Consider the following 448,134-nt stretch of genomic DNA (forward strand, 5'->3'; position numbering starts at 1 on the left):
GGTCCTGATCTGCTACGGCCCGCCTTACGGAGAAGGCGCCCGCGTCGAGTGCTGAGCGCCCGCCGCCCCCCAAACCAATGGTCCATCGGAGGAGAACGACCATGAAATCCACCATCAGCATCCTGTCGGTCTGCGCCGCGCTGGCATCCGCCGCGCCGCTCGCCGCGCAGGAGGTCACGCTCAAGATCGCCGACAGCCTGCCGGCCGATCACATCATCACCAGGAACACCACCGACGTGTTCACGGCGCGGCTCAAGGAAGAGTTCGGCGACCGGATCGAGATCGAGCATTACCCTGCGCAGCAGCTGGCCAAGGCCAAGGACATCCTGTCGATCACCCAGGCCGGCATTGCCGATATCGGCTATATCGTGCCCTCTTACGTCTCCGAGAAGATGCCGCTTGGCGGGGTGGTGGAGCTGCCCGGCGAGATCGCCTCCTCCTGCGAGGGAACGCTGGCCTTCGCCGAGCTGATCCAGCCCGGAGGCAAGCTCGACACGCTCGAATTTCAGCCCAACGGGGTGCGCGTGCTCTACAATGTGGCACTCTCGCCCTATCAGGCGATCTTCTCGAAACGGGCGGATGTGACCTCGCTCGAAGGGTTCAAGGGCATGAAGATGCGCTCGAATCCCGGCGCGATGGAGCTGTCGCTTCAGTCCGCGGGCGCGACCGCCGTGCGCATGACCCCGCCCGAGATCTTCGATGCGATGACCAAGGGAACGGTGGACGGGGCGCTGTTGCCCTTCACCTCGACCTTCTCCTATGGGCTCGACCAGATCGTAGGTTCGGCGACGCAGAACGCGAACTTCGGATCGGTCGGCATCACCTATGCGATCTCGCAGCGCAAATGGGACAGCCTGCCCGCCGACATCCAGGAGGCCATGACCCGGATCGGCCGGGAAGTGACCGAGAGCGCCTGCAAGGCCTTCGACACCGCCGAGGCAGAGCTCAAGGACAAGCTGTCCGAAGAGGGCGTGACGGTCTTCGCGCTCGACGAGGAGGAGGCGGCCAGGCTGCGCGCCGATTTCGCCAGCGTCGCCGATGACTGGGCCGCGGCCCTCGACAGGCGCGGCAAGAAGGGAAGCGAGATCCTCGCCGATTTCCGGGCCGAGGTCGACGCCCTCCGCAATAGCGGCAACTGAAGCCAGACACGGGGCGGCCGCCGCGAAGGCCGCCCCGCAACGAAAGGAGAGGCGGGTGCTTGATCTGTTGAAGGATGTACGGGTCGTCGAGCTGACGACGATCGTGCTCGGGCCGATGGCGGGCCAGATGCTGGGCGATTTCGGCGCGGATGTCGTCAAGGTCGAGGCGCCGAACGGAGATCTTGCGCGCTATGTCGATCCGCGCTCGCCGGCCGGCGTCAGCTCGATGTTCGCCAACAACAACCGCAACAAGAAGAGCATCGCCCTGGACCTGAAGACCGGGGAAGGCCGCGAGATCCTTCTGAAGCTGATCGACGGGGCGGATGTCTTCCTGCACAACATGCGGCTGCAGGCGGTCGAGCGTCTGGGCCTTGGGCCGGCAGAGCTGATGGCGCGCAATCCGCGGCTGATCTACTGCTCTGCCATCGGGTTCGGCAGCGAAGGCCCCTATGCGGCCCGGCCCGCCTATGACGACGTGATCCAGGCCGCCTCGGGCATTGCCAGCCTGCCGACCTATACCGGCAACGACCCGTCCTATGTGCCGGGCGTGATTGCCGACAAGATCGCGGCGCTCTATGCGGCCAGCGCGATTTCCGCCGCGCTGGTCGGGCGCGCCCGGACGGGCAGGGGCTGCGAGATCGAGGTGCCGATGTTCGAGGTCATGACCTCCTTCGTGATGGCCGAGCATATGGCCGCTGCAAGTTTCGACGAGGCCGCGCCCGCCGGGTATCAGCGGCTTCTGAACCGCCACCGCCGCCCCTTTCCCACCAGCGACGGCTGGATCGCCGTGCTGCCCTATACCGAACGGCATTGGCGCCGTACCTTCGAGGAGCTTGGCCGCCGCGATGTCGTGGTCCGGCCCTGGTTCGCCGATGCCACCGAGCGTTCGCAGCATGTCGGCGAGATGTACGAGATCCTGGGCCAGGAGATGCCGAAGCGCCCGACCGAGGCCTGGATCGCGACCTTCGAGCGTCTCGATGTGCCGCATTCGCGCGTCAGCGGGCTCGACGATCTGCTGAAGGATCCGCATTTGCAGGCGGTCGGTTTCTTCGCGCCGACCGACGATCTGGACAGTCGGGTGCGCTCGGTGCCGCAACCGGTGCGTTTCCGCGCGCAGCCCTCGGCGCCGGACCGCCGCGCCCCCGAGCTTGGCGAGGACGGGCCGGCGCTGCTGTCAGAGCTTGGCTTCGGGGCCGAGGCCATCCGGGCGCTCGAGGAACGCGGCGTGCTCGGACGACGGGCAGGATCGGACAGGGAGGAGGCGTGACATGGCCGGACGCTGGCTGGAAGAGTTTCGGGCGGGAGAGGTCATTCATCATGCCATCACGCGCACGGTGACCGAGGCCGACAATGTGGGGTTCTCGGTCCAGACGATGAACCCGCAGCCCTTGCATATCGACCGTCATTTCGCCGAGGCGTCGGAATGGGGGCAGCCGCTGGTGAATTCGCTCCTGACGCTCGGCATCATGATCGGGATCTCCGTCCACGAGACCACGCTTGGCACGACGCTGGGCAATCTCGGCATGACCGATGTGATCTTCCCGGCGCCGGTCTTTCATGGCGACACGCTTCGGGTCGAGACCGAGGTGATCTCGGCGCGCCCGTCGCGCTCGCGGCCCGGGCAGGGGGTGGTGGTCTTCGAGCATCGCGCCCGCAAGCAGGACGGAACGCTGGTCGCGCAATGCCGCCGCTCGGCGCTGATGATGTCCGGTCTCGACAGGGAGGCGGTGTGATGCGGTCCTGGCTTTTCGTTCCCGGAAACCGGCCCGACAGGATGGTCAAGGCGCGCGGCCTGTCGGCGGATGTGCTGATCCTCGATCTCGAAGATTCGGTCGCCGCCCCCGAGAAGGCCGCCGCGCGCGCCTGCGTGCTTGAGGCGCTTTGCGCGCCGCGCGGGCCGAACCGCCTCTGGGTGCGGGTGAACCCGCTGCATTCGTCCGATTTCGACGCGGATCTCGATACCGCGCTTAAGGGCGGTGCGGACGGGATCGTGCTGCCGAAGGCCGAAAGCGGCGAGTCGGTCCGGGCGCTGGGCGCGGCCTGCGCGGCGCGGGGGCGGACCTGCCCGCCGGTGCTGGCCATCGCGACCGAGACGGCACGAGCGATCTTCGGACTCGGCAGCTATGCCGGTCTCTCTCCGGACCTCGCCGGGCTGACCTGGGGCGCCGAGGATCTGTCGGCGGTGCTGGGAAGCGCCAGATCGCGCGGGGGGGACGGGGCGCTGACAGGCCCCTATGCCCTGGCGCGGAACCTGACCCTGTTCGGCGCGGTGGCCGCAGAGGTTCAGCCCATCGACACGGTCTGGACCGATATTCGCGATCTGGCGGGGCTTGAACAGGAGTGTCTGGCGGCCGTTCGTGACGGGTTTACCGGGAAGATGGCGATCCATCCGGCGCAGGTTCCCATCATCAACCGTTGTTTCCGGCCCTCCGATGAAGAGATCGCGGTGGCGCGCCGGATCGTTGAGGCCTTCGCGGCCGATCCGGCGGCCGGTGTGGTGGCCATTGACGGCGAGATGATCGACATGCCGCATCTCAAGAGATCGCGGCTGATCTTGCAACGCGCGGGAGAGCAGGCATGACCAAAGCGGCGATACGTCTCGGGCGGGGGTTCTACTGGCAGGACATGACGGTCGGCGACCGGTACCAGACCTATGGCAGGACGGTGACGCCGTCCGACATCTCGGCCTTCGTCAATCTGGCTGGCATGATAGAGGTGCTTTTCACCAATGCCGAATATCGCCGCAGCGAGGCCGCGATCAAGGGCAACCCGTCGCCGGGCGCGCTGGTCTTCGCGCTGGCCGAGGGGCTGGCGCTGAATGCGACGGCACAGGAAACCGGGCTGGCCTTTCTCGGCACGACCATGACCATCAAGGGCCCGGTTCTCGAAGGCGACACGATCGATGTCGAGATCGAGGTTCTCGAGGCCCGTCAGGAAAGCAAGGGCACCCGCGGGCTGGTGAAGACCAGGAATACCGTGCGGAACCAGCGCGGTGAGACCGTCATGATCTACGAACCCCTGCGGCTGATGCAGGGGCGCTAAGCCGCTCCGCGCCGGGTGCCGGGCGCCTCGGGCCTCCGGCGGAATGCCCCCCCGTAGGCCGGATGGGGCCATCGCCGCGCGCCTGTCCTGCTTTGCCCCCGAGGCCCGCGCCGCTCTGGTCTTTCTCTGTAGCAAGGACGCGTTTCATGGCTGGCAGAGTCCCGCTCTGTCAGGCGCAAGGCCGGCCCGGCCCTTGCCCAGTCGCCGCGTCATGTCTGGCGGGACGCTCTGCCTGAACGCGGATGCGACGGGCCTTGCGCGCCCCCGGCGTTCTGGGGCAAGGCCTCCGCCCGTCCGGTGCTCTCGACCAGGCGTTTGATGAATTCGCTGGCCGCCGGGGTCAGCAGCTTGTCGCGCAGGTTGATCACCCGGATCCCGCGTCGGAACGGGCGCAGCGCCATGGGAACCTCCTTCAGGCGGCCATCGGCCAGCTCCTGCGCCACCACGAAGCGCGACAGGACCGATATCCCGAGCCCGTGCAGCACGCCCTGCTTGATCGCCTCGGTCGAGGAGATATGCATGACCCGCCCCAGGCTGCTCTCGTCGCCCTGGAGCCGGTCGAGCAGGAAGCTGCGCGAGGCGGATGGCGGCGGCTTCATCAGGAACACGTCCTGCGCCAGGTCGGCGCTGGTGGCGGCCCTGACCGTCGCGAGCGGATGCGCGGGCGGGACGACCAGAACCATCTCGTCATTGCAGACATGGCGACATTGATAGCGCCGTTCGTCGAGCGCGATATGGTCCGAGAGGATCAGGAATTCGAGCTTGGCGGTATCGAGATCGGCCAGCAGCTGCGTCGAGCTTGCAATCTCGAGTTCGAATTCCAGCTCGGGCGCGCCCTGACGATAGCATCCGAGAAAGGCCGGCATCAGGTAGATCCCGGTGAAATTCGATGCCCCGAAGCGGATCGTGCCGACAAGCGGGTCGTCCATCTGGCGCAGGTGCTCGCTGGCATCCTGAAGTGCCGCCACGGCCTTGCGCGCATAGCCGAGAAACAGGATGCCGTTCGCGGTCAGATGCATGCGCTTGCCGATCCGGTCGAACAGGGTCGTATCGAGGCTTTGCTCGAGCCCGCGGATGCGGGCGCTGACGGCGGGCTGGGTGCAGTTCATCCGCGCGGCGGTCTCGGTCACGTTCAGGCAGTCCGAAAGCTCCAGAAAGGTCTCGAGCTGGGCGATGTTCATCGCGATCCTCCCGCATGGAATATAAAGATTTTCTATAAATATCCGAAAAACTATAAATTAGACAGATCTCTCATTCGCGAAGAAACTGCACGGACCGTTTCCGGCCCCGATTTGCCCTTTCCGGTATTCACCAAGGGGGGGCGGCGTCGGAAGCCCCGGACGAACGGGCCGCGCGCAGTCGTTTCCGAACTGCGCCGACCCGGCAAATGAGGAGGACCCCCCTTGCCCGAGACCCGAACCGAGACTGCCGCCGGCCCTTCCCAAAGGGGGCCGGGTAAGGACAGGAAGGACACGCTGCTGCGCCGCTACGGCATCTTTCTGGCCGCAACCGTCTTTCTGCTGCTGTATCTGATGCCGAACCCGGCGGGGCTTGCGCCCGAGGGACAAAAGGCGCTTGCGGTCTTCTGCGGAGCGCTGACGCTCTGGGTCGCGGGCACGATCCCGATCTACCTGACCTCGATGATCGCCATCATCGCCCTCGCGCTGACCGGCACCGTCGGAGAGAAGACCGCTTTCGGCACGCTCGGCTTCAACGTCATCTGGCTGATGGTCGCGGCCTTCGTCCTGACCTCGGCCATGGTCAAGTCGGACCTCGCCCGCCGCTTCGCGCTCTGGATGGTCACCCGCTTCGGCGGCACGCCGACGCGGACGCTGGCGATCCTCGTGCTGATCAACTTCGTGATCGTCTTCTTCATCCCCTCGACCACCGCGCGCGCCAGCCTGATGGTGCCGATCTGCATCATCCTGCTCGAGATCTACCGGGCGGTTCCCGGCAAGAGCAATTTCGGCAGGCTGATGATGCTGCTGGGGGTTCAGGCCGATGCGCTCGCGACCTCTGGCGTGATGACCGGTACCGCCGCCAACATGATCGCGGTGCAGTTCATCTACGATCAGGCCGGCGGCGAGATCGGCTACATGGACTGGCTGCTGGCCGGCATGCCGATGGCGATGATGTCGATGTTTCTCACCTTCCTCGTCGGGCTGCGCCTGTTTCGCTTCAGCGACGAGATCGATTTCGGCCATGGCATGTCGAAGCTCGAGGAACAGCATCGCAGCCTCGGCCCGATCTCGCTGGCCGAGAAGAAGGCCATGGCGATCTTCGCCCTCACCGTGACGCTCTGGGCGACGGCGGATTACCAGGAGCTCTGGTTCAACGGCTTTTCCATCTCGATCTACGTGACTGCGGTGATCGCGGCCGTGCTGTGCCTGATGCCGCGGATCGGCCTGCTGGAATGGAAGGAGGCCAATATCAAATGGGACCTGATGATCTTCGCCGCGGGCGCCTATGCGGCGGGGAACGCGCTGGAATCGACCGGCGGGGCGGAATGGATGATCGGCGGTCTGGTGCGCGGTCTCGGGATCGAGAACATGAGCACGGCCGCGGTCTATGTCGTGGTGATCTTCCTCAGCATGTTCAGCCACATGGTCTTCACCTCGAAGACGGTGCGCACGACCATCCTGATCCCCTCGATCATCGCGCTGGCCCAGACCCTCGGGCTGAACCCGGTGACGCTCGCGCTGGCGGCCTCGTTCACCCTGACCTACACGATCACCCTGCCGCCGCATTCCAAGGTCAACACGCTCTATTTCGCGACCGGGTATTTCAGCGTTCTCGACCAGCTGAAATACGGGATCGTCACCTGCCTGATCGGCGGCACGGTGATCTCTGTCTCGGTGTTCACCTGGTTCAAGCTGCTCGGCTACGGCCTGTGACGGCCTGCCGATGCGCGATCTGACCTGACAGCAAGAAAGACACCATCATGAGACTGATCCTCCTGCGCCACGGGGAAACCCTCTGGAACACCGAGAAGCGCCTGCAGGGGCACGACAATTCGCCCCTCTCGCCGCGCGGCATCGAGCAGGCCCGCGCCATCGTCCCGCGACTGCGCTCGCTGGCGCCGGCGCGGGTCGTGACCTCGGATCTCGGGCGGGTGCGGCAGACGGCCGAGATCGTCGGCCATGCCGATGCCCCCTCCGACGAACGGCTGCGCGAGCTAGACATGGGCGAGTGGACGGGGCTGCGCAAGGACGCGCTGATCGCGGAGAAGCCCGATCTCTACAGGGCCTGGCGCGCGGGCAGCTACACCCCCGCCGGGGGCGAGGCCTGGGACGATTTCGTCGCGCGGATCACCTCGACCCTGACCCACTGGCTCTATGCCGGTCAGGGCGATCTGCTGGCCATCGTCCATAGCGGTGTCGTGCGCGTCGCCTGTTTCGGGTTTCTCGGGCTCAAGCCGGCACATTTGCTGCCGGTGACGCCGGGGAATCTGGCGATCTTCGATTTCGAGGATGTCCGGGGGGCGGCGCCGCCGCGTCTCGAGGCCTACAACCTTGGCGAATTCGCACCCGATACCGACGTCGCCGATTAGGTCCCGGGCACGGTCGCCCCGCCGGATGATGCTTGCGACCTGCCCGGCGGGCGGACCCCGTCTCCGGGCCTGTTGCCCGGCCGTCAGCACCTGCCGTCGTCCGGTCTTTCCCGGTCGCGATGCAAATCACATGTCTGATCGAGCCTGACGCCGGTATCGGCTTGCGTAGGCCTGCCCGCCGCTTTCCCGTCAGAAGATCCGGTCGGGCAGGGGCGGGCGCGGAGCCCTCCCGCAGTGTCGGGCGCAGCCGCCGGCGCGAAGGGGCGCGGCTCCATCCCGTCGGCGCAATGGATCCGGACCCCGCGCGGGGGGACACGGGGCGGCCGGGCAGGGGGGCATGCGCCGGGCCAGTTGCGCGGGGGCTTGCCATCGGGGGGCCCGGACATGCTAGGCTCGGCGCCGGATATCCGAATGACAGAAGGCCGGCCCGTGAAAAGACGTACCTTTGCCGTGATCGGTCTTGGCACTTTCGGCAGTACCGTGGCAAGCGAGCTTGCGCGGTTCGGCAACCCGGTGATGGGCATTGATCTCGACGAGAAGATCGTCGGCCGCTATGCTGACGTGCTGTCCGAGGCCGTGATCGCCGACGGCCGCGACGAGCTTGCCCTGCGCGAGGCCGGGGTCGGCAATTACGATGTCGCGCTGGTGGCCATCGGCGAGGATCTCGAGGCCAATATCCTCTGCTCGATGAACGTCAAGATGCTGGGCGTGAAGACGATCTGGGTGAAGGCATTGTCCAAGACCCATCACCGGATCCTGTCGAAGATCGGCGCCGACCGGATCGTGCTGCCCGAACACGAGGTCGGCCAGCATATCGCGCAGATGCTGCACAACCCGCTGGTGCGCGATTATGTCAGCCTCGGCAACGGGTTCCACGTGGTCGATCTGACCGTGCCGGAGCCGCTGGAGGGGCGGGCGGTCGGCGATGTCAAGCTGCTCTCGGGCTACGATCTGCGGGCGCTGGGGGCGATGCGCGAGGGCGAGTTCCTGCCCTGCGAAGGCGGCGAGCTGCGGCTGAAGACCGGCGACAAGCTTCTGGTTCTGGGTCGCCGTGCTGATCTGCGCCGCTTCGGCGACGACCTGCTGGACGAGGCCTGAGCTGGTGGCGCCGCTCGCCGCGCTGCGCAGCGGCCGTTTCCTGCCGCCGCCCTTGGCATTGATGCTGACCTATGCCGCGCTGATCGCGGCGGGCACGGTCCTGCTGAAACTGCCACTGGCCCGGACCGTGGCGATGAGCTGGTCGGACCTGGCCTTCACCGCGACCTCGGCCGTGACCGTGACTGGGCTTGCGGTCCGCGATACCGGATCGGACTTCACCCTGTTCGGCCAGGCCGTGATCCTGGTGCTGATCCAGCTGGGCGGGCTCGGGCTCATGACCTTCGCGGTCCTGATCCTGACCATGCTGGGCCTGCCGGTCGGCATCACCCATCGGCAATATCTGCGCGAGGACCTGAACCAGACCTCGATGAGCGGTCTGATCCGGCTGACGAAGACGATCCTGCGTTTCGTTCTGGTCTGCGAGGCGGTCGGCGCGGCTTTGCTGGCCGTGGTCTTCGTGCCCGAATTCGGCTGGGGTGCAGGGCTCTGGGCGAGTGTCTTTCACGCGGTCTCGGCCTTCAACAATGCGGGTTTCGCGCTTTATCCCGACAGCCTGTCGGCCTGGGTCGGGCATCCGGTGGTCAACCTGACGGTGCCCGCGCTGCTGATCCTCGGCGGGCTCGGCTTCACCGTGATTGCCGATATGCAGCGCCGGACCGGCTGGCGCGGCTATACCGTCCATACCAAGCTGATGCTGGTCGGCACGCTCGCGCTTCTGGTCTGGTCGACCGCGACCTTCGCCGTGCTCGAATGGCACAATCCCGCGACGCTGGGCCAGTTCGACCGGGTTTCGACCCGGCTCTGGGCCAGCTGGTTCCAGGCCGCAACCACCCGGACCGCGGGCTTCAACACCGTCGATATCGGCGGTCTGACCCAGGCCACGACCCTGATCTTCATGACCCTGATGCTGGTCGGCGCCGGGTCGACCTCGACCGGCGGCGGCATCAAGGTCACGACCTTCATCGTGCTGCTGCTCGCGACCTACAGCTTCTTCCGCCGCCATACCGCGATCGACGTCTTCGGACGGCGTCTCGGGGCCGAGCAGATCATGAAGGTGCTGGCCTTGTCGATGGTCAGCATGCTGACCGTTCTGGTCGCGCTGTTCGTGCTGATGCTGTTTCACGAGGGCGACTTCCTCGACATCGCCTTCGAGACGGTCTCGGCTTTCGGGACGGTGGGGCTGAGCCGTGGCATCACCGGCGATCTCGACACGGGCGGCCGCGCGGTTCTGATGCTGGTGATGTTTCTTGGCCGGGTCGGTCCGCTGACGCTGGGTTTCCTGCTGGCGGTTCGTCGTCCGCGCCGCGTCTCCTACCCGGCCGGAACGGTCTATCTGGGCTAGCGACTAGCGCGAACAAACGCCAAAGGCCGTGGTGCCCGTCATGCCCGGCCTCTCGCCCTGACGTCATCGAGCCGATGGGACTGGTGCCGGTATTCCGGTCGCGACATGCCAGGAAGGTCGTCAGACGAAATCCCGTTCCCTGCGCTCCGCCGGGGCACCCCGACAAAGGGCATGGTCCGCCCTCCTGTTGTCGGCACGACCCGGCCGGAGACGACCGATGCGCCGGCGCGCCGCGGCGGGGGGCTCCGAGGCGCCTGCCGATTTGCCGGTCCTTCCTCTGCCGCGTCCGATCAGCCTATTCCGCCCGTGAAACCGCGCCTGCCTGCGGCAGGTCCTGGTCTCGGTTCGATACGGCCGCCGACGGGCGCCACTCCGCTATGATCGGTGCGCCAGGAAGGGGGGCGAGAGGGCCAGGCCCCGGGCCGGGGCGGAGGATGGAGGCCTTCACGAAGAACCGGGGCCGGGGTCGCGCAGGATGATGTCTGGCCACGTCCTCTGTTGTCATCGAGGGGCTGTGACGAGGTCTTGCCGTCGCTCTCCGGCCGCCTTTCGGTCGGGAGGCGCCGCTGCAGGTCTGGGCTGCGCGCAAGATCTACAGGTGAAGCAAGGGGCTTCGGCAGCTGAAAACGAAGATCCGGGCGAGCCGCCGTCGCTCGGCAAGTCTGACCGTTCCGCCCAAGCAAGCCCGGTCTGGCGAGGGGCGGCCGCAATGCCGCCTGATCCTGACTCGGGCCGCAGCAGCGCCCCCGGCCCCTTTCACGAGTCGCCCCGCTCGCGCCGTGGCGATGTCCCGACGCTCTCTGTCCAAAGCCGGGCCGGGAGGTCAGGCGATCTCCGGTCCGGGCATGTCCGAAAGGGGATAAGGCCCCGATACCGCAAATAGCGGTGGTGAACACGGGGCCTGTCGTGCCATGGGCGGACGCGGGATGCGCGCAGGCCCGGTCACGGCAATCCGCCCGATGATAAGGCCAGCTCCCGAGCGGCTCATCTCCGCGCCGTGCCCCCATTCACCGGGACAGGAGGCCTAGCAGGCCGCTGAAAAAGTCTCAGCCTGAGCAGCTCGGTAACTGAATGCCGCGCTTTCGGATTCTCACGTCGCGCTGAAGGATCTTCATTGTGTTGGGGGGCAACGAAGTCGACGAGGATCGCGGCTTCAAAATGTTTTTCGGCAGCCTGCTAAAAATCCTGCCATCCCGCGTCGTTGACGGCGCGTTTCGGCGGCTCGAACTCTGCGGCGGCGGGCGGTGCTGCCGCCGGTCTGGCGGTTGCCGTGCGGGGACGGACGGAGACGGCGGAAGCGGGCCCTTTCAGGCGGAACCGGGCGACCAGGGTCTGCAGATTGCCCGCCTCCTGCTTCATGGTCACCGCGGCGGCATTCGCCTCCTCGACCATGGCCGCGTTCTGCTGGGTCACCTTGTCGAGCTCGTTCACCCCGACATTGATCTCGCCCAACCCGACCGATTGCTCCTGCGCGCCGGTCGCGATGTCGGCGATCAGCGCGGCGATATTGCCCACCCGTTCGACGATGTCGGTCAGTGCCTCGCCGGTGCGGTTGACCAGCCCGACGCCGGTCTCGACCTGATCGGAACTGGTCGAGATCAGGGTCTTGATCTCCTTGGCGGCCTCGGAGGAGCGCTGGGCCAGTGCCCGCACCTCGGAGGCCACGACGGCAAAGCCGCGCCCGGCCTCGCCGGCGCGGGCCGCCTCGACGCCCGCATTCAACGCCAGCAGGTTGGTCTGGAACGCGATATCGTCGATCACGCCGATGATCTGGTTGATCCCGTCCGAGGATTTCTTGATCTCGGCCATCGCCCCGATGGCCTCCTTGACCACGAGGCCAGACTGCTCGGCATTGCCGCGCGCCTCGCGCACGACATCCTCGACCTTCGCCGCGCCATCGGCCGCCGCGCGGACGCTGGCCGTCATCTCGTCCATCGCGGCCGCGGTCTGCTCCAGCGTCGCGGCCTGGTTCTCGGTGCGGCGCGACAAGTCGTCCGAGGCGCCCGAGATTTCCTCGGCGCGGGTGGTGATCTCTGTCGCGTTCTCCACGATCTCGCCCATCAGCGCGTTCAGCGTCTCGACCGTTGCGTTGAAATCCTGGCGGAGCTGTTCGTAGTCCTCGGCAAACCTGGTATCGATGGTGCTGGTCAGATCGCCCTCCGACAGGGACCGCAGCCCCGAGGCCAGATCGGCGACCACCCGCTCCTGTTCGCGACGAAGCTGCTCCTGCCCCTTCTCCAGTTCGGTCTTCTCGAGCAGTCCCGCGCGCAGGGCCTCGACCGCGCCTGCCATGGCGCCGATCTCGTCGCGGCGTTCGCGACCGGGCACGGGTTTGGCATAATTTCCTGCGGCCAGCTCATCGACCGACACCAGCATCCGGGCCAGCGGGCGCCGGACCATCGCCATCGAGGCGAGATAGAGCGCGCCCAGCGCCATTGCCAGGATCAGGGCGCCGCCGGTCATCGTCCGGATGAATTCCGCCCGGACCGGCGCCGAGAAGACCTCGGCGGGGACATCGACGAGCACGGCCCAGGTGGTGTTCATCCCCGGTGCCTCGAACGGATAGACGAGGCGGGTGGCGCCGTCGGGAAGGTCGGAAATCACGCGCATCCGGCCATCCGAGAGCGTGGCCGAGATCAGCTCGGCCCCGGTTTCGTCATAGGGCTGGTTCAGGTCGGCCGGATCGGGACTGGCCAGCCAGTTGCCGCTGTGGCTCACCAGCATGGCCCTGCCGCCTTCGAAGGTGGTGATGCCGTTCAGCCTGGCGACCAGATCGCCGAGACCGATATCGACGCCCGCGATGCCGACGATCTGTCCCTTGACGCGGATCGGCTGGGCGACGCTGGTCATCAGGAAGCCGCCCTCGCTCATATAGGGTTCGGTGATGCTGGGCTTGCCGGTCGATATGGGCCGCGAATACCACTCGTCGCCGGTGCTGACGGTGAATGTGTCATAGCTCAGCCCGGCCGTGTCGGATTTGTGCCACCAGGGGGCGAAGATGCCCTCGGGGTTCAGGCCGCCTTCGCCCGAAAGCAGCGCGTTGGTGGGGCCGCCCGGAATGCCGGCCATCCAGGCCCCGAAGATGTTGTCATACTGGCCGGGCACGCCCCCGATCATTGCGATGATGTCGGATCGCGTTGCATGGCCGGTATCGATATAGCTTGCGAGCGTGCCGCTCAGGGCGCTGCCGGCCGAGGTTGCCTCTGTGATCTGGCCGGCGACCTTCTCGACGACCAGACTTGCCTTTTGGGAGGCCAGTTCCATCACGTCGCGGTTCACCCGCTGAGAGGATTGCCAGCCGCTATAGACCGAATGCCCTAGAATGATCGCCGAGACAGCCACGCCCGTGACAAACAGGAGCTTGCCCGAAACCGTCCCAAACAGATGTGCCACCTTGCCGCCTCCGTACTGCATCCCGTGGGTCTTTGCGCTGTTTGTCTGAACAAGCGGTGAAAGGCGGCGGCGCGACTGCCTAAAACTGGAAGAAACCCGGGGTGCGGGGCTAGACTGGCGGCCCGACTTGGGCGGTGGCCTGGTCCTCTTGTCCGGTGCGGGCGCGCTGGCCGAGGCCGTAGAGCAGCAGAAAGCCCGCGCTGCAGGCCAGCGCCGCGTCGAGAAGGACGACATGGTTCGCCGGGCCGGCAAGGGGCAGCGGATCGAGCAGGGCCGGGCGCCAGATCAGCAGGGCCGGCCCCAGCAGCAAGGCCTGGACGGTCCGGGGCAGACGGGCGACCAGCGCCAGGGCAAGGGCATAGACGGCGAAATCATAGCCCTTGTGGGCCGAAACGAAGGCGCCGGCGAGGCAGACTCCGGCCAGCAGCGGGATGCCCTGGTCGCATTGCGCCGGCAGCTGCCGCGCCAGCGCCGCTCCCGCCGCAGCTGAGAGGACAAGCGCTGCCGCCAGTAACGCAGCCCTGCGCGGATGATCCCGGCCCCAGTCGAGCAGCCCGGGCAGGCCATAAAGCAGTTCGGCCCTCGAAAGCTTGCTGGCCGCGCTTTGGGCATGCACCTCCAGCGCCTGCAGATAGTCCGAAAAGATCTGCGGATCGGCGAGGATCAGCGCGGCCGCGCCGAGCAGGGCGAGACCGGCCAGAAGCCCCTTGGCGGCGGCCAGCCGACCCGGTGGCATCAGAATCGCGACAGCAAACCAGATCAGCGAAAGATGCGGTTTCAGCGAGCAGAGCAGCGCCCCCGGCAGGAAGAGCGCGGCGCGGCTGTCGCGCAGGCCGAGATGGACAAGGCAGATCCCCAGCGCGACCAGCACGCTGGGCTGGCCCACATAAAGCGCCCCGGTGGTCCCGCCGATCGAGACGCCCAGCGTCACCCAGCCTGCGCGCAGAAGCCGGGCCGGGCCCTCCACCTCGGTGACCCGCGCGACCTGCCACAGGGCCAGCGCAAAAAGCGGAACGCTCGCGGCCCCCAGGATGCTCCAGTACAGCCTGGCCCCGGTCTCGGGCAGCAGTCCCATCGGAAAGGAAACCAGGAAGATGGTGGGTGGAAAGACGAAGGGCGCCATATAGGCCCGATCCAGGCTGTCGGCCCAGCAGGCGGTGAAATTGCCGATGTCATAGGGCGACATCCCCCAGAAAAGGCACTCGGTTCCCGCGATCAGCCAGGCCGTGTCCAGTTGCCGCGACGGCCCGTCCGCGACGGCGGCCTTCCAGATCGTGACGCCGCAGCCGAGCATCACCAGGAAAATGGGAAGATATGTGAAAAGAATCCGCCGGTAGCGGGACGGAAAGGCGTTTTCTGACGACATAATATGTCCGGAAAGAGCTAATCTGAAGAGAATGGTGAAAACGCTGCAAGGATGCACAATGCGGCATGCGCGATCAAGTTGCGAAAGCAACGGGGGCTGGCGCGTGGCGGTTTGTCACCAGGGCCGGCCGCCGTTCCGTTTCGGCGCCTGTGTTGCATGGAGCTGAAGGCAATATGTGTCAGGCGCGCCTCGGCGACGTGGCACTCGGGTCTCATCGGTTCCGCTTGGGGGGCACGAGGTCGTCCGGCGAAACGACGCCCCGGTATCCCATGCCGAGAAACCGACAGCTTGGAGCGTCCCGCGATGCCGGGCCCTGTTGTCTTGCGAAACAGGCCGGCGCCTTGCCCCTGCATGTCGATATGGCCGCGGGTTCGGGCGCTGAAAAGACAGGGGCAATGCCGGTTTCCCTCGGGCCGGAATGGCCTTCCGCTGGCGCCGACATCCGTCACGTCCGGTCAGGCGATCTCGGATCCGGTTTCCGGAAGGCGATGCGCGGGGGCGCGGCTGGCGATGCGGCGCGCGTTGAAAGAGGGCATAGATGCGGCCGGGCGCATTGCGTGTATGATGACCGCCGTTGCCGGCATAATGGGGCCGGGACGCGCGGGCATCTCGCGGGTTGAAAGGGTCTGATCGAGGGTGTCCGGTCGTTTGACGCAGGCTTTCGCATCCGGCGGCGAGCCGCCGGGCGGTGACACCGTGGGATACGATCTGTGAGGCGGTGGCCCGCAGGGGCAGCTTGCGGAGATCAGCTGTGGAAAGGCGACGGGTCGTAGCGGGCTGCGGCGAGGTACAGCCCGTCGGGCGGACAGACCGGGCCGCAGGCGGCGCGGTCTCGGGCCTCGAGGGCGGCCTTGACGTCCTCCGGCGCCCAGGCACCGGCGCCGACCCGTTCCAGCGTGCCGACGAAGCTGCGCACCTGATTGTGCAGGAAGCTGCGGGCGCGGACATGGAAGCGGAACTCGCGCCCGCCGGGATAATCGACCTCCTCGATCTCGAGCGCGTCGAGCGTCTTGACCGGCGAGGCAGCCTGACACAGCGAGGCGCGGAAGGTGGTGAAATCGTGCCGGCCCAGAAGATGCCGGGCGGCCTCCTGCATCGGGGCAAGCGCCAGCGGATGGTTCACCCGCCAGAGGCGGCCCCGGTCATGCACCAAGGGCGCCCGGCGCGAGACCAGCCGGAACAGATAGCGCCTTTCCTGCGCCGAGAACCGGGCATGGAACCCGTCGGGCACGGCGGCGCAGGCGACCACCGCGACCGGATGCGGTTTCAGATGGTGGTTCAGCGCCTCCGACAGGCGGAACGGGTCCCAGTCCTTCGCCAGGTCGCAATGAGCGACCTGACCCAGCGCATGCACGCCCGCATCGGTGCGCCCGGCCGCCGCGATCGAGGGCACATCCCGTTCCAGCCGCGCCAGCGCCGCCTCGACCGCGCCCTGCACCGAGGGGCGGTCGGCCTGGCGTTGCCAGCCGGAAAACGGCCTGCCGTCATATTCGAGTTTCAACGCATAGCGGGGCATGGCGCCCCGGTTACCGCGACAATCCTTCCTTGGCAATCGGGCCGCTTGGGGGCTGGCAGCGGCGGCGCGGCGTGATTAACTGTCACCCGGACTTCGACAGGAGCGTCCGGACCTCGAAAGGAGCGATCTTGCGCATCGGCGATCTGGCGGATGGAGTGACACGCGGCGTCGAAGGTATCGCCGCCTCGGTCTCCGAGACCTTCATGGAACCCGTGCTGCGGCTGGGCGTGACCGGCCTGTCGCGTGCGGGCAAGACCGTGTTCATCACCTCGCTAGTGGCGAACCTGCTCGACCGGGGGCGGATGCCGCAGCTGCGCGCCGCCGCTTCGGGGGCGATTGTCTCGGCCTATCTCAGGCCGCAGCCCGACAATACCGTGCCGCGTTTCGACTACGAGACGCATCTGGCGGCGATGACCGGCTCGGAGCCGCGCTGGCCCGATTCGACCCGCGCCGTCTCGGAATTGCGGCTGTCCTTGAAGGTGCGGCCCGGCGGGTTTGGCAGCATCTTCGGGGCGGTGACCGGCCCGCGCACGATCCATGTCGATATCGTCGATTATCCCGGCGAATGGCTGCTCGATCTGGCGTTGATGGACAAGGATTATGCCGAATGGGCGGCCGAGACGCTGGGTCGGCTCGACCAGCGACCGGGCTCGGAGGATTTTCTGGCGGCGCTGGCCGGGATCGATTCGGGCGCGCCCTTCGAGGAGGCGACGGCACAGATGCTGGCCGCGCGCTTCACCGAGGCGCTGAACATCGCGCGCGAGGCGGGCTTTTCCGACTGCACCCCGGGACGGTTCCTGTTGCCGGGCGAGATGGCGGGCTCGCCCGTCCTGACCTTCGCGCCCCTGCCGGTACCGGGCGGCAGCACGCCCCGCGGCAGTCTCTGGCGCGAGATGGAGCGCCGCTACGAGGCCTACAAGCGCGAGGTGGTCAAACCCTTCTTCCGCGATCATTTCTCGAGGATCGACCGGCAGGTGGTGCTGGTCGATGCGCTGGGCGCCATCCATGCCGGGCCGCGCGCGGTCGAGGATCTGCGCCGCGCGATGACCGAGATCCTCGGCGCGTTCCGGCCCGGCCGCAATGCCTGGCTCACCCGCTTCCTGACCGGCCGGCGGGTCGAGAAGATCCTGTTTGCCGCGACCAAGGCCGACCATCTGCACCATTCCCAGCATGCGCGGCTGACCTCGGTCATGCAGGCCCTGATGAAGGAGGCGCGGCGGCGGGCCGATTTCGCGGGCGCCGAGACCGCGGCGATGGCCATTGCCGCGCTTCGGGCGACGGTCGAGGAAACCCGCGAGCAGCGCGGCGAAAGCTATGACTGCGTGCGCGGCACGCTGATGTCGACGGGGCGGCAGGCCGCGCTTTACCCGGGCGAGCTGCCCGAGGATCCGGCGCTGTTGCTGGCACCGGCGCGCGAGGGGGCCGAAGACTGGCTCGACGGCGATTACCAGGTCATGCATTTCGCCCCGGCCCGGCTGACGATGAAACCGGGCGAGGGGCCGCCGCATATCCGGCTCGACAAGGCCGCCGAATTCCTGCTGGGAGATCGCCTGAGATGACCCGCCGTCCCGTCGTGTTCGACCTCGAGGACGAGGAAAGGGCCTTTGCGCGGCCTGCCCGCAAATCCGCACCCGATCCGTTTTCCGATCCGCAGGAGGAGGCGCCGCCGCGCGGCCCGGCCGATGCACCGCCGGTGCCCGATGACGAGGACGAGCTGCCGCCCGAGGGCCGGGCGATGAAGACCGTGGCGCTGCTGGCATCGCGGCGTCCGTCGCGGCTGGCCCGGTTCTTCTGGACCTCCTTCGTGACGCTTCTTGGCTTCGTGATCTCTGTCGCGGCCTGGAATTTCGTGATCGGGCTGTTCCAGCGCAACGAGATCCTCGGCACGGTGGCGCTGGCGCTGGTCGGGCTGGTGGTGCTGGCGGTGCTGTTGATTTCGCTGCGCGAGATGGCGGCCTTTGCCCGGCTTCGGCGGCTCGACACGCTGCATCGCGAGGCCGAGGCCGCGATCGGGGCCAATGACATCAGGGCGGCGCGGGCGCTGGTCGACAGGCTGAGCGCGTTCTACCGGTCGCGCGAGGATACCCGCTGGGGCCGGGCCCGTCTGGCCGAGAAGCGCGACGAGATCTTCGATGCCGACGGGCTGATGGGGCTGGCCGAGCGCGAGCTTCTGGCGCCGCTTGATGCCGTGGCGACCCGCGAGGTCGAGGCGGCGGCGCGGCAGGTGGCGGCGATCACCGCCATCGTGCCGCTGGCGCTGGCCGATCTGCTGACCGCGCTGACCGCGAATCTCCGGATGATCCGCCGCATCGCCGAGATCTATGGCGGGCGCGGCGGGCTTTTGGGTTCGATCCGGCTGGCGCGCGCGGTGATGACCCATCTCGTGGCCACGGGCGCGGTCGCGGTGGGCGATGACATGATCGGCTCGATCGCCGGCGGGGGCATGCTGGCCAAGGTCTCGCGCCGTTTCGGCGAGGGCGTGGTCAATGGCGCGCTGACCGCCCGGGTCGGCGTCGCCGCGATGGAGGTCTGCCGCCCGCTGCCCTTCCGCGAGGCCCGGCGGCCCTCGGTCGGTGCGCTGGTCAAGCGGGCGCTGACAGGCGTCTTCTCGCGCGCCGATGGCTGAGCGGCCGGGGCGGGCTAACCCCTGTTTGTCTGAGGGGGGCAACTTAAGGTAGAGTTATGGCGGACCCGGCGGCTGGCAGGGCGATCCGCGAGAGCCTGCCATGACCCATGCCGTTCCGGCCGCCCTGCTGGGGGCTGCCCTTTTTCTGGCCGCAGAGGGCGCGGCTGCCTCCACCGTCTACGGGATCGATTTCCCCGGCGGAGACATGTCCTTTGCCGACAGGGTGGTCCGCTTCACGCCGGGTTTCGGCTTCGGGGGCGGCGTGGCGCCCTGCACCGAGGCCTCGCTCGCCCTTGGCGTGGCGCAGGCAGCGCCCGACCGTTATCTCGGCGAATGCAACGGCTATGTCTCGCTGGGCGAGGGCGGCGAGCTGGTCCTGGGCTTTGCCGACAATGTCCTCATGCCCTCGGGCGATGCCGCACCCGATCCGCAGATCTTCGCGGGCGGCGGTCATGACGAGCATTTCATGGCCTGGATCGGGACCGGAACCGTGGAAAGCGGCGCGAGCTGGCTTCCGCTGACCGGGCCCGGGTGCGCCGTGCTGCTCGGCGGCTCGCTTGGTTTCGACATCGACAGCCTGGACGGGCTCGCGCCCGAGATGCGCTTCTCGCTGGTCGCGATCTACGACATGCCGCGCTATTGCAACCGCAGGACGGGGCTCATGGAATACAGCGTCGGCGAAGCCTGCCGGACGGATAGCCGGCATCTGCCCTATGACGGCCCCTGGGCCGGGGTCGACACCTACGGGCTGGGCGCGATCAGCACGGTTCCGGCGCCGGTGCCCTTGCCCGCGGCGGGCCTGATGCTGGCCGCGGCCCTGGGCGGGCTGGCTGCGCTCCGGCGCCGCAACAAAGGGTAACGGCGCTTTACCTCGGCCCGGGGCCTGTCTATAGAACCGGCATGCCTTGTCCTGTCTGGCCGATCCGTCGAATTACGGGCCCGGCGCTCTGATCCAGAGCGACCGGGCAAAGGCGCTTGACCCGTCGCGCCGAACTTTCCAGACATCATCAAGACCGTAATCCGGATCGCATTCCGAGGATTCCTGCCATGTGTGCCGATACACCCGACTATAAAGACACCCTTTTCCTGCCCGAAACCGACTTCCCGATGCGCGCGGGCCTGCCCGCCCGCGAGCCCGACTGGCTGGAGCGGTGGGCCCGGATCGGCATCTATGACCGGCTGCGCGAGAAGGAGGGCCGGGCGCCCTTCACGCTTCATGACGGTCCGCCCTATGCCAACGGGCATCTGCATATCGGCCACGCGCTGAACAAGATCCTCAAGGACTTCATCGTCCGCAGCCAGCAGATGATGGGCCGGGATGCCCGCTATGTGCCGGGCTGGGACTGCCACGGCCTGCCGATCGAGTGGAAGATCGAGGAACAGTACCGCGCCAAGGGGCTCGACAAGGACAAGGTCGATGTCGTCGATTTCCGCCAGGAATGCCGCCGCTTCGCCGAGGGCTGGGTCGAGGTCCAGCGCGAGGAGTTCAAGCGCCTCGGCGTCACCGGCAACTGGGCCGATCCCTATCTGACCATGGATTTCCATGCCGAGGCGGTGATCGCCGAGGAATTCATGAAATTCCTGATGAACGGCACGCTTTACCAGGGCTCGAAACCCGTCATGTGGTCGCCGGTCGAGAAGACCGCTCTGGCCGAGGCCGAGGTCGAATATCGCGACCATCAAAGCCACACGATCTGGGTGAAGTTTCCGGTCGTCAACTTCGGGCCTGGGGCCGACGAGTTCTCTATCGGCGAGAAACCTGCTTCGGTCGTGATCTGGACCACGACGCCCTGGACGATCCCACAGAATCGCGCGGTCTGCTTCAACCCGGACCTGAACTATGCACTTTATGAAGTGAAAGAGGCCGCAGAGGATAACTGGGCAAAGCCTGGAGACCGGTTCTTCGTGGCCGAAGCACTCGCTGAAAGTGTCTTCTCCTCCGCTCGCGTCGATAGATACGAACTGGTCACAGGCGTTGGAGCCGGTGCCTTGAATGCGCTGACGCTCGCGCATCCCTTCCGCGGCATCGAGGGCGGTGCGGGCGAATGGGATTACGACGTGCCCATGCTGCCCGGCGATCACGTCACCGAGGATGCGGGCACGGGCTTTGTCCATACCGCGCCCAGCCATGGCGATGACGACTACCAGATCGGCCTGAAATTCGGCCTGCCGATGACCTATAACGTGCTGGAGGACGGCTCCTACCGCGCCGATCTGCCGCTGTTCGGCGGCGCGGTCATCATCCGGCCCGACGGCAAGGAGGGCGACGCGAACCGCCGCGTCATCGACAAGCTGGTCGAGGCGGGCGCGCTGATCGCGCGCGGGCGGCTCAAGCACAGCTATCCGCATAGCTGGCGCTCGAAGGCGCCGCTGATCTACCGCAACACGCCGCAATGGTTCGCCTCCATCGATCACAAGCTCGACGACGGCATGGACACCTATGGCGACACGATCCGGGGCCGCGCGCTGGCCTCGATCGACCAGCTGGTGAAATGGACGCCGCAATCGGGCCGCAACCGCATCCATTCGATGATCGAGTCGCGCCCCGACTGGGTGCTGTCGCGCCAGCGCGCCTGGGGCGTGCCGCTGACCTGCTTCGTCAGGACCGGGGCGAAACCGGACGACCCCGATTTCCTCTTGAGGGACCCGGCCGTCAACGCGCGCATCACCGCCGCCTTCGAGGCCGACGGGGCCGATGCCTGGTACATGCCGGGCGCCAAGGAACGCTTCCTCGGCAAGGATCACGACCCCGAGGCCTATACACAGGTCTTCGACGTGCTCGACGTGTGGTTCGATTCTGGCTCGACCCATGCCTTCGTGCTGCGCGACCGCGCCGACGGCACCGAGGACGGCATTGCCGATCTCTATCTCGAAGGCACCGACCAGCACCGGGGCTGGTTCCATTCCTCGATGCTGCAGGCCTGCGGCACGCTGGGCCGCGCACCCTATCGCGGCGTGCTGACCCATGGCTTCACGCTGGACGAGAAGGGCAACAAGATGTCCAAGTCGCTCGGCAACACCATCCTGCCCGAGGAGGTCGTCAGGCAATATGGCGCCGATATCCTCAGGCTCTGGGTGGCGCAGACCGACTATACCAATGACCAGCGGATCGGCCCCGAGATCCTGAAGGGCGTGGCCGACAGCTACCGGCGGCTCCGGAACACCATGCGCTTCATGCTGGGCAACCTGGCGGGCTTCTCCGAGGCCGAGACGGTCGCGCCCGCCGAGATGCCGGAGCTGGAGCGCTGGGTGCTGCACCGGCTGGCCGAGCTCGATGAAAAGGTCCGCGCGGGCTATGACGCCTATGACTTCCAGGGCGTGTTCCAGGCGCTGTTCAACTTCTGCACCGTGGATCTGTCGGCCTTCTATTTCGACATCCGCAAGGACGCGCTTTACTGCGATGCGGCCGACTCGCCCACCCGGCGGGCGGCGCGGACGGTGCTCGACATCCTGTTCCACCGGCTGACGACCTGGCTTGCGCCGATCCTCGTCTTCACCATGGAGGATGTGTGGCTCTCGCGCTTCCCCGAGGATGAGGGCTCGGTCCATCTGCAGGACATTCCCGACACGCCCGCCGACTGGCGCGACGAGGCGCTGGCGGCGAAATGGGCCGATATCCGTCAGGTGCGCCGCGTGGTGACCGCCGCGCTCGAGCTGCAGCGCAAGGACAAGGTGATCGGCGCCAGCCTCGAGGCCGCGCCGGTGGTGCATGTGCGCGATGCCGAGGTGCTGAAAGCGCTGAAATCGGTCGATTTCGCCGATATCTGCATCACCTCGGCGGTGCAGCTCAGCGGCGATCCGCGCCCGCAAGAGGCGTTCCGGCTGCCAGATATCGATGGCGTCGGCGTGGTCTTCGAGAAGGCCGATGGCGAGAAATGCGGCCGCTGCTGGAAGATCCTGCCCGATGTGGGCCAGCACGCGCATCCGCAGACCTGCGGGCGCTGCAGCGCGGCCTTGGACTGAGACGATGGGGGCCGGGTCGATCCGGCCCCCTTCTTCCTTGTGCTGGATCAGGCAGCGGCCCCCGAGAACAGCGCCTGGGCGTTCTGGAAGGTGGCGATGCCGGTCTGGAGCGCGAGCTGGTCCTTGAAGACCGAAGGATCGAACGAGCTGTCGGTCCGGAATTCGCCCTGAAGCTGGCCGGTGGCGGAGCCCGTCGGCATCTGCCCGTTGGCCGGGTCGTCCGGCCGGAGCGTCGCCGGTCCGTCATGGCTGCCCGAAACCGCCCGGCTGTCCGGATCGGGATAATCGGCGATCTGGCTCATGGCGCGGTCTTGGGACAAGGAACCACCGGTCCCGCTCGGATCGCTCGGGGAGGCGGCCTGTTGCCAGGGCTCCGCGGCGTCGGCTGCGATCTCCATCATGCTTTTCACGAGGTTCTCGGTCGCGTTTGACGTCCCGGCGCCGTCTTCGCGCCCCCCGGGATCCGACAGGGTCAGGAAGCCCTCGTCCTGTCCCTCGGTCTTTGGTCTTGCATCCCGGTCGATCAGGTCGGTCAGGCCGGCCGTCGCGACATCGGCATAGGACAGGCCGGCAGGCTTGTCCTTCTCGGGCTGGCCCGGGATGTCCCGGGCGGAGTGTGCCGGACCGGATGGGGACGTCCCCGGCGGGCGCCCTTCGATATTCAGCGCCTTGCGGGCGGCGGCGAAGCCCCAGGCGGAAAAATCGCCTGCATTTGCTACGGTCATGGTCTCTCCTTCTGAGCAGACAGGTGGAGCCCCATGCTCGGAAAAAGTCCTTGGCCAAAGCTGAACGGGACCGTTGCGGCAACCTCGCTTGACGCGGGTATTTCCAGAGGATTTTTCAGGATTTGAAAGTATTGGGGCGAAGGTGCCCGGGCGTACAGGGCGCTTTCGGGCTAGGGCCCCGGCATCCCCGGGGGGCGGCGTGTCAGGGGCAAAACACCGGCGCCCTCCGACCCCCGGCCGTCAAGCCAGGGGGGAGGAAGGGGGTGTCAAGGGGTAGGGCGCAGCCCGGGTCAGGCGGCGCTTTCCGTCAGCATCCGTTGCATCGCAGTGTACAGCGCTTCGGCCTGGGTCGTGGCCTGATCCGCCGAAGAGCCGGTATCGCTCAGGCTCGAGATGACGCCCTGCATGATCGATTCGGTCTGGCTGGGCGGCGGCGGGGCCGGCGGCGCATCATTGGCAACCTCGTTCCGCAGGTTCAGCGCGGCCGATGCGCCGGTCTCGCGGGTGGTTTCCGAGGTGTCGTCGGAGCGTGCCAGCGACATCGTGGAGGTCGCGGCATCCTTGCTGTCTTGCGCCTCGAGGCGGTCGAGACGCTTTTCTTCGGCGCGCTGCGAGGTCGTGTCGGCGACCTCCGGGGGCGGAGACGCCGGCGGAGGGCTTTGCCGCGCAGCGCCAAGCCCGGTAAGTGCCGAGCTGGTCATCGAGATATTCATGGCGGTCCTTTCCAGCAGTCGCAATGGGCCGGCGCCGTGTCGGGGGATGTCGGGGGACACGATCCGGGCCCTGCCATTGAACAGCGGAAAGGTGGATCAAATTGGACATGATCGGGGCATCTATGTGCCGATGCGCCGATACGTGCCGGGCTCCGGTCCGCGGATGCCCGCCGCTCAGGCCTTGGGATGGGCGGCCTCGTATATCTCCATCAGCCGGGCCGTATCGACCGCGGTATAGGCCTGCGTCGTCGACAGCGAGGCATGGCCCAGAAGCTCCTGGATGGTGCGGAGATCGCCGCCCGCCGCCAGCAGATGCGTGGCAAAGCTGTGACGCAGCGCATGCGGCGTGGCCGAGGCGGGCAGACCCAGCCGGGTGCGCGCGCCTTCCATCGCCCGGGCCACCAGCCGCGGGTTCAGCGCCCCGCCGCGGGCGCCGCGGAACAGGGGCGCCTCGGGGGTCTTCTCGAACGGGCAGAGCCCGAGATAGGCCTCGACCGCCTGGCGCGCCACCGGCAGCACCGGCACCAGCCGCTCCTTGCCGCCCTTGCCGCGGATCCGCAGCACCTCGGGCAGCGGCGCATCGCGCCCCCTCAGCCCCAGCGCCTCGGAAATCCGGAGCCCCGAGCCATAAAGCAGCGTCGCGACCGCCGCGTCGCGCGCCGCGATCCAGGGTGCGGCCGGGGTCGTGCCGAGATCGGCGATCACCTCGCGGGCGGCCTCCTCGGCCAGCGGGCGGGGCAACTTGCGGGTGAATTTCGGCGCGCGGACCGACAGCACCGCGGTCGGCTCGAAGCCCTCGCGCCTGCCGAACCAGCGGAAGAACCCCTTCACCGCCGACAGCGCCCGCGCCAGCGAGCGCGGCCCGAGCCCGCGGCCGCGCTCATGCGCCATCCAGGCCCGCAGATCGCGCAGCCCGACCTGTTTCAGCCGGGCCGGACCGGCGGGCGCGCCGTCATATTCGGCGAGAAAGCCCAGAAATCCGCGCAGATCGGTGGCATAGGCCCGGATCGTGGCTTCGGAGGCGCCGTCCAGGGCGCGCTCTTCGGCCAGCCAGGCCTCGAGCGCGTCGCGCAGCGCCGGGCTGAGCGCGAGGCTCACGCCAGCCAGCGCCGCAGCACCCGCTCGACGGTGCCGGCGAAGAAATCCATCAGGTCGGTGCCCTGATTGGGGGTGAATTGCTGCGGATCGGCCGAGCCCAGCGCCAGCAACGCGGGCCGCCGCTCCGGCCCCAGATCGAGCGTCAGCAGCGCCTCGGAGCGCAACGCGCCCGCCTCGGAGCCGTAGACCTGTTCGCAATGCGTGCCAGTGCGGCGCAGCACCACCCGGCGGGGCGGCCGGCTGGTGCCGTTGCCGGCATAGCTGCGGGCAAAGCCCGGGCCCATCATCCGCAATGCCTCGCCGGGCACGGCCGGCGCCGCCCCGGCCTGGTCGCCGTCGGTCTCAAGGACCAGCCGCACGCAATCGACGCGCAGGGTCGCGGCCAGATCGTCGTCGAGAAGCCCCAGCAGGGTCTCGAAATCGGGCGCCTCCAGAAGCCGCAGCACGGCGCGGTGGATCTGGTTGGTGCCCGCGAGATTCTCGTAGGCCGCGGCGATGACCGAGCGGTGGGTCTCTTCGAGCTGGTCGAGCCGCGCCTCGAGCCGGTCCATCGCGATGCCGCGCAGATCGACGATGTTGGCGCCCATCATCTTGTCATTGGCCGCGACCAGGGCGCGCATCACGTCCGGGTCGTCGAGGATCACCGTGGGTTCGTTGATGATCCTCGCGCGAAGATCGTCCGCTATCGCGGCATTGCTGCTCATGTTTCCTGCCTCATGGGGTCGTGTTTTGAGGCAGGATACACCAGGCTCAGAGGATTTTCTGCCCCGTTTTTTGCCAGTCGGCCATGAAGGCGGCGAGACCCTTGTCGGTCAGCGGATGCGCGGCCATCTGCTTGAGCACCGAGGGCGGCGCGGTCACGACATCGGCGCCGATCTTGGCGGCCTCGCTGATATGGTTGACCGAGCGGATCGAGGCGGCGAGGATCTCGGTCCTGAAATCGTAGTTGTTGTAGATCGTGCGGATATCGGCGATCAGGTCCAGACCGTCGAGGTTGATGTCGTCGAGACGCCCGATGAAGGGCGAGATGAAGGTGGCACCGGCCTTGGCGGCAAGGATCGCCTGCGCGGCGGAGAAACACAGCGTGACATTGACCATGTGCCCTTCGCCGGAAAGCGTCTTGCAGGCCTTCAGCCCGTCCCATGTCAGCGGCACCTTGACCGCGATGTTGGGCGCGATCTTCGCGAGCTTGCGGCCTTCCTCGATCATCGCGGCGGCCTCGGTCGCCACCACCTCGGCCGAGACCGGGCCCGCGACCAGATCGCAGATCTCCTTCGTGACCTCTAGGATGTCGCGGCCCGATTTCAGGATCAGCGACGGGTTGGTGGTCACGCCATCCACGATCCCGAGATCGTGGAGTTCGCGGATCGCCTCGATATCGGCGGTATCGACGAAGAATTTCATGGAAGAAGCCTCCCCGGGCCTTGCTGCAATCTGTCGCGCCGGTGATAGCCGATGCCGGGCCGGGCCGAAACCCCGCCCGGCACACGGGCTGAACCTCCGATCGGGCGGGGCGGCGCGATGAGGGAGGACTTTCCCGAGGGCGCGCGGGTGGGCGTGCTGACCGCGCAGCCGCTGGGCCGGGTGCTCGACTATCTGGCGCCCGAGGGCGGCTGCGGGCCTGGCGATTATGTCGAGGTGCCGCTGGGCCCGCGCCGGGTGATGGGCGTCGTGTGGGGGCCGGGCGAGGGCAGCTTCGATGCCGCCAAGCTGCGCCGGGTCGGCCGGGTTCTCGATGCCGTCCCGATGCGGGACGAGATGCGGGCCTTCCTGACCCGGGCGGCGGATTACACGCTGACGCCCTTGCCGCTGATGCTGCGGCTTGCGACCCGGACGCCGGGGCTGGGCGAGGCGCCGGGGGCGCTGCGCGTCTATCGCCGGGGCGAGGGCCAGCCCGAGCGGATGACCGTCCCGCGCGAGCGGGTGCTGGAGGTGCTCGAGGCCTCCGGCGGGCTCTCTTTCACCCTGTCCGAGCTGGCGACCGAGGCCGGGGTCTCGCCCGGCGTGATCAAGGGGCTCCTGCCCTCGGGCGCGGTGCTGGAAGAGGATCTGCCGCGCGACCGGCCCTATCCCGGGCTCGACCCGACGCGGCCCGGCAAGGCGCTGGCGGGCGATCAGGCCCTGGCCGCGCAGGCGCTTCGTGACGGCGTCGCCTCGGGGGGTTATGGCACGACGCTGCTGAAGGGGGTGACCGGCTCGGGCAAGACCGAGGTCTATCTCGAGGCCGTCGCCGCCTGCCTGCGGCAGGGCCGTCAGGCGCTGGTGCTTCTGCCCGAGATCGCGCTGACCGCCGAGTTCCTGACCCGGGTCGAGGCCCGTTTCGGCGCGCGCCCCGCCGAATGGCATTCGGGCGTGACCTCGGTCGAGCGGCGCAGGCTCTGGCGGATGGCGGGCGAGGGCGGGGTGCAGCTTGTGGTGGGCGCGCGCTCGGCGCTTTTCCTGCCGTTTCAGGATCTTGGCCTGATCGTCGTCGATGAGGAGCATGACAGTTCCTACAAGCAGGAGGAGGGCGTTCTGTACAATGCCCGCGACATGGCGGTGCTGCGGGCCTCGCTTTGTTCGGCGCAGGTGGTGCTGGCCTCGGCCACGCCGTCGCTGGAAAGCTGGGCCAATGCCGATGCCGGGAAATATGCCCGGCTCGACCTGTCCTCGCGCTTCGGCACCGCGACCCTGCCCGAGATGAAGACCATCGACATGCGCGCCGAGGATACGGGCCCCGGGCGCTGGATCTCGCCCGCGCTCGAGGCCGAGGTGCGGGCGCGGCTGGGGGCCTCGCGGCAGTCGCTTCTGTTCCTGAACCGGCGGGGCTATGCGCCGCTGACGGTCTGCCGCGCCTGCGGCCACATGATCGGCTGCGAGCATTGCGATGCGCGGATGGTCGAGCACCGCTTTCAGCGGCTGCTGGTCTGCCATCAATGCGGCGAGAGCCGTCCGATCCCCGAAGCCTGCCCGTCCTGCGGGGTCGAGGGCAAGCTGGCGCCGGTCGGACCGGGGGTCGAGCGGCTGGCCGAAGAGGCGGTGGCGCTTTTCCCCGAGGCGCGGGTCGCGGTGCTGTCCTCGGACCTGTTCGGCTCGGCCCGAGCGCTCAAGGCCCAGATCGAGGCCATCGCGGGGGGCGAGGCCGATATCGTCATCGGCACCCAGCTGGTGGCCAAGGGCCACAACTTTCCGCTGCTGACGCTGGTCGGCGTGATCGATGCCGATCTGGGCCTGCAGGGGTCTGACCTGCGCGCGGCCGAGCGCACCTTCCAGCTGATGCGCCAGGTCGCGGGGCGGGCCGGGCGGGGGGCCGAGCGGGGGCTGGCGCTTTTGCAGACCTATCAGCCCGATCATCCGGTGATCCGGGCGATCCTGACCGGCGACGAGGAGGGCTTCTGGCGTGCCGAGGCCGAGGCGCGCCGCGCGGCGGGCGTGCCGCCCTATGGACGGATGGCGGGGATCATCCTCTCGGCGCCCGAGGCGAAACCCGCCTTCGATCTGGGCATCTGGCTTGCCCGCAATGACGGCGCGCTTCGCCGGGTGGGGGCGCAGGTCTTCGGCCCGGCGCCCGCGCCGGTCGCGCGCATCCGCGGGCGCCACCGGGTCCGGCTTCTGGTCAAGGCGCCGAAGGGCGCGCCGCTGCAGGCCGCCATCTCCGACTGGATCGCGCCGGTCAAGCTGCCGCCGAACCTGCGGCTCGCGGTCGATATCGACCCGCAAAGCTTCATGTAAGGCCCAGACATGTAAGGTTCAGACGGGTCGGGCTCAGACTGGCCGCGCGGCGCCGGTCGGCCGGTCGAGCAGGTAATCGGTCGCCATCGCGCCGATCCACATGCTGAACAGCGCCAGCCAGGCGGTGCCCGCGAAGATCGAGCTGCCGGTCACGCCCGCCCCGATCGAGCAGCCGCCTGCCAGCATGCCGCCGAACCCCATCAGCGCCGCCCCGATCATCGCCTTGCGCATGTTGACCTCGGATTCGAAGCCCTGCAGCCGCAGATCGCCCCCGATCCAGGCGGCGGCGAAGGCGCCGAGGAAGACGCCCGGCACCAGCCCGATGTCGAATTGCAGAAGCGCCGGGCGTTCGAGAAAGAACATCAGCATGTTGGCCGAGGGGCCGGTGAAGGTCAGGCTTTGCACCTGGACCGGGTCGAAGGCCACCTGCGACAGCCCGAAGGTCAGCACCCAGCCGACCGCGACGGCAAAGCCCACCCCCGCCCCGAAGACCAGCCTGCCACGCGAGATCCGGTTGCGCCGTGCCAGATACAGCGCCAGCACCGCGATCATGAGGCCAAGTCCCAGCCCGCTTTCGCGCGGCAGCCCCAGCTCGCGCAGCAGATCGCTGTTGCGCCCGCCCGCGGTCACCCAGAGCGCCGCGATCCGGTCGCGCAAGGGCGCCAGCCAGCCATGCAGGCTCATCTGTCCGACGACGGCAAAGATCAGCCCCGAGACGACCGAGCGCAGGTTGCCGGTCGCGGCCAGCACCAGCAGCCGCCCGGCACAGCCCCGCGCCAGCACCATGCCGATGCCGAAGAGCAGCCCCCCCGCGATGGCCCCCGACCACGAGCCCGGCACCGCCATGATCCGCGCATCCTCCGAGCGCATCAGCCCCGACAGCTCGGCCGCCTGCACCCAGACCAGCGCGGTCGAGAAGCACAGGAGCCAGACCGACAGCCGCGCGCCCAATTGGCCGCGCGCGACCTCGACCGTCGCCGCGCGCAGGCAGAAGGCCGAGCGTTGCGCGGCGACCCCGAAGATCGCGCCGGCGATCAGGCCGAACAGCGCGGCCGTCGGCCCCTCGCCGAACCGCTCCACCAGCTGGACCATATCCATGCGCTTCTCCTCTCTCCCTCCGGCGCTTGTCTGCGTGGGTCCGGCCTGTCCCGCCTTGATCTGGGTCAGGGCAGGCGACGGCGGGAATCGTCTCGCCAAGCCGGGATTTCGCGGATAATGGAACGTCATGGCCCTGCATTTTCGTCCTGTCCGCCTTGCTGACGCCGGAACCCTGCCGTTCTGGCGCCGCCCGGTTTCGCTTCTGTTCGTGATGGCCTTTGCCATGCCGGTGGGCTTCGCCACCTGGTCGGCGCTTCTGAACAATTTCGTCATCGAGGCCGCGGGCTTCACCGGGGTCGAGATCGGCTGGCTGCATACCGTGCGCGAGGTGCCGGGCTTTCTGGCGATCGGGGTGATCGCGCTGATCATGTTCATGCGCGAGCAGGTGCTGGGGTTGGTCGCGCTTCTGCTTCTGGGGGCGGCGACGGCCGTGACCGCCTGGTTTCCCTCGCTCGGCGGCATCCTCACCATCACCATGCTCAGCTCGATCGGGTTCCACTATTACGAGACGGTGAACCAGTCGCTGCAGCTGCAATGGATCGAGAAGGACCGGGCGCCGCAAACGCTGGGCTGGCTGATGGCGGCGGGCTCGGCCGCCTCGCTTCTGGCCTATGGGCTGCTGGTCGTCACCTGGAAGACCTTCGATCTGTCCTACAATTTCGTCTATCTCGCCTCGGGCGGGTTCACCGCCGCGGCCGCGCTGTTCTGCCTGCTGGCCTATCCGCAATTCGAGGCGCCGAACCCGCAGCTCAAGCGGCTGGTGCTGCGCCGCCGCTACTGGCTTTACTACCTTCTGCAATTCATGTCGGGCGCGCGGCGGCAGATCTTCACCGTCTTCGCGGCCTTCATGATGGTCGAGCGGTTCGGCTTCGAGGTGCATGAGGTCACGGCGCTTTTCCTCATCAACTTCCTGGCCAACATGCTCTTCGCGCCGCTGCTGGGGAAGGCGGTCGCACGCTGGGGCGAGCGGCGGGCGCTGGCCTTCGAATATGTCGGGCTGATCTGCGTCTTCCTCGCCTATGGCGGGATCTACTACCTGGGCTGGGGCGTGGTGCTGGCCGCCACGCTTTACGTGATCGACCACATGTTCTTCGCGCTGGCCTTCGCGCTCAAGACCTATTTCCAGAAGATCGCCGATCCGGGCGACATCGCCCCCACCGCCGCCGTGGCCTTCACCATCAATCACATCGCGGCGGTCTTCCTGCCCGCGGCGCTGGGCTATCTCTGGGTCACCTCGCCGGGCGGAGTGTTCCTGCTGGCGGCGGGCATGGCGGCGACCTCGCTGGCGCTGGCGCTGATGATCCCGCGCCATCCCGCGCCCGGCAACGAGACCGTGTTCTCGCGGCTGATGCCCGCCCCGGCCGAATAGGCCCCGCGGCCCAGAAGGGCTCCGGGGCAGTGCGATCTCTCTGGAGGGGCAGGGCCGTCGGGGCCCGGGCACGGGGGCAGAAGAACCGGGCTTCAGGCCATGGCGCGGCGCTGGCGCCGGACGTCAGAGCCGGAGAGAGGCGTCTCTCCGGCCCGATCCGCCCGCCGCTGTCCTAGGCGGCGGGCTTTTGCATGCACAGCGTCGTCCAGTCGCCGATCTGCTCGGAGCCCTGCAGGCCCAGGCCGCAGGCGGCATAGGCCGCGGCCACATCTTCGGCCTGTTCGTTCAATAGCCCCGACAGGATCGCGATGCCGCCGGGCGCCAGTCGCGCGGCGATTTCGGGGGCCAGCTCGATCAGCGGCGCCTTCAGGATATTGGCGAAGATCAGACCGAACGGCGCCTCGGCCGCCAGCGCGGGATGATCGAACCCGGTCGCCTCGAGGCAGCGAATGCGTTCGGACAGCCCGTTGGCCGCGACATTGGCCTCGGCCACCTCGACGGCCACCGGATCGATGTCTGAGGCAAGGACCGGCACCTGCCACAGATGCGCCGCCGCCATCGCCAGAACCGCCGTGCCGCAGCCGATATCGGCCACCGCGCGCGGCGCGAAGCCCGCCTCGGCCAGCCGGTCGACGGCGCAGAGGCAGCCCAGCGTGGTGCCGTGATGCCCGGTGCCGAAGGCCATCGAGGCCTCGATCAGAAGCGGCACCGGCCCCTCGGGGACGCGGTCGGCATCGTGGCTGCCATACAGGAAGAACCGCCCGGCCTCTACGGGGGCGAGATCGCGCCGGACCTTGGCCACCCAGTCGGTCTCGGGCACCTCGGACACCATGAAGGGGCGTGCGCCGTGAAGCGCCGCCAGGAGCGCCAGCCCGGCCTCGTCGGGCGGCTCGGTGAAGAAGGCGCCAAGTTCCCACAGCCCCGAGCCATCCTCGATCTCGAAGACGCCCACGCCCATGGGCTCGGGATCGAGCCGCTCCTCGATGGCCTCGGCCAGCGCCTCGGCGGCCTCCTGGGCGGTCAGCGTGGTCAGCGCGGAATAGGTGGGCATCGGGGCGGCCTTTCGGGTGGTCGGAAAACAGGACCCAGCGCCTAGGCCGCGCCGACGGTCTGGTCAAGCGCCGCGATCGCCGCCTCGACCAGCGCCTCGGGCGGTTCGGAGGCGTCGAGCCGGATCACCGGACAGGGCAGCTCTCCGAGCCAGAGCTCGTGCTTGCGCCGGGTGCGCCCGGTGAAGTCGGGGAAATCGTAGCCAATCGCATAATCCATGAAGGCCTGATGAGCCTCTGCCCTGGGCCCGCCCGGCAGGATCGCATCGCCATAGCGCAGATGCTCGCGCCGCCTGAGCCGCGCCAGCCGCCGCGCGGGCGGCAGGGCCAGGAAAACGACATGGGTGAAACGGGGGGCAAGCCGGTCGCCCCAACCCAGCATGGACCCCGCCAGGATCCAGTCGGGACGCGGCAGGAACACGTCCTGCATCAGGGCCAGCCGCTCCTCGGGCGGGCGTTTGCGGGTGAAAGGCGGATCGGAGGGATGCCAGTAGAAATCGTCCGTGTCGAAACATTGCGAGGCCAGCCGGATGGCCAGCCCCCGCGCCAGCGTCGAACAGCCCGCGCCGCTGGCGCCGGTGATGTGAATGCGTAGCCCCATGGTCTTTGCCGATGGCCCCTCGGATCAGGCGTCCTTCCCCCCGGGACAAGTTACCCCGGTGCCGCCGAGCCCGCAATAACCGCCCGGATTCTTGGCAAGGTATTGCTGGTGATAGGCTTCGGCATAAAAGAAGGGCGGTGCGGCCCGGATCTCGGTGGTGATCGCGCGGTAGCCCGCCGCCCGCAGCCGCTCCTGATAGGTGGCGAGACTGGCCTCGGCGGCGGCCCTTTGCGCCTCGGTCAGGGTGAAGATCGCCGAGCGGTACTGGGTGCCCCGGTCATTGCCCTGGCGCATGCCCTGGGTCGGGTCATGGCCCTCCCAGAAGGCGGCCAGAAGCCGCCCGAGCGAAATCTCTGCCGGGTCATGGACGACGCGCACCACCTCGGCATGACCGGTGCGCCCGGTGCAGATCTCCTCATAGGTCGGGTTCGGGGTGAAGCCCCCGGCATAGCCCGCTGCGGTCATCCAGACCCCCGGCAGCTTCCAGAACAGCCGCTCGACGCCCCAGAAACAGCCCATGCCGAAGACGATCTCCTGCATTCCCTCGGGAACCGGGGCCTTGAGCGGGCGCCCGAAGACGTAATGGGTCTCGGCGGTCGCGATCGGCTCGGCTCGGCCTTTCAGCGCCTCGTCTTCGCGGACCATCTCTGTCTTGCGTCCCGTCAGGGAAAACATGCGCCACCTCCATCGCTTGAGTTGACGATGCATATAGGTGCCCCGCGCGGCCCGCCCATGCCCGGCATCTGGAATTGATCGAATTCCGGCCCGGACTGTCCCGGGCCGCGGGGGCGCTGTGCCCGAACGGGCCGCGGGGGAGCGTCCGGTGCACAGGCCGGGACGACGGCATTGGACGACGGCCTCGGCCGAGAAACGGGTGGGCCGGTCCGGCCTTGCCAAAGGTCAGGGCTGCTCGCCCGGCTTGGCGCGTGGCCGCGCCGGCACATCGGGACGGTCAGGCTCGGCGCGCTCAGATCCCGGTTGCGCGCAGGCCGCGGCCAGCTTGGAAGGGCGGACGATCCGCCCGTGCCGAAGGCGCGGCCGAAAATCCGTCTGTCCGGACCCGGTCCCGCGCTGTGCCGCGGCCGGGCCTGGCTGCGACCATCGGTCCCGAGGCAGGGCGCCGCCGGATAGCGCCCGGGACTGGCGCCCGGTCGCGATCGGGCGCCGAAGCGGTGCCGCGATCCGGCCCGGGCTGACGGTTCAATCTGGCGCAGGTCGGCACGCGGCGGGGAATGGGCCTCCCCGGGCGCTGATGCCGGGAGGGAAAAGGCGCAGGATCTCGCCCGAGCCCCGCACGGTTGCGGCCTCTCCTCCCGAGCCATGTCGTCCCGGAGCGGTCGCCCCATGACCGATGCGCAAGAACCCATCCGCGATACCGGGCTGCGGTGGGCGCATGGGCGTGCAGAGGTGCCGTTCAACCGGTCGGGGCCCTGACAGCCGTCGCGACGGGGGCGGGAACATGCGGCACAGGATCGGCGAGCCGCGCCCGCGCCGCAACGCTCCATGCCGGGCTTGTGACGACAGGAGATGTCGTCGGAAGCGCCCGCTCAGGGTGCAGGGTGCAGGGTGCAGAGTGCAAGGGGAGGCGGCATGCCCGGCCCCGGGGCGCTGCCCGCGCCCCGCTTTGCGCGGCCGGGAAATGTCGGCTGCTTCTCGATGTGTCGCTGGATGTATTGCACCAGGCCTGCGGTCGGAGGGGCTTTCCCTGCCCGCACCGGAGACCGCGACCCCTTCTGCGAGAAACTCGTGATGAAGACGCTGAAGATCACCGGGATCAAGGCCGGGCCATCTCTTTTAGCTCCTGCCCGGAGAGATCGGTTGGGTGGGACGTGCAGGGTAACGCTGCGTCATCTTGTGGCGCGTGGCTTTTTCCTTTTGAACAGTTCCGGTTTTCAGAGAACATTTTTCCGGCCCTTTCGATTGCGGACGAAGGACGGCGCCTGCATCGGCAGAATTGAAGCCGGGGCCGGTTGCCGTTTCCCGTTCTTTTTCGGGGGTTCGGTAATTTTTGCCAAATTGAAGCTGACATTTTTAAATCGAAGGTTGAAACCAGATGCGCATTGCAATTGCCGATCTGAATAATTTTTCCCGTTATCCAACGCTTTCGGTCGGCCAGATCGCCGCCATCCTGCGCCGGGCAGGGCATGAGGTCGAGGTGATCTCTCCCTTTGCGGTGGGGGTCGGCAGCTACCGGCGTGTGACGCGGCCGCATGCGCTGGGCTATTACGAATCGGTCCTGCGCCATGCCACGGCGGTCAGCGGAGCCCGGGCGGTGCGCGAGCTGCGCCGGAAGGTCGCCGCTGCCCGCAGTCCCGCCCGCGCCCGCAGCCAGGCCGCGACCCTGGCCGAGGTGCAGGGCGCGCTCGGGCGCGCCACCGATCTTCTGCTGATCTCGGCCTACAGCATGTATCGCGAGGTGTGCGGGGCGATTGCCGCCGAGGCGGCGCGCCGAGGCGTGCCGGTGGTCGTCGGCGGGCCGATGTTCGGCATGCCCGAGATTGCGGCGCACTGGCTCGAGCTGCCGGGGATCTCCGGCGTCTTCGCCGGCGAGGCCGAGGGCCATCTGCTGGATCTCGTCGACAGCGTCATGGGAGGCGGTCACCCGGTGCCCGGGCTGGCCACGCCCGGGCGGCCCGAGCTTGTCCCGGCGGCGCCCTTCGCCGATTTTGACGCGCTGCCCTTTCCCGACTATGCCGACTTTCCCTGGGACCGCTATCCCAACCGGATCGTGCCGATGATGACCGGCCGGGGCTGCGGCTGGGGGGGGTGCACCTTCTGCAGCGATGTGCGGACGAGCGCGGGCCGCACCTTCCGCAGCCGCTCATTTCCGAATGTGCGCGACGAGATGGCCTGGCAAAGCCGCCGCCACCGGACCGGGATCTTCACCTTTCTCGACCTCAAGCTGAATTCGGACCTCGCGGTCTGGCACGGGCTGATCGACGAGGCCCAGAGCGTGGCGCCGGGCTGCGAATGGACGGCCTCGGTCCATGTTCAGGCCAATGGCGGGAACGGGCTGGAGCCGGACGTGCTGAAGGCGGCGCGCCGTGCCGGGCTGTCGCGCATCACCACCGGGCTCGAATCCGCGGCGCAGGGGGTGCTGAACGCGATGGGGCGGGGCACCAATGCCGAGGCGCTGTCGCGCTTCGTGCGCCAGGCTTCCGAGGCCGGGATCAGCGTGCGGATGACCTCGATCCTGGGCTATCCGGGGGAGACCGCCGAGGATGTGCGGCTGACGGCCCGGTTCCTGGCCGAGCACCGGCCCTATATCGACCGCGTCGTGGTCAACCGGCTGGCCATTGTCGGCGACACGCCGCTGGGTCAGGCGATCCGGCGCAATCCGGCGCGCTATCCGCAGATCGGCGCGCTGGCGCAGAATCTCGAGACCGGGCTGATGGACCACGAAAACGCGACCTTCCGCAGCCCCGGGCATCTCTCTGCCGCGATGCGGATGCTGCGCGAGGTGCACAGGATCAACCGCAAGCCGCTGAAGGGCGCGTCTCTGACCTTCGAAGGGGTGATGTAGCCCGTCTGGCCCTGCGCCGCGCGGCCATCGGAGGGGCGAGAGCCGGTCTGTCGCCCCTCAATCGGCGGGTCAGTCGGCGGGCAGCGGCGCGCTGGGGGCCTCGGGGCGCGCGGCCGCGTCCTCGGGGCCGGTCGTCAGCATCCCGTTGGTCCAGGTGCCCGAGCGGATCTCGCCATCCGAGTATTTCATCACGCCCTTGCCCTCGTAGCGGCCCTCCGCGAACATGCCTTCATAGACGTCGCCATTGGCATAGGTGGCGCGGCCCTTGCCGTCGAACTTGCCCGCCTTCCAGCCGCCGGTATAGCTGAACCCGTCGGGCATGGTGATGGTGCCCTGACCTTCGCGCTGGCCCTTGACGAAGCCGCCCGAATAGACCGAACCGTCGGCATAGGTCGCGGTGCCCTCGCCATGGCGAAGCCCGCCCTTCCAGTCGCCGGTATAGCTGTAACCGCCGGCATGGGTCATCGTGCCCTTGCCGTTATAGGCGGCGTCCTTGAACTGGCCTTCATAGACCAGCCCGTCGGGGAAGGTCGCGCGGCCCGCTCCGCCGATCACGCCGCCGGTCCATTCGCCCTCATAAGTCGAGCCGTCGGCATAGGTGACCTTGCCCGAGCCATCGGGCATGTCGGCGCGGAACTGGCCCTCGTAGACCGCGCCGTCGGGATAGGTGAGCCGGCCCTCGCCCTCGATCCGGCCCGCGACCCAGTCGCCCTCGTAGCGGTAGCCGTCGGCGCCGATCAGCGTGCCCTTGCCGTGGCGCTTGTCGTTGCGGTACTCGCCCTCGTAGACATCGCCATTGGCGAAGGTGACCTTGCCGCTGCCATGCCGCTCGCCATTGACGAACTGGCCCTCGTAGATGTCGCCATTGGGCTGGGTCAGGGTGCCGAGACCGTTCATCTCGCCATCCTTCCACATGCCGGCATAGCTCAGCCCCTCGGGCGTGGTCAGCGTACCCTTGCCCGAGCGCTGGTTCTGGGACATCTCGCCCTGATAGACGCGCCCGCCCGGATAGGTGATCCTGCCCTTGCCGTCCTTGACGCCGTTGACCCAGCTGCCCTCGTAGACATAGCCGTTTGGGCTGGTCATCTTGCCGATGCCGTGATGGACCGCATTGCGGAATTCGCCCTCGTAGCGCACCCCGTTGGCATAGACCGCGACCCCGGTGCCGGTGATCTTGCCATCCTGCCAGTCGCCCTCGTAGGTGCCGCCATCGGCGAAGGTGATCTTGCCGGTGCCGTCGGGCTTGCCATCGGTGAACCCGCCCTCGTAGACCGAGCCGTTGACCAGCCGCGCGACGCCCTTGCCCTCGATCCGGCCATCGACCCACTGGCCCGAATATTCATAGCCGTTGGGCAGCCGGTAGGTGCCGGTGCCGTCCTGCTTGCCGTTCTTGAAGGTGCCTTCGTAGATCCCGCCATTGTCATATTGCCGGGTCACGACATTGCCGTCGTCCTGGGCGAGTGCAGCCCCGCCCGCCGCCAGCGCCGCAACCAGAGCCAGACGCGCCGTCATCCTGCCTGTTTTCTGCACCAAAGCCCCCATCGCCCTGACTTGCCGCGGTTCTTTTTGAAAGCGCGGAAACCCTAGTGGAGCCTCGGCGGGCTTACAACGGTTTTCGCCACCGGACGGCTTTCACTTGCCTGTCAGTCTGCTAAGAGGCGGGGCAGGATGCGACGAGGAATGCCATGGCCGACGACCGGTTCCGCCTCACCCTTGCCCAGCTCGACCCGACGGTCGGGGCGCTGGAGGACAATGCCGCCAAGGCGCGTGCCGCCTGGGCGGCGGGGCGCGATGCGGGGGCCGACATGGTGGCGCTGCCCGAGATGTTCCTGAGCGGCTACCAGCTGCAGGACCTGGCGCTGCGGCCCGCCTTCCTGGTCGATGTCGCGGCCCGGCTCGAGGCGCTGGCCCGGGACTGCGCCGATGGCCCGGCGCTCGGGATCGGGGCGCCGGTTGTCGAGGACGGATGCCATCACAACGCCTATTTCGTGCTGCACCGGGGCCGGGTGCTGGCACGGGTCTGCAAGCATCACCTGCCCAATGACGAGGTGTTCGACGAGAAGCGGGTCTTCGACGGTGGCCCGATCGACGGGCCGGTGCGGGTCGGCCCGCTCCGGATCGGGATGCCGGTCTGCGAGGATGCCTGGTACGAGGACGTGGCCGAGGCGCTGGCCGAGACCGGGGCCGAGATCCTCCTGGTGCCGAACGGCTCGCCCTATCACCGCGGCAAGCACGATACCCGCATGACCATCATGGTCTCGCGCGTGGTCGAGACCGGGCTGCCGCTGGTCTATCTCAATCTGGTCGGCGGGCAGGACGATCAGGTCTTCGACGGCGGGTCGTTCGTGCTCAATCCGGGCGGCGCGCTCGCGCTGCAGATGCCGGTGCTGGAAGAGGGCCTTGCCCATGTCGATTTCCGCCGCACGCCCGAAGGCTGGCGTGCCGATCCGGGCGCGCGCGCGGTCCTGCCCGATGCTTGGGAGCAGGACTACCGGGTGATGGTGACGGCGCTGCAGGCCTATGTCGCGAAATCGGGCTTCTCGAAGGTGGTGCTGGGGCTGTCGGGCGGCGTCGACTCGGCCTTGGTGGCGGCGATCGCGGCAGACGCGCTGGGGCCGGAGAACGTGCATTGCGTGATGCTGCCTTCGGACTTCACCTCGGCCGGGTCGCTCGAGGATGCGGCGGCGGTGGCCAGGGCGCTTGGCTGCCGGCTCGACGAGGTGCCGATTTCGGGGCCGCAGGCGGCCGCGACCGAGGCCCTGGCGCCGCTTTTCGCGGGGACCGAGACGGGCGTCACCGAGGAGAACCTGCAGTCGCGGTTGCGCGGGCTTCTCCTGATGGCGATCTCGAACAAGTTCGGCGAGATGCTCCTGACCACCGGCAACAAGTCGGAAGTGGCCGTGGGCTATGCCACGATCTATGGCGACATGGCGGGCGGCTACAATCCGATCAAGGATCTCTACAAGACCCGAGTCTTCGAGATCTGCCGCTGGCGCAATGCCCATCACCGGCCCTGGATGAAAGGCCCCGCAGGCGAGGTGATCCCGTCCCGGGTGATCGAGAAACCGCCCTCGGCGGAACTTCGCGCGGACCAGAAGGACGAGGACAGCCTGCCGCCCTATCCGGTGCTCGACCGGATCCTCGAGGGGCTGGTCGATGACGCGCGTCCGGTCGCGGATCTGGTGGCCGAGGGGTTTGATCGGGACATGGTGAAACGCGTCGAACATCTGATCTATATCAGCGAATACAAGCGCTTCCAGTCGGCGCCCGGGGCCCGGCTGACACAGCGGGCGTTCTGGCTCGACCGCCGCTATCCGATCGTCAACCGCTGGCGCGACCCGTCCTGAGCGGGGCGGCGATTTTTCGGCGAAAAATCGGGTCCGGCCGCACCGTGCCGCGCCGCTGACCGGTCCGGGCGACTGGACCGCGCCGGTCCGGGCCATATCTCAGGCAGAGCCGAAACCCGAACGAGGTATCTGCCATGACCAAACCCAAACTCGCCGTCATTTTCTATTCGACCTACGGAACCAATCACCAGATCGCCGAAGCCGCAGCCGGGGCCGCCACCGAGGCCGGCGCCGAGGTCCGCCTTCGGCGCGTGGCCGAGACTGCGCCCGAGGATGTCGTGAAGGGCCAGCCAGACTGGGCCGCGCAGCTCGAGAAGATGGCCGACATCCCGGTCGCCACGCCCGAGGACATGGCCTGGGCCGATGGCTATTTCTTCTCGGCGCCGACCCGGTTCGGGGTCGTGGCCAGCCAGATGCGGGCGTTCATCGACACGCTGGGCGCGGTCTGGCAGGACGGCAAGCTTGCCGGCAAACCCGTGACCGCCACCACCAGCGCGATGAATGTGCATGGCGGACAGGAAGCCACGCTGCTCACGCTTTATCCGACCTTCATGCATTGGGGCTCGATCCTGGTGCCGCCGGGCTATACCGATCAGACGATCTTCGAGGCCGGCGGCAATCCCTATGGCTATTCCGCCAAGGCCGGGGAGTTCGACGACAAGGGCAGGGCGGCCGTCGCCCATCAGGCCCGGCTCCTGGTCGAGATCGCCGCAAAGCTGATCGCCTGACGACAGCCGGGCGGGGGGGCAGGAGGGGCCCCCCCTCCTGCCTCAGAGTTCCGTCACCGCGCAGCGTTCGAGAAGCGCCTCGGTATCCTCGCGGGTGCAGAGCGCGGTGGCATCCGTCATCACCGCCGCGCTGGCCGCCGCCGCGCCCCATTGCAGCGCCCGGGCGAGGCCCTCATCCCGCGCCAGCGCCAGCACGAAGGCGCCGACGAAACTGTCGCCCGCCCCCACCAGCGAACGCACCGGCACCCTGGCCGCCGCCACATGCAGCCTGAGCCCCTCGGCGGCCAGCACATTGCCCTCGGCGCCCCGCGCGATCACCACCACCTGGGCCACGCCCCGCGCCACCAGCTCGGAGGCGAAATCGACGCTGTCCTTGCGGTCGGGCAAGGCGCGCCCGGCCAGTTCCTCGGCCTCGAGCCCGTCCATCCTGAGCACATAGGGCACCGCGTCGCGAGCCTCGGCCAGCCGGGTCAGCGCGGGCCCCGAGGTATCGGCGATGACGCGCGCGCCGCGCGTCCCGATCTTGGCACAGACCCGTTCGGTGAGATCCTCGGGCAGTCCGCGCGGCAGGCTGCCCGAGACCACCACATAGCCCGCCTCGGGCACCGCCGTCGTCACCGCGGCCAGCGTGGCCTTCAGCCCGGCCTCGTTCCAGATCGGTCCCGGCAGCACGAAGCGGAACTGCTCTCCGGTGGCGCTGTCGGTGACTGCAAGGCTCATCCGGGTCTCGCCCGGCGCCACCAGCGGAATGAGCCGGATACCCTCATGTTCCAGCAGCGCGCGCAGTTTGTCGCCGTTATGGCCGCCCAGCGCCACCAGCGCGAGGCTTTCGCCGCCCAGCAGCCGGATCGCGCGCGAGACATTGATGCCGCCCCCGCCCGGATCGGTCACCGGCGGGGCGCAGCGCAGCTTGTCGCCGGGCACGACATGGGCAACCGACGTGGACAGGTCCACGGTCGGATTGAGCGTGACGGTCAGGATATCGTGCATGAGTGGGGGGTCCTTGGCATTCGCGGGGCGACACTGCCACTCCGGCCGCCCGAGGCCAAGCCCGTTTCCGCCCGACAGCGATGATCGGGCGGAATGCGCCGGGACGGCTGGCATCCTTGCCCCGGCGTCGCTGATTATTCGAGCATCATCTGATAGCTGGCAGGCAGATAGCGATAGCCGGTCTCCTGTTTCTCGACATAGCCCAGGGCCGGGAACGGCATGTGATAGCCGATGAAGGGCATCCGCTCGGCCGCCAGCATGTCGAGCAGCCGCCGCCGCGTGGCTGCCGCCGCTTCCTTGTCGCGGTCATAGAGCACCTCCCAGTCGGGATGGGCCAGCGACCAGATATAGTGATTGGCGAAATCGGCGCCGAGCAGCAGTGCCTTGCCATCGCTCTCCAGTTGGTAGGCCATGTGCCCGGGCGTATGGCCGAAGGCCGCTACCGCAGTCACGCCCGGTGCGGCCTCGTCGCCATCGTCGAGAAAGCGCGTCTTTTCGGCCAGCGGGCGCATCTTCGTCTCGAAGCTCTCGTCGCCCGACATGTCCCAGGCATCGAACTCGACCGCGCCGGTGACATAGCGGGCGTTGGAAAAGGTCTCGGTCCCGTTCTCCATCAGCCCGCCGATATGGTCGCCATGCATATGGGTGATGATGACGGTGTCGATCTGGTCGGGGGTATAGCCCGCGGCCTCGAGTGCGGCGACGGTGCCCCGGGGCGCAAGACCGGTATCGAACAGGATCAGCTCGGCCCCGGTATTGACCACGGTCGGGGTGAAGAAGAACTGTGCCTTGTCGGCCGGGATCATCGCCGCCTCGGAGACGGCGGCGAATCGTTCGGGCGCGACATTCAGCCCGAAGATCGTCTGCGGGTCGGGTACGGTGCGACTGCCCGCAAGGATCGTCGTCACCTCGAAGCTGCCCAGGGTGAAGCGGTTGAAGGGCGGCCGGGCCGGGCCCATCATCGGCGCGGCGGCCCGGGCCGGACGGACGGCGGCGGCCAGCGGCAAGGCGGCCCCGGCCAGAAGCGCGTGGCGGCGGGTCATCTTGGTCATGGCGGGTCTCCCTCTGCTGCCCCGGCCAGGGGCCGGATCTTCCCCGCGCGGAAGGATAGCGGCGATCCGCGGGCCTGCCATTTCACGAGGGCGCGAGGCGGGACCTTTCCCCGGACCGTCCCATGGGCCGGTCCGTCAGGCGGGCCGGGGAGGGGGGAAGTGGCACCTCATTCCCACCAGCGGTCGATCGAGGCGATGTCCTCGTCGGACCAGCCGAAATGATGCGCGATCTCGTGGATCAGCACATGGGTCACCAGGTCGGCCAGGGTGACCTCCTCGCGCTCGACCCATTCATCCAGCAGCGCCCGGCGGAACAGCCAGACCGTATCGGGCCGCTCGGGCTGGTCCATCACCGATTTCTCGGTCAGCGGGATGCCGTCGTAAAGCCCGGTCAGCTCGAACGGGTTCTCCATCCCGAGATCGTCCAGCATCTCGTCAGGGGCCAGATCCTCGACCCGGATCGCGACCTCGGAGGCCGGGCCGCGGAACGGCTCGGGCAGGGCGGCGCGGGCGGCTGCCGCGAGATCGGCGATGTCGTCGAGCGAGGGCGGAAGGCCATGGCGGTTCGGGTCGGTCATGGGCCCGATATGGACAAAACCGCGCCGTTGTGGAAGAGCGGGCGCGCAAGGAGAATACCCATGACGACCGTCACCCGTTTCGCTCCGTCGCCCACCGGATACCTGCATGTGGGCAATCTGCGCACCGCGCTGTTCAACTACCTGATCGCCCGCAAGGCCGGCGGGACCTTCATCCTGCGCCTCGACGACACCGATCCGGAACGCTCCAAGCAGGAATATGCCGACGGGATCCGGGAAGACCTGGAATGGCTGGGTCTGACCTGGGATCGCGAAGAGCGGCAATCGGCCCGGCTCGACCGCTATGCCGAGGTTGCCGCCGAGCTGCGCGCCTCGGGCAGGCTCTACGAATGTTTCGAGACCCCGACCGAGCTGGACCTGAAGCGCAAGAAGCAGCTCAACATGGGCAAGCCGCCGGTCTATGACCGCGCCGCGCTCGAGCTGTCCGGGGACGAGAAGGCCGCGCTTCGGGCCGGGCGCCCCGGGCATTGGCGCTTCCTGCTCGACCGTGAGCGGATCGAGTGGACCGACGGCATTCTCGGCGACATCTCGATCGACGCGGCCAGCGTGTCGGACCCGGTGCTGATCCGGGGCGACGGGCAGGTGCTGTATACCTTCGCCTCGGTGGTCGACGATGTCGACATGGGCGTGAGCTATATCGTGCGCGGCTCGGATCACGTCACCAATACCGCGACCCAGATCCAGATCATCGGGGCGGTCGGCGGCACGGTGCCGCGCTTTGCCCACCATTCGCTGCTGACCGGGCCCCAGGGCGAGGCGCTGTCCAAGCGGCTGGGGCATCTGTCGCTGCGCGATCTGCGCAAGCAGGGGGTCGAACCGATGGCGCTCCTGTCGCTGATGGCGCGGCTCGGCTCGTCGCAGCCGGTCGAGCTCATCGAGAGCCTCGACGAGCTGATCGAGAGCTTCGATATCGGCACGTTCGGCGCGGCGCCGACCAAGTTCGACGAACAAGACCTATTCCCGTTGACCGCCCGGCATCTGCACGGGCTGCCCTTCGGCGCGGTCAGGGACGAGATCGCGGCGCTGGGCGTGCCGGACGATCAGGCCGAGAGGTTCTGGCTGGCGGTGCACGAGAACATCGTCACCCGCCACGATCTGGCGGGCTGGTGGGCGCTTTGCCGAGATGGCGCGGACCCGCTGGTGGAGGACGAGGACCGCGATTTCGTCGCCGAGGCGCTGACGATGCTGCCCGAGCCGCCCTATGACGAGAACAGCTGGTCGACCTGGACCCAGGCGGTGAAGGAAAAGACCGGCCGCAAGGGCCGCAAGCTGTTCATGCCGCTGCGCAAGGCCGTCACCGGCCGCGAGCGCGGCCCGGAACTGGGCGACCTGCTGCCCTTGTTCCAGAAGAAGCCGGGCTGAGCCCCGGACCTCTGCGCCATCCTGCCGGGCGGCGGCCCTCCGCCTTGCCGCCCGGCTCTCCCCCTCAGCCGCTCTTCCTGCCCTTTCCGGGCCTTCCGGGAGGCGCAGGCCCGGCTGAGGGGCATGTGCATGCGATGGGCCGGCACGGGGCGCGCGGTGACGTCATCCGGTGACGTCATCCGGCGGGCGCAGGTCCCTTCGGCCCTCCGGAAGAAACCACCTGCTCCGGCCGGCCGGTCCCGCCCGTCGCGGTCCCTTCACAGACAGGTTCAAGGGGCAGGGGCCCGCGCGGGACTGTGCAAGCCCTTGCCCGTTCTTCGCCCATGATCTAGATCAAGTGCCAACCGTCCACGGGAGAATCCGGCCGCAAGGCCGGTGCCGAAGGAGCAACCGCCCCGGTAAACTCTCAGGCCGCAGGACCGCGGACGGGCACAGACTCTGGAGAGAGGCGCGCAAGGCGTCCGCCGAAGGGATAGCGATCTCAGGCAAAAGGGACAGAGGGGGCATCGGAAGGGACGTCCATCGGGGGCGTCCGCGATGCCGCGATGCATGCACGCATCCGGCCAGGGGAACGGGTTGCCATGTCGGGCTTGCAGCGCACTGCGCTTTACGATCTGCATCTGGAACTGGGCGCGAAGATGGTGCCTTTCGCGGGCTACGAGATGCCCGTGCAATACGGCCTCGGCGTGATGAAGGAACACCTGCATTGCCGGGCGCGTGCGGGGCTGTTCGATGTCAGCCATATGGGCCAGGTCAGCCTGCGCCCGAAATCGGGCGTCGTCGAGCATGCGGCCATCGCGCTGGAACATCTGGTGCCGGTGGATCTGGTCGGGCTGAAGCTCGGCCGTCAGCGCTATGCGATGTTCACCAACGAGGCCGGCGGCATTCTGGACGACCTGATGGTGGCGCGGCGCTGCGACGATCTGTTCGTCGTGCTCAACGCCGCCTGCAAGACGGCGGACATCGCCCATCTGCACGCCTCCATCGGCTGCGATTGCGACATCGTCGAACTGACCGACCGCGCGCTTCTGGCGCTGCAGGGGCCCGAGGCCGAGGCGGTGCTGGAAACCCTGGCGCCCGGCGTTTCCGACATGCGCTTCATGGATGTGGCGATCATCGACACGGCTGACGGCCCGCTCTGGGTGTCGCGCTCGGGCTATACCGGCGAGGACGGGTTCGAGATCTCGGTGCCGGTCGAGCGCGCCGAGGCGCTGGCCCGGCAGCTTCTGGCCCATGAGGCGGTCGAGCCGATCGGGCTTGGCGCCCGCGACAGCCTGCGGCTCGAGGCCGGGCTCTGCCTCTACGGCCATGACATCGACACCGAAACCACGCCGGTCGAGGCCGATTTGGCCTGGGCGATCCAGAAGGCCCGCCGTACCGGCGGCGCGCGCGAGGGCGGTTTTCCGGGGGCTGAGCGCATCCTTGGCGAGCTCGCCACCGGCGCGGCGCGCCAGCGGGTGGGGCTCTGCCCCGAAGGCCGCGCGCCGATGCGCGAGGGCACGCCGCTTTTCGCGACCGAGACCGGTGGCGATCCTGTCGGCACGGTGACCTCGGGCGGGTTCGGCCCGTCGGTCGGGGCGCCGGTCTCCATGGGCTACGTGCCCGTCGATCTTGCCCTGGAAGGGGCCAAACTCTGGGGCGAGGTGCGCGGCAAACGCCTGCCGGCCGAAATCGTGCGCCTGCCGTTCCGCCCGTCGACCTACAAGCGCTGAGGGACAATAGCGATGAAATTCACCGAACAGCACGAATGGCTCCGCGTCGAGGACGATCTCGTCGTCGTGGGCATCACCGATCATGCCGCCGAACAGCTTGGCGACGTGGTCTTCGTCGATCTGCCCGAAGAGGGCACGACGGTCTCGAAGGATGACGAGGTCGTGGTGATCGAAAGCGTCAAGGCCGCTTCCGACATCCTTGCGCCCCTGGATGGCGAGATCGTCGAGGTCAACCAGGCGCTGACCGACGCGCCCGCCAAGGTCAACGAGGACCCGACCGGCGATGGCTGGTTCTTCAAGATGAAGATCGCGGATCTCTCGGAGCTCGACGCGTTCATGGACGAAGCCGCCTACCGCGCCTTCATCGACTGATTTCGGGACAGCCATGACCTATACCCCCAGCACCTACCTGCCCTACGATTTCGCGAACCGCCGCCATATCGGCCCCTCTCCGGAGGAGATGACCGACATGCTGGAGGTGCTGGGGCTTGACAGCCTCGAGGCCCTGATCGCCGAAACCGTGCCCGACAGCATCCTGCAAGCCGAGCCGCTCGATTTCGGCAAGCCCAAATCCGAACGCGAGATGCTGTGGTCGATGCGCCAGATCGCCCAGAAGAACAGCGCCTTCACCACGTTGATCGGGCAGGGCTATTACGGCACCGTCACCCCGCCCGCGATCCAGCGCAACATCCTGGAAAACCCGGCCTGGTACACCGCCTACACGCCCTATCAGCCGGAAATCAGCCAGGGTCGGCTCGAGGCGCTGCTGAACTACCAGACGATGGTGTCGGACCTCACCGGCCTTGAAATCGCCAATGCCTCGCTTCTGGACGAGGCCACCGCCTGCGCCGAGGCCATGACCATGGCCCAGCGGGTGGCGAAATCGAAGGCGGGCGCGATCTTCGTCGACCGCGACTGCCATCCGCAGAACATCGCGGTGATCCGGACCCGGGCCGAGCCGCTGGGCATCGAGGTGATCGTCGGCGATCCCTTCACCGATCTCGAGCCCGAAAAGGTCTTTGCCGGCATCTTCCAGTATCCCGGCACCTATGGCCATATCCATGACTTCACCGGCCCGATCGCCGATCTGCACGCGGCCCAGGCGCTGGGCATCGTCGTGGCCGATCCGATGGCGCTTGTCGTGCTGAAGGAGCCGGGCGCGATGGGGGCCGACATTGCCGTGGGCTCGACCCAGCGCTTCGGCGTGCCGATGGGCTTTGGCGGCCCCCATGCCGCCTACATGGCCTGCCGCGGCGCCTACAAGCGCGCCATGCCCGGCCGGATCGTCGGCGTCTCGGTCGATGCGCGCGGCAACAAGGCCTACCGCCTGGCGCTCCAGACCCGCGAGCAGCATATCCGCCGCGAGAAGGCGACATCGAATGTCTGCACCGCCCAGGCTCTGCTTGCGGTGATGGCGGGCTTCTATGCCGTCTTCCACGGGCCCAAGGGGCTCAAGGCCATCGCCCAGCGCATCCACCGCAAGGCCGTGCGCACCGCTCGCGGGCTGCAGGAGGCGGGGTTCACCGTCGAACCGGCCGAATTCTTCGACACCTTCACCGTCGAAGTCGGCCCGATGCAGGGCGTGATCTACAACGCGGCGCTGGCCGAGAAGATCAACCTGCGCCGGATCGGCACCACCAGGCTTGGCATCGCGCTGGACGAGACCACCCGGCCCGCATCCATCGAGGCGCTCTGGCGCGCCTTCGGGATCACGCGCAAGGACAAGGGCGGCGACGGCGAGTACCGCTTCCCCGCGGGCCTGATCCGCGAGAGCGAGTTCCTGACCCATCCGGTCTTCCAGATGAACCGGGCCGAGACCGAGATGATGCGCTACATGCGCCGTCTGGCCGACCGCGATCTGGCGCTCGACCGGGCGATGATCCCTCTGGGGTCCTGCACCATGAAGCTGAATGCCGCGGTCGAGATGATGCCGATCACCTGGCCGGAATTTGCCAATGTCCACCCGCTGGTGCCGGCCGATCAGGTCCGGGGCTATACCGAGATGCTGGAGGATCTGTCCGACAAGCTGTGCCGGATCACCGGCTATGACGCGATGTCGTTCCAGCCCAATTCGGGGGCCTCGGGCGAATATGCCGGGCTCTTGACCATCGCCGCCTATCACCGCGCACAGGGTGAGGGGCACCGGCATATCTGCCTGATCCCGACCTCGGCCCATGGCACCAACCCGGCTTCGGCGCAGATGGCGGGGATGAAGGTCGTCGCGGTCAAATCGGCAGAGAACGGCGATATCGACCTCGAGGATTTCCGCGCCAAGGCCGAGGCCGCGGGCGGCGATCTGGCGGCCTGCATGATCACCTATCCCTCGACCCATGGCGTCTTCGAGGAGACCGTACGCGAGGTCTGCGAGATCACCCATGCCCATGGCGGCCAGGTCTATCTGGACGGGGCCAACCTGAACGCGCTGGTCGGGCTCGTCCGGCCGGGCGAGATCGGCTCGGATGTCAGCCACCTCAATCTGCACAAGACCTTCTGCATCCCGCATGGCGGCGGCGGCCCGGGCATGGGCCCGATCGGGGTCAAGGCGCATCTGGCGCCCTTCCTGCCCTCGGATCCGGTGACGGGCGAGGCGGGCGCGGTCAGCGCGGCGATGAACGGCTCTGCCTCGATCCTGCCGATCAGCTATGCCTATGTGCTGCTGATGGGCGGCGCGGGGCTGACCCAGGCAACCAAGGCCGCGATCCTGAACGCCAATTACATCGCCAAGCGGCTCGAGGGCGCCTATGACGTGCTGTTCAAGGGCCGCAACGGCCGGGTCGCGCATGAGTGCATCATCGATACCCGCGATTTCGTGGACACGGCCGGGGTCACGGTCGACGACATCGCCAAGCGGCTGATCGATTGCGGCTTCCATGCGCCGACCATGAGCTGGCCGGTGGCGGGCACGCTGATGATCGAGCCGACCGAGTCGGAAACCAAGGCCGAGCTCGACCGCTTCATCACCGCGATGCTGGCGATCCGCGACGAGATCCGCGAGATCGCCGAGGGCCGGATCGAGAAGGGCAACAACCCGCTCAAGAAGGCGCCGCATACGGTCGAGGATCTGGTCGCCGACTGGGACCGCCCCTATTCGCGCGAGCAGGGTTGCTTCCCGCCCGGCGCGTTCCGGGTCGACAAGTACTGGCCGCCGGTCGGGCGCGTCGACAATGCCTATGGCGACCGCAACCTGATCTGCACCTGCCCGCCGGTCGAAGAGGTGGCCGACGCCGCCGAATAGGCCCGCTCGGGTCATGAAAACGGCCCCGGCTTCTGTCCGGGGCCGTTTTCATGAGCAGCACCTGATGGTTCGGCCCGTTTGGTCAGAAGCCTGGCCTTCTGGCGGGCGCTCTGTGCCGAACCGGCCTTCCGGCGCGACGCGGGCGTCAGACATGCGGACCGAAGTGGACCCTGGCACTCACTTGGCCAACGTCCGCTTCTTGCGCCTCAGAGTTTGTTGATCGAGTTTCCGCCATCCGCGATCATTGCGCTCCCGGTCACGAAAGACGCATGATCGGACAGAAGGAAGAGAGCCGCCCGCGCGATCTCAGACGGTTCAGCCATGCGCTTAAGCGCATGGAAGCCTCGCACGACCTCGTGAAAACCAGTATCTTCTCCTGCCATCGGTGTCATAGTTCCCCCTGGCAAAAGCGCGTTGACACGAATGTTCTCAGCCCCGTGTTCCGCTGCGAGAACCTGGGTCAAACCAATCAGTCCCGCTTTTGCCGCGGCGTAGGCTCCCATGCCGGGCAGACCGATCGTGTGCCCTACGAAGGAGGACGTGAAGACAATCGAGCCACCGCCGCGTTTGCGCATGGCCGGTATCTGGTATTTGGCAGCGTGGAATCCGCTGTTGAGATTCACCGCCATCACCTTGTGCCAGTTGCTTTCATCCATGTCGGGGATCGGACCCATTTCTCCGGTCACGCCAGCATTGTTGAACGAACCATCAAGACCACCGAATCTCGTTTCTGCGCGTCGAACCAGCTCTTTCGCGTATCCGCTCTCCTCGACGTCCCCCGCCACATAGTCGGCTTCGCCACCATCGGCCAAAATCTCGTTGGTAATTTCGTCGAGCCGTTCGGCACGACGCGCCCCGAGGACCAGTCTGGCGCCCTCCGCCGCGAAAATCTTCGCCGCTGCTGCCCCGATGCCACTGCTTGCGCCAGTAATGATGATAGTCTTTCCCGCCAGAAGCATTCCCGTCTCCGTTTGCTGAAGTGTCGGAAGGTTCCTAATCAAATGGCGCCGTTCGACCGACCCGTTTCTTGCGCAAACACACCCTGTCGAGGGGCCTAAGCGATCATGCGTTTAGGTCGCAGCATCGGTGACACTGGGCTCGGCGTTGTCGTTCTCCGCTTTCCGGCTGAACGGCTGCGCCGGGCGCGCCCGTGAGGGGCAGACATTTCTGAGGGCAAAGCCAGTTCCGGCCCCGCGCCGAGATTTCACCGCCCTGCTTCCAGACGATATTTTTCCTCCGGGAGGCCGGTCTTCGAACCCCGCGCCAGCTCGCTTGCGCCTAGATCTCGGCCAGACGACGGAGCGCGGCCTTGTCCTCCTCGATGACCAGCGCGGCCTCGGCATGGGCCAGCGCCCGCCGGGTCATCGCCTCGGCGGCCCGGGCGAGGCCCGGATCGTCGCCCTGGCGCAGCGTGTTCAGCGCATGGATCAGCCGGCGGGCCACCTCGCGCATCGGCGCGCCGTCGCGGGCGATGGCGGCGAAGGCATCCTCGACCAGGTCTTCGGCCCGCAGCGCCGGGGCATGGAGCTTCGGGTAGCGGATCTCGTCGCCCGGGGGGGGGCATTCGGCCAGCAGCCGTTCCAGCCGCCCGAGGACGTCTATGGCGGTGCCGGGGTCGTTCAGCCCCGGCGAAAGCGCCCGCGAGGCGATTTCCGACAGCACGATCAGCGCGAAACGGACATCCTGCTCGAAGCTGCGGATCGGTTTGATCTCGAAGGCGGCCGACACCCGCGCGGTGTCGAGCGCGCCCGGCGGATGGATATGGGCCAGCGCCCGCCCGGCGACGAGAAAGCAGCCGGGCACGGCCGTGATCCAGATCTGGGCCCCGGCCTTCTCGGCCTGCTCGGACAGCGCCGCCATGTCGACAAGCTGCACATAGCCGCCCTGGGGCGCGGGCACGGGCTCGGCGCCGTCGGGTGGGGGCGCGCCATCGGGCAGGGGGGTGGCCAGCAGGCTCGGGGCGGCACGGGCAACGGCAAGGGTTTCGCGGGCGCGGGTGGCGGCCTGGGCAATGGTCTCGTCCATGCTGCCCAGCCGCGACAGATGGTCGATCCAGCGCAGGATCGCCACCACGACCAGCACCACCACCAGCACGGTGAAGGCAAACAGCACGAAGGCGGAGGCGCCGGTATAGGCACCGGCCCGGAACAGGATGATCGAGACCAGCGCGAAGATGAAGGCGCCGATGAAGGTCGCCAGCACGGTCTGGGTCGTGGTGTCCTCCAGAAGCAGCCGGTGCGAGCGCGGCGTCACCTGCGACGAGGCCTGGCGATGCGTCGTGACCATGATCGACAGCGAGAAGGTCGTGACCGCCAGCATCGACGAGGCCAGCACGTCGAGTACCGGCATCACGGCGTCCTTGCCCAGCCGGTCGGCCAGCTCTTGCGGAATGACCGGCCCCAGCAGCGCCGCCGCCCCCGCCGCGACGATCCCGAGCACCGCGATCAGGCTGGTGCGCACCCAGAGCCGACGCGACAGGCGCAGAACCTGCCAGAGCCGAAGCGATCTCATCCCTGGGTCTCCCGCTGCCGCTGCATCCGTTCGATCCTAGCCCGTGGCGCGGAGGGGTAAAGCCGGTTGCGGCCCAGAGGCGCGGGAGGCCTCTCGCCCGGACGGGCGGATTCGTTCCGGTGCCTGCGCAATACGGAACGCCGTGGCTGGCCCCCGGGGTCGATGCGCCGCAACCGACAGGCCCTCTCTTTCTGCCCGCGGGCTGATTGGGGCTGGCCTCGGAATAGGGGCCGGGGCGTTGGGGCGTACGCATGGGCTCGGGGCGGGCAGAAAGGACGATCGGCCACGTCCGGTCGGTATCCGGGAAGGCTGCTGGCAGGCCTGCCGGATGAGGCCGTGGCAGGTCCCAGGGATCTCGGATCGTACCTTCTGCAGCCCCCGGAGCGACAGGAGGGCGGACCGCGTCGCCGCCTGTCTGCGAGGGGGCGAGTTTCCGCTTGGTCGGTCCCGGCGCGGCCGCTGCTGAAGATTGCGAAATTTCTGCATCATCATATGGGGCAGACCGCTTGACATCCCCCGCGCCATACTGCAAATGACCGCTCACCGGGGCCGTAGCTCAGTTGGGAGAGCGCGTCGTTCGCAATGACGAGGTCAGGGGTTCGATCCCCCTCGGCTCCACCAAGTACCCTTGTGAAAATGAAGAATAGCTGTGCGCTTTGAACGCATAAGCGTGCCGAATGCTTTTCAGCATGTTTGATGACACAAAGCGGCCGGTCTGGTGGGTTTTCCCGTGAACCTGTCGTCTTCGGGTGCCGAGCTGCGATCCATGGATTTTTGCCCGTCATCAGGTGTGATCCGCACGACACGGAGGTCCCGTCGCATCGAAGGATAGGGCAGGTCCGCCCTTGGGGTATTTTGTCCCGTATCACGCAGGACGACGACGATGGCCGGCAAACCAGAGAAGCCCTAAATCACCCTCATGAATCTGTGGCAGTTCCACGTGCTGCGAGCTCGGGGAGTGAAGATTGCCGACGTGGTTCGGCAGATCGGCGTGGGCGCCCCGCTCGAAGAAGGGGCGATAGGGTGCGCCGTGTTTGACCACGGCGTGTACGGTGCGCGCCATCTTTGCCGCGATTGCGGTGTAGGCTTCACGGCGAAGACGGCCTCGGGAAAGTAGAGCGGCAGGTAATGCGTCGGAATGCGGTGCCAGAGCTCGGTCTTCGAACGCGAGACGATCTCATGCGTCTTCGACAGCTCCTGAATGTCGGCGATCCCGACGACCAGGGGATCATGAAAGAACTGCACGGCGCCGTTCTCCAGCATGTGCAGGATGACCTGGGCGTCCTTCGGGTCGTTCTTGTCCCAGCTGTCGTGCAGGGCCTCGCGCGTTCGAGCCAGGCCGACAGAAGAGACGAGCTTCAACTCGAATCCGGCCTGGCCGGGATGATGTGCCAGAGGCCGGTGATCGGTGCCGGTGGCCTCAGACCCGAGCAGCAGTACTCAACGCGTCTACTCAACCTTCTTTCCATGCCATTCTGGAGAAGCAGGTCTCCGCCAGTGATAGGGCACCGGTCCCGATCCACCAGATGAGGGGAGTGAACGCCCAGGCAGGAGGGTGGGGACAGTGTGGAATGAGATATGAGCGACCAAGGAATCTCGATTTTGGCCTTGTTTCTCCTGTCCCGGATCTCTAAACGAGGCGGCGGAGACGTGGCCGAGTGGTCGAAGGCGCTCCCCTGCTAAGGGAGTAGGCGGGAAACCGTCTCGTGGGTTCGAATCCCATCGTCTCCGCCATAAAACTCAATCAAAGCAAAAAGATACAGCGGGGCCGGCGCCGTTGATCTAGGCTCTTGTTTCTCCCTAGATTCCCAGAACATCGCAGGAACTCACACGGTATTCTGGCAAAGAAATGGCAAGGTGGAATCAACCAAGTTAGAGGGAAGGAAAGGGCTCGCGATCAGGCTTGCCGCACCTGTCCGCCGAAGGACGGCACTGGCTACCGCCTCACGCGCTCGCACTTCGGCCCAGATCCAGGTGGGGTCTATGCGATCCGCGTGAACTGAGCCGACCCGCAGCCCCGGCAGCCCCGCAGAAGCAGAATATCACCATCTGCATCTGGTGCCCGGGCAGACGTCCAAGATCGGGTCGCAGGCGTAGATTTCCACACCGTGATTAAACACATCTGTTGACTTAAACAGATGTGTTGACTATGTTATATCCATGAACAGCAAAGAACTCGAAAAGCTCCTGCGCTCCAAAGGCTGCACCTTCGAAACCCACAAAGGGGGCAGCGGCCACAAGACTGTTCGATTGGGCGACAGGAAAAGCCAGATCCCGATGCACGGGGCCCGCAAGGAACTCGGTACGGGGTTGGTGAACAAGATACTCAAGGATCTCGGCCTCAAGTGAGGCCGGGATCTCCCGAAGGAGGCGATCCCCTGATGCTGGCCTATCCCGTAGACCTGACCCCTGACGACAACGGTACCTTTTTGGTGACCTGCCCGGATCTGCCGGAGGTGACCAGCTTCGGCGAAACCGAAGTCGAAGCCCTGAGCATGGCCAAAGGAGCGATCTCCGAAGCGCTGGCATCACGCCTATCGGGTTTCGAGGACATCCCGCGGCCGAGCGACGGCCCGCGCCTCGTGGCGGTTCCGCTGCAGCTCCAGATCAAGGTCCTGCTGTTCTGGGCCCTGTCAGATGCGGACAAGACCCGCGCCGATCTGGTCCGGGATCTCGGCTGGCATCGGCCCCAGGTAGATCGGCTGTTCGATCCGAACCATGCTACCCGGCTGGAGCAATACGATGCGGCGTTCGCTGCGTTGGGACAGGCTCCCGGGTTCGCGTTGGAAGCTGCGGCTTGAGGCGCAGAATGTGATAGCGCAACAACGCCGGGTCCGGTCCACTGCGCCGCTAGGGCATCATCTCCTGCCTCAGCGCGCACACCGCGCAGATGGCCGCCGTCTGGTTGGCATCTGCCGATAGCCGACGTTGAGCGCCTCAAGCCCGAGCAGCCAAAAAAATACGGAAGCGGTCATTCGTGGAAAGCCACGTGAGCACAGGTGAACCAATTTCCGATATCGGCTCTGTAGGTTCTGGAAGCTGTCCCTGATCGCTTTCCTGACAGTGTCCACTCCAGCACCTTCCATTGCTTTGCAGCATTCTGCAAATCGGCATGATACTGCCAATAGCCAAGCGTCCCTGAAGGTAAGGGGATGCCTGGGGTTGCCATGACGCGCGGGGACTTACTACCTTCGCGGCAATTCAAGAGGGTGTTTCATGAGAGGCTTTTTCAATCAGGAGCTCCGGATTGGCCGGATTTCCTCCGCCCTAGGCGAGGGCGCCTTGGCGCTCTGCCACTTCGAGAGCGCTGACCAACTGAACGTATTTTCCGCGTCACGCTCCGGCGACCGGATGCGCCACGCAGCCGCCGGGACGGCCTTGTATGCTGGCCTACGCAGTCGCAGCGGGCCTTCTGGCATGGACCTTTTAAAATGACGGCCGATTTCTGGATGGACCTTTCCGGAGGTAAACCGGGTGGACAGATGTCCTCGGACGGCCTGTCGGCCCTTCACATCGAGACTCTCACGAATTTCAGGCCGCTCGACAGCCAGTTCGGAAAATGGCCGACAAGGACGGTTCCCGAGGACCTGATGCCGCATCTGTTCCCGGCTGGGGATGACGGCGATAGCGTCCTTGCGTTGATAGATGCGGCCCGGATGCCGATGCTTCCCGAGGTTCTGGAAGCGTCGGGTCTGGACCATAGATGCCTTTTCAAGGGGGACGCACGCGACGAATGGGGAGACGCCGCGCCATGGCTCGTCCGTCTGGAACAGGAGTCCGACCTGACCCGGAAGCTGTTCACCGGGGGAAAGTCTGCCGGCCAATATTGGAACAATGCCGCAGCGATCTTCATCAGGAGCAGTCGGTCGCTGGACATGATCTGGTCCCATCTCCGGAAGTTCACAAAATTTCAGGACGCGGGAGGAAGGTGGATCTTTTTCCGCTTCTGGGCGCCGCCTTATCTGGCGCGCTATCTGAAGGGCCATGACGAAGCCGCGACACCGTTCCTGGAAAACTTCCTTCTGGACATGACCTTCATACTGCCCGAACCGGTAAGGGGGATGGTGTCGATCGCCCACGTGTCGCATCCGGACCTGCGCCGGGACATTCGGACGGGAAACTCTCCGGGCAGATGGCCCGGTTTCCGGCGCGACATTGCACGCATCCGCCTTGACCTGTTCGTCGAGAAACTCGACCGGAAACTGACAAAGGTCATACCTTCCACGACCAGCGTGTCCGAAGACAGGAGGCTGACCAGTCTTCACCGCATGGCAAGATCGGCAATCTCTCTGGGATTGCGCGAGGAGCGCGCGGTCGAAAGATATTGCCTGAGTAGGCTCATGCTCGGCTTTCCGCCGGAACAGGACCGGCGATTCGACGGCATCCTTCAAGGCTCTGCACATGATCTCGACAGGTCCAGGGATATGCTTGCCCTCGCGATCTCGATCGGGAAGGAGGCGTAAGTGACGACGGTAAACTGCGACGACCCGCTGGCGCGATGCGAGATGGGGAACCTGTTTCGGGTAAACTCGCCGTCCGGTGGCCTGCTGATGGAAGGCGTCGTCAATGGCGAAGCTACCGGCATTCTGCCAAGCGGCGAGCGCATGATCCTGCCCAATACGCTTACGGGCACGACAAACAGACTCGACGTCATCCTGAATGGCACCACGTATCCTGTCTGCTCGAGGCTTCAGGAGTTCACCTATTCACGCCCGCAGGATCTGGGGGTTCTGCTCAGCGAGATCGACGAGAACGCCAAAGCGGGAGGGCAAAGGCCTGAACAGGAAATTCTGGTGCTTCAGGCCCCGCCTTCGCTGTCTTTGGACGAGGGCGAAATAGATGTCGATACCGCGCCGGATGACGTCTTGCTGGCGATTGCAAGGGCAATTCTCGTCACCCTGGAGATTATTGACGAAATCTCGGGCGCGCAGGACCTTTACGAAAGCTCCGGACATGACATCGACCTGAGAATGACCGGAACGGACGGTGCGCCCGCAATTGCCGAAGTGGTCGCTGCCGTACGGAGCATGAACGGACGGAGGGCGATCAGGGCGCTTGTCGACGGAGGCAAGGGCGCGCTGCGCGTCGCGCGCGACAGTTCGGGGGCCCTCGTGATCGTCGCCCGGATGAAGCCGGGTATCGGCCGACAGCTGATGACGGGGGTCGTTGCGGCGATGACGCGCTCGCGGTTGGCACAGGTCGTCACCGCCACCCGCGGAAATCTGAGAACTGCGGCCGTACCCTCTGCAGAAGGTGCGGCAAGCAAACTTCCCGTCGTCGGCTGGTTCATCGTCGGCACGATCGATTTCGTCGAGTGGTACGGCAATCCGCAATCCCGAGGAGACTGGAGCCTGTTGCTGAGCACCCTGACCGTCGACGGTATCGCGTTGGGGATCTCGGCCATCGCAGCGGAAGCGGTCATTTCGGCGGTCGCAATCGCTTTCGGTGGCGCTGCCGCGCTGACCCTCGGGACGGCCGCGATTGTCGTCGCGGCCGGCATCGGTACCGGACTGGCCGTCGGAATGGTGCTGACCTGGATCGCCAACCGATGGGATCTGGGGACCAAATGCGACCAGCTCTACACCGCCATCGGGAACGGGCTGGAGGCGATCGCACAGGGTGCCGTCGAGGTGACGGGAGATTTCGCCGACTATCTGATGCTCAAGTATGACTCCGCCCGGCAATGGGCCGGCGACACGGCGGCTGAAGCAGGCCGACAGATGGAGCGCGCGGCGGACTGGACTGCGAAAAAGGCCGGAGAAGCCGCCGACTGGGCATCCGAAGCCGCGCAGGATACTGCCGACTGGGCCTCCGAGAGCGCGCATGATGTGGCCGACTGGGCGGTGGAAACTGCCGAAGGGGTAGAGGATTGGGCGAATGAAACGGCGGACGATATACGGGAAGGCTGGAATGTCCTGCAAAACAGGGCAGCGAAAGCGGTTCCCGAAGGATGGTTCTGATGTCGGTGCTGCGTAATCTCTGGTCGGTGCGCCTGGTACTGGGATCTGCACCGGAATGCTGGGACGGAAAACTGCGCAGCGCGGCTCTTCTGGGCGCGGTCCTGTTCGGGGTTTTCTACTTTGCCGCGCTGCTTCAACTCAACGACCCGCTCGCCCTGTTCCGGCCCGAGGCCGTTTCCTGGCGCGCCTGGGTCAGTTGGGCCGCGATCTGTCTGCCCGCTACGATTTTCCTTTCCAGCTGGCTGCTTGTCGTCTTGCGTCGCGCTGTCGGCTACATCGTCTTTTCCGTCTCGATGATCTATCTCGGCCCCATGGTAACCGCAGTCGCGATTTCGCTGGTGGCCTTCGAGACGATGCGGATGGCACTGGGAACGGCGGCCTTGATCTGCATCTCGCTGGCCTCCCTTTCGCTTGCGGTCTGGAATGCCAGACATGATCGCATGGTGGTCCTGGCGCAGGAACGAATAGGAACCGCGGAAGGTGTGCCGTATTTGCGGCCGGTCTCTTTGGCCGCCGAACCGGTCGACCTGCTGCCGCCGCCCAATCTTGCCGTCACCTTTCTGGAATACGGCATGGTCGTCCTGATTCTGGTCTTCGGCCCCGGCTTCTGGATCGCCGCGATCACCGACGACCTGTCCGAGCAAGGGCTGGCCTCGTCGCTGATCTGGTTCGTGATGGTCGCGCTCTTCCTTGCCTCGCGGCGATCAGTTGCGCGAACCCTGCTGTTGGCCAGGGCAATGGCGCTTAACACGCCTGCGGTCGGCTGAGCTACTCCCCATCGGTTGGACAGTATCTGGCGTAATTTAAGCTACTCTTTGCACCTGCTGATCGGGTTTGTTGATATCATTTCTCTGCCAATAAACCAGCGCCGGTGGCTTGCCGCCGAGGGCTGAGTGAGGACGCTGGTGGTTGTAGAAGGTCATCCATTTCCGGATAGCCCCTTTCGTCTCTGATCCGGTCTCCCAGGCATGCAGGTAGACGCATTCGTATTTCAGGGTTCGCCACAGCCGCTCGATGAAGATGTTGTCGAGGAATCGGCCTTTCCCATCCATCGAGATGCGCACACCGGATCGGCGGAGCCGGTCGGTCCAGGCGAAGGACGTGAACTGGCTGCCCTGATCCGTGTTCATGATCTCGGGCGGGCCGAACTTGTGGATGGCCTCGCTCAGTGCTTCGACGCAGAAGTCGGCCTCCAGGGTGTTCGAGATCCGCCAGGATAGAACCTTGCGCGTGTGCCAGTCCATGATCGCTATGAGGTATAGGAACCCGCGGCGCATGGGCAGGTAGGTGATGTCCGAGCACCAGACCTGGTTCGGACGATCCACGTGCAGCCCTTTCAGAAGGTAAGGATAGGTCTTGTGTCCTTTCGCCGGCCTGCTCGTGTTGGGCTTCTGGTAAATCGGCATCAGCCCCATGAGGCGCATTAGCCGGCGTATTCGCTTCTCGTTCACGAGATGCCCGTCATTGCGCAGGTGCCAGGTCATCTGGCGGACACCGAAGAACGGCGTCTCCAGGAACTGCTCGTCGATCTGCCGCATCAGGCCGAGGTTCTGTGCGGTCTCTCCCTTCGGCTCGTAGTAATAGGACGAGCGCGCAATCGACAGCAGCCTGCACTGCTGACCGATGGACAGCTGAGGATGGTCAGGCTCGATCATACCGCGCCTCACTTCCCGCCCCAGGGCTTCAGCTTTCGTTCCAAAAAAGAGTTGGCCACCGCCAGCTCCCCGATCTTGGCGTGGAGCTCCTTCACCTGCTCCTCGTCGATCTCGGGTCTCTTGCGGCCACCGCGCTCGAACACGCCGGACGCGCCTTCGAGCAGGGCGCGCTTCCATTGATGGATCATCGTCGGATGCACTCCGAACCGGCTCGCCAGCTCGGCCGCCGTCTCTTCACCCTTCAGGGCTTCCAGCGCGACCTTCGCCTTGAACTCAGGCGCGTGCTGCTTGCGTTTCGACATCTCTGATCTCCTTCTCGTCGAAGATCAGCAGACTGCAAATCGTAGCTTACGTCACTGTCCGAATTTCGGGGGGTAGCTCAGACATCATCGTTTCCGGCTTGGATGTCCAGATGGGGTCAAGGACCGCTTCTATGTCGTCTTGGTGTATCTCGGAAACGGCCAGGTTGCCCAGCGTTGGGAAGGAGTATGTTTCGAGCGTCCGAATCCGCTGCGCGATATGCTTGCCGTTGTTGGCGTTGTCCTTGAACTTCCTTTCGTGAACTTGCCGGGCAAGCTCCTCGAATGTCGTTGCCTTATCTCAACCCTCATTCTGTCCCACATTTTCTGCGGGAGGATTGGGGCCAGATGTTGATGAGAACCTGTCAAAAACCAGTAAATGTGGGCTGTTTTGGTGCCCACCCCGGAAGAAACCGGGAAATCTGGCGGAGGGGACGGGACCGGGATCCAACGTTCTCCAGGTCTGTCGGGCTGGCTGCGATTCAGATTTTATCCAGAAATTCCATTTTTGGACAAAGGCTTAACCGAAATCCTCCTTGAAGCGGTCCATCTGATGCATCCGCTCGTGAAGGATTGTGACGATGCCGATGTCGCCATTTGACAGCCGTCGCCAGTACACGAAATGCCGCTCGTAGCGGAAGAAGTACCCTTTCACGCCGAACTCGGCCGGTACGGGTCTCGACATGACACCGCGTGTGTCGATCTGCTCGAAGGCGGCGAACAGACCGGTGATGTAGGTTTCGGCCTGTGCCTCGCCCCACCGGTCGCGGGTGTATCGGTAGATCTCGTCGAGGCGGATCGAAGCCGCCTCCTGGATCCGGATTGCCATGCGGTCAGGTCCGGTTCCGAGCGATCACATCGGCGGCGGTCAGCGGCTTGTAGGTGTCCTCGGGCGCAGCGAAGGCTCGGTTCAGTTCGGCCCTCAATCGGTCGAAAGCCTCGTGCTCCGCGCGCTCCTTGTCGCGACGGATCAGGTCCCGGATGTATTCGCTGACGTTCTCGTAGGCGCCGTCTTCGCCGACATTGGTTGCGACGAACTCGCTCAGGGCGCCGCTGACGCGGACGGTCATGGTGGTGGTGCGAGGCATGACGCTCTCCCTTCTCGGTACGTATTCAAGATAACCAAAAACGAACACGAGACAAGGGAGCGCTTTCCACGCCCCGCCTTCACCTGTCAGCGCTCCCGGTTCTCGGCATCATCCAGGATCAACCGGTCCGACAGCGCAAGCAGCGCGGTCAGAACGGCATCCGAATGACGCGCGAGCGACACGAGGTGCTCGCCGCTCGGTCCCCGCTCGCCTGCGAACCAGTATTTCACGGTCCGCTCGCTGGCGCCGGTCCACCGCATGGCGGACTTGATCGCCCGGTGGGTCGATCCGAGCTCCGCTTGCAATGCCATGGCCATGGCGGCGCGATAGTTAGCCGGAACGTCCTCGGGGTGCACAACTGTGCCCATCTTCGGCACAACTGTGCCCATCTTCACGCGCATCTTCATGTTTCTCTCCGTTAAATCTTTGGAGAGCCATGAAAACGGCAGAATCCATTTGTTCCCGCGGTGGTCTTGTTCGGCCGCCTGTGGGAACCGACCATTCACTTGAAGGTGGCCGATATGAACTGCGAAACGGGACCGCAGATTATCAAGCGCGTGGACGGCCGCGCGCCGCAGGCGATCCGCCAATGCGCCGGGCATGGAAAGGGATTGCCCTTTTTCGGAAACGACTTTCAGGCGCTCGCATGCTCGAATGATCGCGGCAGCATGCGCAACGGTCCGGACCGTCCCGACCGGATTGCTGCGACGTGAACCGGCGCCGGGCAGATGCAAGGGCGTGAGGCAAGCAGGGAGACTGGCGCCAGCCCATCAGAGCCCGACGTGCCCGCTGTCGCCTACGTCCGGATGTCGACAGACCACCAGAAGTATTCCACCGAGAACCAGCTGGACGTCATTCGGAACTACGCCGCTGCGCGGGGCTTGCAGATCCTGCGCGTGTTCGAGGATTCCGGGCGATCCGGGCTGCGGCTCGACGGCCGCGAGGCGTTGCAGAACCTCATGGCCGAGGTTCAATCCGGCAACGCCGACTTCAAGGCCATCCTCGTCTACGACGTCAGCCGTTGGGGCCGGTTTCAGGATGCCGACGAAGGCGCCTATCATGAGCACGTCTGCTCACGCGCCGGCATCCGGGTCCACTACTGCGGCGAGCAGTTCGAGAACGACGGCAGCATCGGCTCGAACCTCCTGAAGACCGTGAAACGCGTGATGGCCGGCGAGTACAGCCGCGAGTTGTCGGTGAAGGTCTTCGCCGGGCAATGCCGCCTCGTGGAGCTGGGCTATCGCCAGGGCGGCGCGGCAGGATACGGGTTGCGGCGGGTGCTGATCGACGAGCATGGCAATCCGAAGGGCGAGCTGTCGCGCGGCGAGCAGAAGAGCCTCCAGACCGACCGCGTGATCCTGGTCCCCGGACCGGAGGAGGAACAGCGGGTCGTCCAGCGCATGTACAAGATGTTCGTTAACGAGGGGCGCACGGAGCGCGAGATTGCGGATGTCTTGAACGCCGAAGGACACTGGACCGATCTCGACCGGCCGTGGACCCGGGCAACGGTGCATCAGGTGCTGACCAACGAAAAATACATCGGGAACAATGTCTTCGCGAAGGTGTCGTTCAAGCTGAAGCAGCGCCGCGTGGTGAACCCGCGCGAAATGTGGATCCGCGCGGAGGGCGCCTATCCCGCCATCGTCGATCAGGCGCTCTTCATGCGTGCGCGAGAGATCGTGGATGCCCGCAGCCGCCATTTCTCGGACGAGGAACTGCTCGACGCGCTGCGCGCGATCCTCCAGCGACAGGGCATGCTGTCGGGCCTGATTATCGACGAGGAGGACGACCTGCCATCCTCCAGCGCCTATCGCAGCCGCTTCGGCAGTCTCCTGCGCGCCTACCGGCTGATCGGCTACGAGCCGGATCGCGACTACAGTTACATCGAGGTGAACCGGGCGCTGCGGCAGGCGCATCTGCAGGTCGTGGCCGAAATCATCGCCGGCATCACCCGGCACGGCGGGTCGGCCGTACAGGACCCAGACACCGACCTGGTGCGCGTCAACGACGAGTTCACTGTGTCCATCGTTCTGGCCCGCTGCACCGCGACGGGGGCAGGGTCGCTGCGCTGGCGCATCCGCCTCGACACTGGCCTGGTGCCGGACATCACCATCGCCGTGCGCATGGACGAGGTGAACGAGGCGCCGCGCGACTATTACGTGCTTCCCAGCATCGACATGACCTTCAGTAAACTGAAACTCGCCGAGCAGAACGGGCTCGCGCTCGATGCTTACCGGTTCGATACGCTCGATTTCTTCTACGCGCTCGCTTCGCGGGCCAGGAACCCGGAGGTGGCGTGATGCCCGAAGACATGGAGCCGACCAGCCAGAAGCAGGTGATGCTGATCCCGACCGACAGGATCCGGGTCCTCAATCCCCGCGTCCGCAACCGTCGCACTTTCGAGGCGATGGTCGACAACATCGCCCGCATCGGCCTGAAGCGGCCGATCACCGTGGCGCCGCGTGCGGGGACCGACCCGCAGGACTACGACCTCGTCTGCGGACAGGGCCGCCTCGAGGCCTTCATCGAGCTCAAGCAGGGCCTCATCCCCGCCATCGTGATCGAGGCCAAGGAAAGCGATTGCCTCGTGATGAGCCTCGTGGAGAACTGCGCGCGCCGGCAGCACAACCCCATCGACCTGATGCGCGAGATCGGTGCGCTCCGCCAGCGCGGCTATAACGACCGCCAGATCGGGGAGAAAATCGGGGTCTCGACCGAATATGTGAACATGATCGCCGGCCTGTTGGAGAAGGGCGAAGAACGCCTGGTCTCGGCCGTGGAGACCGGGGTTCTTCCGCTGAACCTGGCTATCCAGATATCCAAGACGGACGCGAAGGGCGCGCAGAAGGCGCTGATGGACGCCTACACGCAGAACAAGCTGCGGGGACGGAAGCTGGCTCTCGTTCGCCGCCTGATCCAGCAGCGCGAACTGCGCGGTCCGCAACTCCACAGCAATCCGCTCGGGCGCAAGCCTCCAAAACGTGCCCTAACAAGCGAGGGGCTTGTCCGGGCGTATCAGCAGGAAGCCACGCGCCAGAAGCTTCTGATCAAGAAGGCCGAGCTCACCCAGAGCCGGCTGATGTTCGTGCGCGAGGCCTTCCGAAAGCTCTGCGCGGATGCGCATTTCATGACCCTGCTCAGGGCGGAGGGCCTCGAGACGATGCCCGCCGATCTCGCGCGGTCCGTGGCTGACGGAGCACCGGCATGAAGCGCGACGCACGTGACACCCCGAAGAGCGTCACGCTCGGGTTCGAGGACGACTGCGTGACCCTTCCCCTTAGACGCGATCCTGCCGCTCCGCGCCCTCGGCAAGTCCGCGAAATCGAGCCGTAAGTACCGGCAGATCGTGGCCTCTATCGCCCAGATCGGGATCGTCGAGCCGCCCGTTGTCGTCCGAAACCCCGACAAGTCCGCGACCTGGTTGCTGCTGGACGGCCACCTGCGGATCGAGGCGTTGAAGGACGCGGGCGAGAGCGAAGTGGAATGTCTCGTTTCCACGGACGACGAGGCTTTCACCTACAATCGGCAGGTCAGCCGCCTCGCGCCGATCCAGGAACACAAGATGATCCGCAAGGCGATCGAGCGCGGCGTGCCTGAAGAGAAGATCGCGCTCGCCCTCGACCTCAACATGAGCAGCATCCGGCGCAAGGCGCGCCTTCTGGACGGCATCTGCGAAGAAGCCGTCGCGATCCTGAAAGACAAGCCGTGCACGAACGCCGTGTTCGATGCGCTGCGCAAGATGAAGACCATGCGCCAGATCGAGGCGGCCGAGCTTCTGCTCAACGTGAACAACTATTCCGTCGCCTACGTGAATGCGATCCTGGCAGGAACGCCGCAGGCCCAACTGGTCGAGTGTCCTCCAAGCCGAAGAAGGTCAAGGGCATCACGCCCGAGGCGATGGCGCGCATGGAACAGGAACTGGCCCGGCTGCAGGAGGGGATCGCCTCGATCCAGGACACCTACGGCCAGGATCACCTGCACCTGACCGTGATCAAGGGCTATGTCGGTAAGTTGCTCGGGAACGCCCGGGTCGTGCGCTACCTGGCGCAGAACCATCCCGAGTTCCTCGGCGAGTTCCAGACCATCACCGAGATCGCGCCGGCCGAGGCCGCCGACGCCGGGTAGCCGTTCGCGGCGAATGAAGGGGACCCGGACCCGATAAGCGCGGGGACCGCAGGAGACGCCGGACTGTGGGCCGGATCGAGCGCGGCGGTGGGGATGGCGGCGAACCCGCTCGGAGCCCACCAGGCTGGCTTGAGTTTTCGCCGGCCGCGCGGTCGCGCAGGCGGCCGCGTTCCATTCGGGGCGTGTCGGAGACGGGGCCACTTCGGCACGCCCACTTGGCCCATTGCAAAACATGGTGAATCCGCGTCGACTTACCACGAAACTTCGTCAGGGATTGATCTCCTCAAACCGACGGCACTCGGTCAGGAGACTGACCGCCGTTTCAAGCCGATCAGGTGTGGGCTGGGGCGGATTTCCCATAGTTGTCGTGCCGGGGGTCAATGTCCAACCGCCTTCATCCATAATGATGCGCAGACGCATGATCTGCTTCCCACGGGTTCTTGCATCGGCAAGGCCCCTCCCGACCGACCAATAGGCATGTTGAGCCATGATCCAGTTCTCGATCACCCGAATAAGAAATTCCCCTGGAGCCAGATGTTTCCAGGAATCGGCGTCTTTTCGAGCGCGCGCCAACGGGAGCCTGTCTGAGCTTTCAAACTGATGCGCCTCTCTCGGTGCCTCGGCTAAGCTGAATACCAAGCCGTGAATAAGAGCCGCAACAAGTTGCGTAGGATCACGTGGTCGTCTTTGCAGTTCAGTCTGGATGTCTCGCAGGAGTGTTACCGGGTTTCCGGCAAGCCCGGTCCCGGGCACCCAACTTACTGCTGATTTTGGGAGGTCAGAACCTGCGCTGAGCTCATCGAGGAACGAACGCGCAATCTGTCGCGTTGTCATCGGCCCTTTCACCAACGTGCCGACCGTCCAGAAAAACAAACCTTCGAGAGTGAGGCGAAACAGCTGTCTGACCTGGAGTTCTCGCCATTGCGTCGATATCTCCGGACGAAGCGCCGCCTCGCGCCAAGACGCCGGCAGGTCCGCCATCCGAGTGCGCAATGCGTCAGCAGTCGGCGCGGCCTCCGCCAGGTCCTTATGTGCGGCTATAATCAGGGCAATTCCCTTGCGGCGGACGCTCGACGCGCGAGCGCCACCCAAACGAGCAAACGCGACCTCTCGTGTCCACTTAACCTTCTTTCCATGCTATTTTGGGAACGGAGGACCCCGCCATGGATGGAACACCGAAAGCGACGAAACCCAAGGCTCGTGACGCGAAGACCAAGATCGCGCAAACCCGCATGAGCGTTCTGGAACTGGCGAAAGAACTCGGCAACGTGGCCGAGGCCTGTCGCAAGCGCGGCATGGACCGCACCAGCTTCTACGAGTGGAAACGTCGGTTTCAGACCCACGGCTTCGAGGGGCTGAAGGACCTGCCGCCGATCCACAAGACCCACCCGCAAACGACCCCGCCGGAGACGGTCGAGCGGATCAAGGCGCTGGCGCTCGAACATCCGGCCTATGGCTGCAACCGCTTCGAGGCGATGCTGGCGCTCGAGGGCGTGCGGGTCTCCTCGATCACCATCCAGAAGATCCTGAACGGTCGCCAGCGTGGCGCCACCGGTTCGAGCCCGCTGGCGACGGCCTGGGCACGCGCTACGACCGCTGGCTGGCGCTCGAGGAAGCCCATGCGGGCCAGACCATCGAGATCACTGCCGAACAAGCCGCCTTCCTCGAGAAGCAGAACCCGTGCTTCCGGGAAAGACACGTGGAATCAGGCACTCCCGGCGAGCTGCTCTCGGCCGACACCTTCTTCGTCGGCTCGTTGAAGGGGATCGGCAAGGTCTATCTGCACGCGGTCGTCGATACCTTCGGCAGCTACGCCCTCGGCTTCCTGCACGTTTCCAAGCAGCCCGAGGCGGCGGTCGCGGTCCTGCACAACGACGTCCTGCCCTTCTACCGCGCCCTGGACCTGCCGGTGAAAGCGGTGCTGACCGAGCGAGCCATTGAAGGCGCCATTGGTTCGAGCCCAATGGCGAGCGGCCGCGAATTCTGCGGCACCGAGCGTCACCCCTACGAGCTCTATCTCGACCTCAACGCAATAGAGCATCGCCGCACCAAGGTCCGCACGCCGAAGACCAACGGCTTCGTCGAGCGGTTCAATGGCACGGTGCTGGAGGAGTTCTTCCGCGTGAAGATGCGCGAGACCTTCCACGAGACTGTCGAGGCCCTCCAGGCCGATCTCAACGCCTGGCTCGTCCACTACAACACCGAGCGCCCGCATCTGGGTTACCGAAACATGGGGCGACGTCCCATCGAAACCGTAATGTCATTCGTTAGCCACGAAGGTTAAGTGGACAGTCCTGGTCCTGAGGGATCCGGTCGGGCAAGTCCGGCAGGACGGGACTGTCGCCTTCCCGGCCGGGTGTGAACTGGACGGCGCGGATGTCTGACACGGCCCCACCGGGGTCACGGTCCCTCTTCACCCAGGGAACTTGATCCCGGTGCTGTCCACCAGCAGGTTCAGCGGCCCGTCGGCGCGGCGATATGGGATTTGCAGCTGCAGGGTCTTCTACCTCCGGGATGGCGTCGAGCAGTCCGGAACCGGTCGATCAAGCCCGGCCAGGCGCAGGAGGCTCGCGACCATCCCGGCGGTCTGCCTGAGCGGCAGCTTGAACAGCACCTTGATCGACAGGCAGAACTGGATTGTGCCGCATCCGGGAAGACCGGCGGGCGTCCTGCACGGCCCTCATGCGGCGCGTGCCACGCCATCTCCTTGTCCAGCCAGACCATCAGAGACCCGCGCTTGCGGAGCGCAGCCCTCGCCATCGGGCTCGAACCGGATTCCCCGGAATCTTATTCGGCCTCCATTCCGAGAATTCCGATCGACACCGCTGCCCGAGCGGTTCACGAGCGTCGAACCGAGTTTCCGCCAGCGATGATCGTGTTGATCAATTCGGCGACGGCCCGGTGGTTTTCCATTTCGAGTTCGGTGCCAACGGCATTCTCGTGGGCCGCCGCGGCATCGCGAAGAACCTCCACGATCTCGTGCTCCGGCAGCAACCCGCGATCGTTCATGGCAAGCAGGAGCGCCTCGCAGATTGACAGGGCGGCCTGGCCTGCATGTTCGCTCGCGGTCGACATCTGGCGTCCCTTCCTTGGCATCGTGATCCCCGTGGAACACGAGTTTCAGATACATCCGTACTTCTCGCAGGAAATTGCCTATGCTGGGCTGATCCAGAGCAGTGTCCGGGCCGATTTCCGCTATTCGGTCACGACACGACGCGAGGCCCCGTGACATCAGTTGAACACAGCCCCCTGACCCGCAAGCTTTCGGCCTTTGTCGCCTTGTCTGATGTCGAGCTGGCCATACTTGAAAGTCTGCATCAGCGTCGCCGCTTCTTTGTTCCGGGACGCGACATGGTGCATCAGGGGCAAGTCGATCAAGCCGCGTATATCCTCTCAGACGGTTGGGTCTGTTCCTACAAGCTTCAACCTGACGGAACGCGCCAGATCGTCGATTTCCAGGTGCCGGGGGATTTTCTGGGATTGCGCAGCGTCCTGCTGCGCACGTCGGACCACAGCTTCGAACCCATCGTCAACATCGAGGCCGCCGAAGTGCTGGCGAGCGACCTTCTCGATGCCTTCGCGCGGACGCCGCGCCTTGCGACCGCCATCCTCTGGGCGGCGTCAAGGGACGAGGCGATGGTGGTGGAACATCTCGTCGGGATCGGCCGGCGCGATGCGGAGGCCCGCATGGCGCATTTCCTGCTGGAGCTGGGATCGAGGCTTGCGCTGGTCGGCATCGGCAGCAGGGAAGGTTTCGACTGCCCGCTGACGCAGTTCCACCTCGCCGATACGCTGGGGCTGAGCGCGGTTCATGTGAACCGCGTCCTGCGGCAGCTCCGCGAGAGCGGACTGGTCACCTTTCGGGACGGCCGCGTGACGTTTCACGACCATGGCGGGCTGGTGGAACTTGCCGAGTTCGATCCGGCATATCTGGACCAGACCGGGCCGCTCCTGAAGTGAGAGGGGCCGCCCTCCTTTGCTCGGCAGGCGGCCCCGTGTTCACGTCAGACGCCGGAGGTTACGCGAGGGCGTTGGTCGCCGCATCGAGTTCCTTGTCGGTCTCGGCTTCGTTCTTTGCCGTATGTGCCTTCTCGGCTGCATGGTAAGGCCTCATCGCCGTATCCTTCTTGGATCCGGCAGGGGCGTTCACGCAGGCGGCCTTCACGGATTTCATCTTGTCGGCGGTCTTGATCTGTTCGGGTGCCATTGGAATTATCCTTTCTGGACTATCCGAGAATAAGAAGCGTGCCGACATGCCGATCTTTTGGGGAACGATACGCCCACACGCTTCTCGGGTACTCGGAAAAATGCACCACCAAGTATTCGGCGGGCAGGTCTAACCTAAAGGCGTCTGCGCGACACCGCACTTACGCAGATTAGTCCCGGCGCCTGCGGCAGGTCGTATGCCTCTGCGCTTCTCAAGTCACAACAGTTTGCTGGTGGGAAATCCTCAGCCATCTTTCGTCATCGTTGAGGTAGGTAGAGGCACAGAGGGCCTTGTAGATCGGCACATCGGCCTTCTCCGACGAGACGCGATAGGTGAGAATGGCGATGTCATGACACCGCATTACGCGCCGTTCGGCCATGACGACGGAGCGCCAGCCAGTCCTTTCACGAAGGTGGGTCCAGATCTGGTCACCCTGGAGGATGCCGGGCGGATAGGGGAAGACCATGACGGCGTTGGTCGCAGTCGTTGCCCGCGCGTTGTCGGCGCCACTGGTCCAGAAGTGCTCCTCCATGTCCCACAGAACGCTCTGTTCGCGCGGCGATAGCGTGCCGGACTTGTGTGCGGCATGGGGCGGTGTCCTTGCGGTCGCGGTTGAGACGGTCATTCGCCTGCCCCCGACCCGCCAATCATGAACATCTGAAACAGAGCAAAGACGATCGCCAGCACCACCCAGATCGCTCCGCTTGTTCCCGGGCGGCCGCCGGCCACTGTGGAGGCAGCGTGCTGCAGGGCACCTGACGTCGGTCCTTCGGGGAGCAGCTGGCTCAGGTCTCGTGCGATCCTGCCGTGATCGCTGGCGAGCGCAGGAACGTCCCGAAAACGAGCAAGCAGTGTCCCCAATCGCGCCCGCGCGGCGTCGCGCCCCAGCGTGACCAGTTCAGCTGTTTCCTTCCATGGATCGAGGCCAAGTCGCGCAAGCGCGGAGAGCACGGTCACGGCAAAGCCGTTCCGGTCCTCGCCGACGGATGCATGGAGAAACCGATCGAACTCGGGCGGGTGCGGGTCGAGAACATTGGGGGCGGCCATCGCCAATCCTTTCAAGAGTTGCAGGAACGCAGATCATCCCTGTTTCCCAAAGGATACGCGCAGGTCGGTCACGCCGCCCTTGCACAGGTCAGTGCTGGCGACTGCCCCCCCCCCAAGGGAAGGCCGCAACGGGTTTTGCGCCCAAGGCTAACATGCGTCAGCGCCGGTCGGACGATCCCGAGGTACAAGGCACGCTATCGTTCGAATGGTCCGTCCCGCACTCCAAGGGGCCGTCACCCGTGGTGAGCGACGGATCTGCCAACATCGCGGAGACCAGAGATGAACATGCGGTCGACCAGATCGACGGTGACATTTTCGAACCCGTTCACGTTGCCGGGACACCCGGGAGATTTGCCCGCGGGCGACTACGAGGTTCTTGTCGAAGAGGAGCTTCTCCAGGGGCTCAGCTTGGAGGCGTATCGCCGGACGGCGACCTACCTGAAGGTGCGCGGAAGGGGCGGTCATGCGGGACGTACAGAGTTACGGGCGATTTCCGACAGCGACCTGAAAGAGGCGCTGAGCCGGGATCAGACCGCGACCGAGGCCAAGAAGGGCTACAGCGATGCGGCGCTTTCCCCGCAGGAGGACAGAACATGAATACTCCCGAATGGCTCAAACCCGGCATTTATGGCGCGCTGATCGGCGCGGTCTGCGTCGGTGTCGTCGGATTCACGTGGGGCGGCTGGGTGACCGGCGGAACCGCAAACGAGAGGGCGATGGCGATGTCCGAAGACGATGTCGTCGCTTCCATGGTGCCGGTTTGCCTCGACATGGCGCGGTCGGATCCGGCGCGGGCGGAAAAGATGGCAACGATCAAGGTGGCCTCGACCTATCAGCGGCGCGACGCGCTCATGACGGCCGGCTGGGCGACAATGCCGGGAACCGATGCCCCCAACCGAGACATTGCGGAAGCCTGCCTGAAGGAACTGGATCTGTGAGGGCAGGGCGCAGGACGTTCCCCGCGCATGTCGATTTGGGCCGATAGCTTCGTGACCAAGGGCCGCAATCATGAATAGAGCGCATCAAGCGGGAGCGGCAGCGGTCGACAGGGCGGTGCCCCTGAAGGAAGACGACGGGGCAGGGCGTGGCGAAAGGCTGTTTGCCCTGGGTCTGTTCCACTTCATCGAGCGTCTGTTGCTGGTTGTGATCGTGGCCATGACCCTCCTCGCCGTCGCCGTCGCCGTCGCCGTCGCCGTCGCCGTCGCCGTCGCCTTCGAAATCGTGGCCATCTATCGCCTTGGCACAATCCTGCTGGCCGATATTCTGCTGATGTTTCTCTATCTTGAAGTGATCGGAATGGTTGCGGTGTATTACGCCAAACGCAATTCCGTTTTCGTGTATCCAATTTTTATTGCGATCACTGCGGTCGGACGGCTGGTCGTCCTGCAGGGCAAGGAAATGGCCCCGGAAAACATACTGATCGAGGCGGCCGCCATTCTCCTCCTGTCATTGTCCGCGCTCGTAATCATCTGGGCGATCGGCAAGCAGGCAGCATGATTACGCCCAGGCAAGGTCCTGCGCAGTTCCTTTGGGTAGGCTCTGGTTTTGGTAATGAACACCTATTCTCCAATGAAGGCTGACGGCCATAGTCATGGCCGAGGCACCTTAATGACACTTGGACTGCCAAGGCCGGCTTCTTTCCGCTTCCGAGCAAGACACGCCCACTTTATTTCCGTTCCCTTAACCTGCGTCAGCACCCGATGTCCGCCTGACTGGTAGGTGGATGGCAAGACCTGGATCGCGATGAGGCGAGAGCTGGCCCGCCGACGCCCGAGTACTCGACATCCAGCGTCGCATCACGCAGCGTGAAGGACGATACGCCATGACATCAGTGGAATATCTTACCAAGACGGCAGCAGAGACGACCGATCTCGAACGGCGCGTGCTGGCCCATGAACGGATTCTGCAGGCTCTGATCGCCTACATGGCCCGTACCGAGCCGCGTTTCGCCGACCACCTGCGAGAACGGTTCGTAGAGCCGATGAAATTGACGCAGCGCGAACACGACCACCGTGGGACCGACGAGTACGCGGAAGAATTCATTCGCGCCGTGATGCTTCTCGGAGAGGCGCGCACGCTTGACGCGAAGGAGCCGGAAATGACCAACGTGAAAACCGTGCCGCCGAAAAGCAGAGGAGCAAAGGATTCTTCCATGAACCGGCCGGCGCAGAGCGGTGGGGTTCAGGTACGCGAAAGAAACGGCATCTGGGAGGTGCAAGTCGATGGCAAGTTTCGCGGCGACTACCATCAGAAGGAAAATGCCCTTGCGGCTGCGGCCTTGCTCAAGCTGTCCCTCCGATGACCGGCAGCACCCGCCCGACAGTCCCGACGGACTTCTCGATCCATGTGACCGAGAACGAAGGCATGCCAACGAGATCGAATTCCAGGGTCTCCCCGCTACCGGCCGCGCCCACTCGACGGCTGACAGGAACGCTCACGCTTGGCCTATCGAGGGCTCATGAGGCAACCGGCGGACTCTGGTCCGCCAGGGAGCAAGTTGCGATGAGAAATCCCTTGGCGAGGCTGATCGCGAGGACGGCCGTCATGGCCGGTGTGATCGCCTCCTTCGCCTTCCCCGTGCTTGCGCAGGATGGCACCGGCCCAATGCCGGAGAACGCCCATCCGCGCAGCTATGGCGGCGGATGGGTGTGCGACCTCGGTTACCGGGTAGAGGCCGCTGAATGCCTGGCTCTCAACATCCCCGAGCATGCCTATCCAACCGGGCGCTCCTACGGGACGGGGTGGGAGTGCGACCGTGGGTATGAAGAGGTAAACGGGATATCCTGCAATCGCATCCCGGTGCCCGCCAATGCCTTCCTCCGGTCTTCCGGTTACGATTGGCAATGCGAACGCGGGTTCCGGCAGGAGGACGAGACATGCGTGCCCATCGTTCTTCCCGAGCATGCCTACCTGACGGACGATCACTCGGGGGCCGGATGGACCTGTGATCGTGGCTATGAGGCTGTTGCAGGGACATGTTCGCCGATTGCCGTGCCAGAGAACGCTTATCTGACCAACGCAGACTACGGCGCCGCCTGGGCTTGTGAGAGAGGCTTCGTCAAGATCGACAACCGATGCGACGCCGTTGTCGTGCCATCGAATGCCTATCTGGACGAGGCATCCTATGGACTGGGATGGAGCTGCGAGCGCGGATACGAGCTGCTGAATGGCGCCTGCGTCGCCATCGATCTGCCAGAGAACGCCTATCTCGACCGATCCGGCAACCGGTGGAGCTGCAATCGAGGCTTCCGGCTCTCTGACGGGATGTGCATCCTTGGACGGTAATGCGGATGTTTCTCGTCGTGGCGCGTCTGGCATGCGCGTCAGTATCGGGTGCCGGCTGCGATACAGCTTCCCGCAACCGACGCCGCTGATTGCGATGCTGAACGTTCACTACTCGCGCTTCGGCGATCTGGAGCGTGCCGACTATCTCGTGACCTCGCCGAGCGTGCCGCTTGAAAGTTACCGTGACGGTTTCGGCAACTGGTGCACGCGTCTCGTGGCTCCGGCGGGCGACTTCTGCCTGTCGACGGATGGCATCTTTCGCGACACGGGCCAGCCTGATCCCTCCATTGCCGGTGCGCGGCAGCACGCGGTTCAGGATCTTCCTTTCGAGGCGCTCGTGTTTCTTCAGGGCAGCCGGTATTGCGACACCGACCTTCTGTCGGAGGAGGCGTGGCGCCTTTTCGAGGCCGCGGATCCCGGATGGTCACGCGTCCAGGCGATCTGCGATTTCGTGCATGGACATGTCCGCTTCGACTATATGCAGGCGAAGGCGACGCGTACCGCATCGCAGACCCTCGCCGAGCGACAGGGCGTATGCCGCGACTTTGCCCATCTCGCCATCGCGCTGTGTCGTTGCATGAACATTCCGGCCCGCTACTGTACCGGATATCTGAGCGACATCGGTGAACCTCTGCCTCATCCGCCAGGGGATTTTGCCGCGTGGATGGAGGTATTCCTTGACGGAGAATGGCACATGTTCGACCCGCGGAACAACAAGCCGAGGTTTGCGAGAATCCTGATCGCGCGCGGTCGCGATGCCGCGGATGTCCCTTTGACCCAGACATTCGGCCAGAACACTTTGGTGGAATTCAACGTCTGGACGGATGAATTGACCTGACTGACCTTGGCTTTCTTTTAGATGCGCCATCGTAAATCGGGTCGGCAATCCCCATATGGTTAGTACTGGTGCCAGGCATCCCGGTCCGACATGGACGAGGAGTTGGCGTCGGCCAATCAAAGGATCGATGACATGTCCTTCAAGGATCTGACCGCAAGGGCTGCGGCCGCGTTAAAGCCGAAGCCGGCGAAGACAGCGACGCCCCCCGCCAAGGAGACCGAGCCCAAGGCCGCTGGCAAGGAAGCAGCCGCGAAGTCCAAGACATCTTGAGACCGACACAGGTTACGCGCCTCATTCCAGTGAGGGGCGCGGACCATCCACAGCAACAAGGGAAGGGAACGCGCCGATGGAAGATCTGACGTGCAAGACCATTGCGGTTTTTTCCCGGCCCTTCACCGTTCCGGGCTTTGACGAGACGCTCCCGGCGGGAGAGTATGAGATCGAAACCGAGATGGCTTCGCCCCCTGATCAACGGGATCCCGCAACCTGGAAGGCCTCCGTCCTGGTGAAACTTCATCCCCGGATATCTCATCCGGGACTTGCGCGGACTCTGACCGTTTCCCTTGCCGACCTCGATCAAGCACGCGCCAGGGACAAGCTGACGAGAAGGGAGTTGGCCGACTTCTTCCTTGAAGAAATGCTGGCTGATCCGATGGTACAGCTATTGATGAAGGCCGACGGGGTTTCCGAGGCACATCTGCGACATCGCTATTCCGGGTCTGGGACGTCTGATCCGAACCTGGGCGCGCCGTCTTCGAAGACGACCGCCAGAAGAGCGCGGGACGAAGAGTCGATCCGGGCCGCCGAAAACGAAGGCATGCCTGCGCGACCGGACACGCCGCCGCCCTTGCGCACCGGTCTGGCCGCGGAGCAAACGTGATGGCGGACAAGGCCATTGCCGAAGCTGCTGTTCCGGACATCAAGACCGCGAAGGCTTTGGGCGATGTCGCGCAAGAACGCCGATGCCTGCGATGCGAAACGTCGTTCTGGAGCGAAGGCTTCGGAGAACGGATTTGCCGGCGCTGCAAGGGGTTGAATGCCTGGCGGAACGCCGTGGCCGCTGGCCCGGGCGCATCTCGCCGCCGTTGATCCCCACAGACGCGCGCCGTCTTCCTCGAACCGTACTGGAACACAATTGTGGCCTGTCTGGACATCGTTCACACCACAACCTACCGATACCGTAACGCGGTCTCTCTCGGACCGCACAGGTTGATGGTGCGTCCTCGAGAAACGCGGGAACTGCGACTACTTGCGCATGTCCTCTCCATTTCTCCGACGGCAACGGTAACCTGGGCGCATGATGTGGCCGGCAACGCCGTCGCCACCGCCGTCTTTGACGGCCTGACAGATCATCTGGTGATCGAGAGCCGCGCCACCGTGGAACTCACCGCGCCAGCGTGGCCGGTCTTTGCCATTGCTGCCTCGGCCGCCCAGTATCCCTTTGTCTACGCCGCAGATGAGTGGACGGATCTGGGGGCATTGACAGTACCACAATACTGCGACCCAGACGGGCGGCTTTCCCGATGGGTCGAGGACTTTGTCATGGCGCGTCCGACCGACACCCTGTCTCTGCTGAAGGACATCAGCAACGGTGTGTTCACCCAGATTTCCTACCAGAGCCGTGACACTGAAGGCACCCAGTCACCGATCGAGACGCTCGACCGGCGGTGGGGCTCGTGCCGTGATCTTGCGGTCCTGCTCGCCGAAGCCGCGCGCACGCTCGGACTCGGTTCCCGCATCGTATCCGGCTATCTGTCCGATGCGGAAGAATGCCTCCTTGGGTCTGCGGGTTCCGGGTCCACCCATGCCTGGGTCGAGATATTCGTCCCGGGTGCCGGATGGATTGCCTTCGATCCCACGAACCGGAGCTTCGGGTCCCGGAACCTGATACCACTTGCCGTGGCTCGAAACATCGCACAGGTCACCCCGGTGGCAGGCAACTTTATCGGAACGAACGTCGATTTGCTCTCGATGGAGGTACTCGTAAGAGTGGAGAGTGCTCCCGCTCAAGACAACTCGCTCCTGGCCCCGAGAGGCGGGGCGGACATCGCGCTTGTCTGATGGCGCTTCGGTGGGGCAGGCTTGCGGCTTCTGGTTTAAGCATTTTAATAACAATGCCTTAATGGCTGGATAAGGTTCGGCATCGGGCCCATTTCCTTCGCCACTTTCCCCACCGAAGGCGCTCTCCCGATCCGGCCGAGGCCGGATTTTTCCGTTGTTTTCGAGGGTTGTAGGGGAGGAGGCGGAGCGCCGCCCCCAGGGCCAGGTGACGCGATGATCCTCCCCAAGGTTAAGGGGATGCGCAGGTAGAATTTTCTCGGCAAGATGAACGAGGAGCTTCTGATGAAGAAGAGCCGTTTCTCCGCGATGTGTCCGGCTTTTCCCTTGCCTTCTCCTGCTCGAGAGCGTTGACGAGTTCGATGGCCGAGAAGAAGCGCACCTTCCGGCGACGATGCTCGATGGCATGGATGCCGGGCGCGGTTGCAACGTGGGTCTTCCCGGTAGCGATTGCGCTCGAAGCTTATCAGTCAGGTCGGTGACATGCGCTTGCTCTGCTCGACAAAGCCGTCGAAGGCGGGTGACAACTGCATGAGCGCCGCTTGCTCCGAGCCCCAGGCATCCGCGAGGGTGGCATGGGGGATTTCGCGCCAGAACTCCATGCAGCGCCGTTCCAGTCATGCGTTCAGCGCACCAAGGTCGGCGACGTTCGGCATCGATTGCCACAAGCGCGGTTGGTCGTCCTGGACGTTCTTTTCGACCTGACCCTTTTCCCAGCCTGCCGCTGGAGTGCAGAACTCCGGCTCGAACACGTAGTGGTTTATACCATAGCCGGGAAGCGCATGTTCACCTGGCGTTCTTTTCCGCGGCCAACCCGGTCAGACCAGCTTCACAGATCATGTCGAAACGCATCTGCCGAAAACTGGCGGATCTATGGTGTCCGCAAGGTCCGGAGGCAGAACATGCAGTCTTGAGCGTCCCAGGAAGCTTGATGCGGTCCGGTCCGGACACGTCCTTGCGACGACTGGATATTGGCGGCTTCCTGAAAACAATGGGCCCTGAAACGCACTCGCCGCGCCGTCTGGGGCGATGCCATTGAAGGCCTCTCTTCGCCGGATCGTGCCAGGTCGCCAGACTCTCCGGCCGGGTCGTTCTCCGATGTCGCGCGATGCAGTCCCGGCCGGATATGTCGGTCCTCCCAGGCGCCCAACAGCATCTTCGGGGGCTATCGCGCGCGGGCCGGTCGACGTCGCCATGCCATCTCTCGGCCAGGACCGCCCGGCAGCACGGCCGGTGCGGGGATGCAGCGCAAGGGTGCCGTGCGGACCGGCTGGCTCGGTACAGTGCGGGGCGGGGCGCGCCGGGGCGGTTGCCGCGTTCGTCACGGATCTGCGGCATCGTCACGGCTTGCGCTTCGGCCGTTGGATGCCGATGGGAGGGGCGCTTTGCGCCTTGTTCCGCTCATCCGGCGCGCGGGTCGGCTGGAGGCTTTGTCGCGAGGCGATTCCTGTGCTTATCTGCCAGAGGTTCGTCCGGCGCTGGCCTCCCCTCGCCCGCAGGACAGGCCGGGGCGTAACCTGGGTGCGCCTCGTTTGTTGGACGAGTGGCCGTGACGTTTCTTCCCCTAGCTGCCCCGGATCGCAAGCCATGACACACCGTTCCCCGAACGGCGGCGCCGTGGTGCCCCCATGCCATGAAGCGGTGCTCGAAGCGGTTGCCGCGATCCGCGCCGCCGGGGTGCTGGGGCGCAGTCCTCGCCGTGCCAGACTGCTGGAATACCTCGTCGACCGCGAGCTTTCCGGTCATGGCGACGAAATCAAGCCGCATGCCATCGCGGTCGAGGTCTTCGATCGCGACCCGGGGGCCGAGCCCGGCCGCGCAGGTCTCGTGCGGAGCGAGATCGGCCGGCTGCGCGAGGCGCTGGCCCGGTTCTACGCCCTGGCCGATCCCGAACTGCCGGTGATCGAAATTCCCAAAGGCAGCTGCCGTCCGACCCTGCGCCCCGGACCCGGCGAGGCGGGGCCGCCGCCATCGCCCGGGCTGTGGCGGGGGGTGCTTCTTGCGGGGCTCGTGCTGCTGCTGATCCTGCCGGTTCTCTGGCGGGCGCATCTCCGGCACGACCGGGACGAGATCATCGCGGCCGCCGCGCGGCCCATCGAAGAGGCGCCCTATCGCGTGTTGCGGGTGGCGGTGCTGCCGATGCGGGCCGAGGGACAACTGAGCGGGCTGGAGGATCTTGCCTTCGGCCTCGGGGCCGAGATCGCAACCGATCTCGCCGCTCGTTCCTGGATCGCGGTCAGTGCCCCGTCCGATGCGGAGCGGGCGGCGGAAACCGCCGATTATCTGCTCAGGGGGCGCCTGATGTGGCGCAGCGACGCCCTGCTGGCCCAGTTCGAGCTGATTTCCTTTCCCCAGCGGCGCACGGTCTGGACCACGTTCCAGCGTGTCGGCGACAGCGCCGAGGCGGTGCAGGCGGCCCGGCGTGACGCTGTCGGCCAGATCCTCCGGCGGCTCGGCGCGGCGCATCACAGGGCGCCCGAACAGGCCTCGCCGCCCGCGTCCGGCTATGGCGGTGTCGGTTTGCCGGAACTCTCCTGCCTGATGGGGATTCACCGCTATCTGGTCAGGCCCGGGGGCCCGGCCCATGCCGAACTGGGAGCATGCCTCGGCCGGCTCGTCGACCGCCATCCGGGGCTTGGCGAGGCCTGGGCGGCGCTGGCGCTCGTGCATCTCGACGAGGCGCGGTTCGGGCGCAATCTGAGGCCTGGTCCCGACGCGGTTGCCGCGGCCTGGTCCGATGCGGCGGGGGCCAGCGCGCAGGCGATGCGGCTTGCGCCGCGCGGTCTGATGACGCTGCAGGCGGCGGCGATGCTCGCGATCGAGGGGCCGGCGCACGATCCGGAAAGCTTCCGCAGCCATGCGGCGCGGCTGCTCGAGCTGTATCCGCACCACCCGCCGAGCCTTGCGCTGATCGGCTCGCGCATCGCCGCCTTCGAGGGGCGCTGGACAGAGGGGCTGGCGCTGGTGGCGCAGGCGCTGCGGCTCGAGCCGGATCCGCCGGGCTGGTTTCATGTCGCGCCGGCCTTCCATGCGCTGATGGGGGCGGATGCGGTCGCGGCCCGGGAGGCGGTGCGTCCGCTCGATCCGTCGGGCTCGCCGGTCGAGCGGCTGCTGGTCGGTCTTGCGGCGGCCCGCGACCCGGTCGCGCCGCCCGAGCCGGTGACGGGGCTTGTCGCATGGACCGAGCCGGGGCGGCTCGCAGGGGTGGCCGAGCTTGGTGCCGGGGCGGCGGCCTTCGTCCGGAGCCGCGGCTACGCGCCCGCCCTCGAGGCCGAGATCCTGCGCCAGATCGCGGTTGCGGGGCCGATCGCGCCCTGAGCCCTGAGCCGTAAAGCCCCGGGCTTTACGCCCTGAGTCCTGTGGGCCAGAGCGCGACCGATGCGCCGACACATGTCGGCGTCGTCCGTGAGCCCCGTCCCTGGTGAGGCAAGGAGGCTGCATGCCGCGTTCCAGCGGCGCTGCGGCGCATTGAACTCGGCAATTGTTTGCCTATTAATCTCCCGCTATGGCAGAGTCCTGCGTATCCGGTGTATGGCAAGCACCGGAAACCTGCCTGTGGTTCGGTCGGAGGAATTGCCGCCATTGGCAGATGCTCCAGTTTCTGCGCAAGCATCGGGTTCTTCCGGCATGTTTCTGCCATGCTGCACGTGCAGGGTGCATCGGGTCGGGACAAATGGAGGGCCAGGTGGCAATCAAGAATGACGAGCCTTGGTTAAGGGGTCCATCAATGTTTCCAGACAGTTCGAGTTCTTCGGTGGGTATCGGAGAGACCGGTCCCTCCCGTCGTCGCCTGCTGGCGGCTCTGGCCGGCTCTGCAGCGGTGGCGGCGCTGGGCCTGCCTCGCCATGCTGCGGCGCAGGATACGGCGGCCGAAGCCGAGCCGTCTGCACCGGCACCCGAGGTCGTGGCTGAACCGGCGCCCGAACCGGTTCCGTTCTCCTTCGACGTGCTGAGCGACCGGATGCAGGCGCTCTCGAAAGATGCTTACAAGCCCGTGGCCCTGCCGGGCGGGCCGCTGTCCGGGCTCGATTACGATGCCTATCGCGCGATCCGCTTCCGGCCCGATCATTCGCGCTGGGCCGATGAGGGCGGGTTCTTCCGTCTGCAGGCCTTCCATCCGGGCTGGCTCTACAAGGAGCCGGTCGAGATCTACGAGCTGGTCGAGGGCATCGCCGAGCCGATGCATTTCTCGGCCGCCGATTTCGAGTATGACGGCAAGGCCGCCGAGCTGATCCCGCCCGATTTCGAGATGCCGGGTGTCGCGGGCTTCCGCCTGCATGCGCCCTTCAACCGCGCCGATACCTTCGACGAGGTCGTCGTCTTCCAAGGCGCAAGCTATTTCCGGGCGCTCGGGCAGGGCAATGTCTACGGGCTCAGCGCCCGTGGTCTTGCGGTCAACACCGCCTCGGGCAAGACCGAGGAATTCCCGCGCTTCAGTGCCTTCTGGCTGGAACGTCCGGCGCCCGGCGCGACGTCGATGACGATCTATGCCGCGCTGGACAGCAAGTCGCTGACCGGCGCCTACCGCTTCATCGTCACGCCGGGAGCGACCACGGTGATGGACGTGACCGCGCGACTGTTCCTGCGCGAGGATGTCGATCAGCTGGGCATCGCGCCGCTGACCTCGATGTTCCTGCTGGGCGATAACGACCGCGGTGATTTCGACGATTTCCGCCATCGGGTGCATGACAGCGAGATGCTGATCATGAATACCCGCGAAGGCGAGACCTTCGTGCGACCCTTGAAAAACCCGCCGCGGCTTGCCAGCTCCTATCTCGGGGCGCAGGACCCGGTCAGCTTCGGTCTGATCCAGCGCAACCGGAGCTTCGACGACTATCTCGATGCGGGGGCGCATTACGAACGCCGTCCCTCGCTGATCGTCGAGCCGGTCGGCAATTGGGGACGCGGCACGGTGCGGCTGGTGGAGATCCCGTCCGATCTGGAGGCCAACGACAATATCGTCGCCTTCTGGGTGCCCGAGCAACGGGCGCGCAAGGGCGACGCGATGGAATACGATTACCGTCTGCACTGGGGCACCAATCCCCCCGGTGCAGTCGGGACGCGCGCCCATGTGGTGCGCACGCTGGTCGGGCGGGGCGGTGTAGCCGGCGCCGCCGGTAGCCCTGGACTGCGAAAATTCGTGGTCGATTTCGAAGGCGGCACTCTCGGGGAACTTCCGGCCGACGCGGACGTTACTGCCGAGGTGTACGCAAGCACGGGCCGAATGGAGAAACCCGTGTTCAGCCGTATCCCGGATACGAAGACATGGCGCCTTGTCGTCGACATAACCGCCGATACCGGCGCTCTGGTCGAACTCAAGGCCGAAATAACGGGGTACGGGCAAAACCTGACCGAAACCTGGCTCTACCAATGGATCAACGAATGAGTGCAGATACCACCTTCGATGCGCAGAACGCGATTGCGGTAGAAGGCCCTCACTGGGCTCCTCCGGTCGCTCCGATGGACATGCCCCAGCAGGTGCTGGAGGCGCGGCTTGAGCTGCGTCTGCCGATCTGGCTGGCCCGCCTGCTGCGACCCCTGCAACTGGGCTGACGGCAAGCCAGATGTCCCGCATCCTTGCGTCCGGTTTCCGGACCCGCCTGCTGCGCGGGCTGGCGATCGGCTTTTCCCTCGCCGCGGCCTCCGTGGCCGCGTCCCTTCTGGCCGAGGCCTCTGCACAGGATGGCGTCGATCCCTGGGACTTGGCCCGGACCACACTGATCTTCATCACCACGGCCTGGCTGGCCTGGGGCGCGGCCGGGGCCTTTATCGGTCTTCTCGGCCATCTGCGCCGGACCCCCGAGCCGCAGCTGAAGCTGCCGCATCAGCCGACCGTGGTGCTGGTGCCGATCTGCAACGAGGATCCGCTGACAACCTTTGCCCGGATCGCGGCCATGGACGGCTCGATCCAGGCGGCCGGCCTGCGCTGCGACATCGCGGTGCTGTCCGATACCCGCGACCCGGAAAATGCGGTGCGCGAGCGCGACGCCTTCGCGCGGCTTCTGGCCGAGACAGGCGGGGCAGGGCGCATCTTCTACCGTCGCCGCACCGACAATCGCGGCCGCAAGGCGGGCAATATCGAGGATTTCATCCAGAGCTCGGGCGGCGCCTACGAATTCGCCCTGATCCTCGATGCCGACAGCCTGATGGAGGGCGTGACCATCCGCCGGATGATCGCGCGGATGCAGGCCGACCCGAGGCTCGGGCTGTTGCAGACCCTGCCCAAGATCATCGGCGCGGGCTCGCTGTTCGGCCGCGCGATGCAGTTCTCGGCAAGCTTCCATTCGCCGGTCTTCGCGCGGGGCCTGGCGCGGCTGCAGGGCAATACCGGCCCGTTCTGGGGCCATAACGCCATGGTGCGGGTGCGCGCTTTCGCCGAAAGCTGCGGCCTGCCCGCGCTGCAGGGCAAGCCGCCCTTCGGCGGTCATATCCTCAGCCATGACTATGTCGAGGCGGCGCTTCTGGCGCGGGCCGGCTGGCGCGTGAAACTCGACGAGACCATTGAGGGCTCGTTCGAGGAGGGCCCCGACAACATCCTCGCCTATGCCAAGCGCGATCGCCGCTGGTGCCAGGGCAACCTTCAGCACATGCGCCTTTTGCTGGCGCCGGGGCTTGCCGGCTGGAGCCGCTTCGTCTTCCTGCAGGGCATCTTCGCCTATCTGGTGTCGCTGCTCTGGGGGGCCTTCCTGATCGCCTCGCTGCTGGCCACCGTCTTCGCGCCCGCGCCCGATTATTTCCCCGAACCCTATCAGCTTTTCCCGGTCTTCCCGTCGGACCGCACGAAAGAGATCATCACTCTTCTGATCGGCATCTGCGGGCTGCTTCTGCTGCCCAAGCTGTCGATCCTCATCGGTGCGGTGCTGTCGCGGCGGGCGAAGGGCTTCGGCGGCGGCAAGCGGGCCGCAGCTTCGGTCCTGACCGAGATCCTGCTGACCTCGCTGCTTGCGCCGCTGATGCTGATGTATCAGTCGCGCGCGGTGCTGCAGGTGCTGTCGGGGCGCGATGGCGGCTGGCCCGCGAACCAGCGCGGCGAGGGCAAGCTGAGCTTGTTGCAGGGGCTGCGCGCCGGGCTCTGGATCACCCTGACCGGGGCGGCGGCGCTGGCGATTGTCACCCGGATCGCACCCGACCTGACGATCTGGCTGCTGCCCGTCTGCCTGCCGATGCTGATCGCACCGCTGCTGATCGCCTGGACCTCGCGGCCGCTGACCCACAGCCTGTTCGCCGTTCCGCAGGAAGCCGATGCCGCCCCCGTCATCCGGGCCTATCGCGATCTGGTCCGGCGCTGGATGGCGGAAGATGCCAGCAAGGAGGCGGTCGATGTCGCGGCCTGAGCCCGTATCCGTTCCCGTCAAGCGTCCGCGCGATCCCCGGATCGACGCGTTCCGCGGCCTCGCACTGGTGATGATCTTCATCGACCATGTGCCCGGCAATCCCTATGAACACTGGACGATCCGCAATTTCGGCTTTTCCGATGCGGCCGAGGCCTTCTTCGTGATGTCGGGTATCGCCGCCGGGCTGGCCTATTCCGGTCGCTTCGCCGCGCCGCAGATCCGGCTGAACGGGCTCTGGGCCGCGATCCGTCCGATCTGGGGGCGGTCCTGGACGCTTTACATCGTCCATGTGCTGCTGAGCGCCTGGGCCATCGCGATCTTCGCCTGGGGGGCGATGGCGCTGGGCGTGCCCGAGCTGCTGACCAAGATCAACCTCCGGCAGGTGTTCGAGAATACCGCCGAGGCGCTGATCGGCATTCCGCTCCTGACCCACCAGTTCGGCTATGTGAACATCCTGCCTGCCTATTCGGTGCTGCTGCTCTTCGCCCCGCTGGCGATCTTCATCGGGATGCGGGCGCCGCGGCTGATGGTCTCGGTCGCGATCGCGATCTGGTTCGTCGCCGGGATGTGGCGGCTCGATCTGCCGAACTATCCCAATCCGGGCGGCTGGTTCTTCAACCCGCTCTCTTGGCAGATCATCTTCGTGCTGGGGCTTCTGACCGGCATCCATATGCGCCGGGGCGAGCGCTTCGTTGCGCGGCGGCGCTGGCTGTTCTGGTTGGCCGTGGCCTTTCTCGGGGGCGTCTTCCTCTGGGCGCAGATCCCCGCGCTGGGCCAGCAGATGAACGCACTGATGCGGCAGGCAGGCCAGGCGGGGCTGCCGTTCCACCTGGTAGGCTTCGACAAGACCTATGTCTCGCTGCCGCGGATGCTGCATGTGCTGGCGCTGTTTTATGTTCTGTCCTGCCTGCCTGCGGTCGTCCGGCTCGCGGGCAGCCGGGTGGCGGCGCCGCTGCGGCTGATGGGCCGGCACGGGCTTCTGGTCTTCTCCTTCGGCACTGCGGTCTCGCTGCTGTTCCAGGTGCTGATGGCGGGCTATCCCGATCTGGCGCTGCTGCCCTGGCTGCTGCCGCCGCTGGGCGTGGCCGCGATGCTGGTCGCGGCGATGCTGGCCCAGGCCGCCCGGCGCGAGCCTCGCCGCGTGCCGCTGCCCGTGGCCCAGCCCGTGACCGATCCGGTGCCCGAGCCGCTGACCGACCCGGTGACGGCGCCTGCCGGTCCGCTACCCGAGGCGGCGGCGGTCGCGGCGGCCGTTCCCTGTCCGGACTGCTCTGCCGATCCGCTTCCGGCGACGGTGCTGCCCTCCGGGGGGCGGGCGCCGGGGTTGCAACCGGCCGAATAGAAGACCGCCCCCGGGCCGCCCTGCGAGGGCAGAGCGTTTGGCCCCGCCCGGGGGGCTGTTCTTCCCGGTCCGGCGATTTGCCCGTGACCCCGGCGCTCCGGTTCCGGGCGTGGCCCTGGACCCGAGGCTGGTATGCGTATTGCCGGCGGCGTCGGCCCGGGGTCCGGCAGAGGCCGGAGTGAACCGCTCAGCCGCCCAGAGCGCCTGGCAGCCAAAGCACCAGCGCCGGAAAGGCCAGCAAGAGGCCCACGCGGAAAAGCTCTGCCAGGAAGAAGGGCAGCACGCCCCGGAAGGTCTCGGCCATCGGCACGTCGCGGGCGAGCGACGAGATCACGAAGACATTCATGCCGACGGGCGGGGTGATCAGACCCAGCTCGACCACGATCAGCGCGAGGATGCCGAACCAGATCTTCAGATCCTCGGTGCCCATGCCGAAGCCCGCGCCCTCGGCCATCTGGTAAAGCCCGCCATTGACCTCGACCAGCACCGGCCAGAAGAACGGGATCACCAGCAGGATCATCGACAGGCTGTCCATCAGGCAACCCAGCACGATCAGCGTGGCCAGCAGCAGCACCAGCACCGCGAGCGGGGCAAGCCCCGCGCCAGCGATCCATTCCGCGCCTGCTTGCGGCAGGCCCGCGCGGGACAAGAAGATCTTCATCAGTTCGGCGCCCAGCAGGATCAGGTAGATCATGCCCGAGGTCGCGGCGGTCTCGAGCACCGAGGCGCGGAGCGCGCCAAGGCCGAGCCGTCCGCGGAGCGTGCCATAGGCCCAGACCAGCGCGACACCCACGGCCGCCCCCGGCGTGGGGTTGTAAAGCCCCAGATAGATGCCGCCCAGCACCAGCGCGAAGATGCCCAGCACCGGCAGCACGCCAAGGGTCGCGGCGCGGAACTCGGCCCGCCCGGCCGGGGCATGGGCGGGACCGGCGCCGGGGCGGAGCGCGACATAGCCCGCGATGGTCAGAAGGAACAGCAGGACCGCCAGCGCGCCCGGCACGAGGGCTGCCATGAACATGGTGACGACATTGGCCTCGACCAGGACCGCATAGAGGATCAGTACCACCGAGGGCGGGATCAGGATGCCGAGCGTGCCTCCGGCGGCCAGCGTGCCGGTGGCCAGCGCGCCCGAATAGTTCTGGCGGCGCAGCTCGGGCAGGGCGACCTTGCCCATGGTCGAGGCGGTGGCGAGCGACGAGCCGCAGACCGCGCCGAAACCCGCGCAGGCGGCGATGGCGGCCATCGCGGTGCCGCCCCGCATCCAGCCAAGCCAGGCCGCCCCGGCCCGGAACAGCGCGGCCGACAGTCCGGCCCGCCCGGCAAGCGTCCCCATCAGCACGAAGAGCGGCACGACCGTCAGGTCGTAGATCGAGAACTTGCCCCAGGCCAGCGTCTTCAGCTGGTTCAGCAAAAGCGCCGGGCCGTTCAGCGCGGCGATGCCCGCGCCGCCCACGAGGATCATCGCATAGGCGATGGGCATCCGCCCCGCGATCAAGAGGACCAGCGCGCCAAGCCCGGTCAGGCCCAGCATCATCGGGTCAGGCATGCCCCCTCCCGCGCGCGGCGGCGGCATCTTCGGTCAGCGTCGCCACCGCCGCCAGCGCCAGCAGCGCGAGCGAGGCCAGCACCGGCAGGAAACAGGGCCAGAGCGGGATCTGCAGGATCGCGGTGGTGTAGCCATAGGCCTGCTGATCGCCGAGCCCGAGGCTCATGCGCCAGAGCAGGACCCCGGCCACGGCCAGGGCGGCCAGCGATCCGGCAAGGCTCATCCGCGCGGCCCAGATCCGCGAGGCGCCCATGGTGAAGACATCGGCGGTGACATTGGCGCGGGTCAGCTGGCACCAGGGCAGGAAGGCGAAGACGGCGATGGCGGTGCCGATCTCGGTCAGCTCGAAATCGCCCGGGACCGGATGGCCGAGCAGCCCGCCGAGGATCGAGATCACGTTGAGCGCGACCACGCTCGCCAGCACCAGCCCGCCGAGGATCGCCCAGAACGCGACCGCAGCGGCCAGCGCGCGCCGCAGACTCATCGGCTGGCATGGGCCGCGATCGCGGCGCGGGCGCGGGCGACCAGACCCGCGCCGTCGATGCCACGACGGTCGGCATCCTCGATCCAGCGCGCGACCACGGGCTCGAGCGCGGTCCGGAAGGTTTCGGTTTCCTCGGGGCTCAGAACCTGATGGGCCTTGCCCGCGGCGGTGGTGATCGCGACCCCGGTCTCTTCGGTGCCGCGCCAGATCCGGCCGAGCTCGGCCAGCCATTCGGGGCCCGAGGCCTCGCGGAACGCGGTCCGGATCTCGGGCGGCAGGCTGTCCCAGCGCGCCTTGTTCATCGAAAGCTGGAAGGTGGTGGTGCCGAAGCGGGTATTGCGGTCGCCCTCGATCAGCCGGTCGGTCTGGTCCTGCAGCTTCAGCGCGGGCACGATCTCGAAGGGCACCAGCGCACCGTCGACCACGCCCTTCTGCAGCGCCTGCGGCAGCTCGGGCACCGGCATCGCCACCGGCACCGCGCCCAGCGCCTCGAGCACCCAGGCCCCCGTGCGCGACGGGATCCGCATCTTGCGGCCGGCCAGATCCGCCGGGGCGTGCATCTCGGGGCCGCGCAGCGCGATGCCGTTGCCGGCATGGACATGCAGGAACATCACCTCGAGGCCCTTGTAATCGGGTTTGAGGTCGGTCTCGAACAGATCGGCCAGCGCCAGATTGGCCGCCCCCGGATCGTTCACATAGACATTCGGCAGCTCCATCACCTCGGTCCGGGGAAACAGGCCCGGCGTGTAGCCGTTCACGACCCAGATAAGGTCGACCACCCCGTCGCGGGCCTGGGTCACCAGTTCGGGCGGGCGTCCGCCCAGCGTCATCGAGGGGTAGATCTCGATCCTGACCCTGCCGCCCGAGCGTGCCTCGACCGCGCGGGCCCAGGGCTCGAGCGTCTCGGTCTGGGTGGGCGAGGTCGCAGGCAGGAAATGGTGCAGCTTGAAGGTATAGTCCTGCGCCAGTGCCGCGCCCGCGGTCCAGATCGCGGCCGTTGCCGCGGTAACTGCGCCGAGCAGCCTTGCGATCGGTGTTCCGGCCAGCCGTCCTGCTCTGCGTTCCGCTGCCATTCCGTTCTCCCCCCGTCTGCGGCCGCGCGCCGCCGATTGTCCCGGGCCTACACCGGGAAGGGGAAACCGGTCAACGTTGTGGGCAGGGAGAGGAGGGGGAAGCCCTTGCCGGCTCCGGCCCGCCGCGCGGATACGGAGCGTTGACAGCTCTTTGACGCAAGGCTGCGAAGATCGAACGGTCGGGGCGACATGACGGCATCGTGAGGCCATGTGATCCCGCCTTTGAAACAGGACCGCTCGGCGATGCGTTGTCCCCATGCCGAGCAGAAAGGCAGAAAAGGAGATCCGGATGAGCCGCAAGAGCGACAACGAGCAGAGCGCGCGCCGCGCGCCGAAGCCCGCGAATGACCGGGGCATGCCAAGCGCGCCGACCACCTGGCGCTTTACCGACTGGGCCATGATCTGAACCGAAAAAACCCCGCGGCAGGTGCCGCGAGGTCGGGTATTTCAAAGCTGTGACGCGGTCGGGCTGGGCGCTATCGGAGCGCCGCCAGCCCGTCTGGCCTCAGATCTCGGCCAGTTTGGTCGCCGATTCACGGCCGTCACGGCCGGCTTCGATTTCGAACGACACTTTTTGACCGTCTTGCAGGCCGGCCAGGCCCGAACGTTCGACGGCAGAGATGTGCACGAACACGTCTTTCTTGCCGCCGTCGGGGGCGATGAAGCCGAAGCCTTTGGTGCTGTTGAACCATTTCACGGTGCCGGTAGCCATCCCGTGTGTCTCCTCAAGTAGTGCCGCTCGCGGAAGTGCAGCGGCTTGGCTCGTCAGATATCGATCGATGAACTGACAGCCGCGTAAGGGAAGACAGTGGTCGATAGAGATAACGTCGCGAACCGCTCTATGCGGCTTTTCCCGAGTCGCTGCAAGAAAAATTCGCGGCTTGGCGGGGGGCGGGACGGCCTGTCGCAGTGGCGGCCCGCAGCAAGGGCCGGGCCTGCGGTTGCCCGACATTGCCCGCGAACCGGACGGGACCGGCAGGCGCCGGGACGGAACGCGGAGAAAACCGCGCCGGTGCCGCCTGTTATTCTGGCCATCGCTTCCTAATTAAAGGACATTGCGGCCGGATGATCCGGCAAGACGCGCGAACGGGAAGGTGCATGGCACGGCAAATAGGTCTCTCCGTCCTGCTTCTGGCTGGCACGCTTGCGCTTTGGGTTTTCTTCGTTCCGGGGGCACGACCCTGGCTCGACCGGATCGGTGTCGGTGCCCTGCTGGGGCTGGCGCCTTCCGCACCCGAGGCGGGGACGGGCCCCTCGGGGCCGCGTGCCGGGCCTGTGGCCGTCACCGTCGAGGAGGTCGCGGAAGGTCGTATCCGGGACCGGGTGGCCGCCATCGGCGACGGCCGCGCGCTGCGCTCGGTCATGCTGCGTTCGAAGGTCACGGGCGAGGTGGTCGCGATCGGTATCCGCGACGGCGATCGGGTGGCGGCGGGCGATCTGATCGTGCAGCTCGACGACGAGGCCGAGCGTATCGCGGTCGACCGCGCGCAACTGGTTCTGGAGGATGCCCGCGACGAGGCCCAGAGGGTGAGGCGCCTGGAAACCACCGGGGCCGTCACCGAGGTCCGGCGCCGCGAGGCCGATCTGGCGCTTAGAACGGCCGAGCTGGAGCTGCGCCAGGCCGAATTCGATCTGTCCGAACGCACCGTTCGCGCGCCCTTTGCGGGCTGGGCGGGGGTGCTCGACATCGCTGTCGGCGACCGGGTCTCGAGTCAGGACGCGCTGGCCAGCATCGTCGACCGCAGCCGCATCCTGATCGACTTTCACGTCCCCGAGCGGGTGGTCGGAGAGGTCAGGGAGGGGCTGGCCCTGAGCGCGCGGCCGCTGGGCATGCCGGGCCGGGTGCTGGAGGGGCGCGTCCATGCCGTCGACAATGCCGTCGACCCGGCCAGCCGCACGCTGCGGGTGCAGGGCGAGCTGGACAATGCCGACGATCTTCTGCGCGGCGGCATGTCCTTCGAGGTGGTGCTGAATTTCGAGGGCGAACCGCTGCCCATGGTCGATCCGCTGGCGGTGCAATGGTCGAGTTCGGGCGCCTATGTCTGGGCGCTGCGCGATGGCCGCGCGGCGCGGGTGCCGGTGGCGATCCGTCAGCGCAATGCCGACAGCGTGCTGGTCGAGGCCGATCTGGCGGTCGGCGAGCCGGTGGTGGTCGAGGGGCTGCAGACGCTGCGCGAGGGCGCCGAACTGCGCGTCGCCGGGCCGCAGGCGGGGCGGGCCCTGCCGCGTCCGGCGCGCGACGCGGGCTAGGGAGGGGGCCATGCTGCAGGAAGCGCTCCGCGAGGCCGAATCCGGCGGTACGTCGCTTTTCGTAAGGCGTCCGGTCCTGGCCCTCGTGCTCAGCGCGCTGATCGTGCTGGCCGGGCTGGCGGCCCTGTTCGGGGTCGAGATCCGCGAGCTTCCCAATGTCGACCGCCCGGTCGTCACCGTCACCACCGAGTTCACCGGGGCCGCGCCCGAGACCATCGATCAGGAGATCACCAGCCGGATCGAGGGCGCGGTCGGCCGGGTCTCGGGCATCCGCTCGATCGAGTCGAATTCGCGCTTCGGCCGCAGCCGGGTGACGCTGGAATTCGCCGAGGATGTCGATATCGACGTCGCCGCGACCGATACCCGCGATGCGGTTGCCCGGATCCAGCGCGAGCTGCCCGACGAGGCCGAGGATCCGCGCGTGGTCAAGGCCGATGCCGATGCCCAGCCGGTGATGCGGGTCGCGGTGACCTCGTCCCGGCGCTCGGCCGAGGCGCTGACCGAGATCGTCGAGGACCGGATCGAGGATCGGCTGGTCTCGTTGCCGGGCGTGGCCGATGTGCAGGTCTATGGCGACCGGGCGCCGATCTTCCGGGTCGATGTCGATCAGGCGCGGCTGGCCAGCCGCGGGCTGACGCTGGCCGACTTGGCAGAGGCGCTGTCCGATGCGGGCTTCAACGCTGCGGCGGGTGATCTCGAGGGCGGGCGGCAGAGCCTCAGCGTGCGCACCACCGCCATGGTCGTCTCGGCCGAGGCCTTCGAGGATCTGCGCATCGCCCCCAATGTCTTCCTGCGCGACGTGGCGCGGGTCGATCTGGGCCCCGAGCCCAACACTTCGGTCCTGCGCGCCAATGGCCGGACCGGGATAGGCATGGGCGTGATCCGGCAGGCGGGCAGCAACACGCTGGACATCTCGCGCGAGGTGCGCCGGACCGTGGCCGAGCTCGACCAGAGCCTGCCCGACGACATCTCGATCTTCGTCACCTCGGATGACGCGGTCTTCATCAAGGGCGCCATCGCCGAGGTGCTGAAGACGCTGGGGCTTGCCGTTGCCATCGTGGTTCTGGTGATCTTCTTGTTCCTGCGCGATCTGCGCGCGACGCTGATCCCGGCGCTGACCATGCCGGTCTCGCTGATCGGCACACTGGCCGCGATCTATCTGGCGGGCTTCTCGGTCAATATCCTGACGCTTTTGGCGCTGGTGCTGGCCACCGGCATGGTGGTCGACGATGCCATCGTGGTGCTGGAGAACATCGTCCGCCGCCGGGCCGAGGGCATGGGGCCGCGCGCGGCCGCCGTGCTTGGAGCCAAGCAGGTCTTCTTTGCGGTCGTCACCACCACCGCGACGTTGGCCGCGGTCTTCGTGCCGCTCTCGTTCCTGCCGGGGCAGGCGGGGGGCTTGTTCCGCGAATTCGGCTTTACCCTCGCGATTGCGGTCGGGATCTCTTCGGTCGTGGCGCTGACGCTTTGCCCGGTGCTGGCCAGCCGCATGCTGGCGCGCGCGCCCGGCACCGGGACCGGCGCCATGGCCCGGCTCGGCGCGGCGCTGGCCGGGTTCTACCGCCGGAGTCTTGCCGGCGCGCTGGCGCTGCCCGTTGTGGTGGTGACGGCGGCGCTCCTGTTCGCCGCGACCGCCCTGCTTGTGGCGGGGGGCGTGCGGCAGGAACTGACGCCGCAGGAGGACCGCTCGGTCGCGCTTCTGAGCATCCGGGCGCCGCAGGGCGTGTCGCTCGACTATACCCAGTCCAAGATGGCCGAGATCGAGGACGCCATCGCGCCGCTGCGCGAGGCGGGCGAGATCGTCAACCTCTTCTCGATCGCGGGCTCGGGCGGTTCGGACAGTCGCGGCTTCATGGTCTTCACCCTCGCCCCCTGGGAGGCGCGCGACCGCAGCCAGAACGAGATCGTGACCGATATCAACACCCGGTTGCAAGACGTGATCGGGGTGCGCGCCTTCGCGATCCAGCCCAATTCGCTGGGCATTCGCGGCGCGGGCAGCGGCATCAGCGTGGCCCTGACCGGCGAAAGCTATGACCGGCTGGCCGAGACCGCCCAGGCGCTGGTCGAACGGATCCGGGATGACGGCGCCTTCGGCGAGGTGCGGCTCGATTTCGAGCGTACCCAGCCCGAGCTGTTCGTCGAGGTCGACCGCACCCGCGCCGCCGATCTGGGGATCGACATCTCGGGTCTGGGCGATGCATTGAGGGCCTTCCTGAACGGGCGCAGCGTCGTGTCGGTCTTCGTCGGCGACCAGAATTACGACGTGCAGCTTGTCTCGTCGGCCGAGCCGGTCGATGACCCGGGCGATCTCGAGAACATCTTCGTGAAAAGCGCGGGCGGGCGGATGGTGCCGATCTCGACCTTCGTGCGGCTCGAGGAACGCCCCGTCGCGCCCGATCTCGACCGGCTGGATCAAAGCCGCGCGGTCTCGATCTCGGCCGATCTGGGGCCGGGGCAGTCGCTGGGCGGCGCCTATGAGCGGATCGTCCAGCTGTCGGACGGGCTTCTGTCCGAGGATAACCGCATCCTGCCCAAGGGCGCCGCGGCCACCATGGGCGAGACCAATTCCGGGCTGTTGCTGATCTTCGGCTTCGCCATCGCGGTGGTGTTTCTGGTGCTGGCTGCGCAGTTCGAAAGTTTCATCTCGGCCATCGTGGTGATGGCGACGGTGCCGCTGGGGCTGGCCTGCGCGATCTTCGCGCTGCTCGTGACCGGGCAAAGCCTCAATGTCTACAGCCAGATCGGGCTGGTGATGCTGGTCGGCATCATGGCCAAGAACGGCATCCTGATCGTCGAATTCGCCAATCAGTTGCGCGACGGGGGCGCGACGGTGCGCGACGCCATCTTCGACGCGGCGACGATCCGTTTGCGCCCGGTGATGATGACCATGGTCTCGACCGTGCTGGGCGGCGTGCCGCTGATCCTGTCCTCGGGGGCGGGGGCAGAGGCCCGCGAGGCGCTGGGCTGGGTCATCGTCGGCGGGCTGGGACTGGCCACGCTCTCGACGCTTTACCTGACGCCGGTCGCCTATCTGCTGCTGGCGCGGTTCTCGCCGCCCCGGGCCGAAGAAAAGCAGCGTCTCGTGCGCGAACTGGAGGAGGCACTGGCAGGATGAGAGTGCGGGCAGGGTCCTGGTCCCGAAAACATGAGGCCCGGGCGGGGGTAGACGCCCGGGCCGTGTCAGCGGCGGGAGGCGCCGGTGAGGGAGCCGGCCAGAGGGGGGGCTTCGAACCTCGCCGATCCGCTGTCATCCATGGTGGAACGCGTCAGAACGCCGCGGGTTCCGGTGGCTGTGCGACATTGTCTCCGGGTCCGGCCCGGATCCGGCGGAGCTGCGGGGCCCGTTGGGGCCGGGCATCGGGCGCATCGGGCCGACGCTTCCCGTCGTCCCCTGGCCATGGTCTTTCCGGCGGTGCCCGTGCTGGCCGCCGGAGCTGCCGATGATGGGCGGTTGGGGCGAATTCGCGGCCGCCTATGCGGCGTTCCTGCTGTCGCATGCGCTGCCGGTCCGGCCCGGGGTGCAGGCCCGGCTGAGGCGCTGGCTGGGGCGGCGGGGCTATCTGGCGGCCTATGTTGCGGTGTCGCTGGCGGCCTTGGGCTGGCTGATCGTGGCCTCGGGCCGGGCGCCCTTCATTCCGCTCTGGGCGCCTCTGCCCTGGCAGCTCGGGCTGCCGGTTCTGGTCATGCCCTTCGTCTGCCTGCTGATCGCGGCGACGCTTGGCGCCCCCAATCCGCTGAGCTTCGGCGGCGCGGGGAATGCGCGCTTCGACCCCGAGCGGCCGGGCATCGTCGGGCTGACGCGGCATCCGCTGCCGGTGGCGCTGACGCTCTGGGCGCTGGCCCATGCCCTGGCCAATCCCGATCTGGCGCATCTGCTGATGTTCGGCGGCTTTGCGGTCTTCGCGATGACGGGCAGCCGGGCCATCGACCGGCGCAACCGCCGCCTGATGGGGGCGGAGTGGGACCGGCTTGCCGCCCGCACCGCTACCCTGCCTTTCGCGGCACTTCTGAGCGGGCGCTGGCGCCCCTCGGGGCCGCCGCCGCTTTGGCGGATTGCCCTGGGCCTTGCGCTCTGGGCAGGGCTTCTTGCCGCCCATCGACCGGTGATCGGGGTCGCGCCATTTCCGTTCTGACCCGCGTCGTCCGGTCTCTGCCGGACGACGCATCGATCACGGCCTAGGGCGCGGGAGCCGATGGCGTCATCACTGTGCTGATAGGAAATCCCCTGGAGCGGGCGATGAGATTCGAACTCACGACCCTTACCTTGGCAAGGTAATGCTCTACCCCTGAGCTACGCCCGCATCCATTGGGTAGGCGGGATGTATAAACTCTGGCCGGGGGCTGCAAGTGGAAAAATAGCCTCTCGCCTGCGGCGAGATTGCCGACAGGACGGATCGCGCGCCAGGACGCGCCTCCGGCCAGAGGCCGGTTCCAGTCATCGGTGCTGTTCGAGAAAAATTGGAGCGGGCGATGAGATTCGAACTCACGACCCTTACCTTGGCAAGGTAATGCTCTACCCCTGAGCTACGCCCGCATCCATTGGGTAGGCGGGATGTATAAATTCCGGCCGGGGGCTGCAAGTGGAAAAAGCGGCCCGGGACGGAAAAATTGCTTTCGGGGATTTGGAAGGCCTGTGGGCAGATCCCGGGTACGGATAAGGTCGTGCGGGATCTGCGCAGGCAGGGGCTGTCCGCGCGCCCCCAGGTGGCCGGTCGCGCGGGGCTAGAGCCGGAAGGTCTCCGACCTGAGGCGGCGCAGGCGATCCATGATCTTGAGCTTGCCCATCGCGTTCGGCTGTTCCGGCTTCTTCCAGGACTTGCGTTTGGGTTTTACATGCACCTTGCGGATCACTCCGGTCGGGTCGATCGTGCTTTCTAGGCTAGGCGCCTGCAGGAAGAGGCCGGGTTCGGAGAACAGGAGATGCTCCTGGCTTCGGTTCCTGAAATCATCGGCAACTGTCCTGATCGGGGTCTCGGCCGCAACGGTGCGCCGCGCGGCTTCGCGCGAGATGACATAGGCATGAGCAAGCCAGATATTGTGATCCTTCCCGGCATCGCGCACGATCCAGCGGTGCCGGAAGCCGACGCCGCATCCGGCCAGAACGCGGTTGACGTTCCTGGGGCGCCGTCGCCGCTTGACGCCGAGATGCAGGATGAAGGATGCGCCCTGTCGGCCATGTTCGGCAACGGGCTTGAGGAGGTCCGGCAGCACGTCAAATGCCCGCGGGTCGGCGGGGCGGGCATCATCCTCGAAGATCAGGGCGAGAGGATGGTCCGAATTCGCGAGCCATTCCAGGACGCGCCTGTGGGACAGCGCGCACCCGATTTCGCTGGGAAGGGGCCTGCGCCCGATCGACTTGGCAAAGTAGTCCATATCCGCGATACCGGCCAGCTCGGCCTCATCGGCCTTGCGCAGATCCGATGCCGGCCAATAGCCCCCGACCAGGTCCGGGGGAAAGCCCGCCTGCCTGAGATCGGCGCGGCGCGCGGTCGCGTCGTCGAGCGAGATCAGCGCGACAGGGATGATATCGGTCTGGGGGCTGTCGCGCGCGGCTTCCGCGTCCCGCCAGCTGGCGAGACGCGGCCGGTTCTTGGTCTTTGTCATTCGAACTCTATCAAGAGGTCCTTGGCATCGATCTGCTGGCCCGGCGCGACATGGACGGCCTTGATCCTGCCGTCGCGTTCCGCGTGCAGGCCGGTTTCCATCTTCATCGCCTCGATGGTCAGCAGCAGATCGCCCTCCTTGACCTCCTGCCCGGCGGCCACGGCGACGGTCGCCACCGCCCCCGGCATCGGCGCGCCGACATGGGCCGGGTTGCCGAGCTCGGCCTTGGGACGGCGGGCGACGCTGGCCTTGGCCCTGCGGTTCGGCACCCGGATCACCCTGGGCTGGCCGTTCAGCTCGAAGAAGACCCGCGCCTCGCCATCCTCGGCGGTCTCGCCCACCGCCTGCAGCCGGATCACAAGGGTCTTGCCGGGGTCGATCTCGGCCTCGATCTCCTCGCCCGGCTCCATCCCGTAGAAGAAGGTGCGGGTCGGCAGGGTGCGGACGGGCCCGTATTGCAGGTGCCGCGTGGCATAATCGGTGAAGACCTTGGGATACATCAGATAGCCGTTCAGGTCCTCGTTGTCGAAGGTCAGATCCTCGAACTGGGCCTCGATCTCGGCGCGGATCATGCCGATATCGGCCGCGGGCACATGCTTGCCGGGCCGGTCGGTGAAGGGTTCCTCGCCCTTGAGCACCTTCCGGCGGATCGCGTCGGGGAAGCCGCCCGGGGGCTGGCCGAGATTGCCGCGCATCATGTCGATCACGGAATCGGGGAAGGCCACGTCATGCGACGGGTCCTCGACCTCGGCACGGGTCAGGCCCTGGCTGACCATCATCAGCGCCATGTCGCCCACCACCTTCGAGGAGGGCGTCACCTTCACGATGTCGCCGAACATCTGGTTCACCTCGGCATAGGTCTCGGCGACCTCGTGCCAGCGCTCCTCAAGCCCGAGGCTGCGGGCCTGGGCCTTGAGATTGGTGAACTGCCCGCCGGGCATCTCGTGCAGGTAGACCTCGGAGGCGGGCGCGGACAGGCCCGATTCGAAGGCCGCATATTGCTGGCGCACGGCCTCCCAATAGGCCGAGATCTCGCGCACCGCGCCCATGTCGATGCCGGTCTCGCGGGGGGTGTTGCGCAGCGCCTCGACGATCGAGCCGAGGCAGGGCTGCGAGGTGCCGCCCGAGAAGGCGTCCATGGCGGCATCGACCGCATCGACGCCGGCCTCGGCCGCGGCAAGGATCGTGGCGGCCGAGATGCCCGAGGTGTCATGGGTGTGGAAATGGATCGGCAGCCCGACCTCGTCCTTCAGCGCCTTGATCAGCACCGTCGCCGAGGCGGGTTTCAGGAGCCCGGCCATGTCCTTGAGCCCCAGGATATGGGCGCCCGCGGCCTTCAGCTCACGGCCCATGGCGACGTAATATTGCAGGTCGTATTTGGCCCGGGCCGGGTCGAGGATGTCGCCGGTATAGCAGATCGTGCCTTCGCAGAGCTTGCCGGTCTCGAGCACCGCATCCATCGCGACGCGCATGTTCTCGACCCAGTTCAGGCTGTCGAAGACGCGGAAGACGTCGACCCCGGTCTCGGCGGCCTGCTTGACGAAGCCCTGCACGACATTGTCGGGATAGATTGTGTAGCCGACGCCATTGGCGCCCCTCAGCAGCATCTGCGTCATCACGTTCGGCATCGCCGCGCGCAGGTCGCGCAGCCGCTGCCATGGGCATTCCTGCAAAAACCGGTAGGCCACGTCGAAGGTCGCGCCGCCCCAGCATTCGACGCTGAAGAGCTGCGGCAGGTTATGGGCATAGGCGGGCGCCACGCGGATCATGTCGATCGAGCGCATCCGGGTGGCCAGCAGCGACTGGTGGCCGTCGCGCATCGTGGTGTCGGTCAGCAGCAGCTGTTTCTGCGCCGCCATCCATTCGGCCAGCCCCTCGGGGCCCGACTGTTCCAGGATCTGGCGCGTGCCGGGCGCGTAGCTTTCGCGCCGGGCAAGCGGCGGGCGCGGGTCGCGCGCCTCGGCCGGGGGCTTGGCCCGGCCCGTCGTCTCGGGATGCCCGTTGACGGTGATGTCGGCGATATAGGTCAGGATGCGGGTCGCCCGGTCGCGCCGTTTCTCGAAGCTGAACAGCTCGGGCGTCTCGTCGATGAAGCGGGTCGAATATTCGTTGTTCAGGAAGGTCGGGTGCTTCAGCAGGTTCTCGACGAAGGCGATGTTGGTCGAGACACCCCGGATGCGGAATTCGCGCAGCGCCCGGTCCATCCGGGCGATGGCGGCCTCGGGCGTCGGTGCCCAGGCGGTGACCTTCTCCAGCAGCGAGTCGTAATAGCGGGTGATGACCGCGCCCGAATAGGCGGTGCCGCCATCCAGCCGGATGCCCATGCCGGTCGCGCCGCGATAGGCGGTGATGCGGCCATAGTCGGGGATGAAGTTGTTCAGCGGGTCTTCGGTCGTGATCCGGCATTGCAGGGCATGGCCGCTCAGATCGACATCATACTGGCTGGCCACGCCGGTCGCCTCGACCAGGCTTTTCCCTTCGGCGATCAGGATCTGGGCGCGGACGATGTCGATGCCGGTCACCTCTTCGGTGACGGTATGCTCGACCTGGACGCGGGGATTGACCTCGATGAAGTAGAAATTGCCCGTCTCCATGTCCATCAGGAACTCGACGGTACCGGCGCATTCGTAATTCACCGCCTCGGCGATCTTCTTGCCGAGATTGCACAGATGCTCGCGCTGGGCGGCCGACAGATAGGGGGCGGGGGCGCGCTCGACGACCTTCTGGTTGCGGCGCTGGACCGAGCAGTCGCGCTCCCACAGATGGTAGATCGTGCCATGCTTGTCGCCGAGGATCTGCACCTCGACATGGCGGGCGCGGGTGATCATCTTTTCAAGATAGCCCTCGCCATTGCCGAAGGCGGCCTCGGCCTCGCGCCGGCCCTCACGGACCTTCTCGGCCAGTTCCTCGGGGCCGTGGATCGGTCGCATGCCGCGCCCGCCGCCGCCCCAGGAGGCCTTGAGCATCAGCGGATAGCCGATCTCCTCGGCCTGGCTGGCGATGGCCTCCATGTCGTCGCCCAGCACCTCGGTCGCGGGAATGACCGGTACGCCGGCCGCGATCGCGACCTTGCGGGCGCTGGCCTTGTCGCCGAGCGCGCGCATGGTCTCGGCCTTCGGACCGATGAAGGCGATGCCCTCGGCGGCGCAGGCCTCGACGAAGGCGGGGTTTTCCGACAGAAGCCCGTAGCCCGGATGGATCGCGTCGGCGCCCGACATCTTGGCGACGCGGATGATTTCCTCGATCGAGAGATAGGCCTGGACCGGGCCCAGCCCCTCGCCGATCTTGTAGGCCTCGTCGGCCTTGAACCGGTGCAATCCCAGCTTGTCTTCTTCGGCATAGACCGCGACGGTGCGCTTGCCCAGCTCGTTGGCGGCGCGCATCACGCGGATGGCGATCTCGCCTCGGTTGGCGACGAGAACCTTGTTGAAGTCGGTCAAGTTGGGGCCTCCCTGGGGTCGTTTCGGGCCGTGACATCGGATCGCGGCTGATTTCTGTCGGTATAAAGCTGCGTTGCGGCGAAGCAAGTGTGAACGGGGCTGTAGACCATGATGGGACCGGTCGCTTGACCTCCGGGGCGGGCAGGGTATCGGTTCCGCATGCCCAGCGAAGTCGAACTTACCGCGATCCTCTGTGCGCTCGTCCTCGGGGGCGAGACCGAGACCCGCCACGGCTATGTCGTCGCGGGCGAGGCGCGCCATGTCCGGGTCGATTGCGAGACCCCGACCCATGTGATCGAGGTCGGGCTCGACGGGCGCCGCTCCGCCTACGATTCGCGGCATCAGTCGCTGTTCGCGGCGCATCTGACCGGCAAGCTGCCGATGATCGTGATGATCGACACCGATGGCCGCGAGGAACCGGCCGAATTCCAGGTTCGCACGGTGGCAGGGATGGCGGGGGTCAGCTACCTGGCGCTCGATGCCGGTTTCCTGCTGCGCTGGCAGCGAGAGCGGCCTGGGCGCAAGGGCTCGGACCTGCCGGTCCTTCGCGACGGCGCCACTTCAGGACATTGACAGCGGGGTGACGGTGAGGACGCGGCCGTCGCGGGTGGTCTGACAGCGCCAGGTGCCGTCGCGTCCGGCCATCTCCATGTCGATCCAGAACCCGGCGGCGGTGCGGCCGCTGCCGATCCGGAAGATGCCCGCTTCGGGCTGATGGAAGCGGGCGGCCATCTCGGCGGTGCAGGCGGGGGCCGAAGCCTCGGGCGGCTGTGGCAGCATTTCGGGGGTGATGACCTTCGGAACGCCGTTTTCCGGCCGTTCCGGCGTGCCGCAGGCTGCCAGAGCGGCCAGTGCCAAGCCTGACAGAAGGATGCGGTATCGACTCATTCGCTTTTTTACCCCTGTTTGTTCCGACTATTCGCCTTATGCGCGAAATTGCAACGACGGCGGCAAAAAATGCCCGAAAACGGGAACGGAATGGGAACACTTCTTTAACTCATCGCCGGGCCGCGCTAGATTGGTCGCCATGTGCCCGATCGACGACTCCGACGCTTTCGAAACCGCCGCTGAGGCGCCCCTTTCCGTTCGTGCCTCCGTTCGCGGCATGGCCGCGCGCGCGGCGCCCTATCTCGACGGGCTGAACCCGGCGCAGCGCCAGGCGGTCGAGACTCTGGACGGCCCGGTCCTGATGCTGGCGGGCGCGGGCACCGGCAAGACCCGGGCGCTGACCGCGCGGATCGCGCATCTGCTCTGCACCGGCGCGGCCCGGCCGAACGAGATCCTGGCGGTGACCTTCACCAACAAGGCCGCGCGCGAGATGAAGGAGCGGGTCGGGCGGCTGATGGGCGAGACCGTCGAGGGCATGCCCTGGCTCGGCACCTTCCACGCGATCTGCGTCCGGCTGCTGCGCCGCCATGCCGAGCTGGTGGGGCTCAAGTCGAATTTCACCATCCTCGATACCGACGACCAGATCCGGCTGCTGAAACAGGTGATCGCGGCCGCGAATATCGACGAGAAACGCTGGCCCGCGCGGCAGCTGGCCGGGCTGATCGACCACTGGAAGAACCGCGCCTGGACGCCCGAGACCGTGCCGGCCTCGGAAAGCTCGGGCTTCGATGGCCGGGGCGTCAGGCTCTATGCCGCCTATCAGGACCGTCTGAAGACCCTGAACGCGGCCGATTTCGGCGATCTGCTGCTGCATGTGGTGACCATATTCCAGGCCCATCCCGACCTTCTGGAGCAGTACCGGCGCTGGTTCCGCTATATCATGGTCGACGAATACCAGGACACCAACGTGGCGCAGTATCTGTGGCTGCGGCTTCTGGCGGGCGGGCACAGGAACATCTGCTGCGTCGGCGACGACGATCAGTCGATCTATGGCTGGCGCGGCGCCGAGGTCGGCAACATCCTGCGCTTCGAGAAGGATTTTCCCGGCGCCGCGGTGATCCGGCTGGAACAGAATTACCGCTCGACCCCGCATATCCTCGCCGCCGCCTCGGGGCTGATCGCGGCCAACAAGGGGCGGCTTGGCAAGACGCTCTGGACCGAGGCCGAGGCGGGCGAGAAGGTCCGGCTGATCGGCCACTGGGACGGCGAGGAAGAGGCCCGCTGGATCGGCGAGGAGGCCGAGACGCTGCAGGGCGGCAGCCGCGGGATGCGGCCCTTCTCGCTGGATGACATGGCGATTCTCGTGCGCGCCAGCCACCAGATGCGCGCCTTCGAGGATCGTTTCCTGACCATCGGTCTGCCGTACCGGGTGATCGGCGGGCCGCGTTTCTACGAGCGGATGGAGATCCGCGATGCGATGGCCTATTTCCGCCTCGCCGTCAGCCCTGCCGACGATCTGGCCTTCGAGCGGATCGTGAATACCCCCAAGCGGGGGCTTGGCGACAAGGCGCAGCAGAAGATCCAGGCCGCGGCGCGGGCCGAGGGTGTGCCGCTGGTCGAGGGCGCGCGGATGCTGCTGGAGAGCGGCGGGCTGGGCGGCAAGGGCGGGACCGAGCTGTGCAGGCTGATCGCGCGACTGGAAGATTGGCACTTTCTGGTCGCCAATAAAGGCTCTGAAGATGCTTTGAAGCCAGTGCGGGACGAGATCTCGGATCTTGCCAGTCTCGACTTCAGTGATCTTCCGGACGAAGAGAGGGAAGTCTTCGAACGGCGGCGGAAGTCGCAGATTGCGCTCTTGGAACGGAGGGCGGAGATCTTGCAAGGAAATCAAGTTTTTCTGGCCGAAGATATTCTTGACGAGTCGGGCTACACGGCGATGTGGCAGGCCGACAAGACGCCCGAGGCGCCGGGGCGGCTGGAGAACCTCAAGGAACTGGTCAAGGCGCTGGAGGAATTCGACAATCTTCAGGGCTTTCTCGAACATGTCGCGCTGATCATGGACAATGACAGCGAGGCGGCCGGGGCCAAGATCTCGGTGATGACGCTGCATGCCGCCAAGGGGCTGGAATTTCCGGTCGTGTTCCTGCCGGGCTGGGAGGACGGGCTTTTCCCAAGCCAGCGCGCAATGGACGAGACCGGGCTGAAGGGGCTCGAGGAGGAACGGCGGCTCGGCTATGTCGGGCTGACCCGGGCCGAAGAGCTTTGCACCGTGTCCTTCGCCGCCAATCGCCGGGTCTACGGGAAATGGCAGTCGCAACTGCCCTCGCGCTTCATCGACGAGCTTCCCGCCGCCCATGTCGAGGTGCTGACGCCTCCCGGACTGTATGGCGGGGGCTATGGCGCGGCGGCGCCGCAGGTGGCGGTCTCGGATATCGAGGCGCGGGCCTCGCGCGCCGATGTCTATAATTCGCCGGGCTGGCAGCGGCTGCAAAGCCGCACCGCCGGCCGGTCGGGCTCCACGCCGTCGTACGGCGCCCGTGGCATCATGATCGATGCCGAGGCGTTGCCGGCCTTCGAGCTCGGTGCGCGTGTGTTCCACCAGAAATTCGGCTATGGCACGGTGACCGGGATCGAGGGCGACAAGCTCGACATCGCCTTCGACAAGGCCGGGGCCAAGAAGGTCGTGGCCCGGTTCGTGGTGGCGGCCGCCAGTGCCGGCGATGTTCCCTTCTAGAGGCCGGGCCGTTCAGGCGCGGCCTTTCCCCGATAAAGCCCCTTCCGGAATCTGACGACAGGCGCTTTGCGTCGGTCGTGGCATTGCGCCATGCGGCTGCAAGGCGCCGCCCGGCTGGCGTCTGCCTGCGGATCTGTCTTCGGGGCTGTTCGGGAAAAGAGAAACGGCGACGCCAGGGAGGAGGGGGCGCCGCCGTTCTGCACAACGGCAGTGTCAGGGAGGAGGAGACATACTGCCGTATCCGGTGGGGCCGAAGCCCCGTATGAAAAGTGCGGCGGCACCTGGGAGGAGGTAGGTGCCGCCGCGAGATGAGGAAACCCAGGGAGGAGGAGGGGTTTCCTTTCTCTGGGCGGTGGGTTGCCGGTCGATGCCGTTGCGTCCCGTCCGCGCCGTTGGTCCTATAAATACCCTTTTGCTGCAGTTGCACAATGGCTCGCGGCCGAATTGCTGCCATGCGGAAACTGCATAAGTCATTCTGACATAGTTTTGGGCGGGTTCTGCCCGGATGGCGCGGGAATGGGCGGGGAAGAAACGACTCTTGCCCTTTTGGGGCATACGGCCAAGTAAGAGGACAGGTCTCGCGCGAAACGGAGTCTCTGATGCCTCTTTCCAATGATGTGATTTTAGCCGAACTGTCCCGAATCGCAGTGCCGGGCGGCGGCGATCTGGTCTCGCGCGATCTGGTCCGCGCGCTCTCTGTTGAGGGTGATACGGTGCGCTTCGTGATCGAGGCCGAGACCGCCGAGGCGGCCCGGGCGATGGAGCCGGCGCGGGCGGCTGCCCAGGCCGCGGTCGAGGCGATTGCGGGCGTTGCGCGGGCCTCGATCGTGCTGACGGCGCATGGCGGGGCGGGGGCGGCGCAGAAATCGGCGCCGCAACCGGGGCCGCAGGCGGGGGCGCAGCCGGGCCCCCGGATCGGCCGCCACCCCACCCCCGATGACGGGCCACGCAATCCGTCGGGGGTCGACCGCATCCTGGCTGTGGCCTCGGGCAAGGGCGGCGTCGGCAAGTCGACGGTGGCCAGCAATCTCGCGGTGGCGCTGGCCCGTCAGGGGCGCCGGGTCGGGCTGCTCGATGCCGATATCTACGGTCCGTCTCTGCCCAGGATGATGGGCGCCACCCGTCGCCCCGCCTCGCCCGACGGCAAGATCATCGAGCCGGTCTCGGCGCATGGCGTGACGATGATGTCGATCGGCCTGCTGCTGAAGGAAGACGAGGCGGTGGTCTGGCGCGGTCCGATGCTGATGGGCGCGCTTCAGCAATTGTTGGGCCAGGTCAACTGGGGGCGGCTCGACGTGCTGGTGGTCGATCTGCCGCCGGGCACGGGCGACATCCAGTTGACGCTGTGCCAGCGGACGAAACTGACCGGGGCCCTGGTGGTCTCGACACCTCAGGATGTGGCGCTGCTGGATGCGCGCAAGGCGCTCGACATGTTCGCCAAGCTCCAGACCCCGGTGCTCGGGCTGATCGAGAACATGTCCACCTATATCTGCCCCAATTGCGGGCATGAGGCGCATATCTTCGGCCATGGCGGGGTCGAGGCCGAGGCGCAGAAGCTGGGGGTGCCCTTCCTCGGCGCGCTGCCACTGGCGCTCGAGGTACGCGAGGCGGGCGATGCCGGGCGTCCGGTGGCGCTGGGCGAGGGGGCCATCGCCGAGGCCTATGCGCAGATCGCTGTCCGGCTGATCGGCGGCGGCATGGCCTGAGCCGCGGAACGGGCAGGGGTGGTCCTGGCCCCGCGCTCACGGGAATTCATGGTCAAATTTGGGTCGGAGGCTCCGGATCGGTGATTCGGGGCCTTTTTCTTGCCGGTTCCGGCGGCACCTGTTCACGCGCATTCGGCGAGATCATCCTTTCCGAGAAATTTTTTATCAGATGCACTCAAAGAGTGCATTATGTCTGATATCTACGATATGTGGGGTTTTTATAAAATTTGAGCACAAATTGAGGTGCCTGCATCCCAATCCGGTATCGATTTCCGGGTGGATTCCCGCCTCGACGGCGTGATCTCTTCAACACATTCCCGCCAAATTCAGTTGATCTCCATGAATTCCCATGTCATAAGGATCCTACAAGGGCGATGGCGGACGATACGGATCAAGGGGCGCATAAAGAGACCCCGGAAAAACCAAAACGGTTTCATACAGGCACCCGCCACAGCCCCCATACGAGATCCGGCGCGCGAGCGAGCAAACATCCCCCAGGTGGTGCGCGCAGCCGGGCAACCCGGAACGGGACGAGGGCGGCGGATTGGGCAGTGGCAGCAGCTCAGTCCGCCGTTTTCGTCGGAGCGGTCTCAGAACCGGTCATTGGCGAAGACGGTGAGGGTAAAGGAGCGTCGGGCAGGTGGCGCGCAGGTTCAGAGGCGAAAGCCAGCACAAGGTGGATGCCAAGGGCAGGGTCTCGATCCCGGCCCTGTTTCGCCGTGTGCTCGAGGCTTGCGACCCGGACTGGACCGAGGGGCTCCGCCCGCAACTGGTCATCGTCTATGGCGATCACCGCCGCAAATATCTGGAATGCTATACCATCGAGGCCATCGACGAGGTCGATGAGAAGATCGCGGCGCTGCCGCGCGGCTCGATGCAGCGGCGGATGCTGGAACGGATGTTCCACGGCCAGTCGCATCCGACCGAGGTCGACAATGACGGCCGGCTGACCCTGCCGCAGAAGCTGCGCGACAAGATCGGGCTCGAGGGCGAGGCCTTTTTCATCGCCTCGGGCGATACCTTCCAGATCTGGAAACCCGAGACCTACGAGACCGAGGAGCTGGCCAAGACCGAGGCCTGGCTCGACGAACTTCCCGACGATGTCGATCCGCTGAGCTTCCTCGACGGGGCCGTGGCGGGCGTCGGTCACGCCGGGGACGGCTAGGCCATGGCTGCTGCGGACCGTTCCGCCCCTGCCGACCCGCCGCATATCCCGGTCCTGCTGCGCCCCCTGCTTGGGGCGGTGGCGCCGGTCTCGGGGCTGTGGCTCGACGGCACCTTCGGCGCGGGCGGCTACAGTCGCGGGCTGCTGGAAGCCGGGGCCGACCGGGTGATCGGGGTCGACCGCGACCCCAGCGTCGCCGATCTGGCCGCCTCCTGGGCTGCGGACTGGGGTGAGCGGCTGCGGCTGGTCGAGGGGGTCTTTTCCGAGCTCGACCTCCATGCCGATGCCCCGCTCGACGGGGTGGTGCTGGATCTCGGCGTTTCCTCGATGCAGCTCGATCAGGCCGAGCGCGGGTTTTCCTTTGCCAAGGACGGTCCGCTCGACATGCGTATGGGCGCCGGGGGCCTGTCGGCCGCCGATCTGGTCGCCACCGCCTCCGAGACCGCCCTGGCCGACATCCTGTTTCACTATGGCGAGGAACGCGCCTCGCGCCGGATCGCCCGGGCCATCGTCAAGGCCCGGGCGGTTGCGCCTATCGTGACCACGGCGCAACTGGCCGAGGTGGTGGCGCGCTGCCTGCCGCCCCACCGGCCGGGCCAGACACATCCGGCGACCCGGAGCTTCCAGGCGATCCGGATCGCGGTGAACGATGAGCTTGGCGAGCTGGTCCGTGGGCTGGAAGCCGCCGAGCGGGCGCTGAAACCCGGCGGAAAGCTGGCCGTCGTCACCTTCCATTCCCTTGAAGACCGCATCGTCAAGCGGTATCTGCAGGCGCGCTCGGGGCAGGGCGCGGGCGGCAGCCGCTATGCGCCCGAGACCAGGCCCGAGCCCGCGCGTTTCGATCTTGTCACCCGCCGCGCGGTGGCGCCCGATCCGGTCGAGCTCGAGGCCAATCCGCGCGCGCGCTCGGCCAAGCTGAGGGTGGCGATCCGTACCGACAGGCCGGCGGGGGCGGCCGATCGCAGCCAGCTCGGTCTGCCGAAGATCATGGAGGAGTAGATGCGCAGCCTCGTCTATGTTCTGACGGCGATGGCGGTGATGGCGCTGGCCTTCTGGGCCTATCGCGAGAATTACCGGACCCAGGCGGCGCTCGACAATGTCGAGCGTCTGAACCGTGCCATCGGGTCGCTGCGCGAGCAACTGGCCATGCAGAATGCCGAATGGGCCTATCTGAACCGGCCCGAGCGGCTGCGCGAGCTGGCGGCGCTGAATTACGACCGGCTCGGGCTCGGGCCGCTCGCGCCCGAGCAGTTCGGCCAGATCGATCAGGTCTCCTATCCTGAGATGGTTTTGCCCGATATCGTGCTGCCCGACGAGCTGTTCCAGGAGATCATGGCCGAGGCCGACCGCCCGGCCCAGACTGCCGCACCAACCCTGCCCGTCGAGGAGGCCGCCGCGGCCTCGGCCGTGCCCGAGGCGCTCAATGCCGGGGATGCGGAGGAGGGGCGATGATCCGGACACCGCTGCGCCCGCTGGCGCGCATTCTGGAAGCCCGCGCCAGGGGCGAGAATCCCGATGCCATCGAGCGCGAGAACAAGCGCCTGCGCCACGAGAAGATGCGCGACCAGGCCCGAGTCCGGGCCGAGGGGCGCCTGCTGGTGCTGGGGGTGGTGTTCTGCGCGGCCTTCGCGGTGGTCGGCGTGCGGATGGGGATTCTGGCGGGATCGGTTCCCTCCGAGCCGCGCGCCACCGCCCCGGGCGCCTCGATCGTGGCCCAGCGCGCCGATATCGTCGATCGCAACGGCAATATCCTTGCCACCAATCTCGCCACCCATTCGCTTTATGCCCAGCCGCCGCTGATGATCGATCCGAAGGCGGTGGCGCGCGAACTGGCCGCGATCTTCCCCGATCTCGACGAGGCGCGGATGGTGAAGGATTTCACCGGCAACCGCAAATTCGTCTGGATCAAGAAGAAGCTCAGCCCCGAGCAGATGCAGCTCGTGCATGACATCGGCGATCCGGGCCTGTCCTTCGGTCCGCGCGAGATGCGGCTCTATCCCAACGGGGCGCTGGCTGCGCATATCCTCGGAGGCGCCGGCTTCGGCCGCGAGGGCGTGCAGTCGGCCGAGGTGATCGGCGTGGCCGGGGTCGAGCGCTATTTCGACGAATATCTGCGCGATCCGGCCAATGGCGGCCAGCCGCTCCGGCTGTCGATCGACCTGACGGTGCAGGCTGCGGTCGAGCGGGTTCTGGCGGGCGGCATGAAGCTTATGAGCGCCAAGGGTGCGGCCGCGATCCTGATGGATGTGCATAGCGGCGAGATCCTGTCGATGGTCTCGCTGCCCGATTTCGATCCGAACGAGCGTCCGCGCCAGCTGGTCAAGGGCGATCCCTCCGACAGCCCGCTTTTCAACCGCGCGGTGCAGGGGGTCTACGAGCTTGGCTCGACCTTCAAGCCCCTGACCGTGTCGCAGGCGCTGGACGAGGGCATCGTCAACCCGAATACCATGATCGACACCAAGGGGCCGCTGGTCTGGGGGCGGTTCCGGATCAACGACTTCCACAATTACGGTTCGAGCCTGTCGGTGACCACGGTGCTGGTGAAAAGCTCGAATATCGGCACCGCCCGGATCGCACAGCGGATCGGCGGCGAGCGTCAGCGGGCGTTCCTCACCCGTCTCGGGCTGCTGGACCCCTCGCCGGTCGAACTGGTCGAGGCGGCCGGGACCAGGCCGCTCTTGCCCGCGAACTGGAGCGAGCTGTCGACGATGACGATTTCCTACGGGCACGGGGTGTCGACCAGCCCGCTCAATCTGGCGGCGGCCTATTCGACCATCGCAAATGGCGGTCTTCTGGTCCGGCCGACGCTTCTGGCGGGCGGCGACAAGCCGGGCGAGCGGGTGATTTCCGAGGAAACCTCGCGCCAGATCCGCAAGATGCTGCGCGAGGTGGTGGTGCATGGCACGGCCTCCTTCGGCGAGGTGCCGGGCTATCGGGTGGGGGGCAAGACCGGTACTGCCGACAAGCCCAAGCCCACCGGCGGCTATTACGACAAGAAGGTGATCGCGACCTTTGCCAGCATGTTCCCGGCCGAGGCGCCGCAATATGTGCTGATCGTCACCCTCGACGAGCCGCAGGACACCACCGGTCCCAAACCGCGCCGCACCGCGGGCTGGACCGCGGTGCCGGTCGCCGCCGAAATCATCCGGCGCGCCGCGCCGCTTCTGGGGCTCCGGCCCGAGATTGAACAGGCGCCGGGCTTCGGCGTAACACTGACCGCGAACTGAGGGGCGCGGAGATCATGACAATCCGGACCGAAACGACGCTCGGCGATCTGGGGCTCACCGCCCAGGGCGGGCGAAACGTGCATATCACGGGGCTGTCGGTCGACAGCCGCGACACGAAACCGGGCCATCTCTTTGCGGCGATGCCGGGCACGCGGGCGCATGGAGCCGAATTCGTGCCCTTCGCGCTGCGGATGGGGGCGGCCGCCGTGCTGACCGACCGCGCCGGTGCGCGGATCGCCGCCGAGGCGCTGGCGGGCAGCGATGCCGCGCTGGTGGTGGCCGAGGATCCGCGTCAGGCGCTGGCCTGCGCGGCGGCGCTGTTCTACGGCGCCCAGCCCGCGACCATGGTCGCGGTCACCGGCACCGCGGGCAAGACCTCGGTTGCAAGCTTCACCCGGCAGATCTGGGCCGGGCTCGGACGTGCCTCCTGCAATCTCGGCACGATGGGAGTGCAGGGGGCCTATCAGGCGCCGCTCTCGCATACCACGCCCGAGCCGATCATGCTGCACCGGCTGCTGGCCGAGATGGCAGGCGTGGGCGTCACCCATGCCGCGATGGAAGCCTCCAGCCACGGGCTTGAACAGCGTCGGCTGGACGGGGTCGCGTTGAAGGCTGCGGCCTTCACCAATTTCAGCCAGGACCATCTCGATTACCACGCAGGCTTCGATGAGTATTTCGCGGCCAAGGCGGGGCTCTTCGACCGGGTGCTGCCCGAGGACGGGACCGCAGTGATCAATATCGACGATGCGCGCGGCGCGCAGATGCTGGGGCATGCCCGGGCGCGCGGCCAGACCATCCTGACAGTCGGCCGCGCCGAAGAGGCGGATCTGCGCATTCTGGCGCAGCGCTATGACGCCACCGGCCAGGATCTGCGCTTTGCCTGGGAGGGCGTGGCGCAGCAGGTCCGGCTCGATCTGATCGGGGGCTTCCAGGCCGAGAACGTGCTGGCCGCCGCCGGGCTGGCCATCGCCGCGGGCGAGGCGCCGCGGCAGGTCTTCGCGGCCCTGCCCGAGCTTGCCACCGTGCGCGGCCGGATGGAGCTGGCTGCGACCCGCGCCAATGGCGCTACCGTCTTCGTCGATTATTCGCACAAGCCGGGCGCGCTGGCGGCGGCCATTGCCTCGCTCAGGCCTCATGTGATGGGCCGGATCGTGGTCGTCTTCGGCGCGGGCGGGGATCGCGACCGGGGCAAGCGGCCGCTGATGGGGCAGGTGGCCTGCAAACAGGCCGATGTCGTGATCGTGACGGATGACAACCCCAGATCCGAAGAGCCGGCGACGATCCGGGCGGAGATCCTGCAAGGCTGCGCCGAGGCGATCGAGGTCGGCGACCGTGCCGAGGCGATCCTGCGCGGGGTCGATACGCTCGAGCCGGGCGACGCGCTCCTGATCGCAGGGAAGGGCCACGAGACCGGCCAGATCGTCGGCGACGCGGTTTATCCCTTCGACGATGCCGAACAGGCCAGCGTCGCGGTCGCGGCGCTTGACGGGCGGCTGGCATGAGCGCGCTCTGGACGGCGGCCGAGGCGGCCCGGGCGACCGGCGGGCGCGTCACCCGGGACTGGTCGGTCACCGGCGTCAGCATCGACACCCGCAGCCTCAAGCCGGGCGATCTGTTCGTGGCGCTGAAGGACCAGCGCGACGGGCATGATTTCGTCGCCGATGCGCTGGCGCGGGGGGCGGGGGCTGCGCTGGTCTCGCGGCTGCCCGAGGGGGTCGACGAAGGCGCACCGCTGCTGATCGTGGACGACGTGCTGGCGGCGCTGGGCGCGCTGGGGCAGGCCGGGCGGGCGCGCAGCAGGGCCCGGGTGGTCGCGGTCACGGGATCTGTCGGCAAGACCTCGACCAAGGAGATGCTGCGCGCGGTTCTGGCCGGACAGGGGCGGGTCCATGCCGCCGAGGCCAGTTTCAACAACCATTGGGGCGTGCCGCTGACGCTGGCGCGGATGCCGCGCGATGCCCAGTTCGCCGTGCTCGAGATCGGCATGAACCATCCCGGCGAAATCGCGCCGCTGGCGCGGCTGGCGCGGCCGCATGTGGCGCTGATCACCACCATCGCGCCCGCGCATCTGGAGGCCTTCGACGGGCTTGCGGGCATCGCCGCCGAGAAGGCCGCGATCTTCGAGGGGTTGGAGCCGGGCGGCATCGCGGTTTATCCGGGCGATCTGGACACCAGCCCTGTGCTGGCGGCGGGCGCCGCCGCCCATGCCGCGGCCGAGACCCGTTTCGGCGCCGCCGAGGGCTGCGAGTTCCGCCTGATGCGGGCCGACCTGCATGCCGAGTCGACCGTGGTGCAGGCCGAGGCGCGCGGGCATGAGCTTCTGTTCAAGATCCACGCCGCCGGGCGCCATTTCGCGACCAATGCGCTGGGCGTGCTGGCGGTGACCGAGGCGCTGGGGATCGATCTTGTGGTCGCGGCCTGCGATCTGGGCCAGTGGCGCCCGCCCGGCGGGCGCGGCGCGCGGCTGAGGATCCCGCTCGATCCGGTCGAGGAGAGCCTGTCGGTCGAGGTCATCGACGACGCCTTCAACGCCAACCCCGCCTCGATGGCCGCCGCTCTCGAGGTTCTGGCCGCGGCCCGGCCGACCGACGGGCTCGGGCGGGTGGCGCGCGGGCGGCGGATCGCGATCCTGGGCGACATGCTGGAGCTTGGCCCCGAGGAACAGGCGATGCATGCGGGCCTGGCCGATCTGGCGGCTATGGCGCGCGTCGATCTGGTGCATTGCGTCGGGCCGCGGATGCGCGCCCTTTATTTTGCGCTGCCGCTCTCGCAGAGAGGGCAGTGGTTCGACGAAGCCGATCCCCTGGCCGCCAAGGTCCATTCGCTGGTCGATGCCGGCGATGTGGTGCTGGTCAAGGGATCGAAAGGCAGCCGCGTGTCGGTCGTGGTCGACGCGCTGAAAAGGCTGGGGCAAGGCGGCTCCGGCTCCGACGAGGATCTTTCGTAATGCTCTACTGGCTTGCCGACCTGTCCGATGGCGGTGGCGTCTTCAACCTGTTCCGCTACATCACCTTCCGGGCAGGATGCGCGTTCTTCACCGCGCTCGTCTTCGGCTTCCTGTTCGGACGGCCGCTGATCAACCTCTTGCGCAAGCGGCAGAGGAACGGCCAGCCGATCCGCGCGGACGGCCCCGAGGGCCATATCGTCTCGAAGGCGGGCACCCCCACCATGGGCGGGGTGCTGATCCTGGGCGGGCTGATCGTCTCGACCCTGCTCTGGGGCCGGCTCGACAACCCCTATATCTGGATGCTGCTGTTCGTGACCCTGTCCTTCGGCGCCATCGGCTTTGCCGACGACTATGCCAAGGTCTCGAAGAACAACACCAAGGGCGTGCCCGGTTTCGTCCGCTTCGGGCTGGGCCTGCTGATCGCGGCGATTGCCGGATACTGGGCGTCCTGGGCGCATCCCGATGATCTGAGCCACAATCTGGCGCTGCCGGTCTTCAAGGACACGCTGCTCCATCTGGGGATGTTCTTCATCCCCTTCGCGATGCTGGTGATCGTGGGCTCGGCCAATGCCGTCAACCTGACCGACGGGCTCGACGGGCTGGCGATCATGCCGGTGATGATCGCGGCGGGCACGCTGGGCGTCATCGCCTATGCGGTCGGCCGAGTCGACTTCACCGATTATCTAGAGGTCCATTACGTCCCCGGAACCGCCGAGATCCTGATTTTCTGCGCAGGCTTGATCGGCGCGGGGCTTGGCTTCCTGTGGTATAACGCCCCACCCGCCGCCGTCTTCATGGGCGATACCGGGTCTCTGGCGCTGGGCGGCGCGCTGGGCGCGATCGCCGTCGCGACCAAGCACGAGATCGTTTTGGCCATAGTAGGCGGGCTTTTCGTGGTCGAGGCGCTGTCGGTGATCATCCAGGTCGCCTATTTCAAGGCCACTCGCAAGCGGGTCTTCCTGATGGCCCCGATCCATCACCACTTCGAGAAGAAGGGCTGGGCCGAGCCCCAGATCGTGATACGATTCTGGATCATCAGCCTGATCCTTGCGCTGATCGGTCTGGCAACCCTCAAGGTCCGCTGAGTGGTCGGGCCGGGGTGGCCGAGGAGATAGAGAGATGCAGATGAACCCGGTCGAAGACACCTACAGCTATCTTTCGCCAGCCGCCCGGCTCGGCACCCCGTCCCTGCACGCGGTCACGCCCGACGTGAAGCTCAAATCCTGGAACGGCGTACCGCCCTATGCGGTCTGGGCGGGCCTTGGCTACCTGCTGGTTCTGGCGGTGATCTTCTCCGATCAGATCGTGCCCTATTGCGAGGCGAATTTCGCCCAGCCGCAGAACTGCGCGCCGATCTTCGGCAAGATCATCCCGATCTTCGTGGCGGGCATCATCCTGGCCCCGGCGCTTGCGGGCGCGGTGCAGCGCATGGGCGGCAACAAGGCCACCAGTCTGGTCTTCTCCTTTGCCGTGGCGGTGGTCCCGCCGGTGATGCTGGGCTGGTCCTACCTGCTGGGCTGAGCCGCAGAGACCCTGCGCGCGCCCTGAAATGCGTCCGCCTGTCCCCGACGATGGCAAGGGGGCGGGCCGCCCGTCCTTGCAGCGACCGGTCCGGCCCGTCTGCCGTGTCTTGCACCCGGCCCGTGCCGGGGGCATCGTCGCGCCGCTGAAAGCGAAAGGACAGGGCATGATTCCGGTGCGTGGTGTAGAGGGTCAGAAGCTGGCCGTTCTGGGGCTGGGCCGGTCGGGGCTGTCGGCGGCGCGGGCACTGCGCGCGGGCGGGGCCGAGGTTCTGGTCTGGGACGACAACGAGGCGGCGCGCGCTGCGGCCGGGGCCGAGGGCTTTGCCGTGGCCGATCCGACCCGCACGGGCGGTTTCGAGGGCGTGAGCGCGCTGATTGTGAGCCCCGGCATCCCGCATCTCTACCCCGGCCCGAACCGCGTGATCGCCGCCGCCTGGGCTGCGGGCGTGCCGGTCGACAACGATATCGGGCTGTTCTTCCGCTCGCTCGCGACCCCGGACTGGGACAGTTTCGACGCCCCCCCCAAGGTGATCGCGGTGACCGGCTCGAACGGCAAGTCGACGACCTCGGCGCTGATCCATCACCTGCTGGAAAGCTGCGGCCGCCCCAGCCAGCTGGCCGGCAATATCGGCCGCGGCGTACTGGATATCGATCCGCCGGGCGAGGGGGCGGTGGTGGTGCTGGAGCTGTCCTCTTACCAGACCGATCTGGCGCGGGCGCTGACCCCCGATATCGCGGTCTTCACCAATCTCTCGCCCGACCATCTTGACCGGCATGGCGGCCTTGGCGGCTATTTCGCGGCCAAGCGCCGGCTTTTCGCCGAGGGCGGGCCGGATCGCGCGATTATCGGCGTCGACGAGTCCGAGGGGATGTTCCTCGCCAACCAGCTGGCCGAGGGCGCGGCCGACGACCGGGTGATCCGGATCTCGTCGGGCCAGAAACTGACCGGGCCGGGCTGGATGGTCTTCGCCCGCAAGGGGTTCCTGACCGAATGGCGCAAGGGACGGCAGGTGGCCAGCATCGATCTGCGTGCCATCGCCGGACTGCCGGGGGCGCATAACCACCAGAATGCCTGTGCCTCCTATGCCGCGGCGCGTTGTCTGGGGATCGGACCGAAACAGATCGAGGAGGCCCTGGGCTCCTTCGCGGGGCTGCCCCATCGCAGCCAGCTGGTGGCCGAGGCGGGCGGCGTGCGCTTCGTCAATGACAGCAAGGCCACAAATGCGGCCAGTGCGGCGATGGCGCTGGCGGCCTTCCCGAAGATCCGCTGGATCTGCGGCGGGCTCGAGAAGGAGGGCGGTCTGGCGCCGCTTCTGCCCCATCTCGGCCATGTCGAGAAGGCCTATGTGATCGGGCGCGAGGCGGCGGGTTTCGCGCTGCATCTCAAGGACATCCCGCATGAGGTCTGCACCACGATGGAGGCCGCGGTCGCCCGCGCCGCCGACGAGGCGCAGCCGGGCGAGGTGGTGCTTCTGGCGCCCGCCGCGGCCAGCTTCGATCAGTATGACAGCTTCGAGCGCCGCGGCGAGGATTTCATGGCCCGGGTGCAGGCGCGGCTCGGCGCCTGAGCCAATCTATAGTCCCAGCGCGTCCGAGGTCTCGCGCAGCATCCGCGCACTGGCCGTCAGCGCCGCGACCTCTTCGGTATCGAGCGTCGGCATCAGGGTCGAACGGATGCCCTGCGCGCCGACCACGCGCGGCAGCGACAGCGCCACATTGCGCACCCCCGTCACCTCTGGGGTGACCAGCGACAGCGACATCACCGCGCCCTCGTCGCGGCCGATGGCCTCGACGATCCGGGCAAGCCCCGCGCCGATGCCGTAATTCGTGGCGCCCTTGCCCTCGATGATCCGGTAGGCCGCGCGCCTGACGCCGTCATCGATCCGGGCGCGGACATCGGCGGTGATCGCCGAGCCAAGCTGGGCCGCGACCGAGTTCAGCGGTTCCGAGCCGACCCGCGCGCCCGACCAGCCCAGCACCTCGCTGTCGCCATGCTCGCCCAGCACATAGCCATGGATCGATTGCGGCGCGATGCCCAGGTGATGCGCGACGAGGCTGCGGAACCGGGCGGTGTCGAGGATCGTGCCCGAGCCGAAGACCCGCCCCGGGGCGAGCCCGGCGAGCTTCGCCGTCACATGCGTCATCACATCGACCGGATTGGTCGCGACCAGGAGGATCGGGTCGGGGACTGCGCGCAGCACCGCCCTGATCACGTCCTCGAAGACCGCCGCATTGCGTTCGAGCAGCGCAAGACGGCTTTCGCCGGGCTTCTGGCCCACACCCGCCGCCAGGATCACCACATCGGCCCCCGCAAGCGCCTCGTAGCCGCCCGCCTCGACCGCAACCGCCGCGGTGAAGGGCGCCGCATGGGCGATGTCCTGGGCCTGGGCAAGTGCCAGGGCCTCGCTGCGGTCGACCAGTACGATCCGGCTGGCGGCCCCGGTCAGTGCCAGCGCATAGCCCGCTGCCGAGCCCACCATGCCCGCGCCCACGATTCCTACCTTCATCCGTCGCTCCTGTCTGACAGAGATACAACTTGGACGCGTTCTGGACGGCCGGGGCGCCCGGTGCAACGCTTTCTTAACAACCCTTTGTTCTTCGTGATGAAAATACCCGATTCCGTGGGGCCGTGCCGACCCTTTGGTTCACGGTTTCGTGTGGCGTGTAGAAAAAAACGACTCGCTCCGGATTTTCTATTGAACCGACTCAGCACCGGCCCTATGTGGCCGCCTTACAGACGCCAACGCACGCGCCTCTGGCCCTCATGGTCACGTAGCGACGGTAACGTCTCCCTTGGAACTGAGCGGTCATATATGGCCGGGTCTATTGGAGATGACCATGTACGCTACGCAAGCCGATTTCGTCGGCGGCACCGATATGCTGTCGCCTTCCCGCGTCGAAACCTTCATCCGCGCCAACAGCTTCGAGCGTCCGACGCTGGTGCTTGACACCGACCGTGTCGCCGACCGCTTCCACGCTCTGCGCGCGGGCCTCGGTCAGGCGGCCATCCATTACGCGGTCAAGGCCAACCCCGCCCGCGAGATCGTCGAACGTCTGGTCGGCCTCGGCTGCCATTTCGACGCCGCCTCGCGTGGCGAGATCGAGCTGTGCCTCGGGCTCGGTGCCGCGCCGCATCAGATCTCCTTCGGCAACACCGTCAAGCGCGTCGCCGATATCGACTTCGCGCATCGCGCGGGCATCACGCTTTTCGCCGCCGATGCCGAGGAAGAGCTGGACAAGATCGCCGAGCACGCCCCGGGCGCCGAGGTCTATATCCGCGTCCTTGTCACTGCCACCGAGGCCGACTGGCCGCTCAGCCGCAAGTTCGGCTGCGCCCCCTCGAAGGTCGCGCCGCTGATGGCGCGGGCGGTCGCGCTGGGCCTGCGTCCGGCCGGACTGTCCTTCCATGTCGGCAGCCAGACCCGTCGCGCCGAGATGTGGGTGCCGGTGCTGAACGAGGTGGCCGAGATCTGGCATGCCGCGCGTGCCGAGGGCTACGATCTGGACCTTCTGAACATCGGCGGTGGCTTCCCGGCCTACTACGGCGAAGAGGTGCAGCCGCCCGCGCTTTACGCGGCCGAGGTGATGCGGCTGGTGAGCGAGCGTTTCGGCGCGGTGCAGCGCGTGATGGCCGAGCCGGGCCGCGGCATGGTGGCCGAGGCGGGCGCCATCGCGGCCGAGGTGATGCTGGTCTCGCAGAAATCCGACGACGATACCTATCGCTGGGTCTATCTGGATATCGGCAAGTTCTCGGGGCTCGCCGAAACTATGGACGAGGCGATCCGCTACCAGTTCGCGACCGATCGCGATCACGAGCCCACCGCGCCCTGCATCCTGGCCGGTCCGTCCTGCGACAGCGCCGACGTGCTTTACGAAAAGCGTCCGGTGCAACTGCCGGTGGGGCTGCGCTCGGGCGACAAGGTCATCATCCGCAATTGCGGGGCCTATACCTCGACCTATTCCTCTGTCGGCTTCAACGGCTTCCCGCCTCTGGACGTCGTCGTCATCTGATCCGACAGCGCGATCACCGGGCCGCCTGCCGCCTCGGCATCGGCCCGGTCATGGGTGACCAGCAGGACCGGCAGGCCACGCTCCCGCGCACGGGCAAAGACCAGCGCACGGATCTGGTCCCGGAGTGCCGCGTCGAGCCGTGAGAAGGGCTCGTCCAGCAACAGGGCCTGCGGCTCGGCGAGTAGCATCCGCATCAACGCGACCCGTGCCTTCTGCCCGCCCGAGAGCGTGGCCGGATCGCGGCTGGCAAATCCGGCCATGCCGATCTCGTCCAGGGCGGCCTCGATCCGCGCGCCGCGGGCCTTGCGGCCGCGAAGCGCCCGGGGCAGGGCGAAGGCGAGATTGCCGCCGACGCTGAGATGGGGAAACAGCAGCTCGTCCTGATAGAGGATGCCGATCCGCCGGTCTTCGGGCGGCAGCCTCGTCACCTCGCGCCCGTTCAGCACCACGCGGCCGGTCATGGTGAAGGCCGGGGGCAACGTGCCGATCACCGCCGCCAGCAGCGTCGACTTGCCCGAGCCCGAGGGGCCCATCACGCTGAGAACCTCGCCGGGGGCGACATCGGCCTCGACCGCGATCAGCGGCACGGGCCCCCGGGCGATGGTGATATTCTCAAGCCGCAGCCCCGTCATCCGGCCCCTCGCATCCCGCGGCGGTGGCGGTAGATCAGCCGGGGGGCTGCCAGCGCAAGCGCGAAGGGGGCTGCGACAAGGACGGTCTGGACCAGCACGGTCACGCCGATGATCCGCCGGTCGCCGCCTGCGGCCAGTGCCACCGCCTCGGTCGTGAGGGTCCTGATCCGCCCGCCGCCGGGCAGCAGCGTCGGCAGATATTGCCCGACCGAGACCGCGAAACCCACCGCTGCGGCGGTCAGGACCGGCGCCAGCAGCATCGGCAGCCGCACCATCCGGAAGATGCGTCCGGGCCCTGCGCCAAGGGCCGCGGCCACGGTGGCATGGCGCGGGTCCCAGGCCCGCCAGGGCGCAGAGAGCGCGAGAAAGACATAGGGCAGCACGAAGACCAGATGGGCCAGCACCACCGTGCCGCGCCCGGTTCCCGCGCCGAGGCTCAGCGCAAGGGTCTGAAGCCCCGGCAGGAAAGCCACCTGCGGCACCAGCAGCGGCAGGTACAGAAGCCAGAGGCTGCGACTGCCGGGGGCAAGCCCGAAGCGATGCTCTGCCTCGAGGCAGGCCAGCGTCAGGGCCAGCGCCAGGGCGGTGGCCAGACCGGCCAGCAGCAGCGTCTCGCGCGCGGGCGCGATCAGGGCCGGGCCGTGGCGCGCCCAGCTTCGCAGCCCGATGCCGTCGGGCAGGGCGTCGGGAAAGCCCCAGAAGCCCGCGACCGACCAGAGCGCGAGTCCGGCGAGCCCGAGGATCACCGCCGCCGCCGCCAGCGCCGCAAGTCCCAGACCGGCGGCGCGCAGCACCGGCTCTGCCAGCCGGCGCGCGCCGCCCTCGGCCCAGCGGCGTCCGAGCCGGGCCGCCGCCAGCTCGCCCAGTCGCCAGAGCCCCAGCGCCGCGAGGACCAGCCCCAGTTGCAGCACCGCGCCCGCGGCGGCCTGGAATCTGAGGCTCAGGTCGGGATCGGACATCCAGCGCACCACCTGCACCGACAGCGGCGGCGGCGTCGAGGGGCCAAGCACGATCGCCACATCGACCGCCGACATCGAATAGGCCAGCACCGCATAGACCGGCAGCCGGATCTGGGCATAGACCGCCGGGAAGACCGCCTTGAGCCAGCCGGTCGTCCGCCCGTATCCCAGCGCCCGGGCGATGGTCAGCCGCCGGGCGGGTGAGGCCTGCGGCAGGGCGGCCAGCGTCATCAGAAGCAGGAACGGGATCTCCTTTGCTGCGAGCCCGGCGATCATCGCAATCCCCAGCGGGTCCTGCAGGATCAGGAGATCGGGCGGGCGCTGCCAGCCGGTGGCCCAGGGCGACAGTGCGCGCAGGATCCAGCCCGAGGGCGCGATCAGGAAGGCCAGCCCCAGCGCGGCGGCCACATGCGGCACCGCCAGAAGCGGCGAGAGCAGCCGCTCGAGCAGGGCCATCGCCCGCGTGCCAGACCATCCGGCGGCAAACAGTGTGACCGTGCCAAGCGCGATCAGCGTCGCGGCCAGGCCGGTGCCGACCGACAGCCCGATTGCGCGCGGCAGGCCCGGCCAGGCGGCCAGGGCGCGGGCAGGTTCGAGGCTGAGCGCGTGTCCTCCCAGCGCCGGCAAGACCCCCAGCGCCGGGGCCAGCGTCCCGGCGAGCCCGGCCAGGACCGGCCCCAGCATCAGGACAAGCGTCAGCGCGGGCGCGGCGCGCAGCGGGCGCATGGGGCTCAGGGTGCCACGCCGTAGCGCGCGATCCAGTCGGCCTCGAGCCGGGTCGCCCAGGAGGGATGCGGCTCGGGCAAAGCGGGGCCAAGCTCGGCGGGCGAGAGTGTGGCGATGCCAAGATCGAGCGCCTCGAACCGGGCGCGGTCCCCGGGGGCAAGCTTGTCCATCGCCAGCACCGTGCCATAGCCCAGAATGTCGGGGTCCTGGGCCTGGGCCTGCGCCTCGGGCGACAGAAGGAAATTCGCCAGCACCATCGCGCCCGCCCTGGCCGAAGCGTTGTAGGGGATGGCGACGAAGCTGGCATTGCCGATGGTGCCGCCCTCCAGAACGAAGGTCCGGACCGTGTCGGGCAGTTGCCCATTGGAAATGGCGGTCGAGGCCTCGCCCGGGCTGAACGAGATCGCAAGGTCGATCTCGCCATCGGCCATCAGTTGCAGCTGTTGCGGGCCGGATTGCGGATAGGCCCGGCCCTGCCGCCACAGATGCGGGGTCAGTTCGTCGAGAAAGGCCCAGAGCGGCGCGGTGACGGCGGCGTAATCGGCCTCGTCGGTGGGCTTTTGCAGAACCGACGGGGCGGGGGCCAGTTCGTACAGCGCCTGCTTGAGGAAGGTCGTGCCGAGAAAATCGGGCGGCTGCGGATAGGTGAAGCGGCCCGGATGGGCGCGGGCCCAGTCCAGAAGCGCGGGCATGGTCTTCGGCGGTTCGGCCAGCCGGGCGGTGTCGTGATAGAACACCACCTGCGCCATCGCCCAGGGCGCCTCGAAGCCCTCGGTCGGGACGGTGAAATCGGCGGTCACGGCGGGCTTGCCCTCGGTATCGACATAGCGCCAGTTGGGCAGATCCCAGGCCCAGGGGCCGTAAAGGAGCCCGGCCTCCTTCATCGCCGCGAAATTGGGGCCGTTGATCCAGATCAGGTCGATGGCGCCGCCGGTGTCCTTGCCGGCGGTCTTTTCGGCCAGCACCCGGCTGACCGCGTCGGCGGTATCGGCCAGCTTCACATGTTCGACCGTCACGCCGTAGCGGTCCCCGACCTCGTTTGCGGCCCAGCGGATGAAGTCGTTCGTCGCTGCGGCCCCGCCCCAGGCGTTCCAGTAGACGGTCTGCCCCTCGGCCTCGGCCAGCAGGGCGGGCCAGTCGGCCGGATCGGAGGCGAGGTCGGAGGAGGGGGCAGGGGAAGCCAGCAGGCCCAGCGTGACGGCAAGGGGGGCGAAGCGGCGCATGCGGGGTCTCCTGAAGAAGGGCCGGGGCGTTGCGGATGTCCCGGCCGGTTATGGCTGACGGGGCGGACGCCGCCAAGACGCGCATTTCCGGGGCGCCCGTATCGACCGGTCCTCCGGATGATGTGGGCGACCGTCATCTGTCAGGGTAAGCGGACAGCGATGCATGACAAGGGCAGAGAGCGAGAGAGGCGGGCGGAGCGGTGCGCGGCCGCGCACGTTTTACCGGAGGGCCAATCAGGGGGTTTTCCCCAACTTGCGCCAAAGGCCGAATTGCGCGAGAATAATTCAAGAAAAGGAACTGTCGGCCGGGGTGCAGTCGTTCTTTCTGGGTTATTCGGTCGAGTTTCGTGCGTTGTTTTGCACAGCTTCGACCGACGGTTCCTTTTCTATATGCCCCCTTTTTACGATGCGCCCGGAGGTCCCTTTTCGCAGGGGGCCGTTTCGTGGTGGCATCAATCTTTTCGGCGGGGGCGCCCGGCCCGTGCTTTGAACGCAAGCGGTGCCATGTCTGATCCCTGCCGATTGTGCGACGCGCAGGGGGCGCGCCCGGCCCCTCGTTTCCCGGGACCGCAGGGCGGGCCACAGGCGGAGGCGCGGCGCTTTGGGTTTACATCTCAAATGCATAACGCGTTTTTCGGGCAAGGCGGTTGCCAGCCGAAGTACATGGGGGCCGCCGGAGCGGGGGCCTCAAACGGGCCCGGGAGGCGTAATCGCAAAGGAACAGGCGCCGGCGTCCGAGGCCGAAAATGAAATAACTTCAGGACAGGCGTGAGATCGCAAAAGCGGGGCGGCAGATGCCGCAACCGCATCGGGTTCCGCTTTTGCAGGCTGATGAAATCAAAGCGGGTCGCGGCCCGATATGACCGCGACCCGAAGCTCTTTTCGCGGCGCTGACGCTTGCCGCAACCTTTCCCTGCTGGCCAAAAGGCCCGACCGGCGGACGAAGGCGGCCGTCACGGGCCCCGCCGGGTCAGGCGGCAATTGCCTCCTGCTGGCAATCTTCTTCGACCAGGGCTGCATGCAATGCCCGGATCGCGGGCTCCATGTCCTCGCGCGGGACCACGAACTGGGCATCGACATCGCGCGTGGTCTGCTGCACGGCAACCGGCTCGATCCCGGCCGCATCGAGCGCCGCGAGACCGCGGGCCAGCACCTTCAGCCCCTTCAGGTCGCGCCCGATCGCCGCCACCACCGCGAGATTGCGCGCGGTCAGCGTGGCGCCCGGGAACTTGGCCTCGAGATCGCGCTCGACCCGGCGCACCAGCTTCAGCGGCGCGTCGAGATAATGGGTGATGGTGTTGGCATTGGAGGTCTTGGCGACGATCCGCACCTTGTGCCGGGTCAGCACGTCGAGGATGGCGCTGTCGTACCCCTTCACGCCGACCATGTCCTGTTCGAACAGTTCGAGCGCATAGACCCCGAGCCCGGTCACCATCTCGACCCGCGGCGCCTCGCCCTCGGCATCGTCGATCAGCGTGCCCGGATCCTCTGGCTCGAAGGCGTTGGTCACACGCAACGGAATGCCCGCCTGCCGGAGCATCTTGGCGGCCTTCGGATGAACTGCCTCCATGCCCATGTTCGACAGCTGGTCGGCCACGTCGTAATTGGTATGGCCCATCTTCACCACCGCCTCGGCGCCGACCAGTTTCGGATCGGCCGAGGAGAGGTGGAACTCCTTGTGGATGATCGCCTCGCCGGCGCCGGTGAGGGCAGCGATCCGGGCGAAGGTCACCTCGGAATAGCCGCGGTCGAATTCGGCCATCAGCCCCTCGGAGCATTGCGCATAGCCGGTCACGATCGGCATCTCGTGGAAGATGTCGACATCGCGCAGGCCCTCGATGATGCGTTCCTCGAGGGTGCATTCGGTCTCGTCGCGCCAGCCCGACAGATCGACGAAGCGCGCATCGATCCCCCGGCGGCGCAAAAGCGCTGCGGTCACGAAAGCCGACTGCGCCTCGCCCAGCCCCGACAGCAGCTCGCGGATCAGCCCCATGTGATGGGCCAGCCGGAAATGGCCGTAGGAACAGAGCCGCTGCAGGTCGATCAGGCAGGACCGCGCGCCCTCGATCCGCTCGCGCACGAAATCGTCGGCGGCGGCGATGTCGGCGGGATGGTCGAGGACCCGGCCATGGGCCTCGCGCATCGCGCCCGCGACGCGGTTCAGCGCGTCCGACCAGGCATGATCATTGTCGGCATTGGAAAACAGCCCGTAGACCCCGGGCTCTCCGGTCTTCTTCTGTTCGAGCAGCAGGTCGGTGATGCCGCCGAAGGCCGAGACCACGAAGATGCGGCCGTATTCCGGGGCCTCGCGGCCGCGGGTGAAAAGCGTGTCCACAAGCTCGTGGACGCGCGCCATGGAGGTGCCGCCGATCTTCTCGACGGTATGCTGTCGCTTGGTCACTGTCGTTGCGCCCGCCGGGTTGCCCCGGGGCGTCCTGTCATTGGGGCAGGTCTCGGGCCGACCCGCGGGCTGGCCCGGGGCCAGCCAGGGGCCGGTCCTGCGGGTTCAGTCGGCAAGCTCTTCCACGGGGGCATAGGAGCCATCCTCGCGGTGAACCTCGGTGCCGGTGACCGGCGGGTTGAAGCAGCAGGCCATCACCAGCTCCTCTTCGGCACGGAGCGTGTGGTGGTCGTGCTGGTCGAGCGCGTACATCACGCCCGGGCGGATCTGATAGGTCTCGCCCGAGGCCAGATCGGTGATCGAGCCCTTGCCCGAGATGCAGTAGACGCTTTCGAAATGGTGCTTATAGTGGAACGTGTGTTCCGAACCGGCCTGCAGCACCGTGATGTGGAAGGAAAAGCCCATCCCATCATCGGCCAGCAGCATCCTGACCGAGGTCCAGCGCGCATCCGAGACCGCGCGGTCGGTATCCTTGAGTTTGTGAAAATCGCGAATAATCATTGTCTTACTCCGCTGCCATGGCGAAAGGGACGCAGGCCTCCACGGCCGCGTCGAGAATATCGAGCCCCTTGCGAAACTGCTCCATCGGGATGGTCAGCGGCGCCAGCACCTTGACCACCTCGTCATGCGCGCCCGAGGTCTCGATGATCAGGCCGCGCCGGAAGCATTCGGCGCAGATCCGTCCGGCGAGGGCGCCGTCGCCCAGGTCGATGCCGCGCATCATGCCGCGGCCCTTGAGCGTCGCGCCCCCGACCCGGTTGCCGATCTGGCTCAGCCGCTCTTCGAGCACCTGCGATTTCAGCGCGACTTCGTTGCGCAGGTCGTCATCGGCCCAGAATTTCTCCAGCGCGATGCGGGCGGTCACGAAGGCATGGGTATTGCCGCGGAAGGTGCCGTTATGCTCGGCCGGCTTCCAGATGTCGTGTTCGGGCCGGATCAGCGTGCAGGCGAAGGGCAGCCCGAAGCCAGACAGCGACTTGGCCAGCGTCACCATGTCGGGGTCGATGCCCATATGGTCGAAGCTGAAGAAGCTGCCGGTGCGGCCGATCCCGGCCTGGATGTCGTCGACGATGAAGAGCGCGCCGTGTTTCTTCGCCAGCCGCTCCAGCCCCTGGGCCCATTCGCAGGAGGCGGCATTCAGCCCGCCTTCGCCCTGCACCAGCTCGACGATGAAGGCGGCGGGGGCGTCGATGCCCGAGGAGGGGTTCGACAACATCGCGTCGAGATGCTCGAGCGTGTCGAGATCGCCCATCGAATTCTCGAACGGCATATGGGTCACGTCGGGCAGCGGAACGCCCGCGCCGCCGCGCTTGCCGGAATTCCCGGTCAGCGCCAGCGCGCCCAGCGTCATGCCGTGAAAGCCGTTGGTGAAGGCGATCACATTGCGCCGTCCGGTGACCTTGCGCGCGAGTTTCAGCGCCGCCTCGACCGCATTGGTCCCGGTCGGGCCGGTCATCATCACCCGATGCTCCATGCCGCGGGGATGCAGGATGTGGTGCTCGAAGGCGGTCAGGAAGGCGGCCTTCTCCTCGGTGTGAAGATCGAGCGCATGGGCGAGGCCGTTCTGCTCGAGATGCGCGATCAGCGCGGCCTTCATGTCGGGATCGTTATGGCCGTAATTCAGCGACGAACAGCCCGCCAGGAAGTCGATATAGGTATTGCCATCGGCATCGGTCAGCGTCGCGCCCTCTGCGCGGGCAAAGCTGACGGGGAAGTTGCGGCAATAGGACCGGACCTCCGATTCGCGTCGGTCGTAAATGGTGGGTTCGGCAATGGTGGTTTCGGCTGTCTCGACAGTCGACATGGGAACGTCCTCGGATTTCTGAAAAAGGAAAAGGTGAAAGACGGAACGCGTTAGCTTACGCGGCCCGGGACAGCGCCTCGGCCAGACGGATCGTCACCATGTGCTCGGTGGCGTGGCGACCGTCGAAATGCTCGCTCCTGGTGAAATGGGGCGTATCCTCGATCCGGGCGCCGAGCCTGCGGGCAAAGCCGCGGAACAGCCCCCAGGACGCGTCGTTGTCGCGGGTGATGGTGGTCTGCAGCCGCATCACGCCGTCGCAGGCCTCGCGTTCCAGCAGCTCGAACAGCATCCGCCGCCCGAGGCCGCGACCGCGCGCCTTGTCCGACACGGCGACCTGCCAGACGAACAGGGTCTCGGGGGCGTCCGGAAGCCTGTAGGCCGAGATCCAGCCCACCGCTTCGCCGTCCATTTCCGCCAGGATGCAGGTGTCGGCGAAGTGGTCGCACTGGATCAGATTGCAGTACATCGAATTCTCGTCGAGCGGCTTGCAGGCGCGGACCAGAGCCCAGACCGCGGCCCCATCCTCGCCGGTTGGCGGTCGGAATGTGATGGGCGCCTCGGCGCGCCGGGGGCTGGACTGGATCGTGAGTGCCATGGTTCTGCTGTCCTCCTTGTGGCTCGGGTCTTTCAATATAGTTAGTCTTGCGAAATTTCAATATGCCGATGCAAAAGGCACAAAATTTGGTATAAAGCCGCCTAAATGAGCTAAGAAGTGCGGATCATCTAGGCGGAAAACAACCCCGAATTGTGCGATCTGCTTCGGGGCAGTTTGTCTTGCGAAGCTCATTGCCCTTGCGCCCGTCCGCGATTGATGAAAATCGTTCTCCGTCAGTGTGCTGCCGGAAGATGGAGGTGGTATGAAACGGTCCGAACTGAGCCTTGTCGCGTTGCGGCGGATCCTGAGGGCAACCGAGCTTTACGGCCGGGAATTGGCGCGTGCCGCGGGGCTGACCGCGGTACAGATTCGCGTGTTGCAGATCGTGGCCGAGACCGGGCAGAGCACGCCGAAGACCATCGCCACCCGGATGGGGGTGTCGCAGGCGACGATGACCACGCTGATCGACCGGCTGGTCGCCAAGGGGCTTGTCGACCGGCGGCGCTCGGAAACCGACCGGCGGCAGATGATCATCGCCATCACCGGGCTTGGCCGCGAGTCGATCGACCGCGCCCCCGATCCGCTGCATGATCGCTACGTGATCGCCTTCGAGAGGCTGCCGGACTGGGAACAGGCGATGCTGGTGGCCGCGCTCGAGCGGGTCGCGTCGCTGCTCGATGCGGGCAATCTCGATGCGGCGCCGGTTCTCGATCTGGGCGATATCCGGAAGACACTGCCCGAATAACAGGCACAGCGAACACGGCGCGCGGGCCGGCTTGGTCCTGCGTCGCGATGTTGCGGTGCCGCCCGATCTTCCGCCGAACCCCGTCCTTGCCGCGTTGGTGCCGCGTGCCCTGCGCTTTGCATCGCGGTCGGGGCGGGCGTCGCGGCCCGGGGGGGCGGAGAAAGGAAAAGCGGCTATGGCCCTTGCAGGGAGTCTGGTGCGAAACTAAGACTCTTCCGACACGCGGGCTGACAGGCCGGACCCGTCAGCATCCAACGGCCGAATGTACCCAGAGGCAGGCGACTATGACCGACATGATCGAGCATTACATGAACAACCTGGTGCCCATGGTGGTCGAGCAGACCTCGCGCGGCGAACGGGCCTATGACATCTTCTCGCGCCTGCTGAAGGAGCGGATCATCTTCATCACCGGCCCGATCCATGACGGCATGTCGAGCCTGATCGTGGCCCAGCTCCTGCATCTCGAGGCCGAGAACCCGTCCAAAGAGATCTCCATGTATATCAACAGCCCGGGAGGCGTTGTGACCTCGGGGCTCTCGATCTACGACACCATGCAGTACATCAAGCCCAAGGTCTCGACCCTGGTGGTGGGGCAGGCGGCCTCGATGGGCTCGCTGCTCCTGACCGCGGGCGCGCCGGGAATGCGCTTCTCGCTGCCCAACAGCCGGATCATGGTGCACCAGCCCTCGGGCGGCTTCCAGGGCCAGGCGACGGACATCATGATCCATGCCCAGGAGACCCAGAAGCTGAAGGACCGGCTGAACCAGATCTACGTGAAGCATACCGGTCAGGATCTTCAGAGCGTGATCGACGCGCTCGAGCGCGACAACTTCATGGATGCCGAGACGGCGAAGGACTGGGGCCTGATCGACGAGATCGTCGAAAGCCGCAGCGCCCTCGAAGAGAAGAAGTAACCGCCGCCACCCCGGGGCGGGGCCGGACCGGCCCTGCGCCAGGGTGAGGAATTTGACATTGTGCCCCGCTCCGCCTTGCCCTACCCTGATCGGAAGGCCGAGGTGACCGGGGAAGGCGAGGCGTTCCTGCCCGGTGCAGGACCGCACAGACCACGACCGCAGAGGACCGACATGGCGACGAATTCCGGCAGCGACTCGAAGAACACGCTTTACTGCTCGTTCTGCGGCAAGAGCCAGCATGAAGTGCGCAAGCTTATCGCCGGGCCGACCGTTTTCATCTGCGACGAATGCGTCGAGCTGTGCATGGACATCATCCGCGAGGAGACCAAGTCCTCGGGGCTGAAGTCGACCGATGGCGTGCCCACCCCCCGCGACATCTGCGAGGTGCTGGACGATTACGTGATCGGCCAGATGCATGCCAAGCGGGTGCTGTCCGTCGCTGTGCACAACCATTACAAGCGGCTCAATCATGGCGCCAAATCCGCCGATATCGAGCTGGCGAAATCGAACATCCTGCTGATCGGCCCGACCGGCTGCGGCAAGACCCTTCTGGCGCAGACACTTGCGCGCATTCTCGACGTGCCCTTCACCATGGCGGATGCGACCACGCTGACCGAGGCGGGCTATGTCGGCGAGGATGTCGAGAACATCATTCTCAAGCTGCTTCAGGCGTCCGAATACAATGTCGAGCGCGCGCAGCGCGGCATCGTCTATATCGACGAGGTCGACAAGATCACCCGCAAGTCCGACAATCCCTCGATCACCCGCGACGTGTCGGGCGAGGGCGTGCAGCAGGCGCTTCTGAAGATCATGGAGGGCACTGTCGCCTCGGTGCCGCCGCAGGGCGGGCGCAAGCATCCGCAACAGGAATTCCTGCAGGTCGACACCACCAATATCCTCTTCATCTGCGGCGGTGCCTTCGCTGGCCTCGAGAAGATCATCTCGCAGCGCGGCAAGGGCTCGGCCATCGGTTTCGGCGCCGATGTGAAGGATAACGATTCGCGCGGAATCGGCGAAGTGTTCACCGAACTCGAACCCGAGGATCTGCTGAAATTCGGCCTGATCCCCGAATTCGTCGGCCGTCTGCCGGTGATCGCCACCCTGACCGATCTGGACGAGTCCGCGCTGGTGCAGATCCTGACCGCGCCGAAGAACGCGCTGGTCAAGCAGTATCAGCGGCTGTTCGAGCTGGAAGATACCCAGCTGACCTTCACCGAGGATGCGCTGTCCGCCATCGCCAAGCGCGCCATCGCGCGCAAGACCGGTGCGCGCGGTCTGCGGTCGATCATGGAGGATATCCTGCTCGACACCATGTTCGATCTGCCGGGCATGGATGCGGTGCAGGAGGTCGTGGTCAACGAGGAAGCGGTCAATGCCGATGCCGCGCCCCTGATGATCTATGCTGACAGCAAGAAGGAAGGAAAGACCGCGGGCTGAGGTATGGCGCGCCGTCTGATCTCGACCGGATCGCCCTTCGAGGCGAAGATCGGCTATTCCCGCGCCGTCATCGCCGATGGCTGGGTCTTCGTGGCCGGCACGACCGGCTATGACTATGCCACCATGACCATGCCCGACGCGGTCGAGACCCAATGCGCCAATGCGCTGGCCACGATCGCGTCTGCGCTGGCCGCGGCAGGGGCCTCGCTCGACGATGTCGTCCGGGTCCGCTACATCCTGCCCGACCGGGCCGACTGGCCCGCCTGCTGGCCTGTCGTCTCCGAGGCCTTTGCCCGGGCCCGGCCCGCGGCCACGATGATCACGGCCGGGCTGATGGAGCCCGAGATGAAGATCGAGATCGAGGTCACCGCCCGACTTCCCGCCTGAGCCCTGACGGTTTCCCATTCCCCGCCTTTCACGGCTTCGTGATGCGTCGTGCCCCGGGCGACGGCATCCGGATCAGCGGTCGCTGCGTATTTCCCTTGCGTTAACCATGACAAGGGAGGGAAATCATGGACCGTCTGAGCCTGCTCCTGACCCCGATGAGCGGGGCCGTGATCACCGGGGCGATTGTGATCGTCATGTTCTCGCTGGGCTTCTACAGCTGGACCGCCATCGCCATCGGCGTCGGGATCGGCTGCATTCTGGCCTGGCCCGCAGCCTATGTCGTCTCGCGCCGGATCAAGGAGGCCGATCCGCGCTGGTCGGTTCGCTCAAGGAAGGAACGCCTGCGGGGCGGCCTGCCGGAGGTCTGAGCCTGTTTCCGCCCCCCGGCGGTGCTTGCAAGAGGCATCTCGGGGGCGGCCTTCGGGTCGCGGTGCCCGGGCTAGGACGTGCCTTGCGCGGCTTCGGGATGGCTTGCCAGGAAAGAGTGTAGCACCGCGTAAAGCTCGGCTGCGCGGCTAGTATCGTCGCGATGGAGGGCGGCGCGGATATCCTCGCAGATCATAGCCTGGACCCGTTGCGGGCCGTGATGCAGATGCATCAGGTAATCGCCCAGAAGCGATGCATCGGCCTCGGGCAGGTTCTCATGTTCGGCAATGGCCGAGATCTCGTCGCGCGAAAGATCGGTCATGTCTTCGATATCGTCGAGTGAGATCATCTGCTTCGCGCTCCCCCGCCCGGCAATCACCGCCGCTGCCGCGTCGCCGATGGGCCAGCCTAGCATGGGCCCCGGCAGGCCGGTTTGATCCGCATCAAGGCACGCTTCCCCAACGTCAGGCACGGAGGCGCGCGTGCCATGCCCGGTTCTGTGCCTTTGTCACCGCCGGGGCACGCGCCCATGCCCTATCACCTGTCCGAAGATCACCAAAGACAGGGAGATAGGCCATGACCCTCGCAAAGGCTTTCCTCAGAGTCCCGAGAATGGCGGCGCTCGGGCTGACGCTGACGCTGGCACTGGCGGCCGCTCCGGCGGCGGCGAAGGATGTGCGCCGGCTTGTCACGGTGCTGACCGATGCCGCGCCGCAAACCCAGCTGATGGCGATGGTACTGACGCTGCAGGCGCTTGAGCGCGGGGTCGAGACCGAGATCCTGCTCTGCGGTCCGGCGGGCGATATCGCGCTTACGGCGCCACCCGAGACGGCGCTGGCGCCCCAGCCTCCGGCCGGTCTGAACCCGCAGGCCGCGCTGCGGACCGCGATCGGCAAGGGTGCGCGGGTCGGGGTCTGCGCGATCTACCTGCCCGGGCGCGGCGCCGGGCCCGAGGCGCTGATCGAGGGGGTGGGCGTCGCCCGTCCCGGTGCCATGGCCCGCGATCTTCTCGACCGCCGCGCCCGGGTCTGGTCGTTCTGAGCTGCGGTGCCGGGACCCCGGGATGCTTCGCCAGGCCGCACTCCCGGGCGCATGGAAATCCTCTAGCCTGACGGGCATGAGCCTTGCCGCGGTGACGCAGACGGGCGCCGGCATGCCGATGCCCGTCGCTGTCGCCCCGGCCAGAGGCCGTCTACCGGCCGCCGGTCCCCGGGCGGTCGCTTCGGGAAACGGATCATCGGAGGTCGTCGATGTCGGTTACGGGTTATTCACGGATGCAGATCCGTCTGCATTGGGCGGTGTTCGGTCTTGTCGTGCTGCAATTCCTGTTCGCAGAGGGCATCGGGCAGGCCTTCGGGCGCTACATGGAGACGGGCGAGAAGGGCGTCACCATTCTGGTTGCGCTGCATATTCTGATCGGGCTGGCGATTCTGGTGCTGGCCTTCTGGCGGCTGGGACTGCGCTTTCTGCATGGCGTGCCCGCGCCCGATCCAGGCCATACGCCCGCCCAGGTGATGCTGGCCCGGGTGATCCATGGCGCGCTTTACGTGCTGATGGTGGCGCTGCCAGCGACCGGCATGCTGGCCTGGTGGCTGGGCTCGGAGCTGGCGGCGGGGCTGCATGCCGGGTTCCGGGTGATCCTGGTGCTGCTTCTGTTGCTGCATGTGGCGGCCGCGCTGATGGGGCAATACATCAAGAAGGACGGCACGCTGACGCGGATCCTCAGGCCCGAGGGCTAGGCGGCATCTCGAGGAAGGCCCGCACCGCCGCTTCGAATTCCCGCGGCTTGTCGGCATGCAGCCAGTGGCCGGCACCGGGGATCCTGGCGAAGCGGGCCGCGGGGAACAGCGCCTTGATCCGGTCCCGGTCCCCGGGGCCGACATAATCGGACAAGGCCCCCGTCAGCATCAGCGTCGGGCCGTCGAACCGGCCTTCGACAGTGTCGGGCCAGCCGGTGATATGGGGCATCTCGGCTTCGAGCGTGTCGAGATTGAGCCGCCAGCGCGGCGGCTCGGCGCGCAGATCCAGCGATTGCAGCAGGAAGGCCCGGGTCGACGGGTCCCCGATAGCGGCCGCCAGCGCCCGGTCGGCCTCGCTGCGCCGCGAGATGGCCGAGAGGTCGAGCCCGCGCATGGCCTGGATCAGCCCGGTCTGGCTGTGGCCATAGGCGACCGGCGCGATATCGGCCACGATCAGCCGTCCGACCGTCTCGGGCCGGGTCAGCGCCAGCATCATCGCGGCCTTGCCGCCCATCGAATGGCCGATGACATCGGCCCGCCCGCCTTCGGCCGCGATCACCTCGGCCAGGTCGGCGGCAAGTTCGGGATAGCGATGGGTGGCGGTCCAGGGGCTGTCGGCATGGTTGCGCATGTCGACCGCGACGATCCGGCGGCTGTTGGACAGGCGGCGTGCGATGGCCCCCCAGTTGCGGGCCGAGCCGAACAGGCCATGAACGATCAGGATGGGCGGGACGGCGCTGCGGTCGCCGTGGATCTGTGTCGCGAGCATGGGGCAGAGATACTCCCGGGCGGCGGCCGGGGCCAGAGTGCGCGGGCCTTTTCCAGAAAGGAAAAGGGGCAGCCGGGGCTGCCCCTTCCGGTCCGGGTCCTGTTATGCGCTCAGAGCGCGGGATAGATCGGGAAGCGGGCGCAGAGCGCCTCGACCTCGGCCTTGACCCGGGTCTCGACCTCCGAGTTGCCCTCTTCGCCATTGGCGGCCAGACCGTCCACGACCTCGGTGATCCAGCGGCCGATCTGGGCGAATTCCTCTTCGCCGAAGCCGCGGGTCGTCCCGGCGGGGCTGCCCAGACGGATGCCGCTGGTGATCGTGGGCTTCTCGCTGTCGAAGGGGATGCCGTTCTTGTTGCAGGTGATATGGGCCCGTCCCAGCGCCTTTTCGGTGGCGTTGCCCTTCACGTCTTTGGGTCGCAGATCGACCAGCAGCACATGGCTGTCGGTGCCGCCGGTGACGAGGTTCAGCCCGCCCTCGACCAGTGCCGCGCCCAGCGCCTTGGCATTCTTGATGACCTGTTCCTGATAGGTCCTGAAGTCGGGGCGCAGCGCCTCGCCGAAGGCCACGGCCTTGCCTGCGATCACATGCATCAGCGGACCGCCCTGGATGCCCGGGAAGATGGCCGAGTTGAACTTCTTGGCCAGCGCCTCGTCATTGGTCAGGATCATGCCGCCGCGCGGACCGCGCAGGGTCTTGTGGGTGGTCGTCGTTGCGACATGCGCATGCGGGAAGGGCGAGGAGTAGAGCCCGGCCGCCACCAGTCCCGCGAAATGGGCCATGTCGACCATCAGCCAGGCGCCGACCATGTCGGCGATCTCGCGGAAGCGCTTGAAGTCGAGGATGCGCGGAATGGCCGAACCGCCCGCGACGATCAGCTTGGGCTGATGCTCTTTCGCCAGCGCCTCGATCTGGTCGTAATCGACCTCGAGATCGCTTTCGCGCACGCCGTACTGGACCGCGTTGAACCATTTGCCCGACTGGTTCGGGGCGGCGCCATGGGTCAGGTGGCCGCCCGCGTCGAGGCTCATGCCGAGGATGGTGTCGCCGGGTTTCAAAAGCGCGGTGAAGACGCCCTGGTTGGCCTGGCTGCCCGAATTGGGCTGCACATTGGCAAAGGCCACGTCGAACAGCTTGCAGGCCCGCTCGATCGCCAGGTTCTCGGCGATGTCGACGAACTGGCAGCCGCCGTAATAGCGCCGGCCCGGATAGCCTTCGGCATATTTGTTGGTCATCACCGAGCCCTGTGCCTCCATCACGGCGCGGCTGACGATGTTCTCGGAGGCAATCAGCTCGATCTCGTCGCGCTGGCGGCCAAGCTCCAGACCGATGGCACGGGCGATCTCGGGATCACGGGTGGCAAGGTCATCGGCGAAAAAGCCGCTGTCTTGGTGATGGGCGTTCATGTTGGGTCTCCTCGGGACAGCCAGAGCCGGATGCCGTGGGTTCTATCGGAAGGCCGGGCATTGAAAAAGCCCGATCTGGCCCGGTTCGGCCGCTCCCGCGGGTCGGATGCGGGCCTTGTGTTTCCGATCGGCGCGCGCGAAGACTTGGCCGGAAACGCGAGGGAACAGGACATGGCCGGACCGACGAGGATTGCCTTTCTGGCAAGCGAGACCGCAAGCGCCGAAGGGGCGCTCGGCCGGCTGACGGCGCGCTACGGACAATGCAGGCCGGAACAGGCCGAGGTGATCGTGGCGCTGGGCGGCGACGGGTTCATGCTGCAGACGCTGCATGCCACCCAGGGGTTCGGTCTGCCGGTCTATGGCATGAATTGCGGCACCATCGGTTTCCTGATGAACGAATATCACGAGGACCGGCTGGACGACCGGCTGGCGGCGGCGGAGGAAGAGATCATCAACCCGCTGCGGCTGAAGGCGACGCGGCCGGACGGGACCGTGGTCGAGGCGCTGGCGATCAACGAGGTCAGCCTTCTGCGCGCCGGACCGCAGGCGGCCAAGCTCCGGATCTCGGTCGATGGCAAGGTCCGGCTCGAAGAGCTTGTCTGCGACGGGGCGCTGGTGGCGACGCCGGCGGGCTCGACCGCCTATAATTATTCCGCCCATGGTCCGATCCTGCCGATCGGGTCGGATGTTCTGGCGCTGACCGCGGTCGCGCCCTTCCGGCCGCGGCGCTGGCGGGGGGCGCTGCTGCCCAAGCGGGCGACGGTGACGATCGAGGCGCTCGAGCCGCGCAAGCGGCCGGTGATGACAGAGGGCGACAGTCGCGGGGCAGGGGTGGTCAGCAAGGTCGAGATCCGCTCGGAAGCGACGATACGGCACCGCATCCTGTTCGATCCGGGCCACGGGCTCGAGGAACGGCTGTTGCGCGAGCAGTTCCTCTGAAGCCTTTCGCCTGAAACCCGCTAGCTGGTGGATGCCCGTGAAGGGCCCGATAGGCTTCACCCTTTTCAGCAGGATGGATCCTGTCGGCACCATTGCCATCGCCGCGTCCGACAGGGGCCCGGAAGCGCATTGTGGAAGGTCCGAGCGGGCGGGCCTCGGCCGCCTGGCCGGGATGTCGCCCGGGACCGGAGCAAGCCGGGCGCGTCGGATCGGACTGACAGGCCATGCCCGAGCGGCAGTCCGGCAGTCCAGGGGCGAGCGCCCGGACCCGGCAGGCAGGCTGCTCGTCCGGCCGTCATCGCGAAACCGGTCGCTCAGGCCCCTGACATCCCGCGTTTCGAACCGGGCGATGCGTTTGCTGAAGCGGAAGGGGGAAGGTTCAGTCCGCATCCATCGCCAGGTTGCCGAGCGGTCCCGGCTTCACCGGCAAGACACGTCGCTGCGCGTCACCGAACGCTTCCGCGCCCGCATGCGGCATCAGCCTGCGGACCGGATAACGTGGCGCCTCTCCGCCATGGTCGCCCGGCCCGAAGGCGTCGTGTCCCTGGATGGCAAGGACAACAAGGAAACGATCCGGGGATCGTTTTCCGGTCACGCTCACCGCCGAGCTTCCGGCTTAGCGCTGCGCTCGGGCTTGCAATCGGCTCATGTTGCCACTCTGACACGGCGCGCGGTCATGGCACCGCCATGACGAAGCTCGGCCATGGGGTTCCATTTCGACGAATGGACCGCATCCTCAAACCATGGGATCAAACACCCGGGTGCGGTCTGCGGCTGTTCGTTCCGCTCCCTGCCTCGGGGCCGACCTGAGACGGGCCCGCGCCGGGTCCCCCGGTGGCGGTGCAGGCGGAGCGTCAATGCGTGGTGTGAAGATCCGCTTTGGTGCCATCGGTATGGGTGTCCTGCTGCTTGCGCGCCCAGGCTTCGCGCTTGCGATAGAGGGTCGAGGGGGACACGTCGAGCACGCGTGCCGCGCGCGGCAACGAGCCGCCTTCGCGGGCGATGGTGCCCTCGATCACCACTTGCTCGATTTCGGCCAGCGTCCGTCCGATCAGATCCTCGATCTGGATCGGTTCGGCATCGCCGTCCATGGCCCGGGACATGCCCCGTCCCGAGGCGGTGATCCGGTCATGTTCCTGCTGCAGCGCGATCGGCAGCATCTCCAGCGTGATTTCCGGCCCCTGGTTCAGCACCACCGCATGGCGCAGCACGTTCAGCAACTGGCGCACATTTCCGGGCCAGGGCAGGCGTCGGAACAGCTGCGCGACCTCGGGCGCCAGCCGGTCGAAGCTGCGCTCTTCCTCGGCCGAGAGCTTCTCGAGCGCCGATTGCGCGATCTCGACCACATCCTCGCCGCGCTCGCGCAGCGGCGGCAGATGGATCGGCACCACATGCAGCCGGTAATACAGATCCTCGCGGAACCGGCCCAGCCGGACCTCTTCCAGCGGATCGCGATTGGTGGCGCAGACGATCCGGACATTGACCTTGCGCGGATGCGAGGCACCGATGGGCTGAACCGTCGAGGTCTGCAGGAAGCGCAGGAGCTTGGTCTGAAGCCCCATGTCCATTTCGCAGATCTCGTCGAGGAAGAGCGTGCCGCCATCGGCCACCGCCGCGGCCCCCGGCTTGTCGGCCAGCGCCCCTGTGAAGGCGCCCTTGAGATGACCGAAGACCTCGGATTCCAGAAGATCGCGCGGGATCGCGGCGCAGTTCAGCGGCACGAAGGGCCCGTCGGCACGGGCCGATGCGGCATGCACCGCCTGCGCGCAGATCTCCTTGCCGGTGCCGCTTTCGCCGGTGATGAAGACGGTGGCTTTCGAGCGGCCGACCGAGGCGATCCGGTCATAGACCGCGACCATCTGGGGCGAGCTGCCGACGAAGCCCGAGGGCGGCTCGAACGTGGTCCGGGTCGGCGCCGGGGCAGGCGGCGGGTCGGCCGCCCTCCGCTCGGCCAGCGCGGTCTCGACCGCATGCAGGAAGCGCTGTTCGTTGAAGGGCTTGAGCAGGAATTCATAGGCCCCCGCGCGCATCGCCTCGACCGCGCGGTTGATCGAGCCATTGGCGGTGACCACGATCACCCGGGTCTCGGGGACGAGCGCCAGGAATTCCTGCAACAGTTCCTGCCCGGGACGGTCGGGCAGCATCAGGTCGAGCAGAACGACCTGCGGTCGCAGCTCGCGGAAGGCGGCCAGTCCCTCTGCGGCGGTCGAGGCCGACACCACCTTGTAGCCGGCATTGCGCAGCACCGTCTCGTAGATCATCTGAAGCGAGGGCGTGTCCTCGATCAAAAGAAGCGGGGGGACGGTCATGCGCCTGCCTTGCTGTAACGGGTGGCGAATTCGGCCTCGAGCGCGGTGCAGAGCTCTTCGATATGCGCGACGATCTGCGGACCGAGCTGTCCGACCTCGGTGTTGTCCTGCCTGCGGGCGGCGGAGTTCAGATGTTCCGCAAGCGCCTGCAACGTGCCATTGCCCACCGCGCCGGCCAGCGAGATCAGCACATGGGCCTGCGACAGCAGCATCGTCCGGTTGCCACGTTCGAGTGCCTCGACCAGGCCGGCGCGCACGGCCTCGAGATCGTCATGCATCCGGGTCAGAAGCTCGCGCCCGTCTTCCGGTCCGGCCAGCGCCAGCAGCCGGTCGAGATGCAGCGCGTCGAAGGGTACGGGGCGCTCGGAGACGTGGGCGCAGTTGCAGGGCCGCCGGTTCAGCACCCCCATGATCGCCTCGCCGAAGGCGTCGAGGCTCATGATCGGCTTGGCCAGAATGCCGTCGGCGCCGGCGGCATAGATCTGGTCCCGGTTGGCGGCAAGCACGAAGGCCGTCACCGCCAGCACGGCCGTTCCCGGACTGTCGCCCTCGGACGTCCGCAGCCGCCGGATCACGTCGATGCCCGACAGGCGCGGCATCTCGATGTCGATCAGGGCCAGGTCGAAACGACGCGCCGCCAGGATCTCGGCTGCGGCCTGACCGTCCTTGACCATGGTGCAGCGTGCCCCCAGCGTTTCCAGCATCTGCCGCATCAGCAACTGGTTGGTCGGGTTGTCCTCGGCCAGAAGCACGTCGCAGCAGGACAGGTCGGGCAGGTCGCGCAGATCGCCCCGCGTCTGCACGCCCGGCGCCCAGGCCGAGCGCGGCAGGATCACCGAGACCTCGGCGCCGCCCTCGGCAAGATTGACCAGCTGGAGCTGGCCGCGCACCCGCCGGGCCAGGTCGCGCACGATATGCAGGCCCAGACCGCTGCCCGGCTGGCTGCTTTCGGCCGGGCGCCCGGCGAATTCGAACAGCCGGGCCATGGCCTCCTCGGAAAAGCCCGGTCCGGTGTCGCGCACCCTGAAGCAGAGCGATTCCCGCGGGCCCATATGGGTCTTCAGCCGCACCGTACCGGCGGCGGAGTATTTCATCGCATTGCTGATGAGATTCGAGAGAATCCGTTCGAGCGCTGCCGGATCGGTGCCGATGATGCCGGGCAGGTCGGTATGGATATCGAGCGCGAAAGCCAGGCCGTGTTCCTCGGCATGGGCCTGCCAGCGCCCGGCGATGCGCTCGAGGAAGGGCAGCAGCGCGGTATGGATCGGCGCCTCGAGCTGGTCGATCTCGTCGCCGGTGATCAACGCCAGGGTCTCGTCGGTCAGGCGCGCCAGCTGTTCGGCGGCGCTTTGGACCCGTTTGAGCTGAAGCCTGGAATCAGGGTCGAGGGGCCCCAGCTCGGCCAGTGACAACCCGCCGAGAATATCTGCGATCGCCGAGCGCATGTCATGACCCAGCATCGCCGCGCGCTTTTGCGCGCCACGCCCGGTCTCGGACAGATCCGCGCGAAAGCCGCGGTCCGCCAAGCCTAGACCCCTGTCGCCAGGGGGGGTGCGTTCCGGCATCGGCAACATTGCTGCACTCGCATGAGTTGCATTTCTATCTTATTATCCCGCATGAGACCGCATACCAACCTGTCTATTGGTTGGTTTACGCGGTATCGCGGAAAAAACCTGCAGTAATGGTAAAAAATACGAGAGCCGACGCAAGGTTGTCCATGCGCCGGCCCCGGTTTTCGGTTTTTTTTCCGCTCAGGGGCCCGATGCGGGGCCCCTGAGGCAGGGGGATGCGGGGGCTCAGGCCGCCTGCGGATAGCCCAGCCGCTTTACCGCATCGGCGATCTCGTCGAGGATCGCGGGGTCGTCGATGGTCGCGGGCATCTTGAAATCCATCCCGTCGGCGATCTTGGACATGGTGCCGCGCAGGATCTTGCCCGACCGGGTCTTGGGCAGGCGGTCGACGATGCAGGCCAGCTTGAAGGCAGCGACCGGGCCGATCTGGTTGCGCACCAGCGTGACGCATTCGCGGAGGATCTCGCCGTGATCGCGGCTGCAGCCCGCATTGAGGCAGAGAAAGCCCATCGGCAACTGCCCCTTCAGCTCGTCGGCCACGCCGATCACCGCGCATTCGGCGACGTCGGGATGGCTGGCCAGCACCTCTTCCATCGCGCCGGTCGAGAGCCGGTGCCCGGCGACGTTGATGACGTCATCGGTCCGCGCCATGATGTAGAGATAGCCGTCCTCGTCCTTGTAGCCCGCATCGCCCGTCTCGTAATAGCCGGGGAAATGGGTCAGGTAGGATTTCTCGAACCGCTCATGCGCGTTCCACAGCGTGGGCAGCGTGCCCGGAGGCAGCGGCAGCTTGACCGCGATGGCGCCCAAGGTGCCCGGGCCGACCTCATGACCGCCCTCGTCGAGGATGTGGATGTCATAGCCCGGCATCGGCACCGAGGGCGAGCCGACCTTCACCGGCAGCTTCTCGATCCCCAGCGGGTTGCCCGCGATGGCCCAGCCGGTTTCGGTCTGCCACCAATGGTCGATCACCGGCACGCCCAGCATCCGCTGCGCCCATTTGATGGTGTCCGGATCGGCGCGCTCGCCCGCGAGATACAGCGCCTTCAGCCCGGTCAGGTCGTATTTGTTGAGGAATTCGCCGTTCGGATCCTCGCGCTTGATGGCGCGGAAGGCGGTTGGCGCGGTGAAGAAGCTTTTCACCTTGTGTTCCGAGATCACCCGCCAGAACACGCCGGCATCGGGGGTGCCCACGGGCTTGCCCTCGAAGACGATGGTGGTGTTGCCGTGGATCAGCGGGGCATAGCAGATATAGCTGTGGCCCACGACCCAGCCCACATCCGAGGCGGCCCAGAACACGTCGCCGGGATCGAGGTTGTAGATGTTCTTCATCGTCCAGTTCAGCGCCACCAGATGGCCGCCGGTCGGACGGACCACGCCCTTGGGCTGGCCGGTGGTGCCCGAGGTATACAGGATATAGGCGGGGTGGTTGCCCTCGACCGGCACGCATTCGGCTGGCCGCACGCCGTACTGGAAACCGTGCCAGTTCACGTCGCGGCCCTCGGTCAGCTGCGCCACTTCCTGTTCGCGCTGGTAGATCACGCAGAATTCGGGCTTGTGCTTGGCCTGCTCGATGGCGCCGTCCAGCAGGGGCTTGTAGTGGACCAGGCGGCCCGGCTCGATCCCGCAGGAGGCGGCCATGATGCATTTCGGCTTGGCATCGTCGATCCGCACCGCCAGCTCATGCGCGGCAAAGCCGCCGAACACCACCGAATGCACCGCACCCAGCCGCGCGCAGGCCAGCATCGCCTCCAGCGCCTCGACGATCATCGGCATGTAGATGATGACCCGGTCGCCCTTGGTCACGCCCTTGTCGCGCAGAGCCCCCGCCAGCGTCGCCACGCGGTTGCGCAGTTCCACATAGGTGATCTCGCGCTTGGTATGGGTGATCGGGCTGTCATAGATGATCGCGACCTGCTCGCCGCGGCCCTGCTCGACATGGCGGTCGACCGCGTTCCAGCAGGTGTTCACCATGCCGTCGCTGAACCATTCGTAATTCGGGGCATTCTCGTCGAACAGCGCCTTGGAGGGCTTTTCCACCCAGTCGATCGCCTCCGCGGCTTCCATCCAGAAGCCGTCGGGGTCCGTTTTCCAGTGCTCGTAGACCTCGGCATATGACATGACTTTCCTTCCCTCCGCGTAGCTGGCGCAATTCTGTTACGCACCGACTTTGAGTTGCGCAAGATAGAAACTCTTCCATCTGCGAATGTTAGCGCAATCGCCTGCCAGGCGCGCTGAATCGTCGCGATTCCGGGCGGGCTTGCATCGGTCGCGGCGGCACCGCAGATTGTCCTCGAAACGGAGGATCCGATGCCGCTACTGACCGCTGCCCGCGCGGTGCGCGAAAACGCCTATGCCCCCTATTCGCGCTTCAGGGTCGGGGCGGCACTGCTGGGGGCGGACGGGCGGATCCATGTCGGCTGCAATGTCGAGAATGTGGCCTATCCCCAGGGCACCTGCGCCGAGGCCGGCGCGATTGCCGCCATGGTGGCCGCGGGCTGTCGCGAGATCCGCGAGGTCGTGGTCATCGCCGACAGTCCCGATCCGGTGCCGCCCTGCGGCGGCTGCCGCCAGAAACTGGCCGAATTCGCCGCGCCCGGGGTTCCGGTGACGCTGGCCACCACCGGCGGCGCCACCAGGCATGTCACCATGGCCGAGCTCTTGCCCGGCGCCTTCACGCCCGCGCATATGGGCCGCTGAGATGGATGCCCGCAGCATCATCGCGCGGGTCCGCGATGACGAAACCCTGACCGAAGAGCAGCTGCGCTGGTTCGCCGACGGCCTCGCTTCCGGCGCGGTCACCGATGCCCAGGCCGGGGCCTTCGCCATGGCGGTGCTCCTGAACGGGCTGACCGACCCCGAGCGGGTCGGGCTGACGCGGGCGATGCGCGACAGCGGCAAGGTGCTCGACTGGGACCTGCCGGGCCCGGTGCTCGACAAGCATTCCACCGGCGGTATCGGCGATTGCGTCTCGCTGGTGCTGGCGCCCGCGCTGGCGGCCTGCGGGGCGTTCGTGCCGATGATCTCGGGGCGGGGGCTCGGTCATACCGGCGGCACGCTCGACAAGCTCGAATCGATTCCCGGCTATCGCGGCGAGGTCCCGGTCGCCGCGCTGAAATCGGTGACCGCCCAGGTCGGTTGCGCCATCGTCGGCGCCTCGGAGGATATCGCCCCCGCCGACCGCAGGCTTTACGCGGTCCGCGATGTCTCGGGCACGGTCGAGAGCATCGACCTGATCACCGCCTCGATCCTGTCGAAGAAGCTGGCCGCCGGGCTCGAGGCGCTGGTGCTCGACGTCAAGGTCGGCTCGGGGGCCTTCATGAAGGACATGGAAGAGGCCGAGGATCTTGCCCGCGCGCTGGTCGCGACCGCCCAGGGGGCGGGCTGCATGACGGCCGCGCTGATCACCGACATGTCCCAGCCGCTGGTGGGCGCGGCGGGCAATGCGCTCGAGGTGATCGAGGTGATGGAGACCCTGACCGGGACCGGCGTCACGCCCGCGCTCTGGGATCTGACCTGCGCGCTTGGCGGCGAGGTGCTGGCGCTGGGTGGGTTGGCCGCGGATGCCGCCGATGGCGCGCAGCGTATCGGCCGGGCGATCGAGACGGGCGATGCGGTGCTCAAATTCGGCGAGATGGTCGCCGAGCTCGGCGGCCCGGCCGATTTCATCGAGCGCTGGCCCGACCGGCTGCCGGCCGCGCCCGTCCTCTACGAGGTCACGGCCGCCGATGCCGGCATCGTTCAGGAAATCGACGGCGCGGCGCTGGGGCGTGCGGTGGTGGCGCTTGGCGGCGGGCGGCGGCGCGAGGGCGACCGGATCAATCCGGCGGTGGGGCTGGCCGAGATGGCGGCGCTGGGCGACCGGATCGCGCCGGGCGAGCCGCTGGCCATCGTCCATGCCGCCAGCGAGGCCGATGCCGAGGCGGTTCAGGCCGGGGTGCGCGCGGCGTTCCGGATGGGCGACGAGATGCCCGATATCCCGCCTCTGGTGCATCAGAGGGTCCTGCGATGACGCGGGCCTTCCTGGTGGTGATGGATTCGGTCGGCTGCGGCGGCGCGCCCGATGCGGCGGAGTTCTTCAATGACGGTCTGCCCGATACCGGCGCCAATACGCTTGTCCATATCGCACGGGCCTGTGCCGAAGGCCGCGCCGAGACCGGCCGGTCCGGCCCGCTGAAATTGCACAATCTCGACACGTTGGGCCTTGGCGCCGCGATCCGTCTGGCCTCTGGCGAGGCTGCGCCGGGGCTTGGCGCCCGGCCGCAGGGGCTCTGGGGCGCGGCGACCGAGCTGTCGCGCGGCAAGGACACGCCCTCGGGCCACTGGGAACTGGCCGGGGTGCCGCTGCCCTGGGACTGGAGCTATTTCCCGCGCGAGATCCCTGCCTTTCCCGAGGATCTTCTGGCCGAGATCCGCCGGCTTGCGGGCACCGGGGGTACGCTCGGCAATTGCCACGCCTCGGGCACCGAGATCCTCGAGCGGCTCGGCGCCGAGCATATGCGGACGGGCTGGCCGATTCTCTATACCTCCTCCGACAGCGTCTTGCAGATCGCGGCCCATGAGGAACGCTTCGGGCGCGACCGGCTGCTGGCGCTCTGCGCGGCGATCGCCCCCCGGCTCCATGCGATGCGGATCGGCCGGGTCATCGCGCGCCCCTTCATCGGCAGCGCCGCGGCGGGCTTCACCCGGACTGCCCACCGCCACGATTATGCAATGGCCCCGCCGGCCCCCACGTTGTGCGACTGGGTGCAGGCCGAAGGGCGGCGGGTGCAGGCCATCGGCAAGATCGGAGACATCTTCTCGATGCGGGGCATCGACGAGGTCCGGACCGGTCCCGATGCCGAGTTGATGGAGCATTGGGCCGATCTGATGGACACGGCCCCCGAGGGCAGCCTGACCTTCGCCAATTTCGTCGAATTCGACAGCCTCTACGGCCACCGCCGCGATGTTGCGGGCTATGCCCGGGCGCTGGAGTGGTTCGATGCCGCCCTGCCGCGCATCCTCGGGCGGATGCGGCCCGGCGATCTCGTGCTGGTCACCGCCGATCACGGCAATGACCCGACCTGGCGCGGCACCGACCATACCCGCGAGCGGGTGCCGGTGATCGGCGCGGGTCGCGGCACGCGCGCGCTGGGCCTGCGCGCCTTCGCCGATACCGCCGCCAGCATCGCCGCCCATCTGGGCGTTTCCCCCCAAGGCCCCGGACGGAGTTTCCTGTGACCGAGTTGCCCAAGATCGAATTGCACCACCACCTGGAGGGCGCGGCGCCGCCGGCCCTGATCCGCGATATGGCCCGGGCGCGAAACCTGGACATTTCCCGCATTTTCGATGCCGGGGGCGGCTATGTCACCGGCGATTTCCTTCAGTTTCTCGACATCTACGAGGCCGCGTCCTCGGCGCTGAGGACGCCCGAGGATTATGCCCGGCTGACGGCGGCCGTGCTCGAGGAGACGGCGGCCGAGGGGGTGATCTATCTCGAGACCTTCCTCGCGCCCGATTTCTGCGGCGGCTGCGATCTCTCGGCCTGGGTCGAACATCTCGAGGCGATCCGCGAGGCGGCCGGACGGGCCGAGGGCCAGGGTATCCTGCTGCGCGCCAATGTGACCTGCATCCGCCATTTCGGCCCCGAGCGGGCGCGCGAGGCCGCGCTTTGCGCTGCCGAGACCGCGGGCGATTTCGTCGTCGGCTTCGGCATGGCGGGCGACGAGCGCCGCGGGCGGGCGCGCGATTTTGCCTATGCCTTCGACATGGCCCGCGAGGCCGGGCTGGGGCTGACCGTGCATGCCGGCGAATGGTGCGGTCCGGCCTCGGTGCGCGAGGCGCTGGCCGGTCTCAGGGTCGACCGCATCGGCCATGGCGTGCGCGCCATCGAGGATCCGGGTCTCGTCGATCATCTGGTCGAGGCGGGCACGGTGCTGGAAATCTGTCCCGGGTCCAACGTGGCGCTGGGGCTTTACCCCTCGCTGGCCGCGCATCCGGTCGAGCGGCTCAGGCGCGCGGGCGTCAAGCTGACCGTCTCGACCGACGATCCGCCCTTCTTCCACACCTCGATGCGGCGCGAATATGCCCGGCTGGCCGAGGTCTTCGGCTGGGAAGACAGCGATTTTGCCGCGATGAACCGGGTGGCGCTCGACGCCGCCTTCTGCGATGCGGAGACCCGCGCAAAGCTAAAGACACGCCTGGAGGCCGCCGATGTATGACCATCTGACCGTCGTTACCCACCCGCTGGTGCAACACAAGCTGACGCTGATGCGGGACAAGGCCACATCGACCGCCGGGTTCCGGCAGCTTCTGCGCGAGATCAGCCAGCTTCTGGCCTATGAAATCACCCGCGAGCTGGAAATGACCACGCGGCGGATCGAGACCCCGCTTCGCGAGATGGACGCGCCGGTTCTGGCGGGCAAGAAGATGGCGCTGATCTCGATCCTGCGGGCGGGCAACGGGTTGCTGGACGGGGTGCTGGAACTGGTGCCCTCGGCGCGGGTGGGCTTCGTGGGTCTCTACCGCGACGAAGAGACCCTGCAGCCGGTGCAGTATTACTTCAAGGTGCCGCAGGATCTGAAGGACCGGCTGGTGATCGTGGTCGACCCGATGCTGGCCACCGGCAATTCCTCGGCCGCGGCGGTCGATCTGCTGAAGCAGGCCGGGGCCAATGACATCCGCTTCATGTGCCTTCTGGCCGCCCCCGAAGGGGTTGCCCGGATGAAGGAGGCCCATCCCGATGTGCCGATCGTGACCGCCTCGCTCGACGAGCGGCTGGACGAGCAGGGCTATATCATGCCCGGGCTCGGCGATGCCGGCGACAGGATGTTCGGAACGCGGTAGCGGAGTTCCGGCTTTACTCCTTCCGGAGGCGGTGGCACCATTCCCTGCAAACGGGTGAGATCGACATGGGCTTTCCGAGATATTGTCAGGCCGCGACCGTCGCGCTTGCGCTTTGCGCGGGCGGCAACGGTGCGCTTCGTGCCGAACCGGTCACTGCCGGGGTGGCGCCGTTGCAGGTGCCCCCTGGCTATCGCGAGGTCTGGGAAGACGATCGCCTCAATCCGCTGCGCGGGCCGCGCACCGAATGGGGCGATGCCCAGATGCGGAGCGTCTGGACAGAGCAGGTTCCGCAGCGCCTTGTCGATCCGGGCCGGAGGAAGGCGGTATCGGCCGTGACGCCGTTGGCTGGCGCTTCCGCTTCGGGCCGTCGCTATATCCAGGTCGGGGCCTTTACCGAATCCGATGCGGCCGCCGAGGCCGTCGCCGATCTGCGCCGCCTGGGCCTGCCCGCGCGGCAGGGGCGGGTGATGGCCGATGGCGCGCTGGTGACCATCATCTTCGCCGGGCCCTTCGGCGATCGCGACAGCATGGGCCGGGCCCGCGGTGCGCTGATCGGGGCGGGCTACGCGCCGGTCGCGACCGGCCGCTGAGGCCCTCTCCGCCCGAGGGGCGCCGACCGGGCTGCCCGCGGTCGAGATCCGGCCCCCGGGCCACCGTGGCCTGCGGCGCGATGCGCTGTCAGAGCGGGCGGAAGCGGCGAGGCATTATCCGTACGGGATGGGTGCCGGGCGCGCGGCGTACGTGAGAGCTTTCCCTTGAGCCATTCGTTGCGGAACCGGGCGTCGCGGCTTTCGCTGCATCCGGTCTTCCCGGATCGCCCGGCCCGAAACAGGCGGGGTTCCTGCTTCTGGCCGTCCTCCGCGCGCGGATTTTGGTGCGAAGGGGGCGTGCCATTCCCGGGCTTTGTGACCGCGGGTGGCCGCCGCCGCTGCAAGCGATCCGGCCGGGCATCGAGCGGATCGCCTGACGGTGCGTCCGGACCTTTCGCGCCTCCCCGCCGGGCGATAGCGCGAAAGGCCTGCGGTCAGGTCTCTGCTCCATAATGCCGCTGCACGGCCTCCGGACGCGAGGGGCAGGCCGCCTCTCGGCGCGGACTGTCTTCTCTCGCCTGCGCTATCGCGGGATCATGCGGCCTGCGTTGGTCCTCGAAGGCCCTGCCGCGCGATGCCAGACCGTAATGCCGGATCCGGCGCAGCCTTCGGACGATGTCTTCCGCCGTCTGGCCATCGGCCGATCTGCCCGCTGGCGGGAACAGTCCATCCCGGCGGGCATTCCGGATCATTCCGGCCCATTCCGGCGCGGCCCGGGCGGGGCTCACCCGCCGCAGATCGCCTGCAGCCGCAGCCAGTCGCCATCCGAAATCGGCGGATCGGTCTCGCGTCCGCGCAGCGGGTCGCCCTCGATCAGGCCGCGCTGGCTTTCGCCGGTGACATCGAGGGCCAGCGCATAGGGGGTCGAGGGCAGGCCCGCCTCGCGGAACCGGGCCAGCAACTCTGCCTCGGGCAGGGGGGCCTCGGGGGCGATCAGCACCTCGCGGGCATAGGCCGACAGCGCCGCCTCGGGCAGGGTGCCGGTCGTCAGCAGCCGGAAGGTCGCCAGCGGCCCGGCCGCGCGCAGGAGGTCTCCCAGCGGGTCGGAGCGGGTGGCGCGCAGATCCTCGGCCAGGATGAAGCCCGCCACGGCGGCGACGTCCTCGTGATCCTCGACCAGCGCCCGGTTCAGGAGGATCAGCCCGCCGGGCAGATGCAGCGCCCTGGGCAACCCGCCCGGCAGGACCCGCACCCGCTTGCCGCTGCCGGGCAGGAGCCGCTCGCTCAGCCGGTCGAGCGCGCGCTGCCCGCCCGCCCGCTCGCAGGGCGTTCCGGCGGCGCGGGCCATGTGGCCCAGCACCGCGCGGCCGATCTCGGCGCGGATCTCGGGCGGTGCGACCGCCACGGTCTGGCGCACCAGCGCACCCGGCAGCCAGAACAGCGCCAGCGCGGCGATGCCCGCGACCGTGGCCGCGACGATCCAGATCCGCAGCCGCCCCGGGCGCGGCCGGGTGCGGCCGATGGCCTTGCGCACGGTCTCGAGCGCATCGACCATCAGCTCATCCTCGATCTCGAGCGTTTCGTCGCTGTCGGCGCCGGGGGAATACAGCGCGGGGCTCTGGCCCGGGTTCAGCCGTTCGAGCGCGGCCAGCGACCAGTGGGTCAGCACCCGTTCGGCACTGTCCGAGACCACCAGCGAGGCGTTGCCGAAGGACAGGATCACATCGCGCCGCTGGGCTTCGGGGCTTTCGCGCCAGAGGCCCGGGCTTTCGAGGCGTTGGAATTTCTTGAGCGCCGTCATGGGCGACCGGTCTGGCCTTCTGCTTGCGCGGGGTTTGCGGCCGGACGATAGCCCACCCGGCCGCGGCCCACAATGTCACAACGGCAAGCTGCGGCGCAGAGGCGCCTGCGGGCCTAAAGCGCCCTGGCGACCTTTCTCAGCTCGAATTTCTGGATCTTGCCGGTCGAGGTCTTGGGCAGGTCCTGGAACACCACGCGCTTGGGCGTCTTGAAGCCCGCGAGCCGCTCGCGGGCGAAGGCGATCAGCGTGTCGGCATCGACCTTGTGGCCGTCCTTGAGTTCGACGAAGGCGCAGGGCACTTCGCCCCATTTCTCGTCGGGCTTGGCCACCACCGCGCATAGCAGCACGTCGGGATGGTGCATCAACACGCCCTCGATCTCGACCGAGCTGACATTCTCTCCGCCCGAGATGATGATATCCTTGGCCCGGTCGGCGATCTCGAAATAGCCGTCCTCGTGCTGATGGGCCAGATCGCCCGAATGGAACCAGCCGCCCTTGAAGCTCTCGCGTGTGGCGCGGGGGTTCTTGAGATAGCCCTTCATCACGCCATTGCCGCGGAACATGATCTCGCCCTGATGCTGTCCGTCCATCGGCACCTGTTCGAGGCTCTTGGGATCGAGCACGGTCACCTCTTCCATGAAGGGCATGGCCACGCCCTGACGGGCCTTCAGCCGGGCCCGTTCCTCGGTCGGGAGCGCGTCCCACTCCTCGGCCCGCCAGGTGCATTCGGTCGCCGGGCCATAGGTTTCGGTCAGCCCGTAGACATGGGTGATGTTGAAGCCCAGGGGCTCGATCGCGGCGAGCGTCGCGGCGGCGGGCGGGGCGCCCGCGGTGAAGACCTCGACCGAATGGTCGAACGCGCGCCGCTCCTCGTCCTTCGCGTTGACGATCATGTTCATCACGATCGGGGCGCCGCCGAAATGGGTCACGCCCTCGTCGGCGATGGCATCGTAGATGGCGCGGGCGGTGATGTCGCGGCAACAGACGACAGTGCCGCCAAGCGCCGCGATCATCCAGGTGTGGCACCAGCCGTTGCAGTGAAACAGCGGCACGATGGTCAGGTAGGTCGGGTGCATCACCAGACGCCAGCTCACGATCTGGCCCATCGCGTTCAGATAGGCGCCGCGATGGTGATAGACCACGCCCTTGGGCCGCCCGGTGGTGCCCGAGGTGTAGTTCAGCGCAAGGCTTTCCCATTCGTCCTCGGGCATGATCCAGTCGAAATCCGGATCGGCCCCGGCCAGGACGTCCTCGTATTCCGGGAAATCGCCGAAATCATGCACGCCCTCGGGATCGTCGCCGACCTCGATGATCACCGGCCGCTCGCCCTCGAGATCCTCCAGCGCATCGGCCGCGAGCGGCAGGAATTGCGGGTCGACCAGCAGCACCTTCGCCCCGCCATGGTCGAGGATGTAGCTGACGGTATTGGCGTCGAGCCGGATGTTGATGGTGTTGAGCACCGCCCCGCAGGCGGGCACGGCCCAGGTCGCCTCGGCCTGGGCGGGCACGTTGGGCAACAGCGTCGCCACCACGTCGCCGGGCTTCACCCCCATCGCCGCCAGTGCCGAGGCCAGACGCGTGATCCGGTCATGATATTGCCGGTAGCTGTAGCGCCGCTTGCCATAGACCAGCGCGGTCCGGTCGGGAAAGATCCGCACCGCCCGCTTGAGAAAAGACAATGGGGTCAGCGGCACATAATTCGCTGCACATTTCTCCAGACCGGTTTCATCAGACAGCCATCCCATGGCCCACCTCCCTCGCTCGATACGCGCTCCCGGTCCGATCTTGGCCAGAGCATCCGCCGGAGGGAAGGGGGCTCGTCCCCTCGGTGGACCTCGACCGCGCTTTTTTGCCGGCTGTCGCGCAGCGGGAGGGACGCACCCTTGCCGCAATGCCGACCTTGTCGCGTCCAAATGGGGTCTGGTTTCTGGCCTAGAACAGGTCGCGCCGCGTCTTCGGCCTGACGCGGCCTTGAACGCGCCGCGCCGCCGGGCAGGGTCCTGATCCGGCGACCGCCCGGAACTGGGAGGCAATCGCGATGGTCTTCAGTATCAGCCTTCTCGGTGCACGCCCCGTCGGTGAGATGGCGGAGGCTGCCGGGAACGGCGTCGGAACGCCGCTGCCGGTCGGTCTCGTCCGCGGCTTCACTCTGGGAACGCGGGTCGCGACCGGGGCGGGGTGCCGTGCGGTCGAGCTTCTGGAACCGGGCGATTGCGTGTTGACCGTCGAGCGGGGGGCGCAACCGGTCCGCCGGATCGAGCGGGGCTATCTCTGGCAGGGGCCGTCGGCCTGTCCGCCGCCGCTCTGGCCGCTCGAGGTGCCCGCCGGCACGCTTGGCAACAGGCGCAGGCTGACATTGCTGCCCGAACAGAGGGTGTTGATCGGATCCGCCCTCGCTGCGAAGATCCATGGCACCCCCTTCGCGCTGCTGCCCGCGCGCCTGCTCGATGGCGTGATGGGCATCCGGCGGGTGGCGCCTCCTGCGGGGGAGGCGGTCGGGGTCGTCTCGATTGCCTTCGATGCGCCCGGGACCGTTCGCGTCAATGGGGCGGCACTGGTGCAGTGTCCCTCGTGGCAGGCGGAGGGCGCCGGGGCGGCAGACCGCCCCGAGGATCCTCGTCCGGGGGCGCCCCGTTGCGGCATCACGCCCGGGCTGGAGGAGGCCCGGCGGATCGTGGCAGCGCTGGAAGGCGCGCATGCCGGGGCGGCGATCCCGCCCCGGCTGCCCATGGTTCGGACCGTTCCGCTGCTCGACGCGCTGCTCCGTCACGCGGCCTGAGCGTCGGGGGCGAAGCGGGCGTAGAAGGTCTCGCCCTTGTCGGCCATCTCTTCCAGAAGGGCGGGCGGCGCGAAGCGCTTGCCATGCCGCGCGGCCAGATCCTCGCACAGCGAGGCGGCCCGGCCCAGCCCGATCATGTCGAGCCAGGACAGAGGCCCGCCCGACCAGGGCGCAAAGCCCCAGCCGAGGATCGCGCCGACATCGCCTTCGCGGATGTCCATCAACACGCCCTCCTCCAGCGCCCGCACCGCTTCCAGCACCTGTGCGAAGAGCAACCGGTGCTGCACCTCGTGCAGGTCCGGCTGATCCGCCGCGGGCGGGAACTTGGCGGCAAGCCCGTCCCAGAGCCCGGTCCGCTTGCCCGCATCGTCATAGGCATAGAAACCTGCCCTGGCCTTCCGACCCACGCGTCCCTCATCGGCCAGCCAGAAGATCACCTCGTCCACGGCGCCATCGGGATAATCCTCGCCCATCGCGGCCTTCGTGGCCTTGGCGATCTTCACGCCCAGATCGATCGAGGTCTCGTCCACGAGTTGCAGCGGCCCCAGCGGCATGCCCACCAGTTTCGCCGCATTCTCGATCAGCGCGGGCGCGACGCCCTCGGCCACCATCCGGATGCCCTCGTTGATATAGGGAATGATGCAGCGATTGGCGTAGAAGAAGCGTGCATCATTGACCACGATGGGGGTCTTGCGGATCTGGCGCACGAAATCGAGCGCCTTGGCCACGGCCCGGTCGCCCGTGGCCTTGCCCTTGATGATCTCGACCAGCAGCATCTTCTCGACCGGGCTGAAGAAGTGGATGCCGATGAAGTCATCGGGCCGGTCCGCGGCCCTGGCCAGATCGGTGATCGGCAGCGTCGAGGTGTTGGTCGCAATAATGCAATTCTCGTCCACCACGGCTTGCACCTTCTTTGTCACCTCGGCCTTGATGCCCGGGTCCTCGAACACCGCCTCGACGATCAGATCGGCGCCTTTCAGCGCGTCATAATCGGTGGTTGCGGTGATGCGGTTCAGGATCTCGGCCTTCTTCCCGGGGCTGGCCTTGCCGCGCTTGATGCCCTTGTCCATGTAGGATTCGGTATAGGCGCGGCCACGGTCGGCGGCCTCCTGGCTCTGGTCGACCAGCACCACCTCGATCCCGGCCTGGGCCGAGACCAGCGCGATGCCCGCGCCCATCATGCCCGCGCCGAGGATGCCGAGCTTTTTCACCGACTGGTCGGGTACGCCCCCGGGCCGCACCGCGCCCTTTTCCAGCGCCTCCTTGTTGATGAAGAGCGAGCGGATCATTGCCGAGGAAGACGGGTTCATCAGCACATGGGTGAACCAGCGCGCCTCGATCTTCAGCGCGGTGTCGAAGGGCACCAGCGCGCCCTCGTAGACGGCCGACAGCAGCGCCCTGGCGGCCGGGTAGACCCCCTTGGTCTTGCCATGCACCATGGCCGAGGCGCCGAGGAAGGTCATGAACCCCGCCGGGTGATAGGGCGCACCGCCCGGCATCTTGTAGCCCCTCTCGTCCCAGGGCTTGACGATGTTCGGTTCGGACAAGACCCAGGCGCGGGCGGCCGCCACCGGGTCCTCGGCCACCTCGTCGATCAGCCCCGCGGCTTTCGCCTTCTTCGGGTCGGACAGCTTGCCTTCCAGCAGGAAGGACGAGGCCCCCATGGCGCCCAGCTTGCGCACCAGCCGCGTGGTGCCGCCGCCGCCCGGGAAGATGCCGACCATGATCTCGGGCAGGCCGATCTTGGCCTTGGGATTGTCGGCGGCGAAGATCCGGTGACAGGCCAGCGGCAGTTCCAGCCCGATCCCGAGTGCTGTGCCGGGCAGGGCGGCGGCAATCGGCTTGCCGCCCTTGTTCCTGTCATCCATCCCCGCGCGCTCGATCTTCCGCAAGAGACCGTGCAGCCGCATGGTGCCGTCGAAAAGCCCGCGCGCCGGATCGTCGCCCGCCTCCTGTTTCATCCGGGCGATGATATTCAGGTCCATCCCGCCCGCGAAATCCTTCTTGCCCGAGGTGATGACCACGCCCGTCACGGCATCGTCCGCAAGCGCGCTGTCGATATGGGCGTTCAGCTCCTCGATGCCGGTCAGGCTGAGCACGTTCATGCTTTTGCCGGGCACGTCCCAGGTGATGGTCGCGATGCCGTCCGTGTCGGTCTTGTAATGAAATTCGGCCATTCTCGCCTCCCTCAGACCCGTTCGATGATGGTTGCGGCGCCCATGCCGGAGGCCACGCAAAGCGTGGCAAGCCCGGTGCCCTTGCCGCTGCGCTCGAGCTCGTCCAGCAGCGTGCCGAGGATGATCGACCCCGTCGCGCCCAGCGGATGCCCCAGCGCGATGGCCCCGCCGCAGGGATTGACCACGGCCGGGTCGACATCGAAGGCCTGCATGAAGCGCAGCACCACGGCCGCGAAGGCCTCGTTCACCTCGAAGAGATCGATGTCGGAAATCTGCATGCCGGCATCCTTCAGGATCTTCTCGGTCGCGGGCACGGGGCCGGTCAGCATGATGGTCGGATCGGTGCCGATCTTGCAGGTCGCCCTGATGCGGGCCCGGGGCTTCAGCCCATGCGCCTTGCCGAATTCGGCATCGCCGATCAGGATGCCGGCCGCGCCGTCGACGATGCCCGACGAGTTGCCCGCATGGTGGACATGTTCGATCCGTTCAAGATGCGGGTATTTCATCAGCGCCAGCTGATCGAAGCCCGGCATCATCTCGCCCATCTCCCTGAACGAGGGTTTCAGCGCGCCCAGCGTCTGCATGTCGGTGCCCGGGCGCATGTATTCGTCGCGCCCGAGGATGGTCAGCCCGTTCACGTCCTTCACCGGCACGATCGAGCGGGCAAAGCGGTCCTCCTCCCAGGAGGTCGCCGCGCGCTTCTGGCTCTCGACCGCCAGCCCGTCGACATCGTCGCGCGAAAAGCCGTATTCGGTCGCGATGATGTCGGCCGAGATGCCTTGCGGCACGAAATAGGTCTTCATGGCAAGGCTGGGATCGACCGCGATTGCGGCGCCGTCGCTGCCCATGGCGACCCGGCCCATCATCTCGACCCCGCCCGCGATATAAGCCCGGCCCGCGCCGGCCTTCACCTGGTTGGCGGCGAGGTTCACGGCCTCGAGCCCGCTGGCGCAGAAGCGGTTGATCGAAAGCCCCGGGATCGATTCATCGAGCCCCGAGGCCAGCACCGCGCTGCGCGCAAGGCAGCCGCCCTGTTCGCCGACCTGGGTCGCATTGCCCCAGATCACGTCCTCGAGGGCGTGGCCCTCCAGCCCGTTGCGGTCCTTCAGTGCGTCGAGAACCACGGCCGACAGCCGGAGCGAGGTCACCTCGTGCAGGCTGCCATCCTTGCGGCCCTTGCCGCGCGGGGTCCGGACGGCGTCGTAGATGAAAGCGTCTGTCATATGTCCTCCTCGTCAAACTTTCAGGCCCGGTCGGCGGGCGAGCCGGGCATCATGTCATAGGGGTGCTTCCAGCCGGGCAGGGCCTCGATCCGGCCAAGCCAGGCGTCGATGGCGGGAAAGACCTTGCGATCGAAGCCGAAGGGTTCGGGGTAGAACAGATAGCCGCAGCAGGCGAAATCGGCGATGGTGGGGCCGTCGCCCACCAGCCAGCCGCGGTCCTCCAAGACCCGCTCGAGCGTCTGCAACGCGGCCTTCACCCGGCCCGACAGCCAGCGGATCGCCTCTTGCGGTCGTTTTTCTTCTGGCAGGAAGTTCATCATGAAGCGCAGGCTGCCGGCCTGGCCCGACATTTTGTGATTGTCCCAGAACATCCAGCGCAGCACCTCGCGCTTCTCGGCGGCATCGCGCCCGCCGAACCGGCCGCTTTGTTCGGCGGCCCAAAGCTGCATGGTGCCTGATTGCGAGAAGGTCTCGCCACCGGCGACCATGACCGGCACCTCGCCCATCGGGTTCAGGGCCAGAAAATCGGGGCGCCGCGCGGCGCCATTGAAGAAATCGACATAGACCGGCTCCCAGTCGAGCCCGCTGAGGGTCAGGGTCAGCGCCGCCTTGTAGGCATTGCCGCTTTCGCCGAAGCAATAGAGCTTGATCGTCATTCCAGGCCTTTCCTGTTTCTGCCGGTTTCGCGTCGTTTCGCCATGTCGACCGGTCGCTCCGTGCTGCCATGGGTATTTGTGCCAGGAAGAAGGCCCGGACTTCGGTCCCGGAAACCCCGCATTAACGTTACCGCGCGCAGGATCGGAGCGCGGTACAGGCTGGGGAGCCGATGACCGCCCAGGGAGAAGGCCCTCCGTTCCGCGCCTCCACCCCGGGATCGCCCGGGGGCGCCGTCGGGATGGAGGGCTGTCCCCACCTGTCTTCTTCCTGGCAAAAATACCCATGGCGCGACATTCGCCGTCCGGGAGGGTCGTCCGGGGCGGCGCAGGGCGCACCGACAGGGGCGCAAGCAGGGGCGCAGGCGTTTCGGCATGTCTTTCCGGTCCGATGAGGCGGAGGCGGGCGGCCCTGAGGCCGCACCGATCAGAAATTCGCCGCGTCGAGGGCCATGACCGGCTCTGCGCCGCTCCGGATACGCGCGAGGTGTAGGGACGTGGCGGGTAATTGCCGGGCCATGTAATAGCGCCCGGTCACGAGTTTCGCCTCGTGGAAGGCGGCATTGCCTTCCTTTGCCGCCAGCGCAGCCCGCGAGGCCACCGCCATTTTCGACCACATCAGCCCGAGGCAGACATGGCCGAAGAGATGCATGAAGTCGTAGCTTCCGGCGAGCGCGTTTGCCGGGGCCTTCATGCCTTCCGCCATGAAATAGGTCGCGGCCGCCTGCAGATCCTTCGAGGCGGATTTCAGCGGGTCGAGGAAGCCTTCCTTCAGCGCGGCATCGGCATCATGTTCCGCGATGAAGGCCTTGACCATATCGAAGAAGGCCATCACCGCCTTGCCGCCATTCAGCCCGAGCTTGCGGCCGACCAGATCGAGCGACTGCACCCCGTTGGTGCCTTCGTAGATCATGGCGATGCGGGCATCGCGCACGAATTGCTCGGCGCCCGCGGCGCGGGTGAAGCCGGTGCCGCCATAGGTCTGTTGCGCCAGTACCGTGGTCTCGAAGCCCTTGTCGGTCAGGAAGCCCTTGATGACCGGGGTCAGGAGCGAGATCATCGCCTCGGCCTCCGGATCCTGCATCCGGTGGGCGCGGTCGATCATCTGCGCGCCCCAGAAGGTCAGTGCCCGGGCGCCCTCGACGAAGCTTTTCTGATCCATCAGGTTGCGGCGCACATCCGGGTGGACGAGGATCGGGTCGGCCGGGCCGTCCGGATTGGCGGCATCGCCCAGCGCCCGGCCCTGAAGCCGTTCCTGCGCGAAGGCCAGCGCGTTCTGATAGGCGACCGCCCCTTGCGCATAGCCCTGAAGGCCCACGCCCAGCCGGGCCTCGTTCATCATCGTGAACATGGCGCGCATGCCCTTGTGTTCCTCGCCGACGAGGAAGCCGGTCGCCCCGTCGTAATTCATCACGCAGGTGGCATTGGCATGGATGCCCATCTTCTGTTCCAGCCCGCCGCAGGCCACGCCGTTGCGCCGGCCCGGCGCGCCGTTCTCGTCGGGCAGGAATTTCGGCACGATGAAGAGCGAGATGCCCTTGATGCCCTCGGGACCGCCGGGGATCCGCGCCAGCACCAGATGGACGATGTTCTCGGTCAGATCGTGCTCGCCCGCCGAGATCCAGATCTTGGTGCCGGTGATGGCGTAGCTGCCGTCCTCCTGCGGCTCGGCGCGGGTCCGGATCAGGCCGAGATCGGTGCCGCATTGCGGCTCGGTCAGGTTCATCGTGCCCGACCAGGTGCCCGCGACCATCCTGGGCACATAGGTGGCCTTCTGCTCGTCCGAGCCATGGGCGAGGATCGCCGACATCGCGCCGTGGCTCAGCCCCTGATACATGTTCAGCGCCATATTGGCCGAGACGAACATCTCGCCCACCGCCGAATTGATCAGATAGGGCATGTTCTGCCCGCCGACCTCTTCGGGCATGTCGAGCCCGATCCAGCCGCCCGCGCAGATCTGGTCATAGGCGGCCTTGAAGCCCTCGGGCGTGCGCACCACGCCGTTCTCCAGCTGGCAGCCCTCGGCGTCTCCACTCGCATTCAGCGGCGCCAGGACCTCGGCGGCAAGCTTCCCGGCCTCGCCCAGGATCGCCCCGGTGAAGTCGCGGTCGAGCTCGGCATAACCGGGAATGTCGGACGCGCCGATCTTCAGCACGTCATGCAGCAGATACTGCATATCCTCGGTCGGTGGGGTGTAGATCGGCATGCGCTCCTCCCTTGAACGTCATCCCAACCGCATCTGTCACTCGGCGGCGGGTTTCCTTTTTCCCAAATGCTCCAGCCTGGCCTCTCCCCAGGCAAGCTGGCGTCTCAGTTCCGAAATGGCATCGTCCAGTTCGATACGTTGCCGCTCCATCGCCGCCAGCCTTTCGCGGGCCAGCTCGCAGGTGCGGCGGAACTGGGTCTCCTGTCCGTCGTCAAGATCGTAAAGATCCAGCATCTGCCGGATTTCCTCGAGGCTGAAGCCGAAGCGCTTGCCGCGCAGAATCAGTTTTAGCCTCGCGCGGTCGCGCCGGCCGTAAAGCCGCCGCTGGCCCTCACGCAGGGGAGAGATCAACTCTTTGGACTCGTAGAACCGCAGGGTACGCGCGGTTACCTCGAAAGCATCGCACATCTGGCGAATGGTCATCAACTCGTCGGTCATTGGTCGTCCGGATACGTCACACAGACCTTTGTCCTGCGCGTTTTTGCGACAGGTTTCAAGGCTTGTTTACGTTTACGTAAACGTAACGCCGCGTCGCGAGTTGTCTAGGGGATGAACGGTCTCATCCTGCCGCTTATGCCCGGCCGGTGGCGGCGGCGTCTCTCAGGGTCTGCAGCTCTTCGATCGAGGCTTCGAGCTGGACAAGCTGATCGCGCAGCACCTTGAGCTGGCGGTCGGCCATCTCGACCAGCGCCACCATCTGCGCCTCGCTGCCCTGTTCGTCATAGATCAGCAGCCATTGCCGGATTTCCTCGAGGCTGAAGCCGAAACGGCGGGCCCGGAGGATCAGCGTCATGCGCGCCACTTCGCGCGGGCCGTAAAAACGCGACCGTCCGTTTTTTGTCGGGCTCAGAAGCTCGATATATTCGTAATAACGCAATGTGCGGGGCGTCACATCGAACCTGGCACACATCTCTTTGAAATTCAGACGATCATCCGACATTGCCTCAAATCTACCAGCTATTTCCGTGCTAATAGCTAAGGCATTTCTGGGGCGCGGATCAATTCGGTTATATGCCTCATCCGGCTTGTTTTTTTGCCTTTTGCTCCGGTGGATATCCTGCCGTAGCGTCAACATGTGCGCAGGGTTCCGAAAACCGGAACACCCGTTCCGCTCGGTCCGAGCCAGATCCCACCCGACCGGTTCTGGCCAGCCCCTGCCTATGCCGGCACAGAGCGCGGGCGCTCCGCATCCGGACAGGAGAGCGCCCGGTTCGCCACCGGGGCGGGCATCGCTGCGGGGCCATTGATTTTCGGCTTGCAGGGACCGGGGGCAGCCCCAATAACCGGAGCAGAGGGAGACCAGCATGAGCGATCTGAAAACCGATGTCGCGCGCCGCTTCATCGAGGCCATTCCGCATTCCCATGCGCTGTCGATGCAGGTCGACGCGCTGGGCGACGGCCGGGCCGAATTGTCGATGCCCTACGATTCGCGCCTGGTCGGAGATCCGCATGGCGGCGTGATTTCCGGCGGCGCGGTTTCGGCTCTGCTCGACACCTGCGGCGGCACCGCCGTGATCAGCCATCCCGAGGGGCCGGGCCAGACCGCGACGATCTCGCTCCGGATCGACTACATGCGCGCCGCGACCCCGGGCCAGCGACTGGTGGCGCGGGCCGAATGCTATCACGTGACCCGCTCGGTCGCCTTCGTGCGCGCAACCGCGACCGATGACGACCGCGACCATCCGGTGGCGACCGCGACCGGGACCTTCACCGCCGACGGGGGCGCCGCATGAGCCGCCGTCCCCCCGAACCCGTCCAGATCGTCAAGCAACGGCGCGATGCGGCGCTGGCGGCGCTGGTCGAGGGCCTGCCCTATGCGCGCTTCCTCGGGATCTCCTTCGACCGCCGCGGCGACGAGCTGACCGGGGTGATGGCGTTTCACGAGGCGCTGATCGGCAATCCGGCGCTGCCTGCGCTTCATGGCGGCGCGACGGCGGCCTTTCTCGAGCTGACGGCCATTGTCGGTCTGTCCTGGGCGATGATCTGGGACGATCTGGAAAGCGGCAGGCTGGAGGCCGCGACGCTGACCCCCGAGACCCTGCCGCGCCTGCCCAAGACCATCGATTTCACGGTCGATTACCTGCGTCCGGGCCTGCCGCGCGATGCCTATGCCCGGGCCCGTGTCAACCGCTCGGGACGGCGCTATGCCAGCGTCCATGTCGAGGCCTGGCAGGACAACCGCGCCCGGCTTTTCGCCCAGGCGACAGGCCATTTCCTGATGCCCACCTGACATGACCGAGGCCGTTGTCCGCCCTGACATGACGCCGCCGCCGCGGCTCGGTCATCGCCGGGTCCTGGCCATCGCGCTGCCGATCGTGCTGTCGAATGTCACCGTGCCGATCCTGGGCGCGGTCGATACCGGCGTCGTCGGCCAGATCGGCGAGGCCGCCCCCATCGGCGCGGTCGGGATCGGCGCGGTGGTGCTGGCCGCGCTGTACTGGATGTTCGGCTTTCTGCGGATGGGCACGACCGGGCTGACCGCACAGGCGCTGGGCGCGGGCGACCGGGCCGAGGTGGCGGCGATGCTGACCCGGGTCCTGATGATCGCGGCCGCGGCCGGGCTGGGCCTGATCGTGCTGCAGGGGCCGCTTTTCGCCGCGGCGCTGGGCCTTGCGCCCGCCAGTGCCGAGGTCGAGGGCCTGGCCAGCCAGTACATGGCGGTCCGGATCTGGTCGGCGCCTGCGACCATCGCGCTTTACGGGCTGACCGGCTGGCTGATCGGGCAGGAGCGGACCGGCTCGGTGCTGGCGATCCAGCTCTGGATGAACGGGCTCAATGTCGCGCTCGATCTGGGCTTCGTTCTGGTGCTGGGCTGGGGCGTGCCGGGGGTGGCCGCAGCCACGGTGATTGCGGAATGGTCGGGGCTGGCGCTTGGGGTCTGGCTGTGCCGTGCGGCGTTTCGCGATGCCGCCTGGCGCACCTGGGCGCGGGTCCTCGACCCGGTGCGGCTTCGGCATATCGCCGGGGTCAATACCGACATCCTGATCCGGTCGCTGCTGTTGCAGGGGATCATGCTGTCCTTCCTGTTTCTCGGCGCGGGGTTCGGCGACGTGCCGCTGGCGGCCAATCAGGTGCTGCTGCAATTCCTCGAGATCACCGCCTATGCGCTTGACGGTTTCGCCTTTGCCGCCGAGGCGCTGGTCGGTCAGGCGATGGGCGCGCGCTCGGTCGCGGCGCTCCGGCGCGGGGCGCTGCTGACCAGCGGCTGGGGGCTTCTGGCCGTCATCGGGCTGGCTGGGGCCTTTGCCCTTGGTGGCGGGGCCATCGTCGACCGGATGACGACCGCGCCCGAGGTGCGGGCCGAGGCGCGGGTGTTCCTGCCCTATATGGTGGCCGCCCCGGTCGCGGGGATTGCGGCCTGGATGCTCGACGGTATCTTCATCGGCGCCACCCGCACGGCCGACATGCGCAACATGATGGCCCTCTCGGCCGCGATCTACGCCCTCGCCGTGGCGCTCCTGGTGCCGGTCTTCGGCAATCACGGGCTCTGGCTTGCGCTTTTGGTGGCCTTCGTGGCGCGCGGCGTGACGCTCGGGCTGCGCTATCCCGCGCTCGAGGCGGCGGCGCGAGGCGGGCAGGTCGGCTAGGGATTTCGCCTTTTCCCCTTGCCATGTCCGGCGGTCTTGAAAGGGGGCAGGTCCGGCCTGCAGTCACCTGAGCCCGTCTAGGGCGGAGACGGGATGAAGGCAGCCCATGCCCCCTGCGCGGGCTTTCTCGCAACGCATATTTCCTGCCGGACCTGTGCGGCCCTCTGGAAGAAATTCCCGAGCCCGTGCCGCTTTGCATGAAGGCGGGGATCGCACCTTGGCGTGGCTGCGCGTGGGGGATTGGCCGGTCTCCGGGCCTTGGTGCCGGGATCGCGCGCGATCAGCTTGCGCAGATGTCCGGTGTCATGGGCGGCACCCGCGATCGCGTGGCCGCCCCTTGCAAGCCCATGATCAGCGCCGCGGTCTGCGGATGATCCCACGCAGTCTCCGGTCGCTGAAGCAAGGCGCCCCGGCCTTGCGACGGCATCGGCATTGGCCTGAGTTTTCGTCGTCGACCGCCGCGCGGGCGACCGATGCCTAAAGGCTGAGCTGCCCTTCTGGCCGGGTCCATCGCCCTGGACCTTGCAGATCGTGCTGTCGATCAGATCATGTCCGGCGTCGGGATCCTCGGATAAACGGCTGGAAAGACCGTCGCTGACCCCGGAGATCGCCTGTCTTCGGAACCGTGCCTGGTCCGCTCTCCCCTTGCCGAACTCCGCCGGACGATCCCGTCTGAGAGCTGCCCTGCGCGCCAGCCAAGATACGGCATCCTCGAACGACCGGTCGTCGATGCGGAGCGGCCGGGAAGGCCTTCCCGTGCCGGAAGCTGGCCCTGGATCTGCGCCCATTGCACCTCCGCCAAGGCGCGTCTGCCCGGGATCGTCTTGGGTTTCGGTTCTGGAACAGAGCTCGGCCGGCTCCGGGGTGACTCTGACGGCGTGCGTGGTCGTGGCGCTGCCATGACGAACTTGTCCCATACGGCTTCCTTCCAAGCTTGAGAAAGGATCACACCATCAAACCGTGGGATCAAACACCTAGAGGATCTCGTCCTCGTCGAAAAGCTGCCCGGCCGCGACCTCGCTGGCCCAGGCGTCGATCCGGTCCTCGGCGCGGTCGGCGGGGGCGATCGCGGCCAGATGAAAGACCGCATTGCCCTCGTTCACCACCGGCAGGATGGCGCGGCCGACGATGATGCCCGGCTCGGTAGCGCGGATCTCGGCCTCGATCTCGCCGAACGGGTCCGAGACCACCGCAAGCAGATCGCCCGCCGCGACCACGTCGCCTTCCGAGCGGTAGGTACGCAAAAGCCCGCCCTGTGGCGCGCGCAGCCAGTGCGACACCCGGCAGTCGAGCGGCGCGCGCCGCGCCTTCGGTACGCCCTTGGCGGGGATCATGCCGCGGTCGAACATCACCCGCAGCACGCCCGAAAGCCCGGCCCGGACCGCGACCTCGTCGAAGCGCAGCCCTTCGCCGCCCTCGTATAGCAGCATCTGGACGCCCATCCGCGCCGCGGTCTCGCGCAGCGAGCCCGGCCGTGCCCCGGAGCTCAGCACCACCGGGGCCGCGAAGACCCGGGCCAGCCGGGCCAGCTCGGGCGCGTCCGGAACCACGCGGATCTGGGGCAGGTTGGTGCGATGCACTGCCGCTGAATGCAGGTCGATGCCGATCTGGCAGCGCCCGACCACCTCCTCGACCAGAAGATGCGCCAGCCGCGCGGCCATCGAGCCGCCCGACGAGCCGGGAAAGCAGCGGTTCAGGTCGCGCCGGTCGGGCAGGTAGCGCGACAGGTTGAGAAAGCCGAAGGCATTGACGATGGGAATGGCGATCAGCGTGCCGCGCAGCGCGCCGAGCGCGGGCAGGCTCAGAAGCCGGCGCACGATCTCGACCCCGATCACCTCGTCGCCATGCACGCCCGCGGTCACGAACATCGCGGGGCCCGGGCGGCGACCATGAACGACATGGGCCGAGAGCGTGACCGGGGTGTGGTCGGACAGCACCGAGACCGGCAGATCCACGGTGCGGCGACTGCCGGGCGGAACGGTTTCCGAGCCGAGCGTGAAGCCCGCCCGCGCCGTCATCTGGTTTCTGTCGGAAAGAAGGTCATGGGCGCAAGGTAGCGCCTTGCCGGGGCCGCTCGCAAGAGCCCCGCGGATTGACAGCGGCCGGCCGGGACCCCATTGATGGGGGGCGTTCTGGTGCTCCCGCGAGGGAGTGAAAAGGGAAGCCGGTGCAAATCCGGCGCTGCCCCCGCAACTGTCAGCGGCGAGCCACCGCCCCGAACCGCCACCGGAACCGGCATCGCCCGGGCCGGGAAGGCGGGCGGACCGGCCGAGACCCGCAAGCCAGGAGACCTGCCAGCGCGCCGAACCGCCCCACGGGTGGCGTGTCCGGTCGTCCGGGCTGGGCGCCATTGCCGGGGCAAGCGGCCGCGATCTGCCTTCGCTTCGCGGGCGGGTGCGGCCTTCATCCCGCCGCTGACCGGCCCGGGGCGGGTCCGTCCGCGGCCGCCGACCGGAAGGAGTTGCGCCATGCAACCCAAGGACCTGACCGATAACGAGGCCTTCAAGGGCTTCACCAACAGCGCCTGTCCGTTCCTGCCCTGCCACAAGGGCGTGGCACGCGAGTTCAACTGCCTGTTCTGCTACTGTCCGCTGATCGCCTATGAATGCCCCGGACCCTATCAGACCTATACCGATGCCAACGGGCTGACCCGGAAGGACTGCTCGGCCTGCACGCTGCCGCATGACGGCTATCTGCAATCCTGGAACTTCATCCAGCGCTGGCTGGAATATCCGCAGCCCTGGTCGGGCCGGCCGCAGACCGACCCGCCGGTCCGCCGCCCGCGCCCGCCGCAGCCGACCGGCGCGGACGAGATCCACCGGCTTCGCCGCGAGGATGGCGCGGCAAAGGACGATTCGGCAAAAGACGACGGGGTAAAAGACGGCGGGGACTAAAGGCGCCGACCGCAGGCTGCGACACCGAAGGTGGGGCGCGTCAGGCCGGGGCGGGAGGGACCGCCAGCACATCGGCCGTGGCGCTGCGCAGCACCTGACGGGCGACGCTGCCCAGAACCATGGTTTCGAACGCGCCGCGGCTCTGGGTGCCGACAACGATCAGATCGGCCTCGGCCTCGGTCGCGGCGGCGAGGATCTCGGAGGCCGCGCTGCCGCTCCGGTGGCGCACCAGTTCGATCATCGGACCCTGCGGCAGCTCGCGCAGGAACTCGGTCAGGGCGCGGGCCGCCTCGGCCCCGGCCTCGCGCAGATGCGCCTCCCGGTCGTCCTCGCGGGTGGCGTGGATCCGCATCATCGCCGCTTCGGTCGCGTCGAAGACATGCAGCACCGAACTGCGCAGCCGATGGCCGAAGCCCAGCCCGTCCAGGCGCCGGAACGCGCCCTGCGAGCCTTCCGACAGGTCGGTCGCCAGCAGCGCATGGCGATAGGGGCCGACCGGCGGCGCATTGGCCATCAGCACCGGGCAGGCGGCGGCGCGGATCGTGCGCTCGGCCGTGGTGCCGATGAAGACATCGCGCAGGATCTGGCGCCGGTGCGGCCCGATCACCAGCAGGTCGGCCCCAAGCTGGCGCACGGCCTCGATCAGCCCGGCAAAGGGATCGGCCAGCACCACATGCGCCGCGCAGTCGAGCCCGTCATGCTCGCGCAGCGTCGCCGCCTGCTGTTGCAGAAGCCCGGCCGCGGCCTCGCGCTCGGCCTCGACGATCCTGACAGGCTGATCGTCATCGACCACATGCACCAGCCGCAGCGCGGCGCCGGTCTGGCGGGCCAGCAGCGTGGCGCGGCGCAGCGCGCGGTCGGACCGTTCCGAGAAATCGGTGCCCACCAGTATGGTTTTCATGCCTGCCTCCCTCCCTTCGGGCAGCCCCCCGCCGCCTGCTGCCGATAGCGCTGCGTCAAATCTGATCGGGGGCGTTCATCTTTCCGCAGAAGTACTTATGTGAGCCCAGATCATTTTGAAAGGCACGCCCCCGACGATGACCCTCTTGCCGCACCGGACCCCGCATCCCGACATGACCATTCCTGTCGCCTTCATCGCCACGGGCCCGGATCGGACCCTTCCGGAACGGAGGGTATCGTGATGGAGACGTTGCTGCATTCGCAGTTCGGCGAGATCGCGACGCTTCTGGTGCTGGCGGCGGCCATCGGGTTCGCGGGGCTGCTGCTGCGCCAGCCGCTGATCGTGAGCTTCATCGCCGTCGGGCTGGTCGCGGGGCCCTCGGCGCTCGACATCGTGCGTTCGTCGGACCAGATCGACCTTCTGTCGCAGCTCGGGATCGCGGTGCTGCTGTTCCTCGTGGGCATCAAGCTCGACGTCAAGCTGATCCGCTCGCTCGGGGCGGTGTCGCTTCTGACCGGGCTGGGGCAGGTGGCCTTCACCTCGGTCTTCGGCTACCTGATCGGGCTGGGGCTGGGGCTTGGCCATGTCACCAGCCTTTACGTCGCCGTGGCGCTGACCTTCTCCTCGACCATCATCATCGTCAAGCTGCTCTCGGACAAGCGCGAGATCGACGCGCTGCATGGCCAGATCGCGCTTGGCTTCCTGATCGTGCAGGATCTGGTGGTGGTGCTGGCGATGATCGTGCTGTCGGCCATCGGGATCGGGTCGGCCGAGGGCGGCGGGCATGGCGGCGGCAACGTGCTGTCGGTTCTGGGCTTCGGTCTGGCGATGGTGGGCGCCGTGGTCCTTTTCGTGCGCTATGTCGCCGATCCGCTCTCCGAGCGGCTGGCCCGCGCGCCCGAGCTGCTGGTGATCTTCGCCATCGCCCTGGCCGCGATCTTCGCCGCGGTCGCCGATTTCGTCGGGCTCGGCAAGGAGGTCGGCGGGCTGCTGGCGGGGGTGTCGCTGGCCTCGACCCCCTATCGCGAGACCATCGCCGCCCGGCTGGCGCCGCTGCGCGACTTCCTGCTGCTGTTCTTCTTCATCGCGCTGGGGGCCGCGCTCGATCTGTCGCTTCTGGGGGCGCATGTGCCCGGGGCGATCCTGTTCTCGCTGTTCGTGCTGATCGGCAACCCGCTGATCGTGCTCGCGATCATGGGGGCGATGGGCTATCGCAAGCGCACCGGCTTCCTGGCCGGGCTGACCGTGGCCCAGATCAGCGAGTTCTCCCTGATCTTCGTCGCCATGGGGGTCTCGCTCGGCCATGTCGCGCCCGACGCGCTGGGGCTTGTCACCATGGTCGGGCTCGTGACCATCGCGGCCTCGACCTACATGATCACCTATTCGCACCGGCTTTACGATCTCTGCGAACCGGTTCTGGGCCTCTTCGAGCGCCGCGGCACCCCGCGCGAACCGGAGACCGAGGCCACAAGCTGCAGGCGGCGGGCCGGGGTCCTGATCTTCGGGCTTGGCCGGTTCGGCACCGCCATCGGGCTGAGACTTCAGAAGCGCGGCATCGACGTCCTGGGCATCGACTTCAACCCGCAGGCGGTTCGCCGGGCCCGCGAACTTGGCATCGAGGCCTGCTATGGCGATGCCAGCGACCCGGAATTCGTGGCCGAACTGCCGCTGGCCGAGGCCGCCTGGGTGGTGTCGAGCGTGCCGATCCTGCCCAAGGGGCTGACCGAGGAAGACACCCGCCGCACCCTGATCCAGCTTGCGCGCGGCGCGGGCTTCCGGGGCCGCATCGCGGTGGCCTCGCATAGCGCGGCCGATACCCGCGATCTGATGGGGGCGGGCGCCGATCTGGTGCTCGAGCCGTTCCAGGACGCGGCCGACCGCGCCGTCGAGCTGCTGTCGGGTGCGCCCGAGACAGAGCGCACCGCGATCCCGGGGATCGACAGCGAGGCGCCGCAGCCCGCCTGACCCGCGGCCGCCCTTCCGGGGGCGGCCGACCGTATCGCGGCCGCAGAAGGCGGCTGCCAGACCGGCTCGACAAGGGAGACCCCCATGCCAGACCGTTCCGACCGTCCCTTCCACGCGCTGAGCGCCGACGAGACCCTGGCCGGGCTGTCGGCCGTGCCGGGCGGACTTGCGCCCGACGAGGCCGCCCGGAGGCTGGCCACCCATGGCCCCAACCGTCTGCCCGACCCGCCCGGGCGCAATGCGCTTCTGCGCTTCCTCGCGCAGTTCCACAACGTGCTGATCTATGTGCTGATCGCCGCCGCCGGGGTGACGGCCGCGCTGCAGCACTGGGTCGATACCGGGGTGATCCTGGCGGTGGTGCTGGTCAATGCGGTGATCGGTTTCGTGCAGGAGGGCCGGGCCGAGCAGGCGATGGCCGCGATCCGCGACATGCTGGCGCCGCGCTCGGCGGTGCTCAGGGGCGGGCGCCGGGTGACGGTCGATGCGGCCGATCTGGTGCCGGGCGATGTGGTGCTGATCGAGGCCGGCGACCGGGTGCCGGCCGATCTGCGGCTGATCGAGGCGCGCGGGCTGCGCGTCGAGGAGGCGATCCTGACCGGCGAATCCGTTCCGGTCGAGAAGGCGGTGGCCGCCGTCGCGCCCGAGGCGGCGCTGGCCGACCGGCTGCCGATGCTGTTCAGCGGCACCCTGGCTGCGGCGGGCACCGGGCGCGGCGTCGTGGTGGCGACCGGTCCCGCCACCCAGATCGGGCGGATCAGCGGCATGCTGGCCTCGGTCGAGACGCTGACGACGCCGCTGGTCCGGCAGATGGATCTGTTCGCGCGCTGGCTCACGGTCTTCATCCTGCTGGTCGCGGGCAGCCTGCTGGCCTACGGCTTCCATGTCGGCCACATGTCCTTCGGCGAGCTGTTCATGGCGGTGGTCGGGCTGTCGGTCGCGGCCATCCCCGAGGGGCTTCCGGCGGTGCTGACGATCACGCTGGCGGTTGGGGTTCAGGCGATGGCGCGGCGTAATGCCATCGTCCGCCGGCTGCCCGCGATCGAGACGCTGGGCTCGGTCTCGGTGATCTGCTCGGACAAGACCGGCACGCTGACGCGCAACGAGATGATGGCTGCGCGGCTGGCGCTGGGCGAGGCCGATCTGGCCGTCGCGGGCGAGGGCTATGCGCCCGTGGGAGAGTTGCGTCCTGTCTATGTTGCGGCCGATGTCTCGTCCGGGGCTGAGCCAGGGGCCGAGGCTGGGGCCGGGGGCAGGGAAGGGGGCAGGACAGCCGCCGATCCCGGCCTGCTGGCGGCGCTGGCAAGATGTGCCGCGCTTTGCAATGACGCGGTTCTGCATGAGGGCGGCCATAATAACGGTGGCCTGCAGGAGGCGGGCGGCCTCTGGCGGGTCGAGGGCGACCCGATGGAGGGCGCGCTGCTGGCGCTGGCGGGCAAGATCGGGACGCCCGTCGGCGACCGGACCCGCCGCGACGCCATTCCCTTCGATGCCGCGCATCGCTACATGGCGGTGCTGGTCGACGATCCCGCGGGCGGGGCGGAACTTCTGGTCAAGGGCGCGCCCGAGGCGGTGCTGGCGCTTTGCACCGACCGGATGGCGCCGGGTGGCGGCACCGCTCCTTTCGCGCCCGGGGAGTGGCACCGCAAGGTCGAGGAGCTGGCCGAAGACGGGCTGCGGGTGCTGGCGCTGGCGCGCCGCGCGATGCCCGCCGGGCAGGAGGGGCTGTCGCAGGACGATCTCGACGGGCGGCTCAGCCTGATCGGGCTGGTGGGGCTGATCGACCCGCCCCGGCCCGAGGCCATCGCGGCCGTGGCCGACTGCCATTCGGCGGGGATCCGGGTCAAGATGATCACCGGCGATCACGGCGCGACCGCGCGCGCCATCGCCGCCGAGATCGGGCTGAAGAATACCGACCGGGTGCTGACCGGGGCCGATGTCGAGGCGATGGACGATGCCGAGCTGGCCGCGGCCGCGACCGGCACCGACATCTTCGCCCGCACCTCTCCGGCGCATAAGCTGCGGCTGGTGAGCGCGCTGCAGGCGCGGGGGCTGACGGTGGCGATGACCGGCGACGGGGTGAATGACGCGCCCGCGCTCAAGCGCGCCGATGCCGGCATCGCCATGGGCCGGAAGGGCAGCGCCGCTGCCCGCGAGGCGGCCGAACTGGTGCTGGCCGACGACAATTTCGCCTCGATCGCGGCGGCGGTGCGCGAGGGCCGCACGGTCTATGACAACATCAAGAAGGTGATCAGCTGGACCCTGCCCACCAATGCGGGCGAGGCCCTGACCATCATCGTGGCGCTGTTCGCGGGCATGGCGCTGCCGATCACGGCGGTGCAGATCCTCTGGGTCAATCTCATCACCGCGGTCACGCTGGGCCTTGCGCTGGCCTTCGAGCCCTCCGAGCCCGGCACCATGCGCCGTCCGCCCCGCGCCCGGACCGAGCCGCTTCTTACCGGTGGGCTGATCTGGCATATCCTGCTGGTCTCGGGGCTCTTCGTGCTCGCGGTCTTCGGCATCTTCGCCTATGCGCTCGAGCGTGGCCACGATCCGGTGCTGGCCCAGACCATGGCGATGAACACGCTGGTCGTGCTCGAGATCTTCCACCTGTTCTTCATCCGCAACATCCATGGCACCTCGCTGACCTGGGCCGGTGTGCGGGGCACCCGCGTCGTCTGGGCCTGCGTGCTGACGGTGACGGGGGCGCAGCTTGCGGTGACCTATCTGCCGGTCCTGCAGCCGGTCTTCGGCACAAGGCCGGTGCCGCTCGGGGACGGGCTGCTGATCCTCTGCGTCGGCGCGGTCTTCTTCGCGCTGATCGAGACCGAGAAGCAGATGCGGCTGGCCTTCCGCCGGGCTCTGCCCGAGCGCTGAGAGGCGCGGAGGCGCTGCCGGTCCGGATCCATCTGTCGGGCCTGCGGCGTCCGGGCTTTCGGGGGCGGGTCGTTCGGCCACCGCCGCCACGCCTCGGGAAAGCCGGTGGCCTGTCCCGGATCGGCTCCCGACCGGGGTGGCCTTCCGGGGCTCCGCTCGCCGAGGCCCCTTCGGGCATAACGAGAACGCAGGCAGGGCCTTGAAGGCCGGAACCGGCGGGGTGGGGCAGAGCCGTCCTCGGGTGCGGCCGGTCAATCCGGTCAACCGCTCAGCCCATCAGCCCGGGGAACGTCCCGATTCCCGCGTCGCGAGCCTCTGTCTGGCGATGCCGCGCGACGGCGGATGTCTGTGCCTGCTTTGATGAGGGCGGCACCGGTCCTCCGGTCCCTCTGCGGAAACCCGCCTTGACTGGGGCGCAGATTCCGTCCCCTGTCTGCGTCTGCGTCTGCGTCTGCGTCTGCGTCTGCGTCTGCGTCCGTATCCGGGGACAGGCCCCGCCGCCGCCTTTCCAGCGCCATCGCCGGGCTGTCGCGGAGGGCCAGAGCCCCCGTGCATTCCCTCGACCGGGCAGCTAGCTTGAGGCCTGTCCGACGTGCCGGGATCAAGACGCGCCGGGATCAAAAGGAGACATGTCATGCGCCTGTTCGCGCTTCTTTCGCTTTTCTGCCCGGCCGTCGCGCTGGCCGGGCCGGTGCAGATCGAGGGCCCTGCGGGTCCGCTCGAGGCCGAGGCCCTGGCGGTGGCGGGCGCGCGGGCGGCGGTGGTGATCGTGCCGGGCTCGGGGCCGGTCGATCGCGATGGCAACGCCCCGGCGCTGGGACTGCGCTCGGACAGCTACCGGCTTCTGGCCGAGGCGCTGCAGGCAGCGGGCGTCGCCTCGCTCCGGATCGACAAGCGCGGCTTCGGTGGCAGCGCGGGCGCCATCGCCGACCCGAATGACGTGACCATTGCCGCCTATGCCGGGGATCTGCGCCGCTGGGTGGCGCGCGCGGCCGGGCTTGCGCCCTGCGTCTGGATCGCGGGCCATTCCGAGGGCGGGCTGGTCGCTCTGGTGGCGGCCGGGGAGCCGCCCGAGGCGCTGTGCGGGCTGATCCTGATGGCGACGCCCGGCCGCCCGGTCGGGCAGTTGATGGTCGAGCAGATGCGGGCGCTTCCGGGCAATGCGCCGCTGATGCCCGAGATCGAGGCCATGGTCGCGACGCTGGAGGCGGGTGGCCGCCGCGATCCCGAGACCTTGCCGCCGCCGCTGCGGCAGCTGTTCGCGGCCGGGCTGCAGGACTACATGGCCGATCTCTTCGTCTATGATCCGGCGGCGCTGGCAGAGGGCTGGCGCGGCCCTGCGCTGATCCTTCAGGGCGGGGCCGACATGCAGGTGCGGCCGGAGGATGCAGACCGGCTGGCGGCGGCGATGCCGCAGGCGCGGCGGGTCGACCTGCCGGGCGTCACCCATATGCTGAAGGCCGATCTGCCGGGTCGGCCCTACGTCACCTATACCGAGCCCACGCTACCGCTGGCCCCGGGCGTCGTTGCGGCGATCCTGGAGGCGGTCGAAGGGACCGCCGAAGGGCGGTAACGGCGCGGTCAGAAGTCGAGCGAGTTGCGTTCGCGATAGCCCTGCAGGAAGCTTGCCAGCCGCTGATCGGTCGGGTGCTGGAATATCTCGCGCGGGGCGCCGGCGGCAACCAGTTCGCCGCGCTCCATGAACACCACGCGGTCGGCCACATGGGCGGCAAAGCCCATCTCATGGGTGACGACGACCATGGTCATGCCCTCGGCGGCAAGCTGCTTCATCACCGCCAGAACCTCGCCCACAAGCTCGGGGTCGAGCGCGCTGGTCGGCTCGTCGAACAGCATGATCCGGGGCTCCATGGCGATGGCGCGGGCGATGGCCACGCGCTGCTGCTGGCCGCCCGACAGCCGGCTGGGATGGTTGCCCTCCTTGTCGGCGAGCCCGACCTTGGCCAGCGCCTCCCGCGCGCGTTCGGTCGCCTCGGCATGTTTCAGCCCGCGCACCCGCTCGAGCCCCTCGGCCACGTTCTGCAGCGCGGTCATGTGCGGCCAGAGGTTGAACTGCTGGAACACCATGCCGATGTCGCGCCGCATCTCGCGCAGCCGCCGCCCGGACATCCGCTTGCCGCCGGGGGTCTCGTAGCCGATCAGCCGGTCGTCGATGCGCACCTCGCCGCTGTCATATTCCTCGAGGAAGTTGATGCAGCGCAGCAGCGTCGACTTGCCCGATCCGGACGGCCCGATCAGGCAGGTCACCTTGCCGGGCGGAATGTCGAGCGTGATGTCCTTCAGCGCATGGAAATCGCCATAGAACTTGTTGACCGCGCGCAGATGCGCCGAAGCAGGGGTGGTGGCGGTGGGCTCGGGGGACATCGATCAGCTTTCTTCGAGAAGATAGTGGGTGAAGCGGCGTTCGAGGCGGCGGCCAAAGCGCGAGATGACCTCGACGAAGCCCCAGAAGAACAGGGCGAGGATCAGGATCGGCAGGACGAATTCGAAGGTCTCGCTCATCATGGTCTGGGTCTGGAACATGATCTCGGGCACGGTGATCATCGACAGGATGACGGTCTCCTTGGTCAGGATGATCGCGAAATTCACCAGTGCCGGCAGGGCCGAGACCATCATCACCGGCAGCATGATGCGCCAGACGATGGTGCGTCCGGGCAGGCCGATGGCGCGGGCGGCCTCGATCTGGCCCCTGGGCACGGCATCGAAGCCCGCGCGCAGGATCTCGGTGAAATAGGCCGCGCCGTAAAGCGACAGCCCAAGCACGCCCGCCGGCAGCGCGTCGAGCCTCAGCCCGATCAGCGGCCCGCCATAGTAAAGCACGAAAAGCTGGACGAGGAAGGGCGTGCCGCGGATGAATTCGACATAGGCCCGGATCGGCCAGCCGACCCAGATCCGGGGCCCGAAGCGGCGGGCCATTTCCAGCAGGAAGCCCAGCACGAGCCCGCCCGCGGTGCCCAGCACCCAGGTCAGAAGCGTCAGCCCGAAGCCGGTCAGAAGGTCGGGGCCATAGCGGTGCAGCATCTCCAGCATCAGACCGTCAGCCTCCGTTCCAGCAGCCGCCCGGCGGCGGCGATCACCAGGTTGATCGCGAGATAGAGCAAGGCGGCGGCCAGGTAGATCTCGAGATAGCGATAGGTCGAGGAGGCGATCGACTGGCTCATCCGGGTGATCTCGACGATGCCGACGACGGTCACCAGCGAGCTGGCCTTCACCAGCAGGATCAGCTCGTTGACGATGGCGGGCAGGCCGATCTTGAGCGCCTGCGGCAGCAAGACCCGGACCCAGAGATTGCCCGGGCTCATGCCGATGGCGAGCGCGGCCTCGGCCTGGCCCTTCGGAATGGCGTTGATCGAGCCGCGCAGCACCTCGGCCAGATAGGCCGCGGCGCAGAGCCCGACGGTCAGGACGGCGGCGGCCAGCGGCGGCACGTTGATGCCGATGACCGGCAGCAGGTAATAGGCGACCAGCAGCTGGATCAGCAGCGGCACGCCCCGGAAGAAGCTGACGTAAAGCCCGGCCACACGGCGCAGCGCCCTGCGTTTGGACAATGCCGCCGTGCAGAGGATCGCGCCGAGGATCAGCCCCTGCAGGCAGCCAAGGACCGAGATCAGCAGCGTGTAGCGCGCGGCGCCCAGAAGCACCGGCAGGTTCTCGATGATGGTCTGAAAGGAAAACACGGGCGGACCGCTCCCTGGCTGGTGGGCGGGCCGGCACCTGTCCGGCCCGCATGATGCCTGTGGAAAAGGCGCGAGCGCTCAGAGCTCGGGCATTTCCTGCGGAAGCTCGGTCGCGGTGCCGAACCATTTCTCCTGCAGCGCGGCCATCCGTCCGTCATCCTGGATCTTGATCAGCGCCTCGTTGATCGCGGCGACCAGCGTGTCGCCCTCGCCCTTGCGCGCGACCCAGGCGAAATAGGTGGGCTTGCCGAAGGGCGGCTTGACGACCGCGAATTGCTCGGGCCGGCTCTTGGCGAGATAGTCGAGAAGCGGCGCCGAGCCCGCCACCGCGTCGAGACGGCGGGTCATCAGATCGGCATAGGCCTCGTCGGGCGTGCCGTATTCCTTGATCTTGATGCCGCCGATCTTCTCGGCATAGGCCTCGAGCTGGGCCTGCTGGGCGGTGCCCTTCTGCACGCCCACAGTCTTGCCCTTGGCGTCTTCGGGCGTTTCCATGTTGCCGCCGGTGCGCTGCACGAAGGCCACGGTCGAATCCGAGATCGGCAGGGTGAAGGCATAGCGTTCGGCGCGCTCGGCGGTCATCGTCACCGGGGCCAGAACGAAATCGAACTTGTTGACCTCGAGACCGGGCAGGATCGAGGTCCAGGGCAGGTCCTGATATTCGGGGGTGACGCCCAGCTCCTTGGCGATCTCGTCGAAGAGGTCGCGGTCGAAGCCGACATATTCGCCCTTCTCCAGCATGTCGAACGGCGCGTAATGCATCTCGGTGGCGGCCACGATCTTGCCGGCGGCCCGGATGTCGGACAGCTGGTCGGCCAGCGCGCCGGAGGCGCTCAGCGCCAGGGCGCTGAGCCCGAAAAGCGCGGATTTCATCGAAAGACGAAGCGTCATGGTTCTCTCCTGTTGGCGGGGCCGGTCGTGTTGGCCGGCGCCCCGCCCCGGAAGGCGCCGGAAGTCTCGGGCCGGGCGCCGTGTATCCGGCGTCCCGGCAGGGTCATGGCCGGGTCATGGCACAAGTCGCAGGCAGACCGCCAGCACCGGCGCATCCCCGACCGTTCCACCCAGGTCCCGCCCCGGATCGGACATGAGCGCCTCGCCGGGTGCAAGGGCAAAACCGCCGACGGCGACCGGGTTTTGCCGCGCGAGCAGCACCCGCGTGTCGCGCGGGGCCGGTTCGCCTGCCGAAAGGGCATGGACCGCATGAACGGCCCGGCCGCGTCGTGTCATGACGTTGAAGTCGAGGATCGCGCCCGCGTCCAGCCGGGCCGTCACCGGGGCTTCGCCGGGGAAGGAGAGGGGGGCCGAGTCTTCGCCCAGCTTGACCTCTCCCGCGCCGAAATCGAGGCGCATGCCCCGGCCCTCCAGCACCGTCAGGGTGCGGTCGATGCCGGGAAAGGCCGAGAACGGTCCGTCAGAGGCGACCTCGGCCAGGCTCATCCGCCACAGCATGTCCTGAAAGCCCGCGCCTTCGGGGAAGGCCGCCAGTTCCCAGGTCAGCCCGCCCCCGTTCTTCCAGGGCGTCGGCGTCAGATCGCTGCGGCGGATCTGCCTCATTTCAGGATGCCCGGAAGGGTCAGCCCGTGCTCGCGCGCGCAGTCGAGCGCGATCTCGTAGCCCGCATCGGCATGGCGCATGACGCCGGTCGCCGGGTCGTTCCAGAGCACGCGTTCAAGCCTGCGGTCGGCCTCTTCCGTGCCATCGCAGCAGATCACCATGCCCGCATGCTGGCTGAACCCCATGCCGACGCCGCCGCCATGATGCAGCGACACCCAGGTCGCGCCCGAGGCGGTATTGAGCAGCGCGTTCAGGAGCGGCCAGTCGCTGACCGCGTCCGAGCCGTCCTTCATCGCCTCGGTCTCGCGGTTGGGCGAGGCGACCGAGCCGCTGTCCAGATGGTCGCGGCCGATCACGACCGGCGCCTTCAGCTCGCCGTTGCGCACCATCTCGTTGATCGCGAGCCCCGCCCGGTGGCGTTCGCCAAGCCCGATCCACATGATCCGCGCGGGCAGGCCCTGGAAGGCGATCCGCTCGCGCGCCATGTCGAGCCAGCGATGCAGCCCGGTATTTTCCGGGAACAGCTCCTTCATCTTGGCGTCGGTCTTGTAGATGTCCTCGGGATCGCCCGACAGCGCCGCCCAGCGGAACGGCCCCACGCCGCGGCAGAAGAGCGGGCGGATATAGGCCGGCACGAAGCCCGGGAAGGCGAAGGCATCCTCGAGCCCCTCTTCCAGCGCCATCTGGCGGATGTTGTTGCCGTAATCGAGGGTCGGGATGCCCGCGTTCCAGAATCCCACCATCGCGGCGACATGCTCCTTCATGCTGGCCCGCGCGGCCTTGGCGACGCCCTTCGGGTCGCTCTCCTGCCTGGCGCGCCACTCGGCCACGGTCCAGCCCTTGGGCAGATAGCCGTGGAACGGGTCATGGGCCGAGGTCTGGTCGGTGACGATGTCGGGTCGGCCGTTCGGCAGCGGCTCGCCCGCCTGCATCCGGCGCAGGATCTCGGGGAAGACATCGGCGGCATTGCCGATCAGCGCGACCGACTTGGCCTCGCCCGCTTCGGTCCAGCGCCCGATCATCGCCAGCGCCTCGTCAAGGCTGTGGGTCTTCTCGTCGCAATAGCGGGTGCGGATGCGGAAATCGGCATGATCTTCGTCGCATTCGACCGCCAGACAACAGGCCCCCGCCATCACCGCGGCCAGAGGCTGCGCGCCGCCCATGCCGCCAAGACCGCCGGTCAGGATCCATTTGCCCTTGAGATCGCCGTCATAATGCTGGCGCCCGGCCTCGGCGAAGGTCTCGTAGGTGCCCTGCACGATGCCCTGCGCGCCGATATAGATCCAGGACCCGGCCGTCATCTGGCCGTACATCGCCAGCCCCTTGCGGTCGAGCTCGTTGAAATGCTCCCAGGTGGCCCAGTGCGGCACGAGGTTCGAGTTGGCGATCAGCACGCGCGGGGCGTCGCGATGGGTGCGGAAGACGCCCACGGGCTTGCCCGACTGCACCAGCATGGTCTGATCGTCCTCGAGCGATTTCAGGGTCTCGACCATCAGGTCGAAATCCTGCCAGGTGCGCGCGGCGCGGCCGATGCCGCCATAGACCACCAGCTCATGCGGGTTCTCGGCCACGTCGGGATGCAGGTTGTTCATCAGCATCCGCATCGGGGCCTCGGTCTGCCAGCTCTTCGCGGTGATCTCGGGCCCCGTCGGCGGGAAGATGTCGCGGGTGTTGTGGCGCGGATTGGTCATGGATCGGGTCCTTTCGGAAGCTCAGGCCAGAAGACGGCCGGCAATGATGTTGCGCTGAATTTCGGACGAGCCCTCGTAGATGCGCATGATGCGCAGGTCGCGGGCATGACGTTCGAGCGGGAAATCGTGGGTGAAGCCATAGCCGCCATGGATCTGGAGCGCGGTATCGGCGATCCGGCCGGCGGCCTCGGAGGCGTAGAGCTTGGCCTTCGAGGCGGCGGTGGTGAAGCGCAGCCCCGCCTGCCGCTGCCGGGCGGCCTCGTGGCCCAGAAGCTCGGCCGCCGACAGCTCGGTCGCCATGTCGGCCAGCATCCACTGGATGCCCTGCCGGCTGGCGAGCGGCTCGCCGCCGATGATGCGGGTCTTCGCCCAGTCGCGGGCCTCGGCGAGGGCCGCGCGGGCGATGCCGACGGCCATGGCCGCGACCTCGGTCCGGCCGTTGTCGAGCACCTTCATCGCGGTCTTGAAGCCCGAGCCCTCGGGGCCGACGCGGTTGGCATCGGGCACGGTCACGTCGAGATCGAGTTCCCAGACATGGCCGCCCTTCAGCCCCATGGTCTGCTCGACCCGGCCGGGCACCAGTCCGGGCGTGCCCTTCTCGACCACGAAGGCCGAGATGCCGCGATGGCCCGCCTCGGGGTCGGTCACGCAGAAGACGACGACGAAATCGGCAACGCCGCCATTCGAGATGAAGCATTTCCGGCCCTTGATATGCCAGCTCTCGCCGTCCCGCGTGGCGCGGGTGCGCATGTCGGCCGGGTCCGAGCCGGCATTGGGTTCGGTCAGCCCGAAGGCGCCCAGCATCCGGCCCTCGGCCGCCGCCGGAAGGAAGCGCGCGCGGATCGCGTCATCGCCGCCCAGCAGCAGGCTGTCGGTCGCGAGGTAATGCGCGGTCAGCGCCGAGACCGTCGAGCCGCAGCCGCCCGCGACCGCCGCGACCGCCTCGAACAGGGCATGGGCCGAGATGTCGGCACCGCCCCAGCGCTCGGGCAGGTTCGCGCCCATCATTCCGGTCTCGGCCAGCGCCGCCAACTGGGCATGGACGAAGGTGCCCGTGCGGTCGGTCTCGCCCGCCTGCGGGGTCAGCACCTCGGCGGCAAACCTCTCCAGCATGTCGAGGAACTGGCATTCCTCGGCGCTCAGCAGATGGTCGAACTCACGCATCCTCATACTCCCTGACAATTCCGGCGGCCACGAGCCCCGCGATCTGGTCCCGATCGAGCCCGAGCCCTTCCAGCACCGCGCGGGTGCCGCTGCCCAGTGCGGGCGCGCCGGTCCCGGCCAGCGGCGCCTGCCCGTCGAAGCGGACCGGCTGGCCCACCACCGGGGCCTTGCCCAGCCGGGGATGGGGCAGCTCGCTCACCAGCCCGCGCGCCGCGGCATGATCCGAGCCGAGCTGATCGGCCAGCGTCAGGATCGGCGCGGCAGGCACCTTGGCGGCCGACAGCGCCGCGACCGCTTCGGCGGCGGGGCGGGGGCCGGTCCAGGCCTCGATCATGGCGCGGATCTCGGGCTCATGCGCGGTGCGCAGTTCGTCGGTGGCAAAGCGCGGATCCTCGGCCGCTTCGGGCCGGCCGATCGCGGCACAGAGCCCCGCGAACTGGCGCGGGCTCAGCACGGCGATGACGACATGGCCGTCCGCGGTACGGAAGGCGCCGAAGGGGGTCGAGAACGGATGGCGGTTGCCGACGCGGGGCACCGGGGCATTGGCGTAAAGATGCAGCGCGTGGCTCGTCGGCAGCATCGCCACCAGACAATCGAGCATCGCGACATCGAGCGTCGCGCCCTTGCCGCTGCGGCCCCGGCCGACCAGCGCCGCGAGGATCGCGATGACGGCGTAAAGCCCGGCCGCGACATCGCCCAGCGCCTCGCCCACCTTCAGGGGCGCGCCGCCTTCCTCGCCGGTCGCGGCCATCCATCCCGACATCGCCTGCACGACGATGTCATAGGCGGGCAGGTCCGCCGCGGGCCCCGATTGCCCGAAACCCGAAATCGCGCAATGGACGAGGCCGGGATTGTCGCGGCGCAGATCCTCGGCGCCGAGGCCCAGCCTTGCGGCGACGCCGGGGCGGAAATTCTCGACCACCACGTCGCAACCGGCGGCAAGCCGGCGCGCCAGGGCCTGCCCCTCGGGCGCCTTGAGGTCCAGAACGACCGAGTGCTTGCCGCGATTGCTCAGCGAGAACAGCGCGGATTCGCCGTCGCGGAACGGGCCGATATGGCGGTATTCGTCTCCCCGGGGCGGCTCGATCTTGATCACCTCGGCGCCCAGATCGGCAAGGATCGCGGTCGCGAAGGGGCCCGCAAGGACCCGGGTCAGATCGAGGATGCGGAGGCCTTCCAGCGGCTTCACAGGGCCAGCTCCGGCGCCAGCGCCTCGATCCGGGCAAGGAGCTTGGCCAGGTGCGGGCGCAGCCGCGCCGCCTTGTCGGGGTCGAGCGCGAAGGGCGCGGCCTCGGCGGTCAGATGGGTCGATTGCGCCAGTTCCATCTGGATCGCGTGCACCCCGGTCTCGGGCCGCCCGTAATGGCGCGTGGTCCAGCCGCCCTTGAAACGGCCGTTCTGCACATGGGTATAGCCCTCGGCCGCAGCGCAGACGCCTGCGGCGGCCTCGGAGATCTCGGGCGCGCAGGTCGTGCCATTGGCGGTGCCGATGTTGAAATCGGGCAGGGTACCCTCGAACAGATAGGGAATGACCGAGCGGATCGAGTGGCAGTCATAGAGGATCGCGACGCCATGGCGGGCGCGGACGCGGTCGATCTCGGCCGCAAGGGCGGCGTGGTAGGGGGCGTGGAACTCGGCCAGCCGCCGGACGGTCTCGGCCGCGTCGGGGGCGGTTTCCCAGATCGGTTCGCCGTCGAAATCGGTCAGCGGCACCAGACCGGTGGTGTTCTGCCCGGGATAGAGGCTTTCATCCTCGGGCGGGCGGTTGGCGTCGATCACGTAGCGGTGGAAGGTGGCGCGCACCGTGGTCGCCCCGGGCAGGAGCCCGTCGTAAAGCTCATGCACATGCCAGTCGGTATCGGTCAGCTCGCGCCCCCGGTCATTCAGCCGGGCAAGGATATCCGAAGGCACATGGGTGCCGGTATGGGGCAGTCCGAGGATGACGGGGCTGTCGCCCCGGGTCACGTCGACGGGGCTCATGCGGGCATCTCCAGTCCTGCGGCGGCGACGAGGCTGCCGGTTTCGATCAGCGCCTGCGCCCGGGCAAGGTCGGGGGCGAGGTAGCGGTCCGCCCCCATCGTCGCGACCTCGGCGCGGATCGCAGCCAGCGCGCGTTTCAGCGGCTCGGAGGTCGTCAGTGGCGCGCGGAACTCGATGCCCTGGCCCGCGCAAAGCGCCTCGACGCCAAGGATCACGGCAAGGTTGCGGGTCATGCCGCCCAGACGGCGCGCGGCATGGGCGGCCATGCTGACATGGTCTTCCTGATTGGCGCTGGTGGGCGTGCTGTCGACCGAGCAGGGCGCGGCCAGATGCTTGTTCTCGCTCATCAGCGCGGCGGTGGTGACCTCGGCGATCATCAGCCCGCTGTTCAGCCCGGGTTCGGGCGTCAGGAAGGGCGGCAGGCCGAAGCTGAGCGCGGGGTCGACCATCAGCGCGACGCGGCGCTGGGCAATGGCGCCGATCTCGGCCACGGCAAGCGCGATCTGGTCGGCGGCGAAGGCCACGGGTTCGGCGTGAAAATTGCCGCCCGAGACGATCGAGCCGTCCGACAGCACCAGCGGGTTGTCGGTCACCGCATTGGCCTCGGTCTCAAGCGTCTGCCCGGCAAAACGCAGCAGATCGAGCGCCGCGCCCGTCACCTGCGGCTGGCAGCGGATGCAGTAGGGGTCCTGCACCCGGGCATCGTCCTCGCGGTGGCTTTCGCGGATCTCGCTGCCCTTCAGGAGCCCCCGCATCGCGGCGGCGACGTCGATCTGGCCGCGATGGCCGCGCAGGGTGTGGATCTCGGCGCGGGTCGGCGCGGTCGAGCCCATGATGGCATCGGTCGACATCGCGCCGGTGACGATGGCGGCGCGCAGGCACGCCATGGCGCGGAACCAGCCGGTCAGGGCCAGCGCGGTCGAGACCTGGGTGCCATTGATGAGCGCGAGCCCCTCCTTGGCGCCGAGCGTGACGGGGCTCAGCCCCGCGCGGGCCAGGGCCTCGGCCCCGGGCAGGGTCTCGCCCTGATAGATGGCCTCGCCCGCGCCGATCATGACGGCGGCCATATGCGCCAGCGGCGCCAGGTCGCCCGAGGCGCCGACCGAGCCCTGTTCCGGGATCGCGGGGGTCACGCCCGCCTCGAGCATCGCCTCGATCAGCGCGACGATCTCGGGCCGGACGCCCGAGGCGCCGCGCCCGAGGCTCAGGAGTTTCAGCGCCATCACCAGCCGCGCGGTCGCGATGTCGAGAGGCGCGCCGACGCCGCAGCAATGCGACAGGATCAGGTTGCGCTGCAGCGTGGCGGTATCCTCTGGGGGAATGCGGACCGAGGCGAGCTTGCCGAAGCCGGTATTGACCCCGTAGACCGCCTGCCCGCCACCCGCTGCGGCGGCGATGCGCGCGGCCGAGGCGGCGATGGCGGGGCGGGTGTCCTCGGCAAGCCGGGCGGGGCGTGCGTCGCGCCAGAGCGTTTCCAGTTGGGCGAGCGTGGTCTCGCCCGGTATCAGCGTCAGCATTTGCATCCCTCGAAATAACGGGCGTGAAGCGGGTTGAAGCCGATCCGGTAGGTCAGTTCGGCCGGTTCGGCGATGTCCCAGACGGCAAGATCGGCGCGCAGGCCCGGCGCCAGCCGGCCGCAATCGGTCAGCCCCAGCGCCCGGGCGCCGTTCGCCGTGACGCCGCGCAGGCATTCGTCCGGGGTCAGCCGGAACAGCGTCGCGGCCATGTTCATGCTCAGCAGAAGCGAGGTCAGCGGCGAGGTGCCCGGGTTGCAATCGGTCGCCAGCGCCATCGCGGTGCCTGCCTCGCGGAAGGCGGCGACGGGCGGCATCTGCGTCTCGCGGAGCGTATAGAAGGCGCCGGGCAGCAGCACCGCGACCGCGCCCGCCCGGGCCAGCGCCGCGGCATCGGCGGCATCGGCATGTTCGACATGATCTGCCGAGAGCCCGCCGCGTTCGGCCACCAGCAGGCTGCCGCCCAGATGCGAGAGCTGCTCGGCATGAAGCTTGACCGGCAGGCCCAGCTCGGCCGCGACGTCGAAGATCCTGGCCATCTGGGCAGGAGAGAAGGCGATGCCCTCGCAGAAGCCGTCGACCGCATCGACCAGCCCCTCGTCATGGGCGACCCGCAGCCCCCCGATCACGATCTCGTCGATATAGGCCTCGGCACGGTCCTTGTATTCGGGCGGCAGGGCATGGGCGGCGAGCCAGCTGGTCACGATCCGGACCGGGCGTTCGCGGCCCAGCCGCCGCGCCGCGCGCAGCATCTTCAGCTCGTCCTCGACGGTCAGCCCGTAGCCCGACTTGACCTCGACCGTGCCCGCGCCCTCGGCCAGCAGGCAATCCAGCCGGGGCAGGGCGGAGGCCACAAGTTCATCCTCGGAGGCCGCGCGGGTCGCGGTGACGGTGGAAAGGATGCCTCCGCCTGCCCGCGCAATCTCTTCATAGCCGGCGCCTTCCAGCCGCATCTCGAATTCGCGGGCGCGGCTGCCGCCATAGACGAGATGTGTATGGCAATCGACCAGCGCGGGCGTGAGCAGACGGCCGCCCAGATCCTCGATCGGGCCGCCCTCGGGGGCCGGGCCCTCGCCAAGCGCCGCGATGCGGCCGCCCTCGATCCTGAGCCAGCCCCGCTCGATCCGCCTCGGCGCGTTCTGGCCGAGTGGCAGGATGGTCGCATTGGCAAGGGTGAGATCTGTCATGTTATCGGCTCCTCCTTGATTCGAGATTATATGTCTGCACATAATAATCAAGTCAAACTCGGAGGGTCAGGCGATGCAGAGGGTCTGGGCGCGGCATGCGCTTGTGATGAATTCCTGGGTGGAGAACGTGGAAATCGCCGTGGAAAGCGGCGGCAAGATCGCGGAATTGCGGGAAAACGTGCCTTGTCCGCCCGGAGCGACGGTCGTCGGGACGCTTTTGCCGGCGCCTGCGAACCTGCACAGCCATGCCTTTCAGCGGGCGATGGCGGGGCTCACCGAATCCCGCGGTCCCGATCCGCGCGACAGTTTCTGGACCTGGCGGCGGCTCATGTACCGCTTTCTCGACCGGCTCGGTCCCGAGGATGTCGAGGCCATCGCCGCCTTCGTGCAGATGGAGATGCTGGAGGCGGGCTATGCCACCAATGTCGAGTTCCACTACCTGCATCATGGCCCGGGCGGCGCGCCCTATGCCGATCCGGCCGAGATGTCGGGCCGGATCGCGGCGGCGGCGACGGTCTCGGGCATCGGCCTGACGCTGCTGCCGGTGCTTTACACCTATGGCGGGCTCGACCGCCGACCGCTGGTCGCGGGGCAGGACCGCTTCGGCAACGATCCCGACCGGTTCGCGCGGCTTTTCGAGGGCGCGGCGGCCCATGTCGCGGGCCTGGCCCCCGATTGCCGGATGGGCGTCGCGCCGCATTCCCTGCGCGCGGTCGATGCCGCGGGGCTGGCGGCGGCCCTGGCCCTGGCGCCCGACGGGCCGATCCATATCCATATCGCCGAGCAGCAGGCCGAGGTCGACGAGGTGCTGGCCGCGACCGGCCGGCGTCCGGTCGAATGGCTGCTGGAGAATGCGCCTGTCGATGCCCGCTGGTGCCCGATCCACGCGACCCAGATGGAGCCTGCCGAGACTCTGGCGCTGGCCGCGACCGGTGCGGTCGCGGGGCTTTGCCCGATCACCGAATCGAGCCTCGGCGATGGCATCTTCGACGGCGTGCGCTGGGTCGCGGCGGGCGGGCGCTTCGGCGTGGGCTCGGACAGCAATATCCGGATCTCGCTGAGCGAGGAGCTGCGCACGCTCGACTATTCGCAGCGGCTGCGCGACCGCACCCGCGCGGCGCTGGCCTCCGAAGACCGCTCGACCGGGCGGGTGCTGTTCCAGGGCGCGGCCGAGGGCGGGGCGCAGGCGGCCGGGCGCGCCAGCGGCGGGCTTGCGGTGGGCAACTGGGCCGATCTGGTGGCGCTGGGCGACATGGGGGCCGACGGCATCGGGCGGCAGGGCGATCTGCTGCTCGACACCTGGATCTTCGCGGGCGACGACCGCGCCGTCAGCGATGTCTGGGCCGCCGGGCGCCATGTGGTGCAGGGCGGGCGGCATGTCCGGCGCGACGAGATCGTGGCGAGCTACGGCGCCGCGATGCGACGTCTTCGCGACGGTCTGTAGCCATGGCCGGGGACCGGGCGATGACATGGCAGTCGATCCGCGACACGATCATGTTGCGGATCCGCGACCGGACCTATCCGCCGGGGGGCTTCATCCCGAACGAGGCCGATATCGCGGCCGAATTCGGCTGTGCCCGGGCGACGGTGAACCGGGCGCTGCGCGATCTGGCCGAGGCGGGGTTCCTCGACCGGCGCCGCAAGGCCGGGACCCGGGTGCTCGAGGCGCCGCAGCGCAAGGCGACGCTGGATATTCCGCAGATCCGGCGCGAGGTCGAGGCGCGCGGGCATGTCTATGGCTACCGCCTGCTGACACGTGCAACCGGGCCCGCGCCCGAGACGGTGCGCGCCCGGCTGAAGCTGCCTGAGGCGGAAGAGACGCTTTACATAGAAAGCCTGCATCTCGCGGATGGCGCCCCCCATATGTTCGAACGCCGCTGGGTCGTGCTGCGGACCGTTCCCGGTATCGCCGGTGCCGATCTGGCGGCGGTCAGCGCCAATGAATGGCTGGTGCGCGAGGCGCCCTATACCCATGGCGGGATGGCGTGCCATGCCGAACCGGCCGGGCAGGCCGCGGCCGCCGCGCTGGGCTGTGAGCCCGCCGACCCGGTGCTGGTGATGGAGCGGCAGACCTGGCTTTATGAGGCGCCGATCACCTATACGCGCGAGCATTTCGCGCAAAGCTACCGGCTCTGTCTCGGGCTCTAGGGCGGGCCCGGGCAAGGGGGCTCAGACCACCAGGACCGGGCAATCGGCCAGCCCCGTCACCTTGTGCGAGACGCTGCCCAGCAGGTAGTTCTCGACCGAGCCGAGCCCGCGGCTGCCGATCACGATCAGGTCGTTCTCGTGCTCGCGGGCGAAGCGGATGATGGTGCGGGCGGGCGGCCCGGCCTTGATGAAGGCACGCGCGCTCTCGGCGCCGGCCTCGCGTGCCAGCCTCTTGGCATATTCCGCCACCTCGCGGGCATAGCCGCGCATCGCGTCGTCAAGTGGCCCCGGCTCGTCCTTGCGGACCATCGAGAGCGAGGCCTCGAGCATCGAATGGTGCCGGAACACGGTCAGCACCGAAAGCTGGGCGTCGCAGAGCCTTGCCAGCTCGACCGCCTGGCGCAGCGCGCGCTCGGCGCCGGCCGAGCCATCATAGGGAACGAGGATCGACTTGAACAAACAGGTCTCCTTTCCGCCGTCACCCGGCCTCGCCGGCGAAGGCGAGGTCGCGGAGGAAAAGCGCAATCTGAGGGAAGAAGATCAGCGCCACCGAGACGCCGAGCAGGATGAGGATGAAGGGCGGCGTGCCCCGGATCACCTCCATGTAGGGACGTTTGAAGACGGCGATGGCGGTGAAGATATCGCAGCCGAAGGGCGGCGTGGCCGAGCCGATGGCGACCTGCAGCGTGATCAGCGTGCCGACCAGCACCGGGTCGAGCCCGACATCCGACACGACCGGCGCGAAGATCGGCACCAGGATCAGGATCACCACGATCGGGTCGACGAACATGCACCCGATGAAGAAGGCCACCGAGATCGCGAACAGCACCCCGATCTGGCCCATCTGGTCGATACCGACCGCCGAGAGGATGGCCTGCGGGATCTGGGCGAAGGAAATCACCCAGGAGAAGGCCGCGCCCGCCGCCACCAGGATGAAGACGACCCCGGTGATGAGCCCGGTCGACTTGGCGGTGCGGTAGATGTCGCGAAGGCCCATCTCGCGGAAGACGAGGGTCTCGAGGATCAGCGCGTAGAGCACGCAGGCCGCGGCCGCCTCGGTCGGGCTGAAGATGCCGCCATAGATGCCGCCGATGATGATCACCGGAAACCCGAGCGGCCAGAGCGCGGCGCGGACCGCGCGCAGACGCTCGCCCCAGCTGACGCGGGGCTCGGTCGGAACCCCGTTCCTGACAGCATAGGCCCAGGAATAGATCGCGAACAGCACGAGGATCAGCAGCCCCGGCCCGATGCCCGCGATGAAGAGCTCGGCAATCGAGGTGTTCGAGACCACGCCATAGATGATCATCCCGATCGAGGGCGGGATCAGGAAGGCGATGTCCGAGGCATTGACGATGAGGGCCAGGATGAAGCTGTCGCCATAGCCCGCCTTCTGCATCCGGGGGCGCAGCGGGCCGCCGATGGCCACCACGGTGGCCTGGGTCGAGCCCGAGACCGCGCCGAACATGGTGCAGGCGGCGGCGGTCGAGATCGCGAGCCCGCCCTTGAGGTGGCCGACAAAGGCCATCACCATGTCGATCAGCCGTCCCGCGCTTTGGCCCCGCGTCATGATATCGGCGGCGAAGATGAACATCGGCACCGCGATCAGCGAGGCGGGACGGATGCCCGCCATCATCTGCTGGATCATGGTCTCAAGCTGGCCGAGACCGCCGAATAGCGTCACGAAGCCCACCAGCGCCCCCGCGATCAGCGGGATCATCATCGGAAAGCCCAGCAGAAGCAGCACGATCATGATCGAGAAGATTGCAGCTGCCATGGTTCAGACCTCCGTCTCGTCGTCGTCATAGCCTTCCAGAACCGCCGTCGACAGGTAGACGTCGCGCGAGATGGCGTTCTTCACCGCCGTCAGAAGGTATTGCATGCCGGTCATGAAGAGGCCGATGGGAACGATCACCAGCGTCGTCCAGACCGGGATCTGCAGGGCGGGCAGGACCCGGCCGCGCCCGGCCTGGGTCAGAAGATAGGCGACCGCGAACCAGCACAGTCCGAACATCAGGACGGCCGTGGTCAGCGCGATCACGATCATCAGGATTTTGCGCGCGCGGACCGGAAGGGCGTCGTAGATGGCCGACATCCGGATATGGCGGCCCTGGCGCGCGGCATAGCTGATGCCCGCGAAGGTGATCACCACGATCAGGACGCGGTTGAGTTCCTCGGTAAAGAAAAGGCTCGACTGGAACAGATAACGCCCGACCACATTGGCGACCGTGTTCAGTGCCATCAGCAGCACGCCGGTGGCCAGCAGCACGGACTCGACCATGGCGATGGCGGTGTCGATCGTCCCGAGTGCCCCGGGAAGCGTCGAGACATAGGCGACCTCGTCGGGATCGTCGGCGGCGGTCGTGTCGGTCTGGGACTGGGTCTGTGACTGGTCGTCTGACCGGGACTGGGGCCGGGATTGGGAACCGGCCCGGGACGGGTCGTGCGGGCGGGGTCGGAGAGATTGGTCCGAGTTCAAAGGCAGTTTCCTTACGTTCCTCCCGCCGGGCGGGGGTCGGTGCGGGTCGGGAAAGGGGCGGGTCGCGAAATGGACGGGTCGGGAAAGACGTGGTGCGGGAAGCAGGCGGGGACGACGAGAGGCGGGCCGGACCGGGCCGCATGCAGCTTCGTGCAGCGCCCCCCGGTCCGGCCCTGTCGGATCAGCTCGGGCTGGCGTCCTGGGCTGCCTTGAGATCCTCTTTCATCTGATCGAGGATCCGCTTGCCGCTCTCGCCCGTCATCTCGAGGAACCTCGCCTCGACCTCGCCGGCCGCGTCCTTGAAGGGCTGGCGTTCCTCTTCGGAGAGGGTGGTGAAGGTCATCGAGGGCTTGGCTTCCTTGATCTTCTCGACCGAGGCCTCGGTCAGACCCTTCTGATAGTCGATGATATGGGCGAAGGCCGCCTGGGCCGCCGCGCGGATCGCCGTCTTGTCCTCGTCGGGCAGCCCGTCGAAGAAGTCCTTGTTGGCCATCACCGCGGTGGTGAAGTTGTTATGCCCGATTCGGGTCACGTAATCGGTGACCTCGTACATCTTCGTCGACTCGACGTAGAACATCGGGTTTTCCTGGCCCTGGATGATATTGGTCTGCAGCGCGCCATAGACCTCGCCCCAGGGCAGCGGCGTCGGCGTCGCGCCGAAGGCCTTGTAGCTTTCCACCAGAAGCGGGTTGGTCATGGTGCGGATCTTGACCTCGTCCAGATCGGCAGGCGTCCTGAACGGCTCCTTGGTGGTGATCGCCACCTCGCCCTCGGGGAACATGGTCAGAAGCTCCAGCCCCTGATCGGCGTAAAGCGCGGGGAACATCTCGTTGATGGCCTTCGAATTCTCGAAGAAGCTGGCCAGCGTCCCGGTCTCCTGCGGCAGCAGGTAGGGCACGAAGAAGACCTGCGCCTCGGGAATCAGCGAGCCGGTGAAGCCCGGCGACTGGTCGACGAATTGCAGGATGCCGTCCTGAGCCTGTTCCATGATGTCGGCGGATTCGCCGAGCGTGCCATAGGGAAAGAGCTGGATCTCGTGGTCGGTATTGGCCTCGATCTCTTCCTTGAATTTCTGTGCGTAGATCCCCTGGACCTCGTCCATCGCCTCCTCGAAGGCATAGCGCCATGTGTCGGCATGGGCCATGCCCGCGCCAAGCGCGAAGGCGGCGGCCGACAAGGCCAGGATGCGGGTGCTGAATGTCATAAACTGTCTCCTCTGGTTGCTTGCGCACGAGCCGGACGGCCCGAACCTTCGGGGCGGTCGGTGAACCGGAAGAGCAGTGCCGCGCGAGACGCGACCGGAACCGGCGCTGTGGCCGTCACCCCCCCCGAAACGCGCCTGGCCCGGGACCGGAGGCAATCCCCCCGCTCCGGGCCTCCGGAAAAATGCGTTTCCCTGCGAGGCGCCCCCGAATGTGGGGCTGTCCGCAGGGCGTTTTCCGCAATTCGGCGCGCCACCTGTCCAGCCTCAACGCGGGGTGCGGAGGAGCGGTTCCGAAAAAATCGAGAAAATGTGAGACGCTGCCTGCGGGCAGATCAGGGCGGCGCGCCGGTCCGGGTCTCCGGCAGGGGGCCGCGCCGCGGGGCGGGCAGGGTGGCGGCCAGTATCGCCTCGGCGCCTGCGCGGGCATCGGCGACGGGGTCCTCGGCATGGCCCAGATGCGCAGCGAGGGCGGCACCGTCCTTCAGCATCAGGAGCGCCCGGCTCAGCCGGCCCGGATCGGGCGCGCCGGCCTCGGCCGCCACGCCTTCGACTTGCCGGGCGAGGCGGCGCTTGTGCCCGGAGGCCATGCGATGGATCGGATGCGCCGGATCGGGATATTCGGCCGCCGCACGCAGAAAGAGGCAGGACCGGAACCCCGGCTCGGCCACCCACTCGCCGAGGGCGTCGTAAAGCGCCATCAGCCGGGCCCAGGGCGGCCCGGCGGCCTCCATCCGGCTGTGCAGCCAGGCCCGGACGCGCTCGTCGCGCCGCTGCATCGTGGCCAGGATCAGGTCGTCCTTGCTGCGGAAATGCCGGAACATCGTGGTTTTCGAGATCCCGGTCTCGTCCGAGAGACGGTCCAGCCCGGTGGCGTGGAAGCCGTCGCGATAGAAGATGTCGAGTGCCTTTCGCACCAGTTCGTCGCGCTTGTCAGAACGCATGTCGGCTCCTTTCGGCGGCCGCTTGTGGCGGCGGTCCCCGAACCGAACGGGCAGAGCGCACCGTCGATCCCGCGTGACGTGGCATCGCACGCAGATGTGAAAATGACGCCGGGTTCTGCGGATCGTCCCGGCCCGGGATGGCGGCCGCGCGCCCGGCCTGCCCGGCGGGCATGCAGGGCATATAGAGGCCGTCGTCCCGCGGCAGCAGCGTATGGCGTCGGAACGCGATGATGGCCGCCTCCTCCGCCTCCGTCAGGGGCGTCGAACGTGGCTCCTTCGGCCCCGTCTCAAGATCCTTGACCGTCGCTCGCTTGCGCCACTTCGCAACCGTTTTGGGGTTCGTCGGGAAAACGATTCACTGGATCGTTTTTCGATCCTCCTCACTCCCGAGATCCCGGCTCAGCTGCGCGAGCGAAGCTTGCGATCGCTGTATTGCGGCTCTGATAGCGTGCGTGGTCGTGGCGCTCCCGCGACGAACCTGGCCCATAATGCTTCCTTCCATTCCTGAGAAAGGATCACACCATCAAACCGTGGGATCAAACACCTAGTGCGGGCCTCTCGCGCCCGCAGGAAGTGCTGAAATCGGCACAGCCGAAGGCGGCCGAGAACCGCTTCGACGACATCGGGGACAAGACGGGCCGGGGTCCGCTGCGGCATCCGGCGGGGCATCCGGGGCCCGGCATCCGTCAAAAGACCCGGACCGGTGCGTGGCTTGGAACGCCGCGGCGAAGGGCGTCTTGTCCGCGCTCAGTTTCCGCGCACATCTGCAGCGGGCAGCCTCCGTGCCGCAGCGCGCGGACAGGTGCGGCGACGGGCGCGGGTGACGCCCACCATGCGGCGGTCGATCCCGATCTCGGTGACCGGCCCATCTCGGTGAGCGGCCCGAAGGAGCTCGGGCTCGCCGAAAGCCGGGGGACACCCAGGCCTTTCCGGGACAAGCTCAACAGGGTCTCCGTCATCGAGGTGGAGACGGCGACCGATCCCATCCCTGGCCGCCGCTTGCCCCCGGCGACAACCGCCTGGCCTCCGCCAGGCCGCCGTCAGGCCGGACCGGCGGTGCGCGCAGCGCCGGGCGCGGCCCGCTCCAGAACGCCCTCGGCCCAGCGATGGGCGGAGGCGCCGAAACAGTCATGGATCGAGTCGACCGCGATCACGCTGCCGAGCGCGGCCCGGCCAAGCAGGCACAGCCCGGCCTGTACCTGCCCGCTTGCGTCGATGACCTGTGCGTCGGGCCGGGTTCTGACGCCCAGGCCCTCGCCCATGGCCGCGACCCGTCCGGCATCGCGCAGCCCGGCCAGGACGGGCTCTTCCAGCCGCTCTAGCGCGGGCGAGGGCAGCACCGCGTCAACCATGACCGGGACCCGGGCGCTGTCATCCTCCTCGAGCAGTTGCCAGCCCTCGGGCGTCAGCAGGATGTCGGGGTCGTCGACCGTTCTCAGATCGACGATCCCGGCCTCGATCAGGATCAGGAGCTCCTCGGCCGTTTCGGCGGGCGGGCCGTAGGAATAGCGCTTGAGCCCCTCGTCGAAACCGATCAGCGCCGCGACCGTCCCGGGGCTGGTGGCGCCGGGATTGACGCCCCGCCGCAGCGCGTTCTGCCAGTGCCGCCAGATCTGCCCGATGGCATAGCCCGCCGATGGCGGCAGGCTGCCCCGCGCCATAGCAAGCCCGTCGCGCAGCAGCCCGGTCGCGTTGCGGGTCTCTTGCGAGGCGGCGGAGGCGCGTTCTGCCGCAAGCCATGCCGCGACCCCGCCCGTGGCGCCGCCCGTTGCAGCCAGCACCCGGCGGGCAGCGGGTTCGAGTGCGGCCGAGATGGCCTCGAGCGCGGCCTCGGGCGCGGCGCCCAGCGCGCGGTCCAGTGCGGCTTCGAAGGCGCGGCTCTCCGGGGGCAGGGGCGCGAAACGGGCGTCGATCCCGGCGCTGGCAGGCTTGGGCCAGGGCGGCAGGCCGTTCAGCGAGAAGGGCAGAAGCCGCGCGGGCTCGCGGCCCGAGGGCCGATAGCGTCCGTCCTCGAACCGGCCGCCGAGACCCAGCGTCAGCAGCCGCACCGCATCGAGGGTCGAGAGCCCCAGCCCCCGGATCGCGACCGAGGCGCCGGCCCAGTCTTCGGCGGCCTTCAGCAGCCGGTCGGCCGGATAGGCGGGCAACAGCGTCGCCGCCGTCCGCCGGGCATGGTCCTGCCAGCGTGCAAGCTGCGGGTCGGGCGCGCTGCGGGGTTGGCCGGGGGCCAGCAGCACCTCGTCATAGGGGCCGAAGCGCCCGGCCTCGCTTTCGAGATACCAGCCGGATCCGCTCCGCTCCAGCCCGAGGATCGCGGTCTCGTGCCGGCTGAGCGCGACCTGCCTGGGCAGGGTCGCTGCCAGCGTCCGGAACCTTGCCGCCAGATAGGCGCCAAGTTCGGCCCGCGCGGGAAAGCGTTCGTTGTCGGGCGGCGATGACAGCCAGCTCTCGAAAGAGGAAACCCGCGCCGGTGCCGGGCCGGGCGGGGCGATCCGGACTGCCCGGATCGGGATGTTCAGAAGCATCAGCGGGCTTTGGCACGGGTCGAAATTGGGCCCGGCGCCGGGCCAGGGGCCGGGCTCGAAGATGTCGAGCGTGACGGCATGGCGCTCCTGCGGCAGCCGGGCCGCCAGTGCCGCGATCAGGGCCTCGAGCGCGCCAAGACCGCGCGGACCCATTCCCGCGATGGCAAGCCTGAGCGGGCGTGGCTGGGCCGAACTGGGGGAAGCGATGGCGGGGCGGTTTCCGGCGCGGTCGGTTGGCTGGGGCATGGGGGCTCAATGCCTGAAGAGGGGTGTTCGGTTCCCTCATGGCCGGAAGGGCGGGTTCGGCCATCACGTTCCCGTGATCCGCGCAACATCCGAGCGCTCGGCGCGTTTGATCCCCGCAAAGCCTGCGCTTTGCATGGCCCGACAAAAGACAGGACAGGAGGCCCGGCAGGAACGCGCGGTGGCCATCCAGACGCCTGCGGGCAGACTAAGAGGACGAGCGCAGAGGACAAGTTCAGACCGGGCCAGTCCGCCAAACGATACAGAACCGATACCGATCCAGAACCGACGATCCAGAACTGACAGGGACATACGTGAACCGATTTTTCTCCCGCCTGCTTCCGCTTCTTCTTGCCGCCTTGTTCCTGTCACCGCTGCCAGCCCTGGCACAGGGCGCGCCCGCCACGCCGGAGGCGCCCGGCGCAGAGGCCCGGGCGCTGATCGACATCCTGCGGGATGACAGCGCCCGCGAAGCGCTGATTGCCGAACTGGAACAGGCCGCCGGGCGCGGGTCGGCGGATCAGGAGGAAGCTGCGGCACCGCCATCCGGGGCGGCCGCGCCGGGCATCGGGCGCCAGGTCGCCGAGGCCACATCGGCCGCCGTCGAGGATATCGCGGCGCGGCTCGCGGCCGGATGGGCCGCGCTCGGCCGGGCCGGGCAGGCCTTCGACGGGCTGGATGGCGGGACCTTCGAGGCCTTCGTGGCCGCGATGCGCAACCTGCTGGCGATTGTCGTGGCGACGGTTCTGGTGCAATTCGCATTGCGCCTTGCCGTCAGGCCGCTGCACCGGAGGCTGGGGCGGAAGGCGGACGGACAGGGGCCGCTGCGCAGGCTGGTCTCGGCGGGCCTCGCGGCGCTGCTCGATCTCGGCGCGCTGCTTCTGGCCTGGGCGTCGGGCTATGCGCTTACGGCGGCCGCTATCGGCAGCGCGGGCACGGTCGGGTTGACCCAGTCGCTCTATCTCAATGCCTTCCTCGTCGTCGGGGTGGTGCGTCTGGCCTTCGCCATCCTGTTCGCGCCGGGGGCGCCGCCCTTGCGGCTCCTGCCGGTCTCGGATGCGGGCGCGAAACGGACCGTGGCGCTGGGCATGACGATCGCGGGACTTCTGGCCTATGGCCATCTGCTGGCGGTGCCGGTGGTGGCGCGCGATGTCTCGGCACTGGCCGCGGCAAGCCTGGGCGTGCTGATCACCGTGCTGGCGCTGCTGTCGCTCGGGGCCTTCGCGATCCTCTATCGCAGGCCGGTCGCGCATTGGATGTTGACCCGGCTGGCCCCGCCGCTTCCCTCTGCCGCCGAAACGGAAGAGAGCCCGGAGGTCTGGTCCGCGCCGCCGCCCGAAGCCCAGACCGAAGCCCAGACCGATACCCAGGCAATCGCCCAGACCAACGCCCGGACCAACGCCCAGTCCGAGCCCGGTACGGCCCCGGGCGCCGGGGCTGGCAGTGTGCCGCGCCGTCATGGGCGGCTGGCGCTCGCCCTTGCGCAGAACTGGCACTGGGCGGCGCTGGCCTATCTGGCGGTTCTGGCTGCGATCGTGCTGACCGGCCCCGCCGGCGTGGTGCTGGCGGCGCTGGCGGGCTCGGCCAGGCTTCTGGCGGCGCTGCTCCTGGCGGGGGTCGTCTCGGCCGCGCTGGCCCGGGCCGCGGCGCATGGCGTGCAGCTTCCGGAGCGGCTCAGCGACCGGCTGCCGCTGCTCGAGCCGCGTCTGAACCGCGTGATCCCGGTGGCCATGGTGGCGCTGCGTTACCTGATCGTGCTGGCGGTGGCCCTTTTTGCGCTGGATACGCTCGGGGTTCTGGCGGTCCGGTCTTGGATGGAAAGCCAGTTCGGGCTGCGGATGACGGCGGCGCTGAGCGCGGTCCTGCTCATCCTCGCGGTGGCCTACGGGCTCTGGCTCGCGATGACCTCCTGGGTCGATTACCGGCTGGCCCCGGCGTCCGGCCGGAGCGCGACGCCGCGCGAGGCGACGCTGCTGTCGCTGTTGCGCAATGCGCTGACGATCGTGATCGCGGTGCTGGCGGCGATGTTCTGCCTGTCCGAGATCGGGCTCGATATCGGCCCGCTTCTGGCTTCGGCCGGGGTGCTGGGGCTGGCCATCGGCTTCGGCGCGCAGAAGCTCGTGCAGGATGTCATCACCGGCGTCTTCATCCAGCTCGAGAACGCCATGAATGTCGGCGATGTGGTCAGCCTCGGCGGCACCACCGGCACGGTCGAGAAGCTCACGATCCGCTCGGTCAGCCTGCGCGACGTGAGCGGAACCTATCACATCATCCCGTTCTCCTCGGTCGACATGGTCTCGAACCTGACCCGCGATTTCTCGTATTACGTCTGCGACATGGGCGTGGCCTATCGCGAGGATGTCGACGAGGTGAAGACCGCGATGGAGGATGCCTTCGCCGAGCTCGGACGCGATCCCGAGGCGCGGGCCGCGATCCGGGGCGATCTGGAATGGTTCGGGCTGAACAGCTTCGGCGACAGTGCCGTGGTCGTCCGGGCGCGCATCCGGACCCTGCCGGGCAAGCAATGGGGCATCGGGCGGGCCTATAACGGCATTCTCAAGCGGCTCTTCGACGAGCGCAATATCGAGATCCCCTTCCCGCATCAGACCATCACCTTCGCCGAGGCCAAGGATGGCCGCACCCAGCCGGTGCGGGTCATCAACGGCGCGGCGCAGGAGGCAGAGTAGGCCCGGGGGCTCCTCCAGCGGGCATCGGCGACAGGAGAGACGATGCGGCGGTATCATTGCCCGTCCTGCGGGGCGGAGATCTGGTTTCACAACACCGCCTGTCTGAGCTGCGGGACCGGGCTGGCATTTCTGACCGGGCGGGGCTTCGGTCCGCTCGGCACCGGCGGGACATCCGCCTGCGCCAATCGTGCGGTCATCGGCTGCAACTGGGCGGCGACAGGGCCCGGCGGATTGTGCCTGTCCTGCGCGCAGAGCACGGTGATCCCGGATCTGTCGGTGCCGGGCAATGGCCGGCGCTGGGCCCGGATCGAGCGCGACAAGCGGGCGCTGATCCGCATGCTCGATGCGCTGGGGCTGCCGCTTCACGACGCGGCCGGGGCACCCGCCCCGGTCTTCGAGCTGCGCGGCGATCCGATCGGCCCGGCGCCGGGGCCGAAGGTGATCACCGGCCATGCCCATGGCACGATCACGCTCAACATCGCCGAGGCCGACGATGCCGAGCGCGAGCGCATCCGCGCCGAGATGGGCGAGCCCTATCGCACGCTCGCGGGCCATCTTCGCCACGAGGTGGCGCATCACTACTGGGACGTCCTGGTGGCCTCCGATCCGGGCGCGCTCGACCGGCTCCGCCCGATCTTCGGCGACGAGCGGGCCGATTACGGGGCGGCGCTGGAGCGGCATTACCGCGAGGGCCCGCCGCCGGGCTGGGAGGCGACCCATGTCACCGCCTATGCCACCTCTCATCCCTGGGAGGATTTCGCCGATACCTGGGCGCATCTTTTCAACATCCTCGACAGCATGGAGACGGCGCTGGCCTATGAGCTTCTGCATGATGACGGTCTGCAGGGGCTGGAGATCGCGGCCCTGGCCGCGCTGCCGGTCGGGCGGCTGGCCGAGCGCTGGATCGCGCTTTCGGTCGCGCTGAACGCGGTCAACGAGGCGATGGGGCATGGCAGTTTCAACCCCTTTGTCCTGAGACCGGCGGTCCTGGAAAAGCTCGAGGCGGTCCGGCGGCTTCTGCCGGTCGCGAACTGAGCCCGAGACCCGAGCCGGAGACCCGAAGCCGGAAACCGAGGCGCGGAACTGAGGCGGGTTTCGGGCGTTTCCGAGGAGACCAGTCCCCGGCTCGGGTCATCCGCCATTGCGGGCGACAGGGTCGCAGCGAGGAGAGAGTTCCGTGCGCAGCCCCTTCACGACAGGCCCTGTCTCGACCGGCCCCCGCCTTCTGATCGGTTTCGGCGCGGTATTGCTGGTGCTGGGGATGGGCGCGGCGGCGGTGATGTATTTCGGGCTGGTCCCGGTCTCGGCCCGTCCGCCGCATACCGCCGTGACGGCGGCGGTGCTGCATGACACGTTTCGCGCCTCGGTTGCGCGCCGCGCGCGCGAGCTCGGCACCGCGCCGGGCACGGTCCCGGACCTGGAAGATCCGGGGCTGATCGCGCTCGGGGCCCGGCATTACGGGCAGGTCTGTTCGTCCTGTCATGGCGGTCCCGGCCTCGGGCAGAGCCCGGTGGCTCTGTCGATGCGGCCGCGTCCGCAAAGCCTGCCCGCCGTCGTCGACAGCTTCTCGGCCCCGGAACTCTATGTGATCCTGCGCGACGGGGTCCGGTTCACGGCGATGCCGAGCTGGCCCTCGGACGGCAATTTCAACGAGATCTGGGCGGTCGTCGCCTTCCTGCGGCAGTTGCCGGAGATGACGCCCGAGGCGTATCGCGCGGCGACGGTGACGGATGTCGCGGGAACGGATGCGCCGGCCATGGCCTGGACCCGTCGGGGGCCGCAGAGGCCGCTGAAGCTGCATGACGCGGCGGATTCGGCAGATGCGGCGGGACCGATCGAGGAATATCTCTATTCCGTGCCCTCCACCGGCTGGCGCCCGATCGGGCTTCAAGACGTGCCGGTGGCCTATTGCGCGGCCTGTCACGGCACCGACGGCACCGGTGCGCCGACCGGGGGGCAGGCGCCCAACCTCTCTCTGCTCGATGCCGACACCATTGCCGCGCGGTTGCGGGCCTATGCCGACGGCACGCGGGAAAGCGGGATGATGGCGACGGTGGCCAGCAGCCTTTCCGGGCCGCAGATCGAGGCGGTGGCCGCCTATTACGCCGATCTGCCCGACCGCACAGCCGGCGCGCCGGCGGATCGGGGCGATCCCGAGCTGGGCGCGGTTCTGGTGCAGCAGGGCGATTTCGCCCGGGCTCTGCCGGCCTGCGGCGCCTGCCATGGCGCCGATGCGGGGGCGTCGGGGCTCGATGTGCCACGGCTGGCCGGGCAGGGGGCGGGGTTCCTGAAACGCCGTCTCGACGGTTTCGCCGCCGGAGACGGCCCCGATGCGCAGGGATGGAACCCGATGCCCGCCATCGCCCGGGCGCTCAGCCAGCAGGAACGCGCGGCCGTTGCGGCCTATCTGGCCGGCCTTCCGGTCGACGATCCGCTGATCCCGGCCCGGCCGCCGGCTTCGCCTGCCGAGGGCCCGGACAAGGAGATCGTGGACCTGCTGCTAAATTGCTCGGCCTGCCACGATCCGGGGCCCGCGCTTGGCGCCGACCGCGATCTCTCGCCCAACCTGACGCTGCAATCCGCGGCCTATCTCGACCATCAGATGGCACTGTTCGATGCCGGGCGGCGGCCGGTCGGAACGATGCAGCAGGCGGCCCACGAGATGACCTCGGATCAGATCGGGCGGCTGTCGGCAGTGCTTGGCGCCGCGCCGGTGGCGCAATCGGGGCTGGATCCCGAGCGCGCGCAGCGCCCCGATTTCGAACTGGCCGAGGCCGGGACGCTGGCCGAGGAGGGCGATCCGGCGCGGGGGCTGCCATCCTGTCTCTCCTGTCACGGCGCCCGGCCCACCGCCGCGGTCGGGCTGATCCCGCGCCTCGACGGCCAGCGCGCGCGCTATATCGAGGGACGTCTGGACTATTTCGCCGAGACGGCCGCGCCCGAGGTTCTGGCTCCGATGACCGAGATCGCCGCGCGGCTGACCGGGGATGAGCGCGCGGCCCTGGCCGACTGGTTCGCGGCCCGCCCGCCCTTGACCAAATGAGACCGGTCCAGCCCTGATCACTTGCCCTTGATGGACCGCCCTTGATGGAGCGCGCCTGACCCCCGGCGCGGGCCGGAATGAGGCGGGCGGGGGCCGAAACGGCCGGGAGATGCCTTGAGGGGGGCTGAAAAACGCCGTCTGCCCTTGCCGGGATAGCGGCTGCGCCCTACCCATCAGGAACCCCCCGGTTCCGAACGCCCCGCCCGTGAAAGCCCCGCCCGTGACAGCCCCATCCGTGCCCGACCGCCCCTCCGCTCTCGCCCCGTTCCGCAAGGCCACCTACCGCAACCTCTGGCTCGCCTCGAACATCTCGAATTTCGGCGGGCTGGTGCAGACCGTGGGCGCGGGCTGGATGATGACCGAGCTGACCCATTCGCCGGTCATGGTGGCGCTGGTCCAGGCCTCGAACACGCTGCCGATCATGCTGTTTTCGCTGATCGCGGGGGCGCTGGCCGACAGTTTCGACCGGCGCCGCATCATGCTGACGGCACAGATCTTCATGCTGGCGGTCTCGGCGGTGCTGGCGGCGGCGGCCTTCCAGGGTGCGCTGACGCCCTGGCTGCTGCTGGCCTTCACCTTCCTGATCGGCCTCGGCAGGGCGCTTTACAACCCGTCCTGGCAGGCTTCCGTCGGCGATATCGTGCCGCGCTCGGACCTGCCGGCCGCGGTCGCGCTGAACAGCATGGGCTTCAACCTGATGCGCAGCGTCGGTCCGGCGGTGGGCGGGCTGATCGTGGCGGCGGGAGGGGCGGCGGCGGCCTTCGCGGTCAATGCGCTGAGCTACCTGCCGCTCTGGCTGTCGCTGTTCCTGTGGCGCCCGGCGCTGCCCGAGCGCCGCTTGCCGCGCGAGGCGCTGGGCCCGGCGATCTCGGCCGGGCTGCGCTATGTCTCGATGTCGCCGGTGCTGCTGCGGGTGCTGTTCCGCGGCTTCCTGTTCGGGCTTGCCGCGGTCGCCTTGCTGGCATTGCTGCCCATCGTCGCGCATGAGCTGCTGGGGGAGGGGGCCTTCGGCTACGGCGTCCTTCTGGGCTGTTTCGGGACCGGCGCCATCGGCGGCGCGATTGCCAGCGCGCGCCTGCGCGAGCGCTTCGCGAACGAGGCCATCGTGCGCGGCGGCTTCCTGGGCTTTGCGGCGGCGCTGACCGGGCTGTCCTTCTCGCACGAGCTCTGGATCTCGGGGCTGCTGCTTCTGCCCGCGGGGGCGTCCTGGGTGCTGTCCCTGTTCAATGTCTCGGTGCAGCTCTCGACCCCGCGCTGGGTGGTGGGCCGGGCGCTGGCGCTTTACCAGACCTGCACCTTCGGCGGCATGGCGGCGGGCAGCTTTCTCTGGGGGCAGGTCGCGGCGGGGGCGGGACTGGCCGAGGCGCTCTGGGCGGCCGCTGCGGTGCTGGTCTTCGGGGCGGTGGTCGGGCTGAGGCTGCCGCTGCCGAATTTCGGCAATGACGATCTGGCGCCGCTGAACCGCTTCGTCGAGCCCCGGCTCGGTGTCGATCTCCGGGCGCGGTCGGGGCCGATCGCGGTCACGGTCGAATATGACATCGCGCCGGGCGACGTCGACGCCTTCCTTGCCGCGATGACCGAACGGCGCCGGATCCGGATCCGCGACGGCGCGCGGCAATGGGTGCTCCTGCGCGATCTCGAGCGTCCGACGGTCTGGGCCGAGAGCTACCATGTCGCGACCTGGGCCGAATATCTGCGCCATCAGGAACGCCGCACCATGGCGGATGCCGAGGTCAGCGACAGGCTGCTGGCCCTGCATCGCGGGGCGGGCAGGCCAAGGGTGCGCCGCATGATCGAGCGCCAGACGGTGCCGCGCCGCGACGAACTGCCGCTGAAGCCGGTCGATATCTCCTGAGATCCGCATCGCGGCCGGGCTGTGCTGGGCTGTGGCGGGCGGTGCTGGCGCGCCCGGGGCCGGCCGATCCCCTAAGGTGACGTGGCGCCGAGCTTGCCCCTGTCTGTCCCGCATGCGACACAACCCCGATGAGCGAAAGACGGCCGCTGCCGCTCGTGCTCCCCGTGTGCTGGTCAATGCCGACGGGGCAGACGGGCCGAGGCCGCGCGAAGGTGATCCCGATGAGCGACAGACAGATCTTTCCCGACCTTTCCGACAGCCTTTCCCCGCGCGGGCCGCGCCGCGCCCTGTTCGGGTCCGCGCTTCTTGCGCTGAGCCTGGCCGTCGTCGCGGCCCCGGTCCCGGCCCATGCCGATGGCGGGTTCGCGGGGCTGTGGCACAGGCTTGTCGGCCCGGCCGAGCCCCGCGGCATTGCAAGTTCGAACGGGCGGCTGGAGGCCCAGAGCGTCGATGTCGCCACCAAATATGCCGGCCGCGTCGCGGCGGTCGAGGTCGCGGAGGGCGCGACGGTCGAGGCGGGGGCGGTGATCGCCCGGATCGACGATCGCGATACCCGGGCGCAGCTTCTGGGCGCGCGGGCGGCGGTCCTGCGCGCCAAGGCCGCCCGCGAGCTGGCCGAGGCCAGCGTGATGCAGGCGCAAAGCGCGCTGGACGTGGCGCGGACCAATCGTGCACGGGTCGAGCGGCTGCATGCCGATGGCCATGCCAGCGACAGCGCCTATGACGATGCCAGAAATGCCTTCACCTCGGCCGAGGCCTCGCTGGCGATGGCCCGGGCCCAGGTCAGCGATGCCGAGGCGCTGATGGCCTCGAGCTCGGCCGAGGTCGACCGGCTGGAAATCGCGCTTGACGATCTGACGATCCGGGCGCCGATCCGCGGACGGGTGCTGTACCGGCTGCACGAGCCCGGCGAGGTGCTGGCGGCGGGCACGCCGGTCGTCACCCTGCTCGACCTGACCGATGTCTACATGAACATCTATCTGCCCGCGACGACGGTGGGGCTGATCTCGGCCAATGACGAGGCGCGGCTGATCCTCGATCCGATCCCGCAATATGTGGTGCCGGCGCGGGTGACCTTCATCTCGCCCGAAAGCCAGTTCACCCCGAAGAGCGTCGAGACCATGGCCGAGCGCGAGGATCTGGTCTTCCGCGTCAAGCTGACGATCCCGCGCAACCTGCTCGAGCGCTTCGAGGATCAGGTCAAGACCGGCGTCCGTGGCCGTGGCTTCGTGCGCACCGCGCCCGCGACGCCCTGGCCGGCCGATCTTCAGGTCCAGCTTCCGGACTAGGTCATGGCACCGGTTCCGGAGCATTCTCCCGAGGCGGGTGGCATCGCCGCCGAGATCGTCGGGCTGACCCACCGCTATGGCGGCAAGGCGGCGCTTTCGGACATCGGTCTTGCCGTGCCGGCCGGCTGCATGACCGGGCTGATCGGCCCTGACGGTGTCGGCAAGTCGACGCTGCTGGGGCTGGTCGCGGGCGTCCGGCGGCTGCAGGAGGGCCAGCTGCGCGTGCTTGGCCGCGACATGTCGGACCCGGCCGCCCGGCGCGCGCTTGCGCCCCGCATCGCCTATATGCCGCAAGGGCTGGGGCGAAACCTCTATCCGACGCTTTCGGTACGCGAGAACCTCGAATTCTTCGGGCGGCTCTTCGGGCAGGGCGCGGCCGAACGCGGGCGCAGGATCGGGATGCTGCTGGAGGCGACCGGGCTTGCGCCCTTTCCGGACCGGCCCGCGGGCAAGCTGTCGGGGGGGATGAAGCAGAAGCTCGGCCTGTGTTCGGCGCTGATCCACGACCCCGACCTGCTGCTTCTCGACGAGCCGACGACCGGGGTCGACCCGCTTTCGCGGCGCCAGTTCTGGGAGCTGATCGATCATATCCGGGCCGAGATGCCGGGCATGAGCGTGCTGGTCGCCACCGCCTATATGGAAGAGGCGGACCGTTTCGACTGGCTTGCGGCGATGAATGCGGGCCGGGTGCTGGCCTCGGGAAGCCCGGCCGAGCTGAAGGCGCGGGCGGGGGCTGCCACGCTGGAAGAGGCCTTCGTGCAACTGCTGCCGGACCGGTCCGGGGCGCCGCCGCTGGTGGCGCGCCCGCTTGGGCAGGGCAGCGGACGTGTCGCCATCGCGGCCCGCCACCTGACCCGGCGCTTCGGCGATTTCACGGCCGTCGACGATGTCAGTTTCACCATCCCCGAGGGCGAGATCTTCGGCTTTCTCGGCTCGAATGGCTGCGGCAAGTCGACCACGATGAAGATGCTGACCGGGCTGCTCGATCCGAGCGAGGGCGAGGCCGAGCTGTTCGGCCGGAAACTGCGCGCCTCCGATATCGAAAGCCGGATGCGGATCGGCTACATGTCGCAGGGGTTCTCGCTGTATTCCGAGCTGACGGTGCGCCAGAACCTCGAGCTGCATGCCGATCTCTACCATCTGCCGAAAGAACGGCGCGGTCCCCGTGTCGACGAGGTTCTGGCCGAGTTCGAGCTCGGCGCGCTGGCCGACCGCCTGCCCTGGGATCTGCCGCTGGGCCAGCGCCAGCGCCTGCAGCTGGCGGTGGCCACGCTGCATGCGCCGCAGGTGCTGATCCTCGACGAGCCGACCTCGGGCGTCGATCCGGTGGCGCGCGACGCCTTCTGGCGCACGCTTCTGTCCTTGTCGCGCGACAAGGGCGTCACGATCTTCATCTCGACCCATTTCATGAACGAGGCCGAGCGCTGCGACCGGATCTCGCTGATGCATGCGGGCCGGGTGCTCGATGTCGGCACCCCCGCCGAGATCGTCGCCCGGCGCGGCGCAGCCTCGCTGGAAGAGGCCTTCATTTCCTGCCTCGAGGCCGAACTGGCGCCCGGTCAGGCCGCCCCGGCCGCCCCGGCGGTCCCGGTTGCGGCGCCGCAGGCGCAAACCGTGCCGCGCTTCGGCGGCATGACCCGGCTCTGGGCCTATTGCTGGCGCGAGACGCTCGAGCTGATGCGCGACCCGATCCGGGTCTTCTTCGCCCTGGCGGGTCCCGCGATCCTGCTGTTGACGATGGGCTACGGCATTTCCTTCGATGTCGACCGGCTGAGCTTTGCCGTCCGCGATCAGGATCACAGCCCGGAAAGCCGCGAGCTGGTCGAGCAGTTCACCTCGATCCGGCAATTCGCCGAAACCGCGCCGCTGGGCGGTACGTCCGATCTGGGCGACCGGATGGTGCGTGGCGACCTGACGGTCGCGCTGGAAATCCCAGACGGCTATGGCCGCGATCTCAGGCGCGGCGATGTGCCGGAGGTCTCGCTCTGGATCGACGGGGCGATGCCGTTCCGGGCCGAGACCGCGCGCAGCTATGCGCTGGGGCTGATGTCGGATTATGCCACCCGCCGCGCGGAGGGCCAGGCAGCCAAGGTCGGCATCGAGAGCCGCTTCCTGTTCAACCAGTCCTTCAAGAGCGCGCATGCCATGGTGCCCTCGATGATGATGGTGATCCTGATGCTGATCCCGGCGATCATGTCGGCGATCAGCGTGGTGCGCGAGAAGGAGACCGGCACCATCGCCAATTTCCGCTCCACCCCGGTCACCCGGTTCGAATTCCTGCTGGGCAAGCAGCTTCCCTATCTGGCGATCGCCTGGGCGAGCTTCTGGATGCTCTATGCGATCGGACGCACGGTTTTCGGCGTGCCCTTCACCGGCAGCCTGGCGGCGCTGGCCGGGCTGTCCTTCCTCTATGTCTTCGCGACAACGGGGTTCGGCCAGCTGGTCTCGTCCTTCACCCGCAGCCAGGTCGCGGCGGTCTTCGCGACGGCGGTGCTGTCGATCATCCCGGCGGTGAACTTCTCGGGGCTGATCCTGCCGGTCGCCTCGCTCGATATGCCCGGGCGGCTTGTCGGGCAGGGCTTTCCCAGCGCCTGGTATCAGGCGGTGACCAGCGGCACCTTCCTCAAGGGTCTCGGCTGGGCCGATGTGGCGCCGAATGCCGCCGTGCTGGCGGGGTTCTGCCTGATCTATCTGACCCTCGCGATCCTCGGGCTGCGGAAACAGGAGGCCTGAGCCGATGCGAAGCCTGCTCAACACGCTGCGCCTGACGCTGAAGGAGCTGAGCGCGATCCGCCGCGACCGGGTAATGGTGGTGCTGATCCTCTATGTCTTCACCGTCGCGACCTGGATGGTCGCCAATGCGGCCTCGACCGAGATCCGCGATCTGGCGGTCGCGGTGGTCGACGAAGACCGCAGCCCGCTGTCGCATCGGCTGACCGACGCGATCCGGCCGCCGCTGTTCAGCGAGGCGCCGGTGCTGTCGCCCGAGGCGGCGGCCCGGGCCCAGCTGAAGGGGCGCTATGTCCTGGTGCTCTCGATCCCGCCCGATTTCGAGCGCGACCTGCTGTCGGGCCATGCCCCGAAACTGATGCTGCTGGTCGATGCCACCGCCATGGCCCAGGCCGGCAACGGCGCGGCCTTCCTGCAGCAATTGCTGGCGGCCGAGCTGCAGGACTATGCCGATCCGGGCGGGGACGGGACGGCCCCGGTCGATGTGGTGTTCCGCAACCGCTTCAATCCGAACCTGACCGCGACCTGGTTCACCTCGGTGATGCAGCTGATGAACAACGTCACCATCCTGACCCTGATCCTGTCGGGGGCGGCGATGATCCGCGAGCGCGAGCAGGGCACCATCGAACATGTGCTGGTGATGCCGGTCCGCCCGCACGAGATCGTGCTGTCGAAGATCCTGGCCTCGGGGCTCGTCATCCTGCTGGCCTCGGTCGCGAGCCTGGTGACGGTGATCCACTGGGGGCTTGGCGTGCCGCTGACCAATTCGCTCGGGCTCTATGCGCTGGGGGCGGCGGTCTATGTGGTCGCCGTCGGCAGCATCGGGCTGTTGCTGGCCACCTTCACCCGCAACATGGGCCAGTTCGGGCTGCTGGTGATCCCGGTCATCGTGGTGATGCTGCTGCTGTCGGGCGGGGTGACGCCGCTTGAATCCATGCCGGTCTGGATGCAGGCGGTGGTCCGGGCGGTCAGCCCCGCGCCGCATTTCGTCGCCTTCGCGCAATCGGTCCTCTATCGCGATGCGGGGGTCGCGCAGGTGGCGGGCGAGCTCTTGTGGATGGCGGCGATGGCGGCGCTGGCGCTGAGCGTGGTCTTGGTGCGGTTCCGCAAGGTGCTGTCGGGCTGAGCCGGAACCGCGCCGCCTTGCCCGGCGCCTCGTGCCCATGCCGCGATGAGGTTGGCCTGTCGGCGGAATGGGCATGGGCGCTTCCCTGCCGGATCAGCCTTCCTGGGGGCAACCGGGCTCGCGACGGCGCCGCCTTCGAGAGCGCCGCGCCGGGGATGGGCCCGCCCCGCCGCGATGCCGGGCTGCGGGTGGGATCTCCCGCGCCCCGCGCCGCCGGCGATGGTCCGCGCTCCGAACCGGATGCCTGTCCGCGCGCCCCGGAACGGGCGCGGCCGTCGCTTCACCGGGACGCTCGCCCGAGGGCCTGACAGAGGGCTTTCCGGGGCCGTCCGGGTCGTCTCGCAAGGCGTATCCGGACAGGGAATGGCCGACAAGGGCGCGGGCCTTGCCAGCCAATCCCGAAGGCCGGGTGCCGGGGCCGGGGCAGCGGCGGCTATTCGACGGTGACCGATTTCGCGAGATTGCGCGGCTGGTCGACATCGGTGCCCTTGGCGACGGCGGTGTGATAGGCCAGAAGCTGCACCGGCAGCGCATAGAGCATCGGCGCGAAGAGATCGGGCGCCTCGGGCAGGACCAGCGTTTCCCAGACGCCGCTCCCGGCTTCGGCCGCGCCGCGGGCATCGGTGATCAGCAGAACCGGGCCGCCACGCGCCATCACCTCCTGCATGTTCGAGACGGTCTTGTCGAACAGCCGGTCATAGGGCGCCATCACGATCACCGGCACGGTCTTCTCGACAAGCGCGATCGGGCCGTGCTTGAGTTCGCCACTGGCATAGCCTTCGGCATGGATATAGCTGATTTCCTTAAGCTTCAGCGCGCCTTCCAGCGCCAACGGGTACATCGCGCCACGGCCGAGGAACAGCACGTCGGTGGCTTCGGCCAGGCGCGCGGCCAGACGCCGGATCGGCTCGTGCAGCGCAAGTGCCGCGTTGAACCGCCCCGGCATCGCCCTCAGCGCGGCGAGATGCAGGGCCAGATCCGCCGGGGCGAGCCGCCCGCGCTGCCGCGCGGCCTCGAGCGCCAGCAGCGCCAGCACGGCCAGCTGGCAGGTGAAGGCCTTGGTCGAGGCGACGCCGATTTCGGCGCCCGCAAGGATCGGCAGCGCCAGGTCGCTTTCGCGCGCGATCGAGCTTTCGGCGACATTCACCACCGAAACGATCCGGTCGGCCCGGTTCTTGCAGTAGCGCAGCGCGGCCAGCGTGTCGGCGGTTTCGCCCGACTGGCTGACGAAGATCGCCAGCGTGCCCTCGGGAATGGGCGGTTCGCGGTAGCGGAATTCCGAGGCCACATCTACATCGACCGGCAGCCCGGCCAGCCGCTCGACCCAGTACTTGGCGGTGAGGCAGGCCAGATAGGCGGTGCCGCAGGCGACCATGGTGATCCGGGTGACGCCCGAGAAGTCGATGCCGCCGCCGGGCAGGGCGATCTCGGTGCCCTCCTCGCCCAGATAATGGCGCAGCGCATCGCCCAGCACCGCGGGCTGTTCGGCGATCTCCTTGGCCATGAAATGCTTGTAGCCGCCCTTCTCGACCCGGGTGGCGTCGATCTCGATGGTGCGGATCTCGCGCGGGACCAGATCGCCCGTGGCGTCGAAGATCTCGACGCCCGCGCGGGTGACGACGGCGCGGTCGCCCTCTTCGAGATAGGTGATCCGGTTGGTCAGCGGGGCCAGCGCGATGGCATCCGAGCCCACGAACATCTCACCTTCGCCATGACCCACCGCCAGCGGCGAGCCCTTGCGGGCGGCGATCATCAGATCGTCCTCGCCCTCGAACAGGAACAAGAGCGCGAAGGCGCCTTCCAGCCGGTCGATGGCGCGGGCCGCGGCCTCGCGCGGCGTGAGCCCCTCGTCGAGATAGGTCTGGGCCAGATGCGCCACCGTCTCGGTATCGGTATCGCTTTCGAAGCCGATGCCGCGGGCGCCGAGCTCGTCGCGGAGCGCGCGGAAATTCTCTATGATGCCGTTATGGACCACCGCGACCCGGCCCGCGCGCTGGGGATGGGCATTGGCGAGGGTGGGCGCGCCATGGGTGGCCCAGCGGGTATGGCCGATCCCGGCCTTGCCGGGCAGGGGCTCGTGGACCAGAAGGTCCGAGAGGTTGACAAGCTTGCCCACCGCCCGGCGGCGGTCGAGCCGCCCGGCATTGACGGTGGCGATCCCGGCGCTGTCATAGCCCCGGTATTCGAGCCGCCCCAGTGCCGCCACCAGCAGCGGCGCGGCCTCGTGATCTCCCAGAACGCCGACGATTCCGCACATGCGATTTGCTCCGTATGAGGCGGGATATCCCGCCTTCTGTCCCTATCGTTTTGCTTTTTCGGCCCGAAGGCGGTCCATCAGCCGCCGCGCGAGCCCCGGCTTGACTTGCTGGCGCGCGCGGCCGAGTGCCAGCGCGTCCTCGGGCACGTCCGAGGTGATGACAGAGCCCGAGGCGGTCATGGCATGGGCGCCGATCCGCACCGGCGCCACCAGCATCGTGTCCGAGCCGATGAAGGCATGGGCGCCGATCTCGGTGCGGTGCTTGAAGACGCCGTCGTAATTGCAGGTGACGGTGCCCGCGCCGATATTGGCCTGCTCGCCGATGGTGGCGTCGCCGATATAGGTCAGGTGGTTGACCTTGGCGCCCTCGGCCACCTGCGCATTCTTGATCTCGACGAAATTGCCGACCCGCACATCCTCGGCAAGTTCCGCGCCGGGGCGCAGGCGGGCGAAGGGCCCGACCACGGCGCCGCGGCTGACATGACAGCCCTCGAGATGCGAAAAGGCCCGGATCCGGGCACCGGATTCGACGGTGACATCAGGGCCGAAGATCACGTTGGGCTCGATCACCGCATCGCGGCCGATCACGGTGTCGAAGGCGAAGAAGACGGTTTCGGGCGCTGTCAGCGTCACGCCGTTCTCCAGCGCCTCGGTGCGGGCGCGGGCCTGGAAGGCGGCTTCGGCCGCAGCCAGATCGGCGCGCGAATTGACGCCCAGCGTCTCGGCCTCGTCGCAGATCACGACACCGGCCGACAGCCCGCGCGTGCGGGCCAGCCCGACCACGTCGGTCAGGTAGTATTCGCCCGCCGCATTGTCGTTCGACAGCGCGCCGATCAGCTCGAACAGGGTCGCGCAATCGCCCGCGATCACGCCCGAATTGCACAGGGTCAGGGCGCGTTCGGCCTCGGTCGCGTCCTTGTATTCGACGATCCGGTCGAGCGTCTCGCCGGCCATCACCAGCCGCCCGTAGCGCTTGGGGTCGGCGGCATGAAAGCCCAGTACCACCACCGCATGATCGGCGCGCGCCGCCATCATCGCCTCGAGCGTCTCTGGCCGGATGAAGGGGGTGTCGCCGTAAAGCACGATCGCGTCGCCCGAAAACCCGTCCAGCGCGGGGCGCGCCTGGGCCACGGCATGGCCGGTGCCAAGCTGCTCGGTCTGCTCGACGACGGCGACCTCGGGGTCGATGTCGAGTGCCGCGACGCGCACCGCCTCGGCCTGATGTCCGGTCACGACGACGGTCAGGGCCGGGTCGAGCGCGCGGCCGGCCGCCATCGCATGGGCCAGAAGCGGCGCTCCGGCGACCTCGTGCAGCACCTTGGCACGGTCGGACATCATCCGGCTGCCCTGGCCGGCGGCCAGGAGGATCAGGGCGGTGGGCATGGGGGTATCTGCTCTTTCCTTTTTCTCGTCCCCCTTTTATCGCGGTTCCTGCGGTTCGCAACCGGCGGCCGGTTCACTTGGCATTTCGCTCTGTTACAGAGGCACGGACGGGAAAGAGAGGCACGCATGAGGACGGTAATCTTCGATCTGGACGGAACGCTGGCCGATACCAGCCGCGATCTGATCGACGCGGCCAATGCCTGCTTCGAGGCGCTGGGGCAGGGCGCTTTGCTCGATGCCGAGGCCGATGCGACGACCGCCTTCCTGGGCGGCCGGGCGATGCTTCAGCTCGGCTTCGAACGGCTGGGGCTGATCGGCGAAGACGCGCCGGTGGCCGAACAGTATCCGTTGTTCTTCGATCATTACGCGGCCGGGCTCGACCGCCATACCCGGCTTTATCCCGGCGCCGTCGAGGCGGTCGAGCGACTGCGCGAGGCGGGCATCGGGGTCGGGATCTGCACCAACAAGCCCACGGCGCTGGCCGAAGAGCTGATGACCCGGCTCGGCGTGCGCGGGCTGTTTGCCTCGCTGGTCGGTGCCGATACGCTGCCGGTGCGCAAGCCCGACCCGGCGCCTTATGCGCTGGCGGTCGAGCAGGCGGGCGGGCAGGTCGGCTGCTCGCTTCTGGTCGGCGATACCTTCACCGACCGCGCAACCGCGCGCGCCGCGGGCGTGCCCTGCGTGCTGGTCAGCTTCGGTCCGGCGGCGGACGAGATGCCCGGGCTGGAACCCGATGCCCTGATGGCCGATTATGCCGAGCTCGACGGCCTCGTCGCGAAGCTTCTGCCCGCGGCCTGAGCCATGGGGCGGCGCTTTTCCCGCAGCTTCACCCAGCAGGAGCCGCTCTCCGAGGCGGCGATCGAGGCGGCGGTCGCGGTGCTCCGGCACGGGCGGCTGCATCGCTACAATCTTGCCGGGGACGAGGCGGGCGAGGTGGCGCTGCTCGAAGAGGAGTTCGCGGCCTTCACCGGGGCGCGTTTCGCGCTGGCGGTGGCCTCGGGCGGCTATGCTCTGGCCACCGCGCTTCGCGCCCTGCAGGTCGGCCCCGGCGAGCCGGTCCTGACCAATGCCTTTACGCTGGCACCGGTGCCGGGCGCGATTGCCAGCCTCGGCGCGCGGCCGGTGCTGGTCGAGGTCACGCCCGATCTGGTGATCGATCTCGGCCATCTCGAGGCCCGGATCGCCGGAACCGGGGCGCGGGTGCTGCTGCTGTCGCATATGCGCGGCCATATCTGCGACATGGACCGGCTGATGGCGATCTGCGACGGCGCGGGGGTCGCGGTGATCGAGGATTGCGCCCATACGATGGGGGCCGCCTGGAACGGGGTGCCGTCGGGGCGGCATGGCGCGATGGCCTGCTATTCGACCCAGACCTACAAGCATCTCAATTCGGGCGAGGGGGGCTTGCTGATCTCGGACGATCCCGGATTGATGGCCCGGGCGGTGCTGCTCTCGGGGTCCTACATGATGTATCCGCGCCACCGCGCAGCCCCGGCGCCCGAGCATTTCGAGGGGCTCCTGGCCGAGGTGCCGAATGTCTCGGGGCGGATGGATGCGCTGCGTGCCGCGATCCTGCGGCCGCAACTGGCCGGGCTGCCGGACCGTGTCGCGCGCTGGGAGGCGCTTTACCGCGCGCTCGAGGCGGGGCTTCGCGCCACGCCGGGGATCGCGCTGATCGCGCGGCCCGCCTGCGAGCGTTTCGTCGGCTCGTCCTTCCAGTTCCGGCTGCCCGGCTGGCAACCCGGGCGCATCGCGGCCTTCCTGACCCGCGCCGCCGCGCGCGGGGTTGAACTGAAATGGTTCGGCGCCGAGCAGCCGCAGGGCTTCACCTCGCGCTATGTCCATTGGGGCTATGCCGCGCCCGAGCCTTTGCCCCAGACCGACCGGGTGCTGGCCGGGCTGATCGATCTGCGGCTGCCGCTGACCTTTTCGCCCGCCGATTGCCGCGAGATCGCGGCGATCCTCGTTGAGGAACTCGCCGCGGATCGGGCCTAGGCGTCCCTGCTGCCGGCCCCGGTGACAGGCGGTCGGGCCCCGGCCCGTCCGGCCCGGGCGCGCCTGCGTTGTCCGCCTCTCGGGCAGGGGCTTCGCATCCTTCTTCCAAAAGCCCGGGCGCGCAGCGCAGGCCCGGGGCTTCGCTGCAAGGATGATGTCGGAAAGGGCATCATCCGGTCTGCGCAATTGCATTGACGGGCTCTTTTTGCAGGAATATCATTTCCATATGGAAACCAATAATATCGATCCTCTCGAAAGCGCGCTGTCCTTGTTGCAGTGCGAGCTGGTTGCCCGACGCAATCGGTTCACACCCGAGACGGTGACCTGGGCCCAGTATGACGTTCTGGATGTCCTGCGCATCGAGGGGGCCCTGCGCCCGTCGGTCCTCAGCGACCGGCTTGGTGTCGCGCGTCCGCAGCTTTCGAAGGCATTGCGGGTGCTCAAGGATCTGGGGCTCGTGGATCAGGTCCCCGATGATGAGGACCGGCGTGTCCAGGCGACCATGCTCAGCGCAGAGGGCAGGGCCTTCATGGACCGCGCGGCCCTGCAGCGGCATGACGCCGCGCAGCGGGTGGCCTCGGTGATGACGCCGGGGGAACAGGCGATCTTCGCCGAGCTTTGCCGCAAGGCGGTCAGCGGGTTGCAGGCAGAGGTCTGCGCGGATGACTGACAGGCCGATGCGCATCCTGCGCGCACGCACGAACAATCTCCGGAATGTCTCGCTCGACATCCCCAAGGGCCGGATCGTGGTCTTTACCGGCGTTTCCGGTTCGGGGAAATCCTCGCTTCTGTTCGACACCATCGCCGCTGAATCCCAGCGCCAGCTGGCCGAGACCTATCCGAGCTTCGTGCGCAACCGGCTTCCGCATCATGGCCAGCCGGATGCGGACCGGCTAGAGAACCTGCCCGCCTCGATCATTGTCGATCAGCATCGTCTGGGCGGGAATCGTCGATCCACGGTCGGGACCGCAACCGAGATATATGCCCTGCTGCGGCTGCTCTTTTCCCGCATCGGCACGCCGCATGTGGGGGAATCCAGTCTGTTTTCCTTCAATAACCCCGACGGGATGTGCTCGCGATGTCAGGGGCTGGGAACGGTGCGCAGGATCGATCAGGCCGCCTTGTTCGACCGCGTCCGCTCGCTGGACGAGGGCGCGATCCTGTTCCCGGGGTTCGAACCGGGGGCGTGGCGCTGGAAACGCTATGCCCTGTCCGGCTTCTTCGATACCTCGAAGCCGCTTTCCGCCTATGGCGAGGCGGAATGGAGGCGCCTGACCGTCGAGGAGGGCACGCCGGTCACCGATCCGAAGCCGGGCTGGCCGAAAAGCACGGTTTACGAGGGCGTTCTGCCGCGCCTCCGGCGTTCGTTCCTCGACCGCGACGAGGCGGATCTGTCAGAGGCCGAGCGCGACGCCCTGAGCCGCATCACCCTCAGCGGGCCCTGCGAAGCCTGCGGCGGCGGCCGTCTCAATCCGGACGTGCTGTCCTGCCGGATCGCGGGGCGCAATATCGCGGATTGCGCGGCGATGGAGGCCAGCGAACTGCTGGAGTTCATTCGCGGGATCGATGTGCCGGAAATGCGTCCGGTTTTGTCCGCGCTGACCGAGAAGCTCGAGAGCATGATCGAGATCGGTCTCGACTATCTCAGTCTGGATCGCGGCACGTCCGGGCTCTCGGGCGGCGAGTCGCAGCGGATCAGGATGATCCGCCATCTCGGCAGCAGCCTTTCGGATATCGCCTATATCCTTGACGAGCCGAGCGTCGGGCTTCACGCCCGGGACGTGCATCATCTCGGCCAGTTGCTGCTTCGCCTTCGGGAAAAGGGCAACAGCGTCCTGCTGGTCGAGCATGACCCCGATCTGATCGCCATCGCCGATCACGTGGTCGATATGGGCCCCGGCGCCGGGACATCCGGCGGAACCATTGTCTATCAGGGGACGGTGGCCGGCCTGCGGCAGGCGGAGACCCCGACCGGCTGCGGCTTTCGAAAGTCTCATGACCTCAACCCGACGCCCCGCAGGCCAACCGGCTGGATCGGCCTGCGCAACCGGTCGATGTTCAACCTGCAGGATCTTTCCGTCGATATTCCCCTGGGCGTGATGACGGTGATCGCGGGGGTTGCGGGGTCCGGGAAATCCACGCTTGCCAGTCGCATATTGCCGGGGTGCCGTGCCGATGTCGTCGTCATCGACCAGGCCGAGCTTCGCGGCTCGTCCCGCTCCACGCCTGCCAGCTATCTCGGCATCATGGACGATATCCGTCGGGAATTCGCCCGGTCGAGCGGAAAGCCCGTCGGGCTGTTCAGCACCAACGCGGCCGGTGGCTGTCCCGTCTGCAAGGGGCGCGGGACGGTCAGGACCGATCTGGCCTTTCTCGATGCGGTCGAGGCGCCATGCGAGGCCTGCGCCGGCTCGGGCTATGGCGTCGAAGCCCGGTCCATTCGGGTCGCGGGACATTCCATCGACCGGGTCATGGGGCTGCGCGCCCCGCAAGCCCGGGCCCTGTTTCGCAGTCACCGGGCGATCACGGAGGCGCTCGCGCGGCTGGAGCAGGTGGGGCTGGCCTATATGCAGATCGGGCAGCGCCTGTCGACCTTGTCGGGCGGCGAGCGGCAGAGGCTGAAACTGGCCGCCGAACTCGGGCGCGCTGGCCGTATCTACGTCATCGACGAGCCGACCTCCGGTCTTCACATGGCCGATGTCGAGCGTCTGATAAAGCTGTTCAGGACCCTCACCGAGCGGGGAATGACGCTGATCGTCGTCGAGCATAATCTCGACATGATCGCGGCTGCGGACCATGTCATCGAGATGGGCCCCGGTGCGGGTCGGCGCGGAGGTCGCATCATCTATCAGGGCGCCCCCGCCGGGCTGATCTCGGACAGCCTGTCGGTGACCGGGCCCTATCTGGCCAGGGCCTTCGGATGCCGTCCAGCGGCGGCCGCTCCCTCGGGGAGATAGCAGCCGATCGCGGCGACGCGCCCGTCGGCCTATGACATGGCGGATCGCCCCTGTGACCTGATCCTCTCCGAAGGAGGCTTTCGAACCCGATGGCGGGCGAAGGCATTGAGCAAGAGAGGCGGTCGGTTTCGTAAGCCGTGGGGCCTGATCGACGCTGGATCTATCCGGCTTGACGGCCCGGACTTTAAAGAACGCGTCGCGTGGCCCCGGGGGCATGGCGTGGGCGTCAAGGCCAGAGGATCGGCCATGTCCCATTGGTCCCGGCAGAATGGGCGAGGAGGCTCTGGCGCCGGACTGCGAAGCTGCAGGCCGTGTGCTGCCCCACGGACGGCATCCGCGATCTGAAGCAAGCCTTGCCTTCCGGCGGGAAGGCCGGTGGCGCGGGCGGGCAGGGCCAGCAACAGGCGTCGGCCGCGTGGGCATGTCAGCGGTCGAGGTGGTCGAGCGGGCGTCGGTCGCGGCCTCTTCGGCGCAGCACCGGAGCAGGGGGCATCTGCCCTTGTTGCCCCTATCGCGGCCGGCGGGGGCCGTCGTCCCGGGGGTCGGCGACATCCCCCCGGGCGGTCGGGGGCCGGGAGCGTCCTTCGGGCAGGATGGGCTCTGCCCGTAGCCGCCTCGGCGGCCCGCTCGATCCGGGCAGGATGGGCCGTCCGCGACGACCCTTTCGGTCATCATTGGAACGCCGGATCTCCCGGCACTCCGACACCCCGTGGATGCCGGGGGTCGGCGCCGCATCCGGGTTCCCGCGCATCTGCAGGACCGCCGTTCGGGCGAGCGCCTCCGGGGTCCGTTGCGGTTTCACTGTCAGCGCCGATCAGCCGGGGAAATCTGTTTCGTTGCACCGCGCCTTTACCCCCCGCGTCCTGTGCGCGAGGGCAATGAAAACTTCAGGGACAGGGCATTTGAAAGGAGACGGCATTCCGGTCTCGACCCTCCGCAGAACCGACCGGCATCCGAATGACGGCGTCGATCCGGGTGTCTGCTTGCCTGATGCGGTATCTTCCAGCTGGACGGCGCCACGAACGCGCGCGTCCCGCCCGGAGGATCGGGGCGGCTGGACGCGCCAGGCTGCAGCAAATCCCGGGTTTCAGAATGCCTGCGGAGGGCAAGGCTCAGGGCCTGCCGTCCTCCGCCTCCCCGGTGGGCGTCGGGTCGTTGTAGTCATCGGGGTTGAACTCTTCCGGATCGAAAGCCTCGTCTTCCTGGCCGATTCCGGTCACGTAGGATGTCCCCGTCTCTTCATCGAACACCAGGCCATAGGTGGCACGGCCGTCCGATTTGAACCGGAGGTATTCGTGGAAGCCGGCATAGAGGAAAGCCAGCACGAACGGGGTCAGGATCAGGGCGGTGAGCATATGAGCGTCGATGGATGGCTCCTTTCAGGGCTGATCCGCAGGATGGGCTTTGTGACGGCGATATAGCACCAATCCGGGGAAGATTCGAATCGTCCTCGCTGAAGACGATCCGGGGCTCCCGTCGGTTCGGGCGCAGCAGGCGTTGCACCGGCCCGCCGAGCCCTCTTCCGAAGGTCCGGCATGGCGCAAGGTTGCCCGTGGGATCGGGGGATATCGGCTGGCCTTCGGCCCGGGGGCTTCGCAACATCCCTCGAATGGCGATCTGCCCCTCCCGCTCCGATTTCGGCCCTGCATCAATCGGCCCCGGTCGCCTCGGCCCTCTGTAGAAAAGATATGTCCGACTGTCCCGCAAGCATGCGGCCCTCTGTGCGACCCGTGGGACGGCCCTCGGTGCCGGACCGGGCCGCGATCCGGGCCCGCGCGCGAGGGGGCGATTGCGCGCCTTCCGCCCGGAGGGCATCTGTCCTGCAGCACTGCCGTGAGATCCGAATTCTCCGGCGAGAGTCCGGTGCCGTCGCGGGCATGGATCGGCGCCCTGCGGCCTTGTCCTGCCCGCTCTTTCAAACCGGATGCGCTCGGATCGGAAGCCTGGCCCCCTGACGCGAGCGCGGCTGCGATGCCCCCCACCGCGCGATCCTTGCGCCTCGCAGCCCTGTCGACCAGCGAAGGGGGGCTTTCCGGCGGGAGGGCAGCGCCGCCGAGACGGTGCGCTGCGAGAGCCTGCGCGCCACCCGGCTCTCCGGCGCCTGCTTGCCCGGGGATCATCTGTCCGCCACGGAAGGCCGCCGGATGGCAAGCGCGGCAAGCATGGCGCAGGCGAGGAGGAGAAGATCCAGCCTCTGCCCCCAGCCGGCGATTGCGAGGCCCAGCCCGAGGAGCGTGTAGTAGAGCAGGCTCAGGATCGCGCCCGCGGTGCCGAGCCTGTCGGCGTAGTTCCGCAAGGCCTCTGCAAGGATGTTCGGGATTGCAATGGCATAGGCCAGGGCGACGATGGCCGTCCCGATCAGGAAGGCCGGGCCGGATGCCAGCAGGGTCACCAGCAGCGCACCGAGTGTCAGCAGAAGGACGCCATATCCGACGATCTGTCCGGGGCTTTTGCCGCGCCGCAGCAGACGTGAATTCGCATATGCGCCCAGCAGCGAGGCCGCCGCCAGCACAAGGCCGCTTTGCCCGAATTCCAGCCAGCGGTTTTCCAGGCGCTCGAACAGGAAGGGGCCGAGCTGATAATATCCGAAGATGGCGAGGTTGAAGGCCGCGATCAACACCGCATTGCGCCAGATTTGGCCGTCCCGCGACATGTCCCGCACTGTCGGCAGAAACCGCTGCGGCGGAATTTCGGCAGGCCGCGTTTCGGGCCAGAAGGCAAGGCTCAGGGCGAACAGGGCAATCGCAAGCAGGCCAAGCCCGGCGAACAGGCCCCGGTGACCGGCATGGGAGGAGATCGCCTGCCCGAGGAGCATGCCGATGGCCGGGCTGACCGCGAGGGCAAGGCCCAGCAGGGCGAAGACGCGGGAGAGCTCGGTGCCGCGATAGCTGTCGCGCAGCGAGGTCTGCGTGACGATCGAGCCGACCGCCGCGCCGAAGGCCGAGAGGAGCCGTGCGATCAGGAGGTGCGGAAACGCCGTCGCGATCAGGGCCCAACCCGCGCCGAGGGCATAAAGCGCAAGGCCTGCAAGCAATGCGGGACGGCGGCCGATGATGTCGCAGAGCCGTCCCCAGCCGACCACGCCGAGGGCGAAGGCGACAAACCACAAGGACAGGGTCTGCGCGGCCTCTTCGGGCGTGGCGCGATAGGCCGAAGCGATCAGCGGCAGGGCGGGGCTGTAGATGGTCTCGACGATCTGAGGGAAGCTCAAAAGGAGCATTACAAGCGCGAGGGGCGGATGGCGGAACATGGCGGAACCCGGATTCTGTTACGTTCCGCGTGCTCTATCGCGGTGCCATTTCGCCGGTTACAAACATAATGTCAAAATACATCTGAAATCCGACATAGGGGGAAGCGCCGTGGCATGGCTGGCACCGTCGGACCCGTTCGATGTCGACCGACTGGCCCGGCCGGTCGTCGGCATCGCCTCGCGCATGGTTCAGCACGATTCCGGTTGGCACAGCCATGCGCGTGGCCAGCTGCTTTTCGCCCATGCAGGATCGATCCGGATCAGGCTGCCTGACGCGACCTCGATCCTGCCACCGATCCGGATGGCATGGATCCCGCCCGGAACGCCGCATCGCGTCACCATCCGCAGCGAGGTTGAATACCGTTCCATCTATCTCGACGGGACCCGTGTCGCCGTGCCCTTTGCCGGGACGGCGATCGTCGCGATGACCCCGCTGTTGCGCGAGGTGTTCGAGCGCATGAGCCTGCAGCCCTTCGACACGGACTGGTCTGCGGGAGCGGCGCGGAATTTGCTGGCGGTCTGTCTGGATGAGCTTGCCACGGCGCGGCATGAACCCATGCTGCTGCCGGTGCCATCCGATCCGCGTCTGGCCCGGCTCGATCTCGACGAGCTTCCGCCGGGGCTGGAGGTCCTGTCGGGCCGCATCGCCGTCACCGCGCGGACGATCTCGCGCATCTTCCGCCGCGAGACGGGCATGAGCTATCAGGCATGGCGGCAAAGCTGGCGGCTCCTGCGGGCGGTGGACCTGCTTGCCTCGGGGCTTGGCGTGACGCGGGTGGCATCGGAACTGGGCTTCTCGAGCGACAGCGCCTTCATCGCATTCTTCCGGCAGATGACGGGCGAGACGCCCAGGCGCTATATCGACAAGGAGGGATGATGGGGATTGCACGAGGGGCGACGACCGAGGGGAAGGTGCGAAATCGCGGCCGCGCGACAAAACGGGACAGGCGTCGTGGCGAAGGGCCTGTCTGGTGTCGCGGTTGGCGCCGGTCTCCCGTTGGTGGCGCTTTCCCCTGACCGGCGGAAGACCCGGCCCGCGCCGAGGGTCTCACCGGATCGCGGGTTTGATGCGGGGTGGCGTTTCGTCCCGGTTAAATCAATGTCCTATGGATCTTGGCGGATGAGGTGGGATTCGAACCCACGGAACCTTTCGGTTCGCTGGTTTTCAAGACCAGTGCCTTCGACCGCTCGGCCACTCATCCTTATGTCGCTGTCGCATTTTGGGCCTGACCCAAGGGGAGGTGGCCGCCGGTCCGGACAGTGCAGGTCAGACTTACCCGCTCGGCCCCGGGGCGACAACTGCCTTCTCTATCCACAAGGGGCGTTGGGGGAATCGCGGCGCGGGGACGGGAATGGGGACGGGAAAAGCGATGGGGAGGCGGCTTTTCTTGCAGGCGCTCCGGGGCTATGCTTTCAGACATCGTCCCGAGGCGCGGGCCGGTCGGCCCGGCACCCCGGGCGCGAAGACGACGCAGCATGGTGAACCTGCGCGAAAGAGGGGCAAGGCATGCAAGCATATCGGATGGCGCCTGTGGCGGTCCTTCCGGGCGCTGCGGGCGGTTTGGCCGCCTGCCAGATGGGCGCCGGTACCGGGTTTTTCAGGACAGGCGGCCCCCGTGCCGCGCCTGCCCATCCTGCGTCGGCCCGTGCTGCGCCTGTCCGGGTCGAGCCTGCCATTGCCGCGGCAGCGGAAGACGAGAAGGTCGAGGCGCCGGAGATCTTCCATGTCGAGAAGGCCGGGCTCCGCGGTGCGCCTCCCGATGCGGCCGTTCCCGGAGGCGTTCCGATCCGCAATTCCGGAACCGGCCGGTCGGCTGCGGGGACGCTGCTCCGACGCGAAGGCGACCCCCGGGGGCGGCGGCTGCGGGTGTCCTTGAAAGCCGCGGCGCAGATCGGGCTGCCGGAAGGGACGCCGTCCGGGATCGCCGTCTCCGCGCTCCGGCGCGCGCCTGCGCGGCAGGCTGCGGACCGGAGGGCAGAGGCCCCGGGCGCGGAAGCGGTCAAGGGCGGTTTCGTGCATCTGGCCACCCCCGAGAGCGCCGATGGGGCGGCGGCGAGGGGCGTGCGGTTCGGCAAGGCCGGGCTCTCGGCCGAAATCCGCGCGCCGGATCCGGGAGGGCGGCGGCTCTGGCGCGTCGTCGCCGGTCCCGCTAAGACCGGAGCCGACCGGACGGCGCTGATCGGGGCGGTGCGCGGGCCGGGCCGTGACGATGCCTGTGCCGTCAACCGCTGAGCCGTCCCTGCGACGCCGGACCCAATGCGAGAGGTGACCATGCGACCGACCTTCCTGTCCGCCCTTGCCGGGGCCCTTTCCCTGCTGGCGCTTGCCGCTCCGGCCCAGGCCAGTTTCGAGACCCGGGCGGGCGCTGCCTATGTCGTCGACCAGTCGACCGGCACCGTGCTGCTGTCGAAGAATGCCGATCAGCCGGTGCCGCCGGCCTCGATGTCCAAGCTGATGACGCTGAACATGCTGTTCGAGGCGCTGCGCGACGGCCGGGTGACGCTCGAGACCCAGTTCTCGGTCTCGTCCAGGGCGATGGCGATGGGCGGCTCGACGATGTTTCTCAACGAGCGCGACCGGCCGACCGTCGAGGACCTGATCCAGGGCATCATCGTGCAGTCGGGCAACGATGCCTGCGTGGTGGTGGCCGAGGGGCTGGCGGGCACCGAAGAGGCCTTCGCCCGGCTGATGACCGAGCGCGCCCATGTGCTGGGCATGACCAATTCGACCTTCGCCAATGCCAGCGGCTGGCCGCATCCCAACCAGCGCATGAGCATGCATGATCTGGGCGTTCTGGCGATGCGGCTGATTGACGAGTTTCCCGAATATTACGGTTTCTTCGGCGAGCAGGAATACGACTATGACGGCCGCGCGCCGCAGAACCGCTTCAACCGCAACCCGCTTCTGAAGCTCGGGATCGGCGCCGACGGGCTGAAGACCGGCCATACCGAGGAGGCGGGCTATGGGCTCGTCGGTTCGGCGCTGCAGAACGGGCGGCGGGTCACCTTCGTGGTCTCGGGGCTGGACAGTTCCGAGCAGCGCGCCGAGGAAGGCGAGCGGATCATCAACTGGGCGTTCCGCCAGTTCGTCCAGCGCGACGTTCTGCGCCGGGGCGAACGGCTGGCCGAGACCGATGTCTGGATGGGCGAGATCGAGAAGGTCGGCCTTGTCGCCCGCGACGATCTGGAAGTGCTGCTGCCCGCCGTCGTGCGCGACACGGTCGAGGCCGAGGTGCATTACCACGATCCGGTGCTGGCGCCGATCGTGGCTGGCCAGGAGCTGGGCGAACTGGTGATCCAGCGTCCCGACATGGAGCCCCTGAGGGTGCCGCTGGTGGCCGAGCGCGACGTGGCGCGGGGAGGCTTCGTGCCGCGGCTGCGGACCGCGACCGAGGTGATCCTGCGCTGGGCCGAAGAGAAGGCCGCCGATCTCTGAAATGGGCAGGGGCGCGCAGTTCATCAGTTTCGAGGGTATCGACGGCTCGGGCAAATCGACCCAGGCGCGCCGGCTTGCCGAGCGGTTGCGCGGCCAGGGCCGCGAGGTCGTGCTGACGCGCGAGCCCGGCGGCAGTCCGGGGGCCGAGCAGATCCGGCGGCTGGTGCTCGAGGGCGACCCCGACCGCTGGTCGCCCGAGACCGAGCTTCTTCTGTTCACGGCGGCCCGGCGCGACCATCTGGAAAGGACGGTCCGTCCAGCGCTCGATCGCGGCGCGGTGGTGATCTGCGACCGCTTCGCCGATTCCACCCGGATCTATCAGGGCATCACCCGGGGAGACCTGCGGGCCATGGTGGACCGGCTGCACGATCTGATGATCGGCTGCGAGCCCGACCTGACCTTCCTTCTCGACATGCCCCCCGAGACCGGGCTTGCGCGCGCCAGGGGGCGCAACGGGCATGAGGAGCGGTTCGAGGATTTCGGCGAGGCGTTGCAGGCCCGCAGCCGCCAGGGCTTTCTGGACCTTGCCGCCGAGTTTCCCGGCCGCTGCCGCGTGATCGCGGCCGACCGCGCGCCCGAAGAGGTCGCCCGCGACATCGCCCGGCTGACGGACGAGGCGCTGGCATGAGCGATGCCGAGCTTCCCGAACCCGACCGGATCGAGGGCGCGCCGCATCCGCGCGACACGCTCCGCCTGATCGGACAGGAGGCCGCCGAGGCCGCGTTCCTCGAGGCCTTCGCGGGCGGGCGGATGCATCACGGCTGGCTGATCACCGGGCCGCGCGGGGTGGGCAAGGCGACGCTGGCCTGGTCGGTCGCGCGCTTTCTGCTGACCCGGCCCGCAGCGGCAGAGGGGGCGGGGCTTTTCGGGGCCGCGCCCGCGCCCGACAGTCTTGCGGTTCCGGCCGATCACCCGGTCGCGCGGCGGATGGCGGCGCAATCCGAGCCCGGGCTTTTCGTGCTCAGGCGGGGGCCCAACGACAAGGGCAACGCGCTGTCGGCCGAGATCCGGGTCGACGATGTGCGGCGGCTGAAATCCTTCTTCGCGCTGTCCTCGGCCGAGGGCGGACGGCGGGTGGTGATCGTCGATTCCGCCGACGAGATGAATGTGAGCGCGGCCAATGCGCTGCTGAAACTCCTGGAGGAGCCGCCCGCGAATGCGACGCTGCTGCTGGTCAGCCATTCGCCCGCGCGGCTTCTGCCGACGATCCGCTCGCGCTGCCGCGAGCTCCGGCTGGGGCCGCTCGGGCCTGCCGAGATGGCAGAGGCGCTGGCGCAGGCGGGGCAGGATGACAGCCATGGCGCCGCGCTGGCCGAACTGTCGGGCGGCTCGGTCGGCGAGGCGATCCGGCTGGCCCGGCAGGACGGTCTTGCGCTTTATGCCGATCTGGTGGCGCTTCTGGCCGGGCATCCCCGGCTCGACCGGATGCGGCTTCTGAAATTTGCCGAAAGCACGGCGGGGAGGGGCGCGGAAGGGCGTTTCGATCTGGTGCTGAGGCTGATCGAACTGGTGCTGACCCGGCTGGCCCGGACCGGTGCAACCGGCACCCCGCCGCCCGAGGCCGCGGCAGGCGAGGCCGCGCTTCTGACCCGGCTGGCCCCCGATGCCCATGCGGCGCGGGTCTGGGCCGAAGCCGCGCAGGAACTGACTGCGCGCGCCCGCCAGGGCCGGGCGGTGAACCTTGACCCGGCTTCCCTCATCCTCGATACGGTTCTCAGACTGGACGAGACCGCCGGCCGACTGGCCGCCTGAGGCGAGATGAGCGACACCGAGACCCCCCAGATTACCGACAGCCACTGTCACCTCGACTTCCCCGACTTCGCGAATGAACTGGACCAGGTGGTGGCCCGGGCCGAGGCCGCTGGCGTCACCCGCATGGTGACGATCTGCACCCGCCTGCGGCAGGAGCCGCAGGTGCGCGAGATCGCCGAGCGCTATGCGCCCGTCTTCTACGCCGCCGGCACCCATCCGATGAGCGCGGCCGAAGAGCCGATGGCCACGCTCGACGAGCTGCTGGCGCTGACGACGCATCCGAAATTCGTGGGCATCGGCGAGACCGGGCTTGACTATCACTACAGCGCCGACTCGGCCGAGGTGCAGAAGCAGAGCCTGCGTATCCATATCGCCGCCGCGCGCGACAGCGGGCTGCCCCTGATCATCCATTCCCGCGCAGCCGATGACGACATGGCGGAGATTCTGGCCGGGGAATATAGCAACGGCGCCTATGGCTGCGTGATGCATTGTTTCAGCTCGTCGCCCGAACTGGCCCGTGCCGCGCTCGATCTCGGATTCTACCTGTCGATGTCGGGTATCGCCACCTTCCCGAAATCGAAGGAGATCCGCGAGATCTTCGCCGCAGCCCCCCTTGATCGGATCCTGGTCGAGACCGACGCTCCCTATCTGGCGCCGCCGCCCCATCGGGGCAAGCGCAACGAGCCCGCCTTCGCCGCCCATACCGCGCGGGTCGGGGCCGAGGTCTTCGGTCTCGAGCCTGCCGAATTCGCGGCCCGGACCCAGGCCAATTTCGACCGGCTCTTCGCGAAGGCCGCCGGCTGGCGGGCCGCGGCGTGAGCGCCGAGCTGCGCTTCACCATCCTGGGCTGCGGCTCGTCGGGCGGTGTGCCGCGGCTGGGCGGGCATTGGGGCGCCTGCGACCCCGACAATCCGAAGAACCGCCGCCAGCGCTGCTCGATGCTGATCGAGCGCGAGACCGCGGCGGGCGTGACCCGGGTGCTGATCGACACCTCGCCCGATCTGCGCGCGCAGCTGCTGCAGGCGGGCGTGGGCGAGATCGACGCGGTGGTCTATACCCATGCCCATGCCGATCATGTCCATGGCATCGACGATCTGCGCCAGATTGTCTTCAACATGCGCCGGCGGCTGCCGGTCTGGGCCGACGGGCCGACCCAGGAGGCGCTGATCTCGCGCTTCGGCTATGCCTTCATCCAGCCCGAGGGCTCGCCCTATCCGCCGATCCTCGATCTGCACCCGATCGACGGGCCGGTGACCGTGATGGGGGCAGGGGGGCCGGTCACGCTGATGCCGTTCCGCGCCCGTCACGGTGCCATCGACGCGCTGGGCTTCCGGATCGGGGGGCTGGCCTATCTGCCCGACGTGGCCGAGCTTTACGAGGAAAGCTGGCCGCTGCTCGAGGGGCTCGAGATCCTGGTGCTGGATGCGCTGCGCTATGCGCCACATCCGACCCATCTGAACCTCGAGGCCGCGCTTGGCTATATCGAGCGCGCCGCGCCGCGCCGCGCGGTGCTGACCAACATGCATATCGATCTCGACTATGACCGGCTCGAGGCAGAGACCCCCGACAGCGTGACCCCGGCCTATGACGGCATGGTTCTGCGCCTGGCCGATTGATGGAAGCGCTGATCGAGGTCATCCTTCCGGTCTTCCTGGTGCTCGGTTTCGGTTATGTCGCGGTCTGGCGCGGGCTGTTTTCCGATTCCGGCGTCGACGGACTGATGAAGTTCACCCAGCATTTCGCCATTCCCTGCCTGTTGTTCCGCGCGGTCTCGACGCTGGATCTGGGGCAGAATTTCGACTGGCGGTTGCTTCTGAGCTTTTATACCGGGGCGCTGTCGGGCTTTGCCGCGGGGCTTCTGGGCGCGCGGTTCATGTTCCGGCGGACCTGGGAGGACAGCGTCGCGATCGGCTTCATCGGGCTGTTCTCGAATTCGGTCCTGCTGGGCATCCCGATCACCGAGCGCGCCTTCGGTGTCGAGGCGCTGACCCCCAACTATGCCATCATCGCGGTGCATTCGCCGATTTGCTACGGCGTCGGGCTGACCGCGATGGAGATCGTGCGCAATCGCGGCGCGGGGCTGGTGCGGACCTCGGGCGCGATCTTCCGGGCGATGTTCCGCAACGCGCTGGTGATCGGCATCGCGCTGGGGCTGGCGGTCAACCTGGGCGGCATCCCGGTGCCGCTGGTGGTTCAGAATGCGGTCGATCTGATGGTGAAGGCGGCGCTGCCCGCCGCGCTGTTCGGGCTGGGTGGGGTGTTGGCGCGCTACCGCCCCGAGGGCGATCTGCGCACGGTTCTGTTCGCCTGCGCCGTGTCTCTGGTGCTGCATCCGGCGGTGGTCTGGGGCATGGGCACGATGCTGGGCCTGTCCACCGGACAGTTCCGCTCGGCGGTGCTGACGGCGGCGATGGCGCCGGGGGTCAATGCCTATATCTTTGCCAACATGTATGGCGCGGCGCGGCGGGTCGCGGCCTCGGCGGTGCTGTTCGCGACGCTGGGCTCGATCCTGACGGTCTGGGTCTGGCTGGCCCTGATGCCCTGAGCGGACGGGCGCGCGCCCGGAACGCTGCTGCGGCCCGCGGTCACGACGGGTGCGGCCAGGCCCGGATGGTGCGTATCGCGCGCTCGACTTCGCCCCGGTAAAGGCCGCCCGGCCCGCCGCAGGCGAGGGGCTGACCGAGCCGGCCTTCGAGATAGGGCAGGACACCCTCGCCCCGGGCATCGAGCGCATGGGGCCGGGCGCCGTACCGGAGCAGGCAGTCGACCATGGCATGATCGGCCGCCGCGATCTGCAACGGCAGACGGCCGGGCGTGAACCAGGGCTCGGAGCGGTGGTCGAAGGGGCGGTCGGGATCGGCCCCGAGCGCCAGCAATGCCTCCAGCACCGGCGGCGTGCCTTCCAGCACGGCGCGATGCAGCGGGGTCCAGCGATAGGCCTCGGTCTCGGCCTCGAGCGCGGCCCCGGCCTCGACCAGCAGCCGGGCGAGCCTGGCCGTGATCTCGGGCGGTTCCCAGGGGCGGGGATAGACGCCAAGCGCATGGAGCGGGGCGTTTCCGCCCGCAGCGCCCGCATTCGGGTCGGCCCCGGCGGCGATCAGCTGCCGCAGGACCGCGGGCGAGCGGCGCTCGACCGACAGCGCCCGGCCAAGCGCGGTCTCGCCGCGACTGCCGTAGCGGGCATTGGGATCGGCATCGCGCAAGGCCGCGCCGAGCCCTGCGAGATCGCCTGTGGCGATGGCGTCGAACAGCGCCCGGGCGGGGCCGGGCAGGAGTTCATGCCGTGCCTCGGGGGTGCGCAGCGCGGCCAGCAGGACCGCGTTCTGACGCCGCAGCGCCGCCGAGAGGGTCTGCAGGCGCCCGCTGTCGCCGCAGCGTTCGGCTGCCGCATGGGCGTCCCGGAGCCGGGCATTCAGATCCCGGAAGGCCGGAGTTGCGGTGAGCCGGCATCTTTCCGCGGCAATCTCGCGAAGGAGCCCGGGCCGCAGCCCGTCCTCGGCCACGGCCCTGTTCCGCAAGGCGTCGGAAATCGCCTCGAAGCTGTCGATATCCGCCTTCGTTGCCGCCTCGGCGAGCCTGTCGAGGGAAGGTCGAGTGCCCGAAACCATTTCCACACACCGGATACAAAGGGGCACTCAGCCCGAACGCGCCCGCGATGATCGTGGAATGGGGCGCTTCCCTGAACGGACAACACGAGGTCCGGGCGCTTCCTGCCCGCTCATGTCAGGCCATGTCAGCCCAGGTCAGACCGTGTCACACCCGTGTCACACTTGGGCAAGCAGACCTTTCTGGCTGGCGAGATCCTTCATCCGCTTCTGCAGCTTCTCGAAGGCGCGAACCTCGATCTGCCGGATCCGCTCGCGGCTGACATTGTAGACCGCGGACAGATCTTCCAGCGTCACCGGCTGTTCCTTCAGCCGGCGCTGCATCAGGATGTCCTTCTCGCGGTCGTTCAGCACATCCATCGCCTCGGTCAGAAGCGCACGGCGGCTGTCAAGCTCGTCCTTCTCGGCATAGGCATCGGCCTGGTTGGCATCCTCGTCCTCGAGCCAGTCCTGCCATTCGGTCGTGGTGTCGCCATCGCTGCCGACCATCGCATTCAGCGAGGCGTCGCCCCCCGAAAGGCGCCGGTTCATGGAGATGACCTCGTCCTCGGTGACGTTCAGGTCATGGGCGATGCGCTGCACGTTCTCGGGCCTCAGGTCGCCGTCTTCCAGCGCGCCGATCCGGGCCTTGGCCTTGCGCAGGTTGAAGAACAGCTTCTTCTGGGCCGAGGTGGTGCCAAGCTTCACAAGGCTCCAGGACCGCAGGATGTATTCCTGGATCGCGGCGCGGATCCACCACATCGCATAGGTCGCGAGCCGGAAGCCCTTTTCCGGATCGAACCGCTTGACCGCCTGCATCAGCCCGACATTGGCCTCCGAGATCACCTCGGCCTGGGGCAGGCCGTAGCCGCGATAGCCCATCGCGATCTTGGCCGCGAGCCGCAGATGCGAGGTCACCAGCCGGTGCGCGGCCTCGGTGTCGTGATGGTCGACCCAGCTCTTGGCCAGCATGTATTCTTCTTCCGGCTCCAGCAGGGGGAATTTGCGGATCTCCTGCAGGTACCGGTTCAGCCCCTGTTCCGGGGACGGGGCGGGAAGGTTGGCATAGTTGCTCATTCTGGTCCCTGTTGCTCCTGCATCTTTCCTAGGCAGGTAATGATCGAACCCACCGGTTCAACTCCCGCCTCTCTGCATAATGACACGGACAATGTGCGGAATTCCGTCGAAAAAGGGTCAATGCTACATCCGCTCACGCATCTGTGCAGAAAACGGATCGTCGCCGTCTCAACGTTCGAGGCTCCGGACCAGTTCCTGCATGTCGGCGGGCAGCGGGGCGGCAAAGCGCAGGGTCTCGCCGGTCTCTGGATGCACGAAGCCCAGCGTCGCGGCATGGAGCGCCTGCCGCGGGAAAGCGGCGGCAGCGGCCGCCGCCTCGCGTCCCAGGGCCTTTTCCGAAAGCCGCCGCCGCCCGCCATAGACCGGATCGCCGATCAGCCCGTGCCCGGCATGGGCCATATGGACCCGGATCTGGTGGGTGCGTCCGGTTTCCAGCCAGCAGGAGACCAGCGCCGCCGCCGGGGGCGTGCCGAAGGGGGTGATCACCCGGACCCGGGTCACCGCATGACGCCCGCCCGCAGCCAGCACCGCCTGGCGCTGCCGGTCGGTGCGGTGACGCCCGATCCGGGTGGCGATCCGCAGCACCCCGCCGGGCTCGAAGCTGGTCCCGGCGATGCCCCTCAGGCGCGGGTCCGAGGCGTCGGGCAGGCCATGGACGAGGGCGCTGTATTGCCGCTCGACGGTATGGGCCGCGAATTGCGCGGCGAGGGCGGCATGGGCCTTGTCGGTCTTGGCCGCGACCAGAAGGCCGCTGGTCTCCTTGTCGATCCGGTGCACGATGCCCGGCCGCCGCTCGCCGCCGATGCCCGCGAGGCTTGCGCCGCAATGGGCCAGTAGCGCGTTGACCAGCGTGCCCGAGGGGCTGCCCGGCGCCGGATGGACCACAAGCCCCGCAGGCTTGTCGATCACGATCAGCGCGTCGTCCTCGTAGACCACGCTCAGCGGGATGTCCTCGGCAAGGGTCTCGGTCTCGACGGGCTCGGCCAGCTCGATCTCGAGCTGCTCGCCCTCGGCCACCTTCGCCCGGGCATCGGTCAGCGCCATGCCGTTTCGCCGGACCGCGCCCGCGGCGATCAGCTTGGCCAGGCGCGAGCGGGTCAGCCCGGCCTGCTCTGGCACATCGCGGGCAAGCGCCTTATCAAGGCGGCCGGGCGGGGCCGGGCCGATGATGACGGCGAGGCGACGAGACGAGGAGAGCGGCGTGGACATGGATGACAAACCCGAACCGGAGGCGCTGCCCCCCGATCTCAAATTGCTGCGGATGCTCGTCACCCTGTTGATGGTGACGATGATTGGCGGCTTTCTAGTGATCGTCGCGCTCTTTGTCATCCGGATGCCGGGGCAGGAGGAGACATTGCCGCTGCCTTCGGCGCTGACGCTGCCCGAGGGGGTCGAGGCCGAGGCGGTGACGCGCGGTCGCGACTGGGTGGCGATCGTCACCCGCGATGACCGCATCCTGATCTACGATGCCACGAGCGGTGCGCTGCGCCAGACCGTCGAGATCCGTCGCTGAGCCGGTCCGGGCGCGGCGGCAGTGGCTATTTCACCCGCTTCCAGCGTCCACCATCGCGGCAGATGCCGATGACGCAGCCCGAGACCGAAAGGACATCGCCCTCGAGCGCCATCTTGCCATTGTAGGTCTTGTCGCGGTCGGGGGCCCAGACCTTGCCCTTGCCGTAGCGCCCCCCGCCCTGGGGTTTCATGTCCCAGAGGATCTGCCGACCGATCTTGCCGCTTTCGACCTGGCGGCCCTCGCGGTCATAGGCGCGGACCAGCGTGCCGCAAATGGCGTCTCCGCAGGGGGCGATCCGGATATGGCCGAAATGGCCGCTATCGTCGAGCGGCGTCTGCCAGACCCCTTCGACCGGGTCGGCATGGGCGGCGGTGGCGGCCAGTGTCAGGGCCGCGAGCGGAATTGCGATACGCATCGTGCTCCTCCCAAAGCATATGAGGGGAATCTGGCAGGTCGGCAGCGATCCGGCAAGGGGCATGGCCTGCGCGTCCCGCGTCGCGTCCCGTTGCAATCTGCGGGCGTTCCTGCCACAGAGCCTTGGCTCTGAACCGGAAAAGGACGCTGCCTATGATCCTCTATCCCGCCATCGATCTGAAGGACGGTCGCTGTGTGCGGCTGCTCAGGGGCGACATGGACAAGGCCACGGTCTTCGGCGAGGATCCGGCCGCGCAGGCGCTGGCCTTCCAGAAGGCGGGCTGCGACTGGCTGCATCTGGTCGATCTGAACGGCGCCTTCGCTGGCGCGCCCGTCAATGCCGATGCGGTCGAGGCGATCCTTGCTGCGATCGAGGTTCCGGCCCAGCTCGGCGGCGGTATCCGCGACATGGCGACGATCGAGATGTGGCTGGGCAAGGGGCTTGCCCGGGTGATCCTCGGGACGGTGGCAGTCGAGAACCCGGACCTGGTGCGTAAGGCCGCGCGGACGTTTCCGGGCCGGATCGCGGTCGGCATCGACGCCCGCAAGGGCCGGGTGGCGACCAAGGGCTGGGCCGAGGAAACCGACGTGACGGCGACGGATCTGGCGAAATCCTTCGAGGATGCCGGGGTCTCGGCCATCATCTATACCGATATAGACCGCGACGGCGCCATGGCGGGCCCGAACCTGGCCGCGACCGAGGCGCTGGCGCGCGCGGTCTCGATCCCGGTGATCGCCTCGGGCGGCGTCTCGTCACTGGCCGATCTCAGGGCGCTTCAGGCGACGGGGGTCATCTCGGGGGCGATTTCGGGACGCGCGCTTTACGACGGCGCCATCGACCTTGCCGAAGCGCTGGCCGCGCTGAAGGGCTGAGGCAAGGGGGGCGCTGCCCCCCGTCCTTCGGACTCCCCCCGGGGTATTTCGGCCAGGAAGAAGACGGCGCTGTTTCTTCTTGGCGAAAATACCCCCGGGGTGCGGGGCAGAGCCCCGCCGGGGACGCTTTCCACCGGAGCGGCGGCGGGGTATGAGGGCGCGAAAGGAGCCGCCATGCTGAAGATCCGTATCATCCCCTGTCTCGACGTGGCCGAGGGGCGCGTGGTCAAGGGGGTCAATTTCGTCAATCTCGTCGATGCGGGCGATCCCGTCGAGGCTGCCAAGGCCTATGACGCGGCCGGGGCGGACGAGCTCTGCTTTCTCGACATTCACGCCACCCACGAGAATCGCGGCACCATGTTCGATGTCGTGCGCCGGACGGCCGAGCAGTGCTTCATGCCGCTGACCGTGGGCGGCGGGGTGCGGACGGCCGAGGATGTACGCGCGCTGCTGCTGGCGGGCGCCGACAAGGTCAGCTTCAACTCGGCGGCGGTTGCCGACCCGGATGTGGTGCATCAGGCGGCCGACCAGTTCGGCAGCCAGTGCATCGTGGTCGCCATCGACGCCAAGACCGTGGGCCCCGGCAAGTGGGAGATCTTCACCCATGGCGGGCGCAAGCCCACCGGCATCGACGCGGTCGATTTCGCAAGGACGGTGGTCGCCAAGGGCGCGGGCGAGATCCTTCTGACCAGCATGGACCGGGACGGCACGCGCGCCGGCTTCAACCTGCCGCTGACCCGCGCGATTTCCGATGCGGTCGATGTGCCGGTGATCGCCTCGGGCGGGGTCGGCACGCTCGATCACCTGGTCGAGGGCGTCACCGAAGGTGGGGCCAGTGCGGTTCTGGCCGCCTCGATCTTCCATTTCGGCGAATTCACCATCGGCGAGGCCAAGGCCCATATGGCCGCCGCCGGCATCCCCGTGAGGCTGACATGAGCGCATCCGATCTCGAGGCGCTGGCGCGTCTTGCCGCCACTGTCGAGGCGCGCAAGGGCGCCGATCCGGATACCTCCTGGACCGCGAAGCTGTTCTCGAAAGGCCCCGAGAAATGTGCCGAGAAATTCGGCGAGGAGGCGGTCGAGGCGATCATCGAGGCGGTCAGGGGCGATCGCGTCCGGCTGACCGCCGAGGCGGCCGATGTGGTCTATCACCTGCTGGTGATGCTCGCTGCCCGCGACGTGAGCCTGGCCGATGTCGCGGCCGAGCTTGCCCGGCGCGAGGGGGTCAGCGGGATCGCCGAGAAGGCGGCACGCTGAGGGGGCGCGAAGGGCTGGCCGCGACCGCACGCCGCTCTTGTCTGTGGCAGCCGACGGTGCCACTTTCCGGCGCATGGACAAGGACAGCAAACAGCCTTCGACAGGGCGGATCGCCTGGGGCGTGGGCATCGCGGTGACGCTGGTCACCCTTCTCATGACCGACTGGGGCTATCTGACCGCAGGGCCGGTCCATACCGTGACCTCGATCGCGGCGGCGGTCTTCTTCGGGTTTCTGGCCGCGCAGACCGCGATCTTCGCGGTCGAGTTCCGCGAGAAGCGGCGCCGCCAGAAGGACTGAGCCAAGCAGCCTGAGGACGGGACCGGGCTGCGCGGGGCTCAGACCCCGCTCTTCTTCCGCTCGGCCTTCGAATAATTGCTGAAATGTCCTTCCTTCCGGGCGAGGCTTCGCGCGCCTTTCAGCAGTTTCGCGCTGCCGCCCGGGGTCGCCACGCGCGACAGCAGGCGCCTGAGATCGGGACTGCCGCAGTCGGGGCAGGCCGGGGCGCTGTCGTCGCTGAGGCTGCGCAGAAGCTCGAACTCGGCCTCGCAGGCGGTGCAGCGGTAATTGTAGATCGGCATCGTCAGGTCCTTTTGCGCGGGCATCGGGTCCATCTTGGCGGCTTCGTGGCCCGGGTCAATCCGCCCCGATGCCGCGCGCCCCGCCTCCCCGGATCTTCCCTCGGCCCCGTTTTCAACCCTGCGCGGCGCAGAGATCGGAGGCCTGCGCCTCGGCGGCCGCCAGCGCGTCGGCAGGGGGCAGCGCCACCATCAGCCCGCGGCGGCCGCCATTCAGCACGATCTCGGGCACGTTCAGCGCGCTGACCTCGAAGGCCACCGGCGCGCGGCGTTTCTGGCCGAAGGGGCTGATGCCGCCGGTATGAAAGCCGGTCAGGCGTTCGGCCTTGTCGGGTGGCATCATCTGCGCCGATTTGGCGCCGAAGGCCGCCGCCACCTTCTTCATCGACAGCGTGCGGTCCGAAGGGATCACCGCACAGGCGGGCTTGCCGTCGATCTCGACCATGAGGGTCTTGAGCACCCGGCCGGGATCGGTTCCGATGGCTTCGGCCGCGTGCAGCCCGATCCGGTCCTGACCGGCGACATAGTCGTATTCGAGCGTGCGAAAGCCGACGCCCGCGCGTTTCAGCGCCTGGGTCGCGGGGGTGGCGGTGCTCACGCTTGCGCCCCGATACCGGCAAAGACCTCGCCCAGTGCGGCCTCCAGCTTCGTGAACATCTCGTCCATCTGGGCCTTGGTCAGGATGAAGGGCGGACAGAGCACGATGGACTGGCCCAGCGGGCGGCAGATCAGCCCGTGATCGGTGCAGGTATTGGCGATCCGCTCGCTGACCGAAAGGGTCGAGGGGAAGGGCGTCCGGGTCGGCTTGTCGGCGACGGCTTCGAGCGCGCCCATCAGGCCCTTGCCGCGGAACTCGCCGATATTGGGGTTCTCGGCCAGGCGTTTCATGCCGTCTTCGAACAGCGGCGTCAGGCGGCGGACATTCTCCAGCAGGCCCTCGTTCAGGATCACGTCGATGGCCTTCAGCGCGATGGCGCAGCCGACCGGATGGCCCGAGGCGGTGAAGCCATGGGGGAATTCCTCGACGGCCTCGGATGCCCTGTGCAGCCGGTCGGCCAGATCGGGGCCGAGGATCACCGCGCCCATCGGGAAATAGCCCGCCGTCAGCGCCTTCGACGAGATGATGGCATCGGGGACGAAGTCGTAGGTCTCGCAGCCCCAGACATGGCCGGTGCGCCCGAAGCCGCAGATCACCTCATCCGAGATAAGCGGGATGCCGTGTCTCTTCAGGACCGGCTGGATCGCCTGGAAATAGCCCGCGGAGGGCGGGATCACGCCACCCGCGCCCATGACCGGTTCGGCGAAGAACCCTGCGATGGTCTCGGCGCCCTCGCGCGCGATGACCTCTTCCAGCTCTGCGGCCATGCGGGCGGTGAACTGGGCCTCGGTCTCGCCGGGCTGGCCCTCGCGCCAGTAATGCGGGCAGGTCAGGTGGATGAAATCGGGCAGCGGCAGGCCGAAGAGCTCGTTATAGGGCTTGCCGGTCATCGAGGCCGAGACCGCTGTGACCCCGTGATAGGCGTTCTTGCGGGTCAGGATCTTGCGGCGCCGGGGCTGGTCTTCGGCCCGGGCGAGGAACCACAGCATCTTGACCAGCGTGTCATTCGCCTCGGAGCCCGAATTGGTGTAGAAGACCCGGCCGCGATCATAGGGCGAGACCTCGATCAGCTTCTCGCTCAGCATCACGGTCTGGTCGGACATCCGTCCGAAAAAGGCGTGATAGCCCGGGAAGCGGTCATATTGCGCCTTGGCGGCCTCGGCGAGCCCGGGATGATCGAAGCCCGCGACCATGTTCCAGAGCCCCGAATTGCCATCCAGATAGCGGCGGCCATGGGTGTCGATGACATAGGGCCCTTCGCCATGGGTGATGACCACCGTGCCGCGTGCCTTGATCGAGGGCAGGTCGGTAAAGCCGTAGAAGCTGGACGATTCGGCGCGGGATTCCCAGCTGGCAGGGGCGGTATCGGGCATGTCGGGCTCCTTCGGAGATATGGCCGGGGCAGGCTAGCGCCGCCCTGAGGCGGGTGCAATCGGGCAGGTGGCACAGGTCCCGGGCTCGGACCCCGGGGGCAGGCACTGGGCATGGGCCCTGGGCATGGGCCACGGGCATCAGCGCGGCATGCGCACCGGGCGCAGGACCCGGCACGGGCCGAGGCAATGGTGCGCGGGCGACGGGGTCAGCGCAGGCCGGTGCGGGCGATCCGGGTGGCCAGCTCGCCGAGGGCGACGCCCCGGGCGGCGGCGATCTCGGCGGGACCGGCAGGGGCCGCGATCGGGGTCGAGATCGCGAAGGGTGCCGCGCGGTTCCGCCCGCCGGCATCGGGCGCCACGAAGAATTGCCCGGTCAGGCGGTAGGTGCCATCGGGTTCTGCCAGCATGTCTGCCACCCGGACCTCGAGCGTCGCCTGGGCGCGGTCGAAGAAGGGCCAGGGCTCGGCCGCGACCTGGGCGCCGGTCATCTGCGCCAGCAGGCGGGCCAGATCCTGGGTGATGGCGCGTGTGGGATCGTCAGCCCAGAGCACATCCGAGGACGAACTCAGCGCGCCGCTGGCGCTGCGGCTGTAGATCTCCTCCGAGGCGGCATAGGTCGGCAGCGACACGTCGCGGATTGCGATGCTGCGCCAGGCGATGGGCAGGCGCGGCCCGGCGACGGCCGTCTCGGGCACGGTATAGCGCTCGGGGCTGCCATTGCAGGCCGACAGCGCGAGGGCAAGCGGGACGAGGGCGGCAGGAAGCAGGAGTTGTTTCATGTCAGCGTCCGAACAGGATCGAGTTGGGGTTACGTTCCAGGGCCCGCGACAGCGCGGCCACGGCCTGGGCGGCGCGCTGGATCTCGCGCAGCGCGCTGTCGATCTCGCGGCCCATCCCGCGCGAGGCGTCATAGCCCTCGATGGTGCTCGAGGCCTGGCCCAGCACGCGCTGGGCCCGCTCCAGCAACTCGGGCAGGTCGCGCGCGGCGGCCGAGATGTCATCGGCGGCCGAGCGCGCCGAGGCGAGGGTGGCATTGGCATTGCCGACGATCCCGCCCTCGCGCAGCTCGGCCAGCATCGCGGCCAGTTCGCGCAGCGCGGCCGAGAGGTCGGTGGGCAGGTTGCGGGCCTGATCGGTGTCGATCAGCCGGTCGGTGCTGTCGAGCAGCGCCGAGATCCGTTGCGCCAGCTCGTCCAGCGGCAATGTCGCGGCCTGATCGGCCACCGCATTCAGCCGCGCGACCAGGTCAGGCAGCCCGGCCGCGGCGGTATCGATGGTCTCCGCGGCGCTGGCAGCGGCGTCGAGCGCGGTGGTGAGGCGGTTGGCGGCATCGGCCTCGGCCAGCTGGCGCGCCAGCGTCTCGATGGCCGCGACCGTGCCGTCGATCCGGCCGGGCAGGGCCTGCATCTCCTCCGAGCCGACAATGCCGCGGGCCTCGCCGAGAAGGGCGCGGACCTCGCCCGGCACGGCGCGGATCTCGTCGCTGCCGGCCAGCGTGCTGACGCTGTTCAGCGCGTCGATGGCGCTTTGCATCAGGTCCTCGATGGGCAGGTCGTTGATACGGTTGTAAAGTCCTTCAGCGGTCGCCGAGACGTTGGAAATGTCGCTTGCCGTGGTCGGGATCACCGGGTTCGGATCTGCGTCGCGCTCTATCTCGGCCGGTGCTCTCGCGGCGGTTTCGATCAGTTCGACCTTGAGCCTGGCGGTCAGGATCGAGGCGCTCGCGAGCCGCGCCCGCAGCCCCTCGCGCACCCGTCCGGCGAGATAGTCGAGCGCGTCCTCGGCGCTTGCAGGCGCCTTGAGCCCGAGCCGGGCGGGCTGGATGGCCAGCGTCGCCGCCAGCCGCACCCGGTCGTCGCCGAAGCGCTTCGCATCGACAATGCCGTTCAGGGCGGTGACGCGGCCGATCCGCAGACCGCCCAGCGTGACCGGCGCATCCACCGCCAGCCCTTCGACATTCTCCGCGAAATAGGCGGTCAGAGTCAGCGCGGCGCCCTCGTCGAGGGCGAAGACGCTGGCGCGCGCGGTCGATTCGTCGGGATAGACCTCGAAGCGGGTGTCGGGCTCGACCCGCTGGCCGCCCGAGACCACGCTCTGGAAGGTGACCCCGCCCGAGACCAGCGCCGCCACCGACGAGAAATCGACCCGCGCGCCGCCGGGGCCGAGCGAGAAGGAAAAGCCCGAACTGTCCCAGAACCGGGTCGAGCTCGAGATCAGCCGGTCATGCGGGGCGAAGACGATGGCATCGGCCTCGACGGTCGAGCCGTCCTGGCTGACCTCGGCCTTGCCGATCCGGCCGACCTCGATGCCGCGATAGAGGATCGGGGCCTCCTCGGTCAGCCCGGCATCGCTGGCGGCCCGCAGCCGGAGCTGCAGGCCGGGGCGGCCCTCGCGGTTGAGCGGGGCCGCGTTCTTGCCGCGATGGCGTTCCACGAAGCCGTCGGGCGTGTCATCCCAGATGCCCTGGATGAACACCCCCGACAGAACGGTCGACAGCCCGGTCACGCCGCGGGCGCTGACCTCGGGCTGGACCACCCAGAAGGCGGCGCCGTCATCGACATAGGGCGCGACTGCCTTGTCGAGCCGCACCGAGACCAGTACCTCGTCGAGATTGTCGGTGAAGCCCACCTTCTCGACGAGGCCCACGGTCACGTCGCGGTAATGCAGCGCGGTCTCGCCCGCCTTGATGCCCGAGGCATTCTCGAAGGTCAGTTCCAGCAGCGGCCCGCGGTCGACATAGCTGTGCCAGGCCACGCCCAGCGCGATGGCCAGCGCCGCGGCCGGGATCACCCAGACGATGGAGATGCGCTCGAGCAGGCCGCGGCCTGCCGGTTGCACCGGGGTTTCGGGGGGCAGATCGGTCATGCCATATGGCTCCGCGGGGCAGGAGGAGGATCGGTCTTGTCCCAGAGCAGGCGGCTGTCGAAGCTTTGTGCCGACAGCATGGTCGCGATGACCGAGACGGCGAAGAAGAGGCTTGCGGGGCCGGGGCTTATCGAGACCACGGCGCCGAGCTGGACCAGCGAGGACAGGATGGCGACGACGAAGACGTCGATCATCGACCAGCGGCCGATATACTCGACCACCTCGTAAAGCTGCTGGCGCCGGACCCGGCTGAGCCGGCTGCCGCGGGTGATGCCGAGCGCGAGCCCGGCCACCGCGAGGAACTTGCCGATCGGGATCAGGACCGAGGCGGTGAGGATCACGGCCGCGATGCCCCAGCTGCCGTGACGGGCAATCTCGACCGCGCCGCCGATGATGGTGTTGTCCTGGGTGTCGCCCAGGGTCCGGGTCTCGAGCATCGGGTAGATGTTGGCGGGCACATAGGCGATCAGCCCGAAGCACCACCAGGCCCAGACCCGCTGCAGCGAAAGCGGTGCGCGCGGGCTCAGCTTCTGGCCGCAGCGCGCGCAATGCGGGGTCTCCGCCGGCCAGATCCGGGTGCAGCGGGTGCAGGCCACCAGGCCCATGTCGCGCGCGGTTCTCACCTGTCCAGAGACCTCCATACCGAATATCTGCACATGAAGGTGTCCTGTACCACGATCAGGATGACAAGGGCCGAGAACATCCAGAAGGCGGGGCCGAAGGCGACCTGGGCGAGATCCAAGATCTTGACCAGCGCGACCGCGCAGCCGATGGCGAATACCTCGGCCATCGACCAGGGGCGCAGGCTCTCGGACAGCCGGAAGGCCACGCGGGCATGCCGGGCGGGCGGGCGGTCGAGCACGATGGGCGTGAGCACGTAGAGGATCAGAAGCGCCCGCAGCACCGGCACGAAGACGATAAGTGCGGCCACGGCCAGCGTCAGCACCAGCAGCATCGGGCGCCCGGCGAAGGCCAGCGCCGCGTCGAGGACCGAGGTCGCGTTGCTCATGCCGCCCGCCTCGACCTTTAGAAAGGGCGTCAGGGTCGCGGCGCAGATCAGCACCACCACCGTCAGGGCAACCGCGATCAGCCGCTGCCCGGCCTGGCGCTGCGGCGCGATCAGCACGGTATGGCAGCGCGCGCAGACCGCGCGGGCCCGGGGCGCGGGCTGAACCGCACGGTAGACCGCGTCGCATTTCGGGCAGGCGATCAGCCCGGAAAGGTCAGTCTCGGTGGGGAAGGGCTCGGTGGGTGAGGGGACGGTCATATGGATCTATCGGGCCTTGGCAGCGCAGCCCTCAGCATAGACCTCTGTCGGCCCTATTCCAGAGCCAACCGGCCCGCGGCGGGCCACCGCGATCCCGACCTCTGCATTGCGGTGGCCGAATTGTGGCGGGCCCACCGGCAAGCCGCGCGGCCTTCCGGCCCTGGCGACGGTCACTTATGGCGCATTTCGAAGACGGTTCCTGCCTGTCTGCCATCACCGTTTCGCAATGCAGAACGTAATGTCCTTCGAATTCCTGAATGAAGCACCCCTTTCGCCGCATTTTCTGCACGCGCCGGGGCTAGCCTTGCCGGCAAAGCGAGGGGGCGCTTCCGTCGAAGGGATGCGAGAGGACCGGCAATGCCCGGAAAATCCTTGTTTTTCCTTGCCGCCTCGCTTTTGTCCCTGACAGGTCCGGCACTGGCCCGGAAAGCCGGCATCGGGGCCTGGGAGAACAGCCGGTACACCACGATCCGCTGGATCGAGGAGCAGCCCGCCCTGGAGTGGTATTACACATGGCGGACCGATCAGCTCTGGACCGCGATGCCGGTCCCCCGCAGCGTCGAATTCGTGCCGATGATCCATTCCGAACGCGACCTCGCGGCGGAGATCCGCCCGGATCTGCCGGTGCGCGCGCTCCTGACCTTCAACGAACCCGACGGCCATGGCGCCCATCAAGGCGGGTTGAGCGTCGCGCGCGCGCTCGCGCTGTGGCCGCAGGTCGAGGCCAGGGGGCGGGGGCTCCGGATCGGCAGTCCTGCCACCACCCGGGCCGGAACGCTCGGCCCCGGCTCTTGGCCGCGCCGGTTCATGACCGAGGCCGGGCGGCGCGGCTTCCGGATCGACTTCATGGCGGTGCATTACTATTCGACCGACGGCGATGTGGCGGCCTTCCGGCGCTGGCTGCAGGCGGTCCATCGCGCCTATCGCCGCCCGATCTGGGTGACCGAATTCGCGCTGGGGGACTGGGATCGCCCGGGCGAGGGCAGCTATGCCGCCAGCGCAGCCTTTCTCGAAGGCGCGGCCCGGATGATGGAAGGGCTGCCTTTCGTCGAGCGGCATGCCTGGTTCGCGACCAATCCCTATCCGTGGCAGGGTGTGGTGCCGAAGATCACTCTTGTCGACGATCGCCTGCGCCCCACGTCGGCGGGGCAGACCTTCCGCCGCCTGCTCTCCGAGCTGGGCGGGCGCGAGATCGGCTGCACCGACTGATCCGCCTTGCCCCGATCCGGGGTCCGGCCCGGGGGGCATTGTTTCCGATGCGGCTCTGCGCGGGCCTCTGTCCGGCCATGTTCCGATTTCCGGGGCCTGACCGCAGGCTTCCGGCAAGAGCGCGGGGCAGGCGGCGGAGTTTTGCCGGGGCGCCGAGTAAAAATGCGGCATCGGCTGAAACCTTTTGCGACCGGGCTCCGTTATGCTGCAGGTGCATTCAGTATTTCAGGAGTTTCACATGATCCCTTCGCCCGTGCGGACCGCCATCTTTCCCGTCGCAGGGCTCGGAACCCGCTTTCTGCCCGCGACCAAGGCGACGCCGAAGGAACTGCTTCCTGTCATCGATACCCCGCTGATCCAGTTCGCCATCGACGAGGCACGCGCGGCCGGGGTCGAACGCATGGTCTTCGTCAGCCATCCGTCGAAAACCGCCATCGAACGTCATGTGCGCGCCGATGCCGATCTGATCGAGACGCTGCGCGCCCGCGGCAAGGCGCGGATTGCCGCCGAGCTCGAGGCGGCGGCGCTGGACGAGGACGAGCACGAAGTCGAATTCGTCATGCAGCACGAGCAGCGCGGGCTGGGTCATGCCGTGCTTTGCGCCAGGGCGCATGTGCTGCCGGGGCCGGTAGCGGTGCTGCTGCCCGACGACCTGATCCTGTCCGAGCCGGGATGCCTTGCGCAAATGGTCGAGGCCTATGGCCGCGCCGGGGCCGGGCATATGGTCGCCGCGATGGATGTGACGTCCGAGACGGTTTCGCGCTATGGCGTGCTCGATCCGACCGCGCAGGAGGGCCGGATCACCCGGGCGCGCGGCATGGTCGAGAAGCCCGCCGCCGCCGAGGCGCCGTCGCTGAAGGCGGTGGTCGGGCGCTACATTCTCGATGCGGCGATCTTCGATGCCCTCGCCAGCCAGGGACCGGGCGCCAATGACGAGATCCAGCTGACCGATGCGATTGCCCGGGATGCGGCGCGGCTGGGGCTTGCGGGCTTTGGTTTCGACGGGGTGCGCTATGATTGCGGGTCCAAGGCGGGGATGCTGGACGCAACCCTGGCGCTGGCAAGCCGCGATCCCGATTGCGCCGAGGTGCTGGCGCGCTGGAGCGATGACAGCCCGGCCGCGATCGCGGCGGAATAAGCCTAAGCCGCCCATAAACCGCCTGCGACCGACGAAAAAAGGTCCCCCCGGCAGGGAGGGGTGGCCTGATGATGCGATGACCGCTCACCCCGGTACAGATGCCATTGGGGCGGGTGCAGCAGCAGGGCCGCAGACGGATCTGGAGTGAACCGGGCAGGAAGACGCTTCGATGGGGCCTTTCCCGGCGAATGCGCCCGGCCTTTTCGCTTGTCTTCGCGGTGCTGGTCCGGGGAGTGTGCAGGTTCGGTGGATCTGGCCGAAGCGCCCGCGCGCCCCCGGGCATTGTTGTCGACCGGCCAATTCGCCGGCCGAAGCACCCGGGTTCGCGGCTGCTCATGCCATCCGTCCGAGCGCAGGACTGCGTGATGTGGCTCCGACGGATGAGCTCGGCAACAACGCCGTTGCGATGGGTCGGCCATTCGGGGCCTCGGCCGGAGCTTGGCGGCTGCGGCCGAAACCCGATCCGGGGGAAAGATTTTCAGGGCTTTTGCAGCCGGGCCCGGGGGCGCGGCGTCGGAGGATTGCGCCGCGCCTCATGCACGGCCCGTTCTGGTCAGGCGCTGACGCCCAGCGCGGCCAGCATCTCGGTCGAGGCATGGGCGACGGTCAGCTCGCCTTCGGCCACCTTCGCGCCGAGATCGGCCATCCGCGCCCGCATCGCCGGGTCGCGGTCGAGCCGGGCGAGCAGACCGCGGCGGACTTCTTCCGCGAACCAGTAGCGGGCCTGGGCGGCGCGGCGGGCCGTGAAATGGCCGTTCTCGCGGCGCCAGTCGGCAAGGGTCTGCATGTCCTCCCAGGCCTCGCGAAGCCCGCGTTCCTCGACCGCCGAGACGGCGACCGCCTTGGGGAACCCCTCGGGGTCCTGGGGGCGGCGGCGCAACAGGTGCAGCGCGCCCGCGTAATCGGCCCGGGTGCGTTCGGCGGCGGGCTTCAGATCGCCATCGGCCTTGTTGACGAGGATCAGGTCGGCCATCTCCATGATGCCGCGCTTGACCCCCTGCAGCTCGTCGCCGCCCGCAGGCGCCATCAGCAGCACGAACAGATCGGTCATCTCGGCCACCATGGTCTCGGACTGGCCGACTCCCACGGTCTCGATCAGCACGATGCCGAAGCCCGCCGCCTCGCAAAGCGCCACCGCCTCGCGAGTGCGGCGCGCGACGCCGCCCAGAGCCGACTGGCTGGGCGAGGGGCGGATGAAGGCGTTCGGGTCGCGCGACAGCCGCTCCATCCGGGTCTTGTCGCCGAGGATCGAGCCGCCCGAGCGGGCCGACGACGGGTCGACCGCCAGCACCGCGACCTTGTGGCCCTCGGCTGTCAGCATCCTGCCGAAGCTTTCGATCAGGGTCGACTTGCCCACGCCCGGCGTGCCCGACAACCCGATCCGGAGCGCCTGTCCGGGGGCGTCGGTCAAAAGGCCCAGCAGCTCCTGGGCCTGGGCGCGGTGATCCTCGCGACCGCTTTCGATCAGGGTGATCGCCCGGGCGAGGGCACGGCGTTCGCCGGATTTGAGGCGGTGGGCAAGCTCGGCTGGGGTCATCGGCGGCTCCGGATCTTCGGGGGCGGCTCCTGTCTTGCCCTGCCGGGGCCGGGCTGTCCAGCCCTCCGTCCGGGGCATCGTTCGGGCCGTGGTCCGGGCCGTCGTCCCGCCAGGCGGCGCGCTCTGGCCGTGCGGGCCTGGATGACGCATAAGACGGCCATGACCAAGCTGCCCATCGACGCCGTCCTGCCCGAGCTGACCGCCGCCCTTTCCCGCGCGGGCCGGGCCGTGCTGCAGGCGCCGCCCGGGGCGGGCAAGACCACGCGGGTGCCGCTGGCGATGCTGGAGGCCGGGCTGACGGCGGAGCGGATCGTGATGCTCGAGCCGCGGCGCCTTGCCGCGCGGGCCGCGGCCGAGCGGATGGCCGAGGCCCTGGGCGAGCCGGTCGGCCAGACCGTCGGCTACCGCATCCGGGGCGAGGCGAAGGTGGGCCGCGCCACCCGCATCGAGGTCGTGACCGAGGGCATCCTGACGCGGATGATCCAGTCCGACCCGGGGCTCGAGGGCATCGGCGCGGTGATCTTCGATGAATTCCACGAACGCTCGCTGAATGCCGATCTGGGGCTGGCGCTGGCCTGGGAGGTCCGGGGGGCGCTGCGCGAGGACCTGATCCTCCTGGTGATGTCGGCGACGCTGGATGCCGCGCCGGTGGCGGCGCTGATGGCGGATGCGCCCGTCGTGAGCTCCGGGGGGCGCAGCTTTCCGGTCGAGACGCGCTGGTTGCCGCGCCCGCTGCCAAAGGGCAGGCGCCTGCCCGAGGCCACCGCCGATCTGGTGCTAGAGGCCGTGGCCGGAACCGAAGGGGGCGTGCTGGTCTTCCTGCCGGGCGAGGGCGAGATCCGGCGCTGTGCCGCGGCACTCGAGGGGCGGCTGCCCGAGGGCTGTCACATCCGGCCGCTTTACGGCGCGCTGCCCTTCGCCGAGCAGCGTGCCGCGATCCTGCCCGCGCGCGAGGGCCGCAAGGTGGTGCTGGCCACCTCGATTGCCGAGACCTCGCTGACCATCGAGGATGTGCGGGTGGTGGTCGATGCGGGCCGCGCCCGCCGGTCGCGCTTCGATCCGAATTCCGGCATGGCGCGGCTGGTGACCGAGCGCGTCACCCGCGCCGAGGCCGAGCAGCGCCGCGGCCGGGCCGGGCGGGTGGCCGAGGGCGTCTGCTACCGGCTCTGGACCAGGGGCGAGGAGGGCGCCCTTGCTGCCTATCCCCCGCCCGAGATCGAGGCGGGCGACCTTGCGGGGCTGGCTTTGGACCTCGCGGCCTGGGGGGCGTCGGGACCTGGCGATCTGGCCTTCCTGACCCCGCCCAATCCGGGGGGCTTCGCCGAGGCGCGGGCGCTTCTGGCCGGGCTCGGGGCGCTTGACGCCCTGGGCCGGATCACCGGCCATGGCCGCGCGCTGGCGGCGCTGCCCCTGCATCCGCGGCTCGGGCATATGCTGCTTTCGGCAGGGCGGCAGGCCGCGCCTCTGGCCGCGCTTCTGTCCGAACGCGACCCCTTGCGCGGGGCGGGCGCCGATCTGGCGCTGCGGCTGCGCTGCCTGAGCGGGCCGAACGCCCCGAGCCCGGTGCCGCCCGACCGGGGCGCGCTTGCCCGGATCCGGGCCGAGGCGAAGCGGCTGGCCGCGCGCGCTCCCGAGGCCCCGCGTCCGATGAGCCCGGGCGAGATGGCGGCGCTCGCCTATCCCGACCGGATCGGCCTGCGCCGCAAGGGGGACGAGCCGCGCTATGTGCTGTCCGGCGGCAAGGGCGCGGTTCTCGGGGCCTCGGATCCGCTGGCCGGACAACGGCTGATCGTGGCGCTCGATCTCGATGGCGATGCCCGCGAGGCGAAGGTGCGGCTTGCCGCGCCGCTCTCCGAAGCGGACCTGCGCGCGGTCCATGGCGCGGCCATCGGCTGGCAGGATGTCTGCGAATGGTCGCGGCGCGAGGCCCGCGTGGCGATGCGGCGGCAGGAACGCTTCGGCGCGCTGGTGCTCGATGACCGCAACTGGCCCGATCCCCCGCCCGAGACGGTGGCGCGTGCCATGCTCGATGGCGTCCGCGCGCTGGGCCTGCCCTGGAGCGATGCGGCACGCCGCTTCCGGGCGCGGGTCGAGCTTCTGCGCGCCGAGGGCGCGGAGCTGCCCGATTTCTCCGATGCGGGACTGATGGCCGGGCTCGAGGACTGGCTGTTGCCGCATTTGGGCGGGGTCCGGACAGCAGAGGATCTCAAGCGCTTCGACCTGCTGCCGGCGCTGAGCGCCCGGCTCGACTGGGAGACCCGGCAGAGCGTCGACCGCCTCGCGCCGTCCAGCTTCGAGACCCCTCTCGGGCGGAAGATCCCCATCGACTATGACGGCGAGGCGCCGGCGATCGCGCTGCGCCTGCAGGAGCTCTTCGGCGTGACCGAACACCCGAGGGTGGGGCCGAACCGGCTGCCGCTCCGGATCACGCTGCTCTCACCGGCCGGACGTCCGGTCCAGGTGACCATGGACCTGCCGGGCTTCTGGGCGACGAGCTATGCCGATGTGCGCAAGGATATGCGGGGACGCTACCCGCGCCATCCCTGGCCCGAGGATCCGACCGCCGCCGACCCGACGCTCCGCGCCAAGCGTCGGAGCTGACCGCGTGCGGCCCTGCCGGCCGCTGCGACAAAGGCCCGGCTCCGGCCCGACGGCTATCGTCCCGGTCATCGCTCCGGATTCCGCGCCTGCCCTTCTTCCTGGTGCCAATACCCCCGCCGGAGGCGCCGCGCGCATCTTGCGCGCGGCCCGGCCCAACCCCGGCCAAGCCGGGCAAAGCCCGGTGCGGGTCCGGGGGCGGGAGCGCCCCCAGTGCCTTCGCTGCGGCCCCGGAGGCCTGAGATCCGGATGGCTGAGACCCGGATGCCGAACCCTCAGACGCCGAGGCAATGGCGCATGATCGCCTTTTGCGCATGGAGCCGGTTCTCGGCCTCGTCGAAGACCACCGAATTCGGCCCGTCCATCACCGCGTTGGTCGCCTCCTCGTCGCGATGCGCGGGCAGGCAATGCATGAACAGCGCGTCGGGCTTCGCCGCCGCCATCAGCCGCTCGTTCACCTGATAGGGGCGCAGCTGGTTGTGGCGCCGCTCGCGCGCCGATTGCGGATCGTGCATCGACACCCAGGTATCGGTAACCACCAGATCGGCCCCCTCGACGGCCTTGAGCGGATCGCGCTCGATGACGATCTTCGCGCCCTTCGCCCGCGCCGCCTCGACGAAGACCGGTTCGGGGTCCAGCGTCTGCGGGCCGGTGAAGGTCAGATCGAAGCCGAACTGCCCGGCGGCCTGGATGAAGGAGGCGCAGACATTGTTTCCATCGCCCGACCAGACCACCTTGCGCCCGGCAATCGGGCCGCGATGCTCCTCGAAGGTCAGCAGATCGGCCATGATCTGGCAGGGATGGGTGCGGTTGGTCAGACCGTTGATCACCGGCACCGTGGCATGATCCGCCATCTCCTGCAGCGTCGCCTCCTCGAAGGTCCGGATCATGATCAGATCGACATAGCGCGACAGCACCCGGGCGGTGTCGGCGATGGTCTCGCCATGGCCCAGCTGCATGTCCTTGCCCGACAGCACCATGCTCTGCCCGCCCATCTGCCGCACGCCGACATCGAAGCTGATCCGGGTCCGGGTCGAGGGCTTCTCGAAGATCAGCGCCACCATCCGCCCGTCAAGCGGGCGCCCGTCATCGGGCGTGGCCTTCGTGCGCCCCTGCCGGGCCTGCTTCATCTCATGCGCGCAATCGAGGATCGCCCGCAGATCGGACGGGGCGGTGCTGTCGATGTCGAGAAAATGGGTCATGCCCGGGCCTCCTTTGCGGCAACGGCCGTCGCGGCCGCATCGAGCCGGGCCACGGCCTCGGCAATCTCTTCGTCGGAAATCGTCAGCGGCGGCAGGATGCGGACCACATTATCCCCCGCCGGAACCGTCAGCAGATGCTGGTCATAGCCCGCCTGCACCACGTCGGTATTGGCCGCGCGGCATTTCAGCCCCAGCATCAGCCCGGAGCCGCGCACCGCCTCGAACACCTCGGGATGGCTCGCCACCAGCCCTTCCAGCCGTTGCCGCAGGAGCCCGGCCTTGCGGTTCACCTCGTCGAGGAAGCCGGGATCGGAAATGATGTCGAGCACGGTCTTGCCGACGGCGCAGGCCAGCGGGTTGCCGCCATAGGTCGAGCCATGGCTGCCCGCGGTCATGCCCGAGGCCGCGGCCTCGGTCGCCAGCACCGCGCCCAGCGGGAAGCCGCCGCCGATGCCCTTGGCGATCATCATGATGTCGGGCGCGGCGCCCGCCCATTCATGGGCGAAGAGCTTGCCGGTCCGGCCCATGCCGCATTGCACCTCGTCATAGATCAGAAGCGCGCCGGTCTCGTCGCAGAGATCGCGCAGCCCCTTCAGGCAGGGATCGGGCAGCGGCCTGAGGCCGCCCTCGCCCTGCACGGGTTCGACCATGACCGCGGCCACGGTGTCGTCGATGGCGTTCTGCAGAACCGAGCCATGGGCGCCGAAGGGCAGGTGGATGAAGCCCGGCAGAAGCGGTCCGAATCCCTTGGTCATCTTCTCGGTGCCCACCGCCGCGATCGCGGCCGAGGAGCGGCCGTGGAACGCGCCCGAGAAGGTGACGATATTCACCCGGTCGGGCTGGCCCTTCTCGTACCAGTATTTCCGGGCCATCTTGACCGCGAGTTCGCAGGCCTCGGTGCCGGAATTGGTGAAGAAGACGGTATCGGCGAAGGTCTTCTCGACCAGCGCGTCGGCCAGCGCCTCCTGTTCGGGGATGTGATAGAGGTTCGACAGGTGCCAGATCCGGTTCGCCTGGGCGGTCAGTGCCGCCACCAGCGCCGGATGGGCATGGCCGAGCGCGTTGACCGCGATCCCGGCGCCGAGATCCAGGTATCGGGTGCCGTCGGTCGCGACAAGCCAGGAGCCTTCGCCGGTCTCGAAGCTGAGCGGCGCGCGGTTATAGATCGGCAGGACGGACGGAACCATCTGGGAAATCCTTCGGAAAAGAGGCCTTATGGGTGCCTCGGGCGACAGAACGTGTCAATTGTCTTCGGAAAGGTGCCAGGGCACGGAGGGGAAGGGTCGGGATGTCGCGTGGGCGCAAGCGGAGGCGGCCGGCTCAGAGACGGCGGCGGCGTCGGCGCAGGGAGATATGAACGCAACGGGTCATGACCTGGGCCTTTAGCGGGAAACGCCGGGCCTGTCCAGACGCTCTGTCGCCGCATCTGTCCGGGCGCCCCGGCCGGGCTTTACGGTCTCTGTATCGGGATCGGCAAGAGGCCTCCGGAGGCGGGCATCCGGGCGGCCGGGCCGTCCTGCCTGCGGCGGGCGCGGCGCCATGCCGGATTGCGGGGGCGGGCGCCGCCTGCCGGGGGCCGCACGCGCCTGTCCTGTCCGCTCGCAAAGGATCGACATGCGCACAGACCGATGGTCAGGGGCGCAGCCCAGGCGCTATGGCCACCGGCCTCGGGAAGGCGCCGGTCTGACAGATTTCGCTGACGGGATGTGCCGGCAGGAGGGGAGGACTGCCAGTTTGCCGCATGATGCGGGCGCGCAGGGGACGGGCAAGGGGGCCAGAGCGCAGCGATCCTCAGGATCGCAGAGAATGACCCGGCGGAGGGGCGTGCGAGCGCCATGCCCGTCGCTTCGGTGCGGCCCTCGCGAAGGAAAGCCGGGGCATGAGAGCGCAGCCGAAGGCATGGAGCCAGGTGCCGGACAAGGGCATGGAACGGTCCCCCGGCGGACTGCGGCGCGCCTTTACTGGGCCGGATTTCACGCTCCCGACTTCTCGCCCCCAACTTCTCGCCACCGTGGCAGCTTTCCGGCCGGGTGCTGTTCATAGCGCGCGGCGGCGGCATGTCACCTGCCGGATATGGTCTCGGGCGGGCTGGTCGGGCCTGCCCGGCGCTTTGCGGCGTTTGGGGCAAGGGCAGATGCGCACCGGTCTCGACCGTCGGACCGGTCCTTCTGTGCTGCAGGCGGCAGGCCGGGGCAGATGGGCGATGGACAAATGCGGCCGGCGCCTGCCTTAATCGAACCGGACCATGACCGGACCATGACCGGACCAGAACGGAAAAGGAGCCCGCAATGCCCCCGGATCTGCCTCCGGATCTGCCCCTCGGCGCGCCGCTTCCCGGCTGGAGGCCACCGCCCCGCCCCGGCCGCGACAGCCTTGCCGGGCGCTATTGCCGGGTCGAGCCTCTGAGACGCGACCATGCGGCCGAGCTCCATGCCGCCCATCTGCTCGATGCCTCGATCTGGACCTATCTGCCCTATGGCCCGTTCCCGGACGAAGCGGCGCTGGCCGACTGGATCGCGTGGGACGCCTCGGGCCCGGATCCGCTGTTCTTCGCGGTGCGCGAAGCGGTCTCGGGCCGGGCGCTGGGCGTGCTCAGCTATCTCAGGATCGCGCCCGGGGCCGGCTCGATCGAGATCGGCCATGTGAATTTCTCGGCGCCGCTGCAACGGTGCCCGGCCGCGACCGAGGCGGTGACGCTCCTGATCGGGCAGGCCTTCGCGCTGGGCTACCGGCGGCTCGAATGGAAATGCGACGCGCTGAACCGGGCCTCGCGCCGGGCGGCCGAACGCTACGGGCTGAGCCATGAGGGCGTCTTCCGTCAGGCCGCGGTGGTGAAGGGGCGCAACCGCGATACCGCCGGGTTCGCCGCCATCGATGCCGAGTGGCCGGCGCTGAAGGCGGCCTACGAGACCTGGCTCGACCCGGCCAATTTCGATGCCGGGGGGCGGCAGATCGTCCCGCTGTCAGAGCTGACCCGCCCGATTCTCGCGGCCCGCGACCCCGCGCTTGCCTCCGGTCCCGAGGCGGGTCTTGCGTCGCGGGACGGCAGACCGGATAACCCGGGCGAACATCATCAGGAGGATCAGGGATGATCGGCCGTCTCAACCATGTCGCCATCGCCGTGCCGGATCTGCAAGCCGCCGCGGCGCAATATGCCGAAACGCTGGGGGCCAGGGTCGGTGCGCCGCAGGACGAACCCGATCACGGCGTGACCGTGGTCTTCATCGAGCTGCCCAATACCAAGATCGAGCTGCTTTCCCCGCTGGGCGAGGCGAGCCCGATCAAGGGGTTTCTCGACAAGAACCCCTCGGGTGGCATTCACCATATCTGCTACGAGGTCGAGGATATCCTCGCCGCCCGCGACCGGCTGAAGGCGCAGGGCGCGCGGGTGCTTGGCTCGGGCGAGCCGAAGATCGGAGCCCATGGCAAGCCGGTGCTGTTCCTGCATCCCAAGGATTTCAACGGCACGCTTATCGAGCTGGAACAGGTCTGAGCCTAGGGGAAGAGGCCCGGCGCTTAGGCCGGGGCCTCAGCCGGTCTTGCGGCCGATCTTCGGCTCGGTTCCGGTCAGAAGGCGGCGGATGTTGGCGTGGTGGCGGATGAAGATCAGCACCGCCAGCACCGCCCCCAGCAGCACGGTTTCGCTCCGGCCCAGAAAGATCGCCCAGACCGGCGCCAGCGCGGCCGCAGCCAGTGCCGAGAGCGAGGAATAGCGGAAGGCGGCCGCAAAGGCCGCCCAGGTGGCACAGGCGGCAAGCCCGACCGGCCAGGCCAGCGCCAGGAGGGTGCCGAGGAAGGTCGCGACCCCCTTGCCGCCCCGAAAGCCCAGATAGACCGGGAAGAGATGGCCCAGAAAGGCCGCGCCGCCCGCGATCTGGGCTGCATCTTCGCCCGCCAGCGCCCGCGCGATCAGCACCGCGATGCCGCCCTTGCCCGCATCGAGCACCAGCGTCAGGAAGGCCGCCAGCCTGTTGCCGGTGCGCAGCACATTGGTCGCGCCGATATTGCCCGAGCCGATCTTTCTCAGGTCGCCCAGCCCGAAGAGCCGCGCCATGACGATGCCGAAGGGCACCGCCCCCAGCAGGTAGCCGCAGAGCCCGAAAAGCGCCAGCAGCAGGAGGGGGGTGTCGATCATCGGCATCGGGTCAGTCTCCGCCGTGGACGCAGGTTCCGGCGACCCAGGTGCCGAGCACGCGGCCTTCCATCCGGGCGCCGTCGAACGGCGTGTTCTTCGATTTCGATTTCAGCGCGAAGCGGTCCAGCACAAAGGGTGCATCGGGATCGAACAGCACCAGATCGGCCGGGGCTCCCGCCGTCAGCCGCCCGGTCGGCAGGCCGAGCCGCGCCGAGGGGTTCAGCGCCAGCGCGCGCCAGAGCTGGGGCAGGGTGATCGCCCCGGCATGATAAAGCCGCATCGCCGCGGGCAGGATGGTTTCCAGCCCGACCGCGCCCGAGGCGGCCTCTTCATAGGGAAGACGCTTGGATTCCTCGTCCTGCGGCGTGTGCATGGACGAGATCACGTCGATCAGCCCCGAGGCCACGGCCTCGACCAGCGCGACCCGGTCGGTCTCGGCCCTAAGCGGCGGCTTGACCTTGAAGAAGGTGCGGTAATCGCCGACGTCGAATTCGTTCAGCGTCAGGTGATGGATCGAGACGCCCGCCGTCACGTCGCGGCCATTGGCCTTGGCGCGGTCCAGCGCGGGCAGGGCGCGGGCGGTGGTGATCTGGTCGGCATGGTAGCGCACGCCGGTCAGCTCGACGAGGCCCATGTCGCGGTCGAAGCCCATGCGCTCGGCCAGGGCGGGCACCGAGGGCAGCCCGCGCAGCGAGGCGAACTTGCCCGAGGTCGCGGCGGCGCCCGCCGACAGGCCCGGATCCTGCGGATGCGCCATCACCAGTGCGCCCAGCGAGCGGGCATAGCTCATCGCCCGGCTCAGCACCTTGCTGTCGGTGACGACATGGTCGCCATCGGTGAAGGCCACGGCGCCGGCATCGAGCAGGAAGCCGATCTCGACCATCTCGCGGCCCTCGCGGCCCTTGGTCAGCGCGGCCATCGGCTTGATCCGGACCGGCGAGACCTCGCGCGCACGTCGGCTGACGAATTCCAGCACCTCGGGGGTGTCGATGGCGGGCAGGGTATCGGGGCGGATGACCATGGTGGTCACGCCGCCCGCCGCCGCCGCCAGCCCGGCCGAGCGGAAGCTTTCCTTGTGGCGTTCGCCCGGCTCGCAGACCTTGACGCCGATATCGACGATGCCCGGGGCGAGACAGGCGCCCTTGCAGTCGATGACCCGGTCGCAATCGGGGGCCGCGTCATGGCCCTTGTCGAGGATCGTGCCGCCGCCCGAAAGCAGCCAGCCCACGCGGTCTGTCCCCGCCTCGGGGTCGATCAGGCGGGCATTGGAAAAGACGGTTCTCATGCCTCCGGCCCTCCCGTGGCCAGCCTCGCCGTGTCGATCCGGGCCTTCACGCCCGCCGGATCTGCGAGAAACTTGATCAGATGCTTGTCGCCGCCCAGCGTGACGACCTGCGTCGCCGCGCCGATGATGCGGACCCTGTCGATGCTCGAGAGCCGCACCCGCCGCCCGCCGGGCCCCAGCAGGGCGCGGTCGGTCAGCACCCAGCGCGCGCCGAGCTCTTCGCTCATCAGGAAGGCGCCCCGGATCGCGATCGCCAGCACCGCCGCGACGATCCCGGCCCAGGGGTAGGGGTTGCCGGTCGCGGCCAGCAGGACGGTCGCGCCGATCCCGGCCAGCACGGCGATGATCGCATGGGCCTTGATATAGGCTCCCCGGTCGGCCCGGAACGTCACCCTGACGGCTTCGCCCTCTTCCAGCGGAGCCTCGGTCCTGGGATCAAACATGGGTGGGCTCCCCGGCCGCCCGGGCCGCGCGCTGGTTCCGTGCCAGCAGGTCCATGCAGGCCATCCGGACCGCGACCCCCATCTCGACCTGATCCTGGATCACCGAGCGGTTGATGTCGTCGGCCAGCGTGCCGTCGATCTCGACGCCGCGGTTCATCGGCCCCGGATGCATGACGATGGCATCTTCCTTCGCATAGGCCAGCTTCTCGGCATCGAGCCCGAAGCGGTGGTAATACTCGCGTTCCGAGGGGATGAAGCCGCCATCCATGCGCTCTTTCTGCAGCCTGAGCATCATCACCACATCGGCGCCCTCGAGGCCCTCTTTCATGTCGTCATAGATCTCGACACCCATATCGGCCGCGCCCGAGGGAATGAGCGTCGGCGGCCCGATCAGCCGCACCCGGTTCTCCATCTTGCCCAGGAGCAGCATGTTCGACCGCGCGACCCGGCTATGGGCGATGTCGCCGCAGATCGCGACCGTCAGGCGCTGGATCCGGCCCTTGGCGCGGCGGATCGTCAGCGCGTCGAGCAGCGCCTGGGTCGGATGCTCGTGCCGGCCGTCGCCGGCATTGATCACCGCGCAATTGACCTTCTGGGCCAGCAGATCGACCGCGCCCGAATGCGGATGGCGCACCACCAGCAGATCGGGATGCATCGCGTTCAGGGTCAGCGCCGTGTCGATCAGCGTCTCGCCCTTTTTGATCGAACTGGCCTGCATCGCCATGTTCATCACATCGGCGCCGAGGCGCTTTCCGGCGATCTCGAAGCTCGACTGGGTCCGGGTCGAGGCCTCGAAGAACATGTTGATCTGGGTGAGCCCCGCCAGCACATCGGCATGTTTGGTGGCGCCGCGGCTGAGATCGACATAGCTTTCCGCCAGGTCGAGGATGATGCGGATGTCCCAGGGGCTGAGATGCTCGATGCCAAGCAGGTGACGCGCGCGAAATTCCATGGAGCCTCCGACCTGATTGGCCCGCTTATAGAAACGGGGGGCGGCAGGGGCAAGGGAGGCATTGCCGAGGCCTCTGCGGCAGCATAGCCTAGGCGCCATGGACCCCGCACTGACCCCGCATGAGGCGCTGGCGCTTCTGGCCTGGCAGGTCGATCTCGGCGCGACCGAGGCGATCTGCGACGCCCCGGTGAACCGTTACGAGGCGCCGCGCCCTGCTCCGGCGGCGGCTCCGGCAGCGGCGCGTCCTGTCGCGTCCGCGCCCCGGCCGCCCGCCCGGCCCGCGCCGGTCGATCCGGTGGCGGTGGCGCGCGCGGCGGCTGACGCGGCCACCGATCGCGAGGGGCTGGCGGCGGCGATGGCGGCCTATGAGCTCTGCGAGCTGAAGAAGGGCGCGCGGAACCTCGTCTTTTCCGATGGCAACCCGAAGGCGCGAGTGATGGTGATCGGCGAGGCGCCGGGCCGCGAGGAAGACCTGCAGGGCAAGCCCTTCGTCGGCCGCGCCGGGCATCTGCTCGATCAGATGTTCGGGCATATCGGGCTGGGGCGGAACGATCCGGCGGCCGAGCGCGCGCTCTACATCACCAATGTCCTGCCCTGGCGGCCGCCGCAGAACCGCGACCCCGAAGCCGGCGAGGTCGCGATGATGCTGCCCTTCCTCGAGCGCCATGTGGCGCTTGTCGATCCCGACATCCTGGTCCTGATGGGCAACCATTCCTGCGGTGCGCTTCTGGGCCGGAAGGGCATCACCCGGCTGCGCGGCCACTGGGTCCAGGCGCTGGGCCGGCCTGCGTTGCCGATGTTCCACCCGGCCTATCTGCTGCGCACCCAGCTGGCCAAGCGCGATGCCTGGCACGATCTTCTGATGCTGCAGACGCGGTTGAGGGGGGGCTGATGGGGCCGGTCGATCTTCTGACGCTCGCGGCCTTCGTGCCGGCGGCACTGGCGCTCAACCTGACGCCCGGGGCCGACATGATGTTCTGTCTGGGGCAGGGGCTGCGGGGCGGTCCGCGCGCGGCGCTGGCGGCCGATCTCGGCATCGCGCTGGGCGGTTTCGTCCATGTCACGCTGGCCGGGCTCGGTCTTGGCGCGGTGGTTGCGGCGGTGCCGGGCGCTTTCGAGGCGATCCGCTGGGCGGGCGTCGCCTATCTGCTCTGGCTGGCCTGGCGGTCGGTCCGGCATGGCGCGCTGGCCCCGGATCTGCCCGCCGTCTCTCCGCGTCGGGCCTTCCGCGAGGGGCTGACGGTCAATCTGACCAATCCCAAGGTGATCCTCTTCGTGCTGGCCTTCCTGCCGCAATTCGTGGTGGTCGAGCGCGGCGCGGTGCTGGCGCAATTCCTGATCCTCGGGGCCGTGCTGTCGCTTGGCGGGCTGCTGGTCAATGGCGCGGTCGGGCTTTTCGCCGGGCAGGCGCGGCGGCTTCTGGGGGGCTCGCGCGCGGTACAGCGCGGTCTCGGCCTCGTTTCGGCGACAATCTTCACGGCGCTGGCGGTGCGGCTGGCGCTTCTGCAAAAGGGATGACCATGGCAGGCATCGACGAGAGCAAGGCCTTTGTGCCGGTCCGGATCGCGGTTCTCACCGTCTCGGATACCCGCAGCCTTGACGAGGACCGCTCGGGCCGGACGCTGGCCGACCGGATCGCGGCGGCAGGCCATATCCTCGCCGACCGCAGGATCCTGAAGGACGAGCGTGCCGAGATCGCGGCCCAGCTTCGCGCCTGGTGCGCCGATCCCGAAATCGACGTGGTGATCTCGACCGGGGGCACCGGGCTGACCGGGCGCGATGTCACCGTCGAGGCCCATCGCGATGTCTACGAGAAGGAGATCGAGGCCTTCGGGACGCTGTTCACGCTGGTCTCCTTCGGCAAGATCGGCACCTCGGCGGTCCAGAGCCGCGCCACGGGCGGCGTCGCCCAGGGCACCTATCTGTTCGCGCTGCCCGGCAGTACCGGCGCCTGCAAGGACGCCTGGGACGAGATCCTGGTGCATCAGCTCGACTATCGCCACCCGCCCTGCAATTTCGTCGAGATCTTTCCGCGACTCGACGAACACCGGCGACGGAAATAGGTGTACCCGACGTAGGGAATGCGCACCCCGTCGCGAATGTCCCGGCGGAACTGACGCCGGGCGCCGCGACCTCGGGTGCCGCGACCTGTGGCCTTGCGATCCGATGCGACGGGAAAGGACGGTTCGATGCGTTTCCTCCGCCGCAGCCTCACGGGGCTGTTCCTGCTGGCCGTGACGCTTGGGCTTCTGGCCTATGCGGCGGGGACGCTGCGTTCGGCCATCGAGACGCGTCTGGCCGACCGGCCCAAGGCGCCGCCCACGGCCGAGCGGGTCTTCTCGGTCAATGTCGTCCCGCTGCGCCCCCGGACCGTGACGCCCGAGCTGACCGCCTTCGGCGAGATCCGCTCGCGCCGCAGCCTCGAGCTGCGGGCCGAGGCCAGCGGCCGGGTGGTCTATCTGCATCCCGCTTTCGAGGAGGGCGGGCGGGTCGCGGCGGGCGATCTGCTGCTTCGGGTCGATCCGGCCGATGCGACCTCGGCCCGGGATCTGGCGCGGGCCGATCTGAGCCAGGCCGAGGCCGATCTGGGCGACGCCAGGCGGCGTCTCGATCTGGCCCATGACGAGCTGGCCGCGACCGAGCTGCAGGCCGAATTTCGGCAAAAGGCGCTGGGGCGCCAGAAGGACCTGCGCGGGCGCGGGGTCGGCACCGATGCCGCGGTCGAAGAGGCCGAGCTGACCGCCGCCGCCGCCGATCAGGCGGTGGTGTCCCGGCGCCAGGCCCTGGCTCAGGCCGAGATCGGGCTCGAGACCGCCACGACCGGGCTGGCCCGTGCCCGGATCGCGCTGGCCGATGCCGAGCGCGCGCTGGTCGATACCGAGCTTTCCGCGGCCTTTTCCGGCACGCTGATCGATGTGAGCCTGGTCGAGGGCGGGCTGGTCGGAGCCAATGAACGGGTGGCCGATCTGATCGATGTCTCGGCGCTCGAGGCCGGCGTGCGGGTCTCGACCGCCGAGTTCAGCCGCCTGCTCGACGACAGGGGCGCGTTGCGGCCGCTGCCGGTGACGGTGACGGTGACGCTCGATGTCTACGGGGCCAACCTGACCGCGCGGGGGGTGCTGTCGCGCGAAAGCGGGGCGGTGCCAGATGGCCAGGTCGGGCGGCTGGTCTATGCCCGGCTGGACGACGCCCCGGGCTTTCGGCCGGGCGATTTCGTGACCCTCCGGGTCGAGGAGCCCGCGCTCGGGGATGTCATGGTCCTGCCTGCGGGCGCGCTTGACGCGGCGGGCGAGATCCTGGTGCTGGATGCCGGGGACCGGCTGGAGGCGGTGCCGGTGACGCTGTTGCGCCGCGAGGGCGACCGGGTGATCATCCGCGCGCCGGAGCTTGAGGGGCGCGAGGCTGTGGCCGAGCGCTCGCCGCTTCTGGGTGCGGGGATCAGGGTGCGCCCGCTGCGCCCCGGCGCCGCCGCCGAACCTGAGGACAGGACAGAGGCGACGGTCGCGCTCAGCCCCGAACGCCGCGCCGCGCTGATCGCCTTCGTCGAGACCAGCCCGGCCCTGCCGCAAGAGGCCCGCGCCCGGATCCGCGCCCAGCTCGACCAGCCGCTTGTGCCCGCGCAACTGGTCGAACGGCTCGAAACCCGGATGGGGGGCTAGGCCGGTGCCGGGGCGGGTCGCGAGCGCCGCGGGCGGGCTTCTGTCCTATTTCACCCGCCACCGGACGGCGGCGAACCTGCTGTTGCTGCTGCTGATCGTGGCCGGCCTCTTTGCCGCGCCGCGGATGCGGGCTCAGTTCTTTCCCGACGTGATCGTCGAGACGGTCTCGGTCTCGGTGGTCTGGGAGGGCGCGGGGCCCGAAGAGGTCGATGCCGGGATCGTGCAGCTCCTGGAACCGGAACTCCGCGCGGTCGAAGGGGTGGAGGAGACCACCTCGCAATCGCTCGAGGGGCGCGCGACCATCACCCTCGATTTCGAACCCGGCTGGGACATGGCCCGCGCCACCAATGACGTGCAGGCCGCGGTCGATGCCGAGACCGACCTGCCTGCCGAGACCGAGGAACCCGAGGTGACGCGCGGCGCCTGGCGCGACCGGGTGACCGATGTGGTGATCACCGGCCCGGTCGCGGTGGACCAGCTCGGGCGGCTCGCTGACGAGCTGGTCGACCGGCTGTTCGCGGCGGGCATCACCCGCAGCACGATCCGCGGCCTCGCCGCGCCCGAGACGCTGGTCGAGGTGCCCTCGATCGAGCTCATGCGCCATGACATCACCATGGCCGAGATCGCGGCCGTTTTGGCCGCCGAGGCCGAGACCGCGCCCGCGGGCGATGTCTCGGGCGGCAATACGAGGGTCCGGACCGGGATCGAGAAGCGCAGTGCGGCCAGCATCGCCGGCATCGTCCTGCGCTCCTATCCGGACGGCTCCAAGCTGACCGTGGGCGATCTGGCCGAGATCCGGGTCGAGGGCGCCGACCGCGAACGGGCCTATTTCGTCGGCCCCCACCCGGCGATCGCGCTTCGGATCGACCGCTCGGACCGGGGCGATGCCATCGAGATGGAGGCCGGGGTGCGGGCCGTCGTGGCCGGGATGACGCCGTCGCTGCCCGCGGGCGTGCATATCGATCTGATCCAGACCCAGGCCGATTACATCGCCGGGCGGCTCGACATCCTGCTTGGCAACGGGCTGATGGGGCTCGGGCTGGTGCTGGGGCTTCTGTTCCTCTTTCTCAATGCGCGCACCGCCTTCTGGGTGGCGGCGGGCATTCCGGTCGCGATGCTGGCCACCGCCGCGCTGATGTTCGCGGCCGGGATCACCATCAACATGATCTCGCTCTTCGCGCTGATCATCACCCTCGGGATCGTGGTCGACGATGCCATCGTGGTGGGCGAGCATGCCGATTTCCGCGCCCGCCATCTGGGCGAGCCGCCGGTCCTGGCCGCCGAGAATGCCGCCCGCCGGATGGCCGCGCCGGTCTTCTCGGCGACACTGACCACCATCATCGCCTTCTATGCGCTGGTGGTGATCGGCGGGCGCATGGGGCATCTGATCGCCGATATTCCCTTCACCGTGATCGCGGTGCTGACCGCTTCGCTGCTGGAATGTTTCCTGATCCTGCCCAATCACATGGTCCATGCGCTGACGCATTCGGCGAAGGAGCATTGGTACGACTGGCCGTCGCGCCAGTTCAACCGGGGTTTCCTGTGGTTCCGCGAGGGCCCGTTCCGGCGGCTGATGCGGCTGGTGATCCGGGGCCGCTATCCGGTGATGGCGGGCTGCCTGCTGCTGCTGGCGCTGCAGGTGGCGGCGGTGATCCGGGGCGACGTGCCCTGGCGCTTCTTCAACGCCCCCGAAGAGCGCTCGGTCAGCGGCAATTTCATGATGCTCTCGGGCGCCGGGCGCGCCGATACCGCCGCGATGATGGCCGAGCTGCAGCGCGCGGCCGGGGCGGTCGGCGCGCGCTATGCGGCCCGATACGGCACCGATCCGGTGACCTATGCGCTGGCCGAGATCGGCGGCAATGCCGGGCGCGGGCTGGCCGGGGCCGAGATCAAGGACCCGGATCTCTTGGGCGCGATCTCGCTCGAGCTGATCGATGCCGATGCCCGGCCCTATTCCTCCTTCGACTTCGTGCGCGCGCTTCAGGACGAGGTGCGGCCCCATCCCAAGGTGGAAAGCCTCAGCTTTCGCAGCTGGCGGGCCGGGCCGGGGGGCGATGCGCTCGATGTCCAGTTCTTCGGCGCCGAGGCGCGGGTACTGAAGGCCGCGGCCGAGCGGCTGAAGATCGAACTCGCACGTTTTGGCGAGGTCTCGGCGCTGGAGGACAGCCTGGCCTATGACAAGGAAGAGGCGGTGCTGGAGCTGACCGCCCAGGGCGCGGCGCTGGGGGTCACCATCGAGGATCTGGGCCGGGTGCTGCGGCACCGCATCAACGGGATCGAGGCCGCGACCTATCCCGAGGGCCCGCGCTCGGCCACGATCCGGGTCGAGCTGCCCGAGGCCGAACTGACCGCCGATTTCCTCGACCGGATGCAGGTGCGCAGCCCCGATGGCATCTACCTGCCGCTGGCCGATCTGGTGACGGTCGAGCGCCGCACCGGCTTTTCCTCGGTCCGGCGCGAAAACGGGCTGCGGGTGGTCACGGTCACCGGCGATCTGTCCGAGGACGACCCGGCGCGTGCCGCCGCGATCTCGGCCGAGCTGAAAGAGGCGATCCTGCCCGGGATCGAGCGCGATCTGGGCGTGTCCTGGCGGCTGGGCGGGCTGTCGGAACAGGAACGCGACGTTCTTGCCGATGCGCGGCTGGGCTTCGGGCTGTGCCTCGTCGGGATCTATCTGGTGCTGGCCTGGGTCTTCTCGAGCTGGAGCCGGCCGCTGGCGGTGATGGCGATCGTTCCCTTCGGGCTGGTCGGGGCGATCTGGGGGCATGCGCATTGGGATGTGCCGCTGTCGATGTTCTCGGTGGTCGGGCTGATCGGGATGACCGGCATCATCATCAACGATTCCATCGTGCTGGTCGGGACGGTCGATGAATATGCCAAGAGGCGGGCGCTGGTGCCGGCCATCGTCGATGCCGCGGCCGACCGGCTGCGGCCGGTGCTGCTGACGACGCTGACCACGGTGCTAGGGCTCGCGCCGCTGCTGTTCGAGACCTCGCAGCAGGCGCAGTTCCTCAAGCCGACGGTGATCACGCTGGTCTACGGGCTCGGTTTCGGGGTCGGGCTGGTGCTTCTGGTGGTGCCGTCGCTGCTGGCGATCGGGCAGGATGTCGGGCTGTCGCTGCGGGCGCTGCGCCGCGCGCTGGGGCCTCGCGGGCGTCGGGCGCTGCCGGTGCTTGCCGCCATGGCGCTGGCGCTGGCCCTGGTCTTCGCCGCGACGCTTCTGCCGGTTCTGGCGACCGGAAGGCTGCCCGGGGGACTGCTGGCCATATTGCCGCCGCTCGGGAGGGTGTCGCCCGCGGCGGCTGCCCTGATCCTGTTTCTTGCCGGGAGCGGGCTGGCAGCACTGGCGGTCGCGGTGCTGGCCCGGTCCTTGCGGCGGCCCGGCGCGACGGATCTCTAGCTGTCTGATCCCGGGGGGTGATGCCGCGATCCAGTCGGGGGAGGGAGGCCCCCATGGGACAAGCTCGTCGCGGCTTCGCGCCGCGTCGTACCTGCCCCCTGATCGCTCTCTGAACCTGCCCGGATCTCGTCAGCCGGCCTGCACCCGAACGGCTGATGAGATGCGGGCATGGCGGAACATGACATATGGCCCATGAACGACGGCCACGAGATGACCCATGATCGACGGGCGTCTCTGCCAGACAGGTCGGGCGAGAGGGGGAGGGATGAGGAAACTGTCCGGGGGAGGCTTCGCCTGACAAGGGAACAGGGCGCTTTCGGCTCTGACCGGGGCGGCGGGGCGCCCGATGACGCTCTGCATGTCGGGCGGACGGGCGCGCGGTGGCGGGGGCGTCTGCGCCTCCGAGCCATCTGCCAGGCGCTGATCGGGGTCTGGCAGGCCGGGATCATCCCGCGGGCTGGCTGAGGGAAAGCTCGAAGGACGGGAAGAGACGGGCCTGCATTCCCTGCAGGAGGGGCACGGGGCGGCGGTGCGGCAGGACAAGCGGCGGTAGAGATGGCGCGACCGCATCGCGCCTCATGTCTGGCCGGTTGAAGGGGTGGCGCTGCGTTGGCGCCCGGTCTGAGCGCTGCCCGGAGCCCTTTCTCGGCCATTCGGCGCCTGGGAGGGGCCGACCGCACCCGCCAACGGGGGAAACGGCCGGGCAGGGGGAGCTTCCGGGCGGCGCGCGGCGATCAGCGCGCGGCGTCGCAGCCCCGGATGTCGATGGCGCGGTCCCGGCCCAGCAGCGTGATCCGGATGGCCGAGCGGTCCAGCGCGAAGGGGGTGCCATCGGCCGGAACCATGTCCGAACGCGCGACCAGCGTTCCGCCCTCGCGCGCGATCTCGCTCTGGGCCACCCAGATCGTCGGGTCGGGCAGCTCGAATACGGCCGCTTCGCTGCCGCCGAGCGGGGGGACCTCGATCCGTGCGGTCAGCCGCAGCCCGTCGGAAATCGGTGCGATCTCGCAGGTGACCTGCCCGACCCGGGCGGTGCGGGCGTCGAGCGGCCGGCTGGCCAGAGCGGCGCGGATCGGCTCGGCCCGGCTTGCATCAGGCAGCCGCCGGTCGAGCCGAAGCTCCATCGGCATGCAGATATCCTGGCAGACCCCCAGGTCGATCCGGGCGCGCAGCTCCATCGGCCGTCCCGGATCGGCGGGGGTCAGCTCGATCGGCAGCACCACGTCCTCGACATAACCGATGCTGCGTATCCCGTTCGACGAGAAGATCCGCGGCCGGGGCCAGTGCAGTTTCACCGCCGCCAGATTGGACGAGCCGCGCCAGTCGAAGCTGGGCGGGATGCCGGCATCGCCGGGCGCGCGCCAATAGGTCTTCCAGCCCGGGGCCAGGCGCAGATGCAGCCCGGCCATGTAGGTGCCGCGCTCGGTCTGCCAGCCCGGCAGGATCTCTGCCTGCAGAACGCCGTCCTGCCGCGAGGCGGTTTCGGCGGCGACCGGGGCCGGGGCGGCGGTCGCGCAAAGGGCCGCGAGCATCAGCGCGACGGCCCGGGAAGCGAAAAGGTATCTTGCCATGGCGCAGAAGATAGGCGCTTCGCGCCCGGCGCGGAATCACAAAGCGGCGAGAGCCCGCCGGAATTCGTTTCCGTTGCCCTTGCGTCCGCGCGGATGGGGGCACATGCTGGGCAAGACAGGCGAATGGAAAGGACCCGATGCAGCTTGGAGGAAAGCTCCTGATCGCGATGCCCGGCATGGGCGACCCGCGCTTCGAGCGAAGCGTGGTCTATCTCTGCGCCCATTCCGACGAGGGCGCGATGGGGCTCATCGTCAACAAGCCGCTCAGCGAAATATCGTTTTCCGACCTGCTCGATCAGCTCGAGATCGACCGCAGCCCCGGGGCGCAGGATATCCGCGTGCATTTCGGCGGACCGGTCGAGCATGCACGGGGGTTCGTGCTGCATTCGGGCGATTACCGGACGAAGCGCGATACCACGCTGCGGGTCGATTCCGATTTCGGCATGACCGCCACGCTCGATATTCTCGAGGCCATCGCCCAGGGCGACGGGCCCTCCGAATCCCTGCTGGCGCTGGGCTATGCCGGCTGGGGGCCGGGGCAGCTCGAGGGCGAGATCCTCCAGAATGGCTGGCTGACCTGCGATGCCAGGCCCGGGCTGGTCTTCGGCGGCGCAGATGCCCAGAAATGGGAACGCGCGCTGCGGGCCATGGGCGTCGACCCGCTGGTGCTGTCTTCCGCCGCCGGGCGGGCCTGAACCGCCGGGCGCGCGGGCTTTCACTTTCGGCTTTCACGCGCGCTGCGGGTCAGGCCGCGCCCGGTCGCGGTGCGGCGGCGCGGCGCAGCCGGTCATTGATCGCACGGCCAAGCCCGCGCTCGGGGATGGGCGCGACGGCGATGACCCCGGACGGGGCGACCCGGGCGTCGAGCAGGCGCAGCGCGTGGAACAGCGCGGCCGCGGCCTCGACCAGATCGCCCGAGGGCGACAGGTTCAGCGCCGCGCCCGCGCAATCGGGGCCGAAGCCCAGCCAGAGGCCCTGTTCGGGCGCGGTCGTGGCGTTCAGAACGACGCGTGCGCCCGGCGCGTAATGCGAGCCGAGCTGGCCCGGCGCGCTGATCCCGGCGCTCTCCTCCCGGGGTGCAGGCGGCCGGCCGAGGCAGGCCTCTATCGCCTCGATGGGCAGACCGCCCGGTCTGAGCAGAACAGGGACCGCATCGTCATCGGCAGACAGGCCCAGGATCGTCGATTCCACGCCGACCGGACAGGCGCCGCCCTCGACCACTGCCGCGATCCGCTGTCCGAGACCCTCGATCACGTGATCGGACCGGGTCGGGCTGACTGCCCCCGAGACATTGGCCGAGGGCGCGGCGACCGGTCCGCCGAAAGCTGACAGAACGCCCTGCGCGACCGGATGGTCGGGCACCCGGAGCGCCACCGTGGGCAGCCCCGCGCTGACCAGGGGCGACAGCCCCGCTTCGGGCCGGAGCGGCAGCACCAGCGTCAGCGCACCGGGCCAGAACGCCTCGGCCAGCCGCAGCGCGCTGTCGGAAAAGACCGCAAGCCGGCGGGCTGCCGCGAGGTCGGGCAGATGCACGATCAGCGGATTGAAGCGGGGCCGTCCCTTGGCCTCGAAGATCTGCGCCACCGCGCGGTCGTTGCGGGCATCGGCGCCGAGCCCGTAGACGGTTTCCGTGGGCAGCGCGACCAGTTGCCCGTCGGCCAGCAGGGTCGCGGCCCGGGCCAGCCCCTGCGAATCGGGTCTCAGCAATTCGGCGCTCATCTGCGGTTCCCTTACGTTGCGTTTGCGCTTGATGGGACGAGGCGTTCGGTTACCTTCTGCCCAGGAAACAGGCGGTCAGATACAGCCGCGAAGCGATCCCGGCAAGCGGCGACAAAGGAGACAGCCATGGCATACCGAGCCCCGGTGGAGGAAATCCGGTTCATTCTCGAGCATGTGGCGGGCCTTCCCGATGTCGTGGCGACCGAGCGTTTCGCCGAAGCCACGGACGATGTCACCGCCGCGATCCTCGACGGCGCGGGGCGGCTCTGCGACGAGGTGCTGGCGCCGCTGCAACGGCCCGGGGACCTGCACCCGGCGCGGCTGGAAAACGGCGTGGTCCGGACCTCGCCCGGTTATGCCGAGGGGTATCGCGCCATCGCCGAGGGCGGCTGGGTGGCGCTGTCGGCACCGGCCGAGCATGGCGGGATGGGGCTGCCGACGGCCCTGTCGACGGCGGTCAACGACATGATGAGCGGCGCCTGCCTGTCCTTGCAGCTGAACCCGCTGCTGACCCAGGGCCAGATCGAGGCGCTGTGCCACCATGCCAGCGACGAGATCCAGGCGCTGTATTTGCCGAAGCTGATCGCGGGGGAGTGGTCGGGCACGATGAACCTGACCGAGGCGCAGGCCGGCTCGGATGTCGGCGCGCTGAAGACCCGGGCGGTGCCCAATGACGACGGCACCTATGCGGTCACCGGCCAGAAGGTCTACATCACCTGGGGCGATGCGGATTTCATGGAGAACGTGATCCATCTGGTGCTGGCGCGGCTGCCCGACGCGCCCGAGGGCACGCGGGGGATCAGCCTGTTTCTGGTGCCGCGCAATCTGCCCGATGCCGAGGGACGTCCCGGACCCGCCAATGGCGTGAAGGTCATCAGCCTCGAGCACAAGCTGGGCCTGCATGGCAGCCCGACCGCGCTGATGGATTTCGACGGCGCCACCGGCTGGATGGTGGGCGCGCCCAACAAGGGCATGGCGGGGATGTTCACGATGATGAACAATGCCCGGCTCGGGGTCGGCGCCCAGGGCGTGGGTGTGGCCGAGGCCGCGTTCCAGCAGGCGCTGGCATATGCGGGCGAGCGCCGGCAGGGGCCGACGCCCTTGGGGGACGGGCCGATCATCGGTCATGCCGATGTGCGCCGGATGCTGGCCGGGATGAAGGCCGAGATCTTCGCGGCCCGGGCCATCGCGCTGTCCTGCGCGGTGGCGGCCGACATGGCTGCGGCCACCGGCGAGCCCGACTGGGCCGCGCGCGCGGCCTTCCTGACCCCGATCGCCAAGACCTGGGGCACCGAGGTCGGCATGGAGGTCGCCCAGCAGGGTGTGCAGGTCCATGGCGGCATGGGCTTCATCGAGGAAACCGGCGCCGCGCAATATCTGCGCGATGTGCGGGTGACGGCGATCTACGAGGGCACCAACGGCATCCAGGCGATGGATCTGGTCGGGCGCAAGCTCGGCGATGGCGGCGAGGCCGCCTGGCGCCTGCTGGAAGAGGTCGAGCAGACCGCCGAAGCCGCGCGCGAGGCCTTCCCCGATCTCGCGCGCGAGCTCTGGACCGCGGCCGAGGCGCTGCGCGATGCGACCGAATGGATGCTGAGCCAGGAGATGACCGACCGCTTTGCCGGGGCGGTGCCCTTCCTGCGCGGCTGGGCCCGGGTTCTGGGCGCGCATCTGCACCTGTCGGCGGCGCTGGCCGAGGGCGGCGAGGGGCCGCGCAGCGTGCTGGCGCGGGTCTTCATCCGCCGGATGCTGCCCGAACATGGCTCGGCGCTGGCGGCGGCCCGCGCGGGTGCAGGCGATCTTTACGCCTTGTCCGACGCGGCGCTCTCGGCGTGAGGGACGGCCGCTTCGCGCCGGTCCGGACCCCGTTCGAGACCCCGCCCGGCGAGGGCGAGGCGGTCGAGATCGCCGAGGGCGTGCTCTGGATGCGGCTGCCGCTGCCCTCGCCGCTGAAGCATGTCAATGTCTTCGCGCTGGATGACGGAGAGGGCTGGACGCTGGTCGATACCGGGCTGTCGACTGGCCGCAGCCGCGCGATCTGGGCCGCGCTCCTGGCCGGGCCGCTTGGCGGGCGCCCGGTCGGGCGGGTGATCCTGACCCATCACCACCCCGACCATGTCGGGCTTGCGGGCTGGTTCCAGTCCGAGGCCGGGGCCGAGCTCTGGACCAGCCGCACCGCCTGGCTGTTCGCGCGGATGCTGACGCTTGACGAACAGGCACGGCCGCGGCCCGAGACGCTTGAATTCTACCGTGGCGCCGGGATGGATCCCGCACTACTGGCCGAGCGCGCGGCCGAACGGCCGTTCAACTTCGCCGATGTGGTGGCGCCGATGCCGCTTGGCTTCCGGGCGCTGGCCGAGGGCGACCGGATCAGCGCGGGCGGGCGCGACTGGGATGTGCGGCTGGGCGAGGGGCATGCGCCCGACCATGTCACGCTCTGGAGCCGCGACGACAGCCTGGTGATCGGCGGCGATCAGCTTCTGCCCTCGATCTCGCCCAATCTCGGGGTCTATGCCACCGAACCCCTGAACGATCCGGTCGCGGGCTGGCTGGAAAGCTGTACCCGGCTTGCCGCCCATGCCCGCGAGGATCATCTGGTCCTGCCGGGCCACAAGCTGCCCTTCACCGGCCTGCCGACCCGGCTGGTGCAACTGATCGAGAACCATCACGGCGCGCTGGCGCGGCTGCTCGAGGCGCTGGCCGGGGAGCGCACCGCCTGCGACTGTTTCGGCGTGCTCTACCGGCGCGAGATCGGCGCGGCCGAATACGGGCTCGCGCTGGCCGAGGCGGTCGGGCATCTCAATCACCTCTACCTGACCGGCCGCGCGACCCGGCGGCGACGGTCGGACGGGGCCTGGCTTTACCGCCGGAGCGGGGCGGCCTGAGCCCCTCTGGTGCAGGCGGGCGTGGGCGGAATGCCACGCCGGGATGCCGGAATGCCCTGTTGCCCCGGCTTCGAGGTGACAGCCGCGCGCCGCTCGACTAGGGTGCCGGGCAGCGGACAGGCAGGGGACTTCGCGGGCATGGCAGCTTCTTCTACCGGTGCATTGCACCTGTCGGGAAGACGAGCCGCGCGCCATTCCCGTCCTGTCCTTCCCTCATCTGCCGCGCGCCCGGGCCCGCTCCGGGACGAGCCGCTCATCCCCGGTTTTTGCCAATGTTCCGTTTTCTGATTGCCTGCCTGCTTCCGCTGTTCCTGCTTGGCTGCGGCGCCCAGTCCGTCTGGGCCCCCGACGCGGATGTCGCCCGCGCCGCCTATCGCGACAAGGCCCCGCCCTCGATCACGCTTTACACCATGGTCAACAACCGCTCGGGCGCGGGGGCGCATTCCGCGCTGATGATCAATGCCAGCCAGCGGGTCATGTTCGATCCGGCCGGAAGCTGGTGGCACCGCATGGCGCCCGAGCGCAATGACGTGATCTATGGCATGACGCCGACGATGCTGGACTTCTACATCGATTACCATGCCCGCGAGACCTATCATGTCGTCGAGCAGACCGTGCAGGTCACGCCCGAACTGGCCGAGCAGGCGCTGCGTATCGTCGAGGGCTATGGCGCGGTGCCCAAGGCGATGTGCGCCCGCTCGACGAGCAACGTGCTGAACCAGCTGCCGGGCTTCGAGAGCATCCCGCATACGCTGCGGCCGAATGCGGTGATGACGGCCTTCGGCAAGCTGCCCGGGGTCACCACCCGCAAGATCTACGATGACGATCCGGACGAACATGAAGAACTTTTGCGCGAACAGCAGCGCGCCCGGTTCGACAAGCTGGTAGAGGGGATCGTCGAGGGCCGCTGAGGCCCGGAGCCCGGGACTGGCGCGGGGCTGTTTGCCCGCGCCGCCCGGTCCGGCCCGGAAATCTCAGCCCAGCAGGAACAGCAGCCCGTAAAGCGTGGCGGCGCCCGCGCCGATTGCGGCGATCACCGATTTCCGCCACCAGCCGACCGCGACGGTGACGATGGCCGCCGTCAGCCGGGCCGGATCCGGGTCGCCGCCGGTCGCCTGTGGCCAGGCCACGGCAGGGGCGACCAGCGCGGGCAGCACTGCCACCGGCGTGTAGCGCAGATGCCGCAGCAGCCAGTCCGGCAACTGCCGCCCGCCCATCGCGCCGAGGAAGGAGAACCGCAACAGGAAGGTGCCGACCCCGAGTATGACGATGATCGCCCAGGTCTCTGCCATGCTCCAGTCCATCTAGCGCGCTCCCATCCGGCGTTCGGTCTCGGCCCCGACCGCCATGCCCGCGCCTGCCGCGATCATGAGCCCCAGATTGTAGGGCAGCCCGGCGAAGACCAGCGACAGCAGGACCGAGCTGCCTGCGGCCGCGACATGGGCGGGCGTGCGCAGCGCCGGGGCGACCATCGCGAGGAAGGTGATCGGCAGCGCGAAATCCAGCGCGAATTCCGGCGGGATGCTGCGCCCGACCAGGGCTCCGACCAGGGTCATGCCGTACCAGGTGGGCAGCAGCGGGGTGACCGCACCGGCATAGAAGGCCATCCGCTCGGCCACGCCCATTTCGGGGCGGGCCTCGAAGCGGGCATGCGCGACGGCATAGGTCTGATCGAACAGCGCATAGGCCACAAGGGCGCGCTGCCAGAGCGGCGCGGGCCCGAGATAGGGCGTCAGCGAGGCCGAATACATCGCCATCCGCATGTTCACCGCCAGCGCGGTCAGGATGACGACGGCTGCAGGGGCGTTCTCGGCCATGAGCTGGACCGCCGAGAACTGTGCCGCGCCCGCGACCACCACCACCGAAAAGCCCATCACCTCGGGCAGGGCAAATCCGGCCTCGGTCGCCACCACGCCGAACAGCAGTGCGAAGGGCACGATCACCAGAAGGAAGGGCGCGCTTTGGGTCAGGCCGGTCAGATAGGCGGATTTCCGGGTGGAGACGGGCATGGCGGGGGACTAGTCTTGGGGCTGGTCCGTCAGGCGTAAGGGGCTGATGGAAAGGATGCAATCGCAAAACCGGAGGTGGAATGCGGATCTTCGGAACGATATTGGCGGGCGGGCAGGGGCGTCGGTTGGGCGGCGTCGACAAGGCGCTTCTCCGGCTTGGCGACGAGACCCTGCTGGCCCGCGCGGTCACCCGGCTCGGGCCGCAGGTCGAGATGCTGGCGCTGAGCGCGAACGGTCCCGAGGCGGCCTATCGCGCCGCCGGGCTGGGGCGGGAGGATGCCGTTCTGCCCGACCCGCCGCCCGGCGATCAGGGGCCGCTGGCGGGCGTTCTGGCCGGGCTTGACTGGGCCCGGGCGGGCGGGGCCGACTGGCTGGTGACGGCGGCCGTCGACACGCCCTTTGTGCCCTGCGATCTGGTGCCCCGGCTGCTTCTGGCGGCCGAAACCGCCGGAACCGGGATGGCGATTGCGGCCAGCGGCGGGCGGCGGCATCCGACGGCGGCGCTCTGGCCGGTGGGGCTTCGGGAGGCGCTGGCCGCCGAGCTCGCGGGCGGGCTTCGCAGGCTTGGCGCCTTCGGTGCGGCGCGTGGCGCAGCCCTGGCCGAGTTTCCGGTCGGTCCCGGCCCCGATCCGTTCTTCAACATCAACACGGCCGGGGATCTTGCCGCGGCCGGGGCGGCGCTGGGATGAGCGCGCCCGACACCGTCATCATGGCAGACTGGTCGGCCCGCTCGGGCCATTCTCCGGCCCGGCCCACGGCCGATGCGATCTGGATCGCGGTCGCGCGCCGGGACGCGACGACCTTGACGGCCTATTTCCGCAGCCGTGCCGGCGCCGAGGCGGCGCTGGCCGATCTTCTGGACGAGGAATGCCGCGCCGGCCGGCGGGTCTTGCTGGGGGGCGATTTCGCCTTCGGCTACCCGGCGGGCCTTGCCGGGGCGCTGACCGGCACGGCTTCGGCGCGGGCTGTCTGGGCCTGGCTTGAAGACGGCCCGGACAATCGCAACAGCCGTTCGAACTGGCCGATGCGATCAACGCGGCCCTGCCCGGAGGCGGGCCGTTCTGGGGCTGCCCGGCGGCCCGGGCGGCAAGGCTTGGCTCTCTGAGCGCCACGCGCCCGGAAGGGACCGTCTTCGCGCCGCATCGGCGGGTCGAGCGGATGCTGCGTGCGCGCGGCGGCCCCGGACAGGCGGTCAAGAGCGTCTGGCAGCTTTATGGCGCGGGGGCTGTCGGCTCGCAGGTTCTGGTCGGGCTGCCGATGCTGCACCGGCTGGCCGGGCGGTTCGGGGCCGCTCTGTCGGTCTGGCCCTTCGAGCCGGTGGAGGCGCCGGTCACCCTGGCCGAGATCTATCCGGCGATGATCGGCCCGGAGGTGGCCGGGGCGCTGGCGGCGCGGCCCGGACAGATCCTTGACGAGGTCCAGATGCGGCTGATGGCCGAAGCGGTGCTGGCGGCTGAGGAAGAGGGCGAGCTTGATGCGCTGCTGGCCGCGCCCTGCGTGCCGGAGCTGGCCGAGGAGGCCTGGATCCTCGGGGCGGTCGCGCCCGGGCGGCTGCGCACCCTGGCCGGGCTCAGCCGAACATGCCGGTGACGCGGCCGAGCAGCATGAAGGCGCGGGCGGTGCGGGTTTCGGCCAGATCGGTCAGGTTCTGATCGCTGGCGACGGCCTCGAACTCGACCAGCACCCGGTCGAACTGGCGCAGGAAGTGATGCGCCACGTCGCGGAAGATCGGGTCCTGCTTCATCCGCGCGGCGGTCAGCGCAAGACATGAGCGGTCGCGCACGCCACCCAGCGCCGAGACCGGCAACCCGCGTTCGCCCTGGGCGAAGCGACGCCAGATCTCGGGACGGGCACGGTCGGGCTGCAGGTCGTCCATGTAGATCCCCTCCTCGCTGAGAAGGGTCAGGATGTCCTGGGCCGAACGCACCAGCTTGGCTGCGATTCGGTCGTCGAGTGCGCGGCGCAGCGCCCGGAACCCGGCCCGGTCCGAGGCGTTCTCGGGGAAGTTCAGCGCTCGCACGAATTCCTCGGTGGTCAGCGGCGGAACCTCTTCGGGAATGCCGTCGAGCGCGAGTTTCGGTTGCGGGTCGGAGGCGACCCTGGCCGGACGGGGAGGGGCAGGGGGAGGAGCGGGCGGCTGGCCCCCGGCCCGGACCGGGACCGGCGCCTCGGCGGTTTCGGCGGCGCGGTCGCGCCGGGTGGCGAATGTGGCGATCGCGTCCTGGGTTTCGCGCTGGGCGCGGGCCAGATCCTCGATTCGCTTCTCCATCGAGGGGCGGTTGTCCAGGCCCGGGCCCTGCTGTTGCTGCAGATAGGCCAGCCGCAGCGCATCAGCCGCGGCCTGCAGCCGGACGGCTTCCTCGCGCAGCATCCGCGCGGTGCGCGCGCCCTGGGCCAGGACCCAGATCAGCCCGACCGGCAGCGTCACCGCCAGGACCGCGACGACGGTGCCGAACGCGCCGCCCTCCGCGGCGCTGTCGGACCCGGCCAGAATCGCGAGCGACAGGCCGAGCCAGGTCAGGCTCAGCAGCCCGGCGACGAGCTCGATCCGGGACAGCCCGCCGCGGCGGCCTGCCGCGAGGAGCCCGGTATCGAACGGCTTCTTGGTATCGCTTTCCGCCATGCCAGCGGTCCCGTCGGAGTTGATGTCAGATATAGCGGATGCTGAGCACCTCGTAGCTGCGCTCGCCTCCGGGCGTGCGCACCTCGACGCTGTCGCCTTCTTCCTTGCCGATCAGCGCGCGGGCCAGCGGCGACTTGATGTTGAGCAGGCCCTTCTCGATATCGGCCTCGGCCTCACCGACGATCTGATAGGTCTTCTCTTCGTCGGTATCCTCGTCGACAAGCGTCACCGTGGCGCCGAACTTGATCGGACCCGAGAGCTTGGCCGGGTCGATCACCTCGGCGCGCGACAGAAGCGCCTCGATTTCCTTGATGCGGCCCTCGATGAAGCTCTGCTTTTCGCGGGCGGCATGGTATTCGGCGTTTTCCGACAGGTCGCCATGTTCGCGTGCTTCGGCGATCGCCCGGATCACGGCGGGACGCTCGACGCTTTTCAGCGTCTTGAGTTCTTCGTCGAGCGCGGTGCAGCCCGCGCGGGTCATGGGTATCTTTTCCATAGGACTCTTCGGACAGTTTACATGATTACATGACAGACGGCGGGCCGCAGGGGGCCCGCCGTCTTGTGGGGGTCGCTTTACCCTGACCGGAGAGGGGAGGCAATTGCAAGAGGCGAAAGCTTTGTCCCCGCGCCGGGCCCGGGTCAGGCCCGCGCCGTCGCCGAGCTGTCCCTGCGCCGTTCCCGGGACGGGATCCGGGCGAAACGGGACCCGACCCGCGACAGGGGGTTCGCACAGACTATTCGTTTTCATATGCCGCGCTGCCGCGAAATGATCTTGCCGAACAATTGATTTGACCGTGCTGCTGAGTTAACGGTTTGCCGACAGACTCCAGCCAGGGCGGCCGGGCGCCGGCCGAGAAGGGTATTCGCATGGCCGAGATCGAACGGGAATCGATGGAATACGATGTGGTGATCGTGGGAGCGGGGCCCTCGGGGCTTTCGGCGGCGATCCGCCTGAAGGAACTCGATCCCGATCTGTCGGTCGTCGTGCTCGAGAAGGGCTCGGAGGTCGGCGCGCATATCCTTTCGGGGGCCGTGCTCGACCCGATCGGGCTGAAGGCGCTGTTTCCCGACTGGGAAGACCGCGGCGCGCCGGTTTCGGTGCCGGTCAAGGAGGACAATTTCGTCTTTCTCGGCAAGAGCGGCAATCTGCGTTTCCCCAACTGGCTGATGCCGCCTCTGATGTCGAACCACGGCAAGTACATCGTCTCGATGGGCAATGTCTGCCGCTGGCTGGCCGAGCAGGCCGAGGCGCTGGGGGTCGAGATCTTCCCCGGCATGGCCTGCTCGGAACTGGTCTGGGGCGAGGACGGTGCCGTCAAGGGTGTGGTCGCGGGCGAATTCGGGCGTCAGGCCGATGGCACGCCGGGTCCCAATTACGAGCCGGGGATGGAGCTGCACGGCAAGTATGTCTTCATTGCCGAGGGCGTGCGCGGCTCGCTCGCCAAGCAGATCATCGCGAAATACGACCTGTCCAGGGACCGCGACCCGCAGAAATACGGGCTCGGCATGAAGGAGGTCTGGGAGATCGATCCCAAGAAGCACCGGCTCGGGACGGTCACCCATACCATGGGCTGGCCGCTCAACGGCAATGGCGGCGGCGGGTCGTTCATCTATCATGCCGAGAACAACCAGATCTATATCGGCTTCGTGGTGCACCTGAACTACAGGAACCCGCACCTGTCTCCCTATATGGAGTTCCAGCGCTTCAAGCATCACCCGATGGTGGCCGGGCTTCTGGAAGGCGGCAAGCGGGTGGCCTATGGCGCGCGGGCGATCTCGGAGGGCGGCTATCAGTCGATCCCGCGGGCGGCCTTCCCGGGCGGCGTGCTTCTGGGCTGTTCGGCCGGGCTCGTGAACGTGCCGCGGATCAAGGGCAACCACAATGCGATGATGTCGGGGATCGAGGCTGCCAAGGCCGCGGTCGCGGCGATCAAGGCGGGGCGCGCGGGCGACGTGCTTGGCGATTATGACGAGGCGCTCCATGCGGGCGACATCGCCAGGGACCTGAAGAAGGTGCGCAACGTCAAGCCGCTCTGGTCGAGATATGGCGGCTTCCTTGCCACCATTCTGGGCGGTTTCGACATGTGGGTCGCGCATCTGACCGGCTGGAACCCTCTCGGGACCATACATCACGAGAAGACCGATGCCGCCGCCACCGGCAAGGCGGCCGACTTCCCGAAGATCCACTATCCCAAGCCCGATGGCAGGATCAGCTTCGACCGGCTGACCAATGTGGCCTTCTCCTTCACCAATCACGAGGAAAGCCAGCCCTGTCATTTGCGGCTGACCGATCCCGAGATCCCGGTCCGGGTCAACCTGCCCGAATTCGCAGAGCCCGCGCAGCGCTATTGCCCGGCCGGGGTCTATGAGGTGGTCGACGAGGGCGGGGATCCGCGTTTCGTCATCAATTTCCAGAACTGCGTGCATTGCAAGACCTGCGATATCAAGGACCCGAGCCAGAACATCACCTGGGTCACGCCGCAGGGGGGCGACGGGCCGAACTATCCCAATATGTGAGCCCGTCATGTGAAGGCCGTCGCGGCCCCGGCAAGCGGGGAGGGGCCTGCGACGGGGCGGTTTCAGGCGGCATGGACAAGGCCGCATTGTCACATCCGCGCGACGGCAGGTCCTATTGCGTGCCGCGCGTCCGCCGGTCCATTGCCTTGGACCCTTCGCGGCTCTACCCTGCCCGGAAAACGAACAGGAGAGCATTCTTGGCCAATTCGCTGCCGCGCCTCGCCGCCCTGGCTGCATTGGGGCTTGCCGCTTTGATACCGGCTGCACCCGTCCGTGCCGAACAGGGCGTCTCGGGGGCCTATCTGGCTGCGCGCCAGGCAAGCTTTCTCAGCGACTACCGCGCTGCGGCAGTCTATTTCACCGAGGCTCTCGCCGCCGATCCCGCCAATCCGCGGCTTCTGGAAAACGCGATGACCGCCTTTGTCGGGGTCGGCGAGGTCGGGAAGGCGGTGCCGATCGCCCGCCGGATCGCGACGCAGGGCAATCCCGATCAGCTTGCCAGTCTGGTCCTGATGGCCGAGCAGATACGGCAGGGGCAATATGACCAGGTGCTGGCCGATTACGAGGCCGGGCGCCGCACCGCGCCGCTTGTCGACGGGCTGATCCGGGCCTGGGCGCTGTTCGGTGCGGGAAAGATGAGCGATGCGCTCGAGGCCTTCGATGCCGCCTCGGCGCAGACCGGGCTCAGGCCCTTCGGGCTGTATCACAAGGCGCTGGCTCTGGCGGCTGTCGGCGATTTCGAGGGCGCCGACCGGATCTTCTCGGGAGATGCCGAGGGGCCGCTGCGCGCCACGCGGCGCGGTGTGCTGGCCCATGTCGAGGTGCTGAGCCAGCTCGAACGCAACGATGACGCCATCGAACTGATCGACGCGGTCTTCGGCAGCGAGGTCGATCCGGGCGTGGCCGGGATCCGCGCCCGGCTGGCCGCGGGCGAGGCTCTGCCCTTCGATGCCATCGACGGGGCGGCGGGCGGCGCGGCCGAGGTGTTCTTCACCGTCGCCAGAGCGCTGAACGGCGATGCGCTGGACGCCTATACCCTGCTTTACGCCCGTCTGGCCCAGTTCCTGGCGCCGCGAAATGCCGATGCGATCCTGCTGGCTGCGGGGCTGCTCGAGGCCCAGGACCGCTACGAGCTGGCGACCGAGGCCTACGCGGCCGTACCGGCCGACGATCCGGCCTTCTATGCCGCCGAGCTTGGCCGGGCCGAGGCGATGCGCCATGCCGGCGATCCCGAGGGCGCCATCGAGACCCTGCGCGGCCTGGCCGGGACCTATCCCGATATCGCCATCGTCCAGGTGACGCTGGGCGATGCGCTGCGCGGTCAGGAGCGCTTTGCCGAGGCGCTCAAGGCCTATGACGCGGCCATCGCGCTGTTCGACGAGACGTCGCGCGGCCAGTGGATCGTCTATTACGCCCGCGGCATCTCCTATGAGCGGCTCGGCCGCTGGCCCGAGGCCGAGGCCGATTTGCGCAAGACGCTGGAACTCGAGCCCGACCAGCCGCAGGTGCTGAATTATCTGGGCTATTCCTATCTCGAGATGAACACCAATCTCGACGAGGCGATGTCGATGATCGAGCGCGCCGTCGCGGCCCGGCCCGATGACGGCTATATCACCGACAGTCTGGGCTGGGGGCTCTACCGGCTCGGCCGCTATGACGAGGCGGTGCCGCATATGGAGCGCGCGGCCGCGCTGATGCCGGTCGATCCCGTCATCAACGACCATCTGGGCGATGTCTACTGGGCGGTGGGCCGCAAGGTCGAGGCGCGGTTCCAGTGGCACCGGGCGCTGTCCTTCGGACCCGAAGAGGCCGATGCCGAGCGTATCCGCAAGAAGCTGGAGGTCGGGCTCGACAAGGTGCTGCAGGAAGAAGGAGCGCCGCCGCTCCGGGCTGCCAATGACGGTTGAGGCCTTCGCGCCGGCCAAGATCAACCTGACCCTGCATGTCACCGGACAGCGGGAGGACGGCTATCATCTGCTCGACAGTCTGGTGGTCTTCGCGGATATCGGCGACCGGCTGGTGCTGGAGACGGCCGAGGATCTCAGCCTGTCGGTCACCGGCCCGCGCGCCGGGGGCGTGCCGGTCGACGGGCGCAATCTGGTGCTGAAGGCCGCGGCGCTGTTCGGGCCGGGGCAGGGGGCCAGGATCCGGCTCGACAAGCGGCTGCCGGCCGCGGCGGGCATCGGCGGCGGCTCCTCGGACGCGGCGGCGGCCCTTCGCGGGCTGGCGGCGCTTTGGGGGCGCGATCTTCCCGGACCCGGGGCGGTGCTGTCGCTGGGCGCCGATGTGCCGGTCTGCCTCGCGCCGGGGCCTGTGCGGATGCGCGGTGTCGGCGAAGAGATCCTGCCCGCGCCCGCCTTGCCCGAATTGGGTATCCTGCTGGTCAATCCCGGCATCGAGGTGCCGACGCCCATCGTCTTCAAGGGGCTCGTCCGCAAGGACAATGCGCCGATGCCCGCGCTTCCGGGCTGGGCCTCGGCCGCCGATCTGGCGGACTGGCTCGCGGGCCAGCGCAACGATCTCGAACCGCCCGCGCGGGCTGCGGCGCCGGTGATCGGCGAGGTTCTCTCTGCCATTGCCGCGAGCCCCGGCTGCCTTCTGGCGCGGATGTCGGGGTCAGGGGCGACCTGTTTCGGGATCTATGCCGACCGCGCCGCCGCCGGGTGCGCCGCCGCCCTGCTGCACGAGACCCGGCCCGACTGGTGGGCCGAGGCCGGGGCGTCCTATACGCTTTAGCGGCGGCTCTTCCACGCGCCTTTCGGCGCGGGCGGGCGCTGTGCTCCGCCACGGAACGGAGCGGGGCCGGATAGGAGCCGCGGTCGCTGCATGGCCAGTCGGCCGGCCATGCGGGCCCCGGCCGCCATGTGCTGCGGTCGGCCGATGGACGAGAGCGCAGGCGTGAACATTCGCGACTTCAGACCCGACGACTGTGCCCGGCTTGCGTCGGTCTTTCACGAGGCGGTTCATGCCGTGGGCAGCCGGGACTATGGCCCGGACCAGGGGAAGGCCTGGAGCCCCGCGCCGGTCCCTGCGGAACGTTCCTGGCCCGCATCTCTGACGGGCGGTCGGTTTTCGTTGCCGTGACAGCCAATGACGACCCGGTCGCCTTCATGGAGCTGGAGGCAGATGGCCATATCGATTGCTTCTATTGCCGTCCCGACCATGTCGGCCGTGGTGTCGGGAAGGCGCTTTATAAGAGACTTGAAACGGCTGCGCGGGCGATGGGCCTGTCCCGTCTCCATGTCGAGGCCAGCGAAGCCGCCCGCCGTTTTTTCCTGGGACAGGGCTTCGCTCTCGTGACGCGGCGCGAGTTCGAGCGCCACAATGTCATGATCCACAATTATCTCATGGAAAATAGCTTGGGCTCAGGGCGCGTGGCAGCCCCATTGGGCCGACAGGTCTGACAGGCACGGACAGGTTTTGCCGGGCGCATCCCGTTCCGCCAAAAGGCTGCATGAGGGGGTCGCAGGGGGTGCCGCATGCGCCCCGCCGGCCGAAGGCTATGCGGAGATCACAGCCGCGCGTCACGCCGTCCATTTCCGGCCTCTTCAGGCTGTGCACTCCTGGCACCTCTATTCCTCGGGCGTTACGTCCGCCCAACGGTTCGCCCAGGTCTCCAGGTTGATGAACTGCTGGGCGAGCTCATGCCCCTTGGGCGTGAGACCATACCCGTCGGCCTCTCGCGTCACAAATCCGAGTCCGCGAAGCTCGCCGATCCGTTTATTGACCATCGTCGGAGAGATATCGTCGCATCGTCTCTGCAATTCGCGAAATGTGGCGGGCCCCTGCGTCAATTCCCAGAGTATCCGAAGCGTCCAGCGTTTTCCCAACAAATCGAGCAGCACCATGATCGGGCGACCAGTGGTTGACCCGCGGCTCGGTTTTCCTGGTGTCTTCATGCCGATCTTACCCTTGGCGCTACAGGTTTGGTAGCATACGCCATTCGCTACATAATTTATAGCTAAGGCGAGATGGACGTCCAACCTTGCAAGGCATCTGCGCTGCGGAAAGGCCCGATTTGGGACGCTTCAACATCGAGAAGGTCACGGCTGCACGGCCCTCCGTTTTCCTGGAAGACGCGAATTGGGCCGATGCATATGAATTTTGTTACCTTACGGAAAAACTGAATGCTTTGGACGTGGCCAGGGCGATGTTCGGACAGAGCCCGCCGTCATAGGTCCGCTTTCTGATCGCAACCAGAAACAGGATCGTTGGCTTGTTCGGGATCAAGCCGGAGCAAATCGCGATCGGCGAGACACAGGAAGGCGGGTTCCCGGTCATCTTCCATTCGGAGGACGTTGTCGTCTGCGGGTTTGACGACTGGCATCTGAACTTCCGGATAGTGATCCGAGTCCATGAAAGGGATGCGGGTCGCGCTGTGCGGCTGACCACGCTTGTACGTCGCAACAACGGCTTCGGATATTGCTACATTTTTCTGATCTCTCCCGTACATAAGCTGATCGTGCGACGGCTGTTGCGGAACTTGTCGTCCAGACCGGCGCAACAGAGGTAGGCCTTGTCTCGTGGAGGAGACCTTTCTGTTGGCCTCCCTGATGCAGGACCTGGATCGACCATCCGCTCAGGGCTGGCACCGTCCGAATGTACTCGCAGCGAAGCTGTCGCCCGGCGAGGGGAAATCAGGGCTTGAAGCGCAGTTCCATGCGCCGGCAGGTTTGCGATGCGCGGACAAGCTCTGCCGGTCGCAGCCGGTCAGCCGGGCTTTCAGCCAGGGAATGGAGCCGATGAGGAGGGGCGCGCCCCGAACGCGGAAGGGCTCGATGCGCCAGGCGTGGCGGAAAGCTCCAAATGAAAATGGCGCAGGCAGGGGGTACGGGGGCCGCGCGCCGGTCCGATCATGCGTGGCAGAGGCCGCTCAGTTGATCCGGGCCACCACGTAATCGGCCAGATCCGACAGCATGTCGCGGATCTCGTGCTCGGGCAGAAGGCTCAGAGCCTCCTTGGCGCGCGCGGCCCAGGCCAGCGCCTCCTGCCGGGTCGCCTCGATGGCGCCGTGCTTTGCCATCAGCCCCAGCGCATGCTCCAGATCGCCGTCGCGCTGATCGCCCTTCTCGATGGTGCGCACCCAGAAGGCGCGTTCTTCGGCATCGGCCGCGGCGATGGTCTTGATGATCGGCAGGGTCAGCTTCCGCTCGCGGAAATCGTCGCCGATATTCTTGCCGGTCGAGGCCGCGTCGCCCGCCACGTCCAGAAGATCGTCGACGATCTGGAAGCCCACCCCCAGTGCATCGCCATAGGTATGCAGCGCCTTGACCTGTTCCTCGGGCATGCCCGCGATCACGCCGCCGACCTCGGTCGCGGCGGCGAAAAGCGCGGCGGTCTTGCCGCGCACCACCTTCAGGTAGATCTCTTCGGTGGTGCCGAGATCCTGCGCCGCGGTAAGCTGCAGCACCTCGCCCTCGGCGATCACCGCGGCCGCGTTCGACAGGATGTCGAGCACCCGCATGTTGCCGGGCGCCACCATCAGCTGGAAGGAACGGGCAAAGAGGTAGTCGCCGACCAGAACCGAGGACTTGTTGTCCCAGAGCAGGTTCGCCGTCGGCCGGCCGCGGCGCTGGCCGCTTTCATCGACCACGTCGTCATGCAGAAGCGTCGCGGTATGGATGAACTCGACCGTGCCCGCCAGATAGATGTGATAGGGGCCGTCATAGCCGCACATCCGCGCCGAGGCGATGGTCAGCATCGGCCGCAGCCGCTTGCCGCCCGCGCCGACCAGATGCGCCGCGACCTCGTCGATCCGGGGCGCATATTCCGAGGTCATCCGCTCGCGGATCAGCCGGTCGACGGCCGCCATCTCTTCGGTCAGAAGCGCAGCCAGGCGTTCATGCGGTTTGGTTGCGGCGGTGTCCAGGCCCATGGCTGCCTCGTCTCTTGCTCGACAACGGGGCGCCACTGCCCTTAATTCGTTGCCATGAAAGAACTCGTTCGCACCAACGACCCGACAGTGATTGCCTATGCCTCGGCGCTTCTTCAGGGCGAGGAGATAGACTGCTTTCATATGGATGTCCACATGAGCGTGCTGGAGGGCTCGCTAGGCGTTTTGCCGCGTCGGATCATGGTCGCCGACCGCGATCTGTTTCGCGCCCGCGCCGTGTTGCGCGACAATGGCATCCCCTGCGGCGATGAGGGCTGAGCCGATGACGGCGTTGCGCCGGGACGGGTTCCTGGGCGGGCGGCTGGCGCTCTGGCAGCCGGTCGAGGGCTATCGCGCCGGGATCGACGCGGTCCTGCTGGCTGCGGCCACCCGTGCCCGGGCGGGGCAGAGCGTCCTTGAACTGGGCTGCGGCGCCGGCGTAGCGAGCCTGTGCCTGGCCGCGCGGGTGCCGGGGCTGGCGCTGACCGGGGTGGAACTGCAACCGGCCTATGCGGCGCTTGCCGGGCGCAACGCCGCCGAGACGGGGCTGCCGCTGGAGGTCGTCACCGCCGATCTGAGCGCCTTGCCGCCCGGGGTGAAGGCCAGAAGCTACGATCACCTGATCATGAACCCACCCTATTTCCGGCGTGATTGCGGCAGTGCGGCGCCCGATCCGGGCCGCGAGACCGCGATGGGCGAGGCGACGCCGCTGGCCGATTGGGTCGCGGTTGCGGCGCGGCGGCTCCGGCCCGGCGGCCGCCTGACCGCGATCCAGCGTACAGAGCGTCTTCCCGAGCTGCTTTGCGCGGCCGCGAGCGCCCTGGGCGCGATCGAGATCTTGCCGCTGGCGCCAAGGCCCGGCCGCGCGGCCAAGCTGGTTCTGCTTGCGGGCCGGAAAGGGCGGCAGGGACCGTTCCGGCTGCATCCTCCGCTCGTCTTGCATGCGGGGATTGCGCATCTCGAGGATGGCGACAGCTATACGGCGGAAGTGACGGACATTCTGCGCAACGGCAAGGCATTGTCCTGGCCTGGATGACGTCGCCGGTTATGCACGAACTGTTTTTTTTCAAGGAGGTGACACGACTCGGGATTCGTGCTGGACTGAAAATGTTTCATGACAGCTAGAGAGGAGCATCGGCCATGACTCTGAGTTCGCATCTGCAGGAACTCCGCAGGAAACACAAAGCTCTCTCGGATGAGGTCGAACGGGCCCAGCAGACCCCGGCCGCCGACACCATTCAGGTCGCCGAACTCAAGAAGCAGAAACTCAAGCTGAAGGAACAGATCGAACGCCTGTCTCAGGCCTGATCGGCCGCCCGACGGCTGGCGCGCGCGGCCAGGGCCGCGCCGCCGGTGATCAGCAGGGCCGCCGAGAAAAGCGTGGGTGTCGGGGACGCGACGCCGGCGCCGACAAGGACCAGCGTGGACAAGAGCGGAGCGGCATAGCTGGCCACGCCCAGAAGCTGGATATCTCCGCGCTTGACCCCGATATCCCAGACATAGAAGGCAAGCCCGACCGGCCCGAGACCAAGCGCCGCGATGCTGAGCCAGTTTTGGGCCCTGTCGGGCCAGACGGTTTCCTCGAATGCCAGGTGCAGCGGCCATGACAGTGCCGCCGTCGCCAGGCAGAAGATGGCGACGCTGGCGGTCGGGACGGTGCCAAGTCGGCGCGACAGCACCGAATAGCTCGACCAGGTCAGCGCGCACAGCAATGCAAGCCCATAGCCGGGCAGCGCTGCGGCCTCGAATCCGGTCACGGCACCCCGCGCCACGATCAGCGCGGCCCCCGCAAAGGCGGCAAGCGCGCCCAGAACATGGCTCGGACGCAGCCGCTCGCCGGGCAGAAGCCCCGACATCAGCACGATAAGCAAGGGCCAGAGATAGGCGATGAGCCCGGCCTCGGCCGCAGGTGCCAGCCGCAGCGCCGAGAAGTAAAGCGCGTGATAGCCGAAAAGCCCTGCCGTGCCGAAGGCATAGACCTTCCAGGAAATCCGCCGCAAGAGCGCCGCTTCGCCCCGGGCGAGCACCCAGATCAGTCCGAGTGTACCGCCGATGGCAAAGCAGAGCGCGTTGAGCTGCAGCGGCGGCACCGGGGCAGACCCGACGGTGAAAAGCGCAAGCAGCGCCCAGAGCAGGACGGCGACGAATCCGGTGGCGGTGGCGCGGCGGCGGGTCATGCAACGAGGCTTATCCGGGCCGGGGTGCGCTGACCAGTCTGCGGAAACCCTTTCGGACGTTGCGTCATGGGTATTTCCGCCAAGAAGAAGGCAGGCCGGGTTTTCTTCTTGGGACAAATACCCGGCGCGCAGCGCGCCCGCGACAGCGGGCCCTGCAACGGCAAGGGGCGGCCCGTCAGGAGCCGCCCCGGATCGTGAAACCAAGTATCGGGCTCAGGCGAAGAATTGCGCGCCGTTGGCCGAGATGGTCGAGCCGTTGATGAAGGTCGCGTCATCGGAGGCGAGGAAGGCCACGCAGCGTGCGATTTCCTCGGGCTCGCCCAGCCGGCCCGTGGGGATCTGCGAGATGATCGCCTCGCGCACCTTTTCGGGCACCGCCATCACCATCTCGGTTGCGATATAGCCCGGGCAGATCGCGTTGGCGGTGATGCCGAACCGCGCGCCTTCCTGGGCCAGCGACTTGACGATGCCGAGATCGCCCGCCTTGGTTGCAGCATAGTTCACCTGACCGAACTGCCCCTTCTGGCCGTTGATCGAGCTGATCACGATGACGCGGCCGAACTTACGCTCGCGCATGCCGGGCCAGATCGGGTGAACGGTGTTGAAGACGCCGGTCAGGTTGGTGTCGATCACCTCCTGCCATTGCGTGGGCGTCATCTTGTGGAAGGGGGCGTCGCGGGTGATGCCGGCATTGGCGACGACCACGTCGATCGGCCCCAGATCCGCTTCGACCTTCGCCAGGCCCGCTTTCGAGGCCTCGTAATCGGCGACCGACCATTTATAGGTCGAAATGCCGGTCTCGTCGGTGAATTTCTTCGCCGCCTCGTCATTGCCGCCATAGGTGGCTGCCACGGTATAACCCGCTGCTTTCAGGGCCTTGCTGATGGCTTCGCCGATGCCGCGCGTGCCGCCGGTGACCAGTGCAACTCGTGCCATGTTTCCTCCAGATAGAAATGCGTTTCTGACAATCTCGTTACGCAATTGGGATAAGGCGCGCAAGAATATTGCGCGCCCATTGTCGTTTCGCCGCGATCAGGCGCGTTCCAGGCACATGGCAACGCCCATGCCGCCGCCGATGCAAAGGGTGGCAAGGCCCTTCTTGGCGTCCCGGCGCTTCATCTCGAAGAGCAGGGTGTTGAGGATGCGCGCGCCCGAGGCGCCGATCGGGTGGCCGATGGCGATCGCGCCGCCGTTCACGTTGACGATGGCCGGATCCCAACCCATGTCCTTGTTGACGGCGCAGGCCTGGGCGGCGAAGGCCTCGTTGGCTTCGACGAGGTCGAGATCCCCGACCTTCCAGCCGGCCTTTTCCAGCGCCTTGCGCGAGGCCGGGATCGGGCCCGTACCCATGATCGACGGATCGAGCCCGGCGGTGGCGTAGGAGGCGATCCGCGCCAGCGGCTCGAGCCCGCGCCTCTCGGCCTCGTCAGCCGACATCAAGAGCACACCCGCGGCGCCGTCATTGATGCCGCTCGCATTGCCCGCGGTGACCGAGCCGTCCTTGGCGAAGGCCGGACGCAGCTTCTGCATCGATTCGAGCGTGGCGCCGTGGCGGATATATTCGTCGGCTTCGACGATGGTGTCGCCCTTGCGGCCCTTGACCGTCACCGGCACGATCTCGTCGGCGAACTTGCCGTCTTTCTGCGCCGCTTCGGCCTTGTTCTGGCTCGCCAGGGCGAATTCGTCCTGCATCTCGCGGCTGATCTGCCATTGTTCCGCCACGTTCTCGGCGGTCTGGCCCATGTGATAGCCGTTGAAGGCATCCCAGAGCCCGTCCCGGATCATCGAGTCGATGAACTTGACGTCGCCCATCTTGTGACCCGCGCGCAGATGCGCGACATGGGGGCTGAGCGTCATGTTCTCCTGCCCGCCGGCGGCGATGATGGCAGCGTCGCCCAGCTGGATATGCTGCGCGGCCAGCGCGACCGAGCGCAGGCCCGAACCACAGACCTGGTTGATCGACCAGGCGGCGGATTCGACCGGGAAGCCGGCATTGATATGGGCCTGACGGGCCGGGTTCTGACCCTGACCCGCTGTCAGCACCTGGCCGAGAATGGTCTCCGAGATGTCGGCTTTGTCGATGCCCGCGCGCGCGACGAGCGCTTCGAGCATCGTCCGGCCGAGTTCATGAGCCGGAACGGTCGCGAATGCGCCGTTGAAGCTGCCGACCGCGGTCCGGGCGGCGGAAACGATGACGACATTGGTCATGGATAGGTCCTTCTCCCCTGAATGCCTGACGGGGCGACTATAGGGGATGGAGATACGGACTTGCACCCCCGCCGACGCGCGGAATGCCGCGGACAGGCGGGTTTCGGCGTGGCGCCGCGCCGCAGCATCAGCGGCGGGCCGACAGCGTAGATCCGCGCCTCAGGCGGTACGCCGTTCGGCCTGCGCGCGCCATGGCGGGATCAGGGTCGGCGCGCCGAAGGCATAGCCCTGCATGCAGTCGATGCCGGCGGCGGCGAGCCAGGCGGCATCGCGCGCGGTTTCGACATTCTCGGCCACGGTGAACATGTCGAAATGCCGGGCGATGGCGATGAGCGCCGAGGTCAGCACCTGGTTGTCGGGATCGTCGGCGATACCGCAGATGAACTGGCCGTCGATCTTGAGGATGTCGAAATAGAAGTCGCGCAGGTAGCGGATCGCGGTATAGCCGGTCCCGAAATCGTCCAGCGCGAAGGCGATGCCCTTGGCCTGCAGCTCGCGCATGAAAAGGATGACGAGATCGGGTGTCGCCATGGCCGAGCTTTCGGTGATTTCCAGGATCAGCCGTTCGGCCAGGGTGGGGTCGGCCTCGATGCCGCGGCTGAGGGTCCGGGTCCAGGGCGGATAACCGATCGAGCGGGCCGACATGTTGATCGCCAGTCTGAGATCGGGGCAGTCGCGCAGCGCGGCCAGCCCCATCTCGAGCGCGAGACAGTCGATTCGCCGGCCGAGTTCGGTGGCTTCGACCGTCTCGATGAATTCCGCCGCCGGGATGGTCCGGCCGCTGCGGTCGAGGATGCGGATCAGCCCCTCATAGAACGCAATCTTGCCATTTTCCATGTTCTGGACGACCGGCTGGAAGGCCAGCACCACATCGCGCCTCTCAAGCGCATCCCGGACCATCTCAAGGACGTTCCGGTCGCGGTCGGACTGTGCTGCGGCAGGCGGATCGCCTGCTTCGTCGGTGGTGGCGACGTCTTTGTCGTGACTGTCGTCGGGCATTCCAGTCCTCCGCTTCGCTCCTGGATGTGATGGCGCAAGAGCGGTTAAGGACAGGTGAAGGTTCGCTTTTGGTTCCAATTTGAGCTAAGCTGGAACTCAAGAGCCAAGGTGCGACAAAAAAAGGGAAACTTTATGGCCGAGCGGTGTAGTTGGTGCGGCAGCGAGCCGATTTACGTGACGTATCATGACACGGAATGGGGCGTTCCCGAATACGACTCGCGCGCGCTGTTCGAGAAGCTGATTCTCGACGGTTTCCAGGCCGGGCTGTCCTGGCTGACCATCCTGCGCAAGCGCGAGGGGTTCCGCGCCGCTTTCGCGGGCTTCGATCCGGAGGCGATCGCGGGCTGGGGCGAGGCCGATGTGGCGCGGCTGCTGGCCGATCCGGGGATCGTGCGGCATCGCGGCAAGATCGAGGCGACCATCGGCAATGCCCGGGCCTGGTGCGAGATCGAGGCGCGCGAGGGGTTTACGGACTATCTGTGGCGCTTCGTCGATGGCGCGCCCTTGCAGAACAGCTTTGCCAGCATGGCCGAGGTGCCGGTGCAGACGCCGCGCTCGCAGGCGATGTCGAAGGCGCTGAAGGCGGACGGGTTCAAGTTCTGCGGCCCGACCATCGCCTATGCCTTCATGCAGGCGGTGGGCATGGTCAACGACCATATGGTTAGCTGCCCGCGCCATGCCGAGGTGGCCGCACTGGGATGAGCGTTCACGACCCCTCGATCAGGCGTCCCAGCAGCGCCTTCGTCCCGGGGCTGTTCCAGTCGGCCTCGCCCATCAGGCGGCCGATCTCGCGGCCCTCGGGGTCGAGGATCACAGTCACCGGCAGGCCGATGATTCCCATCTGCCGCGCAAGCCCGGACGAGCGGTCGCGCCATTTCGGCAGATGGGCGATCTGCTTGTCTTCGAAAAACCGGTCGATGGCCTGCGGCGGGTTGCGTCCGGTGGCCACGGTGACGACGGCGAACCGTTCGCCGCCCATGCTCGCGGCGAGGCTGTCGAGCGTCGGCATCTCGGCCAGGCAGGGCGGGCACCAGGTGCCCCAGAAATTCAGCACCACCCAGCGGCCGCGATATTCGCCGAGGCTGCGCTCGGCATCGGTCTCGTCCAGCAGCACGGCCTCGGGCAGGGCCTGCGGTTCGCTGTGGAGCACCAGTTTCTTCATGCTGCCCTCGCGCATCGCCTCGAGCGTGGCGAGGTCGGCGGCAGGAGCCGCGTTTGCACAGAGCCCGAGGGCGATGTAGAGGACGAGCGACCTTAAGATCATGTTTCCCTCCGAAGGGGGCCAGCCGATGACAAAAGACCAGACCCAGAACCGTTCCAACGCCATGTGGGGCGGGCGTTTCGCTGCCGGGCCGGACGCGATCATGGAGGCGATAAATGCCTCGATCTCGTTCGACAAGCGCCTTGCGCCTCAGGATATCGCGGGCTCGCGCGCTCATGCCGCCATGCTGGCGGAAACCGGTATCCTCACCGTTACGGATGCCGAGACGATCCGGGAAGGCCTGCTCACGGTCTTGTCAGAGATCGAGGGCGGCAGCTTCGCCTTTTCGACGGCGCTTGAAGACATCCACATGAATGTCGAGGCGCGGCTGAAGGAGATCGTCGGCGAACCTGCCGGGCGGCTGCATACCGCGCGCTCGCGCAACGACCAGGTCGCGACCGATTTCCGGCTTTGGGTGCGCGACCAGGCCGACGCGGCGATCGACGGGATCGGGCGGCTGATCCGGGCGCTTCTGGCCCAGGCCGAGGCGGGGGCGGACTGGGTGATGCCGGGCTTCACCCATCTGCAGACCGCCCAGCCGGTGACCTGGGGCCATCACATGATGGCCTATGTCGAGATGTTCTCCCGCGATATGTCGCGCTTCACCGATGCGCGCGAGCGGATGAATGAAAGCCCGCTGGGGGCCGCGGCGCTGGCCGGCACCTCCTTCCCCATCGACCGGCACATGACCGCAAAGGCGCTGGGCTTTGCCCGGCCGATGGCCAATTCGCTCGATGCGGTCTCGGACCGTGACTTCGCGCTGGAATTCCTCGGCCACGCCTCGATCTGCGCGATGCATCTGTCGCGCTTCGCCGAAGAGCTGGTGATCTGGTCCTCGGCGCAGTTCCGTTTCGTTGCATTGTCGGACCGGTTCTCGACCGGTTCCTCGATCATGCCGCAGAAGAAGAACCCCGATGCGGCCGAGCTGATCCGGGCCAAGATCGGCCGGATCTTCGGCGCCAATGTCGCGCTGATGACGGTGATGAAGGGGCTGCCCTTGGCCTATTCCAAGGACATGCAGGAGGACAAGGAACAGGTCTTCGATGCGGCCGACAACCTGATGCTGGCGCTCGCTGCGATGGAGGGCATGGTGCGCGACATGACCGCGAACCGGCCCGCGCTGGAGGCGGCTGCCGCCAGCGGCTTCTCGACCGCGACCGATCTTGCGGACTGGCTGGTGCGGGAGCTGGGCCTGCCCTTCCGCGAGGCCCATCACGTCACCGGCACGCTGGTCGCCATGGCCGAGAAGAAGGGCTGCGATCTGCCCGATCTCTCGCTCGCCGACATGCAGTCGGTGCATGAGGGCATCCGCGAGGACGTGTTCGGTGTGCTGGGCGTGCATAATTCGGTGGCGAGCCGGATGAGCTATGGCGGCACCGCGCCCGATCAGGTCCGGGCCCAGATCGCCCGCTGGAAGGAGCGGCTGGGATGAGACGCGGCGCGACATTCGCCGCGGGCCTTGCGCTTCTGGCGCTGTCGGCCTGCGCCCGGCCGCATGGCGGGGTCGCGGTGTCGAACCAGGGCGATGTCAGCGGCGCGGTCTCGGCCGGCCCTGTCGCGGTCGGGGCCGGGCCGAATGGGGCCCGGGCCTCGGCCCGGGTCGTGGACACCGGCACCACGGCTGTTAGGGTGGGCACCGATGGCGCCTCGGTCGGGCTTCGCCCGCGCGGCGCCCCGGTGCGGGTGATCCTTGGTAGGGGAGGACTGGGACTTGGCTTCTGATCGGATCTTGCGGCGGGGCGGCCTTGCGGCCTGTGCCCTGACGCTTTTGGTTGCGCTGGGCGGTTGCGGTATCGAGGGCAAGCCCGAACGGCCCCAGCCAGCGCCTTCGGAACCGGGCCTGTCGGTCAGCGGAACCGCCGAAATGGGCGTCGTCAGGGGCAACCGGCCATGAAATACCTGCGCTATCTCTTCCTTGCCCTTGCGATCTGGGGGGCGATCCACCCGATGTTCTATTTCATGCGCTGGATCATCGCCAATGACTGGGACTGGGGCGGGATGATCGACGCCTGGTATGTCAATGACAGCGCGACCGGCCTGACCTGGGATCTGACCATCAGCGCCATCGCGCTGACGCTCTGGATCCTGATCGACAGCGCCCGGCGCCGCGACGCGCTGGGGCTGGTCTGCATCCCCCTGACCTTCGGCATCGGCCTGTCCTGCGCCCTGCCGCTTTACATCTTCCTGCGCTCGCGGCCCTCGCAGGCCGTCTGAGCCCCTCCGGAGACCCGAATGGACCATTTCCTGTACCGGGACGGTGCGCTTCATGCCGAGGACGTGCCGCTGAGCGAGATCGCGGCCGCTGTCGGCACGCCCTTCTACTGCTATTCCGTGGCCACGCTGACCCGGCATTTCCGTCTCTTCGACGAGGCTCTGGCGGGCACCGACCATCTGGTCTGCTACGCGATGAAGGCCAATTCGAACCTCGCGGTGCTCAAGCTGATGGGCGATCTCGGTGCGGGCATCGACGTCGTGTCGGGGGGCGAGTACCGCAAGGCGCGCGCGGCGGGCGTGCCGGGCGAGAGAATCGTCTTTTCCGGCGTCGGCAAGACCCGCGAGGAGATGCGCCTTGCGCTCGAGGGCGGCATCCGCCAGTTCAACGTCGAATCCGAGCCCGAGATGGCGGCGCTCGACGAGGTCGCGCGCGCGATGGGGCTGGTCGCGCCCATCGCCGTCCGGGTGAACCCCGATGTCGACGCGAAGACCCATGAGAAGATCGCGACCGGCAAGTCCGAGAACAAGTTCGGCATTCCCATCGCCCGCGCCCGCGAGGTCTATGCCCGTGCCGCCGCGATGCCGGGGCTCGATGTGCTGGGCATCGACGTCCATATCGGCAGCCAGCTGACCGAGCTTGACCCCTTCGAGCTGGCCTATGGCAAGGTCGCAGAGCTGACGAAGCTGCTGCGCGCCGACGGCCACGACATCCGCCGGCTCGATCTGGGCGGGGGGCTCGGCATTCCCTATGAGCGCTCGAATGCCGCGCCGCCGCTGCCGGTCGAATACGGCGCCATGGTCAGGCGCGTGCTGGGCGATCTCGATGTCGAGATCGAGATCGAGCCCGGGCGGCTCATCGCCGGGAATGCGGGCGTTCTGGTCAGCCGGGTGATCTATGTGAAAGAGGGCGAGGGGCGGACCTTCCTGATCCTCGATGCGGCGATGAACGATCTGGTCCGGCCCTCGATGTATGGCGCCTGGCACGACATCGTGCCGCTGAACGAACCCGCCGCCGGGATCGGTTATGCCCCCCATGATGTCGTCGGCCCGGTCTGCGAGACCGGCGACACCTTCGCCAAGGCGCGCGATCTGCCGCCGATGGCCGAGGGCGATCTGGTCGCCTTCCGCTCGGCCGGGGCCTACGGCGCGGTGATGGCGTCGGAATACAACACCCGGCCCCTGGTGCCCGAGGTGCTGGTCAGCGGAGATCACTTCGCCGTCATTCGCCAGCGGCCCTCCTTTGACGAGATCATAAACCGCGATACCATCCCGGAATGGTTGTGACCCGGCACCCCGCCCGGGTCCGCCGCCGGATGGGAGCATGACCGACAGCACGCCGCGCCCCGACGACACGCTCGCCGAGCTTCGCTGGCCGCTGCGCCTGACCTGGGCGGGCCTTCTGGCCGAGCGTCTGTGCCGGGCCTTCTGGCCGCTGGCGAGCCTCGTGCTGATGGTGGTGGCGGCGCTGGCCTTCGGCGCCCATGACCTGCTGTCCCAGGCCGCGGCTGTCGCGATTGGCGGGGCGCTGCTGGCGGCTCTACTGGGCGCTCTGGCCTACGGGCTGCGCGGCTTCCGCCGCCCCGGACGGGCCGAGGCGCTCGACCGGCTCGACCGAAGCCTGCCCGGTCGGCCGATCTCGGCACTTTCCGACATCCAGGCCATCGGCGCGGGCGATCCGGCCTCCGAGGCGGTCTGGCGCGCCCATGTCACCCGCATGTCGGCGCGGGCGCGGGCCGCGCGCGCGGTGGCCCCCGATCTGCGCCTGTCCTCGCGCGATCCCTATGGGCTGCGCCATGTCGCGCTGATCGCTTTCGCCGTCGCGCTGATCTTCGGGTCCTTCCTGCGCGTGGCGAGCGTGGCCGATCTGGGCAGGGGCGGCCCGGCGCTGGCCTCGGGCCCGAGCTGGGAGGGCTGGATCGAGCCTCCGGCCTATACCGCAAGGCCCGCGATCTATCTCAACGACATTGCCGAGACCCGGCTGGCTGTGCCGCAGGGCAGCCGCGTCACGTTGCGGCTCTACGGGAAGGTCGGGGCGCTGGACGTGACAGAGACGGTCTCGGGCCGGGAACCCGGCGCCGAGGGCGAGGCCGCGGTGCCCGCCGGGACCGATGCCATGGCCCAGAGCTTCGAGGTGATCCGCGATGGGCAGGTCGGGATCGACGGCAATGGCGGGCGGTCCTGGCAGATCGTTCTCAGCCCCGATATCCGGCCCGAGGTGCGGCTGACCGGCGAGATGGAGGTGACGGCCGATGGTGAGATGCGGCAGCCCTTCTCGGCCAGCGACGATTACGGCGTGACGGCGGGCGAGGCCAGGATCACGCTCGATCCGGACCGGGTCTCCCGTCGCTATGGCCTTGCCGCCGAGCCCGATCCGCGCGCGCCGCTGGTGCTTGACCTGCCGATGCCGATTTCGGGCGACCGGCGGCAATTCACGGAAACCCTTGTCGAGAACCTGTCGCAACATCCCTGGGCCGGGTTGCCGGTGCGGGTGGAGCTGGCCGTCGAGGATGCGCTGGGCCAGCGCGGGGTCTCGGCGCCTGCCGAGATGGTTCTGCCGGGCCGGCGCTTTTTCGACCCGCTCGCCCGTGCCATCGTCGAACAGCGCCAGGCGCTGCTCTGGGCGCGCTCGAACGCGCCCGAGGTGGCGCAGATCCTGCGCGCCATCAGTTACCGGCCCGAGCAGATCTTCCGCAGCGAACGCGCCTATCTGCAATTGCGGGTCGCGATCCGCAGGCTCGAGAGAGCGGCCGCCGCGCTGCCGCCCGAAGCCCAGACCGAGCTGGCCGGGGCGCTGTGGGATATCGCGGTCCTGATCGAGGATGGCGATCTTTCGGATGCTGCCGAGCGGCTGCGCCGGGCGCAGGAGCGGCTGGCCGAGGCGATGCGGAACGGGGCCAGCGATGCCGAGATCGCCCAGCTCATGGACGAACTGCGCGAGGCGACGCGGGATTACATGCGCCAGCTTGCCGAACAGCAGCAGGAGAACGGTCAGCAGCAGGCGCAGAATGGCGAGACGCAGGAGATCACCGGCGATCAGCTTCAACAGATGCTCGACCGGTTGCAGCAGCTGATGGAAGAGGGCCGTATGGCGGAGGCCCAGCAGCTTCTGCAGATGCTCCAGCAGATGATGGAGAACATGCAGGTCACCCAGGGCCCGGGCGGGGACAATCCGGGCCAGCAGGCGATGGAAGGGCTGGCCGAGACGCTTCGCGACCAGCAGGGTCTGTCCGACGATGCCTTCCGCGACCTGCAGGAACAGTTCAACCCCGGCCAGCAAGGGCAGGGCGAGGGCGGACAGGGCCAGCGCGGAGAGGGCCAGCGCGAACAGGACGGGGCCGGTGACGGGGCCGGTCCGGGCCAGGGCGATCGGGGCGGGCAGCAGGGCCTGGCCGAGCGTCAGGAGGCGCTGCGCCGCGAGCTGGAGCGTCAGCGGCAGAACCTGCCCGGGCTTGGCGCCTCGCCCCAGAGCGAGGGCACGCGCGAGGCGCTGGATCGGGCAGGCCGCGCGATGGACAAGGCCGAGCGGTCGCTGCGCGACGATGACCTGGCCGGGGCGCTCAACGATCAGGCCGAGGCGATGGAGGCGCTGCGCGAGGGCATGCGCAATCTGGGCGAGGCGCTGGCGCAGAACCGCCAGCGCGACGGAACGGACGGACAGGGCATGGGCCGGGCCGATGCGGGCGGCGAGCGCCGCGATCCGCTGGGACGGGCGCCGGGCTCGACCGGGCAGCTCGGAACAGAGGACAGCCTGCTGCAGGGCGAGGATGTCTACCGTCGGGCCCGCGATCTGCTGGACGAGATCCGCCGCCGCTCGGGCGAGCAGAACCGCCCCGATCTCGAGCTCGATTATCTAAGGCGCCTGCTCGAGCGGTTCTGATCGCATCACCCGCGCGTCGCGCAGCTGTGCTAGACTTCCCCCGGGTCATCGGCCGCAGGGGGAGGCGGGCATGAAGATCGTCGACTGGAATCTCGAATGGATGAACAGGTGGTTTTCCGGCAATGCCCGGCCGCGCTGGGGCTCGGGCGAGCTTTCGCCCGACGAGGCGCGGACTTGCGCCCGGAAGGCTGCCGCCGTGATCGACGCGCTGGCACCCGACCTGCTCTGTCTGCAGGAAGGCCCCAGCGCCGAGGCCGAGATGGCGCTGTTTCTCGAAGAGTTTCTGTCCGACGCTGACGGGCCGCGCTATGAGGCGCTGATCGGGTCGGACGGGGGCGCGCAGAAGCTTTACGTGCTGCGCCGCCGCGACGGGCTGGTGCGCGCCATCGAGCGCGCGACCGATGTGGCGACGCGGGCGCTGAGCGAGCCCTGGGCGGCCGATGTCAATGGCGACATGCTGCTGGAGGGCTACGAGTTCACCCGGCTGCCGCTGGTGGTCGATATCGACCCGGTGGGCGGCGCGCCGGTCCGGGTCGTGGTGCTGCATACCAAGTCGAAATATGTCCATGGCGGCGCGGCGCTCTGGCGCGATCCGGCGCGGCGGCAGGAATTCGTGGTGGCGGCATTGCTGGCCCGGCGGCGCATTTCGGCCGAGGGCTTCCGACTGCGCGCCTATCTCGATGCCCTGGTCGCCGAGGATCCGGAGGTGCGGATCCTCGTCACCGGCGACTGGAATGACGGGCCCGGGACGGATTTCTTCGAGCGCAGCTATCTCACGCATAACGTGGCCGATATCGTGCTGGGCTCGACCTTCATGCCGGGGCTGATCTTTCACCACCCGCTGCTGGCCCATGTGCCGCCCGCGGCACTCTTCACCGCGCGGTTCGACGACTTCGTCGACGAGGTGCCCGACCGGCCCTTGCTGCTGGATCATTTCGCGATCTCGCCCGGGCTTGTGCCCCGGGTGCGCGCGGCCGGGATCGCGCATGACGCCTATGAGGCAGAACTGGACGGGACGGGCACCGCCCGGACCCAGCGGCCGAGCGATCACCGGCCGATCTGGGTCGAGCTGGGCAAGCCGCTCTCGGGCTAGGGCCCGCCTGTCAGGGATCCCGGCAAGGCCCCCGGCAAGGAAAAGGCCCGGGCGGAGGGCCCGGGCCGGCATGATGGATCGTCCGGGCGTCGCCTCAGATCGCGGTCTTCATCGCCTCTTCGAGATAGATCTCGCGCAGCCGGCGCGAGACCGGGCCCGGCAGGCCGTCGCCGAGGCTGACCCCGTCGATCGACACCACAGGCATCACGAAGGCCGAAGCCGAGGTGAAGAAGGCTTCGTCGGCCTGCTTGGCTTCCTCGATGGTGAAGGCGCGTTCCTCGATTACCATCTGTGCCTCGGCTGCGAATTTCAGCACCGCGGCGCGGGTGATGCCGGGCAGGATCTCGGTGCCGAGCTGGCGGGTGATGATCTTGCCGTTCTTCACGATATAGGCGTTGTTCGAGCTGCCCTCGGTGACGAAGCCGTCCTCGACCATCCAGGCATCGTCGGCCCCGGCCTTCTCGGCGGCCATCTTCGCCATCGACGCGTACAGAAGCTGCACCGTCTTGATGTCGCGCCGCGCCCAGCGCAGGTCGTCGATCGAGATCACCTTGATGCCGGTCTCGGCGGTCTTGCTTTCGACGATCTGTTTCGACTGGGTGAACATCACGAGGCTCGGCGCGACCTTTTCCGGATCGGGGAAGTGGAAGTCGCGGTCGTCGGGCGCGCCCCGGGTGATCTGCATGTAGACCATGCCCTGATCGACGCCGTTCCGCACGATCAGCTCGCGGTGGATCTCCAGCAGCTCGTCCATGTCGACGGGCGACCGCAGCTCTAGCTCGGCCAGCGAGCGCTGCAGCCGCGCGGCATGGGCATGGAAGTCGAGAAGCTTGCCGTCGACCACGCTCGCGACCTCATAGACGCCATCGGCGAACAGAAAGCCGCGGTCGAAGATCGAGACGCGGGCTTCGGTCTCGGGCAGGTAGTCGCCGTTCACATAGACGGTTCGGGTCATCGCGGGGTCCTTTTTCCAGGGAGGCGGGTGCGGCGCAGGGCGCCGCGACCCGGCAATCGGGGCCTATCCCCAGAGCGCGGCGGCGGGGGCATGCACGCCCGCCTCGTCGAAGCAGAGGGGCTCGGGGCGGTCTTCGGCCAGAAGCAGCGGCCCGTCAAGATCCGTCACCGCCGCGCCCTGCGCCAGCAGCACCGCGGGCGCCATGGCGAGGCTCGAGCCGACCATGCAGCCGACCATGAGGCCATAGCCCTCGGCCAGGGCCTGCTGCTTCAGCGCCAGCGCCTCGGTCAGCCCGCCGGTCTTGTCGAGCTTGATGTTCACCAGATCGTACTTGCCCTTCAGGGCGGGCAGGCTGGCGCGATCATGGCAGCTTTCATCGGCGCAGACCGGCAGCGGCCGCGCGATCTCGGCCAGCATGTCGTCCTGACCGGCGGGCAGGGGCTGTTCGACCAGCGCCACGCCCAGCCGCACCAGATGCGGTGCGAGATCGGCATAGACCTCGGCGGTCCAGCCCTCGTTCGCATCGACGATGATCCTGGCCTTCGGCGCGCCCGCGCGCACCGCTTCCAGCCGGGGCATGTCGGCATCGGTGCCGAGCTTGATCTTCAGAAGCGGCCGGTGGGCATTCCTGGCCGCCGCCGCGCGCATGTTCCCGGGGGTGTCGAGCGACAGCGTGAAGGCGGTGATCTCGGGGCCCGGCGCGGGCAGGCCCGCCAGATCCCAGACCCGGGCGCGGGCCTGCTTGGCCTCGAGATCCCAGAGTGCGCAATCGACGGCATTGCGCGCGGCCCCGGGCGGCAGCAGCTCCTGCAGCCTGCCGCGGGTCAGCGAGGGCGGCAGGGCCTCGATCTGGGCGGTGACGCTGTCGAGCGTCTCGCCATAGCGGGCATAGGGCACGCATTCGCCCCAGCCGGTGGCGCCGCCCGAGGTGACGCGCACGGTCAGCACGCGCGCCTCGGTGCGCGAGCCGCGCGAGATGGTGAAGGCCTCCTTCAGGCGGAAGCTCTCGGGGGTGAGGGAAATCTGCATGCCTCCGCCTCAGATCGCGTCGAGCGCATCGACGAGACGGCCCGCACCCTGCCGGAACGGGTCGACCGTCGGCAGCCCCATGCGTTTCTCGATGCCTTCGAGGCAGCTCAGCGCCTCGTCCTCGCCCATGGCGGCAGTGTTCACAGAGACGCCGACCACCTCGGCCCCGGGATTGGCGACGCGGGCAAGACCCAGCGCGGTGTCGCGCAGTGCTTCGAGGCTCGGCAGCTGGTAATCCGGCAGGCCGCGCATATGGGTCCGGGTCGGTTCGTGGCTGAGGATCAGCGCATCGGGCTGGCCGCCATGGATCAGCGCCATGGTCACGCCGGAATAGGAGACGTGGAACAGGCTGCCCTGACCCTCGATCATGTCCCAGTGATCGTCATCATTGTCGGGCGTCAGCCATTCGATGGCCCCGGCCATGAAATCGGCTATCACGGCGTCGAGCGGCACGCCCTCGCCGGTGATCAGGATGCCGGTCTGGCCGGTGGCGCGGAAGGAGGATTTCAGCCCGCGCGCCTTCATCTCGCGGTCCATCGCCAGCGCGGTGTACATCTTGCCGACCGAGCAGTCGGTGCCGACCGCGAGGCAGCGCTTGCCCGAGCGTTTCTTGCCGTTGGCGATCGGGTAGGCGACGGTCGGGATGCGCACATCATGCAGGGTGCGGCCGGTGGCCTCGGCGACGCCGGCAAGGTCGGGCTCGTTGCGGAGCAGGTTATGCAGCCCCGACGCGAGATCGAAGCCCTCTTCGAGAGCCGCGACCAGGACCTTCTTCCAGGCGGGCGAGATCACGCCGCCACGGTTGGCGACGCCGACGACCAGCGTCTTGGCCCCCCTGGCCTTCGCTTCGGCGAGGTCGAGATCGGGGAGTTTCAGGTCGGCCTTGCAGCCTTCCATCCGGTACTGGCCGACGGCATTTTCCGGGCGCCAGTCACGGATGCCCTGGGCCACCTTGGCCGCCAGAGAGTCGGGGGCGTCGCCGAGAAAGAGAAGATAGGGGGTTTCGATCATCGTGGCGTTTCCTTGATTGCTTGCGCGAAAATATCACCGGGACGTAGCAAAAATTGCCGATATATCGCGCGTTATGGGCAATCTTGCGAAGATTATCCGGTGAATTGCCGAAGGTGTCGACGAATGTTGCGCTGCGGTGCCATCGGGGACGCCGGGCGTGCTGCGGCGCAGCGAAATGGCTTGCGCAATATAACGCAACATTCTATCAGTTTTTAAGAATGATACGACATATCCTTGCCGAAGGGGTACGACCATGAGCTTTCGCATCCAGCCCACGCCCGTCTCGCGTCCGAATCGCTGCCAGTTGTTCGGCCCGGGCTCGCGCCCTGCGATCTTCGAGAAGATGGCGGCCAGTGCGGCGGACGTGATCAATCTCGATCTCGAGGATTCGGTCGCGCCCGACGACAAGTCTAGCGCGCGGTCCAATGTGATCCAGGCCATCGGCGATATCGACTGGGGCAACAAGACGCTGAGCGTGCGGATCAACGGGCTCGACACGCCCTACTGGTATCGCGACGTGGTGGAGCTGCTGGAACAGGCCTCCGACCGGCTCGACCTGATCATGATCCCGAAAGTGGGTTGCGGTGCCGATCTCTATGCGGTCGATGCGCTGGTGACGGCGGTCGAGCGCGCGACGGGGCGGAGCAAGCCGCTGGGCTTCGAGGTGATCATCGAATCGGCTGCCGGCATTGCCCATGTCGAGGAGATCGCGGCGGCCAGCCCGCGGCTGCAGGCGATGAGCCTCGGCGCGGCCGATTTCGCGGCCTCGATGGGGATGCAGACCACCGGGATCGGCGGCACCCAGGAGAATTACTACATGATCCGCGAGGGCGCGAAATACTGGTCGGATCCGTGGCACTGGGCCCAGACCGCGATCGTCGCGGCCTGCCGGACCCATGGCGTGCTGCCGGTCGACGGCCCGTTCGGCGATTTCTCGGACGAGGAAGGGTTCCGTGCCCAGGCGCTGCGTTCGGCGACGCTGGGCATGGTCGGCAAATGGGCGATCCATCCCAGGCAGGTGGCGCTGGCCAACGAGGTCTTCACGCCCTCCGAGGCGGCGGTGGGCGAGGCGCGCGAGATCCTCGCGGCCATGGAGAAGGCCAAGGCCGAAGGGGCGGGCGCGACCGTCTACAAGGGCCGGCTGGTCGATATCGCCTCGATCAAGCAGGCCGAGGTGATCGTGCGCCAGGCCGAGATGATCGCAGCGGGCTGAGGCCGCGGGCAGGGGAGGCCGGTTTCGGACCGCCGGAGGATGCGCGGCGGATGTCTCCTGAAGGCCCGGCCGCGCCCGTCGCGGGACCTGCCGCGCGCCGATCCGGTTTCGCGGCGCTGAGGCGCCACGAGCCGCCGGGGGCTCTACCCCCCCGGCCCCCCCCAGCCCCCGGGACGCCCGGCCGTCGGACTCCCGTCGGCTCCCCGTCTGCCGGAGCCCGCGACCCGCGGTGCTGGCAATCCGGGCAGAGCGTGCGATAGTGCGGGTCATGGACAATCTCGATCTTCTGCTGGCGCTTGGAGCCTTCGCGCTTGTGGCCTCGATCACACCGGGGCCGAACAACCTGATGCTGATGGCTTCGGGCGCCAATTTCGGGCTGCGCCGGACCCTTCCGCATATCCTGGGCGTGGCGCTGGGCTTCGTCGCCATGGTCGTGCTGGTCGGGTTGGGCGCGATGCGCGCCTTCGAGGCCTGGCCGATGCTGCGCGTGCTGCTGACCTGGCTGGGCGCCGCCTATCTGGTCTGGCTGGCCTGGAAGATCGCCCGGGCCGCGCCGCCAGAACCCGGCGCGGCGCCGGGGCGGCCGATGACCTTCCTGCAGGCGGCGGCCTTCCAATGGGTCAATCCCAAGGGCTGGACCATGGCGCTGGCGGCGCTGACGCTTTACGCGCCGGGGCAAAAGCCGTCGGCGGTGCTGCTGGTCGCGGGGGCCTTCGCAGCGGCAAGCGTGCCCGCGACGGGGCTCTGGACCATTCTCGGCACCCGCATCCGGCGGCTGCTGAGCCGACCCGCCCGGCTGCGCCTGTTCAACCGGGCGATGGCGCTCCTGCTGCTGGCCTCGCTGGTGCCGGTTTTCCTGCCTTGACGCTGCAAGACAGAGGGCGGTGGGAGCGTGTTCCGGATTTGCCGCCGGATTTGGAATAACGTCCGGATCTGGCCGGGGCCTTGAGTGCTCTGTTCCGCCCGGCCGAGATGTGCTCGGTCTTCCTCCCTAACCGCCTCGTCCGGCCCCGGCCCCCCGTGCCCTTTCCGGCGGGCGTGCTATGGTTCGCCCCGAGATCAGAGCGGCCGCCCGCGCGGCGGCCCGGTACCGAAGAAAGGGGTATGGTCATGGCAGATGACGGCATTCGCAAAACCAGCGGACGGGGGCGGCGTTTCGACAGCGTGCTCGACACCATCGGCGACACGCCCGCGATCCGCATCAACAATCTCGGCCCGAACCATGTCACGCTTTACGTCAAGGCCGAGTTCTTCAACCCCGGCGCCTCGGTCAAGGACCGGCTGGCGCTGAACATCATCGAGGCGGCCGAGCGCTCGGGCGCGCTGAAACCCGGGCAGACCGTGGTCGAGGCGACCTCGGGCAATACCGGCATCGGGCTGGCGCTGGTCTGCGCGCAGAAGGGCTATCCGCTGGTCATCACCATGGCCGAGAGCTTCTCGGTCGAGCGCCGCCGCCTGATGCGGATGCTGGGCGCCAAGGTGGTGCTGACGCCGAAGGCCGACAAGGCGATGGGGATGTATCGCAAGGCTCAGGAGCTGGCCGAGAAGAACGGCTGGTTCCTCGCCCATCAGTTCGAGACCGGGGCCAATGCCGATATTCACGAGGCCACCACCGCCCGCGAGATCCTTGCCGATTTCGAGGGCGAGCGGCTTGACTATGTCGTGTCGGGCTACGGCACCGGCGGGACGGTGACCGGCATCGCCCGGGCGCTGCGCCGAGAACGCCCCGAGACCAGGATCATCCTCAGCGAACCGGCCGATGCCGCGCTGATCGCCTCGGGCCGGGCGCAGAAGCGCAATGCCGAAGGCGAGGCGGATGAAAGCCACCCGGCCTTCCATCCGCATCCGATCCAGGGCTGGACACCGGATTTCATTCCGCTGGTCCTGCAGGAGGCGATCGACAAGGGCTTCTATGACGAGCTCATTCCGGTCGAGGGACCCGAGGCGCTGAAACAGGCGCGGGCGCTGGCCGCGAAGGAGGGCATCCTGACCGGGGTTTCGGGCGGGGCGACCGTCGCGGTGGCGCTTCAGGTGGCCGAGACCGCCGAGCCGGGCTCGGTCATCCTCGCGATGCTGCCCGATACCGGCGAGCGCTATCTCTCGACCCCGCTTTTCGAGGCGGTGGAGGCCGAGATGAATGACGAGGAAAAGGCGATCGCGGCCTCGACGCCGGGCTTCCAGATCGGCTGATTGGTGGAGCCAGCCCCGCCCTGTTCCCGGGGCGGGACCGGCCGAGGCGGGGGCGTCGCCGTGAAGACCGTGCGTCTTCGCGCCTGCGCGCCCCGGGAACCGGTCCTCGCATCGGGAATCGCGCGGGAGAGCCCTGCCCGGGCCTCCCGGACCGGCGCGAAACGGGACCCGTTCCCCCTTGCCGGGGCCGGCGATCGTCAGGGCGGCCCGAGGCGAAGTGCAGGGGCAAAGGCGCGGCCACTTTGTCATGGCGATGCGGTTCCGCGCCCGGGCGGCCTGCGTTCCGGGCGCGGTTTTCCGGTCTGGTGGCGGAGGTCCGACACTGCCCGTCGCTGATGCCACCGCGAACGGTTGCATATCGCGATCCGGCCCGTGTGCCGGCCCGTGCCCCGGCCTGCGCTCAGGACCGCCTGCCGGGATGCCGCCGGGGCAGCCGCGTCATCGTCGTCGCGCGGCGGCGTTGCAAATCGGCGCGGCGGGCGTCATATACCCCGCCAGCATCAAGGAGCCGCGTCGATGAACTATCTCGAATTCGAAAAGCCCCTGGCAGAGATCGAAGGCAAGGCCGAGGAGCTTCGGGCGATGGCCCGCGCCAATTCCGAGATGGACGTGGCGCAGGAGGCCTCGGCGCTCGATCGCAAGGCCGCCGACATGCTGAAAGAGCTTTACAAGAACCTGACCCCCTGGCGGAAATGCCAAGTCGCGCGCCATCCCGACCGGCCGCATTGCAAGGACTACATCGAGGCGCTGTTCCGCGAATACACGCCGCTGGCGGGCGACCGCAACTTCGCCGAGGACAATGCGGTGATGGGCGGGCTTGCGCGGTTCAACGACCAGCCGGTGGTGGTGATCGGCCATGAGAAGGGGTTCGATACCAAGACCCGGCTCGAGCGCAATTTCGGCATGGCCCGGCCCGAGGGCTATCGCAAGGCGGTGCGGCTGATGGACATGGCCGACCGGTTCGGGCTGCCGGTCATCACCCTTGTCGACACCCCCGGCGCCTATCCGGGCAAGGGCGCCGAGCAGCGCGGCCAGTCCGAGGCCATTGCGCGTTCGACCGAGAAATGCCTGCAGATCGGCGTGCCGCTGATCTCGATCGTGATCGGCGAGGGCGGCTCTGGCGGGGCGGTGGCCTTCGCAACGGCCAACAAGGTCGCGATGCTGGAGCATTCGGTCTATTCGGTGATCTCGCCCGAGGGCTGCGCCTCGATCCTGTGGAAGGATGCCGAGAAGATGCGCGAGGCGGCCGAGGCGCTGCGTCTGACGGCGCAGGATCTGCTCAAGCTCGGGGTGATCGACCGGATCATCCCCGAACCCATCGGCGGGGCCCAGCGCGCCCGCGAGGAGACCATCGACCGGGTCGGGCGCAACCTTGCCACCATGCTGGGCGAGCTGCTCGGCAAGGAGCCCGCTGCGCTTGTCGCCGAGCGGCGCCGGAAATTCCTCGAGATCGGCTCGAAGGGGCTGGCTGCCTGAGCAGCTTGCCTCTTCGCGCCTGACCGGGGGGCTGGCCCGGGAGGGATCCCCGGCGACGGTATCGCCGGCGTTGTCCTTTGCGGGTCTCAGCCCCTGGTCGTGAAGCCCGCCTCGGCCATCAGCCTATCCGAGGCGGTCTCGACCCTCTCTTCAAGCTCTGCCATGAAGACGTCGATCGGCTGTGCGGGCGCGATCGGCGGCAGGTATTCCAGCACCGCGAGCCCGGGTTTGCGATAGATCCCGGTGCGGGGCCAGAACACGCCCACATTGGTGGCGGCGGGGATGCAGCGCTGGCCGATCTGCTGGTAAAGCACGCCCGCGCCGATCTTGTAGGGGCGCGACACGCCCGGCGCGACGCGGGTGCCCTGCGGGTAGATGATCAGCTGCCCCGGCGCCTGCCGGCCCTCGGCCACCTGTTTTCTCATCGCAGCGATGGCCTGGCCGCGCTTGCCGCGGTCGACCGGCACGCAGCCGATCCGCAGCGCGTACCAGCCCAGGACCGGCGCCCAGGTCAGGGATTTCTTCATGATGAAGCGGGGCCGGGGCAGCGAGCCCACCAGAAGGATGATGTCGAAGAAGGACTGGTGCTTGGCGGCGATCAGCACCTCGCCCTCGGGCGGGGTGCCGCGCACCTCGGATTTCAGGCCGACCATCCAGCGCGCGGTCCAGCGCACCCAGTGGCAATAATGCCGAGCCGCCAATGTGGCGCCGCGCGGCGAGGCCAGCGCCAGCGGCAGGTAGAGCAGCCCGATGACCGGCATCGCCAGATACATCTGGCCGACGAAGACCAGCGAGCGCAGATATTGCAGGGGAGAGCGCATCGGTCAGGTGATCCTTCTGAGCATTCGCATCGCGGTCCAGCGGGTGGCGGCAAAGCCGATGGCTCCGGCCGGCACCGGCAAGAGCAGCGGCACGATCCATTGGGGGCCGGAAAACCCAAGCCCGGTCAGAAATCCGTCGGGTCCGTCGCCGGGCAGAAGGGCGACGGCGCCCATCCCGGCAAGGGTTCCGAGCGCGGCGCCTTCCAGCGTCCGCCGGGTAAAGCGGCGCACGAAGGCCCGGGCGATGAAGATGTCGCGGGCGCCGACCAGGCGCAGCACGCCGATCAGCTGGGCATTGGCGGCCAGCGCCGCATTGGCGGCCAGCGCGATCATCGCCGCCATGCTGGCCCCGATCAAAAGGGCCGCGGTCCAGCCCAGCAGCCGGAGCCGTCCGGCCGCGCGCACCAGCGGCTGGCGCCAGCGGGTGTGATCGTCGAGGGCCGCCCCCGGCGCCTCGGCCGCAAGCCTGAGCCGCAGCGCCTCGGCATCTATGCCCGCGCGGGTCTCGGTCACCTCGATCAGCCGGGGCAGGGGCAGCGTCTCGACCGGCAGGTCGGGGCCGAACCAGGGCTCCAGCAAGTGCCGCTGTTCGATGTCGCTCATGGCCCGGGCCGAGGCGATGCCGGGGGTCGTGCGCAGGATCTCGAGCACCGCGTCGGTCTGGGTGCCCATCTGCCCGGGCGGGGCCGAGATCCGCACCGTCGCGGTCCGCGCCAGCGCGTCTGCCCAGCGGTCGGCCAGCCGCCCCGAGGCCATGCTCAGCGCCAGCGCGAAGACCGCGAGAAAGGTCATGGTGGCGGCAGTGAACAGCGTGAGACGGGCGGTGAAGCCGGTTGGCGGCACGACCCGGCTGGCTTCGGGCTCCGAGCTCAGAGCCGAGGCCAGCAGCACGACGCGCCGCCTCAGGGCCGCCAGCAGCGGCCTCACAGATCCGCCCCCGCGAGCTGCAGCCGCCGGTCCTTGATGCGCAGCACGCGCGCCGCGACCTGGGTCTTGGCGGCCCGGATCAGGTTCAGGTCATGGGTCGCGATCAGGATCGTCTTGCCCATCCGGTTCAGCTCGATCAACAGTTGCAGGATACGCAGCGACATCTCCCAGTCGACATTGCCGGTGGGTTCGTCGGCCAGGATCACGTCGGGCGACAGGATCACCGCCCGGGCCAGCGCCGCGCGCTGGCGCTCGCCGCCCGAAAGCTGCGGCGGCAGCGCCCCGGCCTGCGCCTTCAGCCCGACCCAGTTCATGAGTTCCGCGAGGTTGCGCTCTTCGGCCGCGATATCGCGCCCCGAGGCCAGCAGCGGCAGGGTGATATTCTCGGCGAGCGGCAGGTGGTCGAGGAAGCGGCAATCCTGATGCACCACGCCGATCCGTCGCCGCATCCGCGCGACCCCGTCGCGGTCGAGCCCCGCGAGATCGGCGCCGAACAGGCGCATCGTGCCATGGCTGGGATGCAGTTCGGCATAGCAGATCTTGAGGAACGTGGTCTTGCCCGCCCCCGAGGGGCCGGTCAGGAAATGAAACGAGGCCGGCGCCAGCCTCAGCGACATGTCGCACAGAAGCTCGCTGCCGCCATAGCTGTGCGAGACGTTTTCGAGCTCGATCAAGGTCCGCTCCGTCGGCCGGGGTCCGGGTCCGTTCGCCCATGGTATTGCCCACGTCCGCGCGGGTTGCAATCGCACCGACCGCAAAGGCTTTGAATTTCCGCAGCCGGTGATACAACATGGCGCGGATATGGCAGGCAGGTCCGGCGGGCCGATACGCCCCGGGGGGTAGAGCGGAATGCGATTGACGTGCCCGAAATGCGGCGCCCAATACGAGGTGGACGAGGCGGTGATCCCGGACGAGGGGCGTGACGTCCAGTGTTCGAACTGTAACCACATATGGTTCCAGGACCCGGCCGGTGCCGCGCCGCAGGACCCGCTGGCGGGCTTCGCGGTGCCGCGCGCGCCGGTGCCGCCGGAGACCGCGTCGGATGGCGCCGGTGCGGTGCCCCCGACCGGGCAGGGCACAGATGCGCCGCCGCGCCGCGGGCTCGACGAGGACGTGCTGAACATCCTGCGCGAGGAGGCCGAGCGCGAGCAGCGCGCCCGCGAGGAAGAGGCGACCGCAGAGACCTTTTCGGAACAGGCCGATCTGGGGCTTGTCAGCCCGCCGCGTTCGGGTCGGGGCAGTGCCCCCGAGGCAGCGCCGTCGCCGCAGTCCGAACCGGAGGCCGACCCGGAGGCCGCCCCGGCCGAGCCGTTGCCGGCCCGGCGGCGCGACCTGCTGCCCGATATCGAGAAGATCACCTCGACGCTTTCGGCCAGCACCGATCGCGGCGCCGAAAGCATCCCGCCCGCGGCCGCATCCCGCAGTGGTTGGGGCGGTGCCTTCGTGGCGGGCTTCCTTGTCGCGGTTCTGGTCGCGGCGGCAGCACTTTCTGCCTATCTCAAGGCGCCGGCCATTGCCGGGCTGAGCCCCGCGCTCGAGGGCCAGGTCGAGGCCTATGTCGAGACGGTCGATGCGGCCCGGGCCTGGCTGGCCGGGCTGGTCCCGGACGATCTGCTCGACCGGGGGCCGGGCCGCTAGCCCGCTTGTCCTTCAGCCGCGGTGATTGGCCCGGCCCTGGCGGGGCTGACATGCCTGCGCGCGACCGCAGCGATGATGAGCTCATGCGGTTTCCCCGCGTCCTGGGGCCGCTTCGCGAAGACGTTCATTCCGGGGGGGCGAGTCCGGGCCAAGAGCGCGGCCTGGAACGGGACCGGCTTCGGATGACGCCTGCCTTCAGCAATGGTGGGCTTTCCGCGCCGCGCTTCGCGGTCCCGGGCGATGGGGCAGGGCTGGTCAAAGGTGCCTCAGACGGCTTCGGGGCGGGGCTGTTCCGCGAGCGGCTAGTAGTACCGGCCCGACGTCGGGGTGAGCCGCTCAGGTGAATGCCTTGGCAGGCCTGCGCGTGGCAGGGGCGTGATGAGGGCGTCGGGTGTCGTCGCCAGTGATCCGCTCACCGATAAGGCGCATCGCAGGCCGGATGCTTCAGGCGCGGTGTCGATGCAGGCTCTGCGCCGCCAGCGTCCGGGTGAAGCGCCGAGACCGTAGGCTGCACTTTCTTTGGTCCGTTCCGCGGTCCTGATGGCCGCTTTCCGGCGTGCGGGAGGGGGAAGAGAGATGGTCCGGGTGCGCTGGCAGGGATGGGCGGGCCCGAAGTCCCAGAGGGCATGCCCGGTCCCGTCACCGCGCCCGGGCAGGGCTGGTGACGGGACAGGGGGCAGGGCCGAGATGCTTGAGGATCAGGCCGCATCGGCCATGGCCCGGGCCCCGGCGACATCCGGTGTGATATGGGTGGCGTCTGGCAGCCCGGCGGCCCTGAGCATCTGCAGATGCCGGGGGCGTGCCCCTGCCAGAGAGACCGCCATGCCCTGCTCGAGCGCCTTTCGGGCGAAGCCGGTCAGGCTGTGTGCGCCGGTCATGTCCAGAAGCGGGACATCCGCCATGTCGAGGATCAGATGGCGCGGCCGGGCTGCGATCCGGTCGAGCACATTCTCGATCACCGGGGCCGAGCCGAAGAAATAGGCGCCCGTCAGCCTCAGCACCACGGTCTGCCGGTTGGGGCCGCGATCCTCGGGCCGGCTTTCGGTATCGCTCTCGTCCAGCATCGCGTCGACCCCGCTCATCTGGGCCAGCCGGTGCAGGAAGACCAGCGCACCCAGCGCGAGCCCGGTCACGATGGCCTCGGTCAGATCGCGCAGCACCGTCATCGCGAGCGTTGCCAGCAGTACCACGACCTCGGCCCGGGCGGTGCGTGCGAGCGTCCGGATCGCGCGGATGTCGATCATGTGGAGCGAGACCGAGACCAGCACGCCGGCCAGTGCTGCCAGCGGAATTGCCGAGGCGAGCGGTGCCAGCAGCAGCACCATGCCGAGAAGCGCCAGCGAATGGATCATGCCCGCGACCGGGCCATGGGCGCCAGCCCGCACATTGGTGGCGGTCCGGGCGATGGTGCCGGTGACGCAGAAGCCGCCGAAACAGGCCGAGGCCATGTTGGCCGCCCCCTGTCCGATCAGCTCGGCATTCGAGCGGTGGCGCCGCCCGGTCATCGAATCCGCCACCACCGCCGAAAGCAGCGACTCGATGGCGCCCAGAAGGGTGAAGGCCAGCGCGTCGGGAAGGACGGCGCGGATCTTCTCGAGCCCCAGCGGCGGCAGATGCGGCGCGGGCAGGCTGGAGGCGATGCCGCCATAGGCGCTGCCGATGGTGGGCACCGGCAGCCTGAACAGCCAGACCGTCAGCCCGGCCAGCGCGATTGCCATCAGCATGCCCGGAAAGCGCGGCGCATGGCGGCGCTGCACCAGGATGAAGCCGAAGGTGCCGATGCCCATCGCCAGATCGATCGGGCCGAGCGTCGGCAGCGCGGCCCAGAGCGCAGGGATCTTCTCGAGGAAGGGGCCGGGTTCGGGGCCGTCGAGGGTCAGCCCCAGAAACGGCCGCATCTGGCTGGCGAGGATGATGACGCCGATCCCGGCGGTGAAGCCCACCGTGACGGGGTAGGGGATGAACTTGACGAAGCTGCCCAGGCGAAGCGCCCCGGCCGCGGCCAGGAAGAGGCCCGAGAGGAAGGTCGCGAGCGCCAGTCCGTCCAGTCCGTGGCGCTGGACGGTGGCCATGACCAGCACGATGAAGGCGCCGGCCGGGCCGCCGATCTGGTACCGGCTGCCGCCGAGCGCCGAGACCAGAAAGCCGCCGATGATGGCGGTGATCAGCCCGCGATCCGGCGGCACGCCCGAGGCGATGGCAATGGCCAGCGACAATGGCAGCGCCACCACCGCCACGGTCAGCCCGGCCACCAGATCGGCGCGGAAGGCGCGCAGCCCGTAACCCTCGGCCATGACAGTCAGAAGTTTGGGAGTGAATTGCAGTATCGGTCCGCTGGCCGGGATCATCGGGGGCTCCGTTCGTCCGGGGCGCGCGGCGACAGACATGCTCCCGCGCCCGGAGGCGCGCGGGCGGTGCCGCGCTGTCATGAGTCGCGGCGCAGTCTACTCCAGAACCCGGGGGCGGATGCGACCGCTTTCTTGCGGCCCGTCCGCAGACCTTCCCGGTACCACTGCTCAGGTCAGCTCAGGCACGGCCGGCGCCGAAAGGGCTCAGTCCTTGCGCGGGCCGACATTGGCGGCGAAGGCGCTGTCGAAGGCCGCCTTCTGTTCGGGGCTCGCCCCGGTCTGATGCAGGGCCTTCCAGTCCGCATAGGGCATGCCGTAGAAGGTCTCGCGCGCCTCGGCCTCGGTCATCGCGACCCCGCGTTCGGCGGCGGCCTCGGCCATCCAGCGCGACAGACAGTTGCGGCAGAACCCGGCCAGGGTCATCAGGTCGATGTTCTGGACCTCGGGCCGGTCCTCCATCAGGTGGCGCCTGAGCCGCCGGAAGGCGGCGGCCTCGATCTCGGTGCGGGTGGTGTCGTCCATGTCGGGTCTCCTTCCGGGAGGGGAGGGGCGGGCCGCGCTCAGGCGCCGGTCTCGGCCAGCGCGGCCTCGAGGATCGGGGCAAGCCGCGCGCCCCAGGCGACCTGGTCGGCGGGCGCGGCGATCACGTCATTGCGGAGTTCGATCAGCACGTTCGGCCGGCCGAAGGCCTCGGCATGGCGGTCGACGGAATCGCCCGGCAGATGCCCGCCATAGGGCTCGTTCTCGCCGACGCAGAGACCGCCCAGATCGTCCTCGGCGCGCAGCCGCGCGATCAGCGGCCGCGCCAGCCGGTCGTCGGCGCCATGCAGGATGCCGATCTGCCAGGGCCGGGGCGGGCGGCCCTTCAACTGCGGCGTGAAGCTGTGAATCGCGAGCAGGACGGTGTCGGAGCGCCGCGCTGCCAGCCGCGCGACCTCGCCGTGATAGGGGCGCCAGAAGGTCCGGATGCGGCGGTCGAGCTCGGCCTCGCCGATGGCGCGGTTGGCGGGGATTACGGTGCCGTCATAGAGCCGCATCACCAGCGTCGGATCGTCCTCGCCCCGGTTCGGGTCGATCACCAGCCGCGAGAAGCGGCTGAGCACCAGGGTCGCGTCGAGCCGCTCGGCCAGCGCGCGGGCCACGCCCGCGGCCCCCGGATCCCAGGCGATGTGGCGGGCCATGTCGGCCGGAGACAGGCCGAGGCTGCCGCCATTCACGCAGGACGGCACGATGTTGGTGGCGTGATCGCAGGTCACCAGCCAGCGCCCGCCGCGCGTCTCGCCGACCGTCTCGAAGGGCTGCTCGGTCATCATCCTGTCACCTTTTCAAGCCACATCCCTGTCTGCGGCCGTTCCCGCAGGCGCCGGTTGTCTTGACGCTGAGTTCGGCCTAGAAGGTGGGATTGTACACCGGCGCATACTGCGCATGGATCACCTGAAGACAGATAGGTCAGTATGAGACGTCTACGCAACCTCAAGATCGTGGCCACGCTGGGCCCGTCCTCGACCGACTACGCGACCATCCGGGCGCTTTTCGAGGCCGGAGCGGATGTGTTCCGGCTGAACATGAGCCATGGCTCCCATGAGGAGATCGCGCAGCGTCACGCGACCATTCGCCAGATCGAGGCCGATACCGGCCGCCCGATCGCGATCCTGGCCGACCTGCAGGGGCCCAAGCTGCGCTGCGGCCAGTTCGCCAATGGCGCGGCCGAGCTCGAGGACGGGCAGACCTTCCGCTTCGATCTCGACCCGACCCCGGGCGAGGCGCATCGGGTGCAGCTGCCGCACAAGGAGATCTTCGACGCGCTCGAACCCGGCGCCACGCTGCTTGTCAATGACGGCAAGCTGCGGCTGCGGGTGAAGGAGCACGGTCCCGATTTCGCCGAATGCGAGGTGATCGTGGGCGGCACCATCTCGAACCGCAAGGGCGTGAACGTGCCCGATGTGGTGCTGCCGCTGGCGGCGCTGTCCGAGAAGGACCGCGAGGATCTGAATTTCGCGCTCGATCTCGGTGTCGACTGGGTCGCGCTGAGCTTCGTGCAGCGCCCCGAGGACGTGATCGAGGCGCGCGAGATCGTGGGCACGCGGGCCGCGATCCTGTCGAAGATCGAGAAGCCCGCCGCGGTGAAGGCCTTCGACGAGATCCTCGAGGTCTCGGACGGGATCATGGTCGCGCGCGGCGATCTGGGGGTCGAATTGCCGGTCCAGAGCGTGCCGCCGATCCAGAAGCGGCTGGTGCGGTCCTGCCGGGCCGCCGCCAAGCCGGTGATCGTGGCGACGCAGATGCTCGAATCGATGATCGAAAGCCCGATGCCGACCCGGGCCGAGGTCTCGGACGTGGCCTCGGCGATCTACGAGGGGGCCGATGCGGTGATGCTGTCGGCCGAATCCGCTGCCGGGCGCTATCCGGTCGAGGCGGTGAAGATGATGGACAATGTCGCGGTCGAGGTCGAAAGCGACCCGACCTACCGCTCGGTGATCGAGGCCAGCCGCCAGGCCGAGCGCTCGAGCGTCGCGGACGGCATCGTCTCGGCCGCACGCGAGATCGCCGAGACCACCGACATCAAGGCGATCTGCTGTTTCACCGAATCGGGCACGACCGCGCTCAAGACCTCGCGCGAGCGGCCGCGGGTGCCGATCCTGGCGCTGACGCCGTTTCCGGCGACGGGTCGGCGGCTGTGCCTGAGCTGGGGAATCAACTGCTATTACAACGAGAAGGTCGAGCGCTTCAAAATGGCCGTGGTCAGCGCTGCCCGTGCGGCGCGGGAGGGCGGCTATGGCGGGGGCGATGACAAGATCATCGTGGTCGCGGGGCTGCCCTTCAATCTGCCCGGCTCGACCAATATCCTGCGCGTCGCGCCCTGCGAAGAGCGGCTGATCTTCAATCTCGAGCCCGAATAAGGCTCTGCCCGGGCCCGCCTGACGCGTCGGAGAACGATTTCTCCTTGCATGCGGGGCCCGGGCTTTCTATATGCTCGCCACTCACCTGGGGCGACCGGCCGTTGTGGCATGCCGAGTCGCACCTTCACCGCCCGAAAGGAGACGGAAATGCCCAAGATGAAAACCAAGTCGAGCGCCAAGAAGCGCTTCAAGGTCACGGCCACCGGCCGGGTCAAGGCGGGTCAGGCCGGCAAGCGCCACGGCATGATCAAGCGGACCACCAAGTTCATCCGCGACGCGCGCGGGACGACGATGCTCTCGGCTCCGGACGAGAAGCTCGCCAAGTCCTACATGCCCTATTCGCGCTAACGGAGGCCTGATCCATGTCCCGAGTCAAAGGCGGCACCACCACCCATGCCCGTCACAAGAAGGTCATCAAGGCTGCGAAAGGCTATTACGGCCGCCGCGGCAATGCCTTCCGCACCGCGACCCAAGCCGTCGACAAGGCCAACCAGTACGCGACCCGCGACCGCAAGCAGCGCAAGCGGAATTTCCGCGCGCTCTGGATCCAGCGGATCAACGCGGCCGTGCGTGCCCATGACGAAACGCTGACCTATTCGCGCTTCATCAACGCTCTGGCCGTTGCCGGGATCGAGGTCGACCGCAAGGTCCTGGCCGATCTCGCCGTGAACGAGCCCGAAGCTTTCGGTGCGATCGTCGAGAAGGCCAAGGCCGCGCTGGCCTGAGCCTGACGCGACCTGTCGGTTCCGCCCCCGTCCGGCTTAGCCGGGCGGGGGTTTTCATGTCAGCCGGGCCGACCGCGCCGGGATGGATCGCGGGGCGCGGCTGCGATAGGACATCGGCATGAGCATCACCCTGCGGCAGCTTTCCTATTTTATCGCCCTCGCCGAGCATCGCCATTTCGGCCGTGCCGCCGAGACGGTGCATGTCAGCCAGCCCGCGCTCTCGGTGCAGATCCGCGAGCTCGAGGCCGGGCTTGGCGTGCAACTGGTCGAGCGCCAGCCGCGCGGGGTGGTGCTGACGCCTGCCGGACACAATCTTCTGCGCCATGCCCGCCGGGTGATGCAGGAGGTGAGCGCGCTGAAGGATGCCGCGCGCTGGCAGCGCGGGCTGGCCGGACGGCTGAGCCTCGGGCTCATTCCGACGGTGGCGCCCTATCTGCTGCCGGTCGCGCTGCCGCTGATCCGGGCCGACAACCTGTCATTGGAGATAGGGGTGCGCGAGGCGCGGACCGACCTGTTGCTGGCAGATCTCGACGAGGGGCGTCTCGATGCGGTGCTGCTGGCGCTGCCGACCGGGCGGGATGACCTGGTCGAGGCGCCGCTGTTCGAGGACCGCTTCCTGCTGGCGGGTTCGGCGCGGCAGATCGCGGCGCTGGGGGCGGATCTCGGCGGGCTGCGGCCCGATGCGCTTGACCCGGACCGGCTGCTCTTGCTGGATGAGGGGCATTGCCTGGCCGATCAGGCGCTCGAGGTCTGCGGCATGAAGCGCGAGGAGACCCGGGTCGATCTGGGGGCCTCGTCGCTGGCGACGCTGTGCGGACTGGCGGCCGAGGGGTTCGGGCTGACCTTCCTGCCCGAGATCGCGCTGCGCACTGAACGGGCGGCAAGTCCTTCGCTCGCGGTCCACCGCTTCGCCTCGCCCGAACCGGCGCGGCAGCTGGGGCTGGTCCGGCGCCGGATCTCGCGCGAGGATGGCTGGTTCGCGGCCCTGGCCGCGATCCTGGCCGAGGCCGGGGAACGTCTGACCCGGACCGCCCAAGACGGCTGAGCGGCGCCTCGGCGGCCGCGGTTGCCTTCGGACCGGCAAGCGCATAAGAGAGGGCGATCCGTCCCGCCAGGGAGACCTCCGTTGCGCGACCTCAAGAACCCCGCCGAACGCCACCCCGAAAAGGCCCGCCGTCCCGATACGGCACAGCCCAAGAAACCGACCTGGATCCGCGTGCGCGCGCCCGGCGGCGAGGGCTATCGCGACACCCACCGCGTGATCCGCGAGCATGGGCTGGCGACGGTCTGCGAAGAGGCCGGATGCCCCAATGTGGGCGAGTGCTGGTCGCAGGGCCATGCGACAATGATGATCATGGGCGAGATCTGCACCCGCGGCTGCAGCTTCTGCAACGTGGCAACCGGACGCCCCGATGCGCTTGACATCTTCGAGCCGGGCCGGGTCGCCGATGCGGTCCAGAAACTCGGGCTGAAGCATGTCGTCATCACCTCGGTCGATCGCGACGATCTGGAGGATGGCGGGGCCGAGCATTTCGCCCAGACCATCCGCGCGGTGCGCCATCGTGCGCCCGAAACCACCATCGAGGTGCTGACGCCCGATTTCCTGAAATGCGGGCCCGGCGCGCTCGAGACCGTGGTCGCGGCGCGGCCGGACGTGTTCAACCACAATCTCGAGACGGTGCCGGGGCTTTACCCGGAAGTCCGTCCGGGCGCGCGCTATTTCCATTCGCTCCGGCTGCTGCAGCGGGTGAAGGAGATCGACCCGTCGATGTTCACCAAGTCTGGGATCATGGTCGGGCTTGGCGAGGAGCGTCAGGCCGTGCTTCAGGTGATGGACGATCTGCGCGCAGCCGATGTCGATTTCCTGACCATCGGGCAGTATCTGCAGCCGACGCCCAAGCATCACGCGGTGGCGCGTTTCGTGACGCCCGAGGAATTCGCAGCCTATGAGAAGGCGGCCTATGGCAAGGGCTTCCTGATGGTGTCGGCCACGCCGCTGACGCGTTCCAGTTATCACGCAGGCGAGGATTTCGCCCGCCTGCGCGTCGCCCGCGAGGCACGGCTCGCGCAGGCCTAGGTGTTTGATCCCACGGTTTGATGGTGTGATCCTTTCTCAGGAATGGAAGGAAGCATTATGGGTCAGGTTCGTCACGGGAGCGCCACGACCACGCACGCTATCAGAGCCGCAATACAGCGATCGCAAGCTTCGCTCGCGCAGCTGAGCCGGGATCTCGGGAGTGAGGAGGATCGAAAAACGATCCAGTGAATCGTTTTCCCGACGAACCCCAAAACGGTTGCGAAGTGGCGCAAACGCCAGACGGTCGATGATCTCAGGACAGGTCCAAAGGAGCCACGTTCGACGGTCCTCACGGAGGCGGAGGAGGCGGCCATCGTCGCGTTCCGACGCCATACGCTGCTGCCGCTGGACGACTGCCTCCATGCCCTGCAGCCGTCCATCCCGCATCTGACACGCTCGGCGCTGCATCGGTGCCTTCAGCGATGAGCCATTGTGCGCCACCGGTTCAAGCACGATGGCGAATGCATCTCTCGACTACCCGCCGTGTCGGGCGACAAGCCGAAGCGGTCGAAGTTCAAGCGCGATCCTATCGGCCCTCGCCAGCGGGTCTCGAACCGATGGCGATCACGCAGGCTCGATCCACATCGACATCGCCGAGGAGCAGACCGCTGAAGGAAAGCTCTTCCTGTTCGTCGGCATCGACCGCACGAGCAAGTTTGCCGTGACCCAGCTCGTCGAGAAGGCGGACAGGAAGACGGCCCGGGAGTTCCTGAAACACATGCTCGAAGCGGTGCCCTATCAGGTCCACTCCGTCCTCACCGATCGAGCCATCGGAACGCCATCGGTCCGAGTGACAATGGCGAGGGGCATTCGGTTCGCAGAGCAGCCTCGGAACCGGAAGACCGCGTATTCACGGCCGATGCGCTTTGACATGATCTGCGAGGCAAACGGGATCGAGCACCGGCTGACCAAACCCAACCATCCCTGGAGTTTGTCGGGAAAACAGTCCGGGGGACTGTTTTCCCGACAAACGGACAGGTCGAGCGGATGAACCGCACGATCAAGGAGGGTGAAGCGGATCAGGAGAGGCGCCAGTGGCGCGTCTCCCCGCTGAACGTCAAGCGTTTCCAATACGATAGCCATGATCAGCTGCGAACGCACCTCTTGGACTTCATAGCAGCATATAACTTCTCGCGCCGGCTCAAGACGCTCAGCGCGTCTCACACCTTACGAATACGCCTGCAAGGTCTGGACTTCAGAGCCGGACAGATTCATCCTGAACCCGATTCACCAAATGCCGGTACTGAACACATAGGGCGCGAAAATTCGGCGAATTTTCGTATGACTCGCGCCGCCCGTCGTCTGCGTTCTGCATCCGAGCGGAGCCGGGCCACGCGGCCGAACGGTCGCAAGACAGAGGCGATGTCGATCCGTCGGTGGGCCGCTGTCGGCTCAATCTGGCATGAGTGCGAAGATCATGGGTGTCGTCGCCTGCCGGGCGATTGCGGTCCGGGCGACGACCCTTCAGGCCTGAGACAGAGAGAAGGGGCCCGGCTCCGGATCCTGGGATCGACCGGCCAGGTCCGGTTCATCCGCGGGCGCGTCCTTCCCTCTGCATCCGGGACCCGTTCAGAACGGAATTTCGTCGTCGAAATCGCCCGCGGACGGTTGCTGCCCGCCGTAATCGCCGCCCCGGCCGCCGCCCTGGTCGTAACCGCCGCCACCGCTGCCGCCGCCATAATCGCCGCCCCGGCCACCGCCGCCGCCGCCGTCACGGCCATCGAGCATGGTCAGCTCGCTCCGGTAAGGGCGCAGGGCGACCTCGGTGCTGTAGCGGTCCTGGCCCGACTGGTCCTGCCATTTGCGGGTTTCGAGCTGGCCCTCGACATAGATCTTCGAGCCCTTGCGCAGATATTGCTCGGCGACCCGCACCAGCGGCTCGGAATAGATCGCGACCGTGTGCCATTCGGTCCGTTCCCGCCGCTCGCCGGTGTTGCGGTCCTTCCAGGTCTCGGATGTGGCGATCCGCAGATTGCAGACCTTGCCGCCCGAGGGAAAGCTGCGCACCTCGGGGTCCCGTCCGAGATTGCCGATCAGAATGACCTTGTTCACCGAACCTGCCATGCGTGCCCTCTTTCGAATCTTCCAGTTCCATAGAGCCCCCGTTTATACCACGCCGTCCGGGGGGGCGACGGCGAATTCCGCCCCTTGTGGACGTGGTTTTCCGGGGCAGGCCCGGTCCGGTTCCTTGAGGAAGCGACGGGCTGGCCAGACTGCGCCGCCTTGCCTATACTCCCGCGGCGAAAAGACCACCCGGCACGGGGGAGGGACAAGACGGTGAAGCGACAGCTTGCAGCGATCGCGCTGGCCGCGCTGGCGGTGTCGGGTGCGCATCCGGAACCGGTGCTGGCGGATGCATCGGTATCCTCGAAATCCCGCCTCGCGCTGTTCAGGTCGCAGACCCGGGTGCTCGACGGCCGCGCAGCCCAGCAATATTCAAATTCGGTGCGGCTGCAGCCCGACAGGGTGCACACGCCTGCGCAGGGCATGCTGCTCTATTCCGGGCGTTACCGGGGCGAATTCGTCGATGTGGCCCGCGAGGCCGCGCGCAAGCACGGTGTGCCGGAGGATCTGTTCCTGCGGCTGGTGCAGCAGGAGTCGGGCTGGAATACGCGCGCGGTGTCTCACAAGGGGGCGATCGGCCTGGCGCAGCTGATGCCGGAGACCGCACGCAGGCTTGGTGTCGACCCGACCGACCCGCGGCAGAATCTCGAGGGCGGTGCGCGCTATCTGCGGCGGCAATTCGACCGTTTCCGGTCCTGGCGGCTTGCGCTTGCCGCCTATAATGCCGGGCCCGAAGCGGTGCAACGCCATGGCGGCGTCCCGCCTTATGACGAGACCCGGACCTATGTCCGGCGGATCTGGGGCAGCTGAGCGGACCGGATGGCGGGCCGCTAGTCGTGGTCGAAGGCGATCCGGTAGACCCCTTCGGGCAAATCGAGTGCCGCGCCGATTTCATGCAGCTGTGCCAGTGACAGCGTGATCTTCTGCACCCTCTCTGTCCGCGGGTCGAGCTGTTCGACCGTGACGCAATCCTCGAAGGCCGTGATCGTCACATCCTCCTGAAGAGGCCCCGGCCCCTCATCGACCAGGGTGATGACAGTGGCGTCGAATTCGTGCTCGATACTGAACATCCTGGCAGGCTAGCCGCCCCGGGCGGGCTTGTGAAGCGCTGTCGGTCGGTCGGGCGGACGGATTTGACACGCATCAAGGCGCGGGAGCCGGTGCCGCAGTCTAGTGCGCTCAATTCGAACACGACAGGAGACATCCGATGTCGGGCCAAACCAAATACGACGAACACGCGCATCTGCTCGAGAAGATGGCAGAGGTGCTGGGCGTGGATCTCGACGAAGAGACCATGGCTGGCCGCTGGACCCCCGAAGACATGCAGGACAGCGTGTCCCGCTGCCTGGGCTGTACCGATCCCGGGCAATGCAGGGGCTGGCTAGGGACCCATGACGCCGGGGCCGACGCGACGCCGGACTATTGCCGCAACAAGGATCTGCTGGAGGCGATGCGGGCGCGGCTCGTGTCCGCCTGAGCGCGATGGAAGATCAGGGCAGGCTCTCGAAGCATTTCTGGCTGACCCAGGGCATGGCACGCACCCTCGGGGTCAACCTCAATGACGCCCTCCGCTCCGGGCAGCTGGGTCGGGGAGAATATTCCGAACTCGTCGCCGCCTGCTGTCATTGCGGGCGGGCCGAGGCCTGCATGGGCTGGATGGGCCATCAGGCCGCCGGGGCCAGATGCCCGCCCGAATGGTGTGCGGTCGGCGGGCCGCTGAAGGCGCTGCAGGAACCGGCCTGAGGACGTATCGGGTCTCAGCCTGTCTCGGTATCGAGCCAGGCCGTGGCACCGGGCGTGGTGGCGAGCTCTTCCCAGTGGATCACCGGCAGATCGTAGGGATGCAGCTCCTCGATCAGCGCGACGAGTGCCGGCCCCTGGGCCGCACGGGTCTTGAAGCTCAGCTGCACTTCGGCCTCTTCCTCGATCCGGCCCTGCCAGTGGAACAGGCTGATCACGCCCGGCAGGATATTGGCACAGGCCGCAAGGCGCCGCCCGAGCGCCGCGCGCGCGATGGCCCGGGCGGTGTCGGTATCGGGGCATGTGGTGGTGACATGGATCATGCGGGCCTCCTCTGGCTGTTTGTGGCTTTGGGCGCAGGAGCCTTCAGGGCCGCAGGGCGCGGCGCGATCCTAGCTCGGTTTTTCCATGATGAAGAGATAGCCGCTGGAAATCGTCCAGAGCCCCAGTGTCGCTACCAAAAGCACAAGCCGCAATACGAGAATCACCAGGTTGGGGTTGTCGGGAATGACTTCGGCGACATTCCAGCCCATCGCGTTCTGCTCTTGCAGGATCTTATCGACCTTACCGCGTGTGCTGCCGAAAAGAAGCCCGAGCAAACCGCCGGCAAAGCTGACCCTGACAACTGAATTTACTTTCTGCATGGTGTCCCCCCCTCGAAGAACTCTGAGGCGCCACCATAGGTCCGCCCGCGAATTCCGCAGCGGGCAAGACGCCGCATGACGCGTCGTCCCGACCCCGCCGCCACCATCGGCTCAGCCTTCGAGCCGCCCCCAGAGATCGTACTCGCCCGCCTCGTCGACCTCGACGGTCACGATATCGCCCGGGGCGAGGCCTTCGGCACCCGCGTCGATGAAAAGACAGCCGTCGATCTCGGGCGCGTCGGCCTTGGTGCGGCAGCTGGCGATGCCCTCGGCGTCGGTTTCGTCGACGATGACCTCGATTCGCTGACCGACCTTCGCGGCCAGCTTGGCCTCGGAAATCGACTGGGCCTTTGCCATGAAGCGGTTCCAGCGGTCCTGCTTGACCTCGGCGGGCACATGATCGGGCAGGTCGTTCGCGGTCGCGCCCGCCACATTCTCGTATTGGAAGCAGCCGACACGGTCGAGCTGCGCCTCGTCGAGCCAGTCGAGCAGGGTCTGGAACTCGGCCTCGGTCTCGCCGGGATAGCCGACGATGAAGGTCGAGCGCAGCGCCAGATCGGGACAGACCGCCCGCCAGGCGGCGATCTCGTCCAGCGTCTTCGCGGCCGCCGCGGGTCGGGCCATGCGTTTCAGCGTGTCGGGATGGGCGTGCTGGAACGGGATGTCGAGATAGGGCAGGATCAGCCCCTCGGCCATCAGCGGGATCAGTTCGCGCACATGCGGGTAGGGATAGACGTAGTGCAGCCGGACCCAGATCCCGAGCGTTCCCAGATCGCGGGCGAGGTCGGTGATATGGGCCCGGTGGCCCTTCTGGGTCGCGTGCCTGAGATCCACCCCGTAGGCCGAGGTGTCCTGGCTGATGACCAGAAGCTCCTTCACCCCGGCCTCGGCCAGCTTCTCGGCCTCGCGCAGGACCGCATGGGCCGGGCGCGAGGCAAGCCTGCCGCGCATGTCGGGAATGATGCAGAAGCGGCAATGGTGATTGCAGCCTTCGGAAATCTTCAGATAGCTGTAATGGCGCGGCGTCAGGCTGACGCCCGAGGCGGGCAGAAGGTCGATGAACGGGTCGGGCGCGGGCGGCACCGCGCCATGGACGGCGTCCAGCACCTGTTCGTATTGATGCGGGCCCGTGACCGCCAGCACCGTCGGATGGGCACCGGTGATATAGCCAGGTTCGGCGCCGAGGCAGCCGGTGACGATCACCCGGCCGTTTTCCTTCAGGGCCTCGCCGATGGCCTCGAGGCTTTCGGCCTTGGCGCTGTCGAGAAAGCCGCAGGTATTCACGATCACCGCGTCGGCGCCTGCGTAATCGGGCGAGATCGCGTAGCCCTCGGCCCGGAGCCGTGTGAGAATCCGTTCGCTGTCGACCAGTGCCTTGGGGCAGCCCAGGCTGACCATGCCGATGGTCGGCTGGCCCGGGCGGGCAGGGTCGGCGATCCGGGCGCGGGGGGCCAGGTCGGGGCGGAGGTCGGGGGGGTTCGGCGATCTGGGATCGGACATGATTGCGTGCCTATACGCCAGCGCGCGCGGTCTGGAAAGATCTTGCCGATGTCCCCGCGCCTCGTGTCTGCGCCTTTTCACGGCGCCTTGTTGCGGGCGGGCGGGGGGCCTAGGTTTGCCGAAACGAAATCATGTTCGAGCGAGGGTCCGATGCGCTGGATGATCCGGGGACTTCTGGGAGTGGTGGTTCTGGTCGGGCTTGGGGGCGCCCTGGTGCTGCTGATGCCGACCGACAGGGTGGCGCGGCTGGCGGCCGACCAGGTCGAGAAGGCGACCGGCCGCGTGCTGACCATCTCGGGCGGGGTGCGGCCGTCGCTCTGGCCCGAGATCGGCGTCGAGACCGGGGCGGTGAGCCTCGCCAATGCCGACTGGTCCGAGCAGGGTCCGATGCTGACGGCCGAGGGGCTGGCGGTGGGCATCGACCTTGCCCGGCTGCTCCGCGGCCAGATTGCGGTGCGCGAGGTTGCGGTGATCGCGCCGCATATCCTGCTGGAACGCCGGGCCGACGGGCGCGGCAACTGGGAGTTCGACCGGCCCGAAAGCGCGGCCGCGCCCGGGGCGGCAGCGGAGCCGCGCTCAGAGACACAGGGGCAGGGGGCACTTGCGGGGATCACGCTCGACCGTGGAGAGATCGCCGATGGTGCGCTTGTCTATCTCGACCATGCCAGCGGTGCCCGGACCGAGCTTTCGGATGTCGCGGCGGAACTGACGGCGCCCGACCGCGACGGCCCGGCCGATCTCAAGTTCAAGGCCCTGCTGAACGGGCGGGAGGTCAGCCTGTCGGCCCGGATCGCCCGGGCTGCGGCGCTGATCGACGGAGAGCAGGCGCGGGTGACACTCGATGCGGCGCTGGGGCGGGCAAGCCTTGCCTTTGACGGGCCGGTGGGGCTGGCGCCGCTCTCGGCCGATGGCAAGCTCTTTGCCGATGTCTCGGATCTGCGCGCGATCTTCGCGGCCGCCGGGGCCACGCCGCCCCAGCTGCCCTCGGGCGTCGGTCAGCGACTGGTGCTGGAGGGGCATGCCGCGCTGACGCCCGACGGTGCGATCCGGCTCGAGCGGGCGAGCTTCCGGCAGGATGGCAACACGATCTCGGGCGATGCCGAATTCGTCCCCGGGGCACGGCCCCATCTCGAGGCCAGGCTCTCGGCCGGAACGCTTGATCTGTCGCCCTTCGTTGCGAGCGGCAGCGGTGGCGGTGCGGATAAGAAGGGGGGCGCCGGCTCGGCCTCGAATGCGCCTCCGGCGGGCTGGTCGACAGCCCCGATCGATACCGACTGGATGGGGGCGCTCGATGCCGAGATCGGCCTCGATGCCGAGGGGCTGGACCTCGGCAAGGTGCGACTGGGGCGCCTGCGCCTCGATGCGCGGCTGGAAGATGCGCGGCTTTCAGGCGATCTGCACGAATTGCAGGCCTATGCGGGCAATGTGACCGGCAGTTTTGACGTGGATGGCCGCAAGGGGCTGTCGCTGGGCGCCGATCTCGACATCGCGGGCGTGGCGGCCGAGGCGCTGCTGCGCGACATGGCCGGTTTCGACCGTCTCCAGACCTCGGCCGATCTGCAGCTTTCCCTGCAGGCCTCGGGCCGGTCGGTCGCGGCCCTGATGGGCTCGCTGTCGGGCGGCGGCACGTTCGGCTTCGGCCGCGGCGAGTTCCGCGGGCTCGATCTCGCGGGCATGCTGATCAATCTCGACCCGTCCTATATAGGGGCTGGGGCCAAGACGATCTTCGACTCGATTTCGGCAAGCTTCACGCTCGACCGGGGCGTGCTTTCGAATTCGGACCTCCGGCTCGTGGCGCCCCTTCTCTCTGCCGGGGGGCGTGGCCGCGTCGATCTTGCGGCGCGCGATCTCGACTACACGCTGGTTCCGACCGCTTTGCCGGGCTCGGGCAATGGCGGGATCAGCGTGCCGCTTCGGATCACCGGCCCCTGGGCGGCGCCGCGCGTGAGGCTAGATGCCGGGGCCATGGCCGAGGAGCGGCTGAAGCAGGAGCGCGAGATGATGGAGCAGAAAGCGCGCGATCGGGCGGCCGAAGAACTTGGGGTGAAGGCCGATGAGGGCGAAAGCCTCGAGGGCGCGGCCAAGCGGCGGCTTGAGGAAGAGGCCGCGAAAGGGCTGAGAAAGCTGTTCGGAGATTGACAGGGGCCCCGGGCCGCGGCGCCCCCGGGGGACCGGGGGCGTCGAGGGGGGCGGGCGCTCAGCGCTTGCGGTCGCGCCGGGCGCTCATCGGCTGGAAGGCGACGCCGACATGGGCCTCGCAATAGGGTTTGCCCTGTTGAACCGGCAGGCCGCAGAACCAGAAATCGTCGGTTGCGGGGTCGCCGATCGGCCATTTGCAGGTGCGCTCGGTCAGTTCCATAAGCGTCAACCGCTTGGCGGTCTTCTCGACCTCGCGCACCGAGGCCAGGGCTTCGGGGCTGATCTCGTTGGCGGAGGGCTGCGGCGGCAGCGGCTGGCCTGCGGGCACGATGGCCTTGCGGGTCGCGGCCGGCGGCGGGGCCGCGTCCTGCGGTTCCTGCGCGGCGGCCGGCCGGCTTTCGGGCGTGGCCGGGCTCGGGGTGGCCGGGGCCGCCGGCGCCGCGGCCGGGGCGGCCTCTGGTTTCGGCGCGGGCTTTTCCTTGGCGACCGGTGCGGCGGCGGGTGCCGGGCGTGCCGGAGCGGCGCCCGCGCGGTTCGACAGCCCCAGCCGATGCACCTTGCCGATGACCGCGTTGCGGGTCACACCACCCAGTTCCTTGGCGATCTGGCTCGCCGACTGGCCCTCGGCCCACATGCGTTTCAGCGTTTCGACACGTTCATCCGTCCAGGACATGACATTCCCTTGGCTCGCGGCGGCTTTCCGGCCCGGGGTCGCGCCCCGGGACCTGCCGCCTTGGAGAAATCCGACAAGGCCCTATTCTAATCCGGGCCGGTTCGGGGATACAAGCGGAACGCGGATGAAGGAGACAGGACGTATGAACGCAACCGGGATGGGGGTGCGCCGCTTCGGACACATCAACTGGCTGGGGCTTTACACGCTGAGCGCGCGGGAAATTCAGCGGTTCCTGGCGGTCTGGAGCCAGACTCTGGCCGCGCCGCTGGCGACGGCGGCACTGTTCCTGGGGGTCTTCTCGCTGGCGATCGGGCCGTCGCGGGGCGATGTGATGGGGGTGCCCTTCGTGCATTTCCTGGCGCCGGGCATCCTGATGATGACGGTGATCCAGAACGCCTTCGCCAACACCTCCTCCTCGATCCTGATTTCCAAGGTGCAGGGCAATATCGTCGACACGCTGATGCCGCCGCTGTCGCCGGTCGAGCTGCTGGCGGGCTATACTGCGGGGGGCGTGGCGCGCGGGCTGCTGGTCGCCGTCGCGGTCGGGTTCCTTATGCTGACGGTGCTTGGGATGGGGGTCGCGCATCCGGTCTGGGCGCTGGTCTTCGTGCTGCTGGGCTCGGCCTTCCTCTCGGCGCTGGGGATCATGGCGGCGATCCTCGCCAACAAGTTCGACCAGATGGCGGCGATCACGAATTTCATCATCACCCCGCTGAGCTTCCTGTCGGGGACCTTCTACTCGATCGAGCGGCTGCCGCTGGGAATGCAGATCGCGACCCATGTGAACCCCGTCTTCTACCTGATCGACGGGGTGCGCTACGGCATCATCGGCCGGTCCGACAGCTCGCCCTGGCTCGGGCTCGGGGTCTGCACATTGGCCACGGCGCTGGTCATGGCGCTGTGCTGGCGCTGGTTCAGAACCGGGTACCGGCTGAAGGCCTGAGCCGCCCGAAGGCGACCAGGGCCTTCGGCTGGGCGGGCCCGGCTCAGGCGCTGTGCGCGCCCTCGGCAAGGGTTTTCACATAGGCCAGGATCTCGGTCACCGGTTTCTTTTCCTCGACCAGCTTGACGATGGCCGACCCGACAACGGCACCATCCGCGACCGCCGCCATCGCGCGGGCGCTTTCGGGGCTGCGGATGCCGAAGCCCACGATCACCGGAAGATCGGTCTGCGCCTTGATCCGGGCGATCTCGGGGCCGACATCCGTGGCCTCGGCCGCCGCCGCCCCGGTGATGCCGGTGATCGAGACGTAATAGACGAAGCCGCCGGTATTCTTGAGCACCTTGGGCAGGCGCCTGTCATCGGTCGTGGGCGTGGCGAGCCGGATGAAGTTAAGCCCCGCGGCCCGGGCGGGCAGGCAGAGTTCGCTATCCTCCTCGGGCGGCAGGTCGACCACGATCAGCCCGTCGATGCCTGCCTCCTTCGCCTCGGCGAGAAAGCGCTCGACCCCGCGCGAATGGATCGGGTTGAAATAGCCCATCATCACGATCGGCGTGCTGTCATCCCCGGCGCGGAAGGCACGGGCAAGCTCTAGGGTCTTCTGCAGCGTCTGGCCCCCGTCGAGCGCGCGCTGGCCGGCCAGCTGGATCGTCGGGCCGTCGGCCATCGGGTCGGTGAAGGGCAGGCCCAGCTCGATGATGTCGACGCCCGCAGAGGGCAGGCCCTTCACGATTTCCAGCGATGTGGCGTAATCGGGGTCGCCCGCCATCACGTAGGCCACGAAGGCCTTGCGGTTCTCCGCCTTAAGCGCGGCGAATTTGGCGTCGATGCGGGTCATGGGCGTCCTCCGGCTGGTTCCGAAGCGGTTTGGGCCAGGACAGGACGAAAATCAATGGGCGGTTTGGTCGTTGCCGGGACCCGGGCGCTGCCAGCAGGGGCCGACCGCAGGGCCGGCGGCAATTCTTCGTCGAAGAATTGTGCCCCCCGCAGATTCCCGCGCGGCGTCCATGCCGCTTGACGCGCGGGGGCCCGGCCCCCTACATGCGGCCGGACCAAAGCCAGGAGAGACGCGATCATGGGCTTCAAGACCGGCATCGTCGGCCTGCCGAATGTGGGCAAATCGACGCTTTTCAATGCGCTGACCCGCACGGCTGCAGCGCAGGCGGCGAATTTCCCGTTCTGCACCATCGAGCCGAATGTGGGCGAGGTCGCCGTCCCCGACCCGCGCCTCGACCGGCTTGCCGCAATTGCGGGCTCGAAGCAGATCATTCCGACCCGCATGACCTTCGTCGATATCGCGGGGCTGGTGAAGGGCGCCTCGAAGGGCGAGGGGCTGGGCAACCAGTTCCTGGCAAATATCCGCGAATGCGATGCCATCGCCCATGTGCTGCGTTGCTTCGAGGATGGCGATGTCACCCATGTCGAGGGCCGGGTCGATCCGGTCGCCGATGCCGAGGTGATCGAGACCGAGCTGATGATCGCCGACATGGAATCGATCGAGAAGCGCCTGCAGGGCCTGGTGCGCAAGGTGCGCGGTGGCGACAAGGAGGCGGTCCAGCAGGAGCGTCTGCTGAAGCTCGCGCTCGAGGCGCTGAATGCGGGGCGTCCCGCCCGCAGTCTCGAAATCGCCGAGGATGATGCGAAGGCCTGGGGCATGCTGCAGCTTCTGACCTCGAAACCCGTGCTTTACGTCTGCAACGTCTCCGAGGAGGAGGCCGCGACCGGCAACGCGCTCTCGAAGGCCGTGGCCGAGATGGCCGAGGCCCAGGGCGCGGCCAGCGTCGTGATCTCGGCCAAGATCGAGGAGGAGATCAGCCAGCTCGACCCCGAGGAGGCCGAGGTCTTCCTCGGGGAGCTGGGGCTCGAGGAGGCCGGGCTCGACCGTCTGATCAAGGCGGGCTACGGGCTTCTGGGGCTCGAGACCTATTTCACCGTGGGGCCGAAGGAGGCGCGGGCCTGGACCATTCCGGTGGGCACCTCGGCACCGAAGGCCGCAGGCGTCATCCATGGCGATTTCGAGCGTGGCTTCATCCGCGCCGAGACCATTGCCTTTGACGATTACATCACCTGCGGCGGCGAGCAGGGGGCCAGGGATGCGGGCAGGATGCGCGCCGAGGGCAAGGGCTATGTCGTGCAGGACGGCGACGTGATGCATTTCCTGTTCAACGCCTGAGACCTCTGACGCCCGAACTTCGTGTCGACCGGGCTTCCCGCCCGGCCCGGGACCGTCTAGACAGGCGGGGTCGAGGCCCCGGAGCATGCCATGAAGACGATCTACATCCTGAACGGCCCCAACCTGAACCTGCTCGGCCAGCGCGAGCCCGAGATCTACGGCCATGAGACGCTGGCCGATGTCGAGGCGTCCTGCGCCCGGATCGCCGCCGGGGCCGGGCATGCGATCCGCTTCCTGCAGTCGAACCATGAGGGTGCTCTGGTCGACTGGATCCACGAGGCCCGCCAGTCGGCCGCGGCCATCGTCATCAATCCGGCCGCCTTCACCCATACATCGGTTGCGCTGCTCGATGCGCTCAATGCCTTCGACGGACCGGTGATCGAGGTCCATATCTCGAATGTCCACCGCCGCGAGCCGTTCCGGCACCGCTCGTATGTCTCGCTCCGCGCCGATGGCGTGATCGCGGGCTGCGGCGTCGAGGGCTACGAGCTTGCGCTGCGCCGGGTCGCCTCGCTGCTGGGCTGATCCGGACGCAGGATCACCGCGCCGCCGGCGCTGCCGACCCTTGCCTTCCGCCCGGACGCGGCCTGACGACGCGTGCGGTCGGAGAGTGGTTTTCTCCGCCCCAGTTCCCGCTATGTGAGGACCATGGACATCGTACTTCTCACCACGATCGTGGCCTGCCTTTTTCTTGTCATCGGCGCGGCCGAACCACTGGCTGCGCGCCTGCGCATGCCCTATGCGGTGATCCTCGCGACGCTCGGCATCCTGGTCGGCGGCGGCGCCATCTTCCTGCTGCGGACCGACCTCACGGATGCGCTCAATCCGGTCGCCAACGCGATCACGAGCCTGCCGATCCGCTCGAACGTCTTTCTCTATGTCTTCCTGCCGACGCTGCTGTTTCAGGCCACGCTTGGCATGAATCTCCGGCGGATACTCGACGACTGGGTGCCGATCCTCGTTCTGGCCGTGGTCGCGGTGGTGGTTGCCACGCTGTCGGTCGGCTATGCGCTTGCCTTCGCCTCGGCCCTGCCGATCGCGGTCTGTCTTCTCATCGGCTCCATTGTCTCGACCACCGACCCCTCGGCCGTGGTCAGCATTTTCCGCTCGATCTCGGCGCCGCGCCGACTGGCGCGGATCATCGAGGGCGAGAGCCTTCTGAACGACGCCGCCGCCATCGCGCTGTTCGGGCTGTTCATGGGTTTCGTGATGCTCGGTGTGCCCGACCCGACGCTGTCGGATGCGCTGACGCAGATTCCGGTGCTTGTCGCGGGCGGCGTGCTCGTGGGCTGGGTCGCGACGCGGGTCGGGCTCTGGATCATGGTGCTGTTCGCCCGGTTCGAACTGGCGCAGATTTCGGTGTCGGTGGCGCTGCCCTACCTGGCCTATATCTGTGCCGAGCGCATCGTCGGGGCCTCGGGCGTGATCGCGGTGGTGACGCTGGGACTGACGCTGAACCTGACCGGACCGGGCCGGCTGACGCCGGTTGCGATGACCAAGCTCCGCGAGGTCTGGGACTTGCTTGCGCATTGGGCCGGGGCGCTCATCTTCGTTTTGGCGGCGCTGCTGATCCCGCGGCTTCTCGAAGAGCTGCGGCTGGAAGATCTCAAGCTTGTGGCGGTCGTGGTCGGCGCGGCGATCGCGGCACGGGTGGTGATCCTGTTCGGGCTGATGCCGCTGCTGTCGGCGCTGAAGCTTTCGCCCATGGTCGAGCGGCCCTATCGCGTGGCGATCCTCTGGGGCGGGCTGCGCGGGGCGGTGACGCTGGCGCTGGCGCTGGCCGTGACCGAAAGCCTGCGCGTGCCGGGCGAGGCCAAGCGGGTGGTCGGCATCCTTGCCACCGGCTTCACCCTCTTCACCCTGATCGTGCAGGGCACCACGCTGCGCTGGGTCATCGGGCGGCTGGGGCTCGACCGGCTCTCGCCGCTCGATCAGGCGCTTTCGAACCAGGTGGTGGCGGTCTCGCTGCAGACCGTGCGCGAGGATGTGGCGCGCACCACCGAGAACTACAATCTGAGCCATGACATCGTCCGCTCGGAGGCCAAGCGCTTCGGCGAAAGGCTCGACGAGGCGGTGAAGGCGGCCGAGGCCGAGGCGCCGATCCTCGACCGCGACCGGGTCACGCTGGGGCTGATCGCGCTGGCGGGCGCCGAGCGCGACGCCATCCTCGACCGCATCCGCGACCGGACCATATCGACCGGGCTGACCGAACGGCTCCTGTCGAATGCCGACCGGTTGATCGAGGGCGCGCGTTCGGACGGGCGCACCGGCTATGTGCGTGCCTCGAAGGTCGGTACCGGCTATGGCCGCACCTTCCGGCTGGCGGTGGTGTTGAACAACCGGCTGGGGCTTGTTGCGCCGCTGGCCAGGATGACGGCGGACCGGTTCGAGATGCTGCTGTCGCAGCGGCTTATCCTGCGCGATCTCGACGGTTTCATCGATGGCCGCATCCGGCGGATTCACGGCCGCCGGGTGGCCGACCTGCTGCACGAGCTTCTGGCCCGTCGCAGCGAGGCAGTCGAGACCGCGCTGGACGGGCTGAGGTTGCAATATCCGGGCTATGCCGAAGAGCTTGAACGCCGCTTCATCCGCCGCACCGCGCTGCGGCTTGAAGAACGCGAATATCTCGCGATGCGCGAGGACGGGCTGATCGGGGCCGAACTGCATACCGTGCTGACCCAGGATATCGGCCGTCGCCGGGCCGAGGCCGAAGAGCGGCCGCCGCTCGACCTTGCGGTTGGCAAGGCAGATCTGGTGCGCCGCTTTCCGCTTTTTGCCGATCTCGACGAGACCGCGCTTCGACGGTTGGCACGCTCGCTGGTGACCCGGCATGTGAACCCGGGCGAGGTGATCTTCCGCAAGGACATGCCCGCCAAGAGCGTGTTCTTCATCGCCACCGGCGCGGTCGAGATGGAAACGGCGGGCCAGACCGTGCGGCTGGGGCGGGGCGAAATGTTCGGGCAGATGTCGATGCTGCTGCAAAAGCCCCGGCGCGCCGAGGCACGTGCGATCGCGCCCTCGACGCTTCTGCTGCTGGACGAATTGCGATTCCGCAAGCTCTTGTCGCGCAGTCCGACGATCCGCGCGGCCGTGCGTGACAGCGCCGAACGGCGGGGCATCTCGCCCGACACGATCCTGCCGGGCGAGGCCCGTGCGGGCTGAGGGGCGCTTGTTGGCCGGAGGACCCGAAGCGGCGACGGCGGGTGCGAGCTGGGAGCCGGGCGATGGCCGCGCGCTGTGTCTTCCGCGCGCCGGGGCGGATATGCAAGGATATGCCCCGAGATGCGGCACAGCGGCTTGACCGCAGGGTGACGCAACGCCTGCTGGCGCCACCAACGCGCCATCGTGCCGTGGCGAGCGGGGCGACGACACCGCGTTCTCAAGGACGGTCTCGCCCGTTGCCGGCGGCATGGCCAGGGCCGGGGAAGTCGTCTGCTGTTTACTCCGGGCATCCGGTCTTCGGCTTGTTGGATCCGCTCGCCCCTGTTGCGCCGCGTCTGGAGGGCGATGCGGCTTTCAGGTCTTGCGGCTGGCAAAAGAGCTGTGGCGCGCGATGGCTTTGCCGGTGGGGCAGAGGCCCTGCGGGTACAGCAACGGAAGCCGTCCTGCTGGCCCGATGTTCTCAAGCAAGGAGGCGGACGCTGTCCGGGGTCTCTGCTTTCCGAAGAGAGGCCCCTGCGGAAGGCAGAAGCAGGGAAGCGGCACGGGCCGCATTCTGTTGGCTATAACGCGGTGGGGAAGACGCGCGATCCTTCGGGGGCGGTGTCAGTTCAGGGTTTTGCAGCAGCGGAAGCCGAGGTGATAGTTTTCATGGCTGGCGGGGCTCATGACGCGGGTGCCGTGCCAGAACGGCGCCCGCCAGCGGCACCAGTCGGGATGCGCGCGATATCTGTCCCAGATGAACCAGGATCCCTTCATTTCCGTCACCCCGAGCCCGGTGCTGCCGGCACTGGCCATCTGGTCCGGAGCGAGCGGCAGATTCATGTGCTCGGCCGCATTTCCGTTGATGTCATAGACCTGAAGCGGACTTTTGCAGTTGGCGAAGCTGCCCGTCGGATATGTGTTCGACCCGCAATTGCCGAATCCGCCGCCCGGACAGGACGGGCTTTTCACGCTGTTCTGGGCACAGATCCCGCTGCGAAAGGCGGGGCCGTAGCTCCAGCTGGCGCTGCCCTGATATTTCGCGTTATGGGCCGCGCGCATCCGGCCGACGGCGCCCGAGGCGAACTGGCCGCGGGCAAGGTCGAAGCGGTAATCGGGCGGCTCCAGAGCCCCTGCGCAGGCGCCTTCCCATTCATGCGCATCGCAAAGCCGCTTGCCCTCGGCAGCGCAGATCTCGGCAGCTTCCTTCGCCTTCACCCAGACCACCGGATAGCTGCAGGGGATATCGGGATATTCGAACTGGTCGATACAGGCTTTCGCCTCCTCGGGCCGTTCGCTGCGCGGATCGTATAGCGGGGCCATGTAGCGGGCACCGCAGATCTTCTCGAACCGCTTGTCGGCGTAATGGGCCAGCGCATTGCCGCCGACACGGGCATTGCAGTCCTCCCGGCTCAGAGCGTGACGCGTGATCGCGGGATTGCCCTGTCCGATAACGGCCGAGCGGGCGAAGATCGCTTCGATCCGGGCAATCGCGGCGGTGCTGACGCCACGGGCGGATTGCATCTCGCGAAACATCTGGGCATTGGCCTGGGGCAGGGTCTGCGTCATCGCCGGGGTGGCGATCAAGGCGGCGCAGAGCGCCAGAAGGCCCAGCGAGCGTGTCATCTCAGAGGCTCCTTGCGCATCAGGTAGAAGAAGTCGCGGTTGTCGGGAAAGCCGATGAAACGCGGGATCGGACGGCCATCGCGGCTTTGCTCGTCGATCCGGCTCATGCCGGCGACCAGATGGCGCGTATCGAGACCGCCTGCCTTGTCGGGGGTGTAAAGCGCCATGTAGGTATGCTCGATCGCATTCATGTCGAGCAGCATCGCATAGTCGCATCCATAGGCCTGGAAGGTGCGCGCCATGGCCGATGGCGTGGCGGTCGAGAACCAGCCATAGATCAGGAAGTTGCGTCCCGCGGCTGTCTTCATGCAGGCACCGGCGCGCAGCGTCCTGAGATCGGCATTGGCCGAGCCCGACCAGTTGCCCGCCCCCCATTGCCGGACCAGCGGGCCGACGATGCCCCGGCCGGTCGCGGCATCGCGCTCGATGATCGGCACGCCGTTTTGACGGGCAAAGCGGATCTGCGGCAGCAGCGCGTCGTCGTCCTCGGTCCAGGTCTTCATCCCGATTGTGCCGTCATCGAGCACATAAAGGGTCGACAGGTCGGGTTGCAGGCTGCTGAGGACCGTCCCGTGCACGACGAAGCCGTAATGGTGGCCGTTATTGAACCTGGCCATCGGACCGAAGCGAAAGGCGCCGTGGTCGCGCTTGAACCCGCCGGTGAAAGTGGCGGCGACACGGCGGGCCTCTTCGGGATTGATCATTCCGACCGTCGCCAGAGGCCGCGCGGTGTCGAAGCCGTCCGGGCCGGGCAGCGATCGGTTCCGGCCGGGACCGGAAGGGCGCGACGACCAGTCGAGCCGGGGATGTTCGGTGCCGGTCTCGTAGCCGATATCGAAATCGGTCATGTCGAAGGCGACGAGATAGACATCGGCGCGGCCCTCGATGCCGTCGAGCCAGTTGGCCTCGCCCCGGCGGGCAAGGATATCGGGCGCGATCATGCGCGGCTGAAGCGCGGAGGCATAGATGCCGGGGGCGCCCCGGACGGCATACCATGCCCCCATCTCCATGCGTTCGGGCGTGGCGCCGACGAGTTCGAAGGTCATCGTCGTATACATGACCGGGAAATCGCGCAGCGCGGCCCGGCCCAGCAGGCGGTCGACCGCGCCGGGATCGGCGCCCTGGAGCACCCGGCCGCTGGCCAGATAGCGGTCCTTGTAGAGCGTATCCTTGACGAGACCGACGAGGCTTTCGCCGAACCAGAGATTGTCGCGCAGGAACTCGGCCGTGCGTTCGAGGTTCGTGCGCGATCCCGAGACCGGGTTGCGCAGATAGAGATGCGTGTTGCAAAGCGGTGCGAAGGGCAGACCCGAGGCGCGGGCATCGGAAAGCTCCGGCGTTGCAACGGCCCAGGGGCGGCATTTGATCTGTGCCTGTCCTTCCGTCAGCAGGAGGGCCGGTGCCGGATCGTCGCTGAGCGAAAGATCTTGCGTGAGCGGTGCCGGGTTTTCCAGGTGATAGGCCTCGCGCCGTTGGCCGGGGCGGTCGATTTCCAGCAGGAACCAGGCATTGGCATTGGGATTGAGCGAGGTAAGCGTGAGCCGGGTGCCGTCGCGCGACAATGCGCTTTGCGAGGTCCGGAGCCCCTGCAATTCGATCACCGATTTCGGACGCAGGGCGCGGGCATCGGCATTCTGGAGCGCGAGCCGGACCGCGCCCGGATGCGGGATGGTCTGGCCGGGCAGGGAGGCGGGCGGCACAACCAGACAGGCCGCGCAGGCGAGGGCGCGGAAGCTCTGAGAGGTGATCTGAATAAACGCGGTCATGATATCGTCTTAGGCAACCGCCATAAAGAAATAGTATTCGCAGATCCGGAATGTCGCGGAACCGGAGATCTTTCCCTTCGCAACGTAACCATGGGGTCGCAAGCCCGACAAGGGGCTTTGGCAGCTCTGCCGTCGTTTCGATTTGCTTTTCCGGGGATTGCGATCTTCAGGTCGCGTAATGACTGCGGAACCAGGAGACGAATCCGGCCACGCCCTCGCGCATCGGGGTTTGCGGACGATAGCCGGTCAGGCGCTGCAGCAGCGATGCATCCGCCCAGGTCGCGGGCACGTCGCCGGGTTGCATATCCATATAGTTGCGGATTGCCTTGACCCCGAGTTCGGCTTCAAGGGCATCGATGAAGTCGAGCAGGCGAACCTTTTCGGAATTACCGATATTCACGACCCGAAATGGTGCGACCGGGCTCAGGCTGTCGCCTTCCGGAACCTTGCCGTCGGCAGGGCGCTCGGGGATCGCATCCATCAGCAGGCGAATGCCGTGCACCAGGTCGGTGACATAGGTGAAGTCGCGATACATGTCGCCGTGATTGTAGATGTCGATCGGTTCGCCCTTCACGATCCGGCTGGCGAACTTGATCGGCGCCATGTCGGGGCGTCCCCAGGGGCCGTAGACGGTGAAGAAGCGGAACATCGTGGTCGGCAGATCGTGCAGATGGGCATAGGCATGGCCCATCGCCTCTGTGGCTTTCTTCGTTGCCGCATAGATCGTCAGCGGCAGGTCGGCCTTCTCGGTTTCGATGAAGGGCATGTCCGTATTGGCGCCATAGACCGAGGAGGTGGAGGCCATCATCAGGTGGCGGATTTGGTGCCGCCGCGCCGCCTCCATCAGATTGAACGTGCCGACGATGTTCGAGTCGATATAGGCGCGGGGGTTTTCGAGGCTGTAGCGGACACCGGCCTGGGCCGCGAGATGCACGATGATGTCGGGTTTGAAGGCATCGACCGCTGCCGCGAGGGCGGGCTCGTCCTCGAGCATGGCTTCGGTCATCGTGAAGCCCGCGCGGCCCTCCAGCAGGGCCAGGCGCTGCCGCTTGAGCGAGATGTCGTAATAGTCGGTCATGCCGTCGAAGCCATGCACGGTCATGCCTTCGGAGAGCAGAACATCGGCGAGGTGGAAACCGATGAAGCCGGCAGTGCCGGTGATAAAGACGCGGGTCATGCGATGCCTTCCCGGAACGAGCGCGATGCCGCTTGTCTAAAGCGCGCCGCCCGGAAGGGAAAGACCGGGCAATCAGTTGCGAAAAGGCAATTCGTTGAAAGACAGGGGGGGCTTGGGTCGTGAGGCCCCGGGATGCGCGCCCGTCAGAGATGCGCGCCCCCGGGGATAGGGATCATGCGATTGCAAAATCCTCGAGGCTGGCGCCTTTCGACAGAGCTTCTTCGAGCCAGCGCGGACGACGCCCGCGGCCGCTCCAGGTTTCGGTGGGATTCTCGGGGTTGCGGTATTTCGCGACCGGCTTCACACGGCGCGACTTCTTGCCGAGGATATCATCGAGCGAGAAGCCCATTTCTTTCGCGGTCGCCTCGAGAACGGCCCGTGCCTTTGCCTTCTCGCGTTCTTGGAATGACGCGATTGCGGCATCGACATCCTTGCGGAGGTCTTTCAGCTCCTTCAGGGTCAGCGTTTCCAGGTCTTTTGCCATTTTGATTGTCCTTGGGTCGAGTGGAGGTCTTCTGATAGTCATCTACAATGGCGCGACTTTGTACCGTTAGAATGCTTTTGCCAAGGGCGAAAGCGGGCATTTTTACATCTTTTAATCCGGACAGGTCATTCGTCTCGTTTAAAAGGCGTGTTTTCCGGTTCCGGGTTTATTGTTCCGGGGCGAAGGGCGATCTTCGATGGATTAACGGCAGCAAAAGTTCCGTTATATGGAACGATTTTCACATCGGCGCGCCATCTGGTTGGAGCGCTAAATCCCTTTGCGGTCTTGCCTGATGGCAGCACTTCTCGCCAAAGTTGCGATGAATATTGGCCGGATTTCGCCAATATTAATTGGTGTGCAGTGCATTGTCTGGAATCTTGGGGTGTTTGGTCAGCCGAACGGCGCTTGCGCCCGCCGGGTGCAGGTGTTTCCGGAGAACGGAACAATCCGGGCGGAGAGAGAGTCAGATGACGCCGCGGCTGCGCGCCATGGAGGTCGCCTGGGATGTGGTCGCGGCGCCGAGCTTGCGCTTGGCATTGGCCAGCCGGGCCTTGACCGCGCTCATAGAGATGTCGAGTTCCGCAGAGATTTCCTTGAGCCGCATCCCGTCGGCCTGAAGCCGAAGCGCTTCGGCTTCGGCATGGGTGAGGCCCGTCCGGTCGGAGCCTGCACGATGCAGACGAGTGACAATCTGAAGCAGTTCGGCCATTTCCGATTCGGCATAGGGGCGATCGGACCGGGCAAAGGTGCCGTAGCTGCGCCGACCGGATTCGCCCGGCCGCATCACCGAAACCACCGCGCCATGGATCAATCCGAAACTTGCGGCCTGTCCGAAGACATCTGCATGGTCGTCGAAGGCGAGGGCCGCCCAGGAGATGACGCCCGTACGCGCGTAGACCCAGCGGAAGACGGGATCCTGCACGATCAACCCGTTACGGGCATAATGGTCGGTCCAGTCGCCCGGCAGCCGGTTGATTTCCTGGGCAGGATAGGTGAAGCCCAGCCGAAGTCCGACATAAAACCCCGCGGGTGCGAGGGCAGCAAGGCGATCGGTCAGTTTCTTTCGAAGATCCATCGGGCGATAACGTCTTGTGATGAAGGTCTTGAACGGGGTGGCGCTTTGGTATCAGCAACAGGCGCAGAATACCATGTATGTTTCCGGGTTGCGGCGGGTGGTTCATGAACAGGGTAAACAAGGTCGCCGAGCTTCTGGATCTGTTGCAGCGAACCTGCGATACGGGATTCGTGGTGGCGCTTCATGTCCGGTTCACCCGTCCGCTTGTGCTTTACCGGACCTATCCGCAATCCTGGTGCAATCACTACGATCTGAACGGACTGGTGATGCTCGACCCCGCGGTGCGCTGGAGCTTTTGCAATACGGGCGCCATCCAGTGGGACGATCCGTCCCTGGAAGATCCGGGCGGGGTGGTCGAGGCCGCGCGCGCACATGGGGTGGCCAATTGCGTATCCGTCTCTGTCGGTTCGGAGACCTTGCGCAGCCTGGCCGGGTTCTCGCGCTCGTCCGGACGCTTTGATGCGGCCGAGATGGCCCGGCTGACGGATCTGGTCGAAACGCTGCACCTGGTGCTCGAGGGCGTCTCCGAAGACGAGCAGGCGCCAGAGCTGCGCGCGCTGCGCGCGCTGTCCACATCGGTGCTGTAAGGGGCGCCATTCGGCCGTCCGGTCAAGCGGATGCCACGGCTTTGTCATCGCTGCCGGCTATGCTGCAGGTGCAAAGGGATTCGAGCTGCGTTATGCTGCGGGTGCAAAGTCATGAGCCGCTGTGGTTTGGGGAGTACGCATGTTTTCACTTGAGGGCCAGACGGCGCTTATCGTCGGGATCGCGAATGACAAGTCCATCGCCTGGGGGGCGGCACGCGCGCTCAGGGCGCAGGGGGCCAGACTTGCGATCACCTATCTGAATGAAAAGGCGGAAGCTTTCGTGCGGCCTCTGGCCGAGGAGGTCGGCGCCGAGATCTTCATGCCGCTCGATGTGCGCGACGAGGCCCAGATGGATGCGCTCTTCGCCGAGATCGGGGCGCGTTGGGGGCGGCTCGATACGGTCCTGCATTCGATTGCCTTCTGCCCGCGCGACGATCTGCATGGCCGTGTCGTCGACTGCTCGGCCGAGGGGTTCGGGCTGGCGATGGATGTCTCGGTCCATTCCTTCCTGAGAATGATCCGCAGAGCGGAGCCGCTGATGCCCGATGGCGGGACCTGCATGACCGTGTCCTTCGCGGGCGCGACGCGGGTGGTCGAACATTACAATGTGATGGGACCAGTCAAGGCCGCGCTGGAATCGACGGTGCGTTATGCGGCGGCGGAGCTGGGGCCGAAAGGGATCTCGGTGCATGCGCTCTCGCCCGGGCCGCTGGCGACGCGCGCGGCCTCGGGGATCGCGGAATTCGACGAATTGCTCGATGCCGCGGCCGAACGCGCGCCGATCCATCATCTGGCCACGATCGAGGATGTCGGGGCCTATTGCGCATTTCTCGCCAGCCGTGAAGCCAGGAACGTGACGGGAGGCATTCACGCCATAGATGGCGGTTACTCGATCATCGGCTGAAGGGGACGACCATGGACATGCATCCGGACCGCAGGTCTGCCGATGATCCGACCGAGGTGATGCGGGCCCTGATCGGGGGCTCGGGGGGGCTGGCACAGGACCGGCTTTCGCTGATGACGGCCCTGGCGGGCGCAGCGCTTGAGAACGCAGACCTGCTGCGCGAGGTCGCGGGGCGTCACGGCAACAGGATGCTCGACACCCATTCGACGCGGATAGGCGAGCTGCTGGCCCAGATGCGTCGGCTGATGGGGGCGGCGCGGAGTTCCGGCAAGGAGATGACGCCGGGACGGCTTGCTGCGGAGTATCGCGACTATCTGCGCGATGCGGGCGAGCGCTGGCTGCTGACGATGGATGCGTTGCGCGAAAGGGGGGACATCTTTCGCGAGCATGAAGCCGAAGGCTGTCCGCCGGTGCTGGCCTATCGCTACGAGGTGGTGATCGACGGGACGGGTCTGCCGCATCCCTGCAACTACCAGCTTCTGCGCATCGTGCCGCCCGAGGGGGTCGAGCTTCGCGCGGAGAAGCGGCCCTATGTGATCATCGACCCGCGGGCCGGGCATGGTGGCGGGATCGGCGGCTTCAAGCCAGACAGCGAGGTGGGGGTGGCCTTCAAGGGAGGCCATCCGGTCTATTTCGTGGCCTTCGGGCGCGATCCGGTGCCGGGGCAGACGCTGGCCGATGTCTGCCGTGCCGAGGCGGAATTCGTGCGCGAGGTGACACGGCGGCATCCGGCGGCGGCCAAGCCGGTGGTGATGGGCAATTGTCAGGGCGGATGGGCGACGCTGCTGCTGGCCGCGACCAATCCCGACCTGACCGGGCCCATCGTCCTGAACGGTGCGCCGGTCGCGACCTGGTCGGGACAGGTCGGCCGGCATCCGATGCGCTACAATGCCGGGATCCTCGGCGGCGCGGTGCAGCCGATGCTGTGGTCGGATCTGGGCGGCGGCCGCTTCGACGGCGCCAATCTGGTGATGAATTTCGAGCTCCTGAACCCGAGCCGAAACTACTTCCGCAAATATTACGACATGTTCCGCGATATCGACCAGCCCGGCGCACGCCAGCGCTTTCTCGATTTCGAGCGCTGGTGGGGGGGCTTCTTCACGCTGAACGAGGCCGAGATCCGCTGGGTCGTCGAGCAGCTTTTCGTCGGCAACCGGCTGACCAGGAACACCGCCATGCTGGAGCCGGGCTGGCCGGTCGACATCAAGGCGATCCGGGCGCCGATCATCGTCTTCGCCAGCCAGGGCGACAACATCACGCCGCCGCAACAGGCGCTGAACTGGATTCTCGACGCCTATGCCGGGGTCGAGGACATCCGTATCCGCGGCCAGCGGATCGTCTATATTGTGCATGAGGAAGTGGGCCATCTGGGGATCTTCGTCTCGTCGAAAATCGCCCGGAAGGAGCATACCGAGGTGTCGTCGACGCTGAGGACCATCGAGGCGCTGGCGCCGGGGCTCTACGAGATGCGGATCGATGCCGCCGAAGGCCGCGGGCAGGACCGCAGCTTCCTTGTCAGCTTTGCCGAACGCAGCTTTGCCGATCTCGAGCGGATCGCAGGCGGACGCGAGGAAGAGGCGGCCTTTGCGGCGGTCTCGCGGATGAGCAACATGCAATCCGAATTCTACGATACCGCTGTCCGGCCCCTGGTCCGGGCCTCGGTCAGCCCGGAGGCCGCCGAGACGACGCGGCGGCTGCATCCCTTGCGGGTGCAACGGACGGCGATGTCCTCGGTCAATCCCTGGCTCGCGCCGGTCACCGCCGCCGCCGGGCGGCTGCGCGAGGAGCGGCATCCGGCGGCGATCGACAATCCGTTCCTCTGGGCCGAGCGCTTTGCCGCTGACATGACGGAACAGTGGATCGACTTCGGGCGCGACATGCGGGATGCTTGGGTCGAGATGAGCTTCTTCGCGATGTGGAATTCGCCCTGGGCCCGGGCCTTCGGCGCCCCCGAGACAGTGCGGCGGTCCCGGAAATCGACCGCCGAATTGCGCGCGATGCCGATCGTGCAGACGGTATTGTCGCATGTCGAGCAGGGCGGCTTCGTCGAGGCGGTGATCCGGATGCTGATCCTGCTGGCCGAAAGCCGCGGTTCGGTCCGGCGCGACCGGCTGGAACGCTCGGCGCGGGTGCTCAACAAGGACGAGCCTTTCGCCTCGCTGACGGCGGAGTGCCGCGCCCGGATCCTGCATGAGCAAACCCTGATCGCGACCTATGACCCCGAGGGCGCGATCGAGACACTGCCCTGTCTTCTGCGCGATCGGCAGGAACGCGAGCTTGCCGCGCGCGTCGTGCAATATGTGCCGGGGCCGATCGCGGAGATGGCCCCGCATACGCTGGAGTTGTTGCAGCGGTTCCGCGCGGTTCTGGAACTGCCGCCGCTTGCCGAGGATGTCGTCGAGGACCCGCTGGCCGCGCATGGGGCCTTTTCCAACGGGGCCGGAGCCATCGAGCTCGCCGGCGCCCGAGGCCGGCCCGGGGAGCCGCCGAAGACCGTTTCAGAAGGAAAGACTGCCGAATGAAGATCACCGAAAACCGCACCTTCGACGAAATCGCGGTGGGCGACAGTGCCGAAATCGTCCGGGTCTGCTCCGAAGACGATTTCTATATCTTCGCCAGCGCCTCGGGCAATTACAACCCGATGCATCTGGCGCAGTTCGATGGCGACGGCGACGGCGTGGACGAAGCGCTCGCGCCCGCGATATGGGAGGCGTCCCTGATCTCGGCGGTTCTTGGCAACCTGCTGCCCGGTCCCGGAACGCTCTATCGCAGCCAGAGCCTTGTCTTTCACGAGCGTGCCCAGGCCGGAGACGAGCTTCTGACCCGGGTGACAGTCGTCGAGAAGCGTCCGCCGAACCGGATCGTGCTCGAGACCCGGGTCGAGCGCTGTTCGGATGGGGCGCTGGTGCTGGACGGCGAGGCCGAGGTCAAGGCCCCGCCGAAGAAGCTCGTGTTCAACGATCTGGAAATCCCGGGACTGGTGATCCAGCGCCACCGGCATTTCGACGCGCTGATCGAACGGGCCGAACCGCTGGCGCCGCTGCCGACGGCGGTGGTCTGCCCCGAGGAGCCGCGTGCGTTGGGCGGGGCGCTTCTGGGCGCGCGTCACACGATCATCGCGCCGATCCTCGTCGGCGATCCGGCGAAAATCTCGGCGGCGGCGGCCGAAATCGGCGCCTCGCTTGACGGGATCGAGATCGTCGAGGCGGCCGATCCCGTGACGGCTGCCCATCTTGCGGTCGATCTGGTGGCGGGCGGCCGGGCGGCGGCGCTGATGAAGGGGCATCTGCACACCGATGTGCTGCTGAGGGCGGCGCTTCGCAAGGAGAACGGGCTGCGCGCCGGACGGCGCTTCACCCATGTCTTCGTGATGGATGTGCCGGGGGTGCCGCATCCGCTGATGGTGACCGATGCCGCGATCAACATCGCCCCCGATCTGCGCACCAAGGTCGATATCGTGCAGAATGCGATCGACCTTGCGATTTCGATCGGGATCGAGGTGCCGAAAGTGGGCGTGCTGTCGGCTGTCGAGACGGTGAATCCCGATATTCCCTCCTCGCTCGATGCCGCGCTCTTGTCGAAGATGGCCGAGCGCGGCCAGATCCGGGGCGGCATGGTCGACGGGCCGCTGGCGATGGACAACGCGATCGATCTGACGGCGGCGCGCACCAAGGGCATCACCTCGCAGGTGGCGGGCCGGGCGGAGGTTCTGGTTGTGCCGAACCTCGATGCGGGCAACATGCTCGCCAAGCAACTGGCCTATATCAGCCATGCCGAAGGGGCGGGCGTCGTGATGGGGGCGAAGGTGCCTATCATACTCAATTCACGGTCGGATGACGACAAGGCGCGGCTGGCCTCCTGTGCGGTGGCGACGCTGCACAATGCCCGGCTGAACGGTCTGTTCCCGGCCCGGCGGGCGGCGGAGTAGGATCATGTCGCATGTTCTGACCCTCAATGCGGGCTCTTCCTCGCTGAAATTCGGCTTTTTCCGTCTGAACGGCGCGGCCGACGATCCGGACCCGCGCATCGTCGGCTCGATCGAGCGGATCGGTCCCGGCGAGCGTGCCCGCCTCAAGGCCAAGCGCCAGGACGGGGTGGTACTGGTTGACCGCGAATTCGGCCGCAACCATGTGCCCGATCACGAGACGGCCCTGGCCCGGGCCGTCGAATTCCTGAAGGAACAGCGTCCGCAGGCCGAGCTTGATGCCGTCGGGCACCGGGTGGTGCATGGCGGACCCGATTACGACATGCCGGTCGAGCTGACGGGCGAGGTGATGACGCGGCTTGCGCAGTTCGAGCCGCTGGCTCCGCTGCATCAGCCGCATAATCTGGCGGGTGTGCGCGCGGCGCTGAAGCTGTTCCCCGAGGCGATGCAGCTGGCCTGTTTCGACACCGCCTTTCATCGCAACCACCCCTGGGTCAACGACACCTTCGCCATTCCGCGCAAGTATTACGAACAGGGCGTGCGGCGCTACGGGTTCCATGGGCTGAGCTATCAGTACATCTCCGAGACCCTGCGCGAGACCGCGCCGCATCTTCATATGGGCCGTACCGTGGTCGCCCATCTGGGCAACGGCGCCTCGATGTGCGGGCTGATGGGCGGGCAGTCCCGGGCCTCGACCATGGGGTTCTCGGCGCTGGACGGGTTGCCGATGGGCTCGCGCTGCGGCCAGCTCGACCCGGGCGTGCTGCTGTACATGCTGAGAAACGAGGGCATGACGCCGGCCGAGATCGAGGACGAGCTTTATCGCAAGTCGGGGCTTCTGGGCCTGTCGGGGCTGTCGAATGACATGCGCACGCTCGAGGCTGCCGGGACCGAGGAGGCGCGCCAGGCGATCGACTATTTCGTGTTCCGGATCCGCCGCGAGCTTGGCGGGCTGGTCGCGGCCCTGGGCGGGATCAGCACCATGGTGTTCTGCGGTGGTATCGGCGAGAATTCGTCCCTGATCCGCGACAAGGTCTGCGCCGGCATGGGATGGATCGGAATGGAGCTGGACGAGGGGCGGAACATGCGCAACGAACGGATCATCTCGACCGATTTCAGCCGGGTGCGCATTCTGGTCATTCCGACCGACGAGGAGATCGTGATCGCGCGGGCCGCGCGTGACATGCTGGCGCGGCGTGCGGAAGCCGCTGCATGAAACGGGCCCTGAAACCGGCCGAGGCCGCAGAGATGATCCCGGAGGGGGCGGTCCTGCTGATCGGCGGCTTCATGGGGGTCGGCGCGCCGCATCGGCTGATCGATGCGCTGGTCGCGCGTGGCGTGGGCGGGTTCACCGTCATTGCCAACGATACCGCGCGGCCGGGTCAGGATATCGGCAAGCTGATCGACGCCCGGCTGGTGGCGAAATGCATCGTCAGCCATATCGGCCTCAATCCCGAGACCCAGCGCCAGATGATCGCCGGCGATCTCGAGGTCGAGCTGGTGCCGCAGGGCACGCTGGTCGAGCGCATCCGCGCGGGCGGTGTCGGGCTTGGCGGCGTGCTGACGGAGACCGGGCTTGGAACCGTCGTCGCCGAGGGCAAGCAGACGGTCGAGGTCGATGGCAGGACCTATCTGCTGGAAAAGCCGATCCGGGGCGATTTCGCGCTGATCGGGGCGCGGCAATGCGATTATGTCGGTAATCTCGAATACACGCTGACTGCGCATAACTTCAATCCGGTGATGGCGATGGCCGCCGACACGGTGATTGCCGAGCCGCATCACGTCATGCCCGTGGGGATGATCCCGCCCGACGCGGTCAAGACGCCGGGGGTGCTGGTCGACCACATTCTGGAAAGGCTGGTCTGATGGACGCCAAGGAAGTGATCGCCCGCCGCGTGGCGCAGGAGGTGCGCGAGGGGATGCTGGTCAATCTGGGGATCGGTCTGCCCTCGACGGTGGCGAATTACGTGCCCGACGGCATGCATGTGTTCTTTCAGGCCGAGAACGGGGTGATCGGGCTGGGCCAGCGGCCGCCGGACGGGATGGAGGATCGCGACCTGACCGATGCGGGCGGCGGCTTCGTGACGGCGGTGCCGGGGGCTGCCTCGATCGACAGCGCGATGAGTTTCGGTCTGATCCGCGGCGGGCATCTGGACATGACCGTGCTGGGCGGCTTGCAGGTGGACGAAAAGGGCCATCTGGCCAACTGGATGGTGCCGGGCAAGATGGTGCCGGGGATGGGCGGCGCGATGGATCTGGTCACGGGGGCGCGCCGGGTGATCGTGGCGATGGTCCATAGCGCGAAGGGCGTGCCGAAGATCGTGCCGGAATGCACGCTGCCTCTGACTGCGACGCGCCGGGTCAGCCTGGTCGTGACCGAGATGGCGGTGATCGAGCCCGGCGATGCGGGTCTTGTTCTGCGCGAGCGGGGGCCGGGCGTGACGGTCGATGACATCCTTGCGGCGACCTCTGCCGCGTTGATCGTGCCGGAGGATGTCGCGGAAATGGCGCTGGACTGAGCGGTGTTTCCGCGGCGGGGCGCCTGACCGGGACTGTTGAATTAACTCATTGTTAATAATAAACATCTTGACTTTGCGCGCGGTCTGGAATATACCTTCAGGAAAGCTGGAAGACGTGGGATTGGCGGCACGGGGACACCCCCGGGGGCCGCTTTTTCTTTGTCTTCTCACTGCAATAGGCAGGTCAATCAGGCAGACGCGATGACAGACGATCTCTCACCTGCAGCGGGCGACGCGGCAGCGTGGGCGGTGCTAGAGGAAGCCGAAGAACATTACAGGCGCATGATCCGTGCCCTGAATGACCTGATCGAAGAAATCCAGGCCGGCAATTCCGAGCGCGCCCGCATGCTGCGGGGGGCGCTGAACGATCTCGGAAAAGCGGCCCAGACTGCGTTTGATGAACGACAGCGGGTGGAAAGGCGGCTTAATGCGGAATCCGGTTCCGACGGAGGAATCCAGGCACTCGACCTTGATCAGGCGCGCCTTGAAGTCAGGCGCCGACTGGATCGCCTGCGCTCCGCCCGAGACGCAGACAGCGTTTCTGGAGGGGATGGATGAAGCGGTGCTGCTGGCGCTGCCCTACCTTTTCGAATTCTGGGCCTTGCCGCATCAGCTTGCTCCCGAGGGCGACTGGCGGTCCTGGGTGATCATGGGTGGGCGCGGCTCGGGCAAGACCCGGGCCGGTTCGGAATGGATTCGCGCGCAGGTCGAGGGGGCGCGGCCGCTGGATGAGGGCCGGGCGCGCCGGGTGGCGCTGGTCGGCGAGACGATCGACGAGGCGCGCGAGGTCATGGTGTTTGGCGAAAGCGGCATTCTGGCCTGTTCGCCGCCCGACCGGCGGCCGAACTGGGAGGCGACGCGGCGCCGACTGGTCTGGCCGAATGGCGCGGTGGCGCAGGTCTTCTCGGCGCATGATCCGGACTCGCTTCGTGGGCCGCAATTCGATGCCGCCTGGTCGGACGAGCTGGCAAAATGGAAACGGGCCGAGGAAACCTGGGACATGCTTCAGTTCGGGCTGAGGCTGGGCGAGGCACCGCAGCAATGCGTGACGACGACGCCGCGCAATGTACCGGTGCTTAAATCCATCCTGTCGAACCCGAAGACGGTCGTCACCCATGCGCCGACCGAGGCCAACCGCGCCAATCTTGCGGCCTCGTTTCTGGAGGCGGTGCGGACGCGCTATTCCGGCACCCGGCTCGGGCGGCAGGAGCTGGACGGCATTCTGCTGGAAGAGGCCGAAAGCGCGCTCTGGACGCTTGCCCGGCTGGAGGCGCTGCGGGTCGATGAGGCCCCGGAGCTCGACCGGATCGTGGTGGCGGTCGATCCGCCGGTGTCGAGCCATGCCGGCTCGGATGAATGCGGCATCGTCGTGGCCGGGGTCCGGATGCAGGGGCCGCCCCAGAGCTGGAGCGCTTACGTGCTGGAGGATGCGAGCGTGGCGGGCGCCGCGCCCACAGTCTGGGCAAAGATCGCGCTTGAGGCCATGGAACGCCATTCGGCTGATCGCCTGGTCGCCGAGGTCAATCAGGGCGGGGATCTGGTCGAGACCATGATCCGGCAGCTCGACGCGATGGTGCCGTTCCGCGCGGTTCGGGCGACGCGAAGCAAGATCGTCCGGGCCGAGCCCGTGGCGGCGCTCTACGAACAGGGGCGTGTCAGGCATCTCAGGGGGTTGCAGCTGCTCGAGGAGCAGATGTGTCACATGACGTCGCATGGCTATGAGGGCCGTGGCAGCCCGGACCGGGTCGATGCCCTGGTCTGGGCGATCAACGATCTGATGATCGCGCCTGCCGCGCAGTGGCGCCGGCCGCGCGTGCGGGGCCTTTAGACCGACAGAACAGCCCGCAGGGCGACACGGAACGGCCGGGATCGGCCCGTCCCCGGGGGATGACCCGGGCGGCGGGCCTTTTCTTTCCGTCCAGCCGCCGGCGGAGCCGACCGAAAACGGAGGATGACTGGCGATGAAATTCAACCTGTTCCGCCGAGCGACGGAAACACTGCCCGAGACCAAGGCCTCGGCCACGGGGCCTGTGATCGCCTGGGCAGGAGCGGGCCGCGCGGCCTGGACGCCGCGCGATACGGGCTCGCTCATCCGGGCGGGGTTCAATGCCAATCCCGTCGGCTTTCGCGCGGTCAAGCTGATCGCGGAATCCGCGGCGGCCTTGCCGTTGATCTGCCAGGACGAGGACAGGCGGTACGAAACGCATCCGGTGATGGAGCTGCTCAGGCGGCCCAATCCGGCGCAAGGCCGCGCCGAGCTGATGGAGGCGCTTTACGGCCAGCTCCTGCTTTCGGGGAACGGCTATCTCGAGGCGGTGGGCGGCGAGACTGGGCTGCCTTTCGAACTGCATGTGCTGCGCTCGGACCGGATGCGGCTGGTGCCGGGGACAGACGGATGGCCCGTTGCCTATGACTACATGGTCGGCGCGCGCAAGCATCGTTTCGACATGACCGGGCCGGTGCCGCCGATCTGCCATATCAAGAATTTCCATCCGCAGGACGACCATTACGGCCTGTCGCCGATGCAGGCCGCCGCGACCGCGGTCGATGTGCACAATGCCGCCTCGCGCTGGTCGAAGGCGCTGCTGGACAATGCAGCCCGGCCCTCGGGCGCAATCATCTATAATGGCTCGGACGGCCAGTCGATGCTGAGCGAAGAGCAATATGCGCGGCTGCAGGACGAGATGCTGTCCTATCACCAGGGGGCGGCGAATGCCGGACGGCCGATGCTGCTGGAAGGCGGCCTCGACTGGAAGCCGATGGGCTTCTCGCCCTCGGACATGGAGTTTCAGAAGACCAAGGAGGCTGCGGCTCGCGAGATCGCCACGGCCTTCGGTGTGCCGCCCATGCTTCTGGGAATTCCGGGCGAGGCGACCTATGCCAATTACCAGGAGGCCAACCGCGCTTTCTATCGGCTGACGGTGGTGCCCCTGGTGGCGAAGGTCACCGGAGCCCTGGCCGAGTTTCTTGCCCATTTCGGCTCTTCGGCGGTGTCTCTCAAACCCGATCTCGACCAGGTGCCGGCGCTGGCCGCCGAGCGGGATACGCAATGGAAGAGAATCTCAGAAGCCGAGTTCCTGACAGAAGACGAGAAGCGCGCGCTGCTCGGGTTGCCGAGGCGCCCGGAAGGGGGGCGAGGGTGACCCAGCCAAGATCGGGGTCGCGGTTTCTCTACGCCCCCTTCGATGCGACGCATATCCGGATCGAGGCCAGCGAGCGGGTGATGGAAGAGCGCTGGAGCGCACTCGAATACCGGCTGAAACGCATTGAGGAGATGCTGGACCAGATCGAAAAGCGCGTATGGCTGACAGTTTACGGGATCGTCGCGGTGATCCTTGCCGAAGGCATCGCCTCGATCCTGGCCGCCATCTCCGTCCCATAGCAGCGAAGAGGACAGACCAGATGAAGGAGTACGACGTTGGCAGCGCGCTCGAGCACAAGTTCTGCAAGAACGATGCCCTGCCGCTGGCGCTGAAGGAGGGCGCGGTGATCGAGGGCTATGCCTCGGTCTTCGGGGCCACCGATTTCGGAGGCGACATCGTTCAGAGCGGTGCCTATGGGGCCTCGTTGCAGCAGATGGCGGCCGAGGGACGGCGGGTGAAAATGCTCTGGCAGCATGATCCGTCGGAGCCGATCGGGGTCTGGGACGAGGTTCGCGAGGATGCGCGCGGGCTTTACGTCAAGGGCCGGATCCTGACCGATGTGACCCGCGGCCGCGAGGCGGCGGCGCTGGTCGCGGCCGGGGCGATCGACGGGCTGTCGATCGGCTACCGCACCAGGCGTGCGAGCAAGGATGCAAGCGGGCACAGGTTGCTTGCCGAGCTGGAGCTTTGGGAAGTGTCGCTGGTGACCTTCCCGATGCTTGCCGATGCGCGGGTCGGCACCAAGACGGAAGAAAGTGCCGAGGCGCTCTTGCGCGATCTGGCGGATGCCTTTGCGGGCGCCCGTCATGTGCTGGCCGAGGGGTAACGCCCCGGTGCCGGCAAGACCGTTCCCAGACAGGACAAGCGATATGACCGAGACCGAAGTCAAGACCGGGCGGGGGCGTGGCCCAGCTATGGAAATACGTGAGGCACTGGAAGATTTCATAAAAGATTTCAGCAGCTTCCAGTCCGAAATCAAATCAAGACTCAAACAACAGGAAGAGCGACTGACCATGTTCGACCGGAAATCGCAAGTTACCGCGGGGCGCCCCGTTCTGTCCCGTTCCGCCGAGATCGAAGTGCCTCACAAGAAAGCCTTCGGCGCCTATCTGAGAACCGGCGACGATGACGCTCTGCGCGGGATCGAAGTCGAGGCCAAGGCGATGTCGACTGCGGTGGCCGGCGATGGCGGCTATCTGATCGATCCCGAAACCGCCAGCAGCATCCAATCGGTCCTGACCTCCACGGCGTCGATCCGCTCGATCTCGCAGATGGTCACGGTGGAGGCCAGTTCCTATGACGTGCTGGTCGATCATTCGGATACCGGGTCGGGCTGGTCGAGCGAGACCGGCAGCCAGGTCGAGACCTCGACGCCGCAGATCGAGCGGGTGACGATCCCGCTGCACGAATTGTCGGCGATGCCCAAGATCAGCCAGCGGCTGCTGGATGACAGCGCCTTCGACATCGAGGGCTGGCTGGCGGGACGGATTGCCGACAAGTTCGCCCGGGCCGAGGCAGCCGCCTTCATCTCGGGCGATGGTATCGACAAGCCGCGGGGCTTTCTCGACCATCCCAAGGTTGCCGAGGCCTCCTGGTCCTGGGGCAGTCTCGGCTATGTCGCGACCGGTGCCGATGGCGATTTCGACGTGGCCGCGCCCTCGGATGCGATCCTCGATCTGGTCTACTCGCTGGGCGCGGTCTATCGCGCCAACGCGACATTCGTGATGAATTCGAAGACCGCCGGGGCCGTTCGCAAGATGAAGGATGCCGACGGGCGGTTCCTGTGGTCGGACGGGCTGGCCGCGGCCGAGCCCGCGCGGTTGCTGGGTTATCCGGTGCTGATCGCCGAGGACATGCCCGACATCGCGGCGGATGCGACGGCCATCGCCTTCGGCGATTTCCAGGCCGGTTATGCCGTGGCCGAGCGGCCCGATCTGCGGGTGCTGCGCGATCCGTTCTCGGCCAAGCCGCATGTGCTGTTCTACGCCACCAAGCGCGTCGGCGGTGATGTCAGCGACTTTGCCGCCATCAAGGTGCTGAAATTCTCGGTGTCGTGATCGCAGGCGATCCGGCACCGCATCCACACCGGTCCCCGGTCTCGGGGCGGTGAGGCGCGCGCAGCCCCGCAAGGCCCTGTCCGGTCGGTCCCTCCGGCAGGGCGGGACGGGGCAGCGCGCGTCGTCCTTGCAGCAAGGCAAAGCGGAGAAACCACAAGATGATGCTGATCGAGCAGACGACGGTGCCCGGAGCGGCGCTTCCGCTTGCGCAGTTCAAGGCGCAGCTGCGTCTGGGGACGGGATTTGCCGGAGAGGAAAACCATGACGCCTATCTCGAGACGCTGCTCCGGGCCGCCATCGCGGCGGTCGAGGCGCGGACCGGAAAGGCCCTGATCGCCCGCAGTTTCAGCTATGAGCTGCATTGCTGGCGCCAGAGCGACCGGCAGGGCTTGCCGGTTGCCCCGGTGCGGGCCGTGACCGAAATCCGGGTCGTTGACCGAAATGGCAGCGCAGTTGCGGTTCCGCCCGCCCGCTACCGGCTGGTGACCGACACCCATGCGCCGCAGCTGCGGGGGACGGGGGGCACGATGCCCGGCATTCCCTTCGAGGGCCGCGTGCGGATCGACTTCGAGGCGGGGTTCGGCCCGGACTGGGAGGCGGTGCCCGAGGATCTGGGCCATGCGGTGCTGTTGCTGGCCGCGCATTACTACGAAAACCGGGTCGAGCAGCCGACTGGCAAAGGCGCGATGCCGTTCGGTGTCGTGGCGCTTACCGATCGCTGGCGGCCGTTGCGTCTGACGGCGGGAGGTCCGCGATGAGCCGGATACCGATGCTGAACCGGCAGCTGGTTCTCGAGGTGCCGGTCCATGTCGCCGATGGCGCGGGCGGCTTTTCCGAAACCTGGGTGCCGCGCGGCACGCTTTGGGCCGAGATGAGCCCGCGCATGGCGGGCGAGCGGGGCGGCGAGGAACTGGCCTTGTCGCGGGTGCTTTACCGAGTCGTGGTCCGGGGCGCTCCGCCCGGTGCGCCTTCCCGGCCCGCGGCCGGGCAGAGGTTCCGCGAAGGCGCGCGCGTCTTTCACATCCATGCGGTGACCGAGCATGACGCGCGCGGCCTCTATCTGGCCTGCTACGCGGAAGAGGAGATCGCAGCATGAGCTATGGCATGGCGGCGGCGCTGCAGGCCGCGATCTTCGGGCGGATTTCGGGGCATGCCGCCATTACCGCCATCGTCGGGGATGCGATCTTCGACGCGATGCCTGCGGGGCGTCTTCCGCCGATCTATGTGAGCCTCGGGCCGGAAGAGGTCCGCGACGCGTCCGACAAGGGCGCGGACGGGGCTCTGCACCGCGTGACGATCTCGGTTGTCAGCGAGGAGAGCGGGTTCGCCCGGGCCAAGGCTGCCGCCGGAGCCATCTCGGACGCCCTGACCGCGGCGCCGCTCGCGCTCGCCCGGGGGCGGGTGGTCGGGCTCTGGTTCGACCGCGCCCGTGCCCGGCGCGTCGGCGCGAAGGATCAGCGTCGCATCGACCTGCGGTTCTCCGTCCGGGTCGAGGACGATTGAATTACACATGTGGAGTACGCGAAATGACGGCGCAGAACGGCAAGGATCTTCTCATCAAGGTCGACCTCTCCGGTTCGGGAGACTTCTCGACCTTCGCGGGGCTGCGGGCCTCGCGCATCAGCTTCAATGCCGAGCCGGTCGACGTGACCAGCCTGGAAAGCCAGGGGGGCTGGCGTGAATTGCTGGCCGGTGCGGGGGTCAAGACCGCCACGATCAGCGGTTCGGGCGTCTTCAAGGATGCCGAGACCGACGCCCATGCCCGGCAGGTCTTCTTCGACGGCCTCATGCCTCTTTTCCAGCTGGTGATCCCGGATTTCGGGGTCGTCGAAGGGCGGTTTCAGGTCAGCAGCCTGGAATATGCCGGCAGCCATAATGGCGAGGCCACCTATGAAATGACGCTCGCCTCGGCCGGTGTCCTCAGCTTTACGGCGATGTGACCATGCCAAATCCCCATGCAGGAGAAGTAGCGCTGATGGTCGATGGAGAGCGTCAGGTTCTCAAGCTTACGCTCGGCGCATTGGCCGAACTGGAGGCGGCGCTGGGCGCCGATACGCTGCTTGCGCTGATCGAGCGCTACGAGGAGGGGCATTTCGCGACCCGCGACGTGATCGCACTTTTGCTTGCCGGGTTGCGCGGCGGCGGCTGGAAGGGAACGACCTCCGATCTGGCCGAGGCAGATATCGGGGGCGGCCCGATCGCCGCCGCTCAGGCTGCCGCGCAGCTTCTGGCGCGGGCCTTCACCCTGCCCGAGGCGAAACAGGATGGGCTTTGACTGGGGCGCGCTGATGCGCGCGGGCATCCGGGGGCTCGGATTGAGGCCGTCCGAGTTCTGGGGGCTTACGCCTGCCGAGCTGATGCTGATGCTGGGGGCCGATGGCGGGCCTGCCCCCATGAGCCGGGTGCGGCTGGAGGAACTGGCCCGCGCCTTTCCGGACAAAACGAGGGACGAAGGATAGGCCATGGCGGAGGCTGAGGACATCGAGACATTCGAGGCGCAACTGGAGGCGTTGGAGACGACCCTGGGGGAGGCGAGCGGGACCGCGGCGGCCTTCGAGCTGGGACTTCTGCGGATGCGGGACACGCTGACGCTGACCAATCGCGAGGTGGGGTCGCTGTCGAATGCCATCGGGCGCGGCCTGAGGGGGGCTTTCGACGGGGTGGTCTTTGATGGGATGAAACTCTCGGACGCGCTGAAATCGGTCGCCAATTCGGTGGCCAACGCGACCTATGCCGCAGCCGTGAAGCCGGTGCAGGGGCAGCTGAGCGGGTTGATTGCGAGCGGGATCGAGGGGCTGATGGGCGCCGCCTTGCCCTTTGCCAGGGGGGCGAGCTTCTCGCAGGGGCGAGTCGTTCCCTTTGCCTCCGGGGGCGTCGTGGCGCAGGCAACGTATTTTCCGATGCGGGGCGCGACCGGGCTGATGGGCGAGGCCGGGCCCGAGGCGATCCTGCCGCTGTCGCGCGGCGCCGATGGCCGCCTTGGCGTGCGGTCGGACAGCGGCGGCCCGGCGCGGCCGATCCAGATCGTCATGAACATCAACACGCCGGACGTGCAGGGGTTTGCGCGCAGTCAGAGCCAGATCGCGGCCGATATGAGTCGCCTGCTCTCGCGCGCCCAGCGCAACAGGTGAGGGAGGAAACCGCCTATGGCATTTCACGAAGTCCGTTTCCCGGCCAATCTCAGCTTCGGCTCGGTGGGGGGGCCCGAGCGCCGGACCGAGATCGTCACCCTCGCCAACGGCTTCGAGGAGCGCAACACCCCCTGGGAGCATGCCCGGCGACGCTATGATGCCGGGGTCGCAATGAGTTCGCTCGACGATGTCGAGCAGCTGATCGCCTTCTTCGAGGCGCGGCGCGGCCAGCTTTACGGGTTCCGCTGGAAGGACTGGTCGGATTACAAGTCCTGCCGCCCCTCGGCCGATGTCGCACCGGGCGATCAGGTGGTCGGTTCGGGCGATGGCGCCACGGTCCGGTTCCAGCTTCGGAAGACCTATGCCTCGGGCGGGCAGTCCTATGTGCGACCGATCGCAAAGCCGGTCGCGGGCACGGTTCGGCTGGCCCTGGACGGGATCGAGCTGTTCGCGCCGGCCGATTACATGATCGACCTCGCCTCCGGTCTGGTGACGCTGGCCGAGGCGCCGCCTGTGGGAGCGGTCGTTACCGCAGGGTTCGAATTCGATGTGCCGGTGCGCTTCGATACCGATCGGATCCAAAGCTCGGTCGAGAGCTTCCGGGCGGGAGAGGTGCCCTCGGTTCCTGTCGTGGAGCTGCGGATCTGATGGCGCTGTCGGGGACATTTCTGGCGCATCTGGAAAGCGGTGCGACAACGCTTGCTCGGGCCTGGGCGCTGGTCCGGCGGGACGGCGTCGTGCTGGGATTCACCGATCACGACCGCGATCTTGTCTTTGGCGGGATCACCTTCCGCGCCGATACCGGCATGACGGCGCGGGCGCTGAGCCAGACCACCGGGCTTTCCGTCGACAATTCGGCTGCGGTCTCGGCGCTGAGTTCGGAGGCGATCACCGAGGAGGATATCTCGGCCGGACGCTATGACGGCGCGGGGTTGCGGATCTGGTTGGTGAACTGGCGCGAGCCCGAACAGCACGCGCTGATCTTCACCGGGACGCTGGGCGAGATGACCCGGACGGCCGGGGCCTTCGAGGCCGAGCTGCGCGGTCTGGCCGAGGGGCTGAACCAGCCGCAGGGGCAGATCTATCAGGCGCCCTGCGGTGCGGTTCTGGGCGATGGAGCCTGCCGTTTCGACACCGGACAGGAGGGCTTTTCGACCGTCCTGGCCGCGGTGTCGGTGACCGGACGCCGGGCGTTCCGTTTCGAGGGGCTGTCCGGCTTTGCGGCGCATTGGTTCGAGCAGGGCCGGCTTGAGGTGGTGTCGGGCCCCGCGGCCGGGCTTGCGGGTGCGATCAAGGGCGATCGCGAGGAGAATGGGCTTCGGGTGATCGAGCTCTGGTCCGAGATCCGGGGCCCGATCGGCGCGGGGGACACTCTGCGGTTGATCGCGGGCTGCGACCGGCGGGCCGAGACCTGCCGCAGCAAGTTCGACAATTTCCTGAATTTCAGAGGGTTTCCGGATATCCCGGGCGAGGATTGGCTGATGAGCTATCCGACCCGTGCCGGTGTGAACGACGGGGGAAGTCTGAAGTCATGATCAGTATGGGAGAGCGGGCCGCCGCCGAGGCGCGGCGCTGGATCGGAACGCCGTATCGGCATCAGGGCACGGTGCGGGGCGCCGGGGCCGATTGTCTGGGGCTGTTGCGCGGCGTCTGGCGCGCGCTTTACGGCGGCGAGCCGGAAGAGGTGCCGCCCTATACGCCGGACTGGTCCGAGCCTCAGGGCGAGGAGGTCCTGTGGCGGGCGGCCAGGCGGCATCTTCTCGTCCGACCTCTGGAGGAGGCCGCCGAGGGCGATGTCATCCTGTTCCGGATGCGCGACGACACGGTGGCCAAGCATCTAGGCCTGCAGGGGCGGGTGTTCGAGATGCCCAGCTTCATTCACGCCTATTCCGGCCGCGGCGTCGTCGAAAGCTCGCTTTCCGCGCCCTGGGCGCGGCGGATCGTGGCCCGGTTCGCCTTCCCGGAAAGGATCTGATCCATGGCGACAATCGTATTGTCGGCGGCCGGCGCAGCGGCCGGTTCGGCGCTGGGCGGCTCGGTGCTGGGGCTGTCGAGCGCGGTCCTTGGCCGGGCGGTCGGTGCGACGCTGGGGCGGGTGATCGATCAGCAGTTGCTGGGCAGCGGATCGCAGGCGGTCGAGACCGGCAAGGTCGAGCGGTTTCGCCTGACCGGGGCAAGCGAGGGGGCGGCGCTGGGGCGGCTCTGGGGGCGGGCGCGGGTCGCGGGGCAGGTGATCTGGGCCTCGCGCTTTCGCGAGACGGTCAGCACGCGTGGTGGCGGCAAGGGGGCGCCCAGCAAGCCCAAGGTCAAGGAATACAGCTATTCGGTGAGCCTGGGCATCGCGCTTTGCGAAGGTCGGATCGCCCGGGTCGGCCGGATCTGGGCGGACGGGACCGAGATCGAGCCGCAATCGCTGACGATGCGGGTTTATGACGGGGCGGAGGACCAGCTGCCCGATGCCTTGATCGAGGCGGTCGAAGGAGAGGGGCGTGCTCCGGCCTATCGCGGGACGGCCTATGTCGTGATCGAGGACATGGAGCTGGCCCGGTTCGGCAACCGGGTGCCGCAGCTGACCTTCGAGGTGGTGCGCCGCGCCGCCGGTGCGGTTGACGATCTGCCCGGGCTGGTGCGGGGCATGGCTCTGATCCCGGGCACGGGCGAATACGCATTGGCGACGACGCCGGTTCATTTCTCCTACGGGCCCGGGCAGGCCGCTTCGGTCAATGTCAACACCCCCAGCGGCAAGACCGACATTGCGACATCTCTCGACATGCTGCAGGGCGAATTGCCGAATGTCGACTCGGTTTCTCTGGTGGTGAGCTGGTTTGCCTCGGATCTGCGGGCGCCGGTGGCGCGGCCCAGGCCCAAGGTCGAGCAGACTGAATTCGACGGCCGGCCGATGCCCTGGCGGGTCGCGGGGCTGAGCCGGAGCATGGCCGAAGTCGTGCCTCATGTCGACGGCAAGCCGGTCTATGGCGGTACGCCGGCCGATGCCAGTGTCGTCGAAGCGATCCGGGCGTTGCGTCAGCGCGGGCAGGAGGCGGTCTTCTACCCGTTCATTCTGATGGACCAGCTTGCGGGCAACTCCCTGATCGATCCCTATACCGGGGCGGCGGGGCAGCCGCCCTTGCCCTGGCGCGGTCGCATCACGCTGAATTTCGCGCCGAGCCACGCCTTCACGACCGATGGCAGCCGGTTTGCCGAGGATGAGGTGGCGCTGTTCTTCGGGACCGCGCGGCGGGAGGATTTCGCGGTTTCCGGACAGGACATCCTGTATTCGGGACCGGAGGAGTGGAGCTATCGCCGCTTCATCCTGCATTACGCCCATCTGTGTGCTCTGGCGGGCGGGGTCTCTGCCTTTTGCATCGGCTCGGAGCTGCGCGGGCTGACGACGATCCGGGGCGCGGAGGGGCGGTTTCCGGCGGTGGACGCGCTGCGCGCGCTGGCGGCGGATGTGCGCGAGATCGTCGGCCCGTCCTGCAAGATCGGCTATGCGGCCGACTGGAGCGAATATTTCGGTTTTCATCCCGAAGACGGGACAGGCGATGTGCTGTTCCATCTCGATCCGCTCTGGGCCGATCCTGCGATCGATTTCGTCGGGATCGACAATTACATGCCGCTGTCGGACTGGCGCGATGGCGATGAGCATGCCGATGCCGGTTGGGGAACGATCTACGATCAGGACTATCTGCGCTCGAATATCGAGGGCGGAGAAGGATTCGACTGGTATTACGCCTCGCAGGCGGCGCGCGATGCGCAGATCCGCAGCCCGATCTCCGATGGGGCTTATGGCGAGCCCTGGGTCTGGCGCTACAAGGATCTCCGGAGCTGGTGGCAGAATGCCCATCACGACCGGATCGACGGGGTGCGCAGCGCGGAGCCGACCGCCTGGGTGCCGCAATCGAAGCCGATCTGGTTCACCGAGCTCGGCTGCCCGGCCGTCGACAAGGGCACCAATGCGCCCAACCTCTTCAGCGATCCGAAATCTTCGGAGAACGCGTTGCCGCCCTATTCGACCGGCGCACGCGACGACCTGATCCAGCATCAGTATCTGCGGGCGATGCTGGGCTATTGGGCCGATCCCGCGATCAATCCGGTCTCGGCGCTTTACGGAGCGCCGATGGTCGACATGTCCCGCGCCCATGTCTGGGCATGGGATGCCCGGCCCTATCCGCAGTTTCCGGGCAATCATGCGCTCTGGTCGGATGGCGCCAATTACGGCCGGGGCCACTGGCTGAATGGGCGCGCCTCGGCTCAGTCGCTGGATGCGGTGATCCGCGAGATCTGCACCGGGGCGGGCGTTGCCGATCCGGATGTCTCTGGTGTCTATGGTCTGGTGCGGGGCTATGTCATCGGCGATCTCGCCGGGGCGCGGGCGGCGCTGCAGCCCTTGATGCTGGCCTATGGCATCGAGGCGGCCGAACGCGACGGGCGGATCACCTTCTTCAACCGCGACGGCCGGGAGGGTGTGGTCATCGATGCCGCCGATCTGGCCCGGACCGGCGAGCTGGCGGGCGATATCGAACACAGCCGGACGCCCGATGCGGAAACTGCCGGGCGGGTGCGGTTGTCCTTCATCGAGGCCGAGGGCGCCTATGAGACCCGTGCCGCGGAGGCGATCTTTCCAGACGAGCCCAGCCGGACGGTCTCGGCCAGCGAGTTGCCGCTGGTGCTGACCGGTGCCGAGGGGCAGGCCATCGTCGAACGCTGGCTTGCCGAATCGCGTGTCGCACGCGACCGGGTGCAGCTGGCGTTGCCGTTGTCATCGCTGTCGGTGGGGGCGGGCGATGTCATGCATCTGTCCTCCGGCGATTACCGGATCGACCGGGTCGATCTCGGGGAGGCGCGCCGGATCGAGGCGGTGCGGGTCGAGCGCGGGCTGTATCTGCCGCCCCGCATAGAGGATCGGGGCGTGGTCCAGGCCGCTTTCGCAGCACCGGTGCCGGTCCATGCCCTGTTCATGGATCTGCCGCTTCTGACCGGAGACGAGGTGCCGCATGCGCCCTATCTGGCGGCAGCTGCGGTGCCCTGGCCCGGAAGCGTCGATCTTTACGCGGCGGTCGAGGATGCGGGGTATAGCCTGAACACCACGCTGGAGCGCCCGGCCGTGATCGGGGTTGCCGAGACCCCGCTTCATGCGGCGGCGCCGGGACGTTGGGACCGGGGACCCGCCTTGCGGGTGAAAATTGCCTCGGGAACCCTGTCCTCGGTCGGGGAGGCCGAGCTGCTGGCGGGCGCAAATCTGGCGGCCATAGGAACGGGCGATGCCGCGGGTTGGGAGCTGTTCCAGTTTGCCGAAGCAGAGCTCGTCGCGCCCGGGACCTACGAGTTGCGGCGGCGGCTCAGGGGGCAGGCGGGAACCGAGGCCGACATGCCGGAGCTCTGGCCGATCGGCAGCACGGTCGTCCTGATCGATGCGCGCCTGTCGCAGATCGCGCTGCCTGCCTCGGCCCGGGGGCTTGCGCGGCATTACCGTTTCGGGCCGGGGACGCAGGCCTATGACGACCCGAGCTACAGCCATGCAAAGCTGGCTTTCGACGGGATCGGGCTTCGACCCTATGCGCCTTGCCATCTCGGGGCACGGAGACAGTCGGGGGGCGATCTGACGCTGAGCTGGATGCGCCGCACGCGGCTCGACGGCGACAGCTGGGCATCGGTCGAGGTGCCGCTTGGCGAGGCGCGCGAGCTTTATGTGCTGCGGGTCATTACCCTTGCCGGGGACGAATTGCGGGCCGAGTCCGTGACCGTGCCCGGCTGGACCTACACGGCGGCCATGCAGGCGGCGGACGGGGCCGTCGTCCCCTTCGCCGTCGAGGTTGCACAACTGTCCGATCAGTTCGGACCCGGACCTTATCGGAGGATCGAGATCGATGGCTAACACCGCGAATCTGTCCCTGCCGCTGCTGCAGGCAGCACAGGCGCAGAAGCATGTCACCGTGAACGAGGCGTTGATCCGCCTCGATGCGGTGGTCCAGCTTCGGTTGCAGAGCCTGACAGTGGTTGCGCCGCCGCCGGGGGCGGCCGACGGGCTGGCCTGGGGCGTCCCGGCCGGAGCGGCGGGCGAGTGGGAAGGGCAGGACGGTCGGATCGCGCTCCGGGACAATGGCGGCTGGGTCTTCCTGGCGCCCCTGACCGGCTGGCGCGCCTTCGTGGTGGATGCGGGCGCCGATATGCGCTGGACCGGCGGGGGCTGGGACGCGGTCGGCGGCGCCCTCGCGCCTTCGGGGGCAGGCATCGCCTTTCGGGTGCTTGAATTCGACCATCCGGTGGTGGCGGGCGGGGCGCAGAATACAGCGGTTGTCATTCCGTCGCATGCAACCGTGTTCGGTGTGACCGGACGGGTGATCGAGGAGATCACCGGCACGCTGAGCAGCTGGCGGCTCGGGGCGGACGGATCTGACAACCGCTTCGGCTCGGGGCTGGGGCTTGGCCTCAATTCCTATGTGCTGGGCGTGCTTGGCAGGCCCCTCACCGGTTATGCGCCGATGCCGCTGAGGCTGAGCCCGGATGGGGGCAGCTTTGCCGGTGGTCTGGTGCGTCTTGCGGTCCATTACACCGAGCTTTCCCTTCCGGCCAGTGTCTGAGGTCGCGGATGCGCCCTGTTCTTCATGGCGATGCGGTGGCGGCGGCACGGGCGCTTTACCGCCTGCCCGCAGCCGAACGCGGACGGATGATCGGGGCGCTGCTGATGCAGGCCGAGGCGGCAGATGCCTATCGCAAGCGGTTCGGACGGGGGCATCCCGATTGGGGAAACGGATCGCTGATGGCGTTGGCCGAGAATTGGGAGCTGCCGCCGGAGCCATCCCTGGACGACGCTGAATACTGCCGCTGTCTGGCGCAGGTTTTCTGTGCGCTGGCGGCCTGGCGTGACGGCAAGCGGGGGGCGGTTTCGTCGCGATGCTGATCCGTCGCTGGCGCGCGAGCGGAAGGATGGGGAGGGCTGCGCCATGCCGCCGCGGCACGAGGACACTCACGTCTTTGCGCGCGACGGGCTTGATCTTGGAAGGCGGGGCGGTTCTGCTGTAAGCTGGGGCGGAAACGAAGAGGAACGTTCATGCCCGAGATCAAGCCGCGCCTCGCCGAACTCGACCCGGTCTGGAAGCGGATCTGCGCCGAGGCCGAGGAGGCTGTGAGCGCCGAACCGTTACTGGGCGGGCTCATGCATTCCAGCCTTTTGCATCATGCGGGCTTCGAGGATGCGCTGGCCTACCGATTCGCGATGAAGCTGTCTTCGGGCGAGATGTCCGAGCAGCTTCTGCGGGAGATCGCCGATCAGGCCTATGCCGACGAGCCGGCGCTGGGCCGGGCCGCGCGGATCGATCTGACCGCGGTTCATGACCGCGATCCGGCCTGTCATCGCTACATTCAGCCCATCCTGTTCTTCAAGGGCTATCAGGCGCTGCAGGCCTACCGGGTCGGACACTGGCTCTGGCGGCAGGGCCGTCACGATATGGCCTATCTGGTGCAGATGCGGGTTTCGGAGGCCTTCGGCGTCGATATTCACCCGGCCGCCCGGATGGGGCAGGGGATCATGATCGACCATGCCCATTCCATCGTGATCGGGGAAACCGCCATTGTCGGCGACAATGTCTCGATGCTGCATTCGGTCACGCTGGGCGGGACCGGCAAGGACGATGGCGACCGCCATCCGAAGATCGGCGATGGCGTCCTCATCGGGGCGGGGGCCAAGGTCCTTGGCAATATCCATGTCGGTCATTGCTCCCGGATCGCGGCGGGGTCGGTCGTGCTGTCGGATGTGCCGCCCTGTTCGACCGTGGCGGGGGTGCCCGCGAAGATCGTCGGCGAGGCGGGCTGCGATCAGCCCTCGGTCATGATGGATCACCGGCTGGGCGGTTGCGACGGGGATTGAACCCGACCTTCGGACAGGAAAAAGGCCCGGCGGTTCTGCCGGGCCTTTTCTTTCCGGTATCGGCGGGGGCCGCTCAGGCCAGCATGGCCAGCGGGTTTTCGAGATTGTCCCGGATCGCCTGCAGCAGCTCTGCACCGAGCGCGCCGTCGATCACCCGGTGATCGACGCTGAGCGTGACCGACATCACGGTCGCGACCTCGATCTCTCCGGCATCGTTGACGACGGGCTTCTTCACACCCGCGCCGATGGCAAGGATGGCACCATGCGGCGGGTTGATCACCGCATCGAAATTATCGATGCCGTACATTCCGAGATTGGAGATCGCGAAGCTTCCGCCCTGATATTCCTGCGGCGCGAGCTTGCGGTCGCGGGCGCGGGTGGCCAGATCCTTCATTTCCTTCGACAGCTGGCTGAGGGATTTCGTTTCGGCATCCTTCAGAACCGGCGTGAAAAGCCCGCCCTCGATCGCCACTGCGACGGCCACATCCGACGGCCTGAGCTGCAGGATGCGGTCGCCGGCCCAAACCGCATTGGCCTTGGGCACCTGCTGGAGCGCAAGCGCGCAGGCCTTGATGATGAAGTCGTTGACGGAGAGCTTGACGCCCCGGGCGCCGAGCTGGTCGTTCAGCGTCTTGCGGAAGTCGAGCAGGGCGTCGAGCCGGATGTCTCGGCGCAGGTAGAAATGCGGAATTGTCTGCTTGGCCTCGGTCAGGCGCGCGGCGATGGTCTTGCGCATCCCGTCGAGCGTGACGACCTCGTGCTCGCGGGTCTCGTAGATCTTCGCGACGGCATCGGCCGAGGCGCCTGCGGGCATCGTGGCAGCCGCGCTGGCCTCCGGGGCGGCCGCGGCCTGAGATGCCCTGGGTTGGGCGCCGGCCTTCTCGACATCGGCGCGGACGATCCGGCCGCGCGGGCCCGAGCCTTCGATGGCAGTCAGGTCGAGCCCTTTCTCGGCCGCGATCCGGCGCGCAAGCGGTGAGGCGAAGACGCGTTCGCCATGGTCGTTGCTGGGGGCAGGCGGGGCGGCGGCCGGCGCGGAGCCCCCTTCGGGGGCCGCCTTGCCGCCCGCGTCGGCCCGTGGGGCCTCCGGGGAGGGTGCCGACGCGGGCGCCTTCGCGGCGCTGTCGATGTCGTCGGCGCTTTCGCCTTCCTCGAGCAGGACGGCAATGGGAGTGTTGACCTTGACCCCTTCGGTGCCGGCCTCGATCAGGATCTTTCCGACCGTGCCTTCATCGACGGCTTCGAATTCCATCGTCGCCTTGTCGGTCTCGATCTCGGCCAGAAGGTCGCCCGCCGAGACGGTATCGCCCTCCTTGACCAGCCATTTTGCCAGCGTGCCTTCCTCCATCGTCGGAGAGAGGGCGGGCATCAGGATTTCCGTTGCCATGTCTGTCTCTCCTCAGCGATAGGTTACGGCGCGGGCGGCTTCGACGACCTCTTTCGTGGTCACCAGCGCCAGCTTTTCCAGGTTTGCCGCATAGGGCATGGGCACGTCCTTGCCGGTGCAGTTGATGACAGGCGCGTCGAGCCAGTCGAAGGCCTCCTGCATCAGCACGGCCGAGATGTGGTTGCCGATCGAGCAGACCGGGAAGCCTTCCTCGACGGTGACGCAGCGATTGGTCTTCTTCACGCTTTCGATCACGGTCGCGGTGTCGAGCGGGCGCAATGTGCGCAGGTCGATCACCTCGGCCTCGATCCCCTCCTTGGCCAGTACATCTGCGGCCTCGAGCGTATGGGTCATGCCGATGCCGAAGCTCACCAGCGTCACGTCCTTGCCCTCGCGCCAGATCCGGGCCTTGCCGAAGGGGATCGTGAAATCATCCAGGACCGGGACATCGAAGCTGCGCCCATAGAGGATCTCGTTCTCGAGGAAGATCACCGGGTTCGGATCGCGGATCGCGGTCTTGAGCAGACCCTTGGCATCGGCGGCCGAATAGGGCTGGACCACCTTGAGGCCGGGGATATGCGCGTACCAGGCGGCATAGTCCTGGCTGTGCTGGGCGGCAACGCGGGCGGCGGCACCGTTGGGGCCGCGGAAGACGATGGGACAGCCCATCTGGCCGCCCGACATGTAAAGCGTCTTGGCGGCCGAGTTGATGATCTGGTCCATCGCCTGCATCGCGAAGTTGAAGGTCATGAACTCGACGATGGGGCGCAGCCCGCCGAAGCCGGCGCCGACGCCGAGACCGGCAAAGCCGTGTTCGGTGATCGGGGTGTCGATCACCCGCTTCGAGCCGAACTCGTCCAACAGGCCCTGGCTGATCTTGTAGGCGCCCTGATATTCGGCGACTTCCTCGCCCATCAGGAAGACATCCCCGTCCCGGCGCATCTCTTCGGCCATGGCGTCGCGCAGCGCCTCGCGCACGGTGGTCGATTTCATCTTCGTGCCCGAAGGGATCTCGGGCTCTGCCGCCGGGGCTTTCGGCGCGGCCGGGGCGGAGGGAGCGGCGGGCGCGGAGCCTCCGTCGGAGGCCGCCTTGCCCGCCGCGTCGGCCGCAGGCGCGGCCTCCTGCGCGGCCTTCGCGGCCGCGTCGGCATCTTCGCCCTCCTCGATCAGCACGGCGATGGGGGTATTGACCTTCACCCCCTCGGTGCCCGCCGCGATCAGGATCTTGCCCATGATCCCTTCATCGACGGCCTCGAATTCCATCGTCGCCTTGTCGGTCTCGATCTCGGCGAGGATGTCCCCCGCCGAGACGGTATCGCCTTCCTTGACCAGCCATTTCGCCAGCGTGCCTTCCTCCATCGTCGGAGAGAGGGCGGGCATCAGGATTTCCGTTGCCATGTCTGTCTCTCCTCCTCAGGCGTTCTGCGGCGCCGTTTCGGCATAGATGTCGGTATAAAGCTCGTCGAGCGGGGGCTCCGGGCTTTCCTTGGCGAATTCGGCGGCCTCGTTGACCACAGCCTTGATTTCCTTGTCGATTTCCTTGAGCTCGTCCTCGGTCGCGTGCTTGCCCTGCAGGATCAGCTCGCGCACATTCTCGATCGCGTCGCGCTCTTCGCGGACCTTCTGGACCTCCTCGCGCGAGCGGTACTTGGCCGGGTCCGACATCGAATGGCCGCGGTAGCGATAGGTCATGACCTCGAGGATATAGGGGCCCTTGCCGGCGCGGCAGTGGGCCACCGCCTTCTCGCCCGCAGCTTTGACAGCGAGCACATCCATGCCGTCGACGGATTCGCCCGCAATGCCGTAGGCTGCGCCGCGTTCCCAGAAATCCGGGCTTTTGGTCGAGCGCTTGACCGAAGTGCCCATCGCATATTGGTTGTTCTCGATCACGAAGATCACCGGCAGGTCCCAGAGCTGCGCCATGTTGTAGGTCTCGGCGACCTGGCCCTGGTTCGCGGCGCCGTCGCCGAAATAGGTGAAGGTCACCCGGCCATTGCCCTTGTACTTGTCCGAGAAGGCCAGGCCTGCGCCGATCGGCACCTGGGCGCCGACGATCCCGTGGCCGCCATAGAAATGGCGCTCCTTCGAGAACATGTGCATCGACCCGCCCTTGCCCTTTGAATAGCCGTCCTGGCGACCGGTCAGCTCGGCCATCACGCCTTTCGGGTCCATCCCGCAGGCCAGCATATGGCCATGGTCGCGGTACGAGGTCACGCGCTTGTCGCCCTCTTCGGCCGCGGCCTCGAGCCCGACGACGACGGCCTCCTGACCGATATAGAGGTGGCAGAACCCTCCGATCAGTCCCATGCCGTAAAGCTGCCCCGCCTTTTCCTCGAAACGCCGGATCAACAGCATTTCGCGGTAATAGGTCAGAAGCTCTTCCTTGGAGATGTTCGGTTTTGCGGGCGGTTTTCGCGGTGCCATCTGGCGGCGCCTCCCATGTATGGAAGATGGTTTAACGTTAAACCAAAATATATCAGAGCGGTTCTAGAAATGCGAGGGCTTTTTCCCGGCCGGCTGCGGACTGGCGGACACAGAGAGGATCAGGGGGGGGGCTCAGCGGACGACGATTTCGTCGGCACGGATCAGGCCCAGCACGCTGCGGGCGCGCTCGTCGAGCAGGTCGAGGTCGAGATAGCCATCGGACAGCCGGCGCGTCTTGTTCGACACGGCCTCGAGCTCGGCTTCGAGCTCGGCCTTGCGCGCCTCGAGCCTGGCGGCGTCCGCTTCGATCTGAATGCGGCGGAACAACCCGTAATCCCCCTGCACGGCGGCGAAGGTGAAATACATCGCCAGCGAGAAGCTCACACCGATATAGACAAGCGCCCCCCAGGCGGGGCGCAGACGCGTCGTGGCCATGACCCTGCCCCTGCTGGCCGCGCCCCATGCGCGGCTCGCGGCAGTCTAGGGCAACCGATTCGTGTTGGAAATCGAAATCTCGAAACGCACTGGTCACAAAAACAGGGCCCGCGGCAACGGGGCTGCGCATGGCGCACGGCAGAGACACGATAATGCGCGCGCGCCACGGACCGATCCGGTGCGCGCATGCAGGTTCAGGCGTTCAGCTCAGTCTTCCAGTGCCGCGACGCCGGGCAGGGTCTTGCCTTCCATCCATTCGAGGAAGGCGCCGCCCGCGGTCGAGATGTAGCTGAACTTTTCCGCCGCGCCCGCGCCGTTCAGCGCCGCGACGGTATCGCCCCCGCCCGCGACAGAGACCAGTTGTCCGGCCTCGGTCAGCTCGGCGGCCTTCCTCGCGGCGGCATTGGTGGCGGCATCGAACGGGTCGATCTCGAAGGCGCCGAGCGGGCCGTTCCAGATCAGCGTCTTGCACTTGGCGAAGACCTCCTCGATCAGCTCGACCGATTGCGGCCCGGCATCGAGGATCATCGCATCCGAAGGGCAGGCATCGGCCGGAACGGTCTCGTTCACCGCGCCGGCGCGGAATTCGCGCGCCACCACGACATCGACCGGCAGCACGATCTGACAGCCCGCCGTGTCGGCCTTGTCCTTGATGTCGCGCGCGGTGCCGGTCATGTCATGCTCGCAGAGCGATTTGCCGACATTGATGTCCTGGGCGGCAAGGAAGGTATTGGCCATGCCGCCGCCGATCACCAGGTAATCGACCTTGCTGACGAGATTGCCCAGCAGATCGAGCTTGGTCGAGACCTTGGCGCCCCCGACCACCGCGACCAGCGGGCGGGCCGGATTGCCGAGCGCGCCTTCGAGCGCGGTCAGTTCGGCCTCCATCAGACGGCCCGCACAGGAGGGCAGCAGCTTGGCGATGCCCTCGGTCGAGGCATGGGCCCGGTGCGCGGCCGAGAAGGCGTCGTTCACGTAGATGTCACCGAGCGCGGCCATGGCGGCGGCCAGCGCCGGGTCGTTCTTCTCTTCGCCCTCGTGGAAACGGGTGTTTTCCAGCAGCAGGATATCGCCTTCGCTGAGCGCGGCGACGGCCTGTTTCGCGGGCAGGCCGATGCAGTCATCGGCAAAGATCACGCCGCGGCCGAACGCCTCTTCCAGCGCGGGCAGGGTGATCTTGAGGCTCATCTCGGGCACGACCTTGCCCTTGGGGCGACCGAAATGCGCCAGCAGCACCGGTTTGCCGCCCGCCTCGAGGATATCCTCCACCGTCGGCTTGATCCGTTCGATCCGGGTCGCGTCGGTCACCCGGCCATCCTCGACCGGTACGTTAATGTCCACACGCACCAGGACCACCTTGCCGGCAAGGTCCATGTCGTCGAGGGTTTTCCAAGCCATGCATTGTACTCCCGAAGGGCTCACGTTGGCGTTAATTCGCCCGAAGTGTCGGAAAGGTCAATGGTCGGTCCCATTCGCGCCCCTTTTCATCGCCTTTCCGCCGCACTAGTGTCTCGGCCCGACAGAGATCCTAGGAGGAACCGGCCATGGCCGAGATCAAGGACCCCGAGAACACCATCATCATGGAGCTGAAGGGGGGCCACGTCACCATCGCGCTTCTGCCCGAGGTCGCCCCCAAGCATGTCGAGCGCATGAAGACGCTCGCCCGGGCCGGAGCCTATGACAATGTGGTGTTTCATCGCGTGATCGAGGGCTTCATGGCCCAGACCGGCGATGTGGAACACGGCAATGCCGAGAAGGACTACAACCCCCGCCGTGCCGGGACCGGCGGCTCCGATCTGCCCGACCTGCCGGCCGAATTCTCCAAGCTGCCGCATGATCGCGGCACCCTCGGCGCGGCGCGCTCCGCGAATCCGAACTCGGCCAATTCGCAGTTCTTCATCAACTTCGCCGACAACCATTTCCTCAACGGCCAGTACACCGTCTATGGCCGCGTGATCGAGGGCATGGAACATGTCGACGCCATTGTCCGGGGCGAGCCGCCGGCCGATCCCGACCGCATGATCCGCGTCAAGGTGGCGGCCGATGCCTAAGCTGCTTGTCGCGTTGCTCTGCACGCTGGCGGGGCCGGCGCTGGCGACCGGGCTCGATATCGAGATCGCGGGCGAGGGCGCGAATGGCACCGTTCATGTCGAGCTGATGGAGGATGTGGCCCCCGGTCATGTCCAGCGCATCACCGAGTTGGCCCGCGAGGGCGCCTATGACGATGTCGTCTTTCACCGGGTGATCGACGGCTTCATGGCCCAGACCGGCGATGTCGAATTCGGCAAGTTCGGCATGGACATGCGCCGCGCCGGCACCGGTGGCTCGGACCGTCCCGATCTCAAGGCCGAATTCTCGGACAAGAGCTTCGATCGCGGCGTGGTCGGCATGGCGCGTTCGGCCAGTCCCGACTCGGCCAATTCGCAGTTCTTCATCATGTTCGCCCCGGCGCCGCATCTGAACGGCCAGTACACGGTCGTCGGTCGCGTGACCGAGGGCATGGACGTGGTCGATGCGATCAAGCGCGGCTCGGGCCGGAACGGCGAGGTGATGGGCCAGCCCGACCGCATGGTCAAGGTCAGCGTCACCGACTGAGGCGCAGTGCCAGGAGATGAAATCGGGCGGGGCCATCTGGCCTCGCCCGATTTCATGCCCCGAGGGGCGTTCAGGGGGCTGAAGACGAAGGCGCCGCGCGGGTTTCCCGGCGCGGCGCGTCCTTTCGCTTTGCCGCTGGGCTCAGCCGTCCAGCCGCACCAGGGCGTGGCGCTTCTTGCCCGCCGACAGCTTAATCGGCTCGGCCAGCATCGCGGCATCGACCATCAGCCCGGCATCGGTCAACGGCGCATCGTTCAGCCGCGCACCGCCTTCGGAAATCAGCCGCTTGGCCTCCTTGCCCGATTTGGCAAGCCCGGCCCGGGTGATGAGCTGCACCACCGAGATGCCGTCGGCCAATTCGCCGGCGCTCAGGGCGACGGTCGGCAGATCTTCGCCCGTCCCGCCTTTCTCGAACACCTCGCGTGCGGTGGCTTCGGCGGCCTCGGCCGCGGCGCGGCCATGGGCCAGCGCCGTGACCTCGTTGGCGAGCACGATCTTGGCATCGTTGATTTCCGATCCCGCCAACGCGCCCAGACGGTCGCATTCCTCGACGGGCAGCTCGGTATAGAGCTTGAGGAACCGGCCGACATCGGCATCGGTGGTGTTGCGCCAGAACTGCCAGAATTCGTAGGGGCTCAGCATGTCGCCGTTCAGCCAGATCGCGCCCGATTGGCTCTTGCCCATCTTGCGGCCATCCGAGGTGGTCAGAAGCGGCGAGGTCAGCCCGTAGACATCGTTCTCGAGAATGCGGCGGGTCAGGTCGATGCCGTTGACGATATTGCCCCACTGATCCGAGCCGCCCATCTGCAGCCGGCAGCCATAGCGCCGGTTCAGTTCGAGGAAGTCATAGGCCTGCAGGATCATGTAGTTGAATTCGAGAAAGCTCAGCGACTGTTCGCGGTCGAGCCGCGACTTCACGGATTCGAAGCTCAGCATCCGGTTGACCGAGAAATGCCGCCCGATATCGCGCAGGAAGTCCAGATAGTTGAGCCCGTCCAGCCATTCGGCATTGTTCAGCATCAGGGCGCCGGTCGGGCCATCGCCATAGTCGAGATATTTGGCGAAGACGTCTTTCAGCCCGGCGATATTGGCGTCGATCTTCTCGGGCGTCAGCAGCGGGCGTTCATCCGAGCGGAACGAGGGATCGCCCACCTTGGTGGTGCCGCCGCCCATCAGCGTGATCGGCCGGTGGCCGGTCTTCTGCAGCCAGCGCAGCATCATGATGTTGAGCAGATGCCCGACATGCAGCGACGCCGCAGTGGCGTCATAGCCGATATAGGTCGTGACCACCCCCGTCGACAGAGCCTCGTCCAGGCCCTGATAATCGGTGCAGTCGGCCAGAAAGCCGCGCTCGATCATCACGCGCAGGAAGTCCGATTTCGGGTGGTAGGTCATTGCCTCTTGTCCCTTGGGTTCACGTTCCGCCGTGATATATCGGCGGCAGGCAGTGAGGGAAAGACCATGATGCAGATCGGTCCGGTGCGGGCGCTGGGAACCATGTCGGGCACCTCGCTCGACGGGGTCGACGCGGCGGTCGTGACGACTGATGGCGATGCGATCCTCGGTTTCGGCGACACCGCCTACCGGCCCTACGCCGAGGCCGAGCGCAGGGTGATCGCGGCGGCGCTGGGGCGCTGGCCCGGCGATTCCGGCGTGGCCGAGGCTGCGGGCGTGGTCGAGGCCGCCCATGTCGAAGCTTTGGCGGGCTTCGGTGGTGTCGATCTGGCGGGCTTTCACGGCCAGACGCTCGCCCACGATCCCGACGGGGTGCAGGGGCAGGGCGCGCGCACCCATCAGGCGGGCGATGGCGCAGCGCTGGCGCAGCGGCTGGGGTTGCCGGTGGTCTGGGATTTCCGCAGCAGGGATGTGGCCGAAGGCGGGCAGGGCGCGCCGCTGGCCCCGGTCTTTCACTTCGCCTGCGCGCGCTGGGCCGGGCTGACAGAGCCGGTCGCCTTCCTGAACCTCGGCGGTGTGGGCAATCTGACCTGGCTCGACCCGCGCAAGCCGGACCCGGGCGCGCCCGGCGCGCTCCTGGCCTTCGACACCGGCCCGGCCAATGCGCCGCTGAACGATCTGCTTGGCGCCCGGCTGGGTCTGCCCTTCGACAGGGACGGCGCGCTGGCCGGCGCGGGGCAGCCCGACGAGGCTGTGCTGCAGGCCTTCCTGGCCCATCCCTATTTCGACCGCCTGCCGCCCAAGTCGCTCGACCGCGACGATTTCGCGGGGCTTCAGGCGCGGGTGGCGGATCTGCCCGATGCGGATGCCGCCGCGACCCTGACGGCGGCGGCGGCCGTTTCCGTGGCGATGGCGCTGGATCACTGCCCGTCGCGGCCCGCGCGCCTTCTGGTGACGGGGGGCGGGCGGCGGAACCCGGTGCTGATGGCGATGCTGGCCGGGCGCACGGGCATCTCGGCAGTGCCGGTCGAAGAGCTGGGGCTTGATGGCGACATGCTGGAGGCGCAGGCCTTCGCCTATCTGGCGGTCCGGGTGGCGCGCGGGCTTCCGACCTCGTTTCCCTCGACGACCGGCGTTTCCGCGCCGGTCTGGGGCGGGCGGATCTCGCAGCCCTGAGGAGGTTCAGGCCCGAGGGATGTCGAACCCCTGCGGCGCCATCTCGAATCCCTCGAAGCGAAAGCCCGGGCTGACCGTGCAGCTTACCAGCGTCCAGGCGCCGAGCGGCCGCGCGGCCTGCCAATGTCCTGCGGGCACCACTGCCTGCGGCCGCGCGCCTGCCGCGAGATCGGGCCCGAGCACAAGATCCCGGGCAGGGCCTGCGGCGGTCTCGGCAAGGTTCAGCTCAAGCGGATCGCCGGCGTGATACAGCCATATCTCGTCGGCATCGACCCGGTGCCAGTGGCTGCGCTGGCCCTCGGTCAGCAGGTAATAGATGGCGGTGCCTGAGGGCCGGTCGCCAGGCCCGGCCGGGGCAATCCAGGTTTCGCGGTACCAGCCGCCCTCGGGATGGGGCGTCAGGCCGAGGGTTGCGATGATCTCTTCGGCAGTCATGGGCCGAGCCTACCCCCGCGCCCGGCTTGCGGAAAGCGGTTTTGCGGCCCGGAGCGGTGGCGGCGCCCCGAGATGGGCCCTCTGGGGAAAGGGCCCTGCAGAAAGCGCCCCGAGAAGGCGCAACGCGATGCATCCAGGGGGTTCGGCCATCCCTTGCCGGAGCGGCGGGGTAAGGACGCGAGAGCCGATGAAACCCGGCGCGAAAGGTGATATGGAACGTCCCGTCACGACACGGGAAAACGCGCGGAACCGTCTCCGCAAGCTGCATTTTCGGGAACGGCGATCCAGGACCGGATCGGCGGCGTTTTCCTGTTGTCGCCATGCAAGGGGATTCAGAGGACAAGCATGATCAAGGAAGATGACGCGCCCACTCAGCGCGAGACATTGTCGAGCGACGATATTGTGTCGCGAATACTGGGGTTTACCCTGTTCTGCATGGGGTTTTCCCGTGCACCTGCCGACCAGGTCGCGCGCGGTCGCGGTTGGCTTGACGATGAAGGGCAACCCACTGCCGACGGCAAGGCCTTGATCGACGCCCTGATGAGCCGCGATTCGGCATATGGCGTCTATAAGATGGTATACTGATGTAGACAGTGCCCTGCAAGCCCGTTCTGCGACCGCAGGTCGCGGGGCGGCAGGAAAAAGGCGCGTGCCCCGAAGGGCCGCGCCTTTGCCGTTTCTATTGCCGTTTTCGGGGGCCGCGAGGCTCAGCCGCGCAGGATCGAGCTCCCGGCATATTCCGCGGTCTCGCCCAGCATCTCCTCGATGCGGATCAACTGGTTGTATTTCGCCAGCCGGTCCGAGCGCGACAGCGAGCCGGTCTTGATCTGGCCGCAATTGGTGGCGACCGCCAGATCGGCAATGGTCGCGTCCTCGGTCTCGCCCGAGCGGTGCGACATCACGTTGGTGTAGCGGGCGCGATGGGCCATATCGACGGCGTTGAGCGTCTCGGTCAGCGAGCCGATCTGGTTGACCTTGACCAGCATCGAGTTGGCGACCCCGGCCTTGATGCCATCCGCGAGCCGTTTCGGGTTGGTCACGAAGAGATCGTCGCCCACCAGCTGCACCTTGCCGCCCAGCGCGTCGGTCAGCAGCTTCCAGCCGTCCCAGTCATCCTCGGCGCAGCCATCCTCGATCGAGATGATCGGGTAGTCGGCACAAAGCTTGGCCAGGTAGTCCACATTCTCGGCGGCGCTCAGGCTGAGGCCCTCGCCCTTCATCTCGTATTTGCCATTCTCGAAATATTCGGTCGAGGCGCAGTCGAGCGCGAGATGGATGTCGTCGCCCGGCTTGTAGCCTGCCTTCTCGATGCTCTTCAGGATGAAGTCGAGCGCGTCGCGGGTCGAGCTGAGCGCGGGCGCGAAGCCGCCCTCGTCGCCGATGGCGGTGTTGTGCCCGGCGGCGGCCAGTTCCTTCTTGAGGGTGTGGAAGACTTCCGAGCCCATGCGCACGGCGTCGCGGATCGTCTCCGCGCTGACCGGCATGATCATGAATTCCTGGATGTCGATCGGGTTGTCGGCATGCTCGCCGCCATTGATGATGTTCATCATCGGCACCGGCAGCACGCGTGCCGAGGTGCCGCCGACATAGCGGTAAAGCGGCTGGGCGGTGAAATCGGCGGCGGCCTTGGCGACGGCCAGCGACACGCCGAGAATGGCATTGGCGCCGAGGCGGCCCTTGTTCTCGGTGCCGTCGAGCTCGATCATGGTGCCGTCGATGGCGACCTGCTCGGTCGCGTCGAAACCCACCAGCGCCTCGGCGATCTCGCCGTTCACGGCGGCGACGGCGTCCAGCACCCCCTTGCCCATGTAGCGCGCCTTGTCGCCATCGCGGCGTTCGACGGCCTCATGGGCGCCGGTCGAGGCGCCCGAGGGCACGGCGGCGCGGCCCATGGTGCCGTCCTCGAGGATCACGTCGACCTCGACGGTGGGGTTGCCGCGGCTGTCGAGGATCTCGCGGCCGATGATGTCGATGATGGTGCTCATGGGGGGGCAGTCCCTTTCTAATGCACGATGAAAACTCGGGCCGAGTTCTAGCGTCCGGCGCGGCGGAGGGAAAGGGCGCGTTCGCGCCAGAGGGTATAGAGCCCCGAGGCGATGATCACGGCCGCCCCGATCAGGGTCATGGTGTCGGGGCGCTCGCCGAAGGCCGCCATGGCGATGACGAGGGCGAAGATCAGCCGGGTATAGCGGAACGGCGTCACCACCGCGACATCGCCGACCCGCATGCCCTCGACGATGGCGTAATAGCCCGCGACCCCCATCACCAGGGCGCCGAACAGCGAGATGGCATCGCCGCGGTCGATCGCCACCGGCCCCTGCCCGAGCGCCATCATCACCAGCCCCACGGGCACCAGCATGAAAAAGCCATAGGCCGAAAGCTGGAGCGAGCCCACATTGCGCGGCGTGGCCCGGGTCGCGAGATCGCGCAGCGCCAGCCCGAAGACCGCGATCACGGCGAAGATCGAGGCCGGCTCGAAACCGTCAAGCCCCGGGCGCACGACGATGAGAACGCCGAGAAAACCGACCGAGATCGCGGTCCAGCGCCGCCAGCCGACCTGTGCCCCCATGAACAGCGCGGCCCCCAGCGTGACCGCCAGCGGGGTGGCCTGCAGGATCGCCGAGGCCGAGGCCAGCGGCGTCAGCGCGATGGCGGTGACATAGCAGAGCGTGCCGACGATCTCGCCGGAGTTGCGCAACAGGACCGGGCGGCTCAGGAGCGCCCGCGACCAGAGCCGCTGGCCGCGCCGGAGCGCCATCAGGGTGAAGATGGTTCCGCCGCCCAGGCCCAGAAGCGTGAGGATCTGCCCGATCGGCAGCGTCACGGCCACCTTCTTGACGAACATGTCCTCAAGGGCAAACGCGGCCATCGCCGCGACCATCAGCATGATGCCGCGCATGTTGTCCATTTTCAGGCGTCCTCAGGAAAGGGTGTCGGCTCCGATTATCGGGCCGGGGCGTGAGAGGGAAGTGAAATCGCCGTGTGTGCGCGCCGCCGGGCGCGGGCCGGGCTCACAGCCAGCGCAGCAGGCGGAACAGAGCCAGCAGCCCCAGCGCCAGGACGACATTGGCCGCCGAGAGCAGCGCGAAGGCCCAGGGGTTGGCGGTGCCCGGCATGCCCGCGACATTCACCCCGAACAGCCCGGTCAGGAAGCCGAGCGGCAGGAAGATCGCCGCCACCACCGACAGCACATAGCCGTTGCGCGCCATCAGCATGCCGCGCCGGCCTTCCAGATGGTCATGCAGCGCGATCAGCCGCGCCGTCACCGCATCGAGTTCCTCGACCGTGCGGGCGGCCCGGTTCGCGCTTTCGCCCAGAAGGATGCGCGCCTCGGCATCGATCAGCCCGTTCGGGTTGTCCGACAGGCGACCCAGCGCCTCGCGCTGTGGTCCGGCATGGCGGCGCAGCCGGATCGCCCTGCGTCGGAGCGGCGCCAGGCCGATGGCCTCGTCCTCCTCCTCGCGCTCGAGGATCGCCTCTTCCAGCGCGTCGGTCAGGTCCTCGAGCTCGACCGAGACCGCCTCCAGCCGGTCGGTCAGCCCCTCGGCGATCTCGGCGAGAAAGGCGCCGGGGCTTGGCGGCGCGGAGCCGGTCTCGGCCGCGCGGCGCAGATCGTCGAGCGCGAAGACCTTGCTGCGGCGCACGCTGACCACCAGCCCGGCGCCGATCCAGAGCCGAAGCGAGACCATGTCCTCGGGTTCGGCGCCGGGATTGAGGTTGACGCCCCGCAGGTTGACGATGAGCCCGCCTTCGAGCGGGGTGCAGCGCGGCCGGGTCTCGGTCTGGACCATCGCGGCGGCCGCCACCGCGGGCAGATGCGCCTCGGTCCAGTCGGCCAGCGCCGGGTCGCTCAGCGCGAAATGCAGCCAGCGCCAGGCCGCGCCCGGGCCGGGCGTGGCGGCGGGCCAGGGCTCGTCGACGGGGCGGGCGGTGCCGTCGGGGCCGATGTCGAAGGCGGCCAGCGGATGTGCGGCGGGGGCGCTCATTGCTGGATCAGTTCGGGTTCGCGGCTGAAGCGGCGGGCCAGCCTGCCCACGGTCAGCCCCTGCACGAGGATCGAGAACACCACGATGACATAGGTCGCGGTCAGGATCAGCGGGGTCCAGTCGCTTTCGGGCAGGCTCAGCGCCAGCGCGACCGAGATGCCGCCCTTGAGTCCGCCCCAGGTCATGATCGGGATGGTGCCCCGGGCAAGGCCCTGACGGCGTCCGATCAGCAGGACCGGCACCGCGACCGAGATCAGCCGGGCCAGCAATGCCAGGGCGATGGCGGCGGCCAGCGTCGCGATGCCGTCAAGCGCGAAGGCGACGGCGAAGACCTCGATGCCGATCAGCAGGAACAGCACCGCGTTGAGGATCTCGTCGATCATCTTCCAGAACGCATCGACATATTTGCGGGTCTCCTCGGACATGCCGTATTTCATGCCGACATGGCCGATCATGAGGCCCGCCACCACCGCCATGATCGGGGCCGAGACCCCGGCCGCGACCGCAAGCTCGTAGCCGCCGAAGGCCAGCGCCAGCGTGATCAGCACCTCGAGCGCGTAATCGTCGATCCGGCGCATGACGCGGAAGGTCAGCCAGCCCAGAACCCCGCCCAGAACCGCGCCGCCCACCGCCTCGCGCAGAAACAGCATCGCGGCGGCGGCGGCCGCGCTGTCACCCGGCGCCGCGCCATGGCCGCCATGGGCCGAGGGGAAGGCCAGCCCCAGAAGGATCAGGAAGACCACATAGGCCACGCCGTCATTGAACAGGCTCTCGCCCGCGATGGTGGTCTCCAGAGAGCGGCTCAGTCGTGCCTGGCGCAGCACGCCCAGCACCGCGACCGGGTCGGTCGGCGAGACGATGGCGCCGAACAGCATGGCCAGCAAAAGCGGCATTCCGGTCAGCCACGAGAAACCGATCCCCACCACCGCAACCGAAAGCCCCACCCCGATGGTGGCCATGATGAAGACCCCCAGCGCCTGGGCGCGCAGATCCTCGATCTTCACATGCAGCGCCCCTGCAAAGAGCAGAAGCCCCAGCATGCCTTCCAGCAGCGTGTCCGAGAAGTCGATTTCCTGCACCAGGGCAGAGAGCCGCGTGCCGAGCCCCAGCCCGGGCAGCAGCGCATCGAGCGCCATTGCCGAGAGCGAGACGATCAGCGCCACCAGCAGGATGCCGATGGCCTGGGGTAGACGAAGGAGCGTGTAGTTTATGGTGCCGAAAAGCGCGGCCAAAACGATCAGAAGCGAGGCGATCTGCAAGAGCGACATGTCTTTGTCCGGAAATCGGGAAGGGGAGTCGAAAATATCGGATTGTCGACATGGCTAGCCCGAACTCCGGACCGGGCAAAGTGGAATATCCGGCGGCCCGCTGCGGCGGGCGCGCGGATCAGGGCCCGGATCAGGGCCCAGAACAGGGATCGGATCAGGTGCCGCAGAAGGTCTGCAGGACTTCTTGGTGAGGGGCGGGCGGGGCGCGCAGATCCTCTGCCCCGGGCCGGGTCTCGAAGGGGCGTTCCAGGACCTCTTGCAGGCGCCGGAACGGGGCGAGATCGCCCTCGGCCGCGGCCGAGATCGCAGCCTCGATCCGGTGGTTGCGCGGAATGAAGGCCGGGTTCGCGGCGCGCATCCTGGCCTCGGCCTCTGGCTGCGTCGCCGCCTCGCGGCCGAGCCGGGCCGTCCAGTCCCGGGCCCAGTCCCCGAAGCCTGCGCGGTCGCGGAAGCCCGCTCCGGCACGGCCCTCGGCCAGATCGCGGAAGGTGTTGGTGAAATCGGCCCGCTCGGCGGCCATCAGGTCCAGGAGCCCGTGGATCAGTTCGGCATCCCCGGGCTCGGCACCGGCCAGCCCGATTTTCGGGCGGAAGACCTCGAGCCAGGCCGCCTTGAAGAGGTCGGGAAAGCCGTGCATCGCGGCGGTCGCCTGCTCGATCGCGCGGTCGCGGTCCGGGTCGATCAGCGGCAGCAGCGCGCTGGCCAGCTGCGCCAGGTTCCAGGCGGCGATATCGGCCTGGCGGTCATAGGCATAGCGGCCATAGGCGTCGATCGAGCTGAAGACCTGGTCGGGGCGGTAGGCATCCATGAAAGCGCAGGGGCCGTAATCGATGGTCTCGCCCGCGACCGAGGTATTGTCGGTGTTCATCACGCCATGGATGAAGCCCGTGCCCATCCATTGCGCGACCAGCCGTGCCTGCGCGGCCAGCACTGCCTGCAGCATGTCGAGCACGGTTTCCGTTCCGGGGTAGTGGCGGGCCATCACATGGCGGGTCAGCGCCTCCAGTGCGTCGTTGTCCTGGCGCGCGGCGAAATACTGGAAGGTGCCGACGCGGATATGGCTTGCCGCGACCCGGGTCAGCACCGCGCCGGGGCGCACGGTCTCGCGGATCACCCTCTCGCCGGTCTCGACCGCGGCCAGTGCCCGGGTGGTCGGGATGCCCTGCGCATGCATCGCCTCGGAGACCAGATATTCGCGCAGTACCGGGCCGAGCCAGGCCCGGCCGTCCCCCATCCGCGAATAGGGGGTGCGGCCCGCGCCCTTGAGCTGGATGTCATGGCGGGTGCCGTCGGGGGCCAGGACCTCGCCCAGCAGGATCGCCCGGCCATCGCCCAGCCGGGGCACGAAGCCGCCGAACTGATGCCCGGCATAGACCTGCGCCAGCGGATCGGCGCCCTCGGGCAGCCGGTTGCCCGCCAGCATCTGGACGCCGTCCTCCGAGGCCAGCGCCCCGGGGTCGAGGCCGAGCGCCTCTGCCAGTGAACTGTTCAGCGCGATCAGACGCGGAGCGCGCACCGGTTCGGGCGCCTGGCGGCTGTAGAACCGCTCGGGAAGGCGGGCGTAGGAATTGTCGAAGCGGATCGAAAGGGTCATGCCGCCGAGATAGGCCGCATGCCGTGGCTTTCCAGCCGGGCAATGGCTACGAAAAGGCCCCCGGGTGAGTGCCGGGGGCCTTCTGCATGGAAGCGTCGGAACAGGACGGCTCGCGCCGGTTCTCAGCTTTTCTTCTTGCGACGCAGCGCGGCCAGGCCGCCGAGCCCGCCCAGCAGCATCAGGCCCGCCGCCGGCACCGGCACCGGCGCGACGGTGATCGAGGCCAGCTTGTAGGAGTCCGTCCAGCCATCGGCGCCGAAGCTGATCGAGGTGCCGGTCAGCCCGCTCAGCGGGTAGGGGTTCGGCCCCGAGCGCTCTTCGGGAGAGACCAGCACGCCGTCGACGAACAGGTCGAAGCTGTCGGCCATGCTCCAGTACGAGAACAGGACCTGCGAGAAGTCGACGGTCTGGCTGAACGACAGGGTCAGCAGGTCGTTGCCGAGGAAGCCGTCGATCTCGGAGCTGTCGAGGAACCCGCCGACACCGAGCCCGGCACTGCTCTGAGAGACAGAGCGGTCGCAGGACAGCGAGGTCGAGCAATCCGTCACCAGGATCGTGTCCGGGTTCGGAAAGTCGCGGTAGACGCCGGCATAGGCGCTCACCGTGACCCCGTCGACGGTCAGCTGGTTGTTCGCATCGAGCGATGCTGAGGTGAAGTCGAACGTGGCGGCTGATGCCGAGCCGCCAATAAGCATGACCGCGGCTGCCGCGGCACAAGACGTCTTGAACACTGGTATTTTCCCCGTTTCTTCAAAATCTGAAGCGCCTGTGGAATAATGCAGGCGATATGCTCATAGCATTCAGGGGCTCTTCGAGCAACAAATCTGGCTTGTTTTCGAAGGAAACGGGGCGTTACTTTGACGATTCACGTTTTGCGTGCAAATGCTTGGGTTTTGTTGCCTTTTTGTGTGTCGCGTTAAAGTTGATATCCGGAATTCCACGGAATTCTTCGCAATGCCGTGGAAATTGTTTCCGATTTTTGCGAAGTCTTTGTTACAGGCTTCAAAAATCATTCCCTGATCGCAATTGACGGCTCCGATCCGGGGCTCATAGCCGGCCAAGCCGCTCTGTCAGCAGCGCGAAGAAGCCATCGGCATCGAGATCGCCCATGAAAGTGGCATTCGGCGCGCGGTCCGATACCCGCCACCAGTCTGCCACGGTCATTCCGCGGGTAAAGCGGCCCTCGGTCTCTATCTCGACATTGACATGGCGGCCGCGGAACAGCCCGGGCCTGATCAGATGGGCGATGACGCAGGGGTCGTGCAGCGGCGCGCCCTCCGAGCCGTATTTCTCGCGGTCATAGCGTTCGAAGAAATCGGTCATCGCGGCAACGGCCTGGCCGACCGCCGTGTCGAGCGCGCGGAACGCGTCGTTGCGGGGCTTGGTGACCAGCGCCTTGTGGGTCACATCCAGCGGCATGACGGTCAGCGGCACGCCCGAGGCGAAGACGATGGCCGCGGCTTCGGGATCGACGAAGATGTTGAACTCGGCCGCGGGGGTGATGTTGCCGACCTCGAAATAGGCGCCGCCCATCAGCACGATCTCGCGGATCTTCGGGCCGATCTCGGGGGCCTCGCGCAGCGCCGTCGCGATATTGGTCAGTGGCCCCAGCGGGCAGAGCGTGATCTCGCCTTCGGGGGCGGCGCGCAGGGTCTCGATCAGGAAGGCGACGGCATGCGCGTCTTGCAGCGGCATGGTCGGCTCGGGCAGGGTGGGGCCGTCGAGCCCGGTTCTGCCATGCACATGCTCGGCGGTGACGAGCTGTCCTGCCAGCGGCCGGTCGCAGCCCGCGAAGACCGGGATGTCGCGCCGTCCGGCCAGTTCGCAGACCATGCGCGCATTCTTCTGGGTCAGCGCCAGCGGCACATTGCCGGCGACGGCGGTCAGGCCCAGCACCTCGATCTCGGGGCTGGCCAGCGCCAGCAGGATGGCTACGGCGTCGTCCTGGCCGGGATCTGTGTCGATGATGATCTTGCGGGGCATGCGAGGTCTCCGGGAAGCTGGCCCTGCAACGTGGCGCGGGCGCGCCGGTATGTCCAGCGCGCCCGCCTTTCGGGGCGGCGGCCCCGTCCCGCGGGGGCCGCCGCCCGAAACCGGTTCAGCCGTCGAAATCGACTTCCTCGACCAGCCTGAGCGCCGCCGCACGGTCGCGCGACAGGGCGATCAGGTTCACGTCATCGGCGGTGAAGCTGCCCCAGCTTTTCACCAGATCCGACGGCTCGGTGCCCGGCACGACCGGGTATTCGTAATTGACCTCGGCATAGATCTCCTGGGCATGCTCGGAGGTGAGGTACTCCATGAATTTCAGCGCCTCCTCGCGGTTCGGCGCGGCCTTGGTCATGGCAATGCCCGAGATGTTCACATGGGTGCCGCCGGTCTCGAAGGTCGGGAACAGCACGTTGACCGACTGCGCCCAGGCCTCCTGTTCGGGGTCCTTCAGCATCTGGCCCATGTAATAGGTGTTGCCGAGCGAGATATCGCATTCGCCGGCCCAGATCGCCTTGACCTGCGCGCGGTCGTTGCCCTGGGGCTTGCGCGCGAGGTTGGCCTTGACGCCTTCGAGCCAGGTCTTTGCGGCCTCTTCGCCATGGTGGTGGATCATCGCCGCAACCAGCGCCAGCGTATAGGCATGGGTGCCCGAGCGGGTGCAGATCCGGCCCTTCCATTTCGGATTGGCCAGGTCCTCATAGGTGGTGATTTCCGAGGGATCGACGCGGTCCTTGGCGGCATAGACGATCCGGGCGCGGGTGGTGACCCCGAACCAGTGATTGTCGGCATCGCGGAAGGCCGCCGGGATCTTCTCGGTCAGAACGGCGCTGTCGACGGCCTGGGTCACGCCCGCATCGACCGCCTCGGCCAGCCGCGCGACATCGACCGTCAGGATGATATCGGCCGGGCTGCGCATGCCCTCGGCCTGAAGCCGCTCGACCATGCCCTTGTTGAGAAAGGCGATATTGGTGGCGATTCCGGTATCCTCGGTGAAGGCGTCGAGGATCGGCTGGATCAGTTCGGGCTGGCGATAGGAATAGATATTCACATCGGCCTGGGCAGTCGGGGCCAGCGTGGCCGCAGCGGCGGTGGCCACAAGGGCAGTGCGCAAGGTCATGGGGTCTCCTGTCCGGTCTGGTGCATTCCGGTCAGGGTTAAATCCGACAATTTTTGTCGGGTCAAGGTGGCGAGGGGGGAGCCCGCTCACATCCGCTTGATCCGGCGTGATCCGCGGTCGTTCCGGCCGTAGGCCCTTCATTTGCGCCACTGGCAAGGTCATTGCGAGGGGCGGCGCTCTGGTCGTTGGAATGCGGGCGCGACCTTCAGCCCGGCCTATGGCGCCGCCCATTTCGCTCTGCCGGTGCAGCTTGTCGGGATCCGGTCCGCTTTCTCTGCGCCAGACCCATTGCCCCAAGTCCGCTCAGCAGAAGCCAGACACCGGCGGGAAGAGGAACCGCGGAAGGAGGCGTAATGACCACGCTCCCCTCAAGCCCCTGCACCATGGCAAGATCGTAGCCCGGCGAACCGCCGCCCGTCCCCAGCCCTTCGATTCTGATCGCGGTCACCGGGTCGGCAAAGCCAATCGATGCAAGATCAAGCGTTTCGGTTCCTCCTGTTCCGACTGTCCCAAGGAAGGTGAACCCGATACCGTCAGAGGATACATACACATTGGCGTCCTCATCCGAGTTTCGGTCAACCTCGCTCACGAATATATCATCTCCCGTGCCGTCGAAGACGTAGCCACTTGAAAAGCCGACTGTGATGAAGGTTCCGGTCGGCAATGACACGAACGTGCTCAGATCGCCGTCAAGAGCGTTCGAGGTATCCGAGAGCAGGACCGGATAGCCGCCGCCAGCGGTATCACCGCCGTAGGGGCCGAGGAGAGGGCCCGTCCCGGAGTCAAAGAAATCCAATTCAGTATCGGCTGTAAGTGTCGCCGCGCTTGCGCTCGTCGCCAGAACAGTTGCCAGGACCGTGGTTGAGGCGAGTTTTCCAAATGTCATCATGTCTGTTCTCCGATTTTTTCGGAAGGCATGAGTGAGCGTAATTTACAGACCGTGGCGCCAATCCGGTCTTTCTGGCGAAAATGGAACTTGTACAAGCCTAAGTGTGTGGGAAATGTATGCCTGAGTCAACCTGAAGTAGATTTGAGCCTTTTCACGCAAAGATACGGCCCGTGCCGCGCCGGGGCTGTGTGTCGCCCTCCTGAGGCCGGTTTTCCCGGGCCCAGGGGCGGTTCAGCGACCGGCCTTTTCCTCGGCCTTCACCGCGTTCCAAAGCGCGTCCATCTCGGCCAGGTCCGACTCCTGCGGTCGCTTGCCCATGGCCGCCAGCCGCGCCTCGACCCCGGCGAAGCGGCGGGTGAATTTCGCATTGGCGGCGCGCAGGGCCTCTTCGGGCTCGATCTTCAGGTGGCGGGCGAGATTGGCCACGACGAACAAGAGATCGCCGAATTCCTCGAAAACCTCGGCCTCGGTCAGGGTCTCGCGGGCCTCCACCAGCTCCTGAGCCTCCTCGACGATCTTGTCGACGACCTGCGCCGTCTCGGGCCAGTCGAAGCCGACCCGGGCCGCGCGTTTCTGCAGCTTGACCGCCCGGGTCAGCGCGGGCAGCGCCAGCGCCACGTCGTCGAGCACGCCTTTCGCCTGTTTGCCCGCCCGCTCGGCCGCCTTGATCGTCTCCCAGTCGCGGGTCTGCTGCTCGGCCGATTTCCCGCGATCCTCGCTGCCGAAGACATGCGGATGCCGCGCCACCATCTTGTCCGAGACCCGGTCCGCCACCGACTGGAAGTCGAACAGCCCCGCCTCGGCCGCCATCTGCGCGTGATAGACCGATTGCAGCAGCAGATCGCCCAGCTCGCCTTCCAGCTCGTCCCAGGCCTCGCGCTCGATGGCATCGGCGACCTCATAGGCCTCTTCGATCGTATAGGGCGCGATCGAGCGGAAATCCTGTTCGATATCCCAAGGGCAACCGGTCGCAGGGTCGCGCAGGCGCCGCATGATTTCCAGAAGGCGCGGCAGGCCGCCCTTGGGGTCATGGATCAAGCGGTCGGAATCCTCGGTCATCTGGGCCTCGCAATCTGGCATCGGCAGGAGTTGGACTAAGACAGGCCGGGGTGTAAAGCCGGGGCTGGAGAAAGGGAACCCGCGCGCTATCCTGCGCGGGGCGCGCAGGAGGGTCCGGCCATGGCACTGGAAGACGCGAAATCCGAGGTCGATGCGGCGATCACCCGCAAGGGGCATCGCGGGCTTGCCTACGAGAACGCCTTCGCGGGGGTGACCTCGTTCCTGCGCCGCAGCCTGACCAAGGATCTTGCGGGCGTCGATCTGGCCATCACCGGCATTCCCTTTGATCAGGCGGTGACGAACCGGCCCGGCACCCGTTTCGGGCCGCGCGCGATCCGCGAGGCCAGCACGCTGCAGGCCTTCGACCGGCCCTTCGGCTGGGGCTACAACCCGTTCGAGGTCTTCGACATCGTCGATTATGGTGACATGGCCTTCGATTATGCCAGCGTGGCCGAGTTCCCGGCCCGGGCCGAGGCCCATGTCGCGGGCATCCTGGATGCGGGGGCCGCCTGTATCGCGCTGGGCGGCGATCACTCGGTGTCCTTGCCGCTGCTGCGCGCCCACGCGGCCAAACACGGACCGCTCGCGCTGGTGCAGTTCGATGCCCATACCGACACCTGGGCCGATGACGACATGGCCCGGATCGACCATGGCACCATGTTCGGCAAGGCCGTGAAGGCCGGGCTGATCGATCCGGCGCGCTCGGTCCAGATCGGCATCCGCACCGACAATCCCGACACGATGGGGATCACCGTTCTGGATGCACCTTTCGTGCATGACCATGGCCCCGCCGCCATCGCGGCCCGGGTGCGCGAGATCGTGGGCGAGGCCCCGGCCTATCTCAGCTTCGATATCGACGCGCTCGACCCGGCCTTCGCGCCGGGCACCGGCACCCCGGTCTGGGGCGGGCTGAGCAGCGCGCAGGCGGCGGCGATCCTGCGGGGTCTGCGCGGGCTGAGCATGGTAGGGGGCGATGTGGTCGAGGTCTCGCCGCCCTATGATCCGACCGGCGTCACCGCCATTGCCGGGGCGCATGTCGCGGTCGAGCTGATCTGCCTCTGGGGCTGGACCCGCCGCTTCGATACCGGAGAGGAGGCATGAAGATCCTTGCCCTGATCCTGCTGCTGGCCGGGCTTGCCGTTCTGGGCGGCGCGGTCTGGTTCCGCACCGTGCCCGACGATCCGGCGGTCTGGCATGTCGATCCGCTGACCGCGACGAAGCCCGCGACGCCCAATGCCGCGCTTGTCCGGCCCGAGGGCGGCGACCGCGTGGCGCCGGTCTATGTCCTCACGCCCGAGGCGCTGGCCGAGGCCTTTGATGCCATGGCGCTGGCCCAGCCGCGCACCTTGCGCATCGCGGGCACACCCGGCGATCTCTTCATGACCTATGTCCAGCGCTCGGCGCTCTGGGGTTTCCCCGACTATATCTCGGTCCGCATTCTGCCCGAGGAGGGCGGGGCCAGCTGGGCCGCCTTTTCGCGCTCGCGCTACGGCCATTCCGATCTTGGCGTGAACGCCAGACGGCTGACCGCCTGGCAGGCCGCGCTCGAGGCCCGGCTGGCCCGGCCAGCCTCTTGACCGTCCCCCGGCTTTCGCGCGACAGAGCGCCATGGTCCCGCTAGACAAACTTGAACAGATCTCGCGCCGCTTCGGCTATCTCGAAGCCCGGCTTGCCGAAGGCGCAGGGGGCGATTTCGCGCAGCTCGGCCGCGAATATGCCGAGCTGAAACCCGTGGTCGCCGAGATCGAGGCATATCGCGGGCTGCTGTCGGATATCGACACCGCCGAGGCGATGCTGAAAGACCCCGAGATGCGCGCGCTGGCCGAGGAAGAGCTGCCCGACTTGCGCGCGCGCCTGCCGGAACTGGAACAGGCGCTTCGGATCGCGCTTCTGCCCAGGGACGCGGCTGATGCCCGCCCCGCCATCGTCGAGATCCGCCCCGGCACCGGCGGCGAGGAGGCGGCGCTGTTTGCGGGCGATCTGCTGCGGATGTATCAGCGCTATGCCGAGGCGAAGGGCTGGCGCTTCGAGATCCTCGAGGAAAACCAGACCGAGCTTGGCGGGATCAAGGAGGTCACCGCCAATGTGCAGGGCGAGGGCGTCTTCGCGCGCCTCAAATACGAATCCGGCGTGCACCGCGTCCAGCGCGTGCCAGCCACGGAATCGGGTGGCCGCATCCACACCTCGGCCGCGACCGTCGCCGTGCTGCCCGAGGCGCAGGACGTCGATATCGACATTCCGGCCGGGGACATCCGGATCGACACGATGCGCGCCTCGGGCGCGGGCGGGCAGCATGTGAACACCACCGATTCGGCGGTGCGCATCACCCACCTGCCGACGGGCATAGTCGTCACCTCCTCGGAAAAATCGCAGCACCAGAACCGGGCCATCGCCATGGCGGTGCTGCGGGCGCGGCTTTTCGATCTGGAGCGTCAGAAAGCCGCAGATGAACGCGCCGCTACCCGCAAGGCCCAGGTCGGCTCGGGCGACCGCTCGGAACGCATCCGCACCTACAACTTCCCGCAGGGGCGGATGACCGACCACCGCATCAACCTCACGCTTTACCGGCTCGAGCAGATCCTCGCGGGCGATCTCGATGAAGTGATCGACGCGCTGATCGCCGACGATCAGGCGACGATGCTGGCCGAGATGGAGGGATGAGCGCCGCCACCGGCGCCGTCCTGCTGACCGCGGCCATCGCCCGGCTGCGCGCGGCCGCCATCCCCGATCCCCAGCGCGATGCCCGGCGGCTTCTGGCCCATGCGCTGGAGATCGCCCCGGGGCGGCTGACCCTCGTTCTGCCCGAGCCGGTTCCGGCCGCGGCCCGGGCCCGGTTCGAGGCCGCGCTGCTCCGCCGCGAGGCGCATGAGCCGGTCTCGCATATCGTCGGGCTCCGCGCCTTCTGGGGCCGCGATTTCCGCGTCACCCGCGATGTACTCGACCCCCGCCCGGAAACCGAGATTCTGATCGAGGCAGCACTTTCCGCCCCGTTTTCCAATATGTTGGACCTTGGCACCGGCTCGGGCTGCATCCTGCTGACGCTGCTGTCCGAACGCCCCGGGGCCTTTGGGCTCGGCACCGACATCTCGGCCGCGGCTCTGGCCGTGGCGCGCGGGAATGCCGGGCGGCTGGGCGTGGCGGGCGCGCGGTTCCTGCTGTCGGACTGGTATCAGGTGGTCGAGGGCCGCTTCGATCTCATCGTCTCGAACCCGCCCTATATCGCCGAAGCCGAGATGTCGGGCCTTGCTCCCGAGCTTGCTCATGAGCCGCGCGGGGCGCTGACCGATGGCGGCGACGGGCTCTCGGCCTATCGCGCCATTGCTGCCGGCGCGCGCGCGCGGCTTGCGCCGGGCGGGCGGCTTCTGGTCGAGATCGGCCCGACCCAGGCGCAGGCGGTGTCGGGCATCTTTGCGGCGGCCGGTCTTGAAATCCTGGCGGTGCGGCCCGATCTGGATGGCAGACACCGGGTTGTCGAGACCCGCGTTGCGGCATCGGGGACGTGACGTCAAAATGTTGCGTGCCGCGCGCGGCCCTCGTCAAATGGCCGCAATTGGTGTATTTACCTCTTGCCAGCGTCCTCGGCCCGTGTTTACTCAAGAGAGCGTTGGCTGAGCGCCGTGAAGGCGCCGCTCGCGCTAGACAAGCCAAAAAAGGTCGACAGGGGTTCATTTTTGAACCGCGCAATAAGACGCGTGGCCCTGTCCAGAGATACCACCACTAGGCTGGAAACTAGAACACGCATGAGACCGTCCAAGTCACGTTCGCGCTCCAAGTCGAACCGTTCGCGCTCGATGGGCAATATTGTCAATCGGGTCTTCGACAGTTCGGGCCCCGAGGGGAAAGTGCGCGGTACGCCGCAACAGATCATCGAGAAATACAACCAGCTCGCGCGCGATGCCCAGCTGGCCAATGACCGGGTCGCCGCCGAGAATTTTCAGCAGCATGCCGAGCATTACGCACGCCTGCTGGGCGAGGCCCAGCGCGAGCAGGAGGCCCGGCGCGAGCAGCAGGAAGCCCAACAGCCCCGCAACCGCGACCGGGACGAGCAACCTCAGACCAACACGAATACCGATGAGGGCGAGCAGCCGGTGAGCCAGCCAAGCTCCGGTTCCAGTTCCAGTGGTGGTGCCGATGTCATCGACATGGCCGGCGATGACGGACGGGAAAGCACCCTGGTCGAAACCCCCGAGGAAAAACCGACGCCGAAACCGCGTCGTCCCCGCAAGCCGCGCGCGGTCAAGCCGAAAGGCGAGGCGGCCGATGCCGAGCCGGGCAGCGACGGCGAGGGGAAATCGGGCGACGGCAAACCGGACGAAGCCAAATCGCGCGCGCGCAAGCGGGACGGCAATGACGCTTCCGCCGAAGCCCCGGAGCCCTCGGACTCCCAACGCGAGGCCCCTGCGGCAGAGTGACTGCAGCAGGGTGACCGCGCCAGAGTGATGGCGGGACAAGACTGATCGGCGGCGCGCCCTGCGCCGCCTTTTTCATGCCGGTTTCCGGCCTAAGACCGGGCCTTCGCCAGCGCCCTTGCCAGCGCGCAAAAGCCCTCGAGCGGGATCTGCTCGGCACGCTCGGTCGGGGCGATGCCTGCCTGGCGCAACAGATCCTCGATATCCGGCGCAAGACCCTTGAGGCTCGACCGCAGCATCTTGCGCCTTTGCCCGAAGGCGGCGGCGACCACACGTTCCAGCACCGCCGGATCGGCCTCGAAACGCGGGCGGGGCAGGGCGGTCAGATGCACCACGGCCGAGGAAACCTTGGGCGGCGGCGTGAAGGCCTCGGGCGGCAGCCGCAGCGCGATCCGCGCCTCCGCCCGCCATTGCGCCAGGAGGGCAAGCCGTCCATAGGCCTTGCTGCCCGGCTCGGCCACGATCCGTTCCGCCACTTCCTTCTGGAACATGAGCGTCAGGCTCGACCAGAAAGGCGGCCAGACCGCGGGGGTCAGCCAGCGCACCAGAAGCTCGGTTCCGACATTATAGGGCAGGTTCGCGACGATCTTCACCGGCGCCACCAGATGGGCCAGCGGATCGATGGCCAGCGCATCTCCATTCACCACCTCCAGACGTCCCGGATAAGCCGCGGCGATCTCGGCCAGCGCGGCCAGACAGCGCGCATCCTTCTCCACCGCCAGCACGCGCCGCGCGCCCTCGGCCAGCAAGCCCCGGGTCAGCCCGCCGGGGCCGGGGCCCACCTCCAGCACATCGGTCTCGCGCAGATCTCCGGCCACCCGCGCGATCTTCGCGGTCAGGTTCAGATCCAGCAGGAAATTCTGTCCCAGCGCCTTCTTGGCCGACAGCTCATGCGCCGAGATCACCTCGCGCAGCGGCGGCAATCCGTCGATCGTGCTCATGCCCGCGCCCTTTCTTCTTCTTGGCGAAAATACCCGCCGGGGGTCCGGGGGTGGCAAACCCCCGGCATCGGTCGCATGGCCTAGCGCCGTCCCGCCGCGCGTGTCAGCGCCATCTCGCGCGCCAGCTTCAGCGCAGCGATCAGGCTCGACGGATCGGCCCGGCCGGTGCCCGCGATGTCGAAGGCGGTGCCGTGATCGGGCGATGTCCGGATGAAGGGCAGGCCCAGCGTCACGTTCACACCTCCCGCGAAATCAAGCGTCTTGATCGGGATCAGCGCCTGATCGTGATACATTGCCACCGCAACGTCATAGCGCGCCCGCGCCTCCGGGTGAAACATCGTGTCGGCCGAGAGCGGTCCCTCGATCCGCATCCCCTCGGCCCGGAGCCGCTCCAGCACCGGAGCGATCAGCGAGATTTCCTCGCCGCCCATCGCGCCGCCCTCTCCGGCATGGGGGTTGATACCTGCGACCGCCAGGCGCGGGCTCTCGATCCCGAAATCGCGGATCAGCGCGGTCTGCGTGATCCTCAGGCTCTGGTCCAGCAGATCGGCGTTCAGCGCCCGCGGCACCTCGCTCAGAGGGATATGGATGGTCACCGGCACCACCTTCAGCGCGGGCGCCGCCAGCATCATCACCACCCGCCGGACCCCGGCCAGATGGGCCAGATATTCGGTATGGCCGGGATGCGGAAAGCCTGCCCCGTCCTGCAGCGCCTTCTTGTGGATCGGCGCGGTGCAAAGAGCGGCCGCCTTGCCCTCCTGCACCAGCGCCACGCCGCGGGCGATGGCCTCGATCACGCCCGCCGCATTGGCCGGGTCGGGGCGGCCCGGAACGGCCGGGGCGGGGAAAGGCAGGCGCAGCACCGGCAGCGCGGTCGCGGCCACATGCATCGCCTCGGCGGGCGCATGGATCTCGGCATGCGGCGTTCCCTCGGGCAGGTGCCGGGGATCGCCGATCCAGAAGAAGGGCAGCCGCGCGCCAAGGCTCTGCCAGGCGCGGGCCGCGATCTCGGGGCCGATCCCGGCCGGCTCGCCGCAGCTCAGCGCGATGGGCAGGTCGGTCATGGCTCGCGGATGATGGCGTCGGCCTTCAGTTCGGCGAGATAGCTGTCGGCAAAGCCGGCCAGACGCTGACCGAACAGTTGCCGCCGCACCGCTTCGCGGTCGATGCCGCCCCGGTCTGCCAGATCCGGGGTCCGGCCGCAGAGCATCAGCACCGACGCCGCCGCAGGCGAGCTGAGCCCGTAGGACACTTCGTTCTCGTCGAGCTTGGCAAGCTCCTGCGCCAGGTCCGGGGGCAGGTCGGCCACCGGCCGGGTCTCGCGCAGCAGCCGTTCGGGCGGCAGTCCGCGGGCCACGCCGTAAAGATCGTCGCAGGTATCGGCCCGCATCCGCACCTTCATCGCCTCGGCCAGCGTGCCGCCGGGGATGGTGAAGATCGCATAATCGACGGCAATGGCCTTCTGGCCCTGGGCCTTGCCCTCGCGCACAGAGCGCAGCTGGAACAGCACGATGGCATTGTCCATCTCGACCGGTTCCGAGACCTTGCCCGGTCCCAGTGCCAGGACCTGACCGGCGATCGAGGGCGGCAGTTTCGACAGCGGCATCCAGCCCATGCGGCCGCCCTGATCGCGCGAGCGCGACACCGAATACTTGCGCGCCGCAGCGGCAAAGGCGTCGGCACTGTTGATCGAGCCGCTCAGCTGGCGCGCCAGCGCCAACGCATCGCGCCGGTAATCCGGGGTATCGGCGCGCAGCACGATCTCGGACAACAGCACCTGGGTGCCGGCCGTGCCGCCACTGCCGCCTGCGGCCGACTGCACCGCGCGGTCGATCTCGGCATCGGTCACCTGCGTGCGGGGCCCGTATTTGCTGCGCACCACCTCGCGCCAGGCCAGACCGGCCTTGACGAAATCGCGGAAGCTTTCTTTCGAGACCCCGGCCTCGCCGATCACCGCCACGAACTGGTCGATATCGAGATCCCCGCGCGCGGCGAATTCCTCCATGCCTTCCTGCAACGCCTCCTCGCTGACAGAGACGCCCAGCCGCTTGGCCTCGTCCATCCTCAGCCGGTCGTCGATCAGACCGTCAAGCGCGACCTTCTCGATCCGGGGCGGGTTGCCCAGCAGGCGCAGGAACCGGACCCGCTGCTCGAATTCGTAATTGGTGATCGCCGTGTCGTTGACATAGAGCCGCGGGGCGAAGGGGCCGCCCTGCTGTGCCCTGCCGTCATCGGCGCCGGTCAGCACCAGGATCGCCGCGGCCGCAACCGCCAGGCCAACGCGTCGGATCATGCCTGTCCTCCGTTATTCTTCTGTCTCATCAGCGCATGCATCGCCGCGCGCCGCCGCTCTTGCCACGCGACCCGAACCCGGCCAGTGAGACCGTGAGGTCGAAATCGGTGGACGGGTTCACATTAGTGGACGAGGTGAAGCGGCGCGAGAGGGAAACATCCACGCTGATGCATTCACTGCTGTATTCGAGCCCGATCCCGGCCTTGGCGGCCTCGTCGGCGACGAAATCGTAGCGCCAGTTGGCCTTGCCGGTCCAGTTCCGGTGAAAGTCGTAGGCGGCATCGACCAGCCATTCCGAGCGGTCCGAGAGGCGATCTTCCGACGGGTTGGCCTCGATCCAGAGCAGGCTCGAGCCGATATCGAAGGCGTCCTTTTCCCAATCGATCCTGAGATCGTTCTTGGTCAGCTCGAAGGCGTCGTCGAAGACCGCGCGGTTGGTCATGCTGACCTCGCTGCCGAAATCGAGCTTGACCGCCGTCAGCCAGTCCGAGCTGCTGCCGTCTAGCCCCGAGCCGCTGGCGAACTGGTCGCTGTCCTCGGCCCGCCAGATCCGCCCGACGGTCAGCCCGAGCGCCCAGCCGCTGGCGGCATAGCGGGTCCAGCCTAGCCCGGCATTGAGGCGCAGCCCGGTCTCGCGCGCATCCTCCCCGGCAAAGCGCGACATCGAGAACAGGTTGCCTTCGTCGAACTCGACCAGGACGCTGTCCTCGTTCGGGATCTCGCCATCATCCGCGTGGCTCCAGGCCAGCTGGATCACCGGCTCCAGCACCTGGGCGCTGCCATCGGCGGCGGCCTTGACCAGCGGCCAGCGCAGCTCGACCGCGGCGCCGGGGGTCAGCCGGGTCTGGCTGCCGCCATAGACCGCGTCATCGCCGATCTCGTAATGGTCGAGCGTGATCCCGCCAAGCGCGGCCAGCACCATGCCATTGTCGAGGATCCAGTCGCGGCGCCAGTCCGCGTCGATGGTCAGGCGCGCCATGTCCATGCCGTCGCCGTAGCTGTCGAAATCGGGCCCGTCATTGGGATCGTCCGAATTCCGGTGCAGCGCGTCGGCCGAGAAGCTGAGCGTGGCCATGCCGCCGAGCAGGGCGGGGGCGACGCGGCGGCGGTATTCGACATCGCCGGCGATCGACGGAATGGTGGAATTGCTTTCGGAGTCGCGCAGCGTCTCGAGATAGCCGATCTCGGCCCGGATCAGCTCGTCGCGCCGGGCGCGGCTGATTTCGACCGAGCTTTCCAGCCGGTCCTGCTCGGAATAGCCGTAATCGAGCAGATAGGCCCGGTCCGACACCGTCTCGATGTCGAACTCGAGCTTGAAGTCGCGCGGCAGCTCGAAGCTGCCTTCGGCGAAGAGGTAATGCCGGGTCTCATCCTTGAGGATGTCGTCGCGCGAGACCGCGCCGTTGATCTCGATCTCGCCATTGGTGAAGGCGCGGCGATAGCGCAGTTCCAGCGTTCTGGTGCGGCTGGAAGAGATATAGGGCGTCAGGGTCAGGTCCTGCGAGGGCCCCAGCTCGATGAAATAGGGGATCTTGATGCCGGTCCCGAGCTGGTCGGTGAACCGGGTCGAGGGCGTCAGGAAGCCCGTGGCGCGCTTGCGCGAGGGGTCGGGGATGCGCAGCCGCGGCAGATAGAAGACCGGCACGCCCGCGACCTCGAGCCGGGCATTGTCGAAATAGATCTGGCCTTCCTGTTCGTCATGGATGATGCGGCTGGCCCGGATCTGCCAGAGCGGCACCTCGCCATTCGCGCAGATCTTGCAGGTCGAGGCGACGGTCTCGCCGAGCCGGTTGTAGCGTCCGGCGATGCGCTGGATGTCGGCGGCTGCGATCTGCAATTGCTGATCGAGAACCAGCCGGGCCGAGCGCAGGATACCCTCTGTCATATCGGCCGACAGTTCGGCGCTGTCGGCCAGGAATAACGTGTCGGCCCCGGTGGTCAGCGTGAGCGGCCCGTCGATGGCCAGGGTCTCGCCGTTGCGGTCATAGACGATGCGCGACGCGGAAAGCCGGGTCTCGCCGTAAAGCACCTCGACATTTCCATCGGCCACCAGCTGGCGCAGATCGCCCACCCCGATCCGGTCGGCGATCAGGGTCGCGGGCGGGCGGGCGGTCTCTTCGGCGCAAAGCCGCCCCGGCAAGGACAGGCTTGCCGTGGTCAGGGCCGTGGTCAGGGCGAGGGCAAGAAGGGCCCGCATCAACCGTCCTCCAGGTGCAGCAGCAATCCGAGTGACAGCAGAATTCCCGCAAGCGGCGGGCTCCAGGCCGCCAGGACCACGGGAATCTGGCCATTCTCTCCCAATACCTGCGCGAAGTTGCGCAGGAAGAACAGCCCCAGACCGAGGCCAAGGGCCATCATCACCATCGTACCGGTGCGGCCGAAGCGGACATGGCGCATGGTGAAGGCGGCGCCCAGCAGCACCATCGCCACCATCACCGCGGGCATGGCCAGTTCCATCTGCAACCAGACCCGTTGCGGAAGCGCCGAGAAGCCGGCACGCTCAAGCCCCGAGATGAAGGTCGGCAGATCCCAGATCGCGACCGCAGCCGGGCGGGCAAAGCTGTCGCGGATGCGTTCAAGGGTCAGGTCGGAGGGCAGCACGAGCTGCGGCGAGACCACCGCCCGGGCCTCGGGATTGTCGATCCCGGTCCCGAAGCTCCAGCGCTTGGCATTGCGGATGTCCCAGCCCTGGGGGCGGAGCCGGGCTTCCTCGGCCTCGATCCGCCAGGCCGGATTGCCCTCTGCATCGAAGGCCAGGAAGGTGACGTCGTAGAAGCGCGTGGCCTGGGCATCGGCCCGCGCGGCGCGGATCACGGTCTGTCCGGCAAGCGAGCCCTGCCGCAGCCAGAGCCCTTCGGAACTGACCGAGAGCAGGCTGGCCTCGCGGCCCTTGTAGGCCGAAGACACGCTGTCATATTCGCGCGAGGTGGCGGCGATGATCGGGTTGAAGATCGCCACCGCGACCACGCCGTAGACCAGCGCCACCGCGACCGGCGCGCCCAGAATGCGCATCGCCGAGCGGCCCGAGGCGCGGGTCACGACAAGCTCGGAACTGCGGGCCAGTGCCAGAAACAGCGCCACCGTGGCCATCACCGTGACCATGGGCAGGATGGTGTAGAGATCGCCGGGCACCTTCAGCAAGGCCAGATGCAGGGCGCCGCCGACCCCGATCTGGCCGAGGTCGAAATTCCGCAATTCCTCGACCATGCTGATCAGGACCATGATGGTCCCGAAGATGCCCAGGATCCCAAGCAGGTACAGCGTGAATTTGCGCGCGATGTAGAAATGCAGCGTCATGCCGGCCGCTCCCGCCGCCTGCGGTGGCGCATCGCCGACAGCCAGATCAGCCCGAGCCCGATCCCGATGCCGGCCAGCGGCGGCAGGTAGGTCACGGGCCAGTAACTCGCGTCGCGCTGGGCCAAGCCGGCGGCGGTGTTGTTGAGGAAATTGACCGCGATCAGCAGCGTGATTGCAAGCCCGATCTGGCGCCCGAGCCCGAACCGCGAGAAGCCGCCGATCATGAGCGCCCCATAGCCGATCAGGGCGCCCGCCACGGCCAGCAACCCCTGCGCGGTACGGGCATGGCCCTCGTAGAGGAACACCGACCGGGATTTGCCCGCGGCCTCGATCAGCTCGGGGCTCGGAAACAGCAGATCGCGCGTCGACATGACGTCGAGCGACGGGCGGCGGATCCGGGCAGAGCCGATCAGGCCGCTGATATCATAGGCGAAATCGTCGAATGTCGCGGTCGACAACCGCCGGTCCTCCTTGCGCAGCCATTGCGCCATGCCGTCGACCATCACCAGTTTCGGGCCGTCCTCGCTTTGCACGAGGAAGGCGCGCTTCGCGGTATAGGTGACGCGGGTGCCGGGGGTGGTGGCGTCCGACAGATAGATCTGCTTCAGCTCGCCGCTGCGGGTGATGTCGCGGATGAAGACGGTAATGCCCCCGGCCGGGTGCAGGAACTGCCCGGCCGACAGGAAGCGGGCGGTGAAATCGCGCGAGATCTCGGCTTGCCTCAGATCGAGCTGGGCGCGGCTGGCGGGCACCAGGAAATGGGTCAGAATGCAGATCGGGATCGCGACCAGCAGACCGAAGATCGCGACCGGCCGCGCCAGCCTCCAGGGGCTGCAGCCGAGCGCCTGCATCACCACCAGCTCGCTTTCATTGGTCAGCCGGTTGATCACGTAGACGGTGGCCGCGAAGGCCGCGACCGGCAGCACGAGACGGATCACGTTGGGAAGGGTGAGGGCCGCGAATTCCAGGAAGACCAGCGCCGACTGGCCGTCGCCGATGATGTCGTCGAACAGGGACACGCCCCGGTTGACCCAGTAGACCGAGACCAGAACGAGTGCGAAAAAGCCGAACAGGACGGTCAGCTGCGCCAGAAGGTATCGGTCGAATCTGGGCACGAATATCCTCGGCAGGTGCATGATCGGGCGGCAGATTAGACCAATCGCTCAGGGGGGAAAACTGCTATCTGGTAAAGCGCGGGGTGCGGCACTAGGTATGGGGCCGACAGATATGCCAGAGCAGGAGCCGCAGATGAGCACCCCCGTCGCCATTGCCTTTGCCGAAACCGATCTCGAAGCGGTCGCGGGCTCCGCTGGCCGCATCGCGGTCCTCGTCGGTGCCGAGGGCAAGCTCGATCCGGGGGCGCGGCGGGTCAACCGCCTGAGCCGCGGCGCGCTGGCGCGCTTCGTCGAGAGCGAGGCCTTCGCGCAGATGAAACCGGCCGAGATCGTGACGCTGGCCTGGCCCTCCGGGCTTGCGGCCGAAGCGGTCGACGTGGTGCGGCTCGACCGCAAGGCCAGCCAGGCCGAGGCCCGGCGGGCGGGGGCCGAACTGGCCAGGCGGCAGGGCAAGGCCGATGTGACTCTGCTGGCGGGCAACCATCCGCGCGCCGCCGACATCGCCTTCGGCTTTGCGCTGCGCGCCTACAGCTTCGATGCGCATCGGAGCGAGGACCCGGTCATCCCCGGGGCGGTGAAGGTGATGGTCGCCAGGCCTGAAGAGACCGCAAGCGCGGCCGGGCCGATGGCGGCGCTGGCCGAGGGCGTGTTCTTCACCCGCGATCTGGTGAACGAGCCTGCCAATGTGCTGACCACCGACGATTTTGCCGGGCGACTGGCGGCGATGCAGGAGCTTGGGCTCGATGTCGAGATCCTCGAGGAGGACGAGCTGAAGGCCCTGGGCATGCGCGCGCTGCTGGCGGTGGGGCAGGGGTCCGAAAGCCCGTCCAAGGTGGTGGTGATGCGCTGGAATGGCGGCGCGCCCGATCAGGCGCCGCTGGCGCTCGTCGGCAAGGGCGTGGTGTTCGACACCGGCGGTATCTCGATCAAGCCCGGTCAGGGCATGGAAGAGATGACCATGGACATGGGCGGCGCGGCGGTGGTCGCGGGCGTCATGCGCACGCTCGCGCTGCGCAAGGCCAAGGCCAATGTCGTCGGCGTGGTCGGGCTGGTCGAGAACATGCCCGACGGGCGCGCCCAGCGTCCGGGCGACATCGTGCGCTCGATGAAGGGCGACACGATCGAGGTGATCAATACCGATGCCGAGGGCCGGCTCGTGCTGGCCGATGTGCTCTGGTACGCCCAGGACCGGTTCAAGCCCGCGGGCGTGATCGATCTGGCCACCCTGACCGGGGCGATCATCGTCGCGCTCGGCAATGCCAATGCGGGCGTCTTTTCCAATGATGACGCCTTCTGCGCCGATTTCCTGAAGGCCGCCGCCACCGAGGGCGAGGGCGCCTGGCGGATGCCTCTGGGTGCGTCCTATGACAAGCTGATCAAGTCGCGCCTGGCCGATATCCGGAATTCGGCCGGCCGGCCCGCGGGCTCGATCACCGCAGCGCAGTTCCTGCAGCGCTTCATCGCCGAGGACACGCCCTGGATCCATCTCGACATCGCGGGCGTGGCCCTGACGCAGGAGGAGACCCCGCTGGCGCCGAAAGGCGCGACGGGCTGGGGCGTTCTGGCGCTCGACCGGCTGGTGGCCGAGCGCTTCGAGAATTGAGTCTTCGGTGCTAGCATCGGATCGCAGAGGCCGAGGGAGACCCCGATGATCATTCCTGCGATCCGTTACCGCGACCCCGAGGCGGCCCTGCTGTTTCTGGTGGGGGTGCTGGGGCTCGACGAGCATGTCGTGCGCCGCGATGGCGAGGGCGGCTTTCTCCATGCCGAATTGCGGCTGGGCGAGGGGCTGGTCTCGATCCGCGGCCCGGCCGGGCCGGGGCGACTCGGTCCGCCTCCGGCCGGTCCCGAAGGCAGGGCCGCGCCGGACAGCCTGACGATCTATGCCGTGGTGCCCGATCCGGCCCGTCTGCATGCGCGTGTGCGCGAGGCCGGGGCCCGGATCGTTGCGCCGCTCTCGGGGGACGGCCCGGGCGGCAGTGCATTCTCGGTCGCCGATCCCGAGGGCCATGTCTGGACCTTCGGCAGCTACAATCCGCTTTCGCAGGACTGACCGGCCCTATGGGACAGGCGCTCTTCTATCATCTGACCCGGCATCCGCTGGAGGACACGCTGCCGATGCTGCTCGGAAAAGCGCTGGAGCGTGACATGCGCGTCGCGGTGCGCGGATCCGACCGCGACCGGCTGGCCCGGCTCGACGAGCGGCTCTGGATGGGCGAGGGCTTCCTGCCGCACGGGCTTGCGGGAACCGGCTTCGATGCCGATCAGCCGGTGCTGCTGACGGACGGGTCCGACATGCCGAACGGGGCGCGCTGCCTGATGGCGGTCGATGGCGCCGAGGTGAGCCCCGAGGAGACCCGCGCGCTCGAGAGGGTCTGCATCCTGTTCGACGGCAACAATCCGACAGCGGTCGAGCGGGCGCGGGGGCAATGGCGCGCGCTGACCGGCGCGGGGCTGGCCGCGCAATACTGGTCCGAGGAAAGCGGCCGCTGGCAGAAGAAGGCCGAAAGCGGCGGCTGAGGCCCGGTCCGCCGGTCCGCTACTGTGCGCGCGGGCGCAGCACCATCTGGGTCTGGATCACATTGGCCGCCAGCGTGCCGTCGCCGCGGGTGATGGTCGTCTGCCAGACCATGGTGCTGCGGCCGCGATGCAGCGGCACGGTCTCGCAGCGTGCGGTATCTCCGAGCGCCACGGTGCGGAAGAAATTGGTCTTGCTCTCGATGGTCGAGGTGCCTTCGCCCGCCTCGAGATCGATGTTCAGGAAGGTTGCGGTGCCGCCCAGATTGTCGGCCACCGCCATGATCGCGCCGCCATGCAGCGTGCCGTTCCTGTTGGTCAGGGCCTCGGTCACCACCAGATCGGCCACCACCCGCCCGGGCGCGGCCGAGACGATCTTCAGTCCCAGCAGCCGGGCGAAGGGCGGCTGGGCCGCGGCGATCTCTGCGATCCGGTCATCGGCCATCATGGCGGTGCTGTCGGTGGAGGCGCTGTCGGGGGCCTTGCGGGCGTCTGTCATCGGCTGTCTCCTCGGCTGTGCGGACCAGCCTAGCGGGCCGGGCGGCCCGGTGCGAGAGGTTCAGCGCGTCAGAATCATCCGGTCGCGGATGAATTCGATCCGTTCGAAGCGATTCAGATAGGCCATGCCCAGAAGCGAGTCGCGCATCTGGCCGGCATTGACGAAGGCGCGCAGGTTGCGGTCGACGATCGGGCCGATCGCGACGGTATCCAGCCGGACCGGCGCGGTCCGGACGGTGCCATTCGCGGTATGGGCCTCGCCGAAATATTGCAGCCCGTCGGGATCGATCCCCACCCGGGTGGCGTCCTTGCGGGTCAGCACCACATCGGTCGCCCCGGTGTCGACGACGAAATGAAGCGGCGTGCCATTGACCTCGACCGTCATGTAGTAATGCCCGTCGGGTGCGCGCGGCACCTCGACGCGCCGCTCCTCGCCGAACACGGTCTGGCTCGGCGCGACCTGATGGCGGATGTCCGACCAGAGCCCGAAGCCGGCAATCGCGCCGATGAAGATCAGCCCCCAGATCGCGGCCTGCTGCGCGACCTGACCCAGCCGCTGCCGGTTCGACAGCAGGAAATACCCCGCAATCACCGAGCCCAGCAGAACCAGATAGATCAGCCGTCCGAAATCGTCGCCCGTCATCGCGCCCCCTTCGCCTTGATCCCTTGGATATAGGGTGCCCGCGCTTCGGCGCGAGGGGCGTCAGACCGGGGCAAGACCGAAATCCCTCAGCCCGTCGAGGATGAACTGGATCGAAAGCGCGGCCAGCAGCATGCCCAGCAGCCGCGAGACGACGACGATACCGGTATGGCCCAGCGCGCGTTCCAGCAGGCTGGCCGTCATGAACAGCCCGAGACAGATCCCGATCACGCCGATCATCGCCAGATGCACGAGCAGCATGTCGAGCGGCGCCCGGTCGACCTGCCCTGTCAGCAGCACCATCGTCGCGATCGCACCCGGCCCCGCCATCAGCGGCGTCGCCAGCGGAAAGACCGACGGATCGGGCAGCTCTTCATGGGCGCGGTCCTCGCGTTTCTTGCTGCGCCGTTCGAACAGCATTTCAAGCGCGGTCAGGAACAGCAGGATGCCGCCCGCGATCCGGAATGCGGGCATCGAGATCCCGGCAAAGACCAGGACCTGTTCGCCGAAGATCCCGAACAGTGTCAGCACCGCCACCGAGATGGCGGCCGCGCGCAGGCCGACGACGCGGCGCTGCCGGGCGGACATGCCCTGGGTCAGGGCGACGAAGACCGGCGCCAGCCCGATCGGGTCGATGATCACGAAAAGGGTGACCAGAGCGCTGATGTAAAACCCGAGCTCCATCGCTCAAGCCTCTGCTTTCTCAAGGCTTTCAAGCGCATCCATCCAAAGCGCCTCGGCCCGGTCCATCGCCTCTTCGGCCTCGGCGAACTTCCTCTGCCAGAGCAGGCGCTCATCGGCGCGGGCGGGGTCGTACATCTCCGGATCGGCCAGCTTTTCCTGCAGCTTCAGGCGCATCTCGTCGAGTTTCGCGACCCGGGCCTCGCATTTGCGGACCTCGGCGCGAAGCGTCAGGATCTCGTCGCGCGTGGCGCGCCTGGGCGCGGCGACCCTGGCGGTCTGCGTCCGTTCGGGCGTGTCGGTGCCCAGCAACATCTTGCGATAGGCGTCGAGATCGTCCTCGAAGGCCGCGACGCGCCCGCCCTCGACCAGCCAGAGCCGGTCGGCCACCATCGACAACAGGTGCATGTCGTGGCTGACCAGGATCACCGCGCCCGAATAATCGTTCAGCGCCTCGGACAGCGCCTCGCGGCTTTCGATGTCGAGATGGTTGGTGGGTTCGTCGAGGATCAGCAGATGCGGGGCGTCGAGCGTGGCCAGCAGGAGCGACAGCCGCGCCTTCTGCCCGCCCGACAGCCGCGCGACCTCGGTCTCGGCCTGATCGGCGCCAAGCCCGAACCCCGCGAGCCGCGCGCGCAGCCTTGCGGGGGCCTCGTCGGGCCGTTCGCGGCGGATATGCTCGAGCGGGGTCTCGTCCAGATGCAGCTCGTCGACCTGGTGCTGGGCGAAATAGCCGATTTTCAGCTTGTTGGCCGTGGTCACCCGGCCCGACAGCTTGTCGAGCTTGCCCGCCAGCAGTTTCGAGAAGGTCGACTTGCCCTCGCCGTTCCGCCCCAGAAGCGCGATCCGGTCGTCCTGGTCGATCCTCAGCGAAAGGCGCTGCAGCACCGCCTTGCCGTCATAGCCCACCGAGACACCCTCCATCGCCACGATCGGCGGCGACAGCTCCTCGGGCTGGGGGAAGCTGAAGGCGACGCGCGCCATCTCCTCGGGCGCGGCGATGGGGGGCATCCTCTCCAGCATCTTGATCCGGGCCTGGGCCTGCTTGGCTTTCGAGGCCTTGTAGCGGAAGCGGTCGACGAAGCTTTGCAGATGCGCCCGGCGCAGGTCCTGCTTCTTGGCCTCGGCGGCCTGCACCGCGCGCTGTTCGGCACGGGCCCGGGCGAAGGCGTCATAGCCGCCCGCGTAAAGCGTGAGCTTGCGATTCTCGAGATGCAGGATATGGCCGACCGCACGGTTCAGAAGCCCGCGGTCATGAGAGATCAGGAGGACCGTATGGGGATAGCGCGCCAGGTAGTTTTCCAGCCAGAGCGCGCCCTCGAGATCGAGATAGTTGGTCGGCTCGTCCAGAAGCAGCAGATCGGGGCGGGCGAAGAGCACGCCCGCCAGCGCCACCCGCATCCGCCAGCCGCCCGAGAAATCCGAACAGGGCATGTGCTGCTGGGCCTCGGAGAAGCCCAGCCCCTTCAGGATCGAGGCCGCCCGCGCCTCGGCCGACCAGGCGTCGATATCGGCCAGCCGGGTCTGGATCTCGGCGATGCGGTGGGGGTCGGTCGCGGTCACGGCCTCGGCCATGAGGCTGGCGCGCTCGGTATCGGCTTCCAGCACCGTGTCCAGCAGCGAGGTCGAGGACGAGGGCACCTCCTGCGCGACGCCGCCGATCCGGGCCTGTTGCGGAAAGGAGATCGCGCCCGAATCGAGCGTGAGCTCGCCCCGGATCAGCCGGAACAGCGTGGTCTTTCCGGCCCCGTTCCGGCCGATGAGACCCACCTTGTGGCCATCGGGAATGACGGCGGAGGCCCCCTCGAACAAAGGGCGCCCCTCGATGGAATAGCGAAGATCGTCAATGCGCAGCATGGCCCGTGCCTTAGCAGGGCACGGGCCGGTGGGGAAGCGCGATCAGGCGCCCCGCTCGGCGGCGATATCCGCGTTCCAGATCGTGCGGTCGATCCCCCTCGGGTCGATCTCGGGATGCTGCGAGAGCCGGAAACAGGGTTCAGCCCGGGTCTTGCGCTGCTCGAAATAGTCCTTCGTAAGCCGGATCACCGTGCCCGACAGCAGAACCAGCGCGACGAGGTTGATGGTCGCCATGGTCGCCATCGAGGCATCGGCGAAGTTGAAGACCTTCGTCACCGGCTGCACCGCGCCCCAGATCACCATGCCGATCTGGGCGGCCTTCAGGATCGCCAGCGGTACGCCGCGGCCAAGCCCCAAAAACTCCATCACATTCTCGGAATAGGCATAATTGCCGATGATCGAGGTGAAGGCGAAGAACAGGATCGCGACCGCGATGAAGGCCGGGCCGAAGGCGCCGATATGGACCGAGAGCGCGTTCTGGGTCAGCTCGGTCCCGGTGACCCCGTCGGGGCCATAGTCGACCGCGCCCGACAGCAGGATCATCAGCGCGGTCGCGGTACAGATCAGAAGCGTGTCGATGAAGACGCCCAGCCCCTGCACCATGCCCTGGCTCGAGGGGTGATGCGGGTCGGGCACGGCGACGGCCGCGATATGGGGGGCCGAGCCCATGCCGGCCTCGTTCGAGAACAGCCCGCGCTTGATCCCGTTCAGCGCAGCGGCCGCAAAGCCCCCGGCAAAGCCGCCCACCGCCTGGTCGATGCCGAAGGCGCTCTTGACGATCAGGGCCAGCAGGCCGGGGATCTCGGCGGCATGGACGACCAGAACATAGGCCGCGACCAGAAGGTAGATCCCGGCCATGAAGGGCACCACGCGTTCGGCGACGCTGGCAATCGATCGGATGCCGCCGAAGATGACGATGCCGGTCAGCGCGCCGATGACGAGGCCGGTCGCGAGTTTCGGGATGCCGAAGGCGCCGTCGGCGGCATCGGCGATGGAATTGGACTGCACCGCGTTGAAGATCAGCCCGAAGGAACAGAGGAAGAAGAAGCAGAACACATAGCCCAGCCATTTCGCGCCCAGCCCGTGCCAGATGTAATAGGCGGGGCCGCCGCGATACTGGCGGTCGGCGTTGCGCACCTTGTAAAGCTGGGCCAGCGTCGATTCGGCATAGGCCGTGGCCATGCCGACAAGGGCCACGATCCACATCCAGAACACCGCGCCCGGCCCGCCGAGATAGATCGCGACCGCGACGCCCGCCAGATTGCCGGTGCCGACCCGGCTGGCAAGGCTCACGGTCAGTGCCTGCAAGGGCGTGATGCCGCTGCGGTCCGACGCGTCCGAGCTGATCAGAACCCGGATGAATTCGGGAAAATGTCGGAACTGGATCCCGCCGAGGCGTATCGTGAGGTAAAGCCCGGCTCCGATCAGTCCCCAGATTAGGACATAGCCCCAGAGCACGGTGTTCAGGAAATCGACAATCACAGACATCAAATGACCCTTTTCACAGGCGCGCGCGAACACTCGAGACAACGTGATCCAGCGTTATCGGTTCCGGGCCGGGCAGCGAAAGCCTGTTTTCAAGGGTCGGGGCGCGTGCTAGCAGGGCCGCGATTTTTCACCGCCGCCCCGGGGCGGCGCCCAAGAGGACGCAAGACATGGCGATTCAACGCACCTTCTCGATCATCAAACCCGACGCGACCAAGCGCAACCTGACCGGCGCGATCAATGCCAAGCTCGAGGCGGCTGGCCTGCGCATCATCGCCCAGAAGCGGATTCACCTGAGCAAGGCCCAGGCCGGCGTGTTCTACGCTGTGCACAAGGAACGCCCGTTCTACGACGAACTCTGCGAATTCATGGCCTCCGAGCCGATCGTGGTGCAGGTGCTGGAAGGCGAGGATGCCATCGCGAAGAACCGCGAAGTGATGGGCGCGACCAACCCGGCCGAAGCCGCCGAAGGCACCATCCGCAAGGAATTCGCGCTGTCGATCGGCGAGAACTCGGTCCATGGCTCGGATGGCGAAGACACCGCCAAGGAAGAAATCGCCTATTTCTTCTCGGGTCTCGAACTGGTCGGCTGAGCCGGTCTGGTGGAATGGTCCGCCGAGGCGCCGTGACGGCGCGCGGCAGCAAGAAGGGGCGGGTCCGTCGGGACCGGCCCCTTTTTCATGCGGGGGACATTCGGGCCCCTTTTTCATACGGGTCCGTCCCCCGGACCCGCCGGGCCGGTCAGATGCTGGCCCAGTCCTTGAAACGGTAGCTGTCGGCCGGAGCCGGCCGAGAGGCCGAGACGTCGCGCGCGGGCTCCTTCGGCGCGGCCGGACGAGAGCTTTGGGTCTGGGAGGTTGCGCTGGCCATGGTGGCCTCCTGTGCTTGATGGCAGGGCTTCCCGTCCGGGGTGCCCGATGCCCTCATCAGGCCCGGCAAACCGGGCGCCGGTCCGGCAGGAACGGTACATTTTCTCGAAAAATTGTCGAATATCGGCCGCATCGCGCGGGCCGGACCGTGTCGATCGACATGAGCAACCGAAGGCCATGCGTTCGAGCGAGCCTGCGCAAGGACCTTAAGGTTCACCGAATGGCGTCCGGTCCGGGCGCCAAAAGGTGGATGTGACCGCCTGATCGGGCGAACCAAAGCTGGCCGGAACACCGGGCTGCAGGCTGCTGCGGATGCGAAGAGAAGGCCCCGTCGGGCTTTTCATGTCGGCAGGCCCTGTCAGCGACCATGTGGGCGCACGGGCGTCATGCGGCTCTGTGCCGGCCGTCGACTGGCGGCTCGGGGATCGCGGCTATCACGCCGACGGGGTCCGGGACAGGTTGAAAGGCAAAGAGATGCGCGCCGGTCCGGGCTGATCTGATCCACCGGACCAGATCTTGCCGGCCCTCACCCCCCCCGGATGGAAACAGCGCAGGACGCCGGTGACCTATGACAGGCGGCGCCAAAAGCGGCGCAGCCGGATCGGGATCCGGTTCGGTCGCCTGAAGGACTGGCGCCGGATCGCACCCCGCGACGACCGCTACGCGAAGGTGGTCCTGTCAGCCATCGCTCTCGCCGCAATCGTCATCTGCTGGCTCGGTGTCTCAAGCCCAGATCAAAAGAAAAACGCCCGCGCGGGAGGCGCGAGCGTATCTGCATCCGTCAGGGGGCGGATTACTTCGCGGCGACGCCGTAATGGGCGCGTTTGGACAGCAGCGGCCAGCCCATGCGCGACGAGAGCGGGGTCGGGTCGCTGGTCTTCAGCTCGACATGCCCTTCGCCCGTGCCGCCCAGCAGGGGCCAGTTCATCTGGCGCGACAGCGGGGTCGGATTGTCGGTCATCAGCTCGGTCTTCGAGGCGCGATTCTCGGACAGGCATTTGAAGCCGAGCGCGTCCGAGAAGGGCGTGGTGGTGCCTTCGCCCTCGACCGCGACGTCGGTGAGCAGGCGTTGCTTGCTGGACAGCTTCGGCATCCAGTCGTCCCAGATATATTTCATAGGTCCTCCAGGTTGTTGCGTCCGCGATCGTCGACGACATGAGCCAGGCTCGGTCCGGTGCCCGACGAGAACGGCGAATTGCAGTAGGGCGCTTTGATATTACCCCACCTCAAGGTGCGGATTTCAATGGGCCGCACGGTCGCAGGACGGGGCGCCGCAGGGGCTGCGACGCGTTGTCAAGAGGGTTCGATATGTCGCACGATTCTGGGGGCATGTCAGGCTGCGTTGACATTGCCAACGTCAATCGCTTGTGACATCGTCTGTTCGTGACGATGCCGGGTCGGAAGCCCAGCGAGAATATCGCTAAGGAAATCTCCGGTCTGCTTTGTCGACGCCTGCGTGCGGGCTCCGCACGTACCACAGTCGAAAACCATATTGGGGAGACGACAATATGACTGACGATATGGACAAAGTCTGGCCGACCGGCCTGACCCTTGCCGAAGCCGAAGAAGTGCATAAGCAACTGATCGACGGCACCCGCGTGTTTGGTGCGATCGCGCTGTTCGCCCACTTCCTGGCTGCCATCGCCACCCCGTGGCTCGGCTAATCTAGAGAGAGGATATAGATCATGAACAACGCGAAAATGTGGCTCGTCGTTAAGCCCACCGTTGGTATCCCGCTCTTCCTGGTTGCCTGCGCCATCGCTTCCTTCCTGGTGCACCTGATGCTGGTTCTGACCACCGGCTGGATGGGTGACTACTACGCTGGCTCGTTCGAAGCCGCGTCGCTGGTCTCCAACGCCACCACGCTGCTCTCGTAAGCCGGTACGGCTTCCGTGCAGGAACTTGCGAGGGCCGGGGTCATGCCCCGGCCTTCGTGCCTTCGGGACGGTGACGTCCCGAACCAACCGGAAACGCGCCCCTGCGGGCAAGAGGACACGGGCCGCCTGTGTCGGGCCGCGTGTCGGAGTGTGACCGCATGAATCGACTGAGCAAGATGGCGATCAACCGCATCGCCACTGTCGGGCCTCGATTCCTCCCCTTTGCAGAAGCCGCCAGCGAAAACCTGCCCCTCAGCCGCCTGTTGCGGCTGTCGATGTTCCAGGTCTCCGTCGGCATGGCGATGGTGCTGCTTGTCGGCACCCTGAACCGGGTGATGATCGTCGAACTCGACGTGCCGGCCTCCATCGTCGGCATCATGATTTCCCTGCCGCTTCTGTTCGCGCCCTTCCGCGCGCTGATCGGCTTCAAATCCGATACCCACCGCTCGGCGCTGGGCTGGCGACGGGTGCCCTACATCTGGAAGGGCACGCTGCTGCAATGGGGCGGCTTCGCCATCATGCCCTTCGCGCTGATCGTGCTGTCCGGCCAGGGAAGTGCCGCAGGCGCGCCGGAATGGATCGGCATCCTGTCGGCCGCGGTTTCGTTCCTGCTGGTCGGCGCGGGTGTGCATACGGTGCAGACCGTGGGTCTGGCCCTGGCCACCGACCTCGCGCCCCGCGAGGACCAGCCCAACGTGGTGGGGCTGATGTATGTCATGCTGCTGGTCGGCATGATCGTCAGCGCACTCCTGTTCGGGATCTGGCTTGAGAATTTCTACCATGCCAAGCTGATCAAGGTGATCCAGGGCGCCGCGGTGGCGACCATGGTGTTCAACGTCATCGCGCTTTGGAAGATGGAGGCGCGCGACCGCACCCGCGCCATGCCCAAACCCGAGGCCGAACCCGACCCGAGCTTCCGCGAGGCCTGGGGGCTGTTCACGCGCGGACCCAATGCCCGCAGGCTGCTATGGGTGATCGGGCTCGGCACGCTGGGCTTCGGCCTCTCGGACGTGCTGCTGGAACCCTTCGGCGGCCAGGTGCTCGAGATGTCGGTTGCCGCGACCACCAAGCTGACCGCCTCTGTCGCGGGCGGCACGCTGGTCGGCTTCGCCTGGGCCTCGCGCGTGCTGTCGCGGGGGTACGACCCGATGGCGATGGCAGGCTGGGGCGCGGTGGTGGGGCTTCCGGCCTTCGCTATCATCACCTTCTCGGCGACCCTGCAATCCGAGCCGGTCTTCGTCTTCGGCACGATGCTGGCGGGCTTCGGTGCGGGGCTCTTCAGCCATGGCACGCTGACCGCCACAATGCGCTCGGCGCCCAGATCCCAGGTCGGACTGGCGCTCGGGGCCTGGGGCGCGGTGCAGGCAAGCTCGGCCGGGGCCGGGATCGCGCTTGGGGGCGTGTTCCGCGATGCGGTGCTGCATTCGCCCATCGGCGATCTCTATGGCGCGGCGACGCCCTATTTCTTCGTCTATGCCATCGAACTGGTGCTGCTGGTGGTGACCGTCATCGTCGGCTACCGGTTGATGCGCAGCGGCGCCTTCGGCATCGAGAACGCGCCCGACTGACCTTGCTTCCGGCCCTCTGCCGCCTTGCGGCGGTGGCCGGAGCTTTCCGGTAAAATCCGTTCCCGCGGGGTGTTCTCCGCGACCATCTCGGCTAGATTGCCGGGAAAAGGGGACGGCTGTCTGTGACCGATACGAGATTCTTTCCCGCACTGGCCGTCCTGACGGCGCTTGTCCTCGCGTCCGGCCCGCGTCCTGCCGCAGCCACCGAGGCCGTTCTGAGCGCGCCCGGCGCCTCGGATGACCTGCGCCAGGCCCTGGAAGCCTCGGCGCTGACTCTCGAGGCCGCGCGCACTTCGGATGCTAGTGCGCAGGACATCTTCGCCGCCGCCCGCGCCGATTACGCCCGTCTGGTCGGCGTGCTTTACGCCCGCGGCTATTACGGCCCCGAAGTGCATGTCACCCTAGACGGGCGCGAGGCGGCCGATCTGTCGCCCCTGTCGGTGCCGGCGCGGATCGGCCGGGTCGAGATCCGGGTCGCGCCGGGACGGCCCTTCGCCTTCTCCGAGGCCCGGATCGAACCGCTGGCCCTCGGCACCGAGCTGCCCGAGGGCTTTGCCCCCGGCAAGCCCGCCGAGGCCGCGACCGTGCGCGCCGCCGCGACGGCGGGCGTCGATGGCTGGCGCGCGGCCAGCCATGCCAAGGCGAAGGTCGCGGGGCAGAGCCTGATCGCCGATCATCCCGACGCGACGCTTGCCGCCCGTCTGCGGCTCGATCCCGGTCCGGCTGTCCGCTTCGGCGATCTCGTCATCGCCTCGGGGTCGGGCGTGCGTGAAGAAAGGTTGCGGGCGATTGCGGGGCTGCCGATGGGCGAGCCTTTCGATCCGGAGGCGCTGGACAGAGGCGCCGAGCGGTTGCGCCGGACAGGGGCCTTTCGCTCGGTCCGGCTGAGCGAGGCCGAAACCCTCGGCCCGGGCAACAGCATGGATATCGGGCTCGAGGTGGTCGACCAGAAGAAGCGACGCCTCGGGGCGGGGGTCGAGTTCTCTTCGCTCGAGGGGGCCGCCGTCTCGGGCTTCTGGATGCACCGGAACCTCATGGGCGGGGCAGAGCGTCTGCGCTTCGACTTCGAGGTCGCAGGCATCGGCGGGCAAGATGACGGCGGCGAGGACCTGTCGCTCTCGGCCCGCTTCGACCGGCCCGCGGTGATCGATGCGGATACCGGGCTGTACCTGCTGGGCGGCATCGAGGATCTGGACGAGCCCGACTATACCGAGACCAACGCCCGGATCGGCGGCGGGCTGACCCGGGTGTTCTCTTCCGACCTCAAGGGCGAGGCCGGTATTCTGCTGCGTTATGCCGATGTCAGCGACGATCTCGGCGACCGGCAGATGACTCATCTGACCTTCCCCGTCAGCCTGACCTGGGACCGTCGCGACAATGCGCTCGACGCCCATAGCGGCTTCTATCTTGACGGCAGCGTGACCCCGCTTCTGGGCCTCGGGGGCGCGGCCGAAAGCGGGGCGCTGATCAAGGCAGATGGCCGCATCTATCAGCAGCTCGGCAGCCGTCTGGTGCTGGCAGGGCGGGCGCAGATCGGCTCGGTGGTCGGCGCCGCGAGCGATGGCGTGCCGCCCGCGCTTCTGTTCTTCTCGGGCGGCGGCGGCACCGTGCGCGGCCAGCCCTACCAGTCGCTCGCGGTCGATCTGCCGAATGGCGACCGGATCGGCGGGCGGTCCTTCATCGGGCTGTCGGGTGAGGCGCGGGTCGGCGTCACCCGCGCGATCCAGATGGTGGCCTTCTATGATGCGGGCTTCGTCGGGCCCGATTCCTGGGTCTCGGATGGCGACTGGCAGTCGGGCGCCGGGCTGGGGCTGCGCTATAATACCGGGATCGGCCCGATCCGCTTCGATGTCGCGGCGCCGGTCGATGGCGATACCGGCGACGGGGTTCAGATCTATATCGGTATCGGGCAGGCTTTCTGATGCGCGCAGTTTTCGGCTTTCTTCTGCTTCTCCTCACCGCGCTGCCGCTGGCCGCCCAGGAGGACGATCGCGGCGCGCTGGTGCGCTTTCTCGAGGACCGTCTGTCCTCGGCCGGACGCGAGATCCGGATCAAGGGGTTCGAGGGCGCGCTGTCCTCGCGCGCGACGCTGAAGGAGCTGACCATCGCCGATGAGGACGGCGTCTGGCTGACGGTGCGCGGCGCCGTGCTCGACTGGTCGCGCGCCGCCCTTCTGCGCGGCGAGGTCAAGGTCGATGAGCTGTCGGCCGACGAGATCCTGCTGCCGCGCCTGCCCAGGGGCGAGGGCGCCAGCGTCGAGCAATCCGAGGCCACGCCTTTCGCGCTGCCCGATCTGCCGGTCTCGATCGATATCGGCCGGGTGAAGACCGGACGGCTGGTCCTGGGCGAGGCCCTGATCGGCCAGGAAGCCGAGCTGGCGCTGGACGGCTCCTTGAGCCTTGCCGGCGGGGCTGGCCGGGCCGATATCGAGGCTCGCCGCAGCGATGCCGAGGGCGATTTCGCGATCCGGGCCGCCTATGCCAATGACAGCCAGACCCTGTCGCTGGACATCTCTCTGACCGAAGGCGCGGGCGGCATCGTGTCGAGCCTCGCGGGGCTGCCCGGCGCGCCGCCGCTGGCGCTGACGGTCGAGGGCGATGGCCCGCTCAGCGATTTCGCGGCCGATCTGGCGCTTGCGACCGAGGGCGAGCCCCGGGTCAAGGGGCGGCTCACCATCGTCGCCCCGGAGGATGCGCCCGAGGATCGGGCCTTTGCCGCGACGCTCTCGGGCGATCTCGGGCCGCTGGTGGCCGAATCTCTGCGGCCCTTCTTCGGCGACACCTCCGAGCTGGCGGTCGAAGGCACGCGCGGCGCCGACAGCCGCCTGCAGATCTCGCGGCTCGAGGTCGGGACCGGGGCCCTTCAGCTTGGCGGCACGCTGGCTCTGGCGCCCAGTGGCCTGCCCGAGAAGGTCGATCTGTCGGGGCGGATCTCGGGGCCGGTGGTGCTGCCGGTCTCCGGCGGCGAGACCCGGCTGGACGGCGCCACGCTCCGTGCCCGCTTCGATGCCGCGACCGGCGAGGCCTGGCAGGCCGAGATCGCGCTGGACGGGCTGACCAGCGGTCCGCTGACACTGGCCCATGCCGATCTGACCGGAACCGGCACGATCCGGCCCGAGGCGCCGGCGCTTGAGGCCGATCTGGTCTTCCGCGCCACGGGGCTCGACCATGCCGATCCGGCCCTCGCGCGGGCTCTGGGGGCGCTGGCCGAGGGACGTGTGCAGCTTGTCTGGCAGGCGGGGACACTTTTGCGCCTGAGCGATCTGCAGGTCGCGGCGGGCGATGCCCGGCTGACGGCCCGGGGCACGCTGGGTGCTGCCGCCGACGGGCTTCCCTTCGATGGCGAGATCGGCGCGGCGCTTGGCGATCTCTCGCGCTTCGGCGCGCTGGCGGGAAGGGCGCTGGGCGGTGCGGCCAAGGCCGATCTCTCCGGCCGCTATCGCCTTCTCGACGGGATCTTCGATCTCTCGCTCGCGGCCGAAACCACGGACCTCAAGACCGGAACGCCGCGTCTCGATCCGCTTCTGGCCGGGGCGGGGCAGGTACAGCTTTCGGCGGCGCGCGGCCCTGAGGGCACGGTGCTGAAGGCGCTGCATGTCGAAACCCCGGGCCTTCGTCTCGACGGCCAGGGCGATCTGTCCTCTGCGGCGGGCGGGCTGACCCTGACCGGGCAGGTGCCCGATCTGGCACTGGTCGATCCGAAACTGACCGGGCCCGGCAAGCTCGACACCGCCTTCGGCTGGGAGGCGGGCGGGCGGCTTCGGCTCGACCGGTTCGAGGCGACGGCTGCGGGCGCCGAGATTGCGGCCGAAGGCGCGCTGACCCCGGGCGACCCGACCCTGCCCGCCGAAGGCAAGGTGACGCTGAGCGCGCCGAAGCTCTCGGTCTTCTCGGGGCTCGCGGGGCGGCGGCTGTCGGGATCGCTCGACGCGACGCTGAGCGGGCAGGGCGCGGTCAAGGGCGATTTCGACGCGACGCTGAGCGCCGAGGGGCAGGGGCTGGCCATCGGTCTGGCCCAGATCGACCGGCTGATCGGCGGCAAGACCACGATCGCGGCCGAAGGCGCGCGCAAGGCGGGCGCCCTGTCGGTCGGGCGGCTCGACATCGCGACGCCCCGGCTCACGGTCAAGGCCGAGGATCGCGCGGGCGATGGCACGCTCGATCTGGCCGCAAGGCTGTCCGATCTGGCGCTGCTGGTCGAGGGGTTCCCGGGGCCGGTCGCGCTCAGGGGCAAGGCCCGGCCCGACGGTGCAAACTGGCGCCTGACGCTGGATGCGACCGGGCCGAGCGGCACCACGGCGGCCATCGCGGGGACGCTGGCGCGTGACGCGTCCTCGGCCGATCTGAGCCTCAAGGGGCGCGCGCCGCTGTCGCTGGCCAATCCGTTCATCGAGCCACGCAGCCTTGACGGCGTGGCAAGCTACGATCTGGCGCTGAAGGGCCCGCTCGGGCTGTCGTCGCTGTCGGGCCGGGCCACGACCGCGGGCGCACGGCTTTCCGCGCCGACACTGGGCGCGGCGCTGACCGATATCGGCGGCCGGGTGGACCTTGCGGGCGGGCGCGCGCGTCTGGATCTGAGCGGGCGGCTCGGCGGCGGTCAGGTCGCGGTTTCGGGGCCGATCACGCTGTCGGGCGCCTTCCCGGCCGAACTGGCGATCCGGCTGACCCGCGCCCGGCTGCTGGATCCCACGCTTTACGAGAGCATCGTCGACGGCACCGTCACCGTGACCGGCCCGCTGACCGGCGGGGCCCGGATCGCGGGGCGGCTCGATATCGGCCGGACCGAGATCACCGTGCCCTCGACCGGGCTTGGCGGCGGCGGCGAGCTGCCCGAGATCGACCATCGCGGCACGCCCGCGGCGGTGCAGGCGACGCTCCGGCGGGCCGGGCTGGTTGCGACCGAAGGCGCGGGCGGGGGCGGGCGGCCCTATCCGCTGGACCTTACGGTCAACGCGCCCTCGCAGGTCTTCGTGCGCGGCCGCGGCATCGATGCCGAGCTGGGCGGGCGGCTGCGGCTGGGCGGCAGCACCGCCGATGTGGTGGCCTCGGGGCAGTTCGAGCTGATCCGCGGGCGGCTCGATATCCTCGCGCAGCGTTTCACCCTCGACGAGGGGCAGGTCTCGCTGACGGGCTCGTTCGATCCGCGGCTCTATTTCGTGGCGGCGACCCAGTCGGGCGACGTGACGGCGCGGATCGTGGTCGAGGGCCCGGCCAGCGCGCCCGAGATCAAATTCTCCTCCGAGCCGGAACTGCCGCAGGAAGAGGTCGTCTCGCGGATCCTCTTCGGTCGCGGGCTGGACACGCTGTCGCCCCTGCAGGCGGCCGAACTGGCTTCGGCGGTCGCGACGCTGATGGGCAAGGGCGGGCAGGGGATCCTTGGCTCGCTGCGCGGCGCGACCGGGCTCGACGATCTCGACGTGAACTCGACCGAAGAGGGCGGCACCGAGCTGAGCGCCGGCAAGTACCTGTCGGACAAGATCTATTCGCAGGTGACGGTGAACCAGAAGGGCCAGAGCGAGATCAACCTGAACCTCGATGTCTCGCCCTATGTCACGCTGAAGGGCCATGCCGGGGCCGAGGGCGATACCGGTATCGGGATCTTCTACGAGCGCGATTACTGAGATAAGGACAGGGGCCTGCGACGGCCCGCGCCCCGAGGGGCGCGGGAGGGACGCGGAAGGGACCTGGCCTCAGCCGTTACCGCGGCGCACGAAACGGGTGGCCTCGGCGGCGGCGGCGCGGAGCGCGTTCGACTTGTTGACGGTCTCCTGCCATTCGGCGGCCGGGTCGGAATCGTAGACCACGCCGCCGCCGGCCTGGATGTAAAGCGTCTCGTCCTTCACCACGGCGGTGCGCAGCGCGATGCACATGTCCATGTCGCCACCGGCCGCGAAATAGCCGACGCCGCCGCCATAGACGCCGCGCTTTTCGGGCTCGAGCTCGTCGATGATCTCCATCGCGCGGACCTTGGGCGCGCCCGAGACCGTGCCCGCGGGCAGACCGGCCAGCAGGGCCGACAGCGCATCCTCGCCCTCGGCGATCTCGCCCACCACGTTCGAGACGATATGCATGACGTGGGAATAGCGCTCGATGATGAATTTCTCGGTCGGATGGACGGTGCCGATCTTCGCGACCCGGCCGACATCGTTGCGGCCCAGATCGAGCAGCATCAGATGTTCGGCCAGTTCCTTCTGGTCGCCCATCAGGTCGGCCTCAAGCGCGCGGTCCTCGGCGGGCGTGGCGCCGCGCGGCCGGGTGCCGGCGATGGGTCGGATCGTGACCTCGCCGCCGCGCAGCCGCACCAGGATCTCGGGGCTGGCGCCCACGACCTGGAAACCGCCGAAATTGAAGAAGAACATGAAGGGCGAGGGATTGGTGCGCCGGAGGCTTCGATACAGCGCGAAGGGCGGCAGCGGGAAGTCCTGGCGCCAGCGCTGGGCCGGAACCACCTGGAAGATGTCGCCCGCGCGGATGTAGTCCTTCGCGGTCTCGACCGCGGCCATGTAGCTTTCGCGGGTGAAGTTCGAGACCGGCTCGCCGATCTCGCGGGCCTCGCCGAAATCGCGGGTTTCCGCGGGCACCGCCCGGTCGAGATCGCGCAGCGCATCCATCACCCGCTCGGCGGCCTGGGCATAGGCGGCGCGGGCCGAAAGCCCGGGCTGGGGCCGGGCGGGCGAAACCACCGTCACCTCGCCCTTCACGCCGTCCAGCACCGCCACGACCGAGGGCCGCAGCATCAGCGCATCGGGCAGGCCCAGCGGGTCGGGATTGACGTTCGGCAGCCGCTCGACCAGCCGGATCATATCATAGCCGAGATAGCCGTAAAGCCCGGCCGCGATCGAGGGCAGTTCCTCGGGCATGTCGATGGCGCTTTCGGCAAGGATCTGGCGGAGGCTCGCCAGCGGATGGCCCTCCATCGGCTCGAAGGCGTCGGGGTCGAAGCGTGCCATCCGGTTGACGCGGCTGCTCTCGCCCCGGCACTCCCAGATCAGGTCTGGCTTGAGGCCGACCACGGAATAGCGCCCGCGCACCTCGCCCCCCGTGACCGATTCCAGCATGAAGCTGTCGGTCCGGGCGCCCGCGAGTTTCAGCATCAGCGAGACCGGCGTATCGAGATCGGCGGCCAGCCGGGCATAGACGACCTGGGCGCGGCCGGCCTCGTAACCCGCCTCGAAGGCGGCGAATTCGGGAATGATTCTGGACATGGGCAGTTACCGGAACTGGGCGTGAACCGCGTTGATCGCGGCCTGGTCGAGCGAAAGCCCGGCGGCATTGGTCACAGCCTGGGCGAAATAGGCGTAAAGATCCTGGGACAGCCCCTGACCGGCCTGCGCGGCGATGTTCTGGCGCAGCATGTCGGCGCCGGGATCGTTCTCTTCGGGCGGCAGGATCTCGTCGAGCCGCACGAGCCAGACATCGCCTGCGGCCGGAACCACGGCGGTGTCGCCGATCTCGGCCATCCGGAACAGCGCATCCGACAGCGGCTGCGGCATCAGCCCGCCCCGCGACAGCGCGGTCTCGGCCGTGACGTCGACGCCCAGCGCGGCCATGTCCTCGCCATTCTCGATGCGCGCCTTCAGCGCCTCGGCCCTGGCGGTCAGCTGGCGTGCGGTCTCGGCCTGGCGCCAGTCCTCGGCCACCTGCTCCTGCACCGCCTCGAGCGGGCGCAGGGTCGGCGGGATCTCGCGGTCGAGCCGAAGCGCGAAGATGCCGCCATCGTCGAGCTCCCTGATCTCGGGGAAATCGCCCTCGACCGCGGCATCGGCCGCGTCGCGGAAGGCGGGATAGGCGGCAATGTCCTGATCGCTGTCGGCGGTGTAGTCGATCTGGCCGAGCTGCATCTCGGTCTCGCGCGACAGATCCTCGAGCGTCGCGCCTGCGGCCAGCAGGTCGTCATATTCGTTGATCTTGTCGGCGATCATCCGCACCGCGCGGCTGTGCACGGCCTCGGGGGCCAGCGTCTCGCGGGCCTCCTCGAACGGGATCTCCTGCTTGGCGAGGATCGCGTTCACCCGGAAGATCGCGGGGCCGAGATCTGACATCAGCGGTCCGGCCAGCCCGGGTTCGCTCAGCGCGAAGACCGCGCGGCCCGCCTCGCCGCCGATCTGCACCTCGGAGACATCGCCCATGTCGATATCGTCGATGGCCAGACCGCGCTCGGCGACGGCATCGTCGAAGCTTTCCTCGCCCGCCTCGATCCGGTCCATCACCGCCTGCGCCTCGTCCATGCCGGAAAAGACCAGCCGTTCCACGAGCCGTTTCTCGGGCTGCACGAATTCGTCGATATTATCTTCGTAAAGCTGGCGCAGCAGCGCCTCGTCGGGCTCGATCGTCTCGGCCATGGTCTCGGGCGACAGCCAGACATAGGTGATCTTGCGCGTCATCGGTGCGGTATAGGCCTCGGGCGTCGCCTCGTATTGCGCCTTGACCTCACCCTCGGTCGGATCGGGCACCGGGGCGTCCAGCGCATCCGCCGTCAGGTGGATGAGGCTGACGCTGCGCCGCTCGGCGATGAAGTCGTAAAGCGTGTCGACATAGGTCTCGGGGGCGTCGAGTCCCGCCACCACCGCCGTCTGCAGCAGCGAGCGCGCGGTGTCCTTGCGCAGTGAGGCCTCGAACTGGGTCTCGGTCATGCCGTTCTGCGACAGCACATAGCGATAGGCCTCGCGGTCGAAGCTGCCATCCGGCCCCTTGAAGGCGTCGAGCCGCATCACCTCGCGCGCGATCTGGGCGTCGCCGACCGAGACCCCGATCCGGTGCATCTCGTTGTCGAGCGCGGCATTCGAGATCTCCTGGGCGCGCACGGCGTCGACCAGACCGGAGGACTGCGCCTCGGCAAGGCTCATGTTCTGGCCGGTCGCGGCGGCGCGGGCGCGAAGTTCGCGTTGCAGCGCGCGGGCATAGCTGTCGGTCGAGATCTCGGTCTCGCCGACCTGGCCGATCGCCGAGACGCCGCCGCCGAAATTGCTGACCCCGAAGCCGCCGAGGCCGAGGACCACGAATATCAGCATCATCCAGACGAGCGTCTTCGAGAACTGCTTGCCTTTGGATTTGGACATCGTGGTGCCTCCCTGCCGGATCTGGGTTCGCTGCTGTGTAGGTCTTTGCGCGGTCCCCCGCAAGCGTCAGGGGCGGAAGGCCGCAAGCCGTCCGAACAGTGCCTGAAGACCCGGCCGGTCGATATTGGCAAAGGCGATCCGAAGCTGGTCGCGGCAGCCCGGATCGGTCTCGGGCAGGAACATTCCGCCCGGCAGAAGCAGCACGCCCGCTTCGACGACCAGGCGACGGGCCAGGGTGTCGGAGCCGATCCCGAACGGATGCCGGAGCCAGCCGAAAAACGCGCCCGCGCCCATCAGCTCCCAGCCGGGCAGGGCGCTCATGCCCCGGCTCAGGGCGTCGCGGCGGGCCAGGATCTCGGCCCGTTCATCCGCCTTCCAGGCGCCGAGATGACGCAGGCCCCAAAGGGCTGCTCGCTGGCCCAGCTGGTTGGGGCAGATCGCGACCGTGTCGAGAAATTTCTCGGCCTCGGCCACCACCGGCCCGCCCGCGATCAGCGCGCCGACGCGATGGCCGGTCAGCCGGTAGGCCTTGGAGAAGGAATAGATATGGATCAGCGTGTCGTCCCAGTCGGGATCGGCGAACAGCCGGTGCGGAGCGCCGTCGCGGCTGTCGAAATCGCGATAGGTCTCGTCGAGGATCAGCGCGATCGCGTGACGCCGGCAGAGGGCGAGGAAATCGGCCACGAGCTCTGCCGGATATTCCAGCCCGGTCGGATTGTTGGGCGTCACCAGCACGATGGCGCGGGTGCGGGGCGTGATCAGCCCGGCCGCGCGCTGGACCTCGGGCAGCAGGTTGGCGCCGGTCGCAAGCGGCACCGTCCTGATCCCGGTCATGTCGAGCCACATCTTGTGGTTGAAATACCAAGGCGTGGGCAGGATCACCTCGTCGCCCGCCGCGGCGATGGCCGTGATCGCGGCGCTGAAGGCCTGGTTGCAGCCCTGGGTGATGGCGACCCTCTCGGCCCGGATGTCGCCGCCATAGGCCCGCGACCACTCGGCGGCGATCTCGGCGCGCAGCTCGGGCAGGCCCAGCACCGGGCCGTAGAGATGCGCGCCCGGATCGTTCAGCGCGGCATCGGCAATGGCCTGGCGCAACGCCTCGGGTGGCGGGTCCATCGGCGCGGCCTGGCTGACATTGAGAAGCGGCCGGTCGGAGGGAAACGAGACCCCGTCGAGCCAGCGCCGGGCCTGCATGACCGGCGGGGCGAAGGTGGCGGCGGTTCCGCCACGCGGTGGCTGACAGACGGCCATCCTGCCCCTCCTGTTGCTTATTCTCCGGCGCGGTAGGGCTTGACGTATTGCAGCGCCATGTCCCAGGGGAAGAAGATCCAGGTGTCCTGGCTCACCTCGGTGATATAGGTGTCGACCTGCGGCTTGCCCTTGGGCTTGGCATAGACGGTGGCGACATGGGCCTTGGGCATGGTCGCCCGCACCACTTCGAGGGTGCGCCCGGTATCCACCAGATCGTCGACGATCACCACGCCGGTGCCGTCGCCGACCAGCTCGCGATCGGGCATCTTGATGATGACCGGGGCGCTCTGGGCCTGGTGGTTGTAGGACTTGACAGAGATCGTATCGACCATGCGGATGTCGAGCTCGCGCGAGACGATCATCGCCGGGGCCATGCCGCCGCGGGTGATCGCGACCACTGCGCGCCAGGCACCGTTATCGGGACCCTGTCCGTCGAGCCTCCAGGCCAGCGCCCGCGCGTCGCGGTGCAGCTGGTCCCAGCTGACATGGAAGCCTTTCTCGTGAGGCAGGCGGTCGGGGTCCATCGATGTCTCCTGTGCGTGGGTGCGACAAATGCCGGGGCGCCGCGCAGGTGTCAATCCCGCCGCGGCGCCCCTGTCTGGTGTCGGTCCTGCGTCCGGGCTCAGCTGTCCTTGCGCCCGGTGACCGCGTCGATATCGGGTGCGTCGACGGCTTTCATGCCGACGCTGTGATAGCCGGCATCGACATGGTGCACCTCGCCGGTCACCGCGCTGCCCAGATCGGACAGAAGATACAGTGCCGATTTCCCGACCTCTTCCTGGGTGACATTGCGCCGCAAGGGCGAATTCAATTCATTCCATTTCAGAATGTAGCGGAAATCGCCGATGCCGCTGGCCGCCAAAGTCTTGATCGGTCCGGCGGAAATGGCATTGACCCGAATTCCGTCCTTGCCGAGGTCTTCGGCCATGTAACGGACCGAGGCCTCGAGGGCCGCCTTGGCGACGCCCATCACATTATAGTGAGGCATGACCCGCTCGGCGCCGTAATAGGTCAGCGTCAGCGCCGCGCCGCCCTCGGTCATCATCCGGGCCGCGCGCTGCACGGCGGCGGTGAAGGAATATACGGAAATGTCCATCGACATCAGGAAGTTCGACCGCGAGGTGTCGACATAGCGGCCGCGCAGCTCGTTCTTGTCCGAGAAGCCGATGGCGTGGACGATGAAATCGAGCCGGCCCCAACGGGCCTCGAGCGCCGAGAAGAGGCCGTCGAGCGACTCTTCGCTGGCGACGTCGCATTCCAGCACGATATCGCTGCCCAGGCTCTCGGCCAGGGGCATCACGCGCTTCTTAAGCGCCTCGCCCTGGTAGGAAAAAGCCAACTCCGCCCCGGCTTCGGCGCATTGGCGCGCGATTCCCCAGGCGATGGACTTGTCATTGGCAAGGCCCATGATCAGGCCCCGCTTGCCCTCCATCAGTTTTGTCGACATCCGAGGTCCCCTCGACCACCTGTTCAAAAAATTGCCGCCGGTGTAGGCCAAATGCTCGGACCCATCAAGTGCGACAGGATCAAGCAGGAGACCCCCACCCATGACCGACCGAGAGGGCATATTCGCAGGCGACGATCCGTTCGTGATCGCGCGGAGCTGGCTTGCCGAGGCAGAGAAGACCGAACCGAACGACCCCAATGCCATCGCGCTTGCGACGGTCGACGGGCAGGGCCTGCCGAATGTGAGAATGGTTCTGTTGAAAGAGATCGAGGACGATGCATTCGTGTTCTATACGAATTACGAAAGTGCAAAGGCGGGTGAAATTGTCCTAACGAATAAAGCGGCCTTCGTGTTACACTGGAAATCTCTCAGGCGACAGGTTCGGGTTCGTGGCGTTGCTGAAAAGGAAGATGGTAAAAAGGCCGATGCCTATTATTCTTCCCGGGCCCTTAAAAGCAGACTTGGCGCCTGGGCTTCGCGACAATCCCGCCCTCTGGCGTCGAGGGGCGAATTGATGGCGGAGGTGGCAATGGTGACCGCGCGGCGCGGAACGGCGCCCGCGCGGCCGCCGTTCTGGGGCGGATTCCGGATACGGCCTCTCGAAATCGAATTCTGGGCAGATGGGGCATTTCGCCTGCATGACCGCTTTCGCTGGTGCAGAGATACACTTGACGGAGAGTGGAGAATCAACAGACTCTACCCTTGATTGCCAGGAATGATTATCAATCCTGATTGTCTGCGGGCGATGATTGCCAGAGGGGCGATCCGGGCCGTCGAAAGACGGAGCAAAAGGCGTCGAATTCTGTAGCGAAGTCTCTGACGGCATTCCTTGCCGCCGAGGCGGTAAGACGACCGGGATCGGATGTATGGACAAGGACAGCGACACGGCGTTGCGCGTCGAAGGGCGTGTTAAATGGTTCGATCCGACAAAAGGCTTTGGTTTTGTCGTGACGGACGAAGGCGGGCCCGACATTCTGCTGCATGCCAATGTATTGCGGAATTTCGGGCAGAACTCGGTCTCGGACGGTGCCGGAATCGAGCTCGTGGTACACAGGACGGCACGGGGCCTGCAGGCGACAGAGGTGCTCAGGATAGAGCCTCCGGTTTCGCCCGGGGCCCCGGCGCTCGAGGATGCCATGCATCTGACCGCCGAAGAGGTGGCGGCATTGCCGTTGGAACCTGCGCGGGTTAAATGGTTCGACAAGGCCAAGGGCTTCGGTTTTGCCAATGTCTTCGGTCGCGACGACGACGTGTTCATACATATCGAGGTGCTGCGGCGGTCGGGGCTGGCCGATCTGCAGCCGGGCGAGGCCATCGCGGTGCGGGTCACCAGGGGCCAGCGCGGACGCCTCGCGATATCGGTGGGTCCATGGGAAAGTGCGCTCGGGCCGGGCGGGGCATCGGCTGGATGACGGGGGCTGCTGCGGCAGCGGGTCTTGTTTTTGCCATTCTGGCGACGGGGGCGGCACAATCTTCTGAACAGGCCTTTGCGCAATCCTCGGCACAGGTCTCGGACTGTGCGGAAAACCGCGTCGATCTGCGCGGCGACTGGGGAACGGCGCGATTCACCGTCGAGCTGGCCGATGACGAGGCCGAACGGGCGCGCGGGCTGATGAACCGCAAGCATCTGGCCGGATCGGCCGGCATGCTCTTTGTCTATCCCCACCCTCAGCGCGTCGCCTTCTGGATGGAAAACACCCTGATCCCCCTCGACATGATCTTTCTCGATGCGGCGGGGCGGGTGAAGCGGGTCGCGGCCGATGCGGTGCCGCTCGACCGCACGCCCATCGATGGCGGCCCGGGCATCCTGGCGGTGCTCGAGATCAATGGCGGGCTGGCCGCGCGGCTTGGCATCCTGCCCGGAACCGAGCTGCGCCACCCGGCCTTCGGGCCCGATGCGGCCTGGCCGTGCAACTAGAGATCGCGAAGCCTCTTTCCTTGCCCCCGTCCGGGCGCTAAGGAGGCCGTGACGGGGCGTAGCGCAGCCTGGTAGCGCGACGGCTTTGGGTGCCGTAGGTCGTGGGTTCGAATCCCGCCGCCCCGACCAGATCCGGCTTTTCCCCGCATCGGGCGCTTTCCCTTCTTCCGTCATATCCGCTCCTTCGGGCCTGCGCAGAGGCGTTGCGCGACGCCGCCATGCCACGGCCCCGGGTTTGCCGGCTTGCCTTCGGCCCGGGCTGACGGAATGATCGGCGCGGGCAATAACGGAGCAGATCTCATGCGCGGCGTCCTTCTTCCCCTGTCACTGGGGCTGGCGGCGGTGATGGCGCCCTTTGCCCTCGCGCAGGAAACCGACGATGCGGCGCTCATGGCCGAGGCGGCCTGGGACTGGCGCCCCGGCGATCTGATTTTCAGGGACGGGCTCAACGAGATCGACGGCGTGATCAAACGGGCCTTCGGTCTTCGGTGGGAATCGGTCGGTATCCTGCGGCCCAGCAGCGGCGGTCCCCGGGTGGTCTATGTCGATCCGTCCGAGGGGGCGACCGAAGAGATGCTCTACGTCTATGTCGACGGGCTTTCGGCCCGGGATTACGCGGTCTATCGGGTTCGCGAGGCGGGCCGGGAACAAGCCCGGCCGGGGCAGATGAACGCGGCACAGATGAACACGGCACACATGGAAACGGGGCAGATGAACACGGGGGCGCTGGCGCAACCGGCCCTGACCGTGTTTTACGGGGCGCCCTCCGATGATGGGCTGATGCTGGGCGACGGCGCGTTCTACAGTGCCGAGCTGGTCTATGAGGCCGCCCTAAACGCCGGTATCGTGCTGGGCGCCCCGATCCGGCTGAGCGATCTTGCCGCCAATCCCGACGATCTCGACCGCGGGCTTCGCGCGCATCTGGAAGATCACAGATATTGCCGCTACGAGCTGTCCTTCGAGGCCTGCTGGGCCAACAGTCTCGGCCAGCATGCCATCGTCACGACCGGCAGCCTGATCGGATCGGGGATGCTGGAGCGGGTCTTTCCCTGAGCGTCGGAAAACGTCTCTGACGCAAGATGCAGGGGGGCGCATGGCGCATCTTGTGGCGTCGGGGCGGCGCGGGGAAGCGCTCCGGCAAGGGGCGGGACAACTCCGGGAGGACCCGGCCCGCTTAGTTAACCCTCCGGGGTGTTTCTGCTTTTCGACGGCGGTCCGGGGGCGGGGCATGCCCCGGGGCCGGAACATTTTCGGACCATTTGCGTAATCCGCTCTGTGCGCGTGATTTTTCAGGCTGTGCCCGGTTTTTCCACAAGCTGTGGATGAATCAACCCGTTGTGGACCGGTGCTCAGTCAACCCCAAAAACTTGGTCTTCGGCGCAAGAATCGCGTTGACCATTCCCTTAAAAATTCGTCAATTTGTATGGGCCTGGCGCAGCGACACCAGATCTAGTGGCGATACCGATGATCGGTGACAGCGCAGAGGCAGGACAGGACAGAGGCAGTTCAGGCAGCCGCGCAGGCGGGTGCAACCGGGCCGAGGGAGCGCGGCCGGGAACATGCTGTCCTTGCCCGACGGCAGGCAAGTCAGCGAACAGGGCCCGCGTCATGCGTGGCGCAGGGAAAAAGGACGGGGCAGATCGATGAAGATCGAACGGAAATTCACCACCGAAGAGACCGGCGCTTACGGAGCGCTCGATTTCACGATGACGACCTCGGAGATTCGCAATCCCGATGGCAAGGTGGTGTTCCGGCTCGAGGAAGTCGAAGTGCCCGCCGGCTGGAGCCAGGTCGCGAGCGACGTGATCGCGCAGAAATATTTCCGCAAGGCGGGCGTGCCGGCCCGGCTGGCGAAGCTCCCCGAAGAGGGCGTGCCGGAATTCCTGTGGCGCTCGGTGCCCGATACCGGGGCGCTCGAGGCCCTGCCCGAGGCCGAGCGCTTCGGCGGTGAGACCTCGGCGCGGCAGGTCTTCGACCGGATGGCCGGGGCCTGGACCTATTGGGGCTGGAAGGGCGGCTATTTCAGCGCCGAAGAGGACGCCCGGGCCTATTACGACGAGATGCGCTTCATGCTGGCCAGCCAGATGGCCGCGCCGAACAGCCCGCAATGGTTCAATACCGGTCTGCACTGGGCCTATGGAATCGACGGGCCTGGGCAGGGGCATTACTATGTCGATTACAGGTCGGGCGAGCTGACCAAGTCGACCTCGGCCTATGAACACCCGCAGCCCCATGCCTGTTTCATCCAGTCGATCAGGGACGATCTGGTCAATGAGGGCGGCATCATGGACCTCTGGGTCCGCGAGGCGCGGCTGTTCAAGTATGGCTCGGGCACCGGCACCAACTTCTCGTCGCTCCGCGCCGAGGGCGAGTCGCTGTCGGGCGGCGGCAAGTCCTCGGGGCTGATGGGATTCCTGAGGATCGGCGACCGCGCGGCGGGCGCGATCAAGTCGGGCGGCACCACGCGGCGCGCGGCCAAGATGGTGATCTGCGACATGGATCACCCCGATATCGAATCCTTCATCAACTGGAAGGTCATCGAGGAACAGAAGGTCGCGAGCCTCGTTGCCGGTTCGAAGACCCATGAGCGCCATCTGAACGCGCTGTTCGAGGCGATCCGCGCCTGGGACGGCAAGCCGGAGGATGCCTATGATCCGAAGGTCAATGCCGGGCTGAAGGCCGCGATCCGTGCCGCCAAGAAGGCGCTGATCCCGGAGGGCTATGTCAAGCGCGTGCTCGACTATGCGCGGCAGGGCTATGACGCGATCGAATTCCCGGCCTATGACACCGACTGGGACAGCGAGGCCTATGCCACCGTCTCGGGGCAGAACTCGAACAACTCGGTCCGGGTCACCGACGCCTTCCTGAAGGCGGTGAAGGCCGATGCCGACTGGGAGCTGGTGCGCCGCACCGACGGCAAGGTCGCCAAGACCGTCAAGGCGCGCGAGCTCTGGGCCCAGGTCGGCCATGCCGCGTGGTCCTGCGCCGATCCGGGCATCCAGTTCCACGACACCATCAACGCCTGGCATACCTGCCCGGCCGATGGCGAGATCCGCGCCTCGAATCCCTGCTCGGAATACATGTTCCTCGACGATACGGCCTGCAACCTGGCCTCGATGAACCTGCTGGCCTTCTGGAATGACGGCGCCTTCCTGGCCGAGGATTATGTCCATGCCACCCGGCTCTGGACGCTGACGCTGGAAATCTCGGTGATGATGGCGCAGTTCCCGTCGAAGGAAATCGCGCAGCTCTCCTATGACTTCCGCACGCTGGGTCTTGGCTATGCCAATATCGGCGGGCTCCTGATGAATATGGGGCTCGGCTATGACAGCGACGAGGGCCGTGCGCTCTGCGGCGCGCTGAGCGCGATCCTGACCGGCATTGCCTATGCCACCTCGGCCGAGATCGCGGGCGAGCTGGGCGCCTTCCCGGGGCATGAGCGCAATGCCGAGGCGATGCTGCGGGTAATCCGCAACCACCGCAATGCGGCCTGGGGCAAGGCTGTGGGCTATGACGGGCTCGCGGTGCCGCCGGTGCCGCTCGATCATGCCAACTGCCCCGATGAAGGCCTGGTCGAGATGGCGATCTCGGCCTGGGACGAGGCGCTGGTGCTGGGCGAGAAACACGGCTTCCGCAATGCGCAGGTCTCGGTGATCGCGCCCACCGGCACCATCGGGCTGGTGATGGATTGCGACACCACCGGCATCGAGCCCGATTTCGCGCTGGTCAAGTTCAAGAAGCTTGCGGGCGGCGGTTATTTCAAGATCATCAACCGCTCGGTTCCGGCCGCGCTCGAGGTGCTGGGCTATGGCCCGGCCCAGATCGAGGAGATCATCGGCCATGCGGTGGGCCATGGCACGCTCGGCAACTGCCCCGGCATCAACCACACCTCGCTGATCGGCCATGGCTTCGGCCAGGCCGAGATCGACAAGATCGAGGCGGCGCTGCCCTCGGCCTTCGACATCCGCTTCGTCTTCAACCAGTGGACGCTGGGCGAGGAGTTCTGCACCAGGGTTCTGGGCATTCCGGCCTCGAAGATGGCCGATCCGGGCTTCGAGCTTCTGCGCCATCTGGGCTTCTCGCGCGCCGAGATCGAGGCCGCCAACGACCATGTCTGCGGGACGATGACGCTGGAAGGCGCGCCGCATCTCAAGCCCGAGCATTACCCGGTCTTCGACTGCGCCAACCCCTGCGGCAAGAAGGGCAAGCGCTTCCTCAGCGTCGACAGCCACATCAGGATGATGGCGGCCGCGCAAAGCTTCATCTCGGGCGCGATCTCGAAGACGATCAACATGCCCAATGACGCGACCATCGAGGATTGCCTCTCGGCCTATGAGTTGTCCTGGTCGCTGGGGGTGAAGGCCAATGCGCTTTACCGCGACGGCTCGAAGCTCAGCCAGCCGCTGGCCGCGGCGCTGGTCGAGGATGACGAGGAGGCCGAGGAGATCCTCGAGACCGGCACCCCGGCCGAGAAGGCGCAGGTCCTGGCCGAGAAGATCGTCGAGAAGGTGGTGGTCAAGGAAATCGTCCGCAGCAACCGCGAGAAGCTGCCGACCCGGCGCAAGGGCTATACCCAGAAGGCGATCATCGGCGGCCACAAGGTCTATCTGCGCACCGGCGAATATCAGGACGGGACGCTGGGCGAGATCTTCATCGACATGCACAAGGAAGGCGCGGGCTTCCGGGCGATGATGAACAATTTCGCCATCGCGGTGTCCGTGGGGCTGCAATATGGCGTGCCGCTCGAGGAATTCGTCGAGGCCTTCACCTTCACCCGGTTCGAGCCCGCGGGCATCGTGCAGGGCAATGACTCGATCAAGAACGCGACCTCGATCCTCGATTACATCTTCCGCGAACTGGCGGTCAGCTATCTCGACCGGACCGATCTGGCCCATGTCAAGCCGAAGGGCGCGGCCTTCGAGGAGCTCGGCCATGGCCATGAAGAGGGCAAGGCCAATGTCACGCCGGTCTCGGAAAGTGCCGCCTCGAAATCGCTCGAGGTGCTCCGCCAGATCAGCTCGACCGGCTATCTGCGCAAGCGCCTGCCGCAGGAGCTGGTGGTCCTGCAGGGCGGCATGAATGCGGTCGCCCTGGCCGGGGCCGCCGCGCCGGCCGCGGCCGTGCCCGGCAATGCCGCAGCCGCTGCGCCGACGGTGTCCTCTGCCACCGCCATCGCCTCTGGCACGGTGCCGATGGATGCCCGGGTCAAGGCCAGGATGCAGGGTTATGAGGGCGATCCCTGCGGCGATTGCGGCAACTACACGCTGGTGCGGAACGGCACCTGCATGAAGTGCAATACCTGTGGCGCGACCAGCGGCTGCAGCTGAGACCGGCAGTCCCGGGCGCCGGGGCGGAACGATATCGAAGGCACCGGCTGAGACCGGGACCACCTGCGAAGGGAAAGACCGTTGCAACTGATCATCGGAAGCCAGATCGTCGCCAATGCCAGGCTGCGTCGCATCCCCGGCGGGATCGAGGCGCAGCTGGCGGGCGATGCGCTCAAGCGGCTGATCGACGCCACCTTCGTCGGTCGCTCGATCGAGGTGCTGGACGGCGCGCACCGGGCGCGCGGGCTCGACGTGACCGATATCCGGATGGCAGGCGCCAGCACCACGGTGACGCTGAAAAGCACCGGAGCGCGCAGCATGCATTGAGACCGGGGGCGGGTGCGCCCGCCCTTATCGCCGGGAAGGACCAGGCAAAGCCAGACGTGTCGAGCGGTAAGGACAGAGCCTGACCGGCGCGCCTCGGCCCCCCTCCATTGCGGAAGGGGGCCTTTTCTTTGTCATCGCCCTTGGCGGACGGGGCATGCCCTGTTCGGGGTCCGGTTCAGAACGGCGCGAAGCGGGTCGCGGCCCAGACCAGCGCGATCAGCACCGGCTGATGCAGCAGATAGATGGCGAGACTGTGCCGTCCGGGCCAGGCCAGCAGGGCGCTCAGCCGCCCGGGCGGGCCGGACAGCCGGTGCCAGAGCCCGGCCCGGCCTGCAAACCCGGCCAGCGCCATCCCGGCCAGGAATGCGGCGGCCCAGGGAAAGAGCGGTTCGAAATCGACGCTCGGGCGCGGGGTCGCGGTCAGTCCGGTCCAGTCGAGCCAGCCGCGGTCGGGCAGGGGGCCGGGGCGGGGCATCGCCAGCATGCCGAGCGCGAATGCGGCCGGAACGAGCGGCGGCAGCCTGACCAGCAAGAGCCCCAGCAGGCTTGCGGCGGCAATGGCATGCAGGATGCCGAAATAGACGAAGGAAGCCGGAAAGACCGCCCAGGTGCCGAGGCTCACCAGCGCGGCCGCAGCCAGGATGCGCAGCAGGCGGCGCAGGAAGGCGCGCGGGCGCAGCCCCCGGCCATGGGCCAGATGCAGGCTGACCCCGGCCAGGGCCAGGAAGGCCGAGGCCACGCCGACCGACAGCAGCCGGAAGCCGCCGGTGACGACGGTGCCCGGCGGCAGATGGCCGAACAGCTCGAGATCGTAGCTGAAATGGAAGACGACCATGCCGAGAAGCGCGGCGCTCCGGGCAAGGTCGAGGGCGACGATCCGGCCCGGGCTGCGGCGGGCCTCGCTCAATCGGGCTGGTACCCGGCGATCAACTGGCGCAGCCCGAAGATCGCGCCCGCGGCGATGGCCGCCAGCGTCACCGGCGCCGACCAGGCCAGCGTGGCGAAGGCGGTCAGCCCCTGACCGATGGTGCAGCCAAGCGCGAGAACGCCGCCGATCCCCATCAGCGCGGCCCCGCCGACCTGCCGGCCCAGCTCGCGCGGGTCCTCGCAGGCTTCCCAGCGGAACGACCGGCGCCGCCGCGAGCCGAGCCAGGCGCCGCCCAGCCCCCCCAGCACCGAGCCCACCGAGAAGGAGAGCCCGCCCGCCGAGGAGGTCATCATCCACATCAGCGTCCGGCCGAGCGGGGCGGTGAAGGTGTGGCCCTCGACATCGACTGCGCCGAGCGTGGCCTCATGCAGCGCCGATGTCCCCCAGAGCGCGGCACTCACCGCCAGCCCGGCCGCGACCGCCCAGCCGATGCGGTGCGGCTCGGCCCGGAGCGGCCGGTGCCAGAGTCCCCATCCCAGCGCCAGCGCCGCCAGCCCCAGCGCCAGCGCCAGCGGTGGCAGCCCGGTCAGGGCCGCCCCCGTCAGCGCAAGGCTTTGCGGCCCGTCCGAGGGCTGTTGCGGGAAGGCCAGATCGCGCAGGGGCGCCAGCGGGCCCGACAGGGTGACGAAGCCGAAGATCGAGATCACGACGACGATGACCAGCGAGCGCAGATCGCCGCCGCCGAAACGCGCCAGCGCGCCGAAGCCGCAATTGCCGGCAAGCGCCATGCCATAGCCGAAGGTCAGCCCGCCCAGAATGCTGGCAGCCGGGTTCCAGCGGATCGTGTGATAGATCGTGGCGCCGGTATCGATCTGGCCTGCCGCCGCCAGCAGCGCGGTTGCGGCGATGGCGACCCCGAGGATCACCCCCCACATCCTGAGCCGCCGCTGATCGGCGCCCCAGATCGCGGTCTCGATCGCGCCGAGCGTGCAGAAATCGCCCAGCCGTGCGGCCAGCCCCAGCACGCAGCCGGTCACGAGGCCGATCAGCGCGGCAATGGCCCCTGGCGGTATCGTCTCCATCCGTCTCCCCCTCCGGCGGTGCCGTTCGCGGGCGCCGCCTCCTTTCGGTCGCCTCCTCCCGTCGCCGCTCTAGTCCCCCGGGCGCGCGGCCGAGGCTTGCGCCGGCGCCGTGGCATTGCAGAACATGTCATGCATCAGTTCAAGCAGACGGCGGGCCTTCTCGTCGGCCAGCGAATAATAGATCGCCTTGCCCTCGCGCCGGTAGGAGACCAGCCCCTCGAGCCGCAGCCGGGCCAGCTGCTGGCTGACCGCGGCCTGACGCGAGGACAAAAGCATCTCTAGCTCTGTCACCGATTTCTCGCCGGTCGAGAGATGACACAGGATCATCAGCCGTCCCTCATGCGACAGCGCCTTTAGAAAGCTCGAGGCGCTCTCGGCATGCCGGAGCATGTCCCGGGCCTGCATTTCATCCATCGACGGAGAACCGTCGGTCTGGGTCTGGGCAATATCTGTGGCCATACGTTCCCGGGGCGCGTCAGCAACGCCCCGTCTTCTCCTCGGTTGCGGCGCTGCCTGTCGCGCGTCGCGCCCTGGCCTGCCGGATGCTCATCCCCCTTCTCCCTCGTCCGTCTGCGCCCATTCGGGCTGTCGTTGCAACAGGGCGCCGATCAGGCCCCAGAAGAAATCCTCGCCCGGGTACCCTTCGAGACGGCCGATCTCAACCCCGTCGCGCAGCAGCACGAAGGTCGGAGTGAACCGGGGTCTGGAGACAAGTCGCACGTCTTTTGGCAGATTGGCGTCCAGATCGATCCTGCGCAAGGGGGCGGTGCGGCCTTCGCGGGTCTTCGGCCAGATCGGTGCGATCTCGCGGTCCCACAGCACGCAATAGGCACAGCCGACCCGCTCGAACAGGCCGAGTTCAAGCCCGGCGCGCGCGGGCGCCCCCGCCATCAGCGCCAGCCCGGCCGCGCAGATCCCTGCCCAAAGACGAGTGGTCATTCGACCTGGGGTCATTTTTTGCTATCCCGTCATATATACAAATCGTAATATGTTTCTGCATTGGCGGCAAGGGAGGGCTGGGATGCTGGAGATTTCCTATGGGGGGGCGGCACTGGCGGGGCTTCTGTCCTTCCTCTCGCCCTGCATCCTGCCGATCGTTCCCTTCTATCTGTGTTACATGGCGGGGATCTCGATGACCGAGCTGCGCGGCTCGGACCGGATCCCGCCCGGCGCGGTGCGCCGCCTCGTGGTCTCGGCCATCGCCTTCGCGCTGGGGGTGACCTCGATCTTCGTGCTTCTGGGCATGGGGGCGACGGCGCTGGGGCAGGGCTTCCGGCAATGGAAGGACGAGCTCAGCTATGTCGCCGCACTGATGCTGTTCCTGTTCGGGCTGCATTTCCTGGGCATCCTCCGCATCCCGCTCCTTTACCGCGAGGCGCGGATCGAGACGCGGGCCGAGCCCAGCACGCTGATCGGCGCCTATCTGATGGGGCTGGCCTTCGGCTTTGGCTGGACGCCCTGCGTGGGCCCGGCGCTGGCGGCGATCCTGATGGTGGCCAGCGGCATGGGCGACATTGCCCGGGGCGGGCTTTTGCTGCTGGTCTACGGGCTGGCGATGACGCTGCCCTTCGTGCTGGCCGCGGCCTTCGCCCGGCCGTTCCTGGGCTGGATGCAGCGCAACCGGCGACATCTGGGCCATGTCGAGAAGGCGATGGGGGCGATGCTGGTCGTCTTCGCGGTTCTGATCGCCACCAATTCGGTCGGATACCTCGCGCAGGTGCTGATCGACACCGTGCCGTGGTTCACCACGCTTGGCTGACAGTGTTTCAGGGAGGAAGACCATGAGACTGACGACGCTTCTTGCCGCGGGCTTCGTTGCCCTGGCGGGTCCGGCACTGGCCGTGCCGATGGGTGATGACGGGCTGCACAAGCCCGACTGGCTGCGCGAGACCTTCCGCGACATGCGCGAGGATCTGGCCGAGGCGAAGGCCGGGAACCGGCGGATGCTGGTGATCTGGGAACAGCGCGGCTGCATCTACTGCACCCGCATGCATGAAGAGGTGTTTCCCGATCCCGGGATCGGGGCGCTGATCCGCGAGCATTACTTCGTCGTGCAGATGAACCTCTTTGGCGATGTCGAGGTGACCGATTTCGACGGCACCGTGCTGCCCGAGAAGGAGATGGCGCGCCGCTGGGGGGTGATGTTCACGCCGACGATGATGTTCATGCCCGAGACCGCGCCCGAGGGCGGGACGACGGCGGCGCAGGCGGCGGTGGTCACCATGCCCGGGGCCTTCGGCAAGGGCACGACGCGGGCGCTCCTGCAATGGGTGCTCGACCGTGGCTATGAGGGCGACGAGCATTTCCAGAAATACCTGGCCCGCACCATGGCCGATCCGGGCAACTGAACCGGCGGCGGGCCGGCCTCGCATGCAAATAACTATATTTGTTGTTGCGTGCCGCGGGAGGGCTCCGCTACAGTCGGAGCGAGGAGAGACAGGGAGGAGGCTGCGGCAATGCAAGGGATCGGGCTGATGACCGCCTGTCTTGCCCTTTGGGCAAGTGTGGCGCCGGGGGCGGCCGCCGAGGTCGCGCCGCAGGCCGTCGCGGTGGACCCCCAGGGCCATGTGGCCCTGCCGCTCACCGATGCGCCGGGAGATCCGGCACAGGGGCGCCGGCTGATGACCGACCGCTCAGTCGCCAACTGCATCGCCTGTCATCAGGTCACCGAGATGTCCGACGCACAGTTTCCCGGCACGGTCGGCCCGTCGCTGGACGGTGTCGCCGCGCGTTATCCCGAGGCGATGATCCGGGGCATCCTGGTCAATTCCAAGAACGTGTTCCCCGGCACGGTGATGCCCGGCTATTACCGGGTCGAGGGCTTCAACCGCCCGGGGATCGCATTCACCTCGAAGCCGATCGAAGGAGAGATCCGGCCGCTGATGACGGCCGGGCAGATCGAGGATGTCGTCGCCTATCTGATGACGCTGACGCAGTGATCGACCCGGTCTCCGGGCATGTCCGAGCAAGGAGGGAGAGGATGGAGTTCACCAGACGAGGAGCGATGGCGCTGGGCGTCGGGCTTGCCGCGGCGCTGACGCTGCCGGCAGGGGCGGTGCAGGCGGCCGTCGAGGACAAGATCGCCGAGTTCACAGGCGGTGCCGAGGCGGGGGCCGATGGTCTTACCCTCACCACGCCCGAGATCGCCGAGAATGGCAATACCGTGCCGATCGAGGTCGACGCCCCCGGCGCGGTCGAGATCCTGGTGCTGGCCTCGGCCAACCCGACCCCCGATGTCGCGCGGGTCAGCTTCGGCCCGCTGGCCGGTGCGCAGCGCCTGTCGACCCGGATCCGGCTGGGCGGCACCCAGGAGGTGATCGCGCTCGCGAAGATGGGCGATGGCAGTTTCCGGCGCGCGGCCAATACCGTGAAAGTCACCATCGGCGGCTGCGGCGGCTGAGGTTCGGGCCAAGGCTGAAGCTGAAGCTGAGGCGAGAGGAGGAGAACGAGACATGGCAGAAGGCGTCAAGGCCCGCGTCAAGGCCCCCAGGACGGCGGCGGCGGGTGAAACCGTGGTGATCAAGACCCTGATCAGCCACCAGATGGAATCGGGTCAGCGCAAGGACAGCGACGGCTCTCTCATCCCGCGCTCAATCATCAACCGCTTCGCGGTGGCCTTCAATGGCCAGAACGTGATCGATGTCGCGCTGGCTCCGGCGATCTCGACCAATCCCTATTTCGAGTTCGAGGCGCAGATCCCCGAGGCGGGCGACATGGTCTTCACCTGGTATGACGATGACGGCTCGGTCTACGAGGAAGTCAAGTCGATTGCCATCGGCTGAGCCGGGCCGCGAGCGGTCGTTGAGGCGCCTCCGCCGTGGCGGCGGGGGCTCCGAGGGAGGGGAAGGCATGAAGACCATGACAGGACGGCTGGCGGCTGCGGCGCTGGCCTGCTGCGGCACGCTTGGCGGCGCCGCGGTCTCGGCGGGGCCGGACGATCCGCTGGTGATCAACGAGGAGATCGAGATCGTCACCCGGGCGCCGGCGCCTGCCCATCTGGCGGACCGGTTCGACGAGATCCGCTCGGGCTGGACCTTTCGCAGCGACGATACCCAGGCGCTCGAGATGGACGATTTCGAGAATCCGGGCATGGTCTTTGTCGAGGAGGCGCGCGCGGTCTGGGACAGGCCCGAGGGGACCGAGGGCAAATCCTGTGCCGATTGTCACGGCGCGGTCGAGGAGGGCATGTACGGCCAGCGCGCGGTCTATCCGAAATATGTCGAAAGCGCGGGCAAGGTCCGCACCCTGGAACAGATGATCAATGCCTGCCGCAGCGCGCGGATGGGCGCCCCGGAATGGGATTATATCGGGGCCGACATGACGGCCATGGTCGCGCTGATCGCCTCGGTGTCGCGCGGGCTGCCGGTCAGCGTCGCCATCGACGGCCCGGCGCAGTCGACCTGGGAGAAGGGCCGCGAGATCTACTATACCCGCTATGGCCAGCTCGACCTGTCCTGCGCCAATTGCCACGAGCAGTATTTCGACCATTACATCCGCGCCGACCATCTGAGCCAGGGCCAGATCAACGGCTTTCCCAGCTACCGGCTGAAGAACACCAGGCTCAATGCCGCGCATGACCGCTTCATCGGCTGCATCCGTGACACCCGTGGCGTGCCCTTCAAGGCGGGCTCGCCCGAATTCGTGGCGCTGGAGCTTTACGTCGCCTCGCGCGGCAACGGGCTGTCGGTCGAGGGGCCGTCCGTCCGCAACTGAACGAAGGGCCCGCACCGGTTTCGGCGCGGGCCCTTTCCGACCGGAGATATTCATCTTGGCGCATATGATCTGCGCCCACGACCCGGAAGAGGAGGCCGAGACGATGATCGCGCGACGGGATTTCCTACAGGCCGCCCTTGCCGCCTCTGCCATCTGGGGGGCGTCGGGCACGGGCAACTGGGCGCGGCTTGCCGCCCGGCAGGCGCTGAGCCAGGACCGGCTCCTGGAGTTCGACAGCTTCGGCAATGTGACGCTTATCCATGTCACCGACATCCACGGCCAGCTCGTGCCCATCTGGTTCCGCGAGCCCGAGGTCAATATCGGCGTGGGGGCCGCCGAGGGGCAGCCTCCCCATGTGACGGGCGCCGATTTCCTCAGGCTATACGGCATCCCCGCCGGCTCGCCCGAGGCCTATGCGCTGAGCTATGTCGATTTCGTCTCGCTGGCCCGGGGCTATGGCCGGATGGGCGGGCTCGACCGGGTGGCGACGGTGGTCAAGGCGATCCGCGCCGACCGGCCCGAGGCGCTGCTGCTCGATGGCGGCGACACCTGGCACGGCTCCTATACCTGCCTGCGCTCGGCCGCGCAGGACATGGTCAATGCGATGGCCCTGCTGAAACCGGACGCGATGACCAGCCATTGGGAATTCACCCTCGGCACCGACCGGGTCAACGAGATCGTCGACGGGCTCGACTTCGCCTTTCTCGGCGCCAACATCTTCGATGCCGAATGGGACGAACCGGCCTATGAGCCCTACAGGATCTTCGAGCGCGGCGGCGCGCAGATCGCGGTGATCGGCCAGGCCTTCCCCTATCTGCCCATCGCCAATCCGAAATGGATGTTCCCCGGCCTCAGCTTCGGCGTCCGCGAAGAGCGCATGGCCGAGGTGGTGGACGAGGTCCGCGGCAAGGGCGCGGATCTGGTGGTGGTGCTCAGCCATAACGGCTTCGATGTCGACCGCAAGATGGCCGGCAACGTGCCCGGCATCGACGTGATCCTGACAGGCCACACCCATGACGCGCTGCCTCAGCCGGTGATGGTCGGGCAGACCCTGCTGATCGCCTCGGGCTCGAACGGCAAGTTCGTCACCCGGCTCGACCTCGATGTGCGCGAGGGGCGGATGATGGGCTTTCGCCACAAGCTGATCCCGATCTTCTCGGACGCGATCGCGCCCGATCCCGAGATGACCGCGCTGATCGAGCGCGAGCGCGCGCCCTACAAGGACGAGATGGCCGAGGTGCTGGGCACGACCGACGGGCTGCTCTACCGGCGGGGCAATTTCAACGGCACCTGGGACGATCTGATCTGCAACGCGCTGATCGACGAGCGCGAGGCCGATATCGCGCTGAGCCCCGGGTTCCGCTGGGGGCCGAGCCTGCTTCCGGGCGATCCGATCACCCGCGAGGATCTCTATAGCGCGACCGCGATGACCTATCCGAACGCCTACCGCTCCGAGATGACGGGCGAGATGCTGCACACGATCCTCGAGGACGTGGCCGACAATCTCTTCAACCCCGATCCCTATTACCAGCAGGGCGGCGACATGGTCCGGGTCGGCGGCATGGGCTACCGGATCGACGTCACCAGGCCCCAGGGCCGGCGGATCACCGACATGACGCTGCTGAAGACCGGCGAACAGATCGATCCGGCCCGCTCCTACGTGGTTTCGGGCTGGGCCAGCGTGAACGAGGGCACCGAGGGGCCGCCGGTCTGGCAGGTGGTCGAGGATTACATCAAGCGCAAGGGCACGGTCCGCGTCGACCCGAACAAGTCGGTCGTGGTCAGCGGCGCATGAGCGGGACGAAGGAGGATGAGGCGATGACCGACCGGCCGGGCGCGCCCACGCGGCGCGGGTTTCTGAAGGCGGGGCTGGCGGGGGGCGGCGCGCTGGTCGCGGGCAAGGCGGCGGCCGAGGGCCCCGATCCGGTGATTCCCGACCCGCTGATCACCGAGACACAGCCCTGGGCGCAGATGTGGGGCGACGGTGTCGACGTGACCCCCTATGGCCTGCCCATAGACTACGAATCCGACGTGATCCGGCGCAATGTCGAGTGGCTGACGGCCGACACGATTTCCTCGGTCAATTTCACCCCGATCCATGCGCTCGACGGCACCATCACGCCGCAGGGCTGCGCCTTCGAGCGCCACCATTCGGGCGCCATCGATCTGCCGAAGGAAGATTACCGGCTGATGATCAACGGGCTGGTCGAGACGCCGCTGATCTTCACCTATGCCGATCTCGAACGCTTCCCGCGGGTGAACCACACCTATTTCCTGGAATGCGCGGCCAATTCGGGCATGGAATGGGCGGGCGCGCAGCTCAACGGCGCGCAGTTCACCCATGGCATGATCCACAACATGGAATATTCCGGCGTGCCGCTGCGCACGCTCCTGCAAGAGGCCGGCGTCAGGCCCGAGGGCAAATGGGTCTATGTCGAGGGGGCGGATGCCTCCTCGAACGGCCGCTCGATCCCGCTCGAGAAGGCGCTCGACGATTGCCTCGTGGCCTTCAAGGCCAATGGCGAGGCGCTTCGCAAGGAACATGGCTATCCGGTCCGGCTCTGTGTGCCGGGCTGGGAGGGCAACATGTGGATCAAGTGGCTGCGCCGGGTCGAGGTCACGACCGAGGCCGTCGAAAGCCGCGAGGAGACCTCGAAATACACCGACACGCTGGCCGACGGCACCTCGCGCAAATGGACCTGGGCGATGGATGCGAAATCGGTCATCACCGCGCCCAGCCCGCAGGCGCCCATCACCCACGGGCGCGGGCCGCTGGTCATCACCGGGCTGGCCTGGTCGGGCCGGGGCGCGATCGAGCGGGTCGATGTGTCGCTCGATGGCGGGGCGAACTGGCGGACCGCGCGGCTGGCCCGGCCGGGGCAGAGGATGGCGCTGACCCGCTTCTATCTCGATATCGACTGGGACGGCTCCGAGATGCTGCTGCAATCGCGGGCGATGGACGAGACCGGCTATGTCCAGCCCACCAAGACCGCGCTGCGCGAGATCCGGGGGCTGAATTCGGTCTATCACAACAACGGCATCCAGACCTGGTGGGTCAAGACCAGCGGAGAGGCGGAAAATGTCGAAGTCTCGTAACCTGCCGGCCGCCGCGCTGCTTCTGGCCTTCGCCGGTCCGGTTCAGGCGGGCGATTTCGGTCTCGGCCGCCCGGCGCTGCCCGAGGAAATCGCGGCCTGGGATCTGGATGTGGCCCCCGACGGGCAGGGGCTGCCGGAAGGCTCGGGCTCGGTCGAGGATGGCGAAGAGATATTTTCGGCCAATTGCGCCATCTGCCATGGCGAATTCGCCGAGGGCGTCGACAATTATCCCAAGCTCGCGGGTGGCGAGGGCACGCTCGACCGCGACGACCCGGTCAAGACCGTGGGATCCTACTGGCCCTATCTCTCGACCGTCTGGGATTATGTCCACCGCTCGATGCCCTTCGGCGCGGCGCAGGTGCTGACGGTCGACGAGGTCTATGCCGTGACCGCCTATATCCTCTATTCGAATTATCTGGTCGACGACGATTTCGTGCTGTCGAACGAGAATTTCCTCGAGGTCGCGCTGCCCAATGCCGAGGGCTTCATCGTGGATGACCGCGAGACGACCGAACTGCCGCGCTTCTCGCAGCCGCCCTGCATGACCGACTGCAAGCCGGAGGTCGAGATCACCATGCGCGCTGCCGTGCTCGACGTCACGCCCGAGGGGGCGGCGGCTAACTAGGCCCGGCCTCTTGAGCGGGCGCGCCGTACGGGCCCATGCGTCGCGGCCCGCAACGGCCCGCGCGCATGGCGGGCCTCTGGCCGCAGGACTGCAGTCCTGCGCGATGTGCCATGGCGCCTGGAGGACCTTCAGGGGTCGAACGGGCGTGTCCGGGGCAAGGTCGGTTGACCGCGCCTGCGGGACCTGCGTGCCAGCCCTGATCGGGGCCCCTTGATCGCAGTCCGACGCAGCTCAGGCGCGACGCAGCGCCCGGCCGGAGACATGTATATCAGGCAGGGCCGCTGCGCCCGGAGCCTCTTTCCGGGCGTCTCGGGATCCACCGTGCCGCGACGAGCCTGCCGGGCGAAAGAGGACGGCGTGGGGGCTGGTCGGTCGTATCAAAGGCGGCATGAAGACCCGGACCCATCCCGTCACGAAGCTAAGTCCGCCGGCTCGTTGCCGTCGGTCAGGAGAGCGCCGATAGCGACGCGCCGGGCTGATCGCCGGCGGGGCAATGATGACGCTCGGGTCCGCGAAACCTATCGGAACAAGGGATCGGAACCGTCCTCCAGGGGCGGACATTGCGCGGCAAGGCCGTTCGCGATGACATGCGGCGCGCGGGGCAGGCGGCGCGACCGCATCGCCTCCCGGCTCGGTCGCCTCTGGGACTGCCGCCTGGCTGCCGCCGGATTGCCGCCCGCCACGAGCGCTGTCCCGACGACCTCTACCTGACCGTCGCCGCTCTGGCTGCAGCCCTCCTCTTCGGGCCATGAGCGCCAACGAACCGGCTCGCGGAACCGGAAACAACGCCAAAGCCTGAGCGCCGTTCTCAGGCTTTGGCGTCGCTGTCAGGGGCCTGTTCTGTTGGCCCCCCGGAGATGCGGCGCAGAGACCGCGACAGCCCGGCCGGGATGCGTCATTTCGTCCGCGCGTTTCGAGGCCCGGCGATGGAGAATCGCTTGCCTGACGCATAGCGGAATTGCATTGATTGCATATGAGGGAGGAACTGTGTCTGATCCTCGCGCTCGCTTTGGGAGGGGCGGGCGCGGGGCGGGCCGAGACACCTGTCGAGGCCATCGGCGACCCTGTCCGTGGCGCCGAGATCTGGGTCTATTGCAGCGGCTGCCATGAAATCGGTCCCGGGGCGCAACCCGGCATCGGCCCGCCGCTGAACGGTCTGTTCGGACGGCGCGCGGCCTCGGTACCGGACTTTCCCTATTCGCAATCGATGCGGCGGGCGGGCGATGACGGTCTGACCTGGACGCTGGAGACACTCGATGCCTATCTGGAAAACCCGCTGGTGCTGGTCTCGGGCACAAGGATGAGCTTTCCGGGGCTTGAGGACGCGGGTGAACGCGCGGACCTTCTGGCCTTCCTGCGCCGCTATTCCGACAAGCCCTCGAACATCCCCGAGGCGGCGCCGACCGCGCGCGCGGAGGAACCGCGGCTGCCCGAGGCGACGCTGGCGCTGGTGGGCGACCCGGCGTGGGGCGAATATCTCTCGAGCGAATGCACCACCTGCCATCAGCGCGACGGCTCCGACCGGGGCATCCCCTCGATCACGCTCTGGCCCGAACGCAAATTCGTTCTGGCTATGCATGCCTACAAGCAGAAGCTGCGCCCGCATCCGGTGATGCGGATGATGGCCGGGCGCCTCTCGGACGAGGAGATCGCGGCGCTGGCAGCCTATTTCGGCGGGCAGGGCCTCTGACGGCCGGCCCTCACTGACAAGACGACCGGAAACGCGCGAATTCATGTCCATGGGGAGACAGAGACATGAGCCTGAACAGACGAAGCTTTCTGGGTACGGGGCTGGCGCTGGGCGCGGCGCTGTCGGCGCCCAGCGCCATCGGCCAGGCCCGGCCGCGCGTGGTGGTCGTGGGGGGTGGCGCGGGGGGCGCGACGGCCGCGCGCTATGTCGCCAAGGACAGCGGCGGCGCCATCGAGGTGGTGCTGATCGAGCCCGGCAAGAGCTATTACACCTGCTTCTTCTCGAACCTCTATCTGGGCGGGTTCCGCGAGTTCGCCTCGATCGCCCATGATTACGGGCGGCTTGCCAGCCGCTACGGCATCAACGTGATCCACGATCTCGCCGTCGATATCGACCGCGCGGCCCGGTCGGTCACGCTCGCCTCGGGCCATGCGCTGGGCTATGACCGGCTGATCGTCGCGCCGGGGATCGATTTCGTCGACGGCGCGGTGCCGGGCTGGGATCTGACGGTGCAGAACCGGATGCCGCATGCCTGGAAAGCGGGCAGCCAGACGCAATTGCTGAAGGCCCAGGTCGAGGCGATGCGCGCGGGCGGGGTCTTCTGCATGATCGCTCCGCCCGACCCGTTCCGCTGTCCGCCCGGGCCCTATGAACGGGTCTCGATGGTCGCGCATGTCCTGAAACGGCAGAACCCGACCGCCAAGATCCTGATCGTCGATCCCAAGGAGAGCTTCTCGAAACAGGCGCTGTTCGAGGATGGCTGGGCGCGCCATTATCCCGGCATGATCCAGCGCATCGGCCCCGATTTCGGCGGCGCCGATATCGAGCTGCGGCCCGCCGGCATGGAGGTCGTGATCGACGGCATGGTCGAGACGGTCGATGTCTGCAACGTGATCCCGGCGCAGAAGGCGGGCCATATCGCCGCTGTCGCTGGGCTGGCCGATGACAGCGGCTTCTGCCCGATCCTGCCGGGAACGATGCAAAGCCGGTTTGATGAAAATGTCTATGTTCTGGGCGATGCGACAATCGCCGGAGACATGCCGAAATCGGCCTTCTCGGCCAACAGCCAGGCCAAGGTGGCGGCGATGCAGGTGCACGCGGCGCTGACCGGGGCGCGGGCCTTCCCGGCGAAATACTCCAATACCTGCTGGTCGCTGATCGACAGCGAGGACGGGGTCAAGGTGGGTGCTTCCTATCAGGTCGGCGAGGACAGGATCGCCAAGGTCGACGGCTTCGTCAGCCAGATCGGCGAGGATGCCGGACTGAGGAAAGCGACCTATGAGGAAAGCCTTGGCTGGTATGCGGGCATCACCGCCGACATCTTCGGCTAGGCCCGGGGGGCGGCCTCCGGTGGTGTGCCGGGGGCTTTCTGTCCGGGGGCGAACGGGCCGGGCGCGGTGCGGGCCTAGCTCCCCCGATGCTGTGACGCAGCGTAATGCTGCGGTGCAAGGCGGCGGAATTCTGCCGGTGAGTCGCCGAGAGGTTGTCGTCAAGACGCGAATGTTCCTGACAGATGTGATATGGATTAATGCAAGGGACGCCCGTTGCCTCCTGATGCGACGAGGACGGCCCATGCGGCAGGGACGAATTGGGAGGAGTCGGCCGTGAACATGATCCAGGATATCAGACAAACTGCGCCCAGACCGGTGATGCGTCCGCGCCCTCACCCCGTCTTCGGCAAACTCGGCCCGATGCCGGCCGCGTCGCTGCGTGCGATGGTCGGTTATGGCCTGAACGAGGCCGAGATCGGGCGCTATTTCGGCGTCACGCCATCCTCGGTTCGGCGCCTGAAGCGCAGCCTCGGCATCTGCGACAGCGCGGCGGAGTGATCCGCCGCCCTGCCACCGGCCCGGGTCGGTTCGGCCCGGGTCCGGCCCGGGGCTGGCCGGATTGCGCCTGGGCCGAAAGGCAGATCGCGCGCCGGGCGCATAATCTTCCGCCCTGAGCTTTCCCTGCGCAATCGCTTGGCTGTGTCCGGAGATCCGGCGTGGCCAAGGCGCGGCGTCCTGCTGGCATGGGCGACGTGGGTGACTTGGGGGGCGCGCCGCGGGGTGGGTCTTCAGCCGACCGGGCTGAAATCTCCATAGGCTCCGCCCGCAAAGACCAGCGGCGGGCCCTCGCGCCGGGCGCATTCCTCGACATGGCCGATCACGATGGCATGGTCTCCTGCGTCATGCAGCGCGACCTGGCGGCAGAGAAAGCGGGCGATCCAGCCCTGTTCGAGCAGCGGCGGATCGGCATCGGGCGCATAGTCGAGCCCCTCGAAATCGTCGCCCGAGCGGGCGAAACGCGCGGCGATGTCTTCCTCGCCCGCGCCCAGCACATGGATGGCGAAACGCTCGGCCCCGGTCATCGCCGGATAGCGTGCCGAGGCGCGGGCGGGCGACCACAGCACCAGCGGCGGATCGAGCGAGACCGAGGAAAAGCTGTTCGCGGTCATGCCGAGGGGGCCGTCGGGACCGGCGGCCGTGACCACGGTCACGCCGGTCGCAAAGCAGCCGAGCGCATCGCGATAAAGGCGCTTGGTGTCCGGGCCGGGAATGAATCGTTCCATGGGTCTTGCCGTTCTTCGGGTCGGTTGCGGGCGGCACCATGCGCCAGATGGCCGGCGGCGGCAACCTCGCCCGGTGGCACGCCGTTTCCGGGGCAAGGGCAAAGGCCCGCTCCGGGCTGGGCGCGCAACCTTTGCCGCCGCGCACGGCGTGACCCGCCAAAAAGGGGGCGCGCTTTCGTCGCGGCCCCCTGTCTGGTTCTGAAATGCAGTCTCATTCTGAAGGTGCGTCGTGAAATTTCCGGTCGCCGGATGGCGGAAAGATCGTTCCTGGTTACGATCGTCGCACCGTTTAACGAAACTCAGTCTAGACGCATTTCATGACATCCGTCCGGGGATGGCTTGCCCGGAGCGGGAAAAGGTGGCGCATCGGTTAAAAAGACGCCCTGTCCCGCTCACTCTGCCGCCATATCGAGCGCGTGAATGCGATGGACGAAGCGATGGGCGGCTTCGCCGGCCAGATAGGTCAGCCTCCCGCCGGCAATGGTCATCTCGACCATGCGCGTCCGCTCGTTGATCACGCAGAGATCGGCGCGTCTTCCGATATCGAGCCGGCCGCGGTCGGGCAGGCGCAGGATCTCGGCCGGACGCTGCGAGACCATCGCCCAGGCCTGCGGCAGGGTCTTCAGCCCCATATCGACCAGTCGCCAGACCGCGTGGGACAGCGCCGGATAATAGAAATCCGACACCAGCGCATCGCAGAGCCCCTGCGCGATCAGGTCTGTCGCCGGGACCTGTCCGGGGGGCGATCCGTCCTGCATCACATCGGGCGCGCTCAGCAGCACCGGATCGTTCATGGCCTTGGCGGCGGCGGCGGCGCGCCGGGTGGTGGGAAATTCGGCGATCCGGGCGCCGATCATCGAGAAGCGCTCGCGGGTCTCGCCATCGGGGTCGCCATGCGAGCCGTACAGGACCCCCATCGTGTCGAAGGCCTCGGCCAGCCGGCAGAGATAGCGCGGAACATCGGGCCGGGCCGCCTGCGCCGCCGCGAGCCCGTCGCGATCCGCGCGTCGCGGCGGCGGCCAGGTGCGCTCCTGCAGCCGCTCGGCCGCGGCATCGAGCCGGTTGTGGAACATGACATAGTCGATGCGATGCCGGCCGATGGCGTCGAGCAGCCGCTCGGCGGTGGCTACGGTATGGATCTCGCAGCGAAGCTGAAGACGCAGATCGGTCAGCATCCGGGGCCGGTAGGCCGCGAGCGCGGCCATCAGCGCCTCGGCCCGCTCAGGGGCACGATGCCCGCCCTCCCAGGACCAGTCCTGCGTCAGCCAGCCGGTGGTCACGCCATGGACGGCGGCCTCGCGGTCGGTCGCGGCCAGCGCCAGATCGGGCACCAGATCCGGCGCGAGCGGTGCGATGCCGGGACCGGCCGGGCGCCGGGGCAGGTGACGGCCGAAACTGTCGGCCTGCAGATCGACGATGCCGGGCAGGATCAGATAGCCCGTCAGGTCGACTTCGGGCAGCGGGCCCTTGGTGATGCGGCCCTCGGCGATGGCGATCGAGCGTCGCTGCATTTCGCCGTCGCGCAGGATGCTGGCGCCGGTGAAGCGGAGCGGGTGAAGGAACTGGGGCATGTCGCGGCTCGGGCGGCTGGCGGGGGTGACGTGGCCCGTGAAGGATAGCCGTCCACTGTATCGTCGGTGTGACAGGGAACCGGCGCCTGCCCGGGGTCATTCCGGGTCATTCCGGGGGGCAGGGGCGTAGGATGTCCGTCCTTCCGGGGCCGCTCAGCCGCAAGAGCCGTCACTGGCAAGAGCCGTCAGTCGGGGCATCGCTCCTTGGGGGGATCGTCGGTCACGATCAGGCTCACCCGGTCGCCCGCGAACCAGGTGCGGCCGTATTCCACCGCCCGGCCCTCGAGGTCGACATTGACCGAGACGCTGCGCAGGATCGGGTCGCCCGGACGCAGCTCCAGATGCAGGGCCTGGGTCGGACTGGCGCGCTCGGCCGTGATCCGGGTCGAGGCCCGGGTGTAATCCGTCACCCCGCTTCGGGCCAGCGCCGCGGTCACGCTTGCGGTTTCGGCCAGTGCGTCCAGAAGACCGGGAAATCGTTCGGCCGGGAAGACGCTGCGAAACAGCGCAAGCGGGTGGCCATCGGCCAGCGAGATCCCCTCCGAGACATGCACGGGCGCGCCGTCTCTCAGCCCCAGCGCCTCGGCCTCGCGCCGGTCCGCGGCGCGGGTCGTGTGCAACAATGACTTGCGTTCGGCGCTCTGACCGGCCGCGGCCAGGTTCCGGTGCAGCCGCACCCGCCGTCCCAGCGGATAGTCGGTCGGCCGCGCCGTGACATAGACACCCGCGCCGCGCCGGGCCTGCACCAGCCGCGCCTCGGCCAGATCGGCCAGGGCCCGCCGGACCGTATGCCGGTTGACCCCGAAGCGATGTGCCAGATCGGCCTCGCTGGGCAGCTTGTCGCCCGGGCGGTAGCTGCCGGAGGCGATCTCGTGGCGAAGCGTGGCGGCAATCGAGCTCCAGAGCGCGGCTTGGGTCATTTCCTCGACATCTTTCATCCCCGAGCCTTGCATGACTCGCCAGGGTCCCGTAACAACTTGTCTAGTTGTATAGGTCTGTGGATAAGTCGGCAAGCCATCGCAGGCCCGGATCGCGGGCAGGGCGGGGCGGGACATGGAAAATGGGCCATATGCCGACAGGGCGCCGGAAATGCCTGTGGATAAGTCTGGGAACAGAAGTGGATGCGCAGCAGAAAACACCCCCGGGGCGGAGGTGGGCAGGGCGCGGCCGGGTCGTGGCACCACGGTGCCCATCGGTCTCGGAAGCCCGCCGCATACACACAGTCCGCGGCCTCTGCAAGGGGGCGGACATCCGCTCTCGTCGCGGCAGGCGGCTTGTCCGATCTGGCCCTGCGCGGCCGGGCAGGGGCGAGGACCGGCTTTCCCGGGCGTTTGGACCCGGGACGACGCATCGGGCGTGACAACGCGGGGTCCGAAGCGCCTTTCGTCGCGGGGGCGGCCGGCGCATTCCCGGGCCCGCCGGCCAGGAGAGTGTCACCCGCTTCATGCCCCGAAGAGACAGGGTGCCGCGTTCGCCTGCTCGCCGGGCGCCGCAGGGTCTCTGCGGCGGGCGACCGGCATCAGGCGGACCGGCGGTGACACGCTGCCCCGCGAGGCGGCAGCAGCTGCGATTCGGGCCTGGCGCGGCGGGTCAGCCCTTCCATCAGCCCGAAAGGCTGTAGCGGTGCAGGTTGTGGAACCGCCCGTCCTTCGCCTCGCCGAAAAGGCAGAGGCTCCTGATCCGGATCGGCCGGTCGATCAGCGGCTCGAGCACGGGGCCCAGCACCACCCGCGTGGCCTCGGCCTCGGCGGCCTTCAGCGGTCCGGTCAGGGTCATGTGAAAGCGGTATTCCTCCATCACATAGGGATAGCCCCATTTCTCCAGCAGCTTGCGCTGCCGGGTGCTGAGCCGGTCGGGATCGCGCCGGGCCAGTTCCGCGGCCGTGGGCGCGGCGCGAAAGCCGTCCAGCGCCTTGACCACATTGCCCGCCATCTCGATCAGCCGCCGGGTGTCGCCGCGCGGCGTCAGCGCCAGGAAGCCGCCAACAAGCGACAATCTCAGCCCCTCGATCAGCACCGGCCGGAGCTGGCCCGACAGCGCTACGGCCGAGGCATGCAGGATCCCGATATCGCTGCCCTCGGCCAGCCGGAACGGCGCCTTGACGGTGGCGTGGAACCCGTATTTGCGCGGCGTTGCGGTCAAGTCTTCGACCGGCCTTGGCAGACCGCGCAGCCGGGGCTGCGCCCGGGTCGCCCCGGCTTCGGCATCCCAGCCCAGCCAGGCCTTGCCGAAATCGCCCAGGGCGCCTTCATCGGGCGCATAGTAGATCGCGTAGCGCCGGTAGCCTTCCATTGCCCCCTCCGCACTGGGATGCCGCGCCGTTCCCGTTATTGTCCTGCCCCAATTCACGCCGCGCATCAATAAGGAGGCGCCGATGCTCCCGACTGCCGAGACGGTTCTCGCCAATGCCACGCTGGTCCTGCCCGATGACATCCGGGTCGGGTCGGTCCGGATCGCCGGGGGCAGGATCGCCGCCATCGATACCGGCCCGGCGGTGCCTGCCGGGGCCATCGATTGCGGCGGCGATCTGGTGATGCCGGGGCTGATCGAGCTGCATACCGACAATCTCGAACGCCATATCCAGCCGCGTCCGGCCGTCGACTGGCCCCATGCCAGCGCCATCGTCGCGCATGATGCCGAGCTGGCGGGCGTCGGCATCACCACCGTCTTCGACGCGATGCGGGTGGGCTCCATACCGTCCGGCAAGGCGCGTTACCGCCCCTATGCGCGCGGGCTTGCCTCGGAACTGCTCGAGCTGCGGGCCCGCGGCGCGCTCCGGATCAGCCATTTCCTGCATCTGCGCGCCGAGATCTGTTCCGAGACGTTGCCCGAGGAAATGGCGGTCTTCGGTCCCGAGGACCGGGTCGGTATCGTCAGCCTGATGGATCACACCCCGGGCCAGCGCCAGTTCCGCGACGAGGCCCGGCTCAAGGCCTATGTGATGGGCAAGCACAATTTCACCGAGGCCGAGTTCAGGGACCATGTCGCCGGGCTGAAACAGCTGCGCGCGCGGAATGGCGCCCGGCACGAGGTCCTGGCCCTGGCCGAGGCCCGCCGCTTCGGCGCGATCCTGGCCAGCCATGACGACACCACCGCCGACCATGTCGCGGTTTCGGCGGCTCAGGGCATCCGTCTGGCCGAGTTTCCGACCACGCTCGAGGCGGCCGAGGCCTGCCGGGCCGAAGGCATCGCGGTGATGATGGGCGCGCCGAACCTGATCCGTGGGGGCTCGCATTCCGGGAATGTGGCGGCGGCCGAGCTGGCCGGGCAAGGTCTTCTCGACATCCTGTCCTCGGACTACGTGCCCTCGGCGCTTCTGATGGGGGCGCTCCGGCTTGGCGATCTCTGGGGCGATCTCGCGCGCGGCATTGCCACCGTCACCCAGGCGCCCGCCGATGCGGTGGGGCTTGGCGATCGCGGCCGGATCGCGCCGGAGGCGCGGGCCGATCTGATCCGGGTAGCGCGGATCGGCGGTGCTCCGGTGGTGCGCGGCGCCTGGGTGCAGGGCGCCCGCATCGCCTGACGGCCGGGGCGCCTGCTTGTCGCGTCACTTGCCGGGCCTTGCGCAGGGCTTTGACCTGCGGCCGCCTTTTTCCTATTTTAAGATCCGTATCCGTGGTCCGCTTGCGAGGCTCCCATCATGTCCAAGACCCCCGTGACGCCCTCTGCCGCCGCCGCGCTCGAGGCGGCCCTGCGCGCCCAGGCCGAAGGCTGGGGCATGATGGCCTGGGTCGGGGCGACCATGGCCGATCATGTCCGCCGCACCGGCAGCGAAATGGCGGCCTTCGCGCGGGACGAGGCCCGGCGCAATGCCGATGCGATGCAGCGCCTCGCCGCCTGCCGCACCCCCGAAAGCCTGACCGACTGGCAGGGGGACTATCTGGGTGAGACGGTCGCGGCCTGTCGCGATGAGGCCGAGCGGCTGGCGCGGATGCAGGCCGAGGTCTGCGACATGACCCTGAGCCGGATGACCGGCTGGCGCGACTGACATCGGCGGGTCGCCGGTCTTTCGATCCGGCCGGGTTTCGCGGCTTCGTAAAGGGTTTGTTTACCTTTGACGGGATGCGGGCAGGTTCGACTCGACGAGGAAACCTCAGGGAGTCGAAAGGATGTTGCAGAGCCAGCGCCATGACTGCGCCGAGGCCGTCGCCGCCCCGCCGCCGCCCCCGTCAGGCCCTCGACCCGGCTCTCGGGCAGGGCTTCCGGCCGGACCGCAGGCTGACCGTCGGTCGGGCCGCGCGTCGGACCTGCATTGCGGTCGCGCGCAGACCGACGCCTTGTCCTTCCCGGTCTGGCCCGAGGCTCCGCGCGGTCCGTCCGGCTGTTTCATTCCCGCCGCGCCCGGGATGCCAGGCGGGACCGGCATTGCGGCGCCGTCGCCTGCCGGGCCGGAAAGGCCCGCGATCCGTGCCCGTTTCGGCCAGCACATCGCCCTGCACATCGCCGCAGGCGCCGGGCTGGCCGAGGCTGCGGTTATTTCCGATATCGGGCGGTGCGATCCAATGCGGCGTGGCCGGACGGCAGAGACCCTCTGCAACCGGCGTCGCGGACGCCCGGCGCTCGACAGTCTTTATGGCGGCAAGATGGCCGACGAGAGGCCCGGCCCGGGCGCTCTCACCCGGCTCGCGACCGATGCTGGCAGCCCGCGTCCGAACGACACTGGCAGTGCCAGAGCAGAGGGCGCTGTCCCGGCAAGGCCGCCGCATGAGCGGATCGAAGGTTCCGGGGCCGGTTCCTGCGCGCAGCCCGTGCCGTGCCGGCACTTCCTTGCTTAGGCTCGTCCGGTCAGGGGCCAATGGCATGCAGGCTTGTGCTGACGGCAAGCGGGCGGTCGCGTGGTTCCAGCAGGCCGTCCTTGCGCATGACGCCGGTATGGCAGGCCGCGGCCCGGGACCGGCACCCGCTTGTCGTCGATGGTCCGCCCGTCCGGCACTGCCAGGCATGGAGCATCCGGCAAGGGTCGTGAGTGCGGTCCTCCCGAGGACATCGCCCATGAAGCCCATGAAGAGGAACATCATCGGGAGCGGAGACCCTCTCGTCAGCCACAGCCTCGCCGGGAACGGCATGGCCGACCCCCGCTCGTCCCCCCGAAGCGCCAGCGTCGCCACGCCCCGCTTGCCCGGTCATAGGCATCGAGGCGACGATCAGGAATGCGAGCGGCGTGGAGGACGGGGCAAGGCGCCTCGCTTTGGGTTGGGGCGAGGTCCGCGAACGGCTCGTATCTGGCCTGTTGGATCATGAGCAAGGGCCCGTTTCATGACGGCTCTTGACCGGCCATGGAGCCGGGCCTCAGGCGGGCAGGGCGTGCCTGCCCTATCTCAGCGAACGGATCGGCTGTCGGGCACAGCATGAGGCAGAAAGCCCGAAAGAAGATCGGGACCAGACCGGGAAATTTCCCGGCGCGGCCCGCGTGCCGACCGGCCAGCGGCCTCAGGACGGGTCGATCCGCAGGGGCGTATGCAGCCGGATCGAACAGGAGCGGCCCATGATGCAAAAGGCCACCATCGCGAAGCGGGCCATTTCCGGCCGTTGGAGCGCCGGCGGGTAAAGGTCTTCGACCGCGAAGGCCGGAAGAGCATTCCCATCATCCCGAGGATCCCGCCTGGCATCTTCCTTCCGGTCCGGGCATTCGGTCCCGCGATCAGGCGCATGAAAGCGCTCATGCGCCTTGCGGATGGGCCGCATGGCGTCGTCCGGGCATCCTCTCGCCGCCGCCGCCGCCCCGATCCGTCGCCGGTTGATCCTTGCGTCCTTTCTGCGGTCCTTTTGATTTTGGGTGCTCTCACGGGGCCCGGGGCGGAGAATGCCGCGTGGCGTGCAACATTCGGGCCGTCCTGCCGGGGCCGGTGGCAGTGTTCCGGCCGGTTGCCGGTTGGGGGGCTTGGGGGCATTCCGGCCGGATGGCCCGCCCGCTTGGGGCTTTCCGCGCCTCCGGAACGGGGACGCGCCCCGCATTCCCGCCCGGGGCGCGTCCCTGCGATGCCGGGTGAGGGCTGCCATGCCGCCGACTGCGGTGGTCGTCTCGCGCATCGCGGGCGCAGAAATCCCCGGACGCGGAGATCCTGGGGCCGGCAGCCCTTTCGGATCGCGGATGATCCTCGTCTCGGGGGGGGCGGAACCGGCTTTCACACCGGCGCGGCCGATCTCCGCGCCGGTGCCGGTCAGGCCCGGCCCCGCCTGGGCCGGGGCATCGGCGCGCGGGCGAGCGTCGCGGGTATCCCCGACCTGTCGCAGAGCCCGGCGCCGGCCCGCCATCGAGGCGACCCTCCGGGCCGAGCTTCTCGGTCCCACCATGGATGCCTCCGCCGTCGGGGCCGCAGAGCGGGCGGGGGGCTCCCCTGCGATCTCCGGAGGCGGACGCGAGGGCTTTCCCGTTCGGGGGCTGGCCCCGTTTCCGGCAAGGCCCCTGCGATCCGGCTCCGCGCCCCTGGCGATACCGAGGTTGCGGGCCGGCCCCTGTCCGGCTGCGGCGGGACGGGGCCGGGCGGTGTTCGGCCCGCCGTCAGAGCTTTCTGAGGTGATAGGATTTCGGACGGGTCAGATTCTGATAGCCGATCACCGACAGCCCGCCGCCGCGACCGGTATCCTTGCAGCCGGTCCAGCACAGCGCCGGGTCGAGATAGTCGGCGCGGTTCAGGAAGACGGTGCCGGTCTCGATCCTCTGGCCGATCCGCTCGGCCCGCGTGACGTCATTGGTCCAGATCGAGCAGGTCAGCCCGTAATCGCTGTCATTCATCAGCCGGATCGCCTCTTCGTCATCCCTGACCGGCAGGATGCCGACCACGGGGCCGAAGCTTTCCTCGCGCATCACCCGCATCTCATGCGTCACCCCGGTCAGGATCTGCGGCATCAGATAGGTACCGCCATCCTGCGGGAAGAGCGCGGGGTCGATCATCGCCTGCGCCCCCGAGGCCACCGCCTCGGCGGTCTGGGCGCGGACGTGATCGGCAAAGCGCGCCTGCGCCATCGGCCCGATGGTGGTCTCGGGATCGAGCGGGTCGCCCAGCCGGTAGCCCTCGACCAGTTTCACCGCCTTCTCGAGGAAGCGGTCATACAGGCTTTCGGCGACATAGATCCGCTCGATCCCGCAGCAGCACTGGCCCGAATTGAACATCGCTCCGTCGATCAGCACCTCGACGGCCATGTCGAGATTGGCATCCTCGAGCACATAGCCCGGATCCTTGCCGCCGAGTTCCAGCCCCAGCGGCGTGAAGGTGCCGGCGGCCGCGCGCTCGATGGCCCGCCCGCCCGCGACCGAGCCGGTGAAGTTGACGAAGTCGAAGGCGCGTTCCGAGATCAGGGCCGAGGCGGTGCCATGATCGAGAAAGACGTTCTGGAACACGTCCTCGGGCACGCCCGCGGCATGGAAGGCGCGCGCCATCCGCTCGCCCACCAGCAGCGTCTGGGTCGCATGTTTCAGCATCACCACATTGCCCGCGATCAGGGCCGGCGCGATGGTGTTGATCGCGGTCATGTAGGGGTAGTTCCAGGGCGCGATCACCAGCACCACGCCATGCGGGTCGCGCGAGATGTAGCGCTTGAAGCTGCCGCTGTCCTCGGCCGCGATCGGCGCCAGCGCGGTCTCGGCGATCCCGGCCATGTATGTCGCGCGCTCCTCGAAGCCGCGGAACTCGCCGCCATAGCGGATCGGGCGTCCCATCTGCCGGGCAAGCTCGGGGACGATCTCGTCATTCATGGCGCCGATATTGGCGACGGCGTCGAGCACCAGCGCGATCCGCTCGGAAAGCGGGCGCGCGGCCCATCCGGCCTGCGCTGCGCGGGCGCGCGCCACCGCTTCGCGCGCCGCCTCTGGCGTAAGCGTGACGCGTTCGGCCAGGACCGATCCGTCAATCGGGGAGATGCAGGTCAATATGGTCATCGGGGGGGTCTTCCGTTGTCAAAGGAGCAGCCCCCCGCAACGTTTCCGCGTGCCGGGGGCCGGTCTTCGGAGAAAACGGTCCGGGCGTATAGGGGCGCCCGTGGCCGCAGGTTAGGTCCCGGCCGGTTTCCGCCGGGGCAAAGCTCTTTCCTTCGGTCCCGGCGGCGCGGGTGCCATGGCCGAGGAGGATATCGGCCATCGCGTCGCGCGGCGGAGAGGAGATGCATAGCGGCTCTGCCGCGGCGCACGGCCTGCGCGGAATGTCCCGCATGCAGGCAATGTCATGGATATGCCGCGCGGAAGCGGGGCCGGAACGTGGCGGCATCGCGATGCCTTCAGTCACGGCCTGGCGCAGGGGAGGCCGCGCCGGAAAGGGAGCAATGTCCGCTCCGGCGATCCGGCATGCGATCCGCTGCGAGAGGCCCTGGCTGCGGCCGGAGCTGATCCCGATGCCTGGAGTTGCGGCAGGGGCGCTCTGGCTCGTGGTGGCGGGGCGCGCCGGCGCAGAGGGGCGATGGCGCCTGCTGTCCGCGCAGAAGGCAGTGTCGCTATTTTCTCGCGACGACGGCCGGCGCTCGACGGTACTGCCGGGGCGGTCTCCGGGGCATTTCCTGTGCCAGTCCGGCGGGAAGGTCGCGGCACAGGCGCTGGACCGGGCGCTGGACTGGGCCTTGGATCGGGCGATCTTGCTGACTGCGGGCCGGGCGAGGCTAAGACACCCGGCCGCCGGTCTTGTCGGGCGGCAAGGGGTGTCCCGGCCCTCCGGCCCGGCCGCGGCCCTCGAAGGCAGGACTTGCGGACCCGGCGCGTCGGCCCGCAGGGCCTGCGCTTTCGGCAGCTCGCGCAGCGCAGGCGACCGGAGCGGGCGGTCGACATGGTCGCAGGGATCGCATCGCAGCGCCGGGCGCCGTCCGGGCAGAGGGCGGATCGGTTCGCGGCCGGGCCGGAGCCCGGCGGCGCCCTTGCCATCGCCCCGTTCCTGGGCTCGGGAGCCGAGCGCATATCCGTCGCGCGGCGGCCTGTCCGGATCGCTGCCCGCCAAAAGGGGGCGGCAGGGGGGATCGGCACGGCCACCATCGCCGAAATGCCGGGCAGCGCCGCCTTGGCTCATCGGCTCTCTCCGCGTGTCGATCAGACGGGTAAGCTCTGTCCCGATCCCGTCTCCGGTCCCTGTGACCGTCAACTCATCGAAACTTGTCGGGCCGGGCATCGGACGGAATTCCTCTCAGGGGGGGCGGCCCAAGCCGTCGCTCCCGGGCGGCCGCGCCGCCCGGTTCTTGTTTGCTGCATCGGTGAAGATCAGAATGCGCCGAAGTTCAAGCGCGTCTTCGGGGTAGGGGGGCAGGCGCGGCGGCTCACCGCAGGGCTGCGAGCACAAATTGCAACTTTTCCGTGATTTCAGAGACATGGCTATCGTCTATGATGAAGGGCGGGGCCAGAAGAATGTGGTCTCCCCGCCGCCCGTCAAGGGTGCCGCCCATCGGATAGCAGATCAGCCCGGCCTCGAAGGCGGCGGCCTTCAGCTGGGCATGCAGCTTGCGCCCGGGGTCGAAGGGACGCCGGGTGGCGCGGTCCTCGACCAGTTCTATGCCGCGGAACAGGCCGCGACCGCGGATGTCGCCGACATGGGGATGATCGCCAAGGGTCGCGCGCAGGGCCGCGTCGAGCTTGTCGCCCATGACCCGTGCCCGGTCGACCAGCCCGTCCGCGGTCAGCCGGGTGACGACCGCCAGCGCGGCGGCAGCGGCGGTGGGATGGCCCATATAGGTATGGCCGTGCTGGAAGAAGCCGCTGCCCGCCGCGATGGTGTCATGGATGCGGGCGGTGCAGAGCATCGCGCCCACCGGCTGATAGCCAGCGCCCAGCCCCTTGGCGATGGCGGTGATGTCAGGGGCGACGCCATCCGCCTCGCAGGCGAACAGCGTGCCGGTCCGGCCCATGCCGCACATCACCTCGTCAAGGATCAGCAGCACACCGTGGCGGTCGCAGATCTCGCGGATGCGGCGGAAATAGCCCGGCACCGCAGGCACCGCGCCCAGCGTCGCGCCGACCACCGGTTCGGCGACGAAGGCCATCACCGTCTCGGGGCCGAGCCGCTCTATCTCGGTCTCCAACTCGTCGGCCACGCGCCGGCCATAGGCCGCCTCGCTCTCGCCCTCGGCCCGCCCGCGATAGGCATAGCAGGGCGCGATATGCGAGGTCTCGATCAGAAGCGGCGCGAAGGGGGTGCGGCGCCACATGTTGCCGCCGGTCGCCAGCGCCCCCAGCGTGTTGCCATGATAGCTCTGGCGCCGCGCGATCACCCGGTGCCGCCCGGGCTGGCCGCTTTCCAGCATGTATTGCCGGGCGAGCTTCAGCGCCGCCTCCATCGCCTCGGACCCGCCCGAGACCAGCCAGACCCGCGCGATGCCCTCGGGTGCATGGGCCACCAGCAGATCGGCCAGCCGCTCGGCGGGCTCGGAAGTGAAAAAGCCGGTATGGGCGAAGGCGACCCGGTCGAGCTGGGCCTTGATCGCCTCTGTCACCGCCCGGTCGGAATGCCCGAGGCAGGAGACCGCGGCGCCGCCCGAGGCGTCGAGATAGCGCTTGCCGGTCGTGTCGAAGAGATAGACGCCCTCGCCGCGGTCGATCACGGGAAGTGCGGCGCGGGAGTTGCGGGGAAAGATATGAGACATGGAACAGCCCTGGCAGACGAGTCGCAACGGGCGACAGACG

404 protein-coding genes, 6 tRNA genes, 11 pseudogenes and 2 riboswitches (1 of these 423 cut by a window edge) are annotated in these 448,134 nt (G+C 67.8%); of the genes and pseudogenes, 234 read left to right on the forward strand and 187 right to left on the reverse strand.

Features of this window, described 5'->3' with window-relative positions; translation table 11 throughout:
- The 6 genes in view from ACK8CO_RS15390 to ACK8CO_RS15415 are tightly spaced (at most 55 nt apart) and all read left to right on the forward strand, a layout consistent with a single transcriptional unit that may run on beyond the window.
- Positions 1 to 55, forward strand: the 3' portion of a protein-coding gene (locus ACK8CO_RS15390) for a cupin domain-containing protein (RefSeq protein WP_080617038.1). 341 nt of this gene lie to the left of the window's left edge; only the last 55 of its 396 coding nucleotides appear in the window; its start codon lies beyond the left edge, outside the window; its stop codon occupies positions 53 to 55.
- Between the two features lie 46 nt (positions 56 to 101).
- Positions 102 to 1,139, forward strand: coding sequence for a TRAP transporter substrate-binding protein DctP (gene dctP / locus ACK8CO_RS15395; RefSeq protein WP_196774249.1), 1,038 nt, complete (start codon positions 102 to 104; stop codon positions 1,137 to 1,139).
- A 55-nt stretch (positions 1,140 to 1,194) separates the two neighbouring features.
- Positions 1,195 to 2,406 (forward strand): CaiB/BaiF CoA transferase family protein, encoded by a 1,212-nt coding sequence (locus ACK8CO_RS15400; RefSeq protein WP_414897188.1) that lies wholly within the window; start codon positions 1,195 to 1,197, stop codon positions 2,404 to 2,406.
- A gap of 1 nt (position 2,407) precedes the next feature.
- Complete coding sequence (locus tag ACK8CO_RS15405; protein WP_080617035.1) at positions 2,408 to 2,872, forward strand: MaoC family dehydratase; 465 nt, start codon at positions 2,408 to 2,410, stop codon at positions 2,870 to 2,872.
- Positions 2,872 to 3,720 (forward strand): HpcH/HpaI aldolase/citrate lyase family protein, encoded by an 849-nt coding sequence (locus ACK8CO_RS15410; protein WP_414897189.1) that lies wholly within the window; start codon positions 2,872 to 2,874, stop codon positions 3,718 to 3,720. Before ACK8CO_RS15405 ends, ACK8CO_RS15410 begins: the two co-directional genes overlap by 1 nt.
- On the forward strand, positions 3,717 to 4,181 hold the full coding sequence (locus tag ACK8CO_RS15415; RefSeq protein WP_080617033.1) for a MaoC family dehydratase: 465 nt from the start codon (positions 3,717 to 3,719) through the stop codon (positions 4,179 to 4,181). The genes ACK8CO_RS15410 and ACK8CO_RS15415 overlap by 4 nt, the downstream gene beginning before the upstream one ends.
- Before the next feature lie 209 nt (positions 4,182 to 4,390).
- Here ACK8CO_RS15415 and ACK8CO_RS15420 read toward each other — a convergent pair whose 3' ends face one another.
- Positions 4,391 to 5,362, reverse strand: coding sequence for a LysR family transcriptional regulator (locus tag ACK8CO_RS15420; protein WP_414897190.1), 972 nt, complete (start codon positions 5,360 to 5,362; stop codon positions 4,391 to 4,393).
- Positions 5,363 to 5,584: 222 nt separating this feature from the next.
- On the opposite strand from ACK8CO_RS15420, the gene ACK8CO_RS15425 reads away from it, so the two are divergent.
- From ACK8CO_RS15425 to ACK8CO_RS15440, 4 genes are all read left to right on the forward strand, one after another.
- The gene (locus ACK8CO_RS15425; protein ID WP_080617031.1) at positions 5,585 to 7,075 is read left to right on the forward strand and encodes an SLC13 family permease; all 1,491 of its coding nucleotides are present in this window, start codon (positions 5,585 to 5,587) and stop codon (positions 7,073 to 7,075) included.
- A gap of 47 nt (positions 7,076 to 7,122) precedes the next feature.
- Positions 7,123 to 7,731, forward strand: coding sequence for a histidine phosphatase family protein (locus ACK8CO_RS15430; RefSeq protein WP_414897191.1), 609 nt, complete (start codon positions 7,123 to 7,125; stop codon positions 7,729 to 7,731).
- Between the two features lie 429 nt (positions 7,732 to 8,160).
- Positions 8,161 to 8,829: a potassium channel family protein gene (locus ACK8CO_RS15435; protein WP_369822785.1), complete on the forward strand. Its 669-nt coding sequence runs from the start codon at positions 8,161 to 8,163 to the stop codon at positions 8,827 to 8,829.
- Positions 8,830 to 8,890: 61 nt separating this feature from the next.
- Complete coding sequence (locus tag ACK8CO_RS15440) at positions 8,891 to 10,171, forward strand: TrkH family potassium uptake protein (protein ID WP_414899034.1); 1,281 nt, start codon at positions 8,891 to 8,893, stop codon at positions 10,169 to 10,171.
- Positions 10,172 to 11,347: 1,176 nt separating this feature from the next.
- Here ACK8CO_RS15440 and ACK8CO_RS15445 read toward each other — a convergent pair.
- From ACK8CO_RS15445 to truA, 3 genes are all read right to left on the reverse strand, one after another.
- Positions 11,348 to 13,564: a methyl-accepting chemotaxis protein gene (locus ACK8CO_RS15445; RefSeq protein WP_414897192.1), complete on the reverse strand. Its 2,217-nt coding sequence runs from the start codon at positions 13,562 to 13,564 to the stop codon at positions 11,348 to 11,350.
- 109 nt (positions 13,565 to 13,673) lie between these two features.
- Complete coding sequence (locus ACK8CO_RS15450) at positions 13,674 to 15,020, reverse strand: glycosyltransferase 87 family protein (RefSeq protein WP_414897193.1); 1,347 nt, start codon at positions 15,018 to 15,020, stop codon at positions 13,674 to 13,676.
- Positions 15,021 to 15,675: 655 nt separating this feature from the next.
- Entirely contained in the window at positions 15,676 to 16,446 is a 771-nt protein-coding gene (truA, locus tag ACK8CO_RS15455; protein WP_414897194.1) for a tRNA pseudouridine(38-40) synthase TruA, read from the reverse strand.
- 128 nt (positions 16,447 to 16,574) lie between these two features.
- Between truA and ACK8CO_RS15460 the strand changes: the two genes are divergently transcribed.
- The 4 genes from ACK8CO_RS15460 (at position 16,575) to ileS (ending at position 23,035) form a co-directional block, all read left to right on the forward strand.
- A complete protein-coding gene (locus ACK8CO_RS15460; protein ID WP_414897195.1) occupies positions 16,575 to 18,005 on the forward strand; it encodes a YcjX family protein in 1,431 nt (476 codons plus the stop codon).
- The gene (locus ACK8CO_RS15465) at positions 18,002 to 19,072 is read left to right on the forward strand and encodes a YcjF family protein (RefSeq protein WP_414897196.1); all 1,071 of its coding nucleotides are present in this window, start codon (positions 18,002 to 18,004) and stop codon (positions 19,070 to 19,072) included. The genes ACK8CO_RS15460 and ACK8CO_RS15465 overlap by 4 nt, the downstream gene beginning before the upstream one ends.
- 100 nt (positions 19,073 to 19,172) lie before the next feature.
- Positions 19,173 to 19,931, forward strand: coding sequence for a VPLPA-CTERM sorting domain-containing protein (locus ACK8CO_RS15470; RefSeq protein WP_414897197.1), 759 nt, complete (start codon positions 19,173 to 19,175; stop codon positions 19,929 to 19,931).
- A gap of 188 nt (positions 19,932 to 20,119) precedes the next feature.
- Positions 20,120 to 23,035, forward strand: coding sequence for an isoleucine--tRNA ligase (ileS, locus tag ACK8CO_RS15475; protein ID WP_414897198.1), 2,916 nt, complete (start codon positions 20,120 to 20,122; stop codon positions 23,033 to 23,035).
- A 47-nt stretch (positions 23,036 to 23,082) separates the two neighbouring features.
- On the opposite strand, the gene ACK8CO_RS15480 is transcribed toward ileS, so the two are convergent.
- The 5 genes from ACK8CO_RS15480 to fsa form a co-directional block, all read right to left on the reverse strand.
- Positions 23,083 to 23,760 (reverse strand): hypothetical protein, encoded by a 678-nt coding sequence (locus tag ACK8CO_RS15480; protein ID WP_414897199.1) that lies wholly within the window; start codon positions 23,758 to 23,760, stop codon positions 23,083 to 23,085.
- 290 nt (positions 23,761 to 24,050) lie between these two features.
- The gene (locus ACK8CO_RS15485; protein ID WP_414897200.1) at positions 24,051 to 24,473 is read right to left on the reverse strand and encodes a hypothetical protein; all 423 of its coding nucleotides are present in this window, start codon (positions 24,471 to 24,473) and stop codon (positions 24,051 to 24,053) included.
- Between the two features lie 174 nt (positions 24,474 to 24,647).
- Positions 24,648 to 25,571: a tyrosine recombinase XerC gene (locus ACK8CO_RS15490; RefSeq protein ID WP_414897201.1), complete on the reverse strand. Its 924-nt coding sequence runs from the start codon at positions 25,569 to 25,571 to the stop codon at positions 24,648 to 24,650.
- On the reverse strand, positions 25,568 to 26,275 hold the full coding sequence (locus tag ACK8CO_RS15495) for a DUF484 family protein (protein ID WP_414897202.1): 708 nt from the start codon (positions 26,273 to 26,275) through the stop codon (positions 25,568 to 25,570). The genes ACK8CO_RS15490 and ACK8CO_RS15495 overlap by 4 nt, the downstream gene beginning before the upstream one ends.
- 46 nt (positions 26,276 to 26,321) lie before the next feature.
- Positions 26,322 to 26,975, reverse strand: coding sequence for a fructose-6-phosphate aldolase (gene fsa / locus ACK8CO_RS15500; protein WP_080617016.1), 654 nt, complete (start codon positions 26,973 to 26,975; stop codon positions 26,322 to 26,324).
- A 117-nt stretch (positions 26,976 to 27,092) separates the two neighbouring features.
- Between fsa and ACK8CO_RS15505 the strand changes: the two genes are divergently transcribed.
- On the forward strand, positions 27,093 to 29,282 hold the full coding sequence (locus tag ACK8CO_RS15505) for a primosomal protein N' (protein ID WP_414897203.1): 2,190 nt from the start codon (positions 27,093 to 27,095) through the stop codon (positions 29,280 to 29,282).
- A 33-nt stretch (positions 29,283 to 29,315) separates the two neighbouring features.
- Here the strand turns inward: ACK8CO_RS15505 and ACK8CO_RS15510 are convergent, their stop codons facing one another.
- A complete protein-coding gene (locus tag ACK8CO_RS15510; RefSeq protein ID WP_414897204.1) occupies positions 29,316 to 30,380 on the reverse strand; it encodes a YeeE/YedE family protein in 1,065 nt (354 codons plus the stop codon).
- Positions 30,381 to 30,507: 127 nt separating this feature from the next.
- Here ACK8CO_RS15510 and ACK8CO_RS15515 point away from each other — a divergent pair, with 127 nt between their 5' ends.
- A complete protein-coding gene (locus ACK8CO_RS15515) occupies positions 30,508 to 31,749 on the forward strand; it encodes an MFS transporter (protein WP_080617013.1) in 1,242 nt (413 codons plus the stop codon).
- A gap of 172 nt (positions 31,750 to 31,921) precedes the next feature.
- On the opposite strand, the gene ACK8CO_RS15520 is transcribed toward ACK8CO_RS15515, so the two are convergent.
- Genes ACK8CO_RS15520 through msrA form a run of 3 tightly spaced genes read right to left on the reverse strand, consistent with a single transcriptional unit; the run spans position 31,922 to position 34,074 of the window.
- On the reverse strand, positions 31,922 to 32,800 hold the full coding sequence (locus tag ACK8CO_RS15520; RefSeq protein WP_414897205.1) for a 50S ribosomal protein L11 methyltransferase: 879 nt from the start codon (positions 32,798 to 32,800) through the stop codon (positions 31,922 to 31,924).
- Between the two features lie 41 nt (positions 32,801 to 32,841).
- The gene (locus tag ACK8CO_RS15525) at positions 32,842 to 33,399 is read right to left on the reverse strand and encodes an adenylate kinase (RefSeq protein ID WP_414897206.1); all 558 of its coding nucleotides are present in this window, start codon (positions 33,397 to 33,399) and stop codon (positions 32,842 to 32,844) included.
- 24 nt (positions 33,400 to 33,423) lie between these two features.
- Positions 33,424 to 34,074 carry a peptide-methionine (S)-S-oxide reductase MsrA gene (gene msrA, locus ACK8CO_RS15530; RefSeq protein ID WP_414897207.1) on the reverse strand — a complete coding sequence of 217 codons (651 nt, stop codon included), beginning with the start codon at positions 34,072 to 34,074 and terminating at the stop codon, positions 33,424 to 33,426.
- A 1,074-nt stretch (positions 34,075 to 35,148) separates the two neighbouring features.
- Here msrA and ACK8CO_RS15535 point away from each other — a divergent pair.
- The gene (locus tag ACK8CO_RS15535) at positions 35,149 to 35,481 is read left to right on the forward strand and encodes a hypothetical protein (RefSeq protein WP_414897208.1); all 333 of its coding nucleotides are present in this window, start codon (positions 35,149 to 35,151) and stop codon (positions 35,479 to 35,481) included.
- A complete protein-coding gene (locus ACK8CO_RS15540) occupies positions 35,453 to 36,922 on the forward strand; it encodes a B12-binding domain-containing radical SAM protein (RefSeq protein WP_414897209.1) in 1,470 nt (489 codons plus the stop codon). Before ACK8CO_RS15535 ends, ACK8CO_RS15540 begins: the two co-directional genes overlap by 29 nt.
- A 69-nt stretch (positions 36,923 to 36,991) precedes the next feature.
- On the opposite strand, the gene ACK8CO_RS15545 is transcribed toward ACK8CO_RS15540, so the two are convergent.
- The gene (locus ACK8CO_RS15545; protein ID WP_414897210.1) at positions 36,992 to 38,434 is read right to left on the reverse strand and encodes an MORN repeat-containing protein; all 1,443 of its coding nucleotides are present in this window, start codon (positions 38,432 to 38,434) and stop codon (positions 36,992 to 36,994) included.
- A 173-nt stretch (positions 38,435 to 38,607) separates the two neighbouring features.
- Between ACK8CO_RS15545 and ACK8CO_RS15550 the strand changes: the two genes are divergently transcribed.
- Both ACK8CO_RS15550 and wrbA read left to right on the forward strand, forming a co-directional pair.
- Positions 38,608 to 40,269 carry an NAD+ synthase gene (locus ACK8CO_RS15550; RefSeq protein WP_414897211.1) on the forward strand — a complete coding sequence of 554 codons (1,662 nt, stop codon included), beginning with the start codon at positions 38,608 to 38,610 and terminating at the stop codon, positions 40,267 to 40,269.
- 134 nt (positions 40,270 to 40,403) lie between these two features.
- Positions 40,404 to 40,997, forward strand: a complete 594-nt coding sequence (wrbA, locus tag ACK8CO_RS15555) for an NAD(P)H:quinone oxidoreductase type IV (RefSeq protein WP_414897212.1) — start codon at positions 40,404 to 40,406, stop codon at positions 40,995 to 40,997.
- A gap of 42 nt (positions 40,998 to 41,039) precedes the next feature.
- On the opposite strand, the gene ACK8CO_RS15560 is transcribed toward wrbA, so the two are convergent.
- From ACK8CO_RS15560 to ACK8CO_RS15570, 3 genes are all read right to left on the reverse strand, one after another.
- Positions 41,040 to 41,987, reverse strand: coding sequence for a 1-phosphofructokinase family hexose kinase (locus ACK8CO_RS15560; RefSeq protein WP_414897213.1), 948 nt, complete (start codon positions 41,985 to 41,987; stop codon positions 41,040 to 41,042).
- Positions 41,988 to 42,121: 134 nt separating this feature from the next.
- Positions 42,122 to 43,039 carry an MBL fold metallo-hydrolase gene (locus tag ACK8CO_RS15565; RefSeq protein WP_414897214.1) on the reverse strand — a complete coding sequence of 306 codons (918 nt, stop codon included), beginning with the start codon at positions 43,037 to 43,039 and terminating at the stop codon, positions 42,122 to 42,124.
- Positions 43,040 to 43,206: 167 nt separating this feature from the next.
- Positions 43,207 to 43,617, reverse strand: a complete 411-nt coding sequence (locus tag ACK8CO_RS15570; protein ID WP_414897215.1) for a metallopeptidase family protein — start codon at positions 43,615 to 43,617, stop codon at positions 43,207 to 43,209.
- 60 nt (positions 43,618 to 43,677) lie between these two features.
- On the opposite strand from ACK8CO_RS15570, the gene gltX reads away from it, so the two are divergent.
- The 4 genes from gltX (at position 43,678) to gcvP (ending at position 49,944) form a co-directional block, all read left to right on the forward strand.
- Positions 43,678 to 44,997 carry a glutamate--tRNA ligase gene (gene gltX / locus ACK8CO_RS15575; RefSeq protein ID WP_414897216.1) on the forward strand — a complete coding sequence of 440 codons (1,320 nt, stop codon included), beginning with the start codon at positions 43,678 to 43,680 and terminating at the stop codon, positions 44,995 to 44,997.
- A gap of 341 nt (positions 44,998 to 45,338) precedes the next feature.
- Positions 45,339 to 45,429, forward strand: a riboswitch (glycine riboswitch).
- A gap of 149 nt (positions 45,430 to 45,578) precedes the next feature.
- On the forward strand, positions 45,579 to 46,709 hold the full coding sequence (gene gcvT, locus ACK8CO_RS15580; RefSeq protein ID WP_414897217.1) for a glycine cleavage system aminomethyltransferase GcvT: 1,131 nt from the start codon (positions 45,579 to 45,581) through the stop codon (positions 46,707 to 46,709).
- A 12-nt stretch (positions 46,710 to 46,721) separates the two neighbouring features.
- Positions 46,722 to 47,081, forward strand: coding sequence for a glycine cleavage system protein GcvH (gene gcvH / locus ACK8CO_RS15585; RefSeq protein WP_414897218.1), 360 nt, complete (start codon positions 46,722 to 46,724; stop codon positions 47,079 to 47,081).
- 13 nt (positions 47,082 to 47,094) lie between these two features.
- Positions 47,095 to 49,944 carry an aminomethyl-transferring glycine dehydrogenase gene (gcvP, locus tag ACK8CO_RS15590; RefSeq protein ID WP_414897219.1) on the forward strand — a complete coding sequence of 950 codons (2,850 nt, stop codon included), beginning with the start codon at positions 47,095 to 47,097 and terminating at the stop codon, positions 49,942 to 49,944.
- Positions 49,945 to 50,150: 206 nt separating this feature from the next.
- On the opposite strand, the gene ACK8CO_RS15595 is transcribed toward gcvP, so the two are convergent.
- A complete protein-coding gene (locus tag ACK8CO_RS15595; protein WP_414897220.1) occupies positions 50,151 to 50,903 on the reverse strand; it encodes an SDR family oxidoreductase in 753 nt (250 codons plus the stop codon).
- 319 nt (positions 50,904 to 51,222) lie between these two features.
- Positions 51,223 to 52,455, reverse strand: a complete 1,233-nt coding sequence (locus tag ACK8CO_RS15600) for a DUF2254 domain-containing protein (protein ID WP_414897221.1) — start codon at positions 52,453 to 52,455, stop codon at positions 51,223 to 51,225.
- Positions 52,456 to 53,000: 545 nt separating this feature from the next.
- Between ACK8CO_RS15600 and ACK8CO_RS15605 the strand changes: the two genes are divergently transcribed.
- Positions 53,001 to 53,076 (forward strand) — tRNA-Ala (locus ACK8CO_RS15605).
- 480 nt (positions 53,077 to 53,556) lie between these two features.
- On the opposite strand, the pseudogene ACK8CO_RS15610 reads toward ACK8CO_RS15605, so the two are convergent.
- Positions 53,557 to 53,877, reverse strand: a pseudogene (locus tag ACK8CO_RS15610) (IS110 family transposase); the annotation flags it as partial.
- Positions 53,878 to 54,099: 222 nt separating this feature from the next.
- Between ACK8CO_RS15610 and ACK8CO_RS15615 the strand changes: the two are divergent.
- The 6 genes from ACK8CO_RS15615 (at position 54,100) to ACK8CO_RS15640 (ending at position 59,182) form a co-directional block, all read left to right on the forward strand.
- Positions 54,100 to 54,189: transfer RNA gene (locus ACK8CO_RS15615), tRNA-Ser, on the forward strand.
- Positions 54,190 to 54,615: 426 nt separating this feature from the next.
- Entirely contained in the window at positions 54,616 to 54,804 is a 189-nt protein-coding gene (locus ACK8CO_RS15620) for a type II toxin-antitoxin system HicA family toxin (protein WP_080616996.1), read from the forward strand.
- A gap of 32 nt (positions 54,805 to 54,836) precedes the next feature.
- Entirely contained in the window at positions 54,837 to 55,256 is a 420-nt protein-coding gene (locus ACK8CO_RS15625) for a type II toxin-antitoxin system HicB family antitoxin (protein WP_080616995.1), read from the forward strand.
- 630 nt (positions 55,257 to 55,886) lie between these two features.
- Complete coding sequence (locus ACK8CO_RS15630) at positions 55,887 to 56,918, forward strand: DUF4123 domain-containing protein (protein ID WP_414897222.1); 1,032 nt, start codon at positions 55,887 to 55,889, stop codon at positions 56,916 to 56,918.
- Positions 56,919 to 58,415, forward strand: a complete 1,497-nt coding sequence (locus tag ACK8CO_RS15635; protein WP_414897223.1) for a hypothetical protein — start codon at positions 56,919 to 56,921, stop codon at positions 58,413 to 58,415.
- On the forward strand, positions 58,415 to 59,182 hold the full coding sequence (locus ACK8CO_RS15640) for a hypothetical protein (RefSeq protein WP_414897224.1): 768 nt from the start codon (positions 58,415 to 58,417) through the stop codon (positions 59,180 to 59,182). The genes ACK8CO_RS15635 and ACK8CO_RS15640 overlap by 1 nt, the downstream gene beginning before the upstream one ends.
- Positions 59,183 to 59,218: 36 nt before the next feature.
- Here ACK8CO_RS15640 and ACK8CO_RS15645 read toward each other — a convergent pair.
- The 5 genes and pseudogenes from ACK8CO_RS15645 to ACK8CO_RS15665 form a co-directional block, all read right to left on the reverse strand.
- A protein-coding gene (locus ACK8CO_RS15645; protein ID WP_414896501.1) for an IS3 family transposase occupies positions 59,219 to 60,372 on the reverse strand; the annotation gives its coding sequence in 2 pieces (ribosomal slippage) (positions 59,219 to 60,120 and positions 60,120 to 60,372; 1,155 coding nt in all).
- Between the two features lie 46 nt (positions 60,373 to 60,418).
- Positions 60,419 to 60,643, reverse strand: a pseudogene (locus tag ACK8CO_RS15650) (phage integrase central domain-containing protein); the annotation flags it as partial.
- A 246-nt stretch (positions 60,644 to 60,889) separates the two neighbouring features.
- On the reverse strand, positions 60,890 to 61,198 hold the full coding sequence (locus ACK8CO_RS15655; protein WP_080616989.1) for a type II toxin-antitoxin system RelE/ParE family toxin: 309 nt from the start codon (positions 61,196 to 61,198) through the stop codon (positions 60,890 to 60,892).
- A 4-nt stretch (positions 61,199 to 61,202) separates the two neighbouring features.
- Positions 61,203 to 61,457, reverse strand: coding sequence for a type II toxin-antitoxin system ParD family antitoxin (locus ACK8CO_RS15660; RefSeq protein WP_080616988.1), 255 nt, complete (start codon positions 61,455 to 61,457; stop codon positions 61,203 to 61,205).
- An 86-nt stretch (positions 61,458 to 61,543) separates the two neighbouring features.
- On the reverse strand, positions 61,544 to 61,864 hold the full coding sequence (locus tag ACK8CO_RS15665) for an XRE family transcriptional regulator (RefSeq protein WP_414897225.1): 321 nt from the start codon (positions 61,862 to 61,864) through the stop codon (positions 61,544 to 61,546).
- A 114-nt stretch (positions 61,865 to 61,978) separates the two neighbouring features.
- Here ACK8CO_RS15665 and ACK8CO_RS15670 point away from each other — a divergent pair, with 114 nt between their 5' ends.
- From ACK8CO_RS15670 to ACK8CO_RS15685, 4 genes and pseudogenes are all read left to right on the forward strand, one after another.
- On the forward strand, positions 61,979 to 62,170 hold the full coding sequence (locus ACK8CO_RS15670) for a hypothetical protein (RefSeq protein ID WP_414897226.1): 192 nt from the start codon (positions 61,979 to 61,981) through the stop codon (positions 62,168 to 62,170).
- A 15-nt stretch (positions 62,171 to 62,185) separates the two neighbouring features.
- Positions 62,186 to 63,757, forward strand: a complete 1,572-nt coding sequence (locus ACK8CO_RS15675) for a recombinase family protein (RefSeq protein ID WP_080616986.1) — start codon at positions 62,186 to 62,188, stop codon at positions 63,755 to 63,757.
- Positions 63,757 to 64,665: a plasmid partitioning protein RepB C-terminal domain-containing protein gene (locus tag ACK8CO_RS15680; protein WP_414897227.1), complete on the forward strand. Its 909-nt coding sequence runs from the start codon at positions 63,757 to 63,759 to the stop codon at positions 64,663 to 64,665. Before ACK8CO_RS15675 ends, ACK8CO_RS15680 begins: the two co-directional genes overlap by 1 nt.
- 138 nt (positions 64,666 to 64,803) lie before the next feature.
- Positions 64,804 to 65,582, forward strand: a pseudogene (locus ACK8CO_RS15685) (plasmid partitioning protein RepB C-terminal domain-containing protein).
- 267 nt (positions 65,583 to 65,849) lie between these two features.
- On the opposite strand, the gene ACK8CO_RS15690 reads toward ACK8CO_RS15685, so the two are convergent.
- Positions 65,850 to 66,563: a hypothetical protein gene (locus ACK8CO_RS15690; RefSeq protein WP_414897228.1), complete on the reverse strand. Its 714-nt coding sequence runs from the start codon at positions 66,561 to 66,563 to the stop codon at positions 65,850 to 65,852.
- Positions 66,564 to 66,745: 182 nt separating this feature from the next.
- Here ACK8CO_RS15690 and ACK8CO_RS15695 point away from each other — a divergent pair.
- Positions 66,746 to 67,866 (forward strand): annotated as a pseudogene (locus tag ACK8CO_RS15695) (integrase core domain-containing protein).
- A gap of 10 nt (positions 67,867 to 67,876) precedes the next feature.
- Here ACK8CO_RS15695 and ACK8CO_RS15700 read toward each other — a convergent pair.
- A pseudogene (locus ACK8CO_RS15700) lies at positions 67,877 to 68,342 on the reverse strand (transposase); the annotation flags it as partial.
- A gap of 78 nt (positions 68,343 to 68,420) precedes the next feature.
- Positions 68,421 to 68,657 (reverse strand): hypothetical protein, encoded by a 237-nt coding sequence (locus ACK8CO_RS15705; RefSeq protein ID WP_080616982.1) that lies wholly within the window; start codon positions 68,655 to 68,657, stop codon positions 68,421 to 68,423.
- Between the two features lie 150 nt (positions 68,658 to 68,807).
- Between ACK8CO_RS15705 and ACK8CO_RS15710 the strand changes: the two genes are divergently transcribed.
- Positions 68,808 to 69,542 carry a Crp/Fnr family transcriptional regulator gene (locus ACK8CO_RS15710; protein WP_414897229.1) on the forward strand — a complete coding sequence of 245 codons (735 nt, stop codon included), beginning with the start codon at positions 68,808 to 68,810 and terminating at the stop codon, positions 69,540 to 69,542.
- Positions 69,543 to 69,600: 58 nt separating this feature from the next.
- On the opposite strand, the gene ACK8CO_RS15715 is transcribed toward ACK8CO_RS15710, so the two are convergent.
- The 3 genes from ACK8CO_RS15715 to ACK8CO_RS15725 all read right to left on the reverse strand — a co-directional run bounded on the left by ACK8CO_RS15715 (position 69,601) and on the right by ACK8CO_RS15725 (position 70,836).
- Positions 69,601 to 69,789 carry a hypothetical protein gene (locus ACK8CO_RS15715; RefSeq protein WP_414897230.1) on the reverse strand — a complete coding sequence of 63 codons (189 nt, stop codon included), beginning with the start codon at positions 69,787 to 69,789 and terminating at the stop codon, positions 69,601 to 69,603.
- 211 nt (positions 69,790 to 70,000) lie between these two features.
- Entirely contained in the window at positions 70,001 to 70,414 is a 414-nt protein-coding gene (locus tag ACK8CO_RS15720) for a hypothetical protein (protein ID WP_231119114.1), read from the reverse strand.
- Positions 70,411 to 70,836: a hypothetical protein gene (locus tag ACK8CO_RS15725; RefSeq protein ID WP_414897231.1), complete on the reverse strand. Its 426-nt coding sequence runs from the start codon at positions 70,834 to 70,836 to the stop codon at positions 70,411 to 70,413. The genes ACK8CO_RS15720 and ACK8CO_RS15725 overlap by 4 nt, the downstream gene beginning before the upstream one ends.
- Positions 70,837 to 71,115: 279 nt before the next feature.
- Here ACK8CO_RS15725 and ACK8CO_RS15730 point away from each other — a divergent pair, with 279 nt between their 5' ends.
- From ACK8CO_RS15730 to ACK8CO_RS15775, 10 genes are all read left to right on the forward strand, one after another.
- Positions 71,116 to 71,433 carry a hypothetical protein gene (locus ACK8CO_RS15730; protein ID WP_414897232.1) on the forward strand — a complete coding sequence of 106 codons (318 nt, stop codon included), beginning with the start codon at positions 71,116 to 71,118 and terminating at the stop codon, positions 71,431 to 71,433.
- Complete coding sequence (locus tag ACK8CO_RS15735) at positions 71,430 to 71,774, forward strand: hypothetical protein (RefSeq protein ID WP_414897233.1); 345 nt, start codon at positions 71,430 to 71,432, stop codon at positions 71,772 to 71,774. The genes ACK8CO_RS15730 and ACK8CO_RS15735 overlap by 4 nt, the downstream gene beginning before the upstream one ends.
- A 70-nt stretch (positions 71,775 to 71,844) precedes the next feature.
- On the forward strand, positions 71,845 to 72,333 hold the full coding sequence (locus ACK8CO_RS15740; protein ID WP_414897234.1) for a phosphate-starvation-inducible PsiE family protein: 489 nt from the start codon (positions 71,845 to 71,847) through the stop codon (positions 72,331 to 72,333).
- Between the two features lie 325 nt (positions 72,334 to 72,658).
- Positions 72,659 to 73,138 (forward strand): hypothetical protein, encoded by a 480-nt coding sequence (locus ACK8CO_RS15745; protein WP_414897235.1) that lies wholly within the window; start codon positions 72,659 to 72,661, stop codon positions 73,136 to 73,138.
- A 242-nt stretch (positions 73,139 to 73,380) separates the two neighbouring features.
- Complete coding sequence (locus tag ACK8CO_RS15750; RefSeq protein WP_414897236.1) at positions 73,381 to 74,121, forward strand: hypothetical protein; 741 nt, start codon at positions 73,381 to 73,383, stop codon at positions 74,119 to 74,121.
- A gap of 31 nt (positions 74,122 to 74,152) precedes the next feature.
- Positions 74,153 to 74,959 carry a transglutaminase-like domain-containing protein gene (locus ACK8CO_RS15755; protein ID WP_414897237.1) on the forward strand — a complete coding sequence of 269 codons (807 nt, stop codon included), beginning with the start codon at positions 74,153 to 74,155 and terminating at the stop codon, positions 74,957 to 74,959.
- Positions 74,960 to 75,091: 132 nt separating this feature from the next.
- Positions 75,092 to 75,229 (forward strand): hypothetical protein, encoded by a 138-nt coding sequence (locus ACK8CO_RS15760; protein ID WP_414897238.1) that lies wholly within the window; start codon positions 75,092 to 75,094, stop codon positions 75,227 to 75,229.
- Positions 75,230 to 75,305: 76 nt separating this feature from the next.
- On the forward strand, positions 75,306 to 75,839 hold the full coding sequence (locus tag ACK8CO_RS15765; protein WP_414897239.1) for a hypothetical protein: 534 nt from the start codon (positions 75,306 to 75,308) through the stop codon (positions 75,837 to 75,839).
- A complete protein-coding gene (locus tag ACK8CO_RS15770) occupies positions 75,839 to 76,048 on the forward strand; it encodes a hypothetical protein (protein WP_155774051.1) in 210 nt (69 codons plus the stop codon). Before ACK8CO_RS15765 ends, ACK8CO_RS15770 begins: the two co-directional genes overlap by 1 nt.
- A 48-nt stretch (positions 76,049 to 76,096) precedes the next feature.
- Positions 76,097 to 77,020: a transglutaminase family protein gene (locus ACK8CO_RS15775; protein WP_414897240.1), complete on the forward strand. Its 924-nt coding sequence runs from the start codon at positions 76,097 to 76,099 to the stop codon at positions 77,018 to 77,020.
- A 299-nt stretch (positions 77,021 to 77,319) separates the two neighbouring features.
- Here ACK8CO_RS15775 and ACK8CO_RS15780 read toward each other — a convergent pair.
- Both ACK8CO_RS15780 and ACK8CO_RS15785 read right to left on the reverse strand, forming a co-directional pair.
- Positions 77,320 to 77,462, reverse strand: a pseudogene (locus tag ACK8CO_RS15780) (ATP-binding protein); the annotation flags it as partial.
- A 28-nt stretch (positions 77,463 to 77,490) separates the two neighbouring features.
- Positions 77,491 to 77,837 (reverse strand): annotated as a pseudogene (locus ACK8CO_RS15785) (IS21 family transposase); the annotation flags it as partial.
- Positions 77,838 to 78,604: 767 nt separating this feature from the next.
- On the opposite strand from ACK8CO_RS15785, the gene ACK8CO_RS15790 reads away from it, so the two are divergent.
- From ACK8CO_RS15790 to opgC, 5 genes are all read left to right on the forward strand, one after another.
- Entirely contained in the window at positions 78,605 to 80,335 is a 1,731-nt protein-coding gene (locus ACK8CO_RS15790) for a hypothetical protein (protein ID WP_414897241.1), read from the forward strand.
- Positions 80,336 to 80,744: 409 nt separating this feature from the next.
- Positions 80,745 to 82,403: a glucan biosynthesis protein gene (locus ACK8CO_RS15795; protein ID WP_414897242.1), complete on the forward strand. Its 1,659-nt coding sequence runs from the start codon at positions 80,745 to 80,747 to the stop codon at positions 82,401 to 82,403.
- Complete coding sequence (locus ACK8CO_RS15800) at positions 82,400 to 82,570, forward strand: hypothetical protein (RefSeq protein ID WP_414897243.1); 171 nt, start codon at positions 82,400 to 82,402, stop codon at positions 82,568 to 82,570. The genes ACK8CO_RS15795 and ACK8CO_RS15800 overlap by 4 nt, the downstream gene beginning before the upstream one ends.
- Before the next feature lie 11 nt (positions 82,571 to 82,581).
- Positions 82,582 to 84,351, forward strand: a complete 1,770-nt coding sequence (gene mdoH / locus ACK8CO_RS15805; RefSeq protein WP_414897244.1) for a glucans biosynthesis glucosyltransferase MdoH — start codon at positions 82,582 to 82,584, stop codon at positions 84,349 to 84,351.
- On the forward strand, positions 84,338 to 85,693 hold the full coding sequence (gene opgC, locus ACK8CO_RS15810; RefSeq protein ID WP_080616968.1) for an OpgC domain-containing protein: 1,356 nt from the start codon (positions 84,338 to 84,340) through the stop codon (positions 85,691 to 85,693). The genes mdoH and opgC overlap by 14 nt, the downstream gene beginning before the upstream one ends.
- Positions 85,694 to 85,880: 187 nt before the next feature.
- Here the strand turns inward: opgC and ACK8CO_RS15815 are convergent, their stop codons facing one another.
- The 4 genes from ACK8CO_RS15815 to ACK8CO_RS15830 all read right to left on the reverse strand — a co-directional run bounded on the left by ACK8CO_RS15815 (position 85,881) and on the right by ACK8CO_RS15830 (position 89,508).
- Positions 85,881 to 87,239, reverse strand: coding sequence for a TRAP transporter large permease (locus tag ACK8CO_RS15815; protein WP_414897245.1), 1,359 nt, complete (start codon positions 87,237 to 87,239; stop codon positions 85,881 to 85,883).
- Entirely contained in the window at positions 87,232 to 87,723 is a 492-nt protein-coding gene (locus tag ACK8CO_RS15820; protein WP_414897246.1) for a TRAP transporter small permease, read from the reverse strand. Before ACK8CO_RS15820 ends, ACK8CO_RS15815 begins: the two co-directional genes overlap by 8 nt.
- Positions 87,720 to 88,796 carry a TRAP transporter substrate-binding protein gene (locus ACK8CO_RS15825; RefSeq protein ID WP_414897247.1) on the reverse strand — a complete coding sequence of 359 codons (1,077 nt, stop codon included), beginning with the start codon at positions 88,794 to 88,796 and terminating at the stop codon, positions 87,720 to 87,722. The genes ACK8CO_RS15820 and ACK8CO_RS15825 overlap by 4 nt, the downstream gene beginning before the upstream one ends.
- 505 nt (positions 88,797 to 89,301) lie before the next feature.
- Positions 89,302 to 89,508: a cold-shock protein gene (locus tag ACK8CO_RS15830; protein ID WP_080616964.1), complete on the reverse strand. Its 207-nt coding sequence runs from the start codon at positions 89,506 to 89,508 to the stop codon at positions 89,302 to 89,304.
- A gap of 386 nt (positions 89,509 to 89,894) precedes the next feature.
- Here ACK8CO_RS15830 and ACK8CO_RS15835 point away from each other — a divergent pair, with 386 nt between their 5' ends.
- From ACK8CO_RS15835 to ACK8CO_RS15845, 3 genes are all read left to right on the forward strand, one after another.
- Positions 89,895 to 91,046 (forward strand): efflux RND transporter periplasmic adaptor subunit, encoded by a 1,152-nt coding sequence (locus ACK8CO_RS15835; RefSeq protein ID WP_414897248.1) that lies wholly within the window; start codon positions 89,895 to 89,897, stop codon positions 91,044 to 91,046.
- A 10-nt stretch (positions 91,047 to 91,056) separates the two neighbouring features.
- Entirely contained in the window at positions 91,057 to 94,161 is a 3,105-nt protein-coding gene (locus ACK8CO_RS15840) for an efflux RND transporter permease subunit (protein WP_414897249.1), read from the forward strand.
- Positions 94,162 to 94,486: 325 nt separating this feature from the next.
- Complete coding sequence (locus tag ACK8CO_RS15845) at positions 94,487 to 95,179, forward strand: NnrU family protein (protein WP_414897250.1); 693 nt, start codon at positions 94,487 to 94,489, stop codon at positions 95,177 to 95,179.
- A 93-nt stretch (positions 95,180 to 95,272) separates the two neighbouring features.
- Here the strand turns inward: ACK8CO_RS15845 and ACK8CO_RS15850 are convergent.
- The 4 genes from ACK8CO_RS15850 to ACK8CO_RS15865 all read right to left on the reverse strand — a co-directional run bounded on the left by ACK8CO_RS15850 (position 95,273) and on the right by ACK8CO_RS15865 (position 100,090).
- Positions 95,273 to 95,347: transfer RNA gene (locus ACK8CO_RS15850), tRNA-Gly, on the reverse strand.
- Positions 95,348 to 95,505: 158 nt separating this feature from the next.
- Positions 95,506 to 95,580 (reverse strand) — tRNA-Gly (locus tag ACK8CO_RS15855).
- 188 nt (positions 95,581 to 95,768) lie between these two features.
- The gene (locus ACK8CO_RS15860) at positions 95,769 to 96,650 is read right to left on the reverse strand and encodes a glycosyltransferase family 25 protein (protein ID WP_414897251.1); all 882 of its coding nucleotides are present in this window, start codon (positions 96,648 to 96,650) and stop codon (positions 95,769 to 95,771) included.
- The gene (locus tag ACK8CO_RS15865; RefSeq protein ID WP_414897252.1) at positions 96,647 to 100,090 is read right to left on the reverse strand and encodes a pyruvate carboxylase; all 3,444 of its coding nucleotides are present in this window, start codon (positions 100,088 to 100,090) and stop codon (positions 96,647 to 96,649) included. The genes ACK8CO_RS15860 and ACK8CO_RS15865 overlap by 4 nt, the downstream gene beginning before the upstream one ends.
- 159 nt (positions 100,091 to 100,249) lie before the next feature.
- Between ACK8CO_RS15865 and ACK8CO_RS15870 the strand changes: the two genes are divergently transcribed.
- On the forward strand, positions 100,250 to 100,663 hold the full coding sequence (locus ACK8CO_RS15870) for a hypothetical protein (RefSeq protein WP_414897253.1): 414 nt from the start codon (positions 100,250 to 100,252) through the stop codon (positions 100,661 to 100,663).
- Here the strand turns inward: ACK8CO_RS15870 and ACK8CO_RS15875 are convergent.
- Positions 100,652 to 100,978, reverse strand: coding sequence for a hypothetical protein (locus ACK8CO_RS15875; protein ID WP_414897254.1), 327 nt, complete (start codon positions 100,976 to 100,978; stop codon positions 100,652 to 100,654). The genes ACK8CO_RS15870 and ACK8CO_RS15875 overlap by 12 nt on opposite strands.
- Positions 100,979 to 101,117: 139 nt before the next feature.
- Between ACK8CO_RS15875 and ACK8CO_RS15880 the strand changes: the two genes are divergently transcribed.
- The 11 genes from ACK8CO_RS15880 (at position 101,118) to murD (ending at position 115,788) form a co-directional block, all read left to right on the forward strand.
- A complete protein-coding gene (locus tag ACK8CO_RS15880) occupies positions 101,118 to 103,652 on the forward strand; it encodes an ATP-dependent helicase (protein ID WP_414897255.1) in 2,535 nt (844 codons plus the stop codon).
- 599 nt (positions 103,653 to 104,251) lie between these two features.
- Positions 104,252 to 105,358, forward strand: a complete 1,107-nt coding sequence (locus ACK8CO_RS15885; protein ID WP_414897256.1) for an Mrp/NBP35 family ATP-binding protein — start codon at positions 104,252 to 104,254, stop codon at positions 105,356 to 105,358.
- A gap of 640 nt (positions 105,359 to 105,998) precedes the next feature.
- Positions 105,999 to 106,523 carry a division/cell wall cluster transcriptional repressor MraZ gene (gene mraZ, locus ACK8CO_RS15890; RefSeq protein WP_414897257.1) on the forward strand — a complete coding sequence of 175 codons (525 nt, stop codon included), beginning with the start codon at positions 105,999 to 106,001 and terminating at the stop codon, positions 106,521 to 106,523.
- 3 nt (positions 106,524 to 106,526) lie between these two features.
- Positions 106,527 to 107,522, forward strand: coding sequence for a 16S rRNA (cytosine(1402)-N(4))-methyltransferase RsmH (gene rsmH / locus ACK8CO_RS15895; protein WP_080616954.1), 996 nt, complete (start codon positions 106,527 to 106,529; stop codon positions 107,520 to 107,522).
- Positions 107,523 to 107,975: a cell division protein FtsL gene (locus tag ACK8CO_RS15900; RefSeq protein ID WP_414897258.1), complete on the forward strand. Its 453-nt coding sequence runs from the start codon at positions 107,523 to 107,525 to the stop codon at positions 107,973 to 107,975.
- Positions 107,972 to 109,750: a peptidoglycan D,D-transpeptidase FtsI family protein gene (locus ACK8CO_RS15905; RefSeq protein ID WP_414897259.1), complete on the forward strand. Its 1,779-nt coding sequence runs from the start codon at positions 107,972 to 107,974 to the stop codon at positions 109,748 to 109,750. The genes ACK8CO_RS15900 and ACK8CO_RS15905 overlap by 4 nt, the downstream gene beginning before the upstream one ends.
- A 14-nt stretch (positions 109,751 to 109,764) precedes the next feature.
- Positions 109,765 to 111,252, forward strand: coding sequence for a UDP-N-acetylmuramoyl-L-alanyl-D-glutamate--2,6-diaminopimelate ligase (locus tag ACK8CO_RS15910; protein ID WP_414897260.1), 1,488 nt, complete (start codon positions 109,765 to 109,767; stop codon positions 111,250 to 111,252).
- Positions 111,249 to 112,697, forward strand: coding sequence for a UDP-N-acetylmuramoyl-tripeptide--D-alanyl-D-alanine ligase (locus ACK8CO_RS15915; protein WP_414897261.1), 1,449 nt, complete (start codon positions 111,249 to 111,251; stop codon positions 112,695 to 112,697). Before ACK8CO_RS15910 ends, ACK8CO_RS15915 begins: the two co-directional genes overlap by 4 nt.
- Positions 112,697 to 113,782 (forward strand): phospho-N-acetylmuramoyl-pentapeptide-transferase, encoded by a 1,086-nt coding sequence (gene mraY, locus ACK8CO_RS15920; RefSeq protein WP_414897262.1) that lies wholly within the window; start codon positions 112,697 to 112,699, stop codon positions 113,780 to 113,782. Before ACK8CO_RS15915 ends, mraY begins: the two co-directional genes overlap by 1 nt.
- Before the next feature lie 34 nt (positions 113,783 to 113,816).
- The gene (locus ACK8CO_RS15925; RefSeq protein WP_414897263.1) at positions 113,817 to 114,218 is read left to right on the forward strand and encodes a hypothetical protein; all 402 of its coding nucleotides are present in this window, start codon (positions 113,817 to 113,819) and stop codon (positions 114,216 to 114,218) included.
- 166 nt (positions 114,219 to 114,384) lie between these two features.
- The gene (murD, locus tag ACK8CO_RS15930) at positions 114,385 to 115,788 is read left to right on the forward strand and encodes a UDP-N-acetylmuramoyl-L-alanine--D-glutamate ligase (protein WP_414897264.1); all 1,404 of its coding nucleotides are present in this window, start codon (positions 114,385 to 114,387) and stop codon (positions 115,786 to 115,788) included.
- Between the two features lie 6 nt (positions 115,789 to 115,794).
- Here murD and ACK8CO_RS15935 read toward each other — a convergent pair whose 3' ends face one another.
- Entirely contained in the window at positions 115,795 to 116,727 is a 933-nt protein-coding gene (locus ACK8CO_RS15935; RefSeq protein WP_080616947.1) for an L-lactate dehydrogenase, read from the reverse strand.
- Between the two features lie 331 nt (positions 116,728 to 117,058).
- Between ACK8CO_RS15935 and ACK8CO_RS15940 the strand changes: the two genes are divergently transcribed.
- Positions 117,059 to 118,231, forward strand: coding sequence for a type III PLP-dependent enzyme (locus ACK8CO_RS15940; protein WP_414897265.1), 1,173 nt, complete (start codon positions 117,059 to 117,061; stop codon positions 118,229 to 118,231).
- Here ACK8CO_RS15940 and ACK8CO_RS15945 read toward each other — a convergent pair.
- From ACK8CO_RS15945 to ectA, 7 genes are all read right to left on the reverse strand, one after another.
- Positions 118,177 to 118,863: an ATP-binding cassette domain-containing protein gene (locus ACK8CO_RS15945; RefSeq protein ID WP_414897266.1), complete on the reverse strand. Its 687-nt coding sequence runs from the start codon at positions 118,861 to 118,863 to the stop codon at positions 118,177 to 118,179. The two genes, ACK8CO_RS15940 and ACK8CO_RS15945, sit on opposite strands and share 55 nt — an antisense overlap.
- Positions 118,860 to 120,548: an ABC transporter permease gene (locus ACK8CO_RS15950; RefSeq protein ID WP_414897267.1), complete on the reverse strand. Its 1,689-nt coding sequence runs from the start codon at positions 120,546 to 120,548 to the stop codon at positions 118,860 to 118,862. Before ACK8CO_RS15950 ends, ACK8CO_RS15945 begins: the two co-directional genes overlap by 4 nt.
- A gap of 5 nt (positions 120,549 to 120,553) precedes the next feature.
- Entirely contained in the window at positions 120,554 to 121,771 is a 1,218-nt protein-coding gene (locus ACK8CO_RS15955) for an ABC transporter substrate-binding protein (protein ID WP_080616943.1), read from the reverse strand.
- A 970-nt stretch (positions 121,772 to 122,741) separates the two neighbouring features.
- Complete coding sequence (locus ACK8CO_RS15960; RefSeq protein WP_414897268.1) at positions 122,742 to 124,172, reverse strand: aspartate kinase; 1,431 nt, start codon at positions 124,170 to 124,172, stop codon at positions 122,742 to 122,744.
- A gap of 105 nt (positions 124,173 to 124,277) precedes the next feature.
- The gene (locus tag ACK8CO_RS15965; RefSeq protein WP_060834210.1) at positions 124,278 to 124,673 is read right to left on the reverse strand and encodes an ectoine synthase; all 396 of its coding nucleotides are present in this window, start codon (positions 124,671 to 124,673) and stop codon (positions 124,278 to 124,280) included.
- Between the two features lie 4 nt (positions 124,674 to 124,677).
- Entirely contained in the window at positions 124,678 to 125,976 is a 1,299-nt protein-coding gene (gene ectB / locus ACK8CO_RS15970) for a diaminobutyrate--2-oxoglutarate transaminase (RefSeq protein ID WP_414897269.1), read from the reverse strand.
- A gap of 55 nt (positions 125,977 to 126,031) precedes the next feature.
- Entirely contained in the window at positions 126,032 to 126,571 is a 540-nt protein-coding gene (gene ectA / locus ACK8CO_RS15975; protein WP_414897270.1) for a diaminobutyrate acetyltransferase, read from the reverse strand.
- Between the two features lie 262 nt (positions 126,572 to 126,833).
- On the opposite strand from ectA, the gene ACK8CO_RS15980 reads away from it, so the two are divergent.
- The 5 genes from ACK8CO_RS15980 (at position 126,834) to ACK8CO_RS16000 (ending at position 130,422) form a co-directional block, all read left to right on the forward strand.
- Positions 126,834 to 127,316 carry a MarR family winged helix-turn-helix transcriptional regulator gene (locus tag ACK8CO_RS15980; protein ID WP_080616938.1) on the forward strand — a complete coding sequence of 161 codons (483 nt, stop codon included), beginning with the start codon at positions 126,834 to 126,836 and terminating at the stop codon, positions 127,314 to 127,316.
- 284 nt (positions 127,317 to 127,600) lie between these two features.
- The gene (locus ACK8CO_RS15985; RefSeq protein WP_080616937.1) at positions 127,601 to 128,230 is read left to right on the forward strand and encodes an ATP-dependent Clp protease proteolytic subunit; all 630 of its coding nucleotides are present in this window, start codon (positions 127,601 to 127,603) and stop codon (positions 128,228 to 128,230) included.
- A gap of 171 nt (positions 128,231 to 128,401) precedes the next feature.
- Complete coding sequence (gene clpX, locus ACK8CO_RS15990; RefSeq protein WP_080616936.1) at positions 128,402 to 129,667, forward strand: ATP-dependent Clp protease ATP-binding subunit ClpX; 1,266 nt, start codon at positions 128,402 to 128,404, stop codon at positions 129,665 to 129,667.
- Positions 129,668 to 129,670: 3 nt separating this feature from the next.
- The gene (locus ACK8CO_RS15995; RefSeq protein ID WP_080616935.1) at positions 129,671 to 130,054 is read left to right on the forward strand and encodes a RidA family protein; all 384 of its coding nucleotides are present in this window, start codon (positions 129,671 to 129,673) and stop codon (positions 130,052 to 130,054) included.
- Positions 130,055 to 130,179: 125 nt separating this feature from the next.
- Positions 130,180 to 130,422 carry a hypothetical protein gene (locus tag ACK8CO_RS16000; RefSeq protein WP_414897271.1) on the forward strand — a complete coding sequence of 81 codons (243 nt, stop codon included), beginning with the start codon at positions 130,180 to 130,182 and terminating at the stop codon, positions 130,420 to 130,422.
- 71 nt (positions 130,423 to 130,493) lie between these two features.
- Here ACK8CO_RS16000 and ACK8CO_RS16005 read toward each other — a convergent pair whose 3' ends face one another.
- Positions 130,494 to 130,769 (reverse strand): hypothetical protein, encoded by a 276-nt coding sequence (locus tag ACK8CO_RS16005; protein WP_414897272.1) that lies wholly within the window; start codon positions 130,767 to 130,769, stop codon positions 130,494 to 130,496.
- Between the two features lie 227 nt (positions 130,770 to 130,996).
- On the opposite strand from ACK8CO_RS16005, the gene ACK8CO_RS16010 reads away from it, so the two are divergent.
- Positions 130,997 to 131,461 carry a hypothetical protein gene (locus ACK8CO_RS16010; protein ID WP_414897273.1) on the forward strand — a complete coding sequence of 155 codons (465 nt, stop codon included), beginning with the start codon at positions 130,997 to 130,999 and terminating at the stop codon, positions 131,459 to 131,461.
- Positions 131,462 to 131,670: 209 nt separating this feature from the next.
- On the forward strand, positions 131,671 to 132,159 hold the full coding sequence (locus ACK8CO_RS16015) for a cytochrome b (protein WP_414897274.1): 489 nt from the start codon (positions 131,671 to 131,673) through the stop codon (positions 132,157 to 132,159).
- Here the strand turns inward: ACK8CO_RS16015 and ACK8CO_RS16020 are convergent.
- Positions 132,143 to 132,928: an alpha/beta fold hydrolase gene (locus ACK8CO_RS16020; protein WP_414897275.1), complete on the reverse strand. Its 786-nt coding sequence runs from the start codon at positions 132,926 to 132,928 to the stop codon at positions 132,143 to 132,145. The two genes, ACK8CO_RS16015 and ACK8CO_RS16020, sit on opposite strands and share 17 nt — an antisense overlap.
- Before the next feature lie 110 nt (positions 132,929 to 133,038).
- The gene (glyA, locus tag ACK8CO_RS16025) at positions 133,039 to 134,334 is read right to left on the reverse strand and encodes a serine hydroxymethyltransferase (protein WP_414897276.1); all 1,296 of its coding nucleotides are present in this window, start codon (positions 134,332 to 134,334) and stop codon (positions 133,039 to 133,041) included.
- 171 nt (positions 134,335 to 134,505) lie between these two features.
- Here glyA and ACK8CO_RS16030 point away from each other — a divergent pair, with 171 nt between their 5' ends.
- Positions 134,506 to 135,273 (forward strand): NAD kinase, encoded by a 768-nt coding sequence (locus ACK8CO_RS16030; RefSeq protein WP_414897277.1) that lies wholly within the window; start codon positions 134,506 to 134,508, stop codon positions 135,271 to 135,273.
- Positions 135,274 to 135,652: 379 nt separating this feature from the next.
- Here ACK8CO_RS16030 and ACK8CO_RS16035 read toward each other — a convergent pair whose 3' ends face one another.
- The 4 genes from ACK8CO_RS16035 to prpE all read right to left on the reverse strand — a co-directional run bounded on the left by ACK8CO_RS16035 (position 135,653) and on the right by prpE (position 141,274).
- Positions 135,653 to 135,874: a hypothetical protein gene (locus tag ACK8CO_RS16035; protein WP_414897278.1), complete on the reverse strand. Its 222-nt coding sequence runs from the start codon at positions 135,872 to 135,874 to the stop codon at positions 135,653 to 135,655.
- Positions 135,875 to 136,127: 253 nt separating this feature from the next.
- Positions 136,128 to 137,582, reverse strand: a complete 1,455-nt coding sequence (locus ACK8CO_RS16040; protein ID WP_414897279.1) for a sigma-54-dependent transcriptional regulator — start codon at positions 137,580 to 137,582, stop codon at positions 136,128 to 136,130.
- Entirely contained in the window at positions 137,579 to 139,108 is a 1,530-nt protein-coding gene (locus tag ACK8CO_RS16045) for a response regulator (RefSeq protein ID WP_196774244.1), read from the reverse strand. The genes ACK8CO_RS16040 and ACK8CO_RS16045 overlap by 4 nt, the downstream gene beginning before the upstream one ends.
- 270 nt (positions 139,109 to 139,378) lie before the next feature.
- Positions 139,379 to 141,274 (reverse strand): propionate-CoA ligase PrpE, encoded by a 1,896-nt coding sequence (prpE, locus tag ACK8CO_RS16050; RefSeq protein WP_414897280.1) that lies wholly within the window; start codon positions 141,272 to 141,274, stop codon positions 139,379 to 139,381.
- A gap of 189 nt (positions 141,275 to 141,463) precedes the next feature.
- Here prpE and ACK8CO_RS16055 point away from each other — a divergent pair, with 189 nt between their 5' ends.
- The 6 genes from ACK8CO_RS16055 to ACK8CO_RS16080 all read left to right on the forward strand — a co-directional run bounded on the left by ACK8CO_RS16055 (position 141,464) and on the right by ACK8CO_RS16080 (position 146,568).
- Positions 141,464 to 141,853: a cytidine deaminase gene (locus ACK8CO_RS16055; RefSeq protein WP_080616926.1), complete on the forward strand. Its 390-nt coding sequence runs from the start codon at positions 141,464 to 141,466 to the stop codon at positions 141,851 to 141,853.
- 1 nt (position 141,854) lies between these two features.
- Positions 141,855 to 143,165, forward strand: a complete 1,311-nt coding sequence (locus ACK8CO_RS16060; RefSeq protein WP_080616925.1) for a thymidine phosphorylase — start codon at positions 141,855 to 141,857, stop codon at positions 143,163 to 143,165.
- Positions 143,162 to 144,373, forward strand: coding sequence for a phosphopentomutase (locus tag ACK8CO_RS16065; RefSeq protein ID WP_414897281.1), 1,212 nt, complete (start codon positions 143,162 to 143,164; stop codon positions 144,371 to 144,373). The genes ACK8CO_RS16060 and ACK8CO_RS16065 overlap by 4 nt, the downstream gene beginning before the upstream one ends.
- Complete coding sequence (locus ACK8CO_RS16070) at positions 144,370 to 145,353, forward strand: adenosine deaminase (RefSeq protein ID WP_080616923.1); 984 nt, start codon at positions 144,370 to 144,372, stop codon at positions 145,351 to 145,353. Before ACK8CO_RS16065 ends, ACK8CO_RS16070 begins: the two co-directional genes overlap by 4 nt.
- On the forward strand, positions 145,346 to 145,978 hold the full coding sequence (upp, locus tag ACK8CO_RS16075) for a uracil phosphoribosyltransferase (protein WP_075782631.1): 633 nt from the start codon (positions 145,346 to 145,348) through the stop codon (positions 145,976 to 145,978). Before ACK8CO_RS16070 ends, upp begins: the two co-directional genes overlap by 8 nt.
- 65 nt (positions 145,979 to 146,043) lie before the next feature.
- Positions 146,044 to 146,568 carry an SPOR domain-containing protein gene (locus tag ACK8CO_RS16080; RefSeq protein WP_414897282.1) on the forward strand — a complete coding sequence of 175 codons (525 nt, stop codon included), beginning with the start codon at positions 146,044 to 146,046 and terminating at the stop codon, positions 146,566 to 146,568.
- Between the two features lie 724 nt (positions 146,569 to 147,292).
- Here the strand turns inward: ACK8CO_RS16080 and ACK8CO_RS16085 are convergent.
- Together ACK8CO_RS16085 and ACK8CO_RS16090 are read right to left on the reverse strand one after the other, a co-directional pair.
- On the reverse strand, positions 147,293 to 148,309 hold the full coding sequence (locus ACK8CO_RS16085; protein ID WP_080616921.1) for a hypothetical protein: 1,017 nt from the start codon (positions 148,307 to 148,309) through the stop codon (positions 147,293 to 147,295).
- 113 nt (positions 148,310 to 148,422) lie between these two features.
- The gene (locus ACK8CO_RS16090) at positions 148,423 to 150,054 is read right to left on the reverse strand and encodes a long-chain-fatty-acid--CoA ligase (protein ID WP_414897283.1); all 1,632 of its coding nucleotides are present in this window, start codon (positions 150,052 to 150,054) and stop codon (positions 148,423 to 148,425) included.
- Positions 150,055 to 150,347: 293 nt separating this feature from the next.
- On the opposite strand from ACK8CO_RS16090, the gene ACK8CO_RS16095 reads away from it, so the two are divergent.
- Positions 150,348 to 151,088, forward strand: a complete 741-nt coding sequence (locus ACK8CO_RS16095; RefSeq protein WP_414897284.1) for a Hint domain-containing protein — start codon at positions 150,348 to 150,350, stop codon at positions 151,086 to 151,088.
- Here the strand turns inward: ACK8CO_RS16095 and ACK8CO_RS16100 are convergent.
- The 6 genes from ACK8CO_RS16100 to ACK8CO_RS16125 form a co-directional block, all read right to left on the reverse strand.
- Positions 151,076 to 153,265 (reverse strand): 3-hydroxyacyl-CoA dehydrogenase NAD-binding domain-containing protein, encoded by a 2,190-nt coding sequence (locus ACK8CO_RS16100; protein ID WP_414897285.1) that lies wholly within the window; start codon positions 153,263 to 153,265, stop codon positions 151,076 to 151,078. The two genes, ACK8CO_RS16095 and ACK8CO_RS16100, sit on opposite strands and share 13 nt — an antisense overlap.
- Positions 153,266 to 153,276: 11 nt before the next feature.
- Positions 153,277 to 154,488, reverse strand: coding sequence for an acetyl-CoA C-acetyltransferase (locus ACK8CO_RS16105; protein WP_414897286.1), 1,212 nt, complete (start codon positions 154,486 to 154,488; stop codon positions 153,277 to 153,279).
- Positions 154,489 to 154,508: 20 nt separating this feature from the next.
- The gene (locus ACK8CO_RS16110; RefSeq protein WP_080616916.1) at positions 154,509 to 155,144 is read right to left on the reverse strand and encodes a glutathione S-transferase family protein; all 636 of its coding nucleotides are present in this window, start codon (positions 155,142 to 155,144) and stop codon (positions 154,509 to 154,511) included.
- 424 nt (positions 155,145 to 155,568) lie between these two features.
- On the reverse strand, positions 155,569 to 157,347 hold the full coding sequence (locus ACK8CO_RS16115) for an acyl-CoA dehydrogenase C-terminal domain-containing protein (RefSeq protein WP_414897287.1): 1,779 nt from the start codon (positions 157,345 to 157,347) through the stop codon (positions 155,569 to 155,571).
- A 36-nt stretch (positions 157,348 to 157,383) separates the two neighbouring features.
- Complete coding sequence (locus ACK8CO_RS16120; RefSeq protein WP_080616914.1) at positions 157,384 to 157,785, reverse strand: MerR family transcriptional regulator; 402 nt, start codon at positions 157,783 to 157,785, stop codon at positions 157,384 to 157,386.
- A 133-nt stretch (positions 157,786 to 157,918) separates the two neighbouring features.
- Positions 157,919 to 158,287, reverse strand: coding sequence for a MerR family transcriptional regulator (locus ACK8CO_RS16125; protein WP_414897288.1), 369 nt, complete (start codon positions 158,285 to 158,287; stop codon positions 157,919 to 157,921).
- Positions 158,288 to 158,651: 364 nt separating this feature from the next.
- On the opposite strand from ACK8CO_RS16125, the gene ACK8CO_RS16130 reads away from it, so the two are divergent.
- Genes ACK8CO_RS16130 through ACK8CO_RS16140 form a run of 3 tightly spaced genes read left to right on the forward strand, consistent with a single transcriptional unit; the run spans position 158,652 to position 160,934 of the window.
- Positions 158,652 to 159,080 (forward strand): PaaI family thioesterase, encoded by a 429-nt coding sequence (locus tag ACK8CO_RS16130; protein ID WP_080616912.1) that lies wholly within the window; start codon positions 158,652 to 158,654, stop codon positions 159,078 to 159,080.
- Positions 159,077 to 159,577, forward strand: a complete 501-nt coding sequence (locus ACK8CO_RS16135) for a PaaI family thioesterase (protein ID WP_414897289.1) — start codon at positions 159,077 to 159,079, stop codon at positions 159,575 to 159,577. The genes ACK8CO_RS16130 and ACK8CO_RS16135 overlap by 4 nt, the downstream gene beginning before the upstream one ends.
- Before the next feature lies 1 nt (position 159,578).
- Positions 159,579 to 160,934 (forward strand): MATE family efflux transporter, encoded by a 1,356-nt coding sequence (locus ACK8CO_RS16140; RefSeq protein WP_414897290.1) that lies wholly within the window; start codon positions 159,579 to 159,581, stop codon positions 160,932 to 160,934.
- 974 nt (positions 160,935 to 161,908) lie between these two features.
- On the opposite strand, the gene ACK8CO_RS16145 is transcribed toward ACK8CO_RS16140, so the two are convergent.
- The gene (locus ACK8CO_RS16145) at positions 161,909 to 162,952 is read right to left on the reverse strand and encodes a succinylglutamate desuccinylase/aspartoacylase family protein (RefSeq protein WP_080616909.1); all 1,044 of its coding nucleotides are present in this window, start codon (positions 162,950 to 162,952) and stop codon (positions 161,909 to 161,911) included.
- 98 nt (positions 162,953 to 163,050) lie between these two features.
- A riboswitch (cobalamin riboswitch) is annotated at positions 163,051 to 163,248 on the forward strand.
- Positions 163,249 to 163,402: 154 nt separating this feature from the next.
- Here ACK8CO_RS16145 and ACK8CO_RS16150 point away from each other — a divergent pair.
- The gene (locus tag ACK8CO_RS16150; RefSeq protein WP_414897291.1) at positions 163,403 to 163,828 is read left to right on the forward strand and encodes a cysteine-rich small domain-containing protein; all 426 of its coding nucleotides are present in this window, start codon (positions 163,403 to 163,405) and stop codon (positions 163,826 to 163,828) included.
- Between the two features lie 40 nt (positions 163,829 to 163,868).
- Here ACK8CO_RS16150 and ACK8CO_RS16155 read toward each other — a convergent pair whose 3' ends face one another.
- Positions 163,869 to 164,729 (reverse strand): universal stress protein, encoded by an 861-nt coding sequence (locus ACK8CO_RS16155; RefSeq protein ID WP_414897292.1) that lies wholly within the window; start codon positions 164,727 to 164,729, stop codon positions 163,869 to 163,871.
- A gap of 240 nt (positions 164,730 to 164,969) precedes the next feature.
- On the opposite strand from ACK8CO_RS16155, the gene ACK8CO_RS16160 reads away from it, so the two are divergent.
- The 3 genes from ACK8CO_RS16160 to ACK8CO_RS16170 all read left to right on the forward strand — a co-directional run bounded on the left by ACK8CO_RS16160 (position 164,970) and on the right by ACK8CO_RS16170 (position 171,141).
- Complete coding sequence (locus ACK8CO_RS16160; RefSeq protein ID WP_155774178.1) at positions 164,970 to 166,694, forward strand: cation:proton antiporter; 1,725 nt, start codon at positions 164,970 to 164,972, stop codon at positions 166,692 to 166,694.
- Between the two features lie 84 nt (positions 166,695 to 166,778).
- A complete protein-coding gene (locus ACK8CO_RS16165) occupies positions 166,779 to 169,568 on the forward strand; it encodes an HAD-IC family P-type ATPase (protein WP_414897293.1) in 2,790 nt (929 codons plus the stop codon).
- Positions 169,569 to 170,202: 634 nt separating this feature from the next.
- Positions 170,203 to 171,141 (forward strand): alpha/beta hydrolase, encoded by a 939-nt coding sequence (locus ACK8CO_RS16170; protein WP_414897294.1) that lies wholly within the window; start codon positions 170,203 to 170,205, stop codon positions 171,139 to 171,141.
- An 8-nt stretch (positions 171,142 to 171,149) separates the two neighbouring features.
- Here the strand turns inward: ACK8CO_RS16170 and ACK8CO_RS16175 are convergent, their stop codons facing one another.
- The 11 genes from ACK8CO_RS16175 to hutI form a co-directional block, all read right to left on the reverse strand.
- Complete coding sequence (locus ACK8CO_RS16175; RefSeq protein WP_080616903.1) at positions 171,150 to 171,950, reverse strand: amino acid ABC transporter ATP-binding protein; 801 nt, start codon at positions 171,948 to 171,950, stop codon at positions 171,150 to 171,152.
- Positions 171,951 to 171,953: 3 nt separating this feature from the next.
- Positions 171,954 to 172,616: an amino acid ABC transporter permease gene (locus tag ACK8CO_RS16180; RefSeq protein ID WP_080616902.1), complete on the reverse strand. Its 663-nt coding sequence runs from the start codon at positions 172,614 to 172,616 to the stop codon at positions 171,954 to 171,956.
- Entirely contained in the window at positions 172,616 to 173,263 is a 648-nt protein-coding gene (locus ACK8CO_RS16185; protein WP_080616901.1) for an amino acid ABC transporter permease, read from the reverse strand. Before ACK8CO_RS16185 ends, ACK8CO_RS16180 begins: the two co-directional genes overlap by 1 nt.
- A 78-nt stretch (positions 173,264 to 173,341) precedes the next feature.
- On the reverse strand, positions 173,342 to 174,154 hold the full coding sequence (locus ACK8CO_RS16190) for a transporter substrate-binding domain-containing protein (protein ID WP_414897295.1): 813 nt from the start codon (positions 174,152 to 174,154) through the stop codon (positions 173,342 to 173,344).
- Between the two features lie 114 nt (positions 174,155 to 174,268).
- A complete protein-coding gene (locus ACK8CO_RS16195) occupies positions 174,269 to 174,817 on the reverse strand; it encodes a HutD family protein (protein WP_080616899.1) in 549 nt (182 codons plus the stop codon).
- On the reverse strand, positions 174,814 to 176,508 hold the full coding sequence (hutU, locus tag ACK8CO_RS16200; RefSeq protein WP_414897296.1) for a urocanate hydratase: 1,695 nt from the start codon (positions 176,506 to 176,508) through the stop codon (positions 174,814 to 174,816). The genes ACK8CO_RS16195 and hutU overlap by 4 nt, the downstream gene beginning before the upstream one ends.
- 21 nt (positions 176,509 to 176,529) lie before the next feature.
- Positions 176,530 to 177,672 carry an acyl-CoA dehydrogenase family protein gene (locus ACK8CO_RS16205; RefSeq protein ID WP_414897297.1) on the reverse strand — a complete coding sequence of 381 codons (1,143 nt, stop codon included), beginning with the start codon at positions 177,670 to 177,672 and terminating at the stop codon, positions 176,530 to 176,532.
- Positions 177,665 to 178,861, reverse strand: coding sequence for a CaiB/BaiF CoA transferase family protein (locus ACK8CO_RS16210; protein ID WP_414897298.1), 1,197 nt, complete (start codon positions 178,859 to 178,861; stop codon positions 177,665 to 177,667). Before ACK8CO_RS16210 ends, ACK8CO_RS16205 begins: the two co-directional genes overlap by 8 nt.
- The gene (gene hutG / locus ACK8CO_RS16215; RefSeq protein ID WP_414897299.1) at positions 178,858 to 179,652 is read right to left on the reverse strand and encodes an N-formylglutamate deformylase; all 795 of its coding nucleotides are present in this window, start codon (positions 179,650 to 179,652) and stop codon (positions 178,858 to 178,860) included. Before hutG ends, ACK8CO_RS16210 begins: the two co-directional genes overlap by 4 nt.
- Positions 179,649 to 181,169 (reverse strand): histidine ammonia-lyase, encoded by a 1,521-nt coding sequence (hutH, locus tag ACK8CO_RS16220; RefSeq protein ID WP_414897300.1) that lies wholly within the window; start codon positions 181,167 to 181,169, stop codon positions 179,649 to 179,651. The genes hutG and hutH overlap by 4 nt, the downstream gene beginning before the upstream one ends.
- Complete coding sequence (hutI, locus tag ACK8CO_RS16225) at positions 181,163 to 182,353, reverse strand: imidazolonepropionase (protein WP_414897301.1); 1,191 nt, start codon at positions 182,351 to 182,353, stop codon at positions 181,163 to 181,165. Before hutI ends, hutH begins: the two co-directional genes overlap by 7 nt.
- A gap of 73 nt (positions 182,354 to 182,426) precedes the next feature.
- Between hutI and ACK8CO_RS16230 the strand changes: the two genes are divergently transcribed.
- Both ACK8CO_RS16230 and ACK8CO_RS16235 read left to right on the forward strand, forming a co-directional pair.
- On the forward strand, positions 182,427 to 183,797 hold the full coding sequence (locus ACK8CO_RS16230) for a formimidoylglutamate deiminase (protein WP_414897302.1): 1,371 nt from the start codon (positions 182,427 to 182,429) through the stop codon (positions 183,795 to 183,797).
- A 2-nt stretch (positions 183,798 to 183,799) separates the two neighbouring features.
- Entirely contained in the window at positions 183,800 to 184,501 is a 702-nt protein-coding gene (locus ACK8CO_RS16235) for a GntR family transcriptional regulator (RefSeq protein ID WP_080616891.1), read from the forward strand.
- Positions 184,502 to 184,522: 21 nt separating this feature from the next.
- On the opposite strand, the gene ACK8CO_RS16240 is transcribed toward ACK8CO_RS16235, so the two are convergent.
- The 7 genes and pseudogenes from ACK8CO_RS16240 to ACK8CO_RS16270 form a co-directional block, all read right to left on the reverse strand.
- Positions 184,523 to 184,960, reverse strand: coding sequence for a universal stress protein (locus tag ACK8CO_RS16240; protein ID WP_080616890.1), 438 nt, complete (start codon positions 184,958 to 184,960; stop codon positions 184,523 to 184,525).
- 19 nt (positions 184,961 to 184,979) lie between these two features.
- Positions 184,980 to 186,275: a TRAP transporter large permease gene (locus tag ACK8CO_RS16245; protein ID WP_414897303.1), complete on the reverse strand. Its 1,296-nt coding sequence runs from the start codon at positions 186,273 to 186,275 to the stop codon at positions 184,980 to 184,982.
- A 3-nt stretch (positions 186,276 to 186,278) separates the two neighbouring features.
- The gene (locus ACK8CO_RS16250) at positions 186,279 to 186,977 is read right to left on the reverse strand and encodes a TRAP transporter small permease (RefSeq protein WP_414897304.1); all 699 of its coding nucleotides are present in this window, start codon (positions 186,975 to 186,977) and stop codon (positions 186,279 to 186,281) included.
- A 181-nt stretch (positions 186,978 to 187,158) separates the two neighbouring features.
- A complete protein-coding gene (gene dctP, locus ACK8CO_RS16255; protein WP_080616887.1) occupies positions 187,159 to 188,181 on the reverse strand; it encodes a TRAP transporter substrate-binding protein DctP in 1,023 nt (340 codons plus the stop codon).
- A 332-nt stretch (positions 188,182 to 188,513) separates the two neighbouring features.
- Positions 188,514 to 189,122 (reverse strand): TetR/AcrR family transcriptional regulator, encoded by a 609-nt coding sequence (locus ACK8CO_RS16260; protein ID WP_414897305.1) that lies wholly within the window; start codon positions 189,120 to 189,122, stop codon positions 188,514 to 188,516.
- A gap of 181 nt (positions 189,123 to 189,303) precedes the next feature.
- Positions 189,304 to 189,609: pseudogene (locus ACK8CO_RS16265) on the reverse strand (hypothetical protein); the annotation flags it as partial.
- 553 nt (positions 189,610 to 190,162) lie between these two features.
- Positions 190,163 to 191,893: an FAD/NAD(P)-binding protein gene (locus tag ACK8CO_RS16270; protein WP_414897306.1), complete on the reverse strand. Its 1,731-nt coding sequence runs from the start codon at positions 191,891 to 191,893 to the stop codon at positions 190,163 to 190,165.
- Positions 191,894 to 192,204: 311 nt separating this feature from the next.
- Here ACK8CO_RS16270 and ACK8CO_RS16275 point away from each other — a divergent pair, with 311 nt between their 5' ends.
- From ACK8CO_RS16275 to ACK8CO_RS16305, 7 genes are all read left to right on the forward strand, one after another.
- Positions 192,205 to 194,577 (forward strand): mechanosensitive ion channel domain-containing protein, encoded by a 2,373-nt coding sequence (locus ACK8CO_RS16275; protein ID WP_414897307.1) that lies wholly within the window; start codon positions 192,205 to 192,207, stop codon positions 194,575 to 194,577.
- A gap of 42 nt (positions 194,578 to 194,619) precedes the next feature.
- Positions 194,620 to 195,612: a putative zinc-binding metallopeptidase gene (locus ACK8CO_RS16280; RefSeq protein ID WP_414897308.1), complete on the forward strand. Its 993-nt coding sequence runs from the start codon at positions 194,620 to 194,622 to the stop codon at positions 195,610 to 195,612.
- A gap of 142 nt (positions 195,613 to 195,754) precedes the next feature.
- Positions 195,755 to 197,620, forward strand: coding sequence for a c-type cytochrome (locus tag ACK8CO_RS16285; protein ID WP_414897309.1), 1,866 nt, complete (start codon positions 195,755 to 195,757; stop codon positions 197,618 to 197,620).
- 235 nt (positions 197,621 to 197,855) lie between these two features.
- On the forward strand, positions 197,856 to 199,475 hold the full coding sequence (locus ACK8CO_RS16290) for an MFS transporter (RefSeq protein ID WP_414899035.1): 1,620 nt from the start codon (positions 197,856 to 197,858) through the stop codon (positions 199,473 to 199,475).
- 221 nt (positions 199,476 to 199,696) lie between these two features.
- A complete protein-coding gene (locus ACK8CO_RS16295; protein WP_414897310.1) occupies positions 199,697 to 200,764 on the forward strand; it encodes an HlyD family secretion protein in 1,068 nt (355 codons plus the stop codon).
- Between the two features lie 3 nt (positions 200,765 to 200,767).
- The gene (gene rbbA / locus ACK8CO_RS16300) at positions 200,768 to 203,497 is read left to right on the forward strand and encodes a ribosome-associated ATPase/putative transporter RbbA (protein WP_414897311.1); all 2,730 of its coding nucleotides are present in this window, start codon (positions 200,768 to 200,770) and stop codon (positions 203,495 to 203,497) included.
- Positions 203,498 to 203,501: 4 nt separating this feature from the next.
- Positions 203,502 to 204,620 (forward strand): ABC transporter permease, encoded by a 1,119-nt coding sequence (locus tag ACK8CO_RS16305; protein WP_080616880.1) that lies wholly within the window; start codon positions 203,502 to 203,504, stop codon positions 204,618 to 204,620.
- A gap of 433 nt (positions 204,621 to 205,053) precedes the next feature.
- Here the strand turns inward: ACK8CO_RS16305 and glmS are convergent, their stop codons facing one another.
- Entirely contained in the window at positions 205,054 to 206,877 is a 1,824-nt protein-coding gene (gene glmS, locus ACK8CO_RS16310; RefSeq protein WP_414897312.1) for a glutamine--fructose-6-phosphate transaminase (isomerizing), read from the reverse strand.
- 42 nt (positions 206,878 to 206,919) lie between these two features.
- The gene (gene glmU / locus ACK8CO_RS16315) at positions 206,920 to 208,260 is read right to left on the reverse strand and encodes a bifunctional UDP-N-acetylglucosamine diphosphorylase/glucosamine-1-phosphate N-acetyltransferase GlmU (RefSeq protein ID WP_414897313.1); all 1,341 of its coding nucleotides are present in this window, start codon (positions 208,258 to 208,260) and stop codon (positions 206,920 to 206,922) included.
- A gap of 126 nt (positions 208,261 to 208,386) precedes the next feature.
- Between glmU and ACK8CO_RS16320 the strand changes: the two genes are divergently transcribed.
- The 4 genes from ACK8CO_RS16320 (at position 208,387) to ACK8CO_RS16335 (ending at position 213,212) form a co-directional block, all read left to right on the forward strand.
- Positions 208,387 to 209,058 (forward strand): HAD-IA family hydrolase, encoded by a 672-nt coding sequence (locus tag ACK8CO_RS16320; RefSeq protein WP_080616877.1) that lies wholly within the window; start codon positions 208,387 to 208,389, stop codon positions 209,056 to 209,058.
- Positions 209,059 to 209,061: 3 nt separating this feature from the next.
- A complete protein-coding gene (locus ACK8CO_RS16325) occupies positions 209,062 to 210,255 on the forward strand; it encodes a DegT/DnrJ/EryC1/StrS family aminotransferase (protein ID WP_414897314.1) in 1,194 nt (397 codons plus the stop codon).
- Positions 210,256 to 210,481: 226 nt separating this feature from the next.
- A complete protein-coding gene (locus ACK8CO_RS16330) occupies positions 210,482 to 210,925 on the forward strand; it encodes a MarR family winged helix-turn-helix transcriptional regulator (RefSeq protein WP_414897315.1) in 444 nt (147 codons plus the stop codon).
- Complete coding sequence (locus tag ACK8CO_RS16335) at positions 210,918 to 213,212, forward strand: ATP-binding cassette domain-containing protein (RefSeq protein WP_414897316.1); 2,295 nt, start codon at positions 210,918 to 210,920, stop codon at positions 213,210 to 213,212. Before ACK8CO_RS16330 ends, ACK8CO_RS16335 begins: the two co-directional genes overlap by 8 nt.
- A gap of 1,112 nt (positions 213,213 to 214,324) precedes the next feature.
- Here the strand turns inward: ACK8CO_RS16335 and ACK8CO_RS16340 are convergent.
- Complete coding sequence (locus ACK8CO_RS16340; protein ID WP_231119109.1) at positions 214,325 to 214,567, reverse strand: hypothetical protein; 243 nt, start codon at positions 214,565 to 214,567, stop codon at positions 214,325 to 214,327.
- 761 nt (positions 214,568 to 215,328) lie between these two features.
- On the reverse strand, positions 215,329 to 216,423 hold the full coding sequence (locus ACK8CO_RS16345) for an MFS transporter (protein WP_414897317.1): 1,095 nt from the start codon (positions 216,421 to 216,423) through the stop codon (positions 215,329 to 215,331).
- Between the two features lie 148 nt (positions 216,424 to 216,571).
- Between ACK8CO_RS16345 and ACK8CO_RS16350 the strand changes: the two genes are divergently transcribed.
- Complete coding sequence (locus tag ACK8CO_RS16350; protein ID WP_414897318.1) at positions 216,572 to 217,339, forward strand: AraC family transcriptional regulator; 768 nt, start codon at positions 216,572 to 216,574, stop codon at positions 217,337 to 217,339.
- Between the two features lie 237 nt (positions 217,340 to 217,576).
- On the opposite strand, the gene ACK8CO_RS16355 is transcribed toward ACK8CO_RS16350, so the two are convergent.
- Positions 217,577 to 217,664 (reverse strand) — tRNA-Ser (locus ACK8CO_RS16355).
- Between the two features lie 305 nt (positions 217,665 to 217,969).
- Between ACK8CO_RS16355 and ACK8CO_RS16360 the strand changes: the two genes are divergently transcribed.
- The 7 genes from ACK8CO_RS16360 to ACK8CO_RS16390 are packed head-to-tail and all read left to right on the forward strand — an operon-like array spanning position 217,970 to position 224,195.
- Positions 217,970 to 218,695 (forward strand): hypothetical protein, encoded by a 726-nt coding sequence (locus ACK8CO_RS16360; protein ID WP_414897319.1) that lies wholly within the window; start codon positions 217,970 to 217,972, stop codon positions 218,693 to 218,695.
- A 39-nt stretch (positions 218,696 to 218,734) separates the two neighbouring features.
- The gene (locus ACK8CO_RS16365; RefSeq protein ID WP_414897320.1) at positions 218,735 to 219,898 is read left to right on the forward strand and encodes a D-alanyl-D-alanine carboxypeptidase family protein; all 1,164 of its coding nucleotides are present in this window, start codon (positions 218,735 to 218,737) and stop codon (positions 219,896 to 219,898) included.
- A 1-nt stretch (position 219,899) separates the two neighbouring features.
- Positions 219,900 to 220,526, forward strand: coding sequence for a dTMP kinase (tmk, locus tag ACK8CO_RS16370; protein ID WP_414897321.1), 627 nt, complete (start codon positions 219,900 to 219,902; stop codon positions 220,524 to 220,526).
- Positions 220,523 to 221,650 (forward strand): DNA polymerase III subunit delta', encoded by a 1,128-nt coding sequence (locus ACK8CO_RS16375; protein ID WP_414897322.1) that lies wholly within the window; start codon positions 220,523 to 220,525, stop codon positions 221,648 to 221,650. Before tmk ends, ACK8CO_RS16375 begins: the two co-directional genes overlap by 4 nt.
- A 6-nt stretch (positions 221,651 to 221,656) precedes the next feature.
- Complete coding sequence (locus ACK8CO_RS16380) at positions 221,657 to 222,469, forward strand: TatD family hydrolase (RefSeq protein ID WP_414897323.1); 813 nt, start codon at positions 221,657 to 221,659, stop codon at positions 222,467 to 222,469.
- Positions 222,466 to 223,266: an MBL fold metallo-hydrolase gene (locus ACK8CO_RS16385; RefSeq protein ID WP_414897324.1), complete on the forward strand. Its 801-nt coding sequence runs from the start codon at positions 222,466 to 222,468 to the stop codon at positions 223,264 to 223,266. The genes ACK8CO_RS16380 and ACK8CO_RS16385 overlap by 4 nt, the downstream gene beginning before the upstream one ends.
- Positions 223,266 to 224,195: an AEC family transporter gene (locus ACK8CO_RS16390; protein ID WP_414897325.1), complete on the forward strand. Its 930-nt coding sequence runs from the start codon at positions 223,266 to 223,268 to the stop codon at positions 224,193 to 224,195. The genes ACK8CO_RS16385 and ACK8CO_RS16390 overlap by 1 nt, the downstream gene beginning before the upstream one ends.
- Positions 224,196 to 224,235: 40 nt before the next feature.
- On the opposite strand, the gene ACK8CO_RS16395 is transcribed toward ACK8CO_RS16390, so the two are convergent.
- The 3 genes from ACK8CO_RS16395 to ACK8CO_RS16405 form a co-directional block, all read right to left on the reverse strand.
- Positions 224,236 to 225,258 (reverse strand): ankyrin repeat domain-containing protein, encoded by a 1,023-nt coding sequence (locus ACK8CO_RS16395; RefSeq protein ID WP_414897326.1) that lies wholly within the window; start codon positions 225,256 to 225,258, stop codon positions 224,236 to 224,238.
- Positions 225,259 to 225,414: 156 nt separating this feature from the next.
- The gene (gene rpoH / locus ACK8CO_RS16400; protein WP_080616864.1) at positions 225,415 to 226,311 is read right to left on the reverse strand and encodes an RNA polymerase sigma factor RpoH; all 897 of its coding nucleotides are present in this window, start codon (positions 226,309 to 226,311) and stop codon (positions 225,415 to 225,417) included.
- A 168-nt stretch (positions 226,312 to 226,479) separates the two neighbouring features.
- Positions 226,480 to 227,520 carry an RluA family pseudouridine synthase gene (locus ACK8CO_RS16405; RefSeq protein WP_414897327.1) on the reverse strand — a complete coding sequence of 347 codons (1,041 nt, stop codon included), beginning with the start codon at positions 227,518 to 227,520 and terminating at the stop codon, positions 226,480 to 226,482.
- On the opposite strand from ACK8CO_RS16405, the gene ACK8CO_RS16410 reads away from it, so the two are divergent.
- On the forward strand, positions 227,519 to 227,824 hold the full coding sequence (locus ACK8CO_RS16410) for a DUF6476 family protein (RefSeq protein ID WP_414897328.1): 306 nt from the start codon (positions 227,519 to 227,521) through the stop codon (positions 227,822 to 227,824). The genes ACK8CO_RS16405 and ACK8CO_RS16410 overlap by 2 nt on opposite strands.
- A gap of 25 nt (positions 227,825 to 227,849) precedes the next feature.
- Here ACK8CO_RS16410 and ACK8CO_RS16415 read toward each other — a convergent pair whose 3' ends face one another.
- Complete coding sequence (locus ACK8CO_RS16415; protein WP_414897329.1) at positions 227,850 to 228,239, reverse strand: DUF2147 domain-containing protein; 390 nt, start codon at positions 228,237 to 228,239, stop codon at positions 227,850 to 227,852.
- Positions 228,240 to 228,391: 152 nt separating this feature from the next.
- Between ACK8CO_RS16415 and hisA the strand changes: the two genes are divergently transcribed.
- The 4 genes from hisA to ACK8CO_RS16435 all read left to right on the forward strand — a co-directional run bounded on the left by hisA (position 228,392) and on the right by ACK8CO_RS16435 (position 230,665).
- Positions 228,392 to 229,111 carry a 1-(5-phosphoribosyl)-5-[(5-phosphoribosylamino)methylideneamino]imidazole-4-carboxamide isomerase gene (gene hisA, locus ACK8CO_RS16420; protein ID WP_414897330.1) on the forward strand — a complete coding sequence of 240 codons (720 nt, stop codon included), beginning with the start codon at positions 228,392 to 228,394 and terminating at the stop codon, positions 229,109 to 229,111.
- 174 nt (positions 229,112 to 229,285) lie between these two features.
- Positions 229,286 to 230,047, forward strand: coding sequence for an imidazole glycerol phosphate synthase subunit HisF (hisF, locus tag ACK8CO_RS16425; RefSeq protein WP_414897331.1), 762 nt, complete (start codon positions 229,286 to 229,288; stop codon positions 230,045 to 230,047).
- The gene (locus ACK8CO_RS16430) at positions 230,044 to 230,367 is read left to right on the forward strand and encodes a phosphoribosyl-ATP diphosphatase (RefSeq protein ID WP_414897332.1); all 324 of its coding nucleotides are present in this window, start codon (positions 230,044 to 230,046) and stop codon (positions 230,365 to 230,367) included. The genes hisF and ACK8CO_RS16430 overlap by 4 nt, the downstream gene beginning before the upstream one ends.
- Before the next feature lie 73 nt (positions 230,368 to 230,440).
- Complete coding sequence (locus tag ACK8CO_RS16435) at positions 230,441 to 230,665, forward strand: hypothetical protein (RefSeq protein ID WP_080616857.1); 225 nt, start codon at positions 230,441 to 230,443, stop codon at positions 230,663 to 230,665.
- Between the two features lie 38 nt (positions 230,666 to 230,703).
- On the opposite strand, the gene ACK8CO_RS16440 is transcribed toward ACK8CO_RS16435, so the two are convergent.
- From ACK8CO_RS16440 to ACK8CO_RS16470, 7 genes are all read right to left on the reverse strand, one after another.
- On the reverse strand, positions 230,704 to 230,970 hold the full coding sequence (locus ACK8CO_RS16440) for an FmdB family zinc ribbon protein (RefSeq protein ID WP_414897333.1): 267 nt from the start codon (positions 230,968 to 230,970) through the stop codon (positions 230,704 to 230,706).
- 88 nt (positions 230,971 to 231,058) lie between these two features.
- Complete coding sequence (gene ybaK / locus ACK8CO_RS16445; RefSeq protein WP_080616856.1) at positions 231,059 to 231,541, reverse strand: Cys-tRNA(Pro) deacylase; 483 nt, start codon at positions 231,539 to 231,541, stop codon at positions 231,059 to 231,061.
- Positions 231,538 to 232,914, reverse strand: a complete 1,377-nt coding sequence (locus ACK8CO_RS16450; protein ID WP_414897334.1) for an aminotransferase — start codon at positions 232,912 to 232,914, stop codon at positions 231,538 to 231,540. Before ACK8CO_RS16450 ends, ybaK begins: the two co-directional genes overlap by 4 nt.
- A gap of 206 nt (positions 232,915 to 233,120) precedes the next feature.
- Positions 233,121 to 233,693: a membrane integrity-associated transporter subunit PqiC gene (locus ACK8CO_RS16455; RefSeq protein WP_414897335.1), complete on the reverse strand. Its 573-nt coding sequence runs from the start codon at positions 233,691 to 233,693 to the stop codon at positions 233,121 to 233,123.
- Position 233,694: 1 nt separating this feature from the next.
- Entirely contained in the window at positions 233,695 to 235,779 is a 2,085-nt protein-coding gene (locus tag ACK8CO_RS16460) for an MlaD family protein (protein ID WP_414897336.1), read from the reverse strand.
- Positions 235,776 to 236,384: a paraquat-inducible protein A gene (locus tag ACK8CO_RS16465; protein ID WP_080618044.1), complete on the reverse strand. Its 609-nt coding sequence runs from the start codon at positions 236,382 to 236,384 to the stop codon at positions 235,776 to 235,778. The genes ACK8CO_RS16460 and ACK8CO_RS16465 overlap by 4 nt, the downstream gene beginning before the upstream one ends.
- Before the next feature lie 14 nt (positions 236,385 to 236,398).
- Positions 236,399 to 237,046: a paraquat-inducible protein A gene (locus ACK8CO_RS16470; protein ID WP_414897337.1), complete on the reverse strand. Its 648-nt coding sequence runs from the start codon at positions 237,044 to 237,046 to the stop codon at positions 236,399 to 236,401.
- A 357-nt stretch (positions 237,047 to 237,403) separates the two neighbouring features.
- Here ACK8CO_RS16470 and ACK8CO_RS16475 point away from each other — a divergent pair, with 357 nt between their 5' ends.
- On the forward strand, positions 237,404 to 238,255 hold the full coding sequence (locus ACK8CO_RS16475) for a glycosyl hydrolase (protein ID WP_414897338.1): 852 nt from the start codon (positions 237,404 to 237,406) through the stop codon (positions 238,253 to 238,255).
- Positions 238,256 to 238,493: 238 nt separating this feature from the next.
- Positions 238,494 to 239,393: a UTP--glucose-1-phosphate uridylyltransferase gene (locus ACK8CO_RS16480; RefSeq protein ID WP_414897339.1), complete on the forward strand. Its 900-nt coding sequence runs from the start codon at positions 238,494 to 238,496 to the stop codon at positions 239,391 to 239,393.
- Between the two features lie 553 nt (positions 239,394 to 239,946).
- On the opposite strand, the gene meaB is transcribed toward ACK8CO_RS16480, so the two are convergent.
- Positions 239,947 to 240,930, reverse strand: a complete 984-nt coding sequence (gene meaB, locus ACK8CO_RS16485; RefSeq protein ID WP_080616850.1) for a methylmalonyl Co-A mutase-associated GTPase MeaB — start codon at positions 240,928 to 240,930, stop codon at positions 239,947 to 239,949.
- Positions 240,931 to 241,089: 159 nt separating this feature from the next.
- On the opposite strand from meaB, the gene hrpB reads away from it, so the two are divergent.
- Entirely contained in the window at positions 241,090 to 243,531 is a 2,442-nt protein-coding gene (hrpB, locus tag ACK8CO_RS16490) for an ATP-dependent helicase HrpB (protein ID WP_414897340.1), read from the forward strand.
- Between the two features lie 272 nt (positions 243,532 to 243,803).
- Here the strand turns inward: hrpB and argF are convergent, their stop codons facing one another.
- Positions 243,804 to 244,730, reverse strand: a complete 927-nt coding sequence (gene argF / locus ACK8CO_RS16495) for an ornithine carbamoyltransferase (protein ID WP_414897341.1) — start codon at positions 244,728 to 244,730, stop codon at positions 243,804 to 243,806.
- Positions 244,727 to 245,917 carry an aspartate aminotransferase family protein gene (locus ACK8CO_RS16500; protein ID WP_414897342.1) on the reverse strand — a complete coding sequence of 397 codons (1,191 nt, stop codon included), beginning with the start codon at positions 245,915 to 245,917 and terminating at the stop codon, positions 244,727 to 244,729. The genes argF and ACK8CO_RS16500 overlap by 4 nt, the downstream gene beginning before the upstream one ends.
- 1,101 nt (positions 245,918 to 247,018) lie before the next feature.
- On the opposite strand from ACK8CO_RS16500, the gene ACK8CO_RS16505 reads away from it, so the two are divergent.
- Complete coding sequence (locus tag ACK8CO_RS16505; RefSeq protein WP_414897343.1) at positions 247,019 to 247,822, forward strand: GNAT family N-acetyltransferase; 804 nt, start codon at positions 247,019 to 247,021, stop codon at positions 247,820 to 247,822.
- Positions 247,819 to 248,223, forward strand: coding sequence for a methylmalonyl-CoA epimerase (mce, locus tag ACK8CO_RS16510; RefSeq protein ID WP_414897344.1), 405 nt, complete (start codon positions 247,819 to 247,821; stop codon positions 248,221 to 248,223). The genes ACK8CO_RS16505 and mce overlap by 4 nt, the downstream gene beginning before the upstream one ends.
- 36 nt (positions 248,224 to 248,259) lie before the next feature.
- Here mce and plsY read toward each other — a convergent pair whose 3' ends face one another.
- Genes plsY through ACK8CO_RS16530 form a run of 4 tightly spaced genes read right to left on the reverse strand, consistent with a single transcriptional unit; the run spans position 248,260 to position 251,545 of the window.
- Positions 248,260 to 248,871 (reverse strand): glycerol-3-phosphate 1-O-acyltransferase PlsY, encoded by a 612-nt coding sequence (gene plsY / locus ACK8CO_RS16515; RefSeq protein WP_414897345.1) that lies wholly within the window; start codon positions 248,869 to 248,871, stop codon positions 248,260 to 248,262.
- A gap of 4 nt (positions 248,872 to 248,875) precedes the next feature.
- Positions 248,876 to 250,150 (reverse strand): dihydroorotase, encoded by a 1,275-nt coding sequence (pyrC, locus tag ACK8CO_RS16520; RefSeq protein WP_080616844.1) that lies wholly within the window; start codon positions 250,148 to 250,150, stop codon positions 248,876 to 248,878.
- Entirely contained in the window at positions 250,147 to 250,593 is a 447-nt protein-coding gene (locus ACK8CO_RS16525; RefSeq protein ID WP_080616843.1) for a hypothetical protein, read from the reverse strand. The genes pyrC and ACK8CO_RS16525 overlap by 4 nt, the downstream gene beginning before the upstream one ends.
- Entirely contained in the window at positions 250,586 to 251,545 is a 960-nt protein-coding gene (locus ACK8CO_RS16530) for an aspartate carbamoyltransferase catalytic subunit (RefSeq protein WP_080616842.1), read from the reverse strand. The genes ACK8CO_RS16525 and ACK8CO_RS16530 overlap by 8 nt, the downstream gene beginning before the upstream one ends.
- Positions 251,546 to 251,642: 97 nt before the next feature.
- Here ACK8CO_RS16530 and ACK8CO_RS16535 point away from each other — a divergent pair, with 97 nt between their 5' ends.
- The 5 genes from ACK8CO_RS16535 to ACK8CO_RS16555 all read left to right on the forward strand — a co-directional run bounded on the left by ACK8CO_RS16535 (position 251,643) and on the right by ACK8CO_RS16555 (position 258,604).
- A complete protein-coding gene (locus ACK8CO_RS16535) occupies positions 251,643 to 252,437 on the forward strand; it encodes a uracil-DNA glycosylase (protein WP_414897346.1) in 795 nt (264 codons plus the stop codon).
- On the forward strand, positions 252,437 to 253,063 hold the full coding sequence (locus ACK8CO_RS16540) for a LysE family translocator (RefSeq protein ID WP_414897347.1): 627 nt from the start codon (positions 252,437 to 252,439) through the stop codon (positions 253,061 to 253,063). The genes ACK8CO_RS16535 and ACK8CO_RS16540 overlap by 1 nt, the downstream gene beginning before the upstream one ends.
- Before the next feature lie 2 nt (positions 253,064 to 253,065).
- Positions 253,066 to 253,608 carry a molybdenum cofactor biosynthesis protein B gene (moaB, locus tag ACK8CO_RS16545; RefSeq protein ID WP_080616839.1) on the forward strand — a complete coding sequence of 181 codons (543 nt, stop codon included), beginning with the start codon at positions 253,066 to 253,068 and terminating at the stop codon, positions 253,606 to 253,608.
- 126 nt (positions 253,609 to 253,734) lie between these two features.
- The gene (locus ACK8CO_RS16550; protein WP_414897348.1) at positions 253,735 to 255,204 is read left to right on the forward strand and encodes an efflux RND transporter periplasmic adaptor subunit; all 1,470 of its coding nucleotides are present in this window, start codon (positions 253,735 to 253,737) and stop codon (positions 255,202 to 255,204) included.
- Between the two features lie 4 nt (positions 255,205 to 255,208).
- Positions 255,209 to 258,604, forward strand: a complete 3,396-nt coding sequence (locus ACK8CO_RS16555) for an efflux RND transporter permease subunit (protein ID WP_414897349.1) — start codon at positions 255,209 to 255,211, stop codon at positions 258,602 to 258,604.
- A gap of 734 nt (positions 258,605 to 259,338) precedes the next feature.
- On the opposite strand, the gene ACK8CO_RS16560 is transcribed toward ACK8CO_RS16555, so the two are convergent.
- Positions 259,339 to 260,136, reverse strand: a complete 798-nt coding sequence (locus tag ACK8CO_RS16560) for a protein-disulfide reductase DsbD domain-containing protein (protein WP_414897350.1) — start codon at positions 260,134 to 260,136, stop codon at positions 259,339 to 259,341.
- Positions 260,137 to 260,312: 176 nt separating this feature from the next.
- Between ACK8CO_RS16560 and ACK8CO_RS16565 the strand changes: the two genes are divergently transcribed.
- Entirely contained in the window at positions 260,313 to 260,870 is a 558-nt protein-coding gene (locus tag ACK8CO_RS16565; RefSeq protein ID WP_080616834.1) for a YqgE/AlgH family protein, read from the forward strand.
- Between the two features lie 49 nt (positions 260,871 to 260,919).
- Here ACK8CO_RS16565 and ACK8CO_RS16570 read toward each other — a convergent pair whose 3' ends face one another.
- Positions 260,920 to 261,894: an L-threonylcarbamoyladenylate synthase gene (locus ACK8CO_RS16570; protein ID WP_414897351.1), complete on the reverse strand. Its 975-nt coding sequence runs from the start codon at positions 261,892 to 261,894 to the stop codon at positions 260,920 to 260,922.
- Positions 261,895 to 262,020: 126 nt separating this feature from the next.
- Between ACK8CO_RS16570 and ACK8CO_RS16575 the strand changes: the two genes are divergently transcribed.
- From ACK8CO_RS16575 to ACK8CO_RS16585, 3 genes are all read left to right on the forward strand, one after another.
- The gene (locus ACK8CO_RS16575) at positions 262,021 to 263,730 is read left to right on the forward strand and encodes an acyl-CoA dehydrogenase (protein ID WP_414897352.1); all 1,710 of its coding nucleotides are present in this window, start codon (positions 262,021 to 262,023) and stop codon (positions 263,728 to 263,730) included.
- Positions 263,727 to 264,779 (forward strand): MBL fold metallo-hydrolase, encoded by a 1,053-nt coding sequence (locus ACK8CO_RS16580; protein WP_414897353.1) that lies wholly within the window; start codon positions 263,727 to 263,729, stop codon positions 264,777 to 264,779. The genes ACK8CO_RS16575 and ACK8CO_RS16580 overlap by 4 nt, the downstream gene beginning before the upstream one ends.
- A gap of 272 nt (positions 264,780 to 265,051) precedes the next feature.
- Entirely contained in the window at positions 265,052 to 265,690 is a 639-nt protein-coding gene (locus tag ACK8CO_RS16585; RefSeq protein WP_414897354.1) for a hypothetical protein, read from the forward strand.
- Between the two features lie 63 nt (positions 265,691 to 265,753).
- Here the strand turns inward: ACK8CO_RS16585 and ACK8CO_RS16590 are convergent, their stop codons facing one another.
- Positions 265,754 to 266,071, reverse strand: a complete 318-nt coding sequence (locus ACK8CO_RS16590; protein WP_231119106.1) for an AzlD domain-containing protein — start codon at positions 266,069 to 266,071, stop codon at positions 265,754 to 265,756.
- 12 nt (positions 266,072 to 266,083) lie between these two features.
- Positions 266,084 to 266,788: an AzlC family ABC transporter permease gene (locus tag ACK8CO_RS16595; RefSeq protein ID WP_414897355.1), complete on the reverse strand. Its 705-nt coding sequence runs from the start codon at positions 266,786 to 266,788 to the stop codon at positions 266,084 to 266,086.
- Between the two features lie 80 nt (positions 266,789 to 266,868).
- Here ACK8CO_RS16595 and mobA point away from each other — a divergent pair, with 80 nt between their 5' ends.
- Genes mobA through ACK8CO_RS16610 form a run of 3 tightly spaced genes read left to right on the forward strand, consistent with a single transcriptional unit; the run spans position 266,869 to position 268,378 of the window.
- Positions 266,869 to 267,477, forward strand: a complete 609-nt coding sequence (mobA, locus tag ACK8CO_RS16600; protein ID WP_414897356.1) for a molybdenum cofactor guanylyltransferase MobA — start codon at positions 266,869 to 266,871, stop codon at positions 267,475 to 267,477.
- On the forward strand, positions 267,474 to 267,893 hold the full coding sequence (locus tag ACK8CO_RS16605; RefSeq protein WP_414897357.1) for a hypothetical protein: 420 nt from the start codon (positions 267,474 to 267,476) through the stop codon (positions 267,891 to 267,893). The genes mobA and ACK8CO_RS16605 overlap by 4 nt, the downstream gene beginning before the upstream one ends.
- Positions 267,894 to 267,946: 53 nt before the next feature.
- Positions 267,947 to 268,378 carry a hypothetical protein gene (locus tag ACK8CO_RS16610; protein ID WP_414897358.1) on the forward strand — a complete coding sequence of 144 codons (432 nt, stop codon included), beginning with the start codon at positions 267,947 to 267,949 and terminating at the stop codon, positions 268,376 to 268,378.
- Here the strand turns inward: ACK8CO_RS16610 and ACK8CO_RS16615 are convergent.
- A complete protein-coding gene (locus ACK8CO_RS16615; RefSeq protein WP_414897359.1) occupies positions 268,359 to 269,411 on the reverse strand; it encodes a hypothetical protein in 1,053 nt (350 codons plus the stop codon). The two genes, ACK8CO_RS16610 and ACK8CO_RS16615, sit on opposite strands and share 20 nt — an antisense overlap.
- A 25-nt stretch (positions 269,412 to 269,436) precedes the next feature.
- Entirely contained in the window at positions 269,437 to 269,907 is a 471-nt protein-coding gene (gene greA, locus ACK8CO_RS16620) for a transcription elongation factor GreA (protein WP_080616825.1), read from the reverse strand.
- A gap of 371 nt (positions 269,908 to 270,278) precedes the next feature.
- On the opposite strand from greA, the gene ACK8CO_RS16625 reads away from it, so the two are divergent.
- The 4 genes from ACK8CO_RS16625 (at position 270,279) to ACK8CO_RS16640 (ending at position 275,332) form a co-directional block, all read left to right on the forward strand.
- Complete coding sequence (locus tag ACK8CO_RS16625) at positions 270,279 to 271,928, forward strand: 4Fe-4S dicluster domain-containing protein (RefSeq protein ID WP_414897360.1); 1,650 nt, start codon at positions 270,279 to 270,281, stop codon at positions 271,926 to 271,928.
- A gap of 197 nt (positions 271,929 to 272,125) precedes the next feature.
- Positions 272,126 to 273,835: a tetratricopeptide repeat protein gene (locus ACK8CO_RS16630; RefSeq protein WP_414897361.1), complete on the forward strand. Its 1,710-nt coding sequence runs from the start codon at positions 272,126 to 272,128 to the stop codon at positions 273,833 to 273,835.
- Positions 273,825 to 274,664: a 4-(cytidine 5'-diphospho)-2-C-methyl-D-erythritol kinase gene (locus tag ACK8CO_RS16635; protein ID WP_414897362.1), complete on the forward strand. Its 840-nt coding sequence runs from the start codon at positions 273,825 to 273,827 to the stop codon at positions 274,662 to 274,664. Before ACK8CO_RS16630 ends, ACK8CO_RS16635 begins: the two co-directional genes overlap by 11 nt.
- A gap of 344 nt (positions 274,665 to 275,008) precedes the next feature.
- Positions 275,009 to 275,332 (forward strand): GNAT family N-acetyltransferase, encoded by a 324-nt coding sequence (locus ACK8CO_RS16640; RefSeq protein WP_414897363.1) that lies wholly within the window; start codon positions 275,009 to 275,011, stop codon positions 275,330 to 275,332.
- Between the two features lie 168 nt (positions 275,333 to 275,500).
- On the opposite strand, the gene ACK8CO_RS16645 is transcribed toward ACK8CO_RS16640, so the two are convergent.
- Positions 275,501 to 275,776, reverse strand: coding sequence for a winged helix-turn-helix transcriptional regulator (locus ACK8CO_RS16645; protein WP_414897364.1), 276 nt, complete (start codon positions 275,774 to 275,776; stop codon positions 275,501 to 275,503).
- A gap of 341 nt (positions 275,777 to 276,117) precedes the next feature.
- Between ACK8CO_RS16645 and ACK8CO_RS16650 the strand changes: the two genes are divergently transcribed.
- Positions 276,118 to 276,441: a DUF2867 domain-containing protein gene (locus ACK8CO_RS16650; RefSeq protein ID WP_414899036.1), complete on the forward strand. Its 324-nt coding sequence runs from the start codon at positions 276,118 to 276,120 to the stop codon at positions 276,439 to 276,441.
- A gap of 360 nt (positions 276,442 to 276,801) precedes the next feature.
- Here the strand turns inward: ACK8CO_RS16650 and ACK8CO_RS16655 are convergent, their stop codons facing one another.
- The gene (locus ACK8CO_RS16655) at positions 276,802 to 277,803 is read right to left on the reverse strand and encodes a polyprenyl synthetase family protein (RefSeq protein ID WP_414897365.1); all 1,002 of its coding nucleotides are present in this window, start codon (positions 277,801 to 277,803) and stop codon (positions 276,802 to 276,804) included.
- 54 nt (positions 277,804 to 277,857) lie between these two features.
- Here ACK8CO_RS16655 and ACK8CO_RS16660 point away from each other — a divergent pair, with 54 nt between their 5' ends.
- From ACK8CO_RS16660 to ACK8CO_RS16670, 3 genes are all read left to right on the forward strand, one after another.
- Entirely contained in the window at positions 277,858 to 278,079 is a 222-nt protein-coding gene (locus ACK8CO_RS16660; protein ID WP_042460427.1) for a DUF2007 domain-containing protein, read from the forward strand.
- Positions 278,080 to 278,083: 4 nt separating this feature from the next.
- Positions 278,084 to 278,836 carry a tRNA1(Val) (adenine(37)-N6)-methyltransferase gene (locus ACK8CO_RS16665; protein ID WP_414897366.1) on the forward strand — a complete coding sequence of 251 codons (753 nt, stop codon included), beginning with the start codon at positions 278,084 to 278,086 and terminating at the stop codon, positions 278,834 to 278,836.
- 104 nt (positions 278,837 to 278,940) lie between these two features.
- A complete protein-coding gene (locus ACK8CO_RS16670) occupies positions 278,941 to 279,108 on the forward strand; it encodes a DUF465 domain-containing protein (RefSeq protein ID WP_080616817.1) in 168 nt (55 codons plus the stop codon).
- Here ACK8CO_RS16670 and ACK8CO_RS16675 read toward each other — a convergent pair.
- From ACK8CO_RS16675 to ACK8CO_RS16690, 4 genes are all read right to left on the reverse strand, one after another.
- Entirely contained in the window at positions 279,099 to 279,977 is an 879-nt protein-coding gene (locus tag ACK8CO_RS16675) for a DMT family transporter (protein ID WP_414897367.1), read from the reverse strand. The genes ACK8CO_RS16670 and ACK8CO_RS16675 overlap by 10 nt on opposite strands.
- A 213-nt stretch (positions 279,978 to 280,190) precedes the next feature.
- Entirely contained in the window at positions 280,191 to 280,913 is a 723-nt protein-coding gene (gene phbB, locus ACK8CO_RS16680) for an acetoacetyl-CoA reductase (RefSeq protein WP_080616815.1), read from the reverse strand.
- Between the two features lie 96 nt (positions 280,914 to 281,009).
- Positions 281,010 to 282,185, reverse strand: a complete 1,176-nt coding sequence (locus ACK8CO_RS16685) for an acetyl-CoA C-acetyltransferase (protein WP_080616814.1) — start codon at positions 282,183 to 282,185, stop codon at positions 281,010 to 281,012.
- A gap of 159 nt (positions 282,186 to 282,344) precedes the next feature.
- Entirely contained in the window at positions 282,345 to 283,184 is an 840-nt protein-coding gene (locus ACK8CO_RS16690) for an EAL domain-containing protein (protein WP_080616813.1), read from the reverse strand.
- A 132-nt stretch (positions 283,185 to 283,316) separates the two neighbouring features.
- Here ACK8CO_RS16690 and ACK8CO_RS16695 point away from each other — a divergent pair, with 132 nt between their 5' ends.
- Entirely contained in the window at positions 283,317 to 283,886 is a 570-nt protein-coding gene (locus tag ACK8CO_RS16695) for a DNA-3-methyladenine glycosylase I (RefSeq protein ID WP_414897368.1), read from the forward strand.
- A 4-nt stretch (positions 283,887 to 283,890) separates the two neighbouring features.
- On the opposite strand, the gene ACK8CO_RS16700 is transcribed toward ACK8CO_RS16695, so the two are convergent.
- Positions 283,891 to 284,445 carry a TlpA family protein disulfide reductase gene (locus ACK8CO_RS16700; RefSeq protein ID WP_414899037.1) on the reverse strand — a complete coding sequence of 185 codons (555 nt, stop codon included), beginning with the start codon at positions 284,443 to 284,445 and terminating at the stop codon, positions 283,891 to 283,893.
- A gap of 28 nt (positions 284,446 to 284,473) precedes the next feature.
- On the opposite strand from ACK8CO_RS16700, the gene argH reads away from it, so the two are divergent.
- From argH to ACK8CO_RS16730, 6 genes are all read left to right on the forward strand, one after another.
- The gene (gene argH / locus ACK8CO_RS16705; protein ID WP_231119102.1) at positions 284,474 to 285,877 is read left to right on the forward strand and encodes an argininosuccinate lyase; all 1,404 of its coding nucleotides are present in this window, start codon (positions 284,474 to 284,476) and stop codon (positions 285,875 to 285,877) included.
- Positions 285,874 to 286,167, forward strand: coding sequence for a hypothetical protein (locus ACK8CO_RS16710; protein ID WP_414897369.1), 294 nt, complete (start codon positions 285,874 to 285,876; stop codon positions 286,165 to 286,167). Before argH ends, ACK8CO_RS16710 begins: the two co-directional genes overlap by 4 nt.
- A gap of 168 nt (positions 286,168 to 286,335) precedes the next feature.
- Positions 286,336 to 286,659 (forward strand): DUF2834 domain-containing protein, encoded by a 324-nt coding sequence (locus tag ACK8CO_RS16715; RefSeq protein WP_080616809.1) that lies wholly within the window; start codon positions 286,336 to 286,338, stop codon positions 286,657 to 286,659.
- A gap of 18 nt (positions 286,660 to 286,677) precedes the next feature.
- Positions 286,678 to 287,943, forward strand: coding sequence for a diaminopimelate decarboxylase (gene lysA / locus ACK8CO_RS16720; RefSeq protein WP_080616808.1), 1,266 nt, complete (start codon positions 286,678 to 286,680; stop codon positions 287,941 to 287,943).
- A gap of 37 nt (positions 287,944 to 287,980) precedes the next feature.
- Positions 287,981 to 290,536: a TIGR02302 family protein gene (locus ACK8CO_RS16725; protein ID WP_414897370.1), complete on the forward strand. Its 2,556-nt coding sequence runs from the start codon at positions 287,981 to 287,983 to the stop codon at positions 290,534 to 290,536.
- A 70-nt stretch (positions 290,537 to 290,606) separates the two neighbouring features.
- On the forward strand, positions 290,607 to 291,629 hold the full coding sequence (locus ACK8CO_RS16730) for an endonuclease/exonuclease/phosphatase family protein (RefSeq protein ID WP_414897371.1): 1,023 nt from the start codon (positions 290,607 to 290,609) through the stop codon (positions 291,627 to 291,629).
- 94 nt (positions 291,630 to 291,723) lie between these two features.
- Here the strand turns inward: ACK8CO_RS16730 and ACK8CO_RS16735 are convergent, their stop codons facing one another.
- The 3 genes from ACK8CO_RS16735 to dgcN all read right to left on the reverse strand — a co-directional run bounded on the left by ACK8CO_RS16735 (position 291,724) and on the right by dgcN (position 294,624).
- On the reverse strand, positions 291,724 to 292,584 hold the full coding sequence (locus tag ACK8CO_RS16735; RefSeq protein ID WP_414897372.1) for a D-amino-acid transaminase: 861 nt from the start codon (positions 292,582 to 292,584) through the stop codon (positions 291,724 to 291,726).
- 63 nt (positions 292,585 to 292,647) lie between these two features.
- Entirely contained in the window at positions 292,648 to 293,613 is a 966-nt protein-coding gene (dgcA, locus tag ACK8CO_RS16740; RefSeq protein ID WP_414897373.1) for an N-acetyl-D-Glu racemase DgcA, read from the reverse strand.
- A 9-nt stretch (positions 293,614 to 293,622) separates the two neighbouring features.
- Positions 293,623 to 294,624, reverse strand: coding sequence for an N-acetyltransferase DgcN (gene dgcN / locus ACK8CO_RS16745; RefSeq protein WP_414897374.1), 1,002 nt, complete (start codon positions 294,622 to 294,624; stop codon positions 293,623 to 293,625).
- A 253-nt stretch (positions 294,625 to 294,877) separates the two neighbouring features.
- Here dgcN and ACK8CO_RS16750 point away from each other — a divergent pair, with 253 nt between their 5' ends.
- The 4 genes from ACK8CO_RS16750 (at position 294,878) to ACK8CO_RS16765 (ending at position 299,503) form a co-directional block, all read left to right on the forward strand.
- Positions 294,878 to 295,837 (forward strand): L-malyl-CoA/beta-methylmalyl-CoA lyase, encoded by a 960-nt coding sequence (locus ACK8CO_RS16750; RefSeq protein WP_414897375.1) that lies wholly within the window; start codon positions 294,878 to 294,880, stop codon positions 295,835 to 295,837.
- 268 nt (positions 295,838 to 296,105) lie between these two features.
- A complete protein-coding gene (locus ACK8CO_RS16755; protein ID WP_080616801.1) occupies positions 296,106 to 296,702 on the forward strand; it encodes a LysE family translocator in 597 nt (198 codons plus the stop codon).
- Positions 296,703 to 296,947: 245 nt separating this feature from the next.
- On the forward strand, positions 296,948 to 298,027 hold the full coding sequence (cysK, locus tag ACK8CO_RS16760; protein ID WP_414897376.1) for a cysteine synthase A: 1,080 nt from the start codon (positions 296,948 to 296,950) through the stop codon (positions 298,025 to 298,027).
- A gap of 516 nt (positions 298,028 to 298,543) precedes the next feature.
- Positions 298,544 to 299,503 (forward strand): acetyl-CoA carboxylase carboxyltransferase subunit alpha, encoded by a 960-nt coding sequence (locus ACK8CO_RS16765; RefSeq protein WP_080616800.1) that lies wholly within the window; start codon positions 298,544 to 298,546, stop codon positions 299,501 to 299,503.
- Between the two features lie 86 nt (positions 299,504 to 299,589).
- Here ACK8CO_RS16765 and ACK8CO_RS16770 read toward each other — a convergent pair whose 3' ends face one another.
- The 3 genes from ACK8CO_RS16770 to ACK8CO_RS16780 are packed head-to-tail and all read right to left on the reverse strand — an operon-like array spanning position 299,590 to position 301,925.
- The gene (locus ACK8CO_RS16770; RefSeq protein ID WP_414897377.1) at positions 299,590 to 300,324 is read right to left on the reverse strand and encodes a lysophospholipid acyltransferase family protein; all 735 of its coding nucleotides are present in this window, start codon (positions 300,322 to 300,324) and stop codon (positions 299,590 to 299,592) included.
- A gap of 3 nt (positions 300,325 to 300,327) precedes the next feature.
- Positions 300,328 to 301,215: a cell division protein FtsX gene (locus ACK8CO_RS16775; RefSeq protein WP_080618038.1), complete on the reverse strand. Its 888-nt coding sequence runs from the start codon at positions 301,213 to 301,215 to the stop codon at positions 300,328 to 300,330.
- A gap of 32 nt (positions 301,216 to 301,247) precedes the next feature.
- Positions 301,248 to 301,925, reverse strand: coding sequence for a cell division ATP-binding protein FtsE (locus ACK8CO_RS16780; protein ID WP_080616798.1), 678 nt, complete (start codon positions 301,923 to 301,925; stop codon positions 301,248 to 301,250).
- 175 nt (positions 301,926 to 302,100) lie between these two features.
- Here ACK8CO_RS16780 and ACK8CO_RS16785 point away from each other — a divergent pair, with 175 nt between their 5' ends.
- A complete protein-coding gene (locus tag ACK8CO_RS16785) occupies positions 302,101 to 302,889 on the forward strand; it encodes a zinc-ribbon domain-containing protein (protein ID WP_414897378.1) in 789 nt (262 codons plus the stop codon).
- A gap of 698 nt (positions 302,890 to 303,587) precedes the next feature.
- On the opposite strand, the gene ACK8CO_RS16790 is transcribed toward ACK8CO_RS16785, so the two are convergent.
- From ACK8CO_RS16790 to ACK8CO_RS16800, 3 genes are all read right to left on the reverse strand, one after another.
- Positions 303,588 to 305,237 carry a SulP family inorganic anion transporter gene (locus ACK8CO_RS16790; protein ID WP_080616796.1) on the reverse strand — a complete coding sequence of 550 codons (1,650 nt, stop codon included), beginning with the start codon at positions 305,235 to 305,237 and terminating at the stop codon, positions 303,588 to 303,590.
- 204 nt (positions 305,238 to 305,441) lie between these two features.
- A complete protein-coding gene (locus ACK8CO_RS16795) occupies positions 305,442 to 305,759 on the reverse strand; it encodes a DUF1244 domain-containing protein (protein WP_080616795.1) in 318 nt (105 codons plus the stop codon).
- A 38-nt stretch (positions 305,760 to 305,797) separates the two neighbouring features.
- Positions 305,798 to 306,547: an N-formylglutamate amidohydrolase gene (locus ACK8CO_RS16800; RefSeq protein ID WP_414897379.1), complete on the reverse strand. Its 750-nt coding sequence runs from the start codon at positions 306,545 to 306,547 to the stop codon at positions 305,798 to 305,800.
- A gap of 144 nt (positions 306,548 to 306,691) precedes the next feature.
- Between ACK8CO_RS16800 and pyk the strand changes: the two genes are divergently transcribed.
- The 6 genes and pseudogenes from pyk (at position 306,692) to ACK8CO_RS16830 (ending at position 312,194) form a co-directional block, all read left to right on the forward strand.
- Entirely contained in the window at positions 306,692 to 308,137 is a 1,446-nt protein-coding gene (gene pyk / locus ACK8CO_RS16805) for a pyruvate kinase (protein ID WP_080616794.1), read from the forward strand.
- A 147-nt stretch (positions 308,138 to 308,284) separates the two neighbouring features.
- Positions 308,285 to 308,485, forward strand: coding sequence for a 50S ribosomal protein L35 (rpmI, locus tag ACK8CO_RS16810; protein WP_075785022.1), 201 nt, complete (start codon positions 308,285 to 308,287; stop codon positions 308,483 to 308,485).
- Between the two features lie 14 nt (positions 308,486 to 308,499).
- Entirely contained in the window at positions 308,500 to 308,862 is a 363-nt protein-coding gene (gene rplT / locus ACK8CO_RS16815; protein ID WP_080616793.1) for a 50S ribosomal protein L20, read from the forward strand.
- Between the two features lie 118 nt (positions 308,863 to 308,980).
- A complete protein-coding gene (locus ACK8CO_RS16820) occupies positions 308,981 to 309,907 on the forward strand; it encodes a LysR substrate-binding domain-containing protein (RefSeq protein ID WP_414897380.1) in 927 nt (308 codons plus the stop codon).
- An 81-nt stretch (positions 309,908 to 309,988) separates the two neighbouring features.
- Positions 309,989 to 310,939 (forward strand): lipoyl synthase, encoded by a 951-nt coding sequence (gene lipA, locus ACK8CO_RS16825; protein WP_080616791.1) that lies wholly within the window; start codon positions 309,989 to 309,991, stop codon positions 310,937 to 310,939.
- Between the two features lie 57 nt (positions 310,940 to 310,996).
- Positions 310,997 to 312,194: pseudogene (locus ACK8CO_RS16830) on the forward strand (IS481 family transposase).
- A 314-nt stretch (positions 312,195 to 312,508) separates the two neighbouring features.
- On the opposite strand, the gene ssb reads toward ACK8CO_RS16830, so the two are convergent.
- Positions 312,509 to 313,003, reverse strand: a complete 495-nt coding sequence (ssb, locus tag ACK8CO_RS16835; RefSeq protein WP_080616790.1) for a single-stranded DNA-binding protein — start codon at positions 313,001 to 313,003, stop codon at positions 312,509 to 312,511.
- Positions 313,004 to 313,216: 213 nt separating this feature from the next.
- Between ssb and ACK8CO_RS16840 the strand changes: the two genes are divergently transcribed.
- Positions 313,217 to 313,813, forward strand: a complete 597-nt coding sequence (locus ACK8CO_RS16840) for a lytic transglycosylase domain-containing protein (RefSeq protein ID WP_080616789.1) — start codon at positions 313,217 to 313,219, stop codon at positions 313,811 to 313,813.
- Positions 313,814 to 313,833: 20 nt separating this feature from the next.
- Here ACK8CO_RS16840 and ACK8CO_RS16845 read toward each other — a convergent pair whose 3' ends face one another.
- A complete protein-coding gene (locus tag ACK8CO_RS16845; RefSeq protein ID WP_414897381.1) occupies positions 313,834 to 314,073 on the reverse strand; it encodes a hypothetical protein in 240 nt (79 codons plus the stop codon).
- Between the two features lie 137 nt (positions 314,074 to 314,210).
- Here ACK8CO_RS16845 and ACK8CO_RS16850 point away from each other — a divergent pair, with 137 nt between their 5' ends.
- Both ACK8CO_RS16850 and ACK8CO_RS16855 read left to right on the forward strand, forming a co-directional pair.
- Positions 314,211 to 314,480, forward strand: a complete 270-nt coding sequence (locus tag ACK8CO_RS16850; RefSeq protein WP_080616787.1) for a DUF6455 family protein — start codon at positions 314,211 to 314,213, stop codon at positions 314,478 to 314,480.
- Between the two features lie 5 nt (positions 314,481 to 314,485).
- Positions 314,486 to 314,746 (forward strand): DUF6455 family protein, encoded by a 261-nt coding sequence (locus tag ACK8CO_RS16855; RefSeq protein WP_080616786.1) that lies wholly within the window; start codon positions 314,486 to 314,488, stop codon positions 314,744 to 314,746.
- A gap of 14 nt (positions 314,747 to 314,760) precedes the next feature.
- Here the strand turns inward: ACK8CO_RS16855 and cutA are convergent, their stop codons facing one another.
- From cutA to rimO, 3 genes are all read right to left on the reverse strand, one after another.
- Entirely contained in the window at positions 314,761 to 315,066 is a 306-nt protein-coding gene (cutA, locus tag ACK8CO_RS16860; RefSeq protein WP_414897382.1) for a divalent-cation tolerance protein CutA, read from the reverse strand.
- Between the two features lie 69 nt (positions 315,067 to 315,135).
- Positions 315,136 to 315,387 carry a hypothetical protein gene (locus ACK8CO_RS16865; RefSeq protein WP_414897383.1) on the reverse strand — a complete coding sequence of 84 codons (252 nt, stop codon included), beginning with the start codon at positions 315,385 to 315,387 and terminating at the stop codon, positions 315,136 to 315,138.
- A 111-nt stretch (positions 315,388 to 315,498) separates the two neighbouring features.
- On the reverse strand, positions 315,499 to 316,887 hold the full coding sequence (gene rimO, locus ACK8CO_RS16870) for a 30S ribosomal protein S12 methylthiotransferase RimO (protein ID WP_414897384.1): 1,389 nt from the start codon (positions 316,885 to 316,887) through the stop codon (positions 315,499 to 315,501).
- 150 nt (positions 316,888 to 317,037) lie between these two features.
- On the opposite strand from rimO, the gene ACK8CO_RS16875 reads away from it, so the two are divergent.
- Positions 317,038 to 319,026, forward strand: a complete 1,989-nt coding sequence (locus ACK8CO_RS16875) for an AsmA family protein (protein ID WP_414897385.1) — start codon at positions 317,038 to 317,040, stop codon at positions 319,024 to 319,026.
- 58 nt (positions 319,027 to 319,084) lie between these two features.
- Here the strand turns inward: ACK8CO_RS16875 and ACK8CO_RS16880 are convergent, their stop codons facing one another.
- Positions 319,085 to 319,699, reverse strand: a complete 615-nt coding sequence (locus ACK8CO_RS16880) for a GcrA family cell cycle regulator (protein ID WP_414897386.1) — start codon at positions 319,697 to 319,699, stop codon at positions 319,085 to 319,087.
- 142 nt (positions 319,700 to 319,841) lie between these two features.
- Here ACK8CO_RS16880 and ACK8CO_RS16885 point away from each other — a divergent pair, with 142 nt between their 5' ends.
- Complete coding sequence (locus ACK8CO_RS16885) at positions 319,842 to 320,642, forward strand: ABC transporter permease (RefSeq protein WP_231119101.1); 801 nt, start codon at positions 319,842 to 319,844, stop codon at positions 320,640 to 320,642.
- 43 nt (positions 320,643 to 320,685) lie between these two features.
- Here the strand turns inward: ACK8CO_RS16885 and trpA are convergent, their stop codons facing one another.
- Positions 320,686 to 321,477 (reverse strand): tryptophan synthase subunit alpha, encoded by a 792-nt coding sequence (gene trpA, locus ACK8CO_RS16890; RefSeq protein WP_414897387.1) that lies wholly within the window; start codon positions 321,475 to 321,477, stop codon positions 320,686 to 320,688.
- A gap of 237 nt (positions 321,478 to 321,714) precedes the next feature.
- On the opposite strand from trpA, the gene ychF reads away from it, so the two are divergent.
- The 3 genes from ychF to ACK8CO_RS16905 all read left to right on the forward strand — a co-directional run bounded on the left by ychF (position 321,715) and on the right by ACK8CO_RS16905 (position 325,974).
- The gene (ychF, locus tag ACK8CO_RS16895; protein ID WP_414897388.1) at positions 321,715 to 322,812 is read left to right on the forward strand and encodes a redox-regulated ATPase YchF; all 1,098 of its coding nucleotides are present in this window, start codon (positions 321,715 to 321,717) and stop codon (positions 322,810 to 322,812) included.
- Positions 322,813 to 322,902: 90 nt separating this feature from the next.
- Entirely contained in the window at positions 322,903 to 323,337 is a 435-nt protein-coding gene (gene aroQ / locus ACK8CO_RS16900; RefSeq protein ID WP_080616778.1) for a type II 3-dehydroquinate dehydratase, read from the forward strand.
- Between the two features lie 123 nt (positions 323,338 to 323,460).
- Positions 323,461 to 325,974 (forward strand): cation:proton antiporter, encoded by a 2,514-nt coding sequence (locus ACK8CO_RS16905; protein WP_414897389.1) that lies wholly within the window; start codon positions 323,461 to 323,463, stop codon positions 325,972 to 325,974.
- Between the two features lie 603 nt (positions 325,975 to 326,577).
- Here ACK8CO_RS16905 and ACK8CO_RS16910 read toward each other — a convergent pair.
- The 5 genes from ACK8CO_RS16910 to ACK8CO_RS16930 form a co-directional block, all read right to left on the reverse strand.
- Positions 326,578 to 327,579: a hypothetical protein gene (locus tag ACK8CO_RS16910; RefSeq protein ID WP_080616776.1), complete on the reverse strand. Its 1,002-nt coding sequence runs from the start codon at positions 327,577 to 327,579 to the stop codon at positions 326,578 to 326,580.
- Positions 327,576 to 329,345: a hypothetical protein gene (locus ACK8CO_RS16915; RefSeq protein ID WP_414897390.1), complete on the reverse strand. Its 1,770-nt coding sequence runs from the start codon at positions 329,343 to 329,345 to the stop codon at positions 327,576 to 327,578. The genes ACK8CO_RS16910 and ACK8CO_RS16915 overlap by 4 nt, the downstream gene beginning before the upstream one ends.
- Positions 329,346 to 329,511: 166 nt before the next feature.
- Positions 329,512 to 330,522 carry an NAD-dependent epimerase/dehydratase family protein gene (locus ACK8CO_RS16920; protein WP_080616774.1) on the reverse strand — a complete coding sequence of 337 codons (1,011 nt, stop codon included), beginning with the start codon at positions 330,520 to 330,522 and terminating at the stop codon, positions 329,512 to 329,514.
- Positions 330,523 to 330,694: 172 nt separating this feature from the next.
- On the reverse strand, positions 330,695 to 331,006 hold the full coding sequence (locus ACK8CO_RS16925) for an H-NS family nucleoid-associated regulatory protein (RefSeq protein ID WP_080616773.1): 312 nt from the start codon (positions 331,004 to 331,006) through the stop codon (positions 330,695 to 330,697).
- 463 nt (positions 331,007 to 331,469) lie between these two features.
- The gene (locus ACK8CO_RS16930) at positions 331,470 to 332,081 is read right to left on the reverse strand and encodes a helix-turn-helix transcriptional regulator (RefSeq protein ID WP_080616772.1); all 612 of its coding nucleotides are present in this window, start codon (positions 332,079 to 332,081) and stop codon (positions 331,470 to 331,472) included.
- 104 nt (positions 332,082 to 332,185) lie between these two features.
- Here ACK8CO_RS16930 and ACK8CO_RS16935 point away from each other — a divergent pair, with 104 nt between their 5' ends.
- The 27 genes from ACK8CO_RS16935 to cysE all read left to right on the forward strand — a co-directional run bounded on the left by ACK8CO_RS16935 (position 332,186) and on the right by cysE (position 356,217).
- Positions 332,186 to 332,668, forward strand: coding sequence for an autoinducer binding domain-containing protein (locus ACK8CO_RS16935; protein ID WP_414897391.1), 483 nt, complete (start codon positions 332,186 to 332,188; stop codon positions 332,666 to 332,668).
- A gap of 139 nt (positions 332,669 to 332,807) precedes the next feature.
- Complete coding sequence (gene fabI, locus ACK8CO_RS16940; RefSeq protein WP_414897392.1) at positions 332,808 to 333,572, forward strand: enoyl-ACP reductase FabI; 765 nt, start codon at positions 332,808 to 332,810, stop codon at positions 333,570 to 333,572.
- 11 nt (positions 333,573 to 333,583) lie between these two features.
- Positions 333,584 to 336,094 carry a DUF3141 domain-containing protein gene (locus ACK8CO_RS16945; protein WP_414897393.1) on the forward strand — a complete coding sequence of 837 codons (2,511 nt, stop codon included), beginning with the start codon at positions 333,584 to 333,586 and terminating at the stop codon, positions 336,092 to 336,094.
- Complete coding sequence (locus ACK8CO_RS16950; protein WP_414897394.1) at positions 336,091 to 337,500, forward strand: bifunctional enoyl-CoA hydratase/phosphate acetyltransferase; 1,410 nt, start codon at positions 336,091 to 336,093, stop codon at positions 337,498 to 337,500. The genes ACK8CO_RS16945 and ACK8CO_RS16950 overlap by 4 nt, the downstream gene beginning before the upstream one ends.
- 4 nt (positions 337,501 to 337,504) lie before the next feature.
- On the forward strand, positions 337,505 to 338,713 hold the full coding sequence (locus ACK8CO_RS16955; RefSeq protein WP_080616768.1) for an acetate/propionate family kinase: 1,209 nt from the start codon (positions 337,505 to 337,507) through the stop codon (positions 338,711 to 338,713).
- Positions 338,710 to 339,363 (forward strand): CoA transferase subunit A, encoded by a 654-nt coding sequence (locus tag ACK8CO_RS16960; RefSeq protein ID WP_414897395.1) that lies wholly within the window; start codon positions 338,710 to 338,712, stop codon positions 339,361 to 339,363. The genes ACK8CO_RS16955 and ACK8CO_RS16960 overlap by 4 nt, the downstream gene beginning before the upstream one ends.
- Positions 339,363 to 340,016, forward strand: coding sequence for a 3-oxoacid CoA-transferase subunit B (locus tag ACK8CO_RS16965; RefSeq protein WP_414897396.1), 654 nt, complete (start codon positions 339,363 to 339,365; stop codon positions 340,014 to 340,016). The genes ACK8CO_RS16960 and ACK8CO_RS16965 overlap by 1 nt, the downstream gene beginning before the upstream one ends.
- A gap of 201 nt (positions 340,017 to 340,217) precedes the next feature.
- Positions 340,218 to 340,574, forward strand: a complete 357-nt coding sequence (locus tag ACK8CO_RS16970) for a hypothetical protein (protein ID WP_075781778.1) — start codon at positions 340,218 to 340,220, stop codon at positions 340,572 to 340,574.
- Positions 340,567 to 341,844, forward strand: coding sequence for a DNA-packaging protein (locus ACK8CO_RS16975; protein WP_155774036.1), 1,278 nt, complete (start codon positions 340,567 to 340,569; stop codon positions 341,842 to 341,844). The genes ACK8CO_RS16970 and ACK8CO_RS16975 overlap by 8 nt, the downstream gene beginning before the upstream one ends.
- Positions 341,845 to 341,977: 133 nt before the next feature.
- Positions 341,978 to 343,159 carry a phage portal protein gene (locus tag ACK8CO_RS16980; protein ID WP_080616764.1) on the forward strand — a complete coding sequence of 394 codons (1,182 nt, stop codon included), beginning with the start codon at positions 341,978 to 341,980 and terminating at the stop codon, positions 343,157 to 343,159.
- The gene (locus ACK8CO_RS16985) at positions 343,156 to 343,398 is read left to right on the forward strand and encodes a GTA head formation protein, RCAP_rcc01685 family (RefSeq protein WP_080616763.1); all 243 of its coding nucleotides are present in this window, start codon (positions 343,156 to 343,158) and stop codon (positions 343,396 to 343,398) included. Before ACK8CO_RS16980 ends, ACK8CO_RS16985 begins: the two co-directional genes overlap by 4 nt.
- Positions 343,399 to 343,418: 20 nt before the next feature.
- Positions 343,419 to 343,985, forward strand: a complete 567-nt coding sequence (locus ACK8CO_RS16990; protein ID WP_080616762.1) for an HK97 family phage prohead protease — start codon at positions 343,419 to 343,421, stop codon at positions 343,983 to 343,985.
- A 43-nt stretch (positions 343,986 to 344,028) separates the two neighbouring features.
- Positions 344,029 to 345,216: a phage major capsid protein gene (locus tag ACK8CO_RS16995; RefSeq protein ID WP_414897397.1), complete on the forward strand. Its 1,188-nt coding sequence runs from the start codon at positions 344,029 to 344,031 to the stop codon at positions 345,214 to 345,216.
- Between the two features lie 158 nt (positions 345,217 to 345,374).
- Positions 345,375 to 345,974, forward strand: a complete 600-nt coding sequence (locus ACK8CO_RS17000; protein ID WP_414897398.1) for a head-tail connector protein — start codon at positions 345,375 to 345,377, stop codon at positions 345,972 to 345,974.
- Entirely contained in the window at positions 345,971 to 346,312 is a 342-nt protein-coding gene (locus ACK8CO_RS17005) for a head-tail adaptor protein (protein ID WP_414897399.1), read from the forward strand. The genes ACK8CO_RS17000 and ACK8CO_RS17005 overlap by 4 nt, the downstream gene beginning before the upstream one ends.
- Positions 346,309 to 346,719 (forward strand): DUF3168 domain-containing protein, encoded by a 411-nt coding sequence (locus ACK8CO_RS17010; RefSeq protein ID WP_414897400.1) that lies wholly within the window; start codon positions 346,309 to 346,311, stop codon positions 346,717 to 346,719. The genes ACK8CO_RS17005 and ACK8CO_RS17010 overlap by 4 nt, the downstream gene beginning before the upstream one ends.
- Positions 346,720 to 346,742: 23 nt before the next feature.
- On the forward strand, positions 346,743 to 347,156 hold the full coding sequence (locus ACK8CO_RS17015) for a phage major tail protein, TP901-1 family (protein WP_414897401.1): 414 nt from the start codon (positions 346,743 to 346,745) through the stop codon (positions 347,154 to 347,156).
- Between the two features lie 2 nt (positions 347,157 to 347,158).
- Complete coding sequence (locus tag ACK8CO_RS17020; RefSeq protein ID WP_414897402.1) at positions 347,159 to 347,491, forward strand: gene transfer agent family protein; 333 nt, start codon at positions 347,159 to 347,161, stop codon at positions 347,489 to 347,491.
- Positions 347,481 to 347,675, forward strand: coding sequence for a rcc01693 family protein (locus ACK8CO_RS17025; RefSeq protein WP_414897403.1), 195 nt, complete (start codon positions 347,481 to 347,483; stop codon positions 347,673 to 347,675). Before ACK8CO_RS17020 ends, ACK8CO_RS17025 begins: the two co-directional genes overlap by 11 nt.
- Before the next feature lie 3 nt (positions 347,676 to 347,678).
- Positions 347,679 to 348,347: a phage tail tape measure protein gene (locus tag ACK8CO_RS17030; RefSeq protein WP_414897404.1), complete on the forward strand. Its 669-nt coding sequence runs from the start codon at positions 347,679 to 347,681 to the stop codon at positions 348,345 to 348,347.
- Between the two features lie 15 nt (positions 348,348 to 348,362).
- Positions 348,363 to 348,995: a TIGR02217 family protein gene (locus tag ACK8CO_RS17035; protein WP_414897405.1), complete on the forward strand. Its 633-nt coding sequence runs from the start codon at positions 348,363 to 348,365 to the stop codon at positions 348,993 to 348,995.
- Positions 348,995 to 349,882, forward strand: a complete 888-nt coding sequence (locus tag ACK8CO_RS17040) for a DUF2163 domain-containing protein (protein ID WP_414897406.1) — start codon at positions 348,995 to 348,997, stop codon at positions 349,880 to 349,882. The genes ACK8CO_RS17035 and ACK8CO_RS17040 overlap by 1 nt, the downstream gene beginning before the upstream one ends.
- Positions 349,879 to 350,322, forward strand: coding sequence for an NlpC/P60 family protein (locus ACK8CO_RS17045; protein ID WP_080616751.1), 444 nt, complete (start codon positions 349,879 to 349,881; stop codon positions 350,320 to 350,322). Before ACK8CO_RS17040 ends, ACK8CO_RS17045 begins: the two co-directional genes overlap by 4 nt.
- 3 nt (positions 350,323 to 350,325) lie before the next feature.
- Positions 350,326 to 354,225 carry a baseplate multidomain protein megatron gene (locus ACK8CO_RS17050; RefSeq protein ID WP_414897407.1) on the forward strand — a complete coding sequence of 1,300 codons (3,900 nt, stop codon included), beginning with the start codon at positions 350,326 to 350,328 and terminating at the stop codon, positions 354,223 to 354,225.
- The gene (locus ACK8CO_RS17055) at positions 354,218 to 354,931 is read left to right on the forward strand and encodes a DUF2793 domain-containing protein (RefSeq protein WP_414897408.1); all 714 of its coding nucleotides are present in this window, start codon (positions 354,218 to 354,220) and stop codon (positions 354,929 to 354,931) included. The genes ACK8CO_RS17050 and ACK8CO_RS17055 overlap by 8 nt, the downstream gene beginning before the upstream one ends.
- A gap of 8 nt (positions 354,932 to 354,939) precedes the next feature.
- The gene (locus tag ACK8CO_RS17060) at positions 354,940 to 355,251 is read left to right on the forward strand and encodes a hypothetical protein (protein WP_414897409.1); all 312 of its coding nucleotides are present in this window, start codon (positions 354,940 to 354,942) and stop codon (positions 355,249 to 355,251) included.
- 150 nt (positions 355,252 to 355,401) lie between these two features.
- Positions 355,402 to 356,217, forward strand: a complete 816-nt coding sequence (cysE, locus tag ACK8CO_RS17065) for a serine O-acetyltransferase (protein WP_080616748.1) — start codon at positions 355,402 to 355,404, stop codon at positions 356,215 to 356,217.
- A gap of 73 nt (positions 356,218 to 356,290) precedes the next feature.
- Here cysE and ACK8CO_RS17070 read toward each other — a convergent pair whose 3' ends face one another.
- From ACK8CO_RS17070 to ACK8CO_RS17090, 5 genes are all read right to left on the reverse strand, one after another.
- Positions 356,291 to 357,604 (reverse strand): pyruvate dehydrogenase complex dihydrolipoamide acetyltransferase, encoded by a 1,314-nt coding sequence (locus ACK8CO_RS17070; RefSeq protein ID WP_414897410.1) that lies wholly within the window; start codon positions 357,602 to 357,604, stop codon positions 356,291 to 356,293.
- A 12-nt stretch (positions 357,605 to 357,616) separates the two neighbouring features.
- On the reverse strand, positions 357,617 to 359,002 hold the full coding sequence (locus tag ACK8CO_RS17075) for a pyruvate dehydrogenase complex E1 component subunit beta (RefSeq protein WP_414897411.1): 1,386 nt from the start codon (positions 359,000 to 359,002) through the stop codon (positions 357,617 to 357,619).
- 15 nt (positions 359,003 to 359,017) lie between these two features.
- Complete coding sequence (gene pdhA, locus ACK8CO_RS17080) at positions 359,018 to 360,028, reverse strand: pyruvate dehydrogenase (acetyl-transferring) E1 component subunit alpha (RefSeq protein ID WP_414897412.1); 1,011 nt, start codon at positions 360,026 to 360,028, stop codon at positions 359,018 to 359,020.
- 132 nt (positions 360,029 to 360,160) lie between these two features.
- Entirely contained in the window at positions 360,161 to 360,463 is a 303-nt protein-coding gene (locus tag ACK8CO_RS17085; protein ID WP_414897413.1) for an FtsB family cell division protein, read from the reverse strand.
- Positions 360,464 to 360,670: 207 nt separating this feature from the next.
- Positions 360,671 to 361,861, reverse strand: coding sequence for a phosphoglycerate kinase (locus tag ACK8CO_RS17090; protein ID WP_414897414.1), 1,191 nt, complete (start codon positions 361,859 to 361,861; stop codon positions 360,671 to 360,673).
- Positions 361,862 to 362,007: 146 nt separating this feature from the next.
- On the opposite strand from ACK8CO_RS17090, the gene ACK8CO_RS17095 reads away from it, so the two are divergent.
- Both ACK8CO_RS17095 and ACK8CO_RS17100 read left to right on the forward strand, forming a co-directional pair.
- The gene (locus tag ACK8CO_RS17095) at positions 362,008 to 362,514 is read left to right on the forward strand and encodes a peptidylprolyl isomerase (RefSeq protein ID WP_080616742.1); all 507 of its coding nucleotides are present in this window, start codon (positions 362,008 to 362,010) and stop codon (positions 362,512 to 362,514) included.
- Complete coding sequence (locus tag ACK8CO_RS17100; RefSeq protein WP_414897415.1) at positions 362,507 to 363,058, forward strand: peptidylprolyl isomerase; 552 nt, start codon at positions 362,507 to 362,509, stop codon at positions 363,056 to 363,058. The genes ACK8CO_RS17095 and ACK8CO_RS17100 overlap by 8 nt, the downstream gene beginning before the upstream one ends.
- A gap of 141 nt (positions 363,059 to 363,199) precedes the next feature.
- Here ACK8CO_RS17100 and tyrS read toward each other — a convergent pair whose 3' ends face one another.
- Positions 363,200 to 364,453, reverse strand: coding sequence for a tyrosine--tRNA ligase (gene tyrS / locus ACK8CO_RS17105; RefSeq protein WP_414897416.1), 1,254 nt, complete (start codon positions 364,451 to 364,453; stop codon positions 363,200 to 363,202).
- Between the two features lie 66 nt (positions 364,454 to 364,519).
- Between tyrS and ACK8CO_RS17110 the strand changes: the two genes are divergently transcribed.
- Positions 364,520 to 365,629, forward strand: a complete 1,110-nt coding sequence (locus tag ACK8CO_RS17110) for an anhydro-N-acetylmuramic acid kinase (RefSeq protein WP_414897417.1) — start codon at positions 364,520 to 364,522, stop codon at positions 365,627 to 365,629.
- A 6-nt stretch (positions 365,630 to 365,635) separates the two neighbouring features.
- On the opposite strand, the gene ACK8CO_RS17115 is transcribed toward ACK8CO_RS17110, so the two are convergent.
- Positions 365,636 to 366,064, reverse strand: coding sequence for a cupin domain-containing protein (locus ACK8CO_RS17115; RefSeq protein WP_414897418.1), 429 nt, complete (start codon positions 366,062 to 366,064; stop codon positions 365,636 to 365,638).
- Between the two features lie 345 nt (positions 366,065 to 366,409).
- Between ACK8CO_RS17115 and ACK8CO_RS17120 the strand changes: the two genes are divergently transcribed.
- Positions 366,410 to 366,649, forward strand: a complete 240-nt coding sequence (locus tag ACK8CO_RS17120; protein WP_414897419.1) for a hypothetical protein — start codon at positions 366,410 to 366,412, stop codon at positions 366,647 to 366,649.
- A 122-nt stretch (positions 366,650 to 366,771) separates the two neighbouring features.
- Here ACK8CO_RS17120 and eno read toward each other — a convergent pair whose 3' ends face one another.
- From eno to mazG, 10 genes are all read right to left on the reverse strand, one after another.
- On the reverse strand, positions 366,772 to 368,049 hold the full coding sequence (gene eno, locus ACK8CO_RS17125) for a phosphopyruvate hydratase (RefSeq protein WP_414897420.1): 1,278 nt from the start codon (positions 368,047 to 368,049) through the stop codon (positions 366,772 to 366,774).
- 47 nt (positions 368,050 to 368,096) lie between these two features.
- A complete protein-coding gene (locus ACK8CO_RS17130) occupies positions 368,097 to 368,972 on the reverse strand; it encodes a DMT family transporter (protein WP_414897421.1) in 876 nt (291 codons plus the stop codon).
- Positions 368,973 to 369,075: 103 nt separating this feature from the next.
- The gene (locus tag ACK8CO_RS17135; RefSeq protein ID WP_414897422.1) at positions 369,076 to 370,050 is read right to left on the reverse strand and encodes a CorA family divalent cation transporter; all 975 of its coding nucleotides are present in this window, start codon (positions 370,048 to 370,050) and stop codon (positions 369,076 to 369,078) included.
- Complete coding sequence (locus tag ACK8CO_RS17140) at positions 370,047 to 371,318, reverse strand: cation:proton antiporter (protein ID WP_080616734.1); 1,272 nt, start codon at positions 371,316 to 371,318, stop codon at positions 370,047 to 370,049. The genes ACK8CO_RS17135 and ACK8CO_RS17140 overlap by 4 nt, the downstream gene beginning before the upstream one ends.
- Before the next feature lie 154 nt (positions 371,319 to 371,472).
- Complete coding sequence (locus tag ACK8CO_RS17145; protein ID WP_414897423.1) at positions 371,473 to 372,912, reverse strand: protein adenylyltransferase SelO; 1,440 nt, start codon at positions 372,910 to 372,912, stop codon at positions 371,473 to 371,475.
- 122 nt (positions 372,913 to 373,034) lie between these two features.
- Positions 373,035 to 373,643 carry a VPLPA-CTERM sorting domain-containing protein gene (locus ACK8CO_RS17150; protein WP_414897424.1) on the reverse strand — a complete coding sequence of 203 codons (609 nt, stop codon included), beginning with the start codon at positions 373,641 to 373,643 and terminating at the stop codon, positions 373,035 to 373,037.
- 316 nt (positions 373,644 to 373,959) lie between these two features.
- A complete protein-coding gene (locus tag ACK8CO_RS17155; RefSeq protein WP_080616731.1) occupies positions 373,960 to 374,895 on the reverse strand; it encodes a nucleoside hydrolase in 936 nt (311 codons plus the stop codon).
- A 115-nt stretch (positions 374,896 to 375,010) separates the two neighbouring features.
- Positions 375,011 to 376,018, reverse strand: a complete 1,008-nt coding sequence (locus ACK8CO_RS17160) for a Fe(3+) ABC transporter substrate-binding protein (protein WP_155774034.1) — start codon at positions 376,016 to 376,018, stop codon at positions 375,011 to 375,013.
- 205 nt (positions 376,019 to 376,223) lie between these two features.
- Positions 376,224 to 376,907: a VPLPA-CTERM sorting domain-containing protein gene (locus ACK8CO_RS17165; protein ID WP_414897425.1), complete on the reverse strand. Its 684-nt coding sequence runs from the start codon at positions 376,905 to 376,907 to the stop codon at positions 376,224 to 376,226.
- A gap of 231 nt (positions 376,908 to 377,138) precedes the next feature.
- Positions 377,139 to 377,966, reverse strand: coding sequence for a nucleoside triphosphate pyrophosphohydrolase (gene mazG / locus ACK8CO_RS17170; protein WP_414897426.1), 828 nt, complete (start codon positions 377,964 to 377,966; stop codon positions 377,139 to 377,141).
- A gap of 120 nt (positions 377,967 to 378,086) precedes the next feature.
- Between mazG and speB the strand changes: the two genes are divergently transcribed.
- The 5 genes from speB to ACK8CO_RS17195 all read left to right on the forward strand — a co-directional run bounded on the left by speB (position 378,087) and on the right by ACK8CO_RS17195 (position 382,378).
- Positions 378,087 to 379,067, forward strand: coding sequence for an agmatinase (gene speB / locus ACK8CO_RS17175; protein ID WP_414897427.1), 981 nt, complete (start codon positions 378,087 to 378,089; stop codon positions 379,065 to 379,067).
- Complete coding sequence (locus tag ACK8CO_RS17180) at positions 379,064 to 379,543, forward strand: DUF1499 domain-containing protein (RefSeq protein ID WP_414897428.1); 480 nt, start codon at positions 379,064 to 379,066, stop codon at positions 379,541 to 379,543. Before speB ends, ACK8CO_RS17180 begins: the two co-directional genes overlap by 4 nt.
- A gap of 31 nt (positions 379,544 to 379,574) precedes the next feature.
- A complete protein-coding gene (gene prfA, locus ACK8CO_RS17185; RefSeq protein WP_080616726.1) occupies positions 379,575 to 380,627 on the forward strand; it encodes a peptide chain release factor 1 in 1,053 nt (350 codons plus the stop codon).
- Positions 380,624 to 381,469, forward strand: coding sequence for a peptide chain release factor N(5)-glutamine methyltransferase (gene prmC, locus ACK8CO_RS17190; protein WP_414897429.1), 846 nt, complete (start codon positions 380,624 to 380,626; stop codon positions 381,467 to 381,469). Before prfA ends, prmC begins: the two co-directional genes overlap by 4 nt.
- Before the next feature lie 237 nt (positions 381,470 to 381,706).
- A complete protein-coding gene (locus ACK8CO_RS17195) occupies positions 381,707 to 382,378 on the forward strand; it encodes a DUF4167 domain-containing protein (RefSeq protein WP_414899038.1) in 672 nt (223 codons plus the stop codon).
- 89 nt (positions 382,379 to 382,467) lie between these two features.
- Here ACK8CO_RS17195 and rsmA read toward each other — a convergent pair whose 3' ends face one another.
- From rsmA to lptF, 6 genes are all read right to left on the reverse strand, one after another.
- Positions 382,468 to 383,316: a 16S rRNA (adenine(1518)-N(6)/adenine(1519)-N(6))-dimethyltransferase RsmA gene (gene rsmA, locus ACK8CO_RS17200; protein ID WP_080616723.1), complete on the reverse strand. Its 849-nt coding sequence runs from the start codon at positions 383,314 to 383,316 to the stop codon at positions 382,468 to 382,470.
- A gap of 80 nt (positions 383,317 to 383,396) precedes the next feature.
- Positions 383,397 to 384,380: a 4-hydroxythreonine-4-phosphate dehydrogenase PdxA gene (gene pdxA / locus ACK8CO_RS17205; RefSeq protein ID WP_414897430.1), complete on the reverse strand. Its 984-nt coding sequence runs from the start codon at positions 384,378 to 384,380 to the stop codon at positions 383,397 to 383,399.
- Positions 384,377 to 385,609, reverse strand: coding sequence for a peptidylprolyl isomerase (locus ACK8CO_RS17210; RefSeq protein WP_414897431.1), 1,233 nt, complete (start codon positions 385,607 to 385,609; stop codon positions 384,377 to 384,379). The genes pdxA and ACK8CO_RS17210 overlap by 4 nt, the downstream gene beginning before the upstream one ends.
- A 28-nt stretch (positions 385,610 to 385,637) precedes the next feature.
- Positions 385,638 to 387,806 (reverse strand): LPS-assembly protein LptD, encoded by a 2,169-nt coding sequence (locus ACK8CO_RS17215; protein ID WP_414897432.1) that lies wholly within the window; start codon positions 387,804 to 387,806, stop codon positions 385,638 to 385,640.
- On the reverse strand, positions 387,806 to 388,906 hold the full coding sequence (gene lptG / locus ACK8CO_RS17220) for an LPS export ABC transporter permease LptG (protein WP_414897433.1): 1,101 nt from the start codon (positions 388,904 to 388,906) through the stop codon (positions 387,806 to 387,808). Before lptG ends, ACK8CO_RS17215 begins: the two co-directional genes overlap by 1 nt.
- Positions 388,903 to 390,021 (reverse strand): LPS export ABC transporter permease LptF, encoded by a 1,119-nt coding sequence (gene lptF, locus ACK8CO_RS17225; protein WP_414897434.1) that lies wholly within the window; start codon positions 390,019 to 390,021, stop codon positions 388,903 to 388,905. The genes lptG and lptF overlap by 4 nt, the downstream gene beginning before the upstream one ends.
- A 133-nt stretch (positions 390,022 to 390,154) precedes the next feature.
- Here lptF and ACK8CO_RS17230 point away from each other — a divergent pair, with 133 nt between their 5' ends.
- The 3 genes from ACK8CO_RS17230 to ACK8CO_RS17240 are packed head-to-tail and all read left to right on the forward strand — an operon-like array spanning position 390,155 to position 392,541.
- On the forward strand, positions 390,155 to 391,624 hold the full coding sequence (locus ACK8CO_RS17230; protein ID WP_414897435.1) for a leucyl aminopeptidase: 1,470 nt from the start codon (positions 390,155 to 390,157) through the stop codon (positions 391,622 to 391,624).
- Positions 391,625 to 391,669: 45 nt separating this feature from the next.
- Positions 391,670 to 392,074 (forward strand): VOC family protein, encoded by a 405-nt coding sequence (locus ACK8CO_RS17235; RefSeq protein ID WP_414897436.1) that lies wholly within the window; start codon positions 391,670 to 391,672, stop codon positions 392,072 to 392,074.
- 8 nt (positions 392,075 to 392,082) lie between these two features.
- Positions 392,083 to 392,541, forward strand: a complete 459-nt coding sequence (locus ACK8CO_RS17240) for a DNA polymerase III subunit chi (RefSeq protein ID WP_414897437.1) — start codon at positions 392,083 to 392,085, stop codon at positions 392,539 to 392,541.
- Between the two features lie 19 nt (positions 392,542 to 392,560).
- Here ACK8CO_RS17240 and ACK8CO_RS17245 read toward each other — a convergent pair whose 3' ends face one another.
- Genes ACK8CO_RS17245 through ACK8CO_RS17265 form a run of 5 tightly spaced genes read right to left on the reverse strand, consistent with a single transcriptional unit; the run spans position 392,561 to position 397,702 of the window.
- Positions 392,561 to 393,037, reverse strand: coding sequence for a PaaI family thioesterase (locus tag ACK8CO_RS17245; RefSeq protein WP_414897438.1), 477 nt, complete (start codon positions 393,035 to 393,037; stop codon positions 392,561 to 392,563).
- 60 nt (positions 393,038 to 393,097) lie between these two features.
- Entirely contained in the window at positions 393,098 to 393,679 is a 582-nt protein-coding gene (locus ACK8CO_RS17250; RefSeq protein ID WP_080616714.1) for a TIGR02281 family clan AA aspartic protease, read from the reverse strand.
- Between the two features lie 60 nt (positions 393,680 to 393,739).
- On the reverse strand, positions 393,740 to 394,360 hold the full coding sequence (locus ACK8CO_RS17255) for a MarC family protein (protein ID WP_414897439.1): 621 nt from the start codon (positions 394,358 to 394,360) through the stop codon (positions 393,740 to 393,742).
- Between the two features lie 3 nt (positions 394,361 to 394,363).
- Positions 394,364 to 396,214, reverse strand: coding sequence for an ABC-F family ATP-binding cassette domain-containing protein (locus ACK8CO_RS17260; protein ID WP_414897440.1), 1,851 nt, complete (start codon positions 396,212 to 396,214; stop codon positions 394,364 to 394,366).
- Between the two features lie 42 nt (positions 396,215 to 396,256).
- Complete coding sequence (locus ACK8CO_RS17265; RefSeq protein WP_414897441.1) at positions 396,257 to 397,702, reverse strand: alanine/glycine:cation symporter family protein; 1,446 nt, start codon at positions 397,700 to 397,702, stop codon at positions 396,257 to 396,259.
- A 167-nt stretch (positions 397,703 to 397,869) separates the two neighbouring features.
- Here ACK8CO_RS17265 and ndk point away from each other — a divergent pair, with 167 nt between their 5' ends.
- Positions 397,870 to 398,292, forward strand: a complete 423-nt coding sequence (gene ndk / locus ACK8CO_RS17270; protein WP_414897442.1) for a nucleoside-diphosphate kinase — start codon at positions 397,870 to 397,872, stop codon at positions 398,290 to 398,292.
- Between the two features lie 148 nt (positions 398,293 to 398,440).
- Here ndk and ACK8CO_RS17275 read toward each other — a convergent pair whose 3' ends face one another.
- A complete protein-coding gene (locus ACK8CO_RS17275) occupies positions 398,441 to 398,569 on the reverse strand; it encodes a hypothetical protein (RefSeq protein WP_255377920.1) in 129 nt (42 codons plus the stop codon).
- A 326-nt stretch (positions 398,570 to 398,895) separates the two neighbouring features.
- On the opposite strand from ACK8CO_RS17275, the pseudogene ACK8CO_RS17280 reads away from it, so the two are divergent.
- Positions 398,896 to 399,285, forward strand: a pseudogene (locus ACK8CO_RS17280) (transposase); the annotation flags it as partial.
- Positions 399,286 to 399,361: 76 nt separating this feature from the next.
- Here ACK8CO_RS17280 and ACK8CO_RS17285 read toward each other — a convergent pair.
- A complete protein-coding gene (locus ACK8CO_RS17285; RefSeq protein WP_080616709.1) occupies positions 399,362 to 399,685 on the reverse strand; it encodes a hypothetical protein in 324 nt (107 codons plus the stop codon).
- Between the two features lie 391 nt (positions 399,686 to 400,076).
- On the opposite strand from ACK8CO_RS17285, the gene pufB reads away from it, so the two are divergent.
- From pufB to ACK8CO_RS17310, 5 genes are all read left to right on the forward strand, one after another.
- Positions 400,077 to 400,232 carry a light-harvesting antenna LH1, beta subunit gene (pufB, locus tag ACK8CO_RS17290; protein ID WP_042460741.1) on the forward strand — a complete coding sequence of 52 codons (156 nt, stop codon included), beginning with the start codon at positions 400,077 to 400,079 and terminating at the stop codon, positions 400,230 to 400,232.
- A 21-nt stretch (positions 400,233 to 400,253) separates the two neighbouring features.
- Entirely contained in the window at positions 400,254 to 400,445 is a 192-nt protein-coding gene (locus ACK8CO_RS17295; protein WP_080616708.1) for a light-harvesting protein, read from the forward strand.
- Between the two features lie 158 nt (positions 400,446 to 400,603).
- Positions 400,604 to 402,013 (forward strand): PucC family protein, encoded by a 1,410-nt coding sequence (locus ACK8CO_RS17300; RefSeq protein ID WP_080616707.1) that lies wholly within the window; start codon positions 400,604 to 400,606, stop codon positions 402,011 to 402,013.
- 122 nt (positions 402,014 to 402,135) lie between these two features.
- Complete coding sequence (locus ACK8CO_RS17305) at positions 402,136 to 403,935, forward strand: autotransporter assembly complex protein TamA (protein WP_414897443.1); 1,800 nt, start codon at positions 402,136 to 402,138, stop codon at positions 403,933 to 403,935.
- Complete coding sequence (locus ACK8CO_RS17310) at positions 403,935 to 407,633, forward strand: translocation/assembly module TamB domain-containing protein (protein WP_414897444.1); 3,699 nt, start codon at positions 403,935 to 403,937, stop codon at positions 407,631 to 407,633. The genes ACK8CO_RS17305 and ACK8CO_RS17310 overlap by 1 nt, the downstream gene beginning before the upstream one ends.
- 69 nt (positions 407,634 to 407,702) lie before the next feature.
- Here ACK8CO_RS17310 and trpE read toward each other — a convergent pair whose 3' ends face one another.
- The 5 genes from trpE to fabI (ACK8CO_RS17335) form a co-directional block, all read right to left on the reverse strand.
- Positions 407,703 to 409,217 carry an anthranilate synthase component I gene (gene trpE / locus ACK8CO_RS17315; RefSeq protein ID WP_080616704.1) on the reverse strand — a complete coding sequence of 505 codons (1,515 nt, stop codon included), beginning with the start codon at positions 409,215 to 409,217 and terminating at the stop codon, positions 407,703 to 407,705.
- Positions 409,218 to 409,223: 6 nt separating this feature from the next.
- Positions 409,224 to 411,071 (reverse strand): SurA N-terminal domain-containing protein, encoded by a 1,848-nt coding sequence (locus ACK8CO_RS17320; RefSeq protein ID WP_414897445.1) that lies wholly within the window; start codon positions 411,069 to 411,071, stop codon positions 409,224 to 409,226.
- A gap of 66 nt (positions 411,072 to 411,137) precedes the next feature.
- Positions 411,138 to 412,322, reverse strand: coding sequence for an aminotransferase (locus ACK8CO_RS17325; RefSeq protein WP_414897446.1), 1,185 nt, complete (start codon positions 412,320 to 412,322; stop codon positions 411,138 to 411,140).
- Positions 412,323 to 412,339: 17 nt separating this feature from the next.
- Positions 412,340 to 412,846, reverse strand: a complete 507-nt coding sequence (gene gpt / locus ACK8CO_RS17330) for a xanthine phosphoribosyltransferase (protein ID WP_080616701.1) — start codon at positions 412,844 to 412,846, stop codon at positions 412,340 to 412,342.
- Between the two features lie 98 nt (positions 412,847 to 412,944).
- Entirely contained in the window at positions 412,945 to 413,769 is an 825-nt protein-coding gene (gene fabI / locus ACK8CO_RS17335) for an enoyl-ACP reductase FabI (protein ID WP_080616700.1), read from the reverse strand.
- A gap of 100 nt (positions 413,770 to 413,869) precedes the next feature.
- On the opposite strand from fabI (ACK8CO_RS17335), the gene pdxH reads away from it, so the two are divergent.
- The 7 genes from pdxH to ACK8CO_RS17370 all read left to right on the forward strand — a co-directional run bounded on the left by pdxH (position 413,870) and on the right by ACK8CO_RS17370 (position 421,341).
- Positions 413,870 to 414,475: a pyridoxamine 5'-phosphate oxidase gene (gene pdxH, locus ACK8CO_RS17340; protein WP_414897447.1), complete on the forward strand. Its 606-nt coding sequence runs from the start codon at positions 413,870 to 413,872 to the stop codon at positions 414,473 to 414,475.
- A gap of 160 nt (positions 414,476 to 414,635) precedes the next feature.
- Positions 414,636 to 415,181 (forward strand): cold-shock protein, encoded by a 546-nt coding sequence (locus ACK8CO_RS17345; RefSeq protein WP_080616698.1) that lies wholly within the window; start codon positions 414,636 to 414,638, stop codon positions 415,179 to 415,181.
- A complete protein-coding gene (locus ACK8CO_RS17350) occupies positions 415,178 to 415,687 on the forward strand; it encodes a DUF192 domain-containing protein (RefSeq protein ID WP_414897448.1) in 510 nt (169 codons plus the stop codon). The genes ACK8CO_RS17345 and ACK8CO_RS17350 overlap by 4 nt, the downstream gene beginning before the upstream one ends.
- A gap of 52 nt (positions 415,688 to 415,739) precedes the next feature.
- A tRNA-Pro gene (locus ACK8CO_RS17355) sits at positions 415,740 to 415,816 on the forward strand.
- A gap of 171 nt (positions 415,817 to 415,987) precedes the next feature.
- The gene (locus ACK8CO_RS17360) at positions 415,988 to 416,740 is read left to right on the forward strand and encodes a peptidoglycan peptidase (RefSeq protein ID WP_414897449.1); all 753 of its coding nucleotides are present in this window, start codon (positions 415,988 to 415,990) and stop codon (positions 416,738 to 416,740) included.
- Positions 416,741 to 417,330: 590 nt separating this feature from the next.
- Positions 417,331 to 421,014, forward strand: coding sequence for a vitamin B12-dependent ribonucleotide reductase (locus tag ACK8CO_RS17365; RefSeq protein ID WP_414897450.1), 3,684 nt, complete (start codon positions 417,331 to 417,333; stop codon positions 421,012 to 421,014).
- A gap of 81 nt (positions 421,015 to 421,095) precedes the next feature.
- A complete protein-coding gene (locus ACK8CO_RS17370) occupies positions 421,096 to 421,341 on the forward strand; it encodes a hypothetical protein (protein WP_231119096.1) in 246 nt (81 codons plus the stop codon).
- A gap of 175 nt (positions 421,342 to 421,516) precedes the next feature.
- Here the strand turns inward: ACK8CO_RS17370 and ACK8CO_RS17375 are convergent, their stop codons facing one another.
- From ACK8CO_RS17375 to ACK8CO_RS17390, 4 genes are all read right to left on the reverse strand, one after another.
- A complete protein-coding gene (locus ACK8CO_RS17375) occupies positions 421,517 to 422,248 on the reverse strand; it encodes a DUF1624 domain-containing protein (RefSeq protein WP_414897451.1) in 732 nt (243 codons plus the stop codon).
- Positions 422,245 to 423,291, reverse strand: a complete 1,047-nt coding sequence (locus ACK8CO_RS17380) for a YeeE/YedE family protein (RefSeq protein ID WP_414897452.1) — start codon at positions 423,289 to 423,291, stop codon at positions 422,245 to 422,247. Before ACK8CO_RS17380 ends, ACK8CO_RS17375 begins: the two co-directional genes overlap by 4 nt.
- Positions 423,292 to 423,360: 69 nt before the next feature.
- Positions 423,361 to 423,705, reverse strand: a complete 345-nt coding sequence (locus tag ACK8CO_RS17385; RefSeq protein WP_080618031.1) for an ArsR/SmtB family transcription factor — start codon at positions 423,703 to 423,705, stop codon at positions 423,361 to 423,363.
- Between the two features lie 132 nt (positions 423,706 to 423,837).
- Positions 423,838 to 424,230 (reverse strand): hypothetical protein, encoded by a 393-nt coding sequence (locus tag ACK8CO_RS17390; protein ID WP_080616692.1) that lies wholly within the window; start codon positions 424,228 to 424,230, stop codon positions 423,838 to 423,840.
- Between the two features lie 82 nt (positions 424,231 to 424,312).
- On the opposite strand from ACK8CO_RS17390, the gene ACK8CO_RS17395 reads away from it, so the two are divergent.
- The 12 genes and pseudogenes from ACK8CO_RS17395 to ACK8CO_RS17450 all read left to right on the forward strand — a co-directional run bounded on the left by ACK8CO_RS17395 (position 424,313) and on the right by ACK8CO_RS17450 (position 435,244).
- The gene (locus ACK8CO_RS17395) at positions 424,313 to 425,050 is read left to right on the forward strand and encodes a cytochrome c biogenesis CcdA family protein (protein WP_414897453.1); all 738 of its coding nucleotides are present in this window, start codon (positions 424,313 to 424,315) and stop codon (positions 425,048 to 425,050) included.
- A 22-nt stretch (positions 425,051 to 425,072) separates the two neighbouring features.
- Positions 425,073 to 425,639, forward strand: coding sequence for a thioredoxin family protein (locus ACK8CO_RS17400; RefSeq protein WP_414897454.1), 567 nt, complete (start codon positions 425,073 to 425,075; stop codon positions 425,637 to 425,639).
- 126 nt (positions 425,640 to 425,765) lie between these two features.
- Complete coding sequence (soxX, locus tag ACK8CO_RS17405; protein ID WP_414897455.1) at positions 425,766 to 426,230, forward strand: sulfur oxidation c-type cytochrome SoxX; 465 nt, start codon at positions 425,766 to 425,768, stop codon at positions 426,228 to 426,230.
- A 41-nt stretch (positions 426,231 to 426,271) separates the two neighbouring features.
- Positions 426,272 to 426,691: a thiosulfate oxidation carrier protein SoxY gene (soxY, locus tag ACK8CO_RS17410; RefSeq protein WP_080616689.1), complete on the forward strand. Its 420-nt coding sequence runs from the start codon at positions 426,272 to 426,274 to the stop codon at positions 426,689 to 426,691.
- Between the two features lie 52 nt (positions 426,692 to 426,743).
- On the forward strand, positions 426,744 to 427,073 hold the full coding sequence (gene soxZ / locus ACK8CO_RS17415) for a thiosulfate oxidation carrier complex protein SoxZ (RefSeq protein WP_080616688.1): 330 nt from the start codon (positions 426,744 to 426,746) through the stop codon (positions 427,071 to 427,073).
- A gap of 67 nt (positions 427,074 to 427,140) precedes the next feature.
- Positions 427,141 to 428,004, forward strand: a complete 864-nt coding sequence (soxA, locus tag ACK8CO_RS17420; protein ID WP_080616687.1) for a sulfur oxidation c-type cytochrome SoxA — start codon at positions 427,141 to 427,143, stop codon at positions 428,002 to 428,004.
- Positions 428,005 to 428,107: 103 nt separating this feature from the next.
- Entirely contained in the window at positions 428,108 to 429,799 is a 1,692-nt protein-coding gene (gene soxB / locus ACK8CO_RS17425) for a thiosulfohydrolase SoxB (RefSeq protein WP_414899039.1), read from the forward strand.
- Between the two features lie 23 nt (positions 429,800 to 429,822).
- Positions 429,823 to 431,100: a sulfite dehydrogenase gene (soxC, locus tag ACK8CO_RS17430; protein WP_414897456.1), complete on the forward strand. Its 1,278-nt coding sequence runs from the start codon at positions 429,823 to 429,825 to the stop codon at positions 431,098 to 431,100.
- Positions 431,084 to 431,719 (forward strand): annotated as a pseudogene (locus ACK8CO_RS17435) (c-type cytochrome); the annotation flags it as partial. The gene soxC and the pseudogene ACK8CO_RS17435, both read left to right, overlap by 17 nt.
- A 979-nt stretch (positions 431,720 to 432,698) precedes the next feature.
- Complete coding sequence (locus ACK8CO_RS17440) at positions 432,699 to 433,415, forward strand: cytochrome C (RefSeq protein ID WP_414897457.1); 717 nt, start codon at positions 432,699 to 432,701, stop codon at positions 433,413 to 433,415.
- A gap of 65 nt (positions 433,416 to 433,480) precedes the next feature.
- The gene (locus ACK8CO_RS17445) at positions 433,481 to 434,746 is read left to right on the forward strand and encodes an FCSD flavin-binding domain-containing protein (RefSeq protein WP_414897458.1); all 1,266 of its coding nucleotides are present in this window, start codon (positions 433,481 to 433,483) and stop codon (positions 434,744 to 434,746) included.
- Positions 434,747 to 435,019: 273 nt separating this feature from the next.
- The gene (locus ACK8CO_RS17450) at positions 435,020 to 435,244 is read left to right on the forward strand and encodes a hypothetical protein (protein ID WP_155774033.1); all 225 of its coding nucleotides are present in this window, start codon (positions 435,020 to 435,022) and stop codon (positions 435,242 to 435,244) included.
- 230 nt (positions 435,245 to 435,474) lie between these two features.
- Here the strand turns inward: ACK8CO_RS17450 and ACK8CO_RS17455 are convergent, their stop codons facing one another.
- From ACK8CO_RS17455 to ACK8CO_RS17470, 4 genes are all read right to left on the reverse strand, one after another.
- Positions 435,475 to 435,969, reverse strand: a complete 495-nt coding sequence (locus ACK8CO_RS17455) for a flavin reductase family protein (protein ID WP_080616681.1) — start codon at positions 435,967 to 435,969, stop codon at positions 435,475 to 435,477.
- 392 nt (positions 435,970 to 436,361) lie between these two features.
- Positions 436,362 to 437,540 carry an alpha-D-ribose 1-methylphosphonate 5-triphosphate diphosphatase gene (locus ACK8CO_RS17460; RefSeq protein WP_414897459.1) on the reverse strand — a complete coding sequence of 393 codons (1,179 nt, stop codon included), beginning with the start codon at positions 437,538 to 437,540 and terminating at the stop codon, positions 436,362 to 436,364.
- A 185-nt stretch (positions 437,541 to 437,725) separates the two neighbouring features.
- Positions 437,726 to 438,478, reverse strand: coding sequence for a phosphonate metabolism transcriptional regulator PhnF (phnF, locus tag ACK8CO_RS17465; protein WP_414897460.1), 753 nt, complete (start codon positions 438,476 to 438,478; stop codon positions 437,726 to 437,728).
- Positions 438,479 to 439,142: 664 nt separating this feature from the next.
- Positions 439,143 to 439,832 carry a DUF1045 domain-containing protein gene (locus tag ACK8CO_RS17470; protein ID WP_414897461.1) on the reverse strand — a complete coding sequence of 230 codons (690 nt, stop codon included), beginning with the start codon at positions 439,830 to 439,832 and terminating at the stop codon, positions 439,143 to 439,145.
- A gap of 82 nt (positions 439,833 to 439,914) precedes the next feature.
- Here ACK8CO_RS17470 and ACK8CO_RS17475 point away from each other — a divergent pair, with 82 nt between their 5' ends.
- Entirely contained in the window at positions 439,915 to 441,063 is a 1,149-nt protein-coding gene (locus ACK8CO_RS17475) for an alpha-D-ribose 1-methylphosphonate 5-triphosphate diphosphatase (protein WP_414897462.1), read from the forward strand.
- Positions 441,064 to 441,180: 117 nt separating this feature from the next.
- Positions 441,181 to 441,528, forward strand: a complete 348-nt coding sequence (locus tag ACK8CO_RS17480) for a phasin family protein (RefSeq protein ID WP_080616677.1) — start codon at positions 441,181 to 441,183, stop codon at positions 441,526 to 441,528.
- A 2,514-nt stretch (positions 441,529 to 444,042) separates the two neighbouring features.
- Here the strand turns inward: ACK8CO_RS17480 and ACK8CO_RS17485 are convergent.
- Entirely contained in the window at positions 444,043 to 445,419 is a 1,377-nt protein-coding gene (locus ACK8CO_RS17485) for an aldehyde dehydrogenase family protein (protein WP_080616674.1), read from the reverse strand.
- Between the two features lie 1,355 nt (positions 445,420 to 446,774).
- Positions 446,775 to 448,094 (reverse strand): aspartate aminotransferase family protein, encoded by a 1,320-nt coding sequence (locus ACK8CO_RS17490; RefSeq protein ID WP_414897463.1) that lies wholly within the window; start codon positions 448,092 to 448,094, stop codon positions 446,775 to 446,777.
- Between the last annotated feature and the right edge of the window lie 40 nt (positions 448,095 to 448,134).

Source organism: Rhodovulum sp. HP10, assembly GCF_047553435.1.
In the GTDB taxonomy this organism is placed as follows: Bacteria; Pseudomonadota; Alphaproteobacteria; order Rhodobacterales; family Rhodobacteraceae; genus Rhodovulum.

Coding starts and splice junctions, on each gene's coding strand:
- ACK8CO_RS17265 (WP_414897441.1), bottom strand. CDS start 397,702: ATGTCTGTGATTGTCGATTTCCTGAACACCGTGCTCTGGGGCTATGTC.
- ACK8CO_RS16955 (WP_080616768.1), top strand. CDS start 337,505: ATGTCGCATGTTCTGACCCTCAATGCGGGCTCTTCCTCGCTGAAATTC.
- prfA (WP_080616726.1), top strand. CDS start 379,575: ATGGTCCCGCTAGACAAACTTGAACAGATCTCGCGCCGCTTCGGCTAT.
- ACK8CO_RS15470 (WP_414897197.1), top strand. CDS start 19,173: ATGACCCATGCCGTTCCGGCCGCCCTGCTGGGGGCTGCCCTTTTTCTG.
- ACK8CO_RS16390 (WP_414897325.1), top strand. CDS start 223,266: ATGGAAGCGCTGATCGAGGTCATCCTTCCGGTCTTCCTGGTGCTCGGT.
- ACK8CO_RS17320 (WP_414897445.1), bottom strand. CDS start 411,071: ATGTCCAAATCCAAAGGCAAGCAGTTCTCGAAGACGCTCGTCTGGATG.
- lptG (WP_414897433.1), bottom strand. CDS start 388,906: ATGACGCTGCATTTCTACATCGCGCGCAAATTCACGCTGTACCTGCTT.
- dctP (WP_196774249.1), top strand. CDS start 102: ATGAAATCCACCATCAGCATCCTGTCGGTCTGCGCCGCGCTGGCATCC.
- ACK8CO_RS16850 (WP_080616787.1), top strand. CDS start 314,211: ATGTCGGGCCAAACCAAATACGACGAACACGCGCATCTGCTCGAGAAG.
- ACK8CO_RS17285 (WP_080616709.1), bottom strand. CDS start 399,685: ATGAAATATATCTGGGACGACTGGATGCCGAAGCTGTCCAGCAAGCAA.
- ACK8CO_RS16055 (WP_080616926.1), top strand. CDS start 141,464: ATGCCGCTACTGACCGCTGCCCGCGCGGTGCGCGAAAACGCCTATGCC.
- ileS (WP_414897198.1), top strand. CDS start 20,120: ATGTGTGCCGATACACCCGACTATAAAGACACCCTTTTCCTGCCCGAA.
- pdxH (WP_414897447.1), top strand. CDS start 413,870: ATGACCGACCGAGAGGGCATATTCGCAGGCGACGATCCGTTCGTGATC.
- ACK8CO_RS16935 (WP_414897391.1), top strand. CDS start 332,186: ATGAACAGGGTAAACAAGGTCGCCGAGCTTCTGGATCTGTTGCAGCGA.
- ACK8CO_RS16125 (WP_414897288.1), bottom strand. CDS start 158,287: ATGTCGGATGATCGTCTGAATTTCAAAGAGATGTGTGCCAGGTTCGAT.
- ACK8CO_RS16990 (WP_080616762.1), top strand. CDS start 343,419: ATGAAGGAGTACGACGTTGGCAGCGCGCTCGAGCACAAGTTCTGCAAG.
- ACK8CO_RS16590 (WP_231119106.1), bottom strand. CDS start 266,071: ATGGCAGAGACCTGGGCGATCATCGTCATACTCGGGGTCGGCACCTTC.
- ACK8CO_RS16670 (WP_080616817.1), top strand. CDS start 278,941: ATGACTCTGAGTTCGCATCTGCAGGAACTCCGCAGGAAACACAAAGCT.
- ACK8CO_RS16175 (WP_080616903.1), bottom strand. CDS start 171,950: ATGTCCCCCGAGCCCACCGCCACCACCCCTGCTTCGGCGCATCTGCGC.
- ACK8CO_RS16435 (WP_080616857.1), top strand. CDS start 230,441: ATGGACAAGGACAGCAAACAGCCTTCGACAGGGCGGATCGCCTGGGGC.
- ACK8CO_RS16195 (WP_080616899.1), bottom strand. CDS start 174,817: ATGAGGCAGATCCGCCGCAGCGATCTGACGCCGACGCCCTGGAAGAAC.
- ACK8CO_RS17215 (WP_414897432.1), bottom strand. CDS start 387,806: ATGCGGGCCCTTCTTGCCCTCGCCCTGACCACGGCCCTGACCACGGCA.
- ACK8CO_RS15665 (WP_414897225.1), bottom strand. CDS start 61,864: ATGAAGATGCGCGTGAAGATGGGCACAGTTGTGCCGAAGATGGGCACA.
- truA (WP_414897194.1), bottom strand. CDS start 16,446: ATGCCCCGCTATGCGTTGAAACTCGAATATGACGGCAGGCCGTTTTCC.
- ACK8CO_RS16380 (WP_414897323.1), top strand. CDS start 221,657: ATGAGCGACACCGAGACCCCCCAGATTACCGACAGCCACTGTCACCTC.
- ACK8CO_RS16730 (WP_414897371.1), top strand. CDS start 290,607: ATGAAGATCGTCGACTGGAATCTCGAATGGATGAACAGGTGGTTTTCC.
- ACK8CO_RS17490 (WP_414897463.1), bottom strand. CDS start 448,094: ATGTCTCATATCTTTCCCCGCAACTCCCGCGCCGCACTTCCCGTGATC.
- ACK8CO_RS15910 (WP_414897260.1), top strand. CDS start 109,765: ATGACAATCCGGACCGAAACGACGCTCGGCGATCTGGGGCTCACCGCC.
- ACK8CO_RS16005 (WP_414897272.1), bottom strand. CDS start 130,769: ATGATCTCACTCGACGATATCGAAGACATGACCGATCTTTCGCGCGAC.
- ACK8CO_RS16685 (WP_080616814.1), bottom strand. CDS start 282,185: ATGACCAATGTCGTCATCGTTTCCGCCGCCCGGACCGCGGTCGGCAGC.
- ACK8CO_RS15675 (WP_080616986.1), top strand. CDS start 62,186: ATGCAAGGGCGTGAGGCAAGCAGGGAGACTGGCGCCAGCCCATCAGAG.
- ACK8CO_RS16880 (WP_414897386.1), bottom strand. CDS start 319,699: ATGTCCTGGACGGATGAACGTGTCGAAACGCTGAAACGCATGTGGGCC.
- ACK8CO_RS17480 (WP_080616677.1), top strand. CDS start 441,181: ATGTCCAAGACCCCCGTGACGCCCTCTGCCGCCGCCGCGCTCGAGGCG.
- cysK (WP_414897376.1), top strand. CDS start 296,948: ATGGCAGATGACGGCATTCGCAAAACCAGCGGACGGGGGCGGCGTTTC.
- ACK8CO_RS16155 (WP_414897292.1), bottom strand. CDS start 164,729: ATGAAAACCATACTGGTGGGCACCGATTTCTCGGAACGGTCCGACCGC.
- ACK8CO_RS15770 (WP_155774051.1), top strand. CDS start 75,839: ATGGCGGACAAGGCCATTGCCGAAGCTGCTGTTCCGGACATCAAGACC.
- ACK8CO_RS17295 (WP_080616708.1), top strand. CDS start 400,254: ATGAACAACGCGAAAATGTGGCTCGTCGTTAAGCCCACCGTTGGTATC.
- ACK8CO_RS17475 (WP_414897462.1), top strand. CDS start 439,915: ATGCTCCCGACTGCCGAGACGGTTCTCGCCAATGCCACGCTGGTCCTG.
- glmS (WP_414897312.1), bottom strand. CDS start 206,877: ATGTGCGGAATCGTCGGCGTTCTGGGAGATCACGAGGCCGCGCCGCTG.
- ACK8CO_RS16610 (WP_414897358.1), top strand. CDS start 267,947: ATGCTGCGTGCGCGCGGCGGCCCCGGACAGGCGGTCAAGAGCGTCTGG.
- mce (WP_414897344.1), top strand. CDS start 247,819: ATGATCGGCCGTCTCAACCATGTCGCCATCGCCGTGCCGGATCTGCAA.
- ychF (WP_414897388.1), top strand. CDS start 321,715: ATGGGCTTCAAGACCGGCATCGTCGGCCTGCCGAATGTGGGCAAATCG.
- ACK8CO_RS16530 (WP_080616842.1), bottom strand. CDS start 251,545: ATGGAATTTCGCGCGCGTCACCTGCTTGGCATCGAGCATCTCAGCCCC.
- ACK8CO_RS16470 (WP_414897337.1), bottom strand. CDS start 237,046: ATGACCGTCCCCTCACCCACCGAGCCCTTCCCCACCGAGACTGACCTT.
- ACK8CO_RS16165 (WP_414897293.1), top strand. CDS start 166,779: ATGCCAGACCGTTCCGACCGTCCCTTCCACGCGCTGAGCGCCGACGAG.
- ACK8CO_RS16765 (WP_080616800.1), top strand. CDS start 298,544: ATGAACTATCTCGAATTCGAAAAGCCCCTGGCAGAGATCGAAGGCAAG.
- ACK8CO_RS16865 (WP_414897383.1), bottom strand. CDS start 315,387: ATGCAGAAAGTAAATTCAGTTGTCAGGGTCAGCTTTGCCGGCGGTTTG.
- ACK8CO_RS16065 (WP_414897281.1), top strand. CDS start 143,162: ATGACGCGGGCCTTCCTGGTGGTGATGGATTCGGTCGGCTGCGGCGGC.
- ACK8CO_RS16660 (WP_042460427.1), top strand. CDS start 277,858: ATGAAAGAACTCGTTCGCACCAACGACCCGACAGTGATTGCCTATGCC.
- ACK8CO_RS16550 (WP_414897348.1), top strand. CDS start 253,735: ATGCGTTTCCTCCGCCGCAGCCTCACGGGGCTGTTCCTGCTGGCCGTG.
- ACK8CO_RS16910 (WP_080616776.1), bottom strand. CDS start 327,579: ATGACACGCTCGCTGGGCCTTCTGGCGCTCTGCGCCGCCTTGATCGCC.
- ACK8CO_RS16885 (WP_231119101.1), top strand. CDS start 319,842: ATGAACGCAACCGGGATGGGGGTGCGCCGCTTCGGACACATCAACTGG.
- ACK8CO_RS16505 (WP_414897343.1), top strand. CDS start 247,019: ATGCCCCCGGATCTGCCTCCGGATCTGCCCCTCGGCGCGCCGCTTCCC.
- dgcA (WP_414897373.1), bottom strand. CDS start 293,613: ATGCAGATTTCCCTCACCCCCGAGAGCTTCCGCCTGAAGGAGGCCTTC.
- murD (WP_414897264.1), top strand. CDS start 114,385: ATGATTCCGGTGCGTGGTGTAGAGGGTCAGAAGCTGGCCGTTCTGGGG.
- ACK8CO_RS17380 (WP_414897452.1), bottom strand. CDS start 423,291: ATGGAGACGATACCGCCAGGGGCCATTGCCGCGCTGATCGGCCTCGTG.
- ACK8CO_RS16415 (WP_414897329.1), bottom strand. CDS start 228,239: ATGCGTATCGCAATTCCGCTCGCGGCCCTGACACTGGCCGCCACCGCC.
- rsmA (WP_080616723.1), bottom strand. CDS start 383,316: ATGAGCACGATCGACGGATTGCCGCCGCTGCGCGAGGTGATCTCGGCG.
- ACK8CO_RS15940 (WP_414897265.1), top strand. CDS start 117,059: ATGTACGCTACGCAAGCCGATTTCGTCGGCGGCACCGATATGCTGTCG.
- ACK8CO_RS16770 (WP_414897377.1), bottom strand. CDS start 300,324: ATGCGCTCTCCCCTGCAATATCTGCGCTCGCTGGTCTTCGTCGGCCAG.
- ACK8CO_RS16625 (WP_414897360.1), top strand. CDS start 270,279: ATGGCCGAGATCGAACGGGAATCGATGGAATACGATGTGGTGATCGTG.
- gltX (WP_414897216.1), top strand. CDS start 43,678: ATGACGACCGTCACCCGTTTCGCTCCGTCGCCCACCGGATACCTGCAT.
- ACK8CO_RS15535 (WP_414897208.1), top strand. CDS start 35,149: ATGAAGACGCTGAAGATCACCGGGATCAAGGCCGGGCCATCTCTTTTA.
- rpmI (WP_075785022.1), top strand. CDS start 308,285: ATGCCCAAGATGAAAACCAAGTCGAGCGCCAAGAAGCGCTTCAAGGTC.
- ACK8CO_RS16960 (WP_414897395.1), top strand. CDS start 338,710: ATGAAACGGGCCCTGAAACCGGCCGAGGCCGCAGAGATGATCCCGGAG.
- ACK8CO_RS17110 (WP_414897417.1), top strand. CDS start 364,520: ATGATGCAGATCGGTCCGGTGCGGGCGCTGGGAACCATGTCGGGCACC.
- ACK8CO_RS17060 (WP_414897409.1), top strand. CDS start 354,940: ATGCGCCCTGTTCTTCATGGCGATGCGGTGGCGGCGGCACGGGCGCTT.
- ACK8CO_RS17195 (WP_414899038.1), top strand. CDS start 381,707: ATGAGACCGTCCAAGTCACGTTCGCGCTCCAAGTCGAACCGTTCGCGC.
- ACK8CO_RS16365 (WP_414897320.1), top strand. CDS start 218,735: ATGCGACCGACCTTCCTGTCCGCCCTTGCCGGGGCCCTTTCCCTGCTG.
- gcvP (WP_414897219.1), top strand. CDS start 47,095: ATGACCTATACCCCCAGCACCTACCTGCCCTACGATTTCGCGAACCGC.
- ACK8CO_RS15540 (WP_414897209.1), top strand. CDS start 35,453: ATGCGCATTGCAATTGCCGATCTGAATAATTTTTCCCGTTATCCAACG.
- soxY (WP_080616689.1), top strand. CDS start 426,272: ATGGAGTTCACCAGACGAGGAGCGATGGCGCTGGGCGTCGGGCTTGCC.
- ACK8CO_RS17140 (WP_080616734.1), bottom strand. CDS start 371,318: ATGTCGCTCTTGCAGATCGCCTCGCTTCTGATCGTTTTGGCCGCGCTT.
- ACK8CO_RS16110 (WP_080616916.1), bottom strand. CDS start 155,144: ATGACGATCAAGCTCTATTGCTTCGGCGAAAGCGGCAATGCCTACAAG.
- ACK8CO_RS16755 (WP_080616801.1), top strand. CDS start 296,106: ATGGACAATCTCGATCTTCTGCTGGCGCTTGGAGCCTTCGCGCTTGTG.
- ACK8CO_RS16190 (WP_414897295.1), bottom strand. CDS start 174,154: ATGACGCTTCGTCTTTCGATGAAATCCGCGCTTTTCGGGCTCAGCGCC.
- dgcN (WP_414897374.1), bottom strand. CDS start 294,624: ATGATCGAAACCCCCTATCTTCTCTTTCTCGGCGACGCCCCCGACTCT.
- ACK8CO_RS15765 (WP_414897239.1), top strand. CDS start 75,306: ATGGAAGATCTGACGTGCAAGACCATTGCGGTTTTTTCCCGGCCCTTC.
- ACK8CO_RS15820 (WP_414897246.1), bottom strand. CDS start 87,723: ATGAGTCTGCGGCGCGCGCTGGCCGCTGCGGTCGCGTTCTGGGCGATC.
- ACK8CO_RS17155 (WP_080616731.1), bottom strand. CDS start 374,895: ATGCCCCGCAAGATCATCATCGACACAGATCCCGGCCAGGACGACGCC.
- ACK8CO_RS15440 (WP_414899034.1), top strand. CDS start 8,891: ATGCTGACCTATGCCGCGCTGATCGCGGCGGGCACGGTCCTGCTGAAA.
- ssb (WP_080616790.1), bottom strand. CDS start 313,003: ATGGCAGGTTCGGTGAACAAGGTCATTCTGATCGGCAATCTCGGACGG.
- ACK8CO_RS15950 (WP_414897267.1), bottom strand. CDS start 120,548: ATGCGCCCGCTGCGCGCCGCGCCCGCGCTGACGCTTGTCCTGATGCTG.
- ACK8CO_RS16540 (WP_414897347.1), top strand. CDS start 252,437: ATGGGGCCGGTCGATCTTCTGACGCTCGCGGCCTTCGTGCCGGCGGCA.
- ACK8CO_RS15660 (WP_080616988.1), bottom strand. CDS start 61,457: ATGCCTCGCACCACCACCATGACCGTCCGCGTCAGCGGCGCCCTGAGC.
- ACK8CO_RS16245 (WP_414897303.1), bottom strand. CDS start 186,275: ATGGCAGCTGCAATCTTCTCGATCATGATCGTGCTGCTTCTGCTGGGC.
- ACK8CO_RS16100 (WP_414897285.1), bottom strand. CDS start 153,265: ATGGCCGAATTTCATTACAAGACCGACACGGACGGCATCGCGACCATC.
- pdxA (WP_414897430.1), bottom strand. CDS start 384,380: ATGACCGACCTGCCCATCGCGCTGAGCTGCGGCGAGCCGGCCGGGATC.
- ACK8CO_RS16915 (WP_414897390.1), bottom strand. CDS start 329,345: ATGACCGCGTTTATTCAGATCACCTCTCAGAGCTTCCGCGCCCTCGCC.
- ACK8CO_RS16750 (WP_414897375.1), top strand. CDS start 294,878: ATGAGCTTTCGCATCCAGCCCACGCCCGTCTCGCGTCCGAATCGCTGC.
- ACK8CO_RS16440 (WP_414897333.1), bottom strand. CDS start 230,970: ATGCCCGCGCAAAAGGACCTGACGATGCCGATCTACAATTACCGCTGC.
- ACK8CO_RS16845 (WP_414897381.1), bottom strand. CDS start 314,073: ATGTTCAGTATCGAGCACGAATTCGACGCCACTGTCATCACCCTGGTC.
- rpoH (WP_080616864.1), bottom strand. CDS start 226,311: ATGAGCAACTATGCCAACCTTCCCGCCCCGTCCCCGGAACAGGGGCTG.
- ACK8CO_RS16115 (WP_414897287.1), bottom strand. CDS start 157,347: ATGCCGATCTACACCCCACCGACCGAGGATATGCAGTATCTGCTGCAT.
- ACK8CO_RS16975 (WP_155774036.1), top strand. CDS start 340,567: ATGGATGAAGCGGTGCTGCTGGCGCTGCCCTACCTTTTCGAATTCTGG.
- ACK8CO_RS16260 (WP_414897305.1), bottom strand. CDS start 189,122: ATGCGTTCTGACAAGCGCGACGAACTGGTGCGAAAGGCACTCGACATC.
- hutH (WP_414897300.1), bottom strand. CDS start 181,169: ATGCTGACGCTGATACCGGGCGAGACCACGCTCGCCCAACTGGAAACG.
- ACK8CO_RS15870 (WP_414897253.1), top strand. CDS start 100,250: ATGCCCAGCGAAGTCGAACTTACCGCGATCCTCTGTGCGCTCGTCCTC.
- ACK8CO_RS15795 (WP_414897242.1), top strand. CDS start 80,745: ATGTTTCCAGACAGTTCGAGTTCTTCGGTGGGTATCGGAGAGACCGGT.
- ACK8CO_RS16060 (WP_080616925.1), top strand. CDS start 141,855: ATGGATGCCCGCAGCATCATCGCGCGGGTCCGCGATGACGAAACCCTG.
- ACK8CO_RS17210 (WP_414897431.1), bottom strand. CDS start 385,609: ATGATCCGACGCGTTGGCCTGGCGGTTGCGGCCGCGGCGATCCTGGTG.
- mazG (WP_414897426.1), bottom strand. CDS start 377,966: ATGACCGAGGATTCCGACCGCTTGATCCATGACCCCAAGGGCGGCCTG.
- ACK8CO_RS15790 (WP_414897241.1), top strand. CDS start 78,605: ATGACACACCGTTCCCCGAACGGCGGCGCCGTGGTGCCCCCATGCCAT.
- argF (WP_414897341.1), bottom strand. CDS start 244,730: ATGACCCATTTTCTCGACATCGACAGCACCGCCCCGTCCGATCTGCGG.
- ACK8CO_RS17260 (WP_414897440.1), bottom strand. CDS start 396,214: ATGCTGCGCATTGACGATCTTCGCTATTCCATCGAGGGGCGCCCTTTG.
- ACK8CO_RS16500 (WP_414897342.1), bottom strand. CDS start 245,917: ATGGTTCCGTCCGTCCTGCCGATCTATAACCGCGCGCCGCTCAGCTTC.
- phnF (WP_414897460.1), bottom strand. CDS start 438,478: ATGAAAGATGTCGAGGAAATGACCCAAGCCGCGCTCTGGAGCTCGATT.
- ACK8CO_RS16375 (WP_414897322.1), top strand. CDS start 220,523: ATGAGCGATGCCGAGCTTCCCGAACCCGACCGGATCGAGGGCGCGCCG.
- ACK8CO_RS16585 (WP_414897354.1), top strand. CDS start 265,052: ATGTTCCGTTTTCTGATTGCCTGCCTGCTTCCGCTGTTCCTGCTTGGC.
- ACK8CO_RS17115 (WP_414897418.1), bottom strand. CDS start 366,064: ATGACTGCCGAAGAGATCATCGCAACCCTCGGCCTGACGCCCCATCCC.
- ACK8CO_RS16330 (WP_414897315.1), top strand. CDS start 210,482: ATGGAAACCAATAATATCGATCCTCTCGAAAGCGCGCTGTCCTTGTTG.
- ACK8CO_RS16965 (WP_414897396.1), top strand. CDS start 339,363: ATGGACGCCAAGGAAGTGATCGCCCGCCGCGTGGCGCAGGAGGTGCGC.
- ACK8CO_RS15995 (WP_080616935.1), top strand. CDS start 129,671: ATGGCGCGCCGTCTGATCTCGACCGGATCGCCCTTCGAGGCGAAGATC.
- ACK8CO_RS15565 (WP_414897214.1), bottom strand. CDS start 43,039: ATGACCAAGATGACCCGCCGCCACGCGCTTCTGGCCGGGGCCGCCTTG.
- ACK8CO_RS15755 (WP_414897237.1), top strand. CDS start 74,153: ATGCGCGTCAGTATCGGGTGCCGGCTGCGATACAGCTTCCCGCAACCG.
- ACK8CO_RS16950 (WP_414897394.1), top strand. CDS start 336,091: ATGAAGATCACCGAAAACCGCACCTTCGACGAAATCGCGGTGGGCGAC.
- ACK8CO_RS17085 (WP_414897413.1), bottom strand. CDS start 360,463: ATGGCCACGACGCGTCTGCGCCCCGCCTGGGGGGCGCTTGTCTATATC.
- ACK8CO_RS16905 (WP_414897389.1), top strand. CDS start 323,461: ATGGACATCGTACTTCTCACCACGATCGTGGCCTGCCTTTTTCTTGTC.
- ACK8CO_RS17030 (WP_414897404.1), top strand. CDS start 347,679: ATGGCGGAGGCTGAGGACATCGAGACATTCGAGGCGCAACTGGAGGCG.
- ACK8CO_RS16335 (WP_414897316.1), top strand. CDS start 210,918: ATGACTGACAGGCCGATGCGCATCCTGCGCGCACGCACGAACAATCTC.
- ACK8CO_RS17035 (WP_414897405.1), top strand. CDS start 348,363: ATGGCATTTCACGAAGTCCGTTTCCCGGCCAATCTCAGCTTCGGCTCG.
- ACK8CO_RS17275 (WP_255377920.1), bottom strand. CDS start 398,569: ATGGCCAGCGCAACCTCCCAGACCCAAAGCTCTCGTCCGGCCGCGCCG.
- ACK8CO_RS17090 (WP_414897414.1), bottom strand. CDS start 361,861: ATGGCTTGGAAAACCCTCGACGACATGGACCTTGCCGGCAAGGTGGTC.
- ACK8CO_RS16015 (WP_414897274.1), top strand. CDS start 131,671: ATGTCGGTTACGGGTTATTCACGGATGCAGATCCGTCTGCATTGGGCG.
- ACK8CO_RS17050 (WP_414897407.1), top strand. CDS start 350,326: ATGGCGACAATCGTATTGTCGGCGGCCGGCGCAGCGGCCGGTTCGGCG.
- ACK8CO_RS17255 (WP_414897439.1), bottom strand. CDS start 394,360: ATGGAGCTCGGGTTTTACATCAGCGCTCTGGTCACCCTTTTCGTGATC.
- ACK8CO_RS16570 (WP_414897351.1), bottom strand. CDS start 261,894: ATGAGCGCCGAATTGCTGAGACCCGATTCGCAGGGGCTGGCCCGGGCC.
- ACK8CO_RS17180 (WP_414897428.1), top strand. CDS start 379,064: ATGAAGATCCTTGCCCTGATCCTGCTGCTGGCCGGGCTTGCCGTTCTG.
- greA (WP_080616825.1), bottom strand. CDS start 269,907: ATGGAAAAGATACCCATGACCCGCGCGGGCTGCACCGCGCTCGACGAA.
- ACK8CO_RS16920 (WP_080616774.1), bottom strand. CDS start 330,522: ATGACCCGCGTCTTTATCACCGGCACTGCCGGCTTCATCGGTTTCCAC.
- ACK8CO_RS16120 (WP_080616914.1), bottom strand. CDS start 157,785: ATGACCGACGAGTTGATGACCATTCGCCAGATGTGCGATGCTTTCGAG.
- ACK8CO_RS16565 (WP_080616834.1), top strand. CDS start 260,313: ATGCAGCTTGGAGGAAAGCTCCTGATCGCGATGCCCGGCATGGGCGAC.
- ACK8CO_RS15925 (WP_414897263.1), top strand. CDS start 113,817: ATGCAGATGAACCCGGTCGAAGACACCTACAGCTATCTTTCGCCAGCC.
- ACK8CO_RS15520 (WP_414897205.1), bottom strand. CDS start 32,800: ATGCCCACCTATTCCGCGCTGACCACGCTGACCGCCCAGGAGGCCGCC.
- ACK8CO_RS15840 (WP_414897249.1), top strand. CDS start 91,057: ATGCTGCAGGAAGCGCTCCGCGAGGCCGAATCCGGCGGTACGTCGCTT.
- ACK8CO_RS17020 (WP_414897402.1), top strand. CDS start 347,159: ATGCCAAATCCCCATGCAGGAGAAGTAGCGCTGATGGTCGATGGAGAG.
- ACK8CO_RS17245 (WP_414897438.1), bottom strand. CDS start 393,037: ATGACAGACGCCCGCAAGGCCCCCGACAGCGCCTCCACCGACAGCACC.
- ACK8CO_RS16105 (WP_414897286.1), bottom strand. CDS start 154,488: ATGACAGACGCTTTCATCTACGACGCCGTCCGGACCCCGCGCGGCAAG.
- ACK8CO_RS15620 (WP_080616996.1), top strand. CDS start 54,616: ATGAACAGCAAAGAACTCGAAAAGCTCCTGCGCTCCAAAGGCTGCACC.
- ACK8CO_RS17075 (WP_414897411.1), bottom strand. CDS start 359,002: ATGGCAACGGAAATCCTGATGCCCGCCCTCTCTCCGACGATGGAGGAA.
- ACK8CO_RS16080 (WP_414897282.1), top strand. CDS start 146,044: ATGGGCTTTCCGAGATATTGTCAGGCCGCGACCGTCGCGCTTGCGCTT.
- ACK8CO_RS15415 (WP_080617033.1), top strand. CDS start 3,717: ATGACCAAAGCGGCGATACGTCTCGGGCGGGGGTTCTACTGGCAGGAC.
- ACK8CO_RS16325 (WP_414897314.1), top strand. CDS start 209,062: ATGGGGCGGCGCTTTTCCCGCAGCTTCACCCAGCAGGAGCCGCTCTCC.
- rplT (WP_080616793.1), top strand. CDS start 308,500: ATGTCCCGAGTCAAAGGCGGCACCACCACCCATGCCCGTCACAAGAAG.
- ACK8CO_RS16150 (WP_414897291.1), top strand. CDS start 163,403: ATGCAACCCAAGGACCTGACCGATAACGAGGCCTTCAAGGGCTTCACC.
- ACK8CO_RS17160 (WP_155774034.1), bottom strand. CDS start 376,018: ATGACCTTGCGCACTGCCCTTGTGGCCACCGCCGCTGCGGCCACGCTG.
- ACK8CO_RS16970 (WP_075781778.1), top strand. CDS start 340,218: ATGACAGACGATCTCTCACCTGCAGCGGGCGACGCGGCAGCGTGGGCG.
- ACK8CO_RS17400 (WP_414897454.1), top strand. CDS start 425,073: ATGAGACTGACGACGCTTCTTGCCGCGGGCTTCGTTGCCCTGGCGGGT.
- ACK8CO_RS15760 (WP_414897238.1), top strand. CDS start 75,092: ATGTCCTTCAAGGATCTGACCGCAAGGGCTGCGGCCGCGTTAAAGCCG.
- ACK8CO_RS15550 (WP_414897211.1), top strand. CDS start 38,608: ATGGCCGACGACCGGTTCCGCCTCACCCTTGCCCAGCTCGACCCGACG.
- glyA (WP_414897276.1), bottom strand. CDS start 134,334: ATGAACGCCCATCACCAAGACAGCGGCTTTTTCGCCGATGACCTTGCC.
- ACK8CO_RS15640 (WP_414897224.1), top strand. CDS start 58,415: ATGTCGGTGCTGCGTAATCTCTGGTCGGTGCGCCTGGTACTGGGATCT.
- ACK8CO_RS17395 (WP_414897453.1), top strand. CDS start 424,313: ATGCTGGAGATTTCCTATGGGGGGGCGGCACTGGCGGGGCTTCTGTCC.
- ACK8CO_RS15965 (WP_060834210.1), bottom strand. CDS start 124,673: ATGATTATTCGCGATTTTCACAAACTCAAGGATACCGACCGCGCGGTC.
- ACK8CO_RS15875 (WP_414897254.1), bottom strand. CDS start 100,978: ATGAGTCGATACCGCATCCTTCTGTCAGGCTTGGCACTGGCCGCTCTG.
- ACK8CO_RS17005 (WP_414897399.1), top strand. CDS start 345,971: ATGAGCCGGATACCGATGCTGAACCGGCAGCTGGTTCTCGAGGTGCCG.
- pdhA (WP_414897412.1), bottom strand. CDS start 360,028: ATGGCACCGCGAAAACCGCCCGCAAAACCGAACATCTCCAAGGAAGAG.
- ectB (WP_414897269.1), bottom strand. CDS start 125,976: ATGTCGACTGTCGAGACAGCCGAAACCACCATTGCCGAACCCACCATT.
- rsmH (WP_080616954.1), top strand. CDS start 106,527: ATGGCTGCTGCGGACCGTTCCGCCCCTGCCGACCCGCCGCATATCCCG.
- ACK8CO_RS17325 (WP_414897446.1), bottom strand. CDS start 412,322: ATGGCCGTCTGTCAGCCACCGCGTGGCGGAACCGCCGCCACCTTCGCC.
- ACK8CO_RS16090 (WP_414897283.1), bottom strand. CDS start 150,054: ATGGGATGGCTGTCTGATGAAACCGGTCTGGAGAAATGTGCAGCGAAT.
- ACK8CO_RS17230 (WP_414897435.1), top strand. CDS start 390,155: ATGAGCACCCCCGTCGCCATTGCCTTTGCCGAAACCGATCTCGAAGCG.
- ACK8CO_RS17145 (WP_414897423.1), bottom strand. CDS start 372,912: ATGACCCTTTCGATCCGCTTCGACAATTCCTACGCCCGCCTTCCCGAG.
- ACK8CO_RS17095 (WP_080616742.1), top strand. CDS start 362,008: ATGGCCGAGATCAAGGACCCCGAGAACACCATCATCATGGAGCTGAAG.
- ACK8CO_RS17310 (WP_414897444.1), top strand. CDS start 403,935: ATGCGCGCAGTTTTCGGCTTTCTTCTGCTTCTCCTCACCGCGCTGCCG.
- fabI (WP_080616700.1), bottom strand. CDS start 413,769: ATGTCGACAAAACTGATGGAGGGCAAGCGGGGCCTGATCATGGGCCTT.
- soxC (WP_414897456.1), top strand. CDS start 429,823: ATGACCGACCGGCCGGGCGCGCCCACGCGGCGCGGGTTTCTGAAGGCG.
- ACK8CO_RS16235 (WP_080616891.1), top strand. CDS start 183,800: ATGGCCGGGGACCGGGCGATGACATGGCAGTCGATCCGCGACACGATC.
- hutI (WP_414897301.1), bottom strand. CDS start 182,353: ATGACAGATCTCACCCTTGCCAATGCGACCATCCTGCCACTCGGCCAG.
- ACK8CO_RS15885 (WP_414897256.1), top strand. CDS start 104,252: ATGCCTCTTTCCAATGATGTGATTTTAGCCGAACTGTCCCGAATCGCA.
- ACK8CO_RS16095 (WP_414897284.1), top strand. CDS start 150,348: ATGGTCTTCAGTATCAGCCTTCTCGGTGCACGCCCCGTCGGTGAGATG.
- ACK8CO_RS16665 (WP_414897366.1), top strand. CDS start 278,084: ATGACGGCGTTGCGCCGGGACGGGTTCCTGGGCGGGCGGCTGGCGCTC.
- cutA (WP_414897382.1), bottom strand. CDS start 315,066: ATGATCCATGTCACCACCACATGCCCCGATACCGACACCGCCCGGGCC.
- ACK8CO_RS15515 (WP_080617013.1), top strand. CDS start 30,508: ATGGCCCTGCATTTTCGTCCTGTCCGCCTTGCTGACGCCGGAACCCTG.
- lysA (WP_080616808.1), top strand. CDS start 286,678: ATGGACCATTTCCTGTACCGGGACGGTGCGCTTCATGCCGAGGACGTG.
- wrbA (WP_414897212.1), top strand. CDS start 40,404: ATGACCAAACCCAAACTCGCCGTCATTTTCTATTCGACCTACGGAACC.
- pyrC (WP_080616844.1), bottom strand. CDS start 250,150: ATGAGAACCGTCTTTTCCAATGCCCGCCTGATCGACCCCGAGGCGGGG.
- ACK8CO_RS17390 (WP_080616692.1), bottom strand. CDS start 424,230: ATGACCACTCGTCTTTGGGCAGGGATCTGCGCGGCCGGGCTGGCGCTG.
- ACK8CO_RS15725 (WP_414897231.1), bottom strand. CDS start 70,836: ATGGCCGCCCCCAATGTTCTCGACCCGCACCCGCCCGAGTTCGATCGG.
- ACK8CO_RS16695 (WP_414897368.1), top strand. CDS start 283,317: ATGGCCGAGCGGTGTAGTTGGTGCGGCAGCGAGCCGATTTACGTGACG.
- moaB (WP_080616839.1), top strand. CDS start 253,066: ATGGCAGGCATCGACGAGAGCAAGGCCTTTGTGCCGGTCCGGATCGCG.
- cysE (WP_080616748.1), top strand. CDS start 355,402: ATGCCCGAGATCAAGCCGCGCCTCGCCGAACTCGACCCGGTCTGGAAG.
- ACK8CO_RS16280 (WP_414897308.1), top strand. CDS start 194,620: ATGCGGCGGTATCATTGCCCGTCCTGCGGGGCGGAGATCTGGTTTCAC.
- ACK8CO_RS17385 (WP_080618031.1), bottom strand. CDS start 423,705: ATGGATGAAATGCAGGCCCGGGACATGCTCCGGCATGCCGAGAGCGCC.
- pufB (WP_042460741.1), top strand. CDS start 400,077: ATGACTGACGATATGGACAAAGTCTGGCCGACCGGCCTGACCCTTGCC.
- ACK8CO_RS17440 (WP_414897457.1), top strand. CDS start 432,699: ATGAGGGAGGAACTGTGTCTGATCCTCGCGCTCGCTTTGGGAGGGGCG.
- ACK8CO_RS17350 (WP_414897448.1), top strand. CDS start 415,178: ATGACGGGGGCTGCTGCGGCAGCGGGTCTTGTTTTTGCCATTCTGGCG.
- ACK8CO_RS15485 (WP_414897200.1), bottom strand. CDS start 24,473: ATGAATATCTCGATGACCAGCTCGGCACTTACCGGGCTTGGCGCTGCG.
- phbB (WP_080616815.1), bottom strand. CDS start 280,913: ATGGCACGAGTTGCACTGGTCACCGGCGGCACGCGCGGCATCGGCGAA.
- ACK8CO_RS15985 (WP_080616937.1), top strand. CDS start 127,601: ATGACCGACATGATCGAGCATTACATGAACAACCTGGTGCCCATGGTG.
- ACK8CO_RS16480 (WP_414897339.1), top strand. CDS start 238,494: ATGATCCCTTCGCCCGTGCGGACCGCCATCTTTCCCGTCGCAGGGCTC.
- eno (WP_414897420.1), bottom strand. CDS start 368,049: ATGAGCACCATCATCGACATCATCGGCCGCGAGATCCTCGACAGCCGC.
- ACK8CO_RS16735 (WP_414897372.1), bottom strand. CDS start 292,584: ATGACCCGAACCGTCTATGTGAACGGCGACTACCTGCCCGAGACCGAA.
- ACK8CO_RS17360 (WP_414897449.1), top strand. CDS start 415,988: ATGCGCGGCGTCCTTCTTCCCCTGTCACTGGGGCTGGCGGCGGTGATG.
- ACK8CO_RS16040 (WP_414897279.1), bottom strand. CDS start 137,582: ATGACCGTCCCCCCGCTTCTTTTGATCGAGGACACGCCCTCGCTTCAG.
- ACK8CO_RS16000 (WP_414897271.1), top strand. CDS start 130,180: ATGGACCGTCTGAGCCTGCTCCTGACCCCGATGAGCGGGGCCGTGATC.
- ACK8CO_RS16645 (WP_414897364.1), bottom strand. CDS start 275,776: ATGGTGCTGCTCGATTTGTTGGGAAAACGCTGGACGCTTCGGATACTC.
- ACK8CO_RS15570 (WP_414897215.1), bottom strand. CDS start 43,617: ATGACCGACCCGAACCGCCATGGCCTTCCGCCCTCGCTCGACGACATC.
- ACK8CO_RS16145 (WP_080616909.1), bottom strand. CDS start 162,952: ATGACGGCGCGGGCGGGCTTCACGCTCGGCTCGGAAACCGTTCCGCCC.
- ACK8CO_RS17000 (WP_414897398.1), top strand. CDS start 345,375: ATGATGCTGATCGAGCAGACGACGGTGCCCGGAGCGGCGCTTCCGCTT.
- ACK8CO_RS16430 (WP_414897332.1), top strand. CDS start 230,044: ATGAGCGCATCCGATCTCGAGGCGCTGGCGCGTCTTGCCGCCACTGTC.
- ACK8CO_RS16130 (WP_080616912.1), top strand. CDS start 158,652: ATGAGCGATCTGAAAACCGATGTCGCGCGCCGCTTCATCGAGGCCATT.
- ACK8CO_RS17300 (WP_080616707.1), top strand. CDS start 400,604: ATGAATCGACTGAGCAAGATGGCGATCAACCGCATCGCCACTGTCGGG.
- ACK8CO_RS16605 (WP_414897357.1), top strand. CDS start 267,474: ATGAGCGCGCCCGACACCGTCATCATGGCAGACTGGTCGGCCCGCTCG.
- ACK8CO_RS16595 (WP_414897355.1), bottom strand. CDS start 266,788: ATGCCCGTCTCCACCCGGAAATCCGCCTATCTGACCGGCCTGACCCAA.
- hrpB (WP_414897340.1), top strand. CDS start 241,090: ATGACCAAGCTGCCCATCGACGCCGTCCTGCCCGAGCTGACCGCCGCC.
- ACK8CO_RS15945 (WP_414897266.1), bottom strand. CDS start 118,863: ATGACGGGGCTGCGGCTTGAGAATATCACCATCGCCCGGGGGCCCGTG.
- prpE (WP_414897280.1), bottom strand. CDS start 141,274: ATGTCATATGCCGAGGTCTACGAGCACTGGAAAACGGACCCCGACGGC.
- ACK8CO_RS16535 (WP_414897346.1), top strand. CDS start 251,643: ATGGACCCCGCACTGACCCCGCATGAGGCGCTGGCGCTTCTGGCCTGG.
- ACK8CO_RS16930 (WP_080616772.1), bottom strand. CDS start 332,081: ATGGATCTTCGAAAGAAACTGACCGATCGCCTTGCTGCCCTCGCACCC.
- ACK8CO_RS17235 (WP_414897436.1), top strand. CDS start 391,670: ATGATCATTCCTGCGATCCGTTACCGCGACCCCGAGGCGGCCCTGCTG.
- ACK8CO_RS16405 (WP_414897327.1), bottom strand. CDS start 227,520: ATGTCCACGCCGCTCTCCTCGTCTCGTCGCCTCGCCGTCATCATCGGC.
- ACK8CO_RS15830 (WP_080616964.1), bottom strand. CDS start 89,508: ATGGCTACCGGCACCGTGAAATGGTTCAACAGCACCAAAGGCTTCGGC.
- ACK8CO_RS16270 (WP_414897306.1), bottom strand. CDS start 191,893: ATGCCCCAGCCAACCGACCGCGCCGGAAACCGCCCCGCCATCGCTTCC.
- ACK8CO_RS16230 (WP_414897302.1), top strand. CDS start 182,427: ATGCAGAGGGTCTGGGCGCGGCATGCGCTTGTGATGAATTCCTGGGTG.
- ACK8CO_RS16305 (WP_080616880.1), top strand. CDS start 203,502: ATGCGAAGCCTGCTCAACACGCTGCGCCTGACGCTGAAGGAGCTGAGC.
- meaB (WP_080616850.1), bottom strand. CDS start 240,930: ATGACCCCAGCCGAGCTTGCCCACCGCCTCAAATCCGGCGAACGCCGT.
- speB (WP_414897427.1), top strand. CDS start 378,087: ATGGCACTGGAAGACGCGAAATCCGAGGTCGATGCGGCGATCACCCGC.
- ACK8CO_RS16295 (WP_414897310.1), top strand. CDS start 199,697: ATGAGCGACAGACAGATCTTTCCCGACCTTTCCGACAGCCTTTCCCCG.
- ACK8CO_RS15720 (WP_231119114.1), bottom strand. CDS start 70,414: ATGACCGTCTCAACCGCGACCGCAAGGACACCGCCCCATGCCGCACAC.
- rbbA (WP_414897311.1), top strand. CDS start 200,768: ATGGCACCGGTTCCGGAGCATTCTCCCGAGGCGGGTGGCATCGCCGCC.
- ectA (WP_414897270.1), bottom strand. CDS start 126,571: ATGGCACTCACGATCCAGTCCAGCCCCCGGCGCGCCGAGGCGCCCATC.
- ACK8CO_RS16140 (WP_414897290.1), top strand. CDS start 159,579: ATGACCGAGGCCGTTGTCCGCCCTGACATGACGCCGCCGCCGCGGCTC.
- msrA (WP_414897207.1), bottom strand. CDS start 34,074: ATGTTTTCCCTGACGGGACGCAAGACAGAGATGGTCCGCGAAGACGAG.
- ACK8CO_RS15525 (WP_414897206.1), bottom strand. CDS start 33,399: ATGGGGCTACGCATTCACATCACCGGCGCCAGCGGCGCGGGCTGTTCG.
- fabI (WP_414897392.1), top strand. CDS start 332,808: ATGTTTTCACTTGAGGGCCAGACGGCGCTTATCGTCGGGATCGCGAAT.
- ACK8CO_RS16340 (WP_231119109.1), bottom strand. CDS start 214,567: ATGCTCACCGCCCTGATCCTGACCCCGTTCGTGCTGGCTTTCCTCTAT.
- ACK8CO_RS16945 (WP_414897393.1), top strand. CDS start 333,584: ATGGACATGCATCCGGACCGCAGGTCTGCCGATGATCCGACCGAGGTG.
- aroQ (WP_080616778.1), top strand. CDS start 322,903: ATGAAGACGATCTACATCCTGAACGGCCCCAACCTGAACCTGCTCGGC.
- gcvH (WP_414897218.1), top strand. CDS start 46,722: ATGAAATTCACCGAACAGCACGAATGGCTCCGCGTCGAGGACGATCTC.
- pyk (WP_080616794.1), top strand. CDS start 306,692: ATGAGACGTCTACGCAACCTCAAGATCGTGGCCACGCTGGGCCCGTCC.
- ACK8CO_RS17485 (WP_080616674.1), bottom strand. CDS start 445,419: ATGACCATATTGACCTGCATCTCCCCGATTGACGGATCGGTCCTGGCC.
- ACK8CO_RS16575 (WP_414897352.1), top strand. CDS start 262,021: ATGGCATACCGAGCCCCGGTGGAGGAAATCCGGTTCATTCTCGAGCAT.
- ACK8CO_RS17470 (WP_414897461.1), bottom strand. CDS start 439,832: ATGGAAGGCTACCGGCGCTACGCGATCTACTATGCGCCCGATGAAGGC.
- ACK8CO_RS15955 (WP_080616943.1), bottom strand. CDS start 121,771: ATGCGCCGCTTCGCCCCCCTTGCCGTCACGCTGGGCCTGCTGGCTTCC.
- ACK8CO_RS16320 (WP_080616877.1), top strand. CDS start 208,387: ATGAGGACGGTAATCTTCGATCTGGACGGAACGCTGGCCGATACCAGC.
- ACK8CO_RS16205 (WP_414897297.1), bottom strand. CDS start 177,672: ATGCGTGAGTTCGACCATCTGCTGAGCGCCGAGGAATGCCAGTTCCTC.
- ACK8CO_RS17460 (WP_414897459.1), bottom strand. CDS start 437,540: ATGCCCCAGTTCCTTCACCCGCTCCGCTTCACCGGCGCCAGCATCCTG.
- soxB (WP_414899039.1), top strand. CDS start 428,108: ATGATCGCGCGACGGGATTTCCTACAGGCCGCCCTTGCCGCCTCTGCC.
- ACK8CO_RS16010 (WP_414897273.1), top strand. CDS start 130,997: ATGACCCTCGCAAAGGCTTTCCTCAGAGTCCCGAGAATGGCGGCGCTC.
- ACK8CO_RS16690 (WP_080616813.1), bottom strand. CDS start 283,184: ATGCCCGACGACAGTCACGACAAAGACGTCGCCACCACCGACGAAGCA.
- soxA (WP_080616687.1), top strand. CDS start 427,141: ATGAAGACCATGACAGGACGGCTGGCGGCTGCGGCGCTGGCCTGCTGC.
- ACK8CO_RS16795 (WP_080616795.1), bottom strand. CDS start 305,759: ATGGACGACACCACCCGCACCGAGATCGAGGCCGCCGCCTTCCGGCGG.
- upp (WP_075782631.1), top strand. CDS start 145,346: ATGTATGACCATCTGACCGTCGTTACCCACCCGCTGGTGCAACACAAG.
- ACK8CO_RS17045 (WP_080616751.1), top strand. CDS start 349,879: ATGATCAGTATGGGAGAGCGGGCCGCCGCCGAGGCGCGGCGCTGGATC.
- trpE (WP_080616704.1), bottom strand. CDS start 409,217: ATGTCCAGAATCATTCCCGAATTCGCCGCCTTCGAGGCGGGTTACGAG.
- hisF (WP_414897331.1), top strand. CDS start 229,286: ATGCTGAAGATCCGTATCATCCCCTGTCTCGACGTGGCCGAGGGGCGC.
- argH (WP_231119102.1), top strand. CDS start 284,474: ATGACAAAAGACCAGACCCAGAACCGTTCCAACGCCATGTGGGGCGGG.
- ACK8CO_RS15505 (WP_414897203.1), top strand. CDS start 27,093: ATGAGGGAGGACTTTCCCGAGGGCGCGCGGGTGGGCGTGCTGACCGCG.
- ACK8CO_RS15740 (WP_414897234.1), top strand. CDS start 71,845: ATGAATAGAGCGCATCAAGCGGGAGCGGCAGCGGTCGACAGGGCGGTG.
- ACK8CO_RS17345 (WP_080616698.1), top strand. CDS start 414,636: ATGGACAAGGACAGCGACACGGCGTTGCGCGTCGAAGGGCGTGTTAAA.
- mobA (WP_414897356.1), top strand. CDS start 266,869: ATGCGGATCTTCGGAACGATATTGGCGGGCGGGCAGGGGCGTCGGTTG.
- clpX (WP_080616936.1), top strand. CDS start 128,402: ATGGCGACGAATTCCGGCAGCGACTCGAAGAACACGCTTTACTGCTCG.
- glmU (WP_414897313.1), bottom strand. CDS start 208,260: ATGCCCACCGCCCTGATCCTCCTGGCCGCCGGCCAGGGCAGCCGGATG.
- ACK8CO_RS17135 (WP_414897422.1), bottom strand. CDS start 370,050: ATGAGCGCCCCCGCCGCACATCCGCTGGCCGCCTTCGACATCGGCCCC.
- ACK8CO_RS15825 (WP_414897247.1), bottom strand. CDS start 88,796: ATGGCAGCGGAACGCAGAGCAGGACGGCTGGCCGGAACACCGATCGCA.
- ACK8CO_RS15405 (WP_080617035.1), top strand. CDS start 2,408: ATGGCCGGACGCTGGCTGGAAGAGTTTCGGGCGGGAGAGGTCATTCAT.
- rimO (WP_414897384.1), bottom strand. CDS start 316,887: ATGTCCGATCCCAGATCGCCGAACCCCCCCGACCTCCGCCCCGACCTG.
- dctP (WP_080616887.1), bottom strand. CDS start 188,181: ATGACATTCAGCACCCGCATCCTGGCCTTGTCGGCCGCCGCCTTCGCG.
- fsa (WP_080617016.1), bottom strand. CDS start 26,975: ATGAAATTCTTCGTCGATACCGCCGATATCGAGGCGATCCGCGAACTC.
- ACK8CO_RS15730 (WP_414897232.1), top strand. CDS start 71,116: ATGAACATGCGGTCGACCAGATCGACGGTGACATTTTCGAACCCGTTC.
- ACK8CO_RS15600 (WP_414897221.1), bottom strand. CDS start 52,455: ATGAGATCGCTTCGGCTCTGGCAGGTTCTGCGCCTGTCGCGTCGGCTC.
- soxZ (WP_080616688.1), top strand. CDS start 426,744: ATGGCAGAAGGCGTCAAGGCCCGCGTCAAGGCCCCCAGGACGGCGGCG.
- ACK8CO_RS17455 (WP_080616681.1), bottom strand. CDS start 435,969: ATGGAACGATTCATTCCCGGCCCGGACACCAAGCGCCTTTATCGCGAT.
- ACK8CO_RS16030 (WP_414897277.1), top strand. CDS start 134,506: ATGGCCGGACCGACGAGGATTGCCTTTCTGGCAAGCGAGACCGCAAGC.
- ACK8CO_RS16790 (WP_080616796.1), bottom strand. CDS start 305,237: ATGATCCCGGCCAGCGGACCGATACTGCAATTCACTCCCAAACTTCTG.
- ACK8CO_RS15705 (WP_080616982.1), bottom strand. CDS start 68,657: ATGTCGACCGCGAGCGAACATGCAGGCCAGGCCGCCCTGTCAATCTGC.
- ACK8CO_RS15420 (WP_414897190.1), bottom strand. CDS start 5,362: ATGAACATCGCCCAGCTCGAGACCTTTCTGGAGCTTTCGGACTGCCTG.
- ACK8CO_RS17040 (WP_414897406.1), top strand. CDS start 348,995: ATGGCGCTGTCGGGGACATTTCTGGCGCATCTGGAAAGCGGTGCGACA.
- ACK8CO_RS15680 (WP_414897227.1), top strand. CDS start 63,757: ATGCCCGAAGACATGGAGCCGACCAGCCAGAAGCAGGTGATGCTGATC.
- ACK8CO_RS15595 (WP_414897220.1), bottom strand. CDS start 50,903: ATGCTTCTGGCGGGAAAGACTATCATCATTACTGGCGCAAGCAGTGGC.
- ACK8CO_RS16020 (WP_414897275.1), bottom strand. CDS start 132,928: ATGCTCGCGACACAGATCCACGGCGACCGCAGCGCCGTCCCGCCCATC.
- plsY (WP_414897345.1), bottom strand. CDS start 248,871: ATGCCGATGATCGACACCCCCCTCCTGCTGCTGGCGCTTTTCGGGCTC.
- ACK8CO_RS16715 (WP_080616809.1), top strand. CDS start 286,336: ATGAAATACCTGCGCTATCTCTTCCTTGCCCTTGCGATCTGGGGGGCG.
- ACK8CO_RS15410 (WP_414897189.1), top strand. CDS start 2,872: ATGCGGTCCTGGCTTTTCGTTCCCGGAAACCGGCCCGACAGGATGGTC.
- ACK8CO_RS16655 (WP_414897365.1), bottom strand. CDS start 277,803: ATGGGCCTGGACACCGCCGCAACCAAACCGCATGAACGCCTGGCTGCG.
- ACK8CO_RS15655 (WP_080616989.1), bottom strand. CDS start 61,198: ATGGCAATCCGGATCCAGGAGGCGGCTTCGATCCGCCTCGACGAGATC.
- ACK8CO_RS16980 (WP_080616764.1), top strand. CDS start 341,978: ATGAAATTCAACCTGTTCCGCCGAGCGACGGAAACACTGCCCGAGACC.
- ACK8CO_RS15900 (WP_414897258.1), top strand. CDS start 107,523: ATGCGCAGCCTCGTCTATGTTCTGACGGCGATGGCGGTGATGGCGCTG.
- ACK8CO_RS15860 (WP_414897251.1), bottom strand. CDS start 96,650: ATGACAAAGACCAAGAACCGGCCGCGTCTCGCCAGCTGGCGGGACGCG.
- ACK8CO_RS16925 (WP_080616773.1), bottom strand. CDS start 331,006: ATGGCAAAAGACCTGGAAACGCTGACCCTGAAGGAGCTGAAAGACCTC.
- ACK8CO_RS16450 (WP_414897334.1), bottom strand. CDS start 232,914: ATGCCCGATACCGCCCCTGCCAGCTGGGAATCCCGCGCCGAATCGTCC.
- ACK8CO_RS16410 (WP_414897328.1), top strand. CDS start 227,519: ATGGATGACAAACCCGAACCGGAGGCGCTGCCCCCCGATCTCAAATTG.
- ACK8CO_RS17010 (WP_414897400.1), top strand. CDS start 346,309: ATGAGCTATGGCATGGCGGCGGCGCTGCAGGCCGCGATCTTCGGGCGG.
- ACK8CO_RS16725 (WP_414897370.1), top strand. CDS start 287,981: ATGACCGACAGCACGCCGCGCCCCGACGACACGCTCGCCGAGCTTCGC.
- ACK8CO_RS16160 (WP_155774178.1), top strand. CDS start 164,970: ATGGAGACGTTGCTGCATTCGCAGTTCGGCGAGATCGCGACGCTTCTG.
- ACK8CO_RS17100 (WP_414897415.1), top strand. CDS start 362,507: ATGCCTAAGCTGCTTGTCGCGTTGCTCTGCACGCTGGCGGGGCCGGCG.
- ACK8CO_RS15915 (WP_414897261.1), top strand. CDS start 111,249: ATGAGCGCGCTCTGGACGGCGGCCGAGGCGGCCCGGGCGACCGGCGGG.
- ACK8CO_RS15545 (WP_414897210.1), bottom strand. CDS start 38,434: ATGACGGCGCGTCTGGCTCTGGTTGCGGCGCTGGCGGCGGGCGGGGCT.
- ACK8CO_RS16855 (WP_080616786.1), top strand. CDS start 314,486: ATGGAAGATCAGGGCAGGCTCTCGAAGCATTTCTGGCTGACCCAGGGC.
- ACK8CO_RS16675 (WP_414897367.1), bottom strand. CDS start 279,977: ATGACCCGCCGCCGCGCCACCGCCACCGGATTCGTCGCCGTCCTGCTC.
- ACK8CO_RS17055 (WP_414897408.1), top strand. CDS start 354,218: ATGGCTAACACCGCGAATCTGTCCCTGCCGCTGCTGCAGGCAGCACAG.
- hutG (WP_414897299.1), bottom strand. CDS start 179,652: ATGAGCCCCGTCGACGTGACCCGGGGCGACAGCCCCGTCATCCTCGGA.
- trpA (WP_414897387.1), bottom strand. CDS start 321,477: ATGACCCGCATCGACGCCAAATTCGCCGCGCTTAAGGCGGAGAACCGC.
- ACK8CO_RS15625 (WP_080616995.1), top strand. CDS start 54,837: ATGCTGGCCTATCCCGTAGACCTGACCCCTGACGACAACGGTACCTTT.
- ACK8CO_RS15800 (WP_414897243.1), top strand. CDS start 82,400: ATGAGTGCAGATACCACCTTCGATGCGCAGAACGCGATTGCGGTAGAA.
- ACK8CO_RS16395 (WP_414897326.1), bottom strand. CDS start 225,258: ATGGTTTCGGGCACTCGACCTTCCCTCGACAGGCTCGCCGAGGCGGCA.
- hisA (WP_414897330.1), top strand. CDS start 228,392: ATGATCCTCTATCCCGCCATCGATCTGAAGGACGGTCGCTGTGTGCGG.
- ACK8CO_RS15670 (WP_414897226.1), top strand. CDS start 61,979: ATGAACTGCGAAACGGGACCGCAGATTATCAAGCGCGTGGACGGCCGC.
- ACK8CO_RS16360 (WP_414897319.1), top strand. CDS start 217,970: ATGCAAGCATATCGGATGGCGCCTGTGGCGGTCCTTCCGGGCGCTGCG.
- ACK8CO_RS17015 (WP_414897401.1), top strand. CDS start 346,743: ATGACGGCGCAGAACGGCAAGGATCTTCTCATCAAGGTCGACCTCTCC.
- ACK8CO_RS16455 (WP_414897335.1), bottom strand. CDS start 233,693: ATGAAACAACTCCTGCTTCCTGCCGCCCTCGTCCCGCTTGCCCTCGCG.
- ACK8CO_RS16465 (WP_080618044.1), bottom strand. CDS start 236,384: ATGGGCCTGGTGGCCTGCACCCGCTGCACCCGGATCTGGCCGGCGGAG.
- ACK8CO_RS16525 (WP_080616843.1), bottom strand. CDS start 250,593: ATGTTTGATCCCAGGACCGAGGCTCCGCTGGAAGAGGGCGAAGCCGTC.
- tyrS (WP_414897416.1), bottom strand. CDS start 364,453: ATGACCTACCACCCGAAATCGGACTTCCTGCGCGTGATGATCGAGCGC.
- ACK8CO_RS15845 (WP_414897250.1), top strand. CDS start 94,487: ATGATGGGCGGTTGGGGCGAATTCGCGGCCGCCTATGCGGCGTTCCTG.
- gpt (WP_080616701.1), bottom strand. CDS start 412,846: ATGGACCCCGACCGCCTGCCTCACGAGAAAGGCTTCCATGTCAGCTGG.
- ACK8CO_RS15690 (WP_414897228.1), bottom strand. CDS start 66,563: ATGGCGGACCTGCCGGCGTCTTGGCGCGAGGCGGCGCTTCGTCCGGAG.
- ACK8CO_RS16785 (WP_414897378.1), top strand. CDS start 302,101: ATGCGATTGACGTGCCCGAAATGCGGCGCCCAATACGAGGTGGACGAG.
- ACK8CO_RS16875 (WP_414897385.1), top strand. CDS start 317,038: ATGCGCTGGATGATCCGGGGACTTCTGGGAGTGGTGGTTCTGGTCGGG.
- ACK8CO_RS17120 (WP_414897419.1), top strand. CDS start 366,410: ATGATCAAGGAAGATGACGCGCCCACTCAGCGCGAGACATTGTCGAGC.
- ACK8CO_RS15935 (WP_080616947.1), bottom strand. CDS start 116,727: ATGAAGGTAGGAATCGTGGGCGCGGGCATGGTGGGCTCGGCAGCGGGC.
- mdoH (WP_414897244.1), top strand. CDS start 82,582: ATGTCCCGCATCCTTGCGTCCGGTTTCCGGACCCGCCTGCTGCGCGGG.
- ACK8CO_RS16170 (WP_414897294.1), top strand. CDS start 170,203: ATGCGCCTGTTCGCGCTTCTTTCGCTTTTCTGCCCGGCCGTCGCGCTG.
- ACK8CO_RS15430 (WP_414897191.1), top strand. CDS start 7,123: ATGAGACTGATCCTCCTGCGCCACGGGGAAACCCTCTGGAACACCGAG.
- ACK8CO_RS15880 (WP_414897255.1), top strand. CDS start 101,118: ATGTGCCCGATCGACGACTCCGACGCTTTCGAAACCGCCGCTGAGGCG.
- ACK8CO_RS16085 (WP_080616921.1), bottom strand. CDS start 148,309: ATGACGGCGCTCAAGAAATTCCAACGCCTCGAAAGCCCGGGCCTCTGG.
- ACK8CO_RS16615 (WP_414897359.1), bottom strand. CDS start 269,411: ATGGCGGAAAGCGATACCAAGAAGCCGTTCGATACCGGGCTCCTCGCG.
- ACK8CO_RS16180 (WP_080616902.1), bottom strand. CDS start 172,616: ATGCTGGAGATGCTGCACCGCTATGGCCCCGACCTTCTGACCGGCTTC.
- ACK8CO_RS17130 (WP_414897421.1), bottom strand. CDS start 368,972: ATGGACAACATGCGCGGCATCATGCTGATGGTCGCGGCGATGGCCGCG.
- ACK8CO_RS15465 (WP_414897196.1), top strand. CDS start 18,002: ATGACCCGCCGTCCCGTCGTGTTCGACCTCGAGGACGAGGAAAGGGCC.
- ACK8CO_RS15750 (WP_414897236.1), top strand. CDS start 73,381: ATGGCCGGTGTGATCGCCTCCTTCGCCTTCCCCGTGCTTGCGCAGGAT.
- ACK8CO_RS16710 (WP_414897369.1), top strand. CDS start 285,874: ATGAGACGCGGCGCGACATTCGCCGCGGGCCTTGCGCTTCTGGCGCTG.
- ACK8CO_RS15980 (WP_080616938.1), top strand. CDS start 126,834: ATGAAACGGTCCGAACTGAGCCTTGTCGCGTTGCGGCGGATCCTGAGG.
- ACK8CO_RS15630 (WP_414897222.1), top strand. CDS start 55,887: ATGACGGCCGATTTCTGGATGGACCTTTCCGGAGGTAAACCGGGTGGA.
- ACK8CO_RS17165 (WP_414897425.1), bottom strand. CDS start 376,907: ATGATGACATTTGGAAAACTCGCCTCAACCACGGTCCTGGCAACTGTT.
- ACK8CO_RS17025 (WP_414897403.1), top strand. CDS start 347,481: ATGGGCTTTGACTGGGGCGCGCTGATGCGCGCGGGCATCCGGGGGCTC.
- ACK8CO_RS15835 (WP_414897248.1), top strand. CDS start 89,895: ATGGCACGGCAAATAGGTCTCTCCGTCCTGCTTCTGGCTGGCACGCTT.
- ACK8CO_RS16475 (WP_414897338.1), top strand. CDS start 237,404: ATGCCCGGAAAATCCTTGTTTTTCCTTGCCGCCTCGCTTTTGTCCCTG.
- ACK8CO_RS16460 (WP_414897336.1), bottom strand. CDS start 235,779: ATGACCGATCTGCCCCCCGAAACCCCGGTGCAACCGGCAGGCCGCGGC.
- ACK8CO_RS15560 (WP_414897213.1), bottom strand. CDS start 41,987: ATGCACGATATCCTGACCGTCACGCTCAATCCGACCGTGGACCTGTCC.
- ACK8CO_RS16560 (WP_414897350.1), bottom strand. CDS start 260,136: ATGCTCGCGGCCCTTTGCGCGACCGCCGCCCCGGCCCCGGTCGCCGCC.
- ACK8CO_RS16135 (WP_414897289.1), top strand. CDS start 159,077: ATGAGCCGCCGTCCCCCCGAACCCGTCCAGATCGTCAAGCAACGGCGC.
- ACK8CO_RS17070 (WP_414897410.1), bottom strand. CDS start 357,604: ATGGCAACGGAAATCCTGATGCCCGCCCTCTCTCCGACGATGGAGGAA.
- ACK8CO_RS17250 (WP_080616714.1), bottom strand. CDS start 393,679: ATGACGGGCGACGATTTCGGACGGCTGATCTATCTGGTTCTGCTGGGC.
- ACK8CO_RS15715 (WP_414897230.1), bottom strand. CDS start 69,789: ATGGCACCCGAACAGATCAAGACCGCCGACAAGATGAAATCCGTGAAG.
- ACK8CO_RS15495 (WP_414897202.1), bottom strand. CDS start 26,275: ATGAGCAGCAATGCCGCGATAGCGGACGATCTTCGCGCGAGGATCATC.
- ACK8CO_RS15905 (WP_414897259.1), top strand. CDS start 107,972: ATGATCCGGACACCGCTGCGCCCGCTGGCGCGCATTCTGGAAGCCCGC.
- prmC (WP_414897429.1), top strand. CDS start 380,624: ATGAGCGCCGCCACCGGCGCCGTCCTGCTGACCGCGGCCATCGCCCGG.
- ACK8CO_RS16995 (WP_414897397.1), top strand. CDS start 344,029: ATGACCGAGACCGAAGTCAAGACCGGGCGGGGGCGTGGCCCAGCTATG.
- ACK8CO_RS16635 (WP_414897362.1), top strand. CDS start 273,825: ATGACGGTTGAGGCCTTCGCGCCGGCCAAGATCAACCTGACCCTGCAT.
- ACK8CO_RS16820 (WP_414897380.1), top strand. CDS start 308,981: ATGAGCATCACCCTGCGGCAGCTTTCCTATTTTATCGCCCTCGCCGAG.
- tmk (WP_414897321.1), top strand. CDS start 219,900: ATGGGCAGGGGCGCGCAGTTCATCAGTTTCGAGGGTATCGACGGCTCG.
- ACK8CO_RS15815 (WP_414897245.1), bottom strand. CDS start 87,239: ATGCCTGACCCGATGATGCTGGGCCTGACCGGGCTTGGCGCGCTGGTC.
- ACK8CO_RS17240 (WP_414897437.1), top strand. CDS start 392,083: ATGGGACAGGCGCTCTTCTATCATCTGACCCGGCATCCGCTGGAGGAC.
- ACK8CO_RS17445 (WP_414897458.1), top strand. CDS start 433,481: ATGAGCCTGAACAGACGAAGCTTTCTGGGTACGGGGCTGGCGCTGGGC.
- ACK8CO_RS16800 (WP_414897379.1), bottom strand. CDS start 306,547: ATGACCGAGCAGCCCTTCGAGACGGTCGGCGAGACGCGCGGCGGGCGC.
- ACK8CO_RS15510 (WP_414897204.1), bottom strand. CDS start 30,380: ATGGATATGGTCCAGCTGGTGGAGCGGTTCGGCGAGGGGCCGACGGCC.
- gcvT (WP_414897217.1), top strand. CDS start 45,579: ATGTCGGGCTTGCAGCGCACTGCGCTTTACGATCTGCATCTGGAACTG.
- ACK8CO_RS15480 (WP_414897199.1), bottom strand. CDS start 23,760: ATGACCGTAGCAAATGCAGGCGATTTTTCCGCCTGGGGCTTCGCCGCC.
- opgC (WP_080616968.1), top strand. CDS start 84,338: ATGTCGCGGCCTGAGCCCGTATCCGTTCCCGTCAAGCGTCCGCGCGAT.
- soxX (WP_414897455.1), top strand. CDS start 425,766: ATGACCGCCTGTCTTGCCCTTTGGGCAAGTGTGGCGCCGGGGGCGGCC.
- hutU (WP_414897296.1), bottom strand. CDS start 176,508: ATGACCAATCCGCGCCACAACACCCGCGACATCTTCCCGCCGACGGGG.
- ACK8CO_RS15735 (WP_414897233.1), top strand. CDS start 71,430: ATGAATACTCCCGAATGGCTCAAACCCGGCATTTATGGCGCGCTGATC.
- ACK8CO_RS17365 (WP_414897450.1), top strand. CDS start 417,331: ATGAAGATCGAACGGAAATTCACCACCGAAGAGACCGGCGCTTACGGA.
- mraY (WP_414897262.1), top strand. CDS start 112,697: ATGCTCTACTGGCTTGCCGACCTGTCCGATGGCGGTGGCGTCTTCAAC.
- ACK8CO_RS15745 (WP_414897235.1), top strand. CDS start 72,659: ATGACATCAGTGGAATATCTTACCAAGACGGCAGCAGAGACGACCGAT.
- ndk (WP_414897442.1), top strand. CDS start 397,870: ATGGCGATTCAACGCACCTTCTCGATCATCAAACCCGACGCGACCAAG.